The 350,823-nt window shown below is 49.1% G+C and carries 314 protein-coding genes, 11 tRNA genes and 4 pseudogenes; 139 read left to right on the top strand and 190 right to left on the bottom strand.

What is annotated here, in order from left to right; translation table 11 throughout:
• Positions 1 to 183: 183 nt before the first annotated feature.
• Positions 184 to 669, top strand: a complete 486-nt coding sequence (locus ACTHS4_RS00005; protein WP_070826449.1) for a DUF4189 domain-containing protein — start codon at positions 184 to 186, stop codon at positions 667 to 669.
• Between the two features lie 72 nt (positions 670 to 741).
• Here ACTHS4_RS00005 and ACTHS4_RS00010 read toward each other — a convergent pair whose 3' ends face one another.
• The 4 genes from ACTHS4_RS00010 to ACTHS4_RS00025 form a co-directional block, all read right to left on the bottom strand.
• Positions 742 to 1,182, bottom strand: a complete 441-nt coding sequence (locus ACTHS4_RS00010; RefSeq protein ID WP_070583965.1) for a hypothetical protein — start codon at positions 1,180 to 1,182, stop codon at positions 742 to 744.
• A gap of 71 nt (positions 1,183 to 1,253) precedes the next feature.
• Positions 1,254 to 1,700 carry an SsrA-binding protein SmpB gene (gene smpB / locus ACTHS4_RS00015; protein ID WP_003679566.1) on the bottom strand — a complete coding sequence of 149 codons (447 nt, stop codon included), beginning with the start codon at positions 1,698 to 1,700 and terminating at the stop codon, positions 1,254 to 1,256.
• An 84-nt stretch (positions 1,701 to 1,784) separates the two neighbouring features.
• Positions 1,785 to 2,000: a hypothetical protein gene (locus ACTHS4_RS00020; protein WP_003679564.1), complete on the bottom strand. Its 216-nt coding sequence runs from the start codon at positions 1,998 to 2,000 to the stop codon at positions 1,785 to 1,787.
• 75 nt (positions 2,001 to 2,075) lie between these two features.
• Positions 2,076 to 2,279, bottom strand: coding sequence for a cold-shock protein (locus ACTHS4_RS00025; protein ID WP_003682902.1), 204 nt, complete (start codon positions 2,277 to 2,279; stop codon positions 2,076 to 2,078).
• Between the two features lie 257 nt (positions 2,280 to 2,536).
• On the opposite strand from ACTHS4_RS00025, the gene clpS reads away from it, so the two are divergent.
• Entirely contained in the window at positions 2,537 to 2,848 is a 312-nt protein-coding gene (clpS, locus tag ACTHS4_RS00030; protein ID WP_003679561.1) for an ATP-dependent Clp protease adapter ClpS, read from the top strand.
• Positions 2,849 to 2,851: 3 nt separating this feature from the next.
• Complete coding sequence (clpA, locus tag ACTHS4_RS00035; RefSeq protein ID WP_440365328.1) at positions 2,852 to 5,131, top strand: ATP-dependent Clp protease ATP-binding subunit ClpA; 2,280 nt, start codon at positions 2,852 to 2,854, stop codon at positions 5,129 to 5,131.
• Between the two features lie 66 nt (positions 5,132 to 5,197).
• Here clpA and tkt read toward each other — a convergent pair whose 3' ends face one another.
• Positions 5,198 to 7,177: a transketolase gene (tkt, locus tag ACTHS4_RS00040; protein ID WP_070826451.1), complete on the bottom strand. Its 1,980-nt coding sequence runs from the start codon at positions 7,175 to 7,177 to the stop codon at positions 5,198 to 5,200.
• Positions 7,178 to 7,621: 444 nt separating this feature from the next.
• Between tkt and ccoG the strand changes: the two genes are divergently transcribed.
• The 10 genes from ccoG (at position 7,622) to ACTHS4_RS00090 (ending at position 11,697) form a co-directional block, all read left to right on the top strand.
• A complete protein-coding gene (gene ccoG, locus ACTHS4_RS00045) occupies positions 7,622 to 9,106 on the top strand; it encodes a cytochrome c oxidase accessory protein CcoG (protein ID WP_070826452.1) in 1,485 nt (494 codons plus the stop codon).
• A 3-nt stretch (positions 9,107 to 9,109) separates the two neighbouring features.
• The gene (locus ACTHS4_RS00050; RefSeq protein ID WP_053091033.1) at positions 9,110 to 9,676 is read left to right on the top strand and encodes a FixH family protein; all 567 of its coding nucleotides are present in this window, start codon (positions 9,110 to 9,112) and stop codon (positions 9,674 to 9,676) included.
• A gap of 675 nt (positions 9,677 to 10,351) precedes the next feature.
• Complete coding sequence (pgsA, locus tag ACTHS4_RS00055; RefSeq protein WP_003679552.1) at positions 10,352 to 10,912, top strand: CDP-diacylglycerol--glycerol-3-phosphate 3-phosphatidyltransferase; 561 nt, start codon at positions 10,352 to 10,354, stop codon at positions 10,910 to 10,912.
• Between the two features lie 93 nt (positions 10,913 to 11,005).
• Positions 11,006 to 11,081: transfer RNA gene (locus tag ACTHS4_RS00060), tRNA-Gly, on the top strand.
• A 34-nt stretch (positions 11,082 to 11,115) separates the two neighbouring features.
• A tRNA-Gly gene (locus ACTHS4_RS00065) sits at positions 11,116 to 11,191 on the top strand.
• Positions 11,192 to 11,215: 24 nt separating this feature from the next.
• A tRNA-Gly gene (locus ACTHS4_RS00070) sits at positions 11,216 to 11,291 on the top strand.
• Positions 11,292 to 11,312: 21 nt separating this feature from the next.
• Positions 11,313 to 11,388 (top strand) — tRNA-Gly (locus ACTHS4_RS00075).
• Positions 11,389 to 11,424: 36 nt separating this feature from the next.
• Positions 11,425 to 11,498: transfer RNA gene (locus ACTHS4_RS00080), tRNA-Cys, on the top strand.
• Positions 11,499 to 11,508: 10 nt separating this feature from the next.
• A tRNA-Cys gene (locus tag ACTHS4_RS00085) sits at positions 11,509 to 11,586 on the top strand.
• Positions 11,587 to 11,607: 21 nt separating this feature from the next.
• Positions 11,608 to 11,697: transfer RNA gene (locus ACTHS4_RS00090), tRNA-Leu, on the top strand.
• Positions 11,698 to 11,793: 96 nt separating this feature from the next.
• Here the strand turns inward: ACTHS4_RS00090 and ACTHS4_RS00095 are convergent.
• The 6 genes and pseudogenes from ACTHS4_RS00095 to ACTHS4_RS00120 form a co-directional block, all read right to left on the bottom strand.
• The gene (locus tag ACTHS4_RS00095) at positions 11,794 to 12,012 is read right to left on the bottom strand and encodes a tyrosine-type recombinase/integrase (protein ID WP_349267272.1); all 219 of its coding nucleotides are present in this window, start codon (positions 12,010 to 12,012) and stop codon (positions 11,794 to 11,796) included.
• 492 nt (positions 12,013 to 12,504) lie between these two features.
• Positions 12,505 to 12,969, bottom strand: a complete 465-nt coding sequence (locus tag ACTHS4_RS00100) for a hypothetical protein (RefSeq protein WP_070645406.1) — start codon at positions 12,967 to 12,969, stop codon at positions 12,505 to 12,507.
• Between the two features lie 255 nt (positions 12,970 to 13,224).
• Positions 13,225 to 13,719: a contact-dependent growth inhibition system immunity protein gene (locus tag ACTHS4_RS00105; protein WP_070826453.1), complete on the bottom strand. Its 495-nt coding sequence runs from the start codon at positions 13,717 to 13,719 to the stop codon at positions 13,225 to 13,227.
• Entirely contained in the window at positions 13,719 to 13,868 is a 150-nt protein-coding gene (locus ACTHS4_RS00110) for a hypothetical protein (RefSeq protein ID WP_349251535.1), read from the bottom strand. Before ACTHS4_RS00110 ends, ACTHS4_RS00105 begins: the two co-directional genes overlap by 1 nt.
• 330 nt (positions 13,869 to 14,198) lie before the next feature.
• Positions 14,199 to 14,513, bottom strand: coding sequence for a hypothetical protein (locus ACTHS4_RS00115; protein ID WP_283115632.1), 315 nt, complete (start codon positions 14,511 to 14,513; stop codon positions 14,199 to 14,201).
• Between the two features lie 11 nt (positions 14,514 to 14,524).
• A pseudogene (locus ACTHS4_RS00120) lies at positions 14,525 to 15,655 on the bottom strand (hemagglutinin repeat-containing protein); the annotation flags it as partial.
• Between ACTHS4_RS00120 and ACTHS4_RS00125 the strand changes: the two are divergent.
• The gene (locus tag ACTHS4_RS00125) at positions 15,651 to 15,956 is read left to right on the top strand and encodes a replication initiator protein A (RefSeq protein WP_084824611.1); all 306 of its coding nucleotides are present in this window, start codon (positions 15,651 to 15,653) and stop codon (positions 15,954 to 15,956) included. The pseudogene ACTHS4_RS00120 and the gene ACTHS4_RS00125 sit on opposite strands and share 5 nt — an antisense overlap.
• 59 nt (positions 15,957 to 16,015) lie before the next feature.
• On the opposite strand, the gene ACTHS4_RS00130 is transcribed toward ACTHS4_RS00125, so the two are convergent.
• The 16 genes and pseudogenes from ACTHS4_RS00130 to lpxK form a co-directional block, all read right to left on the bottom strand.
• Positions 16,016 to 16,678 (bottom strand): hypothetical protein, encoded by a 663-nt coding sequence (locus ACTHS4_RS00130; protein ID WP_070826454.1) that lies wholly within the window; start codon positions 16,676 to 16,678, stop codon positions 16,016 to 16,018.
• 187 nt (positions 16,679 to 16,865) lie between these two features.
• Positions 16,866 to 17,369, bottom strand: a complete 504-nt coding sequence (locus tag ACTHS4_RS00135) for a hypothetical protein (protein ID WP_070460987.1) — start codon at positions 17,367 to 17,369, stop codon at positions 16,866 to 16,868.
• Positions 17,370 to 18,724: 1,355 nt separating this feature from the next.
• Positions 18,725 to 20,104 (bottom strand): annotated as a pseudogene (locus ACTHS4_RS00140) (hemagglutinin repeat-containing protein); the annotation flags it as partial.
• A 217-nt stretch (positions 20,105 to 20,321) separates the two neighbouring features.
• Positions 20,322 to 20,609, bottom strand: coding sequence for a barstar family protein (locus tag ACTHS4_RS00145; RefSeq protein ID WP_070826456.1), 288 nt, complete (start codon positions 20,607 to 20,609; stop codon positions 20,322 to 20,324).
• A 408-nt stretch (positions 20,610 to 21,017) separates the two neighbouring features.
• Entirely contained in the window at positions 21,018 to 21,362 is a 345-nt protein-coding gene (locus tag ACTHS4_RS00150) for a hypothetical protein (RefSeq protein WP_070461500.1), read from the bottom strand.
• Between the two features lie 455 nt (positions 21,363 to 21,817).
• Positions 21,818 to 22,822, bottom strand: a complete 1,005-nt coding sequence (gene rfaD, locus ACTHS4_RS00155; protein WP_070826457.1) for an ADP-glyceromanno-heptose 6-epimerase — start codon at positions 22,820 to 22,822, stop codon at positions 21,818 to 21,820.
• A gap of 139 nt (positions 22,823 to 22,961) precedes the next feature.
• Positions 22,962 to 23,924: a D-glycero-beta-D-manno-heptose-7-phosphate kinase gene (gene rfaE1, locus ACTHS4_RS00160; protein WP_070826458.1), complete on the bottom strand. Its 963-nt coding sequence runs from the start codon at positions 23,922 to 23,924 to the stop codon at positions 22,962 to 22,964.
• A gap of 104 nt (positions 23,925 to 24,028) precedes the next feature.
• A complete protein-coding gene (locus tag ACTHS4_RS00165; RefSeq protein ID WP_070826459.1) occupies positions 24,029 to 24,421 on the bottom strand; it encodes a DUF2185 domain-containing protein in 393 nt (130 codons plus the stop codon).
• A gap of 94 nt (positions 24,422 to 24,515) precedes the next feature.
• Positions 24,516 to 25,247 (bottom strand): orotidine-5'-phosphate decarboxylase, encoded by a 732-nt coding sequence (pyrF, locus tag ACTHS4_RS00170; RefSeq protein ID WP_070826460.1) that lies wholly within the window; start codon positions 25,245 to 25,247, stop codon positions 24,516 to 24,518.
• A gap of 110 nt (positions 25,248 to 25,357) precedes the next feature.
• A complete protein-coding gene (gene adk / locus ACTHS4_RS00175; protein ID WP_003682888.1) occupies positions 25,358 to 26,005 on the bottom strand; it encodes an adenylate kinase in 648 nt (215 codons plus the stop codon).
• Positions 26,006 to 26,062: 57 nt separating this feature from the next.
• Positions 26,063 to 26,596: a 3-deoxy-manno-octulosonate cytidylyltransferase gene (locus ACTHS4_RS00180; protein WP_070826461.1), complete on the bottom strand. Its 534-nt coding sequence runs from the start codon at positions 26,594 to 26,596 to the stop codon at positions 26,063 to 26,065.
• 11 nt (positions 26,597 to 26,607) lie between these two features.
• Entirely contained in the window at positions 26,608 to 27,369 is a 762-nt protein-coding gene (kdsB, locus tag ACTHS4_RS00185; RefSeq protein WP_070826462.1) for a 3-deoxy-manno-octulosonate cytidylyltransferase, read from the bottom strand.
• A complete protein-coding gene (locus ACTHS4_RS00190) occupies positions 27,366 to 27,548 on the bottom strand; it encodes a Trm112 family protein (protein WP_002221286.1) in 183 nt (60 codons plus the stop codon). Before ACTHS4_RS00190 ends, kdsB begins: the two co-directional genes overlap by 4 nt.
• A 61-nt stretch (positions 27,549 to 27,609) precedes the next feature.
• Positions 27,610 to 28,191 (bottom strand): DUF2059 domain-containing protein, encoded by a 582-nt coding sequence (locus ACTHS4_RS00195; protein WP_070826463.1) that lies wholly within the window; start codon positions 28,189 to 28,191, stop codon positions 27,610 to 27,612.
• Positions 28,192 to 28,237: 46 nt separating this feature from the next.
• Entirely contained in the window at positions 28,238 to 28,903 is a 666-nt protein-coding gene (locus ACTHS4_RS00200; protein WP_070826464.1) for a hypothetical protein, read from the bottom strand.
• Between the two features lie 64 nt (positions 28,904 to 28,967).
• Entirely contained in the window at positions 28,968 to 29,978 is a 1,011-nt protein-coding gene (gene lpxK, locus ACTHS4_RS00205; protein ID WP_070826465.1) for a tetraacyldisaccharide 4'-kinase, read from the bottom strand.
• 181 nt (positions 29,979 to 30,159) lie between these two features.
• Here lpxK and xseA point away from each other — a divergent pair, with 181 nt between their 5' ends.
• From xseA to ACTHS4_RS00220, 3 genes are all read left to right on the top strand, one after another.
• Positions 30,160 to 31,509 (top strand): exodeoxyribonuclease VII large subunit, encoded by a 1,350-nt coding sequence (gene xseA / locus ACTHS4_RS00210; protein WP_070826466.1) that lies wholly within the window; start codon positions 30,160 to 30,162, stop codon positions 31,507 to 31,509.
• A gap of 123 nt (positions 31,510 to 31,632) precedes the next feature.
• On the top strand, positions 31,633 to 32,412 hold the full coding sequence (gene pssA, locus ACTHS4_RS00215) for a CDP-diacylglycerol--serine O-phosphatidyltransferase (protein ID WP_371460025.1): 780 nt from the start codon (positions 31,633 to 31,635) through the stop codon (positions 32,410 to 32,412).
• A gap of 1 nt (position 32,413) precedes the next feature.
• A complete protein-coding gene (locus tag ACTHS4_RS00220; protein ID WP_440365329.1) occupies positions 32,414 to 33,223 on the top strand; it encodes a sulfite exporter TauE/SafE family protein in 810 nt (269 codons plus the stop codon).
• An 86-nt stretch (positions 33,224 to 33,309) separates the two neighbouring features.
• Here ACTHS4_RS00220 and ACTHS4_RS00225 read toward each other — a convergent pair whose 3' ends face one another.
• The 6 genes from ACTHS4_RS00225 to ACTHS4_RS00250 form a co-directional block, all read right to left on the bottom strand.
• A complete protein-coding gene (locus ACTHS4_RS00225; protein WP_003680951.1) occupies positions 33,310 to 33,990 on the bottom strand; it encodes a sulfite exporter TauE/SafE family protein in 681 nt (226 codons plus the stop codon).
• 110 nt (positions 33,991 to 34,100) lie between these two features.
• A complete protein-coding gene (locus ACTHS4_RS00230; RefSeq protein ID WP_070826469.1) occupies positions 34,101 to 35,141 on the bottom strand; it encodes an ABC transporter permease in 1,041 nt (346 codons plus the stop codon).
• Between the two features lie 36 nt (positions 35,142 to 35,177).
• Entirely contained in the window at positions 35,178 to 36,233 is a 1,056-nt protein-coding gene (locus ACTHS4_RS00235; protein WP_039862485.1) for an ABC transporter permease subunit, read from the bottom strand.
• Between the two features lie 98 nt (positions 36,234 to 36,331).
• The gene (locus ACTHS4_RS00240) at positions 36,332 to 37,261 is read right to left on the bottom strand and encodes a CobW family GTP-binding protein (RefSeq protein WP_070461484.1); all 930 of its coding nucleotides are present in this window, start codon (positions 37,259 to 37,261) and stop codon (positions 36,332 to 36,334) included.
• Positions 37,249 to 37,722, bottom strand: a complete 474-nt coding sequence (locus tag ACTHS4_RS00245; protein WP_070826470.1) for a Fur family transcriptional regulator — start codon at positions 37,720 to 37,722, stop codon at positions 37,249 to 37,251. Before ACTHS4_RS00245 ends, ACTHS4_RS00240 begins: the two co-directional genes overlap by 13 nt.
• A 113-nt stretch (positions 37,723 to 37,835) precedes the next feature.
• On the bottom strand, positions 37,836 to 38,660 hold the full coding sequence (locus tag ACTHS4_RS00250; protein ID WP_070633432.1) for an SDR family oxidoreductase: 825 nt from the start codon (positions 38,658 to 38,660) through the stop codon (positions 37,836 to 37,838).
• A 132-nt stretch (positions 38,661 to 38,792) separates the two neighbouring features.
• Between ACTHS4_RS00250 and ACTHS4_RS00255 the strand changes: the two genes are divergently transcribed.
• Together ACTHS4_RS00255 and ACTHS4_RS00260 are read left to right on the top strand one after the other, a co-directional pair.
• Complete coding sequence (locus ACTHS4_RS00255) at positions 38,793 to 39,254, top strand: c-type cytochrome (protein WP_070826471.1); 462 nt, start codon at positions 38,793 to 38,795, stop codon at positions 39,252 to 39,254.
• A 385-nt stretch (positions 39,255 to 39,639) separates the two neighbouring features.
• Positions 39,640 to 42,402 carry a TonB-dependent receptor domain-containing protein gene (locus tag ACTHS4_RS00260; RefSeq protein ID WP_070826472.1) on the top strand — a complete coding sequence of 921 codons (2,763 nt, stop codon included), beginning with the start codon at positions 39,640 to 39,642 and terminating at the stop codon, positions 42,400 to 42,402.
• 149 nt (positions 42,403 to 42,551) lie between these two features.
• Here the strand turns inward: ACTHS4_RS00260 and ACTHS4_RS00265 are convergent, their stop codons facing one another.
• Positions 42,552 to 43,748, bottom strand: a complete 1,197-nt coding sequence (locus ACTHS4_RS00265) for an acetate kinase (protein WP_070826473.1) — start codon at positions 43,746 to 43,748, stop codon at positions 42,552 to 42,554.
• A gap of 235 nt (positions 43,749 to 43,983) precedes the next feature.
• On the opposite strand from ACTHS4_RS00265, the gene ACTHS4_RS00270 reads away from it, so the two are divergent.
• The 9 genes from ACTHS4_RS00270 (at position 43,984) to trxA (ending at position 52,232) form a co-directional block, all read left to right on the top strand.
• The gene (locus ACTHS4_RS00270; protein WP_003681461.1) at positions 43,984 to 44,289 is read left to right on the top strand and encodes an HLGFF motif protein; all 306 of its coding nucleotides are present in this window, start codon (positions 43,984 to 43,986) and stop codon (positions 44,287 to 44,289) included.
• Positions 44,289 to 44,477 carry a cbb3-type cytochrome oxidase assembly protein CcoS gene (gene ccoS / locus ACTHS4_RS00275; protein ID WP_049333240.1) on the top strand — a complete coding sequence of 63 codons (189 nt, stop codon included), beginning with the start codon at positions 44,289 to 44,291 and terminating at the stop codon, positions 44,475 to 44,477. Before ACTHS4_RS00270 ends, ccoS begins: the two co-directional genes overlap by 1 nt.
• Complete coding sequence (locus ACTHS4_RS00280) at positions 44,474 to 45,790, top strand: MFS transporter (RefSeq protein WP_070826474.1); 1,317 nt, start codon at positions 44,474 to 44,476, stop codon at positions 45,788 to 45,790. The genes ccoS and ACTHS4_RS00280 overlap by 4 nt, the downstream gene beginning before the upstream one ends.
• A gap of 322 nt (positions 45,791 to 46,112) precedes the next feature.
• Entirely contained in the window at positions 46,113 to 47,093 is a 981-nt protein-coding gene (locus ACTHS4_RS00285) for a DNA polymerase III subunit delta' (RefSeq protein ID WP_070826475.1), read from the top strand.
• A 10-nt stretch (positions 47,094 to 47,103) separates the two neighbouring features.
• Positions 47,104 to 47,457, top strand: coding sequence for a PilZ domain-containing protein (locus ACTHS4_RS00290; protein WP_003682949.1), 354 nt, complete (start codon positions 47,104 to 47,106; stop codon positions 47,455 to 47,457).
• Between the two features lie 4 nt (positions 47,458 to 47,461).
• A complete protein-coding gene (locus tag ACTHS4_RS00295; protein ID WP_440365332.1) occupies positions 47,462 to 48,247 on the top strand; it encodes a TatD family hydrolase in 786 nt (261 codons plus the stop codon).
• A 325-nt stretch (positions 48,248 to 48,572) separates the two neighbouring features.
• Positions 48,573 to 50,126, top strand: a complete 1,554-nt coding sequence (locus ACTHS4_RS00300; protein ID WP_440365334.1) for a fatty acid--CoA ligase — start codon at positions 48,573 to 48,575, stop codon at positions 50,124 to 50,126.
• 81 nt (positions 50,127 to 50,207) lie between these two features.
• Positions 50,208 to 51,773, top strand: a complete 1,566-nt coding sequence (locus ACTHS4_RS00305; RefSeq protein WP_371460017.1) for an ABC transporter ATP-binding protein — start codon at positions 50,208 to 50,210, stop codon at positions 51,771 to 51,773.
• Positions 51,774 to 51,899: 126 nt separating this feature from the next.
• A complete protein-coding gene (trxA, locus tag ACTHS4_RS00310) occupies positions 51,900 to 52,232 on the top strand; it encodes a thioredoxin TrxA (protein ID WP_004520846.1) in 333 nt (110 codons plus the stop codon).
• Between the two features lie 61 nt (positions 52,233 to 52,293).
• Here the strand turns inward: trxA and ACTHS4_RS00315 are convergent, their stop codons facing one another.
• The 6 genes from ACTHS4_RS00315 to ACTHS4_RS00340 all read right to left on the bottom strand — a co-directional run bounded on the left by ACTHS4_RS00315 (position 52,294) and on the right by ACTHS4_RS00340 (position 56,994).
• On the bottom strand, positions 52,294 to 52,611 hold the full coding sequence (locus ACTHS4_RS00315) for a DUF2322 family protein (protein WP_371460016.1): 318 nt from the start codon (positions 52,609 to 52,611) through the stop codon (positions 52,294 to 52,296).
• Between the two features lie 97 nt (positions 52,612 to 52,708).
• Positions 52,709 to 53,335: a uracil phosphoribosyltransferase gene (gene upp, locus ACTHS4_RS00320; RefSeq protein ID WP_004519527.1), complete on the bottom strand. Its 627-nt coding sequence runs from the start codon at positions 53,333 to 53,335 to the stop codon at positions 52,709 to 52,711.
• Positions 53,336 to 53,481: 146 nt separating this feature from the next.
• Positions 53,482 to 53,793: a Grx4 family monothiol glutaredoxin gene (gene grxD / locus ACTHS4_RS00325; protein WP_003681608.1), complete on the bottom strand. Its 312-nt coding sequence runs from the start codon at positions 53,791 to 53,793 to the stop codon at positions 53,482 to 53,484.
• Positions 53,794 to 53,881: 88 nt separating this feature from the next.
• The gene (locus tag ACTHS4_RS00330) at positions 53,882 to 55,132 is read right to left on the bottom strand and encodes a glutamate-5-semialdehyde dehydrogenase (protein WP_070826478.1); all 1,251 of its coding nucleotides are present in this window, start codon (positions 55,130 to 55,132) and stop codon (positions 53,882 to 53,884) included.
• Between the two features lie 9 nt (positions 55,133 to 55,141).
• Positions 55,142 to 55,945 (bottom strand): glutamate 5-kinase, encoded by an 804-nt coding sequence (proB, locus tag ACTHS4_RS00335; protein ID WP_003683195.1) that lies wholly within the window; start codon positions 55,943 to 55,945, stop codon positions 55,142 to 55,144.
• Positions 55,946 to 56,208: 263 nt separating this feature from the next.
• The gene (locus ACTHS4_RS00340) at positions 56,209 to 56,994 is read right to left on the bottom strand and encodes an inositol monophosphatase family protein (protein WP_070461469.1); all 786 of its coding nucleotides are present in this window, start codon (positions 56,992 to 56,994) and stop codon (positions 56,209 to 56,211) included.
• Positions 56,995 to 57,169: 175 nt separating this feature from the next.
• On the opposite strand from ACTHS4_RS00340, the gene ACTHS4_RS00345 reads away from it, so the two are divergent.
• The 6 genes from ACTHS4_RS00345 (at position 57,170) to ACTHS4_RS00370 (ending at position 65,272) form a co-directional block, all read left to right on the top strand.
• Positions 57,170 to 57,985 (top strand): RNA methyltransferase, encoded by an 816-nt coding sequence (locus tag ACTHS4_RS00345; protein WP_107768798.1) that lies wholly within the window; start codon positions 57,170 to 57,172, stop codon positions 57,983 to 57,985.
• Between the two features lie 39 nt (positions 57,986 to 58,024).
• Positions 58,025 to 58,894 carry a DUF1853 family protein gene (locus ACTHS4_RS00350; protein WP_070826480.1) on the top strand — a complete coding sequence of 290 codons (870 nt, stop codon included), beginning with the start codon at positions 58,025 to 58,027 and terminating at the stop codon, positions 58,892 to 58,894.
• Between the two features lie 34 nt (positions 58,895 to 58,928).
• Positions 58,929 to 60,188 carry an RsmB/NOP family class I SAM-dependent RNA methyltransferase gene (locus ACTHS4_RS00355; protein WP_070826481.1) on the top strand — a complete coding sequence of 420 codons (1,260 nt, stop codon included), beginning with the start codon at positions 58,929 to 58,931 and terminating at the stop codon, positions 60,186 to 60,188.
• 304 nt (positions 60,189 to 60,492) lie between these two features.
• The gene (locus ACTHS4_RS00360) at positions 60,493 to 61,722 is read left to right on the top strand and encodes a TolC family protein (RefSeq protein WP_070826482.1); all 1,230 of its coding nucleotides are present in this window, start codon (positions 60,493 to 60,495) and stop codon (positions 61,720 to 61,722) included.
• A 42-nt stretch (positions 61,723 to 61,764) separates the two neighbouring features.
• The gene (locus ACTHS4_RS00365) at positions 61,765 to 63,954 is read left to right on the top strand and encodes a type I secretion system permease/ATPase (RefSeq protein ID WP_070826483.1); all 2,190 of its coding nucleotides are present in this window, start codon (positions 61,765 to 61,767) and stop codon (positions 63,952 to 63,954) included.
• An 88-nt stretch (positions 63,955 to 64,042) separates the two neighbouring features.
• Positions 64,043 to 65,272: an HlyD family type I secretion periplasmic adaptor subunit gene (locus tag ACTHS4_RS00370; RefSeq protein WP_070826484.1), complete on the top strand. Its 1,230-nt coding sequence runs from the start codon at positions 64,043 to 64,045 to the stop codon at positions 65,270 to 65,272.
• Between the two features lie 86 nt (positions 65,273 to 65,358).
• Here ACTHS4_RS00370 and prfH read toward each other — a convergent pair whose 3' ends face one another.
• The 3 genes from prfH to pheA all read right to left on the bottom strand — a co-directional run bounded on the left by prfH (position 65,359) and on the right by pheA (position 68,619).
• Positions 65,359 to 65,997, bottom strand: a complete 639-nt coding sequence (gene prfH / locus ACTHS4_RS00375) for a peptide chain release factor H (RefSeq protein ID WP_070826485.1) — start codon at positions 65,995 to 65,997, stop codon at positions 65,359 to 65,361.
• 2 nt (positions 65,998 to 65,999) lie between these two features.
• On the bottom strand, positions 66,000 to 67,133 hold the full coding sequence (locus ACTHS4_RS00380) for an RNA ligase RtcB family protein (RefSeq protein WP_070826486.1): 1,134 nt from the start codon (positions 67,131 to 67,133) through the stop codon (positions 66,000 to 66,002).
• A gap of 397 nt (positions 67,134 to 67,530) precedes the next feature.
• Positions 67,531 to 68,619 (bottom strand): prephenate dehydratase, encoded by a 1,089-nt coding sequence (gene pheA / locus ACTHS4_RS00385; protein ID WP_049323519.1) that lies wholly within the window; start codon positions 68,617 to 68,619, stop codon positions 67,531 to 67,533.
• A gap of 171 nt (positions 68,620 to 68,790) precedes the next feature.
• On the opposite strand from pheA, the gene tsaE reads away from it, so the two are divergent.
• Together tsaE and ACTHS4_RS00395 are read left to right on the top strand one after the other, a co-directional pair.
• On the top strand, positions 68,791 to 69,261 hold the full coding sequence (gene tsaE, locus ACTHS4_RS00390; RefSeq protein ID WP_070826487.1) for a tRNA (adenosine(37)-N6)-threonylcarbamoyltransferase complex ATPase subunit type 1 TsaE: 471 nt from the start codon (positions 68,791 to 68,793) through the stop codon (positions 69,259 to 69,261).
• The gene (locus ACTHS4_RS00395; protein WP_070826488.1) at positions 69,249 to 70,496 is read left to right on the top strand and encodes an N-acetylmuramoyl-L-alanine amidase; all 1,248 of its coding nucleotides are present in this window, start codon (positions 69,249 to 69,251) and stop codon (positions 70,494 to 70,496) included. Before tsaE ends, ACTHS4_RS00395 begins: the two co-directional genes overlap by 13 nt.
• 166 nt (positions 70,497 to 70,662) lie before the next feature.
• Here the strand turns inward: ACTHS4_RS00395 and ACTHS4_RS00400 are convergent, their stop codons facing one another.
• Both ACTHS4_RS00400 and ACTHS4_RS00405 read right to left on the bottom strand, forming a co-directional pair.
• A complete protein-coding gene (locus ACTHS4_RS00400) occupies positions 70,663 to 71,109 on the bottom strand; it encodes a GIY-YIG nuclease family protein (protein WP_440365336.1) in 447 nt (148 codons plus the stop codon).
• Position 71,110: 1 nt separating this feature from the next.
• Positions 71,111 to 71,722 carry a DUF4230 domain-containing protein gene (locus tag ACTHS4_RS00405; protein ID WP_371509163.1) on the bottom strand — a complete coding sequence of 204 codons (612 nt, stop codon included), beginning with the start codon at positions 71,720 to 71,722 and terminating at the stop codon, positions 71,111 to 71,113.
• Positions 71,723 to 71,911: 189 nt separating this feature from the next.
• Between ACTHS4_RS00405 and ribBA the strand changes: the two genes are divergently transcribed.
• The 4 genes from ribBA to ACTHS4_RS00425 all read left to right on the top strand — a co-directional run bounded on the left by ribBA (position 71,912) and on the right by ACTHS4_RS00425 (position 79,684).
• Positions 71,912 to 73,252: a bifunctional 3,4-dihydroxy-2-butanone-4-phosphate synthase/GTP cyclohydrolase II gene (gene ribBA, locus ACTHS4_RS00410; protein ID WP_371509162.1), complete on the top strand. Its 1,341-nt coding sequence runs from the start codon at positions 71,912 to 71,914 to the stop codon at positions 73,250 to 73,252.
• A gap of 254 nt (positions 73,253 to 73,506) precedes the next feature.
• Complete coding sequence (locus tag ACTHS4_RS00415; RefSeq protein WP_371509160.1) at positions 73,507 to 76,950, top strand: TonB-dependent receptor domain-containing protein; 3,444 nt, start codon at positions 73,507 to 73,509, stop codon at positions 76,948 to 76,950.
• A gap of 159 nt (positions 76,951 to 77,109) precedes the next feature.
• Positions 77,110 to 78,072 (top strand): Slam-dependent surface lipoprotein, encoded by a 963-nt coding sequence (locus ACTHS4_RS00420; RefSeq protein ID WP_371509159.1) that lies wholly within the window; start codon positions 77,110 to 77,112, stop codon positions 78,070 to 78,072.
• Between the two features lie 118 nt (positions 78,073 to 78,190).
• The gene (locus ACTHS4_RS00425) at positions 78,191 to 79,684 is read left to right on the top strand and encodes a surface lipoprotein assembly modifier (RefSeq protein WP_371509157.1); all 1,494 of its coding nucleotides are present in this window, start codon (positions 78,191 to 78,193) and stop codon (positions 79,682 to 79,684) included.
• A gap of 129 nt (positions 79,685 to 79,813) precedes the next feature.
• Here the strand turns inward: ACTHS4_RS00425 and ACTHS4_RS00430 are convergent, their stop codons facing one another.
• The 4 genes from ACTHS4_RS00430 to ACTHS4_RS00445 form a co-directional block, all read right to left on the bottom strand.
• Complete coding sequence (locus tag ACTHS4_RS00430; protein ID WP_371460009.1) at positions 79,814 to 82,294, bottom strand: glycogen/starch/alpha-glucan phosphorylase; 2,481 nt, start codon at positions 82,292 to 82,294, stop codon at positions 79,814 to 79,816.
• 314 nt (positions 82,295 to 82,608) lie between these two features.
• Positions 82,609 to 84,594, bottom strand: a complete 1,986-nt coding sequence (gene glgX, locus ACTHS4_RS00435; protein ID WP_070826493.1) for a glycogen debranching protein GlgX — start codon at positions 84,592 to 84,594, stop codon at positions 82,609 to 82,611.
• 145 nt (positions 84,595 to 84,739) lie between these two features.
• Positions 84,740 to 89,026 (bottom strand): 1,4-alpha-glucan branching protein GlgB, encoded by a 4,287-nt coding sequence (gene glgB, locus ACTHS4_RS00440; RefSeq protein WP_070826494.1) that lies wholly within the window; start codon positions 89,024 to 89,026, stop codon positions 84,740 to 84,742.
• A gap of 217 nt (positions 89,027 to 89,243) precedes the next feature.
• Positions 89,244 to 89,726 carry an FKBP-type peptidyl-prolyl cis-trans isomerase gene (locus tag ACTHS4_RS00445; protein ID WP_003683125.1) on the bottom strand — a complete coding sequence of 161 codons (483 nt, stop codon included), beginning with the start codon at positions 89,724 to 89,726 and terminating at the stop codon, positions 89,244 to 89,246.
• 515 nt (positions 89,727 to 90,241) lie between these two features.
• Here ACTHS4_RS00445 and ACTHS4_RS00450 point away from each other — a divergent pair.
• Positions 90,242 to 90,508, top strand: coding sequence for a hypothetical protein (locus ACTHS4_RS00450; protein WP_070826495.1), 267 nt, complete (start codon positions 90,242 to 90,244; stop codon positions 90,506 to 90,508).
• A gap of 95 nt (positions 90,509 to 90,603) precedes the next feature.
• On the top strand, positions 90,604 to 91,977 hold the full coding sequence (locus tag ACTHS4_RS00455) for an FAD-binding oxidoreductase (RefSeq protein ID WP_070826496.1): 1,374 nt from the start codon (positions 90,604 to 90,606) through the stop codon (positions 91,975 to 91,977).
• A 55-nt stretch (positions 91,978 to 92,032) separates the two neighbouring features.
• Here ACTHS4_RS00455 and ACTHS4_RS00460 read toward each other — a convergent pair whose 3' ends face one another.
• Together ACTHS4_RS00460 and ACTHS4_RS00465 are read right to left on the bottom strand one after the other, a co-directional pair.
• A complete protein-coding gene (locus ACTHS4_RS00460; RefSeq protein WP_063068237.1) occupies positions 92,033 to 92,863 on the bottom strand; it encodes a symmetrical bis(5'-nucleosyl)-tetraphosphatase in 831 nt (276 codons plus the stop codon).
• 70 nt (positions 92,864 to 92,933) lie between these two features.
• Positions 92,934 to 93,323: a RidA family protein gene (locus ACTHS4_RS00465; RefSeq protein WP_036472307.1), complete on the bottom strand. Its 390-nt coding sequence runs from the start codon at positions 93,321 to 93,323 to the stop codon at positions 92,934 to 92,936.
• Positions 93,324 to 93,493: 170 nt separating this feature from the next.
• Between ACTHS4_RS00465 and yaaA the strand changes: the two genes are divergently transcribed.
• Together yaaA and ACTHS4_RS00475 are read left to right on the top strand one after the other, a co-directional pair.
• Positions 93,494 to 94,273 (top strand): peroxide stress protein YaaA, encoded by a 780-nt coding sequence (yaaA, locus tag ACTHS4_RS00470; protein ID WP_070826593.1) that lies wholly within the window; start codon positions 93,494 to 93,496, stop codon positions 94,271 to 94,273.
• Between the two features lie 79 nt (positions 94,274 to 94,352).
• Positions 94,353 to 94,443, top strand: a tRNA-Ser gene (locus ACTHS4_RS00475).
• Between the two features lie 244 nt (positions 94,444 to 94,687).
• Here the strand turns inward: ACTHS4_RS00475 and ACTHS4_RS00480 are convergent.
• The 5 genes from ACTHS4_RS00480 to ACTHS4_RS00500 all read right to left on the bottom strand — a co-directional run bounded on the left by ACTHS4_RS00480 (position 94,688) and on the right by ACTHS4_RS00500 (position 101,942).
• On the bottom strand, positions 94,688 to 96,292 hold the full coding sequence (locus tag ACTHS4_RS00480; protein ID WP_440365337.1) for an ABC transporter ATP-binding protein: 1,605 nt from the start codon (positions 96,290 to 96,292) through the stop codon (positions 94,688 to 94,690).
• A gap of 24 nt (positions 96,293 to 96,316) precedes the next feature.
• The gene (oppC, locus tag ACTHS4_RS00485; RefSeq protein ID WP_049335539.1) at positions 96,317 to 97,225 is read right to left on the bottom strand and encodes an oligopeptide ABC transporter permease OppC; all 909 of its coding nucleotides are present in this window, start codon (positions 97,223 to 97,225) and stop codon (positions 96,317 to 96,319) included.
• Positions 97,226 to 97,297: 72 nt separating this feature from the next.
• Positions 97,298 to 98,218, bottom strand: a complete 921-nt coding sequence (gene oppB / locus ACTHS4_RS00490; RefSeq protein ID WP_036490316.1) for an oligopeptide ABC transporter permease OppB — start codon at positions 98,216 to 98,218, stop codon at positions 97,298 to 97,300.
• A 232-nt stretch (positions 98,219 to 98,450) separates the two neighbouring features.
• On the bottom strand, positions 98,451 to 100,247 hold the full coding sequence (locus ACTHS4_RS00495) for an aminopeptidase P family protein (protein ID WP_070826498.1): 1,797 nt from the start codon (positions 100,245 to 100,247) through the stop codon (positions 98,451 to 98,453).
• A 75-nt stretch (positions 100,248 to 100,322) separates the two neighbouring features.
• A complete protein-coding gene (locus ACTHS4_RS00500; RefSeq protein ID WP_070826499.1) occupies positions 100,323 to 101,942 on the bottom strand; it encodes an ABC transporter substrate-binding protein in 1,620 nt (539 codons plus the stop codon).
• A gap of 326 nt (positions 101,943 to 102,268) precedes the next feature.
• On the opposite strand from ACTHS4_RS00500, the gene ACTHS4_RS00505 reads away from it, so the two are divergent.
• The 6 genes from ACTHS4_RS00505 (at position 102,269) to ACTHS4_RS00530 (ending at position 108,676) form a co-directional block, all read left to right on the top strand.
• Complete coding sequence (locus ACTHS4_RS00505) at positions 102,269 to 103,339, top strand: porin (protein ID WP_070826500.1); 1,071 nt, start codon at positions 102,269 to 102,271, stop codon at positions 103,337 to 103,339.
• Positions 103,340 to 103,463: 124 nt separating this feature from the next.
• A complete protein-coding gene (locus tag ACTHS4_RS00510) occupies positions 103,464 to 104,981 on the top strand; it encodes a polyamine aminopropyltransferase (RefSeq protein ID WP_349267273.1) in 1,518 nt (505 codons plus the stop codon).
• 167 nt (positions 104,982 to 105,148) lie between these two features.
• Positions 105,149 to 105,616, top strand: coding sequence for an FxsA family protein (locus ACTHS4_RS00515; protein ID WP_070826502.1), 468 nt, complete (start codon positions 105,149 to 105,151; stop codon positions 105,614 to 105,616).
• A gap of 178 nt (positions 105,617 to 105,794) precedes the next feature.
• Positions 105,795 to 107,642 (top strand): transglycosylase SLT domain-containing protein, encoded by a 1,848-nt coding sequence (locus tag ACTHS4_RS00520; protein ID WP_440365338.1) that lies wholly within the window; start codon positions 105,795 to 105,797, stop codon positions 107,640 to 107,642.
• A gap of 277 nt (positions 107,643 to 107,919) precedes the next feature.
• Positions 107,920 to 108,132 (top strand): 30S ribosomal protein S21, encoded by a 213-nt coding sequence (gene rpsU / locus ACTHS4_RS00525; RefSeq protein ID WP_003680926.1) that lies wholly within the window; start codon positions 107,920 to 107,922, stop codon positions 108,130 to 108,132.
• A 97-nt stretch (positions 108,133 to 108,229) separates the two neighbouring features.
• Positions 108,230 to 108,676 (top strand): GatB/YqeY domain-containing protein, encoded by a 447-nt coding sequence (locus tag ACTHS4_RS00530; RefSeq protein ID WP_070826504.1) that lies wholly within the window; start codon positions 108,230 to 108,232, stop codon positions 108,674 to 108,676.
• A gap of 63 nt (positions 108,677 to 108,739) precedes the next feature.
• On the opposite strand, the gene accD is transcribed toward ACTHS4_RS00530, so the two are convergent.
• From accD to ACTHS4_RS00590, 12 genes are all read right to left on the bottom strand, one after another.
• Positions 108,740 to 109,606 (bottom strand): acetyl-CoA carboxylase, carboxyltransferase subunit beta, encoded by an 867-nt coding sequence (gene accD / locus ACTHS4_RS00535; protein ID WP_070826505.1) that lies wholly within the window; start codon positions 109,604 to 109,606, stop codon positions 108,740 to 108,742.
• 75 nt (positions 109,607 to 109,681) lie between these two features.
• Entirely contained in the window at positions 109,682 to 110,467 is a 786-nt protein-coding gene (gene trpA, locus ACTHS4_RS00540) for a tryptophan synthase subunit alpha (protein ID WP_070826506.1), read from the bottom strand.
• A 326-nt stretch (positions 110,468 to 110,793) separates the two neighbouring features.
• Complete coding sequence (locus ACTHS4_RS00545) at positions 110,794 to 111,141, bottom strand: hypothetical protein (RefSeq protein ID WP_440365339.1); 348 nt, start codon at positions 111,139 to 111,141, stop codon at positions 110,794 to 110,796.
• Entirely contained in the window at positions 111,125 to 111,427 is a 303-nt protein-coding gene (locus ACTHS4_RS00550) for an integration host factor subunit alpha (RefSeq protein WP_003680933.1), read from the bottom strand. The genes ACTHS4_RS00545 and ACTHS4_RS00550 overlap by 17 nt, the downstream gene beginning before the upstream one ends.
• A gap of 114 nt (positions 111,428 to 111,541) precedes the next feature.
• A complete protein-coding gene (pheT, locus tag ACTHS4_RS00555; RefSeq protein ID WP_070826507.1) occupies positions 111,542 to 113,905 on the bottom strand; it encodes a phenylalanine--tRNA ligase subunit beta in 2,364 nt (787 codons plus the stop codon).
• 130 nt (positions 113,906 to 114,035) lie between these two features.
• A complete protein-coding gene (locus ACTHS4_RS00560; RefSeq protein WP_070826508.1) occupies positions 114,036 to 114,347 on the bottom strand; it encodes a hypothetical protein in 312 nt (103 codons plus the stop codon).
• A 54-nt stretch (positions 114,348 to 114,401) separates the two neighbouring features.
• The gene (pheS, locus tag ACTHS4_RS00565) at positions 114,402 to 115,394 is read right to left on the bottom strand and encodes a phenylalanine--tRNA ligase subunit alpha (protein WP_070826509.1); all 993 of its coding nucleotides are present in this window, start codon (positions 115,392 to 115,394) and stop codon (positions 114,402 to 114,404) included.
• 248 nt (positions 115,395 to 115,642) lie between these two features.
• On the bottom strand, positions 115,643 to 116,002 hold the full coding sequence (gene rplT / locus ACTHS4_RS00570) for a 50S ribosomal protein L20 (protein WP_003675502.1): 360 nt from the start codon (positions 116,000 to 116,002) through the stop codon (positions 115,643 to 115,645).
• Between the two features lie 12 nt (positions 116,003 to 116,014).
• Entirely contained in the window at positions 116,015 to 116,212 is a 198-nt protein-coding gene (rpmI, locus tag ACTHS4_RS00575) for a 50S ribosomal protein L35 (RefSeq protein ID WP_003675505.1), read from the bottom strand.
• 142 nt (positions 116,213 to 116,354) lie between these two features.
• Positions 116,355 to 116,876, bottom strand: a complete 522-nt coding sequence (gene infC / locus ACTHS4_RS00580) for a translation initiation factor IF-3 (RefSeq protein ID WP_079453677.1) — start codon at positions 116,874 to 116,876, stop codon at positions 116,355 to 116,357.
• Positions 116,877 to 116,893: 17 nt separating this feature from the next.
• Entirely contained in the window at positions 116,894 to 118,807 is a 1,914-nt protein-coding gene (gene thrS / locus ACTHS4_RS00585) for a threonine--tRNA ligase (RefSeq protein WP_440365340.1), read from the bottom strand.
• Between the two features lie 52 nt (positions 118,808 to 118,859).
• A tRNA-Val gene (locus tag ACTHS4_RS00590) sits at positions 118,860 to 118,936 on the bottom strand.
• A 237-nt stretch (positions 118,937 to 119,173) separates the two neighbouring features.
• On the opposite strand from ACTHS4_RS00590, the gene tgt reads away from it, so the two are divergent.
• The 4 genes from tgt to ACTHS4_RS00610 all read left to right on the top strand — a co-directional run bounded on the left by tgt (position 119,174) and on the right by ACTHS4_RS00610 (position 122,604).
• Positions 119,174 to 120,289 (top strand): tRNA guanosine(34) transglycosylase Tgt, encoded by a 1,116-nt coding sequence (gene tgt / locus ACTHS4_RS00595; protein WP_003745960.1) that lies wholly within the window; start codon positions 119,174 to 119,176, stop codon positions 120,287 to 120,289.
• A gap of 85 nt (positions 120,290 to 120,374) precedes the next feature.
• Positions 120,375 to 121,385, top strand: coding sequence for a ferrochelatase (gene hemH / locus ACTHS4_RS00600; RefSeq protein ID WP_440365341.1), 1,011 nt, complete (start codon positions 120,375 to 120,377; stop codon positions 121,383 to 121,385).
• A 123-nt stretch (positions 121,386 to 121,508) separates the two neighbouring features.
• Positions 121,509 to 121,907, top strand: a complete 399-nt coding sequence (locus tag ACTHS4_RS00605) for a c-type cytochrome (protein ID WP_440365343.1) — start codon at positions 121,509 to 121,511, stop codon at positions 121,905 to 121,907.
• Between the two features lie 205 nt (positions 121,908 to 122,112).
• Positions 122,113 to 122,604, top strand: a complete 492-nt coding sequence (locus tag ACTHS4_RS00610) for a disulfide bond formation protein B (protein ID WP_107768817.1) — start codon at positions 122,113 to 122,115, stop codon at positions 122,602 to 122,604.
• Positions 122,605 to 122,664: 60 nt separating this feature from the next.
• Here the strand turns inward: ACTHS4_RS00610 and ACTHS4_RS00615 are convergent, their stop codons facing one another.
• A complete protein-coding gene (locus tag ACTHS4_RS00615; protein WP_049331317.1) occupies positions 122,665 to 123,393 on the bottom strand; it encodes a YebC/PmpR family DNA-binding transcriptional regulator in 729 nt (242 codons plus the stop codon).
• A 364-nt stretch (positions 123,394 to 123,757) separates the two neighbouring features.
• On the opposite strand from ACTHS4_RS00615, the gene ACTHS4_RS00620 reads away from it, so the two are divergent.
• Positions 123,758 to 125,188, top strand: coding sequence for an alanine/glycine:cation symporter family protein (locus tag ACTHS4_RS00620; protein WP_107697005.1), 1,431 nt, complete (start codon positions 123,758 to 123,760; stop codon positions 125,186 to 125,188).
• Positions 125,189 to 125,246: 58 nt separating this feature from the next.
• Here the strand turns inward: ACTHS4_RS00620 and trhA are convergent, their stop codons facing one another.
• Positions 125,247 to 125,873, bottom strand: coding sequence for a PAQR family membrane homeostasis protein TrhA (gene trhA / locus ACTHS4_RS00625; protein WP_049329915.1), 627 nt, complete (start codon positions 125,871 to 125,873; stop codon positions 125,247 to 125,249).
• Between the two features lie 131 nt (positions 125,874 to 126,004).
• On the opposite strand from trhA, the gene cysD reads away from it, so the two are divergent.
• Both cysD and ACTHS4_RS00635 read left to right on the top strand, forming a co-directional pair.
• On the top strand, positions 126,005 to 127,003 hold the full coding sequence (gene cysD, locus ACTHS4_RS00630) for a sulfate adenylyltransferase subunit CysD (RefSeq protein ID WP_440365345.1): 999 nt from the start codon (positions 126,005 to 126,007) through the stop codon (positions 127,001 to 127,003).
• A gap of 230 nt (positions 127,004 to 127,233) precedes the next feature.
• Positions 127,234 to 127,797, top strand: coding sequence for an RBBP9/YdeN family alpha/beta hydrolase (locus tag ACTHS4_RS00635; RefSeq protein WP_114926113.1), 564 nt, complete (start codon positions 127,234 to 127,236; stop codon positions 127,795 to 127,797).
• Between the two features lie 133 nt (positions 127,798 to 127,930).
• Here ACTHS4_RS00635 and pyrC read toward each other — a convergent pair whose 3' ends face one another.
• From pyrC to ACTHS4_RS00650, 3 genes are all read right to left on the bottom strand, one after another.
• Positions 127,931 to 128,965, bottom strand: a complete 1,035-nt coding sequence (gene pyrC, locus ACTHS4_RS00640; protein ID WP_107697002.1) for a dihydroorotase — start codon at positions 128,963 to 128,965, stop codon at positions 127,931 to 127,933.
• Between the two features lie 97 nt (positions 128,966 to 129,062).
• Positions 129,063 to 129,656 carry an NMCC_0638 family (lipo)protein gene (locus ACTHS4_RS00645; RefSeq protein ID WP_070765098.1) on the bottom strand — a complete coding sequence of 198 codons (594 nt, stop codon included), beginning with the start codon at positions 129,654 to 129,656 and terminating at the stop codon, positions 129,063 to 129,065.
• A 12-nt stretch (positions 129,657 to 129,668) separates the two neighbouring features.
• Positions 129,669 to 129,893, bottom strand: a complete 225-nt coding sequence (locus ACTHS4_RS00650; protein WP_003681929.1) for a sulfurtransferase TusA family protein — start codon at positions 129,891 to 129,893, stop codon at positions 129,669 to 129,671.
• 108 nt (positions 129,894 to 130,001) lie between these two features.
• On the opposite strand from ACTHS4_RS00650, the gene ACTHS4_RS00655 reads away from it, so the two are divergent.
• A complete protein-coding gene (locus ACTHS4_RS00655) occupies positions 130,002 to 130,613 on the top strand; it encodes a CNP1-like family protein (RefSeq protein WP_070765099.1) in 612 nt (203 codons plus the stop codon).
• Between the two features lie 64 nt (positions 130,614 to 130,677).
• On the opposite strand, the gene ACTHS4_RS00660 is transcribed toward ACTHS4_RS00655, so the two are convergent.
• Positions 130,678 to 131,793, bottom strand: coding sequence for a porin (locus ACTHS4_RS00660; RefSeq protein ID WP_440365347.1), 1,116 nt, complete (start codon positions 131,791 to 131,793; stop codon positions 130,678 to 130,680).
• Positions 131,794 to 132,181: 388 nt separating this feature from the next.
• Between ACTHS4_RS00660 and ACTHS4_RS00665 the strand changes: the two genes are divergently transcribed.
• The gene (locus tag ACTHS4_RS00665; protein ID WP_440365349.1) at positions 132,182 to 132,928 is read left to right on the top strand and encodes a carbonic anhydrase; all 747 of its coding nucleotides are present in this window, start codon (positions 132,182 to 132,184) and stop codon (positions 132,926 to 132,928) included.
• Positions 132,929 to 132,990: 62 nt separating this feature from the next.
• On the opposite strand, the gene ACTHS4_RS00670 is transcribed toward ACTHS4_RS00665, so the two are convergent.
• The 21 genes and pseudogenes from ACTHS4_RS00670 to hisS form a co-directional block, all read right to left on the bottom strand.
• A complete protein-coding gene (locus tag ACTHS4_RS00670; protein ID WP_063076388.1) occupies positions 132,991 to 134,625 on the bottom strand; it encodes a CTP synthase in 1,635 nt (544 codons plus the stop codon).
• Positions 134,626 to 134,749: 124 nt separating this feature from the next.
• Entirely contained in the window at positions 134,750 to 136,405 is a 1,656-nt protein-coding gene (locus tag ACTHS4_RS00675; protein WP_440365352.1) for an AMP-binding protein, read from the bottom strand.
• A gap of 93 nt (positions 136,406 to 136,498) precedes the next feature.
• Positions 136,499 to 137,602 carry a tRNA 2-thiouridine(34) synthase MnmA gene (gene mnmA / locus ACTHS4_RS00680; protein WP_440365354.1) on the bottom strand — a complete coding sequence of 368 codons (1,104 nt, stop codon included), beginning with the start codon at positions 137,600 to 137,602 and terminating at the stop codon, positions 136,499 to 136,501.
• Positions 137,603 to 137,728: 126 nt separating this feature from the next.
• Positions 137,729 to 138,208 carry a copper chaperone PCu(A)C gene (locus tag ACTHS4_RS00685; protein WP_070826519.1) on the bottom strand — a complete coding sequence of 160 codons (480 nt, stop codon included), beginning with the start codon at positions 138,206 to 138,208 and terminating at the stop codon, positions 137,729 to 137,731.
• A 131-nt stretch (positions 138,209 to 138,339) separates the two neighbouring features.
• The gene (locus ACTHS4_RS00690; RefSeq protein WP_070826520.1) at positions 138,340 to 138,723 is read right to left on the bottom strand and encodes a diacylglycerol kinase; all 384 of its coding nucleotides are present in this window, start codon (positions 138,721 to 138,723) and stop codon (positions 138,340 to 138,342) included.
• A 67-nt stretch (positions 138,724 to 138,790) separates the two neighbouring features.
• Positions 138,791 to 139,747: a glutathione synthase gene (gshB, locus tag ACTHS4_RS00695; protein WP_070826521.1), complete on the bottom strand. Its 957-nt coding sequence runs from the start codon at positions 139,745 to 139,747 to the stop codon at positions 138,791 to 138,793.
• Between the two features lie 115 nt (positions 139,748 to 139,862).
• Positions 139,863 to 141,524 (bottom strand): DNA repair protein RecN, encoded by a 1,662-nt coding sequence (gene recN / locus ACTHS4_RS00700; protein ID WP_070826522.1) that lies wholly within the window; start codon positions 141,522 to 141,524, stop codon positions 139,863 to 139,865.
• Between the two features lie 199 nt (positions 141,525 to 141,723).
• Positions 141,724 to 143,740 (bottom strand): annotated as a pseudogene (locus ACTHS4_RS00705) (BCCT family transporter).
• A gap of 251 nt (positions 143,741 to 143,991) precedes the next feature.
• Complete coding sequence (gene scpB / locus ACTHS4_RS00710) at positions 143,992 to 144,600, bottom strand: SMC-Scp complex subunit ScpB (RefSeq protein ID WP_070826595.1); 609 nt, start codon at positions 144,598 to 144,600, stop codon at positions 143,992 to 143,994.
• A gap of 69 nt (positions 144,601 to 144,669) precedes the next feature.
• Complete coding sequence (locus ACTHS4_RS00715) at positions 144,670 to 144,903, bottom strand: glutaredoxin family protein (RefSeq protein ID WP_036472354.1); 234 nt, start codon at positions 144,901 to 144,903, stop codon at positions 144,670 to 144,672.
• Positions 144,904 to 145,034: 131 nt separating this feature from the next.
• Positions 145,035 to 145,235 (bottom strand): (2Fe-2S)-binding protein, encoded by a 201-nt coding sequence (locus tag ACTHS4_RS00720; RefSeq protein ID WP_070826524.1) that lies wholly within the window; start codon positions 145,233 to 145,235, stop codon positions 145,035 to 145,037.
• A 227-nt stretch (positions 145,236 to 145,462) separates the two neighbouring features.
• Entirely contained in the window at positions 145,463 to 146,335 is an 873-nt protein-coding gene (gene xerD, locus ACTHS4_RS00725) for a site-specific tyrosine recombinase XerD (protein WP_070826525.1), read from the bottom strand.
• Positions 146,336 to 146,418: 83 nt separating this feature from the next.
• Positions 146,419 to 146,862, bottom strand: a complete 444-nt coding sequence (locus ACTHS4_RS00730) for a peroxiredoxin (RefSeq protein WP_003683206.1) — start codon at positions 146,860 to 146,862, stop codon at positions 146,419 to 146,421.
• Between the two features lie 37 nt (positions 146,863 to 146,899).
• Positions 146,900 to 147,535, bottom strand: coding sequence for a deoxynucleoside kinase (locus ACTHS4_RS00735; RefSeq protein WP_070826526.1), 636 nt, complete (start codon positions 147,533 to 147,535; stop codon positions 146,900 to 146,902).
• 97 nt (positions 147,536 to 147,632) lie between these two features.
• Positions 147,633 to 148,121, bottom strand: coding sequence for a 2-amino-4-hydroxy-6-hydroxymethyldihydropteridine diphosphokinase (folK, locus tag ACTHS4_RS00740; RefSeq protein ID WP_070826527.1), 489 nt, complete (start codon positions 148,119 to 148,121; stop codon positions 147,633 to 147,635).
• 15 nt (positions 148,122 to 148,136) lie between these two features.
• Positions 148,137 to 148,511: a SirB2 family protein gene (locus tag ACTHS4_RS00745; RefSeq protein WP_003681989.1), complete on the bottom strand. Its 375-nt coding sequence runs from the start codon at positions 148,509 to 148,511 to the stop codon at positions 148,137 to 148,139.
• 55 nt (positions 148,512 to 148,566) lie between these two features.
• Positions 148,567 to 149,136 carry a tRNA (mnm(5)s(2)U34)-methyltransferase gene (locus ACTHS4_RS00750; RefSeq protein WP_070826528.1) on the bottom strand — a complete coding sequence of 190 codons (570 nt, stop codon included), beginning with the start codon at positions 149,134 to 149,136 and terminating at the stop codon, positions 148,567 to 148,569.
• 78 nt (positions 149,137 to 149,214) lie between these two features.
• Positions 149,215 to 149,511, bottom strand: coding sequence for an RNA chaperone Hfq (gene hfq, locus ACTHS4_RS00755; protein ID WP_036493792.1), 297 nt, complete (start codon positions 149,509 to 149,511; stop codon positions 149,215 to 149,217).
• A 297-nt stretch (positions 149,512 to 149,808) separates the two neighbouring features.
• The gene (der, locus tag ACTHS4_RS00760) at positions 149,809 to 151,266 is read right to left on the bottom strand and encodes a ribosome biogenesis GTPase Der (protein WP_049331367.1); all 1,458 of its coding nucleotides are present in this window, start codon (positions 151,264 to 151,266) and stop codon (positions 149,809 to 149,811) included.
• A gap of 141 nt (positions 151,267 to 151,407) precedes the next feature.
• Positions 151,408 to 152,037: a YfgM family protein gene (locus ACTHS4_RS00765; RefSeq protein ID WP_070695350.1), complete on the bottom strand. Its 630-nt coding sequence runs from the start codon at positions 152,035 to 152,037 to the stop codon at positions 151,408 to 151,410.
• On the bottom strand, positions 152,038 to 153,333 hold the full coding sequence (gene hisS / locus ACTHS4_RS00770) for a histidine--tRNA ligase (RefSeq protein ID WP_070826529.1): 1,296 nt from the start codon (positions 153,331 to 153,333) through the stop codon (positions 152,038 to 152,040).
• Between the two features lie 257 nt (positions 153,334 to 153,590).
• On the opposite strand from hisS, the gene ACTHS4_RS00775 reads away from it, so the two are divergent.
• Entirely contained in the window at positions 153,591 to 154,097 is a 507-nt protein-coding gene (locus ACTHS4_RS00775; protein WP_283122305.1) for a hypothetical protein, read from the top strand.
• 55 nt (positions 154,098 to 154,152) lie between these two features.
• Here the strand turns inward: ACTHS4_RS00775 and ACTHS4_RS00780 are convergent, their stop codons facing one another.
• Entirely contained in the window at positions 154,153 to 154,455 is a 303-nt protein-coding gene (locus ACTHS4_RS00780) for a hypothetical protein (protein ID WP_070826531.1), read from the bottom strand.
• Between the two features lie 209 nt (positions 154,456 to 154,664).
• Here ACTHS4_RS00780 and ACTHS4_RS00785 point away from each other — a divergent pair, with 209 nt between their 5' ends.
• On the top strand, positions 154,665 to 155,588 hold the full coding sequence (locus tag ACTHS4_RS00785; RefSeq protein ID WP_070826532.1) for a pseudouridine synthase: 924 nt from the start codon (positions 154,665 to 154,667) through the stop codon (positions 155,586 to 155,588).
• 69 nt (positions 155,589 to 155,657) lie between these two features.
• Here ACTHS4_RS00785 and adhP read toward each other — a convergent pair whose 3' ends face one another.
• Positions 155,658 to 156,701: an alcohol dehydrogenase AdhP gene (gene adhP, locus ACTHS4_RS00790; RefSeq protein ID WP_003681279.1), complete on the bottom strand. Its 1,044-nt coding sequence runs from the start codon at positions 156,699 to 156,701 to the stop codon at positions 155,658 to 155,660.
• Between the two features lie 340 nt (positions 156,702 to 157,041).
• Between adhP and ACTHS4_RS00795 the strand changes: the two genes are divergently transcribed.
• From ACTHS4_RS00795 to ACTHS4_RS00810, 4 genes are all read left to right on the top strand, one after another.
• Complete coding sequence (locus ACTHS4_RS00795; protein WP_049344070.1) at positions 157,042 to 158,523, top strand: aldehyde dehydrogenase family protein; 1,482 nt, start codon at positions 157,042 to 157,044, stop codon at positions 158,521 to 158,523.
• A 100-nt stretch (positions 158,524 to 158,623) separates the two neighbouring features.
• Entirely contained in the window at positions 158,624 to 159,055 is a 432-nt protein-coding gene (locus ACTHS4_RS00800) for a hypothetical protein (RefSeq protein WP_070826533.1), read from the top strand.
• Positions 159,056 to 159,073: 18 nt separating this feature from the next.
• Entirely contained in the window at positions 159,074 to 159,505 is a 432-nt protein-coding gene (locus ACTHS4_RS00805; protein WP_070826534.1) for a hypothetical protein, read from the top strand.
• Positions 159,506 to 159,523: 18 nt separating this feature from the next.
• On the top strand, positions 159,524 to 160,507 hold the full coding sequence (locus ACTHS4_RS00810; protein WP_070826535.1) for a hypothetical protein: 984 nt from the start codon (positions 159,524 to 159,526) through the stop codon (positions 160,505 to 160,507).
• A 70-nt stretch (positions 160,508 to 160,577) separates the two neighbouring features.
• Here ACTHS4_RS00810 and ACTHS4_RS00815 read toward each other — a convergent pair whose 3' ends face one another.
• From ACTHS4_RS00815 to yjgA, 4 genes are all read right to left on the bottom strand, one after another.
• Positions 160,578 to 161,513 (bottom strand): DMT family transporter, encoded by a 936-nt coding sequence (locus ACTHS4_RS00815; protein WP_371459996.1) that lies wholly within the window; start codon positions 161,511 to 161,513, stop codon positions 160,578 to 160,580.
• Positions 161,514 to 161,531: 18 nt separating this feature from the next.
• Positions 161,532 to 163,232, bottom strand: a complete 1,701-nt coding sequence (gene recJ / locus ACTHS4_RS00820; protein ID WP_440365362.1) for a single-stranded-DNA-specific exonuclease RecJ — start codon at positions 163,230 to 163,232, stop codon at positions 161,532 to 161,534.
• Between the two features lie 103 nt (positions 163,233 to 163,335).
• Positions 163,336 to 164,046, bottom strand: a complete 711-nt coding sequence (locus tag ACTHS4_RS00825) for a hypothetical protein (protein WP_107810259.1) — start codon at positions 164,044 to 164,046, stop codon at positions 163,336 to 163,338.
• Positions 164,047 to 164,117: 71 nt separating this feature from the next.
• Positions 164,118 to 164,651 carry a ribosome biogenesis factor YjgA gene (gene yjgA, locus ACTHS4_RS00830; protein ID WP_070645101.1) on the bottom strand — a complete coding sequence of 178 codons (534 nt, stop codon included), beginning with the start codon at positions 164,649 to 164,651 and terminating at the stop codon, positions 164,118 to 164,120.
• Positions 164,652 to 164,775: 124 nt separating this feature from the next.
• Here yjgA and pmbA point away from each other — a divergent pair, with 124 nt between their 5' ends.
• The 3 genes from pmbA (at position 164,776) to ACTHS4_RS00845 (ending at position 168,028) form a co-directional block, all read left to right on the top strand.
• Positions 164,776 to 166,107, top strand: coding sequence for a metalloprotease PmbA (gene pmbA / locus ACTHS4_RS00835; RefSeq protein ID WP_440365365.1), 1,332 nt, complete (start codon positions 164,776 to 164,778; stop codon positions 166,105 to 166,107).
• Between the two features lie 87 nt (positions 166,108 to 166,194).
• The gene (locus ACTHS4_RS00840; RefSeq protein ID WP_070826541.1) at positions 166,195 to 167,364 is read left to right on the top strand and encodes a glycosyltransferase; all 1,170 of its coding nucleotides are present in this window, start codon (positions 166,195 to 166,197) and stop codon (positions 167,362 to 167,364) included.
• A 154-nt stretch (positions 167,365 to 167,518) separates the two neighbouring features.
• Positions 167,519 to 168,028, top strand: coding sequence for a cold-shock protein (locus ACTHS4_RS00845; protein ID WP_440365367.1), 510 nt, complete (start codon positions 167,519 to 167,521; stop codon positions 168,026 to 168,028).
• 93 nt (positions 168,029 to 168,121) lie between these two features.
• On the opposite strand, the gene smc is transcribed toward ACTHS4_RS00845, so the two are convergent.
• A complete protein-coding gene (gene smc, locus ACTHS4_RS00850; RefSeq protein WP_440365369.1) occupies positions 168,122 to 171,607 on the bottom strand; it encodes a chromosome segregation protein SMC in 3,486 nt (1,161 codons plus the stop codon).
• Positions 171,608 to 171,969: 362 nt separating this feature from the next.
• Here smc and ACTHS4_RS00855 point away from each other — a divergent pair, with 362 nt between their 5' ends.
• On the top strand, positions 171,970 to 173,409 hold the full coding sequence (locus tag ACTHS4_RS00855) for a transferrin-binding protein-like solute binding protein (RefSeq protein ID WP_070826544.1): 1,440 nt from the start codon (positions 171,970 to 171,972) through the stop codon (positions 173,407 to 173,409).
• Positions 173,410 to 173,468: 59 nt separating this feature from the next.
• On the opposite strand, the gene ACTHS4_RS00860 is transcribed toward ACTHS4_RS00855, so the two are convergent.
• Positions 173,469 to 174,263 (bottom strand): thymidylate synthase, encoded by a 795-nt coding sequence (locus ACTHS4_RS00860; RefSeq protein ID WP_440365372.1) that lies wholly within the window; start codon positions 174,261 to 174,263, stop codon positions 173,469 to 173,471.
• A gap of 414 nt (positions 174,264 to 174,677) precedes the next feature.
• Here ACTHS4_RS00860 and gdhA point away from each other — a divergent pair, with 414 nt between their 5' ends.
• Entirely contained in the window at positions 174,678 to 176,012 is a 1,335-nt protein-coding gene (gdhA, locus tag ACTHS4_RS00865; RefSeq protein ID WP_049331398.1) for an NADP-specific glutamate dehydrogenase, read from the top strand.
• Between the two features lie 64 nt (positions 176,013 to 176,076).
• Here gdhA and recG read toward each other — a convergent pair whose 3' ends face one another.
• The 4 genes from recG to grxC all read right to left on the bottom strand — a co-directional run bounded on the left by recG (position 176,077) and on the right by grxC (position 182,384).
• A complete protein-coding gene (gene recG, locus ACTHS4_RS00870) occupies positions 176,077 to 178,116 on the bottom strand; it encodes an ATP-dependent DNA helicase RecG (protein ID WP_440365423.1) in 2,040 nt (679 codons plus the stop codon).
• Positions 178,117 to 178,364: 248 nt separating this feature from the next.
• Positions 178,365 to 181,409, bottom strand: a complete 3,045-nt coding sequence (locus ACTHS4_RS00875) for a TonB-dependent siderophore receptor (protein ID WP_440365424.1) — start codon at positions 181,407 to 181,409, stop codon at positions 178,365 to 178,367.
• A 261-nt stretch (positions 181,410 to 181,670) separates the two neighbouring features.
• Positions 181,671 to 182,105, bottom strand: a complete 435-nt coding sequence (gene secB / locus ACTHS4_RS00880; protein ID WP_003682271.1) for a protein-export chaperone SecB — start codon at positions 182,103 to 182,105, stop codon at positions 181,671 to 181,673.
• Positions 182,106 to 182,126: 21 nt separating this feature from the next.
• Positions 182,127 to 182,384, bottom strand: a complete 258-nt coding sequence (gene grxC / locus ACTHS4_RS00885) for a glutaredoxin 3 (RefSeq protein ID WP_003684090.1) — start codon at positions 182,382 to 182,384, stop codon at positions 182,127 to 182,129.
• A 237-nt stretch (positions 182,385 to 182,621) separates the two neighbouring features.
• Here grxC and ACTHS4_RS00890 point away from each other — a divergent pair, with 237 nt between their 5' ends.
• Complete coding sequence (locus ACTHS4_RS00890; protein WP_070713423.1) at positions 182,622 to 184,115, top strand: Rne/Rng family ribonuclease; 1,494 nt, start codon at positions 182,622 to 182,624, stop codon at positions 184,113 to 184,115.
• Positions 184,116 to 184,172: 57 nt separating this feature from the next.
• Here ACTHS4_RS00890 and ACTHS4_RS00895 read toward each other — a convergent pair whose 3' ends face one another.
• The 4 genes from ACTHS4_RS00895 to ACTHS4_RS00910 form a co-directional block, all read right to left on the bottom strand.
• Positions 184,173 to 184,841 (bottom strand): DUF3108 domain-containing protein, encoded by a 669-nt coding sequence (locus ACTHS4_RS00895; protein ID WP_440361781.1) that lies wholly within the window; start codon positions 184,839 to 184,841, stop codon positions 184,173 to 184,175.
• Between the two features lie 30 nt (positions 184,842 to 184,871).
• Positions 184,872 to 185,498 (bottom strand): phosphoribosylglycinamide formyltransferase, encoded by a 627-nt coding sequence (gene purN / locus ACTHS4_RS00900; RefSeq protein WP_440365425.1) that lies wholly within the window; start codon positions 185,496 to 185,498, stop codon positions 184,872 to 184,874.
• A 96-nt stretch (positions 185,499 to 185,594) separates the two neighbouring features.
• Complete coding sequence (locus ACTHS4_RS00905) at positions 185,595 to 186,410, bottom strand: FKBP-type peptidyl-prolyl cis-trans isomerase (RefSeq protein WP_440365375.1); 816 nt, start codon at positions 186,408 to 186,410, stop codon at positions 185,595 to 185,597.
• 160 nt (positions 186,411 to 186,570) lie between these two features.
• Positions 186,571 to 187,836, bottom strand: a complete 1,266-nt coding sequence (locus tag ACTHS4_RS00910) for a Glu/Leu/Phe/Val family dehydrogenase (RefSeq protein ID WP_440365377.1) — start codon at positions 187,834 to 187,836, stop codon at positions 186,571 to 186,573.
• A 421-nt stretch (positions 187,837 to 188,257) separates the two neighbouring features.
• On the opposite strand from ACTHS4_RS00910, the gene ACTHS4_RS00915 reads away from it, so the two are divergent.
• From ACTHS4_RS00915 to ACTHS4_RS00925, 3 genes are all read left to right on the top strand, one after another.
• On the top strand, positions 188,258 to 188,971 hold the full coding sequence (locus ACTHS4_RS00915) for a phosphoglycolate phosphatase (protein ID WP_440365378.1): 714 nt from the start codon (positions 188,258 to 188,260) through the stop codon (positions 188,969 to 188,971).
• A 100-nt stretch (positions 188,972 to 189,071) separates the two neighbouring features.
• On the top strand, positions 189,072 to 189,533 hold the full coding sequence (recX, locus tag ACTHS4_RS00920; RefSeq protein ID WP_128580832.1) for a recombination regulator RecX: 462 nt from the start codon (positions 189,072 to 189,074) through the stop codon (positions 189,531 to 189,533).
• 73 nt (positions 189,534 to 189,606) lie between these two features.
• On the top strand, positions 189,607 to 189,768 hold the full coding sequence (locus ACTHS4_RS00925; protein WP_039861975.1) for a hypothetical protein: 162 nt from the start codon (positions 189,607 to 189,609) through the stop codon (positions 189,766 to 189,768).
• A gap of 109 nt (positions 189,769 to 189,877) precedes the next feature.
• Here ACTHS4_RS00925 and ACTHS4_RS00930 read toward each other — a convergent pair whose 3' ends face one another.
• From ACTHS4_RS00930 to gmk, 3 genes are all read right to left on the bottom strand, one after another.
• Entirely contained in the window at positions 189,878 to 192,034 is a 2,157-nt protein-coding gene (locus tag ACTHS4_RS00930) for a RelA/SpoT family protein (protein WP_440365381.1), read from the bottom strand.
• Between the two features lie 104 nt (positions 192,035 to 192,138).
• On the bottom strand, positions 192,139 to 192,345 hold the full coding sequence (rpoZ, locus tag ACTHS4_RS00935; protein WP_003682294.1) for a DNA-directed RNA polymerase subunit omega: 207 nt from the start codon (positions 192,343 to 192,345) through the stop codon (positions 192,139 to 192,141).
• A gap of 52 nt (positions 192,346 to 192,397) precedes the next feature.
• On the bottom strand, positions 192,398 to 193,015 hold the full coding sequence (gmk, locus tag ACTHS4_RS00940) for a guanylate kinase (protein WP_070826551.1): 618 nt from the start codon (positions 193,013 to 193,015) through the stop codon (positions 192,398 to 192,400).
• A gap of 168 nt (positions 193,016 to 193,183) precedes the next feature.
• On the opposite strand from gmk, the gene ACTHS4_RS00945 reads away from it, so the two are divergent.
• The gene (locus ACTHS4_RS00945; protein ID WP_003745823.1) at positions 193,184 to 193,744 is read left to right on the top strand and encodes an adenine phosphoribosyltransferase; all 561 of its coding nucleotides are present in this window, start codon (positions 193,184 to 193,186) and stop codon (positions 193,742 to 193,744) included.
• A 49-nt stretch (positions 193,745 to 193,793) separates the two neighbouring features.
• Here ACTHS4_RS00945 and ACTHS4_RS00950 read toward each other — a convergent pair whose 3' ends face one another.
• The 3 genes from ACTHS4_RS00950 to ACTHS4_RS00960 form a co-directional block, all read right to left on the bottom strand.
• Complete coding sequence (locus ACTHS4_RS00950) at positions 193,794 to 194,531, bottom strand: toxin-antitoxin system YwqK family antitoxin (protein ID WP_070826552.1); 738 nt, start codon at positions 194,529 to 194,531, stop codon at positions 193,794 to 193,796.
• 225 nt (positions 194,532 to 194,756) lie between these two features.
• Positions 194,757 to 195,656, bottom strand: coding sequence for a 50S ribosomal protein L3 N(5)-glutamine methyltransferase (prmB, locus tag ACTHS4_RS00955; protein ID WP_371459991.1), 900 nt, complete (start codon positions 195,654 to 195,656; stop codon positions 194,757 to 194,759).
• Positions 195,657 to 195,751: 95 nt separating this feature from the next.
• Positions 195,752 to 198,007, bottom strand: a complete 2,256-nt coding sequence (locus ACTHS4_RS00960; protein WP_049344039.1) for a nitric-oxide reductase large subunit — start codon at positions 198,005 to 198,007, stop codon at positions 195,752 to 195,754.
• Positions 198,008 to 198,406: 399 nt separating this feature from the next.
• Here ACTHS4_RS00960 and nirK point away from each other — a divergent pair, with 399 nt between their 5' ends.
• The 4 genes from nirK to ACTHS4_RS00980 all read left to right on the top strand — a co-directional run bounded on the left by nirK (position 198,407) and on the right by ACTHS4_RS00980 (position 203,257).
• Positions 198,407 to 199,576, top strand: coding sequence for a copper-containing nitrite reductase (nirK, locus tag ACTHS4_RS00965; RefSeq protein WP_004519389.1), 1,170 nt, complete (start codon positions 198,407 to 198,409; stop codon positions 199,574 to 199,576).
• A gap of 172 nt (positions 199,577 to 199,748) precedes the next feature.
• Positions 199,749 to 200,504, top strand: coding sequence for a formylglycine-generating enzyme family protein (locus tag ACTHS4_RS00970; protein WP_371459987.1), 756 nt, complete (start codon positions 199,749 to 199,751; stop codon positions 200,502 to 200,504).
• A 210-nt stretch (positions 200,505 to 200,714) separates the two neighbouring features.
• A complete protein-coding gene (rpsO, locus tag ACTHS4_RS00975) occupies positions 200,715 to 200,984 on the top strand; it encodes a 30S ribosomal protein S15 (protein WP_003679932.1) in 270 nt (89 codons plus the stop codon).
• 179 nt (positions 200,985 to 201,163) lie between these two features.
• Positions 201,164 to 203,257 carry an AsmA family protein gene (locus tag ACTHS4_RS00980; RefSeq protein WP_371459986.1) on the top strand — a complete coding sequence of 698 codons (2,094 nt, stop codon included), beginning with the start codon at positions 201,164 to 201,166 and terminating at the stop codon, positions 203,255 to 203,257.
• 267 nt (positions 203,258 to 203,524) lie between these two features.
• On the opposite strand, the gene ubiD is transcribed toward ACTHS4_RS00980, so the two are convergent.
• The gene (gene ubiD, locus ACTHS4_RS00985) at positions 203,525 to 205,003 is read right to left on the bottom strand and encodes a 4-hydroxy-3-polyprenylbenzoate decarboxylase (RefSeq protein ID WP_070826558.1); all 1,479 of its coding nucleotides are present in this window, start codon (positions 205,001 to 205,003) and stop codon (positions 203,525 to 203,527) included.
• A 249-nt stretch (positions 205,004 to 205,252) separates the two neighbouring features.
• On the opposite strand from ubiD, the gene ACTHS4_RS00990 reads away from it, so the two are divergent.
• The 7 genes from ACTHS4_RS00990 to trmA all read left to right on the top strand — a co-directional run bounded on the left by ACTHS4_RS00990 (position 205,253) and on the right by trmA (position 213,386).
• Entirely contained in the window at positions 205,253 to 205,915 is a 663-nt protein-coding gene (locus ACTHS4_RS00990; protein ID WP_070826559.1) for a DedA family protein, read from the top strand.
• A gap of 66 nt (positions 205,916 to 205,981) precedes the next feature.
• Positions 205,982 to 206,965, top strand: a complete 984-nt coding sequence (locus tag ACTHS4_RS00995) for an asparaginase (protein WP_070826560.1) — start codon at positions 205,982 to 205,984, stop codon at positions 206,963 to 206,965.
• Between the two features lie 13 nt (positions 206,966 to 206,978).
• The gene (locus ACTHS4_RS01000) at positions 206,979 to 207,746 is read left to right on the top strand and encodes a TatD family hydrolase (RefSeq protein ID WP_070826561.1); all 768 of its coding nucleotides are present in this window, start codon (positions 206,979 to 206,981) and stop codon (positions 207,744 to 207,746) included.
• A 287-nt stretch (positions 207,747 to 208,033) separates the two neighbouring features.
• Entirely contained in the window at positions 208,034 to 209,302 is a 1,269-nt protein-coding gene (locus ACTHS4_RS01005) for an Nramp family divalent metal transporter (protein ID WP_049344377.1), read from the top strand.
• Between the two features lie 155 nt (positions 209,303 to 209,457).
• Positions 209,458 to 210,534, top strand: a complete 1,077-nt coding sequence (prfA, locus tag ACTHS4_RS01010) for a peptide chain release factor 1 (protein WP_049329850.1) — start codon at positions 209,458 to 209,460, stop codon at positions 210,532 to 210,534.
• 149 nt (positions 210,535 to 210,683) lie between these two features.
• Positions 210,684 to 212,186 (top strand): phosphate acetyltransferase, encoded by a 1,503-nt coding sequence (gene pta, locus ACTHS4_RS01015; protein WP_070826562.1) that lies wholly within the window; start codon positions 210,684 to 210,686, stop codon positions 212,184 to 212,186.
• Positions 212,187 to 212,303: 117 nt separating this feature from the next.
• Entirely contained in the window at positions 212,304 to 213,386 is a 1,083-nt protein-coding gene (gene trmA, locus ACTHS4_RS01020) for a tRNA (uridine(54)-C5)-methyltransferase TrmA (RefSeq protein WP_070826563.1), read from the top strand.
• A 69-nt stretch (positions 213,387 to 213,455) separates the two neighbouring features.
• On the opposite strand, the gene ACTHS4_RS01025 is transcribed toward trmA, so the two are convergent.
• Positions 213,456 to 214,496 (bottom strand): zinc-dependent alcohol dehydrogenase family protein, encoded by a 1,041-nt coding sequence (locus tag ACTHS4_RS01025; protein WP_440365387.1) that lies wholly within the window; start codon positions 214,494 to 214,496, stop codon positions 213,456 to 213,458.
• A gap of 162 nt (positions 214,497 to 214,658) precedes the next feature.
• On the opposite strand from ACTHS4_RS01025, the gene mutY reads away from it, so the two are divergent.
• A complete protein-coding gene (gene mutY / locus ACTHS4_RS01030; RefSeq protein WP_070826565.1) occupies positions 214,659 to 215,693 on the top strand; it encodes an A/G-specific adenine glycosylase in 1,035 nt (344 codons plus the stop codon).
• Between the two features lie 6 nt (positions 215,694 to 215,699).
• Here mutY and ACTHS4_RS01035 read toward each other — a convergent pair whose 3' ends face one another.
• On the bottom strand, positions 215,700 to 216,056 hold the full coding sequence (locus ACTHS4_RS01035) for a hypothetical protein (RefSeq protein ID WP_063067965.1): 357 nt from the start codon (positions 216,054 to 216,056) through the stop codon (positions 215,700 to 215,702).
• 3 nt (positions 216,057 to 216,059) lie between these two features.
• Entirely contained in the window at positions 216,060 to 216,257 is a 198-nt protein-coding gene (locus ACTHS4_RS01040; protein ID WP_003745781.1) for a zinc-finger domain-containing protein, read from the bottom strand.
• 113 nt (positions 216,258 to 216,370) lie between these two features.
• Here ACTHS4_RS01040 and ACTHS4_RS01045 point away from each other — a divergent pair, with 113 nt between their 5' ends.
• Positions 216,371 to 216,865 (top strand): DMP19 family protein, encoded by a 495-nt coding sequence (locus ACTHS4_RS01045; protein WP_070826598.1) that lies wholly within the window; start codon positions 216,371 to 216,373, stop codon positions 216,863 to 216,865.
• Positions 216,866 to 216,928: 63 nt separating this feature from the next.
• Here ACTHS4_RS01045 and ACTHS4_RS01050 read toward each other — a convergent pair whose 3' ends face one another.
• Positions 216,929 to 217,702, bottom strand: coding sequence for a M48 family metallopeptidase (locus ACTHS4_RS01050; RefSeq protein ID WP_070849393.1), 774 nt, complete (start codon positions 217,700 to 217,702; stop codon positions 216,929 to 216,931).
• Between the two features lie 108 nt (positions 217,703 to 217,810).
• Positions 217,811 to 218,719, bottom strand: coding sequence for a serine hydrolase (locus ACTHS4_RS01055; protein WP_371460028.1), 909 nt, complete (start codon positions 218,717 to 218,719; stop codon positions 217,811 to 217,813).
• 312 nt (positions 218,720 to 219,031) lie between these two features.
• On the opposite strand from ACTHS4_RS01055, the gene clpX reads away from it, so the two are divergent.
• Complete coding sequence (gene clpX / locus ACTHS4_RS01060) at positions 219,032 to 220,297, top strand: ATP-dependent Clp protease ATP-binding subunit ClpX (protein ID WP_371459985.1); 1,266 nt, start codon at positions 219,032 to 219,034, stop codon at positions 220,295 to 220,297.
• A gap of 207 nt (positions 220,298 to 220,504) precedes the next feature.
• On the opposite strand, the gene ACTHS4_RS01065 is transcribed toward clpX, so the two are convergent.
• Entirely contained in the window at positions 220,505 to 220,837 is a 333-nt protein-coding gene (locus tag ACTHS4_RS01065; protein WP_070826568.1) for a hypothetical protein, read from the bottom strand.
• Positions 220,838 to 221,266: 429 nt separating this feature from the next.
• Here ACTHS4_RS01065 and ACTHS4_RS01070 point away from each other — a divergent pair, with 429 nt between their 5' ends.
• Entirely contained in the window at positions 221,267 to 222,661 is a 1,395-nt protein-coding gene (locus ACTHS4_RS01070) for a DEAD/DEAH box helicase (RefSeq protein WP_141761483.1), read from the top strand.
• 183 nt (positions 222,662 to 222,844) lie between these two features.
• Here ACTHS4_RS01070 and acnB read toward each other — a convergent pair whose 3' ends face one another.
• Positions 222,845 to 225,430, bottom strand: a complete 2,586-nt coding sequence (gene acnB, locus ACTHS4_RS01075; RefSeq protein WP_070826570.1) for a bifunctional aconitate hydratase 2/2-methylisocitrate dehydratase — start codon at positions 225,428 to 225,430, stop codon at positions 222,845 to 222,847.
• A 200-nt stretch (positions 225,431 to 225,630) separates the two neighbouring features.
• A complete protein-coding gene (locus ACTHS4_RS01080; RefSeq protein ID WP_049331614.1) occupies positions 225,631 to 226,668 on the bottom strand; it encodes a sensor histidine kinase in 1,038 nt (345 codons plus the stop codon).
• A gap of 93 nt (positions 226,669 to 226,761) precedes the next feature.
• Here ACTHS4_RS01080 and argH point away from each other — a divergent pair, with 93 nt between their 5' ends.
• Together argH and ACTHS4_RS01090 are read left to right on the top strand one after the other, a co-directional pair.
• Positions 226,762 to 228,141, top strand: a complete 1,380-nt coding sequence (argH, locus tag ACTHS4_RS01085; protein WP_440365391.1) for an argininosuccinate lyase — start codon at positions 226,762 to 226,764, stop codon at positions 228,139 to 228,141.
• A gap of 167 nt (positions 228,142 to 228,308) precedes the next feature.
• Complete coding sequence (locus tag ACTHS4_RS01090) at positions 228,309 to 228,833, top strand: hypothetical protein (protein WP_285070550.1); 525 nt, start codon at positions 228,309 to 228,311, stop codon at positions 228,831 to 228,833.
• 50 nt (positions 228,834 to 228,883) lie between these two features.
• Here the strand turns inward: ACTHS4_RS01090 and fumC are convergent, their stop codons facing one another.
• Entirely contained in the window at positions 228,884 to 230,272 is a 1,389-nt protein-coding gene (gene fumC, locus ACTHS4_RS01095) for a class II fumarate hydratase (protein ID WP_440365393.1), read from the bottom strand.
• Between the two features lie 309 nt (positions 230,273 to 230,581).
• Here fumC and ACTHS4_RS01100 point away from each other — a divergent pair, with 309 nt between their 5' ends.
• The 6 genes from ACTHS4_RS01100 (at position 230,582) to ACTHS4_RS01125 (ending at position 237,555) form a co-directional block, all read left to right on the top strand.
• Entirely contained in the window at positions 230,582 to 232,501 is a 1,920-nt protein-coding gene (locus ACTHS4_RS01100; protein ID WP_314273278.1) for a TonB-dependent receptor, read from the top strand.
• A gap of 57 nt (positions 232,502 to 232,558) precedes the next feature.
• Positions 232,559 to 233,536 carry an ABC transporter substrate-binding protein gene (locus ACTHS4_RS01105; protein WP_049335420.1) on the top strand — a complete coding sequence of 326 codons (978 nt, stop codon included), beginning with the start codon at positions 232,559 to 232,561 and terminating at the stop codon, positions 233,534 to 233,536.
• A 212-nt stretch (positions 233,537 to 233,748) separates the two neighbouring features.
• The gene (locus tag ACTHS4_RS01110; RefSeq protein WP_049344387.1) at positions 233,749 to 234,546 is read left to right on the top strand and encodes an ABC transporter permease; all 798 of its coding nucleotides are present in this window, start codon (positions 233,749 to 233,751) and stop codon (positions 234,544 to 234,546) included.
• Positions 234,546 to 235,238 carry an ATP-binding cassette domain-containing protein gene (locus ACTHS4_RS01115; RefSeq protein WP_009310824.1) on the top strand — a complete coding sequence of 231 codons (693 nt, stop codon included), beginning with the start codon at positions 234,546 to 234,548 and terminating at the stop codon, positions 235,236 to 235,238. Before ACTHS4_RS01110 ends, ACTHS4_RS01115 begins: the two co-directional genes overlap by 1 nt.
• Positions 235,239 to 235,547: 309 nt before the next feature.
• On the top strand, positions 235,548 to 236,162 hold the full coding sequence (locus tag ACTHS4_RS01120; protein ID WP_440365396.1) for a CadD family cadmium resistance transporter: 615 nt from the start codon (positions 235,548 to 235,550) through the stop codon (positions 236,160 to 236,162).
• A 295-nt stretch (positions 236,163 to 236,457) separates the two neighbouring features.
• Positions 236,458 to 237,555 carry an NnrS family protein gene (locus ACTHS4_RS01125; protein ID WP_049344389.1) on the top strand — a complete coding sequence of 366 codons (1,098 nt, stop codon included), beginning with the start codon at positions 236,458 to 236,460 and terminating at the stop codon, positions 237,553 to 237,555.
• 51 nt (positions 237,556 to 237,606) lie between these two features.
• Here ACTHS4_RS01125 and pgi read toward each other — a convergent pair whose 3' ends face one another.
• The 5 genes from pgi to zwf all read right to left on the bottom strand — a co-directional run bounded on the left by pgi (position 237,607) and on the right by zwf (position 243,486).
• Positions 237,607 to 239,250 carry a glucose-6-phosphate isomerase gene (gene pgi / locus ACTHS4_RS01130; protein ID WP_004519350.1) on the bottom strand — a complete coding sequence of 548 codons (1,644 nt, stop codon included), beginning with the start codon at positions 239,248 to 239,250 and terminating at the stop codon, positions 237,607 to 237,609.
• 143 nt (positions 239,251 to 239,393) lie between these two features.
• Positions 239,394 to 240,242, bottom strand: a complete 849-nt coding sequence (gene hexR, locus ACTHS4_RS01135) for a DNA-binding transcriptional regulator HexR (protein ID WP_296184087.1) — start codon at positions 240,240 to 240,242, stop codon at positions 239,394 to 239,396.
• Positions 240,243 to 240,320: 78 nt separating this feature from the next.
• Complete coding sequence (locus tag ACTHS4_RS01140) at positions 240,321 to 241,301, bottom strand: glucokinase (RefSeq protein WP_003745741.1); 981 nt, start codon at positions 241,299 to 241,301, stop codon at positions 240,321 to 240,323.
• Positions 241,282 to 241,977, bottom strand: a complete 696-nt coding sequence (pgl, locus tag ACTHS4_RS01145; RefSeq protein WP_036491640.1) for a 6-phosphogluconolactonase — start codon at positions 241,975 to 241,977, stop codon at positions 241,282 to 241,284. Before pgl ends, ACTHS4_RS01140 begins: the two co-directional genes overlap by 20 nt.
• Positions 241,978 to 242,040: 63 nt before the next feature.
• On the bottom strand, positions 242,041 to 243,486 hold the full coding sequence (gene zwf, locus ACTHS4_RS01150; RefSeq protein WP_440365399.1) for a glucose-6-phosphate dehydrogenase: 1,446 nt from the start codon (positions 243,484 to 243,486) through the stop codon (positions 242,041 to 242,043).
• Positions 243,487 to 243,968: 482 nt separating this feature from the next.
• Between zwf and edd the strand changes: the two genes are divergently transcribed.
• Positions 243,969 to 245,804: a phosphogluconate dehydratase gene (gene edd, locus ACTHS4_RS01155; protein WP_070826583.1), complete on the top strand. Its 1,836-nt coding sequence runs from the start codon at positions 243,969 to 243,971 to the stop codon at positions 245,802 to 245,804.
• Between the two features lie 90 nt (positions 245,805 to 245,894).
• A complete protein-coding gene (locus ACTHS4_RS01160; protein WP_003745733.1) occupies positions 245,895 to 246,533 on the top strand; it encodes a bifunctional 4-hydroxy-2-oxoglutarate aldolase/2-dehydro-3-deoxy-phosphogluconate aldolase in 639 nt (212 codons plus the stop codon).
• A gap of 66 nt (positions 246,534 to 246,599) precedes the next feature.
• Here ACTHS4_RS01160 and ACTHS4_RS01165 read toward each other — a convergent pair whose 3' ends face one another.
• The 6 genes from ACTHS4_RS01165 to ACTHS4_RS01190 form a co-directional block, all read right to left on the bottom strand.
• The gene (locus ACTHS4_RS01165; RefSeq protein ID WP_371459978.1) at positions 246,600 to 248,204 is read right to left on the bottom strand and encodes an NAD(P)-binding protein; all 1,605 of its coding nucleotides are present in this window, start codon (positions 248,202 to 248,204) and stop codon (positions 246,600 to 246,602) included.
• Between the two features lie 67 nt (positions 248,205 to 248,271).
• On the bottom strand, positions 248,272 to 249,963 hold the full coding sequence (locus ACTHS4_RS01170; RefSeq protein ID WP_440365402.1) for a DUF4178 domain-containing protein: 1,692 nt from the start codon (positions 249,961 to 249,963) through the stop codon (positions 248,272 to 248,274).
• A gap of 87 nt (positions 249,964 to 250,050) precedes the next feature.
• Positions 250,051 to 250,434: an adenosylmethionine decarboxylase gene (gene speD, locus ACTHS4_RS01175; protein ID WP_440365404.1), complete on the bottom strand. Its 384-nt coding sequence runs from the start codon at positions 250,432 to 250,434 to the stop codon at positions 250,051 to 250,053.
• Positions 250,431 to 250,577: a hypothetical protein gene (locus ACTHS4_RS01180; RefSeq protein WP_162837292.1), complete on the bottom strand. Its 147-nt coding sequence runs from the start codon at positions 250,575 to 250,577 to the stop codon at positions 250,431 to 250,433. Before ACTHS4_RS01180 ends, speD begins: the two co-directional genes overlap by 4 nt.
• A gap of 1 nt (position 250,578) precedes the next feature.
• Positions 250,579 to 252,099 (bottom strand): DUF4178 domain-containing protein, encoded by a 1,521-nt coding sequence (locus ACTHS4_RS01185; protein WP_440365406.1) that lies wholly within the window; start codon positions 252,097 to 252,099, stop codon positions 250,579 to 250,581.
• A gap of 203 nt (positions 252,100 to 252,302) precedes the next feature.
• On the bottom strand, positions 252,303 to 253,316 hold the full coding sequence (locus ACTHS4_RS01190; RefSeq protein ID WP_128582869.1) for an SPFH domain-containing protein: 1,014 nt from the start codon (positions 253,314 to 253,316) through the stop codon (positions 252,303 to 252,305).
• A 405-nt stretch (positions 253,317 to 253,721) separates the two neighbouring features.
• Between ACTHS4_RS01190 and ACTHS4_RS01195 the strand changes: the two genes are divergently transcribed.
• Complete coding sequence (locus tag ACTHS4_RS01195) at positions 253,722 to 254,564, top strand: outer membrane beta-barrel protein (protein ID WP_371459973.1); 843 nt, start codon at positions 253,722 to 253,724, stop codon at positions 254,562 to 254,564.
• Positions 254,565 to 254,765: 201 nt separating this feature from the next.
• Here the strand turns inward: ACTHS4_RS01195 and ACTHS4_RS01200 are convergent, their stop codons facing one another.
• Positions 254,766 to 255,164, bottom strand: a complete 399-nt coding sequence (locus tag ACTHS4_RS01200; protein ID WP_039861961.1) for a DUF350 domain-containing protein — start codon at positions 255,162 to 255,164, stop codon at positions 254,766 to 254,768.
• Positions 255,165 to 255,369: 205 nt separating this feature from the next.
• On the opposite strand from ACTHS4_RS01200, the gene ACTHS4_RS01205 reads away from it, so the two are divergent.
• On the top strand, positions 255,370 to 256,122 hold the full coding sequence (locus tag ACTHS4_RS01205; RefSeq protein WP_070826588.1) for a CPBP family glutamic-type intramembrane protease: 753 nt from the start codon (positions 255,370 to 255,372) through the stop codon (positions 256,120 to 256,122).
• Positions 256,123 to 256,195: 73 nt separating this feature from the next.
• Here ACTHS4_RS01205 and ACTHS4_RS01210 read toward each other — a convergent pair whose 3' ends face one another.
• Positions 256,196 to 256,543: a hypothetical protein gene (locus ACTHS4_RS01210; protein WP_070826589.1), complete on the bottom strand. Its 348-nt coding sequence runs from the start codon at positions 256,541 to 256,543 to the stop codon at positions 256,196 to 256,198.
• A 175-nt stretch (positions 256,544 to 256,718) separates the two neighbouring features.
• On the opposite strand from ACTHS4_RS01210, the gene ACTHS4_RS01215 reads away from it, so the two are divergent.
• The gene (locus ACTHS4_RS01215; protein WP_070826590.1) at positions 256,719 to 257,609 is read left to right on the top strand and encodes a DMT family transporter; all 891 of its coding nucleotides are present in this window, start codon (positions 256,719 to 256,721) and stop codon (positions 257,607 to 257,609) included.
• 18 nt (positions 257,610 to 257,627) lie between these two features.
• Complete coding sequence (locus tag ACTHS4_RS01220; RefSeq protein WP_003678720.1) at positions 257,628 to 257,984, top strand: STAS/SEC14 domain-containing protein; 357 nt, start codon at positions 257,628 to 257,630, stop codon at positions 257,982 to 257,984.
• A 156-nt stretch (positions 257,985 to 258,140) separates the two neighbouring features.
• Here the strand turns inward: ACTHS4_RS01220 and argS are convergent, their stop codons facing one another.
• Positions 258,141 to 259,859: an arginine--tRNA ligase gene (gene argS, locus ACTHS4_RS01225; protein ID WP_070826591.1), complete on the bottom strand. Its 1,719-nt coding sequence runs from the start codon at positions 259,857 to 259,859 to the stop codon at positions 258,141 to 258,143.
• A 153-nt stretch (positions 259,860 to 260,012) separates the two neighbouring features.
• On the opposite strand from argS, the gene ACTHS4_RS01230 reads away from it, so the two are divergent.
• Complete coding sequence (locus ACTHS4_RS01230; RefSeq protein ID WP_440365407.1) at positions 260,013 to 260,549, top strand: isochorismatase family protein; 537 nt, start codon at positions 260,013 to 260,015, stop codon at positions 260,547 to 260,549.
• Positions 260,550 to 260,562: 13 nt separating this feature from the next.
• Positions 260,563 to 261,035, top strand: a pseudogene (locus ACTHS4_RS01235) (N-acetyltransferase family protein).
• A gap of 56 nt (positions 261,036 to 261,091) precedes the next feature.
• Here the strand turns inward: ACTHS4_RS01235 and tehB are convergent.
• A complete protein-coding gene (gene tehB / locus ACTHS4_RS01240; protein ID WP_440365408.1) occupies positions 261,092 to 261,961 on the bottom strand; it encodes an SAM-dependent methyltransferase TehB in 870 nt (289 codons plus the stop codon).
• Positions 261,962 to 261,973: 12 nt separating this feature from the next.
• Entirely contained in the window at positions 261,974 to 262,363 is a 390-nt protein-coding gene (locus tag ACTHS4_RS01245) for a PH domain-containing protein (protein ID WP_003678731.1), read from the bottom strand.
• 119 nt (positions 262,364 to 262,482) lie between these two features.
• On the opposite strand from ACTHS4_RS01245, the gene rnhA reads away from it, so the two are divergent.
• From rnhA to ACTHS4_RS01265, 4 genes are all read left to right on the top strand, one after another.
• Positions 262,483 to 262,920 (top strand): ribonuclease HI, encoded by a 438-nt coding sequence (rnhA, locus tag ACTHS4_RS01250; RefSeq protein ID WP_036473212.1) that lies wholly within the window; start codon positions 262,483 to 262,485, stop codon positions 262,918 to 262,920.
• Positions 262,921 to 262,930: 10 nt separating this feature from the next.
• Positions 262,931 to 263,245, top strand: a complete 315-nt coding sequence (locus ACTHS4_RS01255) for a hypothetical protein (RefSeq protein WP_070765124.1) — start codon at positions 262,931 to 262,933, stop codon at positions 263,243 to 263,245.
• On the top strand, positions 263,242 to 263,640 hold the full coding sequence (locus ACTHS4_RS01260; RefSeq protein WP_003686086.1) for an HIT family protein: 399 nt from the start codon (positions 263,242 to 263,244) through the stop codon (positions 263,638 to 263,640). Before ACTHS4_RS01255 ends, ACTHS4_RS01260 begins: the two co-directional genes overlap by 4 nt.
• Positions 263,641 to 263,714: 74 nt before the next feature.
• The gene (locus ACTHS4_RS01265) at positions 263,715 to 264,908 is read left to right on the top strand and encodes an LD-carboxypeptidase (protein WP_440365409.1); all 1,194 of its coding nucleotides are present in this window, start codon (positions 263,715 to 263,717) and stop codon (positions 264,906 to 264,908) included.
• Between the two features lie 63 nt (positions 264,909 to 264,971).
• Here ACTHS4_RS01265 and serC read toward each other — a convergent pair whose 3' ends face one another.
• Positions 264,972 to 266,078 carry a phosphoserine transaminase gene (serC, locus tag ACTHS4_RS01270; protein ID WP_371459970.1) on the bottom strand — a complete coding sequence of 369 codons (1,107 nt, stop codon included), beginning with the start codon at positions 266,076 to 266,078 and terminating at the stop codon, positions 264,972 to 264,974.
• 343 nt (positions 266,079 to 266,421) lie between these two features.
• On the opposite strand from serC, the gene rimP reads away from it, so the two are divergent.
• The 5 genes from rimP to ACTHS4_RS01295 all read left to right on the top strand — a co-directional run bounded on the left by rimP (position 266,422) and on the right by ACTHS4_RS01295 (position 275,049).
• Entirely contained in the window at positions 266,422 to 266,853 is a 432-nt protein-coding gene (gene rimP, locus ACTHS4_RS01275; RefSeq protein WP_003685973.1) for a ribosome maturation factor RimP, read from the top strand.
• A gap of 27 nt (positions 266,854 to 266,880) precedes the next feature.
• Positions 266,881 to 268,386: a transcription termination factor NusA gene (gene nusA / locus ACTHS4_RS01280; protein ID WP_049330906.1), complete on the top strand. Its 1,506-nt coding sequence runs from the start codon at positions 266,881 to 266,883 to the stop codon at positions 268,384 to 268,386.
• A gap of 11 nt (positions 268,387 to 268,397) precedes the next feature.
• Positions 268,398 to 271,292 carry a translation initiation factor IF-2 gene (gene infB, locus ACTHS4_RS01285; protein WP_070825704.1) on the top strand — a complete coding sequence of 965 codons (2,895 nt, stop codon included), beginning with the start codon at positions 268,398 to 268,400 and terminating at the stop codon, positions 271,290 to 271,292.
• Positions 271,293 to 271,642: 350 nt separating this feature from the next.
• Entirely contained in the window at positions 271,643 to 274,381 is a 2,739-nt protein-coding gene (locus tag ACTHS4_RS01290) for a calcium-binding protein (RefSeq protein WP_371459969.1), read from the top strand.
• Positions 274,382 to 274,491: 110 nt separating this feature from the next.
• Positions 274,492 to 275,049 (top strand): nitroreductase family protein, encoded by a 558-nt coding sequence (locus ACTHS4_RS01295; RefSeq protein WP_371459968.1) that lies wholly within the window; start codon positions 274,492 to 274,494, stop codon positions 275,047 to 275,049.
• A 79-nt stretch (positions 275,050 to 275,128) separates the two neighbouring features.
• Here ACTHS4_RS01295 and ACTHS4_RS01300 read toward each other — a convergent pair whose 3' ends face one another.
• The 4 genes from ACTHS4_RS01300 to yajC all read right to left on the bottom strand — a co-directional run bounded on the left by ACTHS4_RS01300 (position 275,129) and on the right by yajC (position 279,469).
• Positions 275,129 to 276,010 (bottom strand): carbohydrate kinase family protein, encoded by an 882-nt coding sequence (locus tag ACTHS4_RS01300; RefSeq protein ID WP_371459967.1) that lies wholly within the window; start codon positions 276,008 to 276,010, stop codon positions 275,129 to 275,131.
• Positions 276,011 to 276,334: 324 nt separating this feature from the next.
• The gene (gene secF / locus ACTHS4_RS01305) at positions 276,335 to 277,270 is read right to left on the bottom strand and encodes a protein translocase subunit SecF (RefSeq protein ID WP_003686183.1); all 936 of its coding nucleotides are present in this window, start codon (positions 277,268 to 277,270) and stop codon (positions 276,335 to 276,337) included.
• 3 nt (positions 277,271 to 277,273) lie between these two features.
• Positions 277,274 to 279,127, bottom strand: coding sequence for a protein translocase subunit SecD (secD, locus tag ACTHS4_RS01310; protein ID WP_070825700.1), 1,854 nt, complete (start codon positions 279,125 to 279,127; stop codon positions 277,274 to 277,276).
• 75 nt (positions 279,128 to 279,202) lie between these two features.
• Positions 279,203 to 279,469, bottom strand: a complete 267-nt coding sequence (gene yajC, locus ACTHS4_RS01315; protein WP_003675720.1) for a preprotein translocase subunit YajC — start codon at positions 279,467 to 279,469, stop codon at positions 279,203 to 279,205.
• A gap of 176 nt (positions 279,470 to 279,645) precedes the next feature.
• Between yajC and ACTHS4_RS01320 the strand changes: the two genes are divergently transcribed.
• The 4 genes from ACTHS4_RS01320 to ACTHS4_RS01335 all read left to right on the top strand — a co-directional run bounded on the left by ACTHS4_RS01320 (position 279,646) and on the right by ACTHS4_RS01335 (position 285,072).
• On the top strand, positions 279,646 to 280,704 hold the full coding sequence (locus tag ACTHS4_RS01320; protein WP_440365410.1) for a histone deacetylase family protein: 1,059 nt from the start codon (positions 279,646 to 279,648) through the stop codon (positions 280,702 to 280,704).
• A 233-nt stretch (positions 280,705 to 280,937) separates the two neighbouring features.
• A complete protein-coding gene (locus tag ACTHS4_RS01325; RefSeq protein WP_003745670.1) occupies positions 280,938 to 282,002 on the top strand; it encodes a 2,3-butanediol dehydrogenase in 1,065 nt (354 codons plus the stop codon).
• 118 nt (positions 282,003 to 282,120) lie between these two features.
• Positions 282,121 to 283,263, top strand: a complete 1,143-nt coding sequence (locus tag ACTHS4_RS01330; RefSeq protein WP_440365411.1) for an NADH-dependent flavin oxidoreductase — start codon at positions 282,121 to 282,123, stop codon at positions 283,261 to 283,263.
• A 213-nt stretch (positions 283,264 to 283,476) separates the two neighbouring features.
• Entirely contained in the window at positions 283,477 to 285,072 is a 1,596-nt protein-coding gene (locus tag ACTHS4_RS01335) for a peptide chain release factor 3 (RefSeq protein ID WP_440365412.1), read from the top strand.
• A gap of 50 nt (positions 285,073 to 285,122) precedes the next feature.
• On the opposite strand, the gene ACTHS4_RS01340 is transcribed toward ACTHS4_RS01335, so the two are convergent.
• Positions 285,123 to 285,893 carry a sulfite exporter TauE/SafE family protein gene (locus ACTHS4_RS01340; protein WP_440365426.1) on the bottom strand — a complete coding sequence of 257 codons (771 nt, stop codon included), beginning with the start codon at positions 285,891 to 285,893 and terminating at the stop codon, positions 285,123 to 285,125.
• Positions 285,894 to 286,088: 195 nt separating this feature from the next.
• Between ACTHS4_RS01340 and ACTHS4_RS01345 the strand changes: the two genes are divergently transcribed.
• Positions 286,089 to 286,634, top strand: coding sequence for a TIGR00645 family protein (locus ACTHS4_RS01345; RefSeq protein WP_440365413.1), 546 nt, complete (start codon positions 286,089 to 286,091; stop codon positions 286,632 to 286,634).
• Positions 286,635 to 286,705: 71 nt separating this feature from the next.
• Here the strand turns inward: ACTHS4_RS01345 and ACTHS4_RS01350 are convergent, their stop codons facing one another.
• Together ACTHS4_RS01350 and ACTHS4_RS01355 are read right to left on the bottom strand one after the other, a co-directional pair.
• Positions 286,706 to 287,656, bottom strand: a complete 951-nt coding sequence (locus ACTHS4_RS01350; protein ID WP_107858252.1) for a bile acid:sodium symporter family protein — start codon at positions 287,654 to 287,656, stop codon at positions 286,706 to 286,708.
• Positions 287,657 to 287,860: 204 nt separating this feature from the next.
• Positions 287,861 to 288,748 carry a YicC/YloC family endoribonuclease gene (locus tag ACTHS4_RS01355; protein ID WP_440365414.1) on the bottom strand — a complete coding sequence of 296 codons (888 nt, stop codon included), beginning with the start codon at positions 288,746 to 288,748 and terminating at the stop codon, positions 287,861 to 287,863.
• 138 nt (positions 288,749 to 288,886) lie between these two features.
• Between ACTHS4_RS01355 and rph the strand changes: the two genes are divergently transcribed.
• Complete coding sequence (rph, locus tag ACTHS4_RS01360) at positions 288,887 to 289,615, top strand: ribonuclease PH (RefSeq protein ID WP_070825695.1); 729 nt, start codon at positions 288,887 to 288,889, stop codon at positions 289,613 to 289,615.
• A 171-nt stretch (positions 289,616 to 289,786) separates the two neighbouring features.
• Entirely contained in the window at positions 289,787 to 291,007 is a 1,221-nt protein-coding gene (locus ACTHS4_RS01365; protein WP_049330970.1) for an aspartate kinase, read from the top strand.
• Between the two features lie 78 nt (positions 291,008 to 291,085).
• On the opposite strand, the gene ACTHS4_RS01370 is transcribed toward ACTHS4_RS01365, so the two are convergent.
• Positions 291,086 to 291,526, bottom strand: coding sequence for a DNA polymerase III subunit chi (locus ACTHS4_RS01370; RefSeq protein WP_070825694.1), 441 nt, complete (start codon positions 291,524 to 291,526; stop codon positions 291,086 to 291,088).
• A 37-nt stretch (positions 291,527 to 291,563) separates the two neighbouring features.
• Entirely contained in the window at positions 291,564 to 294,050 is a 2,487-nt protein-coding gene (locus tag ACTHS4_RS01375) for a heavy metal translocating P-type ATPase (RefSeq protein WP_440365415.1), read from the bottom strand.
• A 362-nt stretch (positions 294,051 to 294,412) separates the two neighbouring features.
• On the opposite strand from ACTHS4_RS01375, the gene ACTHS4_RS01380 reads away from it, so the two are divergent.
• Positions 294,413 to 294,538 (top strand): hypothetical protein, encoded by a 126-nt coding sequence (locus ACTHS4_RS01380; RefSeq protein WP_003678791.1) that lies wholly within the window; start codon positions 294,413 to 294,415, stop codon positions 294,536 to 294,538.
• A gap of 68 nt (positions 294,539 to 294,606) precedes the next feature.
• Here the strand turns inward: ACTHS4_RS01380 and hflX are convergent, their stop codons facing one another.
• The 4 genes from hflX to lptF form a co-directional block, all read right to left on the bottom strand.
• Complete coding sequence (gene hflX / locus ACTHS4_RS01385) at positions 294,607 to 295,767, bottom strand: GTPase HflX (protein WP_070825692.1); 1,161 nt, start codon at positions 295,765 to 295,767, stop codon at positions 294,607 to 294,609.
• Between the two features lie 44 nt (positions 295,768 to 295,811).
• The gene (locus tag ACTHS4_RS01390) at positions 295,812 to 297,032 is read right to left on the bottom strand and encodes a glycosyltransferase (protein WP_283122272.1); all 1,221 of its coding nucleotides are present in this window, start codon (positions 297,030 to 297,032) and stop codon (positions 295,812 to 295,814) included.
• 118 nt (positions 297,033 to 297,150) lie between these two features.
• Positions 297,151 to 298,221, bottom strand: a complete 1,071-nt coding sequence (gene lptG / locus ACTHS4_RS01395) for an LPS export ABC transporter permease LptG (protein ID WP_070825691.1) — start codon at positions 298,219 to 298,221, stop codon at positions 297,151 to 297,153.
• Positions 298,218 to 299,333 (bottom strand): LPS export ABC transporter permease LptF, encoded by a 1,116-nt coding sequence (gene lptF / locus ACTHS4_RS01400; RefSeq protein ID WP_003686055.1) that lies wholly within the window; start codon positions 299,331 to 299,333, stop codon positions 298,218 to 298,220. The genes lptG and lptF overlap by 4 nt, the downstream gene beginning before the upstream one ends.
• Positions 299,334 to 299,491: 158 nt before the next feature.
• Between lptF and ACTHS4_RS01405 the strand changes: the two genes are divergently transcribed.
• From ACTHS4_RS01405 to znuD, 3 genes are all read left to right on the top strand, one after another.
• Complete coding sequence (locus tag ACTHS4_RS01405; protein WP_371459965.1) at positions 299,492 to 300,901, top strand: leucyl aminopeptidase; 1,410 nt, start codon at positions 299,492 to 299,494, stop codon at positions 300,899 to 300,901.
• A 100-nt stretch (positions 300,902 to 301,001) separates the two neighbouring features.
• Positions 301,002 to 301,484 (top strand): cupin domain-containing protein, encoded by a 483-nt coding sequence (locus ACTHS4_RS01410; RefSeq protein WP_070825689.1) that lies wholly within the window; start codon positions 301,002 to 301,004, stop codon positions 301,482 to 301,484.
• 220 nt (positions 301,485 to 301,704) lie between these two features.
• A complete protein-coding gene (gene znuD, locus ACTHS4_RS01415) occupies positions 301,705 to 303,993 on the top strand; it encodes a TonB-dependent zinc receptor ZnuD (RefSeq protein ID WP_440365416.1) in 2,289 nt (762 codons plus the stop codon).
• An 84-nt stretch (positions 303,994 to 304,077) separates the two neighbouring features.
• On the opposite strand, the gene ACTHS4_RS01420 is transcribed toward znuD, so the two are convergent.
• The 16 genes from ACTHS4_RS01420 to sdhC all read right to left on the bottom strand — a co-directional run bounded on the left by ACTHS4_RS01420 (position 304,078) and on the right by sdhC (position 319,967).
• Positions 304,078 to 304,890 (bottom strand): phosphatidylserine decarboxylase, encoded by an 813-nt coding sequence (locus tag ACTHS4_RS01420; RefSeq protein ID WP_440365427.1) that lies wholly within the window; start codon positions 304,888 to 304,890, stop codon positions 304,078 to 304,080.
• A gap of 225 nt (positions 304,891 to 305,115) precedes the next feature.
• Positions 305,116 to 305,382: a hypothetical protein gene (locus tag ACTHS4_RS01425; RefSeq protein WP_440365417.1), complete on the bottom strand. Its 267-nt coding sequence runs from the start codon at positions 305,380 to 305,382 to the stop codon at positions 305,116 to 305,118.
• Entirely contained in the window at positions 305,363 to 305,770 is a 408-nt protein-coding gene (locus ACTHS4_RS01430) for a phage holin family protein (protein ID WP_440365418.1), read from the bottom strand. Before ACTHS4_RS01430 ends, ACTHS4_RS01425 begins: the two co-directional genes overlap by 20 nt.
• A gap of 110 nt (positions 305,771 to 305,880) precedes the next feature.
• A complete protein-coding gene (locus ACTHS4_RS01435) occupies positions 305,881 to 306,249 on the bottom strand; it encodes a DUF883 family protein (RefSeq protein WP_070583639.1) in 369 nt (122 codons plus the stop codon).
• A gap of 189 nt (positions 306,250 to 306,438) precedes the next feature.
• On the bottom strand, positions 306,439 to 307,329 hold the full coding sequence (gene sucD, locus ACTHS4_RS01440) for a succinate--CoA ligase subunit alpha (RefSeq protein WP_002221113.1): 891 nt from the start codon (positions 307,327 to 307,329) through the stop codon (positions 306,439 to 306,441).
• A 10-nt stretch (positions 307,330 to 307,339) separates the two neighbouring features.
• Positions 307,340 to 308,506 carry an ADP-forming succinate--CoA ligase subunit beta gene (gene sucC / locus ACTHS4_RS01445; protein WP_049330956.1) on the bottom strand — a complete coding sequence of 389 codons (1,167 nt, stop codon included), beginning with the start codon at positions 308,504 to 308,506 and terminating at the stop codon, positions 307,340 to 307,342.
• 71 nt (positions 308,507 to 308,577) lie between these two features.
• A complete protein-coding gene (locus ACTHS4_RS01450) occupies positions 308,578 to 308,865 on the bottom strand; it encodes a hypothetical protein (RefSeq protein ID WP_004519272.1) in 288 nt (95 codons plus the stop codon).
• 124 nt (positions 308,866 to 308,989) lie between these two features.
• On the bottom strand, positions 308,990 to 310,423 hold the full coding sequence (gene lpdA / locus ACTHS4_RS01455; protein ID WP_002231493.1) for a dihydrolipoyl dehydrogenase: 1,434 nt from the start codon (positions 310,421 to 310,423) through the stop codon (positions 308,990 to 308,992).
• A 259-nt stretch (positions 310,424 to 310,682) separates the two neighbouring features.
• A complete protein-coding gene (gene odhB / locus ACTHS4_RS01460; protein ID WP_070825685.1) occupies positions 310,683 to 311,864 on the bottom strand; it encodes a 2-oxoglutarate dehydrogenase complex dihydrolipoyllysine-residue succinyltransferase in 1,182 nt (393 codons plus the stop codon).
• Between the two features lie 99 nt (positions 311,865 to 311,963).
• Positions 311,964 to 314,792 (bottom strand): 2-oxoglutarate dehydrogenase E1 component, encoded by a 2,829-nt coding sequence (locus ACTHS4_RS01465; protein ID WP_440365419.1) that lies wholly within the window; start codon positions 314,790 to 314,792, stop codon positions 311,964 to 311,966.
• Between the two features lie 209 nt (positions 314,793 to 315,001).
• Positions 315,002 to 316,285 carry a citrate synthase gene (gltA, locus tag ACTHS4_RS01470; RefSeq protein WP_063068027.1) on the bottom strand — a complete coding sequence of 428 codons (1,284 nt, stop codon included), beginning with the start codon at positions 316,283 to 316,285 and terminating at the stop codon, positions 315,002 to 315,004.
• A gap of 124 nt (positions 316,286 to 316,409) precedes the next feature.
• Positions 316,410 to 316,658: an FAD assembly factor SdhE gene (locus ACTHS4_RS01475; RefSeq protein ID WP_003678830.1), complete on the bottom strand. Its 249-nt coding sequence runs from the start codon at positions 316,656 to 316,658 to the stop codon at positions 316,410 to 316,412.
• 3 nt (positions 316,659 to 316,661) lie between these two features.
• A complete protein-coding gene (locus ACTHS4_RS01480) occupies positions 316,662 to 317,369 on the bottom strand; it encodes a succinate dehydrogenase iron-sulfur subunit (protein ID WP_002241462.1) in 708 nt (235 codons plus the stop codon).
• Between the two features lie 119 nt (positions 317,370 to 317,488).
• Entirely contained in the window at positions 317,489 to 319,252 is a 1,764-nt protein-coding gene (sdhA, locus tag ACTHS4_RS01485; RefSeq protein WP_004519265.1) for a succinate dehydrogenase flavoprotein subunit, read from the bottom strand.
• A gap of 2 nt (positions 319,253 to 319,254) precedes the next feature.
• On the bottom strand, positions 319,255 to 319,596 hold the full coding sequence (sdhD, locus tag ACTHS4_RS01490; RefSeq protein WP_004519264.1) for a succinate dehydrogenase, hydrophobic membrane anchor protein: 342 nt from the start codon (positions 319,594 to 319,596) through the stop codon (positions 319,255 to 319,257).
• Complete coding sequence (gene sdhC, locus ACTHS4_RS01495) at positions 319,590 to 319,967, bottom strand: succinate dehydrogenase, cytochrome b556 subunit (protein ID WP_004519263.1); 378 nt, start codon at positions 319,965 to 319,967, stop codon at positions 319,590 to 319,592. The genes sdhD and sdhC overlap by 7 nt, the downstream gene beginning before the upstream one ends.
• Positions 319,968 to 320,429: 462 nt before the next feature.
• Between sdhC and ACTHS4_RS01500 the strand changes: the two genes are divergently transcribed.
• Positions 320,430 to 320,813, top strand: a complete 384-nt coding sequence (locus ACTHS4_RS01500) for a YkvA family protein (RefSeq protein WP_049329785.1) — start codon at positions 320,430 to 320,432, stop codon at positions 320,811 to 320,813.
• Between the two features lie 822 nt (positions 320,814 to 321,635).
• Here the strand turns inward: ACTHS4_RS01500 and ACTHS4_RS01505 are convergent.
• The 4 genes from ACTHS4_RS01505 to dapF all read right to left on the bottom strand — a co-directional run bounded on the left by ACTHS4_RS01505 (position 321,636) and on the right by dapF (position 324,778).
• Complete coding sequence (locus ACTHS4_RS01505) at positions 321,636 to 322,136, bottom strand: membrane lipoprotein lipid attachment site-containing protein (protein ID WP_371444493.1); 501 nt, start codon at positions 322,134 to 322,136, stop codon at positions 321,636 to 321,638.
• Positions 322,137 to 322,289: 153 nt separating this feature from the next.
• Positions 322,290 to 323,222: a cysteine synthase A gene (gene cysK, locus ACTHS4_RS01510; RefSeq protein ID WP_141761444.1), complete on the bottom strand. Its 933-nt coding sequence runs from the start codon at positions 323,220 to 323,222 to the stop codon at positions 322,290 to 322,292.
• Between the two features lie 105 nt (positions 323,223 to 323,327).
• On the bottom strand, positions 323,328 to 323,930 hold the full coding sequence (locus tag ACTHS4_RS01515; RefSeq protein WP_070825680.1) for a hypothetical protein: 603 nt from the start codon (positions 323,928 to 323,930) through the stop codon (positions 323,328 to 323,330).
• Positions 323,927 to 324,778 carry a diaminopimelate epimerase gene (dapF, locus tag ACTHS4_RS01520; RefSeq protein ID WP_070825679.1) on the bottom strand — a complete coding sequence of 284 codons (852 nt, stop codon included), beginning with the start codon at positions 324,776 to 324,778 and terminating at the stop codon, positions 323,927 to 323,929. Before dapF ends, ACTHS4_RS01515 begins: the two co-directional genes overlap by 4 nt.
• 180 nt (positions 324,779 to 324,958) lie before the next feature.
• Between dapF and ACTHS4_RS01525 the strand changes: the two genes are divergently transcribed.
• Together ACTHS4_RS01525 and ACTHS4_RS01530 are read left to right on the top strand one after the other, a co-directional pair.
• Positions 324,959 to 325,450 carry a hypothetical protein gene (locus ACTHS4_RS01525; RefSeq protein ID WP_003678851.1) on the top strand — a complete coding sequence of 164 codons (492 nt, stop codon included), beginning with the start codon at positions 324,959 to 324,961 and terminating at the stop codon, positions 325,448 to 325,450.
• A gap of 139 nt (positions 325,451 to 325,589) precedes the next feature.
• Positions 325,590 to 325,665, top strand: a tRNA-Asn gene (locus tag ACTHS4_RS01530).
• A gap of 260 nt (positions 325,666 to 325,925) precedes the next feature.
• Here the strand turns inward: ACTHS4_RS01530 and ACTHS4_RS01535 are convergent.
• From ACTHS4_RS01535 to dnaX, 3 genes are all read right to left on the bottom strand, one after another.
• Positions 325,926 to 326,492 (bottom strand): hypothetical protein, encoded by a 567-nt coding sequence (locus ACTHS4_RS01535; protein ID WP_070825678.1) that lies wholly within the window; start codon positions 326,490 to 326,492, stop codon positions 325,926 to 325,928.
• A 187-nt stretch (positions 326,493 to 326,679) separates the two neighbouring features.
• Positions 326,680 to 327,015: a YbaB/EbfC family nucleoid-associated protein gene (locus ACTHS4_RS01540; RefSeq protein WP_003678854.1), complete on the bottom strand. Its 336-nt coding sequence runs from the start codon at positions 327,013 to 327,015 to the stop codon at positions 326,680 to 326,682.
• Between the two features lie 90 nt (positions 327,016 to 327,105).
• Complete coding sequence (gene dnaX, locus ACTHS4_RS01545; RefSeq protein ID WP_070825677.1) at positions 327,106 to 329,109, bottom strand: DNA polymerase III subunit gamma/tau; 2,004 nt, start codon at positions 329,107 to 329,109, stop codon at positions 327,106 to 327,108.
• 198 nt (positions 329,110 to 329,307) lie between these two features.
• Between dnaX and ACTHS4_RS01550 the strand changes: the two genes are divergently transcribed.
• Complete coding sequence (locus ACTHS4_RS01550; protein WP_070825676.1) at positions 329,308 to 330,021, top strand: aldose epimerase family protein; 714 nt, start codon at positions 329,308 to 329,310, stop codon at positions 330,019 to 330,021.
• A gap of 57 nt (positions 330,022 to 330,078) precedes the next feature.
• Here ACTHS4_RS01550 and mltB read toward each other — a convergent pair whose 3' ends face one another.
• The 5 genes from mltB to rpsF form a co-directional block, all read right to left on the bottom strand.
• The gene (gene mltB / locus ACTHS4_RS01555) at positions 330,079 to 331,158 is read right to left on the bottom strand and encodes a lytic murein transglycosylase B (protein WP_070825675.1); all 1,080 of its coding nucleotides are present in this window, start codon (positions 331,156 to 331,158) and stop codon (positions 330,079 to 330,081) included.
• A gap of 202 nt (positions 331,159 to 331,360) precedes the next feature.
• Positions 331,361 to 331,813 carry a 50S ribosomal protein L9 gene (gene rplI, locus ACTHS4_RS01560; protein WP_036490126.1) on the bottom strand — a complete coding sequence of 151 codons (453 nt, stop codon included), beginning with the start codon at positions 331,811 to 331,813 and terminating at the stop codon, positions 331,361 to 331,363.
• A gap of 16 nt (positions 331,814 to 331,829) precedes the next feature.
• Positions 331,830 to 332,060 carry a 30S ribosomal protein S18 gene (gene rpsR, locus ACTHS4_RS01565; protein WP_003678863.1) on the bottom strand — a complete coding sequence of 77 codons (231 nt, stop codon included), beginning with the start codon at positions 332,058 to 332,060 and terminating at the stop codon, positions 331,830 to 331,832.
• Between the two features lie 6 nt (positions 332,061 to 332,066).
• Complete coding sequence (gene priB, locus ACTHS4_RS01570; RefSeq protein WP_180947864.1) at positions 332,067 to 332,369, bottom strand: primosomal replication protein N; 303 nt, start codon at positions 332,367 to 332,369, stop codon at positions 332,067 to 332,069.
• Positions 332,366 to 332,737, bottom strand: coding sequence for a 30S ribosomal protein S6 (gene rpsF, locus ACTHS4_RS01575; protein WP_003686150.1), 372 nt, complete (start codon positions 332,735 to 332,737; stop codon positions 332,366 to 332,368). Before rpsF ends, priB begins: the two co-directional genes overlap by 4 nt.
• A 245-nt stretch (positions 332,738 to 332,982) precedes the next feature.
• Between rpsF and hscA the strand changes: the two genes are divergently transcribed.
• The 3 genes from hscA to fdx all read left to right on the top strand — a co-directional run bounded on the left by hscA (position 332,983) and on the right by fdx (position 335,718).
• Positions 332,983 to 334,842, top strand: a complete 1,860-nt coding sequence (hscA, locus tag ACTHS4_RS01580) for a Fe-S protein assembly chaperone HscA (RefSeq protein WP_440365420.1) — start codon at positions 332,983 to 332,985, stop codon at positions 334,840 to 334,842.
• A gap of 79 nt (positions 334,843 to 334,921) precedes the next feature.
• Positions 334,922 to 335,284 carry a TIGR02328 family protein gene (locus ACTHS4_RS01585; RefSeq protein ID WP_440365421.1) on the top strand — a complete coding sequence of 121 codons (363 nt, stop codon included), beginning with the start codon at positions 334,922 to 334,924 and terminating at the stop codon, positions 335,282 to 335,284.
• Positions 335,285 to 335,376: 92 nt separating this feature from the next.
• Positions 335,377 to 335,718 carry an ISC system 2Fe-2S type ferredoxin gene (gene fdx, locus ACTHS4_RS01590; RefSeq protein ID WP_003686005.1) on the top strand — a complete coding sequence of 114 codons (342 nt, stop codon included), beginning with the start codon at positions 335,377 to 335,379 and terminating at the stop codon, positions 335,716 to 335,718.
• Between the two features lie 75 nt (positions 335,719 to 335,793).
• Here the strand turns inward: fdx and ACTHS4_RS01595 are convergent, their stop codons facing one another.
• Complete coding sequence (locus ACTHS4_RS01595; protein WP_308881565.1) at positions 335,794 to 336,414, bottom strand: hypothetical protein; 621 nt, start codon at positions 336,412 to 336,414, stop codon at positions 335,794 to 335,796.
• Positions 336,415 to 336,730: 316 nt separating this feature from the next.
• On the opposite strand from ACTHS4_RS01595, the gene iscX reads away from it, so the two are divergent.
• The 3 genes from iscX (at position 336,731) to metE (ending at position 340,344) form a co-directional block, all read left to right on the top strand.
• Positions 336,731 to 336,928, top strand: a complete 198-nt coding sequence (gene iscX / locus ACTHS4_RS01600) for a Fe-S cluster assembly protein IscX (RefSeq protein WP_049349676.1) — start codon at positions 336,731 to 336,733, stop codon at positions 336,926 to 336,928.
• 168 nt (positions 336,929 to 337,096) lie between these two features.
• Complete coding sequence (metF, locus tag ACTHS4_RS01605) at positions 337,097 to 337,978, top strand: methylenetetrahydrofolate reductase (RefSeq protein ID WP_049330686.1); 882 nt, start codon at positions 337,097 to 337,099, stop codon at positions 337,976 to 337,978.
• Between the two features lie 89 nt (positions 337,979 to 338,067).
• Positions 338,068 to 340,344 carry a 5-methyltetrahydropteroyltriglutamate--homocysteine S-methyltransferase gene (metE, locus tag ACTHS4_RS01610; RefSeq protein WP_440365422.1) on the top strand — a complete coding sequence of 759 codons (2,277 nt, stop codon included), beginning with the start codon at positions 338,068 to 338,070 and terminating at the stop codon, positions 340,342 to 340,344.
• Between the two features lie 92 nt (positions 340,345 to 340,436).
• Here metE and ACTHS4_RS01615 read toward each other — a convergent pair whose 3' ends face one another.
• A complete protein-coding gene (locus tag ACTHS4_RS01615) occupies positions 340,437 to 342,677 on the bottom strand; it encodes a right-handed parallel beta-helix repeat-containing protein (RefSeq protein WP_070825711.1) in 2,241 nt (746 codons plus the stop codon).
• A gap of 1,088 nt (positions 342,678 to 343,765) precedes the next feature.
• The gene (ilvE, locus tag ACTHS4_RS01620; protein ID WP_070825667.1) at positions 343,766 to 344,764 is read right to left on the bottom strand and encodes a branched-chain-amino-acid transaminase; all 999 of its coding nucleotides are present in this window, start codon (positions 344,762 to 344,764) and stop codon (positions 343,766 to 343,768) included.
• A 213-nt stretch (positions 344,765 to 344,977) separates the two neighbouring features.
• On the opposite strand from ilvE, the gene ACTHS4_RS01625 reads away from it, so the two are divergent.
• Positions 344,978 to 345,301 carry a LapA family protein gene (locus ACTHS4_RS01625; RefSeq protein ID WP_070825666.1) on the top strand — a complete coding sequence of 108 codons (324 nt, stop codon included), beginning with the start codon at positions 344,978 to 344,980 and terminating at the stop codon, positions 345,299 to 345,301.
• Between the two features lie 25 nt (positions 345,302 to 345,326).
• Positions 345,327 to 346,496 carry a lipopolysaccharide assembly protein LapB gene (gene lapB / locus ACTHS4_RS01630; RefSeq protein WP_070825664.1) on the top strand — a complete coding sequence of 390 codons (1,170 nt, stop codon included), beginning with the start codon at positions 345,327 to 345,329 and terminating at the stop codon, positions 346,494 to 346,496.
• A gap of 114 nt (positions 346,497 to 346,610) precedes the next feature.
• Here lapB and ACTHS4_RS01635 read toward each other — a convergent pair whose 3' ends face one another.
• Together ACTHS4_RS01635 and recC are read right to left on the bottom strand one after the other, a co-directional pair.
• Positions 346,611 to 347,117, bottom strand: coding sequence for a thioredoxin family protein (locus tag ACTHS4_RS01635; RefSeq protein ID WP_371459962.1), 507 nt, complete (start codon positions 347,115 to 347,117; stop codon positions 346,611 to 346,613).
• 3 nt (positions 347,118 to 347,120) lie between these two features.
• The gene (gene recC / locus ACTHS4_RS01640; RefSeq protein WP_070825973.1) at positions 347,121 to 350,420 is read right to left on the bottom strand and encodes an exodeoxyribonuclease V subunit gamma; all 3,300 of its coding nucleotides are present in this window, start codon (positions 350,418 to 350,420) and stop codon (positions 347,121 to 347,123) included.
• 199 nt (positions 350,421 to 350,619) lie between these two features.
• Between recC and ACTHS4_RS01645 the strand changes: the two genes are divergently transcribed.
• Positions 350,620 to 350,696 (top strand) — tRNA-Pro (locus ACTHS4_RS01645).
• The last annotated feature ends 127 nt before the right edge of the window (positions 350,697 to 350,823 follow it).

Below are 350,823 nucleotides of genomic sequence, written 5' to 3' on the forward strand. Positions count from 1 at the left end.
GGTGCTCATGGAAAATCCCCTAAATGTCTTGGTGGGAATTTAGGGGATTTTGGGGAATTTTGCAAAGGTCTCGGCCTATAATCTATCTGCCACACTCAAATATTCATTTTAAAAGCAAATTTATATCAAATAAGTACTTTTGCTTTATAATAACGACAAATACCCAACAAACAGGGAACAAACATGAAAAAAACACTAATGACACTTATCCTTTGCGCATTGACTCCTGCCGCCCTGGCTGCCGATACTTACGGCTACCTGGCCATGTGGCAAAACCCTGCCGACAGCAATGAAGCGCTGCAAATCAAAACCACCAAAGAAAATGCCACCCAACTGGATGCGACAGCCGAACTCGAAACATTCTGTAAAGGCCAAGATGCCTTAGCCGGTATCGGCTCAGGCCAAGCAACAGGTTGTAAAACGGTTGTCCCACTGCACAATACCTGTATCGCTGTTGCCTACCCTAAAGCCATGGGCAAATTGACTGCTCAAAACGTAGTGGCCATTACCTCCCCACGTTTCAAAACCGTGCATCAAATTGCCTTGAACCAGTGTATCAAAAAATACGGCTCACAAGGACAATGCGCTTTAGAAACAGTCTATTGCACTTCCGAAACCTACTATCAAGGTACGGTCAAAACCCTCTGGGAAAAAATCAAATCCATTTAAGGCCGTCTGAAAATAAAACCGGCTTGCCAGATATTCTCCATATCACGGCAAGCCGGTTTTTTATTCTGGCTTTTATTTGCTGTTTTTTTCCAACAATTTGGCCACAACACCTTCAGCCTGTTTCACCAAATCAGGATTGGTTCGGAAGTGGTTTTCATCATTTAAAGAGTAGCTGACAGTAGAAACCGCATACTTCGTGCTTCGCAACACAAATACGCCTTTACGCAAGATTTCGTCATTGCCTTTGGTTTTGTAACGCAGGTTATACGGGCAAGAAGAATCATACAGTTTGCTGCGGTTGTCCGCTGTCACAATAGTGCTACCAATGCCGCGTTTTGCCAAAGCTTTAGACAAAGCACGATCCAAATCATGCGGTCTTACTTTTGCATTTTGAATGATGCAGACATGTTTGATGCTGGTCAGCTCTTCAGGTTTCAATACTCTTTGTTCCGTAGTGGAACACGCGCCCAGCAACAATACGGCTGAAGCCGCTGCTAAAATCATGGTTTTCATCTGTTTTCCTTTTTAAAATTTTCAAACAATAAATATTCAGACGGCCTTTACAAAAAGGCCGTCTGAAAAAATCAACGTACGTTTTTCATCAAACGCTGTTTCTCACGCTTCCAATCCGCTTCTTTCAGGCTTTGGCGTTTGTCATGCTGTTTCTTACCCTTGGCCAAACCGATTTCCACTTTGATTCTACCACGTGTGTAATGCAGGTTTAAGGGCACAATCGTATAACCGGCACGTTCGGTTTTACCGATTAACTTGTTGATTTCCGATTGTTTCAACAACAACTTACGCGGACGGACAGGGTCGGGTTTGACGTGTGTCGAGGCAGTGGGCAATGCGGTAATGTGGCAGCCCACTAAATAGAATGCGTCTTTTTTCCAGTAGATATAGCTTTCTTTTAATTGAACGCGTGCAGCGCGGATGGCTTTGACTTCCCATCCCTCCAATACTATACCGGCTTCGATTTGGTCTTCGATAAAGAAATCGTGAAAGGCTTTTTTATTATTGGCAATACTCATTGTGCTGATTCTTTACAAACTTTTCAGACGGCCTATTTTATCAGGCATGCTTAAAAAATAAAACGGCAAACGGTTTTGAAACGTTTATTCGCTTAAAACATGGCGACGGTAAAAGCGGTCTATATCGGCAATGGCTTTTTCATCTTCAGGGCGCAAATCCAGTTTCAAATCGGCAAGGCGGATCAAGATTTGGTCTTCACGCTCGGCAACGGCGCAGCTGACTTCGCCTTCGCTGCGAAAATGACGGATAAGCTCGTCTAACTGGTTTAAAGCATTTTGATAAGATGAATTTTGATTCATAATTTTTGACCCGAACGCCCATAAAAAATGGCGGGAAACCCCGCCATGATTTTACGGCTTACGCCGCGCATTTAATTAAGCAGCTTGAATGTTAGCAGCTTGTTTGCCTTTAGGGCCGGTGGTTACGTCGAAAGATACGCGTTGACCTTCTTTCAGGGTTTTGAAACCATCCATGTTGATCGCTGAGAAGTGAGCGAACAAATCTTCGCCACCTTCATCAGGAGTGATGAAACCAAAACCTTTAGCGTCGTTAAACCATTTTACGATACCGGTTGCCATTAGAAACTTCCTATACTTAAAAATTAACAAAATCAGCAAAACAAGGCATACAGCAAACTAAAACGTTCAGCGTTTCTCCCACGTATTACATACGCGGTCGAGTGCCAACTTCTGCTTAACCGTCTTTTTACATTTGTTAAGACAAAACGTCAAGCTATGTTTTCAAAAAAGTGGGAAAATAGAAAAAAATTGCCGAAATACAACAGAAAACGGTTTACACTCTAAAACAGGCCGTCTGAAAACTGAAACCTAAGCTTATGAACCATCCGAATACCGACCACCAATCCGATACCCTGCTCAGCGATATCAACACACAGCCGCCGAAACGTTACGGCGTATTTTTATTGAACGACGATTACACCACCATGGAATTTGTCGTCGAAATCCTGACCGAAGTCTTTATGCTTGCACAGGAACAGGCAGTGGCTGTCATGTTGCTGGTGCACCACGAAGGCAAAGGCCTGTGCGGCACCTACACGCGCGATATTGCGCAGACCAAGCAGCATCAGGTCATGGAACGTGCCAAAGCTGAAGGGCATCCGCTCAAATGTATAGTCGAAGAGGTTTAAATCATGCTTTCACCCGAATTGGAACACATCCTGCAACTGCTCTACCGTGAAGCACGCAACGCCCGTTATGAGTTTATCAGCTTGGAACACCTACTTTTGGTGCTGATAGAAGAAGATGCGGCTGTGCCGAACGTCTTAAAACTGTGTGGTGCGGATTTGAAAGTCCTGTCCGAGCAGCTTGCGGCCAGCGTTGCAGAAAATACGCCGCAAATTCCCGATCATCTTCTGGATACGGTCGAAACCCAGCCGACCTTGGGCTTCCAACGCGTCATCCAACGGGCGATGGTGCATACCCAGTCTGCCGGTAAAGCCGCAGTAGAGCCTTTGGATATTTTGGTTGCCATGATGAGCGAATCTGAAAGCCATGCCGTTTATTTCCTCAAATTGCAATCCATTACGCGCTTTGAAGTCTTGCGTTGCATTGCCCATGGCTCGCCCGATGACGAAGACGGCAATGATTCAGACGGCCTGGGACGCGAGGGCGAAGAAGCGGAACAGAAAACCGGCTCTCTTTCCGACTACACCGTCAACCTCAACGCCGAAGTCAAAGCCGGCCGTATCGACCCTTTGATTGGTCGCAAACATGAAATGGAACGGCTGGTGCAAATCCTGTGCCGCCGCCGCAAAAACAATCCGCTTTTGGTCGGCGAGGCTGGCGTAGGCAAAACCGCGCTGGCAGAAGGTTTGGCACATCAAATCATCAACGGCGACATTCCCGACGCGCTGAAAGATGCCGAAGTGTACGCGCTGGATATGGGTTCGCTTTTGGCTGGCACGAAATACCGCGGCGACTTTGAAGCTCGGGTCAAGTCCGTCTTGAAACAGCTCGAAAAAATCCCGCACGCCATCTTGTTTATTGACGAAATCCACACCATCATCGGCGCAGGCAGTACCAGCGGCGGCACAATGGATGCGTCTAACCTGCTCAAACCTGCGCTGGCAAAAGGCTCGCTGCGCTGCATCGGTGCGACCACTTATGACGAATACCGTACCATTTTCGACAAAGACCACGCCTTAAGCCGCCGTTTCCAAAAAATCGATGTGATCGAACCTACTGTTTCCGAAACCGTGCAAATCCTGCGCGGCTTGAAACCGATGTTTGAAGATTTTCACCAAGTCCGCTATACGCAAGGCGCACTTGAAGCCGCAGCCGAACTTTCCACACGTTACATCAACGAGCGTTTCCTGCCCGACAAAGCCATCGACGTGATGGACGAAGCAGGCGCGGCACAACGGATTCTGCCCAAATCCAAACAGAAAAAAGTCATCGGTAAAGCGCAAATCGAAACCGTCATCGCCAAAGTTGCGCGGATTCCTGAAAAAACCGTGTCGCACGATGACAAACAAGTGCTGCAATTCCTCGGCCGCGATTTGAAAAACATGGTTTACGGTCAAGAAAATGCCATCGATGCGCTGGTTGCCGCCGTCAAAATGTCGCGCTCCGGCCTTGCCCTGCCCGACAAACCGATAGGCAGTTTCCTCTTCTCCGGCCCAACCGGCGTCGGCAAAACCGAAGTCGCCAAACAGCTTGCCTACTCGATGGGCGTACCGCTGCAACGCTTTGATATGTCCGAATACATGGAACGCCATGCCGTATCGCGCCTCATCGGCGCGCCTCCGGGCTACGTCGGCTTTGAACAAGGCGGCCTTTTAACCGAAGCCGTCAACAAACAGCCGCATTGCGTATTGCTCTTGGACGAAATCGAAAAAGCCCACCCCGACATTTTCAATGTCCTCCTACAAGTCATGGACGCAGGCAAGCTGACCGACAACAACGGTAAAAGTGCCGATTTCCGCAACGTCATCCTGATTATGACCACCAACGCCGGCGCGGAAAGCCTCAGCCGACCCAGCCTAGGCTTTACCTCCAAGCGCGAACGCGGCGACGAAATGCAGGCAATCAACAAACTCTTTACGCCCGAGTTCCGCAACCGCTTGGACGCGATTATCCCGTTTGCACCCTTGTCCGAGCCCATTATCGTCAAAGTCGTGGACAAATTCCTGCTCCAGCTCGAACACCAGCTCCTCGACAAAAAAGTCGAAGCCGAATTCACACCGGCATTGCGCAAATATCTGGCGGAAAAAGGTTTCGACCCGCAAATGGGCGCACGCCCGATGAACCGCCTGATTCAGGAAAAAATCCGCAAACCGCTCGCCGACGAACTCCTGTTCGGCAAACTCGCCGAAGGCGGCTTTGTGCTGATAGACTGGGATGCGGCAAAAGAAGAAGCCGTGTTGAAATTCAAGAAAAACAAAGTCAAACCTGAAGCAGAAACTGTTTAACCGACTGAAAAATAAAAGGCCGTCTGAAATTTCAGACGGCCTTTTTATCTCAATCAAAAATCTGATTTACAAAACGGATTTAACAGTGGCAACCACATTGTCTACGGTAAAGCCGAATTCTTTGAACAGCAAATCAGCAGGTGCAGACTCGCCGAAGCGGTTGATACCGACCACGGCGCCGTTCAAACCGACGTATTTATACCAACCATCAGCATGTCCGGCCTCTACGGCTACGCGTGGCAAACCTTCCGGCAGAACGGCGGCTTTATAGGCGGCGTCTTGGCGGTCGAATACATTGGTAGAAGGCATGGAAACAACGCGTACGGCAATACCTTGTTCTGACAATACTTTTTGCGCTTCCAGAGCCAATTCAACTTCAGAACCGGTAGCAATTACAACAGCTTGTGCATTGCCTTGAGCTTCACTGATTACATAAGCACCGCGTTTGATGTCGTTCAGCTGTTGCTCATCACGCGCTTGGAATTTCAGGTTTTGACGGCTGAAAATCAGGCTGGACGGATGATCGGCTGCTTTAACGGCTTCAGACCACGCCACCAAAGATTCAACGGTATCGCATGGACGCCATACATCCATATTTGGAATTAGGCGCAGAGTGGCGGTTTGCTCGATAGGTTGGTGGGTTGGACCGTCTTCGCCCAAACCGATGGAATCGTGGGTGAACACAAATACAGGGTTGATTTTCATCAGTGAAGCCATACGCAAGGCATTACGCTCGTATTCGCTGAACATCAGGAAAGTCGCGCCGAATGGTTTCACACCGCCATGCAGGGTAAGGCCGTTCATGATTGCGCCCATGCCGAACTCGCGCACGCCGTAGTGAATATAGTTGCCGCCGTGTTCGCGGGTAACGGAAACGCTGTTTGACCAGTCTGTCAGATTGGACGGGGTCAAGTCGGCAGAACCGCCCACCAATTCAGGCAGCTCTTTGGCCAAGATTTCGATGCTGTTTTGGCTGGCTTTACGGGTGGCGATGGTTTCTGCTTTGGCGCACACTTCTTTTAATGCAGCTTGAACGTAAGCGTCGAAGTTTTCAGGCAGTTTTTTATCCATGCGGCGCACGAATTCTGCGGCTTCGGCAGGATATTTGGCTTGATATTGAGCGAAGAGTTCGTTCCATTCGGCCTCAAGTTTCGCGCCTTTTTCTTTTGCATCCCATGCAGCATAGATTTCTTGAGGGATTTCAAACGCAGGATAAGCCCAACCCAAATGTTTGCGCGTGGCTTCGATCTCGTCCGCACCCAAAGGCGCACCGTGGGTTTTATGGCTGCCTTCTTTATTGGCACTGCCTTTGCCGATTAAGGTTTTACAGCAAATCAGGGAAGGTTTGCCGGTTTCGGCTTTGGCCGCTTCAATGGCCGTCTGAATGGCATCAGTATCATGACCGTTTACATTTGGAATCACATGCCAGCCGTAGCTTTCAAAGCGTTGCGGAATATTTTCGGTAAACCAACCGTCCACTTTACCGTCGATGGAAATATTGTTGTCATCATATAAAACAATCAGTTTGCCCAAGCCCAAAGTACCGGCGAGCGAACAGGCTTCGTGCGATACGCCTTCCATCATACAACCGTCGCCCATGAAGACGTAAGTGTGGTGGTCAACGATGTTCAAGCCTTCTTTATTAAATTCGGCAGCCAAGATTTTTTCGGCCAAAGCCATACCCACTGCGTTGGCAATACCTTGTCCCAATGGGCCGGTCGTGGTTTCCACGCCGTCGGTGTAGCCGTATTCTGGATGGCCGGGGGTTTTGCTGTGCAGTTGGCGGAAGTTTTTCAGATCATCAATGGAGACGTTGTAGCCGGTCAGGTGCAACAGGCTGTAAAGAATCATGGAAGCATGACCATTGGAGAGGACAAAACGGTCGCGGTTGTAGAATTTCGGGTTGGCAGGGTTATGATTGAGGAACTTCGTCCACAACACTTCCGCCATTTCCGCCATACCCATAGGCGCACCCGGGTGGCCTGAGTTGGCTTTTTGTACGGCATCGACTGAGAGGAAACGGATTGCGTTTGCCAGTTGAGACATGGTTTGACCTTCCTTGGACAAGATTGGAAATATGAAAAAAGGTGTGCCGATTATCGCCTGAATCAGCCGTGCTTTCAAGGATAGCTTTTGATATTCGCTTTGTCAGACGGCCTGTTTCCACTCGGTTGCCCGAAACGGACAGGATAGATGATATTAACTGTTATTTCGTTTTGAAACAGTGCTTTATATATTTTTATCGTGTAAATAGCAAATCACTATAAGTTTGCATACAGACTGATTTGTAAACCTTTGAATACTGCCCTTTTCAGACGGCCCTACATCAAACGGCCGCAAGGAATCCATCGTTAAGACGAAGTCCCTCTTTTGCTTTGAATAGAGTCAAATGTTATGATTTGTATGCACGCGAAAGGCCGTCTGAAAATATTCACATCAAACTACTACCATGACAACAGGCTTGTGTGCACTTCATCAAGGAACACTGAAATGTCACCAGAAAACCAAGCTGAAAACACCACCCCCTCAACAGAAAAAACAGCAAAAGCTACTGCGCCCAAACCTTCCAAACCCAAATCCAGCGTGATTCAAATCCATCCCGAAGGCGAACGCATCCATCCCAAAAAGGCGGAAGGACGCTTTGCCAAACTGCGTATCGCCGCCGTATTGGCGACCCAGTTTGTATTTTACGTTATTCCATGGTTCAACTGGAGCGGCCGTCAGGCGGTTTTATTCAATATCCCTGACCGTCATTTCTTCATTTTCGGACTGTCGCTGGGTATGGGCGATTTGATTTACCTTGCCTTGCTGCTGATGATTTGCGCATTCGGATTGTTTTGGTGGACAACCATTGCCGGTCGTTTGTGGTGCGGCTATTCATGCCCGCAAACAGTTTACACCGAAATTATGCTGTGGATTGACAACTTGGTCGAAGGCGATAGAAACAAACGCCTAAAACTGGAAAAATCGCCTTGGAACTTTACTAAAATTCGCATTAAGGCCACCAAATACTTGCTGATTTTCCTTGTCTGCGCATGGACAGGTATCACTTTTGCAGGCTGGTTTATCCCGATCCGCCAATTTGTTCCCGATTTATTCACCGGAGCAGCAGGCGGCGGCGCAATGTTTGCCGCAGCATTTTACGGATTCATGACTTTCTTCTTCGCCCACATCATGCGCGAAAAAGTGTGTCTGCATATGTGTCCGTATGCACGTTTCCAAAGTGCAATGTTTGACAAAGACACGCTAATTATTTCTTACGATACCGAACGCGGCGAACCGCGCGGCGCACGCAAGAAAACCGTCAACAAAGAAGACAGCGGCTTGGGCGACTGCATCAACTGCACCATGTGCGTGCAAGTCTGCCCCGTCGGTATCGACATCCGAGACGGTTTGCAATACCAATGTATCGGCTGCGCGGCGTGTATCGATGCCTGCGATGAAATCATGGACAAAATGGGCTACGAGCGCGGCTTAATCCGTTATACGACCGAAGGCGCGTTGGAACACGAATACCCTGAAAGCGACATCAAAAAACGCTTGAAACGTCCGCGTGTAGCTGGTTATGGCGCAGTACTCCTGGTGGTCATCATCGCCTTCCTGGTCGGCATTTCCACCCGAAAAATGGTCGAAGTTGATATCCTGAAAGACCGTGGCGTCATGGTTCGCGAAAACAGCCAAGGCTGGTTGGAAAATGCCTATAACCTGCGCATTATCAACAATAGTGAAAACGAACAACTGATGACCGCAACCGTCAAAGGCTTTGATGAAATCGCGCTGACCGGCCTGCCTGAAAACGGTATTAAAATTGCGCCGCGGGAAACCGTTACCATCCCGGTACAGGTATCTACCATTCCCGAATACGCTGACAAAGGCAGCCATCCGATTGAATTTACCTTTATCTATCGCGAGACCGGCTCTGCCGACTCCAAACCGACTACTTTAGAAGAAAAAGCAACCTTTATCGGAGAATAAACGGTGTCCCCACAACCCAAAATCAAACCTTGGTACAAACATATTTGGCCCTGGGTGCTGATGGCCGGCCCCATCTTCGTCGTTATCGCCAGCGTTTCCATGTTCTTCGTCGCAAAAGAACATACGACAGACTTGGTGTCTGACGATTACTACAAAGACGGCAAACACATCGAAATCCAACTTCACCGCGATGAAGAAGCCGTTAAACGGCAAATTCAGGTGCAGGTCTTAATCAGTCCGGATATGAACGCCGCCAAAGTATTCGTCAGCGGACAATTCGATACCAAACAGCCATTAAACCTATTGTTGATGCACCCAACGCGCAAAGCCGATGACCAAACCGTCAAGCTGCGCGCCGTAACAGCCGAACCACAAAACGGCCGCATGGAATACGAAGCCGTCTTTAAACCTTTACGCCCAACCAATCATTGGTACCTGCGCGTTGAAGATGCCTCAGGCGTATGGCGTGTTGAAAACAAATGGATAGTCAGCCAAGGCAATGCAGTCAACTTGACACCCATGGACAAATTGTTCGACAACGGCAAACAAGCCGCTTCAGAAGAACAATAAATCCCATATTCAGGCCGTCTGAAAGTTTCAGACGGCCTGAAAATCTTTTTACCCTCTATCATTCTTTAAAATATGATTTTTTCCAATTGGCGCAGACTGACCGAAAACGAAGTCCGTATGGCAAAACAAGTTTTTGCGGACAGCATAAACTTCCACCGCATCAAAATATATCGCGGCATTCCACTTATACCCAACGCCAATACCGCCATTGCACCCAATGGAAACATATACTTTCCGCGTAAACACTGCCCCGAAGATTTCACTCAAGCCGGCATAGCCTACAAAATTTGGCTGATTCATGAGCTGACACATGTCTGGCAACACCAGCGCGGTCACAAAGTTTGGCTTTCCGGCCTATTCATCATGCTCAAAGGCGGATACAGAAAACGCAAAGCTTACGCCTACCCCATCCCCTTACCCCACATTAACCAATTAAATATCGAACAGCAGGCAGACCTTATTGCCCACTATTTCGCAGCTACTTTTCTACCCAAAAACATTTACACCCCGCAACAGCCTATTTTTCAGACGGCCTTAGCAGATTTTCTTCACAACCCACACGACAAAAATCTATGCCCAAGATACTTGTCGGCAAAAAAACAACACTTCAAAAAGCAGAGTGAACAAATAAGCTATAATGAACAACCCGACACATCATCCAAAAGATCCCAAACCATGCCTTGGAACATACCTATTTTACTTACCTGGATGCGCGTCCTATTAATCCCCGTGTTCACCATCCTATTCTATTTACCGAACACATGGATTCAACCACAAACCGTCAACTGGACAGCCGCCATCATCTTTGCACTTGCCGCTATTACAGACTGGTTTGACGGCTTTTTAGCACGCCGCTGGAAACAAACCTCCGACTTCGGTGCATTCCTCGATCCCGTTGCCGACAAGCTCATGGTTGCTGTTGCCCTACTTCTGCTCGTCAGCCTTGGTAGAACATACGCCATCTTCGCCATGATTATTATCGGACGAGAAATTACCATTTCCGCCTTGCGCGAATGGATGGCACAAATGGGCAAACGCGGCAGCGTTGCAGTGGCCACTATCGGCAAATTCAAAACTACTGCCCAAATGATCGCCATCTTCCTTTTGCTTATCGGTACGGACAAATATAACGACCCTTTCTATCTCATTGGTAACATATTGATGTTTATAGCATCTGTATTGACCATCTGGTCAATGTGCTACTACCTGAAAATGGCATGGAAAGAATTCAAATAAATTTTTTAAAAAATAAAAACAAAACACTTGACGCACGCGATTAAATCCATAATAATTGCGTCTTCTTCGATATACGAAGCAACAAATATCAGAGCGGGAATAGCTCAGTTGGTAGAGCGCAACCTTGCCAAGGTTGAGGTCGCGAGTTCGAGACTCGTTTCCCGCTCCATACTGATTACTTGTTGATTGCTCTTTTTCAATATGCGGGAATAGCTCAGTTGGTAGAGCGCAACCTTGCCAAGGTTGAGGTCGCGAGTTCGAGACTCGTTTCCCGCTCCAGTTTAATTTCAGATGCACTCAAATGCGGGAATAGCTCAGTTGGTAGAGCGCAACCTTGCCAAGGTTGAGGTCGCGAGTTCGAGACTCGTTTCCCGCTCCATTAAATCATGCATCCGAATACGCGGGAATAGCTCAGTTGGTAGAGCGCAACCTTGCCAAGGTTGAGGTCGCGAGTTCGAGACTCGTTTCCCGCTCCAGTTTCAATACTACAAACACTCTAAAGTAGTTTATTTGGCGAGATAGCAAAGTGGTTATGCAGCGGATTGCAAATCCGTCTACGCCGGTTCGATTCCGACTCTCGCCTCCATCCATTTCATGGCGGGGTGGCAGAGTGTTTATGCTATAAGGGGTGCAACCCTTATATAGGCCGGTTCAAATCCGTGCCCCCGCCTCCAATCTATCAATTTATTGTCTACGCCCGGATGGTGAAATAGGTAGACACAACGGACTTAAAATCCGTCGGCCCTAAACCGGCCGTGCCGGTTCGATTCCGGCTCCGGGCACCAATAAATATCTGAATTTATTGAAAAACCTAAGATTCTAAATTTCTAATTGATAGCTTATTTGTATAGCTGTCTTTTTTATTTGTGCCTGATTTGTGTCTAACTTGCCCCATTTGTGTCAAATGTGACAAGCTCGTGCAAAACTTGAGCATGTTGATGAAGATGCTCAGGAGCCAAATGTGCGTATCTCTGCACCATCCTTAACGTCTTCCAACCACATACTTCTTGCAACACTCTCAATGGTACGCCACGCTGAACTAACCAATTTGCCCAAGTGTGCCTTAAATCGTGCCAAATAAAGTCTTCTATTTCTGCCAGTTCTAACGTCTTCTTCCAATATCAGCTGTTAATGCCGCTAATTGGTTTATTCCGCTTATTCACAAAAACAAATTTCTTATGCTTGCCTATCTGTCGCTTTAATACTTCAATTTAAAACAACACCCAGTACATTTCCAGCTTTCATTTCATCAGGATGATACCAACAGACCTTCCTGTCTAAATCAATCTGATTCCATGTCAAACCCAAACCATTTGCCTGTCGCAAGCCGGCATTTATACTAAATAATTAATTATCATATCAATACTCCAAATTGAAAATGTTTGAAGGTAGTAAAATTGACTTCGCCTCCTTTTTGTATTTGCCTATTAATATACCTTTTTGGACAACTGCGCTTTATAGCCCGCGCAAGATCGGCACATTAAATAAAGGCCGTCTGAAACGGTTTTTCTGTTTTCAGACGGCCTCTTGGCTCAAACCGTGAGAACCGCATGCGTGCGTTCCGCACACATCCTACTTGTTGAGTTTAGGTTTCATATAGGCCACGGCTTGCTTTCCAAATATGCTTTTATTTCATAAATTAGATTATTTATATTAGGGGAAACTACATTTCCTGTTTTTCCTATTACAAGTAGACAATTATATTTTATTGCCCAATCAATGGTTTTCTGAATAAATTTAGTATAATCAAATCTTAAATCAAGTTCACACTCTATATCATCTGGCCAAACGGTAAGACTATTACCAAAATTATCACAAAACATGATTGCGTCTTTATCCCAAGACTCTTTCAATTTAAGCTGTTTTTTTGCTTCATTTATTATTGATAATAATATAACATCATTATCGATAAAGTAATTTTCAAAACTTTTATTCTCATTAAAATTCTGAAAACCATTAGATCGATACTCATCAAGTATGATATCTTTATTTGCATTAAATTTATTTCTGATAGCAGCTGATGGGATAAGGTAGTACCGATAATTCCAAATTGCCATTTTTATTTACTCCTATAACGAGGTCTATTAACATTACCTGATTCATTCAAGACATCAATAGAATTTTTCCAATTAGTATTAGGAACGGGAAAGTCAACTTTTTTAAATTTTAATTCACGTATCCTTCCAAGCAAGCCGTAGCCTGCATTAAACCTGTGCAGGTAAGGTATGTGCAGTACGCACGCGAGCTTGAGTCTAATAAAAAAAGATCGTCTGAAACAAGTTCCCGGCTTTCAGACGACCTTTTGCCAAATATTATCGGCAGCGGCTCAATGCCAACTTTAAACCTGCTCCGATTTCTTCAGGGCTGTTATCCAATGATAAAATTACATCGTCTGCATCAATGGCATCCCACGCTTCCAGCTTGACATGGCGGCTCGGGCTGATTTTCAGGCAGCCGTTGTGCAGCCAAATATCCACGCTCATCATGTTTTTAAATAGGGCGCGTCTGGTTTTATAGCCCAAGTTCCCGCATAGGTTGGCAACCCAATCCTCATAGCGTTGCCGAAATTTTTCGGTATCAAAAAAATCTTGGTCTTCTGGACTGTCATAAACGAAAGTCCTGCTGTTTGTCAACGCTTGCAAGACCGTCGTGCCTAAAGTTTCATTGTCGGTATCCAATGGCAGGATATGGGGGGGATATAGGTGGTCTATTGCCGTTAACCCCAAACCTGAACATGTTTGAACAATCAGAGCTTCTTCATTAGCATAAAAAACTGCCCAATAATTTTGATCCTGTTTAAAAATCATTATTTGATCTCCGTAATTTTGACTGTAATGTTTCGATTTTTGCCATACTCTACCACACGTTGCAACTGCAATCTTTGCTCCTTATTAGTTTGTGCGGGTATGGCCAGATGGATTTCGCGCTGTTTGATCATGTCGGCCCTTAATGTCATACCCGAAAGGCTATGATGTTCAAAATTTGCCGTCTTAGAGTTGTGTCTACACCGCTTTGGATAATGGTTTTGCTAACCGTGCTGCCGATATGGGTGTGGCGGTAGGTTGCTTTTGTCTAATTGCTGTGGCGGCTTGTTGGAAGAAAGGCCGTCTGAAACCGTATTTGTTGTTTCAGACGGCCTCTTGGCTCAAACCCTGAGAACCGCATGCGTGCGTTCTGCACACATCCTTTTGTCAAGTAATATTAAGTGATAAAGCACATATGCCCAACCAGCCTTGTCAAGAGCTTCCAAAAGGCTGCTTGCGCAACATGACAAGCTACGGCTCGTTTAATTGAAACTCTCCTGATCTAAAAATTCTAACTCTATTTCCCGGCAAACTATATATATGCTAAAACCGGTCGGAAGATCATACCTACCGCCTATCAATTCCAGCGTACCTCCATAATCCAAGATTTCATCATCCTGCTTTAATTCTCCAAGCTCCAAGGTATTATCGATATTTATATCTTGGTTCTCCGTAGCGTATCCATAGATAAATTTCAGATAGCTGAACTGCTTGAATTTAATTTTTACCCAGTCTGAATAATTGGGGGTAGGAAGCTCTTGAGGTAAATCCGGATAATCCACACAATTGACGATAATATGAAATTCATCGCGGCAAGGGAAGTGCCGCCGCCGGCCAGTATGCCGCCGAGGTTGCCGGTCGTCAGTCCGCCTGCCGCCCCGTGCAGCATACTCCTGCCTATGCCGCCTTCTTTCCAGGTGTCGTAGCGGCTTTGGTTTTCGGCAAGGTAGGCGTTTACTTGGCCGAGTGTTGCGCGGATGGCGGCTTTTTCGGTTTCGCTGTCCGTGTTTTGCAGTTCGGCCTCCAGCAGTGTTTTGGCTGCCTGATACCGTTCGTAACTTTGGGTGTTACCGAGTTTGTCGGAAACGGCTGCTGTGGTTTGTGCGGCATTTTTGCCGAACTCCTGCGTTACTTCCCTTTGCAGGTTGATCTCTTTGGCAACCGCGTCTTTGTCGAAGCTGTTTTTCAGACGGCCTGTGTGTTGATCCGCAGTTTCGGTGTCGATGCCGGTGTAGATACGCGCTTCGGTTTCTTCGGCAGTCCTGCCGGTTCGGGCAAGTTGTCCCGCTTCGTCGGTGATGTGTATGTTGCGGGTGTTGATGCCGCTGCGGGTGGTGCTGTTTTTGCTGTCTCCATCGCTGCCGTAGCCTACTGATGAACTTGCGCCGTTTTTATCGGCTACGCTTGTCAGGTGTTTGTCTTGAGGCTTATTTTGTGCGCTCTGCCCCAGTGTTTTGCCGCTTACGGCAACGTTGGCACCCAATCCAAAACTTTCGCCTTCGTATCGGCTGTAGTTTTGAATGTCGCTATGGGTGAGGGTGGCCGTCTGAAAGCGGTTTTTGCCTTCGTCTTCTGCGCTTTGGCCAGACGTGATGATGCCGCCTGTTAGCCGGGTGTGCCCGCCTACTTGCACATCAAAGCCATCATCACCCGCAAACAATCCGCTTTGTTCGCTCACGCTGCGGTGTTCGGCGTTGATTTTGCTTTGGCTGTAATCGCCTGAGGCGGATGCGCCATAGCCTACGGTTACTTGGGCGCTGATGTTTTGTTGGCGGCTGCGGTAGTCGGCGGTGTCTTGTAGGCTTTCTATATTGAAGTTGGTGGCGCGTACGGTGATGCCTTTGCCTGTTACTTGTGCGCCTTTGATGTTGGTGTCGCCACCGCTCACAATAACGGTGGGACTGCCTGCGCTGCCGACATGGCTGTGGCGGTAGGTGGTTTGTTCGGCACAGGTTAAAACCATATCGGCAGATTATTTCAGGCTGCGTAAACTGCTGGATAGACGCATTTATGAGCTATGTGCCAAACATTGCGGGAAGCAAAATGAATGGCACATTTCTCTGGAAATACTGCATAGAAAATCGGGCAGCATGGCAACGCTGCGCCATTTTAGGCAGGCGATTAAGGAGTTGGTAGCCAGCAATGATTTACCCGATTACCGACTGACTTATGATGATAAGAAAGATATGTTGAAAGTGCGAAATCGGGATTTGTCTAAATTTCTCAAAAAATCACCATAGGCAGCCTGAAAGCATAAATTGAGGTTTTTCAAGCTGCCTAAATGTGTTTTTTAAAGCACCTATTTTTTATGGGTTGTAAATAATGCTGCACGTCCTTTATAAAAATCCAAGTTAAACAAATCAATATTAAAATGTTTGCAATATTCAGCAACCATATCAACCGTTAATCGCTCCTTTTTGATTCTTTTTTCATAGCTAGCTAAGTTCTCAAATTCAAAAGGTTTTCCGCTTTGTTCAAAAGTTGTTTTACTGGTTTCTTTATGCACCATAATCGTTCTACTTTCTACTGCATATTCTGAGATTTTATTTGCACCATTTCGCCAATGAAACATTACCGCACCAAATTCATCTTTCTTAAAATCTGGAGAAAGATATAAGCTGATATTCTGTATCCCCCATGTTTCGGATAGATAACTAGGTTGGCTAAATACGTCTGTACCACGATATCCATTTCCCATATATAAGCACCATTCAGAAGCAGTCTCTAAAATAATATATTTATTGGGGTATCTCTGCGCAAAAGGTTCCAACATTTTAATTTTATCCGACAAACTTAATTCATCAGATACTTTTTGATGATGTACCGTCCACCCCCATATTAGACCAAGCTCTTGCAATCTTTGCTCAAAGCGTAACACCATCTCATTAAATGGAATTTTAAAGAAACACAAATGAGTGGTATGAGGTTTATGATCTTGTAAAAAAAACTGTGGGTTATTCATAATCAATCTAACGTCCTTAAAATAACAATAGCATCTTTATCATTGCTGAATATTCTATCTGCGTGTGGTATTCCGCGCGATGAAGTGCTTCGATCGTACTCAATATACACTCTTTTACCTGATGGAAGCGTTGCTTGCAAGTCTGGGCGGCATATTCCTACGCGACAAAAATTTCCATACTACTAATCTACGTCAGCCCCAAAAACAAAGATTTGTTTTTTTCATTCAACATATCTATCCTAAATATACCATCGCTCCATTTAAATCCATCTTCAAAAATCCATTCTAAATATACTCTTAAATTAGAACGTGCATTATCACTTTTGCATAATGGAAATAAACCATACAAAAAATCAAATGCCTCATTACATGATTTAATTGAAAAATATTGCGATTCATCCGAAAGCATGGAAACAAAAGATTCGCTTTCATATTCGACAATCATAATTTTTACTAGAGTAAAAAAATCATTCTTACTTATTATGTTATTAATAGAACAGATCCAATAATAATCGGTTAATGTTAAATCTAAATCCTCATAAGGATGTTCCCCAAAAGAACTGGTTTTTTGAAATTCGGCATATTTAAACCTGTTATATTCAACAATTTTTTCTCTATCAATTTCAATATCATAAGGAAAAACGAATATAAGCTCGGCAATGTAGCTGGTCATTTCTTCAATATCATTCATTGTGATCACTTGCTATCTCTCCTCCTGATTGCATCATTCAAAGCTGGCTCAATGTTTTGTCGGAATTGATTTATTCTATTTAATAACGCTTGCTTATCGTTATCGCTTAATGTTGAGTTTTTAATTTTCCTTTCTAATTTTTTTGCTTTTTTTAAAAGATTTTCTGTCTTTTGGATATGGTTTGACGGATGTTTAACACCCACTTCCTTACCAGTTCTTGCATATTCCTCAAGTGCACCTTTTAAGCCTCCTCGACTTTCAGCCTCTCTGCCTGTGTAATTTGCAATTCCTTCAATATCAGAAATTTCATTTTCGTACTGCTTTTTGATTTCATTAAGATCGCGTTTAGGTTTTTCAGGTTTATCCGCGTTATTAGATACTTTATCTGTATCATCAGGCGTTTTATTAAAATTAGATTTCCTACCATTATCAACTACTTTATTATTATCAGTATTTTTGCTTACATCAGACTTACGAGGTGCAGGCAACGCCCTTTGTTCAGTCACCCCTGCATAACTAACATTTTTACCATTGGGCAAAGTTGCCTCCACTCCCTTGCCTGTTAGTCGTGCAATTGTCCCTGCCGGCAGGGTTGTTCCATTGGACAGATTCTGTGCCTGTGTGAGCTTAACGGTTTGATTAGGTATCAATGTTCCACTGGTAAAATCAAATGCTTTTCCATTTGGAACAATTGGTGCTTGTTTTTTTATTTCTGCTGCCAGTTGTGTAGCAGATAACTTACCTGCGCGGTACAGTTTATATTTGTTAGCCAATTTACTAGGGATACGTCCTGCTAGCTCCATTACTGGCAATTGATACCACATTAACCGTTGTTGGGTTGCATGGTTGTATTCATATATTCTACCTGCTTCAAAATCTCTCCCTTGTAAACGTAGCAGGGCTATACGGTTAGTCTCCATTTGTTGATCGTCTAGTGGGCCCACTTCATCACTGGCAGACGAATCATAGACGTATCTCGGCAAGGAAATTATGCCTTTCCCAATTATCTTTGGATCATTATGTGCATCGTTACTGCTATCTTTATAGCCTTGTTCCATTCCTCTTTTAAAATCCATTGAGGCATTACGGTTTTCAATCTGAATACTATGCAAGAATTTATTTATTTCGTTTTTGTTTTTATCGGTATAGGTACTAAATAATGTTTTTAAATTTCGGTCTTGATCTAAATATTCACGATTAGTAGCTGTAAAGAATTGATGACTTGCACCAAAATTATCTAGATAATGAAATCTAGATGTGTTTTGAGATAAAAACTGTTCTGCAAGTTCATTGCGTCCATGCAGTATTGCCCATTCGCTGTCCACCATCGCGGCAGCTGCGCGGTCTAGCTGAATTTGAGCCTCTCGGGGAGTTAAATTTAATCCTTTGTTTTTTAAATAGTTAATATATTTTTGTAGTGTATCTTTACTGTGTAACCACTTCACTTCATCAGGATGCAACTGGCGATTAAACCAATCCGCATTCGCCCCCGCAACCGCCGCACCCGTGCTTCCACCCGTCAGCGTACCAATCGCTGCGCCTCCTAGGGTGTCTGCCAGTAATTGCCCTGCGCCACCAAATTTGTCGCCTACTTGGTTTAAATAGGGTGCTGCTAGCGATGAGGTGCCTGCTCCTACTGCGCCTTGTGCATCACCTGTTAAGAGTGCTCCTACCCCTGCGTGGAGCGCAGCTCGCCCTAATCCGCCTTCCTTCCATGTGTTGTACTCTGTTTGATGGTCGGATAGGTATTGGTCTGCAAGGACGATTTGTTGTTGCAGTTGGGCAATTTGCTCAGGGTTTTGCGCGTCTTTTAATTGCTCTTGTAAATTTGCTTTGGCGATTTGAATGCGCTCGTAGTTCTGTATATTGCCCAGTTTATCTGCTGTCCATGCAACAGTTTGAGCGGCAACGGGGGCAAATTGTTGTGAGACATTGCGCTGCAAATCCAGCTCGCTTTGCACTTTGTCCGCATCAAATCGGTTTTTCAGGCTGCCTGATTGTTGGCCGGCATCCTCGGTGCGGATGTCGGTGTACGCCAGTTGCGCGGCTTTGTCTGTGCCGTAGCCTGTTTTGGCGAGCTGTCCTGCCTCATCGGTGAGGATGATGTTGCGGGTGTTGATGCCGCTTTTTGTGATGCTGCTTTGACTGTCGCTGTCGCTGCCGTAACCTACTGATGAACTTGCGCCATTTTTATCGGCTACGCTTGTCAGGTGTTTGTCTTGAGGCTTATTTTGTGCGCTCTGCCCCAGTGTTTTGCCGCTTACGGCAACGTTGGCACCCAATCCAAAACTTTCGCCTTCGTAGTGGCTGTGGTTTTGAATGTCGCTGGCAGTAAGGGTGGCCGTCTGAAAAAGGTTTTGTCCTTTGTCTTCGGCACTCTTGCCGGAGGTGATGATACCGCCCTTGAGGTCTGTCTTATCTCTGACTTTGATTTGATAGCCGTCTTCTCCGGCATAAATACCGCTTTGCTCGGTTACAGAGGCATGGTCTGCTTTGACTTTGCTTTGGCTGTAACTGCCGCTTGCACTGAATCCGTAACCGACGGTAACTTGGACATTGCCGTTTTGCTGTTTGCTCTGATAGGTTTCAGTATCTTGAACACTTTCTATATGCAGGTTGCGCGTATCTGCCTGTACGCCTTTGCCGATGAGCTGCGCACCTTTGAGGGTGGTATCCCCGCCGCTTCGGATAATCGTTTTGCCGGCCGTGCTGCCGATACGGGTGTGGCGGTGGGTTGCTTTTGTCTGATTGCTGTGGTGGCTTGTTGAAAGAAAGGTCGTCTGAAACCGTATTTGTTGTTTCAGACGACCCTCTTGGCTTAAACCCTGAGAACTGCATGCGTACGTTCCGTACACATGCTACTTGTTGAGTTTAAGTTTTATATGGATTACGGCTTGCTTAATTGGCTTTGGGGAGTTTTAAGCCTGTGTACGTAATGTAATTAGGGTTTACTTACTCTAAAATATAATTAAATTTTTCTTCGAATCCATAATCCTCATCTTGTTTCTTAACTCTTTCTAAAACCTTTACTATTTCAATAAATATATTTTCTAATTGATTTTTTGAGAACATAGCATCTTTCCATACCAAAGTAATCGGTCGTTCTACATTTTTGCTTAATAAATCCCACAGAGCATCAAGATTGTTCCCATAATAATCTTGTATAGAAAATATTTTTGAAATTTGATTATGAAAATCTTGTTCCGTATAAATTTTACTACCGATAATCTCTAATTGCATAAGTTATACTCCTATTTCCAAGTTCCAATTTGTATTGCAGAGATATAATGATCAGTTGTTATATAGCAATCCATCATTGGAATATAACAATCTAGTACCAGCCTGATTCGATCTTGACATAGTGTTTATTAAGCTAATGTTCGCTTCATACCATATCCTACCCTGTTTAGCAGGTAAAATATTTGTAGAATTTACAAAATATCTCCCCTATGTTGCCTATATGGATGTGGAGGTAGGCTGCTTTTGTCTGATTGCTGTGGCAACTTATTAAAAGAAAGGTATTTGTTGTTTCAGACGACCTTTTGGCTCAAACCTTGAGAACCGCATGCGTGCGTTCTGCACACATGCTACTTGTTGAGTTTAAGTTTTATATGGGCTATGGTTTGGATTTCCAAATGCGCTTGTTATTTAAAAAAAGAAAAATAAACCTGTCTGTTTGGAAATAGCCAGCTGAGTTAAAAATAAAATATTTTGATATATTCTAAGAGGGATATCTGTCAATGCCTGATGGGAATTATCTTGTAAAAAATTTTTTAGAATAATTAATTTTCTTAAATCAATTATTTTTTCATCCTCATAATCATCTATATATGTATCTATTATCTCATTTATTTTATCGAAGAAATTTTTCTCAAATAACAAATTAACCTCTTGTTCTGAAAGTTTAAATACATATAGTTCATTATCATCAGCTTGATCGTAATCTAATTTTTTCATGGCTTCAACACTTAAAGGGACAACTATCTGTTTCATATCAATGACTCCTTATCTTAAAATGTGTTATTTCATTATATTCAGCTTGAGTGCGTCCCTGCTGCTTACCATTCGTATTAATTTTAGGGGCTTTACTAGATTAGCAGATATGCTAACCTCGAAATATGATTATAACATACTGAAAATTAAAGAAAAAAGTACAGAGGGATAATCTAGTACAGTCCCTAAATATAAATAGACTAAAAAACTTCCAGTCATTTTTATTTTACTGGTTATAGCATCGTCTCATTTCATCTATTCACACCTATAATATCTCAACAGCTTTTACAAATACTCCAGCAGATCCACTGCTACCCTATCTAAGCCTTTTTGAAACCTTTGTTGTAAAAAACGCTATTTCCATTCTTATCGAATAAAGGCAAATTTATAATTTTAAAGCCTCCCAAAATGATGAGGCCGTCTGAAAATCCTTTTTCAGACGGCCTGCAAAGAGACTAAACCAAGTTCTCCAGCATCCATTTAACGTAACGGCTGACGCCTTGTTTTACATCCAAGAATTCTTCTTTATACCCGGCTTCGCGCAGCTTGGTGATGTCCGCTTGAGTAAAGCTCTGATATTTGCCTTTAAGTGCATCTGGGAATGGGATATAACGGATAAGTTCTTCTTCAACCAACTCTTTCAAACTCATTTCAGGCTTGCCTTCGGCTGCACGGCAAGCGTTGACGGTTGCGGCGGCAAGCTCGTTAAATTGTTGGCTACGGCCTGTACCGAGGTTAAAGATACCTGAAAGCTCAGGATGATCGAAGAAGTAAAGGTTAACCTTGGCAACGTCTTCTACGCTGACAAAGTCGCGTGTTTGCTCGCCGTTACCATAGCCGTCATTAGCGCCAAACAGATTAACATAACCATGCTCGCAGTATTGGTGGAAATGATGGAAGGCGACTGATGCCATACGCCCTTTGTATTGTTCCTGTTGTCCGTAAACATTGAAGTAGCGGAAGCCGACAACTTGGGCGGTCAAGCCTTCTTCCATTCGGCGGCGCAATACTTGGTCAAACAAGAATTTAGAGTAGCCATACACATTGAGCGGTTTTTCCAGTTCGCGCTCTTCGCGGAAGGTTTCTCCCTTGCCATACACTGCGGCGCTGGAAGCATAAAGGAACGGAATACGCTCATCCTGACACCAGTCCAAGAGATCGAGCGTGTACTGATAGTTGTTGTCCATCATATAAAGGCCGTCATGATTCATGGTATCGGAACATGCGCCTTGATGGAAAACGGCTTCGATATCGTCGTAAGGCAGAAGATGGCCGCGCACTTGGCGGATAAATTCGTGTTTATCGAGATAATGGGCAATTTCACACTCGGCAAGGTTTTTAAATTTTTCGCCTTTGCTCAAATTATCGACGGCAACAATGTCGGTAATACCGCGTTGGTTAAATGCTTTGACGATGTTGCTGCCGATAAAACCGGCCGCGCCTGTTACGATAATGGTCATAATGAATTTCCTTTATTTTGATTTTTCAGACGGCCTTGAAGAAATCATGCCGTCTGAAAATAAAAACTTGTCTGTCTGGATTATTTTTCAACTCTATTTTCAGACAGCCTTTAGATTTTAAGGCCGTCTGAAACAGCAATTATTGCTCTTCCAATGCCTTGGTCAATTCGGCAAACGAGCAAACCGCCGTACCAAGTTTTGCCACGACAACCCCTGCCGCAGTATTGGCAAGGTGCATCGCTTCAGGCATGGTATAACCAGCGGCCAAACCCAAGCCCACTCCGGCAATAACAGTATCGCCCGCACCCGATACATCATAGACTTCTTGGGCCCGTGTAGGCTGATAAATCGGCTCACCCTCATTGAACAGGGTCATACCCTCTTCACTTCGGGTCAGCAAAATCGCGATCAAATCAAGATGACGGCGCAGGTTTTGGGCTTTGTCGGTCAAATCATTTTCGTTTTTCCAGCTGCCCACCACTTCTTTCAATTCTGCGCGATTCGGCGTAATCAGCGTAGCACCGGCATATTTTTCGTAATCATCGCCTTTCGGGTCGATTAAAACGGGTTTACCGGCCTGTTTCGCCCAATCAATCATATCGGAAATATGCGACAAACCGCCTTTGCCGTAATCTGAAAAAATAATGGCATCGTATTCAGGCAACACTTCTCGATATTGATGCTTGATTTGTTCCAACACCTCACGATGAGGCGACTCTTCAAAATCAAGTCGGATAAGCTGCTGGTTGCGGGCAACAACGCGCAATTTGACAGTAGTCGCAATTTGCTTGTCGCGCATCAGATAGGAAGCAACGCCGTCTTGCACCATCAATGCGTCCAGCGCATCTGCAGCTTCATCATCGCCAGTCACGGACAACAGCCCTGCTTTGCCGCCCAATGAGGCGATATTGCGCGCAACGTTTGCCGCTCCGCCCGCCCGCTGGTCGATACGGGCGATTTTCGCCACCGGTACAGGAGCTTCAGGAGAAATACGGGATACATCGCCAAACCAATAGCGGTCAAGCATTACATCGCCGACAACAAGGACTTTGGCTTGTACAAAACGAGATTTGAGGGTTTCTTGTTGGAACTTGGTGGGCATTTTATGCACTCCAAAATAAGTTGTTTTATATGTGTGAAAACTTCAATATATTCTCAACACTTATCTGGCAGATTTACTGATTAAAAATAAAATCTGACTTTTTATTATTCTTCAAAGTCGAAAGGAGACCAATCGGCAACAGGAGAAAAACAATCCTCTCCTTCTTTTTTCTCAAAAACACTACCAATATCCATCCAAAACAGCTCCCCAATATCTGCTTGATAATGAGTAAGCCGCGTTAAACTATGGAAAGAGAAATTTTCAGGATTATTCGTGTATTCATTATCTTCTGTTCCGGAAAATACTCGCCATCCACTGTCAAATGGTAAATTTCCTTGATACTCCCGATACATGAATCTAATAGGAAGCCCTTCTTTGACAATTTTATGTGATACGATTGCATACCATCCAACAGGTGCATCCGTTACAAGCAAATCATCTTCTGGAAATGCATCAAGATCAAAAATATTACTCACATCTAGACTACATTGAGACATCGGATAAATTCCTTTCCAAGCTAAAATTTTCTGGCTATTTATCTACCGTATCAAAGTGAGGTAGTTTCTTTGAACAACATCAAAATTGTTATACTTAAGCATTCGCCACGCGGTTCACTTCACGCAATACGGCTACCGGATCGGCAGCTTTGGTTACCGGACGGCCCATTACCAAATAGGTTGAACCGGCAGCTAATGCTTCGGCCGGTGTCATGATGCGGCGTTGATCGTCGTTATTGCCGGCAACATCTAAGCGGATGCCCGGTGTGACCAAGACAAAATCCTGCCCCAATTCACGGCGCAGCGGCGCGGCTTCTTGGGCGGAACATACCACGCCGTCCAAGCCTGAACTTTGCGCCAGTTTCGCCAAGCGGATGACTTGTTCTTCAGGGGCGATGTTCAAACCGATTTCTGCCAAGTCGCTTTGTTCCATGCTGGTCAACACGGTTACGCCGATCAAAAGCGGCTTGGTTTGATATCCGGCAACGGCTTCTGCTGCTGCTTCCATCATGCGGCGACCGCCCGATGCGTGCATATCGACCATCCACACGCCCATATCGGCGGCAACTTTACAGGCCTGAGCGACTGTATGGGGAATATCGTGGTATTTTAAATCGAGGAAAAGTTTGAAACCTTGATTGATTAAACTTTCTGCCAAATTGCGGCCGGTTGCGGTAAACAGCTCTTTGCCGATTTTGATTTGACACAATGTCGGGTCAAGATTGCGGACAAATCCGAGCGTATCTTTTTCGTTGGCAAAATCGAGGGCGACGATGACGGGAGTACGTTGTTGCTGAGTTTGGAAGTCGGAGATCAAGGGATTCATAAGATGCCTGCGGATAAACGGTTATAGCTTCGATTTTAACAGCTTTTGTACACAAAAGGCCGTCTGAAAGTATTTTTTCAGACGGCCTCATGATTTTACTTCGGCAAAACTTATTTGCCCAAACCTTTCAGTACTTCGGCTTTCACGGCCTCTACCGGTTGAGTGCCGTCGACTTTGATGTATTTAGGCGCGTGTTCGCCTTCCAGTTTGCTGTAAAAATCAACCAAAACTTCGGTTTGCTCGTGATAAACGGCAAGGCGTTTTTTCACGGTTTCTTCTTTGTCGTCGTCGCGTTGAATCAAGTCTTCGCCGGTTACGTCGTCTTTGCCTTCGACTTTAGGCGGATTGTAGGTAACGTGGTAAGTACGGCCGGAAGCCAAATGCACGCGGCGGCCGCTCATGCGGTCGACAATCACGCTGTCAGGTACGTCGATTTCAACTACGGCATCCAAATCCACACCAGCTTCAACCATGGCTTCGGCTTGTGCCAATGTGCGTGGGAAACCGTCAAACAGGAAACCGTTTTTGCAGTCGTCTTGGGCAATGCGCTCTTTAACCATACCGATAATGATGTCGTCGCGAACCAAACCGCCTTCATCAATGATTTTTTTTGCTTCCAAACCCAGCGGAGTGCCTGCTTTGATGGCAGCGCGGAGCATATCGCCGGTAGAGATTTGAGGAATGCCGAATGCAGCAGTGATGAATTGAGCCTGTGTGCCTTTGCCGGCGCCTGGTGCGCCCAACAATAATACTTTCATGATGAGTCCTTCTTGGTTTATGGATTTGATGTTTGTTTAATTCTACACGCCTTGCGTTTATCGTTCAAAACTGCAGACGGCCTGCTCTGCGCCAAAGTGCTGCCACGCATCATCGCGCATTTCGATAAACCAGCTGTCTTCGGGGAAGCGTTCCAATGCGTCTTTCAACGTGGAAAGTAGGTTTTGGGACAAGGCTTTTGCCAAATATTCTTCCTCGTTGGCTTCTGCCGCTTTGTCAGGCTGTTGCGCCAGACCGATTGCACGGGTTTGATGGCCATGAGCCAAATAGTTGAGCGCAATGATTTTTTGTGCCCAAAGCTGCGGAATATCGGGATTGTCTTGCAACAATACCGACAAAATCGATACGGCAACGGTCAAGCGTCCGCCGTTCATGCGTAAATCTAAAGACTGGTTGGGCGGCAGGGTGCTGAGTATTTCTGCCATGCGAAACCAAAATTCGCCGCTAGCCTCGTCGGGCGCAGCCACTTTCAACATTTCGTAGTTGAACTCTTGATCGTCGTCTTTGACCAGCAAAGCGACATCGGCAAGCAGTTTTTGTTCGTCACGGCTCAAATGGCGTAAATCATTCATGTTTTTTCCTTTCAGACGGCCTCGAACACAGCCCTTACCCTGTCCAAATCTTCCTGCGTATCCACGCCGGCGGCTGGCGCTTCTTGGACAATTTCAACAGCAATCGGATAACCGTGCCACAGGACGCGCAATTGTTCCAGAGATTCAATGGTTTCCAAAGGAGAAACTTCCATTTCCGAATAGCGTTGCAGGAAACCTGCACGATAGGCATAAATGCCGATGTGGCGCAAAACAGCTGTTTCTGAAGGTAATTCGCGTTTTTCGGCGCGCATGGCGTCGCGCGGAAAAGGAATCGGGGCGCGGCTGAAATAGATGGCGTTGCGGTTTTTGTCGAGGACGGCTTTGACAACGTTAGGATTCATAAACTCGTCAAAATAGTGCAATTCGTGGGCGGCCGTCGCCATTTGCACGTTGTTTTCCACTAAGACTTCGGCGGTGCGGTCGATGAGTTCGGGGGCAATCAGCGGCTCGTCGCCCTGTACGTTGACGACGACCAGATGTTGCGGCAGTTTTAGTGCGGCGGCGGCTTCGGCAAGGCGCGTCGTGCCGCTTTCGTGTCGGTTTGAAGTCATAACGACTTCGACGCCGTGCGCCTGACAGGCTGCATGAATATCGGGATGGTCGGTGGCAACGACGACGCGCGCGGCTTTGCTTTTTGCCGCCTGTTCGGCAACGCGCACGACCATCGGTTTGCCGTGAATATCCGCCAAAGCTTTTCCGGGCAGGCGCGATGAATCCAGCCGCGCCGGAATCAATACGACAAATTCGGTCATGCTTTGAGTTCCTCTTCGCTCAACGCTCGTGCTTCGTTTTCCAGCATATAGGGAATGCCGTCTTTAATCGGATAAGCCAGCTTCGCCTGACGGCTCCACAATTCCTGTTTGTCCTGATGATATTCCAGCCTGCCTTTGGTAACGGGGCAGACGAGGATGTCTAAGAATTTTTTTTCCATGGGGTTTCTTTCGGGTTTGATAAATTGGAGGTCGTCTGAAATATTTTCAGACGACTATAATTTATTTCTTATGCTTTTTTTCAACCTGTTTGGCTTGTTTGCAGCTTGCATCAGGGTTTTTGCCGCCGCACATGATACCTTGTATCTCTTTCGCAAATTCAGGCATATGACGCTGTACAGCTTTCTCTGTTAATGTAAATCCAAACGTCGTTATTTCACTCATCGCTTGATTGAACATAAGAGGTGTCTTGGCAACAATAGCCTGCCCGATAGGCGAACTATAAAAGGCAATCATGCTGTCAACTTCTTCTTGAGTGTATGTTGATTTGGCATTCTTTAATAAAGTATTGCGGACAGCCTGCTTCATTTCGGGTGTCATCAAATCTCTCAAAACATTCTCGCGATAACGGTCAATAGCTTTTGCCATTTGTTCTTTTTTCGCTTCAGGTACGTTGGCAAGGGCTTTATCTGCATATGGTTTAAATTCAATATTGAAACCATCAATCATATTTTTTTCCATATCCCGGTCGAAATTCTGCGTATCCAACCAACGCTCCAGCGACGCATCGCTGGGTGGGGCGGCAAATGCGTTGGCACACAATGCCAGCGCGGCGATGGGCAATAATAAGGTTTTCAGTTTCATCTTTTTCTCCTTTTCAATAAAAAAATATTTTCAGATAGTCGGAAAATTATTTGGCACAATTCGGCAAATGTTTGTTGCCTTTGCATAAAATACCATGTGTTTGCTCCTCAAAAGCAGGCGTATATTTATCGCTTGCATTGAGGTAATTTTGACTCATGGTTTTGTGGATAATCTCATCACTCAGCTTATCGAAATGCTTAATTTTCTCGAGCGCAGACTTACCGACACCATGCCCAAATGCTTCAGTCATCTTTTCTATATCCGATTGGCTCAACATATCCTCAAGATTTCCACCATGCTGTTGTAAATTTCTTATCTTTTTCAAAATATTTTTTCCCTGAGACGAAGAGAAAAAACGGTTGGTTACATCGACTTCTTCTTGTGTAAATACTTTCTGTACGGCACGCTTTTCTTCATCCAACCATTGTTTTTTTAACTCAGGGCGGCTCAAATCGTCTTGCATATTTTTCATATAACGGCTGATGACTGCCTTCATCTGCGCTTTTTGAGCTTTGGGCGTCATCGTTAACAAGCGTTCATTGTCTTCTTTATTCACCATCTCCAAAGAACGTTGTACTTTCTCGCTATAATTATTGCTTATCCCTTGAATATCCAACCATTTCATTGCAGATTCATCACTGGGTTTAGCAGCCAGGCTTTGAGTGGATACAAATAAAGCTGCGCAAGCGACCAACAAATATTTTAACTTCATGATTTACTCCTATCGCGTAGTTTGAAGATCATCTTTAAAACATCTGTGAAACATCCATAAGCATTTAGATTGAAACATTCGCGGATACAAACGCCGCCAAGTCCGGCTCAATTATCGCATAAACAGGCAAGACCCACACATGATTCAGGCCGTGGCCGTCTGAAAATTTGACCGCATCCTTTTCCGTGATAATCACCACATCTGCGTCCGGCAAATCCGCGGCCGTAATATCTGCATGATCAGGCAAGGCAACGGTTTGTTTTAAAGCAATATTCATGCTTTGCAACGTATTGAAAAAACGCTCCGGCTTGGCAATACCGGCAACGGCGGCGACGGTTTGATTTCCCAAACCCGCCAAATCCAATTTTTCAGACGGCCTGTTCAAACGGTAAATCTGCCCTGTTTCAATATGGCTGGCAAACATATTTTCAGACGGCCTAAATGCCGTATCTACTTTTCCTCCACTGACAACGACCGCATCAACGGAAGCCAATCGAGACAAAGGTTCGCGCAAGCTGCCGTTGGGCAGTAAATCCAAATTGGTGCGTCCTGTATCTGCCGCCGGGAAGACGGCAATTTCCATATCGCGTTGCAAGGCATAATGTTGCAAGCCATCGTCGGCCACAATCAATTCAAGCTCCGGATACGCCGCAAGCAATGCCCTGCCTGCTTCTGCACGGCTGCTGCCTACCGCCGTCGGCGCACCGATTTGGCGAAACAGTAATAAAGGCTCGTCGCCTGCATCTGCCACACTGCTGGCTGTATTCAATACATGAACCGCCTTACTCTTGCGCCCGTAGCCTCGGCTGATGATACCGACCTTAACACCCTTTTCCTGCAAGCCCGACACCAGCGCGGCGACTATCGGCGTTTTCCCTGTTCCGCCTGCATGGATATTACCGACCACCACCACAGGCACAGGCAATTTTTCGCTTTTCAGACGGCCTGAAACAAGATCATCGCGCCGTTTCGCTGCAATTTTGGCAAACAGCTTGGACAATGGTTTTAACAGCAAAGACAAAAACGGATTGGGGGATTGCCAATGGCGTTCGATAATTTGGTGGAGTTTGGGCATACGCACGGCTTTTGAAGCGAAAATCAAACGATAATATAACACAAGCCCGACCAGACAAGGCCGTCTGAACATGCGGCTTTGATAATATTAAAACAAAGGGCGCAAGTTTCATAAAAACGAATAAAACGAATCGCTCTAAAACCTTTATAATTCAACTTTCCAAAATTTTTCCTGTTTCGCAATGTCCGAACTCTTCGCGCCCTCCTCCATTTCTGTATCCGAACTCAACGCCCTTGCCAAAGCCTTGCTGGAAGACCATCTCGCAGGCTTGTGGATTGCCGGCGAAGTATCCAATCTAACCCGTGCCGCCAGCGGACATTATTACTTCTCGCTCAAAGACAGCCGCGCGCAGGTGCATTGCGCGATGTTTAAGGGTGCAGCCATGCGCTTGGCGAAGCCTTTGAAAGAAGGCGACCATATCGAAGTATCAGGAAAAATCAGTATTTATGAAGCGCGGGGCGAATTTCAAATTACCGTAAACGAAGTACGGCTCAAAGGTTTGGGGCAGCTTTACGAAGCCTATGAACGATTGAAGGCGCAGTTGCAGGCGGAAGGCGCGTTTTCAGCGGAACGCAAGAAACCTCTGCCCGCCCGTCCGCAATGTATCGGCATCGTCACCAGCCTGGCGGCGGCGGCTTTGCGCGATGTCGTGACCACCTTAAACCGCCGCGCGCCCGAAATTCCCGTTATCGTTTATCCGTCGCCCGTACAAGGCACAGGCAGCGAGTTGCAAATTGCCCAAGCGATTAAAACCGCTTCGCAACGCGCCGAATGTGACGTACTGATTGTCTGTCGTGGCGGCGGCAGCATCGAAGACTTGTGGGCATTTAATGAAGAGCCGGTCGTGCGCGCCATCGAAGCCTGCGCGATTCCCGTTGTCAGCGGCGTAGGACACGAAACCGATTTCACGCTCGCCGATTTTGTTGCCGACGTACGCGCACCCACGCCGACCGGCGCAGCGGAACTGGTCAGCCCCAACCGCCAAGAATCGTTACACCGCCTCGCCCAAGCCCAAGGCCGTCTGAAAACTGTTTTGGAACAACGCTATTTCGATGCCAGCCAAAAACTCGACTGGCTGGCGCGGCAAATCCGTCATCCGCGCCAAAAACTTGACGAGCAACGCGCCTCAATCAGCAAGCTGGCGCAAATGCTGTCTTACTCGATGACGCAAAACCTCCGCACCCATACCGCCCGTTTTGAACGCCAAACCCAAACTCTGAAGCATTGCCGTCCTGATGTTTCCGTTTACAAAAACAACATCACCCACTTTCAGACGGCCCTGTCGCATTCCTTCCGCCAGCTGCTTGCCCACCGCCGTCAAAGCCTGACCGCCCAAGCTGCATTGCTCGAAGCTGTCTCGCCGCAACATATTCTGGAGCGCGGTTTCTCCGTCGTCAAAAACACTCGCGGACAAGTCATCCGCAATGCCGATACGTTGAAACAAGGACAGAAACTGCACATCACTTTTGCCGACGGTGAAACCGACGTACGCGTGACCAAAGAGCAGGCGCAGGGCGAGTTGTTTGACTGATGGAATAAAGGCAGTCTGAAACTTTATGCGATTGAAGTGAAACTATGTCTGCCTTTTAAAAATCCTTAACCTGCCAATGCGGTATAATGCCTCATCTGCACACGCAGCATATACGGAAACATTATGGACAACTCACAAAATACAGAAAATCCGATTCCACCACGCAACTCCATCCGCAAAAACAGCATTTACCTGCTGCCCAATTCCTTTACCATCGCCGCGCTGTTTTGCGCGTTCTTCGCCATTACCCAGTCCATGCACGGACGTTATGAAACAGCGGCGATTGCAGTTTTCCTTTCCATGCTGCTCGACGGCATGGATGGACGCGTTGCGCGGCTGACCAACAGCCAAAGCGCGTTCGGCGAGCAGCTCGACAGCCTCGCCGATATGGTCAGTTTCGGCGTCGCGCCTGCCCTGATTGCCTACAAATGGCAACTTTGGCAGTTTGGCAAAATCGGCTATTCCGTCGCCTTTATCTACTGCGCCTGCGCCGCCCTGCGTTTGGCACTGTTCAACACGCTTATCGGCAAAGTCGATAAACGCTGGTTTATCGGTGTTCCAAGCCCGACCGCCGCTGCGTTGATTGTCGGCCTGATTTGGGTCAACCACAGCGTCGAGCGTTTCCCCGGCGTGCATTGGTGGGCATTGGGTATCACCCTGTTTGCCGGCATTTCCATGATTGTGCAGATTCCGTTTTGGAGCTTCAAAGAAATCAACATCCGCCGCCAAGTACCGTTTATGGGCATGGTGTTGGCCGTGTTGGTATTGCTGCTCATCAACTGGAAGCCTTCGCTCGTCCTCTTCTTGTTTTTCCTCGGTTACAGCCTGTCCGGTTATGTGATGGCAATCATCCGTTGGTTTAAAAAACGCCATAAAACACACAAACACGACAAGGCCGTCTGAAATGTGGTCTTGGGACATCATCCTTTCCCTGCTCGCCGTCGGCAGCGCATCGGGCTTTATTGCCGGACTGTTTGGCGTAGGCGGTGGCACGCTGATTGTTCCCGTTGTCTTATGGGCATTGCAACTGCAAGGCATAGGCGGCCACTCCTATGCCCAGCATCTTGCCATCGGCACTTCCTTTGCCGTCATGGTGTTTACCACCTTCTCCAGTATGTACGCCCAACATAAAAAACACGCCATCGATTGGGCGACCGTCCGCCGGATGACGCCGGGCATGATACTCGGCGTACTCCTCGGCGCGGTGTCGGCAAAATATATGCCGACGCTGGCTTTGCAGGTTTTCTTTATTGCATTTCTTGCATTTATCGCACTTAAAACCCTACGCGATTCCAAACCCAAACCTTCGCGCACCCTGCCTGCCCTCCCCAGCCTGACAGCCGTCGGCACGCTTTTTGGGGCGGCTTCAAGTTGGGTCGGTATCGGCGGCGGTTCGCTATCCGTTCCATTTCTGCTGTATTGCAACTTTCCGGCACACCGTGCCATCGGCACATCTTCAGGTCTGGCATGGCCGATTGCGATTGCCGGTACCATCGGCTATTTTGCCAACGGTTTACATGTTGCCAACCTGCCTGAAGGCGCGGCAGGCTTTATCTATCTTCCGGCTGTGGCCATATTGAGCGTTGCCACCATCCTCTTTGCTCCGCTCGGCGTAAAAACGGCGCACAAGCTGCCCGCCCGAAAACTCAAAATCGCTTTCGGCATTATGTTGCTGCTGATTGCCGCCAAAATGGCTTGGAATTTGATACATTAAATCTTTCTTGTGAAAAAGGCCGTCTGAAAATCTTTCAGACGGCCTTTTTGATTGCAAAACAACAAACTAAATAAAACCTTTTTACCTTACCCGATTTGCCCCATTGCAAATACAGCCAAGCGCCATATCGCCCATCCTGCCACCAACAATCCGGCGCACAAACGAACCATGCGTTTTTGCAAAAAGGTTTTCAACTGCGCTGCAAATATGCCCATCGCAAGCAGGTTCGGCAATGTCCCCAATGCAAACGCCAGCATATACAGTCCGCCGTGCAAAGCATTGCCGCTGCCCAAAGCATACAAAGACGCGCTGTACACCAAACCGCAAGGCAGCCAGCCCCAAAGCACACCCACGCCGAAACAGGCAGGCACCGATTTAATCGGCAGCAATTTGTTCAGCAACGGATTCAGGCGTTTCCATATCGGTTTGCCGATGCCTTCGATTTTGGTTGCGGCAGTCGAAATACCGGCAAGATACAGCCCGAGCAAAAGCAGCAAGACATTGGCGGCAATATACAAACCGTTTTGAACCGCACGCGTATCGTCCAAGGAAATGCCGACCTGCCCGACCAAGCCGACCAACAGGCCAATGACGACATAGCTGCTGATGCGCCCCAAGTTCAACAATACAATCAGCCCGATTCGGTTTAAATGTGGCGGCAGCTGCAAAGCAAATGCGCTGCTCAATCCGCCGCACATACCGACGCAATGCGTTCCGCCAAAAAAGCCGAGCAGAAAAAGAGTAAGAAATGTGATTTCTTGATTCATGGTTTTTAATGATTCAAACGAATGGATGAGGCCGTCTGAAACTTTTCAGACGGCCCTAAGAATGCAGGACAGGCTTTGCCACCCACCCTCTTCACGCTTTAGAAAAGCAATTAACTGCGTGCGCGTACGTCAAATGCCTGACGCAAACCTTCGCCAATCATGACCAGCAAAAGCAGCATCACCGTCAGCGTAGCAACGGCAGACAGGCCGATCCACCACGCATCCAAGTTGTCTTTGCCTTGCGCCAGCAACTCGCCCAAACTTGCCTGTGAGGCAGGTACGCCCAAGCCCAAGAAGTCCAAACTGGTCAGGGCAAGTACGGCACCGGAAATACGGAAAGGCAGGAAGGCCAGTACCGGCGTCAAGCTGTTGGGCAGGATATGGCGCCACATGATTTCACGGTTGCCCACGCCCATCGCGCGCGCCGCCAAAACATAATCGGTCTGACGGTTTTTCAAAAACTCGGCGCGGACATAGTCGGACAAGCCCATCCAGCCGAAAAGCGACAGCAACACCAGCAAAATCAACAGTCCCGGATTAAAGAATGAAGACAGGATAATCAAGAGGTACAGCTCCGGCATACCGCCCCAAACCTCGATAAAACGCTGCATTAGAAGGTCGGTTTTGCCGCCGAAATAACCCTGCACCGCGCCTGCAACCACGCCGATTACGGTAGTCACCACGGTCAACACCAAGGCAAACAGCAGCGAATCACGGAAACCGTAAACCAAGCGCGCCAACAGGTCGCGGCCGCGGTCGTCCGTTCCCAAGATATGCCGTTCGGACGGTTTGGCCGGATCGGGAGCCGTATCAAAATCGTTCAAGGTATCGGCATCGTAAGGATTGGGCAGGTAAAGGGCGAAATTGCCGTCTGAAGTAATGTTGTGGCGGATAAGCGGATCCAAATAATCCGCAGGCGTATCGAAATTGCCGCCAAATGCGGTTTCGTTGTATTCGTTTACCAAGGGGAAGAAATACTCGCCCTGATAGCGTATCCACAAAGGTTTGTCGTTGCTCCACAAAGGCGCAAGCAAAGTGACAACAAACAAAACGGCCAAAATCCGCAAAGCCAGCCAACCGCGCTTATGTTGCTTAAAGGCCTGCCAAGTAGGGTTTGAAGTAGATTTTTTCTTTTTCATGGTTCGAAACATTCTTTAATAATGGATTGAAGATATTTTTAGACGGCCTTATTTCTGTCCGCCAAAGTGAATGCGCGGATCGACCCACGAATAAGAAATATCCGACACCAATTTAGCCAACAACCCCATCAGCGTGAACACATACAGCGTGCCCATTACGACAGGATAATCGCGTTTCATCACTGCCTCGTAAGACAGCAAACCCAAACCATCCAGCGAGAACAACGTTTCAATCAACAGGCTTCCGGTAAAGAATGCGCCGATAAATGCGGCCGGGAAACCGGTAATCAGAGGAATCATGGCGTTGCGGAAAATATGTTTCCACAAAATCTGCTTCTCAGGCAAGCCCTTGGCTCGGGCGGTATAAACATATTGACGGCGGATTTCTTCAAGGAATACGTTTTTCGTCAATACGGTCATCACCGCCAAGTTGCCTGCCACTGAAGCGGTAATCGGCAAGGCCATATGCCACAGATAATCTTTGACTTTACCGGCCCAAGAGAGCGTATCGAAATCATCGCCGACCAAACCGCCCTGCGGGAACCAGGCAAAAAAGCTGCCGCCGCCAAACAACACCAGCAACACCAAACCCAATACAAACGGCGGTACGGTATAGCCGACCAAAATGATCATGCCCGTAATCGTATCGAAACGGCTGCCATCCCTAACCGCCTTGGCAATACCCAACGGAATACATATCAAATAAGTTAGGAAGAATGTCCACAAACCCAAACTCATCGACACCGGCATTTTCTCTTTTACCAGCTCAAATACGGTTTGGTGGTGGAAAAAGCTCTCGCCCAAATCGAAACGGGCGAATTTCCATACCATATCCACAAAACGCGTCACAGGCGGCTTGTCGAAACCGTATAAAGCATTCAACGCGGCCAAATCTTCCGCGCTGATGCGGTTACCGTTTTTAGCCAAAGTTCCGGGCATACTGTGTCCCGCCGTCTCGCCGCCAACCGCGCCCTGCGTCAGCTGCTGAACCATCTGCTCCACCGGGCCGCCGGGAACAAACTGAATCACGGCGAAAGTAATCGCCAAAATCCCCAACAGCGTGGGAATCAAAAGGAGCAAACGATGAAAGATATAACGCCACATGGTTAAGTGTTCCTCTATTTTTTTGATTTGAAGGCCGTCTGAAACCGCTGACTTCAGACGGCATATAGTAACGGATTAATAAGCGTTTGGCCGATGATTTACTTCTCCAACGCCTCCTGCAATTTCTTCTCAATCAAATCCGCATCAAACGATTTGGCAATCAGCTCAAAGCGGGAATCACGGCGCCATGAAACTTGGTTTGCGCCCCATTGACCGTCCACCCAGTTCAGCCATACCCATGTACCGAGGACTTGGAACACGCCTTTGGCACGCACGAGGCCGTCTGTAAATTTAGGCAGGTCGTTGAAGAAATCGGTCAGCTTTTCGCCGTCGAAATCACGTCCGGAAGGGAAAGTGAAACCTTGAGACTGGAAGCCCATGGTGTTGTCCGGCAAGGCTTTTAGGCGGTAGCGCGATTTTTCGACAACGGGAATATCAAGCCATTGGATGTCAAGTTGTGCATTTTGAACTTCAACCACTTTGGCTTTAGGCGGGAACAGCTTGGCCGCTTTATCGTGAAACTCGGCCAGCTGCTCGGGCGTACACAAGTCGGTTTTGCTGGCGACCAATACGTCGCAAATGCCGATTTGGTCTTTATACAAAGCCTGTTGCGCGTAATCAGGATTAATAAACTGGCGCGGATCGACAACAGTAAAGACGGCGCCGATTTCCAGCATACTATCGAGCGGTTTGGCTTTCAATTCGTCGATAACGCTGGCAGCGTGCGCCAGGCCGCTGGCTTCAATCATCAAGCGGTCGGGTTGGGCATCGCGTAGCATCTTTTGTACGGTCGTACCCATTTGCGCGCCGGCAGTACAGCACAAACAGCCGCCGGCGATTTCAGCTACGGGGATGCCGTTGTCGCTCAAGACGGCGCCGTCAATGCCGATTTCGCCAAATTCGTTGACGATGATGACCCATTTTTCATTCGGGTCTTTTTGCGCCATCAGACTTTTAAGGGCGGTGGTTTTGCCTGTTCCGAGGAAGCCTGAAATCAGGTGGACTTTAGTCTTTTTTACTTCTGACATTTTTTACAAATTCCTGTTAAAACAATATGTTCTTCTTTTAATGAGAAACCAGTTTCGGCCACGCCTGCACGCAATGCCGCCCATTCTTGGCTCAAGGTCTGCTCATCTGCCGTACCGCATTCGGTACAAACCAAAATAAACGCGCTGTGGTGCGCTTCGGCTTCTTCGTGGTCATGGCAATGGTCATTGCACTCGTGCTGCGCGTGGCTGCACAGAATATAGCCGTTGACCGCCGCCACTTTGTGCAAAACGCCCTGCTCCGCCCAAAAATCAAGGGCGCGGTAGGCCGTCGGCGGCGCAACCACGCCCTCGCTTTGCTGCTGCATCTGCGACAGAACGTTGTAGGCTTTAATCACGCCGCTTTGTTTCAAAACAATATCAAGCACTTGCTCGCGCAAAGCGGTTACCTGCACACCATCGCGCTGCGCTTGTTCTAAGATTTTTTGTTTGATTACGTTCATAACTGAAACAGCCTTTCAGACGGCCTTGTTAATAAAAAATTACATTATAACGTGTTTGTTCAATTTCAGATAACAAAGAGGCCGTCTGAAACGTTCAGACGGCCTGATGCCGATTACTTAAACCAAGATTTAATTTTTCCAAACAAAGACATGCTTTGTTTTTCAAACGTTTCTTCCTTCACCGGAGCAGGCTCATCGCGGTAAACTTTCATGCCTGCAAAGGTCTGGGCAACCGGCATGATTTCGATGGAATTGACGTTCATCCGCGCCGGACGCTGATAGAGCCATAAAGCGGTATCGGCAATATCTTGCGGCTGGATAAACTCGACATTCTCATAAACCTCGGCCGCACGCTGATCGTCGCCTTTGAAACGGACATTGGAAAACTCGGTATCGCCGCACAAACCCGGTTCGATATTGGTAATGCGGATATTTTTATCTGCCAATTCGGCGCGCAGGTTCATACTGAATTGGCGCACAAAAGCCTTAGTTGCACCATAGACATTACTGCCGGAATAAGCATAACTGCCGGCAATCGAACCCAAATTGATGATGTAGCCCTGTTTGCGCGCTACCATTTGAGGCAAAATCTGGCGGGTTAGAAAAGTCAGGCCGATGATATTGGTTTGAATCATGGTTTCCCAATCGCCAAAATCGGCTTTATCGGCAGAATCCAAACCTAAAGCCAAACCGGCGTTGTTGATCAGGCAATCGATTTCCGACAAATGCTCGGGCAGGCTGTTCAAAGCGTTTTGAATCGACTCAGTGCGCGAAACATCCATTTCCAAAGGGTAAAACTGCTCGCCCAATTCCTCTGCCAACTGCTGCAATTTGTCTTCGCGCCGTGCCGCGCCAATGACATGATAGCCTGCCGCAACAAAGGTGCGGCACATTGCCGCGCCGAATCCTGCCGATGCCCCGGTAATCAAAATTGCCATATCGTTTCCTTTCTATACTCGTTTCAGACTTGGGTTTAAGGTATGATAACGCCTTATCAGACGGCCTAAGCGTTTGGCCGGCTGATTCTAAATTTAACGATAATCATATCATCACAATAGGACACACTCCATATGAAAACCCGTTTTATCCCAGTTGCCCTGGCAGCAGTAGCGCTTACGCTTTCCGCCTGCGGCGGCAGCGGTGCGCCCTCCCAGCCTAAAGGCCCAATTTCCGAAGACCGTACGGCCGCATTCAAAACCATGATGCCTGAGTTTACCCACATGGGCAAAATGGTCAAAGACGAAGAGCCTTACGACGTTGAGAAATTCAAACAAGCTGCAGCCACTTTTGCCGAAAACAGCAAAAAACCGTTCACCCTGTTTGAATCCGACCCTCAAGGCAACGGCCGCGCCCTGCCTGCCATTTGGACAGACACAGCCACATTCAAAGCCGAAGAAGAAAAATTCGTCGCAGCAGTTGAGAAACTCAACGCCGCCGCCCAAACTGGCAAATTGGAAGAAATCAAAGCCGCTTACGGCGAAACCGGTGCAAGCTGCAAATCTTGCCACGATACATTCCGCGGTCCGGAATAAGGCTTAAAGCAATAAAGGCCGTCTGAAATATCATTTTCAGACGGCCTTTTCTTCAACTGCCTTCAAACCTTTCTATATCGACTTTATATTTTGCATTTCATGTTTTTTACCGGTTTCATTTGAAACCGACGGCCCAGTTCACATATCGCAATCAAATTTTCTTCTTCCGGCTGTTTAAATTCAATTAAATCTCCCTTCTTCTCAACCAACCCAATTCAAATTCAGACCTGCTTTATCTTTTCAGTCAGATTAATCATATGCGTGTGGATTATCTCCTAAAACAAGAATCTTCTTTATTTTTTAATAAATAAAAACCATTATTAAAATATTTGTAAAGTTTAATAATATGTTATAAAGTATCAACTTCGTTTCTGAGGTAACTATCATGAATCCGAATTTCAAATTAAATCTACTGACATTATCTTTACTGGCTATAACAAGTATCGCACACGCAGAAGACGAGGTTTCAACTCAAGAGCTTGATGAAATTCAAGTCAAAGGTAAATACATTGCCAAAGAGAAAAAAGTTTTTACCGAAGGCCAAGCCAAAAGTTCGCGTGAACGCATTTATCAATCCAGCGAAAACATCGATACCATCGTTCGGAGTATGCCCGGCGTTTTTACCCAACAAGACAAGGGATCGGGGGTATTGGCGGTCAATATCCGTGGCGATAGCGGTTTGGGACGCGTCAATACGATGGTTGATGGCGTCACCCAAACCTTCTATTCCACTTCTGCCGATGCTGGACGCAGCGGCAGCTCCTCGCAATTCGGTACTGCACTGGATCCCAATTTTATTGCCGGCGTGGATGTAACCAAAGGCAGTTTCACAGGTGCCAACGGTATCAATGCCTTATCCGGTACAGCCAATTTCCGTACTTTACGGGTAGACGATGTGGTACACGGAAACAATACCTTCGGCCTTTTAACCAAAGGATTGACCGGCACAAACAGCACAAAAAGCAATTTTATGGCAACCGGAGCGGTACAAAAATGGTTTGAAAGCGGTGCACGCCTTGGCGCCTTATATGGTTATAGCCACCGCAATGTCGAGCAAAACTATAAAGTAGGCGGCGGCGGTCAGCGTATCGGCAATTTTGGCGAGGAATATTTGGACCGTAAAAAACAAGAATATTTTGAGAGCAACTTATTAAAATTCGATCACGAACAAAATCGTTGGGTTCGCGACTTTTCCAAGCGCAATGCGGTCGGTAAAAGCTATTGGGACTACCCTTTCTCCAAAAAATATAACGATCCTGAGGTTTTGCAAAGAGATTATGTCGATGATTTGGAAAGAAGCTGGAAAGAGAATTTAGCACCGCAATGGGACCTGACTCCAATCGACCCGACCAGCCTGCAACAACGCTCAAACAGCCATTTGGTCAAAGTGGAATACGAAAACGACAACAACAAGTTGGATCTTCAGCTTCGTACCATGAACAACCGTATCGGCAGCCGCAAAGTAGAAAACCGCAACTATCAAGCCAATTACAACTTAAACATTGGCGATTATGTCGATTTAAACGTATTGGCCGCCCATAATCTGGGAAAACAAAAATATCCGAAAAACTCACGTTTTTCAGGATGGGGGCTGCTTGATTATTTGGAAACCAAAAACACAGCCAATCTTTTGGATATCAACAACCGCTTCTCTTTCAACCTTCCCAACAAAACAGATTTAAAAGCCACCGTCGGTTTCAATTTCTTTAAAAACCAATACAGTAAAAACCGCTTTCCGGAAGAGCTGAGCCTTTTTTACGACGGCCCGGATCAAGATGCCGGCCTGTACAGCTTTTTAGGCCGCTTCAAAGGCGACAAAGGAATATTTCCTCAGAAATCAACCATATTGCAACCTTCAGGCCAGCAAAAATTCAATACGTTCTATTTTGATACTTCCTTGAAAAAAGGCATTTATCAATTGAATTACAGCGCCAATATGGTCAACTACCGCTACAAAGGCGAATATACCGACTACTTCAATACCCAAGAAGATTTTAAAAAAGCATTTGGAGAAGATTCTGAAATTTATAAACAGCATTGCACGCCAAGCTGCGACCTTTACGAACCGGTTTATACCAAATCCGGTAAAAAACATGCGGTAAACCATTCGGTGGCATTAAACATCAATGTCAATGACTACTTTATGCCGTTTATCAGCTATTCTCGTACGCATAGAATGCCGAATATTCAAGAAATGTATTTTTCACAAATCGGCGACTCAGGCGTCAATACAGCCCTCAAGCCGGAACAGGCCAATACTTACCAAATAGGCTTCAATACCTTCAAAAAAGGGATTTTCAAGCCGGACGATGTATTGGGTTTCAAACTGGTCGCCTATCGCAGCAGGATAAACAACTATATTCACAATGTTTATGGCAAATGGTGGGATTTGGATAAAGCACCCAGCTGGGTAACCAGTACCGGCCTGCAATACTCTATCCAGCATCGAAACTATGCCAAACCTGTCCATAAAAATGGTTTGGAAGTGGAAATGAACTATGATTTCGGCCGCTTTTTTACCACCCTGTCTTACGCCTATCAAAAAACCAACCAGCCAACCAACTATAGCGATGCCAGCGAATCACCCCGCAACTCTTCTAAAGAAGACCAAATCAAACAAGGCTACGGCTTAAGCAAAATTTCCCGCCTGCCCCGAGATTATGGCCGTTTTGAATTAGGGTCCCGATGGTTAGGCAATAAATTGACCATCGGCGGCATTATGCGCTATTACGGCAAAAGTACACGGGCAACGACTGAGGAGGAATTTGTTGACGGTACAACCGGCGCCAATACCTACTCTTCACATCAAATGGGCAGAAGGGTGATCAAAAAAACAGAAAGCATCAACAGACAGCCGATGATTTTTGATTTCTATGCCAATTATGAACCAAAGAAAAACCTTATCCTTCGTTTTGACATTCAAAATGCGTTCAATAAACGCTATGTCGATCCTTTGGATGCCGCAAATGATGCCGCAACCCAGCGCTATTTCAGCGTATTTGAAAGAAAAGGCGGTTTAGATGATGAGGAAGTCGAATGCGATGCCAACGGTTTATGCAATGGCAAATATGGCGGTACGACACGCTCCGTCTTGAACAACTACGCACGAGGCAGGACTTTGCTGTTTACCATCAGCTATAAGTTCTAAACCTATCCATCAGCATTCTTAATATTGCACTGATTAAAAAGCCGGTAAACACAATGTTTTCCGGCTTTTTTCGATATATCCTCAAAATTTTCTTCATCTATACACAATAAAAAACCTGCCCTTGCGGGCAGGTTTTCAATAATGACGGATTACAGGCCGCTCAGACGGGCAGTATCGTGTGCAATCATCAATTCTTCGTTGGTAGGAATCACAACGGCAACAGCTTTGCTGTCGGTAGTGGTAATCACACCAGCATTACCGAAGCGGGCTTTCAGGTTGGCTTCTTGGTCAATGTGCAGACCGAGGAAGCCCAAGTAGCCCAATACACGTTCGCGGATGATGTCGGAGTTTTCGCCGATACCGCCGGTAAAGACCAATGCGTCCAAACCGCCTGCCGCGACTGTCATGCTGCCAATGTATTTAGCCAAGCGGTAGATGAACATTTCCAGAGCCAGTTTGGCACCCGGATGACCTTTGGCAGCTTCTTCTTCGATGGTACGGCAGTCGTTGGACAAACCGGAGATACCGAGCAGGCCGGATTTTTTGTTCAGCATTTCAGTAATTTGGGAAATGGTCATGTTGGCGTTTTCAGCCAAGAAACTGAAAACTGATGGGTCGATATCGCCGCTACGGGTACCCATTACCAAACCTTCCAGCGGAGTCAGACCCATGCTGGTATCGCGTGATTCGCCGTTGGCGACGGCGGTAATAGATGCGCCGTTACCCAAGTGGGCAATCACCATGCGCAGGTCTTTTTTGTCTTTACCGAGGAAACGGGCGGTTTCATCAGAAACGTAGCGGTAGCTGGTACCGTGCGCGCCGTAGCGACGCAAGCCGTATTTTTCATACAATTCATGTGGAACAGCGTAGGTGTAGGCATGTTCCGGCATGGTTTGGTGGAAAGCGGTGTCGAATACGACAACGTTAGGCAAACCTTTGAAAATGCTTTGTGCGGCACGCAGACCCAAGAGGTGCGCAGGGTTGTGCAGCGGAGCGAGCGGAATACATTTTTCGATGCCGGCGATAACTTCGTCATCAACGAGGATGGATTCGCTGTACAACTCGCCGCCGCTGACGACACGGTGGCCGATGGCGCCGATACGGCTGTCGAGATCATGCGCTTTCAGTTCTTCCATCAGGGCTTCAACGGCACCGGTATGGTCAGGTTTGGCAGAAAGATCGACTTTGCGTTTTTCACCGTTGAATTTAAAGGTGATATAGGCATCAGGCAGATTGAGTTTTTCTGCCAAGCAGCTCAACAATACTTCGCCGCTGTCGTTATCCAATACGGCACCTTTGAGGGAAGAGCTGCCGCAGTTCAAAACCAAGATTAATTTTTGTGTCATTTTATGCTCCTTGAGGTTTCAGACGGCATTTTTGTCGGGACCTGACTGCGGCTCCGACTATGTTGCACCCCTTGTGGGACGTAGTGGGTAGCGGTCTGAACAGATTAACAAAGTAAACGCCGTATTCTAACAAAAAATGTAATCGGCTGCTTGACTTAATATTTGATGTAAAATGGACGGAATTTTATTTTAAGGCCGTCTGAAAAAATGACGGCGGTTTTGAAGATTTCCCGATATGCATTATTTCAGTATCCACACTCAAGACGGCGAACACGCCGGATTTTTTATTATGTTGGCAGATGATGAATCGCAAAATCCGCCGCAAAGCGGACGCTTCGCAATCAAGCTGCAAAGCGAAGACGCAGCCGAAGCGGCGGTATTGTCGCCTTTTGAGCAAACCGATATCCCACAATACTGGCGCGTGGTTAAAGACCGTATCGAATTGTTTTTTGACGATAAAAATATCGGTGCGTTGCGCAACGAATACCTGACCATCAGCGGTAAAACCTTTATCCTGACCGATTTGACCGGAGCGATGTAATGGAAAGTATGTTTATCCTTGTCCCCATCAGCATTATTTTGGCCTTTATCATCGGTTGGTTTTTCTGGTGGTCGGGTAAAAACGGACAGTTTGACGACCTTGAAGGACCTGCGCACCGCATTTTGATGGATGACGACTCCACTGAAAAACTGATCGAAAAAGACGAAGACAAAGAATCCAAACGATGAGCCTTAAAAAAGACAATCTGAATTTCCACACGACCCGCCGTTTTGCGCCGCTCTTTGGGACGCAGTTTTTGGGCGCGTTGAACGATAATATGTTCAAAACCGCATTATTCGTGATGATCAGTTTTTACGGTTTGGGTAAAAACGACTTTCTGCCGCCCAGCCAAATGCTGAACTTGGGCGCAATGCTGTTTATTCTGCCCTACTTCCTGTTTTCCGCGCTGTCAGGACAGTTGAGCAACAAATTCGATAAAGCAGTTTTGGCACGCTGGATCAAGCTGTTGGAAATCATCATCATGGCAGTGGCAGCGTATGGCTTCTACATCCAATCCGCGCCTTTGCTTTTAATCTGCCTGTTTTGCATGGGTACGCAATCGACCTTGTTCGGCCCTCTGAAATATGCCATTTTGCCCGATTACCTCAACGACAAAGAGCTGATTATGGGCAACAGCCTGATTGAATCGGGTACGTTTATCGCCATTTTGCTCGGCCAGATTTTGGGCACCGCAGTCGCAGGCGTTCCGCCGTATATTGTTGGCGGTTTGGTGTTATTGGTCGCTATCGGCGGCACGATGACCAGCCTGTTTATGCCGTCTGTACCCGCTAAAATGCCGGACACAAAAATTGAATGGAACATCATCAAAGGCACAAATTCACTGATTCGTGAAGCGGCGGCCAATCGTCCCGTATTCACTTCCATCATCGGTATTTCATGGTTTTGGTTTGTCGGCTCGGTTTATACCACCCAACTGCCGACGTTCACGCAAATCCATTTGGGCGGCAACGATAATGTGTTCAACCTGATGTTGGCGCTGTTCTCCATCGGTATCGCCATCGGCTCGGTATTATGCGCCAAACTCAGCCATGAACGCCTGATTTTGGGCTTGGTTACCATCGGCACTCTGGGGCTGACCGTCTGTGGATTATTGCTGGTGTGGCTGACCCAAGGCCAACGCTTTACCGAATTAAACGGCATTATTTGGTTCTTATCGCAAGCCAAGGCGTATCCGATTATGCTGGTGATGTCGGCCATCGGCTTTTTCGGAGGCTTTTTCTCCGTACCGCTCTACACTTGGCTGCAAACTGCCAGCAGCGAAACCTTCCGCGCCCACGCGGTCGCCGCCAACAACATCATCAATGGTGTGTTTATGGTGTCGGCCGCTATTTTGAGCGCGGTTTTGCTGATGTTGTTCGACAGCATCACGCTGCTATATTTGATTGTTGCCGTGGGTAATCTTCCGTTGATTGTTTACCTCATCAAACGGGAACCGAAATTTATCGGGGATTTAACCGCTTTGTTGAAAATCAGCAAATAAGGCCGTCTGAAATATATCCCCACCATGCACATTTTCACTGTTCAATCGCGTGGACAGCTTGTGCATAAATCAGATTACTGTCTGATTTAAAATTAAAAAACACATCTGCCTAAATTTTAAGCACAACTTTACCGCCAAACAAAATGCACATTATCCCCAAACAAGCGTGTGCAAAGGCTGTGCATAAATCATCTTAATCATTGATATTTCAAAGAAAAACGATATTTGATTAATTTTTAGGCAGTTTATTAAAGGCCGTCTGAAACCTTTTTCAGACAGCCTGAGAGTATAATAACTACCTACCTAATAGTTCCCAAACAATATGATTTATCCATGGCATGAAACACAATGGCAACAGCTCGCCGCCCATTGGCAAAACCGTCCCAACGCCTGGCTGTTTACCGGCAAAGAAAATACCGGCAAAACCAAGTTTGCCCGCTTTGTCGCGCAGGCATTGCTGTGCGAATCGCCCAAGTCCGGCCATGAACCCTGCGGCGAGTGCGCTTCGTGTCATTTGTTCAGCCAAAACACGCATCCCGACTTTTACGAACTCACGCCGGAAATGCCCGAAGGCGAGGCAACGGGGCGCAAACTCCTACAAATCAAAATCGATGCCGTGCGCGATATTGTGGAAAACATTTACCTGACTGCTGTCCGAGGCGGCCTGCGCGTGGTATTGGTACATCCGGCCGAAAGCATGAATACACAGGCGGCAAACGGTTTGTTGAAAGCTCTGGAAGAGCCGCCGCAACACGTCGTTTTCCTGCTCGTTACCCATGCGCGCGACAAACTTCTTCCCACCATCAAAAGCCGTTGCCGCCAGTTGGTGCTGCCCTCGCCTACCCATGAGCAGGCTGCGGCATACCTGCACCAACAGGGCATGGAAAATGCAGAAGCCTTGTTGGCATTCCACAGCGGCGCTCCTTTATTCACGCCGACTCCCGAATTGGACGCATTGCGCGAAGAGTTGCTGACGCTGCTGGCCGCCCCGCGCCTGTTAGCCATACTCGACTACGCCGCCGCGTTCGACAAACAAAAACAACCGCTGGCCGTTTTCATCGACTGGCTGCAAAAGTGGCTGATGGATGTCGGCTTGGCACAACAAAACATGGCGCCGCTTTATTATCCGCACCATGCCCAAGCCCTGCTTCAGACGGCCTCTAAAACCGATTCACGCAAGCTGTTTGCCCTATTGGGCCGTCTGAATGCGCTCAACCCTTACGGATACCATACCTTGAGTGTTAAAATGCAGCTTGAGTATCTGCTTATCGAATATTTGGATTTTTGGCAAAACAAACCCTAACAGGTAATAAATGATGAATAAAAAAGACATTCCGGCGAAGATGTTGGCTTTGCAACTCAAAGACCCCAATCTGTTGTACAACTGCTATATGCCGTTTTTAGAACACGGCGGCCTGTTCGTACCGACCGATGACGTATTCTCCCTAGGCGAAGACATCCTCTTGGCCGTAGAAATCGCCGACTACCCCAAACGCTTCCTGCCAACCAAAGTCGTTTGGATCAATCCGGCGCGCACTTCAGCCCACCGTCCCAAAGGCGTAGGCCTTGCATTCTCCGAACACGAAAGCTGCCTGCAGGCCAAAAACCTGATCGAAGCCGAGCTTGGCCCGCGCCTGCGCAGCGACCGCACTACTTTTACCCTGTAATACTATGTATTTAATCGACTCACATTGCCATCTCAACTTTGACGGCTTAAAAGACCGCCTGCCCGAAGTCTTTGCCAATATGGAAGCGCAAAGCGTCAAACAGGCGCTTGCCATCAGCGTCAGCAAACAAAGTTTTGCCGAAGTCTTTGACATTGCCCAGGCACACGACCACATCTACTGCACCATCGGCGTACATCCCGACAGCCAAGAAGCGGAGGAATTTACCATCGCCGAAATGGTAGAAGCGGCCAAACATCCGAAAATCGTCGGTATCGGCGAAACCGGTTTGGACTATTACTGGTGCAAAGGCGATTTGTCATGGCAGCATCAACGCTTTGCCGACCATATCCAAACCGCCAACGAAAGCAGCCTGCCCGTTATCATCCACACGCGCGATGCGGCCGAAGACACGTTGCGGATTTTAAAAGAGTGCCACACTAATTCCGGCGTGATTCACTGCTTCTCTGAAGACGTTGCCTTTGCCAAAGCCGCTTTGGATTTGGGCATGTATATCTCCTTCTCCGGCATTGTGACGTTTAAAAATGCGCCGCTGATTCAGGAAGCTGCCAAATACGTCCCAGCCGATAGAATCTTGGTAGAAACCGATGCGCCTTTCCTCGCGCCGGTTCCCAAACGCGGCAAACAAAACGAGCCTTCCTACGTCCGCTATACAGCCGAGTTCTTAGCCAATCTGCGCGGCGAGAGCTTGGAAACATTGGCACAAAACACCAGCGACAATTTCTATCGCCTGTTTAACAAAGTACCCGATGGCCGTCTGAACAACGGCTAGGTCTAAAGCCTCTACCATCGGCTCTGCCTGCCCGTCATCCGAGTTCTGCCTCAAACACAGCGGCAAACTCGACATGGCTTAAGACAGAAACGACAACGAAATCGGCTTGCACCATCCGCCAAACGGCAGACTTTTAAAGAATGGGAATATTCCCATCAACACAATAAATAAGTTTAAATTCAAAATATTGCTTTCCTAAGCCCAACAAAACTCAAGGCCGTCTGAAAGTATTTTCAGACGGCCTCTTGCTTATTTTACCGATAGGATGTAAAACCTATCCTTCGAAATAAACGGTTCATCGAAACCGTACATCAATCGACACAATATGGACACAAACTCCAAAATGCACACCCACCCTAATTTTTACGCTATGCTGACTGCAGCCTGCCAAAAAAACGGTAAAGGCACGGTCATTTTCAACGACAAAGAAAAAATCAGCTATTCCTCCCTCAAACGCGAAGTAGAAACCGTCGCCGCCTATCTACAACACCAAGGCGTACAATATGGCGACAGGGTTGCCCTTGTCGTTTCCAACTCTCCCGAATTTATTGCCGCCTATTTCGCCATTACTTCCATCGGCGCAGTAGCCGTCCCACTCAACGTCTTTTTGAAAAGCGAAGAATTTTCCTACATCCTCAATGACTGCGGCGCACGCTTTATGTTCGCCTCCGCGCCGTTGGCCAAAGAACTCAAAAACATCAAAGCTAAAACCAAAGTCCGTAAAATCATCTGGATTGGCGAAACCAAAGCTGCCAGTGGCGAAGACAGCTATTTCGATGCCGCACGCACATTCCCCGGCAAGCCGAATCTGAGCCGTCAGCCGTCTGTCAACGATTTGGCACACATTATCTATACCTCAGGTACAACCGGCCATCCCAAAGGCGCATTAATCAGTTACAGCAACCTGTTTTCCAACCTCTCGGGCATCGAACAAATTTTCCAAATTTCAAGCAAAGACCGCTTCGTCGTCTTCTTGCCCATGTTCCACAGCTTTACGCTGACCGCCATGGTTTTGCTGCCGATATACAAAGCCTGCTCGATTATTTTGGTCAAATCCGTCTTCCCGTTCTCCAACGTGTTGAAACAGGTTTTGCTCAAACGCGCTACCGTTTTCCTCGGCGTACCGGCCATTTACACCGCCATGAGCAAAGCCAAAATCCCTTGGTATTTCAGATGGTTCAACCGCGTCCGCCTGTTTATCAGCGGCGGCGCGCCTCTGGCCGGACAAACCATTGACGACTTCAAAGCCAAATTCCCACGCGCCAAATTGCTGGAAGGCTACGGCTTGAGCGAATGCTCGCCCGTCGTGGCCGTCAATACGCCCGAACGCCAAAAAACCGCCAGCGTCGGCGTCGCCCTGCCCGGCCTGACCGTGAAAGCCGTCGATGACGAATTGGTCGAAGTGCCGCGCGGCGAAGTGGGCGAACTCATTATCAAAGGCGGCTCGGTCATGCAAGGCTACCTCAATATGCCTGACGCCACAGATGAAACCATCGTCAACGGTTGGCTGAAAACCGGCGACTTTGTCACCATAGACGAAGACGGCTTCATCTTCATCGTCGACCGCAAAAAAGACCTGATTATCTCCAAAGGCCAAAACGTCTATCCGCGCGAAATCGAAGAAGCCATTTACAAACTCGATGCCGTGGAAGCCGCCGCCGTAATCGGCGTGAAAGACCAATACGCCGATGAAGAAATCATTGCCTTTATCCAACTCAAAGAAGGCATGAAACTGGAAGAAGCCGAAGTCCGCAGCCACCTGCGCGGCCTGTTGGCAAACTTTAAAATCCCCAAACAAATCATCTTCCAAGACGAGCTGCCGCGCAATGCCACTGGCAAAGTGTTAAAACGCAAACTCAAAGAACAGTTTCAAGACTAAACCGCTGTTTCAGACGGCCCCTTGATTCATGCAGGCCGTCTGAAAACCTGTCATCAACAAACTTTTCAGACGGCCACAACCATGACGACACCGATACTCGAAATCGAAAACCTAAACGGCTCCTTTCCGAGCAAGCAAGTCCTGCACGATATCAACCTGACCTTGCAACCTGGCCGCAAACTGGCATTGGTCGGCGAGAGTGGCAGCGGCAAAACCGTATTGTCGCAAGGCATTATGCGCCTGAATCCGATGGTTACCTTTGAAGGCCGTCTGAAATATTGCGGAACCGACCTGCTGACCCAGCCCGAACGCGCCCTGCAAAAACTGCGCGGCCGCGAAATCGGCATGGTGTTTCAAGAACCCATGACCGCCCTCAATCCCGTCATGCGTGTCGGCGAACAAATCGCCGAAGTCCTGTCCCTGCATTTGGGTTTGGATAAAAAACAGGCATGGGCGCGCGCTATCGAACTCCTGGACGAAACCGGCATCCACCAGCCCGAGCAAAAAGCCCAGGCCTATCCTTTCCAACTTTCCGGCGGACAACGCCAACGCGCCATGATTGCCATGGCCGTATCAGCCCAGCCCAAGCTCCTGATTGCCGACGAACCGACCACCGCTTTGGACGTTGCCGTTCAAGCCCAAATCCTCGACCTGCTCTCACGCCTGCAGGAAGAACACGGCATGACCATGCTCTACATTACGCACGACTTGAACCTTGTGCGCCGTTTTGCCGACGATGTCGCCGTTATGCGTGATGGCCGTATCCTCGAAACCGGCAAAGCAACCGAAGTCTTTGCCAATCCGCAGCACGAATACACCAAAATGTTGCTCAACGCCGGCACAACGCGCCGAGTGGCCCCATTGCCTGAAAATCCTGCCACCGTCCTTAAGGCCGAACAAATCGCCTTTTCCGTCAAAGAATCAGACGGCTGGTTTAAAAAACGCGACAAAACCATTCTCAACCCCGTTTCTTTCGATCTCAAATCGGGGGAAACATTGGGCATTATCGGCGAAAGTGGCTGCGGCAAAACCACGCTGGCCAAAGCCGTTATGCACCTTATCGATTCCGAAGGCAGCCTGAACATCAACGGCGAGCCATGGCGACATGATTTGCGCCGCGAAATCCAAATGGTGTTCCAAGACCCGTTCGGCGCATTCAATCCGCGCATGAACGTCTTTGATACCGTTTCCGAAGCCTTGCGCGTTCACGAGCCTAGTATGCCGCGCGAAGAAATGCGCCGCCGCGTTCAAGAAGTCCTCAAACAAGTCGGCCTGCCCGAAGACGCACTCGAACGCTATCCGCACGCATTCTCCGGCGGCCAGCGCCAACGCCTCGCCATCGCCCGCGCCATCATTGTCCGCCCGAAAATCCTCGTTTTGGACGAACCGACCAGCGCGCTTGATGTCCAATGGCAACAACAAATCCTTGAATTGCTCAGCGGCCTGCAAAAAGAATACGGCCTCGCCTTCATCATCATCAGCCACGACCTCGCCGTCATCCGCGCCATTTCCCACCGCGTGATGGTGTTGAAAGACGGCAAAATCGTTGAAGAAGGCGAATGCGAAAATGTGTTTGCTAATCCAAGCAGCGACTACACGCGCCATTTGATTGCCCACTCCGGCCACATGGTTCAAGAGGCCGTCTGAATTTTTAAGGATTACGATAGACGCATTTCAAAAAAACTATTACCGGGCGGCGGCACTTGAAATTTTCCCTGTCTGCCACTATTCTGAACAACGTATTCATTAATCCCGATTTAAAAGGAAACAAACATGAGCAGCGAATTGATTATCCACGCCAGCGATGCCAGCTTCGAACAAGACGTTTTGAAATCCGACGTACCTGTATTGCTGGACTTCTGGGCACCATGGTGCGGCCCTTGCAGAATGATCGCCCCAATCTTGGACGACATTGCCTCCGAATTCCAAGGCCGTCTGAAAGTCGTTAAAATCAATATCGACGAAAATGAAGTCACTCCTGCCAAATTCGGCGTTCGCGGCATCCCTACCCTGATGGTGTTCAAAAACGGCAAAAACGTTGCAACTAAAGTCGGCGCATTGGCTAAAGGCCAACTGACTGCATTCGTTGAAGCTTCTATCGCTTAAGGCTTTAAGCATATAAAAAGGCCGTCTGAAAATTGTTTTCAGACGGCCTTTTTTGTATTCATTAAGCAGCCAATGGTTTCAAAATCAGGCTGGCATTTTCAGCCTTCACTTTAAACAGCAAATCAATATTCGGATGTTTGCCCGGATTGGCTTCGGCATCAGCAACATGTTCGGCAAACCATGCCATGCCGCGTTCTGCCGCCGCTGCGTCAAGTTTACCGTCAAACTCTTGCGCCAAAGCATGGTAAAGCTTGAGCGAGCCTTGTTTGCCGGGCGCATTGGGAATGTGATGAACCACATTGCCCTCTTTATCGAGAATATCCAAGCCGCTCAAATGATCGATGGCAGGCATGGTGGCCAGATTGTCTTGGAAGCTCATGATTGTCCTTTCTGATGTGGGTTTTAAAGCAATCCATATAATAAGGCCGTCTGAAAGTTGATGTTTGACACTTTTCAGACGGCCTTAAACATTTCAATTAACGTGTACCGAAAATCTTATCACCGGCATCGCCCAAGCCTGGGATGATGTAGCCGTGTTCATTCAAGTGGCTGTCGAGCGCGGCAGTGTAGATGGTTACATCAGGATGCGCGTCATTAACGGCTTTCACGCCTTCCGGAGCGGCAACCAATACCAATGCTTTGATGTTACGGCAACCTTTGGCTTTCAAAAGGTCGATGGTGGCAACCATAGAGCCGCCGGTCGCCAACATTGGGTCGATAATCAGCGCGGGACGTTCGTCCATGCTGTCGACAAATTTTTCAAAATAAGAAACCGGTTTCAGCGTTTCTTCATCGCGCTGCAAGCCGACAACGCTGATTTTGGCAGTCGGAATCAGGTCGAGTACGCCGTCAAGCATACCCAAACCGGCACGCAAAATCGGGACGACGGTCAGCGTTTTGCCTTTGATGCGGTCGCCTTCGATAGAGCCGCACCAGCCGTCAATAATGTATTTTTCAATTTCAAAATCACGGCTGGCCTCATATGCCATCAGACGTGCCAACTCGGTGGTAAGCGTGCGGAATTTGTAAGTGCTGCAATCCGCTTCACGCATCAGCGTGAGTTTGTGGCGGACTAAAGGGTGGTTGATAACGGTAACGTTCATGTTGATTTTCCGAATTGCGTTGATGGAGGTGGATTATACTTTTTTTCGCATGGCGCGCAAAGTGCGTATTCATGCGAAAGGCCGTCTGAATCAGGGTTTCAGACGGCCTTTGTCAACAATTTTACATTACGGAATATTGTGGATAATTAAGCTTTCAGCAATTCTTGCAGTTCGCCGGCTTCGTACATTTCCATCAAAATGTCAGAACCGCCGACAAATTCGCCGTTGACGTACAGTTGAGGAATAGTCGGCCAGTCGCTGTATTCTTTAATGCCTTGGCGTACGGCATCGTTTTCCAATACGTTGACAGTCACATAGTCGGTGCAACCTGCCGCATTCAGGATTTGTACGGCACGGGAAGAGAAGCCGCATTGCGGGAATTGCTTCGTGCCTTTCATGAACAATACGACGCGGTGTGTGGTAACGACTTCTTTGATTTGATCGTGGATAGAGGACATGGTGTGTTCCTTTTTACTAAATCGGTTGTTCGGGAAAAATCAAATTTCCCGCCATTATACGCAAATTGATGGAATTGAGGGGCGTTTCTCAACGTCGAATCTGACCGTTGCCGTTGATATAGAATTTGGTCGAAGTCAGCGCTTCCAAACCCATCGGGCCGCGAGCGTGCATTTTTTGGGTGGAAATCCCGATTTCCGCACCCAATCCGAATACAAAGCCGTCGGTAAACCGAGTGGACGCATTGACATAAACCGCCGCCGCATCAATGCTTTCTTGGAAATACTCGGCATGGGCAATGCTTTGGGTCACAATCGCTTCCGAGTGATGCGTCGTGTGGTCGTTAATCCAATCGACGGCTTCTTCCACCGATTTTACTGTCTTGACCGACATAATATAGTCAAGAAACTCGGTACTGTAATCTTCCTCGGTTGCCAAAACAGCATTTTTAAACATACGCAATGCTTCCTGATCGGCTCTAAATTCGACCGGATGCACTTTGGCAACGGCTTCTTCCAGTTTGGGCAAAAACGCTTCCGCTATCTTTTCGTGGACAACCAAAGACTCCGCGGCATTACACACGCTCGGACGCTGCGTTTTCGCATTGACGACGATATCGACCGCCATCTCCAAATCGGCACTGTCATCGACATAAATATGGCAATTACCGACTCCGGTTTCAATGACGGGGACTTTCGATTTCTCTTTCACCGTCTGAATTAAGCGTGCACCGCCGCGCGGAATCAGCACATCAATATAATCAACCGCCTGCATCAATTCCTCGGCAGCGGCATGACTGGTATCTTCAACCAGCTGCACCACATCGGCATCCATTCCCGCTTTTACCAAAGTCTGCCTGATGACGGCAATCAATGCGGTATTGGAATGAATGGCGTCGCGACCGCCGCGCAAAATAATGGCATTGCCGGTTTTAAAGGCCAGTGAAAACGCATCGACTGAAACATTCGGGCGGCTTTCAAAAATCATGGCGACCACACCCAAAGGCACGCGTTTTTGAACAATCTTTAAGCCGTCCAAATTGGTATAACCGCGGACAACCTGCCCAATCGGGTCCTGTAAATCGGCAACCTGCCCAACGCCTTCCGCAATGCCTTTGATGCGTTCGTGATTCAAGCGCAGCCTGTCGAGCATAATGTCCGAAATGCCGTTTTCTTTTGCAGCGGCCAAATCGCGGGCATTTTCCGCCAAAATCATCTCTGCCTGTTCAACCAAAGCCGCCGCAACCTGACGCAGCAGATTGTTTTTTTCCACGCTTCCCAAGCTGATTAACGTTTTACTGGCTTTTTGGGCATTCTTGCCCAACTGTTCGATATAGCTCATCAAACCTCCCTATTTCTCTTGTGCAAACCACGTTCCGATAGGCGCACCATCTAAAACCTGAAGAATATCGCGCGGATTGGCGCTGTTCATCAACACCATCTGGCCGTGATGTTCAAACATCATCTGCGCGCTCTTAATCTTACTGAGCATACCGCCCGTACCAAACTTACTGCCCGAGCCGCCGGCAGAAGCAATAATTTCTTCGGTAATATCGGCCACATGGCTGCGCAGCTTGGCATCGGCGTGAACGGCCGGATTTTTATCAAACAAACCGTCGATATCGGACAACATAATCAGTAAATCGGCTTTAACGATTTTCGCCACGACTGCCGACAAACGGTCGTTATCGCCAAACTTGGTCGCATGGTCCATCTCGTCCACGCTGACCGCATCGTTCTCATTGACAATAGGAATGACACCGATGGAAAGCAGGGATTCAAAAGCATTGGTAACGTTTGCCAAACTTTCCGGATATTCGACCACATCACGCGTCAGCAGGATTTGCGACACCGTCATCCGATAATGGGAAAAAATCTGCGAGTAAAGGCTCATCATGGCCACTTGGCCGACACTGGAAACAGCCTGCTGCTGCGCCATTTCCGCCGGACGTTTTTCCATATTGAGGACATTCAGCCCGAAGCCCATAGCGCCGGAAGACACCAGCACAATTTCTTTGCCCTTACTAACTAAGCTGGAAATGACAAAGGCCAGTTGGTCGATTTTTGCCAAATTGATTTTGCCGTTTGGCAACACCAAAGAACTGGTTCCAATCTTAATGACAATGCGTTTTACTGCTTCAAAATCTCGTTTCATTATTCTCCTCTGCTTTCTATTTTTATGATTGCATACGGCATTATTTCAGCCAAACGTATCCACATCATAACTGCGAAGCAATAGAAAATACAGACAAAATTAAAAATGCTTCCTTTAAAAGCCGTATTTTCAGCTCTTATCCGAATCCGTTAACAACAAAACAAAAGGCCGTCTGAAACCCGATTTCAGGTTTCAGACGGCCTTTTACCGATTGTTGAGAACATGGCCTGCAAAGATAAATACAGACTGTTCCCTATAAACGCTTATTGGTGTTCAGAAATAATTTTCAGCATTTGCGCCAATACTTTAGGATTGGCCGCCACAATATCGCCGCTTTCCAACCAGCCTTCATTGCCGGACATATCGGTAACGATACCCCCTGCTTCTTGGACAATCAATGCACCGGCGGCAATGTCCCAAGGTTTGAGGTTGAACTCGAAGAAACCGTCCAAACGGCCGGCCGCAACGGCACACAAATCCAAAGAAGCCGCGCCTTCACGACGGCCACCGGCGGTTTTTGCCAAGAAATCTTTCAAAATCGCCAGATACTTGTCCATCATGCTTTGATCGACAACAGGGAAGCCGGTACCGATCAGGCAGCGGTTCAATTCGATGCGGTTGGAAACGCGGATGCGGCGGTCGTTGAGCAACGCGCCTTTGCCGCGGGATGCCATGTACACGTCGTTGCGCTCAGGTGCGTACACCAAAGCTTCTTGCAATACGCCTTTGTGCAGGAGTGCCATAGAGATAGCGTATTGAGGATGGCCGTGGAGGAAGTTGGTTGTGCCGTCGAGCGGATCGATAATCCATTCGTACTCGGCGGTGGCTTTACCGTGGGAGCCGCCTTCTTCGCAAGTGATTTTGTGATGCGGATAGGCTTCTTTAAGCGCTTCCACCAAAATCATCTCGGAGCTGCGGTCAACATCGGAAACGAAGTCGTTGAATGCTTTGCTGTCTACTTTGACGGCATCCAGATTGCCGGCGGCGCGAATCATCATTTGCCCTGCTTTACGGGCGGCTTTGAAAGCGGTATTTAAAAACGGATTCATGGTTTTCTTCCTAATTCAGGTAAAATACGCCCTAATGCGCCGAACAAGGCACACAAGAGGCTGTTAATCGTTTCCGATGCTGTTAAAGAACATTTCAGACGGCATGGAAAAAGGCCGTCTGAAAACAAAAAGATGGCGCATTATACCTGATTCCCGTACAAACAGAAAACAAAACATGACTTCCGAAAAACCCGCCCTGCCCGCTTATCTGGACAACATCCGCATCATCCTCACGCGCACCAGCCATCCTTCCAATATCGGCTCCGCCGCGCGCGCCATGAAAACGATGGGCCTGCACAAACTGACCATCGTCGCCCCCAATCTGATGGCAACGCCGATGACGGAAAATCCGCCCGTGTTCGACCCGGAGCATCCGCAATCGTTTAAATTACCGGAGGAAAGTTTCATCCTCGCTTCCGGCGCGGCAGACGTTTTGGAAAATGCCACCATTGCCGCCTCTTTGGACGAAGCCCTTGCCGACACCACCATCGCCTGCGCCCTGACCAGCCGCCGCCGCGAAATCACCGCGCCGCTGCAAACCCCGCGCGAGTTGGTGCCCGAATTACTGCAGGCTGCCAACCGCGGCGAGAAAGTGGCGCTGGTTTTCGGCAACGAAACTTTCGGCTTGAGCATCGAAGAAGTCCAAGCCTGCAACCGACTGATGACCATCAACGGCAATCCCGACTATTTCTCGCTCAACCTCGCCCAAGCAGTGCAGGTCGTGTGCTACGAAATCTTCAGCCAAACCGATTCGCCCATGACCCACCTTCAACAGGAAGACCACGCCGCGACCCATGAGCAAATCAAAGGCATGGTCGCCCACATGGAAAGCGTGATGAACGACATCGGCTTTTTCAACCGCCGCAACGGCGAACGCCTGATGCGCCGTATGCAGAGCCTGTTCGGACGCGCCAACACGCAAACCGAAGACATCGACATCCTGCGCGGTTTTTTCAATACCGTCAGCCACCGTATCCATAAAAAAGACTGATTAAGGCCGTCTGAAAACGTTTCTAGCTTTTCAGACGGCATGACTGATATTCGGATAAGCATGAATTACGCCCTAGACGCATTATGGTGGAAACTCACCAGCCAACCTGTCCGCGACCTCGCCTCACTGCTGACTGCGCCGCCTTTGTGGCAAAGCGGTTGCGAATTGAGCGTGCGCGAACTATTGGGGGAACACGGTTTCCGCTACCTTTTGGCATTGGATGCCAATCCCGCGCCGCTGAAGGAACACCTCGCCCAACGCGCCCCGTTCGGCCACCGTCTCGGCATTTATGCCGAAGAGCTGCTTGCTTTTTGGTTTGCCAACGCGCCGCACGCCAAACTGCATGCCTACAACCTGCCCGTTTTTTCAGACGGCCAAACTTTGGGGGCTGCGGATTTTGTCGTTTCCCTCAACCAACAGCCCTACCATATCGAGCTGGCGTGTAAATACTACGGCGGAGACCAAGTGCAAAACCTGCGCGGCCTCAATCCTAAAGATACGCTGACGGACAAAGCCGCCAAACTGGTGCAGCAATCCAAACTGCTGCATACGCCGCAAGGCAAAGCGACCTTAGCGACACAAGGCCAGCCGGAAAATCCGCTCCCTGCATCCATCGTGCGCGGCATCGGATTTTTCCCACACGGTTTCCATGCTTTTGAGCCGCCGCTTAATCCATACGGTTGGCGCGGCGTCTATATTCAAGATTGGGCGGAATACGGGGTTGAACGCCAAGAAGCGCGCTACCACCTGATCGACCGCATGGCCTATCTCGCCCCTGCGCGTGTTGCCGAAACCGAAGCATTGAACGCAACCGAAATCCGCCGTATCGACCAAGGCTTGATTGCCGTTTTAGAATTACGGCCGGACGACTTTTGGCACGAAATTGAACGCATTATGAAGGCCATCTGAAACCCTTTACCAACTTAAGAGAACCCATTACATTATGAACGCCGCACAACTCGACCATACCGCCAAAGTTTTGGCTGAAATGCTGACTTTCAAACAGCCTGCCGATGTCGTCCTCTCCGCCTATTTCCGCGAACACAAAAAGCTTGGCCGCCAAGACCGCCACGAAATCGCCGAAACTGCCTTCGCCGCGCTGCGACACTATCAAAAAATCAGCACTGCCCTGCGCCGTCCGCACGCGCAGCCGCGCAAAGCCGCTCTCGCCGCACTGGTTCTCGGCAGAAGCACCAACATCAGCCAAATCAAAGACCTGCTTGATGAAGAAGAAACAGAGTTCCTCGGCAATTTGAAAGCCCGTAAAACCAAGTTTTCAGACGGCCTGAATACCGCCGCAGAATTGCCGCAATGGCTGGTAGAACAGCTGCAACAGCATTGGAGCGAAGAAGAAATCCTCGCCTTCGGCCGCAGCATCAACCAACCTGCCCCGCTCGACATCCGCGTCAATACCTTGAAAGGCAAACGAGATAAAGTGCTGCCATTATTGCAAGCTGAAAGTGCCGATGCAGAGGCAACGCCTTATTCGCCTTGGGGCATCCGCCTGAAAAACAAAATCGCGCTTAACAAACACGATCTGTTTTTGGACGGTACACTGGAAGTTCAAGACGAAGGCAGCCAGCTGCTTGCGTTATTGGTGGGCGCAAAACGCGGCGAAATCATTGTCGATTTCTGTGCCGGCGCCGGCGGTAAAACCTTGGCTGTCGGCGCGCAAATGGCCAACAAAGGCAGAATCTACGCCTTCGACATCGCCGAAAAACGTCTTGCCAACCTCAAACCGCGCATGACCCGTGCCGGACTGACCAATATCCACCCCGAACGCATCAGCAGTGAACACGATACCCGTATCGCCAGACTGGCAGGCAAAGCCGACCGTGTGTTAGTGGACGCGCCCTGCTCCGGTTTGGGTACTTTACGCCGCAATCCCGACCTCAAATACCGCCAATCTGCCGAGACCGTGGCCAACCTTTTGGAACAGCAACACAGCATCCTCGATGCCGCCTCCAAACTGGTAAAACCGCAAGGCCGCTTGGTGTACGCCACCTGCAGCGTGTTGCCGGAAGAAAACGAGCTGCAAGTCGAACGTTTCCTGTCCGAACATCCCGAATTTGAACTCGTCAACTGCGCCGAACTTCTGCAAAGCCTAAAGGTCGATTTGGATACCGGCAAATACCTGCGTCTCAACTCCGGAGAACACCAAACCGACGGCTTCTTTGCCGCTGTATTGCAACGTAAGGATTAAGGTTGAAAAAAGGCCGTCTGAAATCCTTTCAGACGGCCTTTTTGATAGATTTTTTACATTAAAATCATTAAATACGATAGTCGCGCTCTGCAATAATATACTTTAAGGCATGTATCTCGACCTTTCATCAGAATATTGTGAAAAGCTGGAAAAAATGCTTTATGCTTTGTAAATGTATGTGTTCTCGTTCAAAATTCGCCCGGTCATGCCTCAGGCGATACCCGATACAGACAACGATAATATATAAATCATTTGGTTAAAAATCATGTCGCATATTTATTCTTCACCCACAAAGCCCCGTTTATTGTCATCGGCCATTGCCGTCGCCTGCTGTCTGTTGCCGTTTCAGACGGCCTCTGCATACAGCCTGCAAGACATCCTCAGGGACGCTTTAATCAGCGATCCGATTGTGCGTGAAGCCAAAGCCACTCAAGAAGCTGCGCAAAGCACGACCAAAGCCACGCGTGCGCGCCATTATCCTGTCGTTACCCTGACCGGCACGAAAGTGCTGGCGCAACACAATAAATACAACAGCAACGACATGGATGACGGTATCGGCGTACGCGGCAGCGTGAACATCTACTCATGGGGTGCGATTGAAGCCGCCGTCCGCCGCGACCGCAGCCGCGAAGAATACTATCAACACAAATACACCGAAAGCCAAGAGCAGCTGGGCAGCGATATCGGCCGCCTCTACCTGAGCGCATTGCGTGCAAAAGAAACCCTGATCCTCAACGAACAGACTTTGGAGCGCCATAACGCCCTCATAAAAACCCTGACCTCAATCGTCAAACAGGATGCCGGCCGCCACTTTGAACTGATTGAAGCGCGCGCACGCCAGCTGCAAGTAGCCAACATTATCGCCCAACAACGCCGCACCATGGATTTGGCGCTGAGTCGCCTGTCTCGCTATACCTCGCGCCAACTGACCGCCAACGATTTGGAAGATCCGTTTAAAAACGACACGGCGAAATCCATCAGCGAACGCTTCAACACCCCCAATCGCAACAACAATCCATCCTATCAGGCGCAATTAGCCGAGCGCGACAGCGTCCGTGCCGATTTGGACGCTTCCAAAGCTGAACGCCTGCCTGCCCTCAATTTGGAAGGCAGTGCAACGCGCAACACCAGACAGCTTTATTTAAACGTTGCATGGAATGTGCTGGATATTGCCGCAAGACACAATGTGGAACGCAATGCCAAATCATTGATTGCCGCCGAGGCCAAGTCCGAACAAATTCTTCGCGACATGAACGAACGCGTTCAAACGTCGGCCATCGATATGCAGGAAAGTGAACAGCGCACCGCATTAACAGCTCAACATATTCTCGCTCAAAAAGATGTTATCAAAGCCTATGAAATGCAATTTAAAGTTGCAAGACGTACGCTGACCGATGTTTTGAGCGCATACAGCGAGTTATCCTCCATCGAGCAGGATTACGTTGCCGCCCGCAACGATTTCCGCGATGCGGCACTCGACTATTTAAATACTCAGGCCAAAATCTCCGCTTGGGTCGGTTTGGCAAAAAAATAAAGCCATATCCGCCGGTTAAACCAAAAACATTACGCGAAAAATATGAAAGCCATCATTGAACACATCGTTTTAGTGACCCGCCTTTTGGGTGCGCCCGTATCCGAAGCCGCTTTGTCCGCCGAAGTCGTGCGCGATAAAAAGCTCAAGGTCAACTATCACTCACTTGTCGAAGTCCTGCGCAGCCACGGCTTTGAAAACATCTTATCCAAACGCAATCTAGAAGACATCCCCTCGCTCGCCGTGCCGGTCATGATTATCCTGCACAACGAAGAGGCAGCGGTCATCACCCAAATCGAAGGTTCCGGCCAAGACCGCAAATACCATATCCGCCAGGTTGACGGTTTGGAACAAGAACTCAGCCACGAGCAGCTCTCCGGCCTGTATTTGGGCTACTGCTGGTTTATCAAACCCAAAATGGCGACCGATATGCGCTCGGAGCTGCCTGAATACCATTTGCCCAAAGCATGGTTTTGGAAAGTCATTTGGCGTTTCCGCAGCTACTACTACCAAGTCATCTTGGCCACCATCATCATTAACTTCCTTGCGCTCGTCAGCTCCCTGTATGTGATGAACGTGTACGACCGCGTGATTCCCAACCAAGCCTATGAAACCTTGTGGGTATTGAGCATCGGCGTGGTATTGGCGATTTTGTTTGAATTTGCCGCCAAGATGATTCGCGGTCATTTGACCGATATTGCCGGTAAAAAAGCTGACCTGATCATCAGCTCCGCCCTGTTCCGTCGCGTGATGGCATTGCGTTTGGCAGACCGTCCTGCTTCCTCCGGTTCATACGCCAGCAATTTGCGCGAATTTGAAGCCGTGCGCGAGTTTATGACCAGTGCCAGCTTGTTGACCATCGTCGACTTGCCTTTCCTGTTGCTGTTTATCTTCGTGATTTCCATGGTCGGCGGCAAACTGGCACTCGTTCCCCTGACCATCATTCCGATTGTCGTGATTGTCGGTTTTGTCGTACAACGCCCGCTCTCTCGCCACATCAATGAATCGATGAAAGAAGGTTCGCAACGCTCCGGCCTTGCCGTTGAAGCCATCGAAGGCATCGAAACCCTGAAAACCAACAACGCCACATCTTGGGCGCAACAACGTTGGGACGAATACACCGCCAAAACTTCCGCTTCTTCCATCAAAGTCAAAGACACCAGCAACTTTATGGTCAACTTCGCCGTTGCCATGCAGCAGCTCAATACCGTCTTCTTGGTTGTCGTCGGTACCTATCTGATTCATGCTGACAACCATGCGGAACGCATCACCATGGGTGCATTGATTGCCTCCGTGATTCTGTCCGGCCGCGCTTTGGCGCCGTTGGCACAAATCGCCGGTTTGGCTACCCGCTTCCAACAGGCCAAACTTGCCCTTAAAGGCGTAAACGACATCGTTACCCGCCCTATCGAGCGTAATCCGGAACGAAAATACATTACTTTGGACAATGTTCAAGGCAGTATTACCTTTGAAAACGTATCGTTCAAATATCAAGCCGACAACAACAGCGCCGTCGAAGATTTGCGCCTGACCATTAAACCGGGCGAAAAAGTCGGTATTTTGGGCCGTATCGGCAGCGGTAAAAGCACCATGCTCAAACTGGCCAGCGGTCTGTACGACACTGAAAAAGGCAACGTTACCCTTGACGGCGTCGATATGCGCCAGCTTGACCCCAACTTCCTGCGCGATCAACTCCTGCTGTTGAGCCAATCGCCACGCCTGTTCCTCGGCACATTGCGTGAAAACATGGACTTGGCGCGTACCGGCAGCTACTCTACCGACCAAGACTTACTGACTGCGCTCAACCGTTTCGGCCTCGACAAAATCATCCGCAACCATCCGCGCGGTTTGGATATGCCTCTGGGTGAAGACGGCTTAGGCTTGTCCGGAGGTCAAAAACAAATCATCGCCTTGGCGCGCATGACCTTGCGCAACCCAAAAGTCGTCCTGCTGGATGAGCCGACCACCAGCCTGGATCAAGCTACCGAACGCATGGCGCTCAATGCCATCGCCCAATGGGGCCGCAACCGCACCATGCTTTTGGTGACCCACCGTCCGCAAGTGCTGCAAATCGTCAACCGCATCATTGTGATGGACAATGGTAAAGTCGTGATGGACGGCCCGCGTGACCTGGTATTGCAAAAACTCATGCAAAACGAACAGGCCAAAGCAGCCAACGTCAAACAACAACAGCAACAACAAGCTGCCACAGCCCCTCAATCGGCAGCACAATAAAGCAAAAGGCCGTCTGAAACCTACTTGCCCTTTCAGACAGCCTGCCCTAATGGTTAAAATCCACCAAACACAATAAAGACACACGATTATGAGCCGCGAAAACAACGTCAAATCCAAAGATCTCGACCTTATCAACGACCTCAACGCCGCCCTTCAAAAAGAAAAACACAGTGGCCAGTTTATTGTCATCATCCTGTTTTTTATTCTGATGATTGTCTTCGTTATTTGGGCTTACAACAGCCCTGTCGAAGAAGTTACCCGTGGCAACGGCAATATCATTCCCAGCAGCCGTGAGCAAGTAATCCAAAGCCTGGATCCCGGCATCGTAACCGAAATCATGGTTAAAGAAGGCGATATGGTCGAGAAAGATCAGATTCTGATGAAACTCGACGACACGCGTAGCTCCGCCGTTTTGCGCGAAAGCGAAGCCAAAGTCGCAAACCTCGAAGCCACTATTGCCCGCCTTAAAGCTGAAGCCTACGGCACCAAGCTCTCCTTCCCAGACAGCGTGAGCCCTGAGCTTCGCCGTCGCGAAATTGCCGCCTACAAAGCACGCCGCCAAGTCATGGTGGATGCCATCAACGGCCTATCCCAAAGCAAGGCCGCACTTGATCGAGAGATTGCCATTACTGCTCCTCTTGTTTCCGAAGGTTATGTTTCCGAAGTCGAACTTTTAAGAATGCGCCGCGATTCCGCAGACTTGGCCACCCAAATCTCCGAACGCCGCAACCGCTACAAAGCCGATGCCAACAACGAACTCTTGCAAGCCGAATCCGAGCTGGCACAATCCAAAGAAAACGTTGCCATGCGTGCCGACCCGGTTGAACGCTCGCAAATCCGCGCACCTATGCGCGGCATCGTCAAAGGCATAAAAGTCACGACCATCGGCGGCGTTGTGAACCCAGGCGAAGACATCATGCAAATCGTCCCGGTTGACGACAAACTGCTGGTCGAAGCCTATATCCGTCCGCAAGACATCGCCTTTATCCGCGCAGGCCAACCTGCATTGGTTAAAGTCAGCGCATACGACTACTCCATCTACGGCGGTTTGGAAGGCAAGGTTACCCTCGTCGGTGCCGATACCGTCAGCAATTCCATGCAAAACCGTGCCAACGACTTAAAACTTGACCCGAACCAAGTTTATTACCGCGTTCTCGTCCAAACTGAAAACAACTCCCTGAAAGACAAAAACGGCAAACCTATGCCGATTATTCCGGGTATGGTTGCAACGGTGGACATCAAAACCGGTGAAAAAACCATCTTCCAATACCTGATCAAACCAATTACGCGTATGAAACAAGCGCTAAGCGAACGCTAATCGGTAAAACGATAAAAGGCCGTCTGAAAGTTTTCAGACGGCCTTTGATTTATGTTTTCACTATGCCTGCTTATCCGGCAGATAAATTATTTCTCCTTAAACGTAGCTCCGATAAACGTCCTTTTCGGATTGCCGCGCTCAACTTGATAGAGTTGCGCGTGCTGTTCCTGCGCAAAATTTCCTGCCTGTCCGGCATGATGCTCCGCCAACTTTTGCGCCAATAACATGACCGCCAATTTTTTATTGGCATGCTGGCTGCGTTCGCTCTCGACCCGCACGGAAATACCGCTTTCTTTATGGGTGGCGCGGACGGCGCTCTCGGTTTTATTGACGTGTTGCCCACCCTTGCCACCCGAACGACAGGTTTGAAACTCGATTCCGTTTTCAGACGGCATTTCATACGTCTGCGGCATATCGGGCAAGCGGAAAACGCCTATATACCAATTTTTGCGCGGATGTTTCGGGCGGACTGGGCTGGGGCATATCCATTGGAGCGTCCCCTGCCAAGTTTGCGCTAAACTTTCGGCTTTTTGCCCTGCCAATTTGAGTGTTGCCGACAAAATACCGTACTTATCGGCGGTTTTGTTAACAAGTTCGGCATCAATGCCTTTAGCTTGGGCTTCGGCAAGCAATTTGCCCAAGACGAAACGGGCAAATATACGGCACTCTGCCGGTCCTTGCGCGGTGGAAATTTGCAGATAAACCGCTGGTGTATTCTGTTTCATCTTTACGCTCCACACTCGCCGCCGGTTTTATAAGTCAAAACAGGCTTGAACCGCGCGACCAATTCAATCAAACCAGCGTTTTTCATGGCGGCAATAACGCTGTCGATGCTTTTATAAGCCTGCGGCGCTTCTTCAAAAATCAAAGTTTTATCCTGACAAACGACCACACTACCGAATTCGGTCTGGCGCAGGCTGTCAGCAGTATATTTGTGCGACAGCCTGCCTTTGCATTCGCCGCGCTGCCATTTCCGGCCTGCGCCGTGAGCCAAGGTATTCAACGAAATTTGGCAGTCTTCGGCAGGTCGGACCAGATAGCTGTAATCGCCGCGCGAGCCGGGTATCATGACCAAGCCTTTATCGGTGGGTGTTGCGCCTTTTCGGTGCAGCCAACCGATTGTGCCGTCAATCTCGGTTTGTTCCAAAAAATTATGATGGACATCAAGCAGGCATGTTCCTTCTGCGCGCCAACGGTCAAGCATTCTGGCCGCAATCAAACGACGGTTAAGGCTGGCAAATTCCAGGGCTGCTTGGTGTTCGGCTAGATAAGCTGCCGCCGCTTCGCCCTCTTCCGCCAAACCTTGATGCCCGAAGGCGGCAATATGGCGTTGCAAAATCTGCTGACCCAATCCGCGCGAACCGCTATGCACCAACAGTTGCAGATGGTTTTCATCAAAATCGGGCGGAAGCAAATCGGCGCGATAAACGGTATCAACGGTTTGCAACTCGGCAAAATGGTTGCCGCCGCCAATCGTACCTACGGCAAGGCCGTCTGAAAATTGGCGCATATCGACAGCGTCGCCTAACAAATCAACCTGTTCGTCTTTGTCCAACGGCGTATCGATATTGCCCAGCTGTTTGGCGAGTTTGGCCGGTTTGAGTTTGGCTGCGCGTAAATCGGTCTGCCAAAACGCCATGCCGCAACCGATGTCGTTCCCAATCAGGGCAGGATAAAAATGACAGTCGCTGAAAAATGCCGCACCAACCGGATAACCGCGCCCTGCGTGTAAATCCGGCATTCCGGCAACGCGTAACATATGCGGTAATCGGGCGGTGGTTTCGAGCTGTGCGACAGCGTTGCCTTCAATCCATGTATTTGAATCGGCAATAATTTGAATATGATGGGGATAATTGCCCATGTGTTTATGCTTTCTTTAAAACGGATAGAAACCGTCAACAGATGACAATAAGCATCCACCGTCTGCGAAATGTTCAGACGGCCTGGTTTCTAGCCGATAATCGTAGGGAAAGCAGCCCGAAGCGGGCGACATGGAATGCGAAAAGCGTTATCCGAAAATCAGACCGACGCTTGGGCTGCAAAGAATGTGATTGAGCGGATTGAAGTATTACGTGTCATGGCTTGCTCCTTTCTTTGCATGAAAATATTAAAAACGTTCGGATTATAGAGTGTTCATTTCCAATCATGCAAACTTACTGACATCAATCTGCCAATAATGTTGCATAAATGGCAACTATTGCGAACATGATTTAGGCCGTCTGAAAACTTTTCAGACGGCCTTTGATACCCAATAATCCTTACAAAACAACGGTCGGATAAGAGCCGACAACTTTCACGAAGGAAGCGCGTTCGCCCAGTAACTGCAAGGCTTTTTGGACATTTTCATCGCTTTGATGTCCTTCGATATCGATGAAGAACAGGTATTCCCACAAAACCGATTTGCTTGGGCGGCTTTCAAATTTGGTCATGGAAATGCCCAACTCGGTGAAAGGTTGCAACAACGAAGTAACGGCACCGGCACGGTTGGGCGCGGATACGACCAAAGAGGTTTTATCGTTGCCGCTGCGGCCGGTTTCTTGATGACCCATCACCAAGAAGCGCGTGGTGTTGTTCGGTTCGTCTTCAATGCACTCGGCGGCAAAGCTCAACTGATAAATTTCCGCGGCAATACGTCCGGCAATGGCGGCCACATTCGGGCTGTCAGATTCAGCAACCAGACGCGCTGCTTCGGCATTGCTGGCCACGGCGATACGCTCGGCATTGGGCAGATTGCGGCCAAGCCAGTCGTTGCATTGCGCCAAGGCTTGGGCATGGGCGAAAACCTTGGTAATGCCGCCGATTTCGTGGCTGTCTTTACGCAACAGGTTGTGATGGATGCGGACAACCACTTCGCCGCAGGCTTTCAACGCAGTTACTGCCAACAAGTCCAAAGTGCGCCCCACTGAGCCTTCGGTCGAATTTTCTACCGGCGCCACCAAATAATCGGCTTGACGCGTTTCAACTTGTTTGAAGCAGTTGTCGATGGTGGTACACGCCATGGTGTGTGCGGCGTGGCCGAAATGTTTGATGGCAGCTTGCTGGGTAAATGTTCCCTTCGGGCCCAAATAGGCAATCGTCAGCGGACGCTCCACCGCCAAACATTCGCTCATAATCTCGCGAAACAGCCGGGTGACCGATTCATCCGGCAAAGGGCCGCGGTTCAAATCCTGAATCCGGCGCAAAACGGCCACTTCCCGTTCAGGACGGTACACCGCGCCTGTCCCTTTCAATTCGCCGATAGCATGCGCATGACCGGCGCGCTCGTTGAGCAAACGGAGGATTTCCGCATCAATGCTGTCGATGGCATTGCGGTGCGGCAATAATTGTTCGTCTATGGATAAAGGCATAAGCTGTCTCGCAATTTTGTGAGGGATATTTTCATTTTAACATTAAAGGCCGTCTGAATTCCGTTTTCAGACGGCCTCAACACTATCTTTATCTAACTTTATCGTCTATCAGGTTTGCAAACGCCGCTAAATCCATCATAATTAAGCCTTTTGAACGACAAGGCCTATTCCATGCACTCAAACGGACTGTACACCCGTTTTCTGCCCGATGAAGAAGCAGCCCTGCAACTGGGTGAAGAATGGAGCAAGCAGCTTTCCGCTCCGCTGACCATCTATCTCGAAGGCGGACTGGGTGCAGGCAAAACCACGCTGACACGCGGGATTTTGCGCGGACTGGGGCATACGGGCGCAGTTAAAAGCCCGACTTACACCATTGTCGAATCTTATCCGCTGGATACATTCACCCTCCACCATTTCGACCTCTACCGCTTTACCATGCCCGAGGAATGGGAAGATGCCGGTTTGGACGAATTGTTTGCACCCGACAGCGTCTGCCTCATCGAATGGCCGCAGCAAGGTGGGGAATTCACGCCTCCGGCAGACATTACCATTACATTGACGTACACCGATAAGGGCAGAACCTGCACCTTTTCCGCCCACACAAACCAAGGCCGAAAAAGTTTAGAATCATGGTCAAATTAACTAGAAGACACATTCTCCGTCAAGGCACAGGACTATTTCTCACCCTCACGCCCGTTGGTGCCGCATTGGCCAAACCGGCCTCTCCTGCACAATTCCTTGCCGTCCGCATTTGGCCGGCGAACGCCTACACACGCGTTACCCTTGAGAGCAACCACTCGATGAAATACCAACATTTTATGTTGGACAACCCCAGCCGGTTGGTCGTGGATATTCAAGGCGCGGAAATCAACAGCGTCCTGCAAGGCATTTCCAGCAAAGTGCTGTCTAACGACCCTTTTATCCGCAGCATTCGTGCCGGTCAAAATACGCCCAATACCGTGCGTATCGTCATCGACCTCAAACAAAGCACCCATCCGCAAGTCTTTGCGCTCACCCCCGTCGGCAACTTCAGAAACCGCTTGGTTATCGACCTTTATCCGCACGGCGCAGATGCCAACGACCCGATGATGGCCTTGCTCAACGGCAATGTCCCCAAACAACGTCCGAATACCAATATCGCATACGATACCCCTGCCCCTAAAAACAATCGCGGCAGCAGCGGCAACCGCCGTCCTGTGATTATGATCGATCCCGGGCATGGCGGCGAAGACCCCGGCGCAATCGGCCCGAGCGGCCTCAAAGAAAAAAACGTTGTACTCTCCATTGCCCGAGAAACCAAAAAACGCCTCGAAGCCTTGGGTTACAACGTATTCATGACGCGCAACGAAGACATCTTTATCCCATTGGGCGTACGCGTTGCCAAAGGCCGTGCGCGCAATGCCGACGTATTCGTATCCATCCACGCCGATGCCTTTACCAGCCCGTCCGCTCGCGGTACCGGCGTATATATGCTCAATACCAAAGGCTCAACCAGCTCGGCGGCAAAATTCCTTGCCCAAACCCAAAACAACGCCGACGCCATCGGCGGCGTACAAACCAGCGGCAACCCCAATGTCGACAACGCCATTTTGGACATGACCCAAACCGCAACCCTGCGCGACAGCCGCAAGCTCGGCCATTCCGTCTTGACCGAATTGGGCAAACTCAACCAATTACACAAAGGCCGCGTTGACGAAGCCAACTTCGCCGTCCTCCGTGCGCCGGATGTTCCATCCATTTTGGTGGAAACCGCCTTCCTCTCCAACCCTACCGAAGAGCGGCTGCTCGGAAGCGAATCCTTCCGCCAACAATGCGCCCAAGCCATTGCCACCGGTATTCAAAAATACATCAATACCGCCGTTTTACGCCGCGGATAATGGCTTAATGAAACAAAGGCCGTCTGAAAATTTTTCAGACGGCCTTATCTTTTCAAGCAATCTATTGGCATGAACAATACAGCAAAATGGGAGAATGGCGGCAAAATAACAATTGAGCCAAACCCTGTCAATCTTTGCTATTACATGTTCTACACTCATATGCGTGCTATTTATTGTTGGTGCCTGATTTACCAAATGCCGGCTGTAATTGATCAGCAAGATCGTCTTCAATCAATTGCAGCACATCAGCGGGAAGTGTATCGGCATATTGATGAATCGTTATTTTATATTGGCCTTGATACCATTGATTTAAATGCAATGCATAGGTACTTTTATGCCCGTGTGCCAATCTATTCCGAATACTGTGGCGTGAAGACCCTACGTATAGAACCTGACTTGGGCGATTTAATTTTGCGCAGGCATGTGTTTTAAGTAAGCGAAAATTTTGAAATTGCTGAAAAGTTGTATTAATGTCGCCTTCAATCTGTTGGATAACATAAATAAAGCATCCATGACTGGGCAATTGTTCCAACGTTGTAAATTCAAAGGTACGGTCAGGTACAAGCTTTTTTGCTTGTATACAATGTTCAATTAATCGGTCAAGATAACGCATATTAACCGCACTTCCCTACCGCAGCCGGATAGACAGATACCTTCGTCTGCGTCAATGCAAACAGGTTTTCCAACTGCATTTGCGCCTGACGGTTGGCATGTTCCAAAATTTCAGCCTTACATGCGCTTTGCAATACCTGTCGTTTCGCCTCTTCCTGTACCGTCTTAAATACCGACTTATCCATAGGCAGCAAATTAAACGAGCCGGTCTGAATATCGTACACTTCGATATTTTCCAAATCCACGCTCAAGATTTCCACCGCCGGCAGACTGATCAATACCTTGTCGTCCACAATATTGACATTGTCCGAGTTCAACTTGTCCAAATCCAAACCGGCCAACACCTTGCCGCGCACAATAAAAATACCGCTTTGCGAATCCTGCCACAGCCTGCGCCAATCCCCTTTTTTCTCCGTACGGATAATCGTATCGATATAAAATGCCGTACTTTCCAAGCGGTTCATCTGCTTAATCTGCATCAAAACCCCTTCGCGAGATAAAATCTGATGTTCTTCGTTCTGACCATGAAGGGCATAAAACCAGCTGCCCGCAGCCGTCAGCGCACACAACACCAGCACGACCAATCCGCGCCCAAGCATTTTCATTTCAAACATCCCCCGTTAAAATAATCATCAAAACATTCCTCATATTCTCCCAAAACCGTCAATTTCAAGCCATACTCAGGCCGTCTGAAACATTAAAAAATATTACCAAAAAGTAATAAAAAATCCCAACAAACAAAGTTTGCCTTTTAGTAAAGACAAGACTACAATCCATTACACACAATTCAATTTCATCTCATCATGAATACCACCGACCTGCGCCGCCACAACCTACGGCAATGGATAACACAACACCACAATGGCCAGCAGACCAAGTTTGCCCAAGCCATCTCCATCAACCAAGGCGAGCTGTCCGCCCTGCTGAAAAACAAATCTTTCGGCGAGAAAAAAGCCCGAAAAATCGAGCAGGCAGCCAATATGCCTGACATGTGGCTGGATCAAGACCACCAAGACCGCCACGCCCCCACCATCAGCCAAGAAAGAAATACCATGTCCCACATCTCCACCATCCCCGAAATCCTAGCAGACATCAAAGCCGGCAAAATGGTCATCATCACCGATGCCGAAGACCGCGAAAACGAAGGCGACTTGCTGATGGCCGCCCAATTCGTTACCCCCGAAGCCATCAACTTTATGATCAAAAACGCACGCGGCCTGGTCTGCCTGCCGATGGACGGCGAAATGGTCGAAAAACTCGGCCTGCCCATGATGACCCAAAAAAATGGCGCACAATACGGCACCAACTTTACCGTCTCCATCGAAGCCGCCCACGGCATTACCACCGGCATTTCCGCCGCCGACCGCGCCCTGACCATTCAAACCGCCGTTTCCCCATCCGCCAAACCCGAAGACATCGTCCAACCCGGCCACATCTTCCCACTGCGTGCCCAAAAAGGCGGCGTACTTGTCCGCGCCGGACATACCGAAGCCGGTGTCGATCTGGCACAAATGAACGGCCTGATTCCCGCCGCCGTCATCTGCGAAATCATCAACGACGACGGCACCATGGCACGTATGCCCGAACTGATGAAATTCGCCGAAGAACACAATCTCAAAATCGGCACCATTACCGACCTCATCGAATACCGCAGCCGTACCGAAAGCCTGCTCGAAGACATGGGCAACGCACCCGTACAAACCCCGTGGGGCGAGTTCCAACAACACGTTTACGTCGACAAACTCTCCGGCGAAACCCACCTTGCCCTCGTCAAAGGCACACCAACCTCCGACGAAGAAACCCTCGTCCGCGTCCACGAACCCTTTAGCGTCATGGACTTCATCCAAACCAACCCGCGCCACTCATGGTCGCTGCCCAAAGCTCTTGAGCGCATTCAACAAGCCGAAAGCGGCGTAGTCATCCTCCTGCACCGCACCGAAGACGGCGCCACCCTGCTCGACCGCACCCTGCCCAAAGGTGCAAACCAAGCCTACAAATGGGACAGCAAAAGCTACGGCATAGGCGCACAAATCCTCGCCGGCCTCAACGTCAAAAAACTGCGCGTCCTCGGTCAACCGTCATCCTTCACCGGCCTCACCGGCTTCGGCCTCGAAGTCGTTGGCTTTGAAGAAGCTGAAAAATAATCTTGCTTGATTAACTCTCAAAGCAAATGAAACAAAAGGCCGTCTGAAAGTTTTCAGACGGCTTTTTCATATCTCTATTTATCTGAATATGATCCAAATAAAATCACAATAGAAAAGACTATTTATTAGATTATTTCAATAATGATAAGCATAATCAATTATTAGATAAATATTAATAATATTTAAAAATTTTATATTTTTTATATAAAAGAGTATTTTAACCTCTTATATTAAATTCTTAACAAAGAGAAACTATGTCTGCTTTTACTCCCAAACCCAAAATAATCATTCTCAGCCTTGCCAGCGCATTCAGCACATTAACCGTTGCTAATGTCATCGAAACCTCAGCTCAACCCGAACAATACCAAGAATTGGATACCGTTGTTGTCAGTGGCAAACGTACCAACGACCAAAAAGGCGCGGACGATGTGTATTACAAAAACGTCTCCAACGCCTATGTTGGCAAAGAATACCTCGAACGCTACCGCGTCCAATCCGCCGGCGACGTACTCAAAGGCCTAAACGGCGTATACAACATGAATACCCGCACCGCCGGCGGCGCGATTACGCCCAATATACGCGGCATCACCGGCAAAGGCCGTATCCCGGTTACCATAGACGGCACCGAACAAACCATCGACGTATGGATGAACAACTACGGCGTGGGCGACCGCAACTATCTTGATCCCGCCCTGTTCCGCAGCATCGCGGTGGAAAAAAGTCCCGCCCTCACGCGCGGCGTGAAATCGGGCGTGGGCGGCGCGGTAACCATCCGCACCATAGAACCCGCCGACATCATCCCCGAAGGAAAAAAATTCGGCTTCCAACTGAAAACGGAGTTCTCCAACAACAGCAACAAACAGGCCAACAACCTCAACCAATGGCTGGGCTGGGAAGACTACCGAACCCTGCCCTTCGGCGCGACGGCCGACGGCGCGGGCGGCGGCGTCGACCCGCATACCGGCAAACAAAGCCCGCAGGCCTTGGTGGCCGACGGCCTGACCCCGCCCAAACATAAAAGCGGCCGCGACAATTGGCGTTTCGGCAATGACCGCAGCTATATGGCCGCCGCCGCCTTCAAAACCGAACTTTCAGACGGCCTGGCCGCCTACAGCTACCGCGACAAGGGCAACTACTTTGCCGGACGCAAGGGTGCGGAAGGCTACCTGCACAATCCGGTATACGACCTGCAAAAATGCGGCGATGAAGGCGGCAGCGAATTTGACTGCAAAAACTCCGCCACCTTCGTACCCAATATGGCCAAGGTCTACCATCCCGGCGTGGAAGTGTTCAACAGCAACATCAGAACCAAAACCCTGCTGCTGAAAAACAACTGGCATCTGCCTGGCAACCATAAACTCGGCTGGCAGTATATGCGCACCGATGTGCGCTTCGGTGAAATCAACCCCTTCCACGCCACCTATGTGATGAATATGGAAGAGCACAACCCCAGCAGCCGCCCCAGATCATTGTCGCCGCAGATGCAAAGTATCGATTCCAATATCCGCACCGACACCTACAAACTCGGCTGGGACTGGAAGCCCGAAAACAGCCGCTGGATAGACCTGCAGGCCAACTTGTGGCGCATCAAAACCAATACCACCCGCCACCAAAGCGGCGGCATGGATTTGTCTGCCGCCCGCCCCGACCCCTATTACGATGCCTGGTACTGGTGTACCAAACGCGGACAACTTCCGCCAGATTATGCTGACAACTACAGCAGCTGCGGCAGCCTGCTGAACGATTACGGCATCAACGGTTTGAGCAAAGAAGAAGTGATGAAAATCCTGCCCAACGAAAACGGACAATACCGTGTGCTTTCCGGAGCAGAACAGAAAACCCGCGTCAGCCGTACGGGCTTCGACCTCAACAACCGCTTCCGCCTACACCCGCGCCTGAACATGACCCTGTCCGCCGACTATCAGAACGAGAAGCTTGAGGAAGAAGTGGATGTGGTTAACTCTCAGGATTTGTTCAATCTTGCCGGCATGGCCACCGGCATGACGAAAATCGCCGGCCCACGCGGTGGCAAACGGCGCGAATGGGGAACAAACTTGGTATTCGACTGGCAGGCCACCGACCGTTTGAAAATCTCCGCCGGCATCCGCTACCACAACTTCAGGGGCTTCGATACCGCCCTGGCCGAAGGCCGCGCCCGCCGCGACCCACGCTATCAGGCCGGAGGTGGCGACAGCGGCACTTATTCGGACGGTGTGTACATCCCATATTTCGAGCTGGTTGGCGATCGGGAGCGGCGCGATTGGGACGCGGTATCCGAACAGAGCCGACGTGCCCACCAGTCAGGCGATGATGCCGCCATCGCCGCTGCCGACCGGGCTATGCAGGCGCACGGCGCACGCTATAAACTGCCGAAAGAGTATAATAGTTCGGAATATAAGGTATACGACCAGTATCAATATATCGGCAGTGACGGGCTTGCTTATGGTGACGGTACAGGTTATTATGGTAATAATTCTCAAAATCATCCGTTGTACCGGGTGCGCCCCGTATATGTGCCGTTTGTGAACGGCAAGCTGGACAGCGGTTCGCTGCCCGAACATTTCCATGATTTTGTGAAAAATTATCAGGAAAAGGTTGCCAATCCACAGGGATTGAATCAGTCACATTACCGATATTGGGCAGGGTTGGGGAATTCTGAGAACTGTATAAGAAATAGCGTAACAACCTGTCTTGATCATTACAAAGCAGGAAAACTATCCAATATGGGTGTCGGTTATCCGGAAACCGGCGGTGATACCGGATCAGGACATAAGATTATCAATAAACACTACACTGAAGAGCAATACTGGGCGCAGCCCAAACCGATACGCGCCCATGCTTGGGCACCGACCGTCGCCGTCAGCTACGACCTGACCGACAACAACCGCCTGTTCGTACGCTACGCGCAGATGACCCGCTTCCCCAGCGTGTACGAAGTCGGCAGCTTTTACAACGACCTGGCCTATGTCGGATCGCCCAAAGCACCGAATTTCCGCTTTAAGCCGGAACGCAGCCGCAGCCTGGAAATCGGCTACAACTTTAACTTCGCACCGCACTTTGCCCGGCTGCGCCAAGGCGATATGCGCCTGACCTACTACCGCAACCGCATCCGGAACGTGATCGAGACCACCGACCATTTTCGCACCGTGCAATACGACAGCAAGGATACCGCCGGACTGGAATGGCAGGGCCGCATCGACAGCGGCCGCTTCTTCGCTGCGCTGGGCGCGACCTACCGCCTGAAACAGCAGATGTGCGACCGCGACACGGCCTTCGATTTCGACCCCTACGGCTACACAGGCATACCGGTCTGCATTGAAGGAGGCTACGGCAGCACACGCGGCTACCAGGCACTTCAGCCGAAGTATTCGGTCAACCTTGATGCGGGCATGCGCGCCTTGGGCGAGAAACTCGAATTCGGCCTGCGCGGCATCTACCACAGCCGCGTCAACACCAAGCAATACGACCAACTGCTGAAGCGGGGTTTGGGGCATATCTTCAACAGCACCGGCAAGCCCTACCATTGGAACCCCTCGCTGACATGGGACGTGTACGGCCGCTATCAGGTACACAAAAATCTCAACGTCAATCTCGGCATCACCAACCTGACCAACCGCTACTACCTCGACCCGATGAGTAACGTGCCCGCCCCCGGGCCGGGCAGGACGGTTACCTTCGGGCTGACGGCGAAATTTTAGCCGGACGGATAACGACAGGCGCGGCAAACGCGCCGGACATAGGGATACACAAACCAAACCGCCCCGCAGGGGAAGGCTTTTTGCCGTTTTTTCCGCCAGCCGGCGGCAATAAAGCGGATGTTTGTTGTTATTCACTTAATGTTAAAAAGGAGACTTATTATGTCTATCTTCAAACAAACCCTGTTGGCCGCGACGCTGTGCGGCGTTTTTGGCGTAGCCGTCGCCGCTCCAGAAGGTGGTTCAAGTCAAACGAACATAGACAAGAAGCCAACAACAGTCAAACCCGGTGAATCCGATAGTCAGCCTTTTGGTAAAGGCAAGGCAGGCTTGGCATTCAGTACCGACAACGGCCATAGTTGGTCAAACTCCATCAATCTGGAAAACGGCCCGGTTAAACATATCGGTATCAAATATAAACAGGGCACACAGAAAGTTCCGATTAACGGCAATAACCCCTATGCTAATGTGGACGGCACGCGCAATCCGCATTATCTGACCTTAAAGGATGTGAAACCGGTAATCGGCTGGTTCTATAATCCGCCGTTGGGACAGGTGTGGTATGAAAACCGCGCCCACAACACCGAAGTGTACAGCGTGCGCCAGATGGCCAACCCGGCCATTCCCGCCGCACCCAAATTCGGCGGCCTGGTCATCGCCAAGGTGCCGGGTATGAACGGCAGCGACGGCAACGTGTTCTTCGGCGAATGGGCACCACGCAAGGGCAACCCGTCTGACAACAGCACCGATTTGAATATGGCGGATGGCAAACGCACCGTTTGGTATGTGGGCGACAATCCGACCCGAAATATGCCGAAACTCGTTAATGCTAAATACAATGTATTGGGCGTGAACAAACACACTCCCGGCCGCAACGATTTCTATACCGGTACACTTACCGCCAACTACGGAACAGGGTCAGGTTCACTGACAGGTAGTATCTCCCGTCCAGGCGACAGTGTAAACTTCGCCGGTACCAATATTCGGAGCAACGGCACATTTGACAACGGCAAGGCAAACGAACATATTACCGGCCGTTTCTACGGCAACGGTGCGGAAGCCTTGGCCGGTATCGTGGATCGCGCGGGGGCAGATAAAGATGTAGCCTTCGGCGGCCGCAAATAATAAGCCCAAATTGTCAAGAATACAACGGGATGCAGCTTGACCATAGTCTGCATCCCGCTTTGGTTTTATCAAATCCGACTTCTTTCAGACGGCCTCTCCGCCCAAAGGACCCCATCCCATGAAACACCACTTCTGCCTGCTTTTTCTACCGCTCTGTACGGTATGCCTTGCCGCTCCGTCCGACGATGCCGCGGACGAACGCCGCCGCCTGCTGGACGAAAGCAGCCGCCAAACGCAGCAATACCGCGAAAGCGGCTGGCTGGACACGGAACAGGCACGCGGTGAAGTGGGGGAAAACGACGGCTACATCATGATAGACGGTACAGTCTATCAAGTCGGCGATACGGCGGAAGAGCTGGAAAGCGCGATTTACCACGCCCTCAACGCGCGGCAGTGGCACAAGGTGCGCCAGTTCGCTGCCCGCTACGCCAAACTGCCCCAGCATAAACCCGCGCTGATTCATTTGGCCGATGCGCTGCAAAAACGGGACGAAGGGAATTTCCGCGCGGCAGGGAACAGTTTTCAGACGGCCTTGGAAGCCGAACCCGACAACCTACGCCTGCTGCTCGAAGCGGGGCGGTTTTATGCCGAAGACAACCAAAACAAAGAGTCCGCTGCCGCATTTGAAAAAGTTCTGAAAACAGATATTCCTGCTGAAACCCGCCCCATCGTGGAAAACTACCTATCCGAACTGGGCAAACGCCGCCACTGGCACGGCCAAATCAGCCTCGGCTACGGCTACAATAGCAATGTAAACCAAGGCAACGGCATCAACCAATGCGTGTGGGAAATCTCAGGCATGTGCTTGATGGAGCGTACCCTGCCCGCACCAACGGATTCGACCTTCTCATCCTATAGCGCGACTGCCGAAAAAACCGTCCCGCTCAAAGGACATCACGGCGTACTGGTGCGCGGTGTACTGTACGGCAACCGCTACACGGAAAAAGACAAAGATTCGACAGCCATGCCGGATTACAGCTATCACAACAGTTCGCTGTACGCGGGATATGCCTATGCCGACACACGCTCCTCCTTTTCCCTGCTGCCCTATTTCGAATACGACTTCCGCAACCGCCACACCCACTACCGCGCATGGGGTGTGGATGCCGACTGGTCGCGCACACTCTCCCCGCGCTGGCGTGTCAATGCCCGTGCCGGAGCGAAAAAGACCGGATACAGCGGACAAAGCAAAGATTATTTTGCCGACTACAAACAATACGAACTGGGCGCGGGGACAGAATTTTCTCTCACATCGAAAAGCGGCCTGTTCGCCAACTTTGATGCAACACGCAAAGCCTATCCCGAAAAATCTTCTTCCAGCAAGGAATATACAACACGGCTGGGAGCGTATAGTTTTTTTTCAAGCGGTACTTACCTCAACGCCATCCTGCTTCACCGCCGCAGTCTTTATGATGCGGCAAGTTTTGTCAGCGACAACAAACGGCGGCGCGACAATCAATACATAATGATAGCCGCTGTGGGCTTTCCGCAGTGGAACCTTAAAGGCGTGTATCCTGAATTTCGTTTCAGACGCTCAATCTCCCATAGCAATACAGCACATTACCGCTACCGTCAGAATGAATGGTTACTAAATTTTAAATATCGATTTTAAAATTGAGTCATTTCGAAATACGCTAAAACAGCGATACAACCATACTGTTTTACTCGTTTCTATTTCATGCCGTCTGAAAAAAGCCGATACACCTTTCCGATGTATCGGCTTTCGCTATCTGCTCAACGCTTAATTTCTGCCGGGCAATTCTTTTTCGCTCAATGGTTTGATGTACCAAATATCGCGGCAGTAGTCGGCGATGGAGCGGTCGGATGAGAAGAAGCCCATGTTGGCGATGTTGATCAAGGCTGATTTGCGCCATGCGGATACGTTGCGGTAGTGCTCGTCCGCTTTGTATTGCGTGTCGATGTAGCTGCGGAAATCGGCCATCAGTTGATAGAAGTCGCCGTATGGTTGCAACACGTCGTTGTAGCGGTTTGGCTCTTCCGGAGAGAAAGTGCCTTGGCTGATTTGGTTGACGACGCGGCGCAGGTCGCTGTCTCGCTCGATATAGCTCAACGGGTCGTAACCGTTGCGGCGGATTTCTTCGACTTGTTCTACGGTGTTACCGAAGATATAGCAGTTGTCCGCGCCGACTTTTTCCAAAATCTCAACGTTCGCGCCGTCCAGTGTGCCCATACAGATTGCGCCGTTGAGGGCAAATTTCATGTTACTGGTACCGGATGCCTCTGTACCTGCCAGTGAGATTTGTTCGTGCAAATCGGCGGCCGGGATGATGATTTGGGCAAGGCTGACGCTGTAGTTTGGAATGTAAACGACTTTAATCAGGTCACGGATACGGGTGTCGTTGTTGATGACTTTGGCAACGTCGTTAATCAGTCGGATGATTTTCTTCGCCATGTAATAGGCGGAAGCGGCTTTACCGGCAAAGATGAACACGCGCGGCTGCCAATCGAAATCCGGGTTTTCCAAGATTTTGTTGTAACGGTCGACGATGTGCATCACGTTCAATGCTTGACGTTTGTACTCGTGGATACGTTTGATTTGGATGTCGAAAAGTGCATCGGTGTTAATTTTGATGCCCAGCTCGGTTTCGATGTATTTGGCAAGGCGCTCTTTGGCGGCTTTTTTTACTTCGCCGAATTCTGCCTGTACGGAGGCATCGTCCACTTTGTCGTTGAGCTTGGTCAGGTTGTCCAAATGCAGACGCCAGTCTTCGTCGCCCAGATGTTTATCCAAGAATTTGGTCAGGCCCGGGTTGGCGATGTTGATCCAGCGGCGCGGGGTTACGCCGTTGGTTACGTTGGTAAAGCGTTCCGGGAATACTTTGGCGAAGTCGGCGAAGATGGATGTAGTCATCAAATCGGAGTGGATTTTTGCCACGCCGTTGACTTTGTGCGAACCGATAACCGCCAGCCATGCCATGCGGACGCGACGGCCGTGGGTTTCGTCAATGATGGATACGCGGCGGACAAAGTCGTCGTCGAAGTTGCCGATGGCGCGTAAGGCATTGAGGAAGTAGGCGTTGATTTCAAAGATGATGTCCAAGTGGCGTGGCAGCAGACGGCCCATCAGGTCAACCTGCCAAGTTTCCAAGGCTTCGCTCATCAATGTGTGGTTGGTATAAGAGAAAATCTTACAGCACATATTCCATGCTTCAGTCCATGCGATGCCCTCTTCATCAATCAGGATACGCATCAATTCTGGAATAGCGAGCACCGGATGGGTGTCGTTCAAATGGATGGCGACTTCGTCCGCCAAAGTGCGGATACTTGGGAAACGGCATTTGTGACGTGCAACGATGTCTTGAACGGAAGCGGAAACCAAGAAGTATTCTTGCTTCAGGCGCAATTCGCGGCCGGAATCGGTAGAGTCGTTCGGATACAGAACGCGTGAGATGTTTTCGTCGCTGTTTTGTGCGCGAACGGCAGAGGCATAGTCGCCTCGGTTGAAGTCGGCAAGGTCGAACAGGTTGCCTGCGTGTGCGGTCCACAAACGCAATGGGTTAGCACATTCGCCGCCATAGCCCGGAATGATTTCATCGTATGCCCAAGCGGAAATTTCTTCGCTCGGCTGCCATTCTTTTTTGTCGCCCAAGTTCAACACTTGACCACCGAAACGGACGGAATATTGTTTGTTCGGACGGGCAAACTGCCATGCCAAATCTTGGTCGAGCCACAAATCAGGTTTTTCAACTTGTTGGCCATCCACGATTTCTTGTTTGAACATACCGTATTGGTAACGGATGCCGTAGCCCATGGCCGGAATGCGCAGGGTTGCCAAAGAGTCGAGGAAGCAGGCGGCCAGACGGCCCAAACCGCCGTTACCCAAACCCGGATCTTCTTCTTGTTCGCAGACATCGGCAAATTCTTTGCCCAGTTGCTTAAAGGCTTCTTCGAATTCGGCGTAAACGCCTTCGTTAATCAGCGCGTTGACAAATGAACGGCCGAGCAGGAATTCCATAGACAGGTAATAAACCATGCGTTTGCTGTTGTCGATGTGGGCGCGGCGTGTTTTGAGGAAATCTTCCGCAATCAGGTCACGCGCGGCAAGCATGGCGGCGTTGAGCCATTGGTGTGAAGTTGCCTCCTTCGGATCTACGCCCAAGATGAAAATCAGCTTGTAAACGATGGACTTGCGGATGGTTTCGGCGTCCGGTTTAGGCATTACATAATCGTAACCGGAGATGGGGAGTTTTTTCTTAGCCATGGAAGCCTTTCTCTAGCGTGAGGCACTGGACAACGCGCCTGATGGTTTTATTAAAAACAACGAAACTCGGTTTTCAGACGGCCTGACAACAGCAACAGGCCGTCTGAAAGGAATGGTGCGTAGATTTGTTACAAACTAAGGGGATTATAGCGGAAATATTTAAAAAAAGGATATATTTTTCTTTATAAAACATTCAATTAACAATTAAACCATTCATCATCTTATCGGCATTTTCAATTTATACCACCAAGCCAAAAATGAACAAATACCGACAAAATATCAAAAAGTTAACCAACCAATAACTTAATTCTCATTTAATTTGTTTTATGTAAAATCCAAATCCCCATATGCTCAACAACACATTTTCCTGATTCTTCGTAATTAAATTTCTCAGATGGTACGCAAGAAATTTCCCAATTGCCTTGAGGCAGGTTAAATAACTGACGACTACGTTTGGCATTGACCAACAGCAGCCACTCATCGTCCAAAACGATCTGAATCGCCTTACTGCCCCTGTTGTGCCAACAATATTCCGTCATCGGGCTGCTATCGGCATTGAGCCATTGCACCCGCTCTTTTTCCCACCAGCAATCATCTGTCAACAATTTGATTTGGCTGCGTACGCGTATCAGCTCTTGAGTGTAATTTCGTAACAAATAAGACTCATTTTGCCAATCCAGCCATGTAATCGGATTATCTTGGCAATAGCTATTGTTGTTGCCTTGCTGACTGTTGCCGAACTCATCGCCGGCCAAAAGCATGGGCGTACCGTTGGATAAAAATAAGGAGGCAAGCAACGCTTTGGAGGTGTATTCGCGATTAAGCAAAACCTCTTCATCATCGGTTTCGCCTTCTACGCCGTGGTTGTAGCTGATGTTTTCATTATGCCCGTCGCGGTTGTTTTCGCCGTTAGCTTCGTTGTGTTTTTCGTTATAGCTGACCAAATCGCGCAGAGTGAAGCCGTCGTGTGCAGTGATGAAGTTGATGCTGGCGGACGGGTGGCGGCCGCTGTGGTTGAAAATATCGGACGACCCGGCCAAGCGTTCGGCAAATGCGCCCAAATTGCCGCTTTCCCATGACCAAAACGCGCGCATATCATCGCGGAAACGGCCGTTCCATTCGGCAAAAGGTTGCGGGAAATTGCCCAAGTGATAGCCGCCCTCGCCGATGTCCCATGCTTCAACAATCAGCTTCAAACCAGCCAAAACCGGGTCTTGATACAGGACTTGGAAAAAACGGCCGTACGATTGGAAATCAGGTTCGCGTCCCAATACGGTTCCCAAGTCGAAACGGAAGCCGTCAACATGAAACTCCTCAGCCCAATAACGCAGGCTGTCTGCCGCCCAACGGGTAACATCGCGACGGACAATATTGAGCGTATTGCCGCAACCCGACCAGTTTTCATAGCTGCCGTAAGAGGTGTGCCAATACCATAAAGTGTTGTCGATACCGCGCTGACACAGCATCGGTCCTTTGTCGTCCTGTTCGGCCGTGTGGTTGTACACGACATCCAAAATCACTTCCAAACCTGCCTGATGCAGGGCTCTGACCGCCTGTTTAAACTCCGCCGCCGCACGCTCAGGATTGTCGGCATAAGACGGCTCGACGGCAAAATGGGAGTAAGTGTTGTAGCCCCAATAATTGCTCAAGCCCATCTGCTGAAGATGGTATTCGTCCAGATGATAATGAATCGGCAGCAGCTCGACCGTCGTTACCCCCAACTCTTGCAAATAAGCCAAAACCCGTTTATCACTCAAGGCTTTATAAGTACCTGCATATTTCAAATCGGGGAACTGCTTGGTAAACCCTTTGACATGGGCTTCATAAATAACGGTTTTGCCCCACGGTATTTCCGGACGGCAATCTTTGGCCCAATTAAATCGGCTGCATCCGATCACGACGCTTTTCGGTGCAACGGTGGCATTGTCGCGTTCATCTTCCGGCCTGAACCATGCCATTTCTTCAGCGGTACGGTAGCTTGGTTTGCCGTCAATTTTTTTAGAATACGGGTCAATCAGCAATTTGTTGGGATTAAAACATGAGCCGTATTCTGCGTTTTCACGTCCATACACGCGAAAACCGTATCGCTGCCCTGCCTTAACATCCGGCACAAATCCGTAAAATACCGAACCGCGCCGCGAAGGCATCTCCAAACGGGTTTCTTTATCCTTATCAAACAGACACAATTCGACCTTTTCGGCATTGATGGAAAACAAGGTGAAATTCGCGCCCTTGCTTGTCAGGGTCGCGCCCATGGGATAAGGCTTGCCTTCCTCCATATGCCATGATTTGGCAGTCATAGAATGATTCCTTAGTATGTATTTGGTTTCGTGTCCAATATAAGGCCGTCTGAAAATCTTTCAGACGGCCTTGAATCATATTGATATCACTATCTTTTAATTTTCAGCTGATTGGGCAGGCATGATGCCCACCCTCAAAGTTGATTTACGCTTCGTCTTTGACTGCCGCCTGATACAGGTAAACGGTTGCCAACGGCGGTACGGTAACAGACAGGGAATTTGGTTTGCTATGCGACCAAACTTCTTCTGTCTCCACCGTTGCGCCGGCAGAAACGCCGCTGCCTTTGTAATGCAGGTCGTCTGAATTGAGGATTTCGCGGTATTCGCCGGCAGAATTCACACCAAAGCGGTAGCCTTCGCGTACTACTGGTGTGAAGTTGCTGATGACGATAACGCGGTTGCCTTCGCGGTCGCGGCGCTCGAAAACGAATACGGAATTGTCGCCGTCATCGGCAACCAGCCATTCAAATCCTTCAGGCCATTGGTCTAATTGATAAAGCGGCGCAGTGTCTTTATAGACATGGTTCAACTCGCGCACGAAGTCTTGTACGCCTTTATGCCAGCCGCCTTCTTGCTCCAGCAAGAACCAATCCAGTCCTTCGTTGTAGTTCCACTCGCGGCCTTGTGCAAACTCATTGCCCATAAACAACAGTTTCTTACCGGGGAATCCGTACATAAAGCCGTAGTAGGCGCGCAGGTTGGCAAATTGTTGCCAGCAGTCGCCGGGCATACGTCCGAGCAGCGAACGTTTACCATGCACGACTTCGTCGTGCGAGAGCGGCAGGACGAAGTTTTCGCTGTACTGATACATCATGCCGAAAGTCATTTTGTTGTGGTGGTATTTGCGGTTGATGGGGTCTTCCATCATGTAGCGCAAAGTATCGTTCATCCAGCCCATATTCCATTTGAAGCTGAAGTTCAAGCCTTCTTGGCGGGTCACATTGGCAAATGAAGTGGACTCTTCGGCGATTTCAGTCGCAGCCGGAACTTCCTCTTTCAACATGGTGTTGGTATCACGCAGGAAAGCGATGGCTTCAAGGTTTTCATGGCCGCCGTATTGGTTCGGAATCCACTCGCCGTCTTTGCGCGAATAGTTGCGGTAAATCATCGAAGCCACCGCGTCAACGCGGATACCGTCAAAGCCAAAACGTTCTATCCAATACAGGGCGTTGCCTTGCAGGAAGTTTTTCACTTCGTTTCTGCCGAAGTTGTAAATCAGGGTGTTCCAGTCTTGGTGGTATCCTTCGCGCGGATCGGCGTGTTCGTACAGCGCGGTGCCGTCGAATTTGGCCAGGCCGTGGTCGTCGGTTGGGAAATGGCCGACCACCCAGTCGAGGATAACGCTGATACCTGCTTCGTGCGCGGCTTTAATCAATGCACGCAATTCTTCCGGCGAACCGAAACGGCTGGTCGGCGCATACAAACCGGTTGCCTGATAGCCCCATGAGCCGTCAAACGGATATTCGGAAACAGGCAGGAACTCGATATGGGTAAAGCCCATGTCTTTGACGTATGCCACCAATTCTTTGGCAAGCTCTTCGTAAGTCAGCCAGAAATTGTTTTCCGGATTGCGTTTCCACGAACCCAAATGCACTTCATAAATGCTGATCGGCGCATCAATGGCATTGGCGCGAGCGCGGAAGGCCGGTTCTTCCACTTCATCAGGCAAACCACGCACGATAGATGCGGTGGTCGGGCGCAGTTCCGCACCGAAAGCATACGGGTCGGCTTTTTCACGTACATTACCGTTGGCATCGCGGATTTCAAATTTGTAGAGGGCATTAAGTTTGACTGCAGGAATAAAGATGTCCCAAATACCGTTGTCGCGGTGGAAACGCATTACATGGCGGCGGCCGTCCCAGTTATTAAATTCGCCGATAACGGAAACGCGTTGCGCATTGGGCGCCCAGACGGCAAAGCGTATACCCTTCACGCCATCCAACTCGGCAAAATGCGCGCCTAAAGTCTCATAAGGACGCAGGTGTTTGCCTTCGGCCAACAGCCAGGAATCCATGTCTTGCAATGCAGAGCTGAAATGATAAGGGTCTTCTTCAATCACTGGCTCGGTGTCTTCGGTGTAACGGATACGCAAAGCGTAATCAGGCGCATCATCGGGCAAAACAGCCACAAAGAAACCGCGTTCATCAATTTTTTCAGACGGCACGATGAGTTCGCCGCTGCGGCGGTTCACAATATCCACGCTTACTGCGCCGGGAATCAAAACGCGTACCACTTCATCGCCCTCTGCAAGGCGATGTCGCCCCAGATAAGCGAACAAGTCGCTGTGGGTGGCAAGAAACAGGCTTTCGACCGTATCGCGCTCGATTTGGTCAAGTTCATGATAAGTCTTGATTTGGCTGTTTGTTTTCATGCGTACCTCGTCAATAATGGCAAGTTGGCCGCCCATGAGGCGGTGTTGTAGGAAATCTTCCAAAGAAACCGGCATTTTTTGCGCCCAGTTCGGATAGCCTTCGGTTACACCCGGGACATTCAGATTGTCGATGACGCCCAGCAGGTTTTCCAGTTGTACGGCGTAAAGTTTGCTGCGGCTCAATGCGCCGTATTTATGCAAAGCCGCCAGCAAGGTTTCATCGGCTTTTGCCGGCATTTGTACGTCTGCACCCAGACAGCCGGTTTCTTTCAATTTATCCAGCAAATCAGCTTTATCGTGTTCGCGCTCGTCCAAGGCCGTCTGAAAAGCGGCTGCATCAGGCAAAGTACCGAGTTTGAACATCGTATCCAAATCTTTGCCTATCCAATAGCCTGCCAAGGGCGCAACATCGTGGGTACTGATGACCGTAATCGCCTGCTCGGGGTATTCTTCAGGTAATTGAAAACCGTTCCAGCCCTTGCTGAAATACATGACTTTGTAAGAGAACACTTGATAGCGGTTGAGCAGATAACGCGCTTGATCGGGTACCGTACCCAAATCCTCGCCGATAATGACGCAACGGTTGCGCCGGCTTTCCAAGGCCAAAATGGCAAAAGTCACTTCGGCATCGTAATGCACATATGCGCCGAAATCTGCTGTTTTATCGTTTAAAACCCACCACAAACGACACAATGCCATCACATGGTCAATCCGCAACACGCCATACAGGCGCATGTTTTCGCGCAACAAATGGGCAAACTTCTCATAGCCCGTATGCTTCAACATCGACGGATTAAGCGGCGGCAAATCCCAATTCTGCCCTGTCGGCCCCAAAGGATCGGGCGGCGCGCCGACCGATACGTCCATACAATAATCTTGGCGGTTTAACCAAGTATCCGCGCTGCCTCGCGCCACGCCGACTGCCAAATCGCCGTAAATGCCGAGTTTGACACCGTATTCGGCAGCGGCTTGGTTGACTTCGCGCAACTGCTCCGCACAAAGCCATTGCAGCCACATATAAAAACGGATTTCACGTTCATGGCTGCGCGCGAATTTTTCTACCGCTTCGCCATCAGGCTGATGAAATTCAGACGGCCATGACTGCCAACCCACTTGTCCGGGACGGCTGTAATACTGGTCCAAAGCCTCAAACAAACCGAAGCCTTGCAAAGCCTTGCCTTTTTCCGCAACAAATGCTTCAAATGCAGCGCGTTCATTTGCCGCAGCTTCGCAGGTATTTTGTTCAAACGCATTAAACGCCATTTGCAGCGCATCACGCTTGCATGCCCAAACCGCCGTATAAGTCACCGTTTCCGTAACACGCAAAGCGGCAATACGCTGACGGATTTTCGGTTGTGCCAGCCAGTTTTTCAGTTGCTCGTTATAAGTAAACGCGCCGACTTTTTCGATATCCAAGTAAATCGGATTGAGCCATTCGCGCGAAGAAGGGCTATACGGGCTGGCAAAGGCAGGCTTGCTGGTAAACAAGGCGTGCAAAGGGTTGATACCGACAAAATCCAGCTTTTTCTCCCCCGCATATTTCATCAGGTTCAACAAATCAGTAAAGTCGCCTATGCCCCAGTTGCGCTCGGAACGCAGACTGTACAAATGCATGGTCAAACCATTCATCCGACCGCCATTGGCAAGCAGTTTGGGTTGGTAAACCGATTCAGGCGCAACAATCAGGCGTACAAGGCGACATCCGCCACCGGTATCGGCCGACAAAGTGTAATAACCGCAAGCCAGTCGGGGCAGCTTAATCCAAAGCGTATCGTTGTCGCCTGGATATAAAGTCAAGCTCTGGCACTCATCTGCCTCATCAATCAATACGACCGCTTCCGCACCATGAAATTCAGACGGCATCTGTAAAGATTCTTCGCCGTTTTCATGCGCGATCATCGTATTCAGATAAAGGCCGTCTGAATCCGGTTTGCTTTTGTCCAAAACAGCAACGATCGATTCCAACACTTCAGGTTTGGTCGCATGATATGTACCGTTGATGTCGTGGTAGCCTAAATCAATACCGGCCTCTACGGCCTGTCGCTCCAATGTCTCACTCATTGCATTCTGCCTGTTTTACCAATATCTGAATCTTAATACAGATTGTGTCGCACCGTTATATGTAATTTATTGTAGTCTCTAACAAAATCCATATTTCCCTGTTTGATTTGACCTGCGCCAAAATTTCCTATTTATCTGTCTTGTAAAAACTTAAAGGCCGTCTGAAAAGGAAGGTTTCATTCCTTTTCAGACGGCCTTTATCATGCTTCAAGCCTGATTAGTGGTGGTGATGACCGTGCGGGCCATGTACGTGACCGTGGGCAATTTCTTCCTCGGTCGCATCGCGCACACCTTCAACAGTCGCTTTGAACAATACTTTCATACCGGCCAAAGGATGGTTACCATCCACTACGGCTTTACCGTCGGCAACATCGGTTACACGATAAATCAATACATCGCCGGTTTCCGGATCATCGGCTTCAAACATCATGCCGACTTCAACTTCGACAGGGAACACGCTTACATCTTCAATACGCACCAGCTCAGGATCTTGCTCGCCGAAAGCATCATCAGGCGACAAAGCCACTTCAACGGTATCTCCTACATTTTTGCCGTGCAACGCTTCTTCCACCAAAGGGAAAATACCGTCATAACCGCCATGCAGGTAAGCAATCGGCTCTTCGGTTTTATCCAACAACTGGTTGTTTGCATCGTACATTTCATAATGCAGCGAAACTACGGAATTTTTAACAATAGACATCATGTCGTCCTTAATCAATATTTAAAAGTCAAGTCCAGGCTATTCTATCACAGCTGTAACTAAACAATCGGTTTACCTTAAACAAATACTTTTGGCAAACACAACAAAACCAAAAAAGCCCATATAAAAAACCAAATTGAATGATCCCAATCCATAAAAGTTGCTTTTTCACAACACAAAGTTGCTAAATTACAAAAAATTCCCCAAACGCAAAAACATTCTAAATCCTTAAAACCAACAACAGTTAAAAATAATCAAATTATTGAATATAAACAACTTTTTAAAAGTTCATTAATTATGAATATTTTTAGATGATTTTTTACCTGCCTCCCTGATTTACATTATTTTCGTTAATTTTGTATTGATTTTAATCCGCAAACGGTTAAGCAACGTTGCATTGGCCCACCCCGTGGGGCATAATAACGAAAATTCAGCAATGAATTTCTACTGTACAGGCCGTTTGACGGCTATTTTTAGTTTAAATGTTTAAATCGATTTAAAAAAGGTCCTCAAAAATGAAAAAATCTCTGTTCGCTGCTGCTTTGTTGTCTTTAGCTTTGGCCGCTTGTGGCGGTGCTGATAAAGCTGCTGAAACTGCTGCTTCTGCTGCTTCTGAAGCCGCTGCTTCTGCTACTGAAGCTGCTGCTTCTGCTGCTGAAGCTACCGAAGCTGCTGCTACTGAAGCCGCTGCATCTGCTACTGAAGCCGCTGCTTCTGCTACTGAAGCTGCTGCATCTGCTGCTGAAGCCGCTGCTTCTGCCGCTTCTGAAGCTGCTAAATAATATTCTTTTGAATATAAGAAAAGCAGGATACCATTGCGTATCCTGCTTTTTTACATTCCTCACACTCCCCTTCCCGACTTTTCCGCCTGACTGCCATGCACCTTCACGACCGTTTTGCTGAGTTTCTTTCCGCCTCTGAAATTATCGAAGCCACTCCGGCCTTGTTAAATGACCAACGCCACCGCTTTGTTTCTTCGCCGAATATTGTCTTACAGCCGAACTCTGTCGAAAGCGTGCAGAAAATCATGCGTTTCTGCTTTGAGAACCGTATCCGCGTCACCCCGCAGGGCGGCAATACCGGATTATGCGGCGCAACGGTAACCACCGAAGGTGTACTGCTCAATCTCTCCAAACTCAACCGCATCCGCGATATCAACCTTGCCGACAACAGCATGACGGTTGAAGCTGGCGTGATTTTGCAAAATGCTCAAAAGGCGGCAGCCGAAGCCGGACGACTGTTTCCGCTCAGCCTTGCCAGCGAAGGCTCTTGCCAAATCGGCGGCAATATCGCCTGTAATGCCGGCGGTTTGAATGTCTTGCGTTACGGCAGCATGCGTGATTTGGTATTGGGTTTGGAAGTCGTTTTACCAAACGGCGAACTGGTTTCCCACCTTCAGCCCCTGCACAAAAACACAACCGGCTACGATTTGCGCCATCTTTTTATCGGCAGCGAAGGAACATTGGGCATCATTACCGCCGCCACACTCAAACTCTTTGCCCAGCCCAAAACCAAAGCGACAGCATGGGTAGGTTTAGACGATATTGAATCCGCCGTCTCGCTTTTAACTGCGGTACAAGGCCATTTTGCCGAACGCTTGACCAGTTTCGAGCTGATCAGCCGCTTTGCCCTCGATTTATCTTCGGAATTCAGCCAACTCAAAAAGCCTGCCGATGCGGAATGGCATATTTTGATTGAACTTGCAGATTCCGTTCCCGATGCCGGACTGGATGAAAAGCTTGCCGAATTTCTCTATCAAAACGGATGGGAAAACAGCATCTTGGCGCAATCCGAGCAAGAGCGCTCCGATTTATGGACCTTGCGTGAAAATATTTCCGCTTCCCAACGCAAACTCGGCACCAGCATCAAACACGACATTGCCGTCCCTATCGCCCAAGTAGCCACCTTTGTCCGCCAATGCGCGCCTGCCTTGGAAACCCGTTTCCCCGGCATACAAATTGTCTGCTTCGGACATTTAGGTGACGGCAGCCTGCATTACAATACATTCCTTCCCAACGTATTGAGCAACGAAGCCTACCAATACGAAGACGCCGTCAATACCATTGTTTATGAAAACATCCTTGCCTGCCACGGTACGATTGCCGCAGAACACGGCGTAGGCATCATCAAAAAACATTGGCTGCCCCGCGTACGTACACAGGCCGAACTCGTTCTGATGCATGCCATCAAAAATCAGCTTGACCCTTATAGCATTATGAATCCGGACAAACTCCTGCCTTCTTTGGATTAACCAATACAAAAAGGCCGTCTGAAACATTTCAGACGGCCTTTTTATTTTATCCAAACTATTTCAATGCCGTTTTCCAATCCAATCCGCCCAACGACGGTACCTGTATCACTTCGTTGGTATCCAAATTGACCGCTGTCAGCTCTCCGCCCCACAACGCGCCGGTATCCAAAGCAATAACCTGATCGGTATTAACGTAACCCAATGACGACCAATGTCCGAACACGGTAATATAATCCAAATTCTGCCTATCCGGCGCTTTAAACCAAGGGCGCAGGTAAAGCGGCATTTTTTTCAGAGTGGATTTATATTCATAATCCAATTCGCCTTTATACGTCAGCGCCCGCATACGGGTAAAGACGTTGATAATCATGCGTAGGCGCTCATAGCCTGTCAAATCGTCCGTCCACTCGGTCGGCTTGTTGCCGTACATTTTGCCAAAAAATTTCCTGTACTTTTTACCTTGCAACTCATCCTCAGCTTCACGGGCAAGGCTTTCGGCTTTATCAACCGACCATTGCGGCAAAATACCGGCATGCACCATCACATGCCTGTCGCCGCGCACCAACAGCGGCTGATGACGCAGCCAGTCAAGCATGGCATGACTATCGGGATGGGTCAAAATCGGCTCAACCGTATCACTACGCTTGAGCGTTCCTTCACCGCAACCGACTGCCAAAAGATGTAAATCATGATTGCCCAAAACCATTTGCACACTGCTGTCATGCTCTTTGGCAAATTTCAGGGTTTCCAAAGACTTCGGGCCGCGATTGACAATATCGCCGACCAGCCAAAGGGTGTCCGTACCATGATTAAAGCCGATTTTGGCAAGCAACAAAGTCAGCTCATCAAAACAGCCTTGAATGTCTCCGATTGCGTAATGTGCCATTATTATTGTTTTCCGTTGTTATTATTTTCAGACGGCCTCAAGCCCAGCCCAGGCCGTCTGAAAACATCATTTATGCATTTAAAACCAATACTGCCTCTGCTTCAACCTGAACGCCTTTAGGCAGGCTGGCCACGCCAACCGCCGCACGTGCAGGGAAAGGTTGTTCGATAAATTCAGCCATCACTTCATTAAACACGGCAAAGTTGGCCAAATCGGTCAAATAAGCATTGAGTTTGACGATATCGTTCAAAGAACCGCCGGCCGCTTCGGCTACGGCTTGCAGATTTTTAAATACTTGCACTGCTTCGGCGCGGAAGTCGCCATCTCCGACCACAGTCATCGTAGCCGGATCCAAAGGAATCTGACCGCTCATATAAACCGTATCGCCTGCGCGGACTGCTTGGCTGTATGCACCAATCGCGGCAGGGGCTTTGTCGGTATGGATAATGGTTTTAGACATGATATTCTCCTCAAATAGAAATGTCAGAATCAGGTGGAAGCTTCGAATTTTACTTTCAACAGAAATACGTTTCAATAAAAGCATTCAATTAATGCGTTTAGCCCGTCTTGTTCTTCCCCGATTTTAAACCTACAATCCCACACATTATTCATTTCAAAGCCGAAATTATTATGTTTTTTGTCTTATCCCCAGCCAAAAACCTCAACGAAAAAGACCCCTCCCCCATCAGCAGCTTTACCCTGCCCGATCTTCTGCCCGAAGCAGAAATCCTGATGCAGGAGTTGCGTCAGCTTGCCCCCCAACAAATCGCCGAGCTGATGCATGTTTCCGACAAAATCGCCCTGCTCAATGCCGAACGCAATGCCGTATGGCACACGCCGTTTACCCCTGAAAATGCCAAACAGGCCGTATTTATGTTCAACGGCGATGTCTATGAAGGCATTGCCGCCGATACCCTCAAACCAGAACAAATCGACTATCTGCAACAACACGTCCGCCTGCTCTCCGGCCTATACGGCGTACTGCGCCCGCTCGACTTAATGCAGCCCTACCGCTTGGAAATGGGCACGGTCTTTGCCAACTCGCGCGGTAAAAACCTCTACGAATTTTGGGGCGATAAAATTACCGACCTGCTCAACCAAACACTGGAGCAGGCCGATAGCGACGTTTTAATCAACCTCGCCTCACAAGAATATTTCAAATCCATCAACACTAAAAAACTCAACGCACGCCTGATTACGCCGATTTTTAAAGACGAGAAAAACGGCAAATACAAAATCATCAGCTTCTACGCCAAGCGTGCGCGCGGTTTGATGGTGCGCTACGCGGCAGAACACAGCATTACCGAGCCTGAAATGCTCAAAAATTTCGACTACGAAGGCTATTCATTCAATGAAGCAGCTTCAAACGAAGCCAAATGGGTATTCATGCGTGAAGAACAATCCAAATAAAAACAAAATACTAGATATTTTCCCTAAAATACCACTTGGCAAAGGCCGTAAGTTCCATTAGTATTACGGCTTCAAGAACGGAAGCGTGGCAGAGCGGTTTAATGCAACGGTCTTGAAAACCGTCGAGGGTTGATAGCCCTCCGTGAGTTCGAATCTCACCGCTTCCGCCATTCTTGATAAGGATATAAAGACTTGATTGATTCAAGTCTTTTTTTTATTTTTGTCCTTTTGAAATTTAAGTTTATGTTGACAGGTCAACATTATCGATAAACAAAAGGCCGTCTGAAACTTCCCTATCCGGTTTCAGACGGCCTTTTAAACTTTATACCTATCCAAGCACCCCTTCCCTGTTTATAACCGAATACAAAACCAAAGGCCGTCTGAAAATCTCTTTTCAGACGGCCTTTGGTTTTTCTACAAATCAAACGCGGCATTAATCAAACGTTTGGTGTAATCGTTTTGCGGATGGTGGAAAATCTGATCCGCGCTGCCGTACTCAACCATTTCGCCCTGCTTCATCACGATCACATTATCGCTGACAGCGCGCACGACAGACAAATCATGACTGATGAACATATAAGTCAGGCCGTATTTCTTCTGCAAATCGCGCAAAAGTTCGACCACTTTGGATTGTACGGAGCGGTCAAGTGCAGAGGTTGGCTCGTCCAAAAGGATAAATTTCGGGCGCAGGATAACGGCGCGTGCAATAGCGATACGCTGACGCTGGCCGCCGGAGAATTCATGCGGATAACGGTTGAGCGCGTCAAGCGGCAGGGACACTTCCTTCATGACTTCCAAAACGCGTTGGATACGTTCTTTTTTGGTCATTTCAGGATGATGAACCGTCAAACCTTCGCCAATAATCTCACCAACGGTCAGGCGTGGGGAAAGCGAACCGAACGGATCTTGGAACACAATTTGCCGTTGCGATTTCAGACGGCGTGCTTCTTCGGCGGTATAGTTTTTCAGGTCTTTGCCTTCAAAGGAGATATGGCCGGTATAAGGCAGCATCTGCATGACGGCTTTGCCCAGCGTGGATTTGCCGGAACCGGACTCGCCGACGACGCCCAATGTTTCGCCTTCTTTAATTTTGAAGCTGATGCCTTTGACGGCGTCAAAAGTTTTGAGCGGCTTGCCGAAAAAGTTTTGCTTCAATACGAAAGAAACATTGACATTATCGGCATCGATTAACACTCCGGCGCTGGTTTCTTCCGGCTCTTTCATGCCCTTGGGAATGGCATTGATGAGTTCGGCGGTATATTCGTGTTTCGGATGGGCAAATACTTCTTTGATTTTGCCGCGCTCGACAATTTCGCCGTTACGCATGACGCAGACGGTTTTGGAATAGTGTTCCGCCAAACCCAAATCGTGGGTAATGAAGATAATCGCCATGCCCATTTGCTGTTGCAAATCGTGGAGCAAATCGAGAATCTCAGCTTGAATGGTCACATCCAAAGCGGTGGTCGGCTCATCGGCAATCAGCAGGTCAGGTTCATTAATAAGCGCCATGGCAATCATAATACGTTGCAGCTGACCGCCGGAAAACTCGTGCGGATACTGCTTCATACGGCGTTCGGCTTCTTTGATGCCCACACGTTCCAACAATGCCAATGCCTTCTGTCCTGCTTCTTTTTTGCCGAGCTTTTTATTGTGCACACGCGCCGCTTCAATCAGTTGCGCACCGATACGCATAAACGGATTGAGGGAAGTCATCGGCTCTTGAAAAATCACGCTGATGCGGTTGCCGCGCAAATCACGCAGGGTTTTCTCATCTGCATCCAAAATGGAAATGCCGTCAAAAGTAATGCGCGAATCTTTGCTGTATCGGGCAAATTTTTCAGGCAGCAGGCGCATAACGGACATAGATGTTACGGACTTTCCCGAGCCGGATTCGCCGACCAAAGCCAATGTTTCGCCCTCTGCCACTTTAAAGCTGACATTACGCACGGCATGCACGGTTTTCTCATGCAGCTCAAAATCGATGTCCAGATTTTCTACAACCAGTAACTGTTTTGTCATTTTGATAATCCTTTTGGTTGCGGTTTAGCGGTCTTTCGGGTCAAGCGCATCGCGCAGGCCGTCGCCGATAAAGTTGAAACAGAACAAAGTGGTTACCAAGAAGAAACTCGGCACGAGCAGTTGCCATGGTGCGGCTTCCATCGAAATCGCACCTTCTTGCAGCATCGAACCCCAACTAGTCATCGGCTCTTGCACGCCCAAGCCCAAGAAGCTCAAGAAGGATTCAAACATAATCATGCCCGGCACCAGCAAAGAGGCATACACCATCACCACGCCCAAAACATTCGGAATAATGTGGCGCGTTACGATTTTACGTTTTGCCACGCCGCTCACACGCGCCGCTTCGACAAACTCTTTATGCTTCAAGCTCAAGGTTTGGCCGCGCACGATACGCGCCACGTCCAGCCAAGACACCAAACCTACGGCGGCAAAAATCAAAAGCAGATTGCGGCCAAAGAACGTGGTCAGCAGAATGACAAAAAACATAAACGGAAACGCGTTCAAAATTTCCAAAAAGCGCATCATCAGCGAATCGAGCTTACCGCCGATAAAGCCGGCAATCGCGCCATAAAGCGTACCGATGACAACGGCCACCAATGCGCCGGCCACACCGACCAGCAAGGAAATACGTCCGCCGGTTGCCGCGCGCGACAGCAAATCGCGACCGAGCAAGTCCGTACCCAGATAGTGATGAGTAGAAAGGGACGGCGGAATCTGCATATTGTCCCAGTCGGTGAAGTCGTAGGTGTAGCGGACAATCCATGGTGCCACAATCACAAAAATGCTGATCAGCAACAGGATGATAATGCTGTACACCGCCGCTTTGTTCTGTTTAAAACGCCGCCATGCGTCGCTCCACAGGCTTTTGCCGTGTACTTGGGCGTATTCTGCTGCCTCTGCGAGGGCCTGAGTCTGCTTCTTTTTAAATAACATAATGTTCTCTCTCGCTTTTTATTCTTTCTTCAGGCCGTCTGAACGTTTCAGACGGCCTTTGCGCAAATGGGATTAATAACGGATTTTCGGGTCAATAATGGCATACAGAATATCGAGGATGGCGTTGAACAAAATGGTCATAATGCCCACCAAAATCGTCAAACCCAAAATCATGCCGTAGTCGCGGTTGAGCGCGCCGTTGACAAATAATTGTCCGACACCGGGAATACCGAACACGTTTTCAATCACAATGGAGCCGGTAATGATGCCGACGAATGCCGGGCCTAAGAAAGAAACAATCGGCAGCATAGCTGGGCGCAGCGCATGGCGCAGGATGATGCGGCTCATGGGCAGGCCTTTGGCGCGTGCCGTGCGGATAAAGGGGCTGTTCAATACTTCAATCATCGCGCCGCGCGTAATCCGCGCGATACTGGACACATAACCGATGGACAAAGTAACAACGGGCAAAATCAAGTTCATCAGTGCGCCATCGTTCCAGCCGCCTGCAGGCAGCCATTGCAGTCTGACGGCAAACACCAGTACCAATACCGGCGCCATCACAAAACTGGGAACGACAATGCCGGTCATCGCGCCGCTCATCAGCGCATAATCCAGCCAGCTATTTTGTTTTAAGGCGGCGATGATGCCGATAAACATGCCGAAGATAGCGGCGATTAAAAAGGCGTAGAAGCCAAGTTCTGCCGATACCGGCAGGGATTGGGCAAGCAACTCATTAACGCTGAAATCTTTATATTTGAACGATGGCCCCAAATCCCCCTGCGCCAACTGCTTGAGGTAGTGGAAATATTGGAGGTACATCGGATCATTGAGGTGGTATTTGGCTTCGATATTAGCCATGACCGCAGGCGGCAGATTGCGTTCGCCTGTGAACGGGCTGCCCGGTGCGAGCCGCATCAGGAAAAACGATACGGTAATCAACACCAGCATGGTCGGGATGGAAGCACATATCCGTTTGATGATGAATTTCAACATAATCAGGCTGTCCTGTCTGAACATACCGGACTCGTGAAAACAAAGCTGACCTGAAGCGGAAATCGGATGAATGGCAGCAGGCGTCTGTAACGTCGCCGCGCCGGTTTCTCTCTCTATTCCGACCGGGTTATTGTTTTTATTCGGAGTCGGGTAAGGTTTTTTAGTTTTTAGATAATTGTTGTTATAAGGCCGTCTGAAACTTTGTATCCGCCGTTTCAGACGGCCTTTCACGTTAACGCGCCAAAGGTTCGGTGCGTTCAATCAGCCATGCTTTGGCCGCGCCTTCTGTCAAAGGCTCAAGACGGCGGCGCACTTCGGCGTGATATTGGTTCAGCCATTCGATTTCGCTACCGGTCATCAGTTTGGTATCGATGAGGCGCGTATCGATTGGGCAGAGGGTAACGGTTTCAAAATACAGGAATTTGCCGAACTCGGTTTCCTCTGGGTTTTCAACCGGACGGTTGATTACCAGGCTTTCGATACGGATACCCCATTTGCCCGGACGGTAAAGACCCGGCTCGTTGGAAGTCAGCATGCCTGACTTCATCGCGTGATGCGGTTGCGGCACAGCGGCAACGGCAATACTTTGCGGGCCTTCATGTACATTGAGGAAATAGCCCACGCCATGACCTGTACCGTGACCGTAATCGCATTGCGCCTGCCAGAGCGATTTGCGGCAGATGGCATCAATCATCGGGCCTTTGATGTTTTCAGGGAAAATGGTTTCCGCCAGAGAAATATGCGCTTTCAACACCAAAGTGTAGTCGCGTTTCATGGCCGCACTCGGATTGCCGACAGGCACCACGCGCGTGATGTCGGTCGTACCGCCCCAGTATTGGCCGCCAGAATCAATCAGCAGCATACCGTTGCCTTTGATTTTGCTGTTGTTTTCCGGTGTCGCGCTGTAATGAGGCAAGGCAGCATTGGCATTGTAGCCGGCGATGGTGTCGAAACTTGGCGAAATAAAGCCGGGACGTTGGCTGCGGTGTTTATAGAGCATGCCATCGATGTCCAGCTCGCTCAATTCGCCGCCGTCTGCCAAGATTTGTTCAAACTCGGCAAAGAAGCCGCACAATGCCGCGCCGTCTTCCGCCATGGTATTGCGGATATGGGCAATGTCGGCATCGGATTTAACCGATTTGAAGAATGTGCTTGGGTGGATGGCTTCAATCAAACGGACGTCTTCAGGCAGGCGGCGCAAAGTACCGACTGCGGTTTTGTTCGGATCAATCAGCAATGCGCCCTTAACGTCTGCCAAATAGTCCGCCGCTTGCGCATAAGGCAATACTTCAAAACCTGCCGCTTTCAAAGCTTCGGCAGATTCGGCTTTCAGACGGCCTGCATCGGTAAACAATACGGCTTTGTCTTGGCTGATAAACAGATGGGACAAGAACACGGGGTTGAACGGCACATCATCGCCGCGCAGATTGGTAATCCAAGCGATGTCGTCCAAAGATGAAACCAAATGCGCATCTGCGCCCTGCTCTTTCATGGCCGTACGGATACGGGCCAATTTTTCGGCCGCCGTTTCGGAAACGTAGTCGGGATGGTGAACGTAGATTTCCGGAGTCGGCAATGCAGGACGGTCGTCCCACACTTCGTCCAACAAGGTTTCAGGATATTCGAGGCGGATGTTTTTGGCGGCAAGTGCCTGTTTCAAACCGCGCTCGCCGCTGAGTGCGAACATATCGGCAGGCGCGCCGACGACTGCACCCTCGGGCAGATTTTGTGCCAACCACTCGGTATAAGGCGCATCAACGCCCATTTTTTGCAGCTCGATGCCGTTTGGAGAAAGCTGTTGGCCGGCCTGTTCCCAATAGCGGCTGTCCGTCCACACGCCTGCTTTATCGGCGGTTACCACCAAAGTGCCGGCCGAACCGGTAAAGCCGGAAAAATCGCGACGTGCCTGCCAATGCTCGGGCAGGTATTCGGAAAGGTGAGGATCGGCGGAAGGAATGACAAACGCGTCCACGCCATGTTTTTTCATGGCTTCGCGTAAAACGGACAAACGTTGTTGTACAGATTTCATGTGTTATGTCTCCTGTTGTTTCAGACGGCCTCTGTCATCAAGGCCGTCTGAAAACTTGTGCTGTCTATAATCAATCTATTTTTTCGGTGCGAACGACCAGCTTTTGACCGTGTAGTTCCGCAAAGGGTCTTTGTCGGAATAGCCGATAATATCGGGTTTGACCATACGCACTTCAACCTGATGATACAGCGGAATCAGTGCAGCGTCTTCTTGAAGCTGCTTCTCCGCATCGGCATAAAGCTGGCTGCGCGCTTCCTTGCTGACACCATCTTTCAGCGTATTGTTCATAAATGTATCAAACGCCGCGCTTTTGTAGCGGAATGCATTGTTTGAGTTGTTGGATTTCAAGATATTGAGCATACCCGCCGCATCATTGAAGTCGGAACACCAGCCGCTGAACGAAACCTTGAAATTGCCTTGCGCGCGCGTATCCAAATAAGTTTTCCATTCCTCGTTGGACAAAGTCGGACGGATAAACGGAATGGCGGCTTTCCACACCGACTGCACGGCAGTAATTTGTTTTTTGGACGCTTCGCTGGTGCTGTACAAAATATCAAACTCAAGCGGATGGTCATCGTTGTAGCCTGCTTCGTTCAACAGTTTGCGCGCGGTTTCGATGCGTTTTTCAGGCGTCCACTCTTTCCACTCCGGATAAACAGGAATCACACCCTGCATTTGCGGCGGCGTCAATTGGAACGCAGGCGTATCGCCACGGCCGCCCACTTTGACGACGATGTCGCGGCGCGTCAGCATATTGAGCGCCTTGCGGACACGCGGATCGTTAAACGGCGCCGCTTCGTGGTTCGGCTCCAAATACCAGCTGCACAAAGAAGTCGTGCGTCTTACTTGGCCGGGAAACTCAATATCCGCCACTTTGACCTGATCGCTGGGAATGCCGTAAGTTACGTCAATTTCATTGGCGCGATAACGGTTGTATTCACCGCTACCTGACAAGAAAACCGCCTTCGGAATGGCTACTTTGTCTTTATCGTAATAATTGGGATTGCGTTCCATATTGATGTGGCTGTTGACTTTCCAATCCTTTAACAGATAAGCGCCACTGGAAACATAATGACCGGGCTGCGTCCACTTGTTGCCGTATTTTTCAACAGTGGCGCGGTGAACTGGAAAAGTGAATTGCTGAATCAGCATATCAGGGAAATAAGGTACAGGCGCAATCAACGTAAATTGCAGGGTCTTCGCGTCCAACGCCTTGACGCCCAATGTCTCAGGCTTGGCTTTGCCGTTTAATATATCTTCCGCATTTTCCACTTGGGCATCGACCAAATAGCTGCCGAAAGGTGCGCCGGTGGCCGGATCGGCAAGACGGCGAAAGCTGTACACGAAATCTTCGGCAGTAATCGGATCGCCATTGCTCCATTTGGCATCACGCAGATGGAAGGTCCAAACACGCTCGCCCTCGCTCTCCCATTTTTCCGCCAAAGCAGGAATGGTTTTGCCTTCGGCATCCGTACCGACCAAACCATCCATCAACTGACGGATAATCGCACCGGCCGCCATATCGCCGCTCATCTGAGGATCCAGCGTGCCTGGCTCGACGCCGTTGCTGACTACCACGCGCTCATAATCGGTACGCTTAAACTCAGGAGCAGGCTTAACATCGCGGCTGCACGCCGACAATGCGAATACGGCAGCCAATGATGCAGTCAACAGCGGGTAGGTTTTTCCGGCCATATTTCATTCCTTCTTTTGGGTATTCTTCTTTTTCAGACGGCCTGATTATTCAAACTACACTTAACTACAAATATTTGAGGTTTTTAAACCCAGTTAAAGCCTCTATTTTTAGATATAAAAATAGTGTTTAAAACTACCTATACCATCGAAATAAAAGCAGCCGTCTAAGATTGTCGGCAAATTAACACAAAAATACGTAACTGAAAACTATTTTTCAATTTATCCTACGATAAGTTACAAATGTATTGATTTTTTATGATTTGTCAAATAAGATTATCCGAACTCTTTCGCCATAAGCAAGAAAAAGACATAAAAAGGAGAATCAAATGAAGAAGTTATCTTACTTTATTGCCACTGCCCTCATAGGCTCTTCCCTAAGTGCCGCCCACGCCGAACCTAAAATGAGCGGCACCATCTACATCATGACCGAGGTCGAACACAACAATAAAACCGGCGTCACCAATACAACCATTTCCGATAAAAGTTCCAGTCTTTATCTCTCCGATGAAGTACGACTCAACAACGACTTATGGCTGAAATGGCAACTTGGCTCCTTTATTTACTTCGATTCCGACCGCTGGGGCGGCTGGGGTACTGCCGACTCATACGTCGCGCTCAACAGCTACAAAAACCTCGGCACCGTCAAAATGGGTTACATCAGTACGCCCATGAACAGCATTTATCTGAACCCGTTCGACACCAACAGCCCGATTTTGGAGTTCGGCAAAATTTCTCGCTTCGGCCAACGCCGTGTTTCCATGGCTTATGAGTCGCCTTGGAAAAACGGTTTCCAATTCAAATTCAACGTTTCCCCCGGTTCCAATGCCGCACGCAACAACAATGACTGGAATCCGGACAAAAAACGTGACGGCGACTGGGTCTTCGGTTGGGGTGTAGACTACTACCACCCAAACAACGGCTTTAACGCACACTACGCTGCCGAATACGCACCCAACGACTCTCCGACCGAAACCAAAGACTTCCAAGCCCATGCATTCATGGCCGGATACAGCAAAGACAAAATCTCCGTCGATGCCGCGTTCCAATACGCCAAAAACACTTGCGATGGCTTCAGCTGCTGGGGCGTATGGAAAGATGCGGCAGGCAACGTAGCCGGTTCTTACGACAAAGAAATCAACAACACCAAAGAATTTATGGTGTCCGGCTCATACAAAGTGGGCAATTTCAAACCTCAAATCGGCTTTGCCTACGGTAAAAGCTCTGTCGGAGAAGACTACAAACACGTCGCCGTCAGCACCGATTACAGCTTCTCCAAACGGACGACCGCCACACTCGGCGCCGGCTGGTTGAAAGAAAACGTCAATCCGAAATACGAAGAAGATTTGCCGAAAAAATCTTCTTACGCCGTGGGCATGGTATTCAAACACCGCTATTAATGTCTGACAGATTAAAGGCCGTCTGAAACAATTTGTTCAGACGGCCTTTTCTACATCCTATAATTAAACTTGCAGCCCACCTTAAAAATCATTACATTGCCCACACTCAAGCAACAAAAACGTCATCATGAACGCCCACCGCACCCTCATCATCTCCGTTTTTATCGTCGCCAGCTGCGGCCTCGCTTACGAGCTCATCATCGCCGCGCTCGCAAGCTATCTTTTGGGCGACAGTATTTTACAGTTTTCCTCCGTCATCGGGCTTTATCTGTTTTCAATGGGTATCGGCGCCCACCTGACCCAATACATCAAAGATAAAGACGTATTGCACCGCTTTATCGAAATCGAACTTCTGGTCGGCATCATCGGCGGCATTTCCGCACTGGCATTATTTGTGGCCTTCGGTTTATCCGCCGCCCCGTTCCGCACCCTGCTCTACGCTTTTGTACTGATTGTCGGCATGGTTGTCGGCATGGAAATTCCTTTAGTCATGCGCGTGTTAAACCAAAAAGGTGCGGAATTTAAAGAACTCGTTTCCAAAGTATTGACTTTCGACTACTTGGGCGCACTTGCCGTCTCGTTATTATTTCCGCTCCTGCTCGCCCCCAAACTCGGCATGGCGCGTTCCGCCTTGTTGTTTGGCATCTTCAACGCCGCCGTCGCCTATCTGACCGCCCGCGTATTCAAATCCGAATTACCCCGCTATCACGCCATCCGTACGCGTGCGTTTATCGTATTGACCGTGCTCATTACGCTCTTCATCTACGCCGACCGTATTTCCTTTAAAGCCGAACAAAGCTATTTCGGCGATCCCGTCGTCTATCAAAGCCATTCACCCTACCAACGGCTGGTCGTGACACGCTGGAAAGACGACACCCGCCTCTACATCAACGGCAACCTGCAATTCTCCTCACGCGACGAAGCCCGTTACCATGAAGCACTCGTTCTGCCTGCCATGCAGATGGTTCCCAATGCAGAACGCGTCCTGATTCTCGGCGGCGGCGACGGATTGGCGGCACGTGAAGTCTTAAAATATCCGCAGGTCAAAAATGTTACTTTGGTCGATCTCGACCCCGACATGACCGCCACTTTTAGAACCTCCGCCACCTTGAGCGCGCTCAACCAAGGCTCGCTGTCCCATCCCAAAATGCACATCGTCAACGACGATGCCGCCAAATGGCTGGAAGGGTCGTCTGAAAAATTCAACGTTATCATCATCGACCTACCCGACCCGTCCAATTTCTCGCTGGGCAAACTCTACTCCGTCCCCATGTACCGCCTCGTTGCCCGTCATCTTGAGCCGCAGGGCAAGATTGTTGTGCAATCGACTTCGCCTTATTTCGCCCCTAATGCCTACTGGTCGGTCGTTGCCACCCTCGAAGCGGCCAAGTTGAATACCGCACCCTATCATGTCTACGTCCCTTCCTTTGGAGAATGGGGATTTGTGTTGGCAGGGCTTGACCAAAACTTCCCCATTCCGCAAAAATTCGACGTACCCACCCGCTATCTCAATGCCCAGACCGTTGCCGAAATGTTCCGTTTTCCGCCTGATATGGCAAGGCGCAAGGTGGAAGCAAATTATTTAAACAACCAAATTCTCGTCAGTTATTTTGAAAGCGATTGGAACAATGTGATGCGATAGAATATCTAAAGGCCGTCTGAAACATCTGTCTTCTTTTTATCCCCGTTCAGATGGCCTCATCGCCCGTTTACCCTTTTTCACACAGCATTTGCTTGAAAAAATAAGGTTTATCTTTATCTAGATAGAACACAATCGACACTATCCGTTGAATGAAGGAACAAACTCTTATGCAGTATTTTGGAATCGGTTTTTTGGTTTTAATCTTTTTGGAAATCATGTCCATCGTCTGGGTTGCCGACTGGATAGGTGGCGGCTGGACGCTGTTTGTGATGGCTGTCAGCTTTATCAGCGGTATCTTTATGCTGCGCCATACCGGCATTTCCGGCCTTTTGCTCGCAGGCGCAGCCGTCCGCAGTGGCCAAAACATTTCCCTCTATCAGATGCTGTGGCCGATTCGCTATACCGCCGCCGCGGTTTTCCTGCTCAGTCCCGGTTTTATTTCAACCGCCGTTGCCCTGCTCTTGCTGATTCCGTTTAAAGGCAATGCGACCGTTTCTTCTGCGCAGTCTTTCCAAAGCCGTCAGACTTATAGCTCCGCCAAAGAGGATGAAGACATTATCGAAGGCGAATACACGGTTACGCGCACCAGCAAAGCCGACAAACCGCAAGACTATATCGAACACAAACCCGATTGACGACTGCCTTCATAACAGGCCGTCTGAATTAGGAATACCTCAAAAGTGTTTCCTATTTCAGACGGCCTTCGTCATTTCCAGGCTTTGAAAATGTAAATATCGGTTTGTAATTCGGTTATTCCGCATAAATCATTTAAAATAAGTAGCTATTTTGATTCTAAAAACGACACGGTACCCAATGAACGTTCAACGTCTTTTCCCTCTCTCCCTCAGCTTGATTACCGCCGCTGTTTTATCGGCGTGCGCCACCCAAAACACACCGACTGCTTCGAAAACTGAAACCGTCGTTCAGCCTAAATCCACTTCTATTCCTTCACGCCGCGCCGACAGCGAATCCAAAGTCCTGTCCGATTACAGCCAATACCAAAGCGCCATCGATGCCGCCAAACGCGGCGACGATGCTTGGGTTCAACAATTTTTATCCCAAGCCAGCGACAGCGCAATGACTGAAAACGTCCGCAACGAATGGCTGAAAACCTTGGGCGCACACGGCCAGTGGGATTTATTCCGTCAAGAATTCGGCAAATTGAACGCCGCCGGCGTCGCACAAGAAGTGCAATGTTATGCCGATTTGAGCAGCGGCAATTACAGCAAAGCCGCCGAGCTGGTTCGCGTGACCGGCAAACTGCCTGCCGGCTGTACCCGCTTAGTTGAAAGCGCGGCAGCTTCAGGCCGTCTGAACACCAACGACGCATGGCGTCGCGTGCGCGGCTTGTTGAGCAACAGCCAAACCACGGATGCACGCAACCTCGCCGCCGCATTGGGCAGCCCGTTTGAAGGTGGCGCGCAAGGTGCGACCGAATATAGCCTGTTGAGCGTAATCGGCAAAGATGCACGCAAATCCGCTTCTGCCGCCGCTACCCTGTCCGACATGGAATCAGGCCTCAGCCGCGAACAACGCAGCTTCGCATGGGGCGTATTGGGCCACTACCATGCACAAAGCCAAAACATGCCGACTGCTTTGAGCTACTACGGCCGCGTTTCCGACCGCAAGCAACTGACCGACGAACAATTGGAATGGTACGCACGCGCCGCTTTGCGCCTGCAACGTTGGGACGAATTGGCAAGCGTAATTCAGCATATGCCTGAAAAACTGCAAAAAGACCCGACATGGCAATATTGGCTGGGTCGCAGCTTTGCCGCACAAGGCAAAGGCAGCCAAGCCAAAGAAATGTACGAAAAAGCCGCCGCTTCCGGCCGCAATTTCTACGCAGTATTGGCAGGTGAAGAGCTGGGCCGCCGCATCAATACGCACAACAACGTTTCCGATGCCGATGCCAGAGACGTCCGCCGCATGAGCGAAGACGGTGCCATCAAACGCGCATTGGTTCTGTTTAAAAACAGCCAAAGCAACGGCGACTCCAAAATGCGCCGTCAGGCACAGGCAGAATGGCGTTTTGCCACCCGCGATTTCAACGAAGACAACCTGCTGACTGCCGCGCAAGTCGCTTTTGACAACCAATTCTACGACATGGCAATCAACAGCGCAGACCGTACCGACCACAAGCTCAACTACAAACTGCGCTACCTCTCTCCGTTTAAAGACCTGACCGTCCGCTATGCCGCACAGGCAGGCGTTGACCCTGCATGGGTTTACGGTTTGATTCGCCAAGAGAGCCGCTTTGTCATGGGCGCTCAATCCAGCGTCGGCGCACAAGGCCTGATGCAGGTCATGCCTGCGACCGCCCGCGAAATCGCCGGCAAAATCGGCATGAGCAGCAGCGAACTCTACACCATGGACGGCAACATCCGCATGGGTACTTGGTACATGGCAGATGCCAAACGCCGCCTGCAAAATAACGAAGTGATGGCCACCGCAGGCTACAATGCCGGCCCAGGCCGCGCCCGCAACTGGCAGGCTTCTTCGCCTTTAGAAGGCGCGATTTACGCCGAAACCATCCCATTTACCGAAACCCGCGACTACGTGAAAAAAGTCATGACCAACGCGACTTATTACGCGTCATTGTTCAACGAACCGCAAACTTCGTTGAAACAACGTATGGGTACGGTTCCCGGCCGTTATTAATACCCGATAGGCCGTCTGAAAAGTGCGACAGAATCAAACGTTCAGACGGCCTGAAACCTTGACAGACTATCGGGTTTATAAGATAATCGCCCGATTGTTTCTGACCGCAAAGGTCACTTGCACGGCAAAAGCCGACTTGTTAGGAGGTGATGTTTACATCACGGCGCGTATCCCGCCCTGCCCTAGGCAAACCAGCGATACAACAACTCTCCCATTATGACAAACCGTCCTCTATTTCTTAAAACGGTTTGATTGAACAAAATTTAAAGGAAATAAAATGCCTGCTATTCGTGTTAAAGAGAATGAACCATTTGAAGTTGCCATGCGTCGTTTCAAACGTGCCGTAGAAAAAACCGGTCTGTTGACCGAACTGCGCGCCCGTGAAGCGTACGAAAAACCAACTACCGAACGCAAACGCAAAAAAGCTGCTGCAGCTAAACGTCTGCAAAAACGTCTGCGCAGCCAACAACTGCCTCCTAAAATGTACTAATTACAGGCCTGCCCTGTGATAAACGACACACCGCAAGGGCAGCTTTGCGGTGTGTTTTGTTTTTCAGACGGCATTTTTTATATAAAGTGAGAACATTATGAGCCTAAAAACACAATTAACCGAAGACATGAAAACCGCCATGCGCGCCAAAGACCAAGTGTCTTTAAGCACCATCCGCCTGATTAATGCCGCCATCAAACAATTTGAAGTAGATGAGCGTACCGAAGCCGATGACGCAAAAGTCATCTCTATCCTGACCAAGATGGTGAAACAGCGCAAAGACAGCGCCAAAATCTACACTGAAGCCGGCCGTCAAGATTTGGCTGACAAAGAAAACGCGGAAATCGACATCCTCAACCGCTACCTGCCGCAAATGATGTCCGCAGAAGAAATCAAGACTGTCGTTGAAGCAGTCATTACAGAAATTGGTGCATCAGGCATGGCCGATATGGGCAAAGTCATGGGCGTATTGAAGACCCGCCTGGCTGGCAAAGCCGACATGGGCGAAGTCAACAAGGTTTTGAAAACCGCATTGACTGCTTAATCCTCAATAATCAAAAAGGCCGTCTGAAATATTATTTTCAGACGGCCTTTCTTATTGTGCCAATCAAGCAGCAGTTACTTTACCTTCATGACGCAACAAAGTAATCAAATCGCTGATACGTTTTTTCATGGAACGGCGATCGACGATTTGGTCGATTGCCCCCTTCTCCAACAAGAATTCTGCACGTTGGAAACCTTCCGGCAAGGTTTCACGTACAGTCTGCTCAATAACGCGTGGACCTGCAAAACCAATCAGCGCATTCGGTTCTGCCAAAACCACATCGCCCAAGAAGGCAAAGCTGGCAGATACACCGCCCATGGTTGGGTCGGTCAATACGGAAATAAACGGCAGACGTTTTTCAGTCAGCAAATGCAAAGCCGCGCTGGTCTTCGTCATCTGCATCAAAGAGTTAATCCCTTCCTGCATACGCGCACCACCGGAAGCCGCCACGCAAATAAACGAACAATTATCTGCAACGGCACGACGTACCCCCTGAACGAAACGCTCACCCACGACCGAACCCATAGAGCCGCCGATAAAACGGAATTCAAACGCAGCCACAACGACAGGCAGGCCGTTCATGGTGCCTTTCATAACAACCAATGCATCGTCTTCGCCAGTTGCTTTACGCGCAGCTGCGAGGCGGTCGGGATATTTTTTGCTGTCTTTGAATTTCAGCGGGTCGGTCGGTTTAATATTGGCTGCAATCTCTTCACGGCCTTCTTCATCCAAAAGCAGGTCCAAACGTTCGCGCGCAGAAAGCGGATTGTGATGATTACATTTTGGGCAGACTTCGCTGTTTTGTTTCAACTCGGTTGAGTAAACCGTTGCCGAACAAGACGGACATTTGTGCCACAGACCTTCAGGGACGCTGGACGAACTGCTTCGGTTTTTAATTTTCGGAGGAAGAATTTTATCTAGCCAGCTCATGAATGACTCCTTAGGATTCAGAATTCAGACGGCCCGTTGAATATAAGGCCGTCTGAAACAATGGAATAAAAAATATTAGCGAATCGCGTCTTTCAACTCTTTAACCAACACGCCTACCGCTTCGGCCTCGCTACCTGCGTGGCTTTCAATCTCTTTGACGATACGGCTGCCGACAATAACGGCATCCGCTACCGCACCAATTTTACGCGCATTCTCCGCATTATTGATGCCGAAGCCGACACCGATCGGAATATCGATGTATTTGCGCAAAAGCTCTATTTTACGCGAAACTTCTTCAGTATCCAAACTTGCCGCACCGGTCACGCCTTTGAGCGATACATAATACACAAAACCGCCGGCCACTTTGGCAATCGTTTGAATACGCTCCTCAGTTGTTGTTGGCGCAATAAGGAAAATACAATCAATACCTTGCGCTTTCAGCGACTCATGTAAAGGAGCAATGGTTTCTACAGGAGAATCCACAGTCAATACGCCATCTACGCCTGCTTCGGCAGCCGCTTGCGCAAACGCTTGATAACCCATTTTATGTACTGGGTTCAAATAGCCCATTAACACAATCGGCGTTTTATTATTGGTTTGGCGGAACAAACGTACTGTTTCCAATACGTCGTGCAAAGAAACATGATTTGCCAACGCCCTTTCGGCTGCACGCTGAATGGTCGGACCATCCGCCATCGGGTCAGAAAACGGCACACCCAGTTCCAAAATATCAGCACCATTAGCCACCAGGCTATGCATCAATGCCAAGGTTGTCTCAAGGCTGGGATCACCCACCGTAATATAAGGAATCAGTGCTTTTGCGCCATTGAGCGCTGAAAAAGTTTGTTGGATTCTGCTCATTTTCTGCTATCCATTTCATCGATTTGAATGTTGTCCGACAACCTGTTTATTCTGCCGTTACATTTGTTTTAAAAACCTCAGTCTGCCATGAAAAAGCGGCATTTATCCGCATTATCTAATGACTGTTTCTTCTCAATCGGCAAACAAGAGGCTAAGTATAACATTTACGGCTATTTCATAGAATCATTTGCAATCAAGATTCTGATATTTTAAAAGCAATAAAAAACAATAAAGGCCGTCTGAAAATCATTCAAACAGCCTTTATTAGAATCAATTATGCAAATCTTTGTATGCCTTCGCACTTTTGATCAAAATTTCCCTATCGATTACAGCTCGACATGGTGGTTTTGTTGTTCAGAACCCAGATGACGCTCCAAATCAGACAAAATCTGCGTCAGACCATGACGGACTTCTTCTGCATTGGCGGCAGGATTGCCGTTTGCATCCAAAGCACCACGGCTGAACGTATCAATATACGGTTCAAATGTATCTTTCAGTTTCAATAACTTAACTACATCTGAGCGCGTATATCGATCGCCACCGTATCCAATCACAACATTATTTTCATGTTGCCATTGGGCAAACTGAGCCGGGCTGATTTGCACCAATTGGCACATCTCATCCAACGTAAAATAACGCTTGGCAGGAGTAACCGGATTATTGTTGTTTGTCATAGTAATGCTCCACCATGCCTTTGAGTTTTTGGCTGGCATGGAAAGTTACCACACGGCGTGCGGTAATCGGCACTTCTTCGCCTGTTTTAGGGTTACGGCCTGGGCGTTGAGGTTTGTCGCGCAATTGGAAATTACCGAAACCGGAAATTTTAATTTCTTCACCACGCGCCAAAGTGCTGCGGATTTCTTCAAAAAAGAGCTCGACGATTTCTTTGGCATCATTCTTGGTGACGTTGCTGACTTTGTCGACCAAAATATCAGCCAATTCTGCTTTAGTTAGTGTCATGTGTTTACCTTCATTCAAACTGGTGCAATTATTACCAAAATTCTTTTAAAAATCAAGTCCTCACCAAAAAATCAAATATTATTGGTGATTTTTGGCGACAACTTTTATCTTATTTTAAGCGCGAAGCTGTGCGTCTTTTTCGGCTGCCGCTTTAATCATTTTCGCCACCAAAGGCTCGATGACTTCATCTGTCAGCGTGTTTTCCATATCTTGCAAAATGATTTTGACGGCAACGCTCTTCATTCCTTCAGGCACGCCCGTACCGCGGTAAACGTCAAACACGCTGATTTCTTGAACCAGCTTGTTCGCCGCCGCTTTCAGGGCATTTAACAAATCATCATGCGTCACAGCTTCAGGCATTACAAATGCCAAATCTCGGCGTGCAGGTTGGAATTTGGATACAGACTGATAACGGGTTTTCTCACGACCCAATACCGCATCCATATCGATTTCAAATACCAGTGGCGCTTGTGGCAAATCATATTTTTGCAGCCATTTCGGATGCAACTCGCCAACAAAACCAACTACTCGGCCGCCTGAAACAATATTGGCGGCACGTCCAGGATGCAATGCCGGATGTTCGTTCTTAACAAAGGATACTTCCTTGTTTTTCAAAAGGCTCTCAACATCGGCTTTCATATCGTAGAAATCTACGTTGCGTGTTTTCTCACCCCATTGCTCAGGCAACACGGAGCCATACCACAAACCGCCGATACGTTCGTTTTGAACAAATTGATCAGCCGAATCTTTGCTGAACACACGGGCAATTTCAAATACGCGTACGCGGTTTTGCTTACGGTTCAAATTGTTTTGCAAAACTTCCACCAAACCGCCGATAAGCGTAGAACGCATGACGGCATACTGAGCCGCCAACGGATTTTGCAGGCGGATAGGATTAGTATTGGCAGCAAAGTCTTGCTCCCATTGCTCATCCACAAACGCATAGCTGACCACTTCGCGGTAACCGCGAGCCGCCATTTCGTTATAAACCGCAAAACGCGGACGTTTGGTTTCAGGCAAAGCCAACATTTTCAGACGGCCTGAAGTATAGTCGTCAGGAATATTTTCATAACCGTAAACGCGGCCGATTTCTTCAATCAAATCGGCTTCGATTTCGATGTCGAAACGGAAGCTAGGAGAAGTGACACGGAAGCCTTCTGCAGTTTTCTCAGGCTGCAAACCCAAGTGTTGCAAGATAATTTCGACTTGCTCGGCAGGGATTTCAACGCCCAATACCGTTTTCAGACGGCCTAAACGCAATTCGACCTGTTTTGCCTCGGGCAATTTTCCTTGTGCCTCAACCATTTCACCGGCTGCACCACCGCAAATCTGCAACACCAATTCGGTGGCACGCTCAATGGCATCAGCTTGCAAACGGTAGTCCACGCCACGTTCAAAACGGAAAGAAGAATCCGAGCCAAAACCGTATTGACGGGATTTACCGGCAATAATCTCCGGAGCAAACCAAGCAGCTTCCAACACAATATTTTGTGTCTCATCAGAAACCGCGCTTGCCTCGCCGCCCATCAAACCAGCCAAGCTCAACGCACCTTTTTCATCAGCGACCACCAGTGTATTGTCAGCCAAAGTAACCGTCTTCTCGTTCAGACACGCCAAAGTCTCGCCATTTTGAGCACGGCGGACAATCAAACTGCCTGACAGCTTGTCAGCATCGAAAACATGCATAGGCTGACCGATTTCCAGCATGACATAGTTGCCGATGTCCACCAATGCGGAAATGCTGCGGATACCGCTGCGTTCCAAACGTTGTTTCATCCAATCAGGAGTAGCCGCTTTCGCATTAACATTTTCAATAACGCGGCTGATAAAACGACCGCAGTCGGCCGGTGCATCAATACGGACAGCCTGTTTTTTCTCACTGCCGATAGAGGCTGTCTGAATTTCAACAGGCGTAAACGCACATTGAGTCAACGCAGAAACCTCACGCGCAATGCCCTTAACACTCAAGCAATCAGCGCGGTTAGGCGTAATTTTCAACGTAAACAACGTATCGTCCAAATCCAAGTATTCGCGGATATTGGTACCGACAGGCGCATCTTCAGGCAGAATGTGCAGACCGTCTACACCATCATCTGGCAAACCCAGTTCATTGGTCGAACACAGCATACCGTTTGATGGTACGCCGCGCATTTTAGTCGGCTTAATTTTAAAGTTACCCGGCAAGACTGCACCCGGCAAGGAACACGGCACTTTAATTCCCGGCTTGACATTCGGCGCACCACAAACAATCTGAACCAACTCGCCCGTACCGGCATCAACTTGGGTAACGTTCAAACGGTCTGCATCAGGGTGTTTTTCAACGGATTTTACTTCGGCAACAACCACGCCACTAAAAGCAGGGGCGGCAGTATCGATTTCTTCCACTTCCAAACCGGCCATGGTCAAAAGATGTTCCAGTTTATCGGCAGAAAGATCAGGATTGGCTTGGGTTCTCAGCCATGAGTAGGAGAATTGCATGTTATGTTCTCAATTAACTAATTAACTTTTGTTTTATCAGATTTTGTTTTCAGACGACCTGTTTATTTAGGAGCACAGGCTGCTTTTTAACTTTGTTGGGGGCGTTGCTTTCAGGTAGCCTTTTCAAACCTTAAGTAAAAACAATAAATATTGTTACAAACCACGCCAACAAGGCATAGCCTAAGGTGACACTGACTGTAAACGCCACACGCTCCCACCTTTTGAACCACGGCATCAACCAACTGCCGATCACGGTGACAAAACAGGATACAACAAACGCGGCAGATCCATAATTCGACCACCTTATTGCACCTTCCATATCGTCGCCGGTCATAATTTTCAAATCGGCTAACGCCAAAGCACGATTTTCGCAATATATGGACAGAAGCCACAATGCAAAAGCAAGCGTATAGCAAACGGATGGGGCAATATAGCGTTTCATGATTTAGCTTTCTGCGGTGCAGACTGCTTTTTCATTTTTAGACAACCTGCACGATCATTTTGCAAACTGCTTCAAAAAGTTCAAATCATTATCGAAGAACAAGCGAAGGTCATTGACGTTGTAGCGCAACATGGCAAAGCGGTCGAGACCGATACCGAAAGCGAAACCGGTATATTTTTCAGAGTCAATATTCACATTTTTCAACACGTTAGGATGTACCATACCGCAACCGCCGACTTCCAACCATTTGCCGTTTTCGCCCATAATGTCGATTTCGGCAGAAGGCTCGGTAAACGGGAAGAAAGACGGACGGAACCGTACTTGCAGATCATCGCGTTCAAAGAAGCGACGGATAAAGTCAGTGAACACTGCTTTTAAGTCGGCAAAAGTTACTCCCTCTTCCACCCACAAACCTTCGGCTTGATGGAACATAGGCGAGTGAGTGGCATCACTGTCCACACGGTAAACGCGGCCGGGAGCAATAATACGGATAGGCGGTTCTTTTTTGTCGAGCATATAGCGGATTTGAATAGGCGAAGTGTGTGTACGCAAAACGTCACCGTTTTCAACGTAGAAAGTATCTTGCATCGCACGCGCTGGGTGATTTGCAGGAATATTCAAGGCTTGGAAATTATGGAAATCGTCTTCGATTTCAGGGCCGTCCGCCACTTCAAAACCCATACCGTGAAACAGCTCGACCACACGTTGCAAAGTCAAAGTAACTGGATGCAAACCGCCATGTTCTTGCGCACGACCCGGCAAAGTAATATCCAAGGCTTCTGCAGCCAATTGAGCTTGCAGTTTGGCTTCATTCAGGGCATCGCGTTTGGCATTAAAGGCCGTCTGAAACTGATTTTTGCATTCGTTGATGTGCGCGCCTATGGTTTTACGCTCTTCAGGAGACATTTGACCCAAAGTTTTCAAAAGTCCGGTCAATTCGCCGGTTTTACCAAGATAGCGTGCTTTAATTTGTTCTAAGGCATTGAAGTCTTGCGCGGCTTCAATAGCGGCAATACCTTCTGCAACGATACGGTTTACATTTTCCATAGTGGTTTATCGTCTGTTTGTTGATGGCAGGCCGTCTGAAACAACAAAGCCGTCTGTTGGATTTGATTGCAAACCCGTTCAGACGGCCTTTTGTCTTACTGCGGCCAATCCGTTTGATAAGAGAGGCCTATTTTATCGCAAATTAGTATAAAAAAATAGAGTTTAAAGAAAGAAAATCAACTACATAGGATTTCTTTAAGAAAAGAAAAAAGGAAGCATAAGCTTCCTTTTTAAATAATCTTATCGAATTAAGCAGCCAAAGCAGCTTTAGCTTTTTCAACCAATTGTGCAAATGCAGCTTTGTCGAATACAGCCAAATCAGCCAATACTTTGCGGTCGATTTCGATAGCAGCGCGTTTCAGGCCGTTCATGAATTTGCTGTAAGACAGACCATTTTCACGGGCACCTGCGTTGATACGAACGATCCACAGTTGACGGAATTGACGTTTGCGTTGGCGACGGTCACGGTATGCGTATTGACCGGCTTTCATTACCGCTTGTTTGGCAACACGGTAAACGTTTTTACGACGACCGCGGTAGCCTTTGGCTAACGCGAAGACTTTTTGGTGACGAGCACGAGCGGTAACACCGCGTTTTACGCGTGGCATATTCTAAACTCCTTAAGCGTAGGGCAACATTTTAGCAACAGAAGCCAAATCGCGTGAATCCACCATAGCGGTGCCGCGCAATTGACGTTTAGTTTTAGTGGTTTTTTTGGTCAGGATATGACTTTTGAACGCATGACCGCGTTTCACACCACCGTTACCCAGTACTTTAAAGCGTTTTTTCGCGCTAGACTTGGTTTTCATTTTAGGCATTGGAAAACTCCATTCGTTATTAGATAAGGTATAAGGGGTTTTGAAATAAATTTCAAACACTTGTATCCCAAAATACCACGGTTTTTGCCGCTAATTAAACCTTATTCCGAGCGGCAATCGAAATAAGCCTTGCATTATAGCTTTATTTTTTCTTAGGCGCAATCATCATCACCATTTGGCGGCCTTCCATTTTAGGGAAGGACTCGATTTGTGCCACTTCAGCCAACTCTTCTTTTACGCGTTCAAGCAGTTGGGCGCCCAATTGTTGGTGGGCCATCTCACGACCGCGGAAACGCAATGTCACTTTGACTTTGTCACCATCGGCGAGGAAACGGTTGATGTTGCGCATCTTGATTTGATAGTCGCCTTCATCAGTACCCGGACGGAATTTAATTTCCTTAATTTGTACCTGCTTTTGGTTTTTCTTGGCTTCGTCGCGCTTCTTGGCTTGTTGGTATTTGTATTTACCGTAATCCATCAGTTTGCATACGGGCGGTTTGGCAGTCGGGGAAATTTCTACCAAATCGACATCTTGCTCTTCGGCCATAGCCAGAGCTTCACGAACTGAAACGACACCAAGCTGATCGCCTGACTCACTGATTAATCGCACTTCTTTGGCGGTAATTTCACCATTGATTCGTGCTTCGCGTTCTTGAGCGATGATGAATACTCCTATAAAAATTAATGATTGACGAGGGCATCAGTGATTTCTTGCTGCAATTGCGCAATAAAATCATCTACATTCAAAGAACCCAAGTCTTCTGCTTTGCGGCGTACCGCAACTTTGTTTTCTTGTTTCTCTTTATCGCCGACAACGATTTGATAAGGGAAACGGTATTGGCTATTGTCGCGGATTTTGTAACCGATTTTTTCGTTACGCAAATCCAATTCGACACGGAAGCCTGCCGCCTGCAATTTGGCAGCCACTTCGCGACAATAATCTGCTTGGTTCTCGGTGATATTCATAATCACCATTTGAACCGGAGCAAGCCACAATGGGAATGAGCCTGCATGGTTTTCAATCAGAATACCGATGAAGCGCTCCAACGAACCCAAAATAGCACGGTGCAACATTACAGGACGCGCACGGTCGTTGTTTTCAGTTACATATTCGGCATTCAAACGCTCCGGCAATACGAAGTCCAACTGCAGGGTACCGCACTGCCAAGAGCGACCCAAGGCATCTTTGACATGATATTCAATCTTAGGACCATAGAATGCGCCTTCGCCAGGCAATTCTTCCCACTCTACACCGCAAGCGGTCAATGCATCACGCAAACCTTGTTCGGCCTTATCCCAGACTTCGTCAGAACCTGCACGTTGTTCAGGGCGGAGGGACAACTTCACAGCAACATCATGGAAGCCGAATTGTCTGTAAATGCGAACAAGCAATTCATTGAATGCACGTGCTTCATCAACGATTTGATCTTCGGTACAGAAGATGTGCGCATCATCCTGCACAAAACCGCGAACACGCATCAGACCATGCAACGCACCGCTTGGTTCATTGCGGTGGCAAGAACCGAACTCGGCCAAACGCATTGGCAAATCGCGATATGAGCGCAAGCCGTTATTAAAAATTTGTACATGACCCGGACAGTTCATCGGTTTAACCGCGTATTCACGTTTTTCGGAACTGGTCACGAACATATTGTCTTTATAGTTTTCCCAGTGGCCAGATTTTTCCCAGAAGGTTTTATCCATAATCTGAGGTGTTTTCACCTCTTTATAACCAGCAGCATTCAGTTCTTTGCGCATATGCTGCTCAATCACTTGCCACAAAGCCCAGCCTTTAGGATGCCAGAACACCATGCCCGGTGCTTCATCTTGCAGGTGGAACAAATCCAATTGTTTACCCAGCTTACGGTGGTCGCGTTTTTCCGCTTCCTCGATGCGTTGGATATAGGCTTTTAGTTCGTCTTTACTTGCCCAAGCCGTACCGTAAATACGTTGCAACATTTCATTATTGCTGTCGCCGCGCCAGTATGCACCTGCCAGTTTGGTCAGCTTAAAGTTTTTCAAGAAACGGGTATTGGGAATGTGAGGACCGCGGCACATATCGACGTATTCTTGATGATGATACATACCCATTGCTTCCACTTCAGGCATGTCTTCAATCAGACGTAATTTGTACTCTTCGCCGCGATCTTGGAAAATTTTGACGACTTCTGCACGAGGCGTCATCACTTTAATGACGTCATAGTCTTGTGCAATCAACTCCTTCATGCGCGCTTCGATAGCGGCCACATCATCAGGCGTAAATGGTTTTTCAGTTGCGATATCGTAATAGAACCCGTCTTCAATAACCGGGCCGATAACCATTTTGGCATCTGGGTAGAGCTGCTTGACCGCATGACCGACCAAGTGCGCGCAGGAGTGGCGGATAATTTCCACACCTTCTTTGTCTTTAGGCGTAATGATTTGAACATGGGCATCTTCGGTAATCGGATCGCAAGCATCCACCAATTTACCGTTAACCTTGCCCGCTACCGTTACCTTTGCCAAACCTGCACCGATAGACGCTGCAATTTGCGCCACGGTAACGGGTGATTCATATTGGCGGACCGAACCGTCCGGCAAGGTAATGTTCAACATCAGAAAGCTCCAAAACATTAAAAAATAACGGCATAAAGCCGTTATGGAAATTTGGTAGGCACAATTGGACTCGAACCAACGACCCCCACCATGTCAAGGTGGTGCTCTAACCAACTGAGCTATGTGCCTTCATCTAAGTCGCTTATTGTAACGAAGCGTGTTCCCTTTTGCAAGCATCTGTAAATACTTTTCAGACGGCCTGAATATTTTTGTTTGATTTATACCTCATTTTTTATTTCCTCCGTCATTCAGGCCGTCTGAAGCATTGTTTTGACAAAGATAAAATCCAGCCGTCAACCAACGAAAAATCCTTTATAATCTGCCCTTTCATTTCGCACACACGCGAACGTCCAATCTATTATTACTATGCTCAAATTTACCTTACACAAAAAAGACGGTCATGCCCGACGCGGCACTTTGGAACTGAACCACGGCAAAATCGAAACGCCGGTATTTATGCCGGTCGGCACTTATGGTTCGGTCAAAGCGATGAACCCGCAAAACCTGCATGATATCAAAGCGCAAATCATTTTAGGCAACACTTACCATCTGTGGCTGCGCCCCGGTTTGGAAGTCATTGAACAATTCGGCGGCCTGCACGAATTTATCGGTTGGGATAAACCGATTTTGACCGACTCGGGCGGTTTCCAAGTATTTTCGTTGTCCGACATGCGTAAGCTGACCGAAGAAGGCTGTACATTCCAAAGCCCGATCAACGGCGACAAACTGTTCCTCTCGCCCGAAGTGTCGATGAAAATCCAAACTGTGTTGAATTCCGACATCGTGATGCAGTTGGACGAATGCACCCCTGGCGAAGCAACGCACAGCCAAGCGCAAAAATCGCTGCAAATGAGCCTGCGCTGGGCGGAACGAAGCAAAAAGGCTTTTGAAGACCTGAAAAACCCGAATGCGCTGTTTGGTATTGTCCAAGGCGCGATGTATGAAGATTTGCGCGAAGAGTCGCTGAAAGGCTTGGAAGAGCTCGATTTCCCCGGCTTGGCCATCGGCGGCTTGTCCGTTGGCGAACCTAAACCCGAAATGTACCGTATGTTGCGCGCCGTCGGCCCTATCCTGCCGGAACACAAACCTCATTATTTGATGGGCGTCGGCACGCCTGAAGATTTGGTATACGGCGTGGCACACGGCGTGGATATGTTCGACTGCGTCATGCCCACCCGCAATGCGCGTAACGGCTGGCTGTTTACCCGTTTTGGCGATTTGAAGATCAAAAACGCCAAACACAAACTCGACAAGCGTCCGATTGATGAAAGCTGCACCTGCTACGCCTGTCAGAATTTCAGCCGCTCCTACCTGCACCATCTGCACCGTGTCGGCGAAATCTTGGGCGCACAGCTCAACACCATCCACAATCTGCACTTCTACCAAGTCATCATGGCAGAAATGCGCGAAGCCATCGAACAAGGCAAATTTGCCGATTGGCAGGCGCAATTCCATGAAAACCGCGCCCGCGGTGTGGATTAATCCTTTAAAAGGCCGTCTGAAATCAGGTTTTAATTCAAACTGCTTTTCAGACGGCCTCAATATTCTTAATTAATAAAGCACAATCATGTCCCGTTTCCATACCGAACCGCCCTTAGCCTACACCGCACAAAACCGCACCGCCATCCTGCTGCTCAACCTCGGCACGCCTGACGCGCCCACTGCTGCCGCAGTCAAGCCTTACTTGAAAGAATTTCTGTCCGATCAACGTGTTGTCGAACTGCCCAAGCTCTTATGGCAACCGATATTGCGCGGCTTGGTATTGACTTTTCGCCCGAAAAAAAGCGCGCATGCCTATGAAAAAGTTTGGTTTAAAGAAGGTTCGCCGCTTGAGGTTTACACACACCGCCAAGCAGAAGCCCTGACCAAACATTTGCCCGATGTCATCATCCGTCATGCAATGACTTACGGCAATCCAAGCGTTGCCGACGTTTTGGCGGAACTCAAAGCCCAAGGCGTGGGCAAATTGCTGGTCATCCCGCTCTATCCGCAATATGCCGGCTCTTCTACCGGCGCGGCTTTGGACAAAGTGTTTCAAGAGTTATTGCTGCAACGCAACCAAATGAGTGTCCGCACCGTCTCCCGTTATTACGACGATGCCGCCTATATTCAAGCCATGAAGCAGCATATTGAAGCCTATTGGGCCCAAAACGGACGCGGTGAAAAACTGATGTTGAGCTTCCACGGCATTCCGCAAAAGCATCACGACGACGGCGACCCCTATCCTGACGAGTGCCACCATACCGCCAAACTGCTCGCGCAGGCATTGGGCTTGTCCGAACAAGAATACATCGTTTCTTTCCAAAGCCAGTTTGGCAAATCCCAATGGATCAAGCCCAGCACGCAAGCTCTGTTTGATCAGCTGCCGAAACAAGGCACGACCAAACTCGACGTATTCTGCCCCGGCTTCCTGGCCGACTGCCTCGAAACCATGGAAGAAATCGCCATTATGGGACGTGAACAATTCCACGCCGCAGGCGGCAAAGAATACCGTTACATCCCCTGCCTCAACGATTCCGCCGACTGGATTGCCGCACTTGTACAATTAAGTCGGGCTAATCTGCAAGGCTGGATTTGACCTAAACCAAAGGCCGTCTGAAAAATCTACTTTCAGACGGCCTTTAGCGTTATCATCAAGCTATTAAAACGCAAACCAAGCGTGTAGCCATCAAAAACAACACTACTCAAAAAGGAACACATCATGACTGCACTCCGCCCTATCCTGCTCCTTCTGACCGCACTCAGCATCCCAACCGCTTTTGCCGCTGATGCCACGCTGATGAGCAAAGGACAAAAGATTTACGAAACCAACTGCGCCGCCTGCCACGGCAAAAAAGGCGAAGGCCGTGGTGCCATGTTCCCGCCACTGTTCCAGTCCGACTATATCAATAAAAAACCGCAAGTCCTGTTGCAAAGCATGACCAAAGGCATCAACGGCCCGATTACAGTAAACGGCAAATCCTACAACGGCTTCATGCCTTCTACTGCCATCAATGATGCCGATGTTGCCGCCGTTGCCACTTACATCATGAACGCCTTCAATAATGGCGGCGGTACGATTACTGAAGCAGATGTCAAAAAATCTCACGGGAAAAAATAAAACGTCTCTCCCATAAAGGCCGTCTGAATATTTCAGACGGCCTTTTCGATATGGAACACATTTTTGTTTCCATATTTATGGTTATGCAACATCAACAAACATACGCAAAAAACCGTCAAACCGAAAAAAGCATATGCGTTTTGTGTTAAAGTAAACATTATTTAGCGGCTGTTTTGCGTCCAGGCCGTCTGAAAGGTTTTATGTCATGAACTTTTTCCGCAAGACTGTTTTATTTCTAGTCGTCCTCTCCATATTTGCCGCCTGCGGCTCATTTATTTCCCAATACGTTTTGGGCATGAACCCGTGCGTATTGTGCATCCTGCAACGCTTATGCGTATTGGCTGTCGGGCTGTTGGCCATTGTTACAGCCTTCAGTTCGCAATCTTCCAAATTTACACGCTCGCTCTCGGCATTGTTGATTGCCGCTCCGGCCGTTTACGGCGCCGGTGTCGCCGCCTATCAAATTTGGCTGCAAAGCCTGCCACCCGGCACCGCCCCTTCTTGCGGCGCACCTTGGACCTTCCGCCTGCGCGACTGGCCTTTGTTCGATTGGTTTGAACCCATCGTCCGCGGCTTTGGCAACTGCGCCGAGCCGGACTATCTATTCGGCGTCGCCCTGCCGGTGTGGAGTATTTTGTATTTCAGCTTCGTCGTATTGCTGCTGCTTTGGGCTTGGTTGAAAACCAGAAAAATCTGATTGGTTTCGATATAAAAAGGCCGTCTGAAATTTCAGACGGCCTTTTGTTCTTTAAACTGTTTAGTCCAGATTCAACACGGCAGAAGTGTAAACGTCTTGTACGTCGTCCAAATCTTCCAATGCGTCAATCAGTTTTTGCATCTTAACCGCATCTTCGCCGCTTAACTCGGTTTCGTTTTGGGCGCGCATGGTAACGTCACCGTCAACAGATTTGTAACCTGCGGCTTCCAATGCTGCTTTCACGCCCGCCCAGTCGTTCGGCGCGGTAACCACTTCGATAGAACCGTCGTCGTTGGTGATCACGTCTTCCGCACCTGCTTCCAAAGCCGCTTCCATCAGCGCATCTTCGTCAACACCCGGTTCAAACACCAAATAGCCTTGATGAACGAAGTTGAACGCTACGCAGCCGTCGGTACCCAAGTTACCGCCGTTTTTAGTGAACGCATGGCGTACATCGGCAACGGTACGGGTTTTGTTGTCGGTCAGACAGTCCACCATCAAAGCCGCGCCGCCGATGCCGTAGCCTTCGTAACGCAACTCGATGTATTCCACGCCTTCTAGATTGCCCGTACCTTTATCGATGGCACGTTGCACGTTGTCTTTAGGCATATTGTTTTCAGCGGCTTTTTCCAAAGCCAGGCGCAGGCGCGGGTTTGCGCCGGGATCGCCGCCGCCCATGCGGGCAGCAACGGTAATTTCTTTAATCAGACGGGTGAAGATTTTGCCGCGTTTGGCATCTTGTCGGGCTTTTTTGTGTTGGATATTTGCCCACTTACTATGGCCTGCCATGTTGATTCCTTTCGTTTTTTCACGCATTGAGGCGGAATTTGCTTCATTTGTAAGGCGTGCATTTTATCATAAGTTGCCTTTAGCCAAAATATTCAGACGGCCCGAACATTTGCAAAAAAGGCCGTCTGAAAACAAAAAAACCTTTTTTAAATAAAGAAGCACATTTGCGGCAAACCTTTGTCAGTTTTTCGTTTTAATTCACGAAGGTTTACGGTATGATGACAAAATCGGTCAAAATTGTTAACAACTTAACCGGTATCGAATGGCAAAACGGCCTGCTCGCCGATATTGCCAACTGCGAAAAATGAGTGGGAGTAGTTACCCGTATCATTTTATTTTTATTGTTTTTATTAAAGGTTTTATTATGGAAGAAATATTGTCTGCTCTGGTGGGTGCAGTCAATCAGGTTCTTTGGGACTACCTGCTGATTTACGCCTTAATCGGTATCGGCCTGTTTTTTACCCTGTACTTGGGCGCGCCGCAAGTTACCAAATTGGGGGCGGGTTTTAAAGCCGTTTTCGGCGGCTTGTTCAGCAAAAAAGACAAAGACCACGAAGGCAAATCCCTGTCTCAATTTCAAGCGCTTGCCGTGGCGATTTCCGCGCAAATCGGTACCGGTAACGTTGCCGGTGTCGCCACTGCGATTACTGCCGGCGGCCCGGGTGCCATTTTTTGGATGTGGTTGTCTGCCATTTTGGGTATGTCTACCATTTTTGCAGAAGCCGTTTTGGCGCAAAAATACCGCGTGGTCAGCCACGGCAAATACATCGGCGGCCCTGCATTTTACATTACGCATGGTCTGACGCCGAAAATCGGCCGTGGCGCGGCGCGTTTCCTGTCAGGCTTTTTCTCTATCGCCTTGATTATCGCGCTGGGTTTCATCGGTAACGCGACCCAATCCAACTCCATCGCCTCGGCCATGAATTTGGCTTTCGATATTCCTCCGATGGCTGTCGGCATTGCTTTGGCGGTATTCGCCGGCCTGATCATCATCGGTGGCATCAACCGCATTGCCGGTATCGCGCAATTTGTCGTGCCGTTTATGGCGGTGATTTACATCTTATGTGCCGTGATTATTTTGTTCAAATTCTCCGACCACATCATCCCGATGTTCCACAGTATCTTTGTCGCCGCCTTCAATCCTGAAGCGGTATTGGGTGGTGCGGCCGGTATCGGTATGCGCGAGGCCGTCCGCTTCGGTGTGGCACGCGGCCTGTTTTCCAATGAAGCCGGTATGGGTTCGACCCCGCACGCTCACGCGACCGCCAACGTCAAACACCCTGTACAACAAGGTATGGCCGCGTTTATCGGTATCTTTATCGATACGCTGATGGTCTGCACGGCAACCGCGCTGATTATCCTGCTGACCGACGCCAACCTGTCCGGCGAAACCGGCGCTGCGGTTACCCAACTGGCTTTTAACAAAGCCTTCCCGGGTTTCGGTTCGCAACTGCTCGCCGTCTGTCTGACCTTCTTCGCCTTTACCACCATCATCGGCTGGTACTACTTCGGCGAATCCAATATCCGCTTCCTGTTCCGCGGCAAACACTTGGGCATCTACCGCGCACTGGTTTTGGTGGCCATCGTATTGGGTACCTTGGGCAAAGTGGATTTGGTTTGGAGCATGTCCGATATGTTCAACGGCTTTATGGTCTTGCCGAACTTAATCGCCCTCTTCCTGCTGCGTAAGGAAATCCGTGCGGTTTACGACGATTATCTGGCGCAAACCAAAGCCGGCAAAGAGTTGACCTACAACTACGAATTCCACGAATTCCATGACAAAAACCCAGGTTAACGACAAACAAAAACCTCTCAGTCAAACTGAGAGGTTTTTTATTTCAGGCCGTCTGAAACTACAACACATAAAAATAAATGCTGATAAATTGCGTCAAACTGCCTGCCAAAACAAACAAGTGCCAGATACCGTGGCCGTGGCGGATTTTCGTATCGTTGATAAACCAATAAATCCCTGCGCTATACAATACGCCTCCCAACACCAGCCAAAACAACCCGCCGGCCGAAAGCGACTGTATCAGCGGCCATACCGCCACTACAATCAACCAGCCCATCAACACATAAATCACCATCGACAGTAGCCGCTTCTCGCTTTTGCGCCCAATCGTCAGCTCCTGAACAATGCCCAGCAAAGCCAGCCCCCACGACACGCCGAAAAGCGACCAGCCCCAACCGCCCTGAAGGGTAATCAGCGTAAACGGCGTATAGCTGCCAGCAATCAAAAGATAAATCATACAATGATCGACCTTTTGCAAAATCGCCTTGGCTTTCGGCTGCGGAATGCTGTGGTATAAGGTTGAGCCCAAATACAAAAGCAACAGGCAGACTCCGTAAGTCAGTGCACCGGCAATCCGATAGCCGTCCGCCGATTCCACCGCTTTCACCAGCATCAGCACCAACGCCGCCACTGCCAATAAGAAACCGGCCAAATGGCTGTACGCATTAAATCTCTCGCCGTGATACATAAACCATTCTCATTTATAAAAGACCAAAGTGTACGCCAAGACAGGCGCTTCGTCAGAGAAATCGGGTTAAAAATAAGTTAAAGTGCAAAGGCCGTCTGAAAACACACTCGGGCAATATAACAAAAACATCTTTGCAACAAACAAACCATTCTTTCCCTTTTTCAGACGGCCTCACTAAAGTATCGACTGTCGCCAAGGTTGCAAAGAGAGAAAAAATGTCTATCCAAAACCACCACCTCGACTGGCTCGAGGCCGAATCCATCTACATCATCCGCGAAGTCATTGCCAATGCCCAAAATCCGGCCTTGCTGTTTTCCGGCGGCAAAGACTCCGTCGTATTGCTGGCGCTTGCCGTCAAAGCCTTCCAAATCGAAGGCCGCCCGCTGAAGCTGCCGTTCAAACTCCTGCACGTCGATACCGGCCACAACTACCCCGAAGTGATTCAGTTCCGCGACGACACGGTTGCGCGTACCGGCATACAACTTGTGGTCGGCAGCGTAGAAGAGTCCATCCGCAAAGGCAGCGTCGTCTTGCGCCGAGAAACTGATTCTCGCAACGCCGCCCAAGCCGTTACGCTGGTTGAAACCATCGAAGAACAAGGCTTTGATGCGTTGATGGGCGGCGCGCGCCGTGATGAAGAAAAAGCGCGCGCCAAAGAACGCATCTTCTCTTTCCGCGACGAGTTCGGCCAATGGGATCCCAAAAACCAACGTCCCGAATTATGGTCGCTCTACAATACGCGCCTGTTCCAAGGCGAAAACATGCGCGTTTTCCCGATTTCCAACTGGACGGAATTGGACATCTGGCAATACATTGCACGCGAAAAACTCGCCCTGCCGCCGATTTATTACGCCCACAAACGCGAAGTTGTCGAACGAAACGGCCTGCTCGTTCCCGTTACCCCGTTGACCCCCAAACGCGAAGGCGAAGTTGCCCAAATCCGCGATGTCCGTTTCCGCACCGTCGGCGATATTTCATGCACCTGCCCTGTTGCCAGCACCGCCGCCACGCCGGAAGACATCATTGCTGAAACCGCCGCCGCGACCCTTTCCGAACGCAGCGCCACACGCATGGACGACCGCGTATCGGAAGCGGCAATGGAAGAGCGCAAAAAACAAGGCTATTTCTAAGCCGATTTTTCAGACGGCCCATATATTTCAAACCCGAACAACACGGCAACGCCATCCGCTGCTGCCGTGTTGTTTGCTTTACTATTCTTGCAAATATCATTTAACAACAAAAGCTTAATCAACCATCCTTACCAAGCGGCAAACAATAAAACATAAACAAACATGGTATAATAAACGCTTACAGGCAGAGATTTAGACAAAAGTCTCAGGCCGTCTGAAGGAGGAGAAACATGAATCGACGCGTTTATATCGTACATGGCTTTGAAGGCAATCCGCACGGCAACTGGTTTGACTGGCTTTGCGCCCAAATCAAAAGTATCGGCGCACAAGCAATCTCCCTCGCCATGCCCAATCCCGACAAACCAAGCACGACCGCGTGGCAGTTTACCCTTGACCAGCACATCGGCAAGCCCGATGCCCATACCTTCCTAGTCGGCCACAGCCTCGGTTGCATTACCCTCCTTCACTTCCTCAGCCGCCAACAACCGCAAAAAATCGGCGGTCTGCTGCTTGCCGCAGGTTTTGCCGATACGTTGCCTCCCCTGCCCGCACTCGATGCCTACATTAAAGCAGCGTCCCCCGATTTCGACATCCTGCGCAAAATCGACATGCCAAAACACTGCCTGGTTTCCGACAACGACACCCATGTTCCGCCCGAACTGACTTTGGACATGGCGGCCAAACTCAAAAGCCCTGTTACCCATATTCCCGAAGGCGGCCATTTGATGGCTTCGGACGGCTTTACCCAACTGCCACAGGCTTGGGAAGTGCTGAAACCCATGTTGACCGAATAAACACGCAATATAATTTGGTTTTCAGACGGCCTGGTGAGCCTCCCTTCCCCATAACAGGCCGTCTGAACAACAATAAAAAACAACCTGCCCTTTCAAGCAGGTTGTTTCTTTTTATGTCTCATTGCCGGCAAATTTAATATTGCACCGTCCATTCAATCTCGCCGCCGGCCCTCATCGGTACAAGCTCGCCATCGCCGTAAGGTACGCTGGCAGGAACGGTTTGCGTTTGTTTGACCAATGTGATGGTATCGGAATTTTCAGGCAGGCCGTAGAAACGCGGGCCGTTTTTAGAAGCAAAGGCTTCCAGTTTGTCCAACACGCCTGCTTTCTCAAACACTTCGGCATAAAGCTCAATGGCAGTCATCGCGCTGAACATACCGGCGCAACCGCAAGCATTTTCTTTGGCAGTTTTGGCATGTGGCGCAGAGTCCGTGCCGAGGAAGAATTTGTGCGCCTTCTCGCTGGTAACGGCGGCAACCAAAGCCTGACGGTGGGTTTCGCGTTTGAGTACGGGCAGGCAGAAATGATGAGGGCGTACGCCGCCGACCAAAAGGTCGTTGCGGTTGAGCAGCAAGTGTTGCGGCGTCACAGACGCGGCCACATTATCGCCTGCTTCCAATACCAATCGGGCTGCCTCGGCAGTGGTGATGTGTTCAAATACGACCTTGAGGTTGGGCACTTGCGCCAAAACCGGCTTCATCACGCGTTCGATAAAGGCGGCTTCGCGGTCGAAAATATCAATTTCAGGATCGGTAACTTCGCCGTGAACCAAGAACAAAATGCCCTGTTTCGCCATTTCTTCCAACACGGGAATCAGCTTAAACAAGTCGGTCACGCCGGAATCGGAATTGGTGGTCGCGCCTGCCGGATAGAGTTTGAAAGCCACGATACCGGCAGCCTTGGCTTCACGCACAAGTTCGGGAGTGGCATTGTCGGTCAAATAAAGCGTCATCAACGGCTGGAAGGTGCTGCCTTCTGGCAGGGCGGCCATAATGCGCTCTTTGTATGCTTGGGCATCGGCAACGCTGACGACGGGCGGCTTCAGGTTGGGCATGATAACCGCGCGGCCCATTTGTCGGGCGGTGTATGGGGCAACAGCTTTGAGCGCGTCGCCATCGCGCAGGTGTAAGTGCATATCGTCGGGGCGGATGATGGTCAGGGTTTGCATAGCTTACTTTCGAGTGGTTTGGTTTGATAATGTTTCAGACGGCCTTTATTCGGCGGTAACGGTTTCTATTAATTTGATGTTTCAATCGTCAACCGGCCTAAGGCAAAACGGCGGCCTTATTGTCGTAAGAATGATGAGTCAGATAAAAAACAGCCTGTACCGGAAAATACTCGGACGACGTTGTTTTGACGGTCAGCAAGGTTTCTTTCGGGCTGCCGGACGCGCGCCATGCGTAGGAAATCTGACGCATAGGCAACGGGGTTTCCGCCAAATTATCGGCACGCAATTCAGCGTTCAAACCTTGCGGCGGATTTTCTGCCAAAGCCAAAAATTGTTTGAAAATCAGATGGTCGTCGGCTTTAGCCGTGCGCACGCTGCAACTGTTTTCAGTCAGGCTCAAATAATAATCCGCGCCGTTTACCGTTTTCTTCCAAATGCTTAATGCCTCCAAATCCATCATTCCGGCAGGCAAATCGGCAATATCTTTTTTCGACAATAAAACCAGCTTGTTGGCATTGGCAAACTCGCCGACAAGGGCGGCATCGCCGTCTGCGGCCACGCAGCTTTGGCGGAACAAGTCGGTTACATTTTGGGCATAATCGGCAGCGTTCTGCGGTGAAACGCCTTCATTGCCGCATGCACTCAGGCAGACGGCCAATACGGCGGCAGACAACGCGACGGCTTTAGACATTTCAGACGGCCTTTATTTGTGTTTCAACACCAGCTTGAACACGCCGTCAGCCTCGCTCGATTCCAACAAGACATGTCCGGTCTGACGGCAAAACGCTTCAAAATCGCCGGGCGCGCCGCCATCGGTGGCCAATACGGTCAGCACTTCGCCTTCCTGCATTTGCGCCAAAGCTTTTTTGGCACGCAAAATCGGCAACGGGCATTTCAAACCGATGACATCCAGAGTTTGTGTATTCATGATGAAACTCGTCATATTAATCAGAATTAACGCCAATTATACCGCACTTACTTGCACCCCACCCTGCAAGCCCATAAAATAAAGCCGTTTTTCACTTTGGAGCTGTCTATGCGCCGTTTTGCCCTTCTCGCTCTCAGCCTTGCCGCAACTCAAGCATTTGCTTTGGGTTTCAGCCAAAAGGATACGCTGACCAACACGCGTTATCAGGAAAGCCCTGAAGAAGTTGCCGCACGCGAATTTAAAGAACACAAAGCCGAGTTGCCGCCCCTGCCCGATACCCAATCGGGCGATTGGTTCGACCTCTATGTCAACGAAACCTACGGCAAGCAGCCCAAAATCCTGCTCAGCAGCCTGCAAATCATGCCTGCGCCTGACAACAGCATCCGCTACGTCTTGAATGTGCGCTCTGACAAAGGCTACGACAACCTCTCCGTCGAAGGCCTCTATTGCGCCCGAACGTCCTTTACTTACAGCAACGACAAGCGTTCGTCTTACAAAGTATTCGCTTACGGCGATACAGTAAACCACCGCTGGATCGAGCCACGCAAAGGCGATTGGAAGCTGATCGGCAATGCGTTCAGCCGCAACGACGCCATGCACACCGCCCTGTATCAGGCATTCTGTGTCGACGGCATGCCGACAACGGTCGAAGGCTTGGTACAACGTTTGAAAGAACGCGGCGGCCGTCACGGTACCACGCTGAGCAACCACGACAAATAAACTGCTTTAATCAAGAAAAAGGCCGTCTGAAATTTTTCAGACGGCCTTGTTTTTGTAAAACGGCTTAGAATTTGTGATACAGGCCCACAGAAGCGGCTTTTTGTTCAACGCCACCTTTGTTGGCTGCAGTCAGACGGGTTTTGTTGCCGACTTTCAGATACGCCAGTTGGGCAACTACGCCGGTGCGTTTGCTGAAGGTGTATTGACCGCCGACAACGACTTGGTCGAATTTATCCACCAATTTCTCGCCGCTGTTCACGCCCTTGGCAGGCCAGCCGTGTGCGTAAGTAATGCGTGGGGTAACGTTGCCGAATTTGTAGCCGACAGTTACCGCTGCATCAACTACTTTTACGGCTTCAGATTTGCCTGTATCGACAGTAATGTCACTACCCTTGTACTCATTAAAACCATCGGTGAAATAGCCTAAATATTCGTTGCCTGTCTCATGGCCTTTGGCATAGTGTACGCCGCCGCCGACAAAGAGATTGTCTTTGTCGTAATAAGTTTCAACTTTGGCGATTTGTGCCGCTTTGACTTTGCCAGAATTATCGGTGTACGCGCCGTTGTAGTGGCCGTAAGCCGCATTGGCAGTAAAGCCGTTTTTAGAGAAGCTCAGACCGCCGGTGTATTGGTCTTTGGCCGCTTTGGTGTGCGTGTATTTGTCTGAAGGATTGCGGTTGTCGCGCGGTGCGTAAGACACGTTGAATTTGAATCCGCCAAAATCCGGGCTGTCGTAGCGTACAGCGGCATTACGGTTGCCGGTACGGGTAAAGATGCCCAAGCCTGCGGCATTGGTTTTGTACATCCACGGATCGATGGTGTCCATTTCATTCAGCATATTGCTGAGTTTACCGGCACGGACCTTACCGAATTTACCTTGCAAACCGATGAAGGAATCGCGATTGGCAAAACCTTGTGAACCGCCGGTAATGGCTGTTTTTTGTTCAACTTGCCAGATGGCTTTCAAATCACCGCCCAAGTTCTCGCTACCTTTAAAACCGATACGGGAGGTATTGTCATTGATGCTGGTTGCGGTAGAGCTGGTTTCAGAACCTGCGTCACCTTTGATTTTTACTTGACCGACGGTCACGCTGCTTTTGATTTGACCATACAGAATCACTTCTGCAGAGGCAGCCAGCGGCAAACCGGCAATAACCAAAGCGATAATCGATTTTTTCATTATTCTCTCCAAAACAAAGTTAAAATCTCGTGAAAACACGTTTAGCAATATTAATGTTTTCCAACGCTACAAACAACTACTTTCATCTTGATAGACACTTTTATTCATTAGAGTTTAGACTTTTTACAACATTTTCAAATAAAACAGGCCGTCTGAAAAAAATTTCAGACGGCCTCTCCCATTCAAAGTCATGGAAAGGACAATCATCCCTATTATTGTAATCATTTAATCAAAAATGATTGCTTGATAAATGTTTGCCATATATCAACCCAATATTCCCAAATTATCACTATCATTAACTTTCTTCTTATAAAGAAACTTTTTTATATCAATAATTTATTTGGTATAAATTTTTTCTTTTACCTAATATAAATAAACAGGAGTCCTTATGTTGAACAAACATCTCTTTTTATCTTTGCTAATGGCTGTCTCCACTGCAACGGTATCCGCCGAAACCCATCATGCACATTGGTCTTACACAGGTGAAAACGATGCTGCACACTGGGGTGATTTGAGTGAAGACTTTGCTGTCTGCAAAACAGGCAAACAGCAATCTCCAGTGGACTTCTCCACAACAAAAGCAGTAAAAGGCAAACAACTGGCATACCGTTACAACATCGCCGACTACAAAGTAGAAAATAACGGCCATACCCTTCAAGCCACGCCGCAAGGCAAGGCCCAAACCATCGTGATTAACGGTAAAACCTATACCTTCAAACAATTCCACTTCCATACACCGAGCGAACATACTTTCAAAGGCAAACATTTCCCAATGGAAGCGCATTTCGTCCATCAAGCCGAAGACGGTACTTTGGCAGTCATCGGCTCTGTATTTAAACCGGGCAAAAACAATCCTGCCTTATCCGCACTCACAGCCAAAAAACTGAAAGCGGGCGAATCCGTAGCGTTGAAAAACCTGAATATCCAAGCCCTGCTGCCTAAAGATAGCAAGTCCTTCCAACTGAAAGGCTCGCTGACAACGCCGCCTTGCAGCGAAAACGTTACTTGGGTTGTCTTAAAAACTCCGGTTCAGGCAGATGCGGCGCAGTTTAAAGCCATGCGCGACATTATCGGCGGCGAAAACAACCGTCCCGTACAACCTTTGAACGACCGCGAAGTCAATGAAGACAAATAACTTCTAAGGCCGTCTAAAAACAAAAAAGCACCCGGAAACGGGTGCTTTTTCAATCACATCAATCAGGCTTTTTTGTTACCCAACGCGGCTTTCACAAACGCGCTGAACAAAGGATGGCCTTTGCGCGGATTGGAAGTGAATTCCGGATGGAACTGACACGCGAAGAACCAAGGATGATTTGGCAATTCGATGGTTTCAACCAAACGCTCGCGGCCTGCGGATACGCCGCCGATGACCAAACCGGCTTTTTCCAACTGAGGAACATAGTTGTTGTTAACTTCGTAGCGGTGGCGATGGCGTTCGCGGATATGTTCGCTGCCGTAGATTTTTGCGGCAAGGCTGCCCGGTTTGAGATCAACTTCTTGCGCACCCAAACGCATGGTACCGCCCAAATCGGCAGATTCGTCACGGGTTTCTACGCTGCCGTCTGCAGTTTGCCATTCATCAATTAGGGCAACGACAGGCGCGGCGCATTTCAAGTCAAACTCGGTAGAGTTCGCACCTTTCAAGCCTGCAACATCGCGGGCGTATTCGATCAGGGCGATTTGCATGCCCAAGCAGATACCCAAGTATGGTACGTTGTTTTCACGCGCATAGCGTACGGCGGCAATTTTACCTTCCACGCCGCGTGAACCGAAGCCGCCCGGCACCAAAATCGCGTCCATGCCTTTGAGCATGGAAACATCTCCATTGCCCTTCTCGATGCTTTCGCTGTCGACAAAGGTAATTTGTACGTCGGTTTCAGTGTGAATACCGGCGTGTTTCAGGGCTTCGATCAATGATTTGTAGGACTCGGTCAAATCAACGTATTTGCCAACCATCGCGATTTTGACGGTATGTTTCGGATTTCGAATCGCGTGAACGATTTTCTTCCATTCGGTCAAATCAGCTTGTTTGACATTCAGTTGGAGCTGCTCGGTAATAATGCTGTCGATGCCTTGGTTGTGCAGCATTTCAGGGCATTCGTAAATACTGTCCACATCGTAGCTGCCCACGATGGCACGTTCTTCAACGTTACAGAACAATGCAATCTTGCGGCGCTCGTCCGCAGGCATTTCTCTGTCCATACGGCAGATCAGGATATCCGGTTGCAAACCAATGCTCAACATTTCTTTAACGGTATGTTGGGTCGGTTTGGTTTTGATTTCACCGGCGGCGGCAATGTAAGGAACATAGCTCAGGTGGGCAAACAATGTATTGTTGCGGCCGAGCTGGCTGCGCATTTGGCGGATAGCTTCCAAGAATGGCAAAGATTCGATGTCGCCGACTGTACCGCCGATTTCGACAATCGCTACATCATAACCGGCCGCGCCTTCGTGGATACGGCGTTTGATTTCATCGGTAATGTGCGGAATCACTTGTACGGTACCGCCCAGATAGTCGCCACGACGCTCTTTGGCAATCACGTTTTCATAGACTTGGCCAGTACTGAAGCTGTTGCGACGGGTCATTGTGGCGTTGATGAAACGCTCGTAGTGACCGAGGTCGAGGTCGGTTTCCGCGCCGTCATCGGTCACGAATACTTCGCCGTGTTGAAACGGGCTCATGGTACCCGGGTCAACGTTGATATACGGGTCGAGCTTAAGCATGGTCACGTTCAAGCCACGCGACTCGAGAATAGTAGCAATAGAAGCGGCGGCGATACCTTTACCCAAAGAAGATACAACGCCGCCGGTTACGAAAATAAATTTAGTCATGATGTGATACCCATGTTGGAATGTGTGATTTTAACTTGAAGCAGCATATTCTGGCAAACGGCAAAAGCTTCAGGCCGTCTGAAAACAGCGTTTTCAGACGGCCTTATCATACTGATTCTATATATCAGCGCAACTCGCGGCGCAGGATTTTGCCAACGTTGGATTTTGGCAACTCGTCGCGGAATTCGATGTCTTTCGGCACTTTATAAGCAGTCAGCTCTTTACGGCAGAAATCGATCAGTTCTTCCTTGGTCAAAGACGGATCTTTGCGCACAACGAAGACCTTAATCGCTTCGCCGGTTTTCTCACTTTTCACGCCGATACAGGCGACTTCCAAGACTTTGTCATTGCCGGCAACCACTTCTTCGATTTCGTTCGGATACACATTGAAACCGGATACCACAATCAAATCTTTTTTGCGGTCAACCAGCTTCAACCAGCCTTTTTCATCCATTACAGCAATGTCGCCGGTCTCCAAAAAGCCGCGTGCATCGATTGCTTTGGCAGTTTCTTCCGGACGGTTCCAATAGCCTTTCATCACTTGCGGGCCGCGCACCCACAATTCGCCCGGCTGTCCGATAGGCACTTCTTTGCCGTCCGCATCGCGTAATTCGACTTCGGTCGAAGGAACCGGCAAACCGATACCGCCGCTGTAAGCCTCGATATTCAAAGGATTGCAACATACGCCCGGGCTGGCTTCGGTCAAACCGTAAGCTTCCACAATCGGCGTACCGGTAATTTTTTTCCATTTTTCCGCCACGGCTTTTTGTGTTGCCATACCGCCGCCCAAAGTCAGCTTCAAACGGGAAAAATCGACTTCGGCAAAATCTGGACGGTTAACCATCGCATTAAACAGAGTATTCACACCAATAAACACGCTAATCGGCTCTTTTTTCAATTCACCGATAAATCCTTTCATGTCACGCGGATTGGTAATCAAGATGATTTTAGAACCGGTATTCGCAAAGATCATCAGGTTTACCGTCAAGGCAAAGATATGATAAAGCGGCAACGCGGCAATAACCGTTTCTTCGCCTTCACGCAGGCTGTTTCTAATCCATTCTTTTGCCTGCAACATATTGGCGCAGATATTGCCGTGGCTGAGGACGGCGCCTTTCGCCAAACCGGTCGTGCCACCTGTATATTGCAGCAAGGCAGTAGCGTCGCGCGTCAATTCGACTGGTTTGAACGTATTGGCTGCACCTTGCTTCAAGGCCGTCTGAAAAGTGATGGTATTGGGAATGCGGTATTCCGGCACCATTTTTTTCACTTTGCGGATGACGAAGTTCATCAACGCGCCTTTAATCATGCCGAACATCTCGCCGACCGACGCGACAATTACATGTTTGATTTGCGTACGCGGCAACACCAACTCCAACGTATTGGCAAAGTTCTCCAACACGACAATCGTTGTCGCGCCGCTGTCTTTCAACTGATGCTCCAACTCGCGCGGCGTATAAAGCGGATTCGTATTCACTGCCACCAAACCTGCATGCAAAATACCGAAAAGCGCAATCGGATATTGCAAAACGTTCGGCATCATAATCGCCACACGCTCGCCGCGCGGCAGTTTCAATACGTTTTGCAGGTAAGACGCAAAATCGGTCGCCAACTTGCCCACTTCGGCATAAGTCAGCGCTTTACCCATGTTTTGAAAAGCAGGTTTATCTGCGAATTTCTCGACACTTTGACGGAATACGTCGCTGATGGAGCTGTATTGAGAGATATCGATTTCAGGGTTGACACCTTGTTCATAGCTTTTGAGCCAGAGTTTTTCCATATTGATCAGTCTTTTATTTAGTCGTTTTTTGAAATCGAGGCCGTCTGAAAGGCTTTATTCAATCTGCCGCTTCGTTTTCAGACGGCCCTTTTATTAAGCTGTAATAATGACAGGCTTGTCGGTGGACATGATGATACCGCCGCCCAAGCATACATCGCCGTCGTACAGTACCGCTGATTGTCCGGGGGTTACCGCCCATTGCGGCTCATCAAAGACAAGCTCAATGGTTTCATCATCCAAGTAACGCAACGTGCAAGGCGCGTCAGCCATACGGTAGCGCGTTTTGCAGGTATAGCGGCCTTCTTTCGGACGTTCGGGCAATGTGAAACTCAAATCGTTCATAATCAGGCTTTGCGTATAAAGCAAAGGATGGTCATGGCCTTGGACGACAATCAGTTCGTTTTTGGTCAAATCCTTGGCCGCAACAAACCACGGCTCGCCTGCGCCGCCGATACCCAAGCCTTTGCGTTGACCCAGCGTGTAAAACATCAAGCCGACGTGTTCGCCGACTACTTTGCCTTCAGGGGTAACCATTTTGCCATTATTGGTCGGTAGGTATTTTTGCAGAAATTCGCGGAACGGGCGCTCGCCGATAAAGCAGATGCCGGTACTGTCTTTTTTGGTTGCAGTCGGTAATTTGAATTCTTCGGCAAGACGGCGGACTTCAGGTTTTTCCAACTCGCCCAATGGGAAAATCGCGCGCTCGAGTTGGAAAGGTTTGAGGCGGTACAGGAAATAGCTTTGGTCTTTGTTTTGATCCAAGCTTTTGAGCAGGTAATGCACGCCGTTTCGAACTTCTTTGCGGGCATAGTGTCCGGTGGCAATGGTATCGGCGCCCTGCTCTATGGCGTAGTCCAAAAAGCATTTGAATTTGATTTCGGCATTGCACAACACATCCGGATTCGGCGTGCGGCCTGCGCTGTATTCTTTAAGGAAATAGGCAAATACGTTGTCTTTGTATTGTGCTGCGAAATTGACGATGTCGATATCGATTCCGATGATATCGGCAACGGCAATAGCATCAAAGGAATCTTGTTTGATGCTGCAATATTCGTCGTTGTCGTCATCTTCCCAGTTCTGCATGAACACGCCGCTGATTTGATGGCCTTGCTGTTTGAGTAGGGCTGCGGTAACGGAGGAATCGACGCCGCCGGAAAGGCCGACGATGATGTTTGTTGGTGTGGGGGTAGTATTCATGAGGTGAATGTGGGTTTCAAATATATTTTTTAAAGCTTGATTTTAGCACATTTTGATTTAACGACAGAAAAGGCCGTCTGAAAGCCCAATGGCTTTCAGACGGCCTTTATATTAAAATTCAATCAATTAGTGCTGATGCGCGCCACCATGACCATGGCCGTGACCGTGATCCATGCCGGATTGCGGTGCAGTTTTCACTTCCAGCTCAACAGTTTGAGATTTCGCGTTTTTGAATTTCAGGGTTACAGGTACTTTTTCGCCTTCTTTCAGCGGTTTTTTCAGACCCATGAACATAACGTGGTAGCTGCCTGGTTTCAGCTCGGTTACGCTTTTTGCCGCCAAAGGCACGCCGCCTTTAACTTCGCGCATACGCATAACACCGTTGTCGTTAATATGGGTGTGTACTTCAACGCGTTCTGCAACAGGGCTGCTGCCGCCTACCAAGAAGTCTTGTTTGGCTTCATCGTTTTGGATTTTCATGAATGCGCCACCCATTTTCATACCTTCGACAGTGGCACGTGCCCAACCGTCTTCAATATGGATACCGGCTGCAGATACGGAAGTTGCCAAGCCTGCCAGAATCAGGGTTGCCATTAATTTTTTCATGTTTTGCTCCTTGTGTTTGCCAAATGGCTGGGATATACAGCCTTCATCTTACAACCAAAGGCCGTCTGAAAACTTTGATATAGATTAATTAATACTATCTAATCCTAACGAATTACCATATTACCATATTTTTAAGCAGTTAATGCAATAATCCAAACAATAAATAACATGAACAAAGCCATCAGTTGCGCGGCCGAACCGGCATCTTTGGCACGCTTGGCCAGCTCGTGTTTTTCAGTAGAGGTATGGTCAACGGCTGCCTCGATGGCGGTATTAAACAATTCGGTAACCAATGAAATAAACGATGCAACAATGAGCACCATTTTGATGGCCGAGCCGAAATCAAGGAATAAGGCCAAGACAATTAAAATCAGATTCAACCAAAAAACTTGGCGAAATGCACTTTCATAACGATACGCGGCAGCCAGTCCGTCTTTGGAATAACCAAACGCATTAATGATGCGCTTGATGCCGTTTTTGCCTTTTTTCTCGGAAGCGTAGGAAGATGGTTCCATCATATTCTCAACATTAGAATGCCGTCTGAAAAAAACGGTCAGGTCAATTTTCAGACGGCCTTTGGATTTATTGTTTTACCCAAGATGCTACGGCATCTGCAAACATGGCAGCAACGTCGAAATCTTTTTGCTTCATGATTTCTTGGAAGCCAGTCGGGCTGGTTACGTTGACTTCGGTCAGGTTGCTGCCGATGACATCCAAACCGGCAAGCAAAATACCGCGGCGCTTCAATTCAGGCGCAAGGGTTTCTGCAATTTCACGGTCACGCTCGCTCAACTCCTGCGCCACGCCGCGGCCGCCGGCAGCCAAGTTGCCGCGCGTTTCACCATTTTGAGGAATACGCGCCAAAGCATACGGAACAACTTCCCCACCGATAATCAAAATGCGCTTGTCGCCATGTACGATTTCAGGAATATAACGTTGTGCCATGATGGTGCGTGAATCAAGCTGCATCAGGGTTTCCAAAATACTGCCGATATTAGGGTCGGATTCGGTCAGGCGGAAAATACCCATACCGCCCATGCCGTCCAAAGGTTTGATGATGATGTCGCCGTGTTCTTTCAAAAATGCGCGGACATCGGCGGAACGTGTGGTAACCAAAGTCGGCGCGGTAAACTGGCTGAAATTCAAAATCGCCAATTTCTCATTGAAATCACGCATTGCTTGTCCGCTGTTAAATACTTTTGCGCCCTGCTGCTCTGCCAAAGTTAAAAACTGGGTCGCATACAGATATTGCATATTAAACGGCGGATCAGTGCGCATAATGACCGCATCGAAATCTTTTAAGGCCGTCTGAACTTTTGTCTCTGCTTTAAACCATTCGTGATCGTCATCATTCTTCGCGCCGACAAACTCAAATGCCGCCGCCTGAGCCACCACCAAGCCTTCACGGACGGACAATTCTCCGCTCAAGGTATGAAAAAGCTGCCAACCGCGCTTTGCCATTTCACGCATCATGGCGTAAGTAGTGTCTTTATAGGTTTTAAAACTTGCCATTGGATCGGCGATAAACAGGACTTTCATCAAAATTTCCTTGTAAACAGACGATATAATCATACCTTGTATTCTGCCTGCCTGAAAAGGTGGCAAAATATAGAAAAGGCCGTCTGAATCCTATTTTCAGACGGCCTTGAGGCTTTTAGGCGGCTGCCAAATGCAAGAGTTCGGCGGCATGGCTGCGTGTGGTATCGGTAATGATTTCGCCACCCAGCATACGCGCGATTTCCTCAATGCGCTGATGATGGTTCAAGACGCTGATTTCGCTGACGGTTTGCTCCCCTTCGCTATGCTTGCGGACCTGCCAATGGTTTTCACCACAAGAGGCTACTTGAGGAAGATGGGTTACCGCCAAAACTTGATGTTTTTTACCTAATGCACGCAAAGCTTTACCGACCATTTCAGCAACACCGCCACCAATACCGGTATCCACTTCATCAAAAATCAATGTCGGCACTTGCGTGTATTGGCTGGCAACCACTTGCAAAGCCAAGCTGATACGCGCCAATTCGCCACCGGAAGCCACTTTATTCAAAGGTCGGGACGGATTGCCTTTATTCGCTGCTACTTGGAATTGCACCTGCTCCAGACCATGCGCGGTCGGCGAAGACGGCAACAAGACGATGTCAAAACGTGCGCCCTTCATGGCCAAATGCTGCATATGCTCGGTGGTCTCTTCGCCCAAACGGCCGGCCGCCTGATGGCGCATGGCGGAGAGAATGTGGGCGGCTTCGTGGTATTCGGCAAGATTGCGTGCGACTGCATTTTCCAAGGCTTCCAAATCAGCAGCCGCGTGCAGGTTTTGCAAGCGCTCGTCGATTTCCGCCAACTTTTGCGGCAACTCTTCCGGCTCAATGCGGTATTTGCGCGCCATACTCATCAATTCGCCCATACGGCTTTCTTGTGCGGCCAATTCATTAGGATCGATGTCGCTGCGACCAGCCACATCACGCATATTGGCACTGATTTCACCCAATTCTGCTTCAATACTTGCCAACATATTCAAGCTCTCGGCAAAGCGCGGCTCAATGTTTTGCAGATTGCCCAACAGTTTTTGGCATTGGTAGATTTGACGTTGGATGCCGTTGTCTCCGTCTATACTGTCGCCCACCTGCTCGGCGGTTTGCAGCAACTCGGCCGAATGCGCCAGACTGTCGTGGCTTTGGCTTAAGGTTTCCCATTCGTTGGGTTTGAGCTCCAATTGGTTCAACTCATTAAACTGCCATTCCAAACGCTCGCGTTCGATAGCCATGGTTTCTGCCTGCTCTTGCGCTTCTTGTAGTGCCTTTTTCGCATTGACCCAGTTTTGATAAAGCTGTTTGACCATTTCTGCCTGCTCTTTGCTGCCGGCAAATGCGTCCAACAACTCGCGTTGCGCAGACTCTTGATTCAACGAATGATGGGCATTTTGGCCGTGAATATCGATTAACTGCTCGCCGATGGCTTTCAGCTGCGCCAATGTTGCTGCCTGATTATTGATATAACTGCGGCTTTTACCCTTGGCATCGATAATACGGCGGATGCTGAGCTCTTCGGCATCTTCTTCCAAAAGACCTTGCTCCTGCAGCTGCGCTTTCAGCTCAGGCAAACTACTGATATCGAACAAAGCCGACAACTGCGCTTCTTTGGCGCCGCTTCGCACTTGGCTATAATCGGCTTTATCGCCCAACAACAGGCCAATCGCGTCCAGAGTAATCGATTTGCCTGCGCCGGTCTCGCCCGTCAATACGGTAAAGCCGTTTTGAAAATCAAGATTCAGGTTTTCAACAATGACAAAATCACGCAAAGAAAGTGCCAACAGCATTGCAGTATTCCTTAGTAAATCACCCGCACCTATGCGGAATAGCTTTAGATAAACTGATTATAACTAAGATTTTTTATAGTTTAAATCAGATTTTTCTTATAATCTATCTAAGATATTTATTTTAAACAAATTATTTTTTAAGCAAGCAATAAAAAGGCCGTCTGAATATTGCTACATTTTCAGACGGCCTAAATTTGCTTTACTCTGCCAGCTCTACTTGTTCATGCCCCATCAATTCCTGCCCCACTCCGGCAAGCAGGTTCAGATAACGCTCATACTGCTTGAGCATATCGGCAATCAATTCTTTTTGCGTCATATATTGCACATCGTATCCATCGCGCCCATCCGAAAAATACGTCAACGGTATGAACGTTGCTGCATATTTGAAATGAGGCAGGCTGTCTTCACGAATCAACTGGTCGGTAATTTCCCGCTTTACGGATTTAATCCCATAGACAAAATCCCTTACCGTCCCTTTATGCACCACCAGCTCCACCGACGGCTCATCCTGTTGCAACAGGCAACGGATTTCTACGTCCATATTGTATTTTTCGGTCAATTCGTTTTTCAATTCCTGCATTGCCGGAAGCGCCGTATTTTTCATAAATTTGATGATATCGACTTCCTGCGTCTGATTCATCATTTGGCCAAGGCGTTCCCTCCAATGATCGCCCGACCAGAAAATACTGCTCGGATTAACGGCGGTTGCAAAATAGTTGGCATCGTTGTTTAGAGCTTTCCACAAAGAAACCATCATAAAAATCATCAACACCGCAAACGGCAGAGACGCAATCAGGGTCATGGTTTGCAAAATAGGCAAACCGCCGGCACCCAACAACACAATAGCCACAGCCGAAATCAACACGCCCCACATAACCGATTGCCACTTAGGCGAAGCCAGCCCTTTATCGCGCGAAGCAATATTGTTCAGCACATAAATGCCTGAGTCGGCAGAAGTGATAAAAAACAGCGAAATCACCAGCAATGCTACCAAGCTGCTGACAACCGGCCACGGCAAATAATTCAAAAAGGCAAACAACAATTTTTCAGGCTCGTTGGTCAAGGCAGACAAGGCGCCGTTTGCCACATGCGTGTCCAGCCACAAGGCTGAATTGCCAAATACAGTAAACCACAAAATACTCATCAGGCTAGGCACTGCCAATACGCCAAAAATAAATTCGCGGATGGTCCTGCCTCGCGAAATTCGGGCAATGAACAAACCGACAAAAGGCGACCACGAACACCACCAAGCCCAATACAACACCGTCCAGCCGGTAAACCATTTTGTATGCTCAGGCTCGTAGGTATATGACTTAAAGCTGAACGAAACGAAGTTACTCAAATAAGTGCCCAAATTGTCGCTGAATGCGAAAATCAAATACGTCGTCGGCATACTCAACAAGACAAACAACAGCAATGACAGTGCCAACACCAAGTTGGTTTCACTCAAAATTTTGACGCCTTTGCCCACGCCCGAAGTTGCGGAAAATATGGCAATCGCCATCACAACAACGATAATGCCGACCTGCAAGACATAGCTGTTATCCTGCACCCAGCCCATCTTCAACAAACCGGAACCCATTTGTGCCGCGCCAAATCCCAAGGTTGTGATAATACCGAACAAAGTCGCAATCAAAGCCATCACATCGATGGCATCGCCCATTTTGCCGTTGATTTTGTCTTTTAAAATCGGATAAAAGCAGGAGCGCAACGCCAGCGGCAATTTATAGCGGAAACCGAAATACGCCAAAGCAAGCGCAATGATTCCGTAGATTGCCCAGGCATGAATCCCCCAGTGGAACACCGTATGCAGAATCGCCTCTTGCGCATTGCCTTTGGCAATCGGGGAAGAGAAATGCGATAAAGGCTCAGCCACACCGAAAAACATCAAGCCCACGCCCATGCCGGCCGCAAACAGCATGGCCAGCCATGATAAAAACGAAAACTCAGGTTCGTCCTCGTTTGCACCCAGCCTGATACTGCCGAAGCTGCTGATGGGAAGCGCCAATAAGAAAATAAGGAATACAGAGAAAGTCAGAATGTAAAACCAACTGACATTTTGAAAAATAAACTGCTTCATGGCATTTAACAAATGCCTCTGTATTTTGAGGCCAAACCAAAGCAGCTGACAAAAGCAAAAGGACGAAGAAAAGCGTAATACCGACCACGCTTGGATTGAAAGAAGATTTGTTTTGAATAAATTGTTTAAATTTCATATCGGTTCCGTAGTTGATACAGCGCATATTTGAAGAACAAACGGGCTGCCGATTGATAAAGAGAGAAACGTTTCCGTATGTCTTCTCAAGCTATTACAGAATGAGAGATATTTATTCTAATGCTTTTTCAAATTATATCACAAAATCAATAAGTTATTAAAATAGATAAAAATTATATTTAAAATCATGATGTTATACAATAATAAAGGCCGTCCGAAACACGATTGTTTTAGACGGCCTTTACATTCAAATCAGTTAATCAGTCTGCTTCCTGATTCAACTGCTTCTTCAGTTTCCTCATCGCCTGTCGGCGGCGTTTCCATTAAATCAGGTAACACCAGCTCACCCAATTCTGTCAGTGGCGGCAATTCTTCCAAACTTTCCAAACGCAAATCGCTTAAGAATGTTGCCGTTGTTGCCCACAATGCCGGACGGCCGACAGAATCACGGTGGCCGATGACTTCAATCCAGCCCCTATCCTGCAAGGTTTGCATGACATTTTGCGACACCGCCACGCCGCGTATGCCTTCAATATCGCCACGCGTTACCGGTTGCTGATAGGCAATAATCGCCAGCGTCTCCATCACGGCGCGGGAATAACGCGGCGCGCGCTGCTCTTGCAGGCTGCCCAGTCGTTCAAATGCGGCTTGGGCGATTTGGAAGCGCCAGCCCTCATGGGTATGCACCAGTTGCAAAGCCCTGCCCTGCCAACGGGCCTTCAGTTGCGCCAACACATCAATCAGCTTGTCTTGCGACAACGGAGGCACGCACAATTCTCGCATGGCTTTTTCGTTTAAGGGTTCGACTTGCGTCAACAGCGCCGCTTCAATCAGCGCATCGGGAGAAAGTTTTTCAGTCATAATAAAATCAATGTTCAGGCGGCATGAACAGCCAAAGGCCATCTGAAAGACAATATGGTCAACAGTTTGTCACGCGCTCAAATGCGCTTTCAGTTTTTCTTCGTCCAAAAACCAATGGCAGATTTCGGTATCGCCATCCAGCAAAACAGGCACCAGCTCATTGTACTTTTCTTCTAAAACCGGATCTTCATCAACATCGACAATGTCCAGCTCAAATCCAAACTGCTCCTGATAAGGCTTTAATTGTTCGCGCATTTTGTGGCACAGGCTGCAATATTCCCGAAACATCAAGGTCAGTTTCATGGCGGTTACTCTCGGAGGAACAAAAGCGGCCATTGTATAGCAAAATGCCTCCAAACCATACAGGCATGACAAAGGCCGTCTGAACAGGCGCGAAACGACGCCTTCAGACGGCCTTTATGTGTATTCTGAAATTAAGACTGAACGTTGATCCCGGCAGTCACGGCATTTTGGGCGCTGCTTGCAGTCAAAAACGATGCAGCCAATTCGCCGCAGCAACCGCAACAAGTCGCCACGCCCAATTGAGCCTGCAAATCGCTCATGGTGGTTGCACCGGCGGCGATGGTCTCTTTGATGTCGTGGTCAGTAATGGCGTTGCAGATGCAGACAAACATGATGTGCTCCAATAATTTTGTTACCCTCTGTAATTGAGAGTAGGATTTATTCTTGAACGTAAATATAAATAAAAACGGTTTGCATTGCAATATTGGCACTGTCCTTTTGTTTTGAAATTTTTCTATGGAATTTTATATTTTGATTGATATTTTATAATTTTAAAGTTTGATAACCTTTCAGACGGCCTCAATAACAAAAAGCGGCATCTTCGAGATGCCGCCTTTATTTATGAACGGGAATGGTGTTCATCGACCATGTTTTTCAAACGGATATTGGCAACATGGGTATAAATCTGCGTAGTATTGATATCGGAATGTCCCAACATCATCTGGACTGAGCGCAAATCGACGCCGTGATTGACCAAATGCGTGGCAAAAGCATGGCGCAAGCCGTGCGGGCTGAGTGAAGCAATACCGGCTGCTTCGGCATATTCTTTGACTATCATCCATGCAAGCTGACGGCTGATGCCGCTGCGTTTCTGGCTGACAAACACTTCGTCGCAGATTTTATTTTTCAACAACAACGGGCGCGATTCGTTGCAATAACGTTCCACCCAATACGCCGCTTCCTGACCCAGCGGAACCAGACGCAATTTGTCGCCCTTGCCTATGGTTCGGATACTGCCGCGATGTAAATCGATATCGCTGAGCGTCAATTTGACGGCTTCGGTCACGCGCAAACCTGTTGCATACATGACTTCAAGCAAGGCTTTGTCGCGCAGTCCGTGCGACGTTTCCACATCCGGCGCAGCCAGCAGCGCGTCGATTTGGGCTTCGGTAATCAGCGTGGGCAGTTTTCGTTCCGATTTCGGCGCCTTGAGAAAACGGGTAGGATTGTCTGCTCTTTGACCCGTTTCTTCCAACCAGCCGTACATGCGCTTGCAAGCCGACAATGCCCGCGCTTGGGACGTACTTTTTTCCCCTTCCGCATACACGGCATCAGACAGGGAAAATTCATCGGCACTCAACCAATCCTGCCCACCCTCGGCCAAACGCGCCGCGACCTTGACCAAATCACGGCGGTAACTCTGCAGCGTATTGTGGCTGAGCCTGTCTTGCAGCCAAAGGGATTCAAGCAGCTTGTCTATTAAATCGTCCATATTTATCAAACTGTATTGAAAGGCCGTCTGAACGGCATGGCTTTACATCCGTTCAGACGGCCTTAGGTTTTCAAAGCCCTATTTTAAGAAGCTTGAGAAATTGTATCCAAAACTTCCTGCGCGTGTCCGGCCACTTTGACTTTGCGCCATTCATGGGCGATTTCGCCGTTTTCATCCAACACAAACGTGCTGCGCTCGATGCCGAGTGATTCTTTGCCGTAAAGCTTTTTCAGCTTGATCACGTCAAACAGTTTGCAGACGGTTTCTTCTTTGTCGCTCAACAATTCAAACTGGAAGCCTTGTTTGGCGCAGAAATTCTGATGCGATTTGACACCGTCGCGCGAAATGCCGACAACGGTATAGCCCAATGCTTTGAATTGCTCCAATCGGGCATTGAAATCCAAGCCTTCAGTGGTACAGCCGGGCGTGCTGTCTTTAGGATAAAAATAGACAACCAACGGCAAATGTTCGGCGGAGTTAAAATCGCTGCCGGAAGAAGATGGGAGTGTGAATTGATATTTTGACATAATTATTCCTTTCAGACGGCCTAAACCTAGCCTGCGTTTATTTTTCGCTTAAATTCAAATAACTGCGCGTACCTTGAAAATCTTCTAATGCACGCAACAAAAGCTGAAAGTGGTCGTCATTGCCGGCCAAATCCAACTCATCGGCATTGACAGTCAGCAAAGGCGCTCTTTGATACAAATGGAAGAAATGGCTGTATTCGTCATGCACCCGTCCCAAATAGCCTTCGGGAAACAAGCTGATGATACCTTCGTGACGTTTTTGCAGGCGTTTGCGGTTGTTTTCGACGGCTGTTTGCAGATAAATCACCACATCGGGCTCCGCGTATTGCGGCAGAATGCGTTGCTTCATATCGGCAAAAAGCTGCTGCTCATCATTATTCAAAACGATGGACGTAAAAATACGGTCTTTTTCCAATAAAAAGTCAGCCACAACCATTCCGCCTTGCGCGCATTGCTCTTCAATAATATTCACGCTTTCAGCGCGGCGCGTCAGGAAGAAAAGTTCGGCAGCCAAGCCATTATTGGAAACATTGCTGTAAAACTTCATGAGAAACGGATTGTGATCCGGATTCTCTGACAACAGCAACGCGCTGAAATGCTCTGCCAAGCGGCGGCTCAAAGCGGTCTTGCCGCTACCGATGGCGCCTTCGACAACAATATAACGAGGATTCATAGTAACTCTTTGTAATGTGTTTCCCAACAATATTTTATAGCAAAAAAGGCGTGTCCAACACGCCCTTTCTTGTTTTAGTCCGTTTTTCAGACGGCCCTTATTCTTTTAACAGGCGAATACCCTGCCCGCCCAAAGCCTGAGCCAAATCAGCCGCACGTCCATGCTCGCCCAACTCGAAATCCGGAAGGATTTCGGCCAACGGCAACATCACGAAACTACGCTCATGCGCGCGCGGATGCGGCAAGGTCAGATGCGGATCATCGCTGCGGATACCGTCAAAATCGATAATGTCCAAATCCAAGGTGCGCGGCGCATTACGGAAAGTACGTTCGCGCCCAAATTCGGCCTCGATGCGGTTTAACTCTGCCAACAGCGCTACGCCGTCCAATGAAGTTTTCACCGCACAAACGGCATTCACAAAATCAGGCTGATCGTCATAGCCGACCGGCGCAGTCAGATACAGGGAAGAAGTCTTTTCAAGCCGGATATGAGGATGCGCGGCCAATTCGGCCAAAGCTGCGCGAACCTGTTCGGCAGGATTGGCAAGATTGCTGCCCAAAGCGATAACGGCAAAATGCGGATACATTTCAGACGGCCTCTTTTAAAACGGCAGCGTTTTGGTTTTGGCAAGGAAAACAATCGTGGCAACACACGACATGGCCAAAACGTAGACGATATAGAATTTCGGCGAACGCGGACGCGAACGCATCATAATCATGCCCAACACAATATAAACCAGCAACAGCAGGATTTTCATGCCGAGCCACGGTGCATTGAACGGCGAAAAATGGGTAATCTTCATCAGCCATAAGCCGGTAAACAGCAACATGGTGTCGTTCAAATGTGGCATGGCTTTCCAAATGCCAGCCAACGGCTTCTCAGGATGACGCCAGAGCAGGAAAAAACGGATGTTGAACAACAGAATGGTAATGGCAACGAAAATCTGATGGCTGTATTTTACAAACAGATATTGCATGGCAGTTTCTTATGTTAAAGGTTGAAAAACAAAGCAGCTATTTTACCGCAAACATCTATTTCTGACGCAACTTTTCAATTGCCAGCAGATAGGGAGGCGCATTGCGGCGGTTGACAAAGCCATAGCGTAACACGGCAAATGCTTCCTGCGGCAAAGTTTCCGCCCATTGCACAATCGCCTCAGCCTCTATTCGGCCGGCTTCATGCCCCGGATACAATACCGCCACGGCAAGCCCGCCCTCTTTCAGCAAACCCAAAGTATCCGTCAGCGCACGGATGCTGCTTGCAGCCTCAGTTGTACAGCTTTTATCGTCACCCGGCAGCCAACCGAAATTAAATACTGCGGCATCTAAAGGCTCGTCGAGATAAGATAAAAGGTTTTCATGGCCGTCATGTATCAGAGCTACCCAACCATCTACGCCATTTTCTTTCAGACGGCCTTGAGTCTGCATTAATGCTTTGGGTTGCACATCAAATGCCCACACCCTACCCGTCTCGCCAACCGACTGCGCCAACAGCAAAGTATCATGCCCGTTTCCGGCCGTCGCATCCAAAGCGCGGCAGCCTGATTTTAAGGCTTGTCGTAACAGGGAATGTGCAAAAGGAAGAATGTTTTCAAGCAGCATGATAAAGGTCGTCTGAAAATAAAAATACCCTACCGCAAAAGCGGTAAGGTATTGAAAAACAGGAATGCGTTACATCATTTATTCGGCAGGTTGTTGCACAGTCTCAACTTGAACCGGAGCAGCTGCGGCAGCGGCTTGAGGTTGTTTGTTTTCGTGTTGCAGGCTGACTGCGCGTGCAGGAACGATTGTTGAGATAGCGTGTTTGTAAACCATCTGAGTGACGGAAGTATTACGCAGCAGAACAACGTACTGGTCGAATGATTCCACTTGGCCTTGCAGCTTGATGCCGTTTACCAAGTAGATCGAAACCGGAACGTGCTCTTTACGCAACGCATTCAAAAAAGGATCTTGTAACATTTGTCCTTTAGCTGTCATATTCTTGAGCTCCATTATTATGATTGTAAAGACGCCAAAATCGGCGTTTGATGGAATTGTAGCCCCGAATAGGATAAATTACCAACTATTTTTTTCTATCACACCGTTTAGGAATCCAGCAATAAGGGAACTTCCCGTCAAACCGACTGTTTCATTTCCATATTCACAACAACCCTAAACCCAAATTGGATGTTTTTTTAAATTCGGCAAATCCTATCGAAAATATGCCATGAAGTTCTAACAAGCTGTTTTTCATTATAAAAAGGCCGTCTGAAATTGTTCAGACGGCCTTTGTGCTTATTTACTGAATTGTTTTTTCACGCTGACTTTGGTTTTCTTCTTGAAGCGGTTTTTCTCTTCCTTGCGGCCTTCGCGTTTCTCAATACGGTTGCTTAGGCTGACACGGCGCAGCGGTTTTTTCTTCGGTTTGTCTTCCGCATTTTCATACGGGTTTTCCGAAACATTGTATTGAATTCTGAGCGGCGTACCTTGCAGATTGAAGGCTTTGCGGAACGTTTGGGTCAAATAGCGCGTGTAGCTGTCAGAAATGGCGTGCAGCGAATTGCCGTGTACCACAATTACCGGCGGATTCATGCCGCCCTGGTGGGCATAACGCATTTTCGGACGCACCAAACCAGCACGCGGAGGCTGTTGACGCTCGATCGCGCTTTGCAATACGCGCGTGATTTTCGGTGTCGGCATCTTAATCATTGCCGCGTTGTAGGCAGCCTGAATGCTTTCAAACAAACCGTCTATACCGCGCTCTTTCAATGCAGAAATAAAGTGAAACTTAGCAAAATCAAGGAAATACAGTTTGCGGTTGATATCGCGTTTCACTTGCTCGCGACGCTCTTCACTGATGCCGTCCCATTTATTGACCGCCACCACCAAAGCACGGCCTGCTTCCAAAGCAAAACCTGCAATCGTCGCATCTTGATCGGCAATATCTTGTTGCGCGTCCAATACCAAAACAGCAACGTTTGCCGCTTCAACCGCCTGCATGGCTTTGATAACGGAGAACTTTTCCACTGCTTCATCCACTTTGCCGCGACGGCGCACACCTGCGGTATCGATGATGGTAAACGGCTTGCCTTCGCGTTCAAAATCGATATGAATACTGTCGCGCGTCGTGCCTGCCATATCGAAAGCAATCACGCGCTCTTCGCCGAGGATGGCGTTTACCAAGGTCGATTTACCGACATTGGGACGGCCGATTACAGCAAAAACAGGATGTTTCGCTTCTTCCTCTTCCTTTTCAGGCTCTGGGAAGGTTTCCAAAATATCTTCAATCAGATAATACACGCCATCGCCATGCGCACCTGAAATAACATAAGGGTCGCCAAGAGCAAGTTCGTAGAACTCGGCGGCAAGTACGGCTCTATTGCCGCCCTCGCCTTTATTCACGGCCAAATAAACAGGACGCGGGCTTTGGCGCAAACGGTCGGCAATAATTTTGTCTTGCGGCGTCAAACCGGTACGGCCGTCCACCAAAAACACCACTGCATCGGCTTCATCGACAGCCTGCAAGGTCTGTTTTGCCATTTCGTGCAAAATGCCGCTGTCCACAACCGGCTCAAAGCCGCCGGTATCGATGACCAAATAAGGTTTGCTGCCGACTTTGCCATGACCGTAATGGCGGTCACGCGTCAGGCCGGGCAAGTCATGCACGAGCGCGTCTTTGGTGCGCGTCAAACGGTTGAATAAGGTAGATTTGCCGACATTGGGGCGGCCGACAAGCGCGATGGTTGGTTTCATGATTGAGTCTTTCTGTGTCAAGTGCCGCCTAAAAACGGGAGCGGAACACAAGCAGGTGTTTTAAAAACACGGTTGATAAGGATAAGTGTAGGCCGTCTGAAAAGTCATTGCAACTTCAGACGGCCTTGATTTCAAACAAACTTATTTCAAGCTGTCGATTTTCATTTGCAGCAATTCGCGGCCTACTGCGGTTTGCGGCATTTTGCTCAAAGCAGCTTCGTAACTTTGTACGGCTTCTTTGGTTTTATTTTGGGCAACGTAAACATCGCCTTTAGTTTCCAGCATCAAAGGCTCGAAATCAGCCTCAACCTGAGTATTCAGGGCATTGATGGCGGCATCGTACTTTTTCTGCTGCAACAGGACAACGCCCAAACGCTGAGCTGCCAAAGCTTGAACCAGCGGTGCGTTTTGGTTTTTCAGTACCCAATTCAAATGACCTTCCGCCACATCATAACGGCCGGCATCAAACTCGGTTGCCGCCACCATCAACGTAGCTTGGGCTGTCGAAATAGAATCAGGATAGTTTTTTTGCAATTCGGCCAAATCGGCGTTGATGGCTTTAGGGTCGGTTTTTTGCTGCGCCTTTTCCACCATTTGCGCCAATACTGCGGCGGCTTCCTGATCTTTTGAAGCTTTTTGGCCTTGGTAAATGGTGTAACCCAAATACCCCAAAGCCGCCACAATCAGCAAGGCAAAGATCCAACGGCCGGTTTTTTTCCAAAAATATTTAAAATTGTCTAACTCTTGTTGTTCTTCCAAATGAGCTGCCATTTATGCGTTCTTCCATTGTTGTAAAGTGTCTGTCAAATCAGCGGCGGCAACGGTTTGTTGTTCGTGTTTGCCCTGCATATCTTTCAGGGTAACCGTACCGTTTGCCAGCTCATCCTGAGCCACAATCAGGGCAAAGCGTGCGCCACTGTTGTCTGCTTTTTTCATTTGCGCTTTCAGGCTCTGATAGCCGGAATGCTGCATCACATTGAAACCTTGGGCGCGCAAGGCTTGTGCGTATTTCATCACCTGCAAGTCCGCACCTTCGCCTTGGTGCATTGCATAGACATCAGGCGCGGCGTTCACTTCCAATGAGCCGTATTCGCTCACCAAAAGCAGCAGGCGCTCAATACCCATCGCAAAGCCGATAGACGGCACAGGTTTGCCGCCAAGCTCTTCAATCAAACCATCGTAACGGCCGCCGCCGCACACAGTCGCCTGCGCGCCGAGTTTGTCGGTCGTCCACTCAAAAACCGTCTGATTGTAGTAATCCAAACCGCGGACCAAGCGCGGATTTTCAATATACTGAATACCCAAACCGTCCAACATCGCCTTGAAGCGTGCATAGTGGTTTTGCGAAGCCTCGCCCAAATAATCCACCAGACGCGGCGCCGCGTTGCAGATTTCCTGCAAATCAGGGTTTTTCGTATCCAAAACGCGCAAAGGATTGGTTTTCAGACGGCGTTTGCTGTCTTCGTCCAATTTATCTTCATAACGGGTCAGATATTCAACTAATGCCGCACGGTGTGCCGCGCGTTCCTCACGGTTGCCCAAGCTGTTGATTTCCAAAGTCAGGTATTCGCGAATACCCAATTTTTCCCACAAGTCGGCAGACATCGCGATGATTTCCGCATCAATATCCGGCCCTTCAAAACCCAAAGCCTCGATACCAACCTGATGGAACTGACGATAACGGCCTTTTTGCGGACGCTCGCGGCGGAACATTGGCCCCATATACCACAGCTTTTGCGGGCTGTTGTACAGAAGGTTGTGTTCGACCACCGCACGCAAACAAGAAGCCGTACCTTCAGGACGCAGGCTCAAACTCAAAGAATCGTTTGAATCGGAGAAGGTGTACATTTCCTTGCCGACCACATCGGTTTCCTCGCCAATGGAGCGGACAAACAAACCGGTTTGCTCGACAATCGGCGTACGGATTTGCTGATAGCCGTAAGCGCGTGTCCAACGGCCGACCGTATCTTCAAACGCCTGCCAAAATGCAGCCGTCAGTTTAAAATCTTTTTGTTCGACAGGTAAAAGGTCGTTCATACCTTTTACAGATTGAATTTTTTGTGCCATTTCAATATGGGATAAGCGAAAATCAAATAGTTGGGCATTATAGCTGATTTTTAAGGGTTTGTGAGGTTGGGAACAAATCAAAAGGCCGTCTGAAAATCGGTTTTCGCATTCAGACGGCCTGTAAAGCAGATTGCAGAATCACATTCAATGATTCCAACACTTCCCTTGCTTTGCAACTTAAATTTCTTAAAAATATATTCAATATAGATTCAATGCCGTTATACTTGGATTCTTTTCATCCCTTCCCTATGCACATCATGAAAACACTACGCTCTCTTTTTGTTATCGGCTTGTTAACCACCAGCTTACCCTCCCAAGCGACGGCTGCCAATAATGCCACAAATAATCAAGCCAAAATAGATTTAGTCAAAAAGGTTTATCTATCTAAAGTGGATTTAGGCTCTGAACACAATCGTGTTACTACGCCTGAACTACAAAAAATCATCCGACAATTCAATAAATTCGACACAAATATCCGTAAGCAACCCGATATGGAGTTGGGGTGTGACATGCCGATACATTACTACTTGGGCTTTGGTCAGGATCATCCTGACAACTTCCATAAAACCTTGCAAGTCAAGGTCACGTCTCCCCATACCGTCCGGGCAACATTTAAACAATTTGACGGCCATAGGGTCGGTGCAGATTTCACGTTGAAATGTACAGAAAACCGTTGTTTGATAGATGATTTTAAGATGATTGGCGATCAAACCAGCATCAAAACCGATTACAAACTTGTTTTACGCAAACAAAAATGTGAGTGAGCCAACAAAACAAAAGGGCTGCCCAAACAAATGGAGCAACCCTTTGATTTTGAAATCAAGGTCGTGAAGGATGCGGATTTAAGCGTACAGGCGGCAAATTAGGTTTTCCGTATTGGGAAACAGCTTGTCTGCCTGAAGCCGCCTTCCCTGACTGCATGACGCCGCTATCGTTGCGTATTGGATGTGCGGCATACTCGTCTTGATTTAATTGTGAAACTTCTTCATTGACTTCATGCTCTGCCACAAGTTCATACTCATTATCGTATGCCTTACTCTTGCCAAGCCGAACTTCCCCTCCCGCCATAGCGGATACGGAAAACACAGATAACATGATGATTATGCTGATTTCTTTCTGCATAATATTCTCCTTTTCTCAAATATTGCTTCTTTATCATTTCTTTAATTTATGCCACAAAAGCAAGTTCCAAAGAAACCAGTTTCTTTGGTCGTTTGAAGAATCTATTTAAGCACAAAACCTGCATCAATACATATCCGTTATTAGAAGTTTATTTTCCATATAAACAAGGCCGTCTGAAAAAATCCTAAAAACCGAGTACAATCCGCCACATGAAAAAACGTACCAACCCCCTCCCCCTTTTAGACGGTGTCAAACCCAGCTACTTGGTTTTACCGCATGAAAAGCAGTTTTACGGCTTGCCGCTGCTGCATTTTTTATGCGCTCATTTTCCCTTTGTCGGCAAAGAAAACTGGCGGCGGCGGCTGAACAGCGGTTTTGTGGTGGGCGCGGATGGCGTACTGTTTGATGAGAATACTTTATTCGAGCCCGGTAAGACGATGTTTTATTACCGTGAAACCAGCCGTGAGAGCGAGCCGCGTATTCCGTTTGAAGAAAAGATTTTGCATATTGACGAGCATTTGATTGTAGTGGACAAACCGCATTTTCTGCCCGTCATCCCCAGCGGCAGGTTTTTGCGGGAAACCTTGCTCACGCGCCTGCGTCTGCGGCCGGAATTGCAGCATTTGAATGTTGAAGACATTACGCCGATTCATCGCTTGGACAAAGATACGGCAGGCGTTATGCTGCTTTCGCTCAACCCTGCCACGCGTCGTGGTTATCAGACCATGTTCCAAGAAAAAACCGTCCGAAAAACCTATGAAGCGGTGGCGCCGACGCGGACGGATTTGGACTATCCGCTGCATATTTCGTCACGAATGGAACGCGGCGAAAAATTCTTTCTCACGCGGGAAACGGAAGGCGAACCCAACGCCCACACAACCATCGAGCTTATCGAAAACCGCGGCGCATTCAGCCTCTACCGCCTCACACCGCATACAGGAAAGAAACACCAGCTCCGCGTGCATATGATGAGTTTGAACATGCCGTTGATGAACGATGCGCTTTACCCTACCCCATTGGCGGCCGGCGAGGAAGACTACGACAAACCTTTAAAACTTTTGGCCAAAAGAATAGAGTTTACTGATCCTGTCAGCAGAGAAATCCGCGTATTTGAAAGCAGCTTTACGCTTTAAGTTATCCAATCCAATAAAAAAGGCCGTCTGAAATTTTTCAGACGGCCTTTTTGTCACGGAATCATTTGATTAGTGATGAATGCAGCTGCACTCTTTATTCATATCAATCACCATACGGCCGGTAATTTTACCTTCGCGCATTTCTTGGAAGATGGCAGGCGCTTCATCCAAAGCACGCAACTCGACTTTAGGCACAACCAAACCTTCTGCGCCGAATTGGAATGCTTCCTCCAAATCTTTGCGGGTACCGACCAAAGAGCCGACCACTTCGATGCCGTCCAATACCAAGCGTGGGATAGACAAATCCATAGACTCAGGTGGCAAGCCAACTGCAACGACACGACCGCCTGCGCGGACGCAGTTAACACCTGAATTGAAGGCAGCAGCGGATACGGCTGTTACAACGGCTGCGTGTGCGCCACCAGTTTTCTCTTGGATGACTTGAGCCGCATCTTCTTTGGCGGCATTGATTACCAAATCCGCACCGGTTTCTTTGGCAAAAGCCAGTTTGTCGTCATTAACATCAATGGCAACAACGTGCGCGCCAAACACTTTTTTCGCGTATTGAACCGCCAAGTTGCCCAAACCGCCTGCGCCGTAAATCGCAATCCATTGGCCCGGACGGACGCCGGAAACTTTAATGGCTTTATAAGTAGTTACGCCGGCACAAGTGATACTGGAAGCTTGCGCAGGATCCAAGCCTTCAGGAACTTTGACCGCATAATCGGCACTCACGATACAGTGGGTCGCCATGCCGCCGTCGGCAGTATAGCCTGCGTTCAATACAGAGCGGCACAAGGTTTCGCGGCCGGTATTACAGTATTCGCAAGAACCGCAGCTTTGGAACAGCCATGCGATGCTGACACGGTCGCCGACTTTCAGATTTTTCACACCGTCGGCAACTTCTTTAACCAAACCGATGCCTTCGTGTCCCAATACGCGACCCGGTTTGTCGCCGTAATCGCCTGCCGCAACGTGCAAGTCGGTGTGGCACACGCCGCAATACTCAACTTCCACCAACGCCTCGCCGTATTCCAGCGGACGCAGTTCGCGTTCAACAACTTCTACATCACCTGCTACATCTTTATTTACTACCACAGCATGCATTTTCATGAGAGAGTCTCCTAGGGTGTTGAAAAACTGTTTAGCTATAAATGAGAATACTCCCCATACCCTAAGCCGTCAACCCATAATCTTTTTCAAAACAACGAGTTATGATGTTATACCATAACAAATCCTATTCAGGCCGCCTGAATCTTTAAATATATTAACAAATGCACTTTCATTTCAATCAAATCCTTAATTTTTCAGACGGCCTGCTACATAAAACAACATTGCAAATGTAAATTTTAAGAACATTCTCATTTTTAGTACTTGAACTTAAAAAGAAAAAAGCATAAGCTGCTTTCATGGTGTTGAACCACCTATTCCCATTCATTAAGGAGACAGCATTATGGCAAAAGATTTAAATGTGTTTGATAAAGAATATGGTCTTTTAATCAACGGCGAATGGACGAAAGGTAGCGAAGGCAAACTTTTATCCTCTTACAACCCTGCCAATGGCGATGAGTTGGCCAAGTTCACAGACGCAACCGATGCTGATGTCGATGCTGCCGTAGCCGCTGCACAAGAAGCATTCAAAACATGGCGCAAAACCACGACTGCCGAACGCGCGGCCATTTTGAACAAAATCGCCGATGTGATTGATGAAAACGCCGAATTGTTTGCCCTGCAAGAAACCTTGGACAACGGCAAACCGATCCGCGAAACCCGTGCCGCCGACGTGCCTTTGGCTTCCGACCATTTCCGCTATTTCGCCAGCGTGATCCGCGGCGAAGAAGGCACTGCGACCCAGCTTGACGCCGAAGACCTGTCCATCGTTTTGCGCGAACCGATCGGCGTTGTCGGCCAAATCATTCCTTGGAACTTCCCATTCTTGATGGCCGCATGGAAAATCGCTCCGGCATTGGCCGCAGGTTGTACCATCGTCATCCACCCTTCTTCCAGCACTTCATTGAGCCTGTTGTCCCTCGCTCAAAAAATCAACCACTTGCTGCCTAAAGGCGTGTTGAACGTGATTACCGGCCGCGGTTCCAAATCCGGCGAATACATGCTGCACCACAAAGGCTTCAACAAACTGGCCTTTACCGGCTCAACCGAAGTCGGCCGCCGCGTCGGCATCGCTGCTGCTGAATTACTGATTCCGTCCACTTTGGAATTGGGCGGCAAATCTGCCAACATCTTCTTCGACGATATGCCTTTCGACAAAGCCCTCGAAGGCGCGCAAAAAGGTATTTTGTTCAACCAAGGCCAAGTGTGCTGCGCCGGTTCGCGCATTTTTGTACAAGAAGGCATTTACGACAAATTCGTCAATGCTTTGGCTGAAGAATTCAAAAAAATCAAAGTCGGCCTGCCTTGGGAAGACGACACCCAAATGGGTTCTCAAGTCAATGCCGGTCAACTCGAGACCATTTTGAAATACGTCAAAATCGGCGAACAAGAAGGCTGCCGCATCATTACCGGCGGTAAAAAAATCGAAGGCGAATTGGGCAAAGGCGAATTTGTCGAACCGACTTTGATTGAAGCCAGCAGCAACGAAGCCCGTGTTGCCCAAGAAGAAATCTTCGGCCCGGTTGCCACCGTGATTAAATTCAAAACCGAAGAAGAAGTCATCAAAATGGCCAACGACAGCGAATACGGCTTGGGCGGCGCAGTGTGGAGTACCGACATCAACCGCTGCCTGCGCGTTTCCAACGCATTGGAAACCGGCCGCGTTTGGGTAAACTGCTACAACCGCCTGCCTGCCGGCGCGCCGTTTGGCGGCTACAAAACTTCGGGCATCGGCCGCGAGACCCACAAAATGATGCTCGCCGCTTATACGCAGGTGAAAAACATTTACATCTCCACCCGCGAAGAGCGCGAAGGCTTCTATTGATTGAATGTTCGCATGATAGCGGTTTAAACATGATAGGGCAGTTTGAAAACTTTTCAAACTGCCCTATTAATTACACAATAACTTTTTTAGGAGATAAATTATGTCGAAACACAAAACACGTTACATTCTGCCACTGCTGGCCGTGATGGCATCCGCTGCCTGTGTCAGTGCAGCAGGGTCATCTGATAAAGCTGCAAATGCCGTTAAACCGAAACAGGAAAAGAATCTTTGTCCCGAACCTGTTGACCAAATGGATGAAGATTGTTTAGAAATTACTCTGCTGAAACTTGAAAACAAACTGGACATGAAGTACAAAGATTTATTTCGACGTGCCGCTGCCAAAGACCGAAAACTTCATGGCATGACAAAACAGTATTTTACAAGCATCCGCTCAAAATGGAAGGCTTATCAGGACGAACTATGTTACGACCCGACGGTAACGACCGATTTGAAAACACCGGCGGATCGGATTCACACTCTTTGCGCTATCGAACAGACGCAGCTTCATTTAAAAGCATTGGAACGTTTTTAATTTTTATAGGAGACTGATATGTCGAAACACAAAATCCGTTGCATTCTGCCGTTTCTGGTAATAATGACATCCGCCGCCTGTGTCGGTGCGGCAGGTTCGTCTGATAAAGCTGCAAATGCCGTTAAACCGAAACAGGAAAAGAATCTTTGTCCCGAACCTGTTGACCAAATGGATGAAGATTGTTTGAGGCTTACCCTATTAGATTTTGAAATTGCATTAGATAAGAAGTACGAAGATTTATTTCGACGTGCCACTGCCAAAGACCAAAAACTTCATGGCTTGACAAAACAGTATTTTGCAAGCATCCGCTCAAAATGGAAGGCTTATAAGGAGGAACTTTGTTCCGACCCGACAATCACAACCGATTTGAAAACTCCTTCAGATAAAATCCTCTATCTGTGTGACGTTCAACAAACACAATATCACTTGAAAGCATTGGAACGTTTTTAATTTTTATAGGAGACTGATATGAGTCGTTTTACAGGCGGAGACCATCTGAAACCGGAAGACGGTTTGAAATACTATATCCATCAAGCCATGATGGTAAACGAATTGTCGGGCGGGCGCGGCGCGTACAAAATATCAAATGCGGAGAAGGCTGCCAGCGGTCCGAGTTTCGGTCCTATCCAGTACGACATAGGCGGCAATAATGAAGGGAGGAATTTGTTGGAACGGATTGCGAGAGAGGCAGCAGACTCAAAAGGCAACCGTTTTATTTCCGATAATGAAATAAAGCAGATGCAAATCCATCTATACAAGCCATTCAATAAAATGTCTGCCGAAGACAAACAGGTGTATCAAAATCTGAAACCGAAATTGAATCAGGCTTTGGCTTCCGAAACCGGTATCTCATTAATCAATCGGGATTATGTTAAAGTTCTTAATAAAAAAGTTGGTGAAGTCCATAAAGTTATTTCTAAAATCACAAATCTTGAAAACAAGCAATTCCTGCAATCCAATATGCAGGCACAAGTCTTTATTGCCGATATAGGCAACCAATATGGCAAAAAAGTAAACGAAGCTTTGGTGGAGTTCCTCAGCCAGAGTAAAGAAGATAACGGAGTAAGGCTGCCGGGAGGACGACAGGTCAAAGTCGAAGGCAAACTGGATATGGAAGATTTAAAAAACTTCCGTATGAATACGGCTTACGGCGTCAAACATCCCGCCGATGCCCGTCGCAGAGACAAACACATCGAGGACGTTACCGCTCCGACCCGTGAAAAATCGCTATCCCAAGCAGATAAATTCCATACCTTGGTTCAAGGCTTACTCAACGATAAGGACGGCTCTTTCGCCAAACAGGTTTTGGCGGAAAACCGCGAAGTTGTTGATGCTTTCAATGCTAAAGTACAGGAAAGAATGGAACAGGAACGGCAACAAACGGCAGCGAGGGAAATTTCTGTGCAGCAGAATCCTGCGGAAAGGGAATTGGGAGGACGGTCTTTCGGCTGACCGTTCCACATGAGGCCGTCTGAAACTTGTTTCAGACGGCCTTGCTTTATTCTGTTTCTCAATAAATGCTTTATATCTTTCTCAAAAAAAGCCCCATCACTTTCTCTCCGGCTACAGCAAGCAACGCGCCGGCCACAACCACCATAGCACCCACATAGCTGACGATATTCATATCTGAAGCGGCAAAATAATCGGGGGCGAGATGATGGCCGATGGTGGAAAATATCATGGTGAATACGGGAATCAGCGTGGTTACGATACTGACTTTTGAAGCGTCCCAATGGTTGAGTGCTTCGCCGAATGAACCGTAGCCGATCAGCGTGTTTAAGCAGCAATAGATAAAGCAGCCCCATAAAAACGGATTGCCGATATGTGCGATTTGCAATGGTTCGGCAAACGGCAGGAAAACAAAGCTGCTGCAAAAATAAATCATGAGCAGGATTTGTTGCGAATTGAAATGTTTGGACAAAAGTTTTTGCGCCACACCGTAGCATACCCAAATCATGCTGCCCGAAGCTGCCATCATCACGCCGACCGCGTAGCTGCCCAAGCTGAAAAGTTCGCCGAATTTGTCGTTGAAAAACATGACCAAACCCGTCAGCAAAAGCATCAAGCCGATTTTTTGCCAATGCGTAAAGGCTTCTTTAAACACGCCTACGCCGACCAAAATCATGGTAAAGGGCGAGAGCTGCCACAACACCTGCGTGGTTGTCGGCGAGATATAGTGCAAACCCATGGCAACGAGAACGAAATTGGCAGAAATGCCGATAATGCCCAACACCAATAAAAACAAGGTTTGCTTGGAAAATTCAGACGGCCTCGGCAGCTTGCCGGTCAAACCCAGCAATACAAACAACACCAGCGAAGCCACTAAAAAGCGTACCCACACCAGCGTGGGCGCATCGACGGCTTTTAAGGCCTGTTGGGCGATAACCGGCAGCGAGCCCCAAGTCATGGTGGCAAGCAGCGCCAATGAAAAGCCGAGCCAAGGTTTTTGTTTCTTCATTTTTCAGACGGCCTTTGTTTACGCGGCTTCCCAGTAATCGATATAAAGCTGCAATTCAAGATTATTCCGCCATTCGTTGGCAACGGGGCGGTACACCGTGCGGATGTATTCGGGAATGTCTTCGCTGCAACGCCAAAACATGGCTTCAAATTCGTAGCCGTCTTTTTGCAGCCAGACTTTTTTGTGTTTGCCTTCCGCACCCAAAGGTTGCTGGCGGATAACGTGAAATTCGTCGGTAAAACTCGGCGGAGCGAAGCCCTGCCCCCAAACGTGTCGGGCAAGGTTCTGCGCCTGTTCCAGCGTAATATCGCGGGCGGGCAGGCTGCCGTCGGTAATATAGGTTTGCGACAAATCGTCTTCGCACACCATCTCGCGCACGGCTTTTTCAAAGGCCGTCTGAAATGCAGGAATATTGTGTTCAAGTATGCTCAAACCTGCCGCCATCGCGTGTCCGCCGAATTTCAAAATCAAATCGGGATGGCGTTTTGACACCAAGTCCAAAGCATCGCGCAGGTGCAGATTGGGAATGGAGCGTCCCGAACCGCGCACTTCGCCGTTGTCGGCAGGCGCAAACACGATGGTCGGACGATAAAAACGGTCTTTGAGGCGGCTGGCAACGATGCCAACCACGCCTTGATGGAAGTCGTCGCGATACGCCACCAAAGTTGTCTGCCCTGGAGGCATGGTTTCAGGAAAATCATTCAGCGCGTCTTGCAGCATAGACTGCTCGATTTCGCGACGCTCGATATTGAGGTTGTTTAACTGAGCCGCCAGTTCCTGCGCTTCGGCATCATCTTGCGCCAACAGGCAGGCAATGCCGACCGACATATCGTCCAGCCGTCCGGCCGCATTAATGCGCGGTCCCAACGCAAAGCCCATATCAAACGGCTGAGCCTTGCGCCAATCCCGTCGCGCTACTTCAAACAAGGCGCGGATACCGGGGCGCATTTTGCCCAAACGCATCCGTTTCAAACCTTGAGACACGAGGATACGGTTGTTGTGGTCTAGAGTGACAACATCGGCGACGGTACCGAGTGCGACCAAATCCAAAAGATCGCCCAGATTCGGCTCTTTCAGGCCGTCTGAAAAATAATTGCGACGGCGCAGTTCGGCGCGCAAAGCCATCAATACATAAAAAATCACGCCCACGCCCGCCAAGCTTTTGCTTTGGAAACCGCAGCCTTTTTGGTTCGGATTGACGATGATGCAGTCGGGTACGGTCTCGGCAGGCAGATGGTGGTCGGTAACAATCACATCCAAACCCAATTCCTGCGCACGCGCCACGCCTGCAATGCTGGCGATACCGTTATCCACCGTCACCAATAAATCCACGCCTTGCGCGGCGGCGATTTCAGCCAGCTCGGGCGTTAAGCCGTAGCCGTGTTCAAAGCGGTTGGGCACAAGGAAATCCACTTTCGCCCCCATCGCCGCCAAACCGCTCATCCCGACGGAACACGCCGTCGCACCGTCGGCATCGTAATCGGCGACAATCAGGATTTTTTCCTGACGCTTAATCGCATCCGCCAAACGGCCGGCGGCGGCTTCGCAGTTTGTCAGCGTTTGATACGGCAAAAGCGCAGCAAGTTTGTCGTCCAATTCTGCCGGACTTTGCACATCACGCGCAGCACACAGCCGCGCAATCAAAGGATCGGTACCGGCAGTGAGCAAGTCGTTAAAAACAGTCGGATTAATGGAACGTGTTTGGATTTTGACGGACATGGTGTGTGGGATTAAATAAAGAGAAAATTAATCTTTTTGAAGCGTTTATTTTAAGGAGGAGGCCGTCTGAAACCTGCAATCCATTTTCAGACGGCCTTGGATATTATTTGCGTGAAGCATCGATAATTTCACTGACTACGACATATGAGCCTGCTATCACTGCGCCGACTGCGTCCAAAGCCAATGTAAATGGCGTTTTCAGGATATTCCCCGTCAACTTCCGAACGTCGGTGCTTGTTTTGGTTTCCACATAATAAATTCTGACCGGAACGGCAGTGTCAAAACGGCGATCTTCGGCAACATTTTTCGGCGTTGCATAATAATGACCTTCGGTAGAAATACACCGTGTGTAAACAGTTTTACCATCGAGTTCGACCGGCTTGAACGCCAACTGTTTTAACTTGGCAATCTCGGCAGCTTTTTGAGTATCGTAACGCAGGCAGAAATTCGAGCGGAAAGTTTGCGCTTCAGGAGATTTCAATTCAACCGGCAAAGCCTCATACACCTGTTTTGGGTTTTGCTGAACCATTTGAAAGCGTTTACTCAGCTTAGCGTCCAAAACTGCCTTCAACTTGGCCGAATCTTTAGGATTAACGACAAACCAATATTTTTTGCCCATCATGACCAAGCTGCCTGTTTCCAGTTGCGTATTGTCTTGGGCAACCACGCCAAATGCTTGAATATTGTCTTTAGCGACGGTTTTTTCGGTTGTGGTTTGCTGGAATGGGCTATTTCTTTCCCAAAGATCAGTAGTACAACCATTGAGGGTCAATACACCAACCAGCAAGACGGTCACAGAGTAGCGAAATTTCATGGTCATCCTCCTTCGGTATTACGATACAGGCCGTCTGAAAACCGCAATCCGTTTTCAGACGGCCTTGAGGTTTATTCTTCCCAATCCTGCCCTTCTTCTGAAGCATCGGATTGACCGGCCTCCATCACTGCTTTAATTTCTTGGAACAGCGCGCGGAAGTTTTTAGGCGGTTTGTTTTGTTCCTGCTCTTTTTTAGTGTTGCGGATCAAGGTGCGCAATTTGCCGGCGTCGGCTTGCGGAAAATCGGCCATAAATTGGGTAATCGCGCCATCGTCTGCCAACAGTCGGGTACGCGCCTGCTCGACGCGTTGCAAAAAGGCATTGTGTGCCGTATTGTCGCCGCGCAGTTTGGCCAAATAGGCTTCGATGGGTGCGGGGTCGGTATCGCGCATCAGGCGGCCGATAAATTGTGCTTGGCGTTTGAGCGCGCTGTTGGACGTGATTTTTTTATAGGTGGCGATGGCCTCGAACAGCTCTTCGTCCAAGCCGATTTTTTTCAGCGTATCGCTGGAGAGCTTGGTCAATTCCATACCCAAAGCCTGCAAATCGTTCATCTGCTTTTTCATTTGGGTTTTGCTGACCCATTCGTCTTCTTGTTCAAACATTGTGTTTCCCTGATTTTCTGAATCTGCCTATTTTATCAGTTTTCAGACGGCCTTTCCGTGCGATTTTTGCAGAGGCCGTCTGAAACGGTTAAAATGCCGCAAAACCCTGTCAGGAAACCTTTTTATGCTGTTTAACCACACACCGGACGAGCTGTTGCGCTTGTGCGGACACACGCTGGATTTGGCCAAACAATCCGGCGCCACCGCGGCCGAAGCCGATTTCAGCGAGTCGCTCGGCCAAAGCGTCAGCGTGCGCTTGGGCGAAATCGAACAAATCGAGTTCCAACAAGACAAATCTTTAGACATTACGGTCTATGTCGGCCAACGCAAAGGCCGCGCCAGCACTGCCGACTTCTCCGAACGTGCCCTGCAAGATACGGTCAAAGCCGCCATCGATATTGCACGCTATACCGCCGAAGACGATTGCGCCGATCTTGCCGATGCTGCCTTGATGGCAACCCATATCGGCGACCTCGACCGCTACCACGAATGGGATTTGAGTACCGAATCCGCCATCGATTTGGCCAAGCAATGCGAACAGGCCGCGCTGTCAACGGACAAACGCATTGAAAATTCCGAAGGCGCATCGGTTCATACCGGCCATTACCAATATGTTTACGGCAACACCCACGGCTTTGCCGCACACCAGCAAAGCACGCACCACAGCATTTCTTGCAGCGTGGTCGCCAGCGACGAACACGGCATGCAGCGCGACTATTGGTACGATTCTTCCTGCCGTCACGAAGACATGGACGCGCCCGAACTCATCGGTAAAACCGCAGCCGAACGGACTTTACGCCGTCTGAACAGCCGCAGCGTACCGACCGGCAGCTATCCCGTACTGTTTGACACCACTGTCGCAGTCGGTTTAATCGGCCACCTTATCGGCGCACTCAGCGGCGGCGCGCTTTACCGTCAAAGCAGCTTCCTGATTGACAGCATCGGCAAACAGGTGCTGCCCGAGTTTCTCAGCCTGCGCGAAGAACCGCATATCCTGCGCTCGTTCCGCAGCACTTATTTCGATGCCGAAGGCGTGGCCACGCAGCCTCGTTTTGTGGTGAAAGACGGCGTCGTCGAAGGCTATTTCCTCAGCAGTTACAGCGCGAAAAAACTCGGCATGCAGACAACGGGCAATGCCGGCGGCGCGCACAATCTGTATCTGAACCACACCCACGCCGCGCAGGCCGACCTGTTGAAAGAAATGGGGACAGGTTTGCTGGTTACCGAATTGATGGGACAAGGTGTCAACGGCATTACTGGTGACTACTCGCGCGGCGCAGCCGGTTTTTGGGTGGAAAACGGCGTCATTGCCTACCCGGTTCAGGAAATCACCATTGCCGGACGTTTGCAGGATATGTACCGCGACATCATCGGCGTGGCAGACGACGCATTACGCCGTTCGTCCAACCAAATCGGCTCCATCTTGGTTTCCAAAATGACAGTTGCCGGCAACTGATTGAACTAAATAGACAAAAGGCCGTCTGAAAGATATCTTTTCTTTTCAGACGGCCTCGCCGTTATCTACTTCCATAAAAAACACATCATGCATATTGTCGTTATCCCCTCTTGGTATCCTTCTTCCGAAACCGACGTGGACGGAATTTTTTTCCGCCTCCAAGCCCAAGCACTGCAACGCGAAGGCATAAAAATCGGCATGGTCGTGCCCATGTTCCGCTATTTGAGAAGCCAGCCGAAAACCATCTTCTCGCGCTTCTACGGCCTGCGCCGCCATCAGCAAGGCGGACTCAATACTTACGCCTACGACAGCATGTATTTCTTCCCGCGCTGTCCGGTTGTCGATATCGACCGCATCCGCTGGGTCAACGCAGGCATGAAAGCTTTTGAAGCCTATATCGCCGACAACGGCAAACCCGACGTAATTCACGCCCATTGCGTCAACTATGCCGCCATTTTGGCCTGCGCCATCTTCAAAAAATACGGCATTCCCTATGTGATTACCGAACACAGCAGCGCCATTTCACGCGGCCTTGTCCGCAAAAACCAATGGCCATCCATGCACGAAGCCGTGCGCCACAGCGCAGCCCGGTTCGCCGTCAGCCGTGATTTCTGCCGCATTCTCGAAAAAACCTACGCCGGTACAGACTGGCAATACCTGCCCAATATGCTGGGCGGCAATTTTGAACAGGATTTCGAGTTCCCCGAAAAAAACAATCAAGATTTTACCTTCTGCAGTGTCTCCCACCTGCGCCACCTCAAAGGCCACGACCTGCTCCTGCCTGCTTTTTCAGAAGCACTCAAAACCTATCCGCAGCTCAAACTCAAAATCGGCGGCGGCGGCGCAGAAGAAGGCCGTCTGAAACAACTAGCAAGCGACTTGGGCATCAATCACGCCGTTACCTTTACCGGCGCATTAACCACCGACCAAACCCTAGACCTCATGCGCCACAGCAACGCATTCGTCCTCGCCAGCCGTACCGAGACCTTCGGCGTCGTCTATATCGAAGCACTGTCGCAAGGTTTGCCCGTTATCGCCACACGCTGCGGCGGCCCCGAATCCATCGTCACATCCGACAACGGCCTGCTGGTGCCAATCGAAAACATACCGGAACTGACCAAAGCATTGCTCACCCTCTACGAAAACCATGCAAACTACAATCCCGTCCGCTTGCGCCAAGATTGCCTGCAACAATTCGGCAGCCGTGCCATTGCGCAACACCTGATCGACACCTTCCAAAAAGTGCTTAATAAGTAGGCATAAACCATACAGGCCGTCTGAAATCCTTCAGACGGCCTGCCTGCTTCCAATAAGACAAATCTAGTGTAAAATTAAGACAATAACTAAACTTTTTGATTTAAAATCAGTCCAAGGAAAAACTGTTACCTATAATAATATCCCCACATACATTATGCGCTATTACGGAACGATTACTCGCTGGAACAGCAAGCGCGGCTTCGGAGCCGCTACCATAGAAGACACAGGCCAAGAAATCTTTCTTGCCCTTGCCGCCTTCACCACCCTTACCCGCCTTCCGGCCGAAGGGCAACACATCTCCTTCAACATCACAGAAGGCCGGCGCGGCCGCAAAGAAGCTGAAAATGTCTGCTTCGCCCTCGATTGCGCCGACTGCTTCGATGTCCTCGTCCCTCCCCCCGAAAAACCCCTCGCCGGCAAACAAGCCATCGTCGGCCTGATTGCCGTGATCTTCGTCTGCAGCATTTTCACCGCCTTGTGGTACGGCCTCCACTTTTCCGACAACACACCCAAAGAGCCGGCCGTCAAAAAACAAGAAACCATGGTTCACGAAGTAGCCGCCAAAATCGAAGCCGAACGCAAAGCATGGCGCGATGCAGTCAACGGCAGCAACCACCGCACAAAGCAACCTCAACGCGCCCAAGATAATACGGCAAAACAATAACGCTTTATCCAATAAAAAAAGGCCGTCTGAAAAAATGGGAAGATGAAATAATAGATTTCTTCCTCATTCTTTCAGACGGCCTTTATTCTTACCTCAATTCGGCTCCGCCATTTCCAACGCCTGCTTGATGTCCACGGCAACGACACGCGATACGCCTTTTTCCTGCATGGTTACGCCGACGAGCTGCTCCGCCATTTCCATGGTCAGGCGGTTGTGGGAGATGTAGAGGAACTGGGTTTGCGCCGACATTTCTTTGACCAGGTTGCAGAAACGCGAGGTGTTGGCCTCGTCCAGCGGGGCGTCGACTTCGTCCAGAAGGCAGAAAGGGGCGGGGTTAAGGCTGAACAGGGCGAACACGAGGCTCATGGCGGTGAGGGCTTTTTCGCCGCCGGAGAGGAGGTGGATGGTGCTGTTTTTCTTGCCGGGCGGGCGCGCCATGATGGACACGCCGGCGGTCAGGAGGTCGTCGCCTATCATTTTGAGGGTGGCTTCGCCGCCGCCGAACAGGGTCGGGAAGAAGGTTTGGACTTTGCCGTTGACGGCGTCGAAGGTTTCTTTGAAACGCTCTTTGGTTTTGTCGTCGATTTGGGCAATGGCTTCTTCCAAAAGGGTGATGGCGGCCTGCACGTCTTCGCTTTGGCTGCGATAGTAGCCGTCGCGTTCGCGCGCTTCTTCGAGTTCTTGCAGGGCGGCGAGGTTGACGGCGCCGAGGGCTTCGATTTGCTGGGTGAGGCTGCCGATGCTGCTGTTCAATACTTTCGGCGATTCTTTCGCCAACGCTTCGAGCGCGTCCAAATCAGCGGCGCGTTCGGTCAGGTTTTGATGGTAGCGTTTGGCGTTAATCAGGGCTTCCTGCTGCTGCAACAGAGCGGTTTGGGTGGCTGCCTGAAGCTGCGGCAGCTTGGTTTGCAGGGTTTGTACGCGGGCGTATTGCTCCCTGCCCTGCTCCTGAATCTGCGCAAGTTTGTCCTGCACGGCGATGTACTCTTCATCCAAAGTTTGTACGGCTTCGGTCAATTCGTCGAGCTTGATGTGCTGCTCGTCGTTTTGGAACTCGGTTTCATAGGCGAGGGCAAGCTCTTGCTGGCGTTCCTGCCAGTCCAGAGTTTGCTGTTCGAGCCGGGCGATTTGCTGTTGGTAGTTTTGTTTTTGCTGGTTGAGCTTGTGGACGGCGACTTCGGCCAGCCCGTATTGGCGGTTGGCTTCCAACAGGGCAAGCTGTGCTTGTTTCAGACGGCCTTGCTGCTCTTGGCGGCTGTGCGCGGTGGTTTGCTGTTGGTGTTCGAGTTCGGCGGCGGCTTCCTGCAAAGTAGCGATGTCGTCTGAAAGCCCGTCGGACGTGTGTTGCAACACGGTCTGTTCTTCCGCCAACTGCGCCAGTTCGCGCTCGATGTGTTCGCGGCGGATTTGCCCTTGGTTGGTGCGCGCCAAGAGTTCGGCGGCGCGTTGCTGCGCTTGGCTGTATTGGCGCGTGTGCTGCTGTTGCTGCTGCATCAGGTTTTTATGCTGCACTTCGGACGAGCGCACGGTAGCCTCCGCCTGTTTGAACGCGGCTTCGGCGGCGGAGAGCTCAGGGGCGAGGTTTTCCAGTTCGGACGCGATGCCGTCGAGGCGTGCTTTTTGGGCAATCAGGCTTTCCTGCGCGGGTTTGGCATAGAGCAGGACGCTGACTTTGTCGACCTGATGGCCTTCGGGCGTGAGCCAGATTTGGTGTGCGCCCAAATCGCTTTGATGCGCAAGGGCGTAACTCAAATCGGGCGCGCACAATACGCCGTCGAGCCAGTGGTGCAATGCCGTCTGAAACGGCGGCTGCGCTTGGATTTGGTTCAGTAATGCCTGTACGGGCAGAGATTTTTTGATGCCGCCCGAGAGGTCGTCTGAAAGCCATGCCGCCTGCCCTTGGGGCAACGGCGCGGGCGGCACGAAGCCGTGCGGCACGGCGCGGGCATGCAGGCGTTCGGCAAGGATGACGGACAAGGCGTGCTGCCACTCTGCGGGCGCGGTGATATGTTGCCACAGTTGCGGCGCGGCGGCGTGGTCGGTTGCCTGCCAGAAGTCGGCGGCTTCCTGCTGTTGCGACAGGATTTGCGACAACGCCTGCTGCTGCGCCTGCAAGGTGATGTGTTGCTGTTTTAGGCTTTGGAAACGGTTTGAGGTCGTCTGAAACGCCTCGCGGGCGGCGTGTAAGGCTTCTTCGGCGGCAATGATTTGTTCTTCGTAATGCTCTTGCTGGCTTTGCAACAAGGCGGCGGCTTCCTGCGCGGCGGCGGTTTCGGCTTCGTCGGGCAGGTTCAGGGCTTGGTTTTCCTGTTTCAGACGACCTTTGCGCTCTTCGTGCTTGGCAACGGTTTGTTCGGCATGGGCAAGCTGCTGCTGCTTCAACGCCAGTTCGCGGCGGATGCGGTTTGCCTCGTCCTGCTGGGTTTGGAAGGCGGCGTTGAGCGTGGCTTGGGCTTCTTCCAATTCGGGCAGACGTTCTTCGTGTTCGGCAACCTCCATCGCCCATTCCGCCAACTCGGTTTGCTTTTCTTCGGCCTGCAACTCGTTTTCTTCCAGCTTCACGCGGATTTGCTGCTGCTCCTGATGGATGCGCTGCATCTGCGCCTGCGCCGCCTGCTTGTCGCGTTCGATGCGTTGGTGCAGGTTTTGTTGGTGGCGGATTTGTTCTTCCAAACGGGCAATCTGCTCGCGCAACACGCCGCGTTTGTTGCTCAGTTCGTGTACTGCCTGCTGTTGCGACTGTTCGGCGGTCTGCAAGGCGTGTACTTCGTCGTTTAACGCCTGAACCTGCGCGGCGGTTTCGTCCTGCTGCGCCTGCAAAGACTGATGTTGCGCGGTCGCCTTATCGGCGGCGGCAAGCGATTGCTGCCATTGGGCGTAATCAAGCAAATCCTGTTGTTGGTTCAACTGCGCGGTCAGGGATCTGTAGCGTTCGGCAGTTTCAGCTTGTTTTTCCAGCTTCTCCACCTGACGCGCCAACTCGTTCTGCAAATCGCCCAAACGCTGCAAATGCTCACGCGTGTCTTTCAGACGGCCTTCCGTCTCCTTGCGGCGTTCCTTATATTTGGACACGCCCGCAGCCTCCTCGATATAGGCGCGCAACTCCTCCGGCCGCGCTTCGATGATGCGTGAAATCATCCCCTGTTCGATAACGGCATAACCGCGCGCGCCCACGCCCGTACCCAGAAACAAATCGGTAATGTCGCGGCGGCGCACGGTCTGATTGTTGATGAAATAAGTCGATTCGCCCTGACGCGTCAGCTGCCGCTTGATGCTCACCTCGGCATACTGCCCCCACGCCCCCTGCAAACTGTGGTCGCTGTTGTCAAACACCAGCTCCACCGAAGCCCTCGGCGCAGGACGGCGCGTCGCCGCACCATTAAAAATCACGTCCTGCATACTCTCGCCGCGAAGCTGCTTCGCCGAAGCCTCGCCCAACACCCAGCGCACCGCGTCAATCACATTCGACTTACCGCAGCCGTTCGGCCCGATAACCGCAACAAGCTGCCCCGGCACATGAATCGTGGTCGGGTCGGTAAAAGATTTGAAGCCGGAGAGTTTGATGTGGGTCAGGCGCATGGCAATGTTTCGAATCGGAAAAGAAGGCGTATTTTAACGGAAATACGCTTATCCGTTGAGAGAAAAGCATCTAGAAAGTCCGACTGCTTTTTTATCTTCAAAAGGCCGTCTGAAAAGTTTGTTAAAAAGAAACAGACCAGCTATCGAACTCACTAAAATATTCAAAATAAATTCATATAAAACAATTAACTAAGAAAATATCCACCCAACCACCTTCCCTTTGATTAATTTTTGTACAGAAATGCAAACAAACTGTTTATTTTTTTATGATTTATGGTTATTATCGGACATTAAAGGTTTAAAAATCAGATAAACGATCTCTCCAACCTTTTCATCAAGCGAATAACTATACAGGGAATCTCATGTCAAACATCCAAACCAAACTTAAAACCATCGTTTTTACAGCCATCAGCGCAGCCATCTTGTCCGCATGCGGTGGTGGCGGAGGCGGCGGTTCATCTGCTTTAAGCACCGGCGCGACTCCTACCAATAATACCGGCAACTCTGCTGGCAACAATGGTAATCCTACCAACAATAACAGCAATGCCAACACTCCGAAAGCGCCGTCTACTACGCTTACTAACAGTGCCGACAACCTTGCCGAACTGACCGATGAAGCTCCAATCGATCCGGCCAACGTTACCCAGCCTTTGCACACACATTTCATATCTTCCAAAGGTGCACAACAATCCAACCCTAACGTACAAATCCGCAAAGATGCCGCAGGCAAAATGTTCCAAACAGACAATCAAGACCGCAACCAAAATGGCCTGATCAGCTCTATTGACTTTAACAACAATGATGAAGTCAAAATGGACGGCGTTGTGTTATTTAATAAGACCTCTGATGGCAGCGCAACCCAACCTACATGGACAAGTTCCGCTTCTGTTATTGCCAAAGTATATTCAAAAGGAAATACTCAAACTGATGTCAGCGAACAAACGGGCAAAGAGAAAAATACCAAATTTGCATACGGTAAATCAACTTTGGATGACAATATTGTTGAAATTTCTAAAAAGTTAAAAGCTGAACAAGAAAAACTTGAAAAAGAAGAAAATCCAGAAGCCGGTCCAGTTAACAATAAAAAAGTAACTGAGATCAAAGCAAAGATTGAAGAATTAAATACTTTATACGCTAAAAATCTCGAAGTTCGGGCTAAACTAGCAGAAATGAATGAAAAAGCCAGCAATAATCTAGCCTATTTCCGTCCAGACCAAGATGGCTTAGTTTTCGACAAACAATTCGACGGTGTCTATGTCATCAATTTTGGCGATGGCACCCAGATTGTGTTGCATGATCCTTCCGCAGCCGGCTGGACATATCAAACCTTCGCGCATTACACCGACCCTAAAGGACATGTATACCAAGGCTACCAAAGCTTGGGTGATGAGACTGTCTTCACTACCCTGCCTGCAAAAGGTACAGCCACCTACAAAGGTATTTCCACTGCCTATGTGGTTACCGACAAGAACAATCGTCAGTTGACTTCCAATGTCATGGCTATCGTTGATTTCGGCCTCAAAGGTGTCCGTTTTGAAACATCAAACTCACACTTCCATACTTTGGAAAATGATAAGCGCGTATCCAAAGCAGATAAAAACTACGATTTCAAAGGTACGGCAAGCTGGAAAGACGGCAACCTCTTCTCCGGTAAAGTCAGCACGGCCGATGACAAGTTAAGCGGCAACCTGAACGGCAAATTCTACGGCCCCAATGCTGCAGAAATTGGCGGCACTTACGGCTTGAAAAACAAAGATGCAACCGAACACTTAATCGGTGGCTATGGCGCGAAACGTCAATAAACCTGCCTAAACAAAAGGCCGTCTGAAGTTTCAGACGGCCTTTTTATTTTTAATTTGGATTACACCGATACGGCTGCTTTGATGTGCGGATGCGGATCGTAGCCTTCCAATTCAAAGTCTTCAAATTTAAATTCAAACAAGTCTTTGACTTCAGGGTTGATTTTCATGGTCGGCAGGCTTCGGAAATCGCGGCTTAATTGCAGTCGGGCCTGCTCGATATGGTTGCTGTACAAATGCGCATCGCCAAACGTATGGATAAATTCACCGGCTTCCAGTCCGCACACTTGCGCCATCATCATGGTCAATAATGCGTAGCTGGCGATGTTGAACGGTACGCCAAGGAAAATATCGGCGCTGCGTTGGTAAAGCTGGCAGGACAGTTTGCCGTTGGCAACGTAAAACTGAAACAGTGCGTGGCAAGGCGGCAAGGCCATTTCATCGACCAAAGCTGGATTCCATGCGGACACAATCAGGCGGCGCGAGTCGGGATTTTTCTTGATTTGTTCCACCACATTGGCAATTTGGTCGATATGGCGACCGTCGGGTGCGGGCCAGCTGCGCCATTGGTAGCCGTAAACCGGGCCTAAATCGCCGTTTTCATCCGCCCATTCATCCCAAATGGAAACATTGTTCTCTTTCAGGTATTTGATGTTGGTATCGCCTTTGAGAAACCAAAGCAGCTCATGAATAATCGAGCGCAGATGCAGTTTCTTGGTGGTTAACAGCGGAAAGCCTTCACTCAAATCAAAACGCATTTGGTAACCGAACACGGAACGCGTGCCGGTGCCGGTACGGTCGGATTTGTCGATACCATTGTCGAGAACATGGTGCATAAGGTCGTGATAGGCTTTCATGTGTTTCCTTAATGTATGTGTTGTGGGAATTTCGTGTGTATTGTACCGAATTTTCAGACGGCCTGCCTCTCTGTCTTCAATGGGGCAATCTTCCCCATATTCGCGTAATACACTCATTAACAATGTTGACAATTCAGCGCTAATTTGCACAAATTTTTGAGCTGAATGAAATTTTTACAAAAAAATTTTCAGTATTTTCCAATTTAAATGATTAGAATTTTATTTTTAATTTAATTTATTTTGCAAAATATATTTGAATATTTTTTGTTAAATTTGAAATATAATTCTATTTTTACAAATTGGTAAAAAAATAATGTCAACAATCTAGATAAAATTTTTCTTGGCAAGTAAAATTTTTACGGCTATATTTCAAAACATAAATATTGAAATATCTCACTCAATAGGAGTAGAAAAATGACCGACCTGAACACTCTATTTACCAATCTCAAACAACGCAACCCCAACCAAGAACCCTTCCATCAAGCTGTTGAAGAAGTGTTCATGAGTTTGGATCCGTTTTTAGCAAAAAACCCAAAATACACCCAACAAAGCCTGCTTGAGCGTATTGTTGAACCGGAGCGCGTGATTATGTTCCGCGTTACTTGGATGGACGACAAAGGCCAAGTCCAAGTCAACCGCGGCTACCGCATTCAAATGAGCTCCGCCATCGGCCCTTACAAAGGCGGCTTGCGCTTCCACCCTACCGTCGATTTGGGCGTGTTGAAATTCCTTGCTTTTGAACAAGTCTTCAAAAACGCGCTGACCACCCTGCCTATGGGCGGCGGCAAAGGCGGTTCCGACTTTGATCCTAAAGGCAAATCCGATGCCGAAGTAATGCGCTTCTGCCAAGCCTTTATGACCGAACTCTACCGTCACATCGGCGCCGACACCGACGTCCCTGCCGGCGATATCGGCGTAGGCGGCCGCGAAATCGGCTATCTGTTCGGCCAATACAAAAAAATCCGCAACGAATTTGCTTCCGTCCTGACCGGCAAAGGCCTCGAATGGGGCGGCAGCCTGATTCGCCCTGAAGCCACCGGCTACGGCTGCGTATATTTTGCCCAAGCCATGTTGGAAACCCGCAACGACAGCATCGAAGGCAAACGCGTGTTGATTTCCGGCTCCGGCAACGTAGCGCAATACGCTGCCGAAAAAGCCATCCAACTGGGTGCAAAAGTATTGACCGTTTCCGACTCCAACGGCTTTGTCCTCTTCCCTGACAGCGGTATGACCGAAGCGCAACTGGCCGCTTTGATCGAGCTGAAAGAAGTACGCCGCGAACGCGTGGCCACTTACGCCAAAGAACAAGGCCTGCAATACTTTGAAAACCAAAAACCGTGGAACATCGCGGCCGAAGTCGCCCTGCCTTGCGCCACCCAAAACGAATTGGACGCAGACGCTGCCAAAATCCTGCTGGCAAACGGTTGCTATGTGGTTGCCGAAGGTGCGAACATGCCGTCAACTTTGGGCGCAGTCGAACAATTTATCAAAGCCGGCATCCTCTACGCTCCGGGCAAAGCCTCCAACGCCGGTGGCGTAGCAACTTCAGGTTTGGAAATGAGTCAAAACGCCATCCGCCTGTCTTGGACACGCGAAGAAGTGGACAGCCGCCTGTTTGACATCATGCACAACATCCACGAATCCTGCCTGAAATACGGCAAAGTCGGCGACAAAGTGAACTACGTCAATGGTGCGAACATTGCCGGTTTCGTCAAAGTTGCCGATGCCATGTTGGCGCAAGGTTTCTAAACCCCTATCCAGCCAAACCAAAGGCCATCTGTTTTCAGACGGCCTTTTTCTTTTCATGCAAATTTTATACGCCCAAATAACCTTCCCTGCTGGAAAGCCATCTTGCCAAATGCGCTTCAACGATTTCAGGGTTTTGTTCAATCAGCAAAGGGGCGATTTCGCGCGCTTGTTCTAAAAGGTGTAAGTCTTCTTCAAGGTTGGCGAAACGTAGCATGGGAACGCCGCTTTGACGCGCACCAAGAAATTCGCCGGGGCCGCGGATGTTGAGGTCTTGGCGGGCGATTTCAAAGCCGTCGGTGTGTTCGTAGATGACTTTTAGCCGCGCTTTGGCGAGTTCGCTCAAGGGCTCGGCAAACAGGAGGACGCACACGCTTTCTGCCGCACCGCGCCCTACCCGACCGCGTAATTGGTGCAGCTGCGCCAAGCCCATGCGCTCGGCGTGTTCGATCACCATCAGGGCGGCGTTGGGCACATCTACGCCGACTTCGATGACGGTGGTGGCGACTAAGACGTTCAGACGGCCTGCGGCAAATTCCGCCATGACTTCGGCTTTTTCGGCGGCCTTCATACGCCCGTGTACCAAGCCGATACTGAGTTCGGGTAAGGCCGTCTGAAGTTGCTCGAGGGTTTCGGTGGCGGTTTGCAGTTGCAGGGTTTCGCTTTCTTCAATCAGCGGACAGACCCAGTATGCCTGCTGTCCTTTGCGACAGATGTTGAGGACGAAGCCTTCGACTTCGGCGCGGCGGACATTATTGACGAGGCGGGTTTTAATCGGGGTACGACCGGGCGGCAATTCGTCGATGACGGACACGTCCAAGTCGGCGAAAAAACTCATGGCAAGCGTGCGCGGGATGGGCGTGGCGGACATCATCAACTGGTGGACGTCGCGCCCTTTGTTTTTGAGGGCGAGACGTTGGGCAACGCCGAACCGGTGTTGTTCGTCCACAATCACCAAGCCCAGATTTTGGAACTCGACGTCGTCTGAAAACAGGGCGTGCGTGCCGACGGCGATTTTGACTGTGCCGTCGGCCAGTTTGGCTTTGGCCTCATCTTTGGCTTTTTTGCGCTGGCTGCCGGAGAGCCAAACAACTTCAAGCCCTAACGGCTCAAGCCATTGTTTGAACTTGATGAAGTGCTGTTCGGCAAGGATTTCGGTCGGCGCCATTACAGCCACCTGCGCACCAGATTCGATAGCTGTCAAAGCAGACAAAGCAGCCACAATGGTTTTGCCGCTACCGACATCGCCTTGTAACAGGCGGTGCATGGGGTGGGTTTGCGCCATATCGCGGCAAATTTCGGATACGACTTTTTCTTGTGCATCGGTCAGGGCAAACGGCAAAGCGTGGCGCAGGGCTTGGGTCAACGTGCCGTCGCCGCCCAATGCCGCCGCCGTGCCGCTGACGCGCTTCTGCCGCGCCAAGCGCATGGAAAGCTGTTGCGCCAAAAGTTCGTCGAATTTGAGCCGCTGCCATGCAGGAAGCGCGCCGTCGGAAAGCTGGTGGATGGTGAAGCTCGGCGGCGGCGAATGCAAAAGGCGCAGGCTTTCGGCGAGGTGTGGCAGTTTCAGACGACCCAATAAGGCATCGGACAGCGTGTCGTGCAGCGACGTAACATCCAACGCCGTCTGAATAATACGGCGCAAAGTGGGTTGATTTAAACCGTTTACGGTCGGATAAATCGGCGTAAGGCTTTCCGCCAAACCACTGCTCTCGGCATCACGGATTTTAGGGTGAATCATCTCGTCGCCATGAAACCCGTGTTTGATTTCGCCCACGGCGCGGATGCGTTTGCCGACCGCCATCTGTTTCTGGTTGCTGGCATAAAAGTGGATGAAGCGCAGAAAAAGAACGCTGCCAGAACCATCGGCGATTTGGACAATCAGCTGCTTGCGCGGTTTAAATGTCACTTCCTGATGAATGACTTCGCCCTCGACCTGACACGGCACCCCGATCGGTGCATCCTTAATCGGCATAATGTGCGTCTCGTCCTCATAACGCAACGGCAGGTGCAACACCAAATCCCATGCGGTATGGAGGTTGAGTTTGTCGAGTTTCTTGGCGGAAACATCGGTGATTTTGAGCTGTTTTTGGGTTTCGGGTGTCATCTTAAAAGGCAGCTGATTGAAAGTTTGCTGTATTTTATCCGAAAACAAAAAGGCCGTCTGAACGCAATGTTTCAGACGGCCTTCAAAGCTGAATACTTGAAACAAATGAATATTTGAAAACACGCCGGCTATCGAATCAACTTCAGCCATTGTTAGTAAACAGCTTTCAAAAAAGAAGGATGTTCAACCCATACTTTTATCAGGAATTTAGCCAATAATGTTTACATACCCAATCATTATCCATTCTCCTAAAAATGCCAATCCAATTTCAATTTGACTGTCCGCGGTTCGCCATAGAAATTGTTTTGACCTCGCGTACGGTTGTAGTTGTTTTCAAAATACGTCCTGTCAGCCAGGTTCGTTCCTATCAGGCTAATTCTGCCGCGTTTGTGAAAGTCATATTGAACAAAGCCATCTATAAGTCCGTAGCCTCCTTGGCGAATATTGTAAAGGCTACTTGTGCGACTTTGCGCGGATATTCCGCCACCCAAGGTCAACTTAGTTTGAGGCAAGCGGTAGCTTGTACCGAGGCGGAACATATGTACCGGCGTGAAGTTACTGAAGTTATACGGATCGGCAGTCGTGTTTTTCTCCAACCGCTCCGCGTTGACTTCTGCAGCATTTTTATACTTACTTTTGTTATATGTGTAGCCAACAAAAATACGCCAGTTTTCCGACAATTCGCCAGCCAATTCAAGTTCTGCACCGCTGCTCTTAACCTTACCCACAGGTTTAGCGATGGTTTGGAATGAACCTCCGTTACGACTAGTATCGGGAACAAATCCGAAATCGACAACGGTTCGGTTTTTCTGCTGTAAAACAAATAAGGCAAGCGAAGCATTCAGACGGCCTTGCAAGAACGACCCTTTCCAACCTATTTCATAGTTAGTCCCGATGAGTGGTGGAAGAACGGATTTGCTGGTTACATCAACGTTATCCTGTTGTTTAAAAATCTTAGTATAGCTGGCATACAAGCTTTGTTGCGGTGTCAGGTCGTAGGTAATGCCTGCATATGGCGTGAACCTATGACTTTGCATTTTTGAGGTGTAGTGTTCTTTGTCGATTTTGTTACTACTCTCAGTTTGAAATGCCGTAGCAGGCTGGCCGTAGCGTACAGGCATTTCTTTGGCTTGTGCGGTTTCATAACGCGTATAGTGTATACCGCCCAAGAGATGTAGGCGGTTGGTTGCATTAAAGCGGGTACTGAAAGTCAAAGAATGTGTTTTATTCGTGTTAAGGTATTTCGAATAATTGTATAACGCCGGAACATGATCATCTGCAACCTGAACAGTTTTCCACAGCGGCGTTTTCAGATATTGGTTTGCCCATTTCAAATTTCCCTCTTCATCCCGCTCCTGTATTTTGTTTCCATTTGCATCCAATTCGTAAACAGGATCTTGCACCATTACGCGCTCACCATTGTCGTTGACTGTCCAGACAGGCTTACCCTCTGCATCCAAACGGGGAGTATATTTGGTAACATGCGCGCCACTACATTCCGGCACATAGATTTTGTTATTACCTTTTTCGTTATAAATATGCCAATCTGGTTCGACAATGCCTTTTTCTAAAGGATTACGCTCCGGACCATCGGGATGAATGCCGCAACTGCCTGCACCTGCATAACCTTGAGGACGGACAAAATAACGGTTTTGATAGATTTCTGTATAAGCAGAACGGATTTTTTCATTGTTATACGCATAGCCAACAAAGAAATCATGTTCACGTCCAAGCAGGCGATAGTTACCTGTCAGATCCAGCTTAAAGCCCCATTGCACATCGTGTTTGGTATAGTGCAACGGCATGAAGTTGTAACGGCGGTTGTATGTGTGGCGAAGATTGTATGCTGAGTCGTATAGACGGTTGGGAAACAGGCCTGCTGCATTGTTAATAATGCCTTGCTTTGCAAGCTCCTTATCAACAAACTCTTTTTTATCTACTTCTACACCCGGATCCTGCCAGTCGTTGCACAGGAAATCCAAACCAATGTCCTGCATACATTGATCAAAACCTGCCCGACGTGCTGTCGCCCTTTGAGAGCGATATTGTTCAAAAGCAGATGCATCGAAATGATGGGCAACGTAATCTGCTTTTTTCTCTTCATATGTTTTCGTGACGCCATCACGATATTCTTTTAATTTTGCCAACGCCTTGTCTTTAGGCTCAAAAGGAATAACCTCCCCCTTTTCGGTTAAGAAACCCGTTGCCGCAGATGCTGAAATACCTGCCGCGTGTTCGTTTTTCAGAAAAAATTGTCCGACTTTGGCATCTGAATCGTTACGCGTATAAGAAATTTCGGCATTAAGTTGCCATCCATTGTCAAAGACATGTTTGAAACCGGAAAAAATATTGTATTTATCAGCATTCAGGCGTGACCATGAGGTTTCACCCAAATAAGTATTACGTGGCAATTTCAAAGGATTGTTACAAGCAGGACTGGAGCTGAAGGCCGCAATTTTTTGATCCTCACAAGGTAAAATCACGCCGGCAAAATCGGGAATATCTTTATTTTTCTGATAAGTACCACCCAAAGTCAGCATACTGTTATCACTCAAATCCGCATCAATCACACCATAAACCATGTCTTTCTTGTTCCATACACCCTCTTTAAAAGAGCGGTGGTCCTCATGAACACCAACCAGCCTACCGCGTACCGTATGTTCATTATTCAAGCTTCCAGATACATCCAAAGCCAAACGCTTGCTGCCCCTATGGTCAGTGCTGATTTCACCTGTATGCTTAAACAGAGCTGTTGGCCGCTTACGGATTAAATTAATAGTTCCACCCGGTTCAGAATTGGACTGAGTAAGACCGGTTGCACCTCTGACAACCTCAATGTGATCATAAACAGCCAGGTCTGTACTTGGTGAAACATCGATTTTTGCCGTATAGCCCGAACGTCCAGACACATTAGTGGTAATACCGTCTTCACCAATCTGATCAACATAGAAACCGCGAGACAAAAAACGAGTTTGTAGGCCCGAATCGCGAACCACATTGATTCCCGTAGTGTTTTTCATTGCATCTTCTAAAGAATATATTGCTTTATCATCTAGCTGCCGACGCGTCATTACGCTCACCGACTGCGGCGTATCCTTGCCTGAAATACGCAACCCAGTCGCCGTTGCCATCGTTCCGATTGTATAAGACTGACTGCGCTCAGTATTCCTTTGTGCCTGCCGTTTGCCACTGACCTTGACCGTATCCATGTCTACATGTTCCACTTCTTGATGTCCCGTATCTGCAAAAACAGTTTGGCAAGGCAGCACTAATAACAAACAAATTGTTTTCATTTGAAAATCAGGTTTCACAACTATTTCCTTAATTAATAGAATCTACTTACTGGATAAAATTCTAATTCATTGATTTTAAATGGTATATAAACCTATAAAATTAAAAATATTATCGTAATGATAAGCGATATCATTATATACTTATTACATTAATATATGAACTTTTTTTTATTATAGATTTTTCTTATATCCTAATTTTCAAATAAAAAAAGGCCGTCTGAACGCAATGTTTCAGACGGCCTTAATTTAGGTATAACGCGATTAAGCGTTAGCTCCCTGTTGCTCTTGGTAGATTGCTTCGAAGTTGATCGGAGCAAGCAGTACAGGTGGGAAGCCGGCGCGGGTTACGCTGTTGGAAATGGCTTCGCGTGCGTAAGGGAACAGGATGTTTGGACAAGCAACGCCCAACAGCAGTTGTACGTCTTCTTCAGGAATGTTTTCCAGACGGAAGATGCCGCTTTGGGTAACTTCGTTCAAGAACATGGTGCGCTCTTCGTTCAGTTTGGCAGTTACGGTCACGGTAACGTCAACGCTGTAGAAGCCGTCTTCCAGTTTAGTGTTGCCGGTAGAAACGCGCATATCGACTTCAGGCTCACCTTGTTCCAAGAAGATTTGTGGTGCGTGAGGCACTTCCAAAGACAAGTCTTTTACATACAGACGCTCAACGCTGAATACGGGTTGCAATTCTTCGCTCATTTTATTTTCCTAAGTTAAGGGTTAAGGATTCAGTAATTCGTCCAGCTTGCCTTCCTGCTGCAAGCGGTACAAATCGGTAAAGCCACCGACATGGGTGTCGCCGATAAAAATCTGCGGCACGCTGCGCTGGCCGGAAAGCTGCTGCATTTCGGCAAAAACTTCCGGATTGCCGTCGATGCGGATTTCGTTGATTTCTTTCACACCCACCGCCTGCAACAGCCTTTTCGCCATGGTGCAGTACGGACAATACGGACCGGTATAAACAGTAACGGTTTGCATGATTTCTTCCAAAATACCAATGTTCATGACTATATGGGCATAGGTGTTATTTTACAAGTGTTCCCGCCGTACGGTTGTAAAAAACATTCAGACGGCCTCTTGGCCATAAACATTTGTGCAGATGCGGAAAAACCATAATTAAAGTATGATAAGCGCTTTCGCAGAATGACTTTTGCCATTTGTTTTTTGGAGAAGAACACATCGCAAAAGTTTTTCTATTCAAAATCAGGTATCCCCATGCTTTCAGGAATCCCCATCCCCAAGGACGCCGTGCGTCCGCCCGAAACTGTCCTCGTCAACATCACGCCGCAAGAAACGCGTGTGGCTGTTTTGGAAGAGAACAATATCTGCGAGCTGCACATCGAGCGCAACAGCGGCCATAGCTTGGTCGGCAATATTTATTTGGGCGTCGTCAAACGCGTCCTTCCTGGCATGCAAAGCGCGTTCATCGATATCGGCTTGGAACGCGCCGCGTTTCTACATATTGTCGACGTCCTCGAACAACGCCGCAATCCGGACGAAACCCAACGCATCGAACACATGCTCTTTGAAGGCCAGTCCGTCTTGGTTCAGGTCATTAAAGACCCCATCAATACCAAAGGCGCACGCCTGTCCACCCAAATCTCACTGGCCGGCCGTTTCCTCGTCCATCTTCCGCAAGAAGACCACATCGGCATTTCCCAACGCATCGAGGATGATGCCGAACGCAGCAGTTTGAGGGAGCGCCTCAACAACCTGCTGCCCGAAAATGCCTGCCACGGCTACATCATCCGTACCAACGCCGAAAACGCTTCCGATGACCAACTGCAATCAGACATCAACTATCTGACCAAAGTGTGGGAACACATTCAAAAACAGGCGAAAATCCAACCGCCCGAAACCCTACTGTATCAAGATTTGCCATTGAGCCTGCGCGTTTTGCGCGATATGTTCAGCCTCGATACGCACAAAATCCTGGTTGATTCCACCGAAAACCACCGCCGCATGACCCAGTTTGCCGAACAATACGTTCAAGGTGCATTGGGCAGAATCGAATTGTTTAAAGGCGAACGCCCCCTATTTGAAACCCACAACATCGAGCAGGAAATCGCCCGCGCCCTGCAACCGCGCGTCAACCTCAACTTCGGCAGCTACCTCATCATCGAGTCCACCGAAGCCATGACCACCATCGATGTCAACACCGGCGGCTTTGTCGGCGCGCGCAATTTTGATGAAACCATCTTCCGCACCAACCTCGAAGCCTGCCACACCATCGCCCGCGAACTCCGTCTGCGCAATCTCGGCGGCATCATCATCATCGACTTCATCGATATGGCACAGGAAGTCCACCGCGAAGCCGTCCTGCAAGAGCTTGCCAAAGCCCTCAGTTTCGACCGCACCCGCGTCACCCTCAACGGCTTTACCAGCCTAGGCCTTGTCGAACTGACCCGTAAACGCTCGCGTGAAAACTTAAGCCAAATCCTCTGCGAACCCTGCCCTTCCTGCCAAGGCCGAGGCCGTCTGAAAACGCCGCAAACCGTGTGCTACGAAATCCAACGCGAAATCGTCCGCGAAGCGCGCCGCTACGATGTCCAAGCCTTCCGCATTTTGGCCGCTCCAAATGTCATCGACTTATTCCTAGACGAAGAATCACAATCGCTGGCGATGTTGATAGACTTTATCGGCAAGCCGATTTCTCTGGCAGTCGAAACCGCCTACACGCAGGAACAATACGATATTGTGTTGCTGTAAAGATAAAAGGCCGTCTGAAAACTTTTCAGACGGCCTTCTTGTTTGAGCAAATAAAGATTACGGTTTCACTACTTTACCGTTGATTTTGACGGAAGTCAGTTTCAAGTTGTAGGTTTTGCCGTCATCGGTATAGCTGATTTGCGCCGGGATATTGTCGATATCGGAAGCAAAAGAGTAAGTAACGGTATCGTCGCCGCGGCGGACGCGATATTTGCTCACAGGCGTTGTGCCACCGTTCAGCTTATAGCTTTCGCTACCGATTTTGTTCATGCTGCCGACAGTGTACAGTTTTTTACCGTTGGTAATTTTCAAATCTGACGGCAGGCGCACGTCATTGGCGGCCAGTTGCCATGCCAAAGTGAACAAGTCCATAGCCGGGCCGGATTTTTCGGTTTTCAAATCACCTGCTTTGCCGTAAGTGATGTTGCCGCCGGAGAATTTGGCCTCGGCATACAATTTACCGCCGCGTACATCTTTGTAGTAAGACGGATGCAGGGTCGTGCCGTTGATGCTGCCGCCTGATTCAAAGCGGATATTGTAAAGCGGTACTTTGATGGTAGAGACGATTTTGTATTGGTTGCCGCTGCGTGTGAAGGTCATGGTCGCAGGAATACCGTAGCTGCCTGAGTATTGCAAAACGGCAGATTGCGGCAATTCAGCGGCTTGTGCGCCGATGGAGGCTGTAAGTAGGGAAAGTGTCAATAAGGTTGTTTTAATCGGATTCATGATGTTTTCCTTGTGTGTATAGTGTTTTAATTAAGCCAACATGCTTTGACCGGCGGCATTACGTTGTGCATTCAAAACGCGGTTGCCTTCGATTTTCAGACGGCCTGCAACGAAATCAGCAACGGCTTGTGGGAAAAGCTGGTGTTCAACCGTCAGCACGCGTGCGGCAACATCGTCAGCGGTATCGCCGTCCAAAATAGGAACAATGCCTTGTGAAATAATCGGGCCGCAATCCAGCTCGGGCGTCACGAAATGGATGGTGCAGCCTGCCACTCGGCAACCTGCTTCCAATGCGCGTTCGTGGGTATGCAGACCTGTGAAAGAAGGCAGGATGGACGGATGGATATTGATCAGGCGGTTTTCATAATGTGCGCAGAACTCCGGAGTCAAAATGCGCATAAAGCCCGCCAATACAACCAAATCGGGCTGATAGGCATCGATTTTCTCCATCATGGCCTGATCAAATGTCAGACGCGAGTCGAAGTTTTTATGGTTCAAACTGTCAGTGGCAATACCGCGTTCTGCCGCCCATGCCAATCCGGCTGCGGTCTCGCTGTTGCTCAATACGGCTGCAATATTGGCATCGGGAATATTGGCATTCACAATCGCCTGCATATTGCTGCCGCGTCCGGAAATAAGGATGACGATATTTTTCATCATAATTCCTTGTTTGTTTGGAACAAAGGCCGTCTGAAACGGAATTTTTCAGACGGCCTTTTATCCGTTGTTTAAGGGCGTAAGCCTTGATTCGGATTATTGAACTTTTTGTACGTCAACTTGTACAGGTTGTTGTGCAGCAGCATCAGGCGCGCCGACTTTAACCAGTTTCACGTCGAATACCAAAGTAGCGTTCGGGCCGATTTTATCGCCGGCGCCAACTTCGCGGTAAGCCAATTTCGCAGGGATGTAGAATGTTGCTTCGCCGCCTTCTTTCAAGAGTTGGATACCTTCAGTCCAACCTGGAATCACTTGGCTTACAGGGAAGCTTACTGGGCCGCCGTTGGCTTTGCTGCTGTCAAATACAGTACCATCAATCAGACGACCTTCGTATTCGACGGTAACGATGTCGTCTTTAGTCGGTTTTTTTCCTTCGCCTTCTTTGGTGATTTTGTATTGCAGACCGGAAGCGCTGGTTTTCACGCCTTCTTTAGTTGCGTTTTCTTTCAAGAACGCTTCGCCTTTTTCCAAGTTTACTTTGGCATCTTCAGCACGTTTGGCGGCCGCTTTTTCTTGTTGCTCTTGCAGGAATTTCATCATCACTTCCTGAGCTTGGGCTTCAGTCATTTTAACTTCTTTGCCTTCAAACATGGCTTCCATGGCTTCGGTGAAGACTTTCAAATCGATTTCTGTGCCTTGGTCTTTCATTTGTTTCAATGAACGGCCGATGTCCACACCCATTGCGTAGCTGGCTTGTTGGGCAGTAGAACCGATGGCGGAAGCATCTGCAGTCGCATTTGAAGCTGCGGAAGCAGCAGGAGCATCTTTGGCGGCAGTGTCTTTTTGGTTGCAAGCAGTCAGTGCCAACAAAGCAGACAAAGCCAATGCGCTGAATTTGAAAGTTTTGTTCATGATTATGTCTTTTCCGGAAAGGTCAAAAAAGGGGATTATAGCTGAGTTTGATTGAAATGGAATCAAGGTGGATTAAAATTTGTAAAGGCTCTTATCAAAAACATTAAGGCCGTCTGAAAACAAGTTTCAAACGGCCTACTCTTAACTATCGGTCAAACGATTAATACCAGCCGCGCAGTTTCATTGCTTTTTCAACACGACGGATACTCATCATGTAAGAAGCGGTACGCAGGTCAACATCGTATTCTTGAGCCAAGTTCCAGATATCGCGGAACGCACGGCGCAGAACAACGGTTTCTTTCTCTTGAACTTCGTCAAACTCCCAGTAGTAACCTTGCAGGTTTTGTACCCATTCAAAATAAGATACAACCACGCCGCCGCAGTTTGCCAAAATATCAGGAACAACCAATACGCCGTTTTGACGCAGGATAACATCAGCTTCCGGAGTAGTTGGACCGTTTGCGCCTTCAACCACGATTTTCGCGCGGACTTTACCGGCGTTTTCAGAAGTCAGTTGGTTTTCCAGCGCGCAAGGGGCGAGTACGTCCACTTCCAGAGCCAAAAGTTCGGCATTGCTGATTTCTTTGCCGTAGCTGGCTTCGTTGGTGATGAAACCTTTGGTTTGGAATTCTTTGATGATTGCTTCCATATCCAAGCCGTTTTCATTGTAGATGGCAACGTCAACAGTAGATACAGCAACGATTTTCGCACCGGCTTTGTGTGCATAGTAACCGGTGTGGTAACCCACATTACCGAAACCTTGAATGGCGTAAGTGGCACCCTTCACGTCTTTGCCCAGTTTTTCCAAAGCTTGGACGGCGGCGAAGTTTACACCATAACCGGTGGCTTCGGTACGCGCCAAGGAGCCGCCAAACTCAACCGGTTTGCCGGTAAATACGCCCGGCGCGGAATGTTTCACCACGTTTTCATAGGCATCAACCATCCAAGACATGATTTTGCCGTTGGTGTTCACATCAGGGGCAGGAATATCGATTTTCTCGCCGATCAGCGGAGAAATGGCTTCGGAATAAGCGCGAGCAATGCGTTCCAATTCCGCTTCGGAATAGTTACGCGGATCCAAAGTAATACCGCCTTTACCGCCGCCGTAAGGAATACCGGCCACGCAGCATTTGATGGTCATCCAAATAGACAGTGCTTTGACTTCGTCCAGATTTACATTGGGATGGAAGCGCACGCCGCCTTTGTAAGGGCCGACGGCATTATTGTGTTGTGAACGATAGCCGGTGAAGTTTTCTACTGTACCGTTGTCGAGTTTGACAGGGAAGTTGACTTCCAAAACACGTTGCGGCTTTTTCAAGATTTCAAATACTGCCGGGTCGGCATTCAGGCGATCGCAGGCAATTTTTACTTGTTTTTGTGCAATTTCAAACGGATTCAGTGTTTCTTTAACAGCAGATGCGGACATGTATTTTTCCTTTTCATACACATGATTAGACGAGAGCCATACTTGTTACTATATACAAAAACAGAAAAAAATGTAATAGCATGTAGTCGATAAAAAGCAAATCCATTCATTTATATATAAATTTAGTTTGAGGCCGTCTGAAAATATCGGCATGCCGACCAAAAAATTTTCAGACGGCCTAGTATAAATGCTCATCAAACCATTCAAAAAAACACACAAACCCTTTGTTTTTTAATGCCTACCAAACCACCCTTTTTGTTGACAAAATCCCTTCCATATTCCAAATAGGCTAACAGCCTCACACCAGCAAAAATTGTTAACAATTTAAACAAATATCCCTTTAAAGAATCAGCAAAACATCGGCAAATCAGGCAAACAATGTTAAAATAACCGCTTAAATAATATGACAGAAAGCTACTCAATGACCACTGCTGCTTTAGAACACGTTCAAGCCGTTGCCTTTGATTTGGACGGTACCTTATGTGATTCCGTTCCTGATTTGGCCGCAGCAGCCCAAGCCATGTGTGCGCACTTGGGTTTACCTGTTTTGCCTACCCAAACGGTTGAAAGTTATGTCGGCGACGGCATCAGCAAGTTGGTTCATCGCGTCATTAGCAATGATCGTGAAAAAGAAGCCAATCCTGAAATCTGGGAAAAAGGTTTTGTGTTCTTTATGAAATATTATCGCGAACACTTGAGCGACTTTACCCGCCCCTACCCTGAAACCGAAGCCGGTCTCGGCCTGCTCAAGTCCTTGGGTATTCCATTGGTTGTCATTACCAATAAAAATGAAATTCTAGCTGCTGAGTTGCTGAAGCAGCTCAATCTCGACGGCTATTTCAGCTTGGTTCTCGGCGGAGACAGCCTGACTGAGAAAAAACCCAGCCCATTGCCGCTTCAACATGCGGCCGAAGTTTTGGGCATCGACGTTGCCAATATGCTGATGGTGGGCGACTCCAAAAATGACATTATTGCCGCCAAAGCGGCCGGTTGCTTCAGTGTCGGCGTAACATTCGGCTACGGCGACATGACCTTACTCTCTCAAGACAAAGTGACCAAACCTGATTTGTTGATTCGAGCCCTGCCTGAAATCTACGAAAATCTACAACCACAAAAGAACAAAGACGAAGAATAGTTCGGCTTTATTTTCAGACGGCCTTTTCGGTGCTTTCACCTAATCAGGCCGTCTGAAATCTAATTCAATGTAGTTAAACTCCCTCCTCTTCCATATCCCCATGAAACCTCCCAAAACCTTACGCGCCCGCGCCTTGGATATTCTTTCTCGTCAGGAAGTCAGCCGTGTCGGCTTGAAACGCAAACTGGCTCCGCACGCTGAAAGCGAAGAAGAATTGGAAAAGGTTTTGGACGAATTTGCCGAACGAAATTGGCAATCCGACCAACGTTACGCAGAAGCCTATATTCACAGCAAGAACAACCGTTACGGCACGCTCCGCCTCAAGCAAGCTTTGGCGCAACAAGGTATCGATGCAGACGACTGTCGGGAGTTCCTACCCGACAGGGAGGACGAGCTGCAAACCGCTATTTCCGTCTTGCGTAAAAAATTCAAGCAAGAAGCTCAAGATTTGAAAGAAAAACAAAAACAGGCGCGTTTCCTTGCCTATCGCGGCTTTGGTGCTGACACCATTCAGACGGCCTTAAAAACCGCGTGGAATGAAGACGAAGACTTCTATCAATAATCATTCCCACTTGAATCTTTGCTTCTATCGGCGTACCCTTACGCTTTTATTCGATAATTATCAGAGCTTCATCATGTCCGACAAACCGCACGATACACCTAATCCCCTACTCGAAGACGAACGCAAAAATCCTGTTTACCGCTTGGGTCAGGCAGTAGCCGGATTCATGTTGCTGGTTTGGGCCGGCGTTTTGGCCTTGGTTTTCTTCTTGGTTTTCCGTTTTTGGTTAAGTTAAATCCAACCTGAAGCATTATTTTTCTTCAAAACAAACTAACAGAGTTTGTTTGTACATACTCAAAAGGCCGTCTGAAAACACTTTCAGACGGCCTTTGCTTATAACGAGATCATCCTCGAATTACTTTGCGGATATTCGGATTGGCATGCATTGCATGAATAATCTGATTAACCTGATCCAAGTCTTTGACTTTAATTGTGAATTTAAATTCTACAAAACCTTCCGTTCCTGCTTGCGCTTTGGTTGGCGTATCGACAGATTCGATATCCGCACCGGAATTGGAAATCGCTTGCGCCATTGAAGCCAACAAACCATGCGCATCTTCGGATTTGACGTTGAGGATGGTGCGGTACGTTTGATTACGCAAACTGTCCCAGCCCGCATCGAGTTGCTCTTCCGGATCGGCTTTGACCAAAGTTTGACAGGTATCACGGTGGATAATCATACCCTTGTCTTTAACCAATAAGGCGCGGATCGCATCGCCTGGAATCGGATGGCAACATTCGGCAAAATGAATCCGGCCGGTTTCTTGATCGTTGACTTTGATCGGGCTGAGTTTGACCGCACTGCCAAAATGTTGGCCTGCCAACTCGGCAATGTGCATGGCAACGTGTACCGGCAAAGTATGCCCCATACCGACATTGTAGAGGACCTCTTCAAACGAGGTTTGTTTGGTATTCAAATCGGCAAGGTATTTTTCTTTGAGGTCGTCTGAAAGCAGGATATCTTTAGGCAACAGGCTGGATAAAGCTTTTTGCAGCAGGTTCTCACCCAAAACAACGGCATCGTGACGATTCAGATTTTTAATGTATTGGCGGATGGCGCTGCGCGCACGGCTGGAAACGGTAAAGTTCAGCCATGCCACATTAGGCTTGGCATGCTCGGAAGTAATGATTTCTACCGTATCGCCGGTTTTCAGTTTGGTGCGCAACGGCATCATGACGTTATTGATACGCGCGGCAACGGTTTTATGACCGATATTCGTGTGAACGGCATAGGCGAAGTCAATCGGTGTCGCACCTTTCGGCAAGGTAAGGATATCGCCTTTCGGGGTAACGATATAGACTTCGTTGGGGAACAAATCAACTTTGACATGCTCCAAAAACTCGATGGCATTTGAGCTGCTGGCTTGCAGATCAAGAATATTTTTCATCCATCGATTCATATGGAGGACGGCTTGGTCCGGAGTATTTTCACCGGATTTATAAATCCAATGGCCGGCAATACCGCCCTCTGCCACAGCGTCCATTTCACGCGTACGGATTTGCACTTCGATCGGCAAACCGTAAGGGCCGACCAAGGTCGTGTGCAGGCTTTGATAACCGTTACTTTTCGGAATGGCGATATAGTCTTTAAAACGGCCGGGCTTGGGGTGGTATAAATTATGCAATGCGCCCAACGCGGCATAACAGGCAGGAATGCTGTTTACAATGACCCGAAAGCCGTAAATATCCATCACTTCGGCAAAACGCAGCTTTTTAGCCAGCATTTTTTGATGGATGCTGTACAAGTTTTTCTCACGGCCTTTGATTTTGGCTTCAATATTGATACCGACCAAACGCTGACTGAATGCACGCAACACTTTGCCGACAACATCGCGGCGATTTTTGCGGCTGTTGTCCATGGCTTTTTTCAGGGTTTCGTAGCGTCTTGGGTGGAGGTTTTGGAACGATAGGTCTTGAAGCTCTTGATACGCATTGTTCAGGCCAATGCGGTTGGCGATTTGAGCATAGATTTCGAGGGTTTCTTTGGCGATGCGGCGGCGTTTTTCCGGACGCATAGAGCCAAGGGTGCGCATATTGTGCAATCGGTCGGCAAGTTTGACGACGATGACGCGCACATCTTTAGTCATGGCGAGGATCAGTTTGCGGAAACTTTCCGCCTGATGCTCGGCATGATCTTCAAATTTGAGTTTTTCCAGTTTGGAGAGGCCGTCTACCATTTCGGCAATGGTATTGCCGAATTCTGCCGCCATTTCGACTTTGGTTACACCCGTATCTTCCAATACATCGTGCATAACGCCTGCGCAGAGGCCTTGAACATCCATGTGCCAAATCGCAAGCTGCGTGGCAACGGCAAGGGGATGGGTGATGTAGGGTTCGCCGCTTTTACGGGTTTGTCCGTCATGGGCGTGGAAAGCGTAGGCAACGGCTCTTTCAAGCTCGGCCTGCTCATTGGTATTGAGATAGGATGCGGTGCGAAACAAAAGCTCGCGCGCTTCTGCTGTCAACGGATCATAGGGGGCGGTAGGCAGTGGGGCTGGCATTTTCAGACGGCCTTTTATGGCTATTTTTAAGCCGTCAGACTGTATCGGTTGTGATATCGCACCGATACAGTCCGCGCGACGGTTTTATCGGTTTGCCGGTTGGTTTATTTGTTGCGGGTCAGCAGCTCGGTTCCGATTTGTCCGGCTGCGATTTCACGCAGGGCGGTAACGGTTGGTTTGTTGTTGCGGATGTCGTCAACCAAAGGCGTGTTGCCGTTTTCGAGCTGGCGTGCGCGACGGGCGGCAACGAGGGTAAGGTCGAAGTGGTTAGGGATTTTACCTGTGCAGTCTTCAGTAGTAATACGGGCCATGTTTGCTTGCTTTCTTTCTATGTTTCAAATAAACGGTTATTTTCGCTGTTTTTTAGGAATTTTCCAACAGGTTTGAAATAAATCCCTGTTGAGAGGATTTTTTCAGACGGCCTGCTTTAATAATGTGGAATAAATCGGCTTCGGCACGATCCAAATCGTCATTCACGACAACGTAATCGAACAAAACGGATTGCTCAATCTCATGACGGGCTTTTGAAAGGCGTGTTTGAATAACTTCTTCGCTGTCTGTACCACGGCCGATCAAACGTTGCGCTAAAACTTCAAAGGAAGGCGGCAGGATAAAAATACTGCTGGCTTCAGGCAACGATTTACGCACTTGCGCCGCACCTTGCACATCGATTTCCAAAATTACGTCATAGCCCTCTTCGCTCAATGAATTCACGCCGGCGATGCTGGTGCCGTAATAATTGCCGAACACATTGGCGTGTTCCAAAAAGGCTCTTTGCTCAATCAGTGATTCAAATTCTTCTTTGGGAACAAAGTGGTAATGCACACCATGTACCTCACCCTCACGCGGCTGGCGCGTAGTATGAGAAATGGAAACACGGATATCGTCATGATTTTTCAACAGGCGCGACACCAAAGTCGTTTTGCCTGTGCCCGAAGCGGCGGAAATGATGAAAATATTGCCTTTTTTGTGATTTTGCATGGTAATTCAGCCGATGGTATGTACCTGTAAATTATAACACAACACAATGTTTCTCGGAATTTCAGACGGCCTGTTGCAAAATTTGGCTATTGTATCGATTAATTTGGCAAGTTTGCATATGACCGCTACAATGGCGTGTTAAAAACTTTTTGATTTCGGAATATCGAAATGTTGATTCATCCTGAAGTAATGGGCGTAGAAGCTTTGGCGGACAAAATCCGTAAAATTGAAAACTGGCCGCAAAAAGGGATTTTGTTTCATGACATTACTCCCGTTTTGCAAAGCGCAGAATATTTCCGCCTGCTGGTTGATTTGCTGGTTTATCGCTATATGGGGCAAAAAGTTGACGTTGTGGCAGGCTTGGACGCGCGCGGTTTCATCATTGGCGCGGCTTTGGCCTATCAACTGAATGTCGGCTTCGTTCCCATTCGTAAAAAAGGTAAACTGCCGTTTGATACGGTTTCTCAAAGTTATGCTTTGGAATATGGCGAAGCAACGGTAGAAATCCATACCGATGCCATCAAACCGGGCGCACGCGTTTTGTTGGTAGATGATTTGGTGGCGACCGGCGGCACCATGCTGGCAGGCGTCGAGCTGATCCGCAAACTGGGCGGCGAAGTAATCGAAACAGCTGCTATTTTGGAGTTTACCGATTTGGACGGCGGCAAAAAAATCCGCGAAAGCGGCGCGCCGTTATTTACCCTGTGCCAAAACAAAGGCTGTATGTAACACACAAAAAACCGCAAGCCGATCAGCCTGCGGTTTTTTATTGTTAAAATTATTCGAGAACGTATCCGTCTGTATCCCAAAAGGTTTTTTTCACCAACTGGTCGTCTTTATAAACCAACTCGGATTTCTTCGCACCATCATCATACCAGTCCAAAATGATGCCGCTGCGTTTGCCGTTGCGAATGCTCAATTCAGACACAACGCGGCCATTTTCATCCCAACTGATAATTTCCGTCGGTTTGTCATTGCTCATCATCATTTCGGTTTTCGGGCTGCCGTCTGAATACCATTGCTTCCAATAGCCATTGGCTTTATCGTGCTTAAATTGAATTTCGCTTTCTTTCACACCGTTTCGGTAATAGCGGGAACCCACACCCTCACTCAGTCCATTTTGATAGGGCATCACCGCAGATTTTTTGCCGTTTGGATACCAGTTAATCCACTCACCGTGCGGCTTACCGTTGCGATAGCTGCCAACCATCTTTTTCTGCCCGTTAAAATGCCACAGGGTCAGCGTGCCATTATCCAGAGCCGGCACAAAAACCTTAATCTGACCAGCAGGTATCTCGTACGGATCAGAATATTTTTTCATTGATGGATAGTAAAAATCCTGAACCTGCGCCTTGCCTGCCGCAATTTTGTATTGGCGGACATAAGCAACCGAAGGCATGGTTGCCGTCAGTTTACCGTTTTGATTGAAATAAACGGTATATTGCTGGGCAAAAGCGACAACGGGCGTACTGAATAAAACAGCAGCCAACAGGCCTGATTTTAAACAATTATTCATAATATTGGGTTTGGCAGTATATGTTCTACAAAAAGTCAGTAATAAAAATCTACCGGCATTTAAATCTATGACAAATATTATAAGCCATAGTTTCAAACCCTGCTTGGATTTCACAGCCGACATATCATAGGCGTTTGTATTTTCTTAAAACATTAAAGACATTACAAAATAGAGGCCGTCTGAATTTTTTTCAGACGGCCTCTATTTCAATTACATTAAAACAATTTATTCTTCACCCAACAATTGCTCACGGGTCAACAAGAATACGAACCCGTCACCACTGCTGGTTTCCAACCAAGTAAACGGCAATTCCGGATAAGCCGCCTCCAATACTTCGCGGTTGTGGCCGATTTCAACCAGCAATACACCTTTCGGATTCAAATATTTCGCAGCCTGCAAAATGATTTGGCGTGTAGCATCCAAACCATCTTCTCCGCTGCCCAAAGCCAATTCCGGCTCATGCAGGTACTCATCGGGCAATGCTTCCACAGATTCCGCATCAACATAAGGCGGATTGGAAACAATTAAGTCGTAGGTTTCATCCAAACCTTCAAACAAATCGGTATGCACCAAGCTGATGCGGTCTTCCAAGCCATAATCTTCAATATTGATCGCGGCCACTTCCAGCGCATCCAAGCTCAAATCAACAGCATCGATTTGTGCATCAGGATAGTGGTGTGCCATTTGAATGGCCAAACAGCCGCTACCAGTACACAAATCCAAAGCTTGATGCACCAACTCATCATGTTCAATCCAAGGACGGATACCGTCGCCAAGCAATTCATAAATAAAAGAACGAGGCACGATGACGCGCTCATCGACATAAAAATCAAACTCGCCCTGCCATGCTTGATGTGTCAGATACGCGGCAGGAATATGCTCCACTGCGCGGCGTTCGAGAATGGACAATACCTCTTCCTTCTCGCTTTGCAACAATTTAGCACCCAAATAAGGCTCCAACGTATCCAAAGGCAGATTCAAAGTGTGCAAAATCAGATAGGCTGCCTCGTCATGGGCATTATCGCTTCCGTGTCCGAAAAACAGTCCGGCATCGTTAAAACGGCTGACGGCGAAACGCAACAAATCGCGAACAGTGGTCAGCTCTTGAGCAGCTTGGTTGAACATAATGTTTTGTCTTGTCAATTTAAGAATGTTGAAATTATAACAGAAAGGCCGTCTGAAAACTTTTCAGACGGCCTTCGATTTAACTCAGCTTAAGATTATTTATCGCGGCTGAATACGATTTTGGTAGCTTGGATAGCAACGCAGACAGCACCACCGATGAAGATCAAGTCAGCAGCGGTACGAACCCAACGCAGGGTATCCAGAATTTCCATTTGCAGGAATTCTTCGCTACGTGCATACCACAGACCATGAGTGATAGAAGCGTAAGCTTGAATCACGCCGACCGGCAACAGGCTGATAGCAATCATACCCACCAGACCGCCGTTCAACAGCCAGAATGCCCAAGTCATCAGTTTGTCGTCAAATTGAGCATTAGGTTTCAGGTAACGTGCAACCAGCAATACGAAGCCCAGAGCCAAGAAACCGTACACACCGAACAGAGCTGCGTGAGCGTGAACTGCAGTAGTGTTCAGACCTTGGATGTAGAACAGGGAAATCGGTGGGTTAATCAGGAAGCCAAATACGCCGGCACCGATCATGTTCCAGAAGGCAACTGCTACGAAGCACATCAGAGGCCAACGCAGACGTTTCGCCCAGTCGGACAGGTGTTGGTAAGACCAGTGTTCGTAAGCTTCACGGCCCAGCAGAATCAAAGGTACAACTTCCAAAGCGGAGAAACATGCACCGATTGCCATAGAGGCAGAGGTAGAGCCGGAGAAGTACAAGTGGTGCAATGTACCTGGAATACCGCCCAACATGAAGATGGCAGCAGCAGCCAAAGTAGAAGCTGTGGCAGTACTACGGCGGACAAAGCCCATGTTATAGAAGATGAATGCGAAAGCGGCAGTAGCGAACACTTCGAAGAAACCTTCTACCCACAAGTGAACCACCCACCAACGCCAGTATTCCATCACAGCGATTGGAGATTTTTCACCGTAGAACAGACCAGGAGCATAGAACACACCCACACCAACCATAGAAGCTACGAAGATAGCCAACAGGTTTTTGTCTGTACCTTTTTCTTTAAAGGCAGAAATGGTGCAACGCAGCATCAGGAACAGCCACAACAGCAAGCCGACCATCAGCAGAAGTTGCCAGAAGCGGCCCAAATCCAAGTATTCGTAACCTTGGTGACCGAACCAGAAGTTCAGCTCAGGCGGAATGATGTGAGTCAAAGCAAAGAAGTTACCTGCATAAGAACCGCCGACTACGATGAACAGGGCGATATACAGGAAGTTCACACCGGCACGTTGGAATTTAGGATCTTTACCGCCGTTCACAATCGGAGCCAAGAACAGACCTGCTGTCAGGAAGCCGGTTGCAATCCAGAAAATAGCGGATTGGATGTGCCAAGTACGGGTCAGCGCATATGGGAACCAGTCGGCCATTTCAAAGCCCAAGGCGGTATCGATACCGTAGAAGCCTTGACCTTCGACAGTATAGTGAGCGGTCAAACCACCCAACAGTACTTGTACGACAAACAAAGCAACAGTCAGGAATACATATTTGCCCAACGCTTTTTGAGAAGGAGTCAGTTGTACTTTAGAGATAGGATCCTCAGTAGGTACTTCAACCTCTTCGTGTTTAGTCAAGAAAGAGTAACCCCACATCAGCAAGCCGATACCCATCAGCAACAATACCACGCTGGTGAAGGACCACATGTAGTTTTCAGTAGTCGGTACATTCTTGATCAAAGGCTCGTGCGGCCAGTTGTTGGTGTAAGTGAAGTTCTCATCAGGACGGTTGGCCGAAGCAGACCAAGAAGTCCAGAAGAAGAAGTTGAACAGTTTTTCACGAGCTTCTTGGCTTGGCAATGTGTTGTTTTTCATTGCAAAGTGTTCGCGAGTGGTTTGGAACTTAGGATCGTCGCTGTACACGCCGTGATAGTAAGGCAGAATACTTTCGATCGCTTTCACGCGGGTATCGCTGATAACGACAGAACCGTCTTCCTTAATACGGCTTTGGTTGCGGTATTCGTCAGCCAAACGGGTTTTCAGAACAGCTTGTTCCTCAGGAGAAACTTCGTCAAATTTTTTGCCGTAAGTTTCTTGCGCAGTCAGATCCAACCATGCAACCAGCTCGCGGTGCAGCCAGTCGGCAGTCCAGTCCGGAGCTTGGTATGCACCGTGACCCAATACAGAGCCAACTTCCATACCGCCGGTAGTTTGCCATGCAGATTGACCTGCCAAAATATCGTCTTTGGTCATCAGGACTTTGCCGGATGCAGAAACGACTTGTTCAGGGTATGGCGGAGCCTTTTTATAGACCTCGCTACCCATATAACCAAGAATGGTAAAGCATACTGCCAGTACGGCAAACAGCAAGTACCAAAGCTTCTTGTACTGTCCCATTTTGAGTACTCCTTGATTTTGGTAAAAAGTGGTTGGGTATTAATTCATCAAATATGAATGTTAAAGATTGTATCACGGTTTTAAAAGTAAAGAAATATTTTGTCAATAATATTCCTTTAAAACCATTAACTTACATGATATTGATTCCTATTATCTTGTATAACTCCTCCTTTGTTATATTTTGTGTTAAGCCCACACTAACATTTTCACACAAAAATAAACTTTTCGGTTTAGTTTTTTATACTACTAAAGGAGTATTTAAGGATTAAAAGATTCATATTCATTGAACAATTTGATTTATGTCAAAATACACCCAAACAAGCGCCTACATAATCATACAAAATTTCAAACCATCCTATCAGGATACTTAACTTTTCTTACAATAAGGAAACTTTAAACATGAAACGCCAAACCTTAGCTGCACTTATCGCTTCTGTATTTGCACTGGCCGCATGCGGCGAACAAGCTGCTAAACCAGCTGAAACTCCGGCTGCCACCGCTTCTGCCGAAGCTCCTGCTGCTGCTTCTGACTCACAAGCTGCTGCCGAGACTCCTTCTTCAGAATTGCCTGTAGTCGATGCCATCATGACTCACGCTCCGGAAGTTCCACCTGCAATCGATCGCGATCATCCGGCTAAAGTACGCGTTAAAATGGAAACCGTCGAAAAAACCATGACTATGGAAGACGGTGTTGAATACCACTACTGGACATTCAACGGCGACGTTCCGGGCCAAATGATTCGTGTACGCGAAGGCGATACCGTAGAAGTAGAATTCTCTAACAATCCTTCTTCTACTGTTCCTCACAACGTTGACTTCCACGCTGCTACCGGTCAAGGCGGTGGTGCAGAAGCTTCTTTCACTGCCCCAGGCCACACTTCTACTTTCAGCTTTAAAGCTCTGCAAGCCGGTTTGTACATTTACCACTGTGCCGTTGCTCCTGTAGGTATGCACATCGCCAACGGTATGTACGGTTTGATCTTGGTTGAACCTAAAGAAGGCCTGCCTAAAGTAGATAAAGAGTTCTACATCGTACAAGGCGACTTCTATACTAAAGGTAAAAAAGGCGCTCAAGGCCTGCAACCTTTCGATATGGACAAAGCAATTGCCGAACAACCTGAATACGTTGTATTCAACGGTCACGTAGGCTCTATCGCCGGTGACAACGCCCTGAAAGCCAAAGCTGGTGAAACTGTTCGTATGTACGTTGGTAACGGTGGTCCTAACTTGGTATCTTCTTTCCACGTTATCGGCGAAATCTTCGACAAAGTATATGTTGAAGGTGGTAAACTGATTAACGAAAACGTACAAAGCACTGTGATTCCTGCCGGTGGCGCCGCCATGATCGAATTCAAAGTCGATATTCCAGGCAGCTACACTATAGTTGACCACTCTATCTTCCGTGCGTTCAACAAAGGTGCTTTGGGTCAATTGAAAGTTGAGGGTAACGAAAACCCTGAAATCATGACCAAAAAACTGAGCGACACCGTTTACCAACCTGCCGGTGCTGCCGCTTCTGCCCCAGCCGCTGCGTCTGCCGCACCTGCTGCTTCTGAAGCCGCTAAATAATCCCTCGGTTTAATACGCCAAGCCACTGCTACTCTTCTCTTAGAGTCGCAGTGGCTTCCATCACAATTAATCTTCCTATTCAATCAGACAGATTGATTTTTCAGACGGCCTTGTTATGATTAGGCTATCTTAAAAATAAATTTTCTGTTTCAATCGATAATAAGGGCGTACCATGAAACTCATACGACTCCTCCTCTTAGGCAGTGCCTTAATCTGCGGCAATACATTTGCAGCCGAAATGGTAAAAATCGAAGGAGGCAGCTATCGCCCTCTCTATCTTAAAAAAGAGACTTCCCTTATTAAAGTCAAGCCCTTCCAACTTGACAAATATCCTGTAACCAATGCCGAATTCGCCGAATTTTTGAAAACACATCCACAATGGCAAAAAAACAAAATCAGCTCTAAACAAGCTGAAAAAGCTTACCTGAAACATTGGGTAAAAAACGGCAGCAACAGTTATGCGCCTAAAGCCAGCGAACTTAAACATCCGGTAACCAATGTTTCATGGTTTGCCGCCAATGCCTACTGCGTTTCAAAAGGCAAACGCCTGCCGACTATTGACGAGTGGGAATTTGCAGGCTTGGCTTCTACCACTCAAAAAGACGGCTCTGCCGAACCCGGCTACAACCGCACCATCTTGGATTGGTATGCAGACGGCGGCCGCAACGGTCTGCACGACATCGGTAAAAACAAACCCAACTACTGGGGCGTATACGATATGCACGGCCTGATTTGGGAATGGACTGAAGACTTCAACAGCAGCCAACTCTCTGCCGGCTCGTCCAACACACAAATGTTCTGTAGCGGCGCATCCGTGGGTTCAAGCGATCCGTCCAACTATGCGGCATTCTTACGCTACGGCATCCGCACCAGCCTGCAGTCCAAATATGTTTTAAATAACTTGGGCTTCCGCTGCGCGAGCAAATAAAGTTTAGTTTTTATCACCAAAGCAGCTTTGGCGGTACTGAAAGGTATCGCCGCTTTTTTTGGCCGTCTGAAAAGATGTGGCATACCAAGACAAATTGTGGCATAATCCGCCCGTCTTTATAAAAAGGCACTTAGGAGTTTGCTTAGGTCGTTCGGCTTGGCAAACTTGTCCGAACCTGAAAAGGTTCTTTTATTTTCGGAGTTATCCATCATGGCATTGACCGTAGAACAAAAAGCACAAATTGTTAAAGATTTCCAACGTAAAGAAGGCGATACCGGCTCTTCTGAAGTACAAGTCGCTCTGTTGACTTTCCGCATCAACGACCTGACTCCTCACTTCAAAGCCAACCCTAAAGACCACCACAGCCGTCGCGGCCTGTTGAAAATGGTTAGCCAACGTCGTCGCCTGTTGTCTTATCTGCGTCGTACTCAGCCTGATACTTACCGTACACTGATTACCCGCCTGGGTCTGCGTAAATAATTTATGCTTAAATCAACACCGCCTTCGGGCGGTGTTTTTTTATTGACATACCGATGCTGTCTGAAACACAGGCCCATGCTCTGTGTTATACTTCCACATGCTTAAGCAGCAAGGCTTAAACTTCCAATCACTCCTTAAAGCTCCCATCAAAGCGAGAATCTGAATTGTCTGTTCATTCCATGTTGCACTCAGGAAAATTTTGGCTGAAAACCCTGGTTTTCAGCATTGCCGTGCTTTTATGCCTCGCGGCGGTCTTGAGTGCCTTAATGTTCCGCATATTCAATACAGAAAACATCGACGCATTCATACAGAAAAACTTTTCTGCCCATGGCTGCCAAGTCAAATACAATGCCAATATCAGCAGAAAATGGCTGCCGCGCCCTACGCTTATTTTAAAAAACCTAAGCCTTTCATCTTCCGAACCAGACACGCCGACGCTGAACATTGCCGAATCCAAAATGGGTTTTGGCTGGAGCAGCCTATGGTCAGACGCCCCCATTCTTGAAAAATGGATTCTTTCCAATCCGTCGCTGACGCTGGGCCCAAAAAACCACCTGCCTGCCTGCCTGCAACAAAACCATGCATCAAAAGAAAGCTTCCAGCTCAACCGCGTCATCATCAATAGCGGCAGCATCCGCTATCACAATAAAGAGCAAGATGTTGCCTTAAACGATCTGCAATTTTCCCTACGCAGAGCCGATTCAGACGGCCGTCCCTTCGACATCAGCGGCACACTGCAAAATATCGGTAACCCCATCAGTTGGCAGGGCGCAGGCTATCTGGTACCCAACAATGCCGGTTGGAGTGTTCCCGCCCTTAAGCTGAACCTACAAACCGTATTACTCAAAAACAAGCTGGATGCCCAAATCGCAGGCAGCCTTAATTGGCAAAATCAAACCGCCCTTTTGCGCGACTTCAATCTGCAAGCCGAAAGCGACTATCAAAACTTGCATATCAACGCACGTTCTCCCCTCTTGCAATTCAAAAACGGCTATTTGCACCTCAACACACTCAACGGCGCATTGACCGCCGGCAGTGAAAACAACCAATGGGACGGCTCATTCAAACTGGACAAAACCAACCTCTATCCAACCGTCTTGACCGCCGCCAATTTTGAACTCAAAGGCAGCCATAAAGACGACCGCCTCCAAACCAACTTTACCTTTTCCAGCCCATTGGTTTGGCAAAAAGGCAAAGGCATCGATGCACCCAAACTGCATCTCAGCACCCTGCAAGACACCATCAACCGCCTTCCCCGCCCCCGATTTATCAGCACCCTTGAAGGACTGGCCAATTTCAGCCTCAATACATGGGAAGGCCGTCTGAAAGGCGCATTTGACAGACAAGCCCTTGCCTTGGCCTTTAAATACCAACGCGATGCCCAACCTCGTCCGCACCTTGACGCCGGTATCGCCTTACAAAAACTCAATCTGACCCCTTACTTGGAAGATCTGAAAACCCAGCCATCACTGAACCTTCCTTCCCTGCTGGCCAAATCCTGGTTACCCGACATTGAGGCCAACCTCCAAATCGGCAGCATTCAAACTGCCGGCCTGCAATTAGAAAACATCGAATCCCTGCTCACCGCCGATAAAGAACATATCGCCCTGCACCGTTTCAAAGCCGGGCTTTATGGCGGAAAAACCGAGGGCGGCCTGAGTATTGCAGCAACCCAACCTGCCTCCTACCACCTTCAGCAAAACGCAAAAGGCATACAAATTCAGCCGTTACTACAAGACCTGTTCGGTTTCCACAGCTTCAGCGGCAGCGGCGACGCCGTTATCGACATTAAAACCACCGGTAACGACCGCGCCCAAATGATACAAGCCCTAAACGGCAGCCTACTCCTCGATATTACCAACGGTGCATGGCACGGTATTGATATGGACAGCATTCTGAAAAACGGCATCTCTTCGGAAAAAATCGACAACAGCAACCTTAAAACCCCTTTCCATCATTTCACCCTCAATAGCGAAATCGAGAAAGGCATCAGCCATCATATCAACACCGAACTGTTTTCCGACAGCCTGCACGTTGTCAGCAGCGGCTATACCGATTTGAATACCCAAAAGCTATCGGAAAACCTGCTTATCAGCAACGTACTGCAACCTAAAAACAAACCGATTCCCCTAAAAATCGGCGGAACCGTACAAAACCCTTCCATTACCCTTGATTACAGCCGCTTGACCAATGGCATGAACACGCCTGCAGAAAAACAAAAAGCCCTGCAAGAAACCATACAAGAACAATGGAAGTGGCTCAAACCGCGCTAAATTTTTAAATCAAAGGCCGTCTGGAACCCACAAAGTTTCAGACGGCCTTTTAACAGATACATTGTCAGAATAAGATGTTTACTTAGGAATGACCATATAAATAATCAGTGCAACAATGATGGCAAACCATATAGTCAACATTATCAAGCCCTTTTTGGAGAGTTTTCTTTTTCTCCAATCGAGCCTCAATATTTCTATCATACCCTCAAACATCGCCCCAATCATTTCTATCACGATTTGAAGTATAAATTCCAATAGAAATGACATCTACAAGCCCAAACGCTCCCAAATCTCATCGATTTTGGCCGTAACCGCAGGGTCTTTTTTGATCACACGACCCCATTCGCGGTCGGTTTCGCCCGGCCACTTGTTGGTCGCATCCAAACCCATTTTGCCGCCGAGTCCGCTGACGGGGCTGGCGAAGTCGAGGTAGTCGATAGGTGTATTTTCCATCAAAACAGTGTCGCGTACGGGGTCCATGCGCGTGGTTACCGCCCAGATGACTTCTTTCCAGTCGCGCACGTTCACATCGTCATCGACCACAATGATGAATTTGGTGTACATAAACTGGCGCAGGAACGACCAGCAGCCCATCATCACGCGCTTGGCGTGTCCGGCGTACTGTTTTTTCATGCTGACCACCGCCATGCGGTAGGAACAGCCTTCGGGCGGCAGGTAGAAATCGGTGATTTCGGGGAACTGCTTTTGCAAAAGCGGTACGAACACTTCGTTCAACGCCACGCCCAAAACCGCAGGTTCATCGGGCGGTTTGCCCGTGTAGGTGGAGTGGTAAATAGGGTTTTCGCGCATGGTGATGCGCTCAACCGTAAACACGGGAAAATGGTCCTGCTCGTTGTAATAGCCGGTGTGATCGCCGTATGGGCCTTCCAACGCGGTTTCGTTCGGATGAATCACGCCTTCTAATACGATTTCTGCACGGGCGGGCACTTGCAAATCGTTGCCGATACATTTCACCAGCTCCGTCCGTGAACCGCGCAGCAGCCCGGCAAACTGGTATTCGCTCAAGGTATCGGGAACGGGCGTTACCGCGCCCAAAATGGTGGCAGGGTCGCAACCGAGCACGACGGCGACGGGATACGGCGTATCGGGATTGAGTTTGCGGAATTCCTGATAATCCAGCGCGCCGCCGCGATGCGACAGCCAGCGCATAATCAGCTTATTTTTGCCGATTAATTGTTGGCGGTAAATACCGAGATTTTGGCGTTTTTTGTGTGGACCGCGCGTTACGGTCAAGCCCCATGTTACCAGCGGCGCAACGTCTTCCGGCCAGCAATGTTGAATTGGAAGTTTATACAAATCAACATCTTCACCTTCCCACACGATTTCCTGACACGGCGCATTTTTCACCACGTTCGGCGCCATGCTCCAAATGTCTTTCAGCAACGGCAGTTTGGAAAACGCGTCTTTGATGCCTTTGGGCGGTTCGGGTTCTTTCAGATACGCCAGCGTCTGCCCGATTTCACGCAGCTTGGACACACTGTCCGCACCCATGCCCAACGCCACGCGTTCGGGCGTGCCGAACAGATTCGCCAACACGGGATAATCATAACGCGTACCGTCAGGCTTAATCGGATTTTCAAACAACAACGCCGGCCCTTCGGCGCGCAGTACGCGGTCGGCGATTTCGGTCATTTCCAAATGCGGCGACACCGGATGCTGAATGCGCTTGAGTTTGCCATCGGCTTCCAATCCGGCGATAAATTCTCGCAAATCTCTGTATTTCATGATTTCATTTTCCTGAACAGGCCGTCTGAAAACAGACTGCCATTTCGGGTTTGAAAGATAAACCAGCGGCTATTGTACCTGCCAAATCTGTTCAAATCCCAACTTTCCACGTTCGAATTTCGAGATTTTTTGCAAACTACCGTCAAATTTAAACAATATCTGCTTGTGATTGCTTTCAGACGGCCTTATCTTTGGTAAAATTCCAACTTAATCCAGTTATCAATCAATATCTATCGTGGGACAGCGGCCATGTTTGCAATTTTAGAATCTTTTTTCGTTGAATACGGCTATGCGGCCGTGTTTTTCGTTTTGGTTATTTGCGGCTTCGGCGTGCCGATTCCTGAAGATTTGACGCTGGTAACCGGCGGTGTGATTTCCGGCCTGGGTTATACCAACTCGCATATTATGTTTGCCGTCGGCATGCTCGGCGTATTGGTAGGTGACGGCTTTATGTTTGCGGCCGGCCGGATTTGGGGACAAAAAATCCTTAAATTCAAACCGATTGCCCGCGTGATGACGCCCAAACGCTATGCCCAAGTACAGGAAAAATTCGACAAATACGGCAACTGGGTTTTATTCGTCGCCCGTTTCCTGCCCGGCCTGCGTACCGCTGTTTTCGTGACCGCCGGCATCAGCCGTAAGGTTTCCTACCTGCGCTTTATCCTGATGGACGGCTTGGCCGCGCTGATTTCTGTTCCGGTTTGGATTTATCTGGGCGAATACGGCGCACGCAATACCGACTGGCTGATGAAAAAAATGCACAGCCTGCAATCCGGTATCTTTACCGTACTGGGCATCGGCGCAGTCATTGTCGGTTGGATTTGGTGGAAAAAACACCGCCGCCACACCTTCTTCCGCGAGAAACTGCATGAAAAACGTGCTGCAAAAGCCAAAAAACAAGCCAATCAATAAACCATTCCAGGCCGTCTGAAACACTTCCCCGCTTTCAGACGGCCTCAATCATTCATCAGAAACACCATGAAACAAAAAATCTTCGTCCTCTACACCGGCGGCACCATCGGCATGACCCAAAGCAGCGCCGGCCTACGTCCCGACACCGCCCTCGTCAATAAAGCCCTTGCCCCCTTTTCAGACGGCCTTGATTTCAAATGGCACGTTTGCCAGCCGCTCATCGATTCTTCCGCGGTAACGCTGCAAAACCAACTCGACTGGCTGGATCTTATTATCGCCAATCTGCCTGACTATGACGGCATTTTGGTGTTGCACGGCACGGATACCATGGCATACACTGCCAACCTCTTCGCCCTTTCGCTGCAAGGTTTGGACAAACCCGTTATCCTGACCGGCTCGCAATGGCCTTACGATGCCGCCAACAGCGATGCGCCGCGCAACCTTGCCACCGCCGTTTCCGCTTTCTCACTCAAACTCAAACAAGTGGCGATTGCCTTTGACGGCAAGCTCTTCCCCGCCGTCGGCAGCAGCAAGGTCAGCACCGAGACCGCCGCAGGTTTTGACAACCTGCATTTTGGCGCACTCGCCGAATGGGAGGAAAACAAAGGTTGGCACAATATCCGTACCGCCCCGACCGACCATTCAGACGGCCTCAAGCCGCATCTTCCAAATCCTGAAGCCAAAGTTTCCGTCCGCACGCTGATTCCCGGTTATGCTGCGCAAGAACTTTCAGACGGCCTGCCCCACCTTTCCGCCCAAGCTCTAATCCTGCAAAGCTACGGCCACGGCAATGCGCCGAGCAACGATGCGTTTATCCGAGCAGTCCAAGCCTTTACGCAACAAGGCAAATTGCTGCTCAACATCAGCCAAGTACCGCAAGGTTGCGCCGCCGCCGTCTATGCCCAAGGCGATGCTTTGCGTCAGGCAGGTATCATCAACGGCGGCAAATGCAATCTCGAAACTGCCACCGCGCTGATGACCCTTGCCGTTTCCCATGACTGGAATGCAAATAAGGTGCAACAAGAATTGCGTCAATTAAATCTGCTGTAAACCGCCATTAAACATGACTTTCACCGACACCCACTGCCATCTTGCCGATCCCAAACTTGCCGACACGCTGCCTGCCGTGCTTGCCGAAGCGCAAGCCGTCGGCGTAGCGCGTTTTGTCGTACCGGCTACATCTCCAAATGATTGGCAGGCAGTTGCGCAGTTGGAGATGCCGTCTGAAAACATCCATATCGCTTTGGGCATTCATCCGTGGTTTTCAGACGGCCTCAACGAAGCGGCATTCCAAGAGTTAGAGAAAGAATTAATCCGGCATCCGCAAGCATGGGTTGGCGAAATCGGCTTGGATTTTTATGGCAAAGAGCAAACCCAAGCGCAACGCGACACGCAGACCGATGTCTTTATCCGCCAACTCATCCTCGCCCAAAACCTCAACCGCCGCGTCATCATCCATAATCTGAAAGCTACCGCCGCCATTGCCGCCGCCGTCAAAACCGCCGGTTTCACACGAGGCGGTATCGTTCACGCCTTCTCCGGCAGCGTAGAAGAAGCGCGGATTTTGGTGAAACTCGGCTTCAAAATCGGCATAGGCTCGCTATTGCTCAATCCCAATGCAAAAAAAGTCCGTGCCGCCTTACAAGCTTTAGACGACACGGATTTTGTTCTCGAAACCGACAGCCCTTTTATGCTCGGCCATGAAACCAATACACCAGCCAACATCCGCCGTATCGCCGAAATTGCCGCCGAATTGCGCGGCGTACCGCTGACACAATTGTCTGAAATAACCGAGCAAAACGTGGATTCCCTGCTCCATACTTCCCCTTAATATGCCGACCTCAAGGCATCAAAAAGCCTTGCACAGCCATTTCGTTTCCAAACCGACACACTCTGCCCTCCCTACCCCATATTCATGAATAAAAAGCGATACAAGGCCGTCTGAAAAAATGTTTTTGGCACAAAATATCGTTCACTCCGTCATCTCGGCTTTTTAACACCGTATTTTCCCTTTGATTGATAAAAAGTATTACGCATATTATTGGGCAAACTTTTTATTTACGTTAAAATGTGCTTTTTTTTGATAATAAGGTCGTCTGAAAAAGACGGAAACTAATTATGGCTGAACAACATACACACGCTTCCACCTGGAAGAGCAAAATCAATGCTCTCGGCCCGGGTATCATGATGGCTTCGGCGGCAGTCGGCGGCTCGCACCTGATTGCCTCCACGCAGGCAGGCGCACTTTACGGCTGGCAGCTTGCGCTGATCATTATTCTGACCAATCTGTTCAAATACCCGTTTTTTCGTTTCAGCGCACATTACACGCTTGACACGGGCAAAAGCCTGATTGAGGGCTATGCCGAAAAAAGCCGCGTTTATTTGTGGGTATTTTTGATTTTATGTATTGCATCAGCAACGATTAATGCCGGTGCAGTCGCCATCGTTACCGCCGCCATCGTCAAAATGGCGATCCCGTCGCTGACTTTCGATGCCGGCATGGTGTCCGTCATGATTATGGTTTCCTGCCTGCTGATTTTGGCAAGTGGCCGCTATAAAGCATTGGACAACGTTTCCAAAATCATCATCGTCAGCCTGACCATCGCCACCGTCGCCGCAGCAGCCGTGGCCATGTCTCGCGGCATGCAGATGAAACCCGACTTTATCGAGCCTACCCCGTGGACACTGGCAGGCTTGGGCTTCCTCATCGCGCTGATGGGCTGGATGCCTGCACCGATTGAAATTTCCGCCATCAACTCTTTGTGGGTTACTGAAAAACAACGCATCAACCCTTCCAGCTACCGCGACGGCATTTTTGACTTCAACGTCGGCTACATTACCAGCGCGATTTTGGCGGTCGTTTTCCTCGCCTTGGGTGCATATGTACAATACGGCAACGGCGAGGAAGTGCAAATGGCGGGCGGCAAATATGTTGGCCAACTGATTAATATGTACGCCGTGACCATCGGCGACTGGTCTCGTCCATTAGTGGCATTTATTGCTTTCGCCTGCATGTACGGCACCACCATTACCGTAGTGGACGGCTACGCACGCGCGATTGCCGAACCGGTACGCCTGCTGCGCGGTAAAGACAAAACCGGCAACGTCGAACTGTTTGCTTGGAACGTCTGGGTCGCAGGCTCAGGCTTGGCCGTGATTTTCTGGTTCAACAGCGCGATGGCAGAGCTGCTCAAATTCGCCATGATTACCGCCTTCGTTGCCGCCCCTGTGTTCGCTTGGCTGAACTACCGCCTCGTCAAAGGCGACAAACGTCACAAACTGACGATGGGCATGAACTTCCTCGCCATTATCGGTTTGATTTATTTGACCGGCTTTACCGTTTTGTTCCTGCTGAACCAAACAGGCATCTTGGCTGCGCCTAAATAAGCCCATATAAAAAAGGCCGTCTGAAACTTAAAAACAGGTTTCAGACGGCCTTTCTAATCAATCATATCTTTTTGAATTTTCATTCAAACCCATTATAATGACTCCTTATTTCGCCGTTGCAGACCACCCGACGGCATCCGTATTTTGGAAAATTTATGAAGCCGTCTATCTTAGAAAAACTACAACAACTCAGCGACCGACTGGAAGAAGTCACTCACCTGCTCGGACAGCCTGAAGCCACGTCCGACATGGACAACTACCGCAAACTCACACGCGAACACGCCGAACTGACCCCCGTGGTCGAAGTGTTCCAAAACTATCAGCTGGCGCAAAGCGACTTGGCGGATGCCGAAGAAATGCTGTCCGACCCTGAAATGAAAGACTTTGCCGCCGAAGAAATCGAAGCGGCCAAAGCCAAAATCGACGAACTCGATACCGAATTGCAAAAACTCTTGCTGCCCAAAGATGCCGACGACGACAAAAACATCTTCATCGAAGTGCGCGCTGGTACCGGCGGCGACGAAGCCGCGCTGTTTGCAGGCGATTTGCTGCGCATGTACAGCCGCTACGCCGAACGCAACCGCTGGCAGGTTGAGATCGTTTCCGCCAACGAAAGCGAATTGGGCGGTTATAAAGAAGTCATCGCCCGCATTATCGGCTTGGGCGCGTACAGCCGTCTGAAATTTGAATCCGGCGGTCACCGCGTGCAACGCGTCCCTGCCACTGAAAGCCAAGGCCGTATCCATACCTCCGCCTGCACCGTCGCCGTCATGCCTGAAGCGGACGAACTCGAAGACATCGAATTGAACCCCGCCGACCTGCGCATCGATACCTTCCGCGCATCCGGTGCCGGCGGTCAGCACATCAACAAAACTGACTCCGCCGTCCGCATTACCCACTTGCCGACAGGTATGGTGGTCGAATGCCAAGACGGCCGCAGCCAACACGCTAACAAGGCGCAGGCGATGAAAGTCCTCGCCGCCCGCTTAAACGATGCACAAAAACGCGAAGCCCAAGCCAAAGAAGCCGCCGAACGCAAATCCCTAATCGGCAGCGGCGACCGCAGCGAACGCATCCGCACCTACAACTACCCACAAGGCCGCGTGACCGACCACCGCATCAACCTTACCCTGCACAAACTGGATTTTGTGATGGACGGCGATTTAGAAGAAATCACCAATGCCCTGATTGCCGAGCATCAAGCCGAGCTTTTGGCGGCAATGGGGGATTGATGGATTTGGTCCATTGCGTTTATACTTTTCAGACGGCCTGATGACATATGTCAATATGGCTGTGTATATGTTATCCCAAAGTGATAAAATGCAGCACCAGCTGCGCCACAGCAACACCCTTCTACAATCACCGAAAGAGAGGACACAAAATGGCAAAAATCCTGATCGCACCGGTATCTACCGGCCTGAGCGTCGATGCAGCGGCAAAAGCATTCGCAGCGGCATTAAATGCGCAAGTTTTCCAAGCCGTTGACTCCACTACAGAAGCCCTGTTGGCTCAAGGCAAGAGCGACGACTGGTTTGACGCGCTTGTCGGTAAAGTTGCAGCATTGAATGCAGATAACCTCGTTATCGAAGGCATTACTCCTGATGCAGACAAATTGTTCTTGGCAGGCAAAAACGTTGAATTGGCACTGTCTTTGGACGCAGGCGTTGTCTTGGCGCTAAAATCCGACAATACCGACGCAGCCGCCGTCACCCAACAATTAAACCTCGCCAAACAGCTCTACACCAACGCCCCGGGCTTATTGGAAGGCTTTATCATTGACGGCGCAGCCGCAGCTTTGGGCGCACAAGTTGCCGAGCAAACCGGCCTGACTTTCTTCGGCTCCAGCGACAAACTGCAAGACGTATCCGCTTTGGCCAAACGCGAAGCCAAACGCCTGTCTCCAGCCCAATTCCGTTACAACCTGATCGATTTCGCACGCAAAGCTGATATGCGCATCGTCCTGCCTGAAGGCGCAGAACCACGCACCGTCGCCGCTGCCGCTATCTGTCACGAAAAAGGCATCGCCCGTTGCGTACTGTTGGCTACCCGCGAAGAAGTTGAAGCCGTAGCGAAAGAACGCGGCATCTCCCTGCCTGATTCTTTGGAAATCATCGATCCTGCTTCTTTGGTTGAGCAATACGTCGAGCCAATGTGCGAATTGCGCAAATCCAAAGGCCTGACTCCTGAAGATGCACGCAAACAGCTGCAAGATACCGTCGTACTCGGCACCATGATGATGGCTCAAAACGACGTAGACGGTTTGGTTTCCGGCGCAGTCCACACTACTGCCAACACCATCCGTCCTGCCCTGCAACTGATTAAAACCGCTCCGGGTGCAAGCCTCGTATCCAGCGTATTCTTCATGTTGCTGCCTAACCAAGTTTTGGCATTCGGCGACTGCGCGGTTAATCCAAACCCAACGCCTGAACAACTGGCCGACATCGCCATCCAATCTGCCGACAGCGCCAAAGCCTTTGGTATCGATCCAAAAGTGGCCATGATTTCCTACTCTACCATCAACTCAGGCAGCGGCCCTGATGTCGATGCAGTGATCGAAGCCACCAAACTGGCGAAAGAGAAACGCCCTGATTTGGCTATCGAAGGTCCGTTGCAATACGATGCCGCTACCGTTCCATCTATCGGCAAATCCAAAGCTCCGGGTAGCGCTGTTGCCGGTCAAGCAACCGTTTTGGTTTTCCCAGACCTCAATACCGGCAACTGTACTTACAAAGCCGTACAACGCAGCGCCAACGTCCTGAGCGTAGGCCCGTTGTTGCAAGGTTTGCGCAAACCGGTTAACGACTTGTCCCGCGGCGCATTGATTGAAGACATCGTCTTCACCATCGCCCTGACTGCCGTTCAAGCCAAACAAATGCAAGGCTGATTGACAAGCTGATGCTTTGAAATCAAAGGCCGTCTGAAACCGATGTTTCAGACGGCCTTTCGTATCTTTGCGCCAACTATATTATAATTCGCCATTATTTTCTGAAAGACTGCCCCAATGACTGCCTACCAGCAACAACTAGCCGACAAAAAGCAATATCTTCAGCAACTTTTCCAAGGACTGGATTTCCCTGAAATCGAAGTCTTTGAATCTCCGGAACAGCATTACAGAATGCGTGCCGAGTTCCGTATCTGGCATGAGGGCGGCGAAATGTTTTACGCTATGTTTGAGCGTGGACAAAAGGCAAGCGGGACAAGCCTGATCCGTTGCGACCAATTTCCTGCCGCGTCCGAATCCATCAATGCCTTGATGCCGAAATTGATTGAAGCCGCATCCAATCATCCCGAACTGAAAAACCGCTGGTACGCCGTCGAATTTTTGTCCACTTTAAGCGGCGAAATGCTGGTAACCATGATTTACCACAAGAAGCTGAACGAAGCATGGCAACAAGCTGCGCAAGAGCTGGCGCACAATTTGGGCATCCACATTATCGGCCGCAGCCGCGGACAAAAAATCGTATTGAGCCAAGATTTTGTAACCGAAGCGTTGAAAGTCAACGGCAAGACCTTCCGCTACCGTCAAATCGAGGGCAGCTTTACCCAACCCAATGCCCAAGTGTGCCAAAAAATGCTGACTTGGGCGTGTGATGCTGCGCAAAACTTAGGCAAAGACATGCTTGAGTTGTACTGCGGCAACGGCAATTTCACCCTGCCGCTTTCGCAACATTTCAATCAGGTTCTAGCAACCGAAGTTTCCAAAACTTCCGTCAATGCCGCCCAATGGAATATTGAAGCCAACCAAATTACCAATCTCAAAATCGCCCGCCTGTCTGCGGAAGAATTTACCGAAGCCTACACGCAAAACCGTGAATTCCGCCGCCTGCAAGAACAAGGCATCGACTTGAAAAACTATGATTTTTCAACTATTTTCGTTGATCCTCCACGCGCCGGTGTTGATGATGAGACGCTCAAATTAGTTGCCCGATTCGACAACGTCCTCTATATTTCCTGCAACCCTGAAACCCTGCGCGCCAACCTCGACACGCTCTGTCAAACCCATACTATCGAACGCGCCGCCCTGTTCGACCAATTCCCATTTACCCACCATATCGAAAGCGGCGTTTGGTTGAAGAAAAAATAAAACCATACAAAAAGGCCGTCTGAATGTTCAGACGGCCTTTAATTAACGGCATATTAAACGATTTTCAAATCAATCCGCTTCCAAAACCACTTTCATGGCTTGGTTTTCAGCAGCATGCTTGAATACATCGTAAGCTTTTTCCAATTCGCTGAATTTGAAATGGTGTGTCATCATTTTGGAGTAATCCACTGAGCTGCTGGAAATAGCTTTCATCAGCATTTCGATGGTATTGGCGTTAACCAGGCCGGTAGTGATGGCAAGGTTTTTAATCCACAGTTTTTCTAGTTTGAAATCAACGGATTGACCATGTACACCAACCACGGCAATATGGCCGCCGGGTTTCACGATGTCTTGGCACATATTCCAAGTCGCAGGGATACCGACTGCTTCGATGGCGCAATCTACGCCGTCTTCGCCAACGATGGCGACAACTTGCTTGCTCACATCGCCTGAAGCAGGGTTGATGGTATGGGTCGCGCCCAATTCTTTCGCCAGTTTCAAGCGGTTTTCGTCCATATCGCAAACGATGATGGCGGCAGGGCTATACAGTTGCGCAGTCAGCAACGCAGACATACCAACAGGGCCGGCACCGGCGATGAATACGGTATCACCAGGTTTCACATCACCATATTGCACACCGATTTCGTGGGCGGTCGGCAAGGCATCGCTCAACAGCAGGGCAACTTCTTCGTTGACGTTGTCAGGCAGCGGAACCAAGCTGTTGTCGGCATAAGGCGTACGGACATATTCGGCCTGAGTACCGTCAATCATATAGCCCAAGATCCAACCGCCGTTGCGGCAGTGTGAATAAAGTTGGATTTTACAGTTGTCGCAAGTACAGCATTTGCTGACACATGAAATAATGACTTTATCACCGACTTTGATGTTTTTTACAGCATCGCCGACTTCTTCTACAATACCGATGCCCTCATGACCGAGAATACGACCATCGGCAACTTCAGGGTTTTTACCCTTCCAAATACCCAAGTCAGTACCGCAAATCGTGGTTTTAACGATTTTGACGACTGCATCGGTCGGATCGATAATTTGAGGGAGAGGTTTTTCTTCGAAACGAATGTCGTTTGCGCCATGATAAACCATTGCTTTCATGTGAATCTCCTTGAACGGTTAATAAATTTTAACAATACAACGTAAATCCACGTTAACTATATTTATATACCCCTACATCAGATAAGTCAATTCTGATTATTATTTCATATTTTATAGTGTAACATATTGTTTTAAAAATAAATAATTAAAAAGCAAATATTAATGAACACACCCACATCCTTCGCACAACGACTCATCGATTGGCAGCGCCAACACGGCCGCCACAACCTGCCTTGGCAGGTCAAAGACCCTTATTCCGTCTGGCTTTCAGAAATCATGCTCCAACAAACGCAGGTTGCTACCGTATTGGACTACTATCCGCGTTTCTTAGCCAAATTCCCAAGCGTGCAATCGCTTGCCGCTGCGCCGCAAGACGAGGTTTTATCCTTGTGGGCAGGCTTGGGCTATTACAGCCGCGCACGCAACCTGCACAAAGCAGCGCAACAAGTCGTCGGACAATTCGGCGGTATCTTTCCGCCCGAACGCAAAGACTTGGAAACGCTCTGCGGCGTAGGCAGAAGTACTGCCGCCGCCATTTCTGCCTTTGCTTTCAACCGACGCGAAACCATCTTGGACGGCAACGTCAAACGCGTTCTCTGCCGTGTCTTTGCCCAAGACGGCAATCCGCAAGATAAGAAATTTGAAAACTCGCTTTGGACGCTTGCCGAAAGCCTGCTGCCGTCTGAAAACGTCGATATGCCTGCCTATACACAAGGACTGATGGATTTGGGCGCAACCGTCTGCAAACGGACAAAACCTTTGTGCCATCAATGTCCTATGGCAGACATCTGTGAAGCAAAAAAACAAAACCGCATTGACGAACTGCCCCGCAAAAAAACTGCTCCCGAAGTGCAAACCCTACCGCTTTACTGGCTGATTATTCATCACACTGATGGCGCATTATTGCTTGAAAAACGCACTGCCAAAGGCATTTGGGGCGGTCTGTATTGCGTACCCTGTTTTGAAAAATTAGACGATTTGTATGCTTACGCCAAACGCTTCGGCATTGTTTCAGACGGCCTTGAAGAACAAACCACGTTTACCCACCGCCTGACCCACCGCTTATTGATGATTACCCCTTTTCAGACGCAACAAAGGCCGTCTGAACATCTTTCAGACGGCCTTTGGGTATCAGCGAAACATTTGGCGGATTATGGTTTGCCCAAACCTTTAATCAAGTATTTGGCAAAAGGCTAAACCGCCCTATTCCACAATCTCTTTAAATACAACTTCTTTCCCGCCGCGAATCAGCACGGCAAACCCATCGCCAATCTGCCAACGCGAGCTTGGATTGGCGTACTCTACGCCCTGACTGCGCAAGCGGACTTGCACCAGTTTCTCAACTGTATTGCCTTCACGCAGCTCAACCATCATCGGGCTGTGGCTGTTGATATAAATTGCAGTAATCGTCCGACCTTGTACGGATTGATAACGGACAGAATACGTCTGCGCCTGTGCAATGACCGGTAACGGCGCGTCTGGACGCACGGCCTTATACGAACCGCACGCAGCGCACAAACTCACGCACAAAGCGCAGATGATTTTGTTCAACATAGGCATAGATTAGTAATGGTGATGCGGAATCTCGCCATCAAGACGGTAATAAGTGCCGCAATACGGGCATTCAATCTCGCTGTTGGACTGAATCGGCAAGAACACGCGCGGATGGCCGTTCCATGTTTCATGATTAGGGCCGGAGCAATGCAGCGGCAAATCCTGCGGTTTGATGACTACAACGTTTTTTTCAGACTGTGTACTCATGGTTTGGTTCCTCACTATGTTTTCTTATCTTCCGATATTGTAAAGCAAAACGGCCGGTAGGTTCAGACTGAAAACATTATATAATCACTTTTTTCAGACGGCCTTTGATGATTATGACTATCCTGCTCCGCCTTCAAGATTTCAATACTTCCGATTCCGCTTCATTTCTTTATACACTCAGCGCAGCCTATTTGGACCACACCGAACAGGCAGGCGATGAGGAAATGTCCGGCCTCAACGACGAACAGCATACATTGACCGCCCTTTGCTACCTCGACAGCCAAGTTCAAGAAGGCGGCTTCGTACAGCTTATCGCTTCAGGATACGGAGAATACATCTTTGGCAATCCGGTTGCCGACAGCCTGCGCCGCTGGCGCATCAAACCGATACCGAAAATCTTAGACAAAGCCAAAGCCCTGTACGAAAAACACGGCGAAGCCATTGAAAAAATGGCAGACGAGCAAAGGGATTTCGACGAAATCCGCAAAACTTTTCCCGATTTTGAAGAGCTTGACGGCGATTATTATGACGTTGCCGACGAAGACTTGGAAACCGCAGCAGCCTACGTTCAGGCAAATTGGGATAAATTTGCCAAACTGTCAGACTGAAACCATAAAACTTTGCCGGTTTGAATCATCTGTTCAAACCGGCAAAATCATCAATACATCGAATTAACGTTTGTTTTTCTGATAAATCGGCATCACTTCAGGCAACATTTTGCGGATTGCATTGATACGCGCCTGATTGGTCGGGTGGGTCGACAAAATAGACAATGAGCTGCCGCCCTGTACTTTGTTCATTTTTTCCCACACGCTTACCGCAGCCTCAGGGTTGTAGCCTGCTTCAGCCATCAAACGTACACCGCCGGCATCAGCTTCGCTTTCCTGATGGCGTGAGAACGGTTTGGTTGCCAATAAATCTGCACCCAAGCCGACCAAATCACCATCCACACCGGTTGAGCTGGCCAAAATCGAACCACCCAAGCCGGTCAATACTTGTCCGCCCAAAGCTTTTTTACTGTGTTCCAACAGAGCATGGGTCATTTCATGGCCGACAACGGCGGCAATTTCATCATCAGTCAGCTTCAATTTCTCTACTATGCCGGTGTACACGGCCATTTTACCGCCCGGCATTGCCCATGCGTTCATTTCATCACTGCGGATAACGTTCATCTGCCAGTTGAAAGGCACGCCGGTTTTGTTGGCGCGCTCAGCATGAGGACGCAGACGTGCAAACACGCGTTGAACGCGTTGAGCAGTTGGAGATGAAACATCCAAAGCTTTTTGACCACGCGCTTTTTGGATGACTTGTGAGTAACTTTTAGCCGCGTCTTCATTCAAAGTCGCAGTATCGTAGCCAACCATATCCGCTACAGAAGTACAGCCGGTCAACGCCAAAATCACGCCCATGCCGGCCCAATATTTTTTATTCCATTTTTTCAACATGTTTTCTCTCTGTGTTTTTAAGTTAATGTAACGACATTGTACCCAAATTTAATACACTTTACACAAAAGGCCGTCTGAACGGTTTCAGACGGCCTTTAAGCGTAATATTTAAGAACGGCGCTGCAACATCCAAGACTCAATCTTACGCGCATCGTTCACTCGGGTTGTAGAAGACGGAGAGTTGAGCAATACAATGGTAATCGGCTGATTCTGTACATTGGCCTTAACCACCATAGAACGTCCTGCCTCGCGGATATAGCCGGTTTTCTGCAATTCGATATTCCAGTTGCCCTCACGCACCAAGGCATTGGAGTTTTTGTAGTTTTGACGACCGTTTGCCGTCCAAACCGAGCCGTAATTTGAAGTCGAATTTTTGCGGATCAGAGGATATTTGCTGGCTGCCGCAACCATGCGGTTCAAATCACGCGCAGTTGAAACGTTTTGGAAATTCAAACCGGTAGGCTCATAGAAACGGCTGCTGGTCATACCCAGGCTTTGCGCTTTGGCATTCATTGCCGCAACAAACGCGCTCATACCGCCCGGATAAGTACGGCCCAACGCATGAGTAGCACGGTTTTCACTGCTCATCAGGCTCAGGTGCAACAGTTCGCCGCGTGTCAGCGTCGTGCCGATGCTCAAACGGCTGCCCGTACCTTTCAAACGGTCGATTTCAGCCTCGGTAATCGTGATAGGCTCGTTCATATCCAGATGCGCATCCAACACCACCATCGCGCTCATCAATTTGGAAATAGAGGCAATCGGCATGACACGATCAGGGTTTTTCTGATACAGCACTTCACCGGTTTTATTATTGAAAATCAAAGCAGATTGCGAAGAAAGCAGAGGGCCTGCCAAAGCGGCTTGAGCTTCGACTTGGTCGGCATGACTCAACGCAAAAGCTTCCATCGGGTCATTTTGCACTGGGAAATTTTGCTCCAAAAATTGTCCCAATACATCCATATCATCGGCAACGGCAGGCGCGGAAGCAAAAGCCAATGCCACACCTGTCCATACCATTCCTAAAGTTTTATAGAATTTCATATCTGCCAATTCAAAAAATACATTTAATTCAACATTCTGTTAAATTTTTCTCTAATTGTAAAGCGAGTTGAGAAAACTTTGCGTTTGTTTGCGAGATATTCAAATCCAGCGCCCTCATCTGTTTCTTAGACGACACGGCGCAATGCCTGCTCTGATTTGAAAAAACACAAGATAGTCATTATACTTAGGCTCCTTTGTCAGAGGCATTCCCTCAATCCGGCAATCTGCCCGAAATATCTGTTCCCCCTTTACAACACAGCCTCCATACAACCATACGAAGAAATTATTATGTCTGAAGAAAAACGCACCTGTTCATTCTGCGGGAAGTCCGAAAACGACGTTAAAAATCTGATCGAAGGCGAACACGCCTTCATCTGCAACGAATGTGTAGAAACTTGCGGCATGATGCTGCAAGACAACGAATCCGGCAAAATTGAAAACGAGCTTGCCAAAGCGAACGAAGAAAACGCCGAGAAAAAACTGCCTACCCCGGCCGAAATCGTTGCCAACCTCAACGACCACGTTATCGGTCAGGAACACGCAAAAAAAGCATTGGCAGTATCGGTTTACAACCACTACAAACGCCTGCGCCATCCAAAAGCAGACGGCAAAGTCGAATTGTCAAAATCCAATATTCTGCTGATCGGCCCTACCGGCTCAGGTAAAACCCTGTTGGCGCAATCTTTGGCGCGCAAACTGGATGTCCCTTTTGTTATGGCGGATGCCACAACCTTGACCGAAGCCGGTTATGTCGGTGAAGACGTCGAACAAATCATCACCAAACTTTTGGGCAAATGTGATTTTGACGTTGAAAAAGCCCAGCGTGGCATCGTTTATATTGATGAAATCGATAAAATCTCACGTAAAAGCGACAATCCGTCCATTACGCGCGACGTATCCGGCGAAGGCGTGCAACAAGCCTTGCTGAAACTGATTGAAGGCACGGTAGCCAGCGTTCCCCCTCAAGGTGGCCGCAAACATCCGAACCAAGAATTCATCAACGTTGACACCACCAACATCCTCTTTATCTGCGGCGGTGCATTTGCCGGCTTGGAAAAAGTCATCCGCCAACGTACTGAAAAAGGCGGTATCGGCTTTGGTGCTGCGGTACACAGCAAAGATGAAAACGCCGATATTTCAGCTCTGTTTGAAACAGTTGAGCCTGAAGACTTGATTAAATTCGGTTTGATTCCCGAGCTTATCGGCCGTCTGCCTGTGATTGCCACACTGGCAGAATTGGACGAAGATGCTTTGGTCAACATTTTGACCGAACCGAAAAACGCCTTGGTCAAACAATACCAAACCTTGTTTGAAATGGAAGATGTCGGCCTTGAGTTTGAAGAAGACGCTTTGCGCAGCATTGCCAAACTGGCGATGGAACGCAAAACCGGTGCGCGCGGTCTGCGCTCTATCGTCGAACGCTGTCTCTTGGACACCATGTACGCCCTACCAGATTTGAAAGACGTAGCCAAAGTTGTCATCAATAAAGAGGTGGTGGAAAAAGGCGAACAGCCAAAACTTTTCCGCGAAGACGGCAGCGAATATAAGCAATAAGGTTTATTCTCCGAAAAAGACGTGTACCCGTTACACGTCTTTTTTATTTTCTTAATAAAACCAAAACCATATTTTCTAATAATGTCCTTATACATAAAAAACAAAGGCCGTCTGAAACATATTCAGACGGCTTTTGTTTTCAAGTTGCTCTAAGTCTGCCTTCATCCGGAGTATTGATGATGGTGACTTCCTTGAATTTTATGAAGCTTATTTTTTTGCTTTCTTAACAGCTTTTTTAGCAGGAGCAGCTTTGGCGGCAGGCTCAGAAGCCGCAGCTTCAGGAGCAGCAGTTTCAGGAGCAGCTACCGGCTCAGATGCAGCAGGCTCGGAGGCAGCTGATTCAGCCGTACGTTGATAGCCTTTGCCTTTCATGCAAGCATCAAACACAGCGCGGTCAGCATTTTCACCAGATGCTTGTTGGCATTGAGTCATTGCTTCTTCAACAGTGATGCGTGGCGCTGCCGCTTCTTCAGGTTTGGAAGAAGAACAAGCTGCCAACATCAGGCTACCAGTTGCAAGAGCGATCAATAAAGTTTTCATAATTGTATATTCCTAAATTTTGATTTTATGGTTTACCGTTAAACGGGAGATACAGGCCAAAAAACAAGCTCTGTACCCCAATATTGAGTACATGAGTACAATTTAGTTTCATTTCAGCCTGTAAGTTTTTGATAAATTAATTCTATTGAAGTTAAGACAAATGCTTAATCCTCAATAAACTCAAAATCTTGCAGACCAATCATTTTTTCTGTTTTTTCACTGTAAAAATATCAAAACGTAGCTGCTCCTAGTCGCAACCATCATTTGGGGAGTCCCTCTTTTTATGGCATAATGGGCTACTTGACGGATTATCCCGCTCCCCATTTTTTCAAACCGCAGAATCAACATCATACTGCGGTTTATCCATTTCAGAATCAGATTTTTCAGACGGCCTCACCATTCAAAAGGCCGTCTGAACAGAAAGCCACCATCATGAATCCTTTCTCTTCACTCGGTTTAGGCAGCGAATTAGTCTCTGCCCTAACCGATCAAGGGTATGAAAACCCGACGCCTATCCAAGCCGCAGCGATTCCTAAAGCCTTGGCAGGACACGATCTTTTGGCCGCAGCACAAACCGGCACAGGTAAAACCGCCGCCTTTATGCTGCCCAGCCTCGAACGCCTGAAACGCTACGCCACATCCAGCACCTCCCCTGCCATGCACCCTGTCCGCATGTTGGTATTGACCCCGACCCGCGAACTGGCCGATCAAATCGATCAAAACGTGCAGGCATATATTAAAAATCTTCCTTTGCGCCATACCGTACTCTTCGGCGGCGTCAATATGGACAAACAAACTGCCGACTTGCGCGCCGGTTGTGAAATCGTTGTCGCTACGGTTGGCCGACTGCTCGACCACGTCAAACAAAAAAACATTAATTTAAACAAAGTTGAAATCGTCGTACTCGATGAAGCCGACCGTATGCTTGATATGGGTTTCATCGACGATATCCGCAAAATCATGCAGATGTTGCCCAAACAGCGACAAACCCTGCTTTTTTCCGCCACTTTCTCACCGCCTATCCGCAAGCTTGCGCAAGATTTTATGCACACGCCTGAAATGGTCGAGGTGGCCGCGCAAAACACCACCAACGCCAATGTCGAGCAACACATCATTGCCGTTGATGCACTTAAAAAACGCAACCTGCTCGAACGTCTGATTGTTGATTTGCATATGAATCAAGTTATTGTTTTCTGCAAAACCAAACAAAGCGTCGATCAAGTTACCCGCGACCTCGTCCGCCGCAACATTGCCGCGCAATCCATCCACGGCGACAAATCCCAACAAAGCCGACTGGAAACCCTCAACGCCTTTAAAGAAGGTACATTACGCGTTTTGGTTGCCACTGACGTTGCCGCACGCGGCCTGGATATTGCCGAGTTGCCTTTCGTCATCAACTACGAGCTGCCAACCCAACCTGAAGACTACGTCCACCGCATCGGACGCACCGGCCGAGCCGGTGCTGACGGCGTTGCCATTTCCTTAATGGATAAAACCGAACAGAAAATGTTTGAATCTATTAAAGAACTAACCGGCAGCGATTTGAATGTGGAACGCATCGAAGGCTTTGAGCCGCATTGGTGGGGCAACGACAATCAAGATGAAGCCGAAGCGCAACCGGTTCAGCACAACGACAGCCGCTCTCGCCGCGATGATAGAAACAAACGCAACGAATATGCGAATAAGTCAGACAAAAACTCGAAAAAAGTAGAAGAGAAAAACGATCCGGGTATTGTCTGCGGCAAAATTGCCGGCAGAACACGCCGCAGCCGTCACGAGCGTCAGCCTTGCGCCCTGCTTCAACCTGGTTTTGGCGTAAAGTAAACAACGCTGATTAATCGGTTTTCTGATTATTTATCCTAAGCAAAGGCCGTCTGAAACTTATCTTTCAGACGGCCTTTTATTAAGCTGAAAATAAAAAGGACGTGATAAACACGCCCTTTATTTTTCCGTTTCAGACGGCCTTTATTATTTTAGGCCGTCTGAAAATCGGTTTAGCTTGTTACCTTAAACATTCACGGTTTCGGCTACTTCGTTGTAGCTGTCGATTTCGTTGAAGTTCATGTAGCGGTAGATTTGGTCGCCCTGCTCGTTGATGATACCGATATTGGCTTGGTATTCTTCAACAGTCGGGATTTTACCCAGTTTGGAGCAGATTGCCGCCAACTCAGCCGAGCCGAGGTAAACAAAGGTGTTTTTACCCAAGCGGTTCGGGAAGTTACGGGTAGATGTGGACATTACAGTCGCGCCTTCGTGTACTTGTGCTTGGTTACCCATACACAATGAGCAACCCGGCATTTCCATACGCGCGCCGGCACGGCCGAGTACGCCGTAGTGGCCTTCGTCGGACAACTCTTTCGCGTCCATTTTGGTCGGCGGCGCTACCCACAGGCGCACGGGAATATCGCTCTTGCCTTCCAAGAGTTTGGAAGCGGCGCGGAAGTGGCCGATGTTGGTCATACAAGAACCGATGAACACTTCGTCAATTTTGGTGCCGGAGCGTTCAGACATGAAGCACACGTCATCTGGGTCGTTCGGGCAAGCAATAATCGGCTCTTTAATGTCGTCCATGTTGATTTCAATCACGGCGGCGTATTCGGCATCTTTATCTGCTTCGAGCAACTCAGGATTTGCCAACCATGCTTCCATGGCTTTGATACGGCGTTCCAAAGTGCGCGAATCTTGATAGCCGTTGGCAATCATGTTTTTCATCAACACAATATTGGATTTCATGTACTCGATAATCGGCTCTTTGTTGAGCTTCACAGTACAGCCTGCAGCGGAGCGTTCGGCGGACGCGTCAGTTAATTCAAAGGCTTGTTCCACTTTCAAATCAGGCAGACCTTCGATTTCGAGGATGCGGCCGGAGAAGATGTTTTTCTTACCGGCTTTGGCAACAGTAAGCAGACCTTGTTTAATCGCGTACAGCGGAATGGCGTTCACCAAGTCACGCAGGGTTACGCCCGGTTGCAGTTTACCGCTGAAGCGTACCAATACAGACTCAGGCATATCGAGCGGCATCACACCGGTGGCTGCTGCGAAAGCAACCAAGCCGGAGCCGGCAGGGAAAGAAATACCGATAGGGAAACGGGTGTGGCTGTCGCCGCCGGTACCAACTGTATCAGGCAACAGCAGACGGTTGAGCCATGAGTGAATCACGCCATCACCCGGACGCAGGGATACACCGCCACGGGTAGAGATGAAAGCAGGCAATTCTTTATGAGTTCTCACATCGACAGGTTTTGGATAAGCCGCGGTGTGACAGAAAGACTGCATCACCATATCTGCTGAGAAGCCCAAGCAAGCCAGGTCTTTCAATTCGTCGCGAGTCATCGGACCGGTAGTATCTTGCGAGCCAACAGTAGTCATGCGTGGTTCGCAGTAAGTACCCGGACGCACGCCTTTGCCTTCCGGCAAACCGCAGGCACGGCCAACCATTTTTTGAGCCAAGGTGAAACCGGCTTTGCTTTCGGCAGGCGCTTGAGGCAGACGGAACTCGGTAGAAGCAGGCAATTTCAGTGCTTCGCGCGCTTTGGCAGTCAGACCGCGACCAATAATCAAGTTGATACGGCCACCGGCTTGCACTTCGTCCAGCAATACTTGTGATTTCAGGCTGAACTCGGCAACAGTTTCGCCGTTTTTCACGATTTTGCCTTCATAAGGCAGGATATCGACGACATCGCCCATTTTCAGAGCAGATACATCAACTTCAATCGGCAATGCGCCGGAGTCTTCTTGAGTATTGAAGAAAATCGGCGCAATTTTGCCACCCAGGCATACGCCGCCAAAACGTTTGTTCGGTACGAACGGAATATCTTCGCCTGTATGCCAAATCACAGAGTTGGTAGCAGATTTACGTGAAGAACCGGTACCGACCACGTCGCCAACGTAAGCAACCGGATGGCCTTTAGCTTTGAGTTCTTCCAATAATTTAATCGGACCGACTTCGCCCGGTTTGTCAGGCGTGATGCCATCGCGCGGGTTTTTTAACATCGCCAGCGCGTGCAGAGGGATATCAGGACGGCTCCATGCATCAGGTGCAGGAGAGAGGTCGTCTGTATTGGTTTCACCATCGACTTTGAAGACGGTAACAGTGATTTTTTCTGGAACTTTGGCGCGTGAGGTGAACCATTCGGCATCTGCCCAAGATTGCAATACTTCTTGCGCGTATTTATTGCCTTTTTCGGCTTTTTCTTGAACATCGTGGAAAGAGTCAAACATCAACAGAGTGTGTTTCAGACCATTTGCAGCAATAGGCGCAAGTTTGTCGTTGTCCAAGAGTTCGATGAGTGCATGAATGTTGTAGCCGCCAAGCATGGTACCCAACAGCTCGGTAGCATACTCAGGGGAAATCAGCGGACTGGATGCGCTGCCTTCGGCAACGGCTGCCAAAAATGAGGCTTTAACTTTGGCGGCATCATCCACACCGGGTGGTACGCGGTGAGCCAACAGCTCAACCAAGAATTCACCTTCACCGGCAGGTGGATTTTTCAGCAGCTCAACCAAATCAGCAGTCTGCTGAGCAGTCAGAGGAAGGGCGGGAATACCAAGGGCGGCGCGCTCGGCGGCGGCTTTACGATAGGCTTCTAACATCTCTTTGTTCCTTTTTCTGTTTTTTCTTCTGGGCAGTTGCAAATGATTTGCAATTAAGGATTGTAAACAATCCTTTTAAGTATCATAGACCAGTTTTCAAAAAATGGGAACAGTTATGTTACTGAGTGTAATAAATTTAAACTATTTTGTTTAATGTATTAATAGTCCAACCTATCCAAAGCCGCCCTCTTCTACGCGTTTTAGCCAAACAGACGGGAAACTTCGGCTGATTTTTTACGGTACGGCAATATGATTTCAACGCGGAACAGGCCGTCTGATTGGATGTTTCTGATTTTCGCGTCGGTGTCATACATCAAAGTCAGGCGCTCTTTCAGATTGCGCAGAGCCATAGAATTGCCTTTATGCGGCTTGGTATTTTCGTTAGGTTCTGTTCCGCACGGATTTTCGATACTGATGAAAATAGATGATTTTTCCAATTTTGTTAATACCGTAATTATCCCTGGACGGTGGATAGATTCGACACCGTGAAATACGGCATTTTCCAAAAGCGGTTGCAGCAGCAGATGCGGCGTTTCCGCATCATCGGGCGCATGGTGCTGCCACATAACCTGTACGCGCATATGTCCCATGCGGATTTGCTCGATGGCAATATATTCTTGCGCCCACTCGATTTCCTGCCCCAAGGTACTGTTTTGACTACCGTCGCGTAGTTGTGCTCGGAACAGGTTGGCCAGATTTTCCAACAGAGTTTCCGCATCATACGGGCGCAGACGGATTAAGCTGATGGCGGCATTCAAGCTGTTAAACAAGAAATGCGGACGGATACGCGCTGTCAACGCGCTCAGTCTGGCTTCGGAAATGGAAGGCGCAAGGCTGTTGCGGCGGGCTGCTTCGATGTACATGAAACTGAAACAAAAAAAGGTCAGCAAGAAGAAGTGTTGAATCAGCGGCCAAATTTCCGTCTTCAAAATCACTAGATCGACAAACAAGAAAATCAGCAGGTTGGAGACGTAGGAAACCACGACGCTGTACTGCGAGCGAAGCAGGGACGGCGCAAATGCCTGTAAGAAATAGACCTTGAGTAAAATTAAAAGGATGACGGGGCAAGCCCATGAAAAATGTTGGAAAATCTGTTCCGGATAAGGCACGCCCGATACCGTCATCAACGGAAAGATAAACAAACTGATTAACAAAACAATGAGCAGGCGCACCAAAGTTGCGGAATTGCGCAAATCCGGCACTGCGAAATTCTGGTTTATTTGACGTATAATAGACATGATTTCAACCGTTTTCTTTCATAATGTATAGACGGGTCTGCTATATTGAAGACGTAGACCCTGTTTTTTTATTTATATTTTAAGGATGCTGATATGAGCAAGGACAAAACCTGGTCAGGCCGTTTTAACGAACCTGTTTCCGAGCTGGTCAAAAAATATACCGGCTCGATTGATTTTGACAAACGACTGGCAGAATGGGACATCCAAGGCTCGCTGGCACACGCGCAAATGCTGACACAGTCGGGCGTTTTGAGCGAAGACGACCTCTCCGCCATCCGTCAGGGCATGGCCGAGATTATAGCAGAAATCAAGGAAGGAACGATTTCCTGGTCGCTGGATTTGGAAGATGTCCACATGAACATCGAACGCCGCCTTACCGACAAAATCGGCGATGCCGGCAAACGCCTGCACACCGGCCGCAGCCGCAACGATCAAGTCGCTACCGATATCCGCCTGTGGCTGCGTGATCAAATTACCGTTATTCAAAGCCTGATTCAAAACCTTCAGACGGCCTTGGTCGATTTGGCAGAACAAAACGCCGAAACCGTCATGCCCGGCTTTACCCACCTGCAAGTTGCCCAGCCGGTCAGCTTCGGGCATCACATGCTCGCCTACGTTGAAATGCTCGGCCGCGATTTCGAGCGCATGGCCGACTGCCGCAAACGCGTCAACCGTATGCCGCTCGGCGCCGCAGCCCTTGCCGGTACCACCTACCCGATTCAACGCGAAATTACCGCCGAGCTGTTGGGCTTTGAACAAATCTGCCAAAACTCGCTCGATGCCGTATCTGACCGCGATTTTGCCATTGAGTTCACAGCCGCTGCTTCTCTGATTATGGTTCACCTGAGCCGCCTTTCCGAAGAATTGATTTTGTGGATGAGCCCGCGTTTCGGCTTCATCGATATTGCCGACCGTTTCTGCACCGGCTCGTCCATCATGCCGCAAAAGAAAAACCCCGACGTACCCGAACTCGTGCGCGGTAAATCCGGTCGCGTGATTGGCCACCTGATCGGCCTGGTTACCCTGATGAAATCGCAGCCTTTGGCATACAACAAAGACAATCAGGAAGACAAAGAGCCTTTGTTTGACACTGCCGACTCGCTTATCGACACCCTGCGTATTTACGCCGACATGATGCGCGGCGTGACCGTCAAACCCGACAATATGCGCGCCGCCGTAATGCAGGGTTTTGCAACGGCTACCGACTTGGCGGATTACTTGGTGAAAAAAGGCATGCCCTTCCGTGACAGTCATGAAGTCGTTGCCCAAGCCGTGCGCCATGCCGATGAGGCTGGCGTTGATTTGAGCGAATTGCCGCTTGAAGTCCTGCAAGGTTTCAGCGGTTTGATTGCTGACGACGTTTACAGCGTGCTGACACCCGAAGGCAGCTTAAACGCGCGCAACCACTTGGGCGGCACTGCGCCTGAACAAGTCCGTTTCCAAGTGAAACGCTGGCGTGAATTATTGGCTTAAACCCATCTAAACACATAATAAAAGGCCGTCTGAAAATTTTCAGACGGCCTTTTGATTACCTGTGTTACACTCAACCGCACAATAAAAACAGATAAACCTAAACTTACCTTCAAACGAGAAAACACGCCTCCTGACTTTGCCGCCATCTTCATACTAAAGGAGCAAGGATGAAAAACATTGTCTTAAAATTGATCATGATCTGCTTATGCTGCGGATGCTATGCCGTATTCGTTGCCTGGGAAAATGGCGGATTCAGCCAGCTCCATGATTTTCAAGCAATAGAGAGCAACGGCATGAGCGTATACCTTCATCAAACCTCCCCCGCAGCCATGCAGGCTGAAAAAAACGAGCTGTCGATTTTGCAAAACAACCAAAACAGCTTAGCCTCTTGCGTCGGCATTGAATCTTTATGCGAACAGGCCAAGCCAGGCATCTGGGTTGAACATGCCAAATTCTTACAGCATAAGGACACGGGCAAATTATTGGTACTTTCGCTGGACTATTTGGAAAACAATGACACCGCAAAAACCCTACACAACCGCTATACTGCATCGCTCCTCCCCCAAGCAGACAAAACGGAGGCGTGGCATTACGCCTGGCGTACATTTCTGAGCTCAATAATATTTCTAATGGGCATCAATTTACTGCCAATGATTGTTGCCCTATTTGAAGAAAAGACAAGCGCAGCATAAAAACATGCCGTCTGAAAACATTTTCAGACGGCATGTTTCATTATTAAAGCTTAACGCGGATGAACCATATCGGCAGGAACGACCAATTCGTCAAACTCCTCGCCTGTCAACAAGCCCAATTCGATGGCGGTTTCGCGCAACGATTTGTCGTTTTTGTAGGCGGTTTTGGCGACTTTGGCGGCATTTTCGTAACCAATTTTACGGTTTAATGCAGTAACCAGCATCAGGGAATGGTGCAAGAAATAGTCAATTTTTTCCGGTACGGGTTCTATGCCGATGGCGCAGTTTTCATTAAAGCTGTTGCACGCATCGCCCAACAGGCGGATGGATTGCAAGAGATTGTAGGCGATAACGGGCATATAGACGTTCAGCTCGAAGTTGCCCGATGCGCCTGCCATGCCGATGGTGACGTCGTTACCGAACACTTGGCAGCACACCATGGTCATTGCTTCGCATTGGGTCGGGTTGACTTTGCCCGGCATGATGGACGAACCCGGCTCGTTTTCGGGGATTTTGATTTCGCCCAAACCGCAGCGCGGGCCGCTTGCCAGCCAACGGATGTCGTTGGCGATTTTGTTCAGGCTTGCCGCCAGCGTTTTCAATGCGCCCGAAGCGGCAACGGCGGCATCGCGTCCGCCCAAGGCTTCAAATTTGTTCGGCGCGCTGACAAATGGCAGGCCGGACAGTTCGGCGAGTTTGGCGGCGGCTTTTTCGGCGTATTCGGGATGGCTGTTTAAGCCCGTGCCGACCGCCGTGCCGCCCAAAGCGAGTTCATACAAGTCTTTAAGCGCATCGTTCAGACGGCCTAAACCGTGATCGAGCTGGGAAACGTAGCCGGAAAATTCTTGTCCCAAAGTCAGCGGCGTCGCGTCCTGCAAATGGGTGCGGCCGATTTTGACGATAGGGGCGAATTCTTTGGCTTTTTTGTCCAATGTATCGCGCAGGGCTTTTACCGCCGGAATAAGGTGGCGGTTGATTTCAATCGCGGCGGCAACGTGGATGGCGGTCGGGAACGCATCGTTGGTCGATTGCGCGTGGTTCACATGGTCGTTGGGATGGACGGGCTGGTACGCTGCCAAACCCGTACCAGCGATTTCGTTGGCGCGGTTCGCCAGCACTTCGTTCATGTTCATATTGGACTGCGTGCCGGAGCCGGTCTGCCACACTACCAATGGGAACTGCCCGTCAAGCTTGCCGTTCAACACATCATCTGCCGCCTGCGTAATCAAATCTGCCTGTTCGGGCTTAATCCTGCCGAGGGAAACATTGGTGGCGGCTGCGGCTTTTTTTACCAGCGCCAAAGCATAAATCAACGGCTGCGGCAGGGTTTCGCCGCCGATTTTGAAATTGTTGCGGCTGCGCTGGGTCTGCGCGCCCCAATAGGCTTCGGACGGGACTTCGACATTGCCCATGGTGTCGTGTTCGGTACGGGTACTCATGCGTTTCTCCTATATTTAAACAGAAATAATAATGATTCTTAAATTTATTATACCCAGCAAAAGGCCGTCTGAAAAGAGAGGGGTTTTCAGACGGCCTTTTGCTTTATTACCCTGAAATATTAATAGTAGACAAAACCCGATTTCGGAGCAAATACAACCTGCGCCGCCACTCCCCTCTTCTAAAAATTCTCCTTCTTGCCGATTTGTATTTTGCGCTAGGTGTTTATCGACAATAAATACCTTATCGTTTCTTTACTTTGCTTCTCTCTAAGAGCATAATAAATAAAAATGATTATCAGGATATAGATCATGAAACAAAACCATTTGATTTGCTTGTTAATGAGCAGTTTTGCCGCCGCAAACGGCTTTGCCGAAACCTTGGCAGACCCTGATGAAATCCAGCCTGTCAAAACCTTCTCCCCTCCCAAACCGATTGCTCCGACCGCAGCACAAGGCTATTTCCCCGAAAACCAATTCGACCGCACCGACCGCAGCAATCATTACTTTGTTACCGAAAACATAGACCAAGCCTTCCGTCCGCTGAAAGCGAACAGCGGCTTCTACGGCAAAAGTTTTTACAACTCCATTACCGCGCAAGCGCGTGGGGCAAAAGTGTACGGCGTGGCCAACCTCAATCACACCAAGGCCAACGGCTATAAAGACGGAGACGGCAATCAGACCGATTGGAAATACAGCCGTTTTAATCAAGCTTTGGTATTCGGTTTCGTACCGTCTGAAAACCAGGAATACCGCCTCACCTACCTACACGACGACATCAACAACGACCGCCAGCCGCAGTTCGTCAACGACGCATTGGATACCGAACGACACATCGCCAAACTCAACGCGCGTTGGGGCAATGCTGATTTGAGCAATACGGTCAGTGCTGAAGCAGGCGTCATCAAACTCAAACGCCATGCCGACAATTACTCCCTGCGTCCAAACAACACGCCGCAGCAAGTGTTCGTAGAGCTTGACCGCAAAGTGTATGATTTCTCGCTCAAACACGATGCAGACTTCGGCAAATTCCACAACACCGCCGCCGTCAGCTACCGCAACGACAGCCAAAACGGCGAGCGCAACACCCACACCGCCATGCGTGATTTCCTCAACGGCTACCGTTTCGCCGATGTTCACATCGACCGCTGGCGCATCGCCGATACCCTGTCTTACAAGTTCAACGACCAACACAAACTGGGCTTGGGCTTAAGCTACGAAATCAACGAAGCGGACGTACGCAAAAATACGGCGCAGCCCGCCCATCCGATGAACCGCAACCTTGCCTTCGCTTCATCGCAACAAATCTGGAAAACCCATTACGGCTACGACTTCAACGGCAAAGTTCGCCGCCATGCCTTCTCCGGTGAACTCAAATACGATTTCACGCCGTCTGAAACGCAAAAATACAGCGTTTCCCTTGCTCACTTAGAACGCATCGGCGACAACACCGAACGCTTCAACTCGCTTGCCGCCATCGTGCAAAACCGCATGAACGGCGCGCTGATGAACCAAAATTCAGCCGCCGCCATCGCAGGCAATCCCCTGCTGAAAACCGAAAAACATAACCGCATCAAGCTCACCGCCGACAGCCGCAACGACTACTACAACGGCTATATGAACTCGTTGGCAGGCGTGGGCTGGAACGTAGGCGGCACGCTTGTGGCGGATAAAGTCAAAGACCTGATTATTTTTGACCGCGCCCACGGACAAAGCGGCACGGCCTCCAAAGGCAGCGGCATCATCACACGCAACGTGGACGCACGCTTGTTTACCGCGCAGGCCTACGCGCGTTACAACTTCAATCCGCATTGGGCGGCAGGCATCAAAGCCACCTACAACTACGGACACAATGAAACCGACGGCAGGCCGCTCTATCAAATCCGTCCGTTTGAAGCCGCCGTCCAAGCTGACTACAAAAACTACTTTGCCCACGGCAGCTACAACATCGGCGCCGCAACACGCTTTGTCGCCAAACAAACGCGCGGCGATTTTGACGCGGCAAGCGGTCTGGGCATAGACAAACGCGAAGCCGCCAAAGGCTTTACCGTTGCCGACCTTTACGCAGGCGTAAACATCAAAGACAAATACGGCTTACGCTTGGGCGTGAACAACGTGTTCAACAAAAAATACGCCGAATACATCAGCGGCGACCACGTCCTCGCCCTATCCCCCAGCGTGGTGTATGCACCGGGCAGGACATATTGGTTGAGTTTACATGCGGCGTTTTAAAATCAGGCCGTCTGAAAGAATGCCTGCATTGGCTTATTAAGAATTAGGAGATAAAAAATGGATATGAAAAGACGTGATTTCTTAAAAATGACTGCTGCGCTGGCAGCCGCAGGCGTTTCGCCTTCGCTATTGGCGGCGGGGAAAGAGCAGTTTACCGTGTACGGCGCACCGGCAATGCCCAGCGTAACCATTGCCGTAGCGGCGTTGCAAGGCAAGTTGGCGAAACAGGCGGACGTATCGCTGAAAATCTGGCGCTCACCCGACCAACTGCGCGCAGGCGTAGCGAGCGGACAATTTAAAGTGATGATGAGTCCGAGCAATGTCGGCGTGAACCTGCGCAACCAAGGGCAGAAAGTCGGCATGGTCAATATTTTGACCAACGGCATCACGCAGCTGATGTGCAAAGGCAGCGCGATTGCCTCGCCGCAGGATTTGGTCGGCAAAAAAATCCTTGTGCCGTTTAAAAACGATATGCCCGACATCGTGCTGCAAGCCTTGCTGAAAAAACTGAAAATCGACGCGCATAAAGTCGGCATCACCTACACCGCCACGCCGCCCGAAGCAGTCGGACTGTTTTTGAGCAAAGACTACCATGCCGCCATCCTGCCCGAACCGATGGCAACCGCCAGCCTACTTAAAGGCAAAACCATGGGCGTAAACGTTGTGCGCGGATTTGACTTGGTGAAAGCATGGGGACAAGCATTTGACACCAAACCGCTGATTCCGATGGCAGGCATCATCGCCAACGAAGAATATTTCCACGCACACAAGGCGCAGTTCGACATCTTCCATCAGGATTTGAAAAACGCGCTCAACTGGATACTCGCCAACCGTCAGAGCGCCGCGAAAATCGGCAAAAACTACCTCCCCGCCCCCGAACCCGCCCTAGTCATGGGCTTGGACGGCGCACGGCTGACGGTAACCAAAGGCAGCGAAGTGAAGAACGAGATTTTGAAGTTTTACGAAATCCTGATGCAGTTCAACCCGAAACTCTTGGGCGGCAAGCTGCCGGATAACGGGTTCTTCTTAGCTTAAAAGAGGAGAGAGGCCGTCTGAAAATAGTGAAAGCCATTGAAATTTGACTTATCATTTTTCAGACGGCCTGTTAGGACATTATCAGCAGCGTAGGTCGGATTCTTGAATCCGACATTTCGGCTAAATGGGGGCTGTCGGATACGAGTATCCGACCTACTTTTTTCAGACGGCCTATCCTTGCCAAAACATAACGACAAACCAACACCCAAACCATGATTAAAACCGACAAAATCCGCAAACCGCAGCCTGCGCTGTTTTACATCATCGACTACCTTTGGAGCGGCTTTGCCGGTCTAGGCGTGGCGATGGTAGTGGTGGCGTTGTGGGCGTGGGGCAGTGCCGTGTTCGGCGAGTTTATGCTGCCTGCGCCGGTGGAGGTGTTTCAAAAATCTTTGGCTTTATTGAAACATTTTCAGGAAAACGAAATCGGGATTTCGCTGTGGCGGTCGGTGGTGGGGATTTCGATTGCTTTGGTAGCAGGATTGGCGGCGGGGCTGGTGGCAGGCAGTTTTAAGACGGCGATGGCGTTGCTCAAGCCTGTGATTACGATTTTGTTGGCGATGCCGCCGATTATTTGGGTGGTGATGGCTCTGTTTTGGTTCGGTTTCGGCAATCCGAGCGTGTTGTTTACCATTATTGTGTTGGTTGCGCCGCTGACGTTTGCGAGTGCGGCGGTCGGGATGGCGAGCGTGAACAAGCAGCATGAGGAATTGTTTGACGCTTATAAATTAGGCCGTCTGAAAAAAATCCGTTATCTGTATATCCCGCATCTGACGGGTTATGTGATTTCCAGTGTCGGCGTGGCGGTGGCGATGGGGGTGAAGGTGGTGATTATGGCGGAACTCTTGGGCGCGAGCGAAGGCGTGGGCGCGCGGATTGCAGACGCAAGGGCGATGCTGGAGACTTCGACGGTGATGGCTTATGTGGTGTTGGTTATCGTGTTTGTGTCACTGTTTGAATACCTGATTACCAAACCTTTGGAAATTTTGTTTATGCCGTGGAGGAGATGATGCTCTGTCTTGAAAACGTGCGTTTTGAAATTCTCCGCGACCCCATCGTGCGCGATTTCAGTTTGAACCTGCAACATGGCGAAGTGAAAGCTTTGTTCGGGCCGAGCGGCTGTGGCAAGACGACGGTTTTGCGTTTGATTGCGGGCTTGGAAACGCCGAAATCGGGCACGATACGCAATACTTTCCGCAAAACGGGTTTTCTGTTTCAGGAAAACCGCCTGCCGGGAAACTTGACCGCGATGCAGAATATCGCTATTTTTATGGACAAACCCGATGAAGGCGAAATCATCGCGCTGGCGGCGAAAGTCGGGCTGACTGCGGGCGATTTGAACAAATATCCGACCGAATTGTCCGGCGGCATGGCGAAACGGGTAGCATTTTTGCGCCTGCTGCTGTGCGGCTGCGACCTTGCCTTGCTGGACGAGCCGTTCGTCGGTTTGGACCGCGATTTGCGCGATATTTTGGTCGCCATGCTGGTAGAAAAAATCGAGCGGCAGGGCATGGCGTGTATGCTGGTAACGCACGACCGCTTCGAAGCCGCACGCCTGAGCCATGAAATCATGCTGCTTTCCACTAAGGGCATGAACGTGCAAAACGTGATTACCCTGCCTACGCCGCTGTCCGAACGCGATTCGGCTTTTGAAGAAGCCGTGGTGGCAAGAGAGTTTCAGGGGATTCATTATTATGAGTGATAGGAATTTAAATTTCTGACAAACCTTGCGGTTCGTTGCCCTCTCCCTAACCCTCTCCCACGGGGAAAGGGGATCAGGTTTCTCAAAATCAGAGAGCCGTAGAATTGGGAATCAGATGTCAGGTAAACCTGAAAATGTTCAGGCTCGACAGCCCAATTCCCTCTCCCCGTGGGAGATGGCTAGGGAGAGGGTAAGCAAGCCGCAGGCTTGCCTCTTTAGCGAAAGATACGAATCTGTTATCCGAACGCGATTCGGTTTTTGAAAAAGCCGTGGTGCCAAGGGGGCAGGGGATTCATTATGAGGTGCTTTATGTTTTCGACTGTGATTACTGCTGCTGTTTTATATATTGCTACAGCAGTAGATTTGTTGGTAATACTATTAATATTTTTTGCTAGAGCAAATACTAGAAAAGAATATCGAGATATTTATATCGGACAATATTTAGGTTCTGTAATTTTAATATTAGTTAGTTTATTTCTAGCTTTTGTTTTGCATTATGTTCCGGAAAAATGGGTGTTGGGTTTATTAGGTTTAATACCGATTTACTTAGGTATTAAAGTTGCTATTTACGACGATTGTGAGGGCGAAAAAAGAGCTAAAAAAGAATTGGATGAAAAAGGGTTGTCAAAATTAGTCGGTATTGTTGCTTTGGTTACAGTTGCTAGTTGTGGTGCAGATAATATTGGACTTTTTGTTCCTTACTTTGTGACTTTAGATCTTGTCGACTTATTAGTTACTCTTCTTGTATTTTTAATATTGATTTTTGTTTTAGTATATACAGCACAAAGATTGGCTAATATTTCAGGTATTGGTGAAATTGTAGAGAAGTTTAGTCGTTGGATAATGGCTGTTATTTATATTGGTTTAGGATTATTTATTATTATTGAAAATAATACAATTCAAACAATAATATCAATAGTATGAATGATACGGGCATTTGAGTATCTGACAAACCTTGCGGTTCGTTGCCCTCTCCCTAACCCTCTCCCACGGGAAGAGGGAATCAAGTTGCTGAAAATCAAAGAGTGCAGGATTGGGAATTAGATGGCAGGTAAACCTGAAAATGTTCAGGCTCGACAGCCCAATTCCCTCTCCCCGTGGGAGAGGGCTAGGGAGAGGGCAAGCAAGCCGAAGGTTTGCTTCTTCAATACAAGATACAACCCTGTCCTCCCAATAAATCTATATCCGAAAGCATCCTCATGCAGAATCAAGCTAAACCATGAATAAGTTTTTCACCCACCCCATGCGGCCGTTTTTTGTCGGTGCGGCGGTGTTTGCCATACTCGGCGCGTTGGTGTTTTTCATCAGCCTCGGTGCCGTCATTTTGCACCGCCAAATCTTCTTAGAACTCATGCTGCCTGCGGCATACGGCGGCTTCCTGACTGCAGCCATGCTCGAATGGACGGGTTATAAAGGTCGTCTGAAACCTGTCGCTACTTTGATGGCGGCATTACTGCTCGCCGCATCTGCCATACTGCCCTTTTCGCCGCAAACTGCCTCGTTTTTCGTTGCCGCCTATTGGCTGGTATTGCTGCTGTTTTGCGCCTGGCTGATTTGGCTCGACCGCAATACTGACAACTTCGCCCTCTTAATGCTGCTTGCCGCGTTTACTATTTTTCAGACGGCCTACGCCGCAACTGGCGATTTGAACTTACTGCGCGTTCAAGTACATCTGAACATGGCGGCGGTCATGTTTGTATCCGTCCGCGTCAGCATTCTTTTGGGCGCGGAAGCCCTTAAAGAATGCCGTCTGAAAGACCCTGTTTTTATTCCAAATATCGTTTATAAAAACATCGCCATTACTTTCCTGCTCTTGCACGCCGCCGCCGAACTTTGGCTGCCCGCGCAAACCGCCGGTTTTACCGCGCTTGCCGTCGGCTTCATCCTGCTCGCCAAGCTGCGTGAGCTTCACCATCACGAACTCCTGCGCAAACACTACGTCCGCACTTATTACCTGCTCCAACTCTTTGCCGCCGCAGGCTATCTGTGGACAGGCGTGGAGAAACTGCAAAATCTGCCCTCCTCCGCCCCATTACACCTGATTACCCTCGGTGGCATGATGGGTGGCGTGATGATGGTGTGGCTGACCGCCGGACTGTGGCACAGCGGCTTTACCAAACTCGACTACCCTAAGCTCTGCCGCATTGCCGTCCCCCTGCTCTTTATGACTGCCGTCTCGCGCGCTTTCTTGATGAACGTGAACCCGATATTTTTCATTACCGTTCCTGCGCTTCTGACCATCGCCGTGTTCGTACTGTATCTTTTCACGTTTGTACCGATATTTCGGGAAAATGCGTTTACGGATGATCCGGAATAAAACAAAAGGCCGTCTGAAAATTTCAGACGGCCTTTGCTTTAAATAAATGCTTTATTTGTTGGCGTTCAAATAAAGATTAATCAGGCGTGTAGTGGAGCTGTCGTGTTTTTGCACTTCGGTCTCGCCGGTCAATTCGGCAAGAATGGTTTTGGCCAGTTGTTTGCCGAGTTCTACACCCCATTGGTCAAAGCTGTTGATGCCCCAAATAATGCCTTGAACGAAAGTTTTGTGTTCGTACATGGCAATCAGGCTGCCCATATTGCGCGGGTTGATTTTGTCCATGAGGATGAGGTTGGTTGGACGGTTGCCGGAGAAGGTTTTATGCGGAACAAGCTCTTCGATACGCGCTTCATCCATGCCTTGGGCTTGAAGCTCGGTGCGTACTTCGTCCGGCGTTTTGCCACGCATAAAGGCTTCGGCTTGGGCAAAGACGTTAGCCAACAGGATTTCGTGGTGGCCGCGCAGGTTGCTGCGTTTTTCAAGGGAGGCGATGAGGTCAATCGGTGTGATGTGCGTACCTTGGTGCAGCAGTTGGAAGAATGCGTGCTGGCCATTGATACCGGTTTCGCCCCAAATAATCGGGGAAGTTTCGTAACCGACCGGTTTACCGTCAAGGGTAACTTGTTTGCCGTTGCTCTCCATATCGAGCTGCTGAATGAATTTAGGCAGGCGGTGGAGATGTTGATCGTAAGGCGCGATAACGTGGCTGCCACCGCCGTAGTAGTTGATGTACCAGATGCCGATAAGGGCGAGGATGACGGGCATGTTGCGCTCTAGCGGCGTATTGATGAAGTGTTGGTCCATCAGGTGTGCGCCGTTGAGCATTTCGATGAAGTTTTCTTCGCCGAGATACAGCATAATCGGCAGGCCGATGGCCGACCACAGGCTGTATCGTCCGCCGACCCAGTCCCAAAATTCAAACATATTGGCGGTATCGATACCGAATTCGGCAACGGCTTTTTGGTTGGTCGATACGGCAACGAAGTGTTTGGCCACGGCGCTTTCATCGCCTGCATGATCCAAGAACCATTTACGCGCAGTCAGGGCGTTGGTCAGGGTTTCTTGGGTGGTAAAGGTTTTGGACGCAATGATGAACAGCGTAGTTTCAGGGTGGACTTTAGACAATACGTCGCGCAGTTGGGAGCCGTCCACATTGGAGACGAAGTGCATGTTCAAACGCGGATGGCCGAAAGGCTTGAGCGCGGTACACATCATCAGAGGGCCGAGGTCGGAGCCGCCGATACCGATGTTGACGACGTCGGTAATGACTTGATTGGTATAGCCCAACCAGCTGCCGCTGCGGACTTCATGCGCGAACTCGCCCATGCGTTGCAGGACATGGTTAACCTTAGGCATGACATCTTCGCCATCCACGACGATAGGGGCGTTGGTACGGTTGCGCAGGGCAACGTGGAGTACGGCGCGGTTTTCTGTCGTATTGATTTTTTCGCCGTGGAACATTTGCTGCATCCGCTCCGGTACGCCTGCTTCACGCGCCAGCTCGAACAACAGTGCCATGGTTTCGTCGTTGATACGGTTTTTAGAATAATCCAAAGTCAGGCCGCCAACCTGCAGCCAGTAGCGCTCGGCACGTTCGGGATCTTGCTCGAACATTTCACGCATGTGTTGTTCTTTGGTTTCGTCAAAATGTATCCATAATTTTGACCAAGCTGGTAAATCGTGAAGGTGTTTCATCGGATGCTCTCCTGGATAGTGGACAGTTTTGTTGAGAAAACGGCCGTGAGGTCGTCTGAAACGGGAACGGGGTGGTTTCCGTTTTTTGAGGTTTCAGACGGCCTTGATGTGGGTTGGAGCCGTCTGAAGATATCAGTGAAGAATCAATCTTTATCGTATTCGATGTGTTTGTTATGTATGCTTTTTTTACTTTTTTGCAGTTGCGTGCTGGCAGTATCGCCCAAGCGCAAGGCCAAGCCGATAGCAAAAATGTCGATAACGGCCAACTGCAGAAGGCGGGACACCATAGGCGTATAAAGCTCGGCATTTTCCTGAGTGGCAATGCTCAATACACAGTCGGCCATTTGAGCCAACGGCGAATCATTGCGGGTCAGCGCGATAACGGATGCGCCGTTTTCTTTGGCAATACTGGCCGCGTCCAGCAATTCGATAGACGAGCCGGTATTGGAAATCGCCACCAGCACATCCTGCTCGGTCAATACGGAAGCCGCCATCAGCTGGGTATGCGTATCGACATAAGCAACAGTGGACATACCGAAGCGGAAGAATTTGTGTTGCGCATCTTGGGCAACGATGCCGGAGTTGCCGACTCCATAAAACTCAACGCGTCGCGCGTGCATCAGAATGGCAATCGCGTTTTCCAGCTCGGATTCTTTCAGAAAGCGGCGCTCGCCCAAGAGGGAGGCTGCGGCGTTGCCCAACACTTTTTCGACCACGCTGCCCATGTTGTCATCGGCGTTTAATTCTTCATGCACGTAAGGCATGCCTTCGTGGCCAATGCTGGCAGACAAAGCAAGTTTGAACTCAGGCAAGCCTTTGTAACCCAGGCTGCGGCAGAAACGGATTACTGTCGGCTGACTGACGGACGCACGCTCGGCGATTTCTGCCACAGCGGCATGAACGAACCATTTCGGCTCGGCCAGCGCAGATTCGGCAACTTTGCGTTCTGCGCCGGAGAGATTGGACAATGATTCGCTGATTTTGCTTAACATATACTCTACCCTTTGACTCTTTGACGTTCAGGACAAGGTACATTTTTCGCACCCTGCCCTGCACCGCCGTTTGTGTGTTTAAACGTTATTTAAATGATTGTCTAATGCCGCCGCCGCGCCGACGATGCCCGGAAACTCGCTCAACACGACATACACGGGAATAGCGGCAAGATAAGCCTCAAAGCGGCCTTTATTTTCAAAGCGGCTGCGGAACGGGGACGTTTTAAAGTAATCCAACACGCGCGGGATAATGCCGCCGCACAAATACACGCCGCCGCGCGCACCCAATGACAAAGCCAAATTGGAAGCAACCGTACCCAACATGGCGCAGAAAATATCCAAAGTCTGACGACAAAGCGGAGAAGTCCCGCTCAATGCCTTATCGGTAATTTCAGACGGCTTCAGACGATATTGCTTGATGTTGTCGCGTTTGGCCAATGCTTCGTAAATCAGGCTCAAACCTGCGCCGCTCAAGAAACGCTCGGCGGAAACATGGCCGTATTTGTTTTTAGCGTATTGCCAAATCAACACTTCCATATCGTCAAACGGCGGAAAACTGGTATGGCCACCCTCGCCTGACAAAGCCACCCAGCCTGCGGCGCTGTGCACCAAACCGCTGACACCCAAACCTGTACCCGGGCCGATAACGGCTTTAGGCGCAAATTCGATGGGCTTTTGCCCGCCGATTTGTACCAGGTCTTTCTTTTCGGTTTTGGTCACTGCCAAAGCTTGGGCGGTAAAGTCGTTCAACAGAATCAACGTTTCCAAACCCAAAGCCTGACGGGTGGTCTCAATGGAAAACGCCCAGTGGTGGTTGGTCATTTGTACCCAGTCGCCCAAAATCGGATTGGCAATCGCAAAGGCGGCGTGCAAAACTTTCGGGCTGCCTGCGCGTTCCAAATAAGTTTTAGCGGCATCAACGACGGTATCGTAATCTTTGCATGGTAGAACTTCAGCCTTCTCAATCACTTGCGGGGCAGTTTCAAGTGCAAAACGGGCATTCGTACCGCCAATATCGGCGACCAGGCGGGGATAAGCTTCAGTGTGCATAGTAGACATGGCAGTTAATTCCTTGATGATTGAGAATCAGGCTGGTCGGATATTCGGTATCGGCCCTTGCTGCAGCTTTATCAAATACTGCTTTTTTCTCTGCACCTTGAATGGCCAAAAACACATTCGGCGTTTTGGCAATCGCACCCAAAGTCATGCTTACGCGCTCATGCGGCGCGGTAACCGGCGTGGTATGAATCAATGTCGGGTCATTGGCTTCATTGATTGCTGCCTGTAATTGAGGCGCTTGAGGGAACAACGACGCCGTATGCCCGTCTGAACCCATGCCCAACACCAGCACGTCAGGTTGCTTGTAATGTTTCAATGCGTAAGCAACGACAACTTCAGGTTGTAATTCAGTTTCAGACTTTCCATCTTCAACAACAGGAATCCATGTAGCAACGGCCGCGTTATTTTTGAGCAGATATTCGCGTACCAAGCCTGTATTGCTGTCGGCATGCGTGGTCGGAACGATACGCTCGTCCACCAATGTGATGCCGACATTTTGCCAATTTAAATCTTTTTGCGACAAAGCCTCGAAAAACGCAATCGGCGAACGACCACCGGAAACGGCCAAAACTGCATGGCCTTTCTCATTCAACGCGGCTTGCAATGCAGCGGCAACGGCATCGGCGAGAGCTTGCGCGGCAGTTGCAGCGTTTTCTTGTTCGTGCCAAACAAACATGTTTCGTCCTTTCATGGTTTCAGACGGCCTTTTGTTAGAAAACAAGGCCGTCTGAAAGAAATATTATTGCTCTTCGTGCCACTTGTTGCCGTCACGGGCCAACAGCACGCGCGCAGCTTCAGGACCCCAAGAATGGGCTTCGTAAGCATGTGGAGGCGTTGTATTGTTCGCCCAGTTTTCCAAAATCGGCATCACATATTCCCAAGCGGCTTCGAGTTCATCGCGACGGTTGAACAAAGCGAGTTTGCCGTTAATCACATCCAGCAGCAGGCGCTCATAAGCCTCAGCGCGGCGCCCCTCTACGGCTGTGCCCAAGTCCACGCCAATCGGTGTAACTTCGACTTTGTTGCCTGCACCCGGGGTTTTTACTTGAGTGTAAAGGCGGACGGATTCGGTCGGTTGTAGTTCAATAACCAAACGATTCGGCGCAGATTGGCTGTTGTCAAAAATATGGTTTTGCAGCGGACGGAAGTTCAACACGATTTCCGCCACTTTGCCTGCCATGCGTTTGCCGGTACGCAGGTAGAAAGGTACGCCTTTCCAACGCTCGTTTTCAATTTCGGCCTTGATGGCGACATAGGTTTCAGTGAAACTGTCTTTCGGTACATCGACTTCTTCCAGATAGCCGTTCATGCCGTTTGCTGCAACATATTGGCCGCGAATAACATTTTCGTTGACGGATTCGATGGTCAGCGGTTTCAGCGATTTGATGACTTTCACTTTCTCGTCGCGTACGGCATCCGCATCCAAGCTCGCCGGTGCTTCCATCGCAGTCATACAAAGCATTTGCATCAAGTGGTTTTGCACCATGTCGCGCAGCGCGCCGGTAATGTCGTAGAACTCGCCGCGTTCTTCCACGCCGAGCTGTTCGGCGATGGTCAGTTGTACGCTTTCGATGTATTTGTTGTTCCACAACGGCTCGAACATCACGTTGGCAAAACGCAGCGCCAGTAGGTTTTGCAGGCTTTCTTTACCCAAGTAATGGTCGATGCGGTAGATTTGTTCTTCTTTGAAATAACGGGCCACATCTGTATTGATTTGTTGGGAAGAAACCAGGTCCGTACCCAACGGTTTTTCCAAAACCACGCGCACGTTATCGGCATTCAAACCGATTTCGGCAAGGTTTTCACAGGCTTGCGCAAAGAATTTCGGCGCAGTTGAGAGGTAGATCACGACATTTTCAGTATTCTTGCGTGCTTTTACCAAGTCGCCCAAGGCAATGAAATCGCCTTTCTTTGTCACATCGACTTTTAAATACTCGAGACGTTGGATAAACGATGCCCACGCTTCATCTGAGAAGTTTTGTTTGACATGGATTTTAGAATTCGTTTCCACTTTGGCCAAAAAGCCGGCGGTATCCAATTCGCTGCGGCTTACGCCCAAAATACGACCTTCGGGATGAAGCAAACCGGCTACATGCGCCTGATACAGGCAAGGCAAAAGTTTCCGCATTGCCAAATCGCCGGTCGCGCCAAACAACACCAAATCAAAATTTGTCTGTGTACTCATCGTTTCATCTCTCGCTGAGGAAGCTTGCTTCAAAACTTTTGGACTGTCGTCATCCATAAAAATCAATTAAAATCAAAAGCCTTTAAGCAATAAGCAGTAAAAAACCAATCGCCTGCACCAAAATTTCAAACAAGCGGGCTAGTGAGTAGTAATACTACACATGGCTACAGATTTTGTCTATTCTCATTTTTACAAATTGTTTGATTTAACATAAAAGTTTGATGACTTTTGCAGCCTGCCATTTTACGAATTGACCATACCTCGATTTAAATCAAATTTCTTCCACTTAGCGAATTATTTTGTAACAAAATTACAGAATTTGTACTATAATACGCAGACGCTTCGAAGAGAAATCTTCAACATTTCAGACGGTACTCATTATTTATTCCCACAGCTCCAGGCCGTCTGAAAAAACACCCAATACAAAAATCAGAAACGCGCAAACAAAATCCCTATCATATCGTTTTGCCAGGAGACAGCACATGAACCCCACTCCTATTCACCCTAAACTCGCCGAGATTACCGAGCGCATCATCGAGCGCAGCCGCCCGACGCGTGAAAAATATCTGGCGAAAATCCGTAGTGCCAAACAGATGGGACGCTTAGAGCGCAACCAACTCGGCTGCAGCAATTTGGCTCACGGCTATGCCGCCATGCCCAAAAGCATCAAAATCGAAATGCTTCAGGAAACCGTCCCCAACTTAGGCATCATCACTGCCTACAATGACATGGTTTCCGCACACCAGCCGTTTAAAGACTTCCCTGACCAAATCAAAGACGAAGCACAGAAAAACGGCGCGACCGCCCAAGTTGCCGGCGGCACGCCTGCTATGTGCGACGGTATTACCCAAGGCTATGCCGGTATGGAATTGTCGCTGTTCTCCCGCGACGTAATTGCCATGAGTACCGCCATCGGTCTGTCTCATCAAATGTTTGACGGCAGCCTGTTTATGGGCGTGTGCGACAAAATCGTTCCCGGCTTGATGATCGGCGCTTTGTCTTTCGGCCATATTCCGGGCATCTTCGTTCCAGCAGGCCCGATGTCCAGCGGTATCGGTAATAAAGAAAAAGCCCGTACCCGCCAGCTTTTCGCCGAAGGCAAAGTTGGCCGCGATGCCTTACTTGAAAGCGAAATGGGCTCTTACCACAGCCCGGGTACTTGTACCTTCTACGGTACCGCCAACTCCAACCAAATGATGATGGAAATGATGGGCGTGCACCTGCCTGCCGCTGCCTTCGTCCACCCATACACCGACCTGCGCGAAGCCCTGACCCGCTACGCAGCCGGACATCTCGCACGCGGCATCAAAAACGGCACCATCAAACCATTGGGCGAAATGTTGACCGAGAAATCCTTCATTAACGCCCTAATCGGCCTGATGGCAACCGGCGGCTCGACCAACCACACCATGCACCTCGTTGCCATGGCGCGTGCCGCAGGCGTAATTTTGAACTGGGACGACTTCGACGAAATTTCCTCCATCATCCCATTGCTGATTCGTGTGTATCCAAACGGCAAAGCCGACGTGAACCACTTTACCGCAGCCGGCGGCCTGCCTTTCGTCATCCGCGAATTGTTGGACGCAGGCCTGTTGCACGACGATGTCGATACCGTTGTCGGACACGGTATGCGCCACTACACCAAAGAGCCTTTCCTCATCGACGGCAAACTCGAATGGCGCGAAGCCCCTGAAACCAGCGGCAACGACGACATCCTGCGCAAAGCCGACAATCCGTTCTCCCCAGACGGCGGTTTGCGCCTGATGAAAGGCAACATCGGTCGCGGCGTGATTAAAGTATCCGCCGTGCGCGAAGGCTGCCGCATTATTGAAGCTCCAGCCATCGTATTCAACGACCAACGCGAAGTGTTGGCTGCGTTTGAACGCGGAGAGTTGGAACGCGATTTTGTCTGCGTTGTCCGCTACCAAGGCCCGCGCGCCAACGGTATGCCCGAATTGCACAAACTGACCCCGCCTTTGGGCATCCTGCAAGACCGCGGCTTCAAAGTGGCACTGCTGACCGACGGCCGTATGTCCGGCGCATCCGGCAAAGTTCCGGCCTCTATCCACATGACGCCTGAAGCCCTGATGGGCGGCAACATTGCTAAAATCCGTACCGGCGACCTGATCCGCTTTGACTCCGTTAGCGGCGAACTCAACGTCCTAATCAACGAAGCCGAATGGAACGCCCGCGAAGTCGAACGCATCGACTTGAGCGCGAACCAACAAGGTTGCGGCCGCGAACTTTTCGCCAACTTCCGCAGCATGACCAGCAGCGCAGAAACCGGCGCCATGAGCTTCGGCGGCGAATTTGCCTAAACCCTTTTCAGACGGCCTTTTAAAACAATCAGGCCGTCTGAAACCATGTTAACGAACCTATTACGATACAGTCCCCAACGGAGACCTAAAATGTCCAAACTGACCCCACGCGAAATCCTGACCGCCGGCGCAGTTGTACCGGTAATGGCGATTGACGACTTGAGTACTGCCGTCGATTTATCCCACGCCCTTGTCGAAGGCGGCATCCCCACCCTCGAAATCACCCTGCGCACCCCTGTCGGCCTCGACGCCATCCGCCTGATTGCCAAAGAAGTGCCCAACGCCATCGTCGGCGCGGGTACGGTAACCAATCCCGAACAGCTCAAAGCCGTTGAAGACGCAGGTGCGGTTTTCGCCATCAGCCCGGGTTTGCACGAATCCCTCGCCAAAGCCAGCCACAACAGCGGCATTCCCCTGATTCCCGGCGTTGCCACTCCGGGTGAAGTCCAACTGGCTTTAGAACACGGCATCGACACCCTCAAACTCTTCCCTGCCGAAGTCGTTGGTGGCAAAGCCATGCTCAAGGCACTCTACGGCCCTTATGCCGACGTACGCTTCTGCCCGACCGGCGGCATCAGCCTGGCAACTGCCCCCGAGTACTTGGCGCTGCCTAATGTCTTGTGCGTCGGCGGCTCATGGCTGACTCCAAAAGAAGCCATCAAAAACAAAGACTGGGATACCATCACCCGTCTGGCTCGCGAAGCTGCCGCTTTGAAACCAAAAGCCTAATCAGGTTATTAAGTTAAAAGAGCAAAGGCCGTCTGAATATGATTTCAGACGGCCTTTTTATATCAATTAAGCCAACACTTTCCGTACCGCTTCCACACCCCAATACAAAGCCTCTTCAAATACCGAATAGCTGCTTAAATCACTGTGCGCAAATAATAATCCAGTATTTCGGTTTCTGATTTTTAATAAAGCCTCATCGCTTAAATACCCGGGTTTCGGCACGCTCATGCCATGCCCGCGAACGGTAATGTCAACATGGGAAACGTGCCGCCAAAAGCCTTCGCCGTAAGCGGTAAGCAGATCTTGGGCGGCAAGCTGGAGCAGCTCTTCATCGCTTGCGTCAAGCAGCTGGCGGCGGACGGCTTGTGGCGTATCGTGGTTGAGCGCGGCGTAGGTGGTAAAAATCGTACGTTCAGGACGGGCAACCCGAATAAGCTGATTGGTCGCAACAACATAGCCCAGCCCTTGGCTACCGTAAACCACATTGTCCCACGCAAGTTCGCTGTTGTTTTTTTCTTTTGGGAAACTGTGCAGTTCAAAATTGGAAACCAGCCATGGCGCGTATTCGGGAATGTCCAGACCAAATTGTTCGGGAGATTCAATAATGCGGGCGGTAACCATCAGCGGCATGGCGGAGATAACGTGTTGCGCGGTGACGGCAACGGTTTCCCCTTTTGCATTATCACGCAGCCACACTTCAATCCGGCCGTCTGAAAGCGGTTTGATTTTGACGGCTGAAGCATTAACCGAAGCAGGTTTCTCCAAACGGATACTATTTTCAGACGGCCATTGCCAACCTTCCTGCAAACCGGCATGACGGCGCAGGTTTTCAGAAAGATGTGCCAAACCTTCGGGCCAAGTGAGGACGGTTTCCGCGCTGTTGCGGGCGGCAAAATAATGCAGTCCGGCAAAGGCGGATACTTGCGCTATGCCCTGTCCGTAATCGTCGCGGCAACAATAATCGAGATACCATAAAAGCTCGGTCGAGTGGTAACCTTCTTGCTCAAGCCATTGTTTAAACGTCAGATTATCGAGTTTGCGCCATGTCTCATCTGCCGATGACAGCGCAATTGGAATGGCAAAAATTTTCTTACCGTCATTGCCGTAAGCTTGTTTTAGACGGCCGATTAAATCAAAAAACCGTTTGGAATCCGCATCTTCTTTCGGCAATAAATGTTCCACCCATTTATCCTGATATAAGAGGCGCGATTCGGGCGCATAGACCAAATCGGTTTCCCTAAAGCTGCCGTCCGACTGCAAAATACCGAAATCCGCCAACATCTCGCGCACATACACGCTTTCTTTCGACGGCAAAGCCAAATAATGCGCACCACTCGGCGCTTTCAGGCCGTCTGAAGACGTATAGGCGGCATTGTTGCCATTGCGTTCAAACCCTTCTGCCAACAATACATCGCGGTGATTATGCTTCGCCAAATACCACAACGCCCCCAACCCAGCCGCACCGCCGCCGAGTATCAACGTATTGCACTCATAACGACGAGCCGGCGCTTGCAACAATTTTCGATCGCGCAACAAATGCCCCAGCGGCAAGCCGACACGGTTAATAGAAACCGACGGTTTGCGGTTGAGGTATTTATAAGTCTGCCAAGAAAAAGCAGAAGCAGCGCCAAGCGCGGCGGTATAGCTGAGAAATTGACGGCGGGTTAGCATGTTTTATAAAAAGGTCGTCTGAAAAAATAAAAGTAAAACGGCACAACGAAGTTAAGCATATCTCACGTTATTTATGCCCTGCCGAATAACCATGATAGGAGCTGCCGGAATGCGATGAGTCGCTGTCTTCAGCTTTGACATAGTTGAACAAGACGGTAAGGAAAATGATGAAAGCAAAGAAAATAATCGTCCCTACCCGTTCTTCTTCGTAATCACGATCGTTTTTATATCTGTCAGAAACCCATATCCATACCAACGCACACAGACTGACCACTATACCGACAGGACTACGTAGATGCGGCGACAGCCAGGCCGGAAGGTTGACGATGATAAGAATCAGCATAGCAATGATACGGGCTACATTATCTCGACTCCCAACATTTCTATTGTCGCCCTTCAGCCAGTAAGAGAGCACCTCCTTAGTATCAAAAGACAGGCCGAATGCCTTTCTCATTTGACGGTAAGACACAGAACTGCTTTTACTCCAGACTACTTCATCCTTGCTCTGCTCAGAACACAGAATGACATTCCGGCCATAACTTTTCTTGCCGCTATATTCCTTGTAATGAAGCAAATCGCCTTGTTTGACTTTCCAATAAAAAGCACCAGCCGCTGCCTCGACCTGCCCACGGTAATGATCAATCAACATTTCACCGGCAGGATTGCCACTTGAATCAAAGTCCGGCCATGTGTGTAAGGTTTCTGACAACCGCCAGCGTTTTCCAGACTCAATCAGCCAGGCAAACCCTTGCTGCGTGTTATAAAGCAGATATTCCGTCCAGTATTCAGACTGATTTTGGTTATAAGACGATATTTCGGCAAATCTTACAGCTCCGATAATCAGATATTCTGTATCGTTCAGACGGCCTGTCGTACCAATGGAAAGCGTAAACAGGTTTTCTTGTTCTTTCCTTTGGGCATTTGCCTCCATCAACGCAACAGTATCTTTTGTCGTGTTCAAACCACTGCCGCAAGACTGACACAAAAGGAAAGAAGTAACACCACTTGGCCAATGGACAGGAGCGCCGCAATGTGGGCAGTTTTCAGAAAGAATCTCTCCTTTCAGACGGCCTGCACTTTCATGGATTTCATCATCACTGCGCTTATTTTCCAGCTTCAAACTGTCCAAACTGACTATGCGTCCGAAGTAGGAGTCCATTGGAAAAGTCGAATAATCCAAGGTCAAAAACAAATTGCCGCGTCGCCAGTCGCAAACCTCGCCTGTCGCTTGATTCCCAGATAGGTTGAACGGCAACTCGCCTTGCGCATCGGTATTACGGTAATGTATGGTGCGGACGTCTGACGCAATAAAGGTTTGGCCATTAAAGATCAACGAACTGGAGCCGGCTTTCACCGACTTAAAATTTTTCGGCCCCCGTCTCCTCTTCTGGGCAAGCAAACAAGTCATGGCATATAAATCGCCAACCTCGGAAAGCCAGCCGGTCTGCCCGTCATCAAACAAGACATACCATTCATTCCATGCGCCGACATCGTAATGCACCTGCAATCGCCCAATCAGCGTAAATTTCCGATCATCAAAAACGCCTCTCGTTCCAATCTGCAACGGACTAAAATCCTCCAGCAACGCAGAATCACGCCCTGAATTGGCAACAAAATATCCGCTCCTCCCCTTACCGCTTCTAGCAACCAGCATACTGTGACAATGGCCACACACCAGCGTCACGGCAGTAGCGGAATACGCCTCCACAGGCGCACCACAGCTTGGGCAATCGGTTTTAAAAAAAGGCGTTTTTTCCATATAACGTCAATATTTCAGTTAAATCAGCGCAAGGTTTAAGGCCGTCTGAAAACGGATTGAATATGCTTTCAGACGGCCTAACAGATTTTATTGTTCAGCCGATGGTTGTATATCGTCCAGTGTACCTTCGCCACGTTGTGCAACCGTCCAAACAGCCCTTTCTGCCACCAACTCCCTGCACAAGATTTCCTTCACTTTTTCCAATTTCATACTGCCGCAAATAAATGCATCTATGGCAGCGAAGCGGTGTTCCGGCCAAGTGTGGATGCTGATATGGGACTCGGCGAGCAGTAAAACGCCGGTTACGCCGCCTGCGCCGCCGAAGGTGTGGAAGTGTTCGGTCAATATGGTGGCTTCTGCAGCCTGTGCGGCAGCTGCCAAAGCGGTTTTCAGACGGCCTTCATCTTTTAAGATGGCTTCATCGCAACCGTATAAGTCCAATAGGCCATGATTACCGGGCATGTGGGTCATTTATGGCCTCCGGAATAACCACTGCCGCCGTAATAGCCTCCGGAGTGCATACGCGAGCCGTCGGAGTCGGAAGAGCCGTAGCTGATGATCATGGAGATGACGATGATGATGGTGCTGAAAATGATGTAAGTAATTCTCGACATGTTAATCCTCGTCCTCGTCTTTTTTGCCCATGGTCCACAACAACCAGCATCCTATAAAGATGACGGTAAGCGCAGCAGAACTGTCGCCGGTCAGCAGCGCAGGGAGGTTGACGACAACCAAGATGGCAGTCATTATGATTCTTAATGATTTATCAATGCCGTCTGCCGCCATGTTTGCAGTGTAATGCGGAGCTTGGCTGGTCAGATTAAACGCATCTGCAATTTCCCGATAAGCAATTGGGGCACTTCTAGTCCATGCCATTTCGTGACTGTTTAGTTCGGAGCCAATCTTACGGCTTTGTCCGTCTCGGTAATCGCTGTAATAGTTCAAATCACCGCTTCGGACACGCCAATAAAACGCTCCGCTGGCAAGCCTAACCCGTCCGCCATAGTCATAAAGTTTGCCATAGCCTTGCGGTTGGCGGTTGCGGTCGAGGCGCGGCCAATCGTTCAAGGTTTCGGAAATACTCCAACCTTCATCAGCTTCAACCAGCCATAAGAAACCCTGTGTAGGGTTATAAAGCAGATACTCTGTCCATTGCCCTTCCGGTGTCAGTGTATGCTTGGCACCTTTGAATAAGTTATCAAATGTTTCCTGCGCATCTGTTTCTAAATATCGGATTGCGCCGATAACATGAAACTCTTTATTTTTCAGACGGCCTGTCGAGCCGACAGGCAAAGTAAACATCGTATTTTGCGACAAACGCAAATTGTTGGCGGTAATAAGCTCCGCTTTATCCCTGCCGACTACCAATTCGCTGCCGCAACTTTGACAGTTCAGATGGGAAGTCAGCCCGTTTACCCAATGAATGGACGAGCCGCAGTTGGGACAGTTTTCTGAGGAAATACTGCCTTTCAGACGGCCTGCGCTTTCTTTGATTTCGTCTTCGCTGCGGGTGTTTTCCAGCTTCAAATCATCTAGGTTTACCATCCGCCCGAAGAAGGCTTCGGGTGTTTCATTGTTGTAATCGAGCGTGATGAAAAGGTTTTCGCAACGCCAGTCGGAAACCCGATTTTCTGTATCCTCTTTCAAAACAAACGGCAATTCGCCCTGCGCGGCGGCGCGTTTCAAGCTGATTTTGCGGACATCGGAGGCAATATAGTGCTTATCTTGAAAAGTCAGCTCGCTAAATCCGGCTCGCGTGTCTTCAAATTTCGGCGGATTATCGATTTCGACCGGCATGGTCATCACATACAAATCGCCCGCCTCAGAAAGCCAACCGGCTCTGCCGTCGTCAAATAGCGCATACCATTCATTCCACGCACCATCGTCGTATTGCACCTGAAGCCGTCCGACCAAGATAAAGCGTTGAGCGACAAATGTGCCGTTGGTTCCGATTTGCAGCGGACTAAAATCTTCCAGCAATGCGGAATCGCGGCCGGAGTCGACAACGCCGTTATCTTGCCGCACCAGCATGCTGTTGCAATAGCCGCACACCAGCGTCACGGCAGAAGCAGAATGCGCTTCGACAGGTGCGCCGCAGCTTGGGCATTCGGTTTTGAAGAAAGGGGTTTGAGACATGGGTTTGCTTTTACAGAATGGGTTGGAATGTTTCAGACGGCCTTAGCGTTTCTATCAACTGGTTTTATCAATGATTTCAGATTAGAAACAAACCAAATCGCCGAACGGACTCAATCAAATGATTCGAAAGGCCGTCTGAAACCTTTTCACAGAAGCAGCTCAACGCTTCTTTGAATGATATTTTTCAGACGGCCTTCAATTGATCAACCAATCAGCTGCTTCAACACTTCAGCCTTGGCCTTATCAAAATCTTCTTGCGAAATCAAACCGCCATCCAGCAAAGACTTGAGTTTCACCAATTTCGCCTGCGGATCTTCGGCAGCCGGCTGAACATTTTGCTGAGCGTGCTGCGCATTCGGCTGCATCATGCCCGCCATGGCACCCGCCATCGCCTGACCAATACCGGTACCTACGCCCAAGCCTGCACCGATTCCGGCAAGTCCGCCTTCATTTTGTGCCGCAAGCGGGATGGATTCGGCGGTTTGATATTGGGTGTAGCGTCCCAAATCGCCGATAACGCCCATCGAAATTTTCTTATCCAATGCAGCCTGAATAGACGCGGGCAAGGAAATGCTTTCAACAGTGAAGTTTTCCAGCGCCAAACCCAGCTTGGCAAATTCCGCGCCAAGCAATTCGCCGATTTTTTGCGACAGCAAAACTTGGTTCGCCGCCATATCCAAGAATGGGATACCGGAGCTGCCAAACGCAGCCGCCAACTGGGTGACTGCAATATTGCGCAGCTGGTTTTCCAAATCTACGCCGCTGTATTGCGCCGCCACACCGCTGACTTCTTTGAAGAATTTTGCCGGATCGCTGATGCGGTAAGAATACATACCGAACGAACGCAGTTGCACAGCACCAAACTCGGCATCGCGCACGGTAACAGGTTGGGACGTACCCCATTTACGTGCGAGCTGTTGTTTGGTATTGAAAAAGTAAACATCCGATTTAAACGGAGACTCAAAAAGCTTGTCCCAGTTTTTCAAGTTGGTCAGCACTGGCAGCGTTTGCGTATTGAGCGTGTAACGCCCCGGCCCGAACACATCGGCGGTTACGCCTTCATCGACAAACATCGCCATCTGCGCCTCACGCACAGTCAGGCTCGCACCGTTTTGAATCTCCTCATCGGCAATCGGAAAACGCCACATCAGCAGGCTGTCATCGGGATTCGGCCATTGAATGACGTCGATAAACTGTTTCTTGATAAAGTTGAACATCGCAGTTCCTTATTTGAAGAAGAAGGGATAACTTATGGGCAGTCAGGTCAATTTGCCTGGTCGGTTATATCGCTTATTTTATATAAATATAATGTCATACGATATTAACATTCAAAATGTCTTTATGCATGGGAATAGAGTGGGTTGCTCTATCTATTTTTAGTGTTAACCCACTAGCCAACCCAGAAACATTAACATATCATTAAAATTCATGCAGACTCTGTTTTACACTATTTTTCTGCTTTTACCTGCGCTATATCATAAAAAAGACAAATACAGGTAGAAAATCATTAAACACCATACCAAGCGTTCACTACACCTGTTAATATTTACCAAATCCTAGAAATTCATCATGCTGTATTGTCAAATTATCACATTGGCTTTCATAAAGTAAAAGGAATTTATATGAAAAATTCTGCTCATTTCTGTTTTGCAGTGTTAGCACTCTCTGCTGCCGTAAGTACACAGGCTGCCCGCCCTGTTGAATTTACCGTTGGTAGCGAATATTACAACGAGACCTATCGCGAATACGAAAAAGATGGTAGTCGCTTAATGCAGCAAAAAGGCAACTTATGGTCTATTAATGCCGGCGTAAAATACCGTTTCAACGATCGCCATGCGGCAAAATTAGAAGGCCGTTATTCGCGCGGTAAAACAGATTACACAGGAAGCGTACAATATATAACTGAGGATTATATCGACGATTCAGCAAGTTATGGCTCAGCCACGCTCAAAAATGCACCACGCCGCGCATACGATATCCGTGCCTTATACGAATATACACTCCCGATTAACGATCGCTTTAGCATTACTGCCGGAGCCGGCTTGGGACACCGTGTTCTGAGAGACTTAAGCAGCCGCATTGATCCTAATGATTATGACCGCAAAAACCGAACCACATATGCGCAAATCAATACTGGAGTAAATATCGCCCTTCCTGCAAACTTTGAGATATCTCCCCGCATTGCCTACAATCGTGCCGTGAAAGGCCGCCAATATTCTTACGAACCCGACCAGGTAGAAACCCGAATGAAACAAGGTGGCGGACAAGGTATTGAGGTTGAAGTACCTGTATCTAAAAAATTCGCTAACGGTTCCAAAATCAGCCTCACTCCATTCTATCGCGGCTGGAAAGTTAAAGAATCGAACCTTACCGTTACGGAAGAGTATGACTCATATGAATTGGGATCTATAGAACCTAAAAACCACACACACGAAGCGGGCGTAAGATTGCAATACTCTTTCTAATTTGATGAACTTAAGTAGTTAAAATGTTTCAGACGGCCTTGTATATAACAGGCCGTCTGAATTTTTTGATGCTTTCAGAATTTCACTATAACGCCAATACCATCAGACATAAGACCTTATCAGTCAAAAAAATCTACCGATAATTTTTCTAGGCAGGAGTCAGGATCAGCACATCTTTTGCTATCCAACCGACCATCAAAATCAAGTCAAACAAGCAGCGTTCAAAATGCCGATCGAGATGGACACTGCACCAAACAACGCGCCGACGGCAACATTGTTGCCAATGAGTTCTGCGGTAGCGCCTTTAATCATCATTGTTGCTGCGAAATAGACAAAAATCTGAATTACGGCTGCGGCAAGGGCCCACAGGATAAAATCGATAAAGCTGACGCTGTGGGCAATACTTGAAGCCAGTGTCAGACAAAAACCGACCAACGCGCCGCCAAATGATAAGGCGCAGGCAAGGTTGCCATTTTTAATCAGGCGCAATTCTTCAACGGGTGTAATCCGCAGATATACGGCAGCAAAAACAACGGTCATGGCGATGCCTGCCAACATGTATTGCAGGTAGAGCAGATATTGGGACAGAGAAATACTCACGATAAGATTCCTTGGTTTGCAATAAAGTGATTATGCCATATTTTTGAAGATAAACCCTTCGGAAAATATGGCATTTTTAGAAGCGCTTCACGCCGTCTGAAACGGTCTGATTTTTAATTCATGTTTTATTGTGATAATTGTTGACGATTTTTGTATGTTTATGTAACTATTGCGCACCGCTATTTATTAGAGCAAAGAGGAGAATATGAGCATACTCGCCGCTATCCGCCCTAAAGAGCCTTTGCGCCATCTACGCTGGTTTGACATGCTGATTGTGACCGCTATCCTGTTCGGTCAATTTGCCTACCGTTCTACCCAACTTTATATCGCCAGCCTGATGCCGCAAGTGGAAACAGCCGCAGTTGCCGAAGAAGTGCGCGATACTGCGGTAACCGGCGTAGCTTATTCTGAAAACATGAGCCTGCAGTTGACGCTGCTTGCTATTGCTCTGATTTACCTCGTTATCCGCCGTTTCGACTTTAAGCAGCTGCCGATTCGCTTTAATTTAGGCGTATTGTTTTGGACGCCTGTGATTTTTATCCTGATGGGTCTAACTGCCGATGCGGTAACTTCGTTAAGCGGCGGCTACAATTATTTCACCACTGAAATCTTCCAATACATCAAACCATTATCCATTTTTGACAAATTCGCCGCCCTTGCGCCGATGGCCATCCTCTACGGCCTTTTAAACGGCTTTTATGAGGAATTCTGTTTCCTCGGTCTTTTAACCTGCGTGGAAGACAAATACAAATGGCAGGCATTGGCCTATTCGACCTTGGTGCGCATCTCCTTCCATACTTATCAAGGCATGCTTTGGGCGACCGTCATCGGCGTTGTTTTCGGCTTGATGTACTACTTCTTCTACAAATACAAAGTCAAAAATCTGCTGCCGTTTTTCCTGATTCACGCCTTGGCAGATATCTTCGGCTCCGGCTTCATCTATTTGATTTGCGCTTAATGGCAACGATTGGATGAATAAACAAGGCCGTCTGAAACATCATTTTTCAGACGGCCTTTTATCATCTATCGGCTTACTTAATCAAAGTAATTGCCACATCTGCATCTTCGGTTGCAACAGCCTCAATCACTGCATCTCCGCCAAACCGCAACACCGAGCCTGCGCCGACCGTATGTTTTTCCTTCTGATTCAAGGTTACGTCAAAGCTCCCTTTTCCAACGGCAAAAATCAGCGTTTTAAAACCCGGATGATCATGCGGCTTAATCTGCTCCCCTTTTTTCATATCTTTCTTAACGACCATGTAATTTTCGCCGCTGAAAATCTTACCATTTTCAGAAGAAACCTCTCCCAAGGGAGCGGCAGAAACGGCAACGGAAAACAAAGCAGACAGCAATACGGCAGAAATATTGACAACTTTCATGACAAGCCTTTCTTGAAAATAGGGCTTTCATTCTACAAAAAACCACTATATTGTTCAATAATAATTCTCATTTCTTAATCTAAAGACCATCTGAACTCCAACGATATTTTTCAGACGGCCTGATTGGCCTGTATAATATTCTCTTATTAATAAAATCGCTTTACACACCCATCAAATGGAAACCGTCAGAAAAGATCCGCTCGGCTCGGCATGGATGGTTATTGCCGCGCTCGGCTTTACCGTCATGAACCTCTCCATCAAAGCCGCCTCAACGCAATTCGGCTTTTCCAGCGGCGAGCTGGTCTTTTGGCGCATGCTGGTCTCCACCCTGTTCTTAGGCATCATGGCCAAAGCGCAAGGCAACACGTTTTCCACGCCGCATTGGAAAACCCATCTCAACCGTAGCGTCATCGGCACGCTTGCCATGATGTGCACGTTTTATTCCGTCATGCACCTGCCGCTGGCAACAGGCGTCACGCTCAACTACACGTCCTCCATCTGGCTGGCCATCTTTTCATTTTTCATTTTAAAAGAAAGAATTACGCTTTATACCCAAGCCATTTTGGTTATGGGCTTTATCGGCGTTATCCTGTTGCTCAACCCATCTTTTCAAGGAGGACAAGAATTTGCCGCGCTGGTCAGTTTGGCAGGCGGCGCCATGTCTGGCTGGGCATATTTGCAGGTGCGCGAACTCTCGCTTTTGGGCGAACCGGGCTGGCGCGTGGTGTTTTATTTGTCGCTTACCGGCCTGATTATGGGCGCAGTCTGGAGCACCATCACAGGCTGGCATCCGCTGACCGTGTCTTCCCTGCCCTATCTGGCCGGCATCGGCATCTCTGCCATGATTGCACAATTGGCCATGACCCGCGCCTACAAGGTCGGCAAGAAATTCACCGTTGCCTCGCTTTCCTACCTGACCGTCGTTTTCTCCGCCCTATCCGGCGTACTGCTTTTCGGCGATAAAATCACTTGGCAGGAAGCCGCCGGCATGGTTATCATTGTTGCAGGCGGCGTGTTCAGCAGCTTTACTCCGGCCTCAATCAAAAAATTTCTGATGAAGCAATAATTTAACAAGGAGAACACCATGATTTCCATCCGCGAACAATCTTACGGCTTAAATGTAGCGCTGTACAACGAGTTCACTTTGGACGATTTCCGCCAATTGGAAGAAGCCTTGTTGGCCGCAAAACAAAAAGTCCATCTGCCCGATATCCTTTTGGATTTGTCCATGCTGAAAGACTTCACCATCGATATGGCCGTCGAGCAAATTAAATTCCTCAACCAACACGAAACCGACTTCGGCCGCGTTGCCGTCATTACCGACGACATCTGGATCAAACTCGGCGCGCGCCTTTCCAGCCTCTTGACCAACCAACATCCCAAATATTTCAGCGACGCTGCCGAAGCACAGGCTTGGTTGTTGGCAAGCAATTTGAAATAAAGACAAGGCCGTCTGAACGCATTATCTGAGCAAATTCAAAACCGCTTAGGCTCAAAATCAACGGTATTACAATATTTTTCAAAGCATAAAAAGGCCGTCTGAAACCTTGCAACCTGCAAAGTTTCAGACGGCCTTTCATTGTTTTTATTCAAAAACTTACATCACATTCAATACTTCAATACCCAACAACTCCAAGCCTTGTTTCAGCGTGTTGCCGGTCAGCTTCGCCAGTTGCAGGCGGCTGTTGCGGGTTGCGCCTTCTGATTTCAAAATCGGGCAGGCTTCGTAGAAGCGGCTGAACAGAGTGGCAATTTGATAGAGGTAGGCGGCGAGATAGTGCGGATACGCAGTATCTGCCACGCTTTGCAGTACGTCCTCAAATTTCAACAGCTCGGCGGCCAGTTGTTTTTCCAAAGGTTCGGTCAAAACGGTTGGCGCGGTTGCGTCCCATTCGCCTGCTTTGCGGAACACGCTTTGTACGCGTGTGTAGGCGTATTGCAGGTAAGGGGCGGTATTGCCTTCAAACGAAAGCATGGCATCCCAATCGAACACATAATCGCTGGTGCGGTTTTTGCTCAAATCAGCATATTTGACTGCGCCGATGCCGACGGTTTTGCCGATTTTTGCCGCTTCGTCCGCACCCAATTCGGGATTTTTTTCTTTCACCAAAGCAGTGGCGCGTTCGACGGCTTCGGTCAGCAGGTCAACCAGTTTTACGGTGTCGCCGCTACGTGTTTTGAACGGTTTGCCGTCTTTGCCCATCATCGTGCCGAAGCCGATAAACTCGGCTTTTGCATTTTCCGGCAGATAGCCTGCTTTGCGGGAAGTGGTAAAGAGTTGCTCAAAGTGCAGGGCTTGGCGGTGGTCGACGACGTACAGCAGGCGGTCGGCTTTCAGACGGCCTATGCGGTAGCGCAGGCACGCCAAGTCGGTGGAAGCGTATAGGAAGCCGCCGCCTTGTTTTTGCACGATAAATGCGGCAGGTTCGCCCTCTTTGTTTTTGAACTCGTCCAAGAACACGACTTTCGCGCCGTCGTCTTCGACTGCCAGGCCTTTTTCGACCAAATCATCGACCACGGGTTGCAAATCGTCGTTGTATTTCGATTCGCCCGCCACGTCCTCAGGACGCAGTTTCAAGCCCAGCGTGTCGTAAACGGCTTGGGCGTGCGAGAGTGAAATATCGACAAACTGTTTCCACAATGCCAACACGGTTTCATCGCCGCCTTGCAGCTTCACAACGTATTCGCGCGCGGTGTCGGCAAAGGCAGGATCTTCGTCAAAGCGTACTTTGGCAGCGCGGTAAAACTGCTCCAAATCCGCCAACTCAAACGCGGCATTATCTTTTTGCTGCTCAACCAAATAAGCAACCAACATGCCGAACTGCGTACCCCAGTCGCCGACGTGGTTTTGACGGATGACGGTGTTGCCCATAAATTCCAACACGCGTGAAATGCTGTCGCCGATGATGCTGGAACGCAGGTGGCCGACGTGCATTTCCTTTGCCAAATTAGGCGAAGAATAGTCGATAACGACGGTTTGCGGTTTGTCGGTTTTCGCTATACCGAAACGCGTGTCGTTCAAGGCCGTCTGAATGTTTTGGGCAAGAAATTCGGGGCGCAGGCGCAGGTTGATAAAGCCGGGGCCGGCGACTTCTGCGCTTTCAATCACGGCGTTGCCCACCAATGCTTCGGCCACTTTTTGCGCCAACTCGCGTGGATTTTGTTTGGCTTTTTTCGCCGCACCCATCACGCCGTTGATTTGGAAATCGCCGTGTTCAGCGTTTTTGGTCGGCTGCAAAACAACGGGACTGTCGGCGATGCCTGCGGCGACAAAGGCGGCGGCGGCTTCGCGTTCGACGGTTTGGTATAAATTCATGTTGTCGGTCTCTATCAATTCAAATCAGGCGGTATTTTAAAAGAATTTCGGGCTTTAAAACAGGGCAAGCTGCAATACTTTTCCAGCGGCTTGTTATATGATTGCATTCTGATTCAACGATTTTGCTGTAAAGGCCGTCTGAAAGGAAAAGCCATGAACCCTAAAAATACGCTTTGTCTGATTGTCGATATTCAAGAACGCCTGCTGCCCGCCCTTTCCGGCGCGGACGAAATGTTGGAACGCTGCCGTCTGCTGATTCAAGGCTTGACGGCTTTGGACATCCCCTTTGCCGTAACCGAACAATATCCGAAAGGTTTGGGCAACACTGTATCCGCCGTATCGTTGCTGTTGCCCGAAGGCACGCCGGTTGTCGAGAAAACCCGATTTTCGGCATTTTTGCCCGAAATTCAGGAAATCTTACGCAAAAACGACATTAAGCACGTTATTTTAGTGGGTGCGGAAGCGCATATCTGTATGCTTCAGACGGCCTTGGATTTGAAGGTGCAAGGTTACGCCGTATCCCTGCCTTTTGAATGCACCGCCTCGCGCACGACTGCCAACCGCGACAATGGTTTGGCGCAACTGAGCCGTCAGGGCATTATCATTTCCAATGTCGAAAGTATTTTGTTCCAACTGCTCGGCGATGCCAAACATCCGGCCTTTAAGACTATCTCCAAACTGATTCAATAACAGGCCGTCTGAAATGCAATACACCATCCGCCCTGCCCTGCGCCAAGACTTGCCCGCCATCGTCGATATTTACAACAGCACCGTGTCCACGCGCCAATCCACCGCCGATTTGTCGCCGACCACGGTTGTCGAACGCGAAATGTGGTTTGCCGCGCACACGGACAAACGCCCGATCTACGCCCTTTACGATGCCGACGGCACCGTATTGGCCTGGGGCAGTTTCAGCGACTACCATCCGCGCTACGCCTACCACATCAGCGCGGAAGTCAGCATTTATGTCCGCCACGATATGCGCGGCACATGCTCGAACGCGCGCCGTCCTTAGGCATCCGCAACGTCATCGCGCTTGTGTTCGGCCACAACTATCCGAGCCTGAACCTGTTTCACCGTTTCGGTTTTGAAGAATGGGGGCGGCTGCCGCAAGTCTGCGATTTGGACACCATGTTGGCAGACGTCGTGATTTTAGGTAAAAAGATTGTGGATTGATTACGACAAAGGCCGTCTGAAAACTGAATTCAGACGGCCTTTTGACGGCAAAACCTTTATTCCGGTTTCTTCGCCAGCATGGTAACGAATTTAAACTGAATCGGATTGCCGAATTCGTCTTTCGCGTGCATCGAGCCCAGCTCTTCCTTGTATTCCACCAATTCCCAATCTTTATAGTATTCGCGCAACTCGCCCTCTCCAAACTTGAACGGGAACGGCATCGGGCAAGGGAAATCTTCCGTATCCATCGCAGACACGATCAGGTTGTAACCGCCGGGGTTGGTGTGTTCCTTCATATTGGCAATCACGTCAGGAACATAACGCGGCATCAGGAACATAAACACCACGGTCGTCACCATATAATCGAAGTTTTCCTGAATATTGGCGGCGTTGAGGTCGTATTCAAACGCGCGGACATTCAGTTCTTCAATACGCGCCAGCTCTTCCACGTTTTGAACCGCATGGGGATTATTATCGACAGCGGTAACGTCAAAACCTTTCAAACCTAAATACAGCGCGTTGCGGCCCTGACCGCAGCCCATATCCAAAACCTTGCCGACAGGTACGATGCCCTCGGCGGCACGGACGGCCGAATGTGTCGCGCTCATGCCGTATTTCTTATTGAAATAGTCCGCCGCCTCGCAGTAAAACGACAGTTGGATTTCCGTGTCTTGCGATTGCGGCGCGATAAAGTGCCATGCTTGCGGATGGATAATCCAATCATCGCTTTCAGGCGTCAGCTCGTGCGTAGCCGTAATATTGCCTGCCTCGTCCACTTCATTGAAGTTCAGACGGCCTTGAAGGACATTGAGGCAGCCCCAAGTACCGGCAGCAGTATTGTGTTTGGACAACAAGGCTTCGGGAATCTCGTCCGCCGTCCACACCGGCATCTGTTTGTAACAAAACAATTCTTGCTGTTCGCTCATCATATTTCCTTTCTATTTTGACGGTTTCAACACGGCTTCTGCCAAGGCTTTCTGAATGGCAATCACGCTCTTGTCGCTTTTAAACTGCAAGGTTTCAGTCGGCGCTTCGCCGGAAGAAACCCAAATCTTCAGCTCGGCATCCAAATCGAAATGGCCCGAGGTTTCCACCGAAAAGCGCGATACGGAACGATACGGAATCGAACGGTAAGACACTTTCTTGCCGGTCAAACCCTGCTTGTCCACCAACACCAGCCGATATTCGGTAAACACAATCAAATCGCGCACCAGGCTGAATGCCATTTTTACCTGTTCGCCATCAATCAGGATATTCGCCAAATCGCGTTCCACCGCATCGGCGTCTTTTTGCGAAGCATTGCCCAAAAGGCCACTGAACAATCCCATATCTGCCTGCTTTCTATACGAGTGATAAGTGCAGGGTATTTTACACGCGCAAACCGTATTTGCCGATATTTCAGACGGCCTTATGTTATGATACCGCCTTATTCGACAAAGACATGCCCATGGATAAACCCGTTTACCTCTACACAGACGGCGCATGCAAAGGCAACCCCGGCGCAGGCGGCTGGGGTGTATTTATGCGCTACGGCACACACGAAAAAGAATTGTTTGGCGGAGAAGCCGAAACCACCAACAACCGCATGGAGCTGACCGCCGTCATCGAAGGCCTAAAATCCTTAAAACGCCGCTGCCAAGTCGTCATCTGCACCGACTCGCAATACGTCAAAAACGGCATGGAAAGCTGGATACACGGCTGGAAAAAAAACGGCTGGAAAACCGCCGCCAAAAAACCGGTTAAAAACGACGATTTATGGAAAGAGCTGGATAGTTTGGTTCAACAACACGATGTCCGCTGGACGTGGGTAAAAGGCCACGCCGGACACCCTGAAAACGAAAAAGCCGACGAACTCGCTAATCAAGGGGCGGCAAAATTTGCATAACACTTCACCCATGACTGTACTCAAATATCTCAAACCATTCTTTTGGATTGCCATCATTGCATTGATTTGTGTGACGCCCATAGCGCTTATGTTCGCCTATTCGCCCTTTCATGATGTCAATGATTATTTTAACTTTGGATTGTGCGATCACATTGAGAGTGCCGAAGAATGTGACGACTTAATCACGCCTTCCTATTTATTTTGGTGGTTTATACCCAAACCGTGGCTTTTCGCATTCATCACGCTGACTGCTATTTACCTCATTCTAAAAATCCTGATTGAAATCATCCGATTCCTATTCAGACTGAGAAAGAAAAACCCATGACCTGCCCCATCTGCACTGCCGACAACGAAGACATTTTGCTGCAAACGCCCAATCTGCGCGTTATCGCCGTCCACAACGAAGCCGGCGCACCGGCATTCTGCCGCGTTATTTGGAATGACCATGTTTCCGAGATGACCGACCTTTCCCCTGCCGAACGCAACGAAATCATGGAAATGGTGTATCAGGTTGAAGCCGCAATGCGCCAAGTCTTCCGCCCGGCCAAAATCAATCTGGCCAGTCTCGGCAATGTTGTGCCCCACCTGCATTGGCACGTCATCGCCCGTTTTGAAAACGACGCCAACTTTCCTGCGCCGATTTGGGCCGCGCCCGTACGCGAACACGGTATGGCCTTGCCTGAAAATTGGCCGCAACAAATCAAAAACTTAATTGCTTAAACTTTCAGACGGCCTGTAAGGTCCGACACACCAAGCTTCAGGCCGTCTGAACATATAACGAAAGGAAAACCTCAATGAACTCCACCACGCGCCGCCATTTCCTGCGTACCTGCTCTGCCGCGGCAGGTGCAGGATTGTTGCAAGCCTGCGGCACCGGCACGACCACCACGCCGCAAACCAAAACCACATCTACCACCGCGAAAGCCCAAACCGTGCAACCTAAGCAACCCCATCCGCCACGTTCCGGCGACAACCTCCTGCGCGTTGTTGCGCCGTCAGGCTTCGCCGAAGATCCCAACCGCGTAACCACCGGCCTGACCCGCCTCTACAACGCAGGCTTTACCGTAACCAACCAACAGGCAGGCAGCCGCCGTTACCAACGCTTTGCCGGCAGCGACGCCCAACGCGCCGCCGACTTCCAAGACGTTGCCAGCGGCCGTGTTGAAACACCCAAAGTCCTCATGGGCTTGCGCGGCGGCTACGGCGCGGCACGTATCCTGCCGCAAATCGACTTCGCCTCACTCGGTGCCAGAATGCGCGAACGCGGCACATTGTTCTTCGGTTTCAGCGACGTGTGCGCCGTCCAACTCGCCCTGTTGGCCAAAGGCAATATGATGAGCTTTGCAGGCCCGATGGTGTATAGCGAATTCGGCAAAGCAGACCCCAGCGTCTTTACCATGGATTCCTTTATCCGCGGCACGACCAACAACGTCAACATCGTTGATGTTCCGACCATCCAACGCGCCGATGTCAACGTCGAAGGCACATTGTGGGGCGGCAACCTCAGCGTTCTCGCCTCCCTCGCCGGTACGCCTTACATGCCCGATATTCAAGGCGGCATCCTCTTTATCGAAGACGTCAGCGAGCAACCCTACCGCATCGAGCGTATGCTCAACACACTTTACCTGTCAGGTGTTTTGCAAAAACAACGCGCCATCATCTTCGGCGATTTCCGCATGGGCACCATCCGCGACGTGTACGACTCCAGCTACGACTTCTCCGCCGTCGTCAACCACATTTCGCGCACCGCCAAGATTCCCGTGTTGACCGGCTTCCCATTCGGCCACATCACCAATAAAACCACTTTCCCGTTAGGCGCGCATGCCAAAGTCCGCAGTACCGGCAATGGCGGTTATTCCGTCACCTTCAGCGGCTATCCTACGCTGAACCCGTCCGCGCTGACGCTCAACAACCTGCTGCCGCCTCCTGTTCCAACTTACGACAGCACCATCTACCGCGACAGCATTACTGAAGAAGTCACCGAATAAGGCTTGTTCAAATCAAAAGGCCGTCTGAAACCCAGTTTCAGACGGCCTTTTTATATCTTCATCTTAACCGTAACGTCGTTGGAAATCTTTCATAAAGTCAGCCAACGCGTTCACGCCTTCAAGCGGCATCGCATTGTAAATGCTGGCACGCATACCGCCGACGGTTTTATAGCCCTTAAGCAGGCACAAGCCCTGCAACTCGGCTTCCAACACAAAACGGCGGTCCAAGTCTTCGCTTGCAGTTTTGAAGACCACGTTCATTTTGGAGCGCGCATTAGGATGGATATCGTTGATGTAAAAACCGCCGCTGCCGTCTATCGTCTCATACAAGGTTTGCGCCTTAATTCGATTGACCGCTTCAATTTTTTTCACACCGCCCTGCGTTTGCAGCCAGCGGAATACCAAGCCCGACATATAAATCGCATAAGTGGAAGGCGTGTTGTACATACCGTCGCGGTTGATGTGCGAACGGTAGTTGAACACATCGGGAATATCGTTCGGACAACGCTCCAGTAAATCCTCGCGGATAATAACCACAGTTGCACCGGCAGGGCCGATATTTTTTTGCGCGCCGGCATAAATCAAGCCGTAATCGGACACATTAAACTCACGCGACAAAATCTCGCTCGACATATCGCATACCAACGGCGGCAGGCCGTCTGAAAGTTTGGGGACGTTTTGATACTGCAAGCCGTTTACGGTTTCATTAATCGCAAAATGAACAAACGCGGAATTCGGGTTGACATCCCAATCCTCCACCGCAGGCAGGTTCTTATAGGCATATTGCTCGCCGCCATGCGCAGCCAAACGGATTTCGGCATTGCTCAAACGGCTCATCTGCTCATAGGCAATACGGCTCCAGTTGCCCGTTACCACCGCGTCGGCAGTCGCAAAACCGTGCGCTAAATTCATGGCCACCATATTGAATTGCGTGGTCGCACCTCCCTGTAAAAACAGGATTTTATAGTTGGACGGAATATTCAAAAGCTGGCGCAAGTCTTGTTCGGCATGATGCAGAATACTCAAAAACATATCCGAACGGTGGCTCATCGCCATCACGGGGAAACCCGTACCGTTGTAGTCGAGCATCTCCTGTTGCGCGGTACGCAATACCGCTTCCGGCAATACGGCAGGACCTGCGGAAAAATTGTAAATCGGGTGTGCGGACATGGCGACCTTCTTTCTTATTCGGTGGGTATGAAGAAATTGTAGAACCGCCTTGCACATTGTGCAAGTACGAAAAATCAGGAAATACAAGGCCGTCTGAAAACAAAGCAACACCAATTATTTGTTTTCCAAAATAATTTCAAAAACACTACATCAAAACTTGTCAACAATTTCCTTTTCAGACGACCTCAACCCTCCCCTTTACATTTAAGCAATCACTTCAAAAAATCCACGCCAAATCAACACTTTTCTTTTATCTTGAAAACAGTTATAATAGGCCAATTTTTCAAATCACACGAAAAATGGCCGCGCGGCCATTTTTTTGTTTATGTACTTCTGGAGAAGCATGGATATTCAAAGCATTCTTGATAAAACCCTGCCCGGCTTGGGCTACGAGCTGGTCGATTTCGAACTGACCGCACAAGGCGATTTGCGCGTTTTCATCGATAAAGAAGGCGGCATCACCGTCGAAGACTGCGCCACTGTCAGCAACCATCTGAGCCGCGTGTTTATGGTTGAAGACATCGACTACAAACGTTTGGAAATCTCCAGCCCGGGCCTTGACCGTCCGCTGAAAAAAGCCGCCGACTTCGTGCGCTTCGCCGGCCAGAACGCCAAAATCAAAACACGCCTGCCGATTGATGGTCAGAAAAACTTCATCGGCCGCATCGAATCTTGCGAAAACGACATCGTTACCGTCTCTTTCGACGGCAAAACCGCCCAAATCGAATTGAGCAACATCGACAAAGCCCGTTTACGCCCCGAATTTAAATTTTAAAAACCGATTACTTGGAGATTCTAGAAAATGAGTCGCGAAATGTTACAGCTGGCCGAAGCGCTGGCAAGTGAAAAAAACGTTGAAACGGAAGTCGTATTCAAAGCCCTTGAATTCGCCCTCTCTACTGCTGCCAAGAAAAAAGCCGACCGCGAGCACATGGACGTGCGCGTCGAAATCGACCGCGATACCGGCGAATACCAAACCTTCCGCCGCTGGCTGATTGTTGCCGATGAAGACTACACCTACCCCGACGTAGAAAAAACCATCGAGGAAATCCAAGAAGAAATTCCCGGCACCACCATCCAAATCGGCGAATACTACGAAGAGCAGCTGCCAAACGAAGGTTTCGGCCGCCAAGCCGCGCAAACTGCCAAACAAATCATCCTGCAACGCATCCGTGATGCGGAGCGCGAGCAAAACCTGAACGAATTCCTCGCTTCTAAAGAAGACATCGTTTCCGGTACGGTAAAACGTGTCGAGCGCCACGGCATCATCGTTGAAGTCGTCGCAGGCAAACTTGATGCCCTGATTCCGCGCGAAGAAATGATTCCACGCGAAAACTTCCGCAGCGGCGACCGCATCCGCGCCCTCTTCCTGCGTGTGGACGAAATCGGCAATACCGGCCGCAAACAAGTCATTTTGAGCCGTACCAGCGGCGACTTCTTGGCCAAACTCTACGCTAACGAAGTACCTGAAATTGCAGACGGCCTGTTGGAAATCCGCGAAGTAGCACGCGATCCAGGCCAACGTGCCAAAGTTGCCGTTAAGGCCAACGACCAACGCATCGACCCGCAAGGTACTTGTATCGGCGTGCGCGGTTCTCGTGTTAACGCCGTGAGCAACGAATTGTCCGGCGAACGCATCGACATCGTATTGTGGTCTCCTGAGCCTGCCCAATTCGTAATGAATGCGCTGTCTCCCGCCGAAGTAAGTCGCATCGTGATTGATGAAGACAAACACGCTGTTGATGTAATTGTTGATGAAAACCAACTGGCGCTAGCCATCGGCCGCGGCGGTCAAAACGTCCGTCTGGCTTCCATCCTGACCGGCTGGCAGCTGAACATCATGACCGTTGAAGAAGCCGACGAGCGCAATGCCGCCGAAGACGCTGTTATCCGCAACCTATTCACCACCCACTTGAACATCGACGACGAAACCGCCGATATCTTGGTGGAAGAAGGTTTTGCCACTTTGGAAGAAGTTGCTTACGTTCCAGCGGCAGAATTGCTTGCCATTGACGGCTTTGACGAAGAAATCGTTGAAACCCTGCGTAACCGTGCACGCGACGCGATCCTGACCATTACCATCGCCGCAGAAGAAAAACTGGGCGAAGTGTCTGAAGACATGCGCAATTTGGACGGCGTAGATTCCGATATGTTGCGCAAACTGGCCGAAGCCGGAGTTACCCAACGCGATGATCTGGCCGAATTGTCTGTTGACGAATTGGTCGAAATTACCGGTGTTGACGAAGAAGAAGCCAAAAAAGTGATTTTGGCTGCACGCGAACACTGGTTTACTGAAGAAAACAACTAAGGGGGTACTGAATGAGTAATACAACCGTAGCGCAATTTGCCGCCGAACTAAACCGCCCCGTCGATGATTTGCTTAAACAATTGAAAGAAGCCGGGGTCAATAAAAACAGCGGTAATGACAGCATAACCACTGACGACAAACAATTGCTGACCGCTTACCTGCAAAAGAAAAACGGCAGCAACAGTGGCACCATCAGCATCCGCCGCAAAAAAACCGAAGTCAGCACCGTTGACGGCGTAAAAGTGGAAACACGCCGCCGCAGCCGTGCCGTTACCATTCCTTCTTCCGAAGAATTGGTAGCGGAAGCTAAAGCCAAAGTAGCAGCGGAAAACCAAAAAGCTGAAGCAGAAAAAGCAGCTGCTCAAGCTGCCGAAGAAAAAGCCAAAGCTGAAGCAGAAGCTGCCGCAAAAGCCGAAGCCCGTGCCAAAGCAGAGGTCGAAGCAGCCAGACTAAAAGCAGCCAAAGCCGCACCAAAAGCAGAAGGCAAACCTGCCGAAGCCAAAAAAGAAGAAGCCAAACCGGTTGAAGCCGTAGAAGCTAAGGCCGAAGCAAAAGTTAAGGCTAAAGCAGACAACAAGCCGTCTGAAAAATCCGTTGAAGCTGAAAAACCAGCCGAAGCCAAAAAACCTGCCAAAGCCAAACAAGACAAAGGCAGCAAAGGCAAAGAAGCGAAAAAAGCAGCCAAACCTGCCGCTCCTGCCGTACCGCAACCTGTCGTCAGCGTGGAAGAACAGGCTCAACGCGATGAAGAAGCCCGTCGTGCCGCCGCCCTGCGTGCGCATCAAGAAGCCTTGTTGAAAGAAAAACAAGAGCGTCAAGCACGCCGTGAAGCCATGAAACAACAGGCCGATCAAGACTCAAAACCTACTAAAGAAGCCAAATCAGGCGAACGCAATAAGCCTGCCGAGAAAGCAAAAGCGGCATCCGGCGAAGGCAAATCCGAACACAACGCGCGCGGTAAAAAAGAAGACCGTCGTGACCGTGACGAAGAAAACCAAGGCCGTAATGCCAAAGGTAAAGGCGGCAAAGGCGGCCGTGACCGCAACAATGCTCGCAATGGCGACGACGAGCGCGTACGCGGCGGCAAAAAAGGCAAAAAACTCAAACTTGAGCCAAACCAACACGCCTTCCAAGCGCCGACCGAACCTGTCGTACACGAAGTTTTGGTGCCTGAAACCATTACCGTTGCCGACTTGGCACACAAAATGGCCGTTAAAGGCGTTGAAGTGGTTAAAGCCCTGATGAAAATGGGCATGATGGTAACCATCAACCAATCTATCGACCAAGACACTGCCCTGATTGTAGTGGAAGAACTCGGCCACATCGGCAAACCTGCTGCAGCCGACGACCCTGAAGCATTCCTGGATGAAGGCGTTGAAGCAGTTGAAGCCGAAGCATTGCCGCGTCCACCGGTTGTTACCGTGATGGGTCACGTTGACCACGGTAAAACTTCCCTGCTGGACTACATCCGCCGCGCCAAAGTGGTACAAGGCGAAGCGGGTGGCATTACCCAACACATCGGTGCATACCACGTTGAAACCCCTCGCGGCGTGATTACTTTCTTGGATACTCCGGGTCACGAAGCGTTTACCGCAATGCGTGCGCGCGGTGCGAAAGCAACCGATATCGTGATCCTCGTGGTTGCCGCCGACGACGGCGTGATGCCGCAAACCATCGAGGCAATTGCCCACGCTAAAGCCGCCGGCGTACCAATTGTGGTTGCCGTCAACAAAATCGATAAAGAAGCCGCCAACCCTGAGCGTATCCGCCAAGAGCTGACTGCGCACGAAGTCGTGCCTGACGAATGGGGCGGCGATGTACAGTTTATCGACGTTTCCGCTAAAAAAGGCCTGAACATCGATGCATTGCTCGAAGCCGTCTTGCTCGAAGCCGAAGTTTTGGAACTGACTGCCCCAGTCGATGCACCTGCCAAAGGTATCATTGTTGAGGCACGTTTGGACAAAGGCCGCGGCGCGGTTGCCACATTGCTGGTTCAAAGCGGTACACTGAAAAAAGGCGATATGCTGCTGGCCGGTACTGCATTCGGTAAAATCCGTGCAATGGTTGACGAAAACGGCAAAGCCATCAATGAAGCCGGTCCGTCTATCCCTGTCGAAATCCTCGGCTTGTCCGACGTTCCGAACGCAGGCGAAGATGCAATGGTATTGGCTGACGAGAAAAAAGCGCGCGAAATCGCCCTCTTCCGTCAAGGCAAATACCGCGACGTACGCTTGGCCAAACAACAGGCCGCAAAACTGGAAAACATGTTCAACAACATGGGCGAAAACCAAGCCCAATCCTTGTCCGTCATCATCAAAGCAGACGTACAAGGTTCTTACGAAGCTTTGGCGGGCAGTCTGAAAAAACTGTCCACAGACGAAGTGAAAGTGAACGTGTTGCACAGCGGCGTTGGCGGCATTACCGAATCTGATGTCAACTTGGCCATCGCTTCCGGCGCATTCATCATCGGCTTTAACGTCCGTGCAGATGCTTCCGCACGCAAACTGGCTGAGAATGAAAACGTGGAAATCCGTTACTACAACATCATTTACGATGCCATCGACGACGTGAAAGCCGCCATGAGCGGTATGCTCTCTCCGGAAGAGAAAGAGCAAGTAACCGGTACGGTCGAAATCCGTCAGGTTATCTCCGTTTCTAAAGTCGGCAACATTGCAGGCTGTATGGTTACCGACGGTGTGGTCAAACGCGATTCCCATGTCCGCCTCATCCGCAACAACGTGGTTATCCATACCGGCGAGCTGTCTTCTTTGAAACGCTACAAAGACGACGTCAAAGAAGTCCGCATGGGCTTCGAGTGTGGTCTGATGCTCAAAGGCTACAACGAGATTATGGAAGGCGACCAACTCGAATGTTTCGACATCGTCGAAGTTGCCCGTACTCTGTAATCAGACAGGCCGTCTGAAAAATCAGAAGCAGGTTTTGCAATGCGAAACCTGCTTCTTTTTTTCAGACGGCCTTTTTACAACCATTCATAGTTTGAAACTATGAAAATTGATGTGTGGTATATAAGAAACAAAACAGACATACAAGGCAAAGCCATTTAGCAAAAGAATAGACGGCAAACTAAGCCTGATAAAGCTCTCTATATATTGTCATATCTTAACGTTTCTGTTGTTTTTATCAAATTTCGGCACTAGTATATACAGCCTAAACACAATACAAATTAAGCAATACCGGCCATATGCCGGATACGTTTACTTCCTTGTTACTCTCATCAATATCTAAAGAAAATATCATGACAATTGAAAAAGCAATGTGCACCCCCAATGCGCAATTTGAATTACGACATTTAGAGCAATTACAACCTTCCGCCCTTGAACAAGTAACGACAGGCACGTCGGAAGATGACGTTTATTATGTAACCCTCAGTGACGATACAATCATTGAAAACCCAAATGGCGGCGATGATACGGTTTGCAGCAACGTCAGCTACACCCTTCCAAACCACGTTAAAAACCTTGTTTTGACCGGTACAGCCAACATTTTCGGTGCTGGCAACAACAGCAACAACATCCTCATCGGCAATGAAGGCCGCAACCGCCTCAACAGCGGGCGCGGTGACGACATCGTTTACGGCGGCGGTGGCAACGATGTCATCAATGGTGGCGAAGGCAACGACCTTCTTTTCGGCGAAACAGGCAATGACACCCTCAACGGCGAAGCAGGCAACGATGTGCTTGAAGGTGGAGAAGGTGACGACACCTATCTTTTCTCTACCAAAAGCGAGCAAGACACCATCATCGACAATCAAGGCCATAACAGCATCCGCTTTCATACTGATCTGAGCCTTAACGATTTAACCGTTGAAGTCCGAAACAACGAAACCGGTGGTAAAGACTGGCTGATTGCCGTAAAAAACAGCAACGCCGTTTTAACCATCAAAAACCAATACACTCAAAACGGTACAACACCGGCAGTCTCCCATTTCATCATTGGCACTCAAAAACTGGATGTAAACAGCTTTGCCAAATATTTCGATATTTCCCTGACTGAGCATACCGAAATCGGTCAGACCATCGATGGCAGCGACGACAATGACTACCTGATCGGCACATCCGGCGATGATATGATCGACGGCAAAGCCGGTGCCGACATTATGGAAGGTGGTGACGGCAATGATACTTACTACGTTGATGATGTAAAAGACGTGGTGATTGAACAGGCTGGTGGCGGCGAAGATACCGTATTCAGCAGCATTTCCCATACTGCCTCTACCCACGTCGAAAATGTTACCTTGACCGGCTCGGCCAATATTTTTGCCGCCGGCAACAACAGCAATAACATTCTGACCGGTAACGAAGGCCGCAACCGCCTCAACAGCGGGCGCGGTGATGATACCGTTTACGGCATGGGTGGCAACGACAACCTCAACGGTGGCGACGGCAACGATTATCTAGATGGCGGCGACGGTAAGGATGTCATCAACGGTGATGCAGGCGACGATATTTTGGTGGGTGGCAAAGGTAAAGACATTCTGAAAGGCGGAGCCGGAAACGATACCTATATCTACGGCGACAACGATACCATTATCGATAACCAAGGCATCAATACCCTCAAGTTTTCAGACAGCCTGAACAATGCCAAGCTCAACCTGAAGACCATTCATAACGATGATGGCAGCCAAAGCTGGGAAATTACTTCGGAACAAGGTTCAGCCCTGATTCAAAACCAAATCGGCGCGGATGGCAGCATTTCCATCGACCGTTTCCAGTTAAGCGACCAAACTTACACTGCCGCTCAGTTTCAACAAGCCTTCCAACCTGTGAAAGCCGAAACCATTAAATTTGTCGGCACAAACGGCGACGATATCTTGCATGGCAATGCAGGCAACAATGAAATCGACGGCGGCAACAACGGCCATGACACCCTTTATGGCCACGACGGCGATGACATCTTGCGCGAACACAGCAAAACCTATTACGGCAACGAACCCGCTTCTGACGATAAACTTTATGGTGGCAACGGCAATGACAAACTTTATGCCCATGTAGGCGCCGACTTACTCGACGGCGGCGCAGGCAATGATTATCTGGAAGGCGGCGAACACAACGATACCTATGTTTTCGGCAAAGGTTACGGTCACGACACCATTTTTGACTTCAACTTCGGTTTTGATAGCAAAGCAAGCCTACACAGACTCAACGCCAATGTCGTTAAATTTACCGGCGGCATTACCCTTGACGACCTCGAAATTACCGTTGAAAAAGGTTACGACAAAACCGGGATTGCCAACATGCCTGACAGCTCTCAATTTGTGACCAATCCCCTGCTGGATGGTGATACTTGGCATATCCGCATTAAAGGCACAGATGATGTTTTAACCATCAAAAACCAAAGCGGTATTTATGGTGCAATTTCCGAGTTTCAGTTTGACGGCAATACCTCATACAGCACAGGCGAGCTGATCAACCACTTCAAACTGTCTATCCCGCACATGATCGGCAACACAAACATCGTCCAATACACCGGCCAACCCGTTGACGAACTCAACCGTGATGTGTACAACAACTTCAACCACACCATCCACGCCGATAGCGACAACAGCGATTTAGATTTGTCGCGTTACACTTCTGTTGTCGAATACAGAGGCAATCGCAGCGATGAAACCATTACTTTGGGCCGAGGCATCAACATCGTTGATACGGCCGGCGGCAACGATACCATTACCGACCCGGGTGCCGAAAACACCGTTATCATGTTTGGCAGAAACAGCGGCAACGACACCTTTAATCCGTATGGTGGCAGCGATACCCAAGTCCTTTTCAAAGAAGGGATTACGCTGAAAGATTTACAGTTGAAAACCGGCGATGATTGGGTCTTAACCATCAAAGATACAGGCGACACCCTGACCATCCATGACATTGCCAACAATAATGTCGACAGCTTTGTATTCGGAAACGGTAAGAGCTACACTACCGATGAAATCAGCAAAGCACTGATTACTGAAAATACACAAAACAACGGTATCCTGTAAAACTCAAAGGCCGTCTGAAACCTTAATTCAGACGGCCTTAGTCCTTTGCTGATTTATTTATCGTTCTGCTATATAATTATTCTCATTCGAATTCACAAGAAAGAATAAAAATGGATGCCTTAAATCTCCTCACTACGCGTCGCTCTTCCAAAAAACTGACTGCTCCGGCACCCAATACCGAGCAACTGGAACAAATGCTGCAAGCGGCAACACAAGTACCTGATCACGGCAATATGCGCCCTTACCGCTTTACTGTGATTCAAAGCGAGGCCGGCTTACAACGTTTCCGCGAGCTGTTGAGCAAGACCGTTACCGAACTCAACTTCGGCGAGGATGCTATGAAAAAGGCCGAACGCGTCGGCAACATGGCGCCTATGATTATCGGCGTTACATTTACGCCAAACCGTGAAGTGGCAAAACCCAAACCTGAATGGGAACAAATGCTGACTGCCGGCTGCGCCGCCTATGCTTTACAACTGGCTGCTTCTGCTCAAGGCTTCGACAATGTTTGGATTACAGGCATGTGGGTCAACAGCCCATTGTTGCGCGAAGCATTTGAGTGTGCCGACAAAGACAAAATCATCGGCCTGATGATGATCGGTTCGCCGACCGAAGAAGGAAGCGGCCCAAAAAATACCAACTTAGAATGTTTTACAACTTATTGGTAAAGCCTGAAAATACTAAGGCCGTCTGAAAAACCTGATCTAATGGTTTTCAGACGGCCTTTTTATGTCTCTTGTCAAAATATCAAGCAGGATTCATAAACGCTTCAACTTCTTCCAAAGAAATATCCGCCGTCGCGCCATGACGTGAAGCCACCAATGCACCCAGCGCACAAGCAAAAGCAATGGCTTCTTGAGGAGGCGCATTATTGAGCAGCTTGTAAGTCAAACCACCAAGAAAGCTGTCGCCGGAGCCAACAGTATCCACCACTTTGACGCGGAAACCGCAATGACGGTACAACTCGCCGTCCTTATACAAAACCGCGCCATGACTACCCAAAGTCACACAAAGAATTTTGACGCCTGTCAACTCAACAAGGTAGCTGATATTTTGCTCGATACTGTGATAAGGAGAGCCATAAGCCGCAGCCAATTCATACAACTCATCATCGTTGAGTTTGACCATATCAGACTGTTTCATGGTCTCCAACAAGCGGTCAATATCGTAATGAGGCTTGCGCAGATTAACATCAAAAATTTTGAATTTGGCTTCTTTCAGCAAAACTGCCAAACTTTTACGCGAAACTTCATCACGGGTTGCCAAGCTGCCAAAAACGAAAGCATCGGATTCTGACACACGTTTGATTGCCGCATCATCAACCGCAATCCTGTCCCACGCGCAAGGATAAACAATCTCATAAGACGCACTGCCAGACTTGTCCAAGTGTACTTTCACCAAACTGGTCGCGCATTCCTGGCAAACCTGCAAATAATCAGTGTTGACGTTTTTGCTTTGAATCTTGCATAGCAATTCTTCACCATCGGCATCATCGCCGCGACGACTGATAATGGCAGTATCGATACCCAAAGACTGCAAACGAACGGTAACATTCAAGGGTGCACCACCCAATACCTTTCCGTTTGGAAAATCGTCCCACAGTACTTCGCCGAAACTGGTTACTTTCATTCTTGGCCTTCCTTTTTTGAGGTTGATTGGCAGGGTCTGCACTCCCGACAGATTTTTTGCAAATCATGTACTTGTAGTAAAACTCCAGCATCGGGGGCAAAAGTATTATGTTTTAAAATATTGGGACTGACAAGCAATTAAGGGAACATCAGACAATAAACTTGATTCATCACAAAATTATATTGTTCCTATTTTTTCTTTTTCTTTCATATTTATCCCCTCATATTTCATTAAAACAAAACATTCTGAAATTTAAATACAAAAGGCCGTCTGAAAACTGATTCAATCAATTTTCAGACGGCCTTTATCGCAGCATTGCAGCGATTAAACTACAACTTCTTCTTTTTTCTTCACTTCTTTGGCAATGTTCTCACGACTCAAGCCAAACATCAGCAAGAGCGGGCTGGCAACCAATACGGAAGAGTAAATACCGAATACGATACCGATGGTCAGCGCCATAGAGAAACCGTGCAAGGCTGCACCACCGAACACTAGCATAGAAACAACCATTGCTTCGGTCGAACCGTGGGTAATAATGGTACGGCTCATGGTCGCGGTAATCGCGTTGTCGATAACTTCCGGAACAGTATGGCCGCGCATATGCGGCTTACGGAAGTTTTCACGAATACGGTCAAACACGACCACAGATTCGTTCACAGAATAACCCAGAACTGCCAAAATACCTGCCAAGACAGTCAATGAGAATTCCCATTGGAAGAAGGCGAAACAGCCGAGAATAATCACGATATCGTGCATATTCGCAATAATCGCGGACACTGCAAAACGCCACTCAAAACGCATGGACAAGTAAATAATAATACCTGCCACCACGAAGCCTAATGCCATCAAACCATTGGTGACCAATTCTTCGCCGACTTGAGGGCCGATGAATTCGACTTGGCGCAAGGTAACGTCAGGATTGTCTTTTTTCAGCAAATCCATCACTTGGTTGGACAATTGGGCGGAGGTTACGCCTTCTTTGTTCGGCAGGCGAATCATGATGTGTTTGTTCGTACCCAATGCCTGAACCTGTACATCACCCATTTTCAGCGTATCGAGGCGTTCGCGCGTTTTATTCACATCCACGCCCTGCTGATATTGGACTTCCATCACCGTACCGCCTGTAAATTCGACGGAGAAATTCAGGCCTTTGGTTACCAAAAAGAACACGGCGGCGATAAACGTAACCAACGAAATAAAAGTCGTCAGTTTGCCGTAGCTCATAAACGGAATATCGCGTTTGATTTTAAATAATTCCATGTTTTACTCCTTGCCTTCTGCCATTTCAGCTTTCGGCTTCCATACCGCACCAATGGAAATATTCCGCAATTTGCGACGGCGACCGTACCACAGGTTGACCAAAGCACGGAACACGACCACAGACGAGTACATCGAGGTCAGAATACCGATACAGTGCACAACGGCAAAACCGCGTACAGGGCCGGAACCGAATACCAACAAAGCAATACCGGCAATCAGAGAGGTCAAGTTAGAGTCGACAATGGTTGCCCAAGCGTGTTGGAAACCCAGATTGATTGCCTGCTGAGGTGGCATACCTCCGCGTAATTCTTCACGGATACGCTCGTTAATCAATACGTTGGAGTCAATCGCCATACCCAATGTCAATGCCAACGCTGCAATACCCGGCAGGGTCAGCGTTGCCTGCATAGCAGACAAAATGCCTACCAAGAACAAAATATTGGTACTCAAAGCGATGGTAGAGAAGAAACCCATCAGGCGGTAGTAAACCACCATAAATGCGGCAACGGCGGCAAAGCCCCACAAGGTGGAATTGAAACCTTTTTCAATGTTTTCTTTACCCAAAGACGGGCCAATGGTACGTTCTTCGACAATTTGCATAGGTGCAGCCAGCGAGCCGGCACGCAGCAACAATGAAGTATCTTCAGCTTCTGCTTTTGTCATACTGCCAGTAATTTCTACACGACCACCGGTAATTGCACCGAGGATTTTAGGTGCAGTGACGACTTCAGATTTACCTTGGTCGATCAACACCATAGCCATACGTTTACCCACATTAGCCGAAGTCAATTCGCCAAAAATACTACCGCCTGCACTATCCAATCTCAGGCTCACAGAAGGTGCGCCCATTTGGTCAGTGCTAGGTTGCGCGTCATTAATATTGTCGCCGGTCAGTTCAACTTGTTTACTAACCAAAATAGTTTCAAAACGATCGCCACCGCTTGACAGCAATTCGTAACCGGTCGGCACATTGCCGTTCAAAGCTTCTTGCAATTTGATCGGATCGTCTTCCACCATACGCACTTCCAAAGTCGCGGTACGGCCGATAATGTCTTTTGCTTTGGCAGTATCTTGTACACCCGGCAGCTGTACGACAATGCGGTCAAGGCCGGATTGTTGGATAACCGGTTCTGCCACACCCAATTCGTTCACACGGTTGTGCAACGTATTAATGTTTTGTTTAACTGCATCAGAACGTACTTTATTGATTGCCTCTTCAGACAAAGTCAGCACGATATTGTTACCGTCCGGCAGCAGCGTAGCTTCAGGGAACAATTTTTGCAACTGAGGCAAGGCTTTTTGTACATCGGCAGCATCTTGCAAAGGCACGGTCAGACCGTTTTCAGTCTGATGCACCGTGCCGGTACGGATTTTTTCGCGGCGCAATTCGCGGCGGATATCGCCGGAATAACGTTCAAACGTTTTCTGCATCGCGGCTTTCATGTCCACCTGCATGGTGAAATGCACGCCGCCGCGCAAGTCCAGGCCCAGGAACATCGGATTAGCTTTGATTTTCGCCATCCACTCAGGGCTGTCTGCCAACAGGTTGAGCGCGGTAATATAGCCCTCGCCTAAAGTATTTTCGATGACGTCGCGCGCTTTCAGTTGCGTTTCGGTATCTTTGAAACGCACTTTCAGCGAGTTGTCGACGATGAACATACCATCAGTCTGAATACCTGCCTGTTTCAGCGCGGCATCCACTTTAGACTGGGTTTGATCGTTGATCACGATGGCTTGTCGGTTGGTTGATACCTGTACGGCAGGCGTTTCACCGAAAAGGTTGGGCAGCGAGTAAACAGCCGCAACCACAATCGTGAACGCAATCAGCAGGTATTTCCATAAAGGATAACGGTTCATGGTAAACCTTTGCTTTATTTATAAAGGCAAACAGCCGCGCTCGGAAAATGAGGCGGCTTTTTGCAAAAAAACGGATTATTCGGCTTTCGCGGCAATTGCGTTGCGCTCAACTTCCACTTCGATTTTCGCACCTTGACCGATGTCGACAGTGTAGAATTGCTCGCCGACTTTGGTCACGCGGCCTTTGAAGCCTGCCGCCAAAACGACTTTATCGCCGACTTTCAAAGCGGCCAACATCGCTTGGTGCGCTTTGAATTTCTTTTGTTGAGGACGCATAATCAGGAAGTAGAACACCACCATGATCAGCACTAAAGGGGCAAATTGAGCCACTGCTTGATTCATAATATATCCGTTCTTTCAAGTTTTAGATTAAGTAAAAAACTGCATACAGCCCCAAACGCAGTTGGTCGGACTGTAAAATTGAGCTATTCTAAAGGCCGTCTGAAAAATTTCCAAGCATTTCCGTATTTATTAACCATATTTAGCAGTCCGTGCGACTCGTTCGATACACACTTTCCATGCTTAAAAAAATCATTTGGCGCGTGCGTACCCTGCTGCGTCGACTACTTGGCAAAAATGCCCGCACCGTATGGATTTCCCATCCGATATTTCTGCAGCACCAGCCAGGCACCAACCACCCCGACAATCCAGAACGCATCAGCTCCATTCAATCCGCCTTAAAAAAGGAAGGCATTTGGCGTCATCTGCAAACCGCTGAAGCACCCGAAATTAAAGATGCACAACTAGCATTGGTCCACTCGCGCAACTATCTGCACGAGTTGGAATCTGCCCAGCCGCTCCCCGGTAAAATCCACCGTATCGACGACGATACCGTCATCTGCCACGACTCCCTCCAAGCCGCCCGTTTTGCGGCCGGAGCCGTTGTCAAAGCAGTCGATATGGTGATGAACAAAAAGGCCTGGCATGCTTTTTGCGCCATCCGCCCGCCAGGCCACCATGCCCACAGCAACAGCGCCGGCGGATTTTGCCTGATCAACAACGTTGCCGCCGGCGTGATGCACGCCATTGCCCAATACCGCTTGCAACGCATCGCCGTCATCGATTTCGACGTCCACTTCGGCGATGGTACGGCGGAGATTCTCCAAGACGATCCGCGCGTGATGTTTTTCAACCTGTTTGAAACCGACATCTTTCCCTTCCCTCAGGCGGAACAATACGCCGGCAATAAAAATATGCTGCATACGCCCCTCAAACCGGGCACAGGCAGCCGTATCTTCCGCACGACCATCCGCAAACAATGGCTGCCCAAGCTCACGGCTTTCCGTCCCGAGTTGGTGTTGCTTTCGACAGGTTTTGACGGGCATAAACAAGACGAAACAGGCCGTCTGAACCTGCATGAAGCCGACTTTGCCTGGCTGACGCACAAAATCGTCCAAGCAACGGCAAGCTGTCAAGGACGTGTCGTTTCCGTGCTGGAAGGCGGCTATACCTTGGAATCCATGTCCAAATCCGCCGCCGCCCATATTCGCGTATTGGCGGGCTTAAGCAAGGCCGACTACGTCATCGCCTACCAAAAACATCTGAAGCGCGGCAAAAGTAACAATCCTACACCATAACGCATTCAAACTATTGCCCCAGTCCGTCTGAAAATAGATTATCCATTTCAGACGGCCTTTTTTTTCATTTACAAACTTTAATTTGAGCAAAGACAAACCATTTCCATATTATTAGTAGTAAAATAACAAACATAAAACATATCAATAAAACCATTTCACACGCCACACTGCTTCCCTTTCCCTAATTGACCGTCTTTTTCAGACGGCCTCCACTTTAAAAAAGGAGCGTTACAATGAAAGCAGCACGTTTTTATAACAAAGGCGACATCCGCATCGAAGACATTCCAGAGCCAACCGTAGCTCCGGGTACTGTCGGCATCAATGTTGCTTGGTGCGGTATCTGCGGTACCGACCTGCACGAATTCATGGAAGGCCCGATTTTCATTCCGCCTTGCGGCCATCCGCACCCAATCTCCGGCGAGTCAGCCCCTGTAACCATGGGTCACGAGTTCTCCGGCGTGGTTTATGCCGTAGGCGAAGGCGTGGACGACATCAAAGTCGGCCAACACGTTGTTGTCGAACCCTACATCATCCGCGACGATGTACCGACCGGCGAAGGCAGCAACTACCACCTCTCCAAAGACATGAACTTCATCGGCTTGGGCGGCTGCGGTGGCGGCTTGTCTGAAAAAATCGCCGTCAAACGCCGTTGGGTACACCCTATTTCCGACAAAATCCCATTGGACCAAGCTGCTTTGATTGAGCCTCTGTCTGTCGGCCACCATGCTTATGTACGCAGTGGTGCGAAAGAAGGCGATGTTGCATTGGTCGGCGGTGCAGGCCCAATCGGTTTGCTGTTGGCTGCCGTACTGAAAGCCAAAGGCATCAAAGTCATCATCACCGAATTGAGCAAAGCACGTAAAGACAAAGCACGCGAAGCCGGCGTGGCCGACTACATCCTCGACCCATCCGAAGTCGATGTCGTCGAAGAAGTGAAAAAACTGACCAACGGCGAAGGCGTAGACGTTGCATTCGAATGCACCAGCGTCAACAAAGTGCTGGACACCATGGTCGAAGCGTGCCGTCCGACTGCGAAAGTCGTCATCGTATCCATTTGGAGCCACCCCGCTACCATCAACGTCCACAGCGTTGTGATGAAAGAGCTGGACGTGCGCGGCACCATCGCCTACTGCAACGACCACGCCGAAACCATCAAATTGGTTGAAGAAGGCAAAATCAACCTTGAGCCTTTCATCACCCAACGCATCAAACTGGACGAATTGATTTCCGAAGGCTTCGAGCGCTTGATCCACAACAACGAATCCGCAGTAAAAATCATTGTTAATCCTAATCTTTAATCCTAAGGCTTAAAGAATAAACAGGCCGTCTGAAACTTTTCAGACGGCCTGTTTACTTGATAAATTCCCGAATGGCCCAATTCTCTGCCAACCATTCACTTATCAAGAGTAAAACTCCATGAATCCAAAATACGCCCCACTCTTCCAAACATACACCCTCAATAACGGCGTAACCATCAAAAACCGCCTTGTCGTCGCCCCCATGACCCATTTCGGCTCACAAGCCGACGGTTTGATCAGCGACCAAGAGCGTACTTTCCTCAGCAACCGCGCAGGCGATATGGGCATGTTTATCACTGCCGCCACTTTGGTTCAAAAAGACGGCAAAGCCTTTCACGGCCAACCTGAAGCCACAGGCGAACACTGCCTCGACAGTCTGAAAGAAACCGCACAAATCCTGCAACAGCAAGGCGCAAAAGCGATTTTGCAAATTCATCACGGCGGTTCCAAAGCCATTGATGACCTTTTGGACGGTCTCGACAAAATCAGCGCTTCCGCCAGCGAAGCCGAACACGCACGCGAAGCGACCGCAGAAGAAGTCGAAGCACTCATCGCCTCTTATGCGCAAGCCGCCGATTTAGCGCTTCGTGCCGGTTTTGACGGCGTGGAAATCCACGGTGCCAATACCTATCTGATCCAACAGTTTTACTCTGCCCAAAGCAACCGCCGCAACGACCAATGGGGCGGCAGCTTGGAAAACAGAATGCGCTTCCCGCTGGCCGTTATCGATGCCGTGGTTGCCGTCCGCGAAAAACACCAGCGCGACGATTTCATTATCGGCTACCGCTTCTCTCCCGAAGAACCGGGCGATGACGGCTTAACCATGACCGAAACCGGCGCACTGATTGACGCATTGGTACAAAAACCGCTGCAATATCTGCACGTTTCCCTGTGGGAATTTGATAAAAAAATCCGTCGCGGCGGCGATACCGCCCAAACCCGTATGCAGTTCATCCACGAACGCATCAACGGCAAACTGCCGCTTATCGGCGTGGGCAACCTGTTTACCGCCGATCAAATTTTGGCCGCCTATGAAACCGGTTGGGCAGAATTTATCGCATTGGGCAAAACCGTGATGATTAATCCGCACATCGCCACGCAAATCCGTGAAGGCCGCGAAGATGAAATCGAAACGCAACTCGATCCGACGCGCGCCGACCATTACGGTCTCCCCGACACCTTATGGGGATTTGCCTCCAGCGGTACGCAATCATGGCTGCCGCCGGTAAAAGGCGCAGAATGGAAACCGATGGATATTTAATCATCGATTCATAAACAAAGGCCGTCTGAAACTTTTCAGACGGCCTTTGTTTTGGTGCAAACATTGAATTATCAAGCATTTTTTTGTACAATTCCGCATCTTTCAATCTATTGCAGGGCGTGTCACACACGCCCTTATTTTAGCCTGTTTTCCAACACCCATATCCTTCAGGCCGTCTGAAAAAACGGCCTGAAACTTTTTGCAAAGAAAACCATGTCCCAAGAAATCCTCGACCAAGTGCGCCGCCGCCGCACGTTTGCCATCATCTCCCACCCTGACGCGGGTAAAACCACGCTGACCGAAAAACTGTTGCTGTTTTCAGGTGCGATTCAAAGTGCGGGTACAGTAAAAGGCAAGAAAACCGGCAAATTCGCCACTTCCGACTGGATGGAAATCGAGAAGCAGCGCGGCATTTCCGTGGCATCCAGCGTGATGCAGTTCGACTACAAAGACCACACTGTCAACCTCTTGGACACGCCGGGACACCAAGACTTCTCCGAAGACACCTACCGCGTTTTGACCGCCGTTGACAGCGCCTTGATGGTCATCGACGCGGCAAAAGGTGTGGAGGCGCAAACCATCAAACTTTTGAACGTCTGCCGCCTGCGCAATACGCCGATTGTCACGTTCATGAACAAATACGACCGCGAAGTGCGCGACTCTTTGGAATTGCTGGACGAAGTGGAAAACATCCTGCAAATCCGCTGCGCGCCCGTCACCTGGCCGATCGGCATGGGCAAAAACTTCAAAGGCGTGTACCACATCCTGAACGACGAAATCTATCTCTTTGAAGCGGGCGGCGAACGCCTGCCGCACGAGTTCGACATCATCAAAGGCATCGACAATCCCGAATTGGAACAACGCTTTCCGCTGGAAATCCAACAGTTGCGCGACGAAATCGAATTGGTGCAGGCGGCTTCCAACGAGTTCAATCTCGACGAATTTCTCGCCGGCGAACTCACACCCGTGTTCTTCGGCTCGGCGATTAACAACTTCGGTATTCAGGAAATCCTCAATTCATTGATCGACTGGGCGCCCGCGCCGAAACCGCGCGACGCGACCGTGCGCATGGTCGAACCGGACGAGCCGAAGTTTTCCGGATTTATCTTTAAAATCCAAGCCAATATGGACCCGAAACACCGCGACCGCATCGCCTTTTTGCGCGTCTGCTCCGGCAAATTCGAGCGCGGTATGAAGATGAAACACCTGCGCATCAACCGCGAAATCGCCGCGTCCAGCGTGGTAACGTTCATGTCGCACGACCGCGAGCTGGTGGAAGAAGCCTACGCGGGCGACATCATCGGCATCCCGAACCACGGCAACATCCAAATCGGCGACAGCTTCTCCGAAGGCGAACAACTGGCGTTCACCGGCATCCCCTTCTTCGCACCCGAACTGTTCCGCAGCGTCCGCATCAAAAACCCGCTGAAAATCAAGCAACTGCAAAAAGGCTTGCAACAGCTCGGCGAAGAAGGCGCGGTGCAGGTGTTCAAACCCATGAGCGGCGCGGATTTGATTTTGGGCGCGGTCGGCGTGTTGCAGTTTGAAGTCGTTACCTCGCGGCTGGCCAACGAATACGGCGTAGAAGCCGTGTTCGACAACGCATCCATCTGGTCAGCGCGCTGGGTATCGTGCGAAGACAAGAAAAAACTGGCGGAATTTGAAAAAGCCAACGCAGGCAATCTGGCGATAGACGCAGGCGGCAACCTCGCCTACCTCGCGCCTAACCGCGTAAACTTAAATCTGACACAAGAACGCTGGCCCGACATCGTATTCCACGAAACACGCGAGCATTCGGTTAAACTGTAAAATGCAAAGGCCGTCTGAAACTTTCTGACGGCCTTTTTTTTCATTCGATATCAACCCAATAAATCCCAAGCAAACTTCCCAATGGTCAGGCACAGCAGCAACATGAATCCGTAACGCAGCAGCTTGGTTCCGCCGCGTATTGCCAAGCGCGCGCCGACCACGCCGCCGCATAAATTCGCTACCGCCAACGGTATCGCCCATGCCCACACAACATGGCCTTGCGGAATAAAAAACGTCAGTGCGGCAAGATTGGTGGTCGAATTGATGACCTTTGCCGAGGCGTTAGCCGCTAAAAAATCATAGCCGTAAAAGCGGACGAACACAAAAGCCAACAAGCTGCCCGTTCCCGGCCCGAACACGCCGTCGTAGAACCCGATTAACGCGCCGAAAAATAATCCCCATAAAGTTTCGCGGCGCGTCAGCTTTTCAGTGCGCACCGTCTGCCCCAAGTCTTTTTTCAAAAAAGTGTACAGGCACATGGCAATCATGATGACCAACATTGCCGGTTTCATGTATTGCACGGGGAAATACACCACCGTTTTCGCGCCCAAATATGAAGTGGCAAATGCTAACGCCGCGGCAGGCAGCAGCATTTTCCACGGTACGGGGATTCGGCGCAGATATTGCCCCGTCGCGGTCAACGTGCCACAGCAGGAAGCAAATTTATTGACACCCATCACCGAGGCCACAGGCGTAGCGTTTGGCAATAGATTGAACAATCCGGGAATCTGCAACAGCCCTCCGCCGCCAACCGCCGCATCCATCAGCCCTGCGGCAAAGCCGACCAACACCAGATAATAAAAAAACAAATCTGCAAGCATCATATCCATCTCTAAAAAGCAAAGCGATTTTGCGCGTATTTGCCTATCCTGACAACCTACAAGGCCGTCTGAAAACAAGAAACAATATCCTGTTTTCAGACGGCCTTTCTTTTTCAATTCAGCCGCTCAAATTGCAGCTTAAAAATTTTTCCATTAAAATGCCGCCCCTTATCTTTCCTACACACAACACATTATATGGAACATTCCCCCCCGACCAAACGCACAGCCCACGAACGAATGAGCATCTTCGCGCATTTCATTTTCGCCAGCCGCTGGCTGCAACTGCCGATTTATATAGGCTTGATTATCGCCCAAGTCATTTATGCCTGTAAGTTCCTCAAATCATTGTGGCACTTGGTATCCAATTTCAGCATCATGGATGAAAACACCATCATGATCGCCGTATTGAACCTGATTGATGTCGTGATGATTGCCAACCTGCTGACTATGGTCATTGTCGGAGGCTACGAGACCTTCGTTTCCCGCCTACACGTTGAAGAACATCCCGACCAACCCGAATGGCTCAGCCATGTCAACGCATCGGTTTTGAAGGTTAAGCTGTCGATGTCCATCATCAGCATTTCCTCCATCCATCTGCTGCAAACCTTCCTCAACGCCGCCAATCTGTCGGAAAAACAAATCATGTGGCAATGTATTACCCACATCTGCTTCCTGATTTCCGCCCTCGCCATGGCTTTAACGGACAAAATCGTGTACAGCACGACGCATAAAGCGCATTGATAATAAAAGGCAATCAAAAGGCCGTCTGAAATATTTCAGACGGCCTTTTGCTATCTGGCAATGTTTACAGCTTATTGCTTACGCTTGTCCCACCAGGCAAACAAGTTACCCAAAACCGTTCCTGACACAGAGTGCCAAACGCAGGCAACGGCGGCGGCAACGGCAGACTCGGCATTACCGGGGAAGAATTTAGCGCTCAAACCAGTCGCAAGTCCGGCGTTTTGTACGCCGACTTCGATGGCAAGGGTGCGTTTTTTAGCAGTATTCATGCCGGTCAGCGCGCCACTGTAATAGCCGAGGATGTAGCCGCCGATGTTGTGGGCAGCGATGGCCAGTACCATAACGAAGGCGGATTCGGCGAAACGGTGTCCGTGAACGGCAGCAACGCCGCCGACGATACAGGCAAACGCGACAACGGCAACGGCAGGCATAATCGCGCGCACGTCTTCAAACCAATGTTTTTTATGCAGCAATATATTGGCGACAGAACCGATAACGACAGGCAACAGGGTAACGAGCAACATAAATTTGAACATACCCCAGCCGTCCATTTCGACAGTTTGTCCGACCAAATAAGTCATCCACAGCGGCGTCATCACAGGCGCGAGGACGGTGGAGACGGTGGTCATGCCGACCGAAAAGGCGACATCGCCTTTAGCCAAAAAACTCATGATATTGGACGAAACGCCGCCCGGGCAGGTACCGACCAAAACCAAACCCAGCGTCAATCCGGGCGAGAGGTCAAAGGCTCTGGCAATGCCGATGGCAAGCAAGGGCATAATCGTGTATTGGGCGATTGCGCCGATAAAAATATCGAGCGGACGTTGCGCCAGAATTTGATAATCTTCTTTGCCCAAAGTCATGCCCATACCGAGCATGATGATGCCGAGTACGACAACTTGCGTATCGCCTTTTACCCATGAAAAAGTGGCAGGCTCAATAAAGGCGATGATGGAGGCAAGGACGATAATCAGGGCGGTGAAGCGGGTCATTTGCCGACTGATAGCGGTCAGAAAGTTCATGTTTTTACTCCTTTGTATGTTCTTATCATGACAATAATTGCCATAATTTAACACATGTTAACTCTTTAGCGCAATAACAGTCACGAAACAGGAAACTCGCCTCCAATAATGTTTAAAAATAAACTCAACCGGTTCCGTCCCATATCAACACAAAGGCCGTCTGAAACTTTTCAGACGGCCTTGTTTTATCTGTTCGTTATCGATTTATTCGATATTTTGAACCTGTTCGCGCATTTGTTCGATTAAGACTTTCAGTTCAACCGATGCTTGCGTGCATTCGGCGGCGATGGCCTTGCTGCCCAAAGTGTTGGCTTCGCGGTTGAGCTCCTGCATCAGGAAATCCAAACGTTTGCCTACGCTGCCCTTGCCTTCGGTAACGATGCGGCGTACTTCGGCGATATGGGTGCGCAAACGGCTAAATTCCTCATCCACATCGGATTTTTGGATGAATAAAGCAAATTCCTGTTGCAAACGGTCGTTGTCGATATTGCCGACGGCTTCTGCCAAACGGGCTTTAACTTTGTCCATATGCGCCTGCAGCAGGCTTGGGAACAGCTCGTTTAAAGCGTCCACAATCTCTTCCATGCCGCCCAGGCGTTGCAACAGGTGCTCGCCCAGTTTTTTGCCTTCACGTTTGCGGGCGGCTGTAAACTCTTTCAAAGCGCTGGTCAATAAATCTTTAACGCCTTTGGCCAAAGCCTCGGCATCTTCGCCCTGGCCTGCCAAAACGCCGGGGAAACGCAAAACGTCTGCCACGCTCAGTTTGCCGAAATTGTGTTCCTTACGCCATTCTTTGTTCAAATGCGCCAGCTGTGCGACCAAATCCTGATTGACTTCCAAAGTCTGACCGCCAGAAGCCGCATCTTGCAGCTGAACACGGCACTCCAATTTACCGCGTGCCACAGCCGCGGCAATCTGTTCGCGCAACGCGCCTTCCAAATAGCGCAACTCTTCCGGCATACGGAATTGAACATCCAAATAACGATGGTTGACCGCGCGGATTTCCAAATTAATCCGCTTGCCGCCGCATTCGCCTGCGGCATTAGCAAAGCCGGTCATGCTGTGGATTTGAATAGTTCGTCTTGTAGCCATGGTTTTACTCCGTTTCCAAATACGAGTGAAAGTATGGACACTATAACACACCCGACCGACGATTTTCAGACGGCCTTTGATGCCAAATTCCTCTATAATTCAAGGCAAGCTATTTTTTATTCCTCCCAAAGGACCATCATGAGCGACTACACCCGCACCGGCCGCGCCGCCGACAGCCTGCGCAATATCAAAATTACCCCAAACTTTCTTCCCCACGCCGACGGTTCCTGCCTTATCGAGTGCGGCAACACCAAAGTGATTTGCACCGCCTCTATCGACGAAAATGTCCCACCGTTCCTGCGCGGTAAAGAACAAGGTTGGGTAACGGCCGAATACGGTATGTTGCCGGCTTCCACCGCCTCCCGTATGCGCCGCGAGGCCGCCGCAGGCAAACAGTCCGGCCGCACACAAGAAATCCAACGCCTGATCGGCCGCTCGCTACGCGCCGTCGTCGATATGGAAAAACTCGGTGAACGCCAAATCCTGATTGACTGCGACGTCATCCAAGCCGACGGCGGCACGCGTACCGCCTCCATTACCGGTGCCTACGTTGCCCTGCAAATCGCCGTGGACAAACTGCTTTCAGACGGCCTTATCAGCGAAAACCCCATCCGTGAAGCCGTTGCCGCCGTTTCCGCCGGCGTGGTGGGCGGTGTACCGCTTTTGGACTTGGACTATCCCGAAGATTCAGGCTGCGACAGTGACGTTAACATCATCATGACCGCATCCGGCAAAATCATCGAAATCCAAGGTACGGCCGAAGGCGCACCGTTCAGCATCGAAGAATTGGGCAAACTCATTGCCCTCGCGCATAAAGGCATTGCCGAATTGGTTCAACACCAGCAGGCTGCCCTTTTAGTCCGATAATCAGCAAGGCCGTCTGAAAACTTTCAGACGGCCTTTTTTAACCAAACCCCTTTATGCGTATTTACTCAAAAAAGCGCGTTCTATCCTTGAATTCCATGTAAAAAATAGTAATAATAACCCTTTTTCCAGCAAACCAAGCTGCCCGACAACCCCCACAAGAAAGCACGAAACATGGCGTTAATCGTACATAAATACGGCGGCACATCAGTAGGCTCGCCCGAACGCATCAAAAACGTAGCCAAACGTGTCGCCAAAGCCCGCGCCGAAGGACACGACATCGTAGTCGTCGTATCCGCCATGAGCGGCGAAACCAACCGACTGGTCGCACTGGCGCACGAAATGCAAGAGCATCCCGATCCGCGCGAACTCGACGTCGTCCTTGCCACCGGCGAACAAGTAACCATCGGCCTACTGGCCATGGCCCTGAAAGACATCGGCGTTGACGCCAAGAGCTACACCGGCTGGCAAGTCGCCCTCCAAACCGACACTTCCCACACCAAAGCCCGCATCGAAAATATCGACGACGAAAGAATGCGTGCCGATTTGGCTGACGGTAAAGTCGTTATCGTAGCCGGTTTCCAAGGCATCAGCAGCGAAGGCAATATCTCAACCCTCGGCCGCGGCGGTTCGGACACCTCCGCCGTTGCCATCGCCGCAGCCCTCAAAGCCGACGAATGCCAAATTTACACCGACGTGGACGGTGTTTACACCACCGACCCGCGCGTCGTACCCGAAGCGCGCCGCATGGACACGATCACTTTTGAAGAAATGATCGAACTGGCCAGCCTCGGCTCAAAAGTTTTACAAATCCGCTCCGTAGAATTCGCCGGAAAATACAAAGTGCGCCTGCGCGTACTCAGCAGCCTGCAAGATGGCGGCGACGGCACCCTGATTACCTTTGAAGAGGACGACAACATGGAAAGAGCAGCCGTAACCGGTATCGCATTCGACAAAAACCAAGCACGCATCAACGTACGCGGCGTACCTGACAAACCCGGCGTTGCCTACCAAATCCTCGGCGCAGTTGCCGATGCCAACATCGAAGTCGACATGATCATCCAAAATGTCGGCAGTGAAGGCACAACCGACTTCTCCTTCACCGTTCCACGCGGCGACTACAAACAAACCATCGAACTGCTGCAACAACGTCAAGACAGCATCGGCGCCGCTTACATCGACGGCGACGACACCGTATGCAAAGTCTCCGCAGTCGGCTTGGGCATGCGTTCACACGTCGGCGTAGCTGCCAAAATCTTCCGCACCCTCGCAGAAGAAGGCATCAACATCCAAATGATTTCAACTTCCGAAATCAAAGTATCCGTCCTGATTGACGAAAAATACATGGAACTGGCTACCCGCGTTCTGCACAAAGCATTCGATTTAGGCAACTAATTTCAACTTGTTAAAAGGCCGTCTGAAACTTTATTGTTTCAGACGGCCTTTTATATTAAAACCTTACTGTTTCAACCCTCAATCCTTCCCTTCTCTCGAAAAATGCTCAATCTCAAATCCGCTCTGACGATAAGCTCGGAAACGGTCTCGGGCTTCGGCCAAATCTTCAAAGCTGTTGCCCACAATTTCAAGGATACGGTTTGGAATGGCTGGAGCTTGGCTCCAGAAAACGGCAGACAGGTTTAAAACCGTGCAATCTTGCGGAATATTCGGCAATGCATTTCCAAACGCAAGCAATACCGGCGTTTCAGACGGCATGGGATCGGTAGGCAGCCAGACTTCATGCGGAATAAAGCTTTCGGGAATTTGCTGCCAAAAATCAACGTCTAGTTGCTGCACTGCCGCGGCAGAATCCGACCACACCAAAATCTGCCCGCCATCGCGTATGGCGCGCGCAATCAGGCGGCAGGCAAAGGCGGCCGGGCGGGCGACGTGTGTATAAAAAGTGGCTTTAGGCATGGCGTATTCTTTCGTTTAGGCAATGGATTGGCCGGTTTCAGACGGCCTTTTTGGTTTTCAACAATCTCAAGGCATTGCCCAACACCAGCAGCGAGCTGAAACTCATGCCGAGCGCGGCGATCCACGGGGTAACGTAACCAAACACGGCCAGCGGAACGGCAACCAGATTGTATGCGCTAGCCCAAGTCAGGTTTTGGCGGATAATTTGATGGGTGCGGCGTGCCTGTTCCATCATCACGGGCAAAACGTTCAAATCATCATTGAGCAAAACCACATCCGCACCGTCTCGCGCCACATCGGCACTCGTGGCCACGGCGGCCGACACGTCGGCTTGGGCAAGGACGGGGGCATCGTTGATCCCGTCGCCGATCATCATGACTTTACGCCCTTGTTTTTGCAGATTTTCCACATAAGCCAGTTTGTCTTCAGGCGTGGCTTCGGCACGATAGGCATCCAAACCCAGCTCTTGCGCGACTTGGGCTACGGCAGCTTGACGGTCGCCGCTTAAAAGGTGCAGACGGATGCCGTGTTGTTTCAGGTTTTGCAACATTTTAGCGGCGCTGTCTTTGATTTGGTCTTCCAATAAAAAGGCCGTCTGAAAACCGCTTTGATTTCCCAAGAAAATAATGCCGCCTGCGTGGTCGATATGGGCAAATGTTTCAGGCAGATTACCGGCAATTTCCGAAACAAATGCCGCTTTGCCCAAAGCCCAAACTTGGGTTTCGCCATCCAATTCGATTTGCGCGCTGACGCCGTGTCCGATACGGTTGACCCGTTGCTGCACTTTCACATCAAGCGCGGATACAGGGCCGTCTGAAAGCGTATGGTTCAAAATGGCACGGGCGATGGGGTGTTCGGATTGCTGTTCCAATGTTTGGGCAATGGCAAGGGCCTGGGCCTCGTTCAGACGGCCTGCAGATAATATACGGCTGACGGAAAGCTGCCCTTTGGTCAACGTACCGGTTTTATCGAACACGACGTCGTCAATTTGGGCAAGCGTTTCCAGGCTTTGTTTGCCGCTGATGAGAATGCCGTCTTTGGCCAGCGCACCGGTCGAAGCAGCCAGCGCAGTCGGAGTTGCAAGCGACAAGGCACACGGGCAGGTAATGACCAGCAAGGCAACGGTAATCCACAAGGCGGTGTGCGCATCTGCATACCAAGCCCAGCCGATAAAAACAGGAATCGCAAGCAAAAGTTCGCCAAACACAAAACTGGACGCGTATTTTTCGGCCAACTCGGCGGCACGCGGTTTTTGCGCCAGCGCACGGTCGAGCAGTTTGACGATATGGGACAGGCGCGTGTTGCCACCGGTATGGTCGGTGCGGATGATTAAAGGGCTGCTGGTGTTAAGCGTGCCGGCGGTTACTTTTTCAGACGGCCTTTTGACAATCGGCAAACTTTCGCCGGTCAACATGGCTTCGTTAACTTCGCTTTCGCCGGACAAAACCGTACCGTCCACCGGAATGACTTCGCCAGGCTTCACAACAATCGTATCGCCGATATTGAGGCGGACGACTGCGGCTTCCTCGATGACTTCGCTTTCCGGATAAGACGGCAAACGGTGGCAGAATGCCGGAACCAGTTTGACCAACCGCTCCGCCGCATCGCCTGCTTTGCGTCGGGCAATCTGTTCCATAAAACGCCCGCCCAATAGGAAAAACAGCAACATGGCGATGGATTCAAAATACATGCCCTGCCCTGCGTTGGTGGCCAAACTGTAAATACCCGCAATAAAGGTCATCACAATGGCAATGGCAATCGGCGTATCCATGCCGACACGGCGGTTTTTCCAGTCGCGCCACGCGCCGCGGTAAAACGGCAACGCGCTATAAAACACAACGGGCAACACCATCAAAAAGCCGCCCCAATGCAGGATTTCCAAATAAAGCGGCTCGATGTCGCCGCCGTAAAAATAAGTCGGCAGGGCAAACATCATCGTCTGCATCATGCCCAGACCGGCCACGGCCAATCTGACGATAAACTGTTTGCGTTCCTTCTGCGCCTGCACTTCGATTTTTTGCGCATCATAAGGCGCGGCGGTATAACCGGTTTGGCGGATTTTCAGCAAAATGTCCGACAATTCAATGTGGGCGCTGTCCCACACCACTCGGCAGCGGTGGGTACTGTAATTCAAATCCACGCGCACTACGCCCTTCATACGCAACAACTGCTGCTCAATCAGCCACACACACGCGGCGCAGGTAATGCCGCCCAGCATTAACACCGCCTCGCGCTCATCCCCTGCACCGACCTCGACAAAATCAGCCTGCACTTCGGGCAAATCGTATAGCTTTAATTGCGACAACACTTCCGGTGGCAGCAATTCGGATTTTTCCGCGTCTGCGGTACGCTGTTTGTAATAATTACCCAAACCGGCATCAATAATACTCTGCGCCACCGCTTGGCAACCGGCGCAGCAGGTTTCGTGTTCTTCGTCTTCAAAACGAACCGTCAAATGCAGATGCTCCGGGACTTCAAGTCCGCAATGGAAGCAGTTTTTTTGGGGATGTGTGGAAGATGTCATAATGTGTTCGATTTATTTTTCAGACGGCCTGAAACAATCATTTCAGGGTGTTACATTTTAGCAAAAAGCGTTTTTCCGCCTCATTTCATTTACTTTTGAATTAATAGACTGTCGAATTTTATAAAAAATATGGAAAACAAAGTATTGACCGTTTATCAAATGATGAACGGTAACATATAAATACCGTTTATCTTTAAAAACTTCCAATTATTTTAATGTAAAAATGGAACTTTTTTAAAAAATCCAATACATTTTTTATTGACCTCAATCCATTTAAGCAGCATACTTTAGCCATTCCGCGAAGACGGAAATAAAAAAAACACACATTTACTTATAACACTAACTTATTGGGAAACCTCACCATGATTGATCGCCTTATGCCTATCTTCGCCGTTATCGGCATTTTGTCCAGCACTGTATACCTGAGCCTCGCCGCTTGGATGCTTTACGAAAGCGTGTTCAAAAAGAAAAGCCCTCTGTCGGCATAATCCTCGGATTTAAAATTTTACGGTAAGGCCGTCTGAACATTCAGACGGCCTTGTTTCATTCCATACTATCAAGCACTTGATTGTACGGCCAATTCAATCATCGCTTCGCGCAAACCGTCCAAACCCAAACTTTCGGCAACGGAAACATTCACGCCGACGGCATGCCCGAAATTGTCGCGCAAAATGCCTGCTTCACGCATACCCGACGGCAGCAAATCGATTTTGTTGTACACCACCAATTGCGGAATTTCATGCGCGCCGATTTCTTCCAAAACTTCGTTGACATCGTCCATCTGCCGTTCAAAATCGGGATTGGACGCATCAACGACGTGCAGTAGCACATCCGCCATCGCCGTCTCTTCCAAAGTAGCGGAAAACGCCGACACCAGCTTGTGCGGCAAATCGCGGACGAAGCCGACGGTATCGGTCAAAATCACGCTCGCCTCGTGCGACAGGAAAAGCCGTCGCGCAGTGGTATCCAAAGTGGCGAACAACTGGTCTTTGGCCAATACGTCCGCTTTGGTCAACCGGTTGAACAGGCTGGATTTCCCGGCATTGGTATAGCCGACAATGGCAAAGGTTTTCAGACGGCCGCTCATGCGCGATTTGCGGCGCGTGGCGCGTTGTTTGCGGACATCGGCAAGCTGTTTTTTCAATGCCGTGATTTTTTGTCCGATTAAACGGCGGTCGGTTTCCAACTGGGTTTCGCCCGGCCCTTTCAAGCCGATGCCGCCCTTCTGACTTTGCAGGTGTCCATAACCGCGTACCAGCCGTCCGCTCAAATGGTTCAGCTGAGCCAACTCCACCTGCAACTTACCTTCCTGCGATTGGGCGCGTTTAGCAAAAATCGCCAAAATCAAACCCACTCTGTCGAGTACGCGGCATTGAAGCTCTTTTTCCAGATTACGCTCTTGTGTCGGCGTGAGTTCGTGGTTGAACACGACCAGCCCGACATCATGCTGCTTGACCACTGCCGCTAACTCTTCCGCCTTACCCGTACCGACAAACAAAGCCGGATGCGGTTTGTCGCGGCGTGAAGTTTCGATAGAAACCAAATCGCCGCCGGCCGCGCCCACCAATTCTGCCGCTTCGGTCAAGGCCGTCTGAAAGCCGCGCTCGCGCGTTTCGTTTGCGCCGGAATAGTCCGCCGTCAGCATCACGCCGACCAAGAGGACGCGTTCGGGCTGCTCCAAAGATTTATCGACGGAAAACAGATTGCGCTTGCTCAAAAAATTTCCTTTCAGACGGCCTGACGGCTGGGTCAAAGTCCTGATTAACGGTTTTTCAAAATATCGGCAAAATATTCGGTCACTTCCGCCAAACGTCCGCCCTGCTCGGCATAAGGCTGCATGACGGCTACCAGCTGCTCTAATACTTCGCGCGTTTCGGTTTGCGCATGTTCGCGGTAGAGCCACATATTTTGCATGGTCACCGTGGTCAATTCCTCGCGTACATTCAGCAAGAGCAAGTGTCGGCAAGATTCATAGCCTTGGCGCAAATCGCCGGCCGCATATGCGGTAACCGACAATTCATAGTCGATGTCCAACTGATAAACATTGCTTTGGACAAAGAGAATATCGTCTGTTGGGAACGGAATGCGTTTCGCCATCAGGCCGATTGCATGGGAAATGCGGTATTTCCCTTCCTGACGCAGCATGGTTTGCGCAAGGTAGAGACACTCGGCACGGCGCGGATTGTAATCGTAGCCTGCCAACCAGGTTGCCAAGGCTTCATCGCGTTTGCCCATTAATTTGTAGCACTCGCCCAGCTGTTGGTAAGAAACCGACACTTCCTCGATCCAACCGCCCAATTCGATGCGTTTTTTAAACCATTCGCTCGCACGCTCGGGCATATCAGAATCCCAATAAGAACGCGCCGCGTAAAAGGCGTAACGCTGTTTCAGGTCTTCATCTTCAGGACTGTAAAACGCTTTTTCCAAAGAAACGGCGTCAAGCAGGTATTTGTTCGCCATATTGCTGCGCGCGCCGAAACGGCCGCTGAGAACCGTATAGTCGCCATGAAGCGTGGCTTCGCTGGTATCTTGTTTGTCGGTTTCGATAAACTCATGCAACACGCCGCGCCAGTAGAATGTACCGTCATTGCGCAACAACAGCGGACGGTAATAAACCACGCTGCCCATGGCATTTCTCATGCGGAGGCGGTAGCGGTCGGCGGTCAGTTCGGGTAATTCCAATTTGCCTTCAAAGCGGTCGTCCGCATCAAAAATCAACACATAATCGGTTTTGCCTTTTGCGTGTTTCAACGCCTGATTGCGGTTGTATGCAAAATTTTGCCAACCATCATGATGAATCTCACCCGCGATGCCCTTTGCATCAAAAAAGCGGCGGATCACGCCGGCGGTATCATCGGTCGAGCCGGTGTCGCTGATGACGTAGTAGTCAAGTTTGATGTGGTCGGTGATGTTGGCCAGTGTTTCTTCGATGATTGCCGCTTCGTTTTTGACAATCATATTCAAGCAGATGGTTTGGGACATTTTCAATAGCCGCATTGGTTTGGAAAGGTATTATTTTACTTTAGCATTTTGTTTTTTGCACACAAAATACTCAGGCCGTCTGAAGATTGCCTTTCAGACGGCCTGAAGTTTATTTTGCTTATCTTTTTTCCTGACGGCGTATCAGATACACCGCCAACAGTGCAAATAAAACCGTCGGCAATGCGCCTGCCAAAAACGGCGGCACGCCGTACAACTGGCTGGTAAAGCCGAAGAGCCGTCCGGCAAAGTGGAACAGCAACCCGAGACAGATACCGCCGAAGAGTTTCAAGCCCATATTGCCGTGGCGCGTCGTTTGCGGCGTAAAGGCGAAGGCAACAAGCGCCATCACCCATGCGGCAACGGGATACACCAGCTTGCGCCACCATGCGATGGCATAGACTTGGGTATTTTGGTTGTTTTTTTCCAGATGGTCGATGTAGGTAGTCAATTCGCCGACAGACATTTGGTCGGGCTTGACGAGCAATACATCCATCAGATTGCGTTTGACGGAAATCGGCCAGTTTTCTTCAGTGGCAGTAGAAACTTCGACTTTATCTTCGCCCAATATGCTGCGGCGGATATTTTTCAGCTGCCAGCTGCCGTCTGGGTTCAAAACGGCTGATTCAGCTTCCGCCGCTTGGGTCAGTTCGTTTTTATCGTTGCGCTGCCAAATTTTGATGCCCAAAAGCGTATGGTCGGGCAACATTTCGCGCACGTTGATGATGCTGTTTTTTTCTTTCAGCCAAAGGCCGGTATTGCCGGTACTGATTTTGCCGTTGATGGCGGAGGCTTTGATGTTTTCGGCTTTTTGGCTCAGCGTGGGGGCGACCCATTCGCCAAGTGCGACGGTGGCAATGGCGAAAATCAAACCGAACTGCGACAGAATCAACAGCAGCTTTTTGGTGCTCATGCCGCTGGCTTTGATAACGGTCAGCTCGCTGCCGGAAGCCAGTTGGCTGAGGGAAATCAGGCCGCCGATCAAAACGGCAAGCGGCATCAGTTCATATGCGCGCGCAGGCATCTGCATTAAAACATACTGCCCCAATTTTGCGCCGTTATAGCTGCCTTTTCCAAGATCGCCGACTTCGTTGATGATTTCAAAAAAGCTGTACAAAGCAAGGAAGGCAAGGAGGGCGTAAACCGCCATAACCGCCATTTGACGGATGATGTAACGTGAAATCAGGTTCATTTTCCGCCTTTCAATGTCAGACTTTTGGCAACCGCCTGCCAAAAGGGTTGGCTGGGCATACTGCGTACGCGCAGCAGGACGACGGCAATCACAAACATGATGATGTGCATAGGCAGCAGCCCGAGCCAAAAATGGATTTTGCCGTCTTCCACGGCGTTGCGCAGAAAGGTCAGCCCGTTTTGGTAAACCAAAAACAAACCGATGGCAATCAGGATATTGTAGGTGTGGCCGCTGCGCGGATTAAAATAGGAAAGCGGCACGGCGAGCAGGCACAATAACAAAACGCTGACGGTCAAGGAAATACGCCACATCAATTCCGCCTGGTGTTGGGGATTGCTGCTGCCTATCAGTTGTGCGGTCGGAATGGTACGGCGGTGTGAAACAGGGTCGATAAGTTTGGGCGTGGTGCTGATAATCAGGCTGAGATGTTGGAAAGAAACGCGGTTGTAATCGGCTTTGCCGGGCGTACCGCTGTAACGGTAGCCGTCGCGCAATTCAAGCGTACGTTTGTTGTCGGTCAGCGAAAAATTGCCCTCTTTGGCAAAAACGATGTTGTCGTTGCCGTTTTTGTCCTGCTCACGCAGGAACAGGTTTTTCATGATGCCGGATTCGGTATCGAAGGTTTCGACAAAATAAACCCTGCCGTTGCGCTTGCCCAAGTTATTGAACTCGCCGGCTTCCACCAAAGACAATTCCTGCTTCTGCTTCAAAATTTCGGCATATTCGCGGCTGCGCAACTCTGCCCACGGCATCACCCAAAGCTGCATGACGGCAATCAAAATGGCAAACGGCACGGCAAACTGCATGACCGGGCGTATCCATTGTTTCAATGCCAATCCGCAAGAGAGCCAAACCGACATTTCGCTGTCGCGCCAGTAACGGGTCAATACGGTCAACGTACTGATAAATGCGGTCAACACCAGCAAAAGCGGGGTCATGCCGATTACCCAAAAGCCGACTAAGGCCAACACGGCATCGATGGCGACACGCCCGTCGGCTGCACGGCCAAGCAGGTTGATGGCCTGCGTGGACACCAATACCGCCAAGAGGACGACAAAGATGCCGACGGCGGTAAAGGAAAGTTCTTTAATAAAGTTTCTTTGGTAAATCATAAGATTGAGCGTGGTATACGGTTTATGGGAAACCTATATTTATTAATAAGGCTTCAGACGGCATGACACAAATGGAGTACAATGATTTTCATCTGTTCGGGCGGTTGGTCAACAGGCCGTCTGAACAACCGACAACCGTTCCAATCAGGAGAATAAACGTGAAATTTAGCACAAAAGCCGAAACTTTGCAGGCTCAACAGGCAGGTGCGCAATTATTTGTCTGCGCCGAAGCATCGCAACTGAGCAACCCGACTGCCCTCGCCCTCTTCGCTTCCCTTGAAGAAGGTCAAAATTTCGCCGACACCAAAATCCCGACGGACAACGGTTTGCAAGCCATTGCCGTCGTCCGCCTCGAAAAAACCGACCGCGCCGCATTGAACAAAGCCGCAGCCGAAGCCGCCAAATGGGCGCAAAATCAAGAAACGGTCAATGTGGACGTTCACGCCTTTGAAGAAACGCAAGCCGCCGCCGTTGCCGAAGCGTTTGCGATTGCGTTCGGCAATGCCGCCTACCGTTTCGACCGCTACAAAAAAGAAGCCAAACCGGCCAAATTTGCAGAAGCCGTGTTCTACAGCGCACACGAAGCCGCCGTCAAAGAAGCCCTGCGCGTTGCCGAAGCGCAAGTTTACGGACAAAGCCTCTGCCGCGACTTGGGCAATGCCGCGCCGAACGAATGCACGCCTGAATTCCTCGCGCGTACCGCCAAAGCCGAAGCCGAAAAACTGGGCGCACACGCCAAAATCATTGAAAAAGACTACATCAAAGAAAATATGGGTTCATTCTGGTCTGTCGCCAAAGGCAGCGTCGAAGACCCATATTTGGTCGAACTGAGCTATTTTGGTGCGGCCGACAAAGAAGCCGCGCCTGTGGTATTGGTCGGCAAAGGCATTACCTTCGACACCGGCGGCATTTCCCTCAAACCCGGCCTGAACATGGACGAAATGAAGTTCGACATGTGCGGCGCGGCAACCGTCATCAGCACCTTCTGCGCCGCCGTCAAACTGCAACTGCCGATCAACCTGATTGCCATCGTCGCCACTTGTGAAAACATGCCTTCCGGCGCGGCCAACAAACCGGGCGACGTCGTGAAAAGCATGAAAGGCTTGACCATCGAAGTATTAAACACCGATGCTGAAGGCCGTCTGATTTTGTGTGACGCTCTCACTTACGCCGAACAATTCAAACCCAAAGCCGTCATCGACGTCGCCACCCTGACCGGCGCGTGCATCATCGCCTTGGGTCATGACGTCAGCGGCGTGATGGGCAACAATCAAGATTTGGTCGACAGCCTGCTGGCCGCTTCCCGCAACGTGGACGATAAAGCATGGCAACTGCCGCTCTTTGAAACCTACAAAGACCAACTCAAATCCAACTTTGCCGACATTCCAAACATCGGTACGCCGGGTGCAGGCACGATTACCGCCGCAACATTCCTGTCTTACTTCACCGAAGACTATCCATGGGCACACCTCGACATCGCAGGTACCGCATGGAAATCTGGCGGTGAAAAAGGCGCGACCGGCCGCCCTGTTCCTTTATTGCTGAACTATCTGCGCAATGTGAAATAAATCTTGGGGGAAGCCTGCAGGGTTAATCGTTTCAACCCTGCAGGCCGTCTGAAAACGGAATCCGCATTATCTGACTCAACCTGACAAACGGAAAACCACCATGAAACCACTATTTGCCGCATTATCTGCCGCCCTTCTGCTCGGCACATCCATAAGCGCCCAAGCCGCCGAACAAACCACCCCCACCGACCGCAGCATCCAAGTGTACAAAAAAGCCGACTTAGCAGAATGGAACCGCGAAAACGCAGCCGGAGGCCAAGGCCCGCTACTCGGCAGCTTTGCCTTCACGCGCCATCAAACCGCAGAACAAGACGCATTCAAAGAAATCGGCTGGCTCACATTACCGCCGGGCGCTTCCATCGGCCAACACAAACATACCGGCAATGAAGACGTTTACATCATCGTATCCGGCAAAGGCCTGTTTACCGACAGCGAAGGCAAACAAACCGAAGTCGGCGCCGGCGACATTACCATCGCCCGCCCCGGCCAGTCTCACGCACTCAAAAATATCGGCAAAAAGCCGTTGGTATTCTTAGATTTGATTGCCGAGACCGCGGGCGCTAAAGCCGCCGAAACCAAGTAATACTTTCAATGAAAACAAATAATCTGCCATGGCTTTCTGCCTTACCCAAACCAGGCAGCAGAGAGATTGTTCCGTTTTCATTTAAACCTACATACAAGCTAAAGGCCGTCTGAAAACCACGCTTCGTTTTCAGACGGCCTTTTTTTTCTCAAAAATCTTATCATATAAATGACGCAATGTTATATAATAACAGCCTTTCGAAATATGATGAGAAACTAAAATGACACAAACCACACTCAAACCCATTGTTTTATCTATTCTTTTAATCAGCGCTCCCATCCTCTCCCAAGCGCATGAAACCGAGCAGTCGGTTGACTTAGAAGAGGTTACCGTCGTCGGCAAAAGCCGTCCGCGCGCCACTTCGGGGCTGTTGCACACTTCAACCGCCTCCGACAAAATCATCTCCGGCGATACCTTGCGCCAAAAAGCCGTCAATTTGGGCGATGCTTTAGACGGCGTACCGGGCATTCATGCCTCACAATACGGCGGCGGCGCGTCCGCTCCCGTTATTCGCGGTCAAACAGGCAGACGGATTAAAGTGTTGAACCATCACGGCGAAACGGGCGATATGGCGGACTTCTCGCCCGACCATGCCTTAATGGTGGACAGCGCCTTGTCGCAACAGGTCGAAATCCTGCGCGGCCCGGTTACGCTCTTGTACAGCTCAGGTAATGTAGCTGGTTTGGTCGATGTTGCCGATGGCAAAATCCCCGAAAAAATGCCTGAAAACGGTGTATCGGGCGAAGCCGGATTGCGTTTGAGCAGCGGCAATTTGGAAAAACTGACATCCGCAGGCATCAATATCGGTTTAGGCAACAACTTCGTACTGCATACCGAAGGCTTGTACCGCAAATCAGGCGATTACGCCGTACCGCGCTATCAAAAAGAAGAAGGCCGTCTGAAACGACTGCCCGACAGCCATGCCGATTCAAAAACAGGCAGCATCGGCCTGTCTTGGGTTGGGGATAAAGGGTTCCTCGGCGTGGCGTACAGCGACCGTCGCGACCGCTACGGCCTGCCTGCCCACAGCCATCTCTACGACGACTGCCACGCCGACATTATTTGGCAAAAGAGTTTGATTAACAAACGCTATTTACAGCTTTATCCACACCTTCTGACAGAAGAAGACGTCGATTACGACAATCCGGGTTTGAGCTGCGGCTTCCACGACGACGATGATGCACACGCCCATGCCCACAACGGCAAACCTTGGATAGACCTGCGCAACAAACGCTACGAACTCCGCGCCGAATGGAAGCAGCCATTCCCCGGTTTTGAAGCCCTGCGCGTACACCTGAACCGCAACGACTATCACCACGACGAAAAAGCAGGCGATGCAGTAGAAAACTTCTTCAACAACAAAACACACAACGCCCGTATCGAGTTGCGCCACCAACCCATAGGCCGTCTGAAAGGCAGCTGGGGCGTGCAATATTTGGGACAAAAATCCAGCGCGCTTTCCGCCATTCCCGAGACCATCCAACAACCGATGTTGATTGACAACAATGTGCGCCATTACAGCTTTTTCGGTGTAGAACAGGCAAACTGGGACAACTTCACGCTTGAAGGCGGCGTACGCGTGGAAAAACAAAAAGCCTCCATCCAGTACGACAAAGCATTGATTGATCAGGAAAACTACTACAACCAACCCCTGCCCGACCTCGGCGCACACCGCCAAACCGCCCGCTCGTTCGCACTTTCGGGCAACTGGTATTTCACGCCACAACACAAACTCAGCCTGACCGCCTCCCATCAGGAACGCCTGCCGTCAACGCAAGAGCTGTACGCACACGGCAAACACGTCGCCACCAACACCTTTGAAGTCGGCAACAAACACCTCAACAAAGAGCGTTCCAACAATATCGAACTCGCGCTGGGCTACGAAGGCGACCGCTGGCAATACAATCTGGCGCTCTACCGCAACCGCTTCGGCAACTACATTTACGCCCAAACCTTAAACGACGGACGCGGCCCCAAATCCATCGAAGACGACAGCGAAATGAAACTCGTGCGCTACAACCAATCCGGCGCCGACTTCTACGGCGCGGAAGGCGAAATCTACTTCAAACCGACACCGCGCTACCGCATCGGCGTTTCCGGCGACTATGTACGAGGCCGTCTGAAAAACCTGCCGTCCCTACCCGGCAGGGAAGATGCCTACGGCAACCGTCCTTTCATTGCACAGGAAGACCAAAACGCCCCTCGTGTTCCGGCTGCGCGCCTCGGTGTCCACCTGAAAGCCTCGCTGACCGACCGCATCGATGCCAACTTGGACTACTACCGCGTGTTCGCCCAAAACAAACTCGCCCGCTACGAAACGCGTACGCCCGGACACCATATGCTCAACCTCGGCGCAAACTACCGCCGCAATACGCGCTATGGCGAGTGGAATTGGTACGTCAAAGCCGACAACCTGCTCAACCAATCCGTTTACGCCCACAGCAGCTTCCTCTCTGATACGCCACAAATGGGTCGCAGCTTTAGCGGCGGCGTGAACGTGAAGTTTTAAAATCGGACAGGCAAACAAAAAAGGTTTTCAGACTGCCGTCTGAAAACCTTTTTCTTGTTTTAACCAATCATTTAAAACTGACTATTAATCTTTCAATACATCTTGCACAGCCGCTTGAATTTTAGCCGCCGCTGCTTCGATTTGCTGCTGTTCGGTAGATTGGCTTGCCACTGTTTCAGCCGGAGCAGCTTGTGAAACAGGCGCGGCTTGTGGAGCTGCGGCTTTAGGCTCAGATTCAGTTTGCGGCGCAGTCAGCGGCAAACGCGCCAATACAGTGCTGACGCCGGTAACTTTATCGCCAATCGCCACTTGCGCCTGCGCATCGACAGGCAGATACATATCCACTCGCGAGCCAAAACGGATAAAGCCATAGCGTTCGCCGCGAGACAGTTTCGCACCTGCTTGGGTGTAGCACAAAATACGGCGCGCCACCAAACCGGCCACTTGAACAAAAGTAATTTCACGACCAGAAGCCGTAGTCGCCAAAACCGCATTACGTTCATTTTCCGTGCTGGCCTTATCCAAATCCGCATTCACGAATTTGCCTTTGTTATAGACCACTTTCGTTACCGTACAATCGGCAGGCGATTTTTGCGAATGCACGTTAAACACGTTCATAAAAATACTGATTTTCAAAGCATCGACATCACGATACGGATCGCGTGCGCGCTCAACCACCACGATACGGCCGTCAACAGGGCTCAACACCGCTTCAGGATTTAGCGGAATTTCACGCGCAGGGTCGCGGAAAAACTGCAAAGCAAATACGGTAAACACCCAAAACGGCAAAGACCACCAGCCGCAGCACATCGACACTAGCAGGCTCAAAGCCAAACCGCCGCCGATAATTGGCCAGCCCTCACGGGCAATAATCGGGTGGGGATACAAACGGTTCATCATTTATCCTTCATTTAATAATTTCAAAATTGCCGCCATTATATCTGAAACTCCAAACATTGAGGCCGTCTGAAATGTTCAGACGGCCGGTGTCTTTTGTAAAAAATACTCAATATAGATAAAGTTTCAGTTTCGGCAACACAATAACGCAGCGTCCTCAACAAGCGGCTCACACGCTCCAACAACTCGCTGCAAATATCATTTAGACCAAATCTCCGCCCTCGATTATCTCGACAAACCCAGTATGACCGCCAACACCAGCCAAATCCAATGCCGACGGCGTGATGTAGAGAACAAAGAGCGTTGAGACAACAAACGCGTTTGGCTCAGCTGATACACCACATCTGCGAGCTTAATCAACTGATTGCCCTGTCGTGTTTTGCTTTCTTCCACTTTACGCAGTTTCAAATTTTCCGCTTCAATCCTCAGCCGCACCAGCTTGGCTTCCAAAAGCAGCAGCTTGCGCTCTTCTTCATACTCCTGTCGCTTCATCGTCCGCATCCTTATCTACCTCACCGCGCAAATACGCAATATCCGATCGAATATCCTGCAAGGTTTCAGCCACACGACTGCCCTGCTCCCGATAATCTGCCGATACTTTGCGGAACAATACAGCAATAATCAGCAGGCTTACAAAGAAAATGCCGAAAAATACCCACAAAGCCGCAACATCCGTCAGCACGCGGTTCAATCCGAACAGCAAACCGACCAAGCCCACCATCAACAGCGCGCCGGACAACACCAGCCAAATCGCCAAACGGAACACATTCTCCGCCTGACGCGTCAAATCCAAGCCCAATACCTGCAAACGCAGCAGCAGCAAATCCGCGCCCTGATTCAACAAAGCCTTGCCATGTTCAAAACGCTGGCGAATTCCCATCTTAACTATCCTTTTTTTCAGGAAAACATAAGGCAGAGGCCGTCTGCACGGCGCAATGAAATCCATGATTTCATGTGCACACCTGTTCAGACGGCCTTAACATATTCACATTAACGGCGGTTCAACAACACACCGACAACCAAACCGGCCAATGCGGCAAAACCCATTGCATAATATGGTTTTTCATGTACCGCTTCATCAGCTTGTTTGGCACCGCGTTTCAAGCGCGCACCAGCATCTGATTCTAAATCGGAAAAAAGCTCTTTACCATCTTTAAATCGTTCGCTAATTTCTTCTTCGAAGCTGCTAAAACGCTCTTTGGCTTCTGCCAATTTTGCTTCCAATTTAGCGCGAATTTTACTACCCTCTTCCGAACCAGCTTCAACACCATTGCGGTACAGTTCGTCCACATCATCCATTACTTCTCGGATATCTTCCAACAAAGCATCACGACGTTTTTCAAAATTATGTTTTTTCATACTACTCTCCTATAGATTGATATGATCACAGATTGTTTATCTGTTAATAGTATTATAACCATTTATTTCCAAATAAACGTTAATTTAAATTAAATTAAGTGCTTATTCTGAAAACAACCCAATGGAATTTAAAAAAGACCGTCTGAAAACTTCAGACGGCCTTTCCAATTCAGCTCAAAGACTTAAGTCTTATGCCAAACCTTTTGCTTTCAACACTTCCAGCATGGTAGTGCCCAACTCGGCAGGGCTGCGGGTGTAAGCGATACCGGCTTTTTCGAAAGCAGCGAATTTTTCTTCGGCAGTACCTTTACCACCGGAAATAATCGCACCGGCGTGGCCCATACGTTTGCCTTTAGGAGCGGTAACACCAGCAATGTAACCTACAACAGGTTTGGTTACGTTGGATTGGATGTATTCGGCTGCTTCTTCTTCCGCAGTACCACCGATTTCACCGATCATGATGATGGCGTCGGTATCTGGGTCTTCTTGGAAGAGTTTCAGTGCGTCGATTTGGTTCATACCAGGAATCGGGTCGCCGCCGATACCGATACAGGTTGATTGACCCAAGCCCAGTTTGGTGGTTTGTGCCACAGCTTCGTAAGTCAATGTACCGGAACGGGAAATAATACCGATGCGGCCTGGAGTGTGGATGTGGCCCGGCATAATACCGATTTTGCACTCACCCGGAGTAATCACGCCCGGGCAGTTAGGGCCGACCAAGCGGGTACCGTTGCCGTTGGTTTCCAAGTAACGTTTGGCTTTGAGCATGTCCAAAGTAGGCACGCCTTCGGTAATCACAACCACCAAGCCTACGCCTGAATCAACGGCTTCAACGATAGAATCCAAAACAAACGGAGCGGGAACGTAAATTACAGATGCGTCAGCGCCGGTTTCTTTAACGGCTTCTTTCATGGTGTTGAATACAGGCAGGTTCAGGTGGGTTTGACCGCCTTTGCCTGGGGTAACGCCGCCGACAACTTTAGTGCCGTAAGCCAGAGCTTGTTCGGAGTGGAAAGTACCGTTTTTACCGGTGAAACCTTGAACCAATACTTTGGTGTCTTTATTAATCAATACGCTCATTCTTTTCTCCTTAGGCGTTTACGGCTGCAACAATTTTTTCGGCTGCGTCATTCAGGCCGTCTGCAGAAGTCAGTTTCAGACCTGATTCGTTCAGGATTTTCGCGCCGAGTTCGGCGTTGTTACCTTCCAAACGAACAACGACAGGAACGTTGACGTTGATTTCTTTAACGGCTGCCACGATGGCTTCCGCAATCATGTCGCAACGTACGATACCGCCGAAGATGTTGATCAATACGCCTTTAACGGATTTGTCTTCCAGAATCAGTTTGAACGCTTCAACCACGCGGTCTTTGGTTGCGCCGCCACCAACGTCCAAGAAGTTGGCAGGTTGGCCACCTTTGAGTTTGATAATGTCCATAGTGGCCATCGCCAAACCGGCACCGTTAACCATACAGCCGATGTTGCCTTCCAGGGCAACATAGTTCAGGTCGAATTCAGAAGCTTTCAGCTCACGTTCGTTTTCTTGAGATTTGTCGCGCAAAGCGGCAATTTTCGGCAGGCGGTAGAGCGCGTTGCTGTCGATACCGATTTTGCCGTCCACACAGGCCAAGTCGCCGTTTTCACGGACTGCCAATGGGTTTACTTCAAACAGTGCGAAGTCGTTTTCGATAAACGCTTTGTACGCGCCGGTCATCAGTTTGACGAACTCGTTGATTTGTTTGTCTTTCAAGCCCAGTTGGAAGGCAACTTCGCGAGCTTGGCAAGGTTGCAGGCCGACCAGCGGATCAACGGTTACTTTGAAGATTTTTTCTGGAGTTTCGGCAGCAACTTTTTCAATTTCCACGCCGCCTTCGGTAGAAGCCATGAATGTAACGCGGCGGGTAGAACGGTCAACCACTGCGCCCAAGTACAGCTCGGTTTGAACCGGATACATGTCTTCGCAAACCAAAACGCTGTTGACAGGTTGGCCGTTGGCATCGGTTTGGTAAGTTACCAAGTTGGTGCCAATCAGGCTTTCAGCCACTTCTTTAGCTTCTTCGCGGCTTTTAACGACTTTTACGCCTCCCGCTTTACCGCGGCCGCCGGCGTGTACTTGTGCTTTGACAACAGCGAATTTGCCGCCCAATTTGTCGTAAGCTGCAGCGGCTTCTTCGCCGTTGTGTGCCAAAATACCGCCTTGTACGGGCAAACCGTAGCTAGCCAGCAGTTCTTTAGCCTGATACTCGTGTAAATTCATGGATTTCTCCTTAAGGTGAGTGGGTTTTAGGAATCGCCCTGCGGCCAATCCCATATTTTCAGACGGCCCTACTATTTACTGAAGGGCAACCACATCCGCGCCAGCAGATACATGGTTGCGCCGCCTCCTCCGAGAATAAAAAAGACAATGCCTTTTTTACGCGAATTCGGGCAGAGCAGATAAACGGCAAGGCTGAAACTGATAAACAACAATGCCACGCGCCAAACCAATTCTTTATCTTTGAAACGGTTGAGCGTATAAGTTTCGGTCATCATCACATACATCTGCCACAATGCGGCCATACACATGCTGATGATGCCCATCGGTATAAAGAAAATACCGACTATTTCTTTGTTCATAACGAATGTAAATGCTGTTTGTTTGTCTGACGGAATTATAAATCAGAAAACGAAGCTCTCGAAACATTCAATTTGTCGGAGGCCTTAAGGCCGTCTGAAAAGTTTCAGACGGCCTTAATGTCTATCAACCGTGCAAAGCGCGTTTGTCGGCCGCCAATGCAGCTTCGTGAACCACTTCGGACAAGGTTGGGTGAGCATGGATAATACGTGCGATGTCTTCGCTGCTGGCGAAGAATTCGAGTGCAGTCACGCCTTCAGTAACCAATTCGCTGACAACCGGGCCAATCATGTGTACGCCCAAGATACGGTCGGTTTTGGCATCTGCCAACACTTTAACCGTACCTTTGGCTTTGCCCATTGCCAATGCGCGACCGTTTGCACCGAAACCTGAAGTACCTTTTTTGTACTCCACGCCTTCGGCTTTGAGCTGTTCTTCGGTTTTACCCACCCAAGCGATTTCAGGGTCGGTGTAAATTACAAACGGCACGTTGTTGAAGTCGATATGCGGTTTTTGACCGGCAATACGCTCGGCAACGGCAACGCCTTCATCGCTGGCTTTGTGTGCCAACATCGGGCCGCGAACCACGTCGCCGATTGCCCATACGTTAGGCAGGTTGGTACGGCATTCGCCATCTACTTTGATAAAGCCACGCTCGTCTTTTTCCAAGCCTACGGCTTCGGCGTTCAGGCCTTTGGTGTTTGGAATACGGCCGATGGCAACGATCAGTTTGTCGAATACTTCGGTTTTGGCTTCGCCGGCAGCAGTTTCGTAAGCAACGGAAACGCCTTTGCCTTCAGATTTGATGTCGCCGATTTTCACGCCCAATTCAATGCTCAAGCCTTGCTCTTTGGTGAAGTATTTGAAGGCTTCTTTTGCGATTTGTTGGTCGGCGGCAGCCAAGAAGGTCGGCGCAGCTTCAAGAATGGTAACTTCTGAACCCACGCGGTTCCATACGGAACCCATTTCCAAACCAATCACGCCGGAACCGATCACGCCGAGTTTGGCAGGCACTTCGGTCAGGTTCAGTGCGCCTTCGTTGTCCAATACATTCACATTGTCGATAGCGACTTGTGGCAGCGGACGCGGTACGGAACCGGTTGCTACGATGACGTGTTTGGCTTCGATAACGGTTTTCTCACCTTTGTTATCGACTTCGATTTGGTAGGCATCGCCATTTTTACCGGCAAAGGAAGCAGTACCGAACAGGCTGGTTACTTTGTTTTTTTGGAACAGGAATTTCACGCCGCCGGTCAGTTTGGTCACGATGGCATCTTTGCGCTCAATCATTTTGGCCGCGTCGAATTTTACGTCGCCGACAGTGATACCGTGTTCGGCAAAATCGTGTTGCGCAGCGTGGAAATGTTCACTGGATTGCAACAGGGCTTTAGAAGGGATACAACCTACGTTTAAGCAAGTACCGCCCAATGCAGGGGCATTGCCTGCTTTGTTAACGCCTGCGTCGACGCAAGCGGTTTTGAAACCCAGTTGCGCGGCACGGATGGCGGCAACGTATCCACCCGGGCCTGCACCAATCACTACTACATCATATTGAGACATCGTGTCATCCTTTGCTTTTGGCAGTATCTCAAAATAAAAACGATACTTTTTGTTTCTTTTTTATTTTGAATGACTGCGTTTTGATGGTTTTAAGAAAAGGCCGTCTGAAAGTCCATATCTGTCGATTCATTCGAATCAAATGTTTCAGACGGCCTCAATCGTTCGTTGAGCCTATTGTAGCACGATACTACATTACGCTACATCTAAATAAAAATTCAGACGACCTTTTCATTAATAAATAAAAGGCCGTCTGAAACGATTACAGATCCAACAACAGGCGAGCTGGGTCTTCCAACGCGTCTTTAATGGCTACCAAGGTCAATACAGCTTCGCGGCCGTCAATAATACGGTGGTCGTAAGACAGAGCCAGATACATCATTGGACGGACAACAACTTGACCGTTTTCAACCACAGCGCGCTCTTTAGTGGCGTGCATACCCAAAATCGCAGATTGAGGCGGGTTGATGATTGGGGTAGACATCATAGAACCGAAAGTACCGCCGTTGGTAATACTGAATGTACCGCCGGTCAGATCTTCGATAGCGATTTTGCCGTCTTTTGCTTTTTTCGCGTAATCAACAATTGCTTGTTCGATGTCGGCAATGCTCATTTGGTCGGCATCGCGCAGGATTGGCACAACCAAACCGCGTGGGCTGCCAATCGCGATACCGATGTCGAAGTAGCCATGGTACACGATGTCTTTGCCGTCAACAGAAGCATTCACAACCGGATATTTTTTCAGGGCGGCAACAGCGGCTTTAACGAAGAAGGACATAAAGCCCAGTTTCACGCCGTGTTCTTTCTCGAATTTATCTTTGTACTTCGCACGCAAGTCCATGATTGGTTTCATGTTGACTTCGTTGAATGTAGTCAGAATGGCGTTTTCTTGTTGAGAAGCTAAGAGGCGTTCTGCAACACGGGCACGCAGGCGGCTCATTGGTACGCGTTCTTCAGGACGTGCGCCGGCAGGAAGTGCAACAGCAGGAGCAGCGGCTGCGGCAGGTTTGGCAGCGGCATTTTGTACGTCTTCTTTCAATACGCGACCGTCACGGCCGGAACCTTGCAATGCGTTCACGTCAACACCGGTCTCGGCAGCCAGTTTTGCAGCGGCAGGCATCGCGGCGTTGTTTTGTGCAGTAGCAGGAGCGGCAGCTGGGGCTGCTTCGGCAGGAGCGGCTGCAGGTGCTTCAGCAGCGGCAGTAGCAGCTGTATCGATACGAGCCAAAACTTGGTCGGCAACAACGGTTTCACCGTCTTGAGCTACGATTTCAACCAATACGCCGGCTTGTGGAGAAGGTACTTCCAAAACCACTTTGTCAGTTTCGATATCGATCAGGATTTCGTCACGAGCAACTGCTTCGCCAACTTTTTTCTTCCATTCCAAGAGCGTGCCTTCAGATACGCTTTCAGACAGCATAGGTACTTTTACATCAATAATCATTTTGTGTCTCCAATGGCCCTTTCAGACGGCCTGTTGTGTGTTTTTAATTCTGCATATGGGCATTCCGCCTGAGCAGACTCAGACGGAATGCTACTTGGTTTACAATGCCAAAGCGTCTTCAACCAATTGTTTCAATTGAGCAATGTGTTTACTTGAGTAGCCCACTGCAGGCGATGCGCTGCTTGGACGACCGGCATAAGACAGTTTTTGCTCTTCGCTGATAACGTCTTCGATGCGGTGGCGGATTTGGTAGAACGCGCCTTGGTTTTTCGGCTCTTCTTGTGCCCAAACCACAGATTTTGCGTTCGGATATTTCGCCAGTTCAGCTTTAACCTCTTCGTATGGGAACGGATACAGCTGCTCAACGCGGACGATAGCAACATCATCTTCCAGTTTACGCTCGGTACGGCCGGCTTCCAAGTCATAGTAAACCTGACCGGCACACAATACCACGCGTTTCACGCTGTCGTTGCTTGCGCGTTCGGCAGTATCGCCGATAACCGGACGGAAAGTCGAACCTTCGGTAAAGTTTTCCAGCGGGCTCATTGCACCTTTGAAGCGCAACAGGCGTTTGGACATGAAAATCACCAGTGGTTTGCGGTATGAACCCAAGACTTGACGTTGCAAGAGGTGGAACATTTGCGACGCTTCAGACGGCATGATGACTTGCATATTGTTCTCAGAACACAGTTGCAACCAACGTTCCACGCGTGCAGAAGAGTGCTCAGGGCCTTGACCGTCGTAACCGTGCGGCAGGATGGTGGTCAGACCGCACAAACGACCCCATTTGGTTTCGCCTGAAGACAGGAATTGGTCGATAGTTACTTGCGCGCCGTTGGCGAAGTCACCGAATTGAGCTTCCCAAATGGTCAGCTTGTCAGGAGCGGAGCAGGCAAAGCCGTACTCGAACGCCATCACGGCTTCTTCGTTCAAGATAGAGTCGATAACCAGGAACTCGCCCAAGCCTTCGCCCATATTGCGCAGAGGAACATAAGTACCGTCGTCCCATTTTTCGCGTTTTTGATCGTGCAATACTGCATGACGGTGTGAGAATGTACCGCGGCCGGAGTCCTCACCGGAGATACGCACGCCATGACCTTTGGTCAGCAGGCTTGCGTATGCGAGGGTTTCGGCCATACCCCAGTCGATGGCTTGTTTGCCGGATGCCATGGCTTTACGCGCTTCGATCACACGTTTTGCAGTCGGATGCAGGGCAAAGCCTTCCGGTACGGCGGTAAATTTCTCGGTAAGGCGCTCGATGTCGGCGGCAGGCAAACCGGTTTCGATTTTTTCGCGCCAATCTTTGCCTTGGTATTTGCTCCAGTCGATTTGTGTGCGTTGGAAGTTGCTCAAAGTTGTTTGTTCAACATGTTCGCCTTTGTCCAAAGCATCACGGTAGGCTTGGATGTAGCCGTCAGCCTCAGCTTGGGTTACCACGCCTTCGGCAATCAGTTGTTCGGTGTACAAAGCATGCGCACCCGGGTGTTGCGATACTTTTTTGTACATCATCGGTTGGGTCAGGGTCGGATCATCGCCCTCGTTGTGGCCCCATTTACGGTAACAGACAACGTCGATCACGATGTCTTTATGGAATTTTTTGCGGTAATCCAAAGCGGCTTGGATAGCAAAGCAAACGCGTTCAGGGTCATCGCCGTTCACGTGGATAACCGGAGCGGAAACCATTTTCGCGATATCGGTACAGTATACGGTAGAACGGGTATCGCGGGTATCGGAAGTGGTAAAGCCGATTTGGTTGTTGATCACGATGTGAACAGTACCGCCGGTGGTATAGCCGCGTGTTTTAGACAGGTTGAATGTTGCTTGGTTAACACCCAAACCGATAAATGCGGAGTCACCGTGAATCAATACTGGCAAGACTTTATCGCGGCCGTTTTCGCCCAAACGTTTTTGTTTGGCGCGCGCAGAACCTTCCACTACTGGGTTAACAATTTCCAAGTGTGACGGGTTAAATGCCAAAGAAACGTGCATTGGGCCGTGTGGCGTAGCAATGTCGGAGCTGAAGCCCATGTGGTATTTCACGTCGCCGCTAGGCAATTTGATTTCGGCACGGCCTTCAAATTCAGCAAACAGATCAGCCGGTTTTTTACCCAAAATGTTAACCAAAACATTCAGACGGCCACGGTGTGCCATACCGATGATGACTTCTTCCACGCCGTCTTTACCAGCGTTTTGAATCAGGTAATTCAAACCGGCAATCGCGCTTTCACCGCCTTCTACACCAAAGCGTTTTTGACCGACATATTTGGTATGCAGGTAGCGTTCCAGAGTTTCGGCAGCAGTCATTTCTTTCAAGATACGGCGTTTTTGTTCAACGTTGTAGCTTGGCGTAGACAGTACGCTTTCAAAATAATTGCGAACCCAGCGGCGCTCTTCGGTATTTGGGATGTAGATATACTCTACCGCAATATGGCCGCAGTAGGTTTGTTTGAGGTTGCTGATGATTTGGGACAGAGGCAGTTTGCTCTGACCGGAAAAATCGCCCTCGCCCATATTGAACTGAAGCGCCATATCGGCATCTGACAGACCGTGGAATTTAGGATCGAGAGCTTCGATATTTTGAGGAGGAATACGTTTGAGCGGATCAAGTTGGGCTGCACCCACGCCTTGGATACGATAGGCAGAAATCAGTCGCAAAACGCTGACTTGCTTTTTCATCATTGCCTCATCCACACCGCCTGCGACGGCTGCGGCAATTTTCTTTTTAGCCAAAGTGGCAAATGATTCACGAATCGGTGTATGGGCAACATCGACAGCGACTGCGCCCGGCTGTTTACTCAAATCGGTAAAGTACTGTTTCCATTTTTCATCGACAGATTCCGGATTATCCAGAAACTTTTCATACAACTCCTCGATGTATGGCGCATTAGAACCAAACAGATAAGAGAAATTGAGTTTTTCGTCCATCATGGCGTGAGCTCTTTTCTTTAAAATATAAACAAAGGGTAGAATCCCGTGTTCTCCGAACGGAATTCAGGCCGTCTGAAATGACACTTTATTCTACCCTATTTCAAATCAAATTACCTGCTATCAACTTAATTAATTACGACCAACCTCATTGAAAACGGCAATTCGATTTTTTCAAACGACTTTTCAACAATATATTAATGTATTGTCTATTAGCGTTTATCTACCGGAACGTAATCGCGACGTTCTGCACCGGTATACAGTTGACGTGGGCGACCGATTTTCAGTGCCGGATCGCTAATCATTTCATGCCAATGAGAAATCCAACCTACACTGCGCGACAATGCGAAGATAACGGTAAACATTTCAGTTGGAATGCCCAATGCGGACAAGACGATACCGGAGTAGAAATCGACGTTTGGATACAGCTTGCGCTCAACAAAGAATGGATCTTTCAGTGCAATTTGTTCCAATTCCATCGCCAGCTTGAATTTAGGACTGTCTTCCAAGCCCAATTCTTTCAAGACTTCATAACAGGTTTCGCGCATGATGTTGGCTCGTGGGTCCATATTGCGGTATACGCGGTGACCGAAGCCCATCAGACGGTATTTGCGTTGTTTCACACCTTCCATGTATGCAGCAACATTAGACACATCGCCGATTTCGTCCAGCATCTTCAACACAGCTTCGTTTGCACCGCCGTGTGAAGCACCCCACAGACAGGCAATACCGGCAGCGATACAGGCAAATGGATTCGCACCAGAAGAGCCGGCCAAACGTACAGTCGAAGTAGAGGCGTTTTGCTCGTGATCGGCATGCAAAATAAAGATGCGGTCGAGCGCGCGGGCCAAGACTGGATTAGGTTTGTATTCTTCACACGGTGTGGCAAACATCATGTGCAAGAAGTTTTCAGCATAGGAAAGGTTATTTTTTGGATAATTGAACGGCAGACCGTTGGAATAACGGTAACACATTGCCGCAATTGTCGGAATTTTGGAGATTAAGCGGTAAATCGCAATTTTGCGGTGTTCAGGATTGGTAATATCCAAGCTGTCTTGATAAAACGCAGACAGCGCGCCAACCACACCCACCATCATCGCCATCGGATGCGCATCGCGACGGAAACCGCGGAAGAACCAAGTCAGCTGTTCATGCAGCATAGTATGGCGACCGACTGTGGCATCAAATTCTTTTTTCTGTTCAGAGGTAGGCAGTTCGCCGTAAATCAACAGATAGCAAACTTCCAAGTAATCGGATTTTTCGGCCAGCTGCTCGATAGGATAACCACGGTAATACAACAGACCTTCATCGCCATCAATATAAGTGATTTTGGATTCGCAACTTGCAGTTGACACGAATCCGGGGTCGAAGGAAAACAGACCTGTATTTTTAGTCAAAGTACGAATATCAACCACATCATGGCCGATACTTGCTTCCAATACTGGCAGTTCCAAGGTCTCTTGATTTGGGGTGGTGAGCTTGACTGATTTAGACATTCTTAAACTCCTTTGTAAGTTGGGGCTTTCGTTGCCGCCCAAGCGGCACGGTCCTTTTTTTCAGACGGCCTCAGTATGGAAAGAGCTTGTTCGGATTGGCATCGCAAACAAGCTCTATAACACGTCATGCCTGTCTGATTTTTTCAAGCATGGGAATCAGGTGTTTCTTGTCCGTTGCCGAATGTCCGTTAATCAAGGCAAGCAACTCTTGGTCTTGAAATTCGAGGATTTCGGAAAATTCGGACAACTCCTGATCACTCAGGTGCTCGAATTCTTTTTCCATAAACCTACCGAAGATTAAGTCTAATTCCAACAATCCCCGGCGGGTTTGAAAACGGATTTTCCGTTTGGCAATATCGTCAAAAACCATCATTTCTTAAACGGCTCGTTTCAACATAATCTCTTTAATCTTACCGATGGCTCGGGTCGGATTCAAGTGTTTAGGACATACGTCCACGCAGTTCATAATGGTGTGGCAACGGAACAAACGGTATGGGTCGTTCAGATTATCCAAACGCTCATTAGTGATGGTATCACGGCTATCCGCAATGAAACGGTAAGCATTCAGCAAGCCAGACGGACCAACGAATTTATCAGGATTCCACCAGAATGATGGGCAGGCAGTCGAACAGCAGGCGCACAAAATACATTCGTACAAACCGTCCAACTCTTTACGCTCTTCCTGAGTTTGCAGACGCTCTTTGTCCGCATCGATAGGGTTATCGTTGACAACGTAAGGTTTGATGGAGTGATATTGTTTGAAGAACTGGGTCATATCCACAATCAGGTCGCGGATAACAGGCAGACCTGGCAAAGGACGGATTTTAACCGGCTGTTTCAAGCCACGCAGATCAGTCAGACATGCCAGGCCGTTTTTGCCATTGATGTTCATACCGTCAGAACCGCAAATACCTTCGCGGCAAGAACGGCGGAAAGACAATGTATCGTCTTGTGCTTTCAGACGCACTAAAGCGTCCAAAAGTTTAACGTCGGTTGGTTCCAATTCCAACTCGTAACGTTGCATATAAGGCTTGGCATCAACGTCCGGATTGTAACGGTAAATTTCAAAACTCATTTTTTCCATGAGAAGTGTTCCTTTTCTCATAAACTGCCCAATGATTTTGTATTATGAATTCAAGCAGTTCAATGTGGGTATGGTTAGGTTTCAGACGGCCTTTAAGGTAAAGGCCATCTGAAAACTCATCAATAAACGCGTTTGGCCGGTTTGATGTATTCCACGCTCAAAGGCTTGGTATGTACCGGTTTGTAAGACAAAGTATTGGTATCTGAATGATACAGGGTATGTTTCATCCAGTTTTCGTCATCGCGCTCAGGATGGTCGTCTGAAGCGTGCGCGCCGCGCGATTCTTTACGCGCTTCGGCGGACACCAAAGTCGCTTTCGCTACTTCAATCAGATTATCCAATTCCAAGGCTTCGATACGCGCGGTATTCCACACTTTGCTCTTGTCTTTGATTTCAGTACGTTTCACGCGCTCGGCAATCTCCATGATTTCTCGAACGCCTTTGCTCAGAATCTCATCGGTACGGAACACACCGGCATGCAGTTGTACGGAGCGTTGCAGTTCGCGACGCAATGCATCAACGTTTTCACCATCGGTTTGGTTATCCAAACGCTCAATACGTTGACGAGTCAATTCACCGGCATTAGCAGGCAGAGGTTTCCAGTCGCTTTGCTCTTTGATGAATTTAATCATGCTGTCGCCGGCAGCTTTACCGAATACCACCAAGTCCAACAGGGAGTTGGTACCCAAGCGGTTCGCGCCGTGTACGGAAGCACAAGCGCACTCACCTGCCGCATACAGACCTTTTACAGGTACTTCGTAATCTTCACCTTGCGGAACAACAACTTCGCCATGGTAGTTGGTCGGAATACCGCCCATCATGTAGTGGGTAGTCGGCACAACAGGAATCGGGTCTTTAATCGGGTCAATACCGGCAAACTGGATGGAAATCTCGCGGATGCCCGGCAGTTTTTCCATAATTTTTTCTGCGCCGATATGGTCGATTTTCAGCAATACATGGTCTTTATTTTTACCACAGCCACGACCTTCGTAAATTTCCATCGCCATCGCACGGGAAACCACGTCACGGGAAGCCAAGTCTTTTACGGTTGGAGCATAGCGTTCCATAAAGCGTTCGCCATCGGCATTCAACAGAATACCGCCCTCACCGCGCACACCCTCGGTAATCAATACACCAGCACCGGCTACACCAGTCGGGTGGAATTGCCAGAATTCCATGTCTTCCAACGGAATACCTGCACGGGCACAAATACCCAAACCGTCACCGGTGTTCATATAAGCATTGGTGGAAGAAGCATAAATACGACCGCCGCCACCAGTAGCAAACATCACAGCTTTAGCGTGGAAAATATAAACTTCGCCGGTTTCCATTTCCATGGCGGTTACACCGACTACGTCGCCGTTTTCATCACGAATCAAATCTTGCGCTGTCCATTCCACAAAGAATTGTGTATTGGCACGGACGTTTTGTTGGTACAAAGTATGCAACATCGCATGACCGGTACGGTCGGCAACAGCACATGCACGTTCTACCGCGCGTTTACCGTGTTCGGCAGTATGGCCGCCGAAAGGACGTTGGTAGATTTTGCCACTTTCCACACGGTCAAAAGGCATACCCATGTGTTCCAACTCAATTACGGCTTCAGGCGCTGCGCGACACATAAATTCAATCGCATCTTGGTCGCCCAACCAGTCAGAACCTTTCACAGTATCGTACATGTGCCAATCCCAACGGTCTTCCTGCACATTACCCAATGAAGCAGAAATACCACCTTGAGCCGCTACAGTATGAGAACGGGTTGGGAACACTTTAGACAGAACAGCACAATTCAGGCCGGATTTAGACAATTGGAGGGCTGCGCGTAAACCTGCACCACCACCGCCAACAATCACGGCATCAAACTTGCGAACAGGAAAACCCATATTTACCCCCAAATTACTTTAACTGAATACACCAAGCAGCCTACCAACCAAACGATGGTGGCAACTTGTAAAAACAAACGCACGCCGAAAGGCTTAATATAGTCCATCCACAAATCGCGGATACCTACCCATGCATGCAGGAATACGGCCAAGAAGCTCACTTGGGTAAATACTTTTACCCAAGTTTGATCAAAAAATGCCTGCCATGCCGAATATTCTTTAGGCAACGTAAACAAAACAACCAAAAGAACCACGGTGTACACCAACATGATGACCGCAGTTGCACGTTGCATTGCCCAATCGCGCAAACCGTAATGCGCACCTGTCAATTTACGTTCTACCATAACAAAGCTCCCAAAACGACGGTCAGAATCAAAGCAGAAGCAAATACAACTTTAGCAGTAGTACGGGCAGTATTTAATTCCAGGCCTTTATGCACATCCAAAAACAGAAAGCGGATACCGGCAAAAAAGTGGTGCAGATATGCCCACAACAGACCGATAAGGATCAGCTTCACAAACGGATTGGAGATAGCAGAACGATATGCTTCAAACGACGCTTCGCGATCCAGCGTTCCAGAGAAGAAATACAAGAGAACAGGCAGCATCACAAACAAGCCGACGCCGCTGATACGGTGAAGAATAGATACAATCCCCGGTATGGGCAATCGGATATTCGGAATTTCCAAAAATACCGGGCGTGATTTGGCGGACATGGTCAGTTCCTCTAGATTTATTATCAGCTCAAAACCTATAGCTCAGCACTACAATAAGCTACATAAACCATAATTTACCTGTTTTATCTCATTTTGAACAGTGCAATTTATGAATGCTCTAATGATTTTTACCAAAAGACTAATAAAATCAAACAATCATTCTTAGATTTTTTTTTGCGTGGCTAGCCTTTTCTGTTACTTTCCTGCAATTAAGCCATCTCCCCATCAAAGCACTTACGATAACATCATTATTGTTTGAGAATTGTATCTATTGTGAGATAAATTCTCACTCTTGACACCTAATCTTTACAAAGGAATAAGCCATTTTTAAATTATTGCCATTGCATTATCACCACTACTCTTACATAGTTATACATTCAAAGACATTTCATCCATCCCTAGATGGACTAAAATACAGTGCAACACCAACAATGTTTCCATACCTGATAAGGAAGCTGCATCATGACACACTCCCCTCATCAAAACACACCCGATCCGGAAGACTACATCCCCTCCTTCCGCCGTCGAAACTTGGACACATCCGGTTTTATGAAAAAACTCGGACGCTTTGCCGGCCGCCTGGGCAAACCTGTCGTCCGACAGCTTTATGCACTTTATTACCTTTGGGAATCCGAACACACGCCCAAACGGGCTAAAATGATTATTGTCGGCGCACTGGTTTATTTCCTCAGCCCTATCGACAGCATTCCCGACCTTCTGATTCCATTTGGCTTCAGCGATGACATTGCCGTCATTGCGCTGGTTTATTCTCAGATGAAAAACTATCTGACCGAAGATATTCAAGAAAAAGCCCGTCAAGCGGCTGACAAGCTGTTTGGTTCTTAATTACACGCACCAACCACAAGTCGGACACACTTTTTCTTCAAATACACCTAAATCGCCTATGAAAAACCACTCTGCACTTTCTGCCTACCTTAACAACAGCCAGGGTAAATCCCTGACCTTAGCTCTCGCAGTGTAAGAATTTCACTTCGAAAAACCTTATAGGTTTATTACTGGCGATATCGTGCACCATTAGAACAGACAGACTTGTGTCGCATCGGCAAACAACGTTTACAATACAGCAAAATAAAAGGCCGTCTGAAACCTAAAATCTAGGTTTCAGACGGCCTTTTCTCCATCATATATCAACTTATGATGACTTCTTATTTTTTTGAACCTTCTTAGAATGCAAATAGTCAATAATAATCCCACATGAAACAACGAAATATACACCTGAAATAAACATATACAGCATAGTAATCAAACCCTGCCCCATATCTCCGCAACAGGGAGGCGTAGAAGACATCCAATACAAATACAGATATACTCCATTAATAATCGATGTAATCGCAAGAGAAGTAAAAATATATCTCTTGAAACAAAAATAGGGTAGGCATAAAAAAAACTGCAATAACAGACTCAATCCTGCAATCTCTACAGCCTCTCTTGACTCATTCGCTCCTAAATCAAAATATTTCGACCACGCATAAGACCATATAACCATAACGACCGAAATAAAAACAGCCGTAGTCAATAAATAGAAAAAACGCTGTTGTTTGTTTTGAAATTTGAAAAACATAATACTAAATAGAATTCAACGACACACATACATATAAAAAGAAGGCTGTCTGAATATTCAGACGGCCTTCTCAGCTTATGACTTTTTTATTTCAAAGGTTGCATACCCATAACTTCCATCAGGAAGTTGGTAAACGCAGGATTGCTTGGCTTGGTATCCATGTTTTTCCAACGTTGCTGCCAACCACGCAAAGCACCTTGGATGTACTGTTTGGATTGCTCAGTAGTAATTTCACCACGTTGGCTGTCAACGGCAGAACGCAGATAAACTTCGTACATACTGTCATCAACAGAGTTGCGTCCCACTTGTTGGATACGGAAGCGGTTCAAATATTGGGCAGCCTGAACTTTGGTCAAACTACCTTGGCTCACTTGGGTACTCAAGCGACGTGCTTCATCATGAATCTTGGAAACATCTGCCCAATGCGAAGGAGCCAAATGATAACCGGTAGCTGAAACTTGTGAATCAGCCTTAGGTTTCTTGACGTTGGTTGGTCGAACTGGCACTTCTTTCAATGTTGGAACATAAATCGATTCACAACCGGCAAGTGCCGCCACAGCAAGGATAGGAAGAATGTATTTTTTCATAATGCGCATTATAAGCATGATTCGTTGAAGAAACCAGCTTTTGAATAACGGTATTCAAAGCTCATTAACTGAATTACAACAGATTTCATACGATATCTCAAGCTCATACGCAAAAAGGCCGTCTGAAAACGGCCTTTTAACAACAATCCTATATTATGCCAAATCTGCAAACAGAGGCGTAGAAAGATAGCGTTCGCCATACGATGGCAACAAGACAACAATCAGCTTGCCTTCGTTTTCAGGTTTTTTAGCCAGTTGCAATGCGCTCCATACTGCGGCACCTGAAGAAATACCTACCAAAATACCCTCTTTCTCAGCCATAGCGCGCGCAGTTTCAAACGCTGCTTCGTTAGGTACTTTGATAATGCTGTCGTAAATAGCCGTATTCAAAACACTGGGGATAAAGCCTGCGCCCAAACCTTGAATCGGATGCGGGCCTTTTTCACCCCCACTCAATACCGGGGAAGCTTCAGGCTCAACAGCCACGATTTGAACTTCGGGTTTGTGTTTTTTCAATACTTCGCCCACGCCGGTAATCGTACCGCCTGTACCCACGCCGGCCACGAAAATATCAACTTGGCCGTCTGTATCGCGCCAAATTTCTTCGGCAGTGGTTTTGCGGTGAACTTCAGGATTAGCCTCGTTATCAAATTGGCGCGGCATAAAGTAAGTATCTGGATGTTCGTCCACCAAAGACTGGGCTTTAGCGATAGCGCCTGCCATACCTTCGGCAGCCGGTGTCAAAATCAGCTCTGCACCGAATGCACGCAGCAGCATTTTACGTTCTTTACTCATGCTTTCAGGCATAGTAATCGCCAATTTATAACCGCGGGCCGCACACACCATTGCCAAACCGATACCGGTATTGCCGCTGGTCGCCTCAACGATAACGGTATCTTTATTGATTTTACCGGCTTGCTCCGCCGCTTCAATCATGGCTTCGGCAATACGGTCTTTCACGCTGCTGCCCGGATTGAAAAATTCAAGTTTAACGGCGATTTGCGCTTTCAAACCCTCGGTCAAACGGTTCAATTTCACCAAAGGGGTGTTGCCGATCAGCTCGGTAATATTATTTGCAATTTTCATTTCCTGCTCCAGATTTAGATGTGATATAGCCTGCATATTAAACTCAGGCCGTCTGAAAAACCAATATCGAAAATTTCTTTCATTATAACTTTTAGTTTGGATAAATTAATATCCGCCCCGTTCAAAAATCAAAGCCATGGCAACCACAGCCTGCATGACAACCGCAACCAGCCAACCCATTTGCAGCTGAGTAGCACTAAACAAAGCCGCTGACTGCCTGCACACGACCACGCGGTGCAGATAAAACACCAGCATCAACACGCCCTGCAAAACAAACCAATAAATCGGTTTTAAGGCATAAATTTTCAGCAAGGCCGCCCATGCAAAAACCGAGCCTGCCAGCGGCAAGATGAAATAAACCACGCCTGCCAAGAAAACAAAAGCCAAAGTCATGACGACATTGGAAACCGCAAACAAGGTCAAACCGGCATATTTGCCTGCCGACCAAAACTTTTTGTCTTCCGTTTTACTGCAATCATCAATAAAGAAGAAAATACTGGCGATTGTCAGATAAAAATGAGGGATGAACAAAGGGCCTGTATGCGTAAAGCCCCACATTCCGGGCAACAAGCGTGCACCCAATGCCGAAACCCCCAGCCACAACAACACCGCAGCCCAAAGCCATTGAAACCGCTGTACGCGAAAAATAAATGCCAATGATACCGCAGCATACGCGACGGCAAACCAAAAATCCAAAGAAACCATCATGAATACTGCAACTCGCCTTCAAAAACGGTTTCAGCAGGGCCGGTCATTTGCACATCGCCGCCTTCTTCCCAACTGATAAACAGTTCGCCCCCAGGCAGAGTAACACGCACAGGCGCACCCGCTTTCAGCAAGCCATTGCGCACGCCTGCCACCACGGCCGCACACGCTCCAGTGCCGCAAGCTTGAGTTTCCCCCACCCCACGTTCAAACACGCGCAGGCGAACTGACAATTCATCTTCGACCTGCAAAAAGCCGACATTGACCCGTTCAGGGAACTGCTCGTGCGATTCAATAGTGCTGCCCCAATGCTCCACCGGTGCAGTTTCAACATCATCAACCAAAATCACCGCATGCGGATTACCCATATTCACGCAGCTTACCGGTACAGATTCCAAACCGACCAAGACAATATGTGTCAGCGCATCTTCATTTTCACCATGCGCAGGCACAAACGGAATTTCAGACGGCATGAAACGCGGTTTACCCATATTGACGGTAACCAAACCGTTATCCAACAGCTTCGGCACAATAATCCCTTTGGCCGTTTCGACCAAAATTTCCGTTTTATCCGTCAAACCCTTATCCGCGACAAAACGCGCAAAACAACGTGCACCATTGCCGCACTGCTCTACTTCCCGACCATCGGCATTGAAAATGCGGTACCGAAAATCGACCGCATCAGAAGAAGGCTTCTCCACTACCAAAAACTGATCAAAACCCACGCCGCGATAGCGGTCTGCCCATTGGGCAAGCGGCGCAGCCAATGGATCAAAGTCCTGTTCGATGGCATTGACCACCATAAAATCATTGCCCAAGCCGTGCATCTTCGTAAATTTCAAAGTTTTCATTATTCATTCACATTCTTATTAAATCATTATTTCGGCACATTCTACACCAGAATGATATATTCGTTTCTATCTTGTTTTTCAGACGGCCTTGCGCCCTTTTACCAATACTAACACCAGCCACCCCGCAAAAATACTATACTTCCCACATTACAAACATTTCTTATTACAAGGATACACATTATGAAAAAAGTTCTCTTACCTGCCCTTTTGGCCGCTTCACTCAGCGCATGTACAGTCGGCACGCCCGGCGTTTCCGTCGGCTTAGGCGTTGGCACCAGCATCGGCCGCCATGTCGGCTTGGGTACATCCATCAACATCCCTGTCGGCTTGGACAAAACCAAAACCACCAAAGGCACGGATTCAGACGGCATCCGTATCTCAGAAGAACAAATCGTGACCTATTTTGATGCACACGGCACACCCAGCAACAGCGCAGTCAAAGGCGGCTTCCATCGCCAACTGATCAGCAAACGCAACAACGAATATGTCGTCCAAGACTTTTACAGCGACAACAGCCAAAAACGCACGGATCCCTACGTCCTCAGCCGCAACCAACTGATGCAGTTCCGCGCCACGCCAAGCAACGGCTCGTTAACTACTTACGCTTACAACGGCACGGTAATGCAGCAGCAAGTGTTCCAAAACGGTAAATTGGTTAACGCCAAATACTAAAGGCCGTCTGAAACGGCTGGGAAGCATGTGAAACTTGATTACAAAATATTTTTAACATTCAAACATTTGAAATATTTTGCACTATTTTCTTGAAAATATGGATTGACACATTTTTTCCAGCCATTATAATACGCCCCATTCCCCGATAGCTCAGTCGGTAGAGCGACGGACTGTTAATCCGCAGGTCCCTGGTTCGAGCCCAGGTCGGGGAGCCAAATTTAAAAAGCCTGAACTTCTGTTCAGGCTTTTTTTACCTTAATAAGGAGCCATTGTTCTTTTCCAAAGAAAGTCCTGAATCCTCATAAGACCTTTGCCAAGGTCTCTATCCGCCAAACTGGCACGCATTGCGCCCTACTCACTTCGTCTGGCGAACAGGTGCAAACAACCCGAAACCTTTTTCAATCAGGTTTCGGGCTGTTTCGTTTTTTGAATAAACGGCATCTTTTCAGACAGCCTTGTCCATCAATTTGGCACATCATTTCACACACGGATTGTCTAAAACGACCGAGACATTGCGTTCGGCTTTGTTTATATACGTCATGTAGACTTTCTTGCCTTTGAACTCTGCCTCGACGACGGATTCCAGCGTGGCAACATCTTGGGGGAAGCCAAATTTTTTGTCGTTTGCAGCAATGAATTTGACGGGTTTGTCGCAGAACAGCGAGTAGAAAGACACGCCTTTATTATCTGCGGTTACGGCGCATTGCATTTTGCTGTCGGTGGCGATGACGGAGGAAAGCGTATGGGGCTTGTGGGTACGGTCGGCGAAGGTGGTGTAGGAATCATACGACCCGAAGCTGGTTCTTAATGCGAAGGTATTGCCAAGCCATTTATAACTTGTTCTGTCTGCGGGAAGATTTTTTTCGATGGCTTTTTTGCCTGCAAAGAAAGAGCATTCTTGGGTTTTGTGGTTGCAGACTTTTTTAATGCTGAACTGCTTGTCCGGAGAAGTAAGGATGGTTTCTGCGGCAAAGCTGTTTGCGCTTGCTGCGGCGAACATACAACTTAAAAGAAGTGAGCAGATGGGAAGGGACGGTTTCATTTTGTTTGGTGTATCGGTTGGTTTTTAATATTAGTTGAGCGGATTTGAATGCAATAAACACTCAATATGCCTGCGGCGGAATAACTGCCGATATGTTGATTTCAATCTGCAAAACAGATAATGCGAAGGCCGTCTGAAACTGATTTTTAGTGTTTCAGACGACCTTTGTTTGCTTTGCTGCGTGGGTTTAGCGGAAGAAGTCGCCCATACCTGCCGGCAGGCCTTGGGTAAACGCACCCATGGTTTTGTTGGTGGTTTCTTCGGCTTTTTCAGAAGCGGCATTGATAGCGGCCAATACCAAATCTTCCAACATTTCTTTGTCGTCAGCGGCTTCTTGAATCAAATCAGGGCTGATTTCAAGTTTGCGGACAACGTGCGAACACGTCATCACAACTTTTACCAAACCATTGCCTGCTTCGCCTTCAACTTCGGTTTCAGCCAGCTTGGCTTGTGCCTTTTTCATGTTTTCCTGCATTTGTTGAGCCTGTTTCATCAGGCCGCCTAATCCGGCTTTTCCGAACATGTTTTACTCCTATGGGTTTGAATAAATGGGTTTCACTCATGCCGTCTGAAAAACGCTATTGCTTTTCAGACAGCCTTGTATGTCAGTATTTTAAGAATGTCCTGCCAACTCTAAAGAATCTGGTAGCCATTGTGCTTCAAAGGTTTGCAAGATTTTCTGCGCCGTTGTATCCGCTTCCAGCAAATCTTGCGCCTGCTGCCGTCCTTCTTCTTGAATACGTTTGCGGCGCATCACCGGCGTTTCCCAGCCTTTATCATCCTGCCAAGGCTCAGTTTGCAGCCTTAAATTGCCAAGATGGTAGGCCTCGCTCAACGTCTGGCAGATTTTGTCCAAGCGCTCTTTATTGGCAGTGGCTTTGGCTTCATCCGTCAACGACAGCATGATTAAACCTGCTTCCGCATCATAACTCGTCCATGCCGCATTTTGCGCCAACATCTGCGCTGCGCCTAATTTACGGGCAAAGCGTTCGATAATGCTGTGCCAATTCTCTGTTTTAAACTCAGGCAAAGGAGCGAACTGAAGCTCTTCATCATCCCCCTCCTCTTCTTCAGACTCAGCAGATGCAACCGGCTGTGGTACTTCCATCACATTAGCATGATGTGAATCTTCATATGTATATGCTTCATCAAAAAACGGAGGCGGAATTTCCTCATCCATGTGCGGATATTCTTCCGGCTCAGAGGCCATCTGAACTTTTGCAACAGGCAATGACTCCGCAGTTTCTTGCATCTGCGCCGTTTGTGTTTGAGGCAGCTCAGCCGATACTTGGCTCGGCATATCTTCCCAAGGTGGCACATCCGCCTGTTGTTGCTGAACAGGCTGAACCGTTTCTTCAGACGGCCTTTCAACGGTATCCTGCTTGGCAGAAACAGCCTCTTTCTCAACCGCCAGTGCTGCTATCGGCTCAGATTTCGGCAGCTGAAAAGGCTTTTTTTCGGCCTCAGCTTTCTGATGGTCGGAATGCAAATCCGTGTGTTCAATCTGACTTTGCGTATCGCAACCCGAAGCGGCCAACGGCGCAAATGCAAGCATGCGCAAAAGCGTCATGACAAAACCGGCATACTCGTCCGGAGCCAGCGGCAAATCCTGTTTGCCATGAATAGCACATTGATAATAAAGCTGAATCTGCTCACCACTCAAAGCCTGACTTAATCGCTGCAAAGTTTCACGTTCAGGATCGTCATTTGCCAAGGCGGAAGGAATGGTTTGAATCAAAGCCAAACGTTGCAACATCATGGCCAATTCTGCCAATGCGCTGTCAAAACCAATCGCTCTGGCGGACATTTCCTGAGCTTTTTCCAGCAAGGCCTCACCGTTTTGATTGATGATTCCTTCAAGCAATTCAAACAAGTATTGTTTATCGACCGCTCCGATCATCTGGCGGACATCTTGCTCGGCCACTTTACCCGAACCCATGGCAATCGCCTGATCCAAAAGACTCAACGCATCGCGCATCGAGCCGGCGGCGGCACGGCCTAAAAGTTGCAAAGCCTGTGGCTGATAAGGAACGTTTTCACGATCCAAGACATGCGCCAAATGCTCCGCAACCTGCTGGGTTGTCATGTTGCGCAAAACAAACTGCAAACAGCGGCTCAATACGGTAATGGGGACTTTATGCGGATCGGTGGTCGCCAAAATAAATTTAACGTGTTCAGGCGGTTCTTCCAAAGTCTTCAGCATGGCATTGAACGCGCTTTTGGAAAGCATATGCACTTCGTCGATGATATAGACTTTGTATTTACCCGCTGTCGGCGCGTATTGGGCGTTTTCCAACACTTCGCGGATATTATCGATACCGGTATTCGATGCCGCGTCGATTTCCAATAAATCCACATAACGGCCGCTGTCGATTTGCGTACAGCTTTCACACTGACCGCATGGTTCGCCATGCACGGCATTTTCGCAGTTCAAACTCTTGGCCAAAATCCTGGCAATCGTGGTTTTACCCACACCGCGCGTCCCTGTCAGCAGATAGGCATGGTGCAGACGGCCTTCGTCCAGCGCGTTGCGCAGAGCTTTGACGACGTGTTCCTGACCGACCAAATCGGCAAAGGTTTTCGGGCGCCATTTTCGTGCAAGAACTTGATAAGCCATGTTGTTTCTCTACGGGAAATAAATCGGAAGGCCGTCTGAAAAGAATTATCCGCTTTTCAGACGGCCTCAGAAAATGGCATATATTCTAGCATTTTTTTGATTTTTATTAAGGATTTTCTATCAAGCCGACAGCGACAGCATGTCATCGCAATGTTATAATACTACATAAATGATAAACAATTTGAAACTCAAATCATTATGACTGAAATCATACTACACAACAAATCAGCCACTATGCAAGTCAATACAATAGGCGGATATATTGACTCCCTGATTCTAAAAGGACGGGAAGTCTTATTTCCGAAAACCAGCGTCCACGTGGGCGATGATACAAAATTACGCGGCGGCATGCACGTTTGCTTACCCCAATTCGGACCGGACAGCAAAAATCATCTGGCCCAACATGGTTTCGGCAGAACTTCAGACTGGGAAATCCGTCATCAAAATGAATCGGATATCGGCTTGAAATTAATCAGCACAGAAAAAGGCTATGAACACGTCGAATGGTTGCTCGATTACAGCCTACCTAACGAAAATGAAGCCATTGCCATCCTGACCGTCTGCAATTACGGCGAATCGCCCGTCCGCACGTCCCCAGGATTCCACCCCTACTTTACCGCTGCCGGCACACAATTTGATTTCAACGGCGCACCATACGATGCCGACTATATCTCCCATACCGAATTTGTTTCCTCCGACCAGGATGCACACGTTGCATTTGACGGCTTGAAACTAGATATCCGCACCCACAATCTGCCTGTGTACGCACTCTGGAGCGATCGAAACGGCCAATATACTTGTGCAGAGCCAACCGCAGAAGGCAATGCGTTTTTATCCCCTGCCCGAGGCGGACAATTTGTTTCAGGGCACAGCAAAAAACGTTACGTCATGAAAATCAGACTAATGGCTTAACCCCCTTACAAATCCTCAATATTTAAAAACCACCCAAACGGGTGGTTTTCTTATGGCTTACAGTCCATTGTTATTGATTGCATTCGCAATATCGCGTACCGCTGTTACATACATGCGGCTGTGGTTGTATTGCCATACTGTGTAGAAGTTATTCAGGCCCAAATAGTATTCAAATACGCCCGGGCTGGTCTCCAAAGCATACAATACAGCCTTTTCATTATCCGCAACAGCAGCTTGAGGCACGACACCCAAAGCTTTGAAATCTGCGACAGTGCGCGTCAAGGCAGTTTTCTCATCGATAATCGCCTGCAAGTGCGGCGTAATCGTCAGACTGACCGGCACCACCATCTTACCGCCGGTCTGCCAGCCATGCTGTTTCATATAATTGGCGACAGAAGCCGCCACATCGCCGACATTATTCCAAATATCGCGATGACCATCACCATCATAGTCCACCGCCCATTTACGGTAGCTGGAAGGCATAAATTGCGGCATACCCATCGCGCCGGCATAGCTGCCTTTGAAGTCAAAGATATTTTCTTTTTCTTCTTTTGCCATCAGCAAAAGTTCGCTCAATTCGTTTTGGAAAAATTCGGCACGGCGTGGATAATCAAAGGCCAATGTACTCAAAGCATCGGCAACGCGGAAGCTACCCGTATTTTTGCCATAATTGGTTTCAATACCGAGAATCGCCACAATCAATTCGGCAGGAACACCGTATTTGCGTGCCACATCATCGATTACAGCACGGTTTGCCGCATAGAATTGTCTGCCGCCGTTAAATTTGGCTGCACCGGAGTTACCGGTACGGAATTCATACCAAGGACGCGAAGTGCTTGGGCGGTACATAATGGTAATAATATTGCCTTTATACACCACACCATTAAAGAAGTTACGCAATTCTTCCGCACTGAAACGACGGTTTTTCACTTCATATTGGATAAACTGCTGAACATTGACGTTCTCATTAAAACCGCTGCTGGCAACAGATTCAGCCGCAGCATCAAATACAGGTCGTTTTGCAGAGGAAACAGGCTCGACAGGTTTTGCCGTATCAACAGCAGGCTTTTGCGGAGTGCCGCATGAAGCTAAAGCCAAAGCAGTCAGACCTATCCCAAAGATTTTGATTTTATTCATAAATAATCTCTTTACTAAATAATACGACAAACCCGAACACGAATGAATATTCGGCCAATACATCATCTCTTCCGCTATATTTCCAAACAGACTTAAAAAATATAGACAAATCGATATTTACTTACTTCGGCTCAAGCAGATAAACAAGGCCGTCTGAAATTCAAGGAAACCCTTGATTTTCAGACGGCCTTGAATAAATCAATTACTCAGCGGCTGCAACAACAGCAACGGTAATTTTAGCAACAGCGTCAGTGTGCAGAGCCACTTCAACTTCGTATTCGCCAACAGCTTTCAAAGGACCGTTAGGCAGACGTACGTTTGCTTTAGCAGCTTGGATACCGGTCGCAACAATCGCTTCAGCGATGTCAGCATTGGTAACAGAACCGAACAGACGACCATCAACACCGGCTTTTTGAGCAACAGTAATGGTTTGGCCTTCCAGTTTTTCTTGACGGGCTTTAGCATCAGCCAAGATTTCAGCTTGTTTGGCTTCCAATTCAGCGCGGCGTGCTTCGAATTCTTTCATGTTGGCTTCGGTTGCACGTTTTGCTTTACCGGCAGGGATCAGGAAGTTGCGTGCGTAACCGTTTTTAACGGTAACGATGTCACCTAAGTTACCCAGACCGCCGATTTTTTCTAACAGAATAATTTGCATGATTTAAACTCCAAAATTATTTGTGTTGATCGGTGTAAGGCAACAGAGCCAGGAAACGGGCACGTTTCACAGCAGTAGCCAACTGACGTTGGTAGTGTGCTTTAGTACCAGTAATGCGGGCAGGGATGATTTTGCCGTTTTCAGAGATGAAGTCTTTCAACAAATCAACTTGTTTGTAATCAACTTCTTGGATTTTTTCAGCCGTAAAGCGGCAGAATTTTCTACGTTTGAATGATTGACGAGCCATTGTCGTTTAACCTTTATATTCTTTAATGTTCTGTATGCGTAGTACCGGCTTGGGGAAGCGTTGGCTGCGTTGCGCCAAAAAACCTTCCGACTCGATGACGGCATCTTGCCGATACTGCCATTCCTCAGCCTGCTTACCTAAAATCCGCGCGGGAATTTCAAATTTGACCAGACATTTCTGTCCGTTTTCTTCCTGCCAAGATTCATGTTGCAACACAATATCTAAAACAGGAATTCCTGCCGGCGTATATCTCAAAGGCTGAACCTGCAAGATACGGGCGGTAAGCTTAATCAGATTATTCAATCTTATTCGGCTGCTGCAACTTCTTCAGCCGCACCGTTCAGCAAGTTTTTTGCTTTTTCGCCACCCAGCATTGGGGAAGCTTCAGTTACAGCGTGTTTTGTTTTGATGGTCAGGTGACGCAGTACGGCATCATTGAAGCGGAAAGCAGTTTCCAGCTCTTCAACCACTTCAGGAGTAGTTTCGATATTCATCAAAACATAGTGTGCTTTGTGGATTTTGTTGATTGGGTAAGCCAATTGACGACGGCCCCAGTCTTCCAAACGGTGGATTTTACCGCTGGCTTCAGTAATCATGGTTTTGTAACGCTCAACCATAGCAGGCACTTGCTCGCTTTGATCAGGATGAACGATAAACACGATCTCGTAATGACGCATGTTATCTCCTTATGGATGATTAAAAACAGCCTTTCACCATGCGAAGCAAAAGGCAAGGCAAAGAGACTGAATTTTATCCGCATTTCTTAAAAAATACAAGTCCGGATTCAAAATCCACTTTCTTTTCAATTAAAAAACAACATTAGGCCTTATGGTTATTTCCTAGCAAACCACTCAACTATCTGCCAAAAATCTGCTAAAATCTGCCCCATCCTAATAAATACAGCATCAGAAGGCACACAATCATGGCTCTTTTGCAGATTTCCGAACCCGGCATGTCCGCCGCCCCTCATCAACACCGCCTCGCCGTAGGCATTGATTTAGGTACAACCAACAGCTTGGTGGCCACCGTACGCAGCGGCAGTGCAGTCTGCCTTCCTGATTCAGACGGCCGTACCACCCTGCCTTCGGTTGTCCGTTATTTGGATGGCGAAGTCGAAGTCGGCAAAAACGCCCTTTCAGCCCAAAAAACCGATCCGCTAAATACCATCAGCTCTGCCAAACGCTTGATCGGACGCACCCTTACCGACCTTACACAAGACGCGCAATACCTGCCCTATCAATTTACACCCAATGAGCGCGTGGTTGAATTAAACACCCGTCAAGGTGCGAAAACGCCTATCGAAGTATCGGCAGAAATCCTCAAAGCCCTCAAATCGCGTGCCGAAGAAACATTAGGCGGCGATTTGGTTGGCGCCGTCATTACCGTACCTGCTTATTTTGACGACGCCCAACGTCAAGCCACCAAAGATGCCGCACGCTTAGCAGGCTTAAATGTCTTGCGCCTCCTCAACGAGCCGACTGCCGCCGCAATCGCCTACGGACTGGATAACGCCTCAGAAGGCACGTTTGTCGTTTACGATTTGGGCGGCGGCACGTTCGACGTATCCGTATTGCAACTGACTAAAGGCCTGTTTGAAGTTAAAGCCACCGGCGGCAACAGCGCATTGGGCGGCGATGACTTCGACCATCGCTTGTTCTGTTACCTGCTCGAACAAAACGACCTTTCCAAACTCAACGAACAAGACAGTCAACTTCTACTTTCCCTTGTCCGCACTGCCAAAGAAAAACTAACTACTCAAACCGAAGCCGTCATCGAGACCACACTTTCAGACGGCCATAAAGTTCATACCGTCATTACCCGCCAAGAGTTTCACAATCTGACCCAAAATCTGGTACAAAAAACCATCGAACCCGTCAAACAGGCTTTGAAAGACGCAGGCGTAACCAAGGCAGATGTCAAAGGCGTGATTATGGTTGGCGGCTCTACCCGCATGTTGCACGTTCAACAAGCAGTTGCCACCTTCTTTGGCCAAACCCCGCTGAATAACCTCAATCCTGACGAAGTGGTCGCACTCGGTGCCGCCATACAGGCAAACGTCCTTGCCGGCAACAAAACCGACGGCGAATGGCTGCTGCTGGACGTTACACCCTTGTCGCTCGGTTTGGAAACCTACGGCGGCCTTGCCGAGAAAATCATTCCTCGCAACTCCACCATTCCTACCGCGCGCGCGCAGGACTTCACCACCTTCAAAGACGGTCAAACCGCTATGACGATACACGTCGTACAAGGCGAGCGCGAACTCGTTTCTGACTGCCGCAGCCTTGCCAAATTTACCCTGCGCGGCATTCCGCCGATGGCCGCAGGCGCGGCGCGCATCCGCGTGACCTTCCAAGTTGATGCCGACGGTTTGCTGTCCGTTTCCGCACAAGAACAAAGCACCGGCGTACAGGCGCAAATCGAAGTCAAACCTTCCTACGGCTTGGACGACAGCACCATCACCCAAATGCTCAAAGACAGCATGAGCAACGCCGCCGAAGACATGGCAGCCCGCGCCCGAGCCGAAGCCGTCGTCGAAGCCGAAAGCCTGACCGACGCCGTCAACGCTGCTCTTGAATTGGATAGCGATTTATTGGAAGCTGAAGAATTGCAACAGATTCAACAAGACATCGCCGCTTTGCAAGGCCGTCTGAAAGACGGTAAAGCCGAAGACATCCGTGCCGCCGTCGCCAAACTCAGCCACAGCACCGACAACTTCGCCGCCAAGCGCATGAACCGCAACATCCAACGCGCGCTGACGGGTCAAAGCGTTGATAATATTTGATGCCTAAACAGTTTCAGACGGCCTCGAAAGATACAAAGGTCGTCTATCTAAATATCCAAAAACTGAAACGATTTCTTTTATGAGACTCTGGCACCAAACCCTTATCCCCCTGCTCCCCCGCGCCCAGCTTTTGGGGCAACACCGCGAATGCGCCGCTTTACGCGGAGCAGGCTGGGGCAGGCCGCATGCGACGGTTAATTACGTTTTTACCCATTCGCCCTACAAACTCTATCTATATCACGCGTTGATTATGGATGAGATGGAAAAGCGCGGTTACAAACCGGATGCTTTATGGAAAGACCCGCTATATCGCGGCAAAGTCGCTGCCCCATACCATTCACACGCGGCTGAAACAGCTACTTCGCCGATTTATACCGAACATGATGATGCCTACTTGGACGAATGCCTGGAAAATTTAAAAAGTAAAGGCATCATGTTATAAACCCATTTTTCAGACGGCCTGAATATTGAATATCCAAAGCCGTCTGAAACCGCTTTAACCACAACCACTCTTAAACAACTGAGACAATAAAAATGCCAAAAATTACCGTACTCCCACACGCGACATTATGCCCCGAAGGCGCGGTTATCGAAGACGCACCGGAAGGCCAAACCGTCCTTGACGTACTGCTCGACCACGATATCGAAGTCGATCACGCCTGTGAAAAATCCTGTGCCTGCACCACCTGCCACGTGATTATCCGCAAAGGTTTTGACAGCCTGGAAGAACCGACCGAATTGGAAGAAGACTTGCTCGACCAAGCATGGGGCTTGGAAGCCGATTCACGCTTGAGCTGTCAGGCAGTCGTTGCCGATGAAGATTTGGTCGTAGAAATTCCTAAATATACGATCAACCACGCGCGTGAAGACCATTAAAACAAGGTTTAATGAAAAGGCCGTCTGAAACCATAAATTCATGGTTTTCAGACGGCCTTTTGGTTATGTAGCAAATTATTTGATATGAGGGAAAATAAAACGCATACGCGAAATCTGCATGGAGGCCACTTTCTGCGTAGCGGAGTAATTTTCAATTTTTTCTTGCATTCTGATTTGATGCATATTGCCGTTATAACGGGGAGCAGCATTCTGAGATTTATTTACTGTCGGCAGTTCAGCCTCTGTCTTTAACACTTCCTCTGCCTCGATAGCTGAAAGCGCAGCCTCATCCCTTACCAAACCGAAACGCTCGATAATGGCATTGGCTTCATCTATATAATGAGATTTGTCCGCGCCATTTTCCAACACCGCATCTTCAAGCACAACCGACAAATGCTTGCCGCAATTTTCGATACGCTCTGCAATACGCGAATAAACCATCCAACGTTTCAACCTCAATGCGCCTGCATCGTCATTGGGCGAAGCGGCATCCAGTTTAATTAAGCCATAGTGCTTGCCGTAATACAGACGGAACACCAGCTGCTTCAAACCGTCTGTTTCGTCCAGCATCCGATAAAGTTCGCGAACCAACAGCAGTAAACGGTCGAATGCGTCTGCTTTAAACAGATACTCCGAATCATCGGAAGCAAGCGCGTAAATCAGTTTGGACAGCTTGGCGTTGAGTGCGTTATTCATCTTTTTTCCTTTTATTTTTACGTGATGGATTTTGTATTAAGAGCCGTTCCAGATGATTTGGTTGCATTGGGATAATGTAAATTATTCATGCGCAAACCATCATTCAAAACGGAATAAAATATATAAAACGGCAAATTCAAAGCGAATGTGCCGTAGTTTTTAAGTGTCGTGCCGTATTTTAACGCAAATATGCTATTTTGTTAAAAAATACCTGCATTATTTATATCCGCATCTACAGTAAAACATTCTGGCAGTCCGCCTACTTCTTAATTAAAATGTTCACCAACAGCCTAAAGACCAAATAAAGGAACACATCATGAAATGGACAGATACCCAACGCATCGCAGAAGAACTCTACGACTTACACGGCGACAGCATCGATCCGAAAACCGTACGCTTTACCCAACTGCGTGATTTAATTATGGCTTTGCCTGAATTTGACGATGATCCGGCGCGTTGCGGCGAACGCATTCTCGAAGCCGTGCAACAAGCCTGGATAGATGAAACGGAATAACCTTTTCCCTTTTCATCAAACAAGACCTCAGGCTGTCTTTCAGACGGCCTGAGGTCTTTATTAAATCTATTCATACAATTTCGGAAAATTTCGAAATTGACTCATACCAACCTCAAAATTATTATGCAGTCTGACAACAAATAAAAGATATGCAGAAGGTGCATAACCATGAATCACGCTCGAGAAATCGCCGCTTTAAACAACAGCCTTTCTGATTTAAAAGGCGACATCAATGTTTCGTTCGAATTTTTCCCACCGAAAAACGAACAAATGGAAACCATGCTGTGGGATTCCATCCATCGCCTGCAAACCCTGCACCCGAAATTCGTTTCCGTAACCTACGGTGCAAACTCCGGCGAACGCGACCGCACACACAGTATCGTCAAACGCATCAAACAAGAAACCGGCCTTGACGCAGCCCCTCACTTGACCGGTATCGATGCCAGCCCTGACGAGTTGCGCCAAATCGCCAAAGATTATTGGGACAGCGGTATCCGCCGCATTGTCGCCCTGCGTGGCGACGAGCCGCCAGGCTATGAGAAAAAACCTTTTTATGCCGAAGATTTGGTCAAACTGTTGCGCTCCGTTGCTGACTTTGATATTTCCGTAGCGGCCTACCCAGAGGTGCACCCGGAAGCCAAATCCGCACAAGCCGACTTGATCAATCTGAAACGCAAAATCGATGCGGGTGCAAACCACGTTATCACCCAATTCTTCTTTGACGTGGAAAGCTATCTGCGCTTCCGCGACCGTTGCGTGATGATGGGCATTGACGTTGAAATCGTTCCCGGCATCCTGCCTGTAACCAATTTCAAACAATTGACCAAAATGGCCCAAGTGACCAACGTCAAAATCCCAAGCTGGCTGTCTAAAATGTACGAAGGTTTGGATAACGACCAAGGCACGCGCAACCTTGTTGCCGCCAGCATCGCCATCGACATGGTCAAAGTCCTCTCGCGCGAAGGTGTCAAAGACTTCCACTTCTACACCCTCAACCGCAGCGAACTGACTTACGCCATCTGCCATATTTTGGGTGTGCGCCCCCGTTAATAAAACAGACGGCCTCCCCATTCTGATTTACAATATCGAACATTCAGGCCATACCGGTCTGATTCAAAATTCCAACTAGGAGAGTTAACATGACAACATTGCATTTTTCAGGCTTCCCGCGCGTCGGTGCCTTCCGCGAATTGAAATTCGCACAAGAAAAATACTGGCGCAAAGAAATCAGCGAGCAAGAATTGCTGGCTGTTGCTAAAGACTTGCGCGAGAAAAACTGGAAACACCAAGCTGCTGCCAACGCTGACTACGTTGCTGTAGGCGATTTCACTTTCTACGACCACATCCTCGACCTGCAAGTTGCTACCGGTGCCATCCCTGCCCGTTTCGGCTTCGACAGCCAAAACCTGTCTTTGGAACAATTCTTCCAACTGGCCCGTGGTAACAAAGACCAATTCGCTATCGAAATGACCAAATGGTTCGACACCAACTACCACTACTTGGTGCCTGAATTCCACGCCGATACCGAATTCAAAGCCAACGCCAAACACTACGTTCAACAACTGCAAGAAGCCCAAGCTTTGGGCCTGAAAGCCAAACCGACCATCGTCGGCCCATTGACTTTCCTGTGGGTAGGTAAAGAAAAAGGCGCTGTCGAATTCGACCGTCTGAGCCTGTTGCCTAAACTGTTGCCTGTTTACGTTGAAATCCTGAACGCTTTGGTTGAAGCCGGTGCCGAATGGATTCAAATCGACGAGCCAGCTTTGGCTGTTGACCTGCCTAAAGAATGGGTAGAAGCCTACAAAGACGTTTACGCCACTTTGAGCAAAGTAAACGCCAAAATCCTGTTGAGCACTTACTTCGGTTCTGTTGCCGAACACGCTGCTTTGCTGAAATCCCTGCCTGTTGACGGCCTGCACATCGACTTGGTACGCGCTCCTGAGCAACTGGACGCATTTGCCGACTACGACAAAGTTCTGTCTGCCGGCGTTATCGACGGCCGCAACATTTGGCGCGCCAACCTGAACAAAGTTTTGGAAACTGTTGAGCCTCTGCAAGCCAAACTGGGCGACCGTTTGTGGATCTCCAGCTCTTGCTCTCTGCTGCACACTCCATTTGACTTGTCAGTTGAAGAAAAACTGAAAGCCAACAAACCTGACCTGTACTCTTGGTTGGCATTCACCCTGCAAAAAACCCAAGAATTGCGCGTTCTGAAAGCCGCATTGAACAAAGGCCGTGATTCTGTTGCCGAAGAACTGGCCGCCAGCCAAGCTGCTGCCGACTCCCGTGCCAACAGCAGCGAAATCCACCGTGCAGACGTTGCCAAACGCCTGGCCGATTTGCCTGCCAACGCAGACCAACGCAAATCTCCATTTGCCGACCGTATCAAAGCGCAACAAGCATGGTTGAACCTGCCTCTGCTGCCGACTACCAACATCGGCTCTTTCCCACAAACTACCGAAATCCGCCAAGCACGCGCAGCCTTCAAAAAAGGCGAACTGTCTGCCGCCGATTACGAAGCTGCGATGAAAAAAGAAATCGCCTTGGTGGTTGAAGAGCAAGAAAAACTGGACTTGGACGTACTGGTACACGGCGAAGCCGAGCGTAACGACATGGTTGAATACTTCGGCGAATTGTTGAGCGGTTTTGCATTCACCCAATACGGCTGGGTACAAAGCTACGGCTCACGCTGCGTTAAACCACCTATCATCTTCGGTGACGTAAGCCGTCCTGAAGCCATGACTGTCGCTTGGTCTACTTACGCACAAAGCCTGACCAAACGCCCGATGAAAGGTATGTTGACCGGCCCTGTAACCATTCTGCAATGGTCTTTCGTCCGCAACGATATTCCTCGCTCTACCGTGTGCAAACAAATCGCACTGGCTTTGAACGACGAAGTATTGGATCTGGAAAAAGCCGGCATCAAAGTCATCCAAATTGACGAACCTGCCATCCGCGAAGGTCTGCCTTTGAAACGTGCCGATTGGGACGCCTACCTGAACTGGGCCGGTGAATCTTTCCGCCTGTCCTCTACCGGTTGCGAAGACAGCACTCAAATCCACACTCACATGTGCTACTCCGAGTTCAACGACATCCTGCCAGCCATCGCCGCTATGGACGCTGACGTCATCACCATTGAAACTTCACGTTCCGATATGGAGCTCTTGACTGCGTTCGGCGAATTCAAATACCCGAACGACATCGGCCCAGGTGTTTACGACATCCACAGCCCACGCGTACCGACTGAAGCTGAAGTTGAGCACCTGTTGCGCAAAGCCATCGAGGTTGTACCGGTTGAACGTCTGTGGGTGAACCCAGACTGCGGCCTGAAAACACGTGGTTGGAAAGAAACTCTGGAACAACTCCAAGTGATGATGAACGTAACCCACAAACTGCGTGCCGAACTGGCTAAATAATGTGAGTTAGATGAAAAGGCCGTCTGAAAATTTTCAGACGGCCTTTTTTTATTTATCGATATTTAAACTATAAAGATTACGACTTCAACAGCTTACAAAATCCCTGTCGTTGTATGATGTTCTTCCACTCCTGATGTATACACGTTCTTAGTATGGTGATACACAGTCTCTTTAGTCGTTTCAACAATATGGTTGGCTTCTGACAAGATATCACTCAATGCAACTTTACTGCCGGTCGTATTCACCTTTTTCTGTGCTTCGCCGTTATGGCTATTGCCTTCTGAATACGTTTTGATGTTATTTTCAAAGCGCAGCCATGAATCATACAGTTCACCTTTAATGTCCGTCATGATTTTATTGTTAGCTACATTTAAAGATGCCTTGCCCTTAGGGTTGGTACTGTGTACGTCTACCAAAACATCATCCAGAGCACCACCAAGCTTCAATGTGTTATTGGTGATGTTGTACTCTTTGGCATTGCTTTTCAAATAAGCAAATTCGACATAGCCGTCAGATTTTTCACGCACGGAAATTTTGTTGTTGTGAATGGTCACCGCACCATGCATAGCGACATTACCATGGTGTTCTTCCACATAAACCGGTACTGCGCCTTTCATAATCTTGCCGATATCGGCATCATTGCCGCTGATGGTAATGGTACCGCTACCAATGCCGTTTTTAGATAAAACGCGGTCGTAAGTATCGTTGATGACGGCAATTAGATATTTTGTAGATTCGCCGCTGATCTTGTTGTTTGCCATATTGAGCGTGTAATCCATTTTGCTTTCATGGTTACGGAACTCAATCGCGTAAGTCTGAATATTGTTTTGATAAACCGTCAGATTTTTAATGACATTATTGCTGATATCGAAATAGCCTTTGTCAGCCGAGTGCAAATCTTTGTATTGGGTATTGGTTTGCACCTGGATACCTGAATACATGTGGTAGTACTTACCCAAGTCATCATCAACATTTAAACGGAAGCTCGGGTCTTGGATAATGGTATTGCCGGTAATTTTGACTTTATCCATAGAAAACTGGCGGTTGTAAGCAGCAATACCATACAGCCGGTCACCTGTTAACACATTGTCTTCAATGACAATGCCTGTACCATCATGCACATCCAAGCCTTTGCGGTAGTTGTGGTTGGTCGTGTTTTTACGGTATGTGACACCGTAATTGTAGCTGCCCGCAACCACAGCCATACCGTAGCCGGTACCGCCATCCGCTTCGTGGCCGTTCCAATCCAAACGGTTGCCCTCGCCGATAAAGTTTTGTTGGAAACCGATCAGCGCACCGGCAACGCGGTTGTGGTGCAGATACGAATCAACAATACGGTTGTTTTCACCCAAAGGCAGCGCTTCATATTTTTCATCAATTTCGCCGCTTTGTACGCGCTCTTTAAAGGTCAGCTTTTGACCTTTTTCCTTTTCCAAAGAAGCGGTCGACGTGAACATCACACCAGCACGATTGGCACCGGAAACCTCTACTTTACTGATTAAAGTATTGTCCGCATCGTTCACCAAAATGCCGTTTACCTTGCCAAAATAGCTTAAGCCTTTGCGGTAAAAATCAGGGTTGGTATATTGAACCGACAAGTTGGCAATGGTTTTATTGTTTTGTCCATCGATCAAGATACCGGCAAATTGGCGAATGTCATCATGGTTGGTGTTCGGATTGAACACGCCTGTCTGCGCCTTATCAAACGTTACTTTGGTTTTACCCATCCCCGAACCAAACAAACCGCGTGCGCCGGAAACGGTTTTATCCATCACAATCTGGTTGGAAATATAGTAGGTACCATCCAAGAAGACCATGGCTTTTTCTTTATGAGCCGCCTCTAAAGCCGCTTTAAATGCCTGAAGGCTGTCTTTTTTACCCTGCGCATCGGCACCAAAATCATTCACACGAACATAATTACCATACTCTTTAGATTGATACACGCGGTATTTTCCAGAGACACCTGCCCTGTTTTCGGTATGATCGTCAATTTTGTTTTCTTTGACTGAACTGAGGTGGCTATCGTGACTCATGGCTGTTTTTTTGCCGGAAGAAACGCTCACGACTTTGTTATGGCCGTCTGAATCGTTCAAAATCTTTTTATGCACAATTTCGACTGTTTTTTTTCCTTCGGCAATTCTGTCTTCTGCCTCTTTTTCTTTGCGGGCAGCGTCTTGTTTGGCTTTACGCTCTGCAATCGCTTTTTCGACTGCTGCTTTATGCGCTTCTTTTGCATGCTCGACGGCGTTTGCTTTGGCTGTGGCGGCTTCGGCTATTTTTTTTGCTTTAGCCTCTTCGTATTTTTTTTGCTTTTCAGCCAGAATTTTTTCCATTGATTGATTAACCGGTTTGTTTACCGGCTCTTTTGAAACAACGTGTTTGTCCGTTACTTTAGACGCAATGGTATTTTTACCGGGAACGCTACTTGCAGAAGCAACGCTGGCCCGTGCGACACGCATTTTTGTTACAACGCCGTCTGAAGATGATGAGGTACTGTTTAATCTTGCTGCCTCAGCCACATGAACCGCTTCTTTCGTTACAGTATTTTTACCGCTTAATTGCTTGGGTTCAGGAAAAACAGACGGACTTCTCCCCCAATTTTGGGTGTGTATCCATTCTTTTAGAGGAGAAGATGATTCGGAAGTGGTTTCAGGAGTTGAGGAGCCTTGACGGATATGGGTACGGCCAAGAGGAGCAAGTTTATGTGACATAATCAGCGTATTTCCTTGTATCAAATATCGTCCTTTCCCACCGCACAAGCGTGCAACAAAAAAGTTCGATGAATAAAGAGGTAAGACGGATTCTGTCGTAACAGCAATTGCCTGTATAAAGGCCAAACTGAAGCTGGCCACTTTGAGAAAATCGGCAGCGTTTCCCCTTCTGCCGATTTTCTGATTGAAAACGGTAATGGTGTTTGGACAGAACCCTTGGATGGCTTTTATAGGCAATCTGTCCGCGTACCATGTATCCGGTTATTTTTGACGGAAAATGTATCAGAGTCCCTTTTTAATTAATTAGTTCATCCAAAGTTAAGTTATTTTTGATTTTTATAGCAAAATAAAAATGGTTTTATCTTGCATTGTTTTTCTTTTTGGCGTGACAGAGTTAATACCGCGAAGCCAAAAAGGAGGGGAATTCTAACACAATATGTTTTTAGCATTTCCCATTTAACTAAATTTACAAAATATACAAAATAAATATCTATAAATGTTTTTAACTTCATCAAAAAATCAATAAAATTCGATATTTTCAATGTGTATTTTTACAACATAATTGCGCATTATATACCGATTATCTTAAAATGCTACCGTTTGTTTGTAAAATTTAGCATTTTATTATTTGTCTTCCCTCTCTAAAATCCAATAAAAAAGGCCGTCTGAAAAAATATTTCAGACGGCCTTTTTTATTGAATACGTTCTATTTAACAAACTTCGACCAACCAGCCGTGTTTGTCTTCTGTCAAACCGTATTGAATGTCGGTAATTGCCTTACGGATTGCGTAACCGCGCTCTTGGCTCTTCACTTCGATTTCTTTGCCATCAATCACGAAAGAAGTTACCGGAGAAATGACCGCAGCCGTACCAGTCAGAATCGCTTCCGCACCATTCTCAATCGCAGTTTTCAGCTCGTCGACAGTAAAGTTGCGCTCGGTAACAGTGTAGCCCAAATCTTTGGCAACAGTCAGCACGGAATCACGGGTAACGCCGTGCAGGAATTCGTCTGTCAACGGTTTGGTAATGATTTCATCGCCGTTAATCAGGATAAAGTTAGACGCGCCGGTTTCCTGAACATCGCCATTCGGACAGAACAGCACTTGGTTTGCACCGTGCTCTGCTTTGGCTTTCAATACCCAAGGCATGGCGGAAGCGTAGTTGCCGCCGCATTTCACACGACCCATATGTGGGGCGCAACGGATATGTTCGGTCTCAACCAAGATTTTAACGGGCGAACCGGCTTTGAAATAGTCGCCGACAGGAGAAGCCAGAATGTACAGCAAAGCAGTTTCAGAAGGAGATCCGGCCTTACCGATCACAGGATCGGTACCGATCAAAGTCGGACGCAGATACAACGCAGCTGGCGCATCAGGAATTTCTTCGGCAGCGCGTTTGACCAATTCGATCAAAGCATTCAAATAAGCTTCCGTTTCAGGACGAGGCAGGTGCAGAATATCTGCGCTTTGCTGCATACGCGCGATGTTAGCGGTCGGGCGGAACATCACGATTTTGCCGTTTGCCTGACGGAATGCCTTCAAACCTTCAAAACATTCGCTGCCATAATGCAGGGCGTGTGCGCCGGGGGCGAGTGTCAGGTCTTTGGAAGATTGCCATTCTACCGGTTGCCATTTACCTTCACGATAAGCGATAACGGGCATTTCAGCGTGAAAAACGCTGCCGAATACGGCTGGGACTGGTCTGCTCATGATGATTGCCTTTCTTATTCTGATTTGTAAGATAATAACTAAAGACTGAACAATACGCCTTTCAATATGGGTTTGACAAGTACCCGTCAGCATTAAAGATACCCTTCCCATGTCGTCTGAAACATGCCGTCCTATCCGAAATCCGGCAAATCGTTTAAACTGATACCATTTTTCAGACGGCCTGCCCCAACCGCAGCCAACCCGGAGTAACCCATGAAACTCATCTCTACCATCATCAAAATCCTGATTCTTCTTGTTTTCCTCCTGCTGGCCATCACCAATACCCACACCGTATCCTTCTTCTACCTGCCCGGCCAAAACATCAATCTGCCGCTGATTGTCGTGCTTTTCGGTGCATTTATTATCGGCATCGTATTCGGTATGTTTGCCCTCTTCGGCCGTCTGCTGACCCTGCGCAGCGAAAACAACCGCCTGCGCGCCGAAGTGAAAAAACATGCCCACCTTTCCGAAAAAGACCTGACTCCGGTCAAAACCGAAACACCGGCAACGACTTCCGAAGCCACTCCCAAAGCGTAACGCCACCAATCAATAAAGGAATACCATGGACAACGAATTGTGGGTCATCTTACTGCCCATCGTCCTCCTCCCCGTTTTCTTCGCTATGGGCTGGTTTGCCGCGCGCGTCGATATGAAGACCGTCCTGAAACAGGCCAAAAGCATACCGGCAGGGTTTTACAAAAGCCTTGATGCCCTCGTTGACCGCAACAGCGGTCGCGCCGCGCGCGAATTGGCGGAAGTGATCGACCAGCAGCCGCAGTCATACGACCTAAACCTGACCCTAGGCAAGCTCTACCGTCAGCGCGGCGAAAACGACAAAGCCATCAATATGCACCGCGCCCTGCTCGATTCGCCCGACACAGTCAACGAAAAACGCGCACGCGTGCTTTTTGAATTGGCGCAAAACTACCAAAGCGCAGGCTTGGTAGACCGTGCCGAACAAATCTTCCTCGGTTTGCAGGAAGGCGATATGGCACGCGAAGCCCGCCAACACCTTTTGAGCATCTACCAACAAGACCGAGACTGGGAAAAAGCCATCGAAATGGCGCAGCTCTTGAGCCATGACGAACAGACCTACCAGTTTGAAATCGCCCAGTTCTATTGCGAAATCGCCCAAGCCGCGCTGTTCAAATCCAACTTCGATGCCGCTCGCTACAACATCGGCAAAGCACTCGAAGCCAACAAAAAATGTACGCGCGCCAACATCATCCTCGGCGATATCGAATACCGTCAGGGCAACTTCTCTGCCGCAGTGGAAGCGTATTCCGCCATCGAGCAGCAAAACCACGCCTATTTGAGCATGGTCGGCGAGAAACTCTATGAAGCCTATGCCGCACAAGGCAAACAGGAAGAAGGCCTCAACCGCCTCATCGGCTATATGCAGACCTTCCCCGATCTTGACCTGATCAACGTCATCTACGAGAAGGCCCTGCTGCTCAAAGGCGAAACCGAAGCGGCGCAAATCGCTGTCGAACTCGTCCGTCAAAAACCCGACCTCAACGGCGTGTACCGTCTGCTTGGCTTGAAACTCAGCAGTATGAATCCGGAGTGGAAAGCCGACACCGATATGATTCGTTCCATTATCGGCCGCCAGCTGCAAAAAAGCGTCATGTACCGCTGCCGCAACTGCCACTTCAAATCCCAAGTCTTCTTCTGGCACTGCCCAGCCTGCAACAAATGGCAAACCTTTACGCCGAATAAAATCGAGATTTGATAAAGCGTTAAATATCAAAAAAGGCCGTCTGAAATCTTTTCAGACGGCCTTTTTATTACAAAGCAAAATATCAAAGCGATTCAAAACATAGGCGCACACACCAGCAATATCTGCTCAACAACGCTGCTCTGCCCATGCTAACGCCGCTACAATCTGAGCCTCAATATCGGCATTAAATTCACCGGCACGGTATGCATCGCGCAATTCTGTGCGACGGGTTTCATCTGCCGCAATTTGGTTTAACACCACTTGCGGAAACTCGTTAAACACAGGCCCATCCTCTTCATGACCCGTCAGAAACAGCGCAGGAATTTTTTGATTGGCGCGGACGATTTCCTGTTGGCGCGGATTATCAAAACGGCTGCTGTCGTCAAAATCACTGCGGGCAATATAGTTGACGCGGATATTGGGGTTCAGCTCCGCCATTTTTTGAATAAACGGCACAAATACGCGGCAATCGGGACAATATGGCGCAGCGGCAAGCAGCCAGTTTTGCGGACGGCTGATCTTTTTGACCGCCGCTGCCGTTTGCGCCGACAGCTCGGTCGCCTGATAGAGCTGCTGTTGTTTCAATTTGTCTTCTTCGGTATCAAAATCCAAATATTCTGTATAAGTGGCCATGCTTTACTCCTGTTCTGTTGCATTGTTTTTCCCTGCCGCGCTGTTCAAAAGCGGAACAAGCAGATTGACGACAAGGTTTTCAAATAGCGGCTCATCAAGCGGCGATTCGTCTGAATGGCCAAACACCAGCTTCACTTCGGTATATTCTTTCTGCCCTTTACTCATTTTATTGCCGTTAAAAACCTCATGGGCTTTTCTCAAGGCAGCATCCCAATCCTCTTTCTTGTTGTACTCCTCCGCAGCGGCAAGGCTGGTTTTGGCAAAAAACGGCAAGGGGGTATTTTGTCCGATTCGGAAATATACCAACCATTCTTTCAAAAGTTCTTTTGCTGTTTGTTGCCCGATGGCGGCATAGGTTTCGGTCTGCCCCAAGCTGACCATATAGGTTTGTCGGTTTTCAACGGATTTAGGGGCAATGGCGCAAAAAATCAAATGCTCCAATAAACGGGCAATTCGGTTGGGGGCATTGTCTTTTTGATTTAGGAACACAATGCGGCCACATTCGTAAAGATTGCCGATGGTGCCTTGTAAAACCAAGTCGTCAAAATATGCCTCATAAGGTTCAGACAGCCTTTTGTCACTGCGTATCAGCTCGGCATCTACGTTTTTTGCAGATATCTGATACTGCTTCTGCCACAAACCGCCCAATTCGCCTACCGGCATCAGGCTTTCGGCATTCAGTCGAATGGCCGTATCTTCAAAATCTTCCCCTTTGCGCCGCGCATCCAAATAGGCATCGGCAATCCGACCCTCATGTTGCGGCTCAAACGGTTCGGCAGACTCCCATGCACCGTCCAGATACGGCTGATCCCAACTTAAATTTTTCTTCAGCCAAACTTTGACAGGGTTGCGCCAAAAACTGATGAGCTCGCCCTGATGAATGGTTTTGCCCGGCTCCTCCTGACTTAAAGCCTCAAGGAAAAACGGCTGCGCTTCCGCTTGCGGCTGGTTCAATGCATCGGCGTAATCTTGGCGCGTACTGAAGAGGCCGTCTGAAAGCGCGTCCTTTTGGAAATAACGGCGTGAGAACGCCTGCAAAGGATGATGTTTCACCCATTTCTCCGACAACTCGCGCCCGCTTTTCCCTGTCATGGCGGCAATGGTATCCAGCAGCTCGCTGATTAACGAAGACGGCGCAAACTCGGCATCATTGCGTATATCGCGGCCGATGTAAGACAAATACAGCATTTCTCGCGCGCTGATTAAGGCTTCGAGGAAGAGATAACGGTCATCGTCGCGGCGGGCGCGGTCGCCTTTTTTCGGATGTTTGGCAATCAGGTCGAACACCGCCGCTTTGGTATTGCGCGGAAAATCGCCGTCATTCAAACCCAACAGGCAAACCATTTTAAACGGCAGGCTGCGCATCGGCACCATACTGCAAAAAGTGATGCCACCGCTCAAAAATCCGGCTTGGCTTTCGCTGTCCAAAAAGCGGCGGATATGGCGGATAACGGTTTTACACGGCAACAATCCGTCAAATTCGGCTAACTGCGCCTCTTCCTGCCATTTCGCCAAAGACTGCTCAAACTGCTGCTTGGCGTATTGGTCGTCTGTATCCGGAGCAAACAGTTTCTCTAGCAAATCGCGGCAACGCTGCACCCAGCTTTCCACATCGGCAGGCTCTTGCCATTGCGCCGCCATATCGGCCAAAGTGCGGATAAATTCGGCAAAACCGCTGAACACGTCCAACTGGTTGACATTACTATGCCACGCGCTCACGCCCTGCCACATGCCGTTACCGCCTTCGGGCAGCATCCAGCCCAAGGCCAAACGCTCTACCGCCTGCTGCCAAGTAAAGAGGTTGTCTTTTCCCTCACGCATGGTTTGGTCCAAACCCCAATGCACATTCAATCCGGCAACAGCCTCATGCAGCAGCGGCACATCTTCCTCGCTCAAACCGAAGCGTTGCAGCACCAACCGGCTTTCCAGCAAAGGCAAAACCTTGTCCACTTCAAACCGGCTCTCCAGCAAGTCCAACGTTTGCGCCAAAGCATACAGCAAGGGCTGACGGCGGCTGAGTTTCACATCCGAAATCGAATACGGTAAAGCCTGGCTGCCTGCATGCTCCTGTCCAAAAACGGCTTCGATAAACGGGCTGTACGGCTCGATGTTCGGCGTCAACACGGCAATATCGTGCGGCTGCCAGTCGGGATTTTTTTGCAACACCAGCGACAGCTCTTCTTTCAAAATCTGCAGTTCGCGCAAAGGGCTGTGTGCCGCAACAATTTTGACCGAGCCGTCATTCAACAGTTTGTCCGGCTCGACGCACACTGGATTGCCGTCCGCATCGTGAACATGAACCAAAGCCGACTGCGCGCCTGCTTCGCCTTCTTCCTGTTGATACAAGCGTTCAGACGGCATGATTAAGTTTTGGATATCGTTTTGCAGGCAATGCAACAAGGTATCGTCTTTTCCCTCTTCATAAACCTGAATATCCTGCTCGGTTTCCACTTCCGACAGAAAATCAAAGAAATCGCGCCCCTGCTTACCCAAAGAAGCCAACAGCGGATGCCCTGCCTGCGACAAATCCGCCTCATCGCCCCTTTTCAAAATCTGTGCCTCGTCGATGACCTCGCCCCAATATTGGCTGCTCGGATTGAGTGCAAACACAAACACATCGCAATGCTTGGAAATTTGGTGCAGCAGTTGTAGATACATCGGCGCCATTGTCGAAATGCCGAATACGAACAATCTTTGCGGCAAGACCGATTTATCCAACTGCGCCAACAGCTTTTCCCACAAGGCCACGCGGTGCGGCGCAGATTGGCTGCCATCGTCCAAATAACGCCACAGCCGCGCCTGCCAATCCTCATCATCGCCCAAGCCCAGCAGCTTCCCGGCCTGCCACGCATCAATCCAATCCGGGCGGTACACCAAATATTGGTCGAAAATATCCGCCATTTGTCCGGCAAGCTGATAATCTGCCGAGGCCGAACTGTGTAAATAACTTTCCAGCTTCAGGCGCACGTTTTCGTACTCCGGGGCCGTCTGAAACGCTTCGCTGCGGAACAAATCCAGCAAACGCCAGCGCATAACTTCAGGCGAAAACGGACTGAGCGGCGGCACATCGGGAACCAATTTACGCATCAGCTGCCATGCCAAACCGGCCGGCAGGCTGAACTTCAAATTCGCCGCCACGCCGAGTTTGCGCGCAAAAAACACATTCAGATAACGCCGCATCCCCTGGCTCTGCACCACCACTTCTTCCTGTGCCAATACAGCATCCAAAGGCAAGGCCTGATGAATATGCGCGCACATTTCGGCAAGCGCTTCCAAACGGTCGGACTGATAAAGATAAAACATAGCAGACAATCTAAAAAACAATTGCCCACATTATAATGCCATTAGGACAAATGCTTCAGCAGAAGCGGCAAACAAAAACACAGGCCGTCTGAAACACATCGCTCCAGACGGCCTAAAACAAACCCATCGGCAGCCAATTATTAATTATTTATCGACCCCTGTACAAACCGGCTTCTCCTATCCTATAATTTCCCACATTCGGAATGTAGCGCAGCCCGGTAGCGCACTTCGTTCGGGACGAAGGGGTCGGAGGTTCGAATCCTCTCATTCCGACCAAATACAAAACCTGCTTGAGTCCAAGCAGGTTTTTTACATTCGGCAAGCCTGAGACCTTTGCAAAATTCCCCAAAATCCCCTAAATTCCCACCAAGACATTTAGGGGATTTTCCATGAGCACCTTCTT

Source organism: Neisseria sp. P0014.S009 (genome assembly GCF_051958155.1).
In the GTDB taxonomy this organism is placed as follows: domain Bacteria; phylum Pseudomonadota; class Gammaproteobacteria; order Burkholderiales; family Neisseriaceae; genus Neisseria; species Neisseria flavescens_C.

Coding starts and splice junctions, on each gene's coding strand:
- ACTHS4_RS01195 (WP_371459973.1), top strand. CDS start 253,722: ATGAAAAATTCTGCTCATTTCTGTTTTGCAGTGTTAGCACTCTCTGCT.
- trxA (WP_004520846.1), top strand. CDS start 51,900: ATGAGCAGCGAATTGATTATCCACGCCAGCGATGCCAGCTTCGAACAA.
- ACTHS4_RS00685 (WP_070826519.1), bottom strand. CDS start 138,208: ATGAAAAAATTAATGGCAACCCTGATTCTGGCAGGCTTGGCAACTTCC.
- ACTHS4_RS00235 (WP_039862485.1), bottom strand. CDS start 36,233: ATGTGGCGTTATATCTTTCATCGTTTGCTCCTTTTGATTCCCACGCTG.
- rpmI (WP_003675505.1), bottom strand. CDS start 116,212: ATGCCTAAAATGAAAACCAAGTCTAGCGCGAAAAAACGCTTTAAAGTA.
- ACTHS4_RS00910 (WP_440365377.1), bottom strand. CDS start 187,836: ATGTCCGCATCTGCTGTTAAAGAAACACTGAATCCGTTTGAAATTGCA.
- ACTHS4_RS00655 (WP_070765099.1), top strand. CDS start 130,002: ATGCGCCGTTTTGCCCTTCTCGCTCTCAGCCTTGCCGCAACTCAAGCA.
- pheT (WP_070826507.1), bottom strand. CDS start 113,905: ATGCAATTCTCCTACTCATGGCTGAGAACCCAAGCCAATCCTGATCTT.
- tehB (WP_440365408.1), bottom strand. CDS start 261,961: ATGAGCGAACAGCAAGAATTGTTTTGTTACAAACAGATGCCGGTGTGG.
- ACTHS4_RS01045 (WP_070826598.1), top strand. CDS start 216,371: ATGACTATCCTGCTCCGCCTTCAAGATTTCAATACTTCCGATTCCGCT.
- ACTHS4_RS00745 (WP_003681989.1), bottom strand. CDS start 148,511: ATGCAATATCTGTTTGTAAAATACAGCCATCAGATTTTCGTTGCCATT.
- ACTHS4_RS01265 (WP_440365409.1), top strand. CDS start 263,715: ATGAACTCCACCACGCGCCGCCATTTCCTGCGTACCTGCTCTGCCGCG.
- ubiD (WP_070826558.1), bottom strand. CDS start 205,003: ATGAAATACAGAGATTTGCGAGAATTTATCGCCGGATTGGAAGCCGAT.
- ACTHS4_RS00505 (WP_070826500.1), top strand. CDS start 102,269: ATGAAGAAGTTATCTTACTTTATTGCCACTGCCCTCATAGGCTCTTCC.
- ACTHS4_RS01435 (WP_070583639.1), bottom strand. CDS start 306,249: ATGAAAAAACATAATTTTGAAAAACGTCGTGATGCTTTGTTGGAAGAT.
- ACTHS4_RS00675 (WP_440365352.1), bottom strand. CDS start 136,405: ATGGAAAAACTCTGGCTCAAAAGCTATGAACAAGGTGTCAACCCTGAA.
- clpX (WP_371459985.1), top strand. CDS start 219,032: ATGTCTGAAGAAAAACGCACCTGTTCATTCTGCGGGAAGTCCGAAAAC.
- ACTHS4_RS00420 (WP_371509159.1), top strand. CDS start 77,110: ATGTCTATCTTCAAACAAACCCTGTTGGCCGCGACGCTGTGCGGCGTT.
- recJ (WP_440365362.1), bottom strand. CDS start 163,232: ATGTCCGTCAAAATCCAAACACGTTCCATTAATCCGACTGTTTTTAAC.
- ACTHS4_RS00455 (WP_070826496.1), top strand. CDS start 90,604: ATGCACCTTCACGACCGTTTTGCTGAGTTTCTTTCCGCCTCTGAAATT.
- sdhA (WP_004519265.1), bottom strand. CDS start 319,252: ATGGGTTTTCCTGTTCGCAAGTTTGATGCCGTGATTGTTGGCGGTGGT.
- ACTHS4_RS01465 (WP_440365419.1), bottom strand. CDS start 314,792: ATGATGGACGAAAAACTCAATTTCTCTTATCTGTTTGGTTCTAATGCG.
- ACTHS4_RS00145 (WP_070826456.1), bottom strand. CDS start 20,609: ATGCAATTAGAGATTATCGGTAGTAAAATTTATACGGAACAAGATTTT.
- ACTHS4_RS00340 (WP_070461469.1), bottom strand. CDS start 56,994: ATGAATCCGTTTTTAAATACCGCTTTCAAAGCCGCCCGTAAAGCAGGG.
- ACTHS4_RS00195 (WP_070826463.1), bottom strand. CDS start 28,191: ATGAAACTGAAAACCTTATTATTGCCCATCGCCGCGCTGGCATTGTGT.
- ACTHS4_RS01165 (WP_371459978.1), bottom strand. CDS start 248,204: ATGCTAACCCGCCGTCAATTTCTCAGCTATACCGCCGCGCTTGGCGCT.
- ACTHS4_RS00615 (WP_049331317.1), bottom strand. CDS start 123,393: ATGGCAGGCCATAGTAAGTGGGCAAATATCCAACACAAAAAAGCCCGA.
- pyrF (WP_070826460.1), bottom strand. CDS start 25,247: ATGAATCCCTTGATCTCCGACTTCCAAACTCAGCAACAACGTACTCCC.
- glgX (WP_070826493.1), bottom strand. CDS start 84,594: ATGACTGCCAAATCATGGCATATGGAGGAAGGCAAGCCTTATCCCATG.
- ACTHS4_RS00735 (WP_070826526.1), bottom strand. CDS start 147,535: ATGAATCCTCGTTATATTGTTGTCGAAGGCGCCATCGGTAGCGGCAAG.
- ACTHS4_RS01350 (WP_107858252.1), bottom strand. CDS start 287,656: ATGAACTTTCTGACCGCTATCAGTCGGCAAATGACCCGCTTCACCGCC.
- yaaA (WP_070826593.1), top strand. CDS start 93,494: ATGTTTTTTGTCTTATCCCCAGCCAAAAACCTCAACGAAAAAGACCCC.
- ACTHS4_RS01550 (WP_070825676.1), top strand. CDS start 329,308: ATGACTGAAATCATACTACACAACAAATCAGCCACTATGCAAGTCAAT.
- trpA (WP_070826506.1), bottom strand. CDS start 110,467: ATGAGCAGAATCCAACAAACTTTTTCAGCGCTCAATGGCGCAAAAGCA.
- ACTHS4_RS01505 (WP_371444493.1), bottom strand. CDS start 322,136: ATGAAAAAATACATTCTTCCTATCCTTGCTGTGGCGGCACTTGCCGGT.
- ACTHS4_RS01410 (WP_070825689.1), top strand. CDS start 301,002: ATGAAACCACTATTTGCCGCATTATCTGCCGCCCTTCTGCTCGGCACA.
- rfaE1 (WP_070826458.1), bottom strand. CDS start 23,924: ATGCCCACCAAGTTCCAACAAGAAACCCTCAAATCTCGTTTTGTACAA.
- ACTHS4_RS00350 (WP_070826480.1), top strand. CDS start 58,025: ATGACTGATATTCGGATAAGCATGAATTACGCCCTAGACGCATTATGG.
- ACTHS4_RS00650 (WP_003681929.1), bottom strand. CDS start 129,893: ATGAATACACAAACTCTGGATGTCATCGGTTTGAAATGCCCGTTGCCG.
- ACTHS4_RS00300 (WP_440365334.1), top strand. CDS start 48,573: ATGGACACAAACTCCAAAATGCACACCCACCCTAATTTTTACGCTATG.
- secD (WP_070825700.1), bottom strand. CDS start 279,127: ATGAACCGTTATCCTTTATGGAAATACCTGCTGATTGCGTTCACGATT.
- smpB (WP_003679566.1), bottom strand. CDS start 1,700: ATGAGTATTGCCAATAATAAAAAAGCCTTTCACGATTTCTTTATCGAA.
- kdsB (WP_070826462.1), bottom strand. CDS start 27,369: ATGACCGAATTTGTCGTATTGATTCCGGCGCGGCTGGATTCATCGCGC.
- znuD (WP_440365416.1), top strand. CDS start 301,705: ATGACACAAACCACACTCAAACCCATTGTTTTATCTATTCTTTTAATC.
- ACTHS4_RS00020 (WP_003679564.1), bottom strand. CDS start 2,000: ATGAATCAAAATTCATCTTATCAAAATGCTTTAAACCAGTTAGACGAG.
- ACTHS4_RS00315 (WP_371460016.1), bottom strand. CDS start 52,611: ATGAGCTTCCAAGACAATCTGGCCACCATGCCTGCCATCGATCATTTG.
- ACTHS4_RS01475 (WP_003678830.1), bottom strand. CDS start 316,658: ATGATGGTTTTTGACGATATTGCCAAACGGAAAATCCGTTTTCAAACC.
- secF (WP_003686183.1), bottom strand. CDS start 277,270: ATGGAATTATTTAAAATCAAACGCGATATTCCGTTTATGAGCTACGGC.
- gltA (WP_063068027.1), bottom strand. CDS start 316,285: ATGTCTAAATCAGTCAAGCTCACCACCCCAAATCAAGAGACCTTGGAA.
- ACTHS4_RS00815 (WP_371459996.1), bottom strand. CDS start 161,513: ATGAAGAAACAAAAACCTTGGCTCGGCTTTTCATTGGCGCTGCTTGCC.
- ACTHS4_RS00810 (WP_070826535.1), top strand. CDS start 159,524: ATGAGTCGTTTTACAGGCGGAGACCATCTGAAACCGGAAGACGGTTTG.
- ACTHS4_RS01430 (WP_440365418.1), bottom strand. CDS start 305,770: ATGGGAATTCGCCAGCGTTTTGAACATGGCAAGGCTTTGTTGAATCAG.
- ACTHS4_RS01535 (WP_070825678.1), bottom strand. CDS start 326,492: ATGAAACCGTCCCTTCCCATCTGCTCACTTCTTTTAAGTTGTATGTTC.
- ACTHS4_RS01355 (WP_440365414.1), bottom strand. CDS start 288,748: ATGGCTACAAGACGAACTATTCAAATCCACAGCATGACCGGCTTTGCT.
- ACTHS4_RS00405 (WP_371509163.1), bottom strand. CDS start 71,722: ATGTTTGAAATGAAAATGCTTGGGCGCGGATTGGTCGTGCTGGTGTTG.
- clpS (WP_003679561.1), top strand. CDS start 2,537: ATGAACCATCCGAATACCGACCACCAATCCGATACCCTGCTCAGCGAT.
- ACTHS4_RS01125 (WP_049344389.1), top strand. CDS start 236,458: ATGAATAAGTTTTTCACCCACCCCATGCGGCCGTTTTTTGTCGGTGCG.
- ACTHS4_RS00395 (WP_070826488.1), top strand. CDS start 69,249: ATGGTCAAATTAACTAGAAGACACATTCTCCGTCAAGGCACAGGACTA.
- ACTHS4_RS00550 (WP_003680933.1), bottom strand. CDS start 111,427: ATGACACTAACTAAAGCAGAATTGGCTGATATTTTGGTCGACAAAGTC.
- iscX (WP_049349676.1), top strand. CDS start 336,731: ATGAAATGGACAGATACCCAACGCATCGCAGAAGAACTCTACGACTTA.
- ACTHS4_RS00230 (WP_070826469.1), bottom strand. CDS start 35,141: ATGTTTCGAACCATGAAAAAGAAAAAATCTACTTCAAACCCTACTTGG.
- mnmA (WP_440365354.1), bottom strand. CDS start 137,602: ATGAATACTACCCCCACACCAACAAACATCATCGTCGGCCTTTCCGGC.
- tgt (WP_003745960.1), top strand. CDS start 119,174: ATGCTCAAATTTACCTTACACAAAAAAGACGGTCATGCCCGACGCGGC.
- ACTHS4_RS00635 (WP_114926113.1), top strand. CDS start 127,234: ATGAATCGACGCGTTTATATCGTACATGGCTTTGAAGGCAATCCGCAC.
- ACTHS4_RS00930 (WP_440365381.1), bottom strand. CDS start 192,034: ATGCCAGCCCCACTGCCTACCGCCCCCTATGATCCGTTGACAGCAGAA.
- ACTHS4_RS00530 (WP_070826504.1), top strand. CDS start 108,230: ATGAGCCTAAAAACACAATTAACCGAAGACATGAAAACCGCCATGCGC.
- ACTHS4_RS00270 (WP_003681461.1), top strand. CDS start 43,984: ATGCATTATTTCAGTATCCACACTCAAGACGGCGAACACGCCGGATTT.
- ACTHS4_RS00480 (WP_440365337.1), bottom strand. CDS start 96,292: ATGACAAAACAGTTACTGGTTGTAGAAAATCTGGACATCGATTTTGAG.
- ACTHS4_RS00715 (WP_036472354.1), bottom strand. CDS start 144,903: ATGAAACTGACCTTGATGTTTCGGGAATATTGCAGCCTGTGCCACAAA.
- ACTHS4_RS01635 (WP_371459962.1), bottom strand. CDS start 347,117: ATGGCCACTTATACAGAATATTTGGATTTTGATACCGAAGAAGACAAA.
- ACTHS4_RS00460 (WP_063068237.1), bottom strand. CDS start 92,863: ATGGCACATTACGCAATCGGAGACATTCAAGGCTGTTTTGATGAGCTG.
- ACTHS4_RS00560 (WP_070826508.1), bottom strand. CDS start 114,347: ATGAAACGCTATATTGCCCCATCCGTTTGCTATACGCTTGCTTTTGCA.
- ACTHS4_RS01185 (WP_440365406.1), bottom strand. CDS start 252,099: ATGTCTCAAACCCCTTTCTTCAAAACCGAATGCCCAAGCTGCGGCGCA.
- recG (WP_440365423.1), bottom strand. CDS start 178,116: ATGACACCCGAAACCCAAAAACAGCTCAAAATCACCGATGTTTCCGCC.
- ACTHS4_RS01325 (WP_003745670.1), top strand. CDS start 280,938: ATGAAAGCAGCACGTTTTTATAACAAAGGCGACATCCGCATCGAAGAC.
- pgl (WP_036491640.1), bottom strand. CDS start 241,977: ATGTTTGTTTGGCACGAACAAGAAAACGCTGCAACTGCCGCGCAAGCT.
- trmA (WP_070826563.1), top strand. CDS start 212,304: ATGACTGCCTACCAGCAACAACTAGCCGACAAAAAGCAATATCTTCAG.
- scpB (WP_070826595.1), bottom strand. CDS start 144,600: ATGACTGAAAAACTTTCTCCCGATGCGCTGATTGAAGCGGCGCTGTTG.
- ACTHS4_RS00785 (WP_070826532.1), top strand. CDS start 154,665: ATGAAAAAACGTACCAACCCCCTCCCCCTTTTAGACGGTGTCAAACCC.
- ACTHS4_RS01260 (WP_003686086.1), top strand. CDS start 263,242: ATGACCTGCCCCATCTGCACTGCCGACAACGAAGACATTTTGCTGCAA.
- ACTHS4_RS01050 (WP_070849393.1), bottom strand. CDS start 217,702: ATGTTGAAAAAATGGAATAAAAAATATTGGGCCGGCATGGGCGTGATT.
- ACTHS4_RS00290 (WP_003682949.1), top strand. CDS start 47,104: ATGATGAATAAAAAAGACATTCCGGCGAAGATGTTGGCTTTGCAACTC.
- adk (WP_003682888.1), bottom strand. CDS start 26,005: ATGAAAGTATTATTGTTGGGCGCACCAGGCGCCGGCAAAGGCACACAG.
- clpA (WP_440365328.1), top strand. CDS start 2,852: ATGCTTTCACCCGAATTGGAACACATCCTGCAACTGCTCTACCGTGAA.
- metF (WP_049330686.1), top strand. CDS start 337,097: ATGAATCACGCTCGAGAAATCGCCGCTTTAAACAACAGCCTTTCTGAT.
- ACTHS4_RS00750 (WP_070826528.1), bottom strand. CDS start 149,136: ATGCTGCTTGAAAACATTCTTCCTTTTGCACATTCCCTGTTACGACAA.
- upp (WP_004519527.1), bottom strand. CDS start 53,335: ATGAACGTTACCGTTATCAACCACCCTTTAGTCCGCCACAAACTCACG.
- ACTHS4_RS01540 (WP_003678854.1), bottom strand. CDS start 327,015: ATGTTCGGAAAAGCCGGATTAGGCGGCCTGATGAAACAGGCTCAACAA.
- ACTHS4_RS01330 (WP_440365411.1), top strand. CDS start 282,121: ATGAATCCAAAATACGCCCCACTCTTCCAAACATACACCCTCAATAAC.
- adhP (WP_003681279.1), bottom strand. CDS start 156,701: ATGAAAATGCATGCTGTGGTAGTAAATAAAGATGTAGCAGGTGATGTA.
- mutY (WP_070826565.1), top strand. CDS start 214,659: ATGAACACACCCACATCCTTCGCACAACGACTCATCGATTGGCAGCGC.
- ACTHS4_RS01055 (WP_371460028.1), bottom strand. CDS start 218,719: ATGGTATGGACAGGTGTGGCATTGGCTTTTGCTTCCGCGCCTGCCGTT.
- gdhA (WP_049331398.1), top strand. CDS start 174,678: ATGACCGACCTGAACACTCTATTTACCAATCTCAAACAACGCAACCCC.
- ACTHS4_RS01515 (WP_070825680.1), bottom strand. CDS start 323,930: ATGATGGTTTCTTTGGATTTTTGGTTTGCCGTCGCGTATGCTGCGGTA.
- grxD (WP_003681608.1), bottom strand. CDS start 53,793: ATGTCCTCTATCCACGATCAAATCAAAGAAGTCGTTACCACACACCGC.
- lpdA (WP_002231493.1), bottom strand. CDS start 310,423: ATGTCTCAATATGATGTAGTAGTGATTGGTGCAGGCCCGGGTGGATAC.
- pyrC (WP_107697002.1), bottom strand. CDS start 128,965: ATGCAAACCCTGACCATCATCCGCCCCGACGATATGCACTTACACCTG.
- ACTHS4_RS01420 (WP_440365427.1), bottom strand. CDS start 304,890: ATGAACCGTTTGTATCCCCACCCGATTATTGCCCGTGAGGGCTGGCCA.
- ACTHS4_RS01370 (WP_070825694.1), bottom strand. CDS start 291,526: ATGCCTAAAGCCACTTTTTATACACACGTCGCCCGCCCGGCCGCCTTT.
- pheS (WP_070826509.1), bottom strand. CDS start 115,394: ATGGAAAATGTAAACCGTATCGTTGCAGAAGGTATTGCCGCTATTGAA.
- lapB (WP_070825664.1), top strand. CDS start 345,327: ATGGACAACGAATTGTGGGTCATCTTACTGCCCATCGTCCTCCTCCCC.
- ACTHS4_RS01245 (WP_003678731.1), bottom strand. CDS start 262,363: ATGGGATTGTTCAGTGGCCTTTTGGGCAATGCTTCGCAAAAAGACGCC.
- ACTHS4_RS01595 (WP_308881565.1), bottom strand. CDS start 336,414: ATGAATAACGCACTCAACGCCAAGCTGTCCAAACTGATTTACGCGCTT.
- ACTHS4_RS01115 (WP_009310824.1), top strand. CDS start 234,546: ATGCTCTGTCTTGAAAACGTGCGTTTTGAAATTCTCCGCGACCCCATC.
- ccoG (WP_070826452.1), top strand. CDS start 7,622: ATGTCACCAGAAAACCAAGCTGAAAACACCACCCCCTCAACAGAAAAA.
- ACTHS4_RS00250 (WP_070633432.1), bottom strand. CDS start 38,660: ATGGCAATTTTGATTACCGGGGCATCGGCAGGATTCGGCGCGGCAATG.
- rimP (WP_003685973.1), top strand. CDS start 266,422: ATGGATATTCAAAGCATTCTTGATAAAACCCTGCCCGGCTTGGGCTAC.
- ACTHS4_RS00365 (WP_070826483.1), top strand. CDS start 61,765: ATGAAAGCCATCATTGAACACATCGTTTTAGTGACCCGCCTTTTGGGT.
- ACTHS4_RS00245 (WP_070826470.1), bottom strand. CDS start 37,722: ATGAACGTAATCAAACAAAAAATCTTAGAACAAGCGCAGCGCGATGGT.
- ACTHS4_RS00380 (WP_070826486.1), bottom strand. CDS start 67,133: ATGGGCAATTATCCCCATCATATTCAAATTATTGCCGATTCAAATACA.
- ACTHS4_RS00990 (WP_070826559.1), top strand. CDS start 205,253: ATGTTTGCAATTTTAGAATCTTTTTTCGTTGAATACGGCTATGCGGCC.
- ACTHS4_RS00825 (WP_107810259.1), bottom strand. CDS start 164,046: ATGAAATTTCGCTACTCTGTGACCGTCTTGCTGGTTGGTGTATTGACC.
- ACTHS4_RS01380 (WP_003678791.1), top strand. CDS start 294,413: ATGATTGATCGCCTTATGCCTATCTTCGCCGTTATCGGCATTTTGTCC.
- rfaD (WP_070826457.1), bottom strand. CDS start 22,822: ATGACCATTATCGTAACAGGCGCGGCCGGTTTTATCGGCAGCAACATC.
- thrS (WP_440365340.1), bottom strand. CDS start 118,807: ATGTTGAACATTACCTTGCCGGACGGTTCGGTCCGCCAATATGAATCA.
- ACTHS4_RS01615 (WP_070825711.1), bottom strand. CDS start 342,677: ATGGAAAAAATTCTGGCTGAAAAGCAAAAAAAATACGAAGAGGCTAAA.
- ACTHS4_RS00545 (WP_440365339.1), bottom strand. CDS start 111,141: ATGACAAACAACAATAATCCGGTTACTCCTGCCAAGCGTTATTTTACG.
- ACTHS4_RS00130 (WP_070826454.1), bottom strand. CDS start 16,678: ATGAATAACCCACAGTTTTTTTTACAAGATCATAAACCTCATACCACT.
- ACTHS4_RS00765 (WP_070695350.1), bottom strand. CDS start 152,037: ATGGCAGCTCATTTGGAAGAACAACAAGAGTTAGACAATTTTAAATAT.
- ACTHS4_RS00520 (WP_440365338.1), top strand. CDS start 105,795: ATGAACGTTCAACGTCTTTTCCCTCTCTCCCTCAGCTTGATTACCGCC.
- prfA (WP_049329850.1), top strand. CDS start 209,458: ATGAAGCCGTCTATCTTAGAAAAACTACAACAACTCAGCGACCGACTG.
- ACTHS4_RS00100 (WP_070645406.1), bottom strand. CDS start 12,969: ATGGCAATTTGGAATTATCGGTACTACCTTATCCCATCAGCTGCTATC.
- ACTHS4_RS01425 (WP_440365417.1), bottom strand. CDS start 305,382: ATGAAGCGACAGGAGTATGAAGAAGAGCGCAAGCTGCTGCTTTTGGAA.
- ACTHS4_RS01335 (WP_440365412.1), top strand. CDS start 283,477: ATGTCCCAAGAAATCCTCGACCAAGTGCGCCGCCGCCGCACGTTTGCC.
- sucD (WP_002221113.1), bottom strand. CDS start 307,329: ATGAGCGTATTGATTAATAAAGACACCAAAGTATTGGTTCAAGGTTTC.
- rplT (WP_003675502.1), bottom strand. CDS start 116,002: ATGCCACGCGTAAAACGCGGTGTTACCGCTCGTGCTCGTCACCAAAAA.
- rplI (WP_036490126.1), bottom strand. CDS start 331,813: ATGCAAATTATTCTGTTAGAAAAAATCGGCGGTCTGGGTAACTTAGGT.
- metE (WP_440365422.1), top strand. CDS start 338,068: ATGACAACATTGCATTTTTCAGGCTTCCCGCGCGTCGGTGCCTTCCGC.
- odhB (WP_070825685.1), bottom strand. CDS start 311,864: ATGATTATTGATGTAAAAGTACCTATGCTGTCTGAAAGCGTATCTGAA.
- ACTHS4_RS01450 (WP_004519272.1), bottom strand. CDS start 308,865: ATGAACAAAGAAATAGTCGGTATTTTCTTTATACCGATGGGCATCATC.
- ACTHS4_RS00845 (WP_440365367.1), top strand. CDS start 167,519: ATGCGCTATTACGGAACGATTACTCGCTGGAACAGCAAGCGCGGCTTC.
- ACTHS4_RS00780 (WP_070826531.1), bottom strand. CDS start 154,455: ATGCAGAAAGAAATCAGCATAATCATCATGTTATCTGTGTTTTCCGTA.
- ACTHS4_RS00200 (WP_070826464.1), bottom strand. CDS start 28,903: ATGAAGTTAAAATATTTGTTGGTCGCTTGCGCAGCTTTATTTGTATCC.
- ACTHS4_RS00805 (WP_070826534.1), top strand. CDS start 159,074: ATGTCGAAACACAAAATCCGTTGCATTCTGCCGTTTCTGGTAATAATG.
- ACTHS4_RS00370 (WP_070826484.1), top strand. CDS start 64,043: ATGAGCCGCGAAAACAACGTCAAATCCAAAGATCTCGACCTTATCAAC.
- sdhC (WP_004519263.1), bottom strand. CDS start 319,967: ATGTCCGCCAAATCACGCCCGGTATTTTTGGAAATTCCGAATATCCGA.
- ACTHS4_RS01080 (WP_049331614.1), bottom strand. CDS start 226,668: ATGTCTATTATACGTCAAATAAACCAGAATTTCGCAGTGCCGGATTTG.
- ACTHS4_RS01390 (WP_283122272.1), bottom strand. CDS start 297,032: ATGTCCCAAACCATCTGCTTGAATATGATTGTCAAAAACGAAGCGGCA.
- ACTHS4_RS01105 (WP_049335420.1), top strand. CDS start 232,559: ATGGATATGAAAAGACGTGATTTCTTAAAAATGACTGCTGCGCTGGCA.
- ACTHS4_RS01000 (WP_070826561.1), top strand. CDS start 206,979: ATGACTTTCACCGACACCCACTGCCATCTTGCCGATCCCAAACTTGCC.
- ACTHS4_RS01525 (WP_003678851.1), top strand. CDS start 324,959: ATGAAAAAAGTTCTCTTACCTGCCCTTTTGGCCGCTTCACTCAGCGCA.
- oppB (WP_036490316.1), bottom strand. CDS start 98,218: ATGTTGAAATTCATCATCAAACGGATATGTGCTTCCATCCCGACCATG.
- ACTHS4_RS00425 (WP_371509157.1), top strand. CDS start 78,191: ATGAAACACCACTTCTGCCTGCTTTTTCTACCGCTCTGTACGGTATGC.
- mltB (WP_070825675.1), bottom strand. CDS start 331,158: ATGAATAAAATCAAAATCTTTGGGATAGGTCTGACTGCTTTGGCTTTA.
- ACTHS4_RS00305 (WP_371460017.1), top strand. CDS start 50,208: ATGACGACACCGATACTCGAAATCGAAAACCTAAACGGCTCCTTTCCG.
- proB (WP_003683195.1), bottom strand. CDS start 55,945: ATGAAACGAGATTTTGAAGCAGTAAAACGCATTGTCATTAAGATTGGA.
- ACTHS4_RS00495 (WP_070826498.1), bottom strand. CDS start 100,247: ATGAAATCTGTACAACAACGTTTGTCCGTTTTACGCGAAGCCATGAAA.
- pmbA (WP_440365365.1), top strand. CDS start 164,776: ATGCTGTTTAACCACACACCGGACGAGCTGTTGCGCTTGTGCGGACAC.
- der (WP_049331367.1), bottom strand. CDS start 151,266: ATGAAACCAACCATCGCGCTTGTCGGCCGCCCCAATGTCGGCAAATCT.
- hemH (WP_440365341.1), top strand. CDS start 120,375: ATGTCCCGTTTCCATACCGAACCGCCCTTAGCCTACACCGCACAAAAC.
- ACTHS4_RS00225 (WP_003680951.1), bottom strand. CDS start 33,990: ATGAATCAAGAAATCACATTTCTTACTCTTTTTCTGCTCGGCTTTTTT.
- ACTHS4_RS00345 (WP_107768798.1), top strand. CDS start 57,170: ATGACTTCCGAAAAACCCGCCCTGCCCGCTTATCTGGACAACATCCGC.
- ACTHS4_RS00515 (WP_070826502.1), top strand. CDS start 105,149: ATGCAGTATTTTGGAATCGGTTTTTTGGTTTTAATCTTTTTGGAAATC.
- rpsF (WP_003686150.1), bottom strand. CDS start 332,737: ATGCGTCATTACGAGATCGTGTTTATCGTTCATCCTGATCAAAGCGAG.
- ACTHS4_RS00960 (WP_049344039.1), bottom strand. CDS start 198,007: ATGGGACAGTACAAGAAGCTTTGGTACTTGCTGTTTGCCGTACTGGCA.
- lptF (WP_003686055.1), bottom strand. CDS start 299,333: ATGATTTACCAAAGAAACTTTATTAAAGAACTTTCCTTTACCGCCGTC.
- prmB (WP_371459991.1), bottom strand. CDS start 195,656: ATGTTCAACCAAGCTGCTCAAGAGCTGACCACTGTTCGCGATTTGTTG.
- ACTHS4_RS00220 (WP_440365329.1), top strand. CDS start 32,414: ATGTGGTCTTGGGACATCATCCTTTCCCTGCTCGCCGTCGGCAGCGCA.
- ACTHS4_RS01035 (WP_063067965.1), bottom strand. CDS start 216,056: ATGCCTATGTTGAACAAAATCATCTGCGCTTTGTGCGTGAGTTTGTGC.
- ACTHS4_RS00855 (WP_070826544.1), top strand. CDS start 171,970: ATGTCAAACATCCAAACCAAACTTAAAACCATCGTTTTTACAGCCATC.
- recX (WP_128580832.1), top strand. CDS start 189,072: ATGAAACCTCCCAAAACCTTACGCGCCCGCGCCTTGGATATTCTTTCT.
- ACTHS4_RS00165 (WP_070826459.1), bottom strand. CDS start 24,421: ATGTCTCAATGTAGTCTAGATGTGAGTAATATTTTTGATCTTGATGCA.
- nirK (WP_004519389.1), top strand. CDS start 198,407: ATGAAACGCCAAACCTTAGCTGCACTTATCGCTTCTGTATTTGCACTG.
- ACTHS4_RS01210 (WP_070826589.1), bottom strand. CDS start 256,543: ATGAAAGTTGTCAATATTTCTGCCGTATTGCTGTCTGCTTTGTTTTCC.
- lptG (WP_070825691.1), bottom strand. CDS start 298,221: ATGAACCTGATTTCACGTTACATCATCCGTCAAATGGCGGTTATGGCG.
- ACTHS4_RS01040 (WP_003745781.1), bottom strand. CDS start 216,257: ATGAGTACACAGTCTGAAAAAAACGTTGTAGTCATCAAACCGCAGGAT.
- ACTHS4_RS01065 (WP_070826568.1), bottom strand. CDS start 220,837: ATGAAAACTTTATTGATCGCTCTTGCAACTGGTAGCCTGATGTTGGCA.
- ACTHS4_RS00775 (WP_283122305.1), top strand. CDS start 153,591: ATGAAAACACTACGCTCTCTTTTTGTTATCGGCTTGTTAACCACCAGC.
- ACTHS4_RS01625 (WP_070825666.1), top strand. CDS start 344,978: ATGAAACTCATCTCTACCATCATCAAAATCCTGATTCTTCTTGTTTTC.
- ACTHS4_RS00605 (WP_440365343.1), top strand. CDS start 121,509: ATGACTGCACTCCGCCCTATCCTGCTCCTTCTGACCGCACTCAGCATC.
- prfH (WP_070826485.1), bottom strand. CDS start 65,997: ATGAAACAGAATACACCAGCGGTTTATCTGCAAATTTCCACCGCGCAA.
- ACTHS4_RS00465 (WP_036472307.1), bottom strand. CDS start 93,323: ATGTCTAAAACCATTATCCATACCGACAAAGCCCCTGCCGCGATTGGT.
- ACTHS4_RS00995 (WP_070826560.1), top strand. CDS start 205,982: ATGAAACAAAAAATCTTCGTCCTCTACACCGGCGGCACCATCGGCATG.
- ACTHS4_RS00330 (WP_070826478.1), bottom strand. CDS start 55,132: ATGAGCTATATCGAACAGTTGGGCAAGAATGCCCAAAAAGCCAGTAAA.
- ACTHS4_RS00915 (WP_440365378.1), top strand. CDS start 188,258: ATGACCACTGCTGCTTTAGAACACGTTCAAGCCGTTGCCTTTGATTTG.
- ACTHS4_RS01585 (WP_440365421.1), top strand. CDS start 334,922: ATGAGACTCTGGCACCAAACCCTTATCCCCCTGCTCCCCCGCGCCCAG.
- pgsA (WP_003679552.1), top strand. CDS start 10,352: ATGCCTTGGAACATACCTATTTTACTTACCTGGATGCGCGTCCTATTA.
- ACTHS4_RS00925 (WP_039861975.1), top strand. CDS start 189,607: ATGTCCGACAAACCGCACGATACACCTAATCCCCTACTCGAAGACGAA.
- ACTHS4_RS01205 (WP_070826588.1), top strand. CDS start 255,370: ATGAGCATACTCGCCGCTATCCGCCCTAAAGAGCCTTTGCGCCATCTA.
- ACTHS4_RS01005 (WP_049344377.1), top strand. CDS start 208,034: ATGGCTGAACAACATACACACGCTTCCACCTGGAAGAGCAAAATCAAT.
- ACTHS4_RS00415 (WP_371509160.1), top strand. CDS start 73,507: ATGTCTGCTTTTACTCCCAAACCCAAAATAATCATTCTCAGCCTTGCC.
- ACTHS4_RS00970 (WP_371459987.1), top strand. CDS start 199,749: ATGAAACTCATACGACTCCTCCTCTTAGGCAGTGCCTTAATCTGCGGC.
- purN (WP_440365425.1), bottom strand. CDS start 185,498: ATGAAAAATATCGTCATCCTTATTTCCGGACGCGGCAGCAATATGCAG.
- ccoS (WP_049333240.1), top strand. CDS start 44,289: ATGGAAAGTATGTTTATCCTTGTCCCCATCAGCATTATTTTGGCCTTT.
- ACTHS4_RS01290 (WP_371459969.1), top strand. CDS start 271,643: ATGACAATTGAAAAAGCAATGTGCACCCCCAATGCGCAATTTGAATTA.
- ACTHS4_RS00450 (WP_070826495.1), top strand. CDS start 90,242: ATGAAAAAATCTCTGTTCGCTGCTGCTTTGTTGTCTTTAGCTTTGGCC.
- acnB (WP_070826570.1), bottom strand. CDS start 225,430: ATGTTAGAAGCCTATCGTAAAGCCGCCGCCGAGCGCGCCGCCCTTGGT.
- ACTHS4_RS01160 (WP_003745733.1), top strand. CDS start 245,895: ATGTCCAAACTGACCCCACGCGAAATCCTGACCGCCGGCGCAGTTGTA.
- rpsO (WP_003679932.1), top strand. CDS start 200,715: ATGGCATTGACCGTAGAACAAAAAGCACAAATTGTTAAAGATTTCCAA.
- ACTHS4_RS00005 (WP_070826449.1), top strand. CDS start 184: ATGAAAAAAACACTAATGACACTTATCCTTTGCGCATTGACTCCTGCC.
- ACTHS4_RS00905 (WP_440365375.1), bottom strand. CDS start 186,410: ATGAACAAAACTTTCAAATTCAGCGCATTGGCTTTGTCTGCTTTGTTG.
- ACTHS4_RS00665 (WP_440365349.1), top strand. CDS start 132,182: ATGTTGAACAAACATCTCTTTTTATCTTTGCTAATGGCTGTCTCCACT.
- ACTHS4_RS00795 (WP_049344070.1), top strand. CDS start 157,042: ATGGCAAAAGATTTAAATGTGTTTGATAAAGAATATGGTCTTTTAATC.
- ACTHS4_RS00150 (WP_070461500.1), bottom strand. CDS start 21,362: ATGAAACAGATAGTTGTCCCTTTAAGTGTTGAAGCCATGAAAAAATTA.
- ACTHS4_RS01375 (WP_440365415.1), bottom strand. CDS start 294,050: ATGACATCTTCCACACATCCCCAAAAAAACTGCTTCCATTGCGGACTT.
- ACTHS4_RS00860 (WP_440365372.1), bottom strand. CDS start 174,263: ATGAAAGCCTATCACGACCTTATGCACCATGTTCTCGACAATGGTATC.
- ACTHS4_RS00720 (WP_070826524.1), bottom strand. CDS start 145,235: ATGTTTGTCTGCATCTGCAACGCCATTACTGACCACGACATCAAAGAG.
- recN (WP_070826522.1), bottom strand. CDS start 141,524: ATGCTGTTGGCACTTTCTTTGCGTGATTTTGTCATTGTTGAAAACCTG.
- ACTHS4_RS00500 (WP_070826499.1), bottom strand. CDS start 101,942: ATGGCCGGAAAAACCTACCCGCTGTTGACTGCATCATTGGCTGCCGTA.
- rpoZ (WP_003682294.1), bottom strand. CDS start 192,345: ATGGCCCGTATTACTACTGAAGACTGCACAGGTAAAATCCCTAACCAC.
- accD (WP_070826505.1), bottom strand. CDS start 109,606: ATGAGCTGGCTAGATAAAATTCTTCCTCCGAAAATTAAAAACCGAAGC.
- ACTHS4_RS00895 (WP_440361781.1), bottom strand. CDS start 184,841: ATGAATCCGATTAAAACAACCTTATTGACACTTTCCCTACTTACAGCC.
- ACTHS4_RS00240 (WP_070461484.1), bottom strand. CDS start 37,261: ATGTCAGAAGTAAAAAAGACTAAAGTCCACCTGATTTCAGGCTTCCTC.
- folK (WP_070826527.1), bottom strand. CDS start 148,121: ATGTATCCGCATTTTGCCGTTATCGCTTTGGGCAGCAATCTTGCCAAT.
- ribBA (WP_371509162.1), top strand. CDS start 71,912: ATGAATACCACCGACCTGCGCCGCCACAACCTACGGCAATGGATAACA.
- ACTHS4_RS00010 (WP_070583965.1), bottom strand. CDS start 1,182: ATGAAAACCATGATTTTAGCAGCGGCTTCAGCCGTATTGTTGCTGGGC.
- ACTHS4_RS01500 (WP_049329785.1), top strand. CDS start 320,430: ATGACACACTCCCCTCATCAAAACACACCCGATCCGGAAGACTACATC.
- rpsR (WP_003678863.1), bottom strand. CDS start 332,060: ATGGCTCGTCAATCATTCAAACGTAGAAAATTCTGCCGCTTTACGGCT.
- ACTHS4_RS01255 (WP_070765124.1), top strand. CDS start 262,931: ATGACTGTACTCAAATATCTCAAACCATTCTTTTGGATTGCCATCATT.
- nusA (WP_049330906.1), top strand. CDS start 266,881: ATGAGTCGCGAAATGTTACAGCTGGCCGAAGCGCTGGCAAGTGAAAAA.
- ACTHS4_RS01090 (WP_285070550.1), top strand. CDS start 228,309: ATGAAAAACATTGTCTTAAAATTGATCATGATCTGCTTATGCTGCGGA.
- xerD (WP_070826525.1), bottom strand. CDS start 146,335: ATGGACGATTTAATAGACAAGCTGCTTGAATCCCTTTGGCTGCAAGAC.
- pssA (WP_371460025.1), top strand. CDS start 31,633: ATGGACAACTCACAAAATACAGAAAATCCGATTCCACCACGCAACTCC.
- argS (WP_070826591.1), bottom strand. CDS start 259,859: ATGAATTTATACCAAACCGTCGAACGCGAAGCCGCCGCCGCCTTTGTC.
- ACTHS4_RS00645 (WP_070765098.1), bottom strand. CDS start 129,656: ATGTCTAAAGCCGTCGCGTTGTCTGCCGCCGTATTGGCCGTCTGCCTG.
- ACTHS4_RS01170 (WP_440365402.1), bottom strand. CDS start 249,963: ATGGAAAAAACGCCTTTTTTTAAAACCGATTGCCCAAGCTGTGGTGCG.
- glgB (WP_070826494.1), bottom strand. CDS start 89,026: ATGAGTGAGACATTGGAGCGACAGGCCGTAGAGGCCGGTATTGATTTA.
- pheA (WP_049323519.1), bottom strand. CDS start 68,619: ATGCCTTTATCCATAGACGAACAATTATTGCCGCACCGCAATGCCATC.
- ACTHS4_RS00110 (WP_349251535.1), bottom strand. CDS start 13,868: ATGACATTAAGGGCCGACATGATCAAACAGCGCGAAATCCATCTGGCC.
- tsaE (WP_070826487.1), top strand. CDS start 68,791: ATGCACTCAAACGGACTGTACACCCGTTTTCTGCCCGATGAAGAAGCA.
- gmk (WP_070826551.1), bottom strand. CDS start 193,015: ATGCAAAATCACAAAAAAGGCAATATTTTCATCATTTCCGCCGCTTCG.
- ACTHS4_RS00430 (WP_371460009.1), bottom strand. CDS start 82,294: ATGGCTAAGAAAAAACTCCCCATCTCCGGTTACGATTATGTAATGCCT.
- ACTHS4_RS00265 (WP_070826473.1), bottom strand. CDS start 43,748: ATGACACAAAAATTAATCTTGGTTTTGAACTGCGGCAGCTCTTCCCTC.
- ACTHS4_RS00610 (WP_107768817.1), top strand. CDS start 122,113: ATGAACTTTTTCCGCAAGACTGTTTTATTTCTAGTCGTCCTCTCCATA.
- ACTHS4_RS00355 (WP_070826481.1), top strand. CDS start 58,929: ATGAACGCCGCACAACTCGACCATACCGCCAAAGTTTTGGCTGAAATG.
- pta (WP_070826562.1), top strand. CDS start 210,684: ATGGCAAAAATCCTGATCGCACCGGTATCTACCGGCCTGAGCGTCGAT.
- ACTHS4_RS01295 (WP_371459968.1), top strand. CDS start 274,492: ATGGATGCCTTAAATCTCCTCACTACGCGTCGCTCTTCCAAAAAACTG.
- ACTHS4_RS00945 (WP_003745823.1), top strand. CDS start 193,184: ATGTTGATTCATCCTGAAGTAATGGGCGTAGAAGCTTTGGCGGACAAA.
- ACTHS4_RS01025 (WP_440365387.1), bottom strand. CDS start 214,496: ATGAAAGCAATGGTTTATCATGGCGCAAACGACATTCGTTTCGAAGAA.
- ACTHS4_RS01110 (WP_049344387.1), top strand. CDS start 233,749: ATGATTAAAACCGACAAAATCCGCAAACCGCAGCCTGCGCTGTTTTAC.
- dapF (WP_070825679.1), bottom strand. CDS start 324,778: ATGAAAACTTTGAAATTTACGAAGATGCACGGCTTGGGCAATGATTTT.
- hexR (WP_296184087.1), bottom strand. CDS start 240,242: ATGTTAAGCAAAATCAGCGAATCATTGTCCAATCTCTCCGGCGCAGAA.
- rpsU (WP_003680926.1), top strand. CDS start 107,920: ATGCCTGCTATTCGTGTTAAAGAGAATGAACCATTTGAAGTTGCCATG.
- fdx (WP_003686005.1), top strand. CDS start 335,377: ATGCCAAAAATTACCGTACTCCCACACGCGACATTATGCCCCGAAGGC.
- lpxK (WP_070826465.1), bottom strand. CDS start 29,978: ATGCCCAAACTCCACCAAATTATCGAACGCCATTGGCAATCCCCCAAT.
- ACTHS4_RS00280 (WP_070826474.1), top strand. CDS start 44,474: ATGAGCCTTAAAAAAGACAATCTGAATTTCCACACGACCCGCCGTTTT.
- ACTHS4_RS00950 (WP_070826552.1), bottom strand. CDS start 194,531: ATGAATAATTGTTTAAAATCAGGCCTGTTGGCTGCTGTTTTATTCAGT.
- edd (WP_070826583.1), top strand. CDS start 243,969: ATGAACCCCACTCCTATTCACCCTAAACTCGCCGAGATTACCGAGCGC.
- ACTHS4_RS01340 (WP_440365426.1), bottom strand. CDS start 285,893: ATGCTTGCAGATTTGTTTTTTTATTATCTGGTGTTGGTCGGCTTTGCC.
- ACTHS4_RS00730 (WP_003683206.1), bottom strand. CDS start 146,862: ATGTCAAAATATCAATTCACACTCCCATCTTCTTCCGGCAGCGATTTT.
- pgi (WP_004519350.1), bottom strand. CDS start 239,250: ATGAAACACCTTCACGATTTACCAGCTTGGTCAAAATTATGGATACAT.
- ACTHS4_RS01230 (WP_440365407.1), top strand. CDS start 260,013: ATGAACCCTAAAAATACGCTTTGTCTGATTGTCGATATTCAAGAACGC.
- ACTHS4_RS00875 (WP_440365424.1), bottom strand. CDS start 181,409: ATGAAAACAATTTGTTTGTTATTAGTGCTGCCTTGCCAAACTGTTTTT.
- ACTHS4_RS01220 (WP_003678720.1), top strand. CDS start 257,628: ATGATTTCCATCCGCGAACAATCTTACGGCTTAAATGTAGCGCTGTAC.
- ACTHS4_RS00670 (WP_063076388.1), bottom strand. CDS start 134,625: ATGACTAAATTTATTTTCGTAACCGGCGGCGTTGTATCTTCTTTGGGT.
- ACTHS4_RS01180 (WP_162837292.1), bottom strand. CDS start 250,577: ATGTCGAGAATTACTTACATCATTTTCAGCACCATCATCATCGTCATC.
- ACTHS4_RS00255 (WP_070826471.1), top strand. CDS start 38,793: ATGAAAACCCGTTTTATCCCAGTTGCCCTGGCAGCAGTAGCGCTTACG.
- ACTHS4_RS00980 (WP_371459986.1), top strand. CDS start 201,164: ATGTTGCACTCAGGAAAATTTTGGCTGAAAACCCTGGTTTTCAGCATT.
- ACTHS4_RS00190 (WP_002221286.1), bottom strand. CDS start 27,548: ATGGAAAAAAAATTCTTAGACATCCTCGTCTGCCCCGTTACCAAAGGC.
- speD (WP_440365404.1), bottom strand. CDS start 250,434: ATGACCCACATGCCCGGTAATCATGGCCTATTGGACTTATACGGTTGC.
- ACTHS4_RS01365 (WP_049330970.1), top strand. CDS start 289,787: ATGGCGTTAATCGTACATAAATACGGCGGCACATCAGTAGGCTCGCCC.
- hscA (WP_440365420.1), top strand. CDS start 332,983: ATGGCTCTTTTGCAGATTTCCGAACCCGGCATGTCCGCCGCCCCTCAT.
- hisS (WP_070826529.1), bottom strand. CDS start 153,333: ATGGCACAAAAAATTCAATCTGTAAAAGGTATGAACGACCTTTTACCT.
- tkt (WP_070826451.1), bottom strand. CDS start 7,177: ATGTCTCAACTGGCAAACGCAATCCGTTTCCTCTCAGTCGATGCCGTA.
- grxC (WP_003684090.1), bottom strand. CDS start 182,384: ATGCAAACCGTTACTGTTTATACCGGTCCGTATTGTCCGTACTGCACC.
- ACTHS4_RS00620 (WP_107697005.1), top strand. CDS start 123,758: ATGGAAGAAATATTGTCTGCTCTGGTGGGTGCAGTCAATCAGGTTCTT.
- ACTHS4_RS00690 (WP_070826520.1), bottom strand. CDS start 138,723: ATGGAACCATCTTCCTACGCTTCCGAGAAAAAAGGCAAAAACGGCATC.
- xseA (WP_070826466.1), top strand. CDS start 30,160: ATGTCCGAACTCTTCGCGCCCTCCTCCATTTCTGTATCCGAACTCAAC.
- recC (WP_070825973.1), bottom strand. CDS start 350,420: ATGTTTTATCTTTATCAGTCCGACCGTTTGGAAGCGCTTGCCGAAATG.
- hfq (WP_036493792.1), bottom strand. CDS start 149,511: ATGACAGCTAAAGGACAAATGTTACAAGATCCTTTTTTGAATGCGTTG.
- secB (WP_003682271.1), bottom strand. CDS start 182,105: ATGAGCGAAGAATTGCAACCCGTATTCAGCGTTGAGCGTCTGTATGTA.
- ACTHS4_RS01320 (WP_440365410.1), top strand. CDS start 279,646: ATGCTTAAAAAAATCATTTGGCGCGTGCGTACCCTGCTGCGTCGACTA.
- sdhD (WP_004519264.1), bottom strand. CDS start 319,596: ATGGTAGAACGTAAATTGACAGGTGCGCATTACGGTTTGCGCGATTGG.
- ACTHS4_RS00660 (WP_440365347.1), bottom strand. CDS start 131,793: ATGAAAAAATCGATTATCGCTTTGGTTATTGCCGGTTTGCCGCTGGCT.
- serC (WP_371459970.1), bottom strand. CDS start 266,078: ATGTCCGCACACCCGATTTACAATTTTTCCGCAGGTCCTGCCGTATTG.
- ACTHS4_RS00135 (WP_070460987.1), bottom strand. CDS start 17,369: ATGAATGATATTGAAGAAATGACCAGCTACATTGCCGAGCTTATATTC.
- ACTHS4_RS00840 (WP_070826541.1), top strand. CDS start 166,195: ATGCATATTGTCGTTATCCCCTCTTGGTATCCTTCTTCCGAAACCGAC.
- ACTHS4_RS01300 (WP_371459967.1), bottom strand. CDS start 276,010: ATGAAAGTAACCAGTTTCGGCGAAGTACTGTGGGACGATTTTCCAAAC.
- rph (WP_070825695.1), top strand. CDS start 288,887: ATGAGCGACTACACCCGCACCGGCCGCGCCGCCGACAGCCTGCGCAAT.
- gshB (WP_070826521.1), bottom strand. CDS start 139,747: ATGAAAGTCCTGTTTATCGCCGATCCAATGGCAAGTTTTAAAACCTAT.
- ACTHS4_RS01215 (WP_070826590.1), top strand. CDS start 256,719: ATGGAAACCGTCAGAAAAGATCCGCTCGGCTCGGCATGGATGGTTATT.
- ACTHS4_RS00025 (WP_003682902.1), bottom strand. CDS start 2,279: ATGGCAACCGGTATCGTAAAATGGTTTAACGACGCTAAAGGTTTTGGT.
- ACTHS4_RS01480 (WP_002241462.1), bottom strand. CDS start 317,369: ATGGAAAAAATGAGTTTTGAAATTTACCGTTACAATCCGGACGTTGAT.
- ACTHS4_RS01190 (WP_128582869.1), bottom strand. CDS start 253,316: ATGTTCAACTTTATCAAGAAACAGTTTATCGACGTCATTCAATGGCCG.
- smc (WP_440365369.1), bottom strand. CDS start 171,607: ATGCGCCTGACCCACATCAAACTCTCCGGCTTCAAATCTTTTACCGAC.
- ACTHS4_RS01345 (WP_440365413.1), top strand. CDS start 286,089: ATGGAACATTCCCCCCCGACCAAACGCACAGCCCACGAACGAATGAGC.
- ACTHS4_RS00800 (WP_070826533.1), top strand. CDS start 158,624: ATGTCGAAACACAAAACACGTTACATTCTGCCACTGCTGGCCGTGATG.
- ACTHS4_RS00105 (WP_070826453.1), bottom strand. CDS start 13,719: ATGATTTTTAAACAGGATCAAAATTATTGGGCAGTTTTTTATGCTAAT.
- ACTHS4_RS00180 (WP_070826461.1), bottom strand. CDS start 26,596: ATGAATGATTTACGCCATTTGAGCCGTGACGAACAAAAACTGCTTGCC.
- ACTHS4_RS00400 (WP_440365336.1), bottom strand. CDS start 71,109: ATGCGTTATCTTGACCGATTAATTGAACATTGTATACAAGCAAAAAAG.
- ACTHS4_RS00295 (WP_440365332.1), top strand. CDS start 47,462: ATGTATTTAATCGACTCACATTGCCATCTCAACTTTGACGGCTTAAAA.
- ACTHS4_RS00260 (WP_070826472.1), top strand. CDS start 39,640: ATGAATCCGAATTTCAAATTAAATCTACTGACATTATCTTTACTGGCT.
- trhA (WP_049329915.1), bottom strand. CDS start 125,873: ATGTATCACGGCGAGAGATTTAATGCGTACAGCCATTTGGCCGGTTTC.
- infB (WP_070825704.1), top strand. CDS start 268,398: ATGAGTAATACAACCGTAGCGCAATTTGCCGCCGAACTAAACCGCCCC.
- argH (WP_440365391.1), top strand. CDS start 226,762: ATGAGCAAGGACAAAACCTGGTCAGGCCGTTTTAACGAACCTGTTTCC.
- sucC (WP_049330956.1), bottom strand. CDS start 308,506: ATGAATTTACACGAGTATCAGGCTAAAGAACTGCTGGCTAGCTACGGT.
- ACTHS4_RS00890 (WP_070713423.1), top strand. CDS start 182,622: ATGCTTTCAGGAATCCCCATCCCCAAGGACGCCGTGCGTCCGCCCGAA.
- yjgA (WP_070645101.1), bottom strand. CDS start 164,651: ATGTTTGAACAAGAAGACGAATGGGTCAGCAAAACCCAAATGAAAAAG.
- zwf (WP_440365399.1), bottom strand. CDS start 243,486: ATGAGTACACAGACAAATTTTGATTTGGTGTTGTTTGGCGCGACCGGC.
- cysK (WP_141761444.1), bottom strand. CDS start 323,222: ATGAAAATTGCAAATAATATTACCGAGCTGATCGGCAACACCCCTTTG.
- ACTHS4_RS00285 (WP_070826475.1), top strand. CDS start 46,113: ATGATTTATCCATGGCATGAAACACAATGGCAACAGCTCGCCGCCCAT.
- oppC (WP_049335539.1), bottom strand. CDS start 97,225: ATGTTATTTAAAAAGAAGCAGACTCAGGCCCTCGCAGAGGCAGCAGAA.
- ilvE (WP_070825667.1), bottom strand. CDS start 344,764: ATGAGCAGACCAGTCCCAGCCGTATTCGGCAGCGTTTTTCACGCTGAA.
- dnaX (WP_070825677.1), bottom strand. CDS start 329,109: ATGGCTTATCAAGTTCTTGCACGAAAATGGCGCCCGAAAACCTTTGCC.
- fumC (WP_440365393.1), bottom strand. CDS start 230,272: ATGAGTACCCGTACCGAACACGACACCATGGGCAATGTCGAAGTCCCG.
- ACTHS4_RS01100 (WP_314273278.1), top strand. CDS start 230,582: ATGAAACAAAACCATTTGATTTGCTTGTTAATGAGCAGTTTTGCCGCC.
- rnhA (WP_036473212.1), top strand. CDS start 262,483: ATGGATAAACCCGTTTACCTCTACACAGACGGCGCATGCAAAGGCAAC.
- yajC (WP_003675720.1), bottom strand. CDS start 279,469: ATGAATCAAGCAGTGGCTCAATTTGCCCCTTTAGTGCTGATCATGGTG.
- ACTHS4_RS00445 (WP_003683125.1), bottom strand. CDS start 89,726: ATGTCTATTGTTAAAAATTCCGTAGTTTCGCTGCATTATGAAATGTAC.
- ACTHS4_RS01140 (WP_003745741.1), bottom strand. CDS start 241,301: ATGTCTACTATGCACACTGAAGCTTATCCCCGCCTGGTCGCCGATATT.
- ACTHS4_RS01120 (WP_440365396.1), top strand. CDS start 235,548: ATGTTTTCGACTGTGATTACTGCTGCTGTTTTATATATTGCTACAGCA.